This is a genomic window from Dehalococcoides mccartyi CG5 (assembly GCF_000830885.1).
Lineage (GTDB): Bacteria > Chloroflexota > Dehalococcoidia > Dehalococcoidales > Dehalococcoidaceae > Dehalococcoides > Dehalococcoides mccartyi_B.
Window position 1 is genome coordinate 57,215 of record NZ_CP006951.1, and the last position, 461,373, is coordinate 518,587.

Annotated in this window: 468 protein-coding genes, 6 tRNA genes, 1 other RNA gene, 2 pseudogenes and 2 riboswitches (2 of these 479 only partly in view); of the genes and pseudogenes, 242 read left to right on the forward strand and 235 right to left on the reverse strand. The window is 47.7% G+C overall.

Annotated features, from left to right (window positions below):
• Positions 1 to 1,043, forward strand: the 3' portion of a protein-coding gene (gene cysS, locus X794_RS00290) for a cysteine--tRNA ligase (RefSeq protein WP_011308694.1). The gene continues 331 nt to the left of window position 1, outside the view; the window shows 1,043 of its 1,374 coding nt (coding positions 332–1,374); the start codon falls outside the window, past its left edge; it ends in the stop codon at positions 1,041 to 1,043.
• A 105-nt stretch (positions 1,044 to 1,148) separates the two neighbouring features.
• Positions 1,149 to 1,224, forward strand: a tRNA-Ala gene (locus X794_RS00295).
• 539 nt (positions 1,225 to 1,763) lie between these two features.
• Here the strand turns inward: X794_RS00295 and X794_RS07400 are convergent.
• From X794_RS07400 to X794_RS00310, 3 genes and pseudogenes are all read right to left on the reverse strand, one after another.
• Positions 1,764 to 2,807, reverse strand: a pseudogene (locus tag X794_RS07400) (recombinase family protein); the annotation flags it as partial.
• On the reverse strand, positions 2,762 to 3,694 hold the full coding sequence (locus X794_RS00305) for a hypothetical protein (protein ID WP_010935871.1): 933 nt from the start codon (positions 3,692 to 3,694) through the stop codon (positions 2,762 to 2,764). The pseudogene X794_RS07400 and the gene X794_RS00305, both read right to left, overlap by 46 nt.
• Before the next feature lie 279 nt (positions 3,695 to 3,973).
• Entirely contained in the window at positions 3,974 to 4,564 is a 591-nt protein-coding gene (locus X794_RS00310; RefSeq protein WP_015407424.1) for a hypothetical protein, read from the reverse strand.
• Between the two features lie 88 nt (positions 4,565 to 4,652).
• On the opposite strand from X794_RS00310, the gene X794_RS00315 reads away from it, so the two are divergent.
• Both X794_RS00315 and X794_RS00320 read left to right on the forward strand, forming a co-directional pair.
• A complete protein-coding gene (locus tag X794_RS00315) occupies positions 4,653 to 4,871 on the forward strand; it encodes a helix-turn-helix domain-containing protein (protein WP_010937228.1) in 219 nt (72 codons plus the stop codon).
• A 378-nt stretch (positions 4,872 to 5,249) separates the two neighbouring features.
• Complete coding sequence (locus tag X794_RS00320) at positions 5,250 to 5,492, forward strand: hypothetical protein (protein WP_012984059.1); 243 nt, start codon at positions 5,250 to 5,252, stop codon at positions 5,490 to 5,492.
• Between the two features lie 41 nt (positions 5,493 to 5,533).
• On the opposite strand, the gene X794_RS00325 is transcribed toward X794_RS00320, so the two are convergent.
• The 4 genes from X794_RS00325 to X794_RS00340 form a co-directional block, all read right to left on the reverse strand.
• The gene (locus tag X794_RS00325) at positions 5,534 to 6,298 is read right to left on the reverse strand and encodes an adenosylcobinamide amidohydrolase (RefSeq protein WP_041344600.1); all 765 of its coding nucleotides are present in this window, start codon (positions 6,296 to 6,298) and stop codon (positions 5,534 to 5,536) included.
• A 76-nt stretch (positions 6,299 to 6,374) separates the two neighbouring features.
• A complete protein-coding gene (locus X794_RS00330; RefSeq protein WP_010937230.1) occupies positions 6,375 to 6,827 on the reverse strand; it encodes a hypothetical protein in 453 nt (150 codons plus the stop codon).
• Positions 6,828 to 7,063: 236 nt separating this feature from the next.
• Positions 7,064 to 7,336, reverse strand: a complete 273-nt coding sequence (locus tag X794_RS00335; protein WP_041340849.1) for a hypothetical protein — start codon at positions 7,334 to 7,336, stop codon at positions 7,064 to 7,066.
• A gap of 32 nt (positions 7,337 to 7,368) precedes the next feature.
• Positions 7,369 to 8,817 (reverse strand): reductive dehalogenase, encoded by a 1,449-nt coding sequence (locus tag X794_RS00340; RefSeq protein ID WP_041344422.1) that lies wholly within the window; start codon positions 8,815 to 8,817, stop codon positions 7,369 to 7,371.
• A 292-nt stretch (positions 8,818 to 9,109) separates the two neighbouring features.
• On the opposite strand from X794_RS00340, the gene X794_RS00345 reads away from it, so the two are divergent.
• Together X794_RS00345 and X794_RS00350 are read left to right on the forward strand one after the other, a co-directional pair.
• Positions 9,110 to 10,144, forward strand: coding sequence for a PAS domain-containing sensor histidine kinase (locus tag X794_RS00345; protein WP_158407948.1), 1,035 nt, complete (start codon positions 9,110 to 9,112; stop codon positions 10,142 to 10,144).
• Between the two features lie 17 nt (positions 10,145 to 10,161).
• The gene (locus X794_RS00350; protein ID WP_041344423.1) at positions 10,162 to 10,842 is read left to right on the forward strand and encodes a response regulator transcription factor; all 681 of its coding nucleotides are present in this window, start codon (positions 10,162 to 10,164) and stop codon (positions 10,840 to 10,842) included.
• A gap of 85 nt (positions 10,843 to 10,927) precedes the next feature.
• Here the strand turns inward: X794_RS00350 and X794_RS00355 are convergent, their stop codons facing one another.
• Both X794_RS00355 and X794_RS00360 read right to left on the reverse strand, forming a co-directional pair.
• Positions 10,928 to 11,947, reverse strand: a complete 1,020-nt coding sequence (locus X794_RS00355; protein WP_158407949.1) for a recombinase family protein — start codon at positions 11,945 to 11,947, stop codon at positions 10,928 to 10,930.
• Positions 11,937 to 12,266, reverse strand: a complete 330-nt coding sequence (locus tag X794_RS00360; protein ID WP_041344425.1) for an AAA family ATPase — start codon at positions 12,264 to 12,266, stop codon at positions 11,937 to 11,939. Before X794_RS00360 ends, X794_RS00355 begins: the two co-directional genes overlap by 11 nt.
• 395 nt (positions 12,267 to 12,661) lie before the next feature.
• Here X794_RS00360 and X794_RS00365 point away from each other — a divergent pair, with 395 nt between their 5' ends.
• The 8 genes and pseudogenes from X794_RS00365 to X794_RS00405 all read left to right on the forward strand — a co-directional run.
• Entirely contained in the window at positions 12,662 to 14,128 is a 1,467-nt protein-coding gene (locus X794_RS00365; RefSeq protein WP_041344427.1) for an ATP-binding protein, read from the forward strand.
• On the forward strand, positions 14,121 to 16,907 hold the full coding sequence (locus X794_RS00370; RefSeq protein WP_052471050.1) for a Z1 domain-containing protein: 2,787 nt from the start codon (positions 14,121 to 14,123) through the stop codon (positions 16,905 to 16,907). Before X794_RS00365 ends, X794_RS00370 begins: the two co-directional genes overlap by 8 nt.
• Positions 16,894 to 17,838, forward strand: coding sequence for a PD-(D/E)XK motif protein (locus tag X794_RS00375; RefSeq protein ID WP_041344429.1), 945 nt, complete (start codon positions 16,894 to 16,896; stop codon positions 17,836 to 17,838). The genes X794_RS00370 and X794_RS00375 overlap by 14 nt, the downstream gene beginning before the upstream one ends.
• 14 nt (positions 17,839 to 17,852) lie before the next feature.
• The gene (locus X794_RS00380) at positions 17,853 to 19,949 is read left to right on the forward strand and encodes an AIPR family protein (RefSeq protein WP_202965043.1); all 2,097 of its coding nucleotides are present in this window, start codon (positions 17,853 to 17,855) and stop codon (positions 19,947 to 19,949) included.
• Positions 19,950 to 20,073: 124 nt separating this feature from the next.
• Complete coding sequence (locus tag X794_RS00385) at positions 20,074 to 21,657, forward strand: DNA cytosine methyltransferase (protein ID WP_041344430.1); 1,584 nt, start codon at positions 20,074 to 20,076, stop codon at positions 21,655 to 21,657.
• Positions 21,657 to 22,073, forward strand: a complete 417-nt coding sequence (locus X794_RS07475; RefSeq protein ID WP_041344432.1) for a very short patch repair endonuclease — start codon at positions 21,657 to 21,659, stop codon at positions 22,071 to 22,073. The genes X794_RS00385 and X794_RS07475 overlap by 1 nt, the downstream gene beginning before the upstream one ends.
• Before the next feature lie 184 nt (positions 22,074 to 22,257).
• Positions 22,258 to 23,351 (forward strand): IS3 family transposase gene (locus X794_RS00400; RefSeq protein ID WP_148311185.1). Its coding sequence is split into 2 segments (ribosomal slippage): positions 22,258 to 22,510 and positions 22,510 to 23,351, totalling 1,095 coding nucleotides; the frame shifts between segments, so codons are not numbered across the junction.
• A 93-nt stretch (positions 23,352 to 23,444) separates the two neighbouring features.
• A pseudogene (locus X794_RS00405) lies at positions 23,445 to 24,346 on the forward strand (IS3 family transposase); the annotation flags it as partial.
• Positions 24,347 to 24,372: 26 nt separating this feature from the next.
• Here X794_RS00405 and X794_RS00410 read toward each other — a convergent pair.
• The 3 genes from X794_RS00410 to X794_RS00420 all read right to left on the reverse strand — a co-directional run bounded on the left by X794_RS00410 (position 24,373) and on the right by X794_RS00420 (position 26,806).
• A complete protein-coding gene (locus tag X794_RS00410) occupies positions 24,373 to 24,957 on the reverse strand; it encodes a response regulator transcription factor (RefSeq protein ID WP_052471051.1) in 585 nt (194 codons plus the stop codon).
• 144 nt (positions 24,958 to 25,101) lie between these two features.
• The gene (locus tag X794_RS00415) at positions 25,102 to 25,368 is read right to left on the reverse strand and encodes a hypothetical protein (RefSeq protein WP_041344436.1); all 267 of its coding nucleotides are present in this window, start codon (positions 25,366 to 25,368) and stop codon (positions 25,102 to 25,104) included.
• Between the two features lie 31 nt (positions 25,369 to 25,399).
• Complete coding sequence (locus X794_RS00420) at positions 25,400 to 26,806, reverse strand: reductive dehalogenase (RefSeq protein WP_041344437.1); 1,407 nt, start codon at positions 26,804 to 26,806, stop codon at positions 25,400 to 25,402.
• Between the two features lie 315 nt (positions 26,807 to 27,121).
• On the opposite strand from X794_RS00420, the gene X794_RS00425 reads away from it, so the two are divergent.
• A complete protein-coding gene (locus X794_RS00425; RefSeq protein ID WP_041344438.1) occupies positions 27,122 to 28,243 on the forward strand; it encodes a PAS domain-containing sensor histidine kinase in 1,122 nt (373 codons plus the stop codon).
• Between the two features lie 4 nt (positions 28,244 to 28,247).
• Entirely contained in the window at positions 28,248 to 28,937 is a 690-nt protein-coding gene (locus X794_RS00430) for a response regulator transcription factor (protein WP_041344440.1), read from the forward strand.
• Between the two features lie 506 nt (positions 28,938 to 29,443).
• Here the strand turns inward: X794_RS00430 and X794_RS00435 are convergent.
• The 6 genes from X794_RS00435 to X794_RS00460 form a co-directional block, all read right to left on the reverse strand.
• Positions 29,444 to 29,752 carry a ferritin family protein gene (locus X794_RS00435; protein ID WP_011308733.1) on the reverse strand — a complete coding sequence of 103 codons (309 nt, stop codon included), beginning with the start codon at positions 29,750 to 29,752 and terminating at the stop codon, positions 29,444 to 29,446.
• Positions 29,753 to 29,940: 188 nt separating this feature from the next.
• On the reverse strand, positions 29,941 to 31,086 hold the full coding sequence (locus X794_RS00440; RefSeq protein ID WP_041344441.1) for an NTP transferase domain-containing protein: 1,146 nt from the start codon (positions 31,084 to 31,086) through the stop codon (positions 29,941 to 29,943).
• On the reverse strand, positions 31,087 to 31,776 hold the full coding sequence (locus X794_RS00445) for a hypothetical protein (protein WP_011308735.1): 690 nt from the start codon (positions 31,774 to 31,776) through the stop codon (positions 31,087 to 31,089).
• A gap of 22 nt (positions 31,777 to 31,798) precedes the next feature.
• The gene (locus tag X794_RS00450) at positions 31,799 to 35,011 is read right to left on the reverse strand and encodes a molybdopterin-dependent oxidoreductase (protein WP_041344443.1); all 3,213 of its coding nucleotides are present in this window, start codon (positions 35,009 to 35,011) and stop codon (positions 31,799 to 31,801) included.
• The gene (gene nrfD / locus X794_RS00455) at positions 35,004 to 36,185 is read right to left on the reverse strand and encodes an NrfD/PsrC family molybdoenzyme membrane anchor subunit (protein ID WP_011928748.1); all 1,182 of its coding nucleotides are present in this window, start codon (positions 36,183 to 36,185) and stop codon (positions 35,004 to 35,006) included. The genes X794_RS00450 and nrfD (X794_RS00455) overlap by 8 nt, the downstream gene beginning before the upstream one ends.
• A 20-nt stretch (positions 36,186 to 36,205) precedes the next feature.
• Positions 36,206 to 37,144, reverse strand: a complete 939-nt coding sequence (locus X794_RS00460; RefSeq protein WP_011308738.1) for a 4Fe-4S dicluster domain-containing protein — start codon at positions 37,142 to 37,144, stop codon at positions 36,206 to 36,208.
• Positions 37,145 to 37,624: 480 nt separating this feature from the next.
• Between X794_RS00460 and X794_RS00465 the strand changes: the two genes are divergently transcribed.
• The gene (locus tag X794_RS00465; RefSeq protein ID WP_011308739.1) at positions 37,625 to 38,611 is read left to right on the forward strand and encodes an Mrp/NBP35 family ATP-binding protein; all 987 of its coding nucleotides are present in this window, start codon (positions 37,625 to 37,627) and stop codon (positions 38,609 to 38,611) included.
• 117 nt (positions 38,612 to 38,728) lie between these two features.
• Here X794_RS00465 and X794_RS00470 read toward each other — a convergent pair whose 3' ends face one another.
• Both X794_RS00470 and X794_RS00475 read right to left on the reverse strand, forming a co-directional pair.
• Positions 38,729 to 39,094 (reverse strand): hypothetical protein, encoded by a 366-nt coding sequence (locus X794_RS00470; protein ID WP_011308740.1) that lies wholly within the window; start codon positions 39,092 to 39,094, stop codon positions 38,729 to 38,731.
• 145 nt (positions 39,095 to 39,239) lie between these two features.
• Positions 39,240 to 40,079 carry a DegV family protein gene (locus tag X794_RS00475; protein WP_011308741.1) on the reverse strand — a complete coding sequence of 280 codons (840 nt, stop codon included), beginning with the start codon at positions 40,077 to 40,079 and terminating at the stop codon, positions 39,240 to 39,242.
• 198 nt (positions 40,080 to 40,277) lie between these two features.
• Here X794_RS00475 and X794_RS00480 point away from each other — a divergent pair, with 198 nt between their 5' ends.
• Complete coding sequence (locus X794_RS00480) at positions 40,278 to 41,582, forward strand: LemA family protein (RefSeq protein ID WP_011308742.1); 1,305 nt, start codon at positions 40,278 to 40,280, stop codon at positions 41,580 to 41,582.
• Positions 41,583 to 41,644: 62 nt separating this feature from the next.
• On the forward strand, positions 41,645 to 43,564 hold the full coding sequence (locus X794_RS00485) for an endonuclease/exonuclease/phosphatase family protein (RefSeq protein ID WP_011308743.1): 1,920 nt from the start codon (positions 41,645 to 41,647) through the stop codon (positions 43,562 to 43,564).
• Positions 43,565 to 43,630: 66 nt separating this feature from the next.
• Here X794_RS00485 and X794_RS00490 read toward each other — a convergent pair whose 3' ends face one another.
• The 9 genes from X794_RS00490 to X794_RS00530 form a co-directional block, all read right to left on the reverse strand.
• Complete coding sequence (locus X794_RS00490) at positions 43,631 to 44,113, reverse strand: HyaD/HybD family hydrogenase maturation endopeptidase (RefSeq protein WP_011308744.1); 483 nt, start codon at positions 44,111 to 44,113, stop codon at positions 43,631 to 43,633.
• A 2-nt stretch (positions 44,114 to 44,115) separates the two neighbouring features.
• A complete protein-coding gene (locus tag X794_RS00495) occupies positions 44,116 to 45,696 on the reverse strand; it encodes a nickel-dependent hydrogenase large subunit (RefSeq protein ID WP_011308745.1) in 1,581 nt (526 codons plus the stop codon).
• Positions 45,697 to 45,726: 30 nt separating this feature from the next.
• Positions 45,727 to 46,791, reverse strand: coding sequence for a hydrogenase small subunit (locus X794_RS00500; protein ID WP_011308746.1), 1,065 nt, complete (start codon positions 46,789 to 46,791; stop codon positions 45,727 to 45,729).
• A gap of 52 nt (positions 46,792 to 46,843) precedes the next feature.
• Positions 46,844 to 47,647 carry a 4Fe-4S dicluster domain-containing protein gene (locus X794_RS00505; protein ID WP_011308747.1) on the reverse strand — a complete coding sequence of 268 codons (804 nt, stop codon included), beginning with the start codon at positions 47,645 to 47,647 and terminating at the stop codon, positions 46,844 to 46,846.
• Positions 47,648 to 48,323: 676 nt separating this feature from the next.
• Positions 48,324 to 49,397, reverse strand: a complete 1,074-nt coding sequence (locus X794_RS00510; protein WP_011308748.1) for an ABC transporter permease — start codon at positions 49,395 to 49,397, stop codon at positions 48,324 to 48,326.
• On the reverse strand, positions 49,394 to 50,452 hold the full coding sequence (locus tag X794_RS00515; protein WP_041344445.1) for an ABC transporter permease: 1,059 nt from the start codon (positions 50,450 to 50,452) through the stop codon (positions 49,394 to 49,396). Before X794_RS00515 ends, X794_RS00510 begins: the two co-directional genes overlap by 4 nt.
• Positions 50,449 to 51,315: an ABC transporter ATP-binding protein gene (locus X794_RS00520; protein WP_041344446.1), complete on the reverse strand. Its 867-nt coding sequence runs from the start codon at positions 51,313 to 51,315 to the stop codon at positions 50,449 to 50,451. Before X794_RS00520 ends, X794_RS00515 begins: the two co-directional genes overlap by 4 nt.
• Before the next feature lie 11 nt (positions 51,316 to 51,326).
• Positions 51,327 to 51,965 (reverse strand): TetR/AcrR family transcriptional regulator, encoded by a 639-nt coding sequence (locus X794_RS00525; RefSeq protein ID WP_012984075.1) that lies wholly within the window; start codon positions 51,963 to 51,965, stop codon positions 51,327 to 51,329.
• Between the two features lie 180 nt (positions 51,966 to 52,145).
• On the reverse strand, positions 52,146 to 52,688 hold the full coding sequence (locus tag X794_RS00530; protein WP_041344447.1) for a DJ-1 family glyoxalase III: 543 nt from the start codon (positions 52,686 to 52,688) through the stop codon (positions 52,146 to 52,148).
• Positions 52,689 to 52,981: 293 nt separating this feature from the next.
• Here X794_RS00530 and oadA point away from each other — a divergent pair, with 293 nt between their 5' ends.
• The gene (oadA, locus tag X794_RS00535) at positions 52,982 to 54,730 is read left to right on the forward strand and encodes a sodium-extruding oxaloacetate decarboxylase subunit alpha (protein WP_015407389.1); all 1,749 of its coding nucleotides are present in this window, start codon (positions 52,982 to 52,984) and stop codon (positions 54,728 to 54,730) included.
• Entirely contained in the window at positions 54,723 to 56,219 is a 1,497-nt protein-coding gene (locus tag X794_RS00540) for an acetyl-CoA carboxylase biotin carboxylase subunit (protein ID WP_011308754.1), read from the forward strand. The genes oadA and X794_RS00540 overlap by 8 nt, the downstream gene beginning before the upstream one ends.
• On the opposite strand, the gene X794_RS00545 is transcribed toward X794_RS00540, so the two are convergent.
• On the reverse strand, positions 56,216 to 56,503 hold the full coding sequence (locus X794_RS00545) for a 2TM domain-containing protein (RefSeq protein ID WP_011308755.1): 288 nt from the start codon (positions 56,501 to 56,503) through the stop codon (positions 56,216 to 56,218). The two genes, X794_RS00540 and X794_RS00545, sit on opposite strands and share 4 nt — an antisense overlap.
• Positions 56,504 to 56,633: 130 nt before the next feature.
• The gene (locus X794_RS00550) at positions 56,634 to 58,436 is read right to left on the reverse strand and encodes a 4Fe-4S binding protein (RefSeq protein ID WP_012984079.1); all 1,803 of its coding nucleotides are present in this window, start codon (positions 58,434 to 58,436) and stop codon (positions 56,634 to 56,636) included.
• Between the two features lie 235 nt (positions 58,437 to 58,671).
• A riboswitch (cobalamin riboswitch) is annotated at positions 58,672 to 58,863 on the forward strand.
• Positions 58,864 to 58,977: 114 nt separating this feature from the next.
• Between X794_RS00550 and X794_RS00555 the strand changes: the two genes are divergently transcribed.
• The gene (locus X794_RS00555) at positions 58,978 to 60,009 is read left to right on the forward strand and encodes a zinc-dependent dehydrogenase (RefSeq protein WP_041344448.1); all 1,032 of its coding nucleotides are present in this window, start codon (positions 58,978 to 58,980) and stop codon (positions 60,007 to 60,009) included.
• A 14-nt stretch (positions 60,010 to 60,023) separates the two neighbouring features.
• Positions 60,024 to 61,148: an anthranilate phosphoribosyltransferase gene (gene trpD, locus X794_RS00560; protein WP_041344449.1), complete on the forward strand. Its 1,125-nt coding sequence runs from the start codon at positions 60,024 to 60,026 to the stop codon at positions 61,146 to 61,148.
• Between the two features lie 87 nt (positions 61,149 to 61,235).
• Here the strand turns inward: trpD and X794_RS00565 are convergent, their stop codons facing one another.
• From X794_RS00565 to X794_RS00590, 6 genes are all read right to left on the reverse strand, one after another.
• Positions 61,236 to 64,424: a PAS domain S-box protein gene (locus X794_RS00565; protein ID WP_041344450.1), complete on the reverse strand. Its 3,189-nt coding sequence runs from the start codon at positions 64,422 to 64,424 to the stop codon at positions 61,236 to 61,238.
• A 78-nt stretch (positions 64,425 to 64,502) separates the two neighbouring features.
• Positions 64,503 to 65,894 (reverse strand): cobyrinate a,c-diamide synthase, encoded by a 1,392-nt coding sequence (locus tag X794_RS00570; protein WP_011308761.1) that lies wholly within the window; start codon positions 65,892 to 65,894, stop codon positions 64,503 to 64,505.
• 39 nt (positions 65,895 to 65,933) lie between these two features.
• Complete coding sequence (locus X794_RS00575) at positions 65,934 to 66,350, reverse strand: secondary thiamine-phosphate synthase enzyme YjbQ (RefSeq protein ID WP_011308762.1); 417 nt, start codon at positions 66,348 to 66,350, stop codon at positions 65,934 to 65,936.
• Entirely contained in the window at positions 66,343 to 66,714 is a 372-nt protein-coding gene (locus X794_RS00580) for a response regulator (RefSeq protein ID WP_011308763.1), read from the reverse strand. The genes X794_RS00575 and X794_RS00580 overlap by 8 nt, the downstream gene beginning before the upstream one ends.
• 80 nt (positions 66,715 to 66,794) lie before the next feature.
• Complete coding sequence (locus X794_RS00585; protein ID WP_011308764.1) at positions 66,795 to 67,187, reverse strand: response regulator; 393 nt, start codon at positions 67,185 to 67,187, stop codon at positions 66,795 to 66,797.
• 144 nt (positions 67,188 to 67,331) lie between these two features.
• On the reverse strand, positions 67,332 to 67,904 hold the full coding sequence (locus tag X794_RS00590; RefSeq protein WP_011308765.1) for a rhomboid family intramembrane serine protease: 573 nt from the start codon (positions 67,902 to 67,904) through the stop codon (positions 67,332 to 67,334).
• A 106-nt stretch (positions 67,905 to 68,010) separates the two neighbouring features.
• On the opposite strand from X794_RS00590, the gene X794_RS00595 reads away from it, so the two are divergent.
• Entirely contained in the window at positions 68,011 to 68,970 is a 960-nt protein-coding gene (locus tag X794_RS00595) for an ornithine cyclodeaminase family protein (RefSeq protein ID WP_011928732.1), read from the forward strand.
• 3 nt (positions 68,971 to 68,973) lie between these two features.
• Here X794_RS00595 and X794_RS00600 read toward each other — a convergent pair whose 3' ends face one another.
• Together X794_RS00600 and X794_RS00605 are read right to left on the reverse strand one after the other, a co-directional pair.
• Positions 68,974 to 69,186 (reverse strand): hypothetical protein, encoded by a 213-nt coding sequence (locus tag X794_RS00600; protein WP_011308767.1) that lies wholly within the window; start codon positions 69,184 to 69,186, stop codon positions 68,974 to 68,976.
• Between the two features lie 89 nt (positions 69,187 to 69,275).
• Positions 69,276 to 69,695: a type IV pilin protein gene (locus X794_RS00605; protein WP_011928731.1), complete on the reverse strand. Its 420-nt coding sequence runs from the start codon at positions 69,693 to 69,695 to the stop codon at positions 69,276 to 69,278.
• A gap of 132 nt (positions 69,696 to 69,827) precedes the next feature.
• On the opposite strand from X794_RS00605, the gene X794_RS00610 reads away from it, so the two are divergent.
• The 13 genes from X794_RS00610 (at position 69,828) to X794_RS00670 (ending at position 81,850) form a co-directional block, all read left to right on the forward strand.
• On the forward strand, positions 69,828 to 70,520 hold the full coding sequence (locus X794_RS00610) for a response regulator transcription factor (protein WP_011928730.1): 693 nt from the start codon (positions 69,828 to 69,830) through the stop codon (positions 70,518 to 70,520).
• A gap of 2 nt (positions 70,521 to 70,522) precedes the next feature.
• Complete coding sequence (locus tag X794_RS00615; RefSeq protein WP_011928729.1) at positions 70,523 to 72,268, forward strand: ATP-binding protein; 1,746 nt, start codon at positions 70,523 to 70,525, stop codon at positions 72,266 to 72,268.
• 208 nt (positions 72,269 to 72,476) lie between these two features.
• The gene (locus X794_RS00620; protein WP_011308771.1) at positions 72,477 to 72,911 is read left to right on the forward strand and encodes a methylglyoxal synthase; all 435 of its coding nucleotides are present in this window, start codon (positions 72,477 to 72,479) and stop codon (positions 72,909 to 72,911) included.
• A gap of 39 nt (positions 72,912 to 72,950) precedes the next feature.
• Entirely contained in the window at positions 72,951 to 73,805 is an 855-nt protein-coding gene (locus tag X794_RS00625) for a phosphate ABC transporter substrate-binding protein (RefSeq protein ID WP_011928728.1), read from the forward strand.
• Between the two features lie 74 nt (positions 73,806 to 73,879).
• A complete protein-coding gene (gene pstC, locus X794_RS00630; RefSeq protein WP_011308773.1) occupies positions 73,880 to 74,740 on the forward strand; it encodes a phosphate ABC transporter permease subunit PstC in 861 nt (286 codons plus the stop codon).
• Complete coding sequence (gene pstA, locus X794_RS00635; RefSeq protein WP_011308774.1) at positions 74,733 to 75,584, forward strand: phosphate ABC transporter permease PstA; 852 nt, start codon at positions 74,733 to 74,735, stop codon at positions 75,582 to 75,584. Before pstC ends, pstA begins: the two co-directional genes overlap by 8 nt.
• Entirely contained in the window at positions 75,585 to 76,340 is a 756-nt protein-coding gene (pstB, locus tag X794_RS00640; protein WP_011308775.1) for a phosphate ABC transporter ATP-binding protein PstB, read from the forward strand.
• A gap of 12 nt (positions 76,341 to 76,352) precedes the next feature.
• Positions 76,353 to 77,018: a phosphate signaling complex protein PhoU gene (gene phoU, locus X794_RS00645; protein WP_011308776.1), complete on the forward strand. Its 666-nt coding sequence runs from the start codon at positions 76,353 to 76,355 to the stop codon at positions 77,016 to 77,018.
• A 1-nt stretch (position 77,019) separates the two neighbouring features.
• A complete protein-coding gene (locus X794_RS00650) occupies positions 77,020 to 77,433 on the forward strand; it encodes a low molecular weight phosphatase family protein (protein ID WP_011308777.1) in 414 nt (137 codons plus the stop codon).
• 442 nt (positions 77,434 to 77,875) lie between these two features.
• Positions 77,876 to 78,343, forward strand: coding sequence for a complex I 24 kDa subunit family protein (locus X794_RS00655; RefSeq protein ID WP_011308778.1), 468 nt, complete (start codon positions 77,876 to 77,878; stop codon positions 78,341 to 78,343).
• 1 nt (position 78,344) lies between these two features.
• On the forward strand, positions 78,345 to 79,598 hold the full coding sequence (locus tag X794_RS00660) for a complex I 51 kDa subunit family protein (protein ID WP_011308779.1): 1,254 nt from the start codon (positions 78,345 to 78,347) through the stop codon (positions 79,596 to 79,598).
• Positions 79,586 to 81,307, forward strand: coding sequence for an NADH-dependent [FeFe] hydrogenase, group A6 (locus tag X794_RS00665; protein ID WP_011308780.1), 1,722 nt, complete (start codon positions 79,586 to 79,588; stop codon positions 81,305 to 81,307). The genes X794_RS00660 and X794_RS00665 overlap by 13 nt, the downstream gene beginning before the upstream one ends.
• 39 nt (positions 81,308 to 81,346) lie before the next feature.
• Positions 81,347 to 81,850: a hypothetical protein gene (locus X794_RS00670; protein WP_011308781.1), complete on the forward strand. Its 504-nt coding sequence runs from the start codon at positions 81,347 to 81,349 to the stop codon at positions 81,848 to 81,850.
• Between the two features lie 226 nt (positions 81,851 to 82,076).
• On the opposite strand, the gene X794_RS00675 is transcribed toward X794_RS00670, so the two are convergent.
• From X794_RS00675 to X794_RS00690, 4 genes are all read right to left on the reverse strand, one after another.
• On the reverse strand, positions 82,077 to 82,910 hold the full coding sequence (locus tag X794_RS00675; RefSeq protein WP_011308783.1) for an alpha/beta hydrolase: 834 nt from the start codon (positions 82,908 to 82,910) through the stop codon (positions 82,077 to 82,079).
• A 6-nt stretch (positions 82,911 to 82,916) separates the two neighbouring features.
• A complete protein-coding gene (locus X794_RS00680; RefSeq protein ID WP_011308784.1) occupies positions 82,917 to 83,177 on the reverse strand; it encodes a DUF5661 family protein in 261 nt (86 codons plus the stop codon).
• 223 nt (positions 83,178 to 83,400) lie between these two features.
• The gene (locus tag X794_RS00685) at positions 83,401 to 84,123 is read right to left on the reverse strand and encodes a M48 family metallopeptidase (protein ID WP_011308785.1); all 723 of its coding nucleotides are present in this window, start codon (positions 84,121 to 84,123) and stop codon (positions 83,401 to 83,403) included.
• On the reverse strand, positions 84,120 to 85,022 hold the full coding sequence (locus X794_RS00690) for a DMT family transporter (protein WP_015406795.1): 903 nt from the start codon (positions 85,020 to 85,022) through the stop codon (positions 84,120 to 84,122). The genes X794_RS00685 and X794_RS00690 overlap by 4 nt, the downstream gene beginning before the upstream one ends.
• An 84-nt stretch (positions 85,023 to 85,106) precedes the next feature.
• On the opposite strand from X794_RS00690, the gene X794_RS00695 reads away from it, so the two are divergent.
• From X794_RS00695 to X794_RS00715, 5 genes are all read left to right on the forward strand, one after another.
• Positions 85,107 to 86,141 (forward strand): GntG family PLP-dependent aldolase, encoded by a 1,035-nt coding sequence (locus X794_RS00695; protein ID WP_011308787.1) that lies wholly within the window; start codon positions 85,107 to 85,109, stop codon positions 86,139 to 86,141.
• 109 nt (positions 86,142 to 86,250) lie between these two features.
• Positions 86,251 to 86,745, forward strand: a complete 495-nt coding sequence (locus X794_RS00700) for a carboxymuconolactone decarboxylase family protein (protein WP_011308788.1) — start codon at positions 86,251 to 86,253, stop codon at positions 86,743 to 86,745.
• A gap of 49 nt (positions 86,746 to 86,794) precedes the next feature.
• Positions 86,795 to 86,870 (forward strand) — tRNA-Val (locus X794_RS00705).
• Between the two features lie 38 nt (positions 86,871 to 86,908).
• On the forward strand, positions 86,909 to 87,592 hold the full coding sequence (locus X794_RS00710) for an RHS repeat-associated core domain-containing protein (RefSeq protein ID WP_034376818.1): 684 nt from the start codon (positions 86,909 to 86,911) through the stop codon (positions 87,590 to 87,592).
• Positions 87,593 to 87,794: 202 nt separating this feature from the next.
• Positions 87,795 to 88,220: a hypothetical protein gene (locus X794_RS00715; protein ID WP_041344452.1), complete on the forward strand. Its 426-nt coding sequence runs from the start codon at positions 87,795 to 87,797 to the stop codon at positions 88,218 to 88,220.
• Between the two features lie 240 nt (positions 88,221 to 88,460).
• Here the strand turns inward: X794_RS00715 and X794_RS00720 are convergent, their stop codons facing one another.
• The 3 genes from X794_RS00720 to X794_RS00730 are packed head-to-tail and all read right to left on the reverse strand — an operon-like array spanning position 88,461 to position 91,498.
• On the reverse strand, positions 88,461 to 89,141 hold the full coding sequence (locus X794_RS00720) for a response regulator transcription factor (protein ID WP_011308791.1): 681 nt from the start codon (positions 89,139 to 89,141) through the stop codon (positions 88,461 to 88,463).
• A complete protein-coding gene (locus tag X794_RS00725; protein ID WP_011308792.1) occupies positions 89,122 to 90,915 on the reverse strand; it encodes a sensor histidine kinase in 1,794 nt (597 codons plus the stop codon). Before X794_RS00725 ends, X794_RS00720 begins: the two co-directional genes overlap by 20 nt.
• A complete protein-coding gene (locus tag X794_RS00730) occupies positions 90,899 to 91,498 on the reverse strand; it encodes a hypothetical protein (RefSeq protein WP_011308793.1) in 600 nt (199 codons plus the stop codon). Before X794_RS00730 ends, X794_RS00725 begins: the two co-directional genes overlap by 17 nt.
• A gap of 242 nt (positions 91,499 to 91,740) precedes the next feature.
• Here X794_RS00730 and X794_RS00735 point away from each other — a divergent pair, with 242 nt between their 5' ends.
• From X794_RS00735 to X794_RS00755, 4 genes are all read left to right on the forward strand, one after another.
• Positions 91,741 to 93,108: a reductive dehalogenase gene (locus X794_RS00735; protein ID WP_011308794.1), complete on the forward strand. Its 1,368-nt coding sequence runs from the start codon at positions 91,741 to 91,743 to the stop codon at positions 93,106 to 93,108.
• 48 nt (positions 93,109 to 93,156) lie between these two features.
• Positions 93,157 to 93,444, forward strand: coding sequence for a hypothetical protein (locus X794_RS00740; protein ID WP_012984117.1), 288 nt, complete (start codon positions 93,157 to 93,159; stop codon positions 93,442 to 93,444).
• A 455-nt stretch (positions 93,445 to 93,899) separates the two neighbouring features.
• Positions 93,900 to 95,585, forward strand: a complete 1,686-nt coding sequence (locus tag X794_RS00750; protein ID WP_011308797.1) for a DEAD/DEAH box helicase — start codon at positions 93,900 to 93,902, stop codon at positions 95,583 to 95,585.
• Positions 95,586 to 95,753: 168 nt separating this feature from the next.
• Positions 95,754 to 96,719 (forward strand): TerC family protein, encoded by a 966-nt coding sequence (locus X794_RS00755; protein WP_011308798.1) that lies wholly within the window; start codon positions 95,754 to 95,756, stop codon positions 96,717 to 96,719.
• A gap of 180 nt (positions 96,720 to 96,899) precedes the next feature.
• Here the strand turns inward: X794_RS00755 and X794_RS00760 are convergent, their stop codons facing one another.
• From X794_RS00760 to fdnG, 3 genes are all read right to left on the reverse strand, one after another.
• On the reverse strand, positions 96,900 to 97,748 hold the full coding sequence (locus tag X794_RS00760; protein ID WP_011308799.1) for a formate dehydrogenase accessory protein FdhE: 849 nt from the start codon (positions 97,746 to 97,748) through the stop codon (positions 96,900 to 96,902).
• Positions 97,749 to 98,960 carry an NrfD/PsrC family molybdoenzyme membrane anchor subunit gene (gene nrfD, locus X794_RS00765; RefSeq protein ID WP_011308800.1) on the reverse strand — a complete coding sequence of 404 codons (1,212 nt, stop codon included), beginning with the start codon at positions 98,958 to 98,960 and terminating at the stop codon, positions 97,749 to 97,751.
• 87 nt (positions 98,961 to 99,047) lie between these two features.
• Entirely contained in the window at positions 99,048 to 102,029 is a 2,982-nt protein-coding gene (gene fdnG, locus X794_RS00770) for a formate dehydrogenase-N subunit alpha (RefSeq protein WP_034376812.1), read from the reverse strand.
• A 378-nt stretch (positions 102,030 to 102,407) separates the two neighbouring features.
• Here fdnG and rsmD point away from each other — a divergent pair, with 378 nt between their 5' ends.
• The 3 genes from rsmD (at position 102,408) to X794_RS00785 (ending at position 103,780) form a co-directional block, all read left to right on the forward strand.
• Positions 102,408 to 102,986, forward strand: coding sequence for a 16S rRNA (guanine(966)-N(2))-methyltransferase RsmD (gene rsmD, locus X794_RS00775; protein WP_034376811.1), 579 nt, complete (start codon positions 102,408 to 102,410; stop codon positions 102,984 to 102,986).
• Complete coding sequence (coaD, locus tag X794_RS00780; RefSeq protein WP_034376810.1) at positions 102,958 to 103,437, forward strand: pantetheine-phosphate adenylyltransferase; 480 nt, start codon at positions 102,958 to 102,960, stop codon at positions 103,435 to 103,437. The genes rsmD and coaD overlap by 29 nt, the downstream gene beginning before the upstream one ends.
• Positions 103,438 to 103,525: 88 nt before the next feature.
• Entirely contained in the window at positions 103,526 to 103,780 is a 255-nt protein-coding gene (locus X794_RS00785; protein ID WP_011308804.1) for a YfhL family 4Fe-4S dicluster ferredoxin, read from the forward strand.
• Between the two features lie 110 nt (positions 103,781 to 103,890).
• Here X794_RS00785 and X794_RS00790 read toward each other — a convergent pair whose 3' ends face one another.
• From X794_RS00790 to leuS, 3 genes are all read right to left on the reverse strand, one after another.
• Entirely contained in the window at positions 103,891 to 104,379 is a 489-nt protein-coding gene (locus X794_RS00790; protein ID WP_034376809.1) for a CvpA family protein, read from the reverse strand.
• A gap of 93 nt (positions 104,380 to 104,472) precedes the next feature.
• Entirely contained in the window at positions 104,473 to 105,276 is an 804-nt protein-coding gene (gene proC, locus X794_RS00795) for a pyrroline-5-carboxylate reductase (protein ID WP_034376808.1), read from the reverse strand.
• A 1-nt stretch (position 105,277) separates the two neighbouring features.
• A complete protein-coding gene (gene leuS, locus X794_RS00800) occupies positions 105,278 to 107,719 on the reverse strand; it encodes a leucine--tRNA ligase (RefSeq protein ID WP_011928671.1) in 2,442 nt (813 codons plus the stop codon).
• A 174-nt stretch (positions 107,720 to 107,893) separates the two neighbouring features.
• Here leuS and X794_RS00805 point away from each other — a divergent pair, with 174 nt between their 5' ends.
• From X794_RS00805 to X794_RS00830, 6 genes are all read left to right on the forward strand, one after another.
• Positions 107,894 to 109,201, forward strand: coding sequence for an NAD(P)/FAD-dependent oxidoreductase (locus X794_RS00805; RefSeq protein ID WP_011308808.1), 1,308 nt, complete (start codon positions 107,894 to 107,896; stop codon positions 109,199 to 109,201).
• Between the two features lie 3 nt (positions 109,202 to 109,204).
• Complete coding sequence (locus X794_RS00810; protein WP_011308809.1) at positions 109,205 to 109,735, forward strand: GrpB family protein; 531 nt, start codon at positions 109,205 to 109,207, stop codon at positions 109,733 to 109,735.
• 157 nt (positions 109,736 to 109,892) lie between these two features.
• Positions 109,893 to 110,279 carry a DUF2769 domain-containing protein gene (locus tag X794_RS00815; RefSeq protein WP_011308810.1) on the forward strand — a complete coding sequence of 129 codons (387 nt, stop codon included), beginning with the start codon at positions 109,893 to 109,895 and terminating at the stop codon, positions 110,277 to 110,279.
• A 190-nt stretch (positions 110,280 to 110,469) separates the two neighbouring features.
• Positions 110,470 to 110,745 carry a glutaredoxin family protein gene (locus tag X794_RS00820; RefSeq protein WP_011308811.1) on the forward strand — a complete coding sequence of 92 codons (276 nt, stop codon included), beginning with the start codon at positions 110,470 to 110,472 and terminating at the stop codon, positions 110,743 to 110,745.
• Positions 110,742 to 111,245 carry a ferredoxin-thioredoxin reductase catalytic domain-containing protein gene (locus X794_RS00825; protein WP_011308812.1) on the forward strand — a complete coding sequence of 168 codons (504 nt, stop codon included), beginning with the start codon at positions 110,742 to 110,744 and terminating at the stop codon, positions 111,243 to 111,245. The genes X794_RS00820 and X794_RS00825 overlap by 4 nt, the downstream gene beginning before the upstream one ends.
• A gap of 91 nt (positions 111,246 to 111,336) precedes the next feature.
• Complete coding sequence (locus tag X794_RS00830; protein WP_011308813.1) at positions 111,337 to 112,248, forward strand: DUF1616 domain-containing protein; 912 nt, start codon at positions 111,337 to 111,339, stop codon at positions 112,246 to 112,248.
• A gap of 12 nt (positions 112,249 to 112,260) precedes the next feature.
• On the opposite strand, the gene X794_RS00835 is transcribed toward X794_RS00830, so the two are convergent.
• Entirely contained in the window at positions 112,261 to 113,268 is a 1,008-nt protein-coding gene (locus X794_RS00835; protein ID WP_011308814.1) for a glycosyltransferase family 4 protein, read from the reverse strand.
• 290 nt (positions 113,269 to 113,558) lie between these two features.
• On the opposite strand from X794_RS00835, the gene X794_RS00840 reads away from it, so the two are divergent.
• On the forward strand, positions 113,559 to 114,392 hold the full coding sequence (locus X794_RS00840; protein ID WP_011308815.1) for a PIG-L deacetylase family protein: 834 nt from the start codon (positions 113,559 to 113,561) through the stop codon (positions 114,390 to 114,392).
• 272 nt (positions 114,393 to 114,664) lie between these two features.
• The gene (locus X794_RS00845) at positions 114,665 to 115,639 is read left to right on the forward strand and encodes an aldo/keto reductase (protein ID WP_011308817.1); all 975 of its coding nucleotides are present in this window, start codon (positions 114,665 to 114,667) and stop codon (positions 115,637 to 115,639) included.
• Here the strand turns inward: X794_RS00845 and X794_RS00850 are convergent.
• The gene (locus tag X794_RS00850; protein WP_011308818.1) at positions 115,636 to 115,989 is read right to left on the reverse strand and encodes a DUF134 domain-containing protein; all 354 of its coding nucleotides are present in this window, start codon (positions 115,987 to 115,989) and stop codon (positions 115,636 to 115,638) included. The two genes, X794_RS00845 and X794_RS00850, sit on opposite strands and share 4 nt — an antisense overlap.
• 151 nt (positions 115,990 to 116,140) lie before the next feature.
• Between X794_RS00850 and X794_RS00855 the strand changes: the two genes are divergently transcribed.
• Positions 116,141 to 116,635: a HEAT repeat domain-containing protein gene (locus X794_RS00855; protein ID WP_034376806.1), complete on the forward strand. Its 495-nt coding sequence runs from the start codon at positions 116,141 to 116,143 to the stop codon at positions 116,633 to 116,635.
• A gap of 453 nt (positions 116,636 to 117,088) precedes the next feature.
• Positions 117,089 to 119,281: a lysine 2,3-aminomutase gene (gene ablA, locus X794_RS00860; RefSeq protein WP_034376805.1), complete on the forward strand. Its 2,193-nt coding sequence runs from the start codon at positions 117,089 to 117,091 to the stop codon at positions 119,279 to 119,281.
• A gap of 81 nt (positions 119,282 to 119,362) precedes the next feature.
• Here ablA and X794_RS00865 read toward each other — a convergent pair whose 3' ends face one another.
• A complete protein-coding gene (locus X794_RS00865; protein ID WP_034376804.1) occupies positions 119,363 to 120,643 on the reverse strand; it encodes a serpin family protein in 1,281 nt (426 codons plus the stop codon).
• A gap of 137 nt (positions 120,644 to 120,780) precedes the next feature.
• Between X794_RS00865 and trhA the strand changes: the two genes are divergently transcribed.
• Entirely contained in the window at positions 120,781 to 121,416 is a 636-nt protein-coding gene (gene trhA, locus X794_RS00870) for a PAQR family membrane homeostasis protein TrhA (RefSeq protein WP_078986762.1), read from the forward strand.
• Here the strand turns inward: trhA and X794_RS00875 are convergent.
• The 8 genes from X794_RS00875 to X794_RS00910 all read right to left on the reverse strand — a co-directional run bounded on the left by X794_RS00875 (position 121,413) and on the right by X794_RS00910 (position 129,302).
• Positions 121,413 to 123,404 (reverse strand): ABC-F family ATP-binding cassette domain-containing protein, encoded by a 1,992-nt coding sequence (locus X794_RS00875; protein ID WP_011308823.1) that lies wholly within the window; start codon positions 123,402 to 123,404, stop codon positions 121,413 to 121,415. The genes trhA and X794_RS00875 overlap by 4 nt on opposite strands.
• 133 nt (positions 123,405 to 123,537) lie before the next feature.
• Complete coding sequence (locus X794_RS00880; protein ID WP_011308824.1) at positions 123,538 to 124,395, reverse strand: DUF6612 family protein; 858 nt, start codon at positions 124,393 to 124,395, stop codon at positions 123,538 to 123,540.
• Positions 124,396 to 124,520: 125 nt separating this feature from the next.
• Complete coding sequence (locus X794_RS00885; RefSeq protein ID WP_034376800.1) at positions 124,521 to 125,705, reverse strand: NAD(P)/FAD-dependent oxidoreductase; 1,185 nt, start codon at positions 125,703 to 125,705, stop codon at positions 124,521 to 124,523.
• A gap of 208 nt (positions 125,706 to 125,913) precedes the next feature.
• Positions 125,914 to 126,255, reverse strand: a complete 342-nt coding sequence (locus tag X794_RS00890) for a zinc-ribbon domain-containing protein (RefSeq protein ID WP_011308826.1) — start codon at positions 126,253 to 126,255, stop codon at positions 125,914 to 125,916.
• 12 nt (positions 126,256 to 126,267) lie between these two features.
• Positions 126,268 to 126,525 carry a zinc-ribbon domain-containing protein gene (locus X794_RS00895; protein WP_011308827.1) on the reverse strand — a complete coding sequence of 86 codons (258 nt, stop codon included), beginning with the start codon at positions 126,523 to 126,525 and terminating at the stop codon, positions 126,268 to 126,270.
• Between the two features lie 87 nt (positions 126,526 to 126,612).
• Positions 126,613 to 126,939: a zinc-ribbon domain and TM2 domain-containing protein gene (locus X794_RS00900; RefSeq protein WP_011308828.1), complete on the reverse strand. Its 327-nt coding sequence runs from the start codon at positions 126,937 to 126,939 to the stop codon at positions 126,613 to 126,615.
• 387 nt (positions 126,940 to 127,326) lie between these two features.
• Positions 127,327 to 128,004: a response regulator transcription factor gene (locus X794_RS00905; protein ID WP_011308829.1), complete on the reverse strand. Its 678-nt coding sequence runs from the start codon at positions 128,002 to 128,004 to the stop codon at positions 127,327 to 127,329.
• Positions 128,001 to 129,302 (reverse strand): PAS domain-containing sensor histidine kinase, encoded by a 1,302-nt coding sequence (locus tag X794_RS00910; RefSeq protein WP_228384446.1) that lies wholly within the window; start codon positions 129,300 to 129,302, stop codon positions 128,001 to 128,003. Before X794_RS00910 ends, X794_RS00905 begins: the two co-directional genes overlap by 4 nt.
• Before the next feature lie 264 nt (positions 129,303 to 129,566).
• On the opposite strand from X794_RS00910, the gene X794_RS00920 reads away from it, so the two are divergent.
• Complete coding sequence (locus X794_RS00920; protein WP_034376796.1) at positions 129,567 to 131,111, forward strand: reductive dehalogenase; 1,545 nt, start codon at positions 129,567 to 129,569, stop codon at positions 131,109 to 131,111.
• 23 nt (positions 131,112 to 131,134) lie between these two features.
• On the forward strand, positions 131,135 to 131,407 hold the full coding sequence (locus tag X794_RS00925) for a hypothetical protein (protein WP_011308833.1): 273 nt from the start codon (positions 131,135 to 131,137) through the stop codon (positions 131,405 to 131,407).
• Between the two features lie 285 nt (positions 131,408 to 131,692).
• On the opposite strand, the gene X794_RS00930 is transcribed toward X794_RS00925, so the two are convergent.
• The 4 genes from X794_RS00930 to X794_RS00940 all read right to left on the reverse strand — a co-directional run bounded on the left by X794_RS00930 (position 131,693) and on the right by X794_RS00940 (position 134,784).
• Positions 131,693 to 132,376: a response regulator transcription factor gene (locus tag X794_RS00930; protein WP_011308834.1), complete on the reverse strand. Its 684-nt coding sequence runs from the start codon at positions 132,374 to 132,376 to the stop codon at positions 131,693 to 131,695.
• Positions 132,357 to 133,148: a sensor histidine kinase gene (locus X794_RS07410; protein ID WP_238569783.1), complete on the reverse strand. Its 792-nt coding sequence runs from the start codon at positions 133,146 to 133,148 to the stop codon at positions 132,357 to 132,359. The genes X794_RS00930 and X794_RS07410 overlap by 20 nt, the downstream gene beginning before the upstream one ends.
• A gap of 219 nt (positions 133,149 to 133,367) precedes the next feature.
• Complete coding sequence (locus X794_RS07415) at positions 133,368 to 134,180, reverse strand: DUF1638 domain-containing protein (RefSeq protein ID WP_238569784.1); 813 nt, start codon at positions 134,178 to 134,180, stop codon at positions 133,368 to 133,370.
• Between the two features lies 1 nt (position 134,181).
• A complete protein-coding gene (locus X794_RS00940) occupies positions 134,182 to 134,784 on the reverse strand; it encodes a hypothetical protein (RefSeq protein WP_015406827.1) in 603 nt (200 codons plus the stop codon).
• A gap of 442 nt (positions 134,785 to 135,226) precedes the next feature.
• Here X794_RS00940 and X794_RS00945 point away from each other — a divergent pair, with 442 nt between their 5' ends.
• The 16 genes from X794_RS00945 (at position 135,227) to cbiE (ending at position 150,263) form a co-directional block, all read left to right on the forward strand.
• A complete protein-coding gene (locus X794_RS00945; RefSeq protein WP_041344453.1) occupies positions 135,227 to 136,699 on the forward strand; it encodes a reductive dehalogenase in 1,473 nt (490 codons plus the stop codon).
• Positions 136,700 to 136,737: 38 nt separating this feature from the next.
• Positions 136,738 to 137,016 (forward strand): hypothetical protein, encoded by a 279-nt coding sequence (locus tag X794_RS00950; RefSeq protein WP_011308838.1) that lies wholly within the window; start codon positions 136,738 to 136,740, stop codon positions 137,014 to 137,016.
• A gap of 193 nt (positions 137,017 to 137,209) precedes the next feature.
• A complete protein-coding gene (locus X794_RS00955) occupies positions 137,210 to 138,424 on the forward strand; it encodes an FMN-binding protein (RefSeq protein ID WP_015406829.1) in 1,215 nt (404 codons plus the stop codon).
• 132 nt (positions 138,425 to 138,556) lie between these two features.
• Positions 138,557 to 139,312, forward strand: a complete 756-nt coding sequence (locus tag X794_RS00960) for a diphthine--ammonia ligase (protein WP_011308840.1) — start codon at positions 138,557 to 138,559, stop codon at positions 139,310 to 139,312.
• On the forward strand, positions 139,309 to 140,055 hold the full coding sequence (locus X794_RS00965; RefSeq protein ID WP_041344454.1) for a radical SAM protein: 747 nt from the start codon (positions 139,309 to 139,311) through the stop codon (positions 140,053 to 140,055). The genes X794_RS00960 and X794_RS00965 overlap by 4 nt, the downstream gene beginning before the upstream one ends.
• Positions 140,033 to 140,773, forward strand: a complete 741-nt coding sequence (locus X794_RS00970) for an SAM-dependent methyltransferase (protein ID WP_231097509.1) — start codon at positions 140,033 to 140,035, stop codon at positions 140,771 to 140,773. The genes X794_RS00965 and X794_RS00970 overlap by 23 nt, the downstream gene beginning before the upstream one ends.
• Before the next feature lie 23 nt (positions 140,774 to 140,796).
• Positions 140,797 to 141,621: a radical SAM protein gene (locus X794_RS00975; protein WP_034376787.1), complete on the forward strand. Its 825-nt coding sequence runs from the start codon at positions 140,797 to 140,799 to the stop codon at positions 141,619 to 141,621.
• A gap of 30 nt (positions 141,622 to 141,651) precedes the next feature.
• Positions 141,652 to 142,431, forward strand: a complete 780-nt coding sequence (locus tag X794_RS00980; protein ID WP_034376785.1) for an adenosylcobinamide amidohydrolase — start codon at positions 141,652 to 141,654, stop codon at positions 142,429 to 142,431.
• A 5-nt stretch (positions 142,432 to 142,436) separates the two neighbouring features.
• Positions 142,437 to 143,177 (forward strand): radical SAM protein, encoded by a 741-nt coding sequence (locus X794_RS00985; protein WP_034376783.1) that lies wholly within the window; start codon positions 142,437 to 142,439, stop codon positions 143,175 to 143,177.
• An 8-nt stretch (positions 143,178 to 143,185) separates the two neighbouring features.
• Positions 143,186 to 144,943 (forward strand): adenosylcobalamin-dependent ribonucleoside-diphosphate reductase, encoded by a 1,758-nt coding sequence (locus tag X794_RS00990; protein ID WP_011308846.1) that lies wholly within the window; start codon positions 143,186 to 143,188, stop codon positions 144,941 to 144,943.
• Entirely contained in the window at positions 144,936 to 145,475 is a 540-nt protein-coding gene (locus X794_RS00995; protein WP_011308847.1) for a cob(I)yrinic acid a,c-diamide adenosyltransferase, read from the forward strand. Before X794_RS00990 ends, X794_RS00995 begins: the two co-directional genes overlap by 8 nt.
• Positions 145,476 to 145,491: 16 nt before the next feature.
• Positions 145,492 to 146,448, forward strand: a complete 957-nt coding sequence (gene cbiB / locus X794_RS01000; RefSeq protein ID WP_011308848.1) for an adenosylcobinamide-phosphate synthase CbiB — start codon at positions 145,492 to 145,494, stop codon at positions 146,446 to 146,448.
• Positions 146,449 to 146,462: 14 nt separating this feature from the next.
• Positions 146,463 to 146,723 carry a hypothetical protein gene (locus X794_RS01005; RefSeq protein WP_011308849.1) on the forward strand — a complete coding sequence of 87 codons (261 nt, stop codon included), beginning with the start codon at positions 146,463 to 146,465 and terminating at the stop codon, positions 146,721 to 146,723.
• A 14-nt stretch (positions 146,724 to 146,737) separates the two neighbouring features.
• Positions 146,738 to 147,889, forward strand: a complete 1,152-nt coding sequence (locus X794_RS01010) for a cysteine desulfurase family protein (protein ID WP_034376781.1) — start codon at positions 146,738 to 146,740, stop codon at positions 147,887 to 147,889.
• Positions 147,890 to 147,924: 35 nt separating this feature from the next.
• The gene (locus X794_RS01015; protein ID WP_034376780.1) at positions 147,925 to 148,707 is read left to right on the forward strand and encodes an adenosylcobinamide amidohydrolase; all 783 of its coding nucleotides are present in this window, start codon (positions 147,925 to 147,927) and stop codon (positions 148,705 to 148,707) included.
• Positions 148,704 to 150,263, forward strand: coding sequence for a precorrin-6y C5,15-methyltransferase (decarboxylating) subunit CbiE (gene cbiE, locus X794_RS01020; RefSeq protein ID WP_034376778.1), 1,560 nt, complete (start codon positions 148,704 to 148,706; stop codon positions 150,261 to 150,263). The genes X794_RS01015 and cbiE overlap by 4 nt, the downstream gene beginning before the upstream one ends.
• A gap of 419 nt (positions 150,264 to 150,682) precedes the next feature.
• On the opposite strand, the gene X794_RS01030 is transcribed toward cbiE, so the two are convergent.
• Together X794_RS01030 and X794_RS07365 are read right to left on the reverse strand one after the other, a co-directional pair.
• The gene (locus tag X794_RS01030) at positions 150,683 to 151,102 is read right to left on the reverse strand and encodes a pyridoxamine 5'-phosphate oxidase family protein (protein ID WP_034376776.1); all 420 of its coding nucleotides are present in this window, start codon (positions 151,100 to 151,102) and stop codon (positions 150,683 to 150,685) included.
• A gap of 225 nt (positions 151,103 to 151,327) precedes the next feature.
• Entirely contained in the window at positions 151,328 to 151,495 is a 168-nt protein-coding gene (locus X794_RS07365; RefSeq protein ID WP_011308854.1) for a hypothetical protein, read from the reverse strand.
• Between the two features lie 133 nt (positions 151,496 to 151,628).
• Between X794_RS07365 and X794_RS01035 the strand changes: the two genes are divergently transcribed.
• A complete protein-coding gene (locus X794_RS01035) occupies positions 151,629 to 152,372 on the forward strand; it encodes a Crp/Fnr family transcriptional regulator (RefSeq protein ID WP_011308855.1) in 744 nt (247 codons plus the stop codon).
• A gap of 215 nt (positions 152,373 to 152,587) precedes the next feature.
• Here X794_RS01035 and X794_RS01040 read toward each other — a convergent pair.
• The 6 genes from X794_RS01040 to X794_RS01065 form a co-directional block, all read right to left on the reverse strand.
• Positions 152,588 to 152,663: transfer RNA gene (locus X794_RS01040), tRNA-Ala, on the reverse strand.
• A gap of 35 nt (positions 152,664 to 152,698) precedes the next feature.
• The gene (locus X794_RS01045; RefSeq protein WP_034376760.1) at positions 152,699 to 153,526 is read right to left on the reverse strand and encodes a patatin family protein; all 828 of its coding nucleotides are present in this window, start codon (positions 153,524 to 153,526) and stop codon (positions 152,699 to 152,701) included.
• Positions 153,504 to 154,139 carry a GNAT family N-acetyltransferase gene (locus X794_RS01050; protein ID WP_011308857.1) on the reverse strand — a complete coding sequence of 212 codons (636 nt, stop codon included), beginning with the start codon at positions 154,137 to 154,139 and terminating at the stop codon, positions 153,504 to 153,506. The genes X794_RS01045 and X794_RS01050 overlap by 23 nt, the downstream gene beginning before the upstream one ends.
• A gap of 4 nt (positions 154,140 to 154,143) precedes the next feature.
• On the reverse strand, positions 154,144 to 155,736 hold the full coding sequence (locus X794_RS01055) for a helicase HerA domain-containing protein (protein WP_011308858.1): 1,593 nt from the start codon (positions 155,734 to 155,736) through the stop codon (positions 154,144 to 154,146).
• Entirely contained in the window at positions 155,733 to 156,332 is a 600-nt protein-coding gene (locus tag X794_RS01060) for a hypothetical protein (RefSeq protein WP_011308859.1), read from the reverse strand. Before X794_RS01060 ends, X794_RS01055 begins: the two co-directional genes overlap by 4 nt.
• Before the next feature lie 69 nt (positions 156,333 to 156,401).
• The gene (locus X794_RS01065) at positions 156,402 to 157,607 is read right to left on the reverse strand and encodes a DNA double-strand break repair nuclease NurA (protein ID WP_034376758.1); all 1,206 of its coding nucleotides are present in this window, start codon (positions 157,605 to 157,607) and stop codon (positions 156,402 to 156,404) included.
• A gap of 124 nt (positions 157,608 to 157,731) precedes the next feature.
• Here X794_RS01065 and X794_RS01070 point away from each other — a divergent pair, with 124 nt between their 5' ends.
• A complete protein-coding gene (locus X794_RS01070; protein WP_011928776.1) occupies positions 157,732 to 158,355 on the forward strand; it encodes a LysE family transporter in 624 nt (207 codons plus the stop codon).
• Between the two features lie 26 nt (positions 158,356 to 158,381).
• The gene (locus tag X794_RS01075) at positions 158,382 to 159,407 is read left to right on the forward strand and encodes a histone deacetylase family protein (protein WP_011308862.1); all 1,026 of its coding nucleotides are present in this window, start codon (positions 158,382 to 158,384) and stop codon (positions 159,405 to 159,407) included.
• On the opposite strand, the gene X794_RS01080 is transcribed toward X794_RS01075, so the two are convergent.
• The 8 genes from X794_RS01080 to trmD all read right to left on the reverse strand — a co-directional run bounded on the left by X794_RS01080 (position 159,381) and on the right by trmD (position 168,650).
• Positions 159,381 to 160,316, reverse strand: coding sequence for a cation diffusion facilitator family transporter (locus tag X794_RS01080; protein ID WP_011308863.1), 936 nt, complete (start codon positions 160,314 to 160,316; stop codon positions 159,381 to 159,383). The two genes, X794_RS01075 and X794_RS01080, sit on opposite strands and share 27 nt — an antisense overlap.
• A gap of 22 nt (positions 160,317 to 160,338) precedes the next feature.
• Positions 160,339 to 161,244, reverse strand: coding sequence for a protein translocase subunit SecF (gene secF, locus X794_RS01085; protein ID WP_011308864.1), 906 nt, complete (start codon positions 161,242 to 161,244; stop codon positions 160,339 to 160,341).
• A complete protein-coding gene (secD, locus tag X794_RS01090; RefSeq protein WP_011308865.1) occupies positions 161,237 to 162,586 on the reverse strand; it encodes a protein translocase subunit SecD in 1,350 nt (449 codons plus the stop codon). Before secD ends, secF begins: the two co-directional genes overlap by 8 nt.
• A 13-nt stretch (positions 162,587 to 162,599) precedes the next feature.
• A complete protein-coding gene (locus tag X794_RS01095) occupies positions 162,600 to 164,105 on the reverse strand; it encodes an HD domain-containing protein (protein ID WP_034376756.1) in 1,506 nt (501 codons plus the stop codon).
• A gap of 150 nt (positions 164,106 to 164,255) precedes the next feature.
• Positions 164,256 to 164,657, reverse strand: coding sequence for a helix-turn-helix domain-containing protein (locus X794_RS01100; protein ID WP_011308867.1), 402 nt, complete (start codon positions 164,655 to 164,657; stop codon positions 164,256 to 164,258).
• Between the two features lie 259 nt (positions 164,658 to 164,916).
• On the reverse strand, positions 164,917 to 167,364 hold the full coding sequence (priA, locus tag X794_RS01105) for a primosomal protein N' (RefSeq protein ID WP_034376755.1): 2,448 nt from the start codon (positions 167,362 to 167,364) through the stop codon (positions 164,917 to 164,919).
• Positions 167,365 to 167,384: 20 nt separating this feature from the next.
• Positions 167,385 to 167,780: a 50S ribosomal protein L19 gene (gene rplS, locus X794_RS01110; protein ID WP_034376753.1), complete on the reverse strand. Its 396-nt coding sequence runs from the start codon at positions 167,778 to 167,780 to the stop codon at positions 167,385 to 167,387.
• Positions 167,781 to 167,903: 123 nt separating this feature from the next.
• Entirely contained in the window at positions 167,904 to 168,650 is a 747-nt protein-coding gene (gene trmD, locus X794_RS01115; protein ID WP_034376751.1) for a tRNA (guanosine(37)-N1)-methyltransferase TrmD, read from the reverse strand.
• Positions 168,651 to 168,832: 182 nt separating this feature from the next.
• On the opposite strand from trmD, the gene mraZ reads away from it, so the two are divergent.
• The 8 genes from mraZ to X794_RS01155 all read left to right on the forward strand — a co-directional run bounded on the left by mraZ (position 168,833) and on the right by X794_RS01155 (position 178,474).
• Positions 168,833 to 169,261, forward strand: coding sequence for a division/cell wall cluster transcriptional repressor MraZ (gene mraZ, locus X794_RS01120; protein ID WP_011928783.1), 429 nt, complete (start codon positions 168,833 to 168,835; stop codon positions 169,259 to 169,261).
• A 6-nt stretch (positions 169,262 to 169,267) separates the two neighbouring features.
• Positions 169,268 to 170,317, forward strand: a complete 1,050-nt coding sequence (gene rsmH / locus X794_RS01125) for a 16S rRNA (cytosine(1402)-N(4))-methyltransferase RsmH (RefSeq protein ID WP_034376749.1) — start codon at positions 169,268 to 169,270, stop codon at positions 170,315 to 170,317.
• Between the two features lie 70 nt (positions 170,318 to 170,387).
• On the forward strand, positions 170,388 to 171,614 hold the full coding sequence (gene ftsA / locus X794_RS01130; RefSeq protein ID WP_011308873.1) for a cell division protein FtsA: 1,227 nt from the start codon (positions 170,388 to 170,390) through the stop codon (positions 171,612 to 171,614).
• Between the two features lie 39 nt (positions 171,615 to 171,653).
• Positions 171,654 to 172,784 carry a cell division protein FtsZ gene (ftsZ, locus tag X794_RS01135; protein WP_011308874.1) on the forward strand — a complete coding sequence of 377 codons (1,131 nt, stop codon included), beginning with the start codon at positions 171,654 to 171,656 and terminating at the stop codon, positions 172,782 to 172,784.
• A gap of 143 nt (positions 172,785 to 172,927) precedes the next feature.
• Positions 172,928 to 173,455: a transcriptional regulator NrdR gene (gene nrdR / locus X794_RS01140; RefSeq protein ID WP_015407549.1), complete on the forward strand. Its 528-nt coding sequence runs from the start codon at positions 172,928 to 172,930 to the stop codon at positions 173,453 to 173,455.
• A gap of 316 nt (positions 173,456 to 173,771) precedes the next feature.
• Positions 173,772 to 176,057, forward strand: a complete 2,286-nt coding sequence (locus X794_RS01145; protein ID WP_167333056.1) for a vitamin B12-dependent ribonucleotide reductase — start codon at positions 173,772 to 173,774, stop codon at positions 176,055 to 176,057.
• 229 nt (positions 176,058 to 176,286) lie between these two features.
• Complete coding sequence (locus X794_RS01150) at positions 176,287 to 176,871, forward strand: NYN domain-containing protein (RefSeq protein ID WP_011308878.1); 585 nt, start codon at positions 176,287 to 176,289, stop codon at positions 176,869 to 176,871.
• On the forward strand, positions 176,840 to 178,474 hold the full coding sequence (locus X794_RS01155; RefSeq protein WP_034376746.1) for a radical SAM protein: 1,635 nt from the start codon (positions 176,840 to 176,842) through the stop codon (positions 178,472 to 178,474). The genes X794_RS01150 and X794_RS01155 overlap by 32 nt, the downstream gene beginning before the upstream one ends.
• A gap of 48 nt (positions 178,475 to 178,522) precedes the next feature.
• Here X794_RS01155 and X794_RS01160 read toward each other — a convergent pair whose 3' ends face one another.
• The 5 genes from X794_RS01160 to X794_RS01180 all read right to left on the reverse strand — a co-directional run bounded on the left by X794_RS01160 (position 178,523) and on the right by X794_RS01180 (position 182,984).
• Positions 178,523 to 178,972, reverse strand: a complete 450-nt coding sequence (locus tag X794_RS01160; RefSeq protein ID WP_011308880.1) for a GatB/YqeY domain-containing protein — start codon at positions 178,970 to 178,972, stop codon at positions 178,523 to 178,525.
• Between the two features lies 1 nt (position 178,973).
• Positions 178,974 to 179,168 (reverse strand): 30S ribosomal protein S21, encoded by a 195-nt coding sequence (gene rpsU / locus X794_RS01165; RefSeq protein ID WP_010936130.1) that lies wholly within the window; start codon positions 179,166 to 179,168, stop codon positions 178,974 to 178,976.
• 172 nt (positions 179,169 to 179,340) lie between these two features.
• Positions 179,341 to 181,107 (reverse strand): IPT/TIG domain-containing protein, encoded by a 1,767-nt coding sequence (locus tag X794_RS01170; RefSeq protein ID WP_034376745.1) that lies wholly within the window; start codon positions 181,105 to 181,107, stop codon positions 179,341 to 179,343.
• 262 nt (positions 181,108 to 181,369) lie between these two features.
• Positions 181,370 to 182,632, reverse strand: a complete 1,263-nt coding sequence (locus tag X794_RS01175; RefSeq protein WP_041344457.1) for a hypothetical protein — start codon at positions 182,630 to 182,632, stop codon at positions 181,370 to 181,372.
• A complete protein-coding gene (locus X794_RS01180; RefSeq protein ID WP_012984150.1) occupies positions 182,622 to 182,984 on the reverse strand; it encodes a hypothetical protein in 363 nt (120 codons plus the stop codon). Before X794_RS01180 ends, X794_RS01175 begins: the two co-directional genes overlap by 11 nt.
• Before the next feature lie 107 nt (positions 182,985 to 183,091).
• On the opposite strand from X794_RS01180, the gene X794_RS01185 reads away from it, so the two are divergent.
• From X794_RS01185 to rnpB, 3 genes are all read left to right on the forward strand, one after another.
• Positions 183,092 to 183,787, forward strand: a complete 696-nt coding sequence (locus tag X794_RS01185) for a zinc ribbon domain-containing protein (RefSeq protein WP_011308884.1) — start codon at positions 183,092 to 183,094, stop codon at positions 183,785 to 183,787.
• Between the two features lie 33 nt (positions 183,788 to 183,820).
• Positions 183,821 to 184,210 carry a ribonuclease HI family protein gene (locus X794_RS07260; RefSeq protein WP_268749078.1) on the forward strand — a complete coding sequence of 130 codons (390 nt, stop codon included), beginning with the start codon at positions 183,821 to 183,823 and terminating at the stop codon, positions 184,208 to 184,210.
• A 95-nt stretch (positions 184,211 to 184,305) separates the two neighbouring features.
• Positions 184,306 to 184,660, forward strand: an RNA gene (rnpB, locus tag X794_RS07245) — RNase P RNA component class A.
• A 91-nt stretch (positions 184,661 to 184,751) separates the two neighbouring features.
• Here the strand turns inward: rnpB and X794_RS01195 are convergent.
• On the reverse strand, positions 184,752 to 185,369 hold the full coding sequence (locus X794_RS01195) for a DUF4328 domain-containing protein (RefSeq protein WP_034377013.1): 618 nt from the start codon (positions 185,367 to 185,369) through the stop codon (positions 184,752 to 184,754).
• 343 nt (positions 185,370 to 185,712) lie between these two features.
• On the opposite strand from X794_RS01195, the gene X794_RS01200 reads away from it, so the two are divergent.
• From X794_RS01200 to X794_RS01220, 5 genes are all read left to right on the forward strand, one after another.
• Positions 185,713 to 185,943 (forward strand): hypothetical protein, encoded by a 231-nt coding sequence (locus X794_RS01200; RefSeq protein WP_011928801.1) that lies wholly within the window; start codon positions 185,713 to 185,715, stop codon positions 185,941 to 185,943.
• A 97-nt stretch (positions 185,944 to 186,040) separates the two neighbouring features.
• Entirely contained in the window at positions 186,041 to 187,174 is a 1,134-nt protein-coding gene (locus tag X794_RS01205) for a S41 family peptidase (protein WP_034376739.1), read from the forward strand.
• Positions 187,175 to 187,289: 115 nt separating this feature from the next.
• Positions 187,290 to 188,330: a phenylalanine--tRNA ligase subunit alpha gene (gene pheS, locus X794_RS01210; protein ID WP_011308890.1), complete on the forward strand. Its 1,041-nt coding sequence runs from the start codon at positions 187,290 to 187,292 to the stop codon at positions 188,328 to 188,330.
• A gap of 1 nt (position 188,331) precedes the next feature.
• Entirely contained in the window at positions 188,332 to 190,761 is a 2,430-nt protein-coding gene (gene pheT / locus X794_RS01215; RefSeq protein ID WP_034376737.1) for a phenylalanine--tRNA ligase subunit beta, read from the forward strand.
• 89 nt (positions 190,762 to 190,850) lie between these two features.
• On the forward strand, positions 190,851 to 191,486 hold the full coding sequence (locus tag X794_RS01220) for an inorganic diphosphatase (RefSeq protein ID WP_011308892.1): 636 nt from the start codon (positions 190,851 to 190,853) through the stop codon (positions 191,484 to 191,486).
• Between the two features lie 65 nt (positions 191,487 to 191,551).
• Here the strand turns inward: X794_RS01220 and X794_RS01225 are convergent, their stop codons facing one another.
• From X794_RS01225 to pdxS, 13 genes are all read right to left on the reverse strand, one after another.
• Positions 191,552 to 193,261, reverse strand: coding sequence for a proline--tRNA ligase (locus X794_RS01225; RefSeq protein ID WP_034376736.1), 1,710 nt, complete (start codon positions 193,259 to 193,261; stop codon positions 191,552 to 191,554).
• 93 nt (positions 193,262 to 193,354) lie between these two features.
• A complete protein-coding gene (ispG, locus tag X794_RS01230; protein WP_011308894.1) occupies positions 193,355 to 194,401 on the reverse strand; it encodes a flavodoxin-dependent (E)-4-hydroxy-3-methylbut-2-enyl-diphosphate synthase in 1,047 nt (348 codons plus the stop codon).
• 35 nt (positions 194,402 to 194,436) lie between these two features.
• Positions 194,437 to 195,474, reverse strand: a complete 1,038-nt coding sequence (gene rseP, locus X794_RS01235; protein ID WP_012984158.1) for an RIP metalloprotease RseP — start codon at positions 195,472 to 195,474, stop codon at positions 194,437 to 194,439.
• The gene (locus X794_RS01240; RefSeq protein ID WP_012984159.1) at positions 195,475 to 196,608 is read right to left on the reverse strand and encodes a 1-deoxy-D-xylulose-5-phosphate reductoisomerase; all 1,134 of its coding nucleotides are present in this window, start codon (positions 196,606 to 196,608) and stop codon (positions 195,475 to 195,477) included.
• Positions 196,593 to 197,396, reverse strand: a complete 804-nt coding sequence (locus tag X794_RS01245) for a phosphatidate cytidylyltransferase (protein WP_012984160.1) — start codon at positions 197,394 to 197,396, stop codon at positions 196,593 to 196,595. Before X794_RS01245 ends, X794_RS01240 begins: the two co-directional genes overlap by 16 nt.
• A 3-nt stretch (positions 197,397 to 197,399) precedes the next feature.
• A complete protein-coding gene (locus X794_RS01250; protein WP_012984161.1) occupies positions 197,400 to 198,110 on the reverse strand; it encodes an isoprenyl transferase in 711 nt (236 codons plus the stop codon).
• A gap of 64 nt (positions 198,111 to 198,174) precedes the next feature.
• Positions 198,175 to 198,732, reverse strand: coding sequence for a ribosome recycling factor (gene frr / locus X794_RS01255; protein ID WP_011308899.1), 558 nt, complete (start codon positions 198,730 to 198,732; stop codon positions 198,175 to 198,177).
• Position 198,733: 1 nt separating this feature from the next.
• Positions 198,734 to 199,459: a UMP kinase gene (gene pyrH / locus X794_RS01260; protein ID WP_011308900.1), complete on the reverse strand. Its 726-nt coding sequence runs from the start codon at positions 199,457 to 199,459 to the stop codon at positions 198,734 to 198,736.
• Between the two features lie 14 nt (positions 199,460 to 199,473).
• Complete coding sequence (gene tsf / locus X794_RS01265; protein WP_011308901.1) at positions 199,474 to 199,977, reverse strand: translation elongation factor Ts; 504 nt, start codon at positions 199,975 to 199,977, stop codon at positions 199,474 to 199,476.
• 24 nt (positions 199,978 to 200,001) lie between these two features.
• A complete protein-coding gene (rpsB, locus tag X794_RS01270) occupies positions 200,002 to 200,739 on the reverse strand; it encodes a 30S ribosomal protein S2 (protein ID WP_011308902.1) in 738 nt (245 codons plus the stop codon).
• A gap of 184 nt (positions 200,740 to 200,923) precedes the next feature.
• Entirely contained in the window at positions 200,924 to 201,691 is a 768-nt protein-coding gene (gene purQ / locus X794_RS01275; protein WP_034376734.1) for a phosphoribosylformylglycinamidine synthase I, read from the reverse strand.
• Between the two features lie 6 nt (positions 201,692 to 201,697).
• Positions 201,698 to 204,559 carry a phosphoribosylformylglycinamidine synthase subunit PurL gene (gene purL, locus X794_RS01280; protein ID WP_034376732.1) on the reverse strand — a complete coding sequence of 954 codons (2,862 nt, stop codon included), beginning with the start codon at positions 204,557 to 204,559 and terminating at the stop codon, positions 201,698 to 201,700.
• A 3-nt stretch (positions 204,560 to 204,562) separates the two neighbouring features.
• Positions 204,563 to 205,444 (reverse strand): pyridoxal 5'-phosphate synthase lyase subunit PdxS, encoded by an 882-nt coding sequence (pdxS, locus tag X794_RS01285; protein ID WP_034376730.1) that lies wholly within the window; start codon positions 205,442 to 205,444, stop codon positions 204,563 to 204,565.
• Between the two features lie 184 nt (positions 205,445 to 205,628).
• Here pdxS and X794_RS01290 point away from each other — a divergent pair, with 184 nt between their 5' ends.
• The 3 genes from X794_RS01290 to X794_RS01300 all read left to right on the forward strand — a co-directional run bounded on the left by X794_RS01290 (position 205,629) and on the right by X794_RS01300 (position 206,978).
• Positions 205,629 to 206,027 (forward strand): ubiquinol-cytochrome c reductase iron-sulfur subunit, encoded by a 399-nt coding sequence (locus tag X794_RS01290; protein WP_011928812.1) that lies wholly within the window; start codon positions 205,629 to 205,631, stop codon positions 206,025 to 206,027.
• 77 nt (positions 206,028 to 206,104) lie between these two features.
• Positions 206,105 to 206,179 (forward strand) — tRNA-Thr (locus tag X794_RS01295).
• Between the two features lie 28 nt (positions 206,180 to 206,207).
• Positions 206,208 to 206,978, forward strand: coding sequence for a hypothetical protein (locus X794_RS01300; protein ID WP_034376729.1), 771 nt, complete (start codon positions 206,208 to 206,210; stop codon positions 206,976 to 206,978).
• 78 nt (positions 206,979 to 207,056) lie between these two features.
• Here the strand turns inward: X794_RS01300 and X794_RS01305 are convergent, their stop codons facing one another.
• Positions 207,057 to 208,202: a GuaB3 family IMP dehydrogenase-related protein gene (locus tag X794_RS01305; RefSeq protein ID WP_015406932.1), complete on the reverse strand. Its 1,146-nt coding sequence runs from the start codon at positions 208,200 to 208,202 to the stop codon at positions 207,057 to 207,059.
• A gap of 261 nt (positions 208,203 to 208,463) precedes the next feature.
• Here X794_RS01305 and rsmI point away from each other — a divergent pair, with 261 nt between their 5' ends.
• From rsmI to X794_RS01325, 4 genes are read left to right on the forward strand one after another with little or no spacing between them, the layout of a single operon-like run.
• Complete coding sequence (rsmI, locus tag X794_RS01310; RefSeq protein WP_011928813.1) at positions 208,464 to 209,288, forward strand: 16S rRNA (cytidine(1402)-2'-O)-methyltransferase; 825 nt, start codon at positions 208,464 to 208,466, stop codon at positions 209,286 to 209,288.
• A gap of 24 nt (positions 209,289 to 209,312) precedes the next feature.
• A complete protein-coding gene (locus tag X794_RS01315) occupies positions 209,313 to 209,528 on the forward strand; it encodes a hypothetical protein (protein WP_011308910.1) in 216 nt (71 codons plus the stop codon).
• An 8-nt stretch (positions 209,529 to 209,536) separates the two neighbouring features.
• Entirely contained in the window at positions 209,537 to 211,198 is a 1,662-nt protein-coding gene (gene metG / locus X794_RS01320) for a methionine--tRNA ligase (protein WP_011928814.1), read from the forward strand.
• A 15-nt stretch (positions 211,199 to 211,213) separates the two neighbouring features.
• Entirely contained in the window at positions 211,214 to 212,194 is a 981-nt protein-coding gene (locus tag X794_RS01325; RefSeq protein ID WP_226988256.1) for a polyprenyl synthetase family protein, read from the forward strand.
• Between the two features lie 335 nt (positions 212,195 to 212,529).
• Here the strand turns inward: X794_RS01325 and ftsH are convergent, their stop codons facing one another.
• Positions 212,530 to 214,344 carry an ATP-dependent zinc metalloprotease FtsH gene (gene ftsH / locus X794_RS01330; protein WP_012984168.1) on the reverse strand — a complete coding sequence of 605 codons (1,815 nt, stop codon included), beginning with the start codon at positions 214,342 to 214,344 and terminating at the stop codon, positions 212,530 to 212,532.
• A gap of 71 nt (positions 214,345 to 214,415) precedes the next feature.
• On the reverse strand, positions 214,416 to 215,246 hold the full coding sequence (locus X794_RS01335) for a TIM barrel protein (RefSeq protein ID WP_034376728.1): 831 nt from the start codon (positions 215,244 to 215,246) through the stop codon (positions 214,416 to 214,418).
• 119 nt (positions 215,247 to 215,365) lie between these two features.
• On the opposite strand from X794_RS01335, the gene rsfS reads away from it, so the two are divergent.
• Entirely contained in the window at positions 215,366 to 215,710 is a 345-nt protein-coding gene (gene rsfS, locus X794_RS01340) for a ribosome silencing factor (RefSeq protein WP_011308915.1), read from the forward strand.
• Here the strand turns inward: rsfS and ndk are convergent, their stop codons facing one another.
• Genes ndk through thiL form a run of 4 tightly spaced genes read right to left on the reverse strand, consistent with a single transcriptional unit; the run spans position 215,711 to position 218,995 of the window.
• Entirely contained in the window at positions 215,711 to 216,139 is a 429-nt protein-coding gene (ndk, locus tag X794_RS01345; protein WP_011308916.1) for a nucleoside-diphosphate kinase, read from the reverse strand.
• Positions 216,140 to 216,148: 9 nt separating this feature from the next.
• Positions 216,149 to 217,519 (reverse strand): bifunctional tRNA (adenosine(37)-N6)-threonylcarbamoyltransferase complex dimerization subunit type 1 TsaB/HAD family hydrolase, encoded by a 1,371-nt coding sequence (locus X794_RS01350; RefSeq protein WP_034376727.1) that lies wholly within the window; start codon positions 217,517 to 217,519, stop codon positions 216,149 to 216,151.
• Positions 217,497 to 217,988 carry a tRNA (adenosine(37)-N6)-threonylcarbamoyltransferase complex ATPase subunit type 1 TsaE gene (tsaE, locus tag X794_RS01355; RefSeq protein ID WP_011928821.1) on the reverse strand — a complete coding sequence of 164 codons (492 nt, stop codon included), beginning with the start codon at positions 217,986 to 217,988 and terminating at the stop codon, positions 217,497 to 217,499. The genes X794_RS01350 and tsaE overlap by 23 nt, the downstream gene beginning before the upstream one ends.
• Entirely contained in the window at positions 217,985 to 218,995 is a 1,011-nt protein-coding gene (gene thiL / locus X794_RS01360; protein ID WP_034376726.1) for a thiamine-phosphate kinase, read from the reverse strand. The genes tsaE and thiL overlap by 4 nt, the downstream gene beginning before the upstream one ends.
• A gap of 291 nt (positions 218,996 to 219,286) precedes the next feature.
• On the opposite strand from thiL, the gene X794_RS01365 reads away from it, so the two are divergent.
• From X794_RS01365 to X794_RS01405, 9 genes are all read left to right on the forward strand, one after another.
• Complete coding sequence (locus tag X794_RS01365) at positions 219,287 to 220,063, forward strand: ubiquinone/menaquinone biosynthesis methyltransferase (RefSeq protein ID WP_011308920.1); 777 nt, start codon at positions 219,287 to 219,289, stop codon at positions 220,061 to 220,063.
• Between the two features lies 1 nt (position 220,064).
• Positions 220,065 to 220,832, forward strand: coding sequence for a class I SAM-dependent methyltransferase (locus X794_RS01370; protein WP_011308921.1), 768 nt, complete (start codon positions 220,065 to 220,067; stop codon positions 220,830 to 220,832).
• Position 220,833: 1 nt separating this feature from the next.
• A complete protein-coding gene (locus tag X794_RS01375) occupies positions 220,834 to 221,928 on the forward strand; it encodes an iron-containing alcohol dehydrogenase (RefSeq protein WP_034376725.1) in 1,095 nt (364 codons plus the stop codon).
• Entirely contained in the window at positions 221,912 to 222,832 is a 921-nt protein-coding gene (locus X794_RS01380; protein WP_012984173.1) for a prenyltransferase, read from the forward strand. The genes X794_RS01375 and X794_RS01380 overlap by 17 nt, the downstream gene beginning before the upstream one ends.
• Entirely contained in the window at positions 222,832 to 223,434 is a 603-nt protein-coding gene (locus X794_RS01385) for a class I SAM-dependent methyltransferase (protein WP_011308924.1), read from the forward strand. The genes X794_RS01380 and X794_RS01385 overlap by 1 nt, the downstream gene beginning before the upstream one ends.
• Before the next feature lie 127 nt (positions 223,435 to 223,561).
• Positions 223,562 to 224,293: a metallophosphoesterase family protein gene (locus tag X794_RS01390; RefSeq protein ID WP_011308925.1), complete on the forward strand. Its 732-nt coding sequence runs from the start codon at positions 223,562 to 223,564 to the stop codon at positions 224,291 to 224,293.
• 19 nt (positions 224,294 to 224,312) lie between these two features.
• Complete coding sequence (gene rsmA, locus X794_RS01395; protein WP_011308926.1) at positions 224,313 to 225,188, forward strand: 16S rRNA (adenine(1518)-N(6)/adenine(1519)-N(6))-dimethyltransferase RsmA; 876 nt, start codon at positions 224,313 to 224,315, stop codon at positions 225,186 to 225,188.
• Entirely contained in the window at positions 225,182 to 226,036 is an 855-nt protein-coding gene (gene ispE, locus X794_RS01400; protein WP_011308927.1) for a 4-(cytidine 5'-diphospho)-2-C-methyl-D-erythritol kinase, read from the forward strand. The genes rsmA and ispE overlap by 7 nt, the downstream gene beginning before the upstream one ends.
• Before the next feature lie 55 nt (positions 226,037 to 226,091).
• Positions 226,092 to 226,589 (forward strand): rubrerythrin family protein, encoded by a 498-nt coding sequence (locus X794_RS01405; RefSeq protein WP_034376723.1) that lies wholly within the window; start codon positions 226,092 to 226,094, stop codon positions 226,587 to 226,589.
• Positions 226,590 to 226,667: 78 nt separating this feature from the next.
• On the opposite strand, the gene X794_RS01410 is transcribed toward X794_RS01405, so the two are convergent.
• From X794_RS01410 to X794_RS01420, 3 genes are all read right to left on the reverse strand, one after another.
• Entirely contained in the window at positions 226,668 to 226,907 is a 240-nt protein-coding gene (locus tag X794_RS01410; RefSeq protein WP_011308929.1) for a hypothetical protein, read from the reverse strand.
• A gap of 85 nt (positions 226,908 to 226,992) precedes the next feature.
• Positions 226,993 to 227,802 (reverse strand): potassium channel family protein, encoded by an 810-nt coding sequence (locus tag X794_RS01415; RefSeq protein WP_034376721.1) that lies wholly within the window; start codon positions 227,800 to 227,802, stop codon positions 226,993 to 226,995.
• Positions 227,789 to 229,045, reverse strand: a complete 1,257-nt coding sequence (locus tag X794_RS01420) for a CCA tRNA nucleotidyltransferase (RefSeq protein WP_011308931.1) — start codon at positions 229,043 to 229,045, stop codon at positions 227,789 to 227,791. Before X794_RS01420 ends, X794_RS01415 begins: the two co-directional genes overlap by 14 nt.
• Before the next feature lie 80 nt (positions 229,046 to 229,125).
• On the opposite strand from X794_RS01420, the gene X794_RS01425 reads away from it, so the two are divergent.
• The 5 genes from X794_RS01425 (at position 229,126) to X794_RS01445 (ending at position 232,871) form a co-directional block, all read left to right on the forward strand.
• Complete coding sequence (locus X794_RS01425; RefSeq protein ID WP_011308932.1) at positions 229,126 to 230,043, forward strand: ABC transporter ATP-binding protein; 918 nt, start codon at positions 229,126 to 229,128, stop codon at positions 230,041 to 230,043.
• Positions 230,040 to 230,807, forward strand: a complete 768-nt coding sequence (locus X794_RS01430) for an ABC transporter permease (RefSeq protein ID WP_011308933.1) — start codon at positions 230,040 to 230,042, stop codon at positions 230,805 to 230,807. Before X794_RS01425 ends, X794_RS01430 begins: the two co-directional genes overlap by 4 nt.
• A gap of 49 nt (positions 230,808 to 230,856) precedes the next feature.
• Positions 230,857 to 231,408, forward strand: a complete 552-nt coding sequence (locus X794_RS01435; RefSeq protein ID WP_011308934.1) for an AAA family ATPase — start codon at positions 230,857 to 230,859, stop codon at positions 231,406 to 231,408.
• Positions 231,405 to 231,878: a deoxycytidylate deaminase gene (locus X794_RS01440; RefSeq protein WP_011308935.1), complete on the forward strand. Its 474-nt coding sequence runs from the start codon at positions 231,405 to 231,407 to the stop codon at positions 231,876 to 231,878. Before X794_RS01435 ends, X794_RS01440 begins: the two co-directional genes overlap by 4 nt.
• Before the next feature lie 87 nt (positions 231,879 to 231,965).
• Positions 231,966 to 232,871 (forward strand): diacylglycerol/lipid kinase family protein, encoded by a 906-nt coding sequence (locus X794_RS01445; RefSeq protein WP_011928834.1) that lies wholly within the window; start codon positions 231,966 to 231,968, stop codon positions 232,869 to 232,871.
• A 70-nt stretch (positions 232,872 to 232,941) separates the two neighbouring features.
• Here the strand turns inward: X794_RS01445 and X794_RS01450 are convergent, their stop codons facing one another.
• Positions 232,942 to 233,454, reverse strand: coding sequence for a deoxyuridine 5'-triphosphate nucleotidohydrolase (locus X794_RS01450; RefSeq protein WP_011928835.1), 513 nt, complete (start codon positions 233,452 to 233,454; stop codon positions 232,942 to 232,944).
• 213 nt (positions 233,455 to 233,667) lie between these two features.
• Here X794_RS01450 and X794_RS01455 point away from each other — a divergent pair, with 213 nt between their 5' ends.
• The gene (locus tag X794_RS01455) at positions 233,668 to 233,955 is read left to right on the forward strand and encodes a zinc-ribbon domain containing protein (RefSeq protein ID WP_011308938.1); all 288 of its coding nucleotides are present in this window, start codon (positions 233,668 to 233,670) and stop codon (positions 233,953 to 233,955) included.
• 87 nt (positions 233,956 to 234,042) lie between these two features.
• On the opposite strand, the gene X794_RS01460 is transcribed toward X794_RS01455, so the two are convergent.
• The 5 genes from X794_RS01460 to X794_RS01480 all read right to left on the reverse strand — a co-directional run bounded on the left by X794_RS01460 (position 234,043) and on the right by X794_RS01480 (position 238,020).
• Positions 234,043 to 234,804, reverse strand: coding sequence for an amino acid ABC transporter ATP-binding protein (locus X794_RS01460; RefSeq protein WP_011928837.1), 762 nt, complete (start codon positions 234,802 to 234,804; stop codon positions 234,043 to 234,045).
• Positions 234,804 to 235,625: an amino acid ABC transporter permease gene (locus X794_RS01465; protein WP_011928838.1), complete on the reverse strand. Its 822-nt coding sequence runs from the start codon at positions 235,623 to 235,625 to the stop codon at positions 234,804 to 234,806. The genes X794_RS01460 and X794_RS01465 overlap by 1 nt, the downstream gene beginning before the upstream one ends.
• Positions 235,626 to 235,677: 52 nt before the next feature.
• Positions 235,678 to 236,451, reverse strand: a complete 774-nt coding sequence (locus tag X794_RS01470; protein WP_012984184.1) for a basic amino acid ABC transporter substrate-binding protein — start codon at positions 236,449 to 236,451, stop codon at positions 235,678 to 235,680.
• Positions 236,452 to 236,650: 199 nt separating this feature from the next.
• Positions 236,651 to 237,490: a DegV family protein gene (locus tag X794_RS01475; protein WP_011308943.1), complete on the reverse strand. Its 840-nt coding sequence runs from the start codon at positions 237,488 to 237,490 to the stop codon at positions 236,651 to 236,653.
• 455 nt (positions 237,491 to 237,945) lie between these two features.
• Positions 237,946 to 238,020 (reverse strand) — tRNA-Met (locus tag X794_RS01480).
• 240 nt (positions 238,021 to 238,260) lie between these two features.
• On the opposite strand from X794_RS01480, the gene X794_RS01485 reads away from it, so the two are divergent.
• The 8 genes from X794_RS01485 to X794_RS01520 all read left to right on the forward strand — a co-directional run bounded on the left by X794_RS01485 (position 238,261) and on the right by X794_RS01520 (position 247,579).
• Positions 238,261 to 239,211, forward strand: coding sequence for a magnesium transporter CorA family protein (locus X794_RS01485; RefSeq protein WP_011308945.1), 951 nt, complete (start codon positions 238,261 to 238,263; stop codon positions 239,209 to 239,211).
• A 21-nt stretch (positions 239,212 to 239,232) separates the two neighbouring features.
• Complete coding sequence (locus tag X794_RS01490; protein WP_011308946.1) at positions 239,233 to 239,892, forward strand: queuosine precursor transporter; 660 nt, start codon at positions 239,233 to 239,235, stop codon at positions 239,890 to 239,892.
• A gap of 20 nt (positions 239,893 to 239,912) precedes the next feature.
• The gene (locus X794_RS01495) at positions 239,913 to 240,689 is read left to right on the forward strand and encodes an MBL fold metallo-hydrolase (RefSeq protein WP_011308947.1); all 777 of its coding nucleotides are present in this window, start codon (positions 239,913 to 239,915) and stop codon (positions 240,687 to 240,689) included.
• A gap of 2 nt (positions 240,690 to 240,691) precedes the next feature.
• Entirely contained in the window at positions 240,692 to 241,195 is a 504-nt protein-coding gene (locus tag X794_RS01500; RefSeq protein WP_011928841.1) for a Mut7-C RNAse domain-containing protein, read from the forward strand.
• A 36-nt stretch (positions 241,196 to 241,231) separates the two neighbouring features.
• On the forward strand, positions 241,232 to 242,770 hold the full coding sequence (locus X794_RS01505) for a bifunctional ADP-dependent NAD(P)H-hydrate dehydratase/NAD(P)H-hydrate epimerase (protein ID WP_034376716.1): 1,539 nt from the start codon (positions 241,232 to 241,234) through the stop codon (positions 242,768 to 242,770).
• A gap of 3 nt (positions 242,771 to 242,773) precedes the next feature.
• Entirely contained in the window at positions 242,774 to 243,565 is a 792-nt protein-coding gene (locus X794_RS01510) for a type III pantothenate kinase (RefSeq protein WP_034376715.1), read from the forward strand.
• A gap of 102 nt (positions 243,566 to 243,667) precedes the next feature.
• The gene (coaBC, locus tag X794_RS01515) at positions 243,668 to 244,849 is read left to right on the forward strand and encodes a bifunctional phosphopantothenoylcysteine decarboxylase/phosphopantothenate--cysteine ligase CoaBC (RefSeq protein WP_011308951.1); all 1,182 of its coding nucleotides are present in this window, start codon (positions 243,668 to 243,670) and stop codon (positions 244,847 to 244,849) included.
• 87 nt (positions 244,850 to 244,936) lie between these two features.
• Positions 244,937 to 247,579 carry a valine--tRNA ligase gene (locus X794_RS01520; protein WP_034376713.1) on the forward strand — a complete coding sequence of 881 codons (2,643 nt, stop codon included), beginning with the start codon at positions 244,937 to 244,939 and terminating at the stop codon, positions 247,577 to 247,579.
• On the opposite strand, the gene X794_RS01525 is transcribed toward X794_RS01520, so the two are convergent.
• The 6 genes from X794_RS01525 to glyA form a co-directional block, all read right to left on the reverse strand.
• Positions 247,576 to 248,649, reverse strand: coding sequence for a PAS domain S-box protein (locus tag X794_RS01525; protein ID WP_011308953.1), 1,074 nt, complete (start codon positions 248,647 to 248,649; stop codon positions 247,576 to 247,578). The two genes, X794_RS01520 and X794_RS01525, sit on opposite strands and share 4 nt — an antisense overlap.
• On the reverse strand, positions 248,630 to 249,328 hold the full coding sequence (locus X794_RS01530) for a response regulator transcription factor (protein ID WP_011308954.1): 699 nt from the start codon (positions 249,326 to 249,328) through the stop codon (positions 248,630 to 248,632). Before X794_RS01530 ends, X794_RS01525 begins: the two co-directional genes overlap by 20 nt.
• A gap of 102 nt (positions 249,329 to 249,430) precedes the next feature.
• Positions 249,431 to 250,114, reverse strand: coding sequence for a hypothetical protein (locus X794_RS01535; RefSeq protein WP_012984189.1), 684 nt, complete (start codon positions 250,112 to 250,114; stop codon positions 249,431 to 249,433).
• Positions 250,115 to 250,138: 24 nt separating this feature from the next.
• Entirely contained in the window at positions 250,139 to 252,997 is a 2,859-nt protein-coding gene (gene secA / locus X794_RS01540; RefSeq protein WP_041344459.1) for a preprotein translocase subunit SecA, read from the reverse strand.
• 3 nt (positions 252,998 to 253,000) lie between these two features.
• Entirely contained in the window at positions 253,001 to 253,975 is a 975-nt protein-coding gene (locus X794_RS01545) for a ribose-phosphate diphosphokinase (RefSeq protein ID WP_011308957.1), read from the reverse strand.
• Between the two features lie 15 nt (positions 253,976 to 253,990).
• Positions 253,991 to 255,238 carry a serine hydroxymethyltransferase gene (gene glyA / locus X794_RS01550; protein ID WP_011308958.1) on the reverse strand — a complete coding sequence of 416 codons (1,248 nt, stop codon included), beginning with the start codon at positions 255,236 to 255,238 and terminating at the stop codon, positions 253,991 to 253,993.
• A gap of 133 nt (positions 255,239 to 255,371) precedes the next feature.
• Between glyA and X794_RS01555 the strand changes: the two genes are divergently transcribed.
• The 3 genes from X794_RS01555 to X794_RS01565 are packed head-to-tail and all read left to right on the forward strand — an operon-like array spanning position 255,372 to position 260,124.
• Positions 255,372 to 255,992 carry a uracil-DNA glycosylase family protein gene (locus tag X794_RS01555; RefSeq protein WP_015406944.1) on the forward strand — a complete coding sequence of 207 codons (621 nt, stop codon included), beginning with the start codon at positions 255,372 to 255,374 and terminating at the stop codon, positions 255,990 to 255,992.
• Between the two features lie 6 nt (positions 255,993 to 255,998).
• On the forward strand, positions 255,999 to 257,654 hold the full coding sequence (locus tag X794_RS01560; protein WP_034376707.1) for a ribonuclease J: 1,656 nt from the start codon (positions 255,999 to 256,001) through the stop codon (positions 257,652 to 257,654).
• 19 nt (positions 257,655 to 257,673) lie between these two features.
• Positions 257,674 to 260,124, forward strand: a complete 2,451-nt coding sequence (locus X794_RS01565; protein WP_034376705.1) for a DNA translocase FtsK — start codon at positions 257,674 to 257,676, stop codon at positions 260,122 to 260,124.
• 38 nt (positions 260,125 to 260,162) lie between these two features.
• Here the strand turns inward: X794_RS01565 and X794_RS07370 are convergent, their stop codons facing one another.
• The 7 genes from X794_RS07370 to X794_RS01595 all read right to left on the reverse strand — a co-directional run bounded on the left by X794_RS07370 (position 260,163) and on the right by X794_RS01595 (position 265,174).
• Positions 260,163 to 260,312: a hypothetical protein gene (locus X794_RS07370; RefSeq protein ID WP_011308962.1), complete on the reverse strand. Its 150-nt coding sequence runs from the start codon at positions 260,310 to 260,312 to the stop codon at positions 260,163 to 260,165.
• Positions 260,309 to 262,303, reverse strand: a complete 1,995-nt coding sequence (gene uvrB, locus X794_RS01570) for an excinuclease ABC subunit UvrB (protein ID WP_011308963.1) — start codon at positions 262,301 to 262,303, stop codon at positions 260,309 to 260,311. Before uvrB ends, X794_RS07370 begins: the two co-directional genes overlap by 4 nt.
• A gap of 45 nt (positions 262,304 to 262,348) precedes the next feature.
• Positions 262,349 to 262,933 carry a Holliday junction branch migration protein RuvA gene (gene ruvA / locus X794_RS01575; RefSeq protein ID WP_011308964.1) on the reverse strand — a complete coding sequence of 195 codons (585 nt, stop codon included), beginning with the start codon at positions 262,931 to 262,933 and terminating at the stop codon, positions 262,349 to 262,351.
• A complete protein-coding gene (gene ruvC, locus X794_RS01580) occupies positions 262,930 to 263,433 on the reverse strand; it encodes a crossover junction endodeoxyribonuclease RuvC (RefSeq protein WP_011308965.1) in 504 nt (167 codons plus the stop codon). Before ruvC ends, ruvA begins: the two co-directional genes overlap by 4 nt.
• A 3-nt stretch (positions 263,434 to 263,436) precedes the next feature.
• Positions 263,437 to 264,192 (reverse strand): YebC/PmpR family DNA-binding transcriptional regulator, encoded by a 756-nt coding sequence (locus tag X794_RS01585; RefSeq protein WP_011308966.1) that lies wholly within the window; start codon positions 264,190 to 264,192, stop codon positions 263,437 to 263,439.
• Between the two features lie 116 nt (positions 264,193 to 264,308).
• On the reverse strand, positions 264,309 to 264,668 hold the full coding sequence (gene acpS / locus X794_RS01590) for a holo-ACP synthase (protein WP_011308967.1): 360 nt from the start codon (positions 264,666 to 264,668) through the stop codon (positions 264,309 to 264,311).
• A gap of 41 nt (positions 264,669 to 264,709) precedes the next feature.
• The gene (locus X794_RS01595) at positions 264,710 to 265,174 is read right to left on the reverse strand and encodes a complex I 24 kDa subunit family protein (protein WP_011308968.1); all 465 of its coding nucleotides are present in this window, start codon (positions 265,172 to 265,174) and stop codon (positions 264,710 to 264,712) included.
• 236 nt (positions 265,175 to 265,410) lie between these two features.
• Here X794_RS01595 and X794_RS01600 point away from each other — a divergent pair, with 236 nt between their 5' ends.
• From X794_RS01600 to X794_RS01640, 9 genes are all read left to right on the forward strand, one after another.
• The gene (locus X794_RS01600; protein ID WP_011308969.1) at positions 265,411 to 266,961 is read left to right on the forward strand and encodes an acyl-CoA carboxylase subunit beta; all 1,551 of its coding nucleotides are present in this window, start codon (positions 265,411 to 265,413) and stop codon (positions 266,959 to 266,961) included.
• Between the two features lie 22 nt (positions 266,962 to 266,983).
• The gene (locus tag X794_RS01605; protein ID WP_011308970.1) at positions 266,984 to 268,237 is read left to right on the forward strand and encodes a 3-isopropylmalate dehydratase large subunit; all 1,254 of its coding nucleotides are present in this window, start codon (positions 266,984 to 266,986) and stop codon (positions 268,235 to 268,237) included.
• Positions 268,237 to 268,740, forward strand: coding sequence for a 3-isopropylmalate dehydratase small subunit (locus X794_RS01610; RefSeq protein WP_011308971.1), 504 nt, complete (start codon positions 268,237 to 268,239; stop codon positions 268,738 to 268,740). The genes X794_RS01605 and X794_RS01610 overlap by 1 nt, the downstream gene beginning before the upstream one ends.
• Positions 268,741 to 268,754: 14 nt before the next feature.
• Positions 268,755 to 269,834, forward strand: a complete 1,080-nt coding sequence (locus tag X794_RS01615) for an isocitrate/isopropylmalate dehydrogenase family protein (protein WP_011308972.1) — start codon at positions 268,755 to 268,757, stop codon at positions 269,832 to 269,834.
• 79 nt (positions 269,835 to 269,913) lie between these two features.
• On the forward strand, positions 269,914 to 270,837 hold the full coding sequence (gene mdh, locus X794_RS01620) for a malate dehydrogenase (protein ID WP_012984199.1): 924 nt from the start codon (positions 269,914 to 269,916) through the stop codon (positions 270,835 to 270,837).
• A gap of 22 nt (positions 270,838 to 270,859) precedes the next feature.
• The gene (locus tag X794_RS01625; RefSeq protein ID WP_011308974.1) at positions 270,860 to 271,231 is read left to right on the forward strand and encodes a hypothetical protein; all 372 of its coding nucleotides are present in this window, start codon (positions 270,860 to 270,862) and stop codon (positions 271,229 to 271,231) included.
• On the forward strand, positions 271,232 to 272,074 hold the full coding sequence (locus X794_RS01630) for a fumarate hydratase (protein WP_034376702.1): 843 nt from the start codon (positions 271,232 to 271,234) through the stop codon (positions 272,072 to 272,074).
• Entirely contained in the window at positions 272,074 to 272,643 is a 570-nt protein-coding gene (locus tag X794_RS01635; RefSeq protein ID WP_034376699.1) for a Fe-S-containing hydro-lyase, read from the forward strand. The genes X794_RS01630 and X794_RS01635 overlap by 1 nt, the downstream gene beginning before the upstream one ends.
• A 1-nt stretch (position 272,644) precedes the next feature.
• On the forward strand, positions 272,645 to 272,986 hold the full coding sequence (locus tag X794_RS01640; RefSeq protein ID WP_012984201.1) for a histidine triad nucleotide-binding protein: 342 nt from the start codon (positions 272,645 to 272,647) through the stop codon (positions 272,984 to 272,986).
• Here the strand turns inward: X794_RS01640 and X794_RS01645 are convergent.
• The 13 genes from X794_RS01645 to aroF form a co-directional block, all read right to left on the reverse strand.
• A complete protein-coding gene (locus X794_RS01645) occupies positions 272,983 to 273,513 on the reverse strand; it encodes an NUDIX hydrolase (RefSeq protein ID WP_034376696.1) in 531 nt (176 codons plus the stop codon). The genes X794_RS01640 and X794_RS01645 overlap by 4 nt on opposite strands.
• A gap of 16 nt (positions 273,514 to 273,529) precedes the next feature.
• Positions 273,530 to 274,006, reverse strand: coding sequence for an N-acetyltransferase (locus X794_RS01650; protein WP_011308979.1), 477 nt, complete (start codon positions 274,004 to 274,006; stop codon positions 273,530 to 273,532).
• Positions 273,990 to 274,844 (reverse strand): NAD(+)/NADH kinase, encoded by an 855-nt coding sequence (locus X794_RS01655; RefSeq protein ID WP_034376694.1) that lies wholly within the window; start codon positions 274,842 to 274,844, stop codon positions 273,990 to 273,992. The genes X794_RS01650 and X794_RS01655 overlap by 17 nt, the downstream gene beginning before the upstream one ends.
• Positions 274,845 to 274,915: 71 nt before the next feature.
• Positions 274,916 to 275,239, reverse strand: coding sequence for a hypothetical protein (locus X794_RS01660; protein ID WP_011308981.1), 324 nt, complete (start codon positions 275,237 to 275,239; stop codon positions 274,916 to 274,918).
• A gap of 89 nt (positions 275,240 to 275,328) precedes the next feature.
• Complete coding sequence (locus tag X794_RS01665) at positions 275,329 to 276,195, reverse strand: prephenate dehydrogenase (protein ID WP_034376689.1); 867 nt, start codon at positions 276,193 to 276,195, stop codon at positions 275,329 to 275,331.
• Positions 276,192 to 277,268 (reverse strand): prephenate dehydratase, encoded by a 1,077-nt coding sequence (pheA, locus tag X794_RS01670; protein WP_011308983.1) that lies wholly within the window; start codon positions 277,266 to 277,268, stop codon positions 276,192 to 276,194. The genes X794_RS01665 and pheA overlap by 4 nt, the downstream gene beginning before the upstream one ends.
• Entirely contained in the window at positions 277,265 to 278,359 is a 1,095-nt protein-coding gene (aroC, locus tag X794_RS01675) for a chorismate synthase (protein ID WP_011928866.1), read from the reverse strand. Before aroC ends, pheA begins: the two co-directional genes overlap by 4 nt.
• Positions 278,352 to 279,614: a 3-phosphoshikimate 1-carboxyvinyltransferase gene (gene aroA / locus X794_RS01680; protein ID WP_034376686.1), complete on the reverse strand. Its 1,263-nt coding sequence runs from the start codon at positions 279,612 to 279,614 to the stop codon at positions 278,352 to 278,354. The genes aroC and aroA overlap by 8 nt, the downstream gene beginning before the upstream one ends.
• Positions 279,595 to 280,125 carry a shikimate kinase gene (locus X794_RS01685; RefSeq protein ID WP_011308986.1) on the reverse strand — a complete coding sequence of 177 codons (531 nt, stop codon included), beginning with the start codon at positions 280,123 to 280,125 and terminating at the stop codon, positions 279,595 to 279,597. Before X794_RS01685 ends, aroA begins: the two co-directional genes overlap by 20 nt.
• Positions 280,109 to 280,969 carry a shikimate dehydrogenase gene (locus tag X794_RS01690; protein WP_015407598.1) on the reverse strand — a complete coding sequence of 287 codons (861 nt, stop codon included), beginning with the start codon at positions 280,967 to 280,969 and terminating at the stop codon, positions 280,109 to 280,111. The genes X794_RS01685 and X794_RS01690 overlap by 17 nt, the downstream gene beginning before the upstream one ends.
• On the reverse strand, positions 280,953 to 281,621 hold the full coding sequence (aroD, locus tag X794_RS01695; protein WP_011308988.1) for a type I 3-dehydroquinate dehydratase: 669 nt from the start codon (positions 281,619 to 281,621) through the stop codon (positions 280,953 to 280,955). Before aroD ends, X794_RS01690 begins: the two co-directional genes overlap by 17 nt.
• On the reverse strand, positions 281,618 to 282,697 hold the full coding sequence (gene aroB / locus X794_RS01700; RefSeq protein ID WP_011308989.1) for a 3-dehydroquinate synthase: 1,080 nt from the start codon (positions 282,695 to 282,697) through the stop codon (positions 281,618 to 281,620). Before aroB ends, aroD begins: the two co-directional genes overlap by 4 nt.
• Positions 282,698 to 282,716: 19 nt before the next feature.
• Positions 282,717 to 283,772, reverse strand: coding sequence for a 3-deoxy-7-phosphoheptulonate synthase (gene aroF, locus X794_RS01705; protein ID WP_011308990.1), 1,056 nt, complete (start codon positions 283,770 to 283,772; stop codon positions 282,717 to 282,719).
• 520 nt (positions 283,773 to 284,292) lie between these two features.
• On the opposite strand from aroF, the gene rpsL reads away from it, so the two are divergent.
• From rpsL to rpsI, 37 genes are read left to right on the forward strand one after another with little or no spacing between them, the layout of a single operon-like run.
• Positions 284,293 to 284,727, forward strand: a complete 435-nt coding sequence (rpsL, locus tag X794_RS01710; protein WP_011308992.1) for a 30S ribosomal protein S12 — start codon at positions 284,293 to 284,295, stop codon at positions 284,725 to 284,727.
• A 13-nt stretch (positions 284,728 to 284,740) separates the two neighbouring features.
• On the forward strand, positions 284,741 to 285,211 hold the full coding sequence (gene rpsG / locus X794_RS01715; protein ID WP_011308993.1) for a 30S ribosomal protein S7: 471 nt from the start codon (positions 284,741 to 284,743) through the stop codon (positions 285,209 to 285,211).
• Positions 285,212 to 285,266: 55 nt separating this feature from the next.
• Positions 285,267 to 287,348, forward strand: a complete 2,082-nt coding sequence (gene fusA, locus X794_RS01720; RefSeq protein WP_011308994.1) for an elongation factor G — start codon at positions 285,267 to 285,269, stop codon at positions 287,346 to 287,348.
• Positions 287,349 to 287,372: 24 nt separating this feature from the next.
• Positions 287,373 to 287,681 (forward strand): 30S ribosomal protein S10, encoded by a 309-nt coding sequence (gene rpsJ / locus X794_RS01725; RefSeq protein ID WP_011308995.1) that lies wholly within the window; start codon positions 287,373 to 287,375, stop codon positions 287,679 to 287,681.
• A gap of 8 nt (positions 287,682 to 287,689) precedes the next feature.
• Positions 287,690 to 288,307 (forward strand): 50S ribosomal protein L3, encoded by a 618-nt coding sequence (gene rplC, locus X794_RS01730; protein ID WP_011308996.1) that lies wholly within the window; start codon positions 287,690 to 287,692, stop codon positions 288,305 to 288,307.
• A gap of 2 nt (positions 288,308 to 288,309) precedes the next feature.
• Positions 288,310 to 288,942, forward strand: a complete 633-nt coding sequence (rplD, locus tag X794_RS01735) for a 50S ribosomal protein L4 (RefSeq protein WP_011308997.1) — start codon at positions 288,310 to 288,312, stop codon at positions 288,940 to 288,942.
• Positions 288,943 to 288,954: 12 nt separating this feature from the next.
• Entirely contained in the window at positions 288,955 to 289,239 is a 285-nt protein-coding gene (rplW, locus tag X794_RS01740) for a 50S ribosomal protein L23 (protein ID WP_011308998.1), read from the forward strand.
• Positions 289,240 to 289,264: 25 nt separating this feature from the next.
• Entirely contained in the window at positions 289,265 to 290,089 is an 825-nt protein-coding gene (gene rplB, locus X794_RS01745; protein ID WP_011308999.1) for a 50S ribosomal protein L2, read from the forward strand.
• 6 nt (positions 290,090 to 290,095) lie between these two features.
• Positions 290,096 to 290,377 carry a 30S ribosomal protein S19 gene (rpsS, locus tag X794_RS01750; protein ID WP_011309000.1) on the forward strand — a complete coding sequence of 94 codons (282 nt, stop codon included), beginning with the start codon at positions 290,096 to 290,098 and terminating at the stop codon, positions 290,375 to 290,377.
• A gap of 30 nt (positions 290,378 to 290,407) precedes the next feature.
• The gene (rplV, locus tag X794_RS01755; RefSeq protein ID WP_011309001.1) at positions 290,408 to 290,737 is read left to right on the forward strand and encodes a 50S ribosomal protein L22; all 330 of its coding nucleotides are present in this window, start codon (positions 290,408 to 290,410) and stop codon (positions 290,735 to 290,737) included.
• 8 nt (positions 290,738 to 290,745) lie between these two features.
• Entirely contained in the window at positions 290,746 to 291,582 is an 837-nt protein-coding gene (gene rpsC / locus X794_RS01760; protein WP_011309002.1) for a 30S ribosomal protein S3, read from the forward strand.
• A 1-nt stretch (position 291,583) separates the two neighbouring features.
• Positions 291,584 to 292,033 carry a 50S ribosomal protein L16 gene (gene rplP, locus X794_RS01765; protein WP_011309003.1) on the forward strand — a complete coding sequence of 150 codons (450 nt, stop codon included), beginning with the start codon at positions 291,584 to 291,586 and terminating at the stop codon, positions 292,031 to 292,033.
• Position 292,034: 1 nt separating this feature from the next.
• Complete coding sequence (gene rpmC / locus X794_RS01770; RefSeq protein WP_011309004.1) at positions 292,035 to 292,232, forward strand: 50S ribosomal protein L29; 198 nt, start codon at positions 292,035 to 292,037, stop codon at positions 292,230 to 292,232.
• Between the two features lie 7 nt (positions 292,233 to 292,239).
• Positions 292,240 to 292,512: a 30S ribosomal protein S17 gene (gene rpsQ / locus X794_RS01775; RefSeq protein WP_011309005.1), complete on the forward strand. Its 273-nt coding sequence runs from the start codon at positions 292,240 to 292,242 to the stop codon at positions 292,510 to 292,512.
• A gap of 15 nt (positions 292,513 to 292,527) precedes the next feature.
• Complete coding sequence (rplN, locus tag X794_RS01780) at positions 292,528 to 292,896, forward strand: 50S ribosomal protein L14 (protein WP_011309006.1); 369 nt, start codon at positions 292,528 to 292,530, stop codon at positions 292,894 to 292,896.
• A gap of 10 nt (positions 292,897 to 292,906) precedes the next feature.
• Entirely contained in the window at positions 292,907 to 293,218 is a 312-nt protein-coding gene (gene rplX / locus X794_RS01785; RefSeq protein WP_011309007.1) for a 50S ribosomal protein L24, read from the forward strand.
• Positions 293,218 to 293,757 carry a 50S ribosomal protein L5 gene (gene rplE, locus X794_RS01790; RefSeq protein ID WP_011309008.1) on the forward strand — a complete coding sequence of 180 codons (540 nt, stop codon included), beginning with the start codon at positions 293,218 to 293,220 and terminating at the stop codon, positions 293,755 to 293,757. The genes rplX and rplE overlap by 1 nt, the downstream gene beginning before the upstream one ends.
• Before the next feature lie 8 nt (positions 293,758 to 293,765).
• On the forward strand, positions 293,766 to 293,951 hold the full coding sequence (locus X794_RS07265; protein WP_010936264.1) for a type Z 30S ribosomal protein S14: 186 nt from the start codon (positions 293,766 to 293,768) through the stop codon (positions 293,949 to 293,951).
• Positions 293,952 to 293,984: 33 nt separating this feature from the next.
• Positions 293,985 to 294,380: a 30S ribosomal protein S8 gene (rpsH, locus tag X794_RS01795; protein WP_011309009.1), complete on the forward strand. Its 396-nt coding sequence runs from the start codon at positions 293,985 to 293,987 to the stop codon at positions 294,378 to 294,380.
• A gap of 15 nt (positions 294,381 to 294,395) precedes the next feature.
• Positions 294,396 to 294,944: a 50S ribosomal protein L6 gene (gene rplF / locus X794_RS01800; RefSeq protein WP_011309010.1), complete on the forward strand. Its 549-nt coding sequence runs from the start codon at positions 294,396 to 294,398 to the stop codon at positions 294,942 to 294,944.
• Positions 294,944 to 295,309, forward strand: a complete 366-nt coding sequence (gene rplR, locus X794_RS01805) for a 50S ribosomal protein L18 (protein WP_010936267.1) — start codon at positions 294,944 to 294,946, stop codon at positions 295,307 to 295,309. Before rplF ends, rplR begins: the two co-directional genes overlap by 1 nt.
• A gap of 16 nt (positions 295,310 to 295,325) precedes the next feature.
• A complete protein-coding gene (gene rpsE, locus X794_RS01810) occupies positions 295,326 to 295,844 on the forward strand; it encodes a 30S ribosomal protein S5 (protein WP_011309011.1) in 519 nt (172 codons plus the stop codon).
• A complete protein-coding gene (gene rpmD / locus X794_RS01815) occupies positions 295,837 to 296,019 on the forward strand; it encodes a 50S ribosomal protein L30 (RefSeq protein WP_011309012.1) in 183 nt (60 codons plus the stop codon). Before rpsE ends, rpmD begins: the two co-directional genes overlap by 8 nt.
• A complete protein-coding gene (gene rplO, locus X794_RS01820) occupies positions 296,019 to 296,480 on the forward strand; it encodes a 50S ribosomal protein L15 (RefSeq protein WP_011309013.1) in 462 nt (153 codons plus the stop codon). Before rpmD ends, rplO begins: the two co-directional genes overlap by 1 nt.
• Positions 296,481 to 296,499: 19 nt before the next feature.
• Positions 296,500 to 297,777: a preprotein translocase subunit SecY gene (gene secY, locus X794_RS01825; RefSeq protein ID WP_228384457.1), complete on the forward strand. Its 1,278-nt coding sequence runs from the start codon at positions 296,500 to 296,502 to the stop codon at positions 297,775 to 297,777.
• A 9-nt stretch (positions 297,778 to 297,786) separates the two neighbouring features.
• Complete coding sequence (locus X794_RS01830; RefSeq protein WP_011309015.1) at positions 297,787 to 298,437, forward strand: adenylate kinase; 651 nt, start codon at positions 297,787 to 297,789, stop codon at positions 298,435 to 298,437.
• 7 nt (positions 298,438 to 298,444) lie between these two features.
• A complete protein-coding gene (gene map / locus X794_RS01835) occupies positions 298,445 to 299,200 on the forward strand; it encodes a type I methionyl aminopeptidase (protein ID WP_011928875.1) in 756 nt (251 codons plus the stop codon).
• Positions 299,201 to 299,209: 9 nt separating this feature from the next.
• The gene (gene infA, locus X794_RS01840) at positions 299,210 to 299,431 is read left to right on the forward strand and encodes a translation initiation factor IF-1 (protein ID WP_010936274.1); all 222 of its coding nucleotides are present in this window, start codon (positions 299,210 to 299,212) and stop codon (positions 299,429 to 299,431) included.
• A gap of 28 nt (positions 299,432 to 299,459) precedes the next feature.
• Entirely contained in the window at positions 299,460 to 299,573 is a 114-nt protein-coding gene (gene rpmJ / locus X794_RS07270) for a 50S ribosomal protein L36 (RefSeq protein ID WP_010936275.1), read from the forward strand.
• Between the two features lie 9 nt (positions 299,574 to 299,582).
• Positions 299,583 to 299,972 (forward strand): 30S ribosomal protein S13, encoded by a 390-nt coding sequence (rpsM, locus tag X794_RS01845; RefSeq protein ID WP_011309017.1) that lies wholly within the window; start codon positions 299,583 to 299,585, stop codon positions 299,970 to 299,972.
• A 25-nt stretch (positions 299,973 to 299,997) separates the two neighbouring features.
• Positions 299,998 to 300,390, forward strand: a complete 393-nt coding sequence (rpsK, locus tag X794_RS01850) for a 30S ribosomal protein S11 (protein WP_011309018.1) — start codon at positions 299,998 to 300,000, stop codon at positions 300,388 to 300,390.
• Positions 300,391 to 300,399: 9 nt separating this feature from the next.
• Positions 300,400 to 301,023 carry a 30S ribosomal protein S4 gene (gene rpsD / locus X794_RS01855; RefSeq protein WP_011309019.1) on the forward strand — a complete coding sequence of 208 codons (624 nt, stop codon included), beginning with the start codon at positions 300,400 to 300,402 and terminating at the stop codon, positions 301,021 to 301,023.
• A 20-nt stretch (positions 301,024 to 301,043) separates the two neighbouring features.
• Positions 301,044 to 302,036, forward strand: a complete 993-nt coding sequence (locus X794_RS01860) for a DNA-directed RNA polymerase subunit alpha (protein ID WP_011309020.1) — start codon at positions 301,044 to 301,046, stop codon at positions 302,034 to 302,036.
• 30 nt (positions 302,037 to 302,066) lie between these two features.
• Positions 302,067 to 302,420: a 50S ribosomal protein L17 gene (rplQ, locus tag X794_RS01865; protein ID WP_011309021.1), complete on the forward strand. Its 354-nt coding sequence runs from the start codon at positions 302,067 to 302,069 to the stop codon at positions 302,418 to 302,420.
• A 36-nt stretch (positions 302,421 to 302,456) separates the two neighbouring features.
• Positions 302,457 to 303,197 carry a tRNA pseudouridine(38-40) synthase TruA gene (truA, locus tag X794_RS01870; protein ID WP_011309022.1) on the forward strand — a complete coding sequence of 247 codons (741 nt, stop codon included), beginning with the start codon at positions 302,457 to 302,459 and terminating at the stop codon, positions 303,195 to 303,197.
• Between the two features lies 1 nt (position 303,198).
• Positions 303,199 to 303,630, forward strand: coding sequence for a 50S ribosomal protein L13 (gene rplM / locus X794_RS01875; protein ID WP_011309023.1), 432 nt, complete (start codon positions 303,199 to 303,201; stop codon positions 303,628 to 303,630).
• A gap of 12 nt (positions 303,631 to 303,642) precedes the next feature.
• Complete coding sequence (gene rpsI, locus X794_RS01880; protein ID WP_011309024.1) at positions 303,643 to 304,041, forward strand: 30S ribosomal protein S9; 399 nt, start codon at positions 303,643 to 303,645, stop codon at positions 304,039 to 304,041.
• Between the two features lie 75 nt (positions 304,042 to 304,116).
• Here the strand turns inward: rpsI and X794_RS01885 are convergent, their stop codons facing one another.
• From X794_RS01885 to X794_RS01945, 13 genes are all read right to left on the reverse strand, one after another.
• The gene (locus tag X794_RS01885; RefSeq protein ID WP_011309025.1) at positions 304,117 to 304,311 is read right to left on the reverse strand and encodes a DUF202 domain-containing protein; all 195 of its coding nucleotides are present in this window, start codon (positions 304,309 to 304,311) and stop codon (positions 304,117 to 304,119) included.
• A 396-nt stretch (positions 304,312 to 304,707) separates the two neighbouring features.
• The gene (locus X794_RS01890) at positions 304,708 to 305,775 is read right to left on the reverse strand and encodes a bifunctional phosphoglucose/phosphomannose isomerase (RefSeq protein WP_011309026.1); all 1,068 of its coding nucleotides are present in this window, start codon (positions 305,773 to 305,775) and stop codon (positions 304,708 to 304,710) included.
• Between the two features lie 24 nt (positions 305,776 to 305,799).
• Entirely contained in the window at positions 305,800 to 307,215 is a 1,416-nt protein-coding gene (locus X794_RS01895; protein ID WP_011309027.1) for a phosphoglucomutase/phosphomannomutase family protein, read from the reverse strand.
• On the reverse strand, positions 307,211 to 307,414 hold the full coding sequence (locus X794_RS01900; protein ID WP_011309028.1) for a hypothetical protein: 204 nt from the start codon (positions 307,412 to 307,414) through the stop codon (positions 307,211 to 307,213). Before X794_RS01900 ends, X794_RS01895 begins: the two co-directional genes overlap by 5 nt.
• Before the next feature lie 30 nt (positions 307,415 to 307,444).
• Entirely contained in the window at positions 307,445 to 308,665 is a 1,221-nt protein-coding gene (gene metK / locus X794_RS01905) for a methionine adenosyltransferase (protein ID WP_011309029.1), read from the reverse strand.
• Between the two features lie 9 nt (positions 308,666 to 308,674).
• Positions 308,675 to 309,931, reverse strand: coding sequence for an adenosylhomocysteinase (gene ahcY, locus X794_RS01910; RefSeq protein ID WP_011309030.1), 1,257 nt, complete (start codon positions 309,929 to 309,931; stop codon positions 308,675 to 308,677).
• A 7-nt stretch (positions 309,932 to 309,938) separates the two neighbouring features.
• Positions 309,939 to 311,501 (reverse strand): AAA family ATPase, encoded by a 1,563-nt coding sequence (locus X794_RS01915; protein WP_011309031.1) that lies wholly within the window; start codon positions 311,499 to 311,501, stop codon positions 309,939 to 309,941.
• Positions 311,501 to 311,701, reverse strand: a complete 201-nt coding sequence (locus X794_RS01920; RefSeq protein WP_011309032.1) for a DUF6485 family protein — start codon at positions 311,699 to 311,701, stop codon at positions 311,501 to 311,503. The genes X794_RS01915 and X794_RS01920 overlap by 1 nt, the downstream gene beginning before the upstream one ends.
• On the reverse strand, positions 311,698 to 312,729 hold the full coding sequence (locus tag X794_RS01925; protein WP_011309033.1) for a methionine synthase: 1,032 nt from the start codon (positions 312,727 to 312,729) through the stop codon (positions 311,698 to 311,700). Before X794_RS01925 ends, X794_RS01920 begins: the two co-directional genes overlap by 4 nt.
• A complete protein-coding gene (gene mtnP / locus X794_RS01930; protein ID WP_011309034.1) occupies positions 312,722 to 313,606 on the reverse strand; it encodes an S-methyl-5'-thioadenosine phosphorylase in 885 nt (294 codons plus the stop codon). The genes X794_RS01925 and mtnP overlap by 8 nt, the downstream gene beginning before the upstream one ends.
• A gap of 74 nt (positions 313,607 to 313,680) precedes the next feature.
• A complete protein-coding gene (gene mtnA, locus X794_RS01935) occupies positions 313,681 to 314,679 on the reverse strand; it encodes an S-methyl-5-thioribose-1-phosphate isomerase (protein ID WP_011309035.1) in 999 nt (332 codons plus the stop codon).
• Position 314,680: 1 nt separating this feature from the next.
• On the reverse strand, positions 314,681 to 315,778 hold the full coding sequence (locus tag X794_RS01940) for an ABC transporter permease (RefSeq protein WP_011928889.1): 1,098 nt from the start codon (positions 315,776 to 315,778) through the stop codon (positions 314,681 to 314,683).
• A complete protein-coding gene (locus X794_RS01945) occupies positions 315,775 to 316,725 on the reverse strand; it encodes a daunorubicin resistance protein DrrA family ABC transporter ATP-binding protein (protein ID WP_011309037.1) in 951 nt (316 codons plus the stop codon). Before X794_RS01945 ends, X794_RS01940 begins: the two co-directional genes overlap by 4 nt.
• A 93-nt stretch (positions 316,726 to 316,818) precedes the next feature.
• Between X794_RS01945 and X794_RS01950 the strand changes: the two genes are divergently transcribed.
• Positions 316,819 to 317,241 carry an FAS1-like dehydratase domain-containing protein gene (locus X794_RS01950; RefSeq protein WP_011309038.1) on the forward strand — a complete coding sequence of 141 codons (423 nt, stop codon included), beginning with the start codon at positions 316,819 to 316,821 and terminating at the stop codon, positions 317,239 to 317,241.
• Entirely contained in the window at positions 317,238 to 317,651 is a 414-nt protein-coding gene (locus X794_RS01955) for a MaoC family dehydratase (RefSeq protein WP_011309039.1), read from the forward strand. The genes X794_RS01950 and X794_RS01955 overlap by 4 nt, the downstream gene beginning before the upstream one ends.
• On the opposite strand, the gene X794_RS01960 is transcribed toward X794_RS01955, so the two are convergent.
• Genes X794_RS01960 through X794_RS01980 form a run of 5 tightly spaced genes read right to left on the reverse strand, consistent with a single transcriptional unit; the run spans position 317,638 to position 322,675 of the window.
• Positions 317,638 to 318,198 (reverse strand): GNAT family N-acetyltransferase, encoded by a 561-nt coding sequence (locus X794_RS01960; protein ID WP_011309040.1) that lies wholly within the window; start codon positions 318,196 to 318,198, stop codon positions 317,638 to 317,640. The two genes, X794_RS01955 and X794_RS01960, sit on opposite strands and share 14 nt — an antisense overlap.
• Positions 318,199 to 318,201: 3 nt before the next feature.
• A complete protein-coding gene (locus tag X794_RS01965) occupies positions 318,202 to 319,152 on the reverse strand; it encodes a HEAT repeat domain-containing protein (RefSeq protein WP_011309041.1) in 951 nt (316 codons plus the stop codon).
• Positions 319,152 to 319,982 carry a PAC2 family protein gene (locus tag X794_RS01970; RefSeq protein WP_011309042.1) on the reverse strand — a complete coding sequence of 277 codons (831 nt, stop codon included), beginning with the start codon at positions 319,980 to 319,982 and terminating at the stop codon, positions 319,152 to 319,154. The genes X794_RS01965 and X794_RS01970 overlap by 1 nt, the downstream gene beginning before the upstream one ends.
• Before the next feature lie 13 nt (positions 319,983 to 319,995).
• Entirely contained in the window at positions 319,996 to 321,297 is a 1,302-nt protein-coding gene (locus tag X794_RS01975) for a TldD/PmbA family protein (protein ID WP_011309043.1), read from the reverse strand.
• 1 nt (position 321,298) lies between these two features.
• Positions 321,299 to 322,675 (reverse strand): TldD/PmbA family protein, encoded by a 1,377-nt coding sequence (locus tag X794_RS01980; RefSeq protein WP_011309044.1) that lies wholly within the window; start codon positions 322,673 to 322,675, stop codon positions 321,299 to 321,301.
• A 137-nt stretch (positions 322,676 to 322,812) separates the two neighbouring features.
• Between X794_RS01980 and glmM the strand changes: the two genes are divergently transcribed.
• Genes glmM through glmS form a run of 4 tightly spaced genes read left to right on the forward strand, consistent with a single transcriptional unit; the run spans position 322,813 to position 328,290 of the window.
• Positions 322,813 to 324,105, forward strand: coding sequence for a phosphoglucosamine mutase (gene glmM / locus X794_RS01985; protein WP_011309045.1), 1,293 nt, complete (start codon positions 322,813 to 322,815; stop codon positions 324,103 to 324,105).
• A 1-nt stretch (position 324,106) separates the two neighbouring features.
• Positions 324,107 to 325,309 (forward strand): bifunctional sugar-1-phosphate nucleotidylyltransferase/acetyltransferase, encoded by a 1,203-nt coding sequence (gene glmU / locus X794_RS01990; protein WP_011309046.1) that lies wholly within the window; start codon positions 324,107 to 324,109, stop codon positions 325,307 to 325,309.
• A 17-nt stretch (positions 325,310 to 325,326) separates the two neighbouring features.
• Positions 325,327 to 326,508, forward strand: coding sequence for a bifunctional sugar-1-phosphate nucleotidylyltransferase/acetyltransferase (glmU, locus tag X794_RS01995; RefSeq protein WP_011309047.1), 1,182 nt, complete (start codon positions 325,327 to 325,329; stop codon positions 326,506 to 326,508).
• Positions 326,509 to 328,290: a glutamine--fructose-6-phosphate transaminase (isomerizing) gene (glmS, locus tag X794_RS02000; protein ID WP_011309048.1), complete on the forward strand. Its 1,782-nt coding sequence runs from the start codon at positions 326,509 to 326,511 to the stop codon at positions 328,288 to 328,290.
• Between the two features lie 7 nt (positions 328,291 to 328,297).
• Here the strand turns inward: glmS and X794_RS02005 are convergent, their stop codons facing one another.
• Positions 328,298 to 328,750, reverse strand: a complete 453-nt coding sequence (locus X794_RS02005) for a YbhB/YbcL family Raf kinase inhibitor-like protein (protein ID WP_011309049.1) — start codon at positions 328,748 to 328,750, stop codon at positions 328,298 to 328,300.
• An 11-nt stretch (positions 328,751 to 328,761) separates the two neighbouring features.
• Entirely contained in the window at positions 328,762 to 329,466 is a 705-nt protein-coding gene (locus X794_RS02010; protein ID WP_011309050.1) for an HAD family hydrolase, read from the reverse strand.
• A gap of 138 nt (positions 329,467 to 329,604) precedes the next feature.
• Between X794_RS02010 and lysA the strand changes: the two genes are divergently transcribed.
• The 3 genes from lysA to X794_RS02025 are packed head-to-tail and all read left to right on the forward strand — an operon-like array spanning position 329,605 to position 332,780.
• The gene (gene lysA / locus X794_RS02015; protein ID WP_011309051.1) at positions 329,605 to 330,909 is read left to right on the forward strand and encodes a diaminopimelate decarboxylase; all 1,305 of its coding nucleotides are present in this window, start codon (positions 329,605 to 329,607) and stop codon (positions 330,907 to 330,909) included.
• Between the two features lie 13 nt (positions 330,910 to 330,922).
• The gene (locus tag X794_RS02020; protein ID WP_011928902.1) at positions 330,923 to 331,954 is read left to right on the forward strand and encodes an ATP-binding protein; all 1,032 of its coding nucleotides are present in this window, start codon (positions 330,923 to 330,925) and stop codon (positions 331,952 to 331,954) included.
• Positions 331,947 to 332,780, forward strand: coding sequence for a PSP1 domain-containing protein (locus tag X794_RS02025; RefSeq protein WP_011309053.1), 834 nt, complete (start codon positions 331,947 to 331,949; stop codon positions 332,778 to 332,780). Before X794_RS02020 ends, X794_RS02025 begins: the two co-directional genes overlap by 8 nt.
• Here the strand turns inward: X794_RS02025 and X794_RS02030 are convergent.
• From X794_RS02030 to X794_RS02070, 9 genes are all read right to left on the reverse strand, one after another.
• Entirely contained in the window at positions 332,769 to 333,299 is a 531-nt protein-coding gene (locus X794_RS02030; RefSeq protein WP_011309054.1) for an HNH endonuclease, read from the reverse strand. The two genes, X794_RS02025 and X794_RS02030, sit on opposite strands and share 12 nt — an antisense overlap.
• Before the next feature lie 71 nt (positions 333,300 to 333,370).
• A complete protein-coding gene (locus tag X794_RS02035) occupies positions 333,371 to 334,780 on the reverse strand; it encodes an ATP-binding protein (protein ID WP_034376672.1) in 1,410 nt (469 codons plus the stop codon).
• On the reverse strand, positions 334,704 to 335,414 hold the full coding sequence (locus X794_RS02040) for a DnaD domain-containing protein (RefSeq protein WP_011309056.1): 711 nt from the start codon (positions 335,412 to 335,414) through the stop codon (positions 334,704 to 334,706). The genes X794_RS02035 and X794_RS02040 overlap by 77 nt, the downstream gene beginning before the upstream one ends.
• A complete protein-coding gene (gene dnaB / locus X794_RS02045) occupies positions 335,411 to 336,787 on the reverse strand; it encodes a replicative DNA helicase (RefSeq protein ID WP_011309057.1) in 1,377 nt (458 codons plus the stop codon). The genes X794_RS02040 and dnaB overlap by 4 nt, the downstream gene beginning before the upstream one ends.
• The gene (rplI, locus tag X794_RS02050) at positions 336,788 to 337,243 is read right to left on the reverse strand and encodes a 50S ribosomal protein L9 (protein ID WP_011309058.1); all 456 of its coding nucleotides are present in this window, start codon (positions 337,241 to 337,243) and stop codon (positions 336,788 to 336,790) included.
• Positions 337,244 to 337,312: 69 nt separating this feature from the next.
• The gene (gene trxB, locus X794_RS02055; protein WP_011309059.1) at positions 337,313 to 338,233 is read right to left on the reverse strand and encodes a thioredoxin-disulfide reductase; all 921 of its coding nucleotides are present in this window, start codon (positions 338,231 to 338,233) and stop codon (positions 337,313 to 337,315) included.
• Complete coding sequence (gene plsX / locus X794_RS02060; RefSeq protein ID WP_012984228.1) at positions 338,214 to 339,257, reverse strand: phosphate acyltransferase PlsX; 1,044 nt, start codon at positions 339,255 to 339,257, stop codon at positions 338,214 to 338,216. Before plsX ends, trxB begins: the two co-directional genes overlap by 20 nt.
• A gap of 39 nt (positions 339,258 to 339,296) precedes the next feature.
• A complete protein-coding gene (locus X794_RS02065; RefSeq protein ID WP_034376668.1) occupies positions 339,297 to 340,148 on the reverse strand; it encodes an acyl-CoA dehydratase activase in 852 nt (283 codons plus the stop codon).
• A 25-nt stretch (positions 340,149 to 340,173) separates the two neighbouring features.
• Positions 340,174 to 341,367 (reverse strand): M20 family metallopeptidase, encoded by a 1,194-nt coding sequence (locus X794_RS02070; protein ID WP_034376667.1) that lies wholly within the window; start codon positions 341,365 to 341,367, stop codon positions 340,174 to 340,176.
• A gap of 213 nt (positions 341,368 to 341,580) precedes the next feature.
• On the opposite strand from X794_RS02070, the gene uvrA reads away from it, so the two are divergent.
• The 3 genes from uvrA to X794_RS02085 all read left to right on the forward strand — a co-directional run bounded on the left by uvrA (position 341,581) and on the right by X794_RS02085 (position 345,352).
• Positions 341,581 to 344,415: an excinuclease ABC subunit UvrA gene (uvrA, locus tag X794_RS02075; protein WP_011928911.1), complete on the forward strand. Its 2,835-nt coding sequence runs from the start codon at positions 341,581 to 341,583 to the stop codon at positions 344,413 to 344,415.
• Between the two features lie 73 nt (positions 344,416 to 344,488).
• Positions 344,489 to 345,040: an HD domain-containing protein gene (locus X794_RS02080; RefSeq protein ID WP_011309064.1), complete on the forward strand. Its 552-nt coding sequence runs from the start codon at positions 344,489 to 344,491 to the stop codon at positions 345,038 to 345,040.
• A 108-nt stretch (positions 345,041 to 345,148) separates the two neighbouring features.
• Positions 345,149 to 345,352: a helix-turn-helix transcriptional regulator gene (locus tag X794_RS02085; protein WP_011309065.1), complete on the forward strand. Its 204-nt coding sequence runs from the start codon at positions 345,149 to 345,151 to the stop codon at positions 345,350 to 345,352.
• Here the strand turns inward: X794_RS02085 and X794_RS02090 are convergent.
• The 5 genes from X794_RS02090 to ppsA all read right to left on the reverse strand — a co-directional run bounded on the left by X794_RS02090 (position 345,349) and on the right by ppsA (position 354,740).
• Positions 345,349 to 347,928, reverse strand: a complete 2,580-nt coding sequence (locus tag X794_RS02090) for an AAA family ATPase (protein WP_041344461.1) — start codon at positions 347,926 to 347,928, stop codon at positions 345,349 to 345,351. The genes X794_RS02085 and X794_RS02090 overlap by 4 nt on opposite strands.
• Positions 347,929 to 348,098: 170 nt before the next feature.
• The gene (gene rpoD / locus X794_RS07490; RefSeq protein WP_011309067.1) at positions 348,099 to 349,661 is read right to left on the reverse strand and encodes an RNA polymerase sigma factor RpoD; all 1,563 of its coding nucleotides are present in this window, start codon (positions 349,659 to 349,661) and stop codon (positions 348,099 to 348,101) included.
• The gene (dnaG, locus tag X794_RS02100) at positions 349,662 to 351,428 is read right to left on the reverse strand and encodes a DNA primase (protein WP_015407625.1); all 1,767 of its coding nucleotides are present in this window, start codon (positions 351,426 to 351,428) and stop codon (positions 349,662 to 349,664) included.
• Between the two features lies 1 nt (position 351,429).
• Positions 351,430 to 352,467, reverse strand: coding sequence for a deoxyguanosinetriphosphate triphosphohydrolase (locus X794_RS02105; RefSeq protein ID WP_011309069.1), 1,038 nt, complete (start codon positions 352,465 to 352,467; stop codon positions 351,430 to 351,432).
• On the reverse strand, positions 352,464 to 354,740 hold the full coding sequence (gene ppsA / locus X794_RS02110; protein WP_011309070.1) for a phosphoenolpyruvate synthase: 2,277 nt from the start codon (positions 354,738 to 354,740) through the stop codon (positions 352,464 to 352,466). Before ppsA ends, X794_RS02105 begins: the two co-directional genes overlap by 4 nt.
• Positions 354,741 to 355,037: 297 nt before the next feature.
• Here ppsA and X794_RS02115 point away from each other — a divergent pair, with 297 nt between their 5' ends.
• The 10 genes from X794_RS02115 (at position 355,038) to X794_RS02160 (ending at position 362,486) form a co-directional block, all read left to right on the forward strand.
• Positions 355,038 to 355,607 carry a bifunctional nuclease family protein gene (locus X794_RS02115; RefSeq protein WP_011928915.1) on the forward strand — a complete coding sequence of 190 codons (570 nt, stop codon included), beginning with the start codon at positions 355,038 to 355,040 and terminating at the stop codon, positions 355,605 to 355,607.
• A 75-nt stretch (positions 355,608 to 355,682) separates the two neighbouring features.
• A complete protein-coding gene (locus X794_RS02120; RefSeq protein WP_015406977.1) occupies positions 355,683 to 355,898 on the forward strand; it encodes an AtpZ/AtpI family protein in 216 nt (71 codons plus the stop codon).
• A 2-nt stretch (positions 355,899 to 355,900) separates the two neighbouring features.
• A complete protein-coding gene (locus X794_RS02125) occupies positions 355,901 to 356,845 on the forward strand; it encodes a F0F1 ATP synthase subunit A (RefSeq protein WP_011928917.1) in 945 nt (314 codons plus the stop codon).
• A 40-nt stretch (positions 356,846 to 356,885) separates the two neighbouring features.
• Positions 356,886 to 357,116, forward strand: coding sequence for an ATP synthase F0 subunit C (gene atpE, locus X794_RS02130; protein WP_010936335.1), 231 nt, complete (start codon positions 356,886 to 356,888; stop codon positions 357,114 to 357,116).
• A gap of 24 nt (positions 357,117 to 357,140) precedes the next feature.
• The gene (gene atpF, locus X794_RS02135; RefSeq protein WP_011309074.1) at positions 357,141 to 357,650 is read left to right on the forward strand and encodes a F0F1 ATP synthase subunit B; all 510 of its coding nucleotides are present in this window, start codon (positions 357,141 to 357,143) and stop codon (positions 357,648 to 357,650) included.
• Between the two features lie 20 nt (positions 357,651 to 357,670).
• Positions 357,671 to 358,213 (forward strand): ATP synthase F1 subunit delta, encoded by a 543-nt coding sequence (atpH, locus tag X794_RS02140; protein WP_011309075.1) that lies wholly within the window; start codon positions 357,671 to 357,673, stop codon positions 358,211 to 358,213.
• A 22-nt stretch (positions 358,214 to 358,235) separates the two neighbouring features.
• Positions 358,236 to 359,747 carry a F0F1 ATP synthase subunit alpha gene (atpA, locus tag X794_RS02145; RefSeq protein WP_011309076.1) on the forward strand — a complete coding sequence of 504 codons (1,512 nt, stop codon included), beginning with the start codon at positions 358,236 to 358,238 and terminating at the stop codon, positions 359,745 to 359,747.
• Between the two features lie 24 nt (positions 359,748 to 359,771).
• Complete coding sequence (gene atpG, locus X794_RS02150; RefSeq protein WP_012984237.1) at positions 359,772 to 360,629, forward strand: ATP synthase F1 subunit gamma; 858 nt, start codon at positions 359,772 to 359,774, stop codon at positions 360,627 to 360,629.
• A gap of 15 nt (positions 360,630 to 360,644) precedes the next feature.
• Entirely contained in the window at positions 360,645 to 362,039 is a 1,395-nt protein-coding gene (atpD, locus tag X794_RS02155) for a F0F1 ATP synthase subunit beta (RefSeq protein WP_011309078.1), read from the forward strand.
• Positions 362,040 to 362,063: 24 nt separating this feature from the next.
• Entirely contained in the window at positions 362,064 to 362,486 is a 423-nt protein-coding gene (locus X794_RS02160; RefSeq protein ID WP_011309079.1) for a F0F1 ATP synthase subunit epsilon, read from the forward strand.
• A 74-nt stretch (positions 362,487 to 362,560) separates the two neighbouring features.
• On the opposite strand, the gene rimM is transcribed toward X794_RS02160, so the two are convergent.
• From rimM to rpsP, 3 genes are all read right to left on the reverse strand, one after another.
• Positions 362,561 to 363,061, reverse strand: coding sequence for a ribosome maturation factor RimM (gene rimM, locus X794_RS02165; RefSeq protein ID WP_011309080.1), 501 nt, complete (start codon positions 363,059 to 363,061; stop codon positions 362,561 to 362,563).
• 87 nt (positions 363,062 to 363,148) lie between these two features.
• A complete protein-coding gene (locus X794_RS02170) occupies positions 363,149 to 363,376 on the reverse strand; it encodes a KH domain-containing protein (RefSeq protein ID WP_010936343.1) in 228 nt (75 codons plus the stop codon).
• Positions 363,377 to 363,391: 15 nt separating this feature from the next.
• Positions 363,392 to 363,640 (reverse strand): 30S ribosomal protein S16, encoded by a 249-nt coding sequence (gene rpsP / locus X794_RS02175; protein WP_011309081.1) that lies wholly within the window; start codon positions 363,638 to 363,640, stop codon positions 363,392 to 363,394.
• A 144-nt stretch (positions 363,641 to 363,784) separates the two neighbouring features.
• Here rpsP and nfi point away from each other — a divergent pair, with 144 nt between their 5' ends.
• From nfi to X794_RS02200, 5 genes are all read left to right on the forward strand, one after another.
• Entirely contained in the window at positions 363,785 to 364,456 is a 672-nt protein-coding gene (gene nfi, locus X794_RS02180) for a deoxyribonuclease V (RefSeq protein WP_011309082.1), read from the forward strand.
• A gap of 110 nt (positions 364,457 to 364,566) precedes the next feature.
• Positions 364,567 to 365,653, forward strand: a protein-coding gene (gene prfB / locus X794_RS02185; RefSeq protein ID WP_181213663.1) for a peptide chain release factor 2 whose coding sequence is annotated in 2 segments (ribosomal slippage) — positions 364,567 to 364,623 and positions 364,625 to 365,653 — 1,086 coding nt in all. Because the reading frame shifts where the segments join, the coding sequence is not laid out codon by codon here.
• Complete coding sequence (locus tag X794_RS02190) at positions 365,653 to 366,879, forward strand: peptidase MA family metallohydrolase (protein WP_011309084.1); 1,227 nt, start codon at positions 365,653 to 365,655, stop codon at positions 366,877 to 366,879. The genes prfB and X794_RS02190 overlap by 1 nt, the downstream gene beginning before the upstream one ends.
• Complete coding sequence (gene radC / locus X794_RS02195) at positions 366,863 to 367,549, forward strand: RadC family protein (protein ID WP_034376658.1); 687 nt, start codon at positions 366,863 to 366,865, stop codon at positions 367,547 to 367,549. Before X794_RS02190 ends, radC begins: the two co-directional genes overlap by 17 nt.
• Positions 367,549 to 369,144 (forward strand): peptide ABC transporter substrate-binding protein, encoded by a 1,596-nt coding sequence (locus X794_RS02200; protein ID WP_034376656.1) that lies wholly within the window; start codon positions 367,549 to 367,551, stop codon positions 369,142 to 369,144. Before radC ends, X794_RS02200 begins: the two co-directional genes overlap by 1 nt.
• Before the next feature lie 124 nt (positions 369,145 to 369,268).
• On the opposite strand, the gene X794_RS02205 is transcribed toward X794_RS02200, so the two are convergent.
• The 5 genes from X794_RS02205 to lysS all read right to left on the reverse strand — a co-directional run bounded on the left by X794_RS02205 (position 369,269) and on the right by lysS (position 374,087).
• Positions 369,269 to 369,358 (reverse strand) — tRNA-Ser (locus tag X794_RS02205).
• A gap of 260 nt (positions 369,359 to 369,618) precedes the next feature.
• Positions 369,619 to 369,903, reverse strand: a complete 285-nt coding sequence (locus tag X794_RS02210; RefSeq protein ID WP_011309087.1) for a hypothetical protein — start codon at positions 369,901 to 369,903, stop codon at positions 369,619 to 369,621.
• Positions 369,904 to 370,159: 256 nt separating this feature from the next.
• Positions 370,160 to 371,302 (reverse strand): aminotransferase class I/II-fold pyridoxal phosphate-dependent enzyme, encoded by a 1,143-nt coding sequence (locus X794_RS02215; protein ID WP_012984243.1) that lies wholly within the window; start codon positions 371,300 to 371,302, stop codon positions 370,160 to 370,162.
• Between the two features lie 15 nt (positions 371,303 to 371,317).
• Entirely contained in the window at positions 371,318 to 372,559 is a 1,242-nt protein-coding gene (gene serS / locus X794_RS02220) for a serine--tRNA ligase (protein ID WP_034376650.1), read from the reverse strand.
• A gap of 31 nt (positions 372,560 to 372,590) precedes the next feature.
• The gene (gene lysS, locus X794_RS02225) at positions 372,591 to 374,087 is read right to left on the reverse strand and encodes a lysine--tRNA ligase (protein ID WP_011309090.1); all 1,497 of its coding nucleotides are present in this window, start codon (positions 374,085 to 374,087) and stop codon (positions 372,591 to 372,593) included.
• A 175-nt stretch (positions 374,088 to 374,262) separates the two neighbouring features.
• Between lysS and X794_RS02230 the strand changes: the two genes are divergently transcribed.
• Positions 374,263 to 374,496: a hypothetical protein gene (locus X794_RS02230; protein WP_231097523.1), complete on the forward strand. Its 234-nt coding sequence runs from the start codon at positions 374,263 to 374,265 to the stop codon at positions 374,494 to 374,496.
• Positions 374,497 to 374,509: 13 nt separating this feature from the next.
• Here X794_RS02230 and recO read toward each other — a convergent pair whose 3' ends face one another.
• The 18 genes from recO to ligA all read right to left on the reverse strand — a co-directional run bounded on the left by recO (position 374,510) and on the right by ligA (position 390,128).
• On the reverse strand, positions 374,510 to 375,271 hold the full coding sequence (gene recO, locus X794_RS02235) for a DNA repair protein RecO (RefSeq protein ID WP_011309092.1): 762 nt from the start codon (positions 375,269 to 375,271) through the stop codon (positions 374,510 to 374,512).
• 98 nt (positions 375,272 to 375,369) lie between these two features.
• Positions 375,370 to 376,092: a DNA alkylation repair protein gene (locus X794_RS02240; protein WP_011309094.1), complete on the reverse strand. Its 723-nt coding sequence runs from the start codon at positions 376,090 to 376,092 to the stop codon at positions 375,370 to 375,372.
• A 1-nt stretch (position 376,093) separates the two neighbouring features.
• A complete protein-coding gene (gene corA, locus X794_RS02245) occupies positions 376,094 to 377,158 on the reverse strand; it encodes a magnesium/cobalt transporter CorA (protein ID WP_011309095.1) in 1,065 nt (354 codons plus the stop codon).
• A gap of 38 nt (positions 377,159 to 377,196) precedes the next feature.
• Positions 377,197 to 377,811 carry a recombination mediator RecR gene (gene recR / locus X794_RS02250; protein ID WP_011309096.1) on the reverse strand — a complete coding sequence of 205 codons (615 nt, stop codon included), beginning with the start codon at positions 377,809 to 377,811 and terminating at the stop codon, positions 377,197 to 377,199.
• Between the two features lie 21 nt (positions 377,812 to 377,832).
• A complete protein-coding gene (locus X794_RS02255; protein WP_011309097.1) occupies positions 377,833 to 378,132 on the reverse strand; it encodes a YbaB/EbfC family nucleoid-associated protein in 300 nt (99 codons plus the stop codon).
• Between the two features lie 9 nt (positions 378,133 to 378,141).
• Positions 378,142 to 379,854, reverse strand: coding sequence for a DNA polymerase III subunit gamma/tau (gene dnaX, locus X794_RS02260; RefSeq protein WP_034376648.1), 1,713 nt, complete (start codon positions 379,852 to 379,854; stop codon positions 378,142 to 378,144).
• A 100-nt stretch (positions 379,855 to 379,954) separates the two neighbouring features.
• Positions 379,955 to 380,164 (reverse strand): transcriptional regulator, encoded by a 210-nt coding sequence (locus X794_RS02265; protein ID WP_232500335.1) that lies wholly within the window; start codon positions 380,162 to 380,164, stop codon positions 379,955 to 379,957.
• 81 nt (positions 380,165 to 380,245) lie between these two features.
• A complete protein-coding gene (locus X794_RS02270; protein ID WP_011309100.1) occupies positions 380,246 to 380,668 on the reverse strand; it encodes an SHOCT-like domain-containing protein in 423 nt (140 codons plus the stop codon).
• Between the two features lie 15 nt (positions 380,669 to 380,683).
• Positions 380,684 to 380,968, reverse strand: a complete 285-nt coding sequence (locus X794_RS02275; RefSeq protein WP_011309101.1) for a hypothetical protein — start codon at positions 380,966 to 380,968, stop codon at positions 380,684 to 380,686.
• Positions 380,968 to 381,342 carry a DUF2089 domain-containing protein gene (locus tag X794_RS02280; protein WP_011309102.1) on the reverse strand — a complete coding sequence of 125 codons (375 nt, stop codon included), beginning with the start codon at positions 381,340 to 381,342 and terminating at the stop codon, positions 380,968 to 380,970. Before X794_RS02280 ends, X794_RS02275 begins: the two co-directional genes overlap by 1 nt.
• Positions 381,343 to 381,548: 206 nt before the next feature.
• Positions 381,549 to 382,727, reverse strand: coding sequence for a tubulin/FtsZ family protein (locus X794_RS02285; protein ID WP_011309103.1), 1,179 nt, complete (start codon positions 382,725 to 382,727; stop codon positions 381,549 to 381,551).
• Between the two features lie 87 nt (positions 382,728 to 382,814).
• Positions 382,815 to 383,822, reverse strand: coding sequence for a type I glyceraldehyde-3-phosphate dehydrogenase (gene gap / locus X794_RS02290; RefSeq protein WP_034376645.1), 1,008 nt, complete (start codon positions 383,820 to 383,822; stop codon positions 382,815 to 382,817).
• Positions 383,823 to 383,843: 21 nt separating this feature from the next.
• The gene (locus tag X794_RS02295) at positions 383,844 to 384,863 is read right to left on the reverse strand and encodes a 2-hydroxyacyl-CoA dehydratase family protein (protein WP_011309105.1); all 1,020 of its coding nucleotides are present in this window, start codon (positions 384,861 to 384,863) and stop codon (positions 383,844 to 383,846) included.
• Complete coding sequence (locus X794_RS02300) at positions 384,860 to 385,678, reverse strand: hypothetical protein (protein WP_011928937.1); 819 nt, start codon at positions 385,676 to 385,678, stop codon at positions 384,860 to 384,862. Before X794_RS02300 ends, X794_RS02295 begins: the two co-directional genes overlap by 4 nt.
• A gap of 15 nt (positions 385,679 to 385,693) precedes the next feature.
• A complete protein-coding gene (eno, locus tag X794_RS02305) occupies positions 385,694 to 386,980 on the reverse strand; it encodes a phosphopyruvate hydratase (protein ID WP_011309107.1) in 1,287 nt (428 codons plus the stop codon).
• 18 nt (positions 386,981 to 386,998) lie between these two features.
• Positions 386,999 to 387,478 carry a TIGR00725 family protein gene (locus X794_RS02310; protein ID WP_011309108.1) on the reverse strand — a complete coding sequence of 160 codons (480 nt, stop codon included), beginning with the start codon at positions 387,476 to 387,478 and terminating at the stop codon, positions 386,999 to 387,001.
• A gap of 47 nt (positions 387,479 to 387,525) precedes the next feature.
• A complete protein-coding gene (pth, locus tag X794_RS02315) occupies positions 387,526 to 388,095 on the reverse strand; it encodes an aminoacyl-tRNA hydrolase (RefSeq protein WP_011309109.1) in 570 nt (189 codons plus the stop codon).
• Positions 388,095 to 390,128: an NAD-dependent DNA ligase LigA gene (gene ligA, locus X794_RS02320; protein WP_011309110.1), complete on the reverse strand. Its 2,034-nt coding sequence runs from the start codon at positions 390,126 to 390,128 to the stop codon at positions 388,095 to 388,097. Before ligA ends, pth begins: the two co-directional genes overlap by 1 nt.
• A gap of 144 nt (positions 390,129 to 390,272) precedes the next feature.
• Here ligA and X794_RS02325 point away from each other — a divergent pair, with 144 nt between their 5' ends.
• The gene (locus X794_RS02325; RefSeq protein ID WP_011309111.1) at positions 390,273 to 391,601 is read left to right on the forward strand and encodes a DUF1015 domain-containing protein; all 1,329 of its coding nucleotides are present in this window, start codon (positions 390,273 to 390,275) and stop codon (positions 391,599 to 391,601) included.
• Between the two features lie 70 nt (positions 391,602 to 391,671).
• On the opposite strand, the gene pdxT is transcribed toward X794_RS02325, so the two are convergent.
• The 5 genes from pdxT to X794_RS02350 all read right to left on the reverse strand — a co-directional run bounded on the left by pdxT (position 391,672) and on the right by X794_RS02350 (position 397,178).
• Positions 391,672 to 392,259 (reverse strand): pyridoxal 5'-phosphate synthase glutaminase subunit PdxT, encoded by a 588-nt coding sequence (gene pdxT, locus X794_RS02330; RefSeq protein ID WP_011309112.1) that lies wholly within the window; start codon positions 392,257 to 392,259, stop codon positions 391,672 to 391,674.
• A gap of 74 nt (positions 392,260 to 392,333) precedes the next feature.
• Complete coding sequence (gene serA, locus X794_RS02335; protein ID WP_011309113.1) at positions 392,334 to 393,914, reverse strand: phosphoglycerate dehydrogenase; 1,581 nt, start codon at positions 393,912 to 393,914, stop codon at positions 392,334 to 392,336.
• Position 393,915: 1 nt separating this feature from the next.
• Entirely contained in the window at positions 393,916 to 395,004 is a 1,089-nt protein-coding gene (locus tag X794_RS02340; RefSeq protein WP_034376643.1) for a pyridoxal-phosphate-dependent aminotransferase family protein, read from the reverse strand.
• A gap of 59 nt (positions 395,005 to 395,063) precedes the next feature.
• Positions 395,064 to 396,254, reverse strand: a complete 1,191-nt coding sequence (gene tyrS, locus X794_RS02345; RefSeq protein ID WP_011309115.1) for a tyrosine--tRNA ligase — start codon at positions 396,252 to 396,254, stop codon at positions 395,064 to 395,066.
• 6 nt (positions 396,255 to 396,260) lie between these two features.
• Positions 396,261 to 397,178, reverse strand: a complete 918-nt coding sequence (locus tag X794_RS02350; protein ID WP_011309116.1) for a bifunctional riboflavin kinase/FAD synthetase — start codon at positions 397,176 to 397,178, stop codon at positions 396,261 to 396,263.
• A 406-nt stretch (positions 397,179 to 397,584) separates the two neighbouring features.
• On the opposite strand from X794_RS02350, the gene X794_RS02355 reads away from it, so the two are divergent.
• From X794_RS02355 to rimI, 5 genes are all read left to right on the forward strand, one after another.
• A complete protein-coding gene (locus X794_RS02355; protein ID WP_034376641.1) occupies positions 397,585 to 401,406 on the forward strand; it encodes a DNA-directed RNA polymerase subunit beta in 3,822 nt (1,273 codons plus the stop codon).
• Positions 401,393 to 405,280, forward strand: coding sequence for a DNA-directed RNA polymerase subunit beta' (gene rpoC, locus X794_RS02360; protein ID WP_011309118.1), 3,888 nt, complete (start codon positions 401,393 to 401,395; stop codon positions 405,278 to 405,280). The genes X794_RS02355 and rpoC overlap by 14 nt, the downstream gene beginning before the upstream one ends.
• Before the next feature lie 206 nt (positions 405,281 to 405,486).
• Complete coding sequence (gene ruvB / locus X794_RS02365) at positions 405,487 to 406,536, forward strand: Holliday junction branch migration DNA helicase RuvB (protein WP_011309119.1); 1,050 nt, start codon at positions 405,487 to 405,489, stop codon at positions 406,534 to 406,536.
• Positions 406,526 to 407,074: an epoxyqueuosine reductase QueH gene (locus X794_RS02370; RefSeq protein ID WP_011309120.1), complete on the forward strand. Its 549-nt coding sequence runs from the start codon at positions 406,526 to 406,528 to the stop codon at positions 407,072 to 407,074. Before ruvB ends, X794_RS02370 begins: the two co-directional genes overlap by 11 nt.
• Before the next feature lie 76 nt (positions 407,075 to 407,150).
• Positions 407,151 to 407,792, forward strand: coding sequence for a ribosomal protein S18-alanine N-acetyltransferase (gene rimI / locus X794_RS02375; RefSeq protein WP_011309121.1), 642 nt, complete (start codon positions 407,151 to 407,153; stop codon positions 407,790 to 407,792).
• Between the two features lie 16 nt (positions 407,793 to 407,808).
• Here the strand turns inward: rimI and X794_RS02380 are convergent, their stop codons facing one another.
• The 3 genes from X794_RS02380 to X794_RS02390 all read right to left on the reverse strand — a co-directional run bounded on the left by X794_RS02380 (position 407,809) and on the right by X794_RS02390 (position 409,343).
• A complete protein-coding gene (locus X794_RS02380) occupies positions 407,809 to 408,036 on the reverse strand; it encodes a hypothetical protein (protein ID WP_011309122.1) in 228 nt (75 codons plus the stop codon).
• 64 nt (positions 408,037 to 408,100) lie between these two features.
• A complete protein-coding gene (locus X794_RS02385; protein ID WP_011309123.1) occupies positions 408,101 to 408,640 on the reverse strand; it encodes a permease in 540 nt (179 codons plus the stop codon).
• A gap of 28 nt (positions 408,641 to 408,668) precedes the next feature.
• Complete coding sequence (locus tag X794_RS02390) at positions 408,669 to 409,343, reverse strand: class I SAM-dependent methyltransferase (RefSeq protein WP_011309124.1); 675 nt, start codon at positions 409,341 to 409,343, stop codon at positions 408,669 to 408,671.
• Positions 409,344 to 409,386: 43 nt separating this feature from the next.
• Between X794_RS02390 and X794_RS02395 the strand changes: the two genes are divergently transcribed.
• From X794_RS02395 to X794_RS02410, 4 genes are all read left to right on the forward strand, one after another.
• A complete protein-coding gene (locus tag X794_RS02395) occupies positions 409,387 to 410,766 on the forward strand; it encodes an elongator complex protein 3 (protein WP_011309125.1) in 1,380 nt (459 codons plus the stop codon).
• Positions 410,767 to 410,981: 215 nt separating this feature from the next.
• The gene (locus X794_RS02400) at positions 410,982 to 411,920 is read left to right on the forward strand and encodes a methyl viologen-reducing hydrogenase (protein WP_011309126.1); all 939 of its coding nucleotides are present in this window, start codon (positions 410,982 to 410,984) and stop codon (positions 411,918 to 411,920) included.
• A gap of 31 nt (positions 411,921 to 411,951) precedes the next feature.
• The gene (locus X794_RS02405) at positions 411,952 to 413,391 is read left to right on the forward strand and encodes a Ni/Fe hydrogenase subunit alpha (RefSeq protein ID WP_011309127.1); all 1,440 of its coding nucleotides are present in this window, start codon (positions 411,952 to 411,954) and stop codon (positions 413,389 to 413,391) included.
• Positions 413,392 to 413,393: 2 nt separating this feature from the next.
• On the forward strand, positions 413,394 to 413,897 hold the full coding sequence (locus X794_RS02410; RefSeq protein ID WP_012984266.1) for a hydrogenase maturation protease: 504 nt from the start codon (positions 413,394 to 413,396) through the stop codon (positions 413,895 to 413,897).
• On the opposite strand, the gene X794_RS02415 is transcribed toward X794_RS02410, so the two are convergent.
• The 3 genes from X794_RS02415 to X794_RS02425 are packed head-to-tail and all read right to left on the reverse strand — an operon-like array spanning position 413,894 to position 415,459.
• Positions 413,894 to 414,199 (reverse strand): hypothetical protein, encoded by a 306-nt coding sequence (locus X794_RS02415; RefSeq protein WP_011309129.1) that lies wholly within the window; start codon positions 414,197 to 414,199, stop codon positions 413,894 to 413,896. The two genes, X794_RS02410 and X794_RS02415, sit on opposite strands and share 4 nt — an antisense overlap.
• A 17-nt stretch (positions 414,200 to 414,216) precedes the next feature.
• Positions 414,217 to 414,756, reverse strand: a complete 540-nt coding sequence (locus X794_RS02420; RefSeq protein WP_034376640.1) for a peroxiredoxin family protein — start codon at positions 414,754 to 414,756, stop codon at positions 414,217 to 414,219.
• Position 414,757: 1 nt separating this feature from the next.
• Positions 414,758 to 415,459, reverse strand: coding sequence for a cytochrome c biogenesis CcdA family protein (locus tag X794_RS02425; RefSeq protein ID WP_015407003.1), 702 nt, complete (start codon positions 415,457 to 415,459; stop codon positions 414,758 to 414,760).
• Between the two features lie 83 nt (positions 415,460 to 415,542).
• On the opposite strand from X794_RS02425, the gene X794_RS02430 reads away from it, so the two are divergent.
• The 4 genes from X794_RS02430 to X794_RS02445 all read left to right on the forward strand — a co-directional run bounded on the left by X794_RS02430 (position 415,543) and on the right by X794_RS02445 (position 419,938).
• Positions 415,543 to 416,682 (forward strand): RecB family exonuclease, encoded by a 1,140-nt coding sequence (locus X794_RS02430; protein WP_034376638.1) that lies wholly within the window; start codon positions 415,543 to 415,545, stop codon positions 416,680 to 416,682.
• A 20-nt stretch (positions 416,683 to 416,702) separates the two neighbouring features.
• Entirely contained in the window at positions 416,703 to 417,191 is a 489-nt protein-coding gene (locus X794_RS02435; protein WP_011309133.1) for a small multi-drug export protein, read from the forward strand.
• A 197-nt stretch (positions 417,192 to 417,388) separates the two neighbouring features.
• Positions 417,389 to 418,138: a radical SAM protein gene (locus tag X794_RS02440; RefSeq protein WP_011309134.1), complete on the forward strand. Its 750-nt coding sequence runs from the start codon at positions 417,389 to 417,391 to the stop codon at positions 418,136 to 418,138.
• Entirely contained in the window at positions 418,139 to 419,938 is a 1,800-nt protein-coding gene (locus X794_RS02445) for an adenosylcobalamin-dependent ribonucleoside-diphosphate reductase (protein WP_011309135.1), read from the forward strand. It begins immediately after the preceding gene.
• On the opposite strand, the gene X794_RS02450 is transcribed toward X794_RS02445, so the two are convergent.
• From X794_RS02450 to X794_RS02460, 3 genes are all read right to left on the reverse strand, one after another.
• Positions 419,935 to 420,939 (reverse strand): HD domain-containing phosphohydrolase, encoded by a 1,005-nt coding sequence (locus tag X794_RS02450; RefSeq protein ID WP_011928955.1) that lies wholly within the window; start codon positions 420,937 to 420,939, stop codon positions 419,935 to 419,937. The genes X794_RS02445 and X794_RS02450 overlap by 4 nt on opposite strands.
• A 29-nt stretch (positions 420,940 to 420,968) precedes the next feature.
• The gene (locus X794_RS02455) at positions 420,969 to 423,527 is read right to left on the reverse strand and encodes a PAS domain S-box protein (protein ID WP_011309137.1); all 2,559 of its coding nucleotides are present in this window, start codon (positions 423,525 to 423,527) and stop codon (positions 420,969 to 420,971) included.
• 175 nt (positions 423,528 to 423,702) lie between these two features.
• On the reverse strand, positions 423,703 to 424,035 hold the full coding sequence (locus tag X794_RS02460; RefSeq protein WP_011309138.1) for a YkgJ family cysteine cluster protein: 333 nt from the start codon (positions 424,033 to 424,035) through the stop codon (positions 423,703 to 423,705).
• 81 nt (positions 424,036 to 424,116) lie between these two features.
• Between X794_RS02460 and X794_RS02465 the strand changes: the two genes are divergently transcribed.
• The 7 genes from X794_RS02465 to X794_RS02495 all read left to right on the forward strand — a co-directional run bounded on the left by X794_RS02465 (position 424,117) and on the right by X794_RS02495 (position 430,872).
• Positions 424,117 to 425,382, forward strand: a complete 1,266-nt coding sequence (locus tag X794_RS02465; RefSeq protein ID WP_011309139.1) for a hypothetical protein — start codon at positions 424,117 to 424,119, stop codon at positions 425,380 to 425,382.
• Positions 425,383 to 425,524: 142 nt separating this feature from the next.
• On the forward strand, positions 425,525 to 426,844 hold the full coding sequence (locus X794_RS02470) for a KamA family radical SAM protein (RefSeq protein WP_011309140.1): 1,320 nt from the start codon (positions 425,525 to 425,527) through the stop codon (positions 426,842 to 426,844).
• Positions 426,816 to 427,832: a D-alanine--D-alanine ligase family protein gene (locus X794_RS02475; protein ID WP_011309141.1), complete on the forward strand. Its 1,017-nt coding sequence runs from the start codon at positions 426,816 to 426,818 to the stop codon at positions 427,830 to 427,832. Before X794_RS02470 ends, X794_RS02475 begins: the two co-directional genes overlap by 29 nt.
• A gap of 130 nt (positions 427,833 to 427,962) precedes the next feature.
• Positions 427,963 to 428,394, forward strand: coding sequence for a Fur family transcriptional regulator (locus tag X794_RS02480; RefSeq protein WP_011309142.1), 432 nt, complete (start codon positions 427,963 to 427,965; stop codon positions 428,392 to 428,394).
• A gap of 17 nt (positions 428,395 to 428,411) precedes the next feature.
• Positions 428,412 to 429,263, forward strand: a complete 852-nt coding sequence (locus tag X794_RS02485) for a metal ABC transporter solute-binding protein, Zn/Mn family (protein WP_012984275.1) — start codon at positions 428,412 to 428,414, stop codon at positions 429,261 to 429,263.
• A gap of 2 nt (positions 429,264 to 429,265) precedes the next feature.
• The gene (locus tag X794_RS02490) at positions 429,266 to 430,030 is read left to right on the forward strand and encodes a metal ABC transporter ATP-binding protein (protein ID WP_041344463.1); all 765 of its coding nucleotides are present in this window, start codon (positions 429,266 to 429,268) and stop codon (positions 430,028 to 430,030) included.
• Positions 430,027 to 430,872, forward strand: coding sequence for a metal ABC transporter permease (locus tag X794_RS02495; RefSeq protein ID WP_011309145.1), 846 nt, complete (start codon positions 430,027 to 430,029; stop codon positions 430,870 to 430,872). The genes X794_RS02490 and X794_RS02495 overlap by 4 nt, the downstream gene beginning before the upstream one ends.
• A gap of 23 nt (positions 430,873 to 430,895) precedes the next feature.
• Here X794_RS02495 and X794_RS02500 read toward each other — a convergent pair whose 3' ends face one another.
• From X794_RS02500 to X794_RS07495, 4 genes are all read right to left on the reverse strand, one after another.
• Entirely contained in the window at positions 430,896 to 431,246 is a 351-nt protein-coding gene (locus tag X794_RS02500) for a hypothetical protein (protein WP_011309146.1), read from the reverse strand.
• Positions 431,247 to 431,361: 115 nt separating this feature from the next.
• Positions 431,362 to 432,492, reverse strand: coding sequence for a cell division protein FtsZ (ftsZ, locus tag X794_RS02505; protein ID WP_011309147.1), 1,131 nt, complete (start codon positions 432,490 to 432,492; stop codon positions 431,362 to 431,364).
• Positions 432,493 to 432,524: 32 nt separating this feature from the next.
• Positions 432,525 to 433,727 (reverse strand): cell division protein FtsA, encoded by a 1,203-nt coding sequence (ftsA, locus tag X794_RS02510; RefSeq protein ID WP_011309148.1) that lies wholly within the window; start codon positions 433,725 to 433,727, stop codon positions 432,525 to 432,527.
• Between the two features lie 59 nt (positions 433,728 to 433,786).
• Complete coding sequence (locus tag X794_RS07495; protein WP_011928966.1) at positions 433,787 to 433,996, reverse strand: hypothetical protein; 210 nt, start codon at positions 433,994 to 433,996, stop codon at positions 433,787 to 433,789.
• Between the two features lie 238 nt (positions 433,997 to 434,234).
• Between X794_RS07495 and X794_RS02520 the strand changes: the two genes are divergently transcribed.
• The 4 genes from X794_RS02520 to X794_RS02535 all read left to right on the forward strand — a co-directional run bounded on the left by X794_RS02520 (position 434,235) and on the right by X794_RS02535 (position 437,290).
• Complete coding sequence (locus X794_RS02520; protein ID WP_011309149.1) at positions 434,235 to 434,924, forward strand: DUF5343 domain-containing protein; 690 nt, start codon at positions 434,235 to 434,237, stop codon at positions 434,922 to 434,924.
• A gap of 156 nt (positions 434,925 to 435,080) precedes the next feature.
• On the forward strand, positions 435,081 to 435,944 hold the full coding sequence (locus tag X794_RS02525; protein ID WP_015407009.1) for a universal stress protein: 864 nt from the start codon (positions 435,081 to 435,083) through the stop codon (positions 435,942 to 435,944).
• A 53-nt stretch (positions 435,945 to 435,997) separates the two neighbouring features.
• A complete protein-coding gene (locus tag X794_RS02530) occupies positions 435,998 to 436,627 on the forward strand; it encodes a cyclase family protein (RefSeq protein WP_015407656.1) in 630 nt (209 codons plus the stop codon).
• Positions 436,628 to 437,290, forward strand: a complete 663-nt coding sequence (locus X794_RS02535; protein ID WP_011309152.1) for a ribulose-phosphate 3-epimerase — start codon at positions 436,628 to 436,630, stop codon at positions 437,288 to 437,290.
• Here X794_RS02535 and rpiB read toward each other — a convergent pair.
• From rpiB to X794_RS02550, 3 genes are read right to left on the reverse strand one after another with little or no spacing between them, the layout of a single operon-like run.
• A complete protein-coding gene (gene rpiB / locus X794_RS02540; protein ID WP_034376633.1) occupies positions 437,287 to 437,745 on the reverse strand; it encodes a ribose 5-phosphate isomerase B in 459 nt (152 codons plus the stop codon). The genes X794_RS02535 and rpiB overlap by 4 nt on opposite strands.
• Positions 437,738 to 439,738 carry a transketolase gene (gene tkt / locus X794_RS02545; protein WP_034376631.1) on the reverse strand — a complete coding sequence of 667 codons (2,001 nt, stop codon included), beginning with the start codon at positions 439,736 to 439,738 and terminating at the stop codon, positions 437,738 to 437,740. Before tkt ends, rpiB begins: the two co-directional genes overlap by 8 nt.
• A 51-nt stretch (positions 439,739 to 439,789) precedes the next feature.
• A complete protein-coding gene (locus tag X794_RS02550) occupies positions 439,790 to 440,299 on the reverse strand; it encodes a nitroreductase family protein (protein WP_011309155.1) in 510 nt (169 codons plus the stop codon).
• A 125-nt stretch (positions 440,300 to 440,424) separates the two neighbouring features.
• On the opposite strand from X794_RS02550, the gene X794_RS02555 reads away from it, so the two are divergent.
• The 12 genes from X794_RS02555 to cobU all read left to right on the forward strand — a co-directional run bounded on the left by X794_RS02555 (position 440,425) and on the right by cobU (position 451,899).
• Positions 440,425 to 441,267: a class I SAM-dependent methyltransferase gene (locus X794_RS02555; protein ID WP_041344465.1), complete on the forward strand. Its 843-nt coding sequence runs from the start codon at positions 440,425 to 440,427 to the stop codon at positions 441,265 to 441,267.
• A 141-nt stretch (positions 441,268 to 441,408) separates the two neighbouring features.
• The gene (locus X794_RS02560) at positions 441,409 to 442,038 is read left to right on the forward strand and encodes an LOG family protein (RefSeq protein WP_011928974.1); all 630 of its coding nucleotides are present in this window, start codon (positions 441,409 to 441,411) and stop codon (positions 442,036 to 442,038) included.
• Positions 442,039 to 442,644: 606 nt separating this feature from the next.
• Positions 442,645 to 443,658 carry an ABC transporter substrate-binding protein gene (locus X794_RS02565; protein WP_011309158.1) on the forward strand — a complete coding sequence of 338 codons (1,014 nt, stop codon included), beginning with the start codon at positions 442,645 to 442,647 and terminating at the stop codon, positions 443,656 to 443,658.
• A gap of 55 nt (positions 443,659 to 443,713) precedes the next feature.
• A complete protein-coding gene (locus X794_RS02570; RefSeq protein WP_011309159.1) occupies positions 443,714 to 444,805 on the forward strand; it encodes a FecCD family ABC transporter permease in 1,092 nt (363 codons plus the stop codon).
• Between the two features lie 11 nt (positions 444,806 to 444,816).
• On the forward strand, positions 444,817 to 445,644 hold the full coding sequence (locus tag X794_RS02575; protein WP_011309160.1) for an ABC transporter ATP-binding protein: 828 nt from the start codon (positions 444,817 to 444,819) through the stop codon (positions 445,642 to 445,644).
• Positions 445,634 to 446,404 (forward strand): adenosylcobinamide amidohydrolase, encoded by a 771-nt coding sequence (locus X794_RS02580; RefSeq protein WP_011309161.1) that lies wholly within the window; start codon positions 445,634 to 445,636, stop codon positions 446,402 to 446,404. The genes X794_RS02575 and X794_RS02580 overlap by 11 nt, the downstream gene beginning before the upstream one ends.
• Before the next feature lie 2 nt (positions 446,405 to 446,406).
• Positions 446,407 to 447,333, forward strand: a complete 927-nt coding sequence (locus X794_RS02585) for a cobalamin biosynthesis protein (RefSeq protein ID WP_011309162.1) — start codon at positions 446,407 to 446,409, stop codon at positions 447,331 to 447,333.
• Complete coding sequence (locus X794_RS02590; protein ID WP_011309163.1) at positions 447,317 to 448,423, forward strand: pyridoxal phosphate-dependent aminotransferase; 1,107 nt, start codon at positions 447,317 to 447,319, stop codon at positions 448,421 to 448,423. The genes X794_RS02585 and X794_RS02590 overlap by 17 nt, the downstream gene beginning before the upstream one ends.
• Positions 448,424 to 448,444: 21 nt before the next feature.
• A riboswitch (cobalamin riboswitch) is annotated at positions 448,445 to 448,637 on the forward strand.
• A gap of 158 nt (positions 448,638 to 448,795) precedes the next feature.
• On the forward strand, positions 448,796 to 449,854 hold the full coding sequence (gene cobT / locus X794_RS02600; RefSeq protein WP_011928979.1) for a nicotinate-nucleotide--dimethylbenzimidazole phosphoribosyltransferase: 1,059 nt from the start codon (positions 448,796 to 448,798) through the stop codon (positions 449,852 to 449,854).
• A 39-nt stretch (positions 449,855 to 449,893) separates the two neighbouring features.
• Entirely contained in the window at positions 449,894 to 450,658 is a 765-nt protein-coding gene (cobS, locus tag X794_RS02605) for an adenosylcobinamide-GDP ribazoletransferase (RefSeq protein ID WP_015407662.1), read from the forward strand.
• Between the two features lie 18 nt (positions 450,659 to 450,676).
• Positions 450,677 to 451,279, forward strand: a complete 603-nt coding sequence (gene cobC, locus X794_RS02610; protein ID WP_011309166.1) for an alpha-ribazole phosphatase — start codon at positions 450,677 to 450,679, stop codon at positions 451,277 to 451,279.
• A gap of 53 nt (positions 451,280 to 451,332) precedes the next feature.
• A complete protein-coding gene (cobU, locus tag X794_RS02615) occupies positions 451,333 to 451,899 on the forward strand; it encodes a bifunctional adenosylcobinamide kinase/adenosylcobinamide-phosphate guanylyltransferase (protein WP_011309167.1) in 567 nt (188 codons plus the stop codon).
• 75 nt (positions 451,900 to 451,974) lie between these two features.
• On the opposite strand, the gene trxA is transcribed toward cobU, so the two are convergent.
• The 10 genes from trxA to X794_RS02665 form a co-directional block, all read right to left on the reverse strand.
• On the reverse strand, positions 451,975 to 452,331 hold the full coding sequence (gene trxA / locus X794_RS02620) for a thioredoxin (RefSeq protein WP_322354398.1): 357 nt from the start codon (positions 452,329 to 452,331) through the stop codon (positions 451,975 to 451,977).
• A 136-nt stretch (positions 452,332 to 452,467) separates the two neighbouring features.
• Positions 452,468 to 453,613 carry a sensor histidine kinase gene (locus X794_RS02625; protein ID WP_011309169.1) on the reverse strand — a complete coding sequence of 382 codons (1,146 nt, stop codon included), beginning with the start codon at positions 453,611 to 453,613 and terminating at the stop codon, positions 452,468 to 452,470.
• A 16-nt stretch (positions 453,614 to 453,629) separates the two neighbouring features.
• Positions 453,630 to 454,304, reverse strand: coding sequence for a response regulator transcription factor (locus tag X794_RS02630; protein WP_011309170.1), 675 nt, complete (start codon positions 454,302 to 454,304; stop codon positions 453,630 to 453,632).
• 69 nt (positions 454,305 to 454,373) lie between these two features.
• The gene (locus X794_RS02635) at positions 454,374 to 455,018 is read right to left on the reverse strand and encodes a DUF3786 domain-containing protein (RefSeq protein WP_011309171.1); all 645 of its coding nucleotides are present in this window, start codon (positions 455,016 to 455,018) and stop codon (positions 454,374 to 454,376) included.
• Between the two features lie 31 nt (positions 455,019 to 455,049).
• On the reverse strand, positions 455,050 to 456,396 hold the full coding sequence (acsC, locus tag X794_RS02640; RefSeq protein WP_011309172.1) for an acetyl-CoA decarbonylase/synthase complex subunit gamma: 1,347 nt from the start codon (positions 456,394 to 456,396) through the stop codon (positions 455,050 to 455,052).
• A gap of 20 nt (positions 456,397 to 456,416) precedes the next feature.
• Complete coding sequence (gene acsB, locus X794_RS02645; RefSeq protein ID WP_011309173.1) at positions 456,417 to 458,618, reverse strand: acetyl-CoA decarbonylase/synthase complex subunit alpha/beta; 2,202 nt, start codon at positions 458,616 to 458,618, stop codon at positions 456,417 to 456,419.
• A 59-nt stretch (positions 458,619 to 458,677) separates the two neighbouring features.
• Positions 458,678 to 459,619: an acetyl-CoA decarbonylase/synthase complex subunit delta gene (locus X794_RS02650; RefSeq protein ID WP_011309174.1), complete on the reverse strand. Its 942-nt coding sequence runs from the start codon at positions 459,617 to 459,619 to the stop codon at positions 458,678 to 458,680.
• 35 nt (positions 459,620 to 459,654) lie between these two features.
• Positions 459,655 to 460,545, reverse strand: a complete 891-nt coding sequence (locus X794_RS02655; RefSeq protein ID WP_011309175.1) for a bifunctional 5,10-methylenetetrahydrofolate dehydrogenase/5,10-methenyltetrahydrofolate cyclohydrolase — start codon at positions 460,543 to 460,545, stop codon at positions 459,655 to 459,657.
• Positions 460,545 to 461,327 carry an AAA family ATPase gene (locus tag X794_RS02660; RefSeq protein ID WP_011309176.1) on the reverse strand — a complete coding sequence of 261 codons (783 nt, stop codon included), beginning with the start codon at positions 461,325 to 461,327 and terminating at the stop codon, positions 460,545 to 460,547. Before X794_RS02660 ends, X794_RS02655 begins: the two co-directional genes overlap by 1 nt.
• Positions 461,324 to 461,373: the 3' end of an ASKHA domain-containing protein gene (locus tag X794_RS02665; RefSeq protein ID WP_011309177.1), read on the reverse strand. The gene runs 1,873 nt beyond the window's last position; the window shows 50 of its 1,923 coding nt (coding positions 1,874–1,923); its start codon lies beyond the right edge, outside the window; it ends in the stop codon at positions 461,324 to 461,326. Before X794_RS02665 ends, X794_RS02660 begins: the two co-directional genes overlap by 4 nt.

Sequence of the window (461,373 nt, forward strand, 5' to 3'; positions counted from 1 at the left end):
CCAGAGCCACTCAGGAAGTGCCCAAGATAATAGAAATGGTCTCCGGCCTTATAGAAAAAGGCTATGCTTATGCGGTAGGCGGCAGTGTCTACCTGCGGGTGCAGAAGGTGGACGGTTACGGCAAACTGTCCCATCGTACTCTGGAGCAGATGATGGCCGGTGCCCGGGTTGAAATTGATGAAGAAAAAGAATACCCCATGGATTTTGCCCTTTGGAAGGCCACCAAACCCGGCGAACCGTCTTGGGAAAGCCCTTGGGGACTGGGACGCCCCGGCTGGCATATTGAATGTTCTGCCATGTCTCTTCGTTATCTGGGCGAGCAGATAGATATACACGGCGGCGGGCAGGATCTTATATTCCCCCATCATGAAAATGAAATAGCCCAGTCCGAGTGCTTCAGCGGGGTCAAACCCTTTGTTAAGTACTGGCTGCACAACGGACTTTTAAAACTCGGCGAAGAGAAAATGAGCAAATCACTGGGCAATCTGGTTACTATAAAAGAAGCCCTCAGCCGTTACTCGGCAGATGCTCTGCGGATTTTTGTGCTCAGTTCCAGCTACCGTAATCCGCTTACTTACTCTGAAGAAGCTCTGGAAGCGGCTGAAAAAGGGGCGGAACGTCTGCGTCAGACAGCTGCCCGTAAGGATAATCCCCAGTTTAAAGAAACCGCGGTGGATACCAAGGCATATCGTGAGCGTTTTACCCAGTATATGGACAATGACTTTAATACTTCGGCTGCTCTGGCTACTATCTTTGACCTTAGCCGCGAATTAAACCGTATAGAGGGCGAGGCTGGTAAAAGCACTGACGGCCAAAAGCTATTTAAAGAACTGGCGGATATACTTGGACTTAGTCTGATAGTAGCAGAGTCCAAAACCGGTACAGACGTTGCTCCTTTTATAGAGCTGCTGATAGAACTCAGAAAAGACCTGCGGGTGGCAAAGCAGTACCAGCTGGCAGACAAAATCCGTACCAGTCTGGATACAGCCGGGATACTTCTGGAAGACTCTGCTGGTGGCACTGTTTGGAAAGTAAAAAAATAAAATAACCGGGAAATTCAGGGTTAAATACTCGCCCTGTATTTTTATTATAAAGCTAAAAAAAGTTGCACTTAGTGACCATTTATGATAGATTATCTATCTGTTGCTGGGGCCGTAGTTCACTTGGGAGAACGTTTGACTGGCAGTCAAAAGGTAGAGGGTTCGAATCCCTCCGGCTCCACCAAAGGTATCAATAGGTAGAACTTCCCTTCTTCTGTTAGTTCCCGGTAGCGGCAGGGTATATTTCAAGCTCACATTACGGCTATCTGTTTCAATCTTCTTAACAAAAGTCTTTAAGAAAGTCTTGCAGTCGGTTATCTCCGATTCGTTAAGCAGCTGTTTAAGGTCATTTGCATAGGCTTTAACCATCCCAAGATTAAAATTGTCGTCACTATCAGCTACCATCTCAGCTTCAGCTAATACCCTGGACTTTTCAAGTTTAGACTGCCGTTCCCTAAGCTCTCTTATCCGGGGCGCCAGATCGTCATAATTTAACTTGCCGCTTTCAATAGCCTCATACAGGCGGTTTAACCTCTGTCTGATATCATCCAGTTCGGCATCCAAAACGGCCAGCTTTTCCTTATGATGGCTGGAAGTTGATTCAAGTTCCTCATTGACCTGTTTTACTAGTTCCTCCAGATTTTCTTCGGTTAATACCTTGGACTTTATTTGCTTAATAACAGCTGATTCCAATTTTGTTTTAGGTATTGCCTGGCAGTTACAGACCCCGTTTCCCTGTTTAAACTTCCGGTTACACTGATAGTACGCATACTGGCCTGATTTGGCACTGTGCCCGGTCAGAGCCGCACCACAGGAGCAAAAAGCCATTCCGCTTAACAGGTACTGGCTGGGTACTGTCCGGGGGTGGGTATTTTTAGGCTGGCGGGAGACCATGCTCTGCTGGATACGCTGGAAAGTTTCCTTGTCTATAATACCCGGCCAGGCATTTTCTAACCGCACTGCCTCTTCATTTTTAGCCAGACCTTGGCTGGGTCTGGCTCCCCATACCAGAGTGCCTGTATAGGCTTCATTGCAGAGTATCTTATGAACCGTCGTCCTGCCCCAGGGTTTACCTGCCTTAGTTATATATTCTTCCCGGTTGAGAATATTGGCTATTTCTTTACAGCCCTTGCCTTTATCCGCCAGAGCAAATATGTATCTTACGGTTTTAACTCCCGGAGAGGTATCCGCTTCGGGGGCAAGTTTATTCCGTTGCTTTGGGCCATCCTTCACTTTTACAAGTTCATATCCTAAAGGCGGCTGGCTTCCGTTATAAAATCCCCTGAGGGCATTTTCTTTCATTCCCCGCTTTATATCCTGCCCTAAGTTGGCTGAATAAAATTCGTCCAGAGACTCTATTATTCCTTCCATCAGCTTGCCGGTGGGTGAATCGTCAAGGGGTTCGTTTATGGAGATGACTTTAATGCCCTTTTTCTGAAGCAGTAGTTTATAGGTAATAGAGTCAGCCCGGTTACGGGCAAAGCGATTAAGTTTCCAGACTAATATAGCTTCGAAAGGTGGTATGGATGACTTGGACATGGCTATCATCCGTTTAAATTCAGGTCTGGCGGCAGTCCGCCCGCTTTCAGCCTCATCTATAAATTCATAAGTAATCTGATAGTTATTTTTTCCGGCATAATCCCTAAGTGCCCTTAACTGGGCGGCAATGGATAATTCTACGTCCTGAGCTTCGCTGGATACCCTGGCGTAAAGTGCGACTTTCATTTCCCGCTCCTTTGGCCTTTTAAGCGACGGCAAACATCGCATTCCCCTGGCAGAAAATTGGTTAAAATCAGAGTTTGAATATCTCTCTTAAGGGTTTGTGTTTCCATTCCAAGTTGTTTATAGGCTTCCCGTATGTATGTGAATTTTTTCAAATTATCGATGCTTAATAATTTGGTTATTGCTTCCAGACATGCCTCTTCAGCGCCTGGGCAGCTTAATAAAGTGGTACCCGGTTTTATTATTATTTCCCCCCGGTTCTTATTAATTTGTAACCTTTCAACTGCTTTTTCAAGTATTGTGCGATCATTTAGAAGTATGAATTTAAAGCTGTTTTTACATATAAAATCAAGCAAAATACCCTTCTCATCCCTTGCTTCTGCGCATACTTCTATCCCTACTTCTCTCCCCATTCTATCCATACCTTCTACTAATTCTTTTCGGAAGAAGATACACCTATTTATATAGTTCTCGCATGCTGCTTTCCAACCTTTTAATGAAAAGAAGGTAAGGTTATGGTTTAAATGCTGTTCAACAAGGGTGAAAAGAAGACTGTTTTCAAGTTCTAAATTAACGATAATATCTGTGGACGACTCAGGTTGCGTGGCAACTACTTTCCCTGCATTAAATTCAATTTTATAAGTATCTTGGTCAAAATAAAACCGGGTATCGGGCTCCGGCAGGGCAATAGCCGCATCAAGTTCGTTTAAGGTGGCAAGGAGTTGTTCTTGGTGCTTGGTCAGTGCTGTTTTTAGTACCTCAAGTTCGGCTTGGTCAAAACGGCGTTCCGCTTGAGCTTCGGTTATATATTTGCGGATAGTCCTGATATCCCTACCTTTCCGTTGGGCTAAATGGGCTTCTGACCAGCCGCTCTCATATAAGTCAAGCCATTCGCGGGTTTCCTTAATAGACGGAGCCTTTTTTCTTGGCATATTTTACCCCCTTGACAGCCTGATAAGTCTGCCTGTGATTCGTTATAACATAATTATATGCTCTTACCAATGCTAATTACAACTAATATATGTATTTTGCGGTTTGTTATTATGAATATATGGGCAGGAAAAAGACAGCCAAGGCAAATTCTATAGACCCCCAGACGATGAAGGGGCTAAAAATCCTTGCCCGGATAATTGTTCGACAGTACTTGATAGATAAAGGAAAAGCCCGCTCAAATGATTAAATCCAGAGCGGGCTTTTTAGCTGGACATTTGCTACTCGAAATAGAATACGATTGCGCACCTTTTAGATGCCGTCTTATCCTGATGCCAAAGTCTGAACTGATATGTGCCGGATTCGGTAGCATGGCAGCTAAGCACTGCCCGATAGCCATTTTCATATCGCTCAACATTATATGAAGGTGTAACGCCAACCGGGCCTTTGTTTGTGTATTTGGATATTTCACAATTTAAATCTTGGCCTAAAGGTACATCACTATAGATAACAATTTTCAGGTTGTCTCCGGGAACCAGATAAAATACATCCGAAAAGTACATGCCGTATCTTGAGCCGGCATTATAAGGTTGATGAGTTTCTGAATAATCATACTTATTCAGGTAATTGACTAATCTGTATGAATCATAAAAATCAAGAAAGACATACCCAGCCGCATACCGCCCGGATGTTTTAAGACCATCGAGTGTAAGGGGGGATTGGAGGATAGATTGCTTGGTCGGTATAGATCTGACAGCAGGGGCTGAATCATCTGAATCAGCCGAGTTTACAAAATAAGCGACTGCATTCCATGCAAAAATCAACATGATAACCAGTAAAACAGCTTGGATTAATCTTGCGAGTGTTTTCATTAAACTCCCCTAATACTTATAAATGATACTTATAGTCTGTAGACCTATAGTCTACATCACCATATCATGTTGGTCAATAGGAATTTATATGATGACTGAAAAGACTATTGAACAACGATTCGGTGAACGCATACGCGATTTAAGGAAGAAAGCCGGAGTCTCGCAAGAGGAGTTGGCTGATCGGGCAGGTGTTCACAGGACATATTTAGGTGGTATCGAACGGGGCGAGAGGAATCCTTCGCTCAAGAATATTTATGCCATTTCCAGGGCCCTCAAAGTGCCAGTTTCAGATCTCTTTAAGACCTAACCAGCCTCTAAAGCTTATTCAATTCTCACCCTTAGCGCTGCAAATTGCCCTTTATTATGACCATACAAAAGGTTCTTTTGTAAACTATCAAACGGTAATTACTGTTTGATAAAATGCCCAGATAGACGTGTCAAACCCAATTACTTAGGCTAAAATAGAAATTGAGGGGGTTATTTTTTGAGGGGGTAGGTGATATCCTAGTTTCAAAATCCCTATGTATAACTTGGTAAGGCATCTAGATCTTGTTAAAGGATTATCACAGGACAAAATATATCGATAATAATAACGGTAGTAATATGAGAAAGAATAGCGCTTTTATATGAGTGACTGTTTTCATAATGGTATCGATATTAATTACTGATGCAAGAGGAGAATACAATGAGTATTGAACCTAGTGAAGAGGATAAGAAAGCAATTGAAATTGCACGTAAATTTAATATTAGACTTGGTACTCTAAAATGCACCGTATTTGATTTATTTGAACATGGTTACTTGTGTCATGAGGTTAAGTTTATTCTAAATAATAGTATTGGTGACCCGTATGACAAAATCATATACAAACGGGAGACTATCAGGATGTATTATTCTGAGTGGAAATCTAAAAAGCAGCAGATGCATTAGTTAATTAAGGTTTAATTCATTGGATAATACATCAAATACCCCTAGTACCCCCGGCAGTTCCTGATAGCCTGTTTGACGGCTCTGGTGGTTGCTCTGGCCATCATCTCCCCCAGTTTGGTATGCCCGCCTACATAAGTGTATTTTCCACCTGTGCCTGATACAGTAATTATCTGGTCTGTACCCGTACCGGTTGCCTGCCACTCTGGATGTGCCGCACTCCGTATATCCAGCTCCTGCAAGGCTACGTTCTTGGCTTCGGTCAGGGTAATGTATGAAGATGCCAGGGTGGGTGTCTCAAGGCTTGAGCCGGTCAGCAGGATAACATTAATCGTGCCTATCTTCTCAAACTTGCCGTTACGCTCTATGCCGCTGGCTTCATCACAGCCTATCCGCATGGCATTGGTCTTAACTCCGGCGGTGGCAAAGGCCAACACCCAGAATTCCTCATAGGTTTCTTCCGCCCAGGCTATATTGTCCTGGTCTACCCCGGTAGATAGGAATGAGACATTATCCAGGTCTGTATCGTATCTTTTGAGGACTTCTTCCAGTACTACCGAGTAGGCTGTTTGCCAGTCTGCCGAGTTGTCATGCATAAAGTCCCAGAGTTCGGGGGGGATATGGGTATTGAGTATATATTTGGCTTTGCCCAATCCGGTGCGGGTGGAGAGTATATTCCTTTCCTCCGGCAGTTCTATAACCAGAGTATTGGTGGATACTCCCAGAGCTTTATGATAGGCAATGCCTGCTCTTACCCCGTGGAAACAGCCCAGCTCTTTGTAAGTATCTATTTTAAGTTCTTGTAACACCTTGTTCCTCCAAATTATGCTTGATTCTTCAGCCAACTAAAAAACAGTCCCCTCCTAAAAACAAGTGATACAAGCTTCAATTTATCGTAAAATATTCAGTCACTAATTCGCGGAATCCCAAATACATTGTTACCCTGTAATCACCTTTGGCAAAACCACCAGCCGGTTTATCCAGAGAGAGAGTCTGAGGTATGAGATTACCTATGCCGACGCCTTCCCAAGTACCGATAATTTCTTCTCCGTAAAACCATCTAACAAACAGTGTCGTGCAACAAATGTCCGGCACTATAAAAGTGCAATAGATTTTAGGTGTTTCGACCGTAAATTCATGAGTAAGCTGAATTGGATTACCATTTTCGTCAATAGCAGCGGATAAAACTGCTTCGTCAATTTGTACCAAAGTATCCGGGCAAACTTCAGGTATCTGTTCAGGTTGCTCAATTATATTCTTACTATTTGCACAGGCAGCTAATAACCCTATTGAGAATATACTGATGAAAGTGAGCGCAAATCTAATCAATCTATGCATTCTTTATCCTTACAATATGCCAATATATGTAATCTGGAAATTTGGGCATCAGAAGTTTTCTGGCTTGTTTCTGTTGATAGTATTAACAATATTATTTGGGAATCACCTAAATTACCTTGGAGATTAAGCAATTTTACGTTAGCTTACAATTGTAAGTGTTGAATCATAGTATACCCCTTGTATTAAATAAGCGGGGGAAACTACTCCCCCGCTTGGATAAGTACAGGAAATCTGGCTTAGGCTTTTTTGATTCTTCTGGCAGCTAATTGCCAAGTTAATGCCAGCAAAATCAGAGATGGTAAACCAGTCACCAGCAGAAACATGGTGGCGGCTTTGGGTTCTATTTCAACATAACTGCCCAAATAATTCTGGACAGTAAAAAGCAACAATGCCAATCCTGCAATCCCCAATAGCCATTCGTACCAGGTAAGCTTGAAGTTACGGCGTTTCTGTAGCCACATAAAACCTAAAAATAAAGCTCCAACTAACAGCCCGATAATAAACCACATAATTTTTTACCTTCCGAAGATATTTTTCCTGATTAATTGTAATAGGCGTCATTATCGTAATGAATGCCATTTACAGGGAATGAATTTGTCCACCATTCTTCAATGGTATCTTCAGGTTTAAGACCATAACCAAATCCTTTGTCCATATTTACAAAAAAGCTATTAAGCATTGTAGTTTTGGCAAGAGTAGCTTTAACAATTTCGTGGACACTGGAAGCATCATCCTTGCTGAAGACACAAACCGCTTGGCAAACGCCGCAATAGGTATCTGATTCATTCCAATAGCGATTACATTTGAAATGGTCAAATGGCCAGTTATTTAAACCGGGATTATTGAAAAGGTTTGGTTTGACCGAATCATAAGGTTTAACTATATCCCATGTTAGTTCTGTCTCTTTTGACAATGCACCGGAAGGGCAAAGATCAGCGCATTTTTTGCAGGTAATACAAAACTTCTTGGCACCGAAATCTATAGGCTTTTTGGGGGCTACCGGCAGATTTACAATATTCATAGTTGACTGGCGAATCATAGGTCCCCAACCCGGAGTTATCAAATGTGCCAAACGGCCTAGTTCGCCAAGCCCAGACATAACGCCCCAACCAACAATCGGGCCGTTGCCCAGTAGATTCTGGCTGACAGAAAAATAGCCCAGCACTTTAAGGAATGCCTGTAAACGCCACTGTGCTATATCACAGTTGTCATAAGCTTGTCCGGCTGCTCCATCAGAAAGGTACCCGACCCTACTGGAAGTATCCAATGATTGTCTTACAGTATGCACTACTGCATAAATACCAGTATCCGGAATAATTACCTTGTTTGAAGCACTGTTGAAAGAAGGCTTTGGTGCTTCTTCAAAGATTATGTCGGGGTATGTTCCTTGAGGCATCTGTGCCCATATCATCTTGCGGGTGTTTTCATTTATCTCGGCAAAACTAACACTAGATGCGCCAAAGAAGCGCAATGCCTGAGTGATCATATTGGAAGCTTCCTCGGGTGTGCCTTGCCATTTGGGAACCCCCAACATTTCAGGGGTAGGAACAGTATCCCAACCTTCCACCAGATCCTTGGTCAGGTTTGGTTGTGCCATCCGGTACCACACACCAGCCCAACCACCCTCTTTAATTGCCTTATCGCGAAGGGTTTGCCCAGGCTTGGAAGAACTGGTCATTCGTGCAATAGCTTCTTGTTTTGTCTTGGCTTGAATAGCCTTTACTTCTTCAGTTGTCAAATGGGCGGTAAAGTTGTTATAACTGCCGTTCTGGAATCTTTGCAATATATTCCAGTCAATTTCGGTAGTTGGTTGGTCTACTTCTTTTACCCACCAGGGATTAGCATAATCACTTTCAGCTGAGGTAGATATTACTTCATCCAGATCACGAAACACCGGGGCTACAGCCGCAGTTGTCCCAACTCCGGCTCCTGCCAGACCAAGGGCTTTCATAAAATCCCTTCTGCTTACTATTGAGTGAAAACTAGACATTTACTCCTCCGATATGAATTTGCTTTTGAGATACAGTTTTGAGTTTCATGGAGTTAATTTCTGCTGTCCACCTCCTGCACTTTTACAATAGATATTAAATTCAATAAGCATATTAATCATCGTACCAAAGTATTAACGAGTATAAGCAATTGAGAGTCTTGGTAGCCTCCTTAAAGGAGGCTACCAAAGGTGTATTTTAAGAATGAAATCCTAGACTGAGCAGTAATTAGTCTAAAATAGTCTTAGCCTAGAGCTGTATTTTGTATGTTATAATCCGAGTATGAGTAGAAAAGTGCTTGGCGAAAAACAATTACCAACGCAAGAAGTTTTGCCCGCAAATGATTTGATGATAAGCGGTATCAGAGATTCGGTATTTATTGCGGATCTAAATGGCAAAATAGTATTTGCTAATGATCAGGCTTGTAAAGTTCACGGATATACAAAAGGCGAATTTAAAGGCCTGAATGTCATAGATATAGTCCCACCCGAGCGGGTTAAAGAGGTTATGCCACACATCAACAAAGTCAAAGCACAGGGATATTCTATTCATAATTCAATTCACCGATGTAAAAATGGTGAAATAAAAATATCAGAGATTTCCTTAAGGCTTATTGAGATGGACAACCATGAATATATCCTGGCATTGTTTAAGGATATATCTGAGTTCCAAACAAAAATTCAGACTTATGTTGCAGCACAAGAAAAAGAACGGGAGTGGGTTTCAATTGAGATTCACGACAGGATTGTCCAGAATCTGTCTGGGATTTTGCATCAAATAAATGCTTTGACCCTCTGCAAGAAACCTTTTAATAAGGATAAAAGAGATAAACTGGATGAATTATCGGGGCAATTGAATAATACTATAATTGAAGCTCGAAGTATTATGCGGGAACTTTACCCAAGCACACTCACTGGGTATGGACTTATCAGGCTAATCCAAGAAGAATCAATTCATCTGCAAGATGAAATGCATTGTGAGATAAAGTTTAATCATTCACTGACAAAAGCAGTGCCGCCGTATTTAGAGACAACAATATACCGGATTGTCCATGAGGCTTTATTAAATGCTAAGAAGTATTCTCAGGCATCACAAATAGTTGTTGATCTTAATAGGACTGATAAAAATATTTCGCTTGACATATGTGATAACGGAATCGGTTTTTGCTTAAAAAACGTCGATTGGATACGGCCGAGTGGGTTACAAAGTATGCGCCAAAGAGCAGAGATTGTCAGCGGAACATTTTGTATTAGAAGTGGGGTAAAGGGTACCTGTATTCATGTTTTGCTGCCTATAATTAATCACATAATGCCTACATTATCACTTTAACGATATCCGAGGTTAAAATGGGGAATTTATCAGACAATATACGTAACCCAATCAGAATATTTATTGTTGATGACCATGAAATAGTGAGACAAGGCCTTAAAGTCATTATTAATCAAGAACAGGACTTTGAATTAGTAGGTGAATCAAATGGACAAAAAGGACTCCTGAAGGAAATTGCTGAAGCTCATCCGGATGTATTATTACTGGACATAAGGATTAGTGGTTCAGATGGATTTGATATTGCTTCACAGCTTAATGAAAAGTTTCCTTCCATAAAAATTCTGATAATTTCCGGATATGAAAGTGAATTGTATTTAGTTGAGGCATTAGATCATAAGGTTAGCGGATTTATACCGAAGGGGTCTTCGCGAGATTATGTTTGTTCAGCGATTCGCATGGTTGCTCTTGGTGGTACAGTTTGGCACGGAGAGCTATTGTACAGAGTTATCAGGGGGTTGAGTAGACTAGGGAATGAACCTAATGATACAAAAGTACAAATAGGGAAAAGCCATTTAAAACCTCGCGAATTAAAAGTACTATCATTATTGGCCAAAGGGAAGTTAAACAAAGAAATATGCTTCGAACTACAGATATCGATGGATACTGTTAAAAAAGATATACATCAGTTAAAAAGTAAATACGGAGTGTTTAATCGTACTCAACTTGCTATTATAGCAACTGAGATGCAATTAAAGTAAGTGACTTATCATCAGCAAATATAAATTATTGAGGTCAATTTTATTGGGAGCATAGGGCTCAAACAGCACCCAATTTATGACGTCTTTAACTAATTAGAAATATGAATTGAAAAGTTCTACCTACTGCCACCTCAGCTCCACCAAGAGTCTCAATAGGTAGAACTTCTTTTCCGTTTTTTAACCCTGGCAGCGGCAATCTGTACTTCAAAGTAGCCTCATTGCCGTTTATCTCTATCTTCTTAACAAATGTTTTCAGGAAGGCTTTGCACTCACTGATTTCAGCTTCTGCCAGTAGTTGCTTAAGATCACCTGCATAGGCTTTTACTTGTTCAATTTTAATGCTTTCACTGCCGCTAGCTAATAACTCAGCCTCAGCCACAATCTTGGATTTCTCAAGGTCAGATTGGCGAGACCTTAAATCCTTGATTCGAGGTGATAGATCACTGTAATCAAGTTTGCCGCTCTCAATCGCCTCATACAAACGATTTAACCTCTGCCGAATATCCTCCAGCTCAGTATCAATGACCGCAAGCCTCTCGTTATATTGAACTGAAGCTAATTCCAGGTCTTTATTTACCAAAGACACCAGGTTTTCAAGGTTTTCTTCGGTCAATATCCTGGATTTTATCTGGGTAATAACTGCTGATTCCAGTTTTGATTTGGGTATAGCTTGTCCATTACAGACCTCGTTCCCCTGTTTAAACTTACGGTTACACTGATAATAGAAATGCCGGCCTGATTTAGCACTGTGCCCGGTTAGGGACGCACCGCAACCGCAAAAGGCCAGCCCGCTTAAGAGATACTGGCTGGGTATTGTCCGGGGGTGGATATTCCCGGGCTGGCGGGCAGTCATATTCTGCTGTACCCGCTGGAAAACTTCTTTATCTATTATGCCCGGGAAGGCATTTCCCAGTTTGACCCCTTCTCCATTTTTAGAGGCCGGACGACCCGCCCTGGCTCCCCAAACCAGAGTTCCGATATAAGCTTCATTAGTTAAAATCTTGTGGACAGTCGTCCTGCCCCAGCGCTCTCCTGCCTTGGTACGATATCCCTCGCGGTTAAGAGTAACAGCAATTTCCTTGCATCCTTGGCCTTTATCCGCCAAACCGAAAATGTGCCTGACCGTTTTCTGTCCAGGGAAGGAACATCACAGTCTGTTCAGGCGACAATCCGTCGAATTGACCGCGTATGCGAAAGGAGACTGCTTGTTCCTTTGGTTTATCGAATGGTCGGTTAAAGTCAGTGTCTGACATAGGACTTCTGCCGTATTCGTCTTCCAGAAGCAACTGGCGAATGGCGTCAATGACAGCACTCTTGCCTGAGCCATTTTCACCTACCATGACGTTCAACCTAGGCGAGAAATTGACTTTGAACTTGGAGCGGAAGTTCTTATATCCTTCAATCTCAAGGTGTTGTAAATACATTATTTCTCCTCCTACTACGGAGACTAACGTGTTCAAACACGGTATTTAAGGGAATAGTAGCACTTTTGAAAGCATAATCAAAGAAAAATCTTAATTCTGGTCGGATTCCCATCCGGAATGACGTTGGGTTGAGGGCGTTCGACGCCAAACATTCTGATGGAATATGACTTTATTATCTAACGTAAACCTTAGCCTAGCCAGTGTTTCATAGCCTTCTTTTCTAATACTTGAAAGTTGTTGTCAATATTTTGCCATATTTAAATCACTAGTATATAATCGGCTAACAGCTACTTTGCGTCAGTACAATTATCGCTAGGATTACTTCACGGACATTTAGCTCGATTATTTATCACATCCTCGCAGATTGTTGCGAATAGTTCTTAAAGGAGTTGCAAATGGAAGGGATCATCCTTCCTCCATACGCACCAGTACTAATGGAGTCTACTAGAGCTCTAGGCTATTCTCTAGAATCGGCTGTGGCTGATTTACTGGATAATAGTATATCGGCCAATGCTACAAATATTGAAATCGAGTATCGACCGTGGGATGATCCTTATTTGTACATTATAGATAATGGTGATGGTATGCTCCCCGATGAGATTACCGCAGCTATGCGTTATGGTAGTAGTAATCCTCTGGATATAAGAGATAAAAACGACTTGGGACGATTCGGACTCGGGTTAAAAACCGCATCTCTTTCGCAATGTAGATGCCTAACAGTAATATCGAAAAAGGATGGCATTATATCCGGACGTCGATGGGATTTGGACATTATTAGCCAACGCCAAGATTGGGTATTACTTAAGCTAGACCAATCACAAATGGATCAAATACCAGGAATGGTTGATTTAGCAGCATTAGACCATGGTACGCTAGTCATATGGCATAAACTTGATCGTCTAACTTCTGGGGTTGCGTCTATTGAGGACTTTTTCCCAACCAAAATGGATGATGTTCGTAGCCACCTTTCACTAGTGTTTCACAGATATTTAACTGGAGAAACAGGCCAAAAGCGTGTAGAGATATCGATTAACAAACAGCCGATTAAACCGCTGGATCCCTTTTTAAGTGGAAAAAGTGAGCAAGTGATGGATGTAGAGCCTATCATCATCGATGGGCAAAAAATAACAGCTACACCGTATATTCTCCCCCATACAAGTCGACTATCAAGTGAGGAGTTAAAATTACTTGGTGGTGAAGATGGACTCAGACGTAAACAAGGATTCTATGTATACCGTAATCGTCGCTTATTGGTGTGGGGGACTTGGTTCCGCTTACTACGCCAAGATGAACTTTATAAACTTGCCCGTGTAAAAGTGGACATCCCAAATTCTTTAGACCATTTATGGACTTTAGATATTCGTAAGTCTACTGCTTCACCACCAGAGGTTGTGCGTAAAAACTTAGATCGTATTGTAAAACGTATAGCAGACAATAGTAGGCGTACATGGACATTTCGTGGGCGTAAAGAAACAACTGATCGTATAAACCACGTATGGAATCGAAATAAAACACGAGAAGGAATCCGATACTCTATTAATCGAGATCATCTATTGGTAAAAACACTTGCTTCTGATATCGATAAATCAGCGAATGCTTGTTTTGAGAAGATACTACTTACTATCGAATCATCGATCCCTTTAAATCAGCTTTATGTTGACCTTACCGAGGATGAGCACTTTGCACCAGAAACAGATGCGACAACATCCATTCGAGCAACAATATTAGAAGTCATTGATAGAACCGATAAAAAAACAGAAACGATAAACAGCATGTTTTCTATGTTTGAATTAACCGAGCCATTCTGCAATTATCCTGACGTTTTAAACCTGTTAAAAAAAGAGGTTTTATCAAATGAATAATTCTCCAGATAACATTAATAAGCTTGAAAATCTGGCACACTTCTTAGTCTTACAACGCTTCCCTGCAGAAGTTCCAACTGAAGCAGGGATAAAAGAATGTCTTGCCCAAGCAAGAATCCTTACTCCGGTAACTGATGAAGAATGTGATAAAGTGCTAAAGCTTCTGTACGCTCATTTACAAGTTACTATGGAAATAGGTGTTGCAGTTGTTGATGAATCAACTTATAAACCTTGGTTAAACGAACGTAAACAGGATATCACTTTTTATTACTGGGACAGGTATCGTAAGTACTTAGAAAGATCCAAGAATTGGAATGGGGTAGTAATAGAAACACTCGGGAGAGTGTCAGACGAAATACTTGATCTTCTTGGAAACCCTGCAAACGAGACTTCATGGCAACGATGCGGGCTTATAATGGGTGACGTTCAATCCGGTAAAACGGCCAATTATGCTACCCTTTGTAATAAAGCTATGGACGCAGGATATAGAGTGCTCATTATCCTTGCTGGAACTCAAGAAAATTTACGTCGGCAAACTCAAGAACGATTGGATTTAGAGTTGGTTGGTTTAGATAGTCAATTGATTCTGGATAGAGTAGGACGTAAACTACCTGTTGGAGTTGGGCGGATTGATGGGAATCATTTTGTTGCTACCTTCACGTCAAAAAATAATGACTTCGATCAAAAATTACTAAATAATTTAAATATGAGAATTACAACCTGTCTGGAACCAGTTGTATTCGTAATAAAAAAGCAAAAGCATCGCCTGACCTACTTAGAAAAATGGCTACGGATTTACAACGCTGGGCCTGATGGGAAAATAGATTCTCCTATGCTGCTGATTGACGATGAAGCTGATAATGCATCTGTCAATACAAAAGATGATGATGATCCTACGACTATAAACGAATGCATCCGCAAATTACTCATATTGTTTAAGCGGGCATCCTATGTAGGTGTAACAGCCACACCTTACGCTAATATATTTATTAATCCAGATAATGAAAAGGAGATGCTAGGTAACGATCTATTCCCGAGGGACTTCATTTATTCATTAGCTCCTCCTACAAATTATATAGGAAACACAGCCATTTTCGGCGACGAATCTTCTCATGAATATGTTGTTCAAGATATTGGAGATGATGCAGAGCATACTATCCCAATAAAGCATGGAAGCCAGTTCAACGTAGAAGATCTTCCAGAAAGTTTGTACACTGCACTAAATTATTTCGTATTGATCAATGTTATCAGAGACATACGTGGACCAATACATAGCCACCGCTCTATGCTCGTTAATATTAGTCGATTCACGAATGTGCAATCACAGACACGAAATATTATTCATGCATGGATTGAACGTATCAAGAGTGCTGCTATAAATTTTGGAAGTCTTGAACCGCAAGAGGCCATGCGCAATAGTTCGATCAAATCATTGTACGATACATGGCAGGCTTTTCATTTGTCGCTCTTATGCGAAAAGGACTGGCGTACAGTCCAGCAGCATTGGCTTTGTTATGCAGTCAATCGCCTTACAGTGGTAGAAGTTAATCAGAGAACAAGTAGCGCAATACTTGATTACGATGCATATAAGGACAATGGGTTTCGAGTAATAGCGGTCGGTGGGAATAGCTTGACCCGCGGGCTTACTCTTGAAGGATTATGTGTCAGTTATTTCTATCGCAATTCCCAAGCTTATGATACTCTTCTACAAATGGGTCGATGGTTTGGCTATCGTATTGGGTACGAAGACCTTTGCAGAGTCTGGATGACTGATGAAGCTCGAGAGTGCTATTCGCATATTACAAAAGCAACTAACGAATTACGAGATGAAATCTATTCTATGCGTTATTATGGAATGACTCCTAGAGAATTCGGATTGAAAGTACGATCTTCTCCAGGTAGCACAGAAAGAATGGTTAGCAAATTACTTATTACTGCTCGGAATAAGATGCGACACGCAACTGATTATATTCATACGGTCTCTGTTAGTGCCGAGCTACTTGAAACACCAAAAATTATAATTGATACTGACCGGATTATTGGTAATTTCAACTTGGCCAAACAGTTTGTAGCGTACCTTGAAGCTACGCATAAGAAAGCCGACGATTCTGTGTTTCATTCTACACATAATGTGTGGGTAGATGTACCAAGAGAAAAAGTTGCCTCTTTTATCCGAAGTTATATCGCAGACCCTCTTTATTTGCATTTTCAGACAGACGGTCTGGCAGATTTCATTGCACAAGCCAATCATCTGGAGTCATGGGATATTGCTTTACCAGAAGGTGACACCAAGGAAGAATACTGCATTACAAACAAGACTGTAATCAAACGCCAAGAGCGTTCAGTGGATATTTCACCAAATAAGAAAAGTATACGTATCAATGGGGCAAAGCTCCGTGTAGGCTCACGTCCTTGCACGAGATATGGGCTTGACAACTCAATTGTAGAAGAAATAACGCAAAGAAGAAAACAGAATAAGCAGCAAGTTCCTGATAAAGACTTCCTGATGAAACCAGATAGGAAGCCTTTACTTTTAATCCACTTCATTAACATAAAACCCCATACCAACCTTGAAAAACCTGAAAGGGTAGAGGATAGAACTTTAGTTGTCCAAGTCATGGATAGGTTGAATGGGAAAAAAGCCTGCGTCGTAGCTTTAAGTGTTGGTTTTCCTCTAGCAACAAAAGATAACACGATGTATGTAAAATACAAGATTAATCTTGTACAGCAAGAGCTGCTTTTAGAAGCAGCAACCGAGGCACAAAATGCAGACGATTGATGTATTAATTCAAAGATGGCAAGATTTGAGAATTAATGGTGAAGTTAATGCGCACCAGCTCTATGATGCATCTCATCCCCTGCAGTTATTTTTTGGGTATGATGTCTCTGGGGCAAGAATATTATTTTTAATTACACCCACTGCCCCAAAACATCTTCCTGTACAAAGCGAGTCCATTGAACTCAAGCTACTACAAAGGCATGATGGTTTATTTACTCTCATGATTAGATTATTAAAACCTGACCAAGATTCAGTGTTCAACCACCTTTGCTGGGACTTAGCAGAATTCACTCGTACATGTCACGATAATGCTACAGGATCCACTATGTTCTTAGAAAGGTATAGAAAATGGCAACGGCTTCTAGAACGTGGGCGGTTAGGAATTTTATCAGAAGCAGAAATAAAAGGTCTTATAGGAGAGCTACTGTTTCTTGAGAAGTATTTATTCAAACGTTATGGAATGACTTCAGCATTAAAGGGATGGCTTGGCCCGAGTGGAGCAGATCAGGATTTTAGGTTTGAAGACTTTTGGTATGAAATTAAGACAACAGATCCCGGCGCATTGACTGTTAGAATTTCATCTCTTGAACAACTGGATATTGATAAACTAGGACAATTATGTATTGTTCTATTGGATAAAGCAGGAAATGAAATCAATGATGCGATTTCTTTAAACTCAGTTGTAGCTAATATCCGTAATCTAATTTCAGCGGATCTAGAAGCTATACATATTTTCGAACAACGTTTAGATGCAATAGGCTATATTGACAGTAGAGAGTATTCTGAAGATATATTCGTATTAAGAAATATACGACGTTTTCTCGTTGATTATCCATTTCCACGTATTCGACGATCAATGATTGCTTCATCAATATCAAGGGTGACTTATGATGTGAATGTTGATGACTTGGCACCCTTCGAAATACACTAAGAGGAAGAATAAGTATGGCTATAGAACTTTCCGAATATAGAAAGAGTTTTCTTGAATCTGCAAAAGCAAGAGCAGCAGGCAAAGAAGACGGAGCCATTGCATCTTTTATAGATGAAGCTGCCTCATCGTTACTGGAAATAGGAGCAATCCCTGATTATGAATTAGCATTTTATACGGGTACTGGGCAGAAGAACAGAAAGCTCAGAGTAGACGGTTATGCATTGGATGAATATGATTGGACAGCCTCTCTCTTCATTGCTGATTTTAGTGGAGAAGAAGAGTCTGATACTCTTACACGTACTCAGGCTGTGCAGGTTTTAACGCGATTAGAAGCTTTCATTGAAGAAGCAGTGTATGGCAATCTATCTAACCAAATGGAGATTAGTCGTCCAGCTTATGATATATTGGATATGCTTCGTATTCATAGAACTGAGATACGAAAGATAAGACTATTTTTATTAACGGATAAAATAGCTAGCGAAAGAATTGAGAGCTTACCACAAAATGATTTTCATGGTATCCCGTTAGAATATCATATCTGGGATATGGCACGGTTTCATCGCATTTATGTTTCAACATCTGGCCGTGATGAGTTGGATATCAACCTATGTGAATATTTGCCTCAAGGAGTCCCATGTCTTGAAGCTCATAGTGCTAGGACTGAAACATATCGTAGTTATCTCTGTGTTATTCCAGGTATAGTCTTAGCAGATATATATGACAAATACGGAAGTCGTTTACTTGAAGGAAATGTAAGATCATTTCTTAATACAAAGGTTGCTGTAAATAAAAAGATTCGCGAAACCATCCTTCGATATCCTGAAATGTTCTTTGCATATAACAACGGAATTGCCGCTACGGCAACTGATGTTGAAGTGAAAGATGGGAATGAGGGCTTGTTTGTCACTCGAGTTAAAGATTTACAGATTGTGAACGGTGGTCAAACAACTGCATCAATTTCTACCGCTCGTTATCGTGATAAGGTTGACATTAGCAAAATATTTGTTCAGATGAAGTTAACAAAAATAGATCCTGAAAAAGCGGATAAAATTATACCTAATATTTCACGCTCTTCCAATAGCCAGAACCGTGTCAGTGAAGCAGATTTCTTTGCTAATTCTCCTTTCCACATTCGCATGGAGCAAATCTCCAGACGAATGTTTGCTCCGGCAGTTGGTGGAGCTCAATATGAAACTCACTGGTTTTACGAGAGAGCTCGCGGTCAATATCTTCAGGAACAGTCTCGAAAGACTAGTACTGAAAAAAGCAAGTTTCAGATACAGAATCCAAAAGTACAATTAATAACTAAAACTGATCTCGCAAAGTATCATAATTCGTGGTTTGGTGTCCCTCATAAAGTAAGTATGGGTGCTCAGAAGAATTTTCTTGTTTTTGCCGAACGTATTACAGATGCTTGGGATAAGAATGACATTGATTTCAACGACATTTATTTTCAAGAGTCAGTTGCGTTAGCTATCCTGTTCCGTCAAACAGAAAAATTAGTTAGCATTCAATCTTGGTATGAAAAGGGCTATAGGGCAAACATTGTAACCTATTCGATTGCATTACTTGCTTATTTAATAAAGAAAGGATTTCCTGATCGAAGTTTTGATTTTCACTCTGTTTGGGAAAAACAGATAATAGACGGTTATTTGGAACGTCAGATGACTATTCTCGCTAAAAGTGTATTCGATGTACTTACTGCAGAGAATAGAGGGATACAAAATGTAACTGAGTGGAGTAAGCGGGAAGCTTGTTGGGAACGTGTAAAAGGTCTACAAATACAACTCCTTCCGGAAGCTGAAAACTGGCTTGCTGATAAAGAAGACGTTCGTAGCTTGTCTCGCTCGGCTAAAAAAGAACAGAAAGTGATGAACGGAATTGAAGCACAGATTTTCGTAGTTAATCTGGGTGCACAATACTGGCAGGATATGTTGCAGTGGGCATCCCTAAAAGGGCTTATAGCATCCCAGGAAGAACAAGACATGCTGACCGTAGCCACAAAGATGCGACCTAATTCACTACCTAATTCACTACCTAATTCGTACCAATGCAGGAGACTACAGGAAATTCGTAATAAAATGCTGTCAGAAGGGTTTAAAGAATCGTAGATGCTTTTGAATTGCTCTAAACCGGAATGATTCGGATGCAAATATTTCTTGAACTTCATGGATCAGAAACAGTACTTAAACATATCAATACCCCAATAATATAGATATTTTAGGAAATTTTAAAGTGCTAGATAGGTCACAAGAAATTAGAGTTATAGATCTCTTTGCTGGGCCAGGTGGATTAGGAGAAGGCTTTGCTTCCTTTAAAAACGGTAATTACGATCCGTTTAAAATCGTACTTTCGATAGAAAAAGATCCTATCGCATTCAAAACACTACAATTACGTAGCTTTTTCCGTCAATTCAAGAAAGGTGATGTCCCAGACGAGTATTACCAATATCTACGTGGTGAGATAAAAGGAAGCACTCTCTTTAAACGATATCCTGCGGAATACAAAAGAGCGAAGCAAGCAACATGGCTTTTAGAATTAGGTAGCAGTAATGCGTCACCGAAAAAGGTAAACGAGCGTATCAATGCTGCACTCGATGGTTCAAATAATTGGGTTTTAATAGGTGGGCCTCCTTGTCAAGCATTCTCCCTGATAGGGAGAGTGAAAATAAAGAGCGACAGTGAAAAGAAACAGAAGGACTTTGACAAAGACCACCGCCACTTTCTTTATAGAGAATACTTGAAAATAATTGCTACGCATAAGCCTTCGGTCTTTGTCATGGAGAACGTGCCGGGTATCCTGTCTTCCAAAGTTAATGGTACTAACACTTTCGAAAGAATACTCAGCGACCTCAAAAATCCAGACAAGGCTATATCCGTATTGAACGGATATCCTACACAGAACAATAAAGAGTCCCTGACATACAATATCTATTCTCTGGTGAGACCGTCCGAAAACGCAAACGAACTGCAACCGGCAGATTATATCATCAAATCAGAGAGTTATGGTATACCCCAAGCCAGACATCGGGTCATCCTGCTTGGAATCCGTTCTGATATTCAGACCAGACCGGGCCAGCTTGCTCAATCCAGTTTACCTATTTCAATGTGGGAAGCAATCTCAGGTTTAGCAAAAATACGCAGTAAGTTATCGAAAGAGCCTGATTCTAATGATTTGTGGAAGTCAGTTCTCCATTCTATTCCCCAGTACAAATGGTTTGATGATTCAAAGTTAGAAGAGCCACTAAAGGAAATGCTGAAAAAGGCTTGTATAAATGACGAAACTCCAAATAACACTGGAGCTGAATTCATACCCGGTGCGGTGCAAGTCAAGTTTCGGCCTGAGTGGTTTGGTGACAGGCGAATTAAAGGACAATGTAATCATTCATCTCGAAGTCACATTAGGGGAGATCTACAACGTTATTTCTTCGCAAGTTGCTTCGCCGAAGTTTATGGTCGTTCTCCCAAAATTGGTGATTTTCCGAAAGAGCTACTACCGAAACATGCGAACGTTCAAAAGGCAATAGAAGAGAGCCTATTTTCTGACCGGTTTCGAGTGCAGGTTAGATACAAACCATCGACCACTATAACATCGCATATCTCGAAAGACGGCCATTATTACATCCATCCTGATGTTCAACAATGCCGAAGCTTGACGGTAAGAGAAGCTGCAAGATTGCAGACATTTCCCGACAACTACCTTTTTGAAGGTCCGAGAACTGAGCAATACCACCAAGTTGGTAATGCAGTCCCTCCGTTATTAGCCAATCAAATAGCCAAAGTAGTATATCGTCTTTTCACAAAGTATCAGAAAGAATAATGGACAAACTTTCGCCAGCTAGACGTAGTTGGAATATGTCTAGGATTCAGTCACGGAACACCAAACCAGAAATATTGGTGCGGTCAATGCTACATCGGCTTGGGTATCGATTCAGAATTCATATGCAGGGTCTACCCGGCCAACCCGATATTGTTCTTCGACGACATCTTGCGATCATATTGGTCCATGGGTGCTTCTGGCATCGACACAAAGGATGTAAATTAGCATACACACCAAAGTCACGCTTGGAATTCTGGGAACGTAAATTTGATGAGAACATCCGTCGGGATGAAGAAGTTATGAGGGAACTTGTCAAAATGGGTTGGAGAGTCTTAACCATTTGGGAATGCCAAATAACTGACCCCAAGGAACTTCAAGACAGACTTATTCACTTCATGAAAGAAGAACAAGAATAAGCCATCTTTCATCTGCCCACAGCATCATCTTATTCAGCGAGGGCGATTGCTGCTCTTGACCTGCCCCCGATAGTGATACCACTTTTTAAGTAGTTACCGTTGCTATTGGTCTGCTCCCCGAAAATTGATCCAGGCAAAGTGAGACTTTTATGGGATAATCACACAATGATTGGAGGAGTATTCAATGAAGAGTTCACGGTATTCGGCGGAGCAAGTAGCCTTCTCCATGAGGCAGGCTGAAACGGGGACGCCAGTTCTTGAGATCTGCCGTAAGATGGGCATTGTTGAACAGACCTTCTACCGCTGGAAGAAGAAATATACCGGCATGGGCGTGGCCGAGGTAAGGAAACTGCGGGTCTTAGAAGAAGAGAACCGCAAATTGAAACAGTTGGTAGCTGATCTTTCCTTGGACAAACAGATGCTCCAGGACGTACTAAGAAAAAAAGCTTAAAGCCTGCCGAACTACGAACACAGTGCGAAGTACTTGAGGTATGCTACGAGGTTAGTGAGCGCCGGGTGTGCCAGGTGCTCCAGTTTAGCCGGTCAAGTTATCGTTATGAAAGTGTCGCTGACGAGCAGGCTCTACTGAGACTCAGGATCAGGGATTTGGCTTATGCCCGTGTAAGTTATGGCTATCGGCGGCTTCATGTGCTTTTGCAAAGAGAAGGCTGGAAAATCAATCATAAGCGGGTTTATCGTCTCTACAAAGAAGCGGGGTTGATGATGCGACCGAAGAGGCACAGGAGGCATGTTTCCTGCTGCCGGCGAATGGAAAGGCTGAAGTCCATGGCGCCCAATGATGGTTGGAGTATGGATTTCATGAGCGATGAACTGTATGACGGACGTCGTATCCGGCTCTTAACGTTAGTCGATAACTTTACCCGTGAGAATCTGGCTATAGAGGTTGATGTGCACCTTAGTGGGCACCGGGTGGCCGAGGTTTTGATGCGTCTGGGTGAAGAGCGGACGCTACCTAAAACCATCAGGGTGGACAATGGTCCGGAGTTTATCAGTAAATCACTCGATCAATGGGCTTACCTTAACGGCGTGGCGTTGGACTTCAGTCGACCTGGCAAACCTACTGACAATGCCTTTATCGAAGCCTTCAATGGACTGCTCAGGCAAGAATGCCTGAACGAGAATTGGTTTATGTCCCTGGAAGATGCCAGGGGGAAAGTAGAGGTTTGGCGTCAGGAGTATAATAGTCACAGACCACATGGGGCACTTGGCAACTTAAGCCCTCTGGAGTTTGCCAGAGTCAAGGAGTCGGTCGCTTAGAAACCATAAAAGTCTCTCTATACTTGGTACTGAAAGTGGGGCAAGACCAAATGAGCGCTGTACTAACTTAAAAAATGGTATCACTATCGGGGGCAGGTCATGGCCGATCTTTCACTCGATAAGGCCATATTGAAGGAGGCGTCCCGGGGAAACTCCTAAGCCCGTCCCAAAGGCGACAAGTGATAGCCAAAGTGCGTATCAGCCTTGGAATCTCTGAAAGACGGGCTTGTCAGGTGCTGGGTCAAGCCAGATCAACACAGCGCCGTAAAGAATCGATTACCGACGACGAAGCGAAGCTTACGCTACGAATAATTGAACTGGCCAGCAAATACGGACGATACGGGTATCGGAGAATCACGGCGATTTTGCAAATAGCTGGTTGGAGAGTGAATCACAAAAGAGTCGAACGGATCTGGAGAAAGGAAGGGCTGAAGGTGCCCCAGAAGCAACCCAAGCGCGGTAGACTATGGCTAAATGATGGTTCCTGCATCAGGTTGCGCCCCGAGCATAAGGATCATGTTTGGAGCTACGATTTCGTGGCCGAGAGGACGGTAAACGGCCGGGCGTTCCGGATATTGAATATCATTGATGAGTACACTCGCGAGTGCCTGGCGATGAAGATTGGCCGGCGGATCACCTCCCAGGAGGTCATTGATAAGCTGTTCGAGCTATTCCTCTTGAGAGGCATCCCGGAAAACATCAGGTCGGACAACGGCCCGGAATTCACGGCCAAGCAAATCAGGAAATGGCTGAATAGGATCGGTGTAAATACTTTGTTCATTGAGCCGGGAAGCCCCTGGGAGAACGGTTACATAGAATCATTCAACGGGAAACTGAGAGACGAACTGCTCAACCGGGAAATATTTTTTACCCTTACCGAGGCAAAAGTATTGATTGAAGAATGGAGGAAAGACTACAATCAAATACGCCCGCACAGCGCATTGGGTTACAGACCACCGGCTCCAGAGGCCGTAATGAGCGCTGTACTAACTTAACAAGTGGTACAACTAATGGGGGCAGGTCACACCCTAAGACAACACCTCGCATTATCAAGCTCATCACCCCATATTTCATTCGCTAAGTTAGAATAAGTAACCGGATGCTTGAATTCATCCATCAGCTTACCTAATATCTGGCATTCAGTATGGGTCAGGGGTATATTTTTACGATTGTATTTTAAGCTGAGTTTAGATGTTTCCAGATAAAATGGACCGGCACTTAAGATAATATCATTATTATTATTTTGCTGATTACGAATGATAGCCCTTGTACGTGCAATCAACTCAAGTGGTCGTACTGGTTTAACCAAATATTCATCAGCCCCCAGCATTAGTGCTTTAATGATAGAAGATTCATCATGAATCAAGGTCAATATAATAATGGGAATATGTGAAAAAAGCCTTACTTGCTTAATTAGCTGAAAACCATCCATATCACTGAGTGTTAATTCGCTTATTAGTAAATCAGGGAATTGATTCTCTAGCACATCCAGAGCTTCATTACCAGTGCCGACAGATAGTACGGTATCTTCCGGATTTGATGCCTTAAGGGATAGCTTGAAATATTCAGTAGCATTTTGATCAGGATCAACAAAAACTAACTTCATATCTATATATCTCCCCGTACATAAACATATTTTAAGATGAGATTTATGATATTGCGGCTGTGTATAATTGGAAATTCGAATAAAAGTAGAGGGGGAAGCTAGCTTCCCCCTCTTTTCGTATGACTTTTGCAGTCCAAATTACAGTTATTTGACTCTTCTAATTACCAATTGCCATGTAAGTGCAAGCAATATTACCGCTGGCAAACCAGTAACCAGAAGGAAGAAATATGCCGCCTTTGGCTCTAGTTCGGTGAAGCTTCCCAGAAAATTTTGTAATGTGAATACGAGCAAAAACAGACCGATTATTCCGATTACCCATTCATACCAATTCAAGGCTAATCCTTTATTCTTGGTCCAATTAACTAGCCAATAGGATAATATACCCAAAACAAACCCAATGATTACCCACATATAAATATCTCCTTAAATATTTGTTAAAAATCTAGTAACGCCTAAGATTTCCTGGTCGTTCTTCGTCCCACCATGAGTCCATATCATCTCGCATCCCATACCCGAAGAAATCATCCATAGTGCGGAAGAATCCGTTAAACAAAGGAGTGCTTGCCACAGTGGCCTTAACAACCTCATGGATAGCCGCATCATCAAATTTTGTGAAAACACAAGAACCCTGGCATATACCACAGCCAAACGTATCACCTTGTAACCAGTACTTAAAACACGATGCATAGTTGTTCTTGAAACCTTTTATACCAGGATTATTCCAAGGGCCTGTCACGCAATCCCAAGAAGGTTCGGATGCTTTGTTTATCGAAGATGAGGGGCAAACTTCAGCACATTTCTTACAAGTGCTGCAAAATTTAAACATACCCGCATCTATAGGATTTGTAGGTGCTAATGGCAAATCAGTAAAGACCACAGTTGACTGTCTTACTGTTGCACCATATTCCGGCGATATCATAAAACTGGCACGGGAAGATTCACCAAGTCCACTGAGAACCCCAAATCCAGTAACCATTGCATTAAATGTATTTCCGGCTAACCCCTGATAGCCGAGGCCTTTCAAAAATTGCTGGGTAAAGCCTTCCATGATAATTAAGTCAGAGTATCCTCTCGCAAAACCAGCAACTCCTAAGGGTGTAGTCGTGCGTCTTGAAAGTTCATTTGATTGTGCAACTGTATAGACAATAGCCCATTTACATTTGTTAGGGATAACTATTTTAGTAGTAGTTTCGTAACCTTTATCTACATCTTCGAATACTATTTCCCTGGCACCAGATTGTAAGATTGGTGTAGACATTGTGCCATAAGACAGTATAAGCTTTTTGGTTTTTGCATCAAGCGGCAGGAAAGCCACCTGATAAGCGCCAAGATGTACTAAAGCGGCACGAAGTGTTTTACTGTTTTCCTCTGGTGTAGCTTCCCATTTGGGTAGGGCTGCCCATCTCGCATCAGATTCAAATTCTCTATAAAACAACGCATTCATTACCGGACCGGTCCAGCTGCTATAGGTTAAACTGCCGCCTTGATAAAGCCAACAAGTTTGACTAAGGGATCTATCCCGCATCCGATATCCAGGTTTATTATCTAATGTGCCTTGATCCCAACGGTTCCATTGCGCTTGTTGTAATTGCTGTGCCTCTTGCGGATCGATAACAATAGATTTGCGTACATCGTATCGCTCAAGCTTATCCCAATCAATCTCCATCGTAGGTTCATCTGTTTGCTTGACATACCAAGGGCGCTTCCATGTTGCGGGTGCACTGCTTGAGACTTCATCCAGATCATGAAAAACAGGACTAACAGCACTTGCTACTCCAATGCTTGCACCTGCTAGACCCACCGCTTTCATAAAATCTCGGCGTGAAATGGTAGAATGAAATTCAGACATAACTCCTCCTCCTGATTATTTCTTAAACGATATCAGATAGGGGATTACATTCTGCTAACTTATAACGCCGAATACATTACAAAATGGTAATACGATTTAGTAATTCTTTGGTATATAATATATTTTAGTTATACTTTCCAGATAATTTATACCAATCAAGCGAATATAAACGCTGAATGCAATTAACTGTAAAAACCAATAATTTTCAGGGATAACTTTTTGTTAGGTCCATACCTTGAGGCTATTTAATACAACGGCTGTGTCTTAGTTAGTTCATTCCAGAATAAACTTAAAATCATTATGAGAATATTTGTTATGAAAATTGAAAATCGTAAAGATAAGCAAAAAGATCCCTTCCAATACTTTTTTGATCATTGCATTGATGGATTGGCAATAGTTGATTGTTCTTGTATACCAATTGAATCAGGGAAATACCTCTTGGTGAATAAAAGTTTATGTAAAATGTTAGGATATACTAAAGCAGAACTTCTAAAAATGTCACCTGCCGAAATCGCAGCACCTGACCAAATGACGAAGCATATAGAACGTGTGAAAACCCTGAACACAAATTCAAAACTGTGTTTTGAAACAGTCTGTATCACGAAATTTGGTGAAAGGTATCCAACAGAGTTAACCGTAAGTCTGAGTAAATATAACAAAAAAGTTTCTGCTTTCAGCGTGTACAGGAATATCAGTGAAAGAAAATCCCTGGAAAGTCACTTAAAACAGCAATACAATGAAGCCAAACAAAGACTTCAAACTAATAAGGCATTTGTCCGAGGCATGATACATGAATTGAAAACACCCATAACATCTCTCTTGGGGCTTAGCGAAATCCTCTCAAAATCTTTAGTTAATGATCCTAAATTAAAGGTATTAGCAAGGAATTGTTTACTAAGTACAAAAAAACTCGATAAAAGAATTTCGGATTTAATCGATCTTGTCAAAGGTGAGATCGGAATACTTCAAATTAAGCCAAAAGCTGTTGATATATCTGGTCTACTGCAAGATATTGTTTCCCAAAGGCAACTTGAAGCGAAGAAACATGGTCTTGAAATCGAATTGGAAATAAAATCCGCCCCCAGCATTTTATGGGCAGATGAAGACCGATTGATACAAATAATTGATAATTTGCTTAGCAATTCAATAAAATTCACTAAACCCAACGGACAAATACGAATAACAAGTGATGTTATTGGCACTACAGAAATAATCACGGTTGAGGATAATGGTTGCGGTATCCCTATGAAAGATCAAAAGGTAATTTTTGAACCATACAGTGTTAATCTGCGGAGTAAAGATAATCTCAGCGGGTTTGGAATGGGTTTATCTCTGACAAAAATGCTGGTTAATCTACATGGCGGTACGATTTCTCTTTCAAGCAGAGTCCATAAAGGTACCCGTGTTTCATTCACGCTACCATTTCAAGTAGGATAGGTGTATGAAAGTACTTTTAGTAGAAGATGACTCCGGGATTATCGAATACATTTGCTTTGCTTTTGGCATAGGCTGGCCTAATTGTCAGATTATAACAACCAGCACAGGAGAACAGGCTATAGACTTAGCAGAACAAGAAACTCCCGATATTGTAATATTGGACATAGGGCTACCAGATATTTCTGGATTCGATGTTATAAAAGAAATCAGGAAATTTTCCGATGTCCCCATTCTCATAACATCTGTGCGAGACAGTGAGCAGGATATTGTGAAAGGCATTCAGCTCGGAGCAGATGAATATGTTGTAAAACCGTTCGGTCAGCTCGAACTTATTGCTCGAGTTAAGGCACTGATACGCAGAAACTCACATAATCTTGGATCTCCGATCGTAAAGGGAACACTCTCCTTCAATCCAATATCTGGTGAATTATTTAATAAATCAAAAAGGATTATTTTAACTAAAACGGAAAGTATCATTATAGGAATTCTCCTTAAGAATTCACCAGAACTAGCCACTTTCTCAGAGCTATCAGAGGCGATTTGGGGGGAAGAATACGATGGTGCAATTGAAGCATTGAGGGTATACATTAATCGTTTACGCTCAAAGATCGAAACAGACCATCAAAATCCTGTTGTTATTGTCACAAAACTTGGCAAAGGTTATTGCCTTGAAAATGTTTCTTCAAAAATCTAGTCTCATAACAAGCTCTATTCTATTAATAAATGCGCTTTTACTTGGCTAATACCGCTGCAGATTGATGCTAAAAGTAAGAACAAATTCCTTAAGAGTTCTATCTACTGCCACCCCAGCTCCACCATAAAGCTAAAAGCGCTGTCGGTAGCCAAAAATGAATGCTTTCTTACCATTTAACTACATCGGGTTCTCACGAACAGCCCCAAGCTAAAACCTACCATTTAACTAATTTCAAAAACCTTTCCGGAAGGCTGAATGCCAATGGTTCAGGTTTTAACTTGATTTAATGGAGAGAGTTGTTGATAAGGCTGCAGACTGTGGAGTATATAAATGGGTGGAGTTTTGATTTCTACCCATTTATATATTCCGGGTGCTTAAAAGCAATAATTTATGTTCACTACAGTACACCGCACCCCAGCATATACTGAATGAAGGCCTTAAAACCTGTCAGTAGTGAAGCTATTGACTAACTCACACAGAAACAAATTATTACTGCACAAGGTCAGTTATTTGTTCTTGCGTTTCTCTATTTCCTCTTCGACTTCCTTTGCTCCATCAGCGTAAAAATTCTCTTCGTCAGGGGCAAGTTCCTTTAAGAGTCTGAGAAATTCACCGGCGTGCACCTTTTCTTCATTGGCAATATCCCGGAGTACTTCTATGGCTAGCCTGTTGGTAGTGGATTCGGCTAGTTGCATATAAAGCTGTATCGCTTCATATTCGGCTGCTACCATAAATCTTATCGCCCGTATAAGCTCTTCGTTACTTAGGGGTTGGCCTTTAGCCATTCCGGAAAAGGGTGATCCAAACTCTGGCATTGTATCCTCCTGTGCACAATATTTTTATAACCATCTAATTATAATATATTCTTGTGCTCAATGGGACGGCTCTTTAGATTAAAAGTTGCATAGGCGAATCGCAATTGAATTTGGTTGGCGGGAGTAGCGGGATTACTTTCGGTAAGGGGACGGCAGGTTTTGAAGAATCAGGTTTTAGCTAAATACGGCTATATAGATTTGGTTTCTGCTATATTTCTGGCTTTTTCCAGATCTTCCGGGCGGTTTATATTGAAAAAGCTGCGGTGTTCAGGGTCAAAGCGGTTTATCTCAGCTTCTTCTATATATCTTGTTTTCAGGCAAGCCAGCAGGTCACTTACTGCAAATTTGCCCTCATTTATTAGCCCAAGGGCTTTTTCACCGGCTGATTTGGAGTAGATTGCATGGAGGGGTTCGGGTCTTTGCGCCAGTCTGGGTACTACAGCTTCGTAACCTTCAGCCTGTGCTCTCATGTATTCAAGGAGTGGCCGGTTAATAAAGGGCATGTCACAGGCTATTACCAAATTTAGCGGGGAATTTGACGCCATGAGACCGCTATAAATACCGGCTAGCGGCCCTTTATCCGGCAGGATATCCTGTATTATTTTGATACCGGCAAGCTGCCGGGTTTTGTCATCTGTTTTGCTGTAAGCAGTAACCACCAAAATTTCATCTCCGTAACCGGCAAGGTTGGCTATAGCCCTTTCAAGCAGAGTTTGCGAGTTTAAGGTGGCGGTTACTTTATTGCTGCCCAAACGGGTGCTTTTACCACCTGCCAGTATAATGCAGCTGATATCAACTGTGTCAGCCCTATTTTCAAAATAATGTGTGTGTATATCTGTGTCAGTCTGAGTGTCCTGTATTACAAAAATGTTGTTGGACTTGTCTGGTGCAAAGGCTGCCAGAAACTTTGAAAGCAGAGACTTGCGGACTACAGATATGGTATGAGGTGCCTTTTGGTAAGCTAGACGGGCGTGTTCAGCCAGCCCTTTGCCGGCTATCTCCAAGTGACCTATTTCATCAAGGAATATAACCGTGCAACCGGTTTGGATAGCCTCCTGTATGGCTTTGCCGGCAAAAGAAAGGCCGCTTTGGCAGATAGAGTACTTGCCAACCTTTTCTCCCGTGAATTCAGCCGGGGGGTGGGTAAGGCTGAAAATAGTCTCTGCAGAAGTGCGGATATCGGTAACCTTGTAACCGGTTTTGGTTGTTTCCTGAAACACAGGCCGGCAAATCACACCACCGGTTTTAAAACCGCACTCCTGCAGGTGTTTAGCATATCTTTGGCAATGTGAGCTTTTACCGCTGCCCACCTCTCCGGTGATAATAAGGTTCACCTAAGCTCCCAGATGAAATACTGCCGGAATAACCCAGCACGATACTACCGCAGCTGCTGAAGTTACGTAGTACAGGCGGGGATAGTTAGTTTTGAAATTTGCCAGTTTGGGCATACCGAATTTACCCAGATAGTATCCGGCTGCAAGAGTAATAGTACCGGCCAAGGCAACCGGCAAGCCGGTGCTTACGATGGTGTCTAGCTTGCCGGCCATATCAAGCATAGGCCATTTGCCCAGACCGAATACCGAGGCAATAACGGCATATAATACTATACCCAAAGCCCCTGCCAGAAAACCGGTGGTTATCTGGGCGAAAAGATGCTTTTCCATAGCCTTTTTGAAGATAAAAGCAATAGCCCCGAAGGCAACAGCCTCCATTATAATGGCTATGGCGGGGTTGATTACGTAAGCGGAAAATACCGGTTCGCCGAAAATAAAAGCAGAGAAGGGTTTGAAAGATGCCGCAATAATGCCCAGCAGGGGGACAAGGGCAGGTTTCTTGGTAATGCTCAGGAATATGGCCATTAGGGATATAGCCAGACCGCCCATAACTGCCCCTTGATTGGCAAAATGGATTGCGTGCAGGAAACCGCCAAGCGCCATTTCCAGAAGCCCCCATACAGAACCTATGACTGCCAGGGTCAGGCCTGTAGGGATACGGTTTTTTTCAGGGTTTAAATATGTGTTCACAGCTAGCCTCCTCGTGCTTTGGTTAGGTATTAACTTTTTCCAGTCTGACCTTGGTATCGTAAAAAACGGCACTGCCCCCAACGGTATCAACCAGACAGGTATTTTTCAGGTGCGGGTCTACCCTCATGGCGGCGTTGGCGTTTACACCCTTGGTTCGTTTTGTCTCGCCCGGAATCAACTGGCCGTCAATGGTAATATCCAGTCCGCCGTAGGCAAAGTGGCCGTACCCCAGTGAAAAGGCTATCACTCCGGGGCGGATACCCTGCATAATGCTGAGCTTGGCGTTCATGGGCCACTCCTGGCCATTCCGCAGGTTCCAGACACCCTTCGGATTGCTCTCGGAAACCACCCTGACTATATCTGTCTCAGTCAGCCCCAACCTGTCTGCATCCTGCTGGTTAATAAGGATAGTGTTTTCCGGCAGCAGGGGGTTCAGATAATAGTTGCTGGCGGTGGTGGGGGTGCGTGCAATCTCTCTGTAAGTGATTAAGCTCAGGTCATATCCGTTCTTTTCGTCATTCAGTTCCTGTCCGTAACAGTCACGTCCAGCCGTAATGTAGCAGGCATGACCGGGAATGGACTCACCCGTTTGCGAATTTTTAACTTCGGTGGTTTTTTCCAAAAACACATTGAACAGGCGGCCATATTTGTTGCCCAGCTGCTGATCGGCAGGATAACCCCCTTCATAGTCCTGGAAGCGGCCGCCCCGGTTCAGCATGTATACAACTTTTGGCCAGTTTTCGCCTGCCAAACTGCTCCAGCGTTCAAGGTTATAAATATTATCCGGCATATGGCGTCTGGCTTGGGTAAATATTCGTATTTCTTCTTCGTCTGCATCAGGTACTGCATCAGAGCCGTCAGCTTTTTCCCCGAAGGCCAGATTGGCAGCCATTCTCAGGTAGAGGTCATCAAAGTGGCTAAGGGGTATACCTTGTCCCAGCCCGTCAGGCCCGAATCCCGGCAAACCCATTTCTTCCGCCAGACCCAGCAGCATGGTTTCCATGGACAGGGGCATATCCTGACCGAAAACCTTTACTGTTTCCACCAAAGGGGCAATGGCGGGTTGCCTGACCGGCTGGGATTTGAAGGGAATAGTATTTTGGCTGCCGGCAAATTCCCAGCGTTCCATGTTGGTCAGATCCGGGAAAATGTAATCTGCATACATGGAGGTTTCACTTACGACAATGTCGGTAACAACCAGCAGGGGCAGTTTCTCCGGGTCCGTCAGGAATTCCAGAGCAGTATGCCCGGCTGGGACTACGTAAACAGGTGAACCCATGTGCAGGAAAAGGGCTTTGATAGGGTAGGGATAGGCATCTCCGGCAGAAGGAATAACCTCCTGATAAATATCTTCCGAAAGGGGATACCAGTTTCGCTTAGCCGGGTAACCTGTGCTCTGGTAAAGAGTGGTATCTTCGTAGATATTTCCGTGTCTGACAATGTTTACTCCGGAGGGTGTAAGCGCACCGGGTCTCATTTGTCCCAGATTGAACGGCCCGCCGGCTTTGCCGCCCTTGATATCATAGGCAGAGCCCTTTAGCATGCCGCCCTGCCAGTCATAGTTGCCTATCAGCATATTCAGGTTCCACCAGGCAAGGGAGTTGTAAAAACCGTTGGTATGCTGGCTGACACCCCGGTGGATATCTGCCGCCGCTTTTTTGCCGTGGCTGGTAAATTCACTGGCTATTTCGGCAAGGTCATCTGCCTTTACTCCGCAGATTTCCGCCCATTCCTCTATCGTATGGCTGGAAGCTTCGTCACGGAGTATTTGCAGGCTGCTTTTCACCCGCAAACCGTTTACAGTGGTATCTACCAGAAGCTCACCTTCAACTGCATTTACTTTATCGTTGGGATCAAACCGGGTAAACTGACCCTGTTTCATAACCAGCGGAGTATCAAAGCTGAAATTGCCCTGTTCCAAACCGATATCCGAAGCCCTTAGCAGTCTGGCAGCTCTGCCGGCGGCATCTATCTTCACCAGCCAGCTGGAACCGCTCCAGGTAGGTTCTCCGTCTGCATCAGCGGCGGCTTTGTTGGCATTTGCCAGATATCTGGCGTCATAGCGGCTGTTATCAAATATCCAGCGGATTAAAGCCAGTGCCAGTGCCCCTTCAGTACCGGGTTTGGCCGGAAGCCATTTCCATGCCTTGGAAGCGGCTTTGGAGAAACGCGGGTCAACTACGGCATATTTCATTCGTCCTGTATCCAAGCCTTCACTTATCCGCATGGAGCGGCTGGTCGGGCCAAAGCTGGCCTCAAAGGGGGACGCTCCGGTAAAAATAACAAATTCACTCTTGCCTATGTCGGCCATCCAGTAAAACTTTTCGCCTTCTGAAAATGACCCCGTGCCGGAATCAAACTGGGCACTTAGGGCTTTGGCTGATTGAAAAAGGCTACCCTGGCAGACGGCGGTATGCCCGTGAGCATTTACAGAGCCCATGGCGTCATTTGTAAAACGCTTGATGAAATCTACCCGTCCACCCTGTGTCCGCCCGAACATAAAGCAGAAGCCATTGTTCTTCGTCCCCAGGTCAGGGTGGTTGGGGTCTATAAATTTATCCAGATAATCTTTATGCTTCTCTTTGAAAACCGCAACCAGAGCTGACTTTTTGGTTGCGTCTTTTTCAGCCCAGATAGCGGTTATATCATTCTTGATGGCTTTTGTTATTTCGGGGGAACGCAGTGCCCAGATATCTTTTAAACCTTCAACTGTCCGGTTTTCTTCACCGGGCACGTTTGAAAACAGTTTGCCTCCGTTGGCTATTTCATCTATTGCCTGGGCAAAGGGAATGCTTATCCATTTGTTGGAGCCTCGGGGGCCGTCACGTTTTATTACTTTTACCAGACGGAACGGGTCATATGATGTTTGGGCACCCGAATGCCCTTTGGGGCAGATACTTGCATCAGTGAAGGCAGATGTTGTTACCGGGGTTTTGTAGTCCAGATGGGGCATCATATTCCACGGACTGAACGGGTTTCCGTCTACTTTGGCAATAACGCCGTCAATCAGTTTTACCTTTATACTGCATTGGGTGGCACACTGCTGGCAGGTACTGTAGATAATATCTTCAGCCTTGGATAAAGGGTAATCACTGCTGCCCAGTATCCGTCTGGGTTTTGTACCCAGGTCGCAGCCGGACAGCAGGGCAGTTCCTCCCAGCAGAGCTGAAACCTTTATAAAATTAGCCCGGGTTATGCCGCCTGAGGGGTTCTTTTCTGGTTTTTCTTTATTCATCACCGGTTTCCTCATTTCCAATTCTGACAGGTATCAGTTTCATCATCTTGGCAATAATGTAAAAGGCCAGAATGACGGCGGCAGTAATGCCCGCTGAAAGTGCCCATTCGGGCAGGGTGGGGATATAACTGTCTATGTATCTGCTATCTATGATGGGGCTGGACAAAAAGTCTGCCCCGGCCACTATTTGGGCCGGAATGATAAAGTTCAAACGGGCTACAGCCGCTCCCAGTAGTACCAGCACACCTATGGTAAGACCCCAGGCAGGTTTTTTGGATAAACCAGGTTTGGATAAGACTTTTATCAAAGCACCCAAAGCCACCACAATGCCCAGACCTATCTGAACTATCCAGAATCCATACCAGTATTGACCGAACATTATATAGTTGGCGGCTTCAATAGTCGGCGGGGTGGCGTCATATATGCCTACAAAAAGAACCGAACCTATAATGTACGTAATGGAGAGCAACAGGGCGATGGTGGAGATAGCCATGGTTTTGGCCAGACGCGGGTAACCGGGGCTGGTTTTATCTCCATACAAGGCGACTATTATGCGCGAGAGAGCAAATCCGGCCGACATACCGAAGATGGGGAAGAGTACCGGGAAAAGCCCCACACTCCAGAAGGAGTGGGAGGATTGGGTGCTAAGGGTAAAACCTACCGCACCACTGGCAATGACCGCTACCGGAAAGCCCAGAATCATCAGCCATTTTATTACGGGTTCTTTGCGGAAGGGTAAGCGTTTTTGAGGTATAAATAGAACCAGCAAAATTGCGGCTGTAGCCAGGGCAATAAGGGTATAAATCCAGACGGACCAAGCCAGCACTGAATCAAAGTTAGGGTGTAAAAATACGTTCATAACCCGTTCAGGGCGGCCTTCGTTGATAAGAATATGGATCAGACCTGCACCCAAGCTGGCTAGTGAAGCCAGCATGAATATTTTGCCGGTACCGGCAAAAGTTTTGACTTTAAAAAGCAGATCCAGAGATGCTATAAAAAACATACCGGCTGCGGTACTGGCAAAAAATACATAGAGTGCCATCCACAAGCCCCAAACTACGAAACTGCCCAGTCCGAGCATCTGCTGACCATTGTTGAGGAGCATCAGGAACCCCCAGACTCCGGCAGCAAGGGAAAGGATCAATATACCCAGTGCTATCCTTTTCCAATTCATGGTTTACCTTACTCCTCCCGTTAAAATAAATAATAAACTGAGGGGTCAGTGCCCAACTCTGATTTAAGCTGGATAATGCCCGGATTGGCTATAAGTTCCGAAACCAGACTGTCGGGGTCATTGGAGTCACCGAAGTAGTTTACCCGGCCGATACAGGTGGTAACACAGGCCGGCAACATGCCCTTTTCCAGACGGTGCAGGCAGAAATGGCATTTGCGGGCATTGCCGATAGGCGAATCCCGTTTGGGTGTGCGCGAATGTTCGTTGCCATATTCAAAATTGGAGGCGCTTTGCCAGACTCCGCCTTGCTCATAACCCAGCACCAGGCCGGAATCTTCAGGTTCGTCTTCCAGATAGTTGTCACCGTAATCCATAGTTCGGGCGGTATAGGGACAGGCTACGATGCAAAAACGGCAGCCTATACAGCGCTGGTAGTCAATAACCACTGTCCCGTCTGCCTGTTTAAAGGTAGCACCCACCGGGCAGACTTGGGTACAAGGGGGATTGTCACAGTGCATACAGGGACGGGGAGTGAAGCGTCTGGAAACGTTTGGGTACTGGCCTATTTCCTCGTCCATAACGAAACGGTATATTACCCCCGGAGGGAGCTTGTTTTCTGAAACACAGGCTTCGGTGCAGGCATGGCAGCCGACACACTTCCGCAGGTTGATTACCATAGCCCAGTGGCGTTCTGCGGCCGGTTTTTGCATTGCCCGGCGAAGTTCTGCCTGCATGCGGATTAACGGGTCTTCCTTGGTAGAGTTGGGGATAAAGGCTGTTTCTTCAGGAGGGAAGCTTACTGTAGAGGGTGGTGCCACAGCTGCCGAAAAATTTTGAGTGCGTTCGTCCAGCTTGGTTATTGCCGCTAGTCCCAGCACGCCGCCGGAACTTTTTATAAAATCCCTGCGTGTGGGCGGGTGGGTTGACCGGGTGGTTCCTTTTTTGCCTTTATCTGTCATCGCTTACTCCTGCCCTAGTTTATACTTATCTTACAAGATATCTTGTTAAGTTTGGCTGCTCTGGAGATTAGGGTTGATAGATATTGTGAGGCGTGTATTAAATTACTGGCGCAAAGAGTACTAGTCCTAAGGTACTAGTACCACCTGTTAGAGTATAATAAGATATAACCTTGTTGTCAATTTATTCGGGTATACTTTTGCTGTCATAAATAATAGGGCACAGTTTTTCAGGATGTATTTGGTATGACAGTGGGTGAAATACGTTTGGCGTTTGCCAAATTTGCTCGCGTTGACGCTCCTTTTATATTGGTATAATATTACTAATGGGCATATGCTCATAATAACAAAGCAATCTTTAGACTGCAAATTGAAGTTTTATTAGCGGGGGTGGTTCCTCTAAGAAAGCGAGTAAGCTTGGTTAGCGAATTTGGCAGTGTTAATGTATGGTTTAAATAAAATATGCAGGGGAATGTATAAATTATGTCTATTGAGCCTGAAATAAGGGAAACTCTGGGTAAAATAAATGTAGCCGCCAGCGGACGCACACTGGCAAACCTTAATCTTTTACGGGATATTGAGGTTAAGCCCGATAAAATAAAAATAAGTGTAGCCGGAGCCGGTTTATCAGCAAGCAGCCAGCAAATTTTGCGGCAGGATATAAGCCTGTGTCTAAAGCCGCTGCTTAATAAACAAACGCTGGAGATTGAATATATTTCCGTGCCCTTAAATGAACTCAACCATGTTAAGAAAGTAGTAGCCGTTATGAGCGGCAAGGGCGGTGTAGGCAAATCACTTATAACCGGTCTGTGTGCAGTGGCCTTAAACCGGCAAGGATACAGGGTGGGTATACTAGATGCTGACATAACCGGTTCCAGCATACCCAAAATGTTTGGTGCAAACCAGCACCTTGCGGGAAATGAGGAAGCTATTTTGCCGGCTCAATCCCGTGCGGGTATTTCTCTGGTTTCTACCAATTTGTTATTAACCAATCAGGATGACGCTGTTATCTGGCGCGGGCCTCTTATTTCCAAGATGATTAACCAGTTCTGGGATGATGTGCTCTGGGGCGAGCTGGATTATATGGTAGTTGATTTGCCTCCCGGAACCAGTGATGCATCCCTGACGGTATTACAGTCGCTTCCTATTTCGGGTATTCTGGTGGTATTTACTCCGCAAGGTTTGGTGGAGATGGTAGCCCGAAAGGCTGTCAGTATGGCGGAGAAAATGGGGAAACCCATTATCGGTTTAGTGGAGAATATGGCTTACCTGAAAGTCCCCGAACTGGATAAAAAGATTGAAGTCTTCGGAACAGGGCATGGGGAGGAACTGGCAAAGTCAATAGGCGTGCCTTTTATAGGGCAAATGCCTTTGGATCCAGCTCTGGCGGCTTTGTGTGACAGCGGGGATATTGAAAAATACCAGCACCCTCTGCTGGATGAATTGGAAGGAGCTATATCCCGGTCATAATATATATGCAAAAGGGGCAGACCGTGAGGTCTGCCCCCTATACTTTGAATTCAGGCACTATGGACGGCCAAGAGCGGGTTTAAACTATAGCTTGGGAGTTTGAAATATATTTCAAACCTATAGGAAGAGTATTACCCCCAGTATGGCCAGTTCCAGGGCTATGGCATAAACGGCTACCACGGCCCAGTTTTTCTGCTGGACAAAGTAACCGGGGCTGTTTACGGCTGAATAGATGAACATGCCGGTTGCCAGCAGATAGATACTTTCCCCCCAGCTCTGCTCAGACAGCAAACCTGTGCCAGCCAGAATAAGCATAAGGGCGGTGGCAAATTCGGCAGCCGAGCGGAGTGTAAGCTCGTAAGTACCCCATCTGACCTTGTAACCCTTGTTGGGGTCTTGGATTGCCCGCCGGTTAAGGTTTTCCCTCCACTGAAAAATAACCAGCACCCCGGCAATTATGGAAAATATAGCTGCAAAGCTCATTTGACCCTCCCTGCGTGTTGGGTAGCTCAGGGGGTGCGAAAGAAGATTCCCTGTATTTAAATTATAGCATGTGCAGGCCGTTCGGATAATATAAAAAGGGGGGAATAACCCCCCTCAATTAAATACAGTATCTATTATATGATTATCAGGCTTCTTTATAGGCCACCCAGAGAGTGCCGGGTCCGCCGTGAGTGCCTAGGACCGCGCCCAGCTGGGCAATGATGGTTTGGTCTTTGGGGAAAATATCACTAAGCATCTCAGCCAGTTTATGGGCGGTTTCCGGAGTGGTGGAATGGATTACGCTCATATCTACGATATTTTTCCCTGTTTTGGCAAATTCCACCAAGCGTTCCAGACCTTTGCCGGTATTGCGAACCCGCCCGCAGGGCTGGTATTCTCCGTCTGCCACTGTCAGAACAGGTTTAACACCCAGCAGGGAGCCCATCAGGATTTTGGCTTTGCCCAGCCGTCCGCCTACCTGAACGTAACGCAGGGTATCAAAAAATCCCATCAGTTTTATCTTGGGGATATTGTTTTTGCAGTCTTCCACAACCTCACCCAGTTTTTTGCCTGAACGGGAGGCAATGGCGGCGGCCTTTATAACAAGCCCCATGCCCATGGAAAGCAGGCGGGAATCTATAACCTCTATCGGGCAGCTTACCCCTGAGATTTTGGCACCCTCCATCGCAGACTGGTAAGTGCCGCTGAATTTGGAAGAAATGTGTATGGATACAATGCCGGTGGCGTTATCTTTGGCCAGTTCGCGGTAAACGTTGGCAAAATCTTCGGGGCTGGGCTGGGAAGTTTTGGGGTGAATACCGCCGTGGGCCAGCCGGTCAAAGAAAGTTTCCTTGTTTATATCCACTCCGTCACGGAATACTTCGTTTCCAAAATGGACATACAGAGGTACAACCGTAATACCCAGATTTTTTACTATATCAGCCGGTAAATCAGCTGTGCTGTCAGTTACTATTTTGATAGTCATCAGGACCTTATTAACTCCTTGTCGAAATTTATGGGATAGTCCTCACAGTATACTGGTATAACACTGTTGTGTAAAATATTAACTGAAAAATCAGCCTGCGGTAATATTTAAAATACTATCCGGGCTGGCTTTTATCCGCCTGAAAGGCGGGTATGTTATTATAAAGACCGTATAAACCTTTGGATGGGGGATAGGCTGATGGAATTTCAGATTTGGGGTTATCTGGTTTTTGTACTTGGTCTGGCAGCTCTGGCGCTGGCATTTCGGACTATGCGCCGCAAACGGCTGGTAGATGATATTCCCACCTCGCGTACCCATGGAGTGTTTATCGGGCTGGTTGAGCTTAAAGGCACTGCCGAGAGTGAAAAACCTTTTACCGGTTTTCTTTCCGCCGAGCAGTGTGTTTATTACTACTACAAGGTAGAGGAACGCTGGTCGCGCATGGTGACTGAAAGTTTTACCGATGCCAAGGGACATGTCCAGTTCCGTACCCGCCAGGAAAGCGGCTGGACACAGGTGGCTTCCGGCAAAGAGATGCAGCCGTTTTATCTTAAAGACGAAACGGGGATTATCCTTATTCAGCCGGAGGGTGCAGATATTCAGCCGAAAAACCTGTTTAACCGGACCTGCGGTCAAAATGACCCGCTGTATTATGCCAAAGGCCCGCAAGCGAGTATACCAAACTCCGACCATCAGCGCCGTTTTACCGAAGAAGCTATCCCTCTGCATGCAGGGCTTTACATAATGGGTCAATCCAGAGAACGGCAGGATATAGTTGCCCCGGAGATAGCCAAGGATAAATCTGCCCCCCTGTACGTGATTTCCACCCGCACCGAAAAGCAGATAAGCCGCACTTACAGCGGCTGGTTCTGGTTTTGGGTAGGGCTGGGTTTGCTGCTGGCTTCGGGGAGCGGCCTGCTGCTGTCTCAAGAAAGTACTTCCGGTTTCAACCCTGATTTTGGGGTTGCAGTTTTGTGGCTTGGGCTTTACCTGATTTGCTGGCTGTTTGGCTGGCTGTGGGCAGGGTATAACAGTCTGGTGGGGCTAAGGAACAGGGTTTGCCAGGGATACGCCCAGGTGGATATTCAACTGAAACGCCGTTTTGACCTGATACCCAATCTGGCAAAAAGTGTGGAGGGTTTCGGTAAACACGAGCGTGAACTTCAGGAGATGCTGGCAGAAGTACGCACTATCTCAAAAGTAAACGGGCAATACCCCAAAGATATTCAGGGTGCGTCTGCCATACTGGTTTTTAATATGGAAAGATACCCCGAACTCAAGGCGGACACTTTATTCCTGAAGATACAGGAGGAACTGGCGGCTACCGAGTCACGGATAGCTCTGGCCCGTGATTACTATAACTCTATAGCTACTTTTTACAATACCCGCCGGGAGGTATTTCCTGACCGCCTGCTGGCCGGGATTTTCGGTTTTAAAGAACGGGTGCTGATAAACGCAAGCGCTCTGGAAAGGGCGGTTGTAAAGGTAAAGCTGGCAGAATAAAGGCTTTTAATATAAATGCTTTCAACTGGTCAACCTTTATTGGGAAGTGAGGTATAGCAGGCATGAAAAAATTTTTTCAAGAAAAACCGGGTGCAGTGGAATTTTTATTGCCGGCGCTGGTTTTTACACTGGCGATAAGTTTGTTTCCTTTATTCGGTTCGGGTATGACCTGGATATTGGGAGACCGCTTCGGGCAGGGGGCAGGAGTGCTGGGGTTAATAGCCCTGACTGTTTTCAGCCTGTCATTTTTGGCCAAACCCCTGCGCCGTTTTTTATGCAGTTACAAAGCCATTATTTTTAGTGCTGGTGGAGTGGGTATACTCAGCCTGCTGGCCCAGATAGGTTTTTCCGAGCCTCTTTTAAATTTTGTCTGTTCCGCTTTGGGATTGTCTCTTTTCGGTATTTTCCTGTGTGTTTATCTGGATAGTGCCCGGGTGCGCGGTCCGTCTGCGGTGGGGCATTTCGGGGCGGGTGCTGTCTTCGGATTACTGCTGAATGCCGCCCTGTCTGCCGGATTTGGTACCTATGACCTGCTCAACCAGCCTTCATTTTTTCCTTTGCTGGTTAGTGCTGTAATGGTGGGCTTTTTATTGTTTTTGCTTACGGTGCATATGCCTCTGGCTGAGGGGCCGGCTGCCAGTAATGACGGCCTTGGCTGGCTGGCAATAGGGCCGTTCCTCTTTTTAGAGTTGGTAGTCTTCGGGAATATTGCCCGTTTGTCTGCTCTTAGCGGTTTTTCCAGTCCGGTGGCTTCAATGTTTGTACTAGGGGCGCTTTCACTGGGTTTAGTAGGTATACTCTGGGTATTGTCACTCTCTGAAAGACACATCCGGCTGCTTACCCTGATATCCAGCCTGTGCCTGATACTCTCCCTGACCGGTATTTCTGATGGAGTGGCTTTTGTAAGCCTTATCCAGCAGGTACTGGGGCAATTGGCAGTGGTACTCCTGTTTGGGGTGATTCTCCGCTATATTGGCGGCAGGAAGGCTGACGGGCATTCTGAAAGTCTGAATCTGCCTAGCGGTCTGGGTATGCTTGTATTCGTTATATTGCTGCTGGGATATTACGCTGTCTATCAGGTGGCTGTGCCGTATGACAATACAGTTCTGGAGCTGGTAGCCGGACTGATAGTGGTGGGTTTGGCCCTGTATTCCGGGCGGGAGAGCCTGCCTCTGCTGGATTTCAAGAGTGACAGGTTCATTTTACCGGCCATGTCAGTTTTGCTTTTGACTCTGCCTCTTTTAGGTTTGCTTACATATAAAACACCTCCGTCTCCCCCTCAATTTGAGGGCAGTCTGCGGATTATGACTTATAATTTACATAACGGGTTTAATACTCAGGGTAAGCTGGATATGGAAGCTCTGGCAAGGGTGATTGAAGACAGCGGGGCGGATGTGGTGGCTTTACAGGAGATTTCCCGCGGCTGGGTGATAAGCGGACGGGTGGATATGCTTGAGTGGCTTTCCCAGCGGCTGAATATGTACTCTGCTTTTGGGGCTACGGCCGGTGAATACTGGGGTAATGCCATACTGTCAAAATACCCCATTCTGGATACCCATAATGTCAGTCTGGAAAGTGAAGAATTGCCTATCAAACGGGGCTATCTGAATGCAGTGCTGGATTTGGGCGGCAGGTATCTGTATCTGGCGGCTACCCATTTGCATCATGTACCTGAAGAAGGAGATGTGCGCCTTATTCAGGCAGGGGAGCTGGCAGATTTTTGGGATAATGCTCCTGCAACTATAATACTGGGTGATTTTAATGCTGAACCGGATTCGGAGGAGATAGGTTTACTGCGGCAGGCTGGTCTTTCTGACAGTCTGGAAGGGCAGACATCTGTCCTTACTTACCATTCAGCAGACCTGTACCAGCGGATAGATTATATCTGGGCTTCGCCTGAAATAGAGTATATAGATTCATATACCATTGTTAGCTTGGCATCGGACCATCTGGCTATCATAGCGGATATACGGCTTTCCTGAATATATTCCGGACATAAAAAAAGGGCGGTGAAAATCCGCCCGTTTCAGTATTAGCTACTGCAGGGGTTATTTTATACCCAGTTCTTCTTTCATCATTTCCACCACCCGGTTAACAGCTTTGTCTACTGCCGGGGTCAGCTCAAATCCCGGTGCCATGCTGCCTGGCTGGATACCGTAAATGATAATATCTTTGGGCATGGCGTCATGGTATTTGGCCAGATTAAGTATCTCCATCAGTCCCATCTGGTGGAAAGAAATATCTATTTTGGGCTGGGTCTTGATATCTTCGGGGCGGAAGCGGTATATCATACCGGGTTCGTCTCCGCCGTGAACCGCATCCAGTATAAACATTTTTTCACGCCCGGATATCACGTCCAGCAAATCCATGGCGGCGGTGCCGCCGTCATACAGTTCTACATCCTCAGGAACAGGAAACCGGGATAGCCGCTCTACGCAGCGTACCCCGGCACCTTCATCACTCAAGAGTATATTGCCTGTACCTAGGACCAATATAGGTTTGGGAGATTCATCTCCCGGATTAAAAAACATACTTAGTAGACGCGGAAGCGGCTGATTTCATTGCCCGTAGGGGAGATCAGGTGAACGGCACAGGCCAAACACGGGTCAAACGAGCGGACAATACGAACCAGCTCAAAGGGATTATCGTTATCACGTACCTTGGTTCCGATAAGAGCCTGCTCAACCGGACCGTAAACACCTTGTCCGTCCTTAGGTGAACAGTTCCAAGTAGTAGGAACTACACACTGGTAGTTGCTGATCTTGTGGTTTTCAATCTTTATCCAGTGGCCAAGAGCACCGCGGGGAGCCTCCCAGAGACCCATGCCTTCGGCACTTTCGGGTATTTCGTAATCGGCACATACCGGTTCGCCAATCTTAAGTTCCATAACCCACTTGACCATTTCATCAGCCACAATCTTGCATTCCAGAGCGCGGGCGGCGTGTCTGCCAAGGGTGCTGAAGAGGGCGGCAGGGCCGGCACCGAAATGAGCCAAGATATCATTTACCATCTTTTGAACCACGGGGTCACCGGCTACATAATTAACCACCATACGGGCCAGAGGGCCGACTTCGTAAGGGGTGTTTTCATAGCGGGGGGCTTTGAGCCATGAATAGCCTTCAGCCTTAGTATGGTCAGGTTCGGTTACTTCGTTCAGGGGGTATTCATTGGTTTCACCCTTGAACCAGCCGTACTTGATATCTTCGGTAATCTTGTTGGGATCAAAGGTGTGGAGTGTCAGGTCGGAAGCGGAGACTGTACCCTGAGTGAAAAGCCTCTGGCGGGTAGCCAGATTAGTACCGTTTGCTTCCAGATCAAACACACCATAACTAAGCAGGTTGCCGCAACCTACGCCGATACCAAAGTAATCAGGGTAGGTCTCAGCTACTGCAATAACGTCAGGCAGGTATACATTGTCAATAAAGTGGCGCAGAGTATTCAGCTTGCTCATAAAACTTGAGATGCTGTCTATGCTTGGGTGAGAAGTAACACCGCCGGCTACCACTGCCACACTGTGGGGCATACGGCCGCTGTAGATAGCGGAGAGTTCGTGAGCCAGGCGGCGCATATTCAAAGCTTCTACGTAATGGGCGACTGCGGCTTGGGCGACCTTCTTGGGCAAACGGTAGTCGCCCTCGTATCTGGGGTAGAAGGGAGCCAGCATGGACATATCCCCGGCAGCCAGAGCCCGTGAAATAAAATCCTTGACTTTCAAAAGTTCAGGATCAGTGCCGTCGTAATCTGCTACTTCGGTTACATCTACATAATCCAAGGCGGCCAGATGGTAGAAATGGACTATATGAGAGGCAATGTAGTTGGCACCCTGAATAAGGTTGCGGAGTATCCGCCCGTTATTCGGTATCTTGTCAGCTACACCAAAGGCAGCGTCCAAATTTAAAGCGGCGGTAGTGCCGTGAGAGGTGGGGCAGACACCGCAGATGCGTTGGGTAATGTGAACAGCATCACGCGGGTCACGGTCTTTCATAAATATTTCAAAGCCGCGGAACAAAGTGCCGACACATTTGGCATCTTTAACCTCGCCGCCGTCTACGGTGGCTTCGATTTTAAGATGACCTTCAATCCTCGTTATGGGATCAATTACTATCTTCTGCATTTTCTTCTCCAAAGGTAAGATTACGGTCTACTAACCCTTTTTCGCGGCATTCCGCTTGGCTTTTTTAGCAAGTTCTACAGCAGCTACACCGGCAGTCAGTACAACGGCAGTGCCGGCAATACCGATAGCCAGTTTGTCAGTACTATTAATAACAGGCGGGGCTTCAAACATGGGAGAAACCGCATCCGGGAAGCCGGGGTGGGCACAGCCGATACAAGGCGAATCAGCTTCCACGCACCAGCGGGTTTTATTGTTCCAGAGCCTGTCAGAACAATCAGCATAGGTTACCGGGCCTTTACAACCCACCAGGAACAGGCAGTAAGGCTCAGATAGCTTGGTGGCAAACAGACCCTTTTCGTAGTGGCCGCGGCGCGGACACTGGTCATGCAGCAGTTTGCCATAGTAAGCCTTGGGACGCCCCATATCGTCAAGGTCAAGCGCGTCCAGCCCGCTCATAAGTACAGTAGCCAGAGTGCCCACTACCCAATCCGGATGAGGGGGGCAGCCGGGCAGATTTACAACAGGGGTAGTTATATTATGGTCTTTAAGAATCTCTGAAACGGCCTTGGCGCCGGTGGGATTGGGAGCGGCAGCTGTAATTCCGCCGAAAGCGGAACAGGTACCGGCAGCTACTACGGCCAGTGCCTTGGGAGCCAGGTTCAGTACGTGCTCAAGCAGGGTGATTCCTTCGCCGTCTTTTTCGCCGACTTCGGCGTAAATCCCGCCATCCTTAAGAGGTACAGAGCCTTCAATTACCAGTACAAAAGGCCCTTTAGCGGCAGTATCGGTAATAGTGTTCATAGCCAGGTCACCCTGGGCGGCCATAATGGTGGGGTGGAACTGCATGGAAACATGAGTACCGGGCACTACCGAAGTAAGCAGTAAATCCTGGATGGTGGGCGATACAACGTTGAGAGTAGAGATAGTGCAACCGTTGCAGCCGGCACCCTGTAGCCATATAACCGGGATTTCTTTCAAAGCCTCGGCAAACATTTTCTCAAATTCGGGGAGCTTCAAAGCTCCCAGACTCAGGGCGGCAGTAGAGCCGGCGGCTAGCTGTACAAAATCCCGTCTAGTAAGTTTAGTATTAAACATTTTTCCTACTCCATTCCAAAGTGGTTCTTTTGTCTAAACCTGCGTGCGCGGTCTAGTGCTTGCCAGCCTTGTTTTCAGCATGCTCAGCATCGTGTGCCTGTGCCTGAATTCTGCGGCCGCGGAAGTACCATACACCAACCATCAGCGAAGCTACTATAGAGATTTCCAAGGGTATATTGCCAAGGAATTCTCTGGTAAAGCTGGGGAAGAACTCATGCTCGTGCATGTCAAAGCCAAGCTTTTCAGGGTGAACGCTGCTTAGGTACAAAACATGAGTACCGCCAGCTTCTTTTTCACCGTAAACATAGGGGTAGTATTTGTCAGGGTTGTTTGAAAGTCTTTCATAGGCCTCTGCCAGCAGGTCAGCCCGTTCGCCAAATTTGATAGCGCCGGTGGGGCAGGTAGCGGCACAAGCCGGTTCCATACCTTCGTCTACCCTGTTCCAGCACATGGTGCATTTGGTGATTTTAGCCCAGTTGTCATCCCACTCAAACTTGGGGATTTCAAAGGGGCAGGCGTTCTGACAATAACGGCAGCCGAAGCATTTATCCTGATCCCAGACTACTGCGCCGTTAGGCCGTTTGTGGAGGGCACCGACCGGACATACCGAAACACAGGCCGGTTCATAGCAGTGTAAACATCTCTTATGAGCGAAGATCCATTGAAGTTTTCCATCTTCTTCAATTTCCCTGCACTCCAGCAGGTTGTAGTTGAATGCGTTTTGTTCCAAGGGATTGGTCACTTCAGGACTGAAAGTTGTCTTGACAGCAGGATTTTCATTCCACTGCTTACAGGCCACCTGGCAGCCTCGACAACCAGTACATCTAGTGGTATCAATCAGCATTCCATTAGGCATTCCTGTTGCCCCCCTTGTGCTTTAATCTATAAAGGGCATCGCCCTGTATTGCATAAAACAAGTGTTACTGCGGCGGTATTTTCTAAAATGGGTTTATAACCCTCAACATTTAGAATACCTCCAAATGCCACTTACGTGCAACTTCCGGAGTTCTAATACTTTCCTTCTGCCTTCAGTCCGTTAGCACTAAGCCCTGTTGACAGCCAATAACTGGCAGAATTCCAGTTGTTAATTGATGTATTGTAACATACAGGTTTTTACATCGTCAAAGGGGTATTAGTACTTTGATACTAGGTCTTAATCGTAAAGTAAAAAATATTTCATATATTTTTACAAAAGATTATAAGGAAATAATATTGTTGGGGGTTTACCTGTTAATCAGGCAAACCGGAAAATTCCTGTAGTTTGCCTACTGAGCGAGGAATTTTAACACCCGTAATTCTGAGTGTCAAACAGAGGTTTGCTTAGGAAGCGCCTGGAGCAGGCAGAAACTGTAAAAATGAAATGACTGCAAAGGTGAAAGAACTATACAATAAGTTATGGAAAATTTGGGGGATAAACAAAAAATACGCCATTAACCAAGGAACAGGTATCCTAAGGTAGCACCGGACACAGGCATAAAAAAGCCGCCCGGTTTTAGACCGCGGCGGCTTTATATCTTAGACAAAGGATGTTATCAGGTATAAAGACGCAGGGCAGAGTTTGACATGCGGCTGACCACTTTGGAAACAGCCACCAGCAATATAACTACCAGTATTACGGATATACCTGCATTCAGGGCTATATCTGTCCAGCCGGCATCATAAACACTCAGGTCTACCACCGGTTTTAAAATATAATAGGTAGGGAAGAAGTAGCCTATCCACTGGGGTATTTGGGGGAAAAGGTAGATAAAGGCCGGTCCGAAAAGGAGCAGTCCGCCAAACTTCCAGACGGCAAAGAGGGTGTTCATATCCTTTATGAAAGCACCTGCCAACAGCCCCAGCAGCGAGGCCATCAGCGAGCCCAATCCCAGCATAAGTATCAGGGGCAAAGGGGAGTTGCCGAAAGCGGAATTCAAAGCCAGTATAATCAGACCCATTACTACGCCCAGCAAAGTGCCTATCGCCCCCTTGGCGGTAAATATTTCGCCCAGAGTGGCCGGAGTGATATTGACCGCTTCCAGAGTGCGTTTTTGCTTTTCATCTATAAGGGAACTGGCCGGCAGCATTAGCCCGCTGAAGAACATGGCCATAAGCACTACGAAGGGGAATAACCGGTCAGCCCAGGGTACGTTCATCTCATCTCCCAGAGAGATGGAGTTTATTTCCACCGGTACGTTGGCACCCGTAATCTGCCGGGCGGTATCCGCCAGCACCGCCGGGATAATCATGCGGCTTTTAGCCAGACTTTCGCCCCAAACATAGGCATTGGCCTTGAGGGTATTGGTCTGGATAAGAGAAGTATCAAAATCTGCCGGCAGTACCAGCCCCATGTCTACTGCGCCGCTGGTAGCGGCTTCCTTCAGGGCGGCTTCGTCAGGGTATTCCTTTATCAGCAGGGTATTATTTTCTTTGAGCAGGTTTACAATCTGGGAGTTGCCCAAATCAGTCAGCCCCAGCTTGGGTTTTTCTGAAAAAATGTTGCCGAAGGCCAGAGATATAAACAGGGAAATAAGTATGGGGGTTACCACCACCATAATAAAGGTGACATCTTTCGGCCCGTGGATTACCTCACGGTTAAAAAGGGTGATTATATGTTTTATGCTCATTGGTAACGCCTCCGCAGGACAACAATACCGGCTGTTACTATTACGGCAGTAAATCCCACTAGGATAAGCAGGTTGCCGCCTACCACACTAAGGTCTGCCCCGTAGTTAACCACCCGGTTTACGGTATCTGTCAGGTAGTACGAGGGTATTACCTTAGCCCAGCTGCTGATAAGGCCGGGGAACATTATGCCCATGCCGGGTATGGCCAAGATTATAAAGAGCAACATGCCCCAGGCGGTTACTGACATAAGGCTTTTGGTAAGTGAGGCCAGCAGGAAGCCCAGACCCGTTACCATAAGGCTGCCCAGCAGGAGTACGCCAAGGGTAATAAGCGGCTGGGAGTTGAATCCGCCAACCAGCAGCATAAAGAGAACCACCTGCCCCAGTGCCATGCCTACCCCTATTATGCCTTTGGCGGCAAAGAGTTCAGGTACGGTCATGGGGGTTACCAGCAATGCTCTGGCTGTGCCCTGTTCGTTCTCTTCGGCAATCAGGCTGGCCAGACTGAGTATTTCCATCATTAAAATAAATATTGCCAGCAGGGGCACCATACGGTTACGCATGGGTATTTGTTCACCCAGCATATCCTGTCCCATTACCTGCTCATTGGTATCAAAGGTAAGTGACTGCCCGGTCTGGATATAGGAAAGCTCTTTTACCAGACTGATAACTGCATCACGCAGTTCAAGAGGGGCGGACGAGGCATAATATATTTCTATTTCAGGTTTACCGCCGGAAGCCCATGTCTGCATGATATCTGCCGGCAGGACAATGGCTACCTGTGAATCACCGTTCTCAACCGCTGCCTTGGCCTCCTCCAGCGAGGCGTAACTGGTCAGGCTGCTTGCCGGGTCAGCTACCAGAATCGAAAAAGCCGGGGGCATGACCGGTGCATATATACCCGCTTTAAGCTGTTCGTCTACCTTGTTGGGCATTATAAAGAAGATAATGATATAAAATACCAGCCCGACAATAGTCATCAGCATATAAAAGCGGTTTTGAAGGAAAAGGGAAAAATCCTTTTTCAGCAGGGCTTTTATAACGCTAAAGTTCATTCAGTCAACCTCCGTCCGGTTATCTTTATAAAGATATCCTCCAGAGTGGCTTCTTCACTGTGCAGGGTCAGCACCCGCTCACTGCTGAGTAGTTTGCTAACCTCCTCGGCTGTCTTGCCGGTATCCAAGGCTATTTCCCTGTTTTCCAGCTGGCCGTTTGCACTTTTTACTTTGGCTATAAGAGAGCGTTTGCCGTACTGCTGTTTTAAGTTAACCGGGGCATCAAGTGCGGCAATAGAGCCTTCGTTGATAAAGGCCACCCGGTCACACAGCTTGTCGGCTTCCCACATGTCATGGGTGGTCAAAAATATGGTAGCCCCCCGCTTGCGTTCTTCCAGTATGATGTCACGGATAGACTCTGAAGATACAGGGTCAAGCCCGGAGGTTGGTTCGTCCATAAAGAGTATACTGGGGGTATTTACCAGTGAGCGGGCTACCATAAGGCGTTGCTTCATACCCTTGGAGTAACCGGCTACTTTGTCTTTTTCCCGTCCGGCCAGCCCCACTCTTTTTAAAAGGGCATAACCGTTAAAACTATTCACCCCGAAAAGGTCAGCAAAAAGCTGGAGGTTTTCCAGAGCGGTCATTTGTTCGTACAGATTGGTCTGTTCAAAACAGATACCTATCCGTCGGTGGATTTCTTCGGTATCTTTAGCCACATCAAATCCCAGCAGGGTAGCCCGGCCGTCCTTTGGCCTGAGCTGTCCGGTCAGCATTTTCTGGGTGGTGGTTTTGCCTGCCCCGTTCGGGCCCAGAAAACCCAGAATTTCACCTTGGGTAACCTCAAAGCTTATCTGGTTTACCGCTTTTAGGTCTCCATACCAGTAACTAAGCTTTTCCACTGAAATTGATATTTGACTCATCAGTTACTCCTTCAGCCAGTTTTTGCGTGCCCGCTCTTGATATCCGGGATAAGGCAAGCGTCTTTTTTAAAAAATCCGTACATCATTATTCGGGAAAGTTCCATCATAAGGTTTATTTTTTCTTTGGCGGGTTCAAATAAGGCGGCATTGGCGTTGAAGCCGTCACGCACCACTTTCAGGTAAATGAATACCGCTTCCTCCGAAAGGGACGGGTCTACGTATCCTTCGGCTTTGCCGTCTGCTATCAGTTTCTGCCACATAGGCTGGATTTCTTGTTGGTAGATTTCCTGTATCAGGGCGGTTACGTCATCATCCATGTGTACCAGTTTTTTCAGTATCTCTTCCGGCATTTTGCCAGCCATATCGTTCTTGTTGGATAGTATGAGCTGTATTTTAGCGGGAAAGGGCAGGGGACGGGCCATGATATCTTTTGCTTGAATAAGGCTGGTGTCTATTATTTTTTCCACTACTCCATGCACCAGAGCTTTCCTGCCGCCGAAATTATTGTAAATGGTGGTGGGGGAAACTTTGGCCTTAACGGCTATATCTTCAATACTCACCTTGCCGGCATCATGCGAGTTTAAAAAAAGGTGAGTGGCGGCGGAGAGTATTTTGTCACGGCTGGTATTGCTCTGTTTGGCTTTAGCCAAGTGAATATTCCCCCTCTCCAATGTGTATCAATTGTAGTAATACTATAACTTTACTACAATTAAGTCAATATCTTTTTCGGGGAAATATTTTCCGAAATCTGCAATAAATATTTCTATGCCTGCTGCAAATAGAAAAGGGGGGTTAAAACCCCCTTTTTACGTTCAGATATTGCAGAATGGTTAAACCAGCATTTCATCCCGCACTACTTTGGCTGATTGTGGTTTGGCAAACATATCCATCAGGGTCAGGGCAAAATCCATGGCGGCCTGAGGGCTTCGCCCGGTAATCAGCCTGCCCTCTACCTTTACCCGCAGGTCACAGGCGGTGCAATTTTTCAAAAGGTGCTTAACCCCCGGATATATGGCAACCTCTTTGCCGTCTATCACTCCGGCTCTGGAGAGTACTGCCGGCCCGGCACAAATAGCCGCCATGTATTTGTTTTCGGCATGGGCGGTGCGGATAAGTTCAAGTACCCTCTGGTCTTTGCCCATATTTATAAAGCCCGGATTGCCGCCGGGCAGAACCAGCACTTCGTAATCAGTGGTCTTCAGGTCATCTATATGCATATCCGGCATTATACGGATTCCTCTTGAGCCGCCGGTAAGGTCGTTTTTAAGTCCTACTATCTTGACCTCAAGGTCTGCGCGCCGGAGAATATCCGTAATAGTGCAGAATTCTATTTCTTCAAAACCCTCGGCTAACAAAACGGCAAAACGGCTCATAGTTTCCTCCGGAAATAAATAAAAATAGTGATACCCGCACGCGGGCAGTTAGCACCTTTGGAGGGTTAACATTATATGCCAGAAATTTGCCGAAGTGAAATGTGCCTTTTTTCAGCTATAAAGACACAGGTTTTCAGAGTTTCGGGGTGAACGGCTAATGCTTGCCGTTTCTTGACAGTGCAAGGAGGCTAAGATAGAATAAACTTCACTTTCTATCTTTTTGCCTCAGTATTTTCTTTTATCCTTTCTGAGCAGCAACCGGAATTATTAATATAGACGGTAGGGTTAATAATATGGGTATAAAGATTACAGATACCACTCTGCGGGATGCGCACCAATCACTGATAGCTACCCGAATGCGTACCCGTGACATGATTGATATTGCTGCCCGGCTGGATAAGGCCGGCTTTCACTCGCTGGAGGTCTGGGGCGGTGCTACATTTGACTCCTGTATCCGCTTTCTGAACGAAGACCCGTGGGAACGCCTCCGCCTGATACGCCAAAAAGCTCCCAACACCCCTCTCCAGATGCTCCTCAGAGGGCAGAATCTGGTGGGATACCGCCATTATGCAGACGACGTGGTACGTGAATTTGTCCGTTTGTCAGTTAAAAACGGGATAGATATTTTCCGGGTTTTCGATGCGCTGAATGATATCCGCAATATGGAAGTTTCCATTCAAACTGCCAAAGAGCTTAAAGCCCATGTTCAGGGGACTATCTGCTATACCACCAGTCCCATTCACACCGTGGAGAAGCTGGCCGAAATGGCAGTGGAGCTGGAAAAGATGGGTTGTGATTCCATATGTATTAAAGACATGGCCGGGCTTATTACTCCCACCGCCGCCGCCCAGCTGGTCAAGTCCATAAAATCCAAGGTCAAACTGCCGGTAGACCTGCATTCACATTGTACCAGCGGAATGGCACCCTTAGCTTATTATGCAGCGGCTGAGGCCGGGGTGGATATAATAGATACCGCCTTCTCCGCTTTTGCCTGGGGTACTTCCCAGCCCACCACCGAAAGTTTTGTGGCCGCTTTTAAGGGTACGAAACTGGATACCGGGCTTGATCTGGAACTTATGAGTGAAATAGGTGAGGAATTTAACAAAATAAGTGCCTCTTATCGTTGCCTTTATACCTGCGAAGCCACCCAGCCGAGTATCAGCGTGCTCCTTCACCAGATACCCGGCGGCATGATATCAAACTTGGTCAGCCAGCTTCGCCAGCAAAATGCCTTTGACAAACTGTCAGAGGTACTGGCTGAAGTGCCCAGAGTCAGGGCTGATTTGGGTCATCCCCCATTAGTTACCCCGTCAAGCCAGATTGTGGGTACTCAGGCTATTTTAAATGTGCTGAGCGGCGAACGCTATAAACAGGTGACCAAAGAGACCAAAAACTATCTCATGGGGTATTACGGCAAGATACCCGGTAAAGTAAACGAAGATATCCGCAAGGCTATTATAGGGGATGAAAAACCCATCAGCGTCAGGCCGGGGGCTTTGCTGGAACCAGAACTGCCCAAGATGAAAGCCGAAGGCGAAAAGCTGGGTATACTCAAAACCGAAGAAGACCTTTTGACTTATGCCATGTATCCGGAGGTAGCCGCCAAGTTCCTCAAGGGTGAGTGCAAGGAAGAGTGCCTTCTGCCGTCTACACCTGAGGCAGCCAAACCGGTCAAGACTGAAGCGAAGCCTGTACCTGCCTTTAGTGGTTCGGCTGAATACAGTGTTGAGGTGGATGGAGAGGTCTTTACAGTCAAGGTTTCTGCCAAGGCTGGAGTTGCTGGGGAAGCCCCTAAAGCGCTCAAACCTACTGCCTCTCATCCAGGAGCTATTGTCTCCCCCATGCAGGGTATGCTCCTTTCGCTAAAGGTGAAGGAAGGGGATAAGGTAACCGAGGGTGAAGTGGTAGCCACCATTGAGGCTATGAAAATGGAAAATGATGTCTGTGCCACTGTAAACGGGGTGGTTGTGGAAATATATGCCTATGAAGGCGAAGTAGTGGGCAGCAAAGACGTTATCATGGTGATAGAGCCAGATGCTTAACAAGATACTGGTTGCCAACCGGGGTGAAATAGCTATACGGGTCATGCGTGCCTGCCGTGAGCTGGGTATTAAAACAGTGGCGGTTTATTCCGATGCCGATAAAGGTGCTCTGTTTGTAAAATATGCTGATGAAGCTTATCATATCGGCCCTTCCCAGCTGTCCGAGAGCTACCTGAATATTAAAAAGATAGTGGCTGTGGCCAAAAAATCAGGCGTAGACGGGGTTCATCCCGGATACGGCTTTTTATCTGAAAATCCCGGTTTTGCTCTGGCTCTGGAAAAAGCCGGAATTAAATTTGTAGGTCCAAGCAGCCGGGTTATAGAACTGATGGGCAACAAGATTGCCGCCAGGCGTGAGATGAAAAAGGCGGGTGTGCCGGTACTGCCCGGTACGGAGGGCTGTGTTTCAGGTATTGAACAGGCCACCGAGGCGGCAGCGGCTATCGGCTATCCGGTTATTATAAAACCCAGCGGCGGCGGCGGTGGTATCGGCATGCGGGTGGCTAATGGCCCGGATGAACTTAAAGATGCTATAGAGTCTTCTCAGAAAGTGGCCGGCAACACCTTTGGTCTGGCCGAAGTGTATATTGAAAAATACATATCCAATCCCCGCCATATAGAAATACAGATAATGGGTGATTCACAGGGCAACATAGTTTATCTGGGTGAGCGGGAATGTTCTATCCAGCGGCGTTATCAGAAACTCATCGAAGAATCCCCTTCCCCCGTTATTACCCCTGAGCTTCGCAAGAAGATGGGCGAAGTGGCGGTAAAGGCCGGTAAATGGGTTAACTATGAAGGTGCCGGCACTATTGAATTTATTTTTTCAAACGGGCAGTTCTATTTCCTTGAGGCCAATACCCGTGTACAGGTAGAACACCCTGTTACCGAAATGGTAACAGGCATAGATATAGTCAAAGAACAGATAATGGTAGCTTCCGGCAGTGAGCTTTCATTCAAACAGGAAGAAGTTGAGATGCGGGGCTGGGCTATAGAGTGCCGTATCAATGCCGAAGATCCCTTGAACGAGTTTGCTCCCTCGGCTGCCAAGCTCAAAGGCTATCGTTCACCCGGCGGTATCGGAGTCCGGGTGGATAGCGGTGTTCATACCCGCTATAACATACCCTATCTGTATGACCCCATGATATCCAAGCTGATTGTTTGGGGACGCACCCGCGAAGAAGCCATAGCCCGCATGCGGCGTGCCCTGTACGAATACATCATAGTAGGGGTAAAGACCAATATTCCTTTCCATAAGGCGGTTATGGTTAACCCTAACTTTGTAGCCGGCAATCTGCATACTCATTTCATTGAGAAGGAAACTACCCTGTTGGATGAAATGAAACGCATTATGAGTGAAGAACAGCCTCTGGAAGAGAAGCTGTCCGAGATATTTGACGATACCCGGCGGATTGCCGCTATTGCGGCGGTTACTGCCCTGACCCAGTTGCCGGCTGAAATTGACGAAGATGAGATAACCGGCGTTTAAAGGTTTTTCTTTAAACGCCCAATCTCTTTCTGGATTTCCTTGCTTTCCCAGTCACTTTCATCACGCATAAAGCCGAAAACGCTCAGGAAGTGGAAAATCAGTCCTATACCCCAGCCCCCCAGAGGGAAGATAAACCAAGGGTACGAGCTGCCGGTAAATGCCCAGATGCCGATAATCATGGCGTTTATTACTACATATACCGAAAGGTGATTGTAAAAATCCTTCTTTTCCTTTACCCGTTTTTGGGCAATACGGTAGATTTCATCATCGTTTAGCTGTTTCATCTTGTCTGCCTTTCTTCATCTGGAATTATGATTTATTTTTCAGGTGTTATCAAGTCTCTGCAGGAAAATTCGGGCATAAAAAAACTGCCGGGTTTGAAGCCGGCAGTCTGCAAATAATAGCATTAACTCTTTAAGTAGAAAGTTTGGCAATGGCAGCGGCCAGTATCATCAGGCCTATGGCAATGGGCAGAATACGGATAGCGTAGTTGTATACACTATTCTTTTCTTCCAGAGCGGCTGCCTCTGCCTTGCGTTTCTTGGCGGCAGCCTCATAACCGTAACCGTTGGTAATAGCATCCCAGTAACAGGCATCTACACACCGTCCGCAGTAAGTGCAACTGGAGGTATCCAGACTATAGTCATGTACCTGATGGACAATATCACACCTAAGGCATCTCTGAGCCTCTTTTTTGGCAGCATTGGGAGACAGGGTTTTTTCAATTTCCACCTTGTCACCGCCGGCCTGTTTAACCAGATTAAGCTCTACCTGAGAGCGGTTTTGACCCTTGGGTTCGCCAAGTGGTTTGATGGTTTTTTCAGGCGGAGCCAGAGTTTCATCCAGATTGCCTTCGCCCCCTAAATATTTGTCAATCAGACCGGCTACCGAACGTCCGGCGGCCATAGCCTCAATAACCGAACGGGCACCGCTGATGCCGTCACCGGCGGCAAATACGCCGGGCTGAACCACAGACAGATAATCCGAACCGGGTTTATCATTTTGGGCTACAGTGGTGATAATGGTATCTGCAGATATCAAACGGCGGGTATCGTTTATTATTTCATAATGGAGTTTATTTTCTTTGTCATATCCGTAAGAACGGATACGGAACAGTTCAACTCCCTCAATCTTGTCATTTAGCTTTACCAGCTTTACAAAATCCAGCGAAGGTTGAACAGTTACGCCCGCATCTATAGCGCGGTCAACTTCTTCGGGAGAAGCTTCCTTGCTGCCGGTATGGCGGCTGCAAACCAGATTCACCTCGGAGACACCCAGATTTTTAGCGGCAAAGGCACTATTGTAGGCTTCACTGCCGCCGCCTATTACGATTACCTTGTCGCCAAGGGTTTCTTTAGTGGTTGATTTTATGCCCTTCAGGAAATCATTGCCCTTAATCAGGTCTGATTTGGCAGTTTCATCACAGGGAAGCAACAGCCCTTCGTCTACGCCAAGTACCCCGGTGGAGAGCAAAACCGAGTCGTAGCCCTGTTTAAACAGGGTCTGTACGGATTGTACCTGGCAGGAGGTATGAATGGTCACACCCAGGTCGGTGATAGTCTTAATTTCTTTGTTGAGTATCTCTTTGGGCAGCTGATGTTCCGGTATGCTGTAAAACATCTTGCCGCCGGCATATTCCATGGATTCAAATATAGTAGCCTCATGCCCCAGCAGGGTCAGGAAGTAGGCAGAGGTAAGGCCGGCCGGGCCTGAACCGATAATAGCCACTTTTTTGCCGGTGGGCGGGGCAATTTTGAGGTTGTTTTTCCAACTGCCGTCATCATTTTCAGCGGCATATCTCTTGAGTGCCCGAATAGCAATGGGCTCATCAAACTTCTGGCGTTGGCACTCCAGTTCACAGGGGTGGAAACAAACATAGCCGCACACTGAAGGGAAGGGTATTTTTTCTCTCATAACGGCGGTAGCGGCTGGAGCATTGCCATCAGCTACGAAACGCACGTAGCGGGGGATATCCAGTCCGGCAGGGCAGGCACGGGTGCAGGGAGAAGTGCCAACCCGCTTGGTGGGCATTTTATCCCGCTCCAGTTTGATAGCATCTACCGGGCAGACGCTGGCACAACGGTTACACCCGGTACAGCGGCTTTGTGTCCAAAAAAACTCACTGCCCTTGGTGCGCTTGGTAGAAACTACCTTACCGTCCTTTTTGGTTTCCTCGGCTGGTTCCAGTTTTTCTACAGGCTTTTTTGTTTTGGCCATATATGTCTCTTTTTTAAAATATTTACGCCTATATTTAAAAGACCTAGTTCCTGATATTATACTTGCAACATATAGTACATTGTCAATCCGCCGGGTTCACAGGCGGATAAGCAGATTTATTCTACCACCCCTTCGGCTCTTTGGCCAACTTACATCCGTGTCATTGGTTTTAGGGGATAATATTGTTTTAAACAGGGGATTGACAAAACAGTAATAACTAATTAAAATCAAGTCTAATTGAATAAGGTCTGCCGGTGCTTTGTAACAAAAGCTTAAAAGGGAAGCCTGTTAAAATCAGGTGCGGTCCCGCCGCTGTATACGGGGACGAAAACTGGAATTTGCCACTGTTTTATTAGAATGAAACGGGAAGGCCCGGTGAGTAGGTTGAGCCGTAAGCCAGAATATCTGCCGGCATAGAGTTTCGCGGAAAATGGCCGTGGGAAATGGTAAATCCCTGAGCCGAAAGGTTTGGGGTTTTATTTTTTGTTTGAATCCTCAAACCTTGGTGGTTTGGGGATTTTTTTATTGGGCGGGGTGAAATATGAAAGCAGTCTTATTGGAAAAACCGGGTGAACTAAGGCTTGCAGAGGTGGTTACTCCATACTGCCCGAAAGGCGGGGTACTGCTAAAGGTACTTTGCTGCGCAATCTGCGGGACAGACGTAAAGATGTTTCGGCGGGGGCATCGTGACCTTGAGTACCCCCGGATACTGGGGCATGAAATAGCCGCCGAGGTAGTCTGCTCTGGACACCCTGATTTTGAGGCAGGTTGCCGGGTACAGGTTTACCCCGGTATTGCCTGCGGGGTTTGCCCTCTCTGCTTGCAGGGCAGGGAGAACCTGTGCCGGAAGGTAAAAATAATCGGTTTTAACTATGACGGGGGCTTGGCCGAATATATGGCACTCCCCCCTGAAAGCCTTCCGGTTGGGCTTAACATAATACCTGAACATGTTTCAGACGAGGAAGCCTCTCTGGCCGAGCCGCTTGCCAGCTGTATCCACGCCCAGTCTGTTTGCCGGGTGGGAGACGGGGACAGGGTGCTGGTGCTTGGGGCGGGTCCTTTGGGCCTTTTGCAAGCCATGCTGGCCAGACACAACGGAGCGGAACAGGTGCTCGTGGCCGAAGTCCTGCCCGAAAGGGTGAATGGGGCAGAACTGGCCAGCCCTGACGGGGTAATAGATTTGGGTAAAACCAGCCTTAAGCAGGGGGTTTTTGACCAGACCGGTGGGGCAGGGGTAGACGTAATCTTGATTGCCAGTTCGGGGGTGGAAGTGGGAGAGCTTCCCTTTATTTTAAGCCCAGGCGGGCGGATAAATTTCTTTTCCGGCCTGCCCAAAGACCGCTCTGAGCTTATCATTGATGCAAATGCCGTGCATTATCAGGAACTGGTTATTAATGGCTCTTACGGCTCTACCGCGGCGGATAATGCCGAAGCCCTCCGCCTGATAGGGAAGGGAATTATACCTGTAAAAAGGCTTATCAGCCGGATAACAGGTATTTCAGATATAGAGGCAGCTTTTCTGGGAGTAGAAAGGCTGGATGGTCTTAAAACCATAATAAAATTTCATAAATGAAGAAGGAAACAAAAATGGACGAAAACAGAGTAAAAAATTTCGGGGCTGTTATCAGCCGCCTTATCTCAAAGGAAAATCTGAGCCGTGAGGAGGTTAAAGACTGTTTTTCCCAGATAATGCGGAATGAACAGCCTGACCTTCAGCAGGGTGCGTTTATGGCCGCCCTTACCGCCAAGGGCGAAACGGCATCTGAGATTGCTGGTGTCTGGGAAGCTATATATGAGCAGGATACTGTTCGGGTTAAGCTGCAGGTAAACAAACCGGTGGTGGATAACTGCGGGACAGGCATGGACAGCCTGAAAACCTTCAATATCAGTACAGCTGCTTCAATTGTGGCGGCGGCGGGCGGGGTGGTACTGGCCAAACATGGTGCCAGAGCCCTCAGCGGGAGCTGCGGCACTATTGATATGCTTGAATCACTGGGCGTTGACGTGGAAACAGATGTGGAGACGGTCAAGCGGAGTATTGAAACAGTGGGCATAGGTATTTTTAACGGTATGAGTGCCAAGGTTCACCCGCAGGCTCTTTTCCGCATTCTTTCCCAGATACGTTTCGGCACTACCCTTAATATTGCCGGTTCACTGGCAAACCCGGCTTTGCCCCATTATGCGGTAAGGGGTGTATACTCATCCGAACTTTTACAGCCTGTAGCTGAGGTAATGCGTGAAATAGGTTATAAAAAAGCTTTGGTTATCTTCGGGTCTGCACCCGGCGGACGCGGGATGGACGAGCTTTCAAATCTGGGTGAAAGCCGCATTGCCGAACTTGGGGAAGACGGGCAGATTACTGAATACAGCCTGTCCCCGGTGGATTTCGGTTTGAAGGTTCGCCAGGCGGAGGACATTCTTACCTCAGGTGACAAACAGGGTGAAACCCTGAGACTGCTAAGGATTCTTTCGGGTAAGGAAAATGGGGCTGCTTTTGAAGTGGTTTGTTTGAATACGGCACCTGTTTTCTATGTAGCCGGTGCGGTTAGTAGCCTTAGAGAAGGTTATGCTAAAGCGGCCGAAATAATCCGTTCGGGTGTGGCCATTGCCAAGCTTCGGCAGTGGATACAGGCCCAAAACGCCAACCCTGAAGCGGGCATTGCCCGGCTGGAAAGTCTGCTGGGTGAGCTGGATGGGGCAAAAATCAGCTAGACCTGAAAATATATATGTTGGTCAGTCCGGTTGACACGAGTACACTTTCGGCGTGCTTTTGGCAATCGGACTCTATATACAAAAAGGCTACCCGGCTGTTTGGTTAAGGCCGTCAGCAGGGGAAGCCGGCTTGATATCTGCAAACGGCAATTCAATGCGGAAAGTAGCCCCGTTTCCAAGGGTGCTTTCTACGGATATTTTACCGTGGTGTTCCTCGATAATGCCGTGGCATATGGAAAGACCCAGCCCGGTTCCTTTGCCAACCTCCTTGGTGGTAAAGAAAGGGTCAAAAATACGTTTCATATTTTCGGGGCTGATGCCCGGGCCGTTATCTGAAATACTGATTATGACGTGCCCGTTATGCTGGCTGGTCTTTATGGTTATCTGGGGGTGATCCTTAAGCCGCAGGAAAAACTCTGCATTGATAATAATATTTATCAGTACCTGCTGAATCTGGAAGAAGTCCAGCATTACCCGGGGCAGATCTGGATCCAAATCAGTCAGGCAGCGGATATTATTAATCCGGTGGTCATGTTTGCGTAATTCCAGTACCTTGTGAATGCTCAAGTTTATATCACCGGCTTCACGGGTGGGAGTATGCTGACGGGCAAAGGTAAGGAGGTTACGAACTATCTCGGCTGCCCGTAGTGCCTCGCGGTGAATGGTTTGGATATCTTCTTTTATGGATTCTTCCAGTTCATTCATCAGCAGCAATTCGCTGAAACCCACGATACCTGTAAGAGGGTTGTTTATTTCATGAGCCAGACCGGAAGCCAGTTCACCTACGGAAGCCATGCGGTCAGTCATAATAAGCTGCTGCTCCATCTGTTTGCGTTCAGTTATATCTACGCTGAGTATTATTATGCCCTGAATCTCGCCGGCATATCCGCGGAGTACCGCCCCGCTTATCTGGCTGAAGTATTCGGTCCCGTCCGAGCGTAAACACCGGAGCTCCAAATTGCGTACTTCATTCAGATGGTCTGCTTGGGTCAGGTATGCTCTGGCTTCCTCACGGTCTTTGGGGACAATAAATTCCAGCCCGTGTCGGCCTATTAATTGGTCTTTGCTGGTGCAGTGATTCATCTTTAGCATAGTTTGGTTTATTTCAGTAATGTATCCCTTGGCATCCATAACAACTATGCCTTCGTTAACCCCGTTGAACATACTGCGGATTTTCTCTTCCGAGGCTATCAGGGCATAATTGGTTTGTTTCTGCTGTGTAATGTCAGTGATAATGCAAATTTCGTTCAGCACAATACCATGCTCGTCAATCAGGGTAGAGCAGTTCACCATGACATCCCGGTATTGGCCGTCTTTGTGCAGCATGCGGCAATCTTTGTTGTAGATAATATCCCCTTGGTTCAGACTGGCAATATGTTTGCGGATTTCCTCTCGGAAAGAATCCTCTATGATATCCAGAAAATTTGTGCCAAGTATTTCAGCCGGGGTGTATCCCAGAATTTCCTCGATACGCATATTGCAGTCATTGATAATTCCGTTCGGGTCAAACGAGATAATTATGCTGGCGGCGGTTTCAAATATTGAGCGGTAGCGGTTTTCGCTGCGGGTAAGGGCATCACGGGCATTTTTCAGGCGGCTTATATCTGTAAAGGTGGTGTAAACCATATATGAATTTTCCTGATTGATATGGAACAAGGGAAGAGCAAACAGATTTACCCAGCGGATATCGTCAGAGCGGTTATTCTTAATGCCCATGAAAACATTACGTACCGCTTTTCCAGTCTTCAAGGCGACTATTACGGGATTTTCACCGGGCGGCATGATTGAGCCGTCTTCATGCACATATGTCCGGGCAGGGTCGGCAATGTTTGTGCCCAGCAGTTCGCTTTCGTGCTTCCCGAAAATGGCATTTGCCGCCGGGTTGGTTTCAATTATGGTGCCTTTATCATTAACATAAATAGCCCCCTGGGCCATAGTTTCAAACAAAGTGTGGTACTTTTCTTCGGACATGCGCAGGGCTTCTTCAGTATGTTTCAGCTCGGTAACATCTTCACCTGAGTACAGTATCGAAACTATCTGCCCGTCTTTGTTACGGATAGCGGTAGAATGCCACAGGATTACCTTTTCCTGGTCGTTTTTAGTCAGGATTACATCCATATAGCGTTCCGGCAAATCGGCTTTGCCGGATATAATCTGTTTGTACATGGAACGTTTTATCAGGCGGCGGTAGCCCGGTATAAACTTCTCAAACCAGTTTTGGCCCACAATTTCCTGATATTCATACCCCAGTATCTGGCAACCCCGTTTGTTAATCTGTGAAATAGTTTCATCTGCATTGAGGATAACTATAATTACGCCCGCAATATCCAGATAAAGCTGGGCTTTGTCCCGTTCTTCTTTCATCCGGGTTTCGGTTTTGGCAATTTCCTGACGGTGGCGTATTTTTTCCACCCCCAGCGATATATCTTGGGAAACCTCACGCAGAAGGGAGACTTCTTCTCTTCCGAATACGTCAGGGTTATTTGAATAAACGCATAATATTCCCAGCAATTCATTCCCGAAATCAATAGGCGAACAAAGCAGACTGTGGCAATGCTGGCAGTGTGGGGCAGAGTTATCAGCCGGTTGGGTTTGAATATCCGGCACTACTATCAGACTGCGGCTTTTAATAGCCTGCTGTATCGGTTCGCCGGGTAGGTGCAGGCAGTGCTGGGCGGGGCATTTTTCGGTTGAAAGGCGGGATTGCCCGTTTACAGCGTGATAACGGGGTTCAACTACCAGCTGGTCAGGGGGCGCATAGCCTATCCAGGCTACCTGATATCGCCCGGCATAAACCAGCCTTTCACACACCCGTTCCATCAGCTCTTCTTCGTTATCTATATGGGTAATGTGGTGGTTGATGTCCCGTATCATGGAAAGTATCTGATTGAGTTCTTCCTCATGGCTGATAATCCGGCTATGGTTGTGAATTATAAGGCTTACCAGCCAGCTTGCACCCAAAGTTACTAATACAAGTATAAGGATAATTGGTTCAAATATGCCGATTGTAACCAGCAACAGCATGCCTGTAATCAAAATGCCGCTTGCCCAGAGCATGGAAAGTTTAATTCCCCAGCGCCAGGTGGCAATGGCAACGATGATTATGATTGTAGCTGCTTCTACGCTGGTGGTAAAAAGTTCCCAATTGGGGTTTTGAAGGAGGTCTTGAGGGGATAAAACCGAATATAACCCTAATGCGATTACCAGTATGGATAATCCGGTGACGTATCTGAAGTACTTATCTCTTAAAAGAGAGGGGGGCTTTTGGTTTGTCACTAATCTGTTTTCCCCTCCCGCCTGTTGGTTTATATTAAACCAGAACCGACTTAATTATTCAAAACAGAGTTAAAAGGGTTAAATTGTACAAAAATCTTTGGAAATACGAATAAAATTCTTTGCCAGGTCGGGATTTGTGCCGAAATGAAGGTGAAGATAACTGGCCAGTACGTTAGTACTGCCCCCTATGATAAAGCCTTCATTTTGGCCGACAAATTCGGCTGGTTCCAGCAAGGTATAGGCAGGTTTGGTCTGGGGTGAGGGCAGCTTTGACCAGTGGAAAATGTGGCCGCGGAGTTCTGTGCCTTTGGCAGACAGGATATTGTCATTTTGCACCGCTGCTCTGGTATATCCCAGACGGTGAAGCTTCTTCTGCATAACGGATATGCCAGGTAGCAGTCCCAGCATTAAGTATTTAGTACTATCAAAATCTTCTATAGCCTCGGATAAATACATAAGCCCGCCGCATTCGGCATAAATGGGCATGCCATCCGCCGCCGCTTTGGTCAGTGTGTCTTTCATGGGCTGGTTGGCACTCAGTTCAGCGGCCATTATTTCCGGAAAGCCGCCTCCTATATATATGCCGCCGATATCCGGAGGCAGGCAGGTATCATGCACCGGGCTGAAATAACAAAGCTCTGCCCCCCAGTCGGACAACATATCCAGATTAGCCTGATAATAAAAACTGAAAGCTTCATCTTTGGCTACGGCTATGCGGGTAACGGGGCAGGCTGGAGTTTCTGGGAACAGACAAGGCAGGGGTTTCTCAGGCAGGGGTGGGGCATTGCGGGCAATTTCCAGAATACGGTCAATATCTATAGTGCTTTCAATACGGGTAGCCAGATTTTGGATAAAGGTTTCCAGTTCTCCGCCTTCAGAGGTAGTTTTCAATCCCAGATGGCGTTCCGGTATGACCAAATCTTTATTGCGAAGCAGGTAGCCTATCACCGGGGTTGAGGCATATTTTTCAATTGCTTTGCGGCAGATTTCATAATGGCGCGTACTCCCTGCCTGGTTGAGTATAACGCCGGCAATATTTATACGGGGATCCAGATTTTTATAACCCAGAACTATGGCGGCAGCACTTTCAGCCATATGTGAAATATTTACCAACAGTATAACAGGGGCTGAGAGTAACCGGGCTATTTCGGCTGTAGACCCTCCGGGGCGTTCCCCGCTGTATCCGTCATACAGTCCCATAACGCCTTCTACCAGAGCTATATCCCGGTTTTTCAGACCGTGAAAAAATACCTCTGTCATAGCGTCTTTACTTAGCATCCACGAATCAAGGTTATGGCAGGGATTATTTGAAGCCAGAGTAAGGTATCCGGGGTCTATATAATCAGGGCCGCACTTATAGGCGGCTACTTTGTGTCCGCGTTGGGCAAGGGCGGCAGTAAGGCCGCTGCTTATGGTAGTCTTGCCGCTGCTTGAAGAAACTCCGGCTATAACAATACGGGGGAAATTCATATTGCAGAGTATATCACTCTATGTTTATTTGCGTAAAGCTTACTTTTCCTTGAGGATTTTTATATTCACTGTACGTTTCCGGGGACCATCAAATTCAGCAAGGTAAATACCCTGCCATGTTCCCAACAGTATCATTCCTTCTTCTATAATCAGGTTCAGGCTGTTTCCCATCAGGCTGGTTTTGACATGGGCGGCCGAGTTGCCTTCGGCGTGAAGGAAGGGAGTAACGGAAGGGACTATCTGTTCAAGCTGGGCTTTGATATCGGTGATAACGTCAGGGTCGGCATTTTCGTTTATAGTCAGTCCGGCAGTAGTGTGAGGGACAAAAATAAGGCACAGGCCGGAGGTAATACCGCTTTGGTGGATAACAGAACGAATCTGGGGGGTAATATCTATAAATTCGGTTTGGCTGTGGCTGGGTATTTCAAGACGGTACAGGGGCAGGGCATCAGTCATGCTTGATAAATTCACTCACCTTGTTGCGCAGTTCCTGGGGATTAAAGGGTTTGGTAATATAGCCGTCCGCACCCAGCTGTTGGCTGAGTTTCTTGTTCAATTCGTAGCCCACCCCGGTCAGCATAATAATAGGAGTGGAACTGGTTTGCTTGTCACCTTTGAGCATGCAACAGGCCGCCAACCCGTCCAGTTTGGGCATCATGATATCCATGAGTATCAGGTCAAAATTCTGCTCGCGTGATTCTTTCACGGCTTCTTCGCCATTTCTAGCCTGAACTATCTGATAGCCTTTGTCCAGTATGCTGCAAACCAGCTGCCTGATGTGTTCTTCGTCATCAGCTATCAGTATTTTTATTTTGGACATGACTGCCTCCCTGAGATACCGGAAATAATAAGTAATAGTATATCATCCGGAGATAAAAAAAAGATAAGTTTTAAAAAACCTTAGTTCTGTTCCCCAAGTTTTTGGAAAGTTTCGGTGATTATTGTCTTAAGATCGTTGGGGGTGAAGGGTTTGGGTAAAAAGGGTTGGCCGGTGGCATCCAGAAAACCCCGGGTGGTCTCATCCAAAAGGTCACCGGTTGTGAATATAATCCGTTTGGCGATATTCGGATAATGGTTCAGCACGTATGCGTACAGGTTTTTACCATTCATAACGGGAGTGCGTATATCTACCAGACAGAGGTCAAATGTATCTCTCTGGATAAGTGATTGACCTATCTGTCCATTTATAGCTATGGTGACATCAAGCCCCATGCCTTCCAGAGTGCGCAAGCATACCTGGCATATGGAGGGTTCGTCTTCAACTACCAGTACCCTGTATTTTTTATCAGTCATAGAGTCCTGTCTGTTGGAAGGAAAGTTTGGATTGTTAGAATGGGTAATGAATTTGTACTAATGGTATTGTACCACAGAGTTGCCAGCTGTCAATAGAGAGGTATAGTAAAGTGTTAAAAAGGCAAAAAAGAGGTCAAAAAATACTTAAAACTTGAATTTACCCTGCTGGATAAGGTAGCCGCAGGCAAGCCCGACGAGTAATCCCCCCAGATGTCCCTGCCAGGCAACCGACGGAAGGAAGGACAGGATAATAAAGCTGCCAATGACTGCAATCCAGAGAGGGATGGGTATTGGCAGAGGGAAGACCATAACCTTGGAGTTCGGGCGAAGTACTGCCAGAGCTCCGCCAAGTGCAAAAACCGCCCCTGAAGCACCTATTACATATCCGTATGAACCGGCGTTTAGTAGTATAAACAGCAAACTGCCTGCCAGACCGCCCCCGAAGAATATTATCAGCCAACTGCGCTGGCTTATCATCTGGAGCAGGGCATTGCCGAAGAAATACAGGGTGAGCATATTGGCAAAAAGATGCCAGAGGTCTGCGTGGACAAACAGGCTGGTTACAATAGTCCAAGGGTGGCTGATGGCGGTTGCAGGTTGAAGCGCAAGGTACGGCCCAAGCTGAGGAACGAAATTAACCCCGAAGAATACAACCACGCAGGTGATTATTATCAGAAGTATGACATCCGGCTGGTTACGGTAGTTTGAAAATTTCATATGCAGTAATTCTGACAGTTTTATCCAAGGTGTGTCAAATTTTTATTGACAGGCGGATTTGAGTGGCACTAAAGTCTTATCAGTAAGGTATTGATGAGGTGAAACTATGCCCACGCTTATTCTCTCCCGTAAAGATATTTCCGGACTGATTTCCATGCCGGTGGTTATACAGGCAGTAGAGCAGGCTTTTAAGGACTGGGCGGTGGGGTTGGCGGATATGCCCTCTAAAGTGTATCTGACACTTCCCGGAGGGGATTTCAGGGCTATGCCGGCCTCCTTGCCGGGTGCGGCCGGAATAAAATGGGTAAATGTCCATCCCGGAAACAGGGCTTTGCATATGCCTACCGTAATGGGGCTTATAATTTACTCTGATCCGGATACCGGTTATCCGTTGGCAATTATGGACGGCACAGATATTACCGCTTACCGCACCGGGGCGGCAGCCGCCATTGCCTCAAGGTATTTGGCCAGACAGGATGCCACTACGCTGGGAATTATAGGGGCGGGGCGTCAGGCCATTACCCAGATAATGGCCCATAAGGTGCTTTTTGAACTTAGGGAGATACGGGTGTACGACATATCTCCTGATGCGGGTTTAAGACTCATAGAGTATTTCCCTGATCTGAATATAAGGCAAACCAGCCTTGAAGAAACTGCCGCTTCAGATATAATCTGTACCCTTACTACTTCAACCAAACCGGTCTTGTTCTTAAAACACTTAAAACCCGGTTGCCATATAAATGCGGTCGGGGCGGATGCCCCCGGCAAACAGGAGCTTGACCCCCTTATCCTCAAGCAGGCGGTAGTGGTGGTAGATGATATGGACCAGGCAATCCATGCCGGTGAGCTGAATGTGCCCGTGAAAGCGGGTGCTTTTAATAAGGAAATGGTCAAGGCCAATCTGGGGCAAATATTGATGGGGGGAAAAAGCGGACGCAGCTCAGTCAGGGATATAACCGTATTTGATTCTACCGGAGTGGCCATTGAAGATATCGCAGTAGCCAAATGGCTGTATCAGAGGGCAAGTAATCTCGGAACCTTCCTGAGTCTGCCGTTGGTGGAGTAGGCTTCAGGACTGGGTTTTTTTAGAGGGTGTCTGCTTGGGGGCTTTGAGATTTACTTCTTCGGCAGAGAAGGGCGAATAACCCTGAATGATTTCATCTTCAGTAGTTATTACCAGTTTACCGCCGCACTGGGCACAGCTTTGGTGGCGGGCATTTAAAAGCGCCCATCCGTGATAATGCCCCCCGCACTTGGTACATACTGCTTCTGGTATTTGCATACTATTATATTACCATTAAGGTAGATATAACCTGTCAACTACTTTATAGTTACTATTTTAAGAAAATAGTAACTATTATCCGGCAGTTGCTACTGCCAGGCACCATTTACGAAAGTGAGACCTGCCCAGTCACTGTCTTCGGGCATTTCAGCACTTGCTATCAGCCCTTTTTCATCTAGAGTATATATACCGATAACCGCACCCATAATAAAATTATGAACTGGCAAGCTGACGGAAGGTGAACCGTAGGTAACACTGGAGGTATGGCCGGGTCCTACCGTGCCTCCGTCATTCAGGGTATTTGTTTTCACATCTACCATAGCGGACAGGACTGCCAGACGGACATTTGCCAGTTCGGTATTGGCTGACTCTACCTTGCCCTCGTGCATAAACTTGATTACATTGGGGATTACCACTCCTGCCAATGCTCCCAATATGGCCACAACTACCAGTATTTCAATGAGTGTAAAACCACTTTCACGCTTGAAAATGTTTAGCGGCATTTTCATAAATCTCCCCCTGTGCTTGCACCTGTCCACATTTATATCTCCAATAGTACTAAAATTTAGTCATCAGTTGCAATACCCTTTTATTAAAGTGCTTGTCTTGCTGAAAATACCCGCTGGCTTTATACTTTAGCCATGCCTGAGCATAAAATATTGGTAGTTGAAGATGATGCCACTCTGCGGGAACTTTTGTGTTATAACCTTGCCAAAGAAGGGTATCAGCTGGAATGTGCTGAAGACGGGCTGAAGGCACTTAGTGTTTACCGCCTGTTTAAGCCGGCACTGGTTATACTGGATGTTATGATACCGGGTATAGACGGCTTTGAACTCTGCCGCCTTATCCGCGCCGAGAGCAGTGTTCCCATACTTATGCTGACTGCCCGTTCAAGTGAGGCAGACAAAGTAAACGGGCTGGAAGCGGGGGCGGATGATTATCTATCCAAACCCTTTGGCATGAAGGAACTGCTGGCCAGAATGAGGGCTCTCCTTCGCCGCAGCCAGATGTTGAACTCTCAGGCAGATATAGCAGGCGGGCTGAAGATAGGCGATTTGGAGATATTTATTGAACGCCATCTGGTAATACGGAACGGAGTTGCTCTGGATTTTTCCCCGAAAGAATTTGACCTGTTTAGCTTTTTAGTGCAGAACCGCTATCGGGTTTTCAGCCGGGAACAACTGCTGGAAAAGGTCTGGGGTTATGACTATCCCGGCGGTACCCGTACGGTGGATGTGCATATAAGCTGGCTTCGCCAGAAGATAGAGGTTGATCCCTCCAAACCCCGCCACCTGATAACTGTCAGGGGAACCGGCTACAAGTTTGAGGAGTAGATATGACCAGAAGCCTTAAATGGCGTTTGATAACTCTGTTCTGCCTGCTTATTGCCGGTTGTGTGGGTATACTGAGTATTTTTCTTTCCAATCATCTGGAAAATTCGTATATGGATAACCTGCAGTCACGCCTGATACAGGAGGTTACCCTGTTTTCACGGGTAGTGCCTGAATATATCACCGAAAGCCCGGATAGTTTTGATGCCGGTGTAAAGAAACTTGGGGCTTCGCTGGATATAAGGCTGACCGTGATTGCCCTTGACGGACAGGTGCTGGCAGATTCACTCCAGTTGCCTTCGGAAATGGAAAACCACTCTACCAGAATTGAGTTTATTGATGCCCTTGCAAGCGGCATCGGCATAAGTATTCACCCATCTGCCAGCCTGGGGTATGAAATGCTGTACGTGGCTACTCTGGTTAAAAGCGGCCAAGATGTGCTGGCGGTAGCGCGGGTGGCTTTGCCGGTGGAAGAGGTGTACGCTGCCGTACGGGAGGTAGACCGTACTATTCTGCTGGGTGCGGTAATAAGTATACTGGCGGCCGGTCTGCTGGCGGTTTGGGTAGCGGCCAGTGTTACCCGTCCGGTTAAGGAACTGACGGCTATTTCCAGGCGTATTGCCCAAGGGCAAATGGATACCATTCAGATAGATGTAAGCGGCAAAGGGGAAATGGAAGAGCTGGCAAAGGCCTTTCGGCTGATGACTGAGCGCCTGCGTGACAGCATAAAAGCTGTCAGTTCGGAGCGTGACCATCTTTCGGCGGTACTGGAACGCATGGGGGACGGCATTTTCCTGCTGGACCGTGAGGGTTCAATAAACCTTTTAAATCACGCTTCTGAGCGAATATTCAAACTGGAAGCTGGCGGAGTAATAGGGCATAGCTTTGTGGAAGCGATACGTGACCATGAAATAAACGCTGTTTTTGAGCGTGCTAAATCCTCCGGCAAACAGGAGATGGGTTTTGTAGAGCTTACCGCAGGCAAGCGTTTTCTGGGCATTATTGCCACCCCTCTGGTCAGCCAGTCCGGTTATCTGGTGCTGGTGCAGGACCTTTCGGAGCTTCGGCGGCTGGAAAAGGTTAGGCGGGATTTTGTAGCCAATATTTCCCACGAATTACGTACACCCATTACCTCTCTTAAACTGTTAACAGAAACCTTGCAGGAAGGAGCGGCATCTGACCCTGATGTGGCGGCCGGTTTTATTGATAAAATCCACCTTGAGGTAGATAAACTGGCCCAGCTGGTTACGGAATTAAGTGATCTCTCTGCTATAGAAAGCGGGCAGGCGGTTTTGAACCTCCAGCCGGGAGATATAAGAACGGCTATCAAACTGGCGGCTGAAAGGCTTAGTCCTCAGGCAGAACGGGCGGGTATAATTCTTGGGGTAGAGCTGCCTGAAACCCTGCCGCAGGTAAGACTGGACGAAAACAGGGTTGAGCAGGTACTGGTTAATCTGGTGCATAACGCTATCAAGTTTACTCCCAAAGGCGGAAAGATAAAGATTGGTGTCCGTACTCAGAGCCAAACACTGGTAGTATATGTAACTGACAGCGGCATAGGTATACCCGAAGATGATTTAACCCGGGTGTTTGAGCGTTTTTACAAGGTGGACAAATCCCGTTCCGGTGGGGGCACAGGTTTGGGGTTGGCTATTTCCAAGCATATTGTGCAGGCTCATGGCGGGAGTATTTGGGCAGAGAGCGTTTATGGCAAGGGAGCTACCTTTAGCTTTAGTTTGCCGCTAGCCTGAGGAATCCCTAAAACCCGGTAGCGCCAGCCAGTTTGAATAAAGCTGGCTTTTTTGTTTTCCGAAATAGTCCTCAGTATCTATTAACTAAGGGTATCCTGAAAATTTTACATAACCTTAACATGTTCTTTATATGGTCTTAATCTTTAAGCATTAAACTGATAGTGTGAATAAGGAAAGAGGAAATGAAACAAGAAAGGAGGTGAATATAATGGAAAGAATAACTTTAGCTCTGGTAGCCCATGATAACAAGAAGCAGGAAATGGTTGAACTGGTGAAGAAGCATGAAACAGACTTGGCAAGCCTTAATCTGGTAGCCACCCGCACCACCGGTAAGCTGATTCAGGCAAGCACAAGTCTGAATGTTACCCTGTTGCAAAGCGGCCCTCTGGGAGGTGACCAGCAGATTGGTGCCATGGTAGCCAGCGGGGTAGTAACCGCTATCATATTTCTTCGTGACCCCCTGACCGCCCAGCCCCATGAACCTGATATCTCCGCCCTGATGCGCGTGTGTGACGTACATAATGTACCCTTAGCTACCAACGTATCTACCGCTGAGGCTGTATTGCACCTTATATTCGAGCATCCGGAGGAACTTAAGGAGCATAGGCTGAAGAGCCAGCTTTTAAATAGTCTGAATAGCTAATATAAGCTCAAAAAAGAAGTAAAAGAAAAAGGAGAAAAATTGAACAAGATAGCAAGTAATAAAAAGATTATGTTGCCTGTAACTGCCATTATGCTGCTGGCACTGGGCGTGGCTGGTTGCGGTAATGATACCGACGATAACAACGATGACAATACCACCGCTCTTTCAGGGACTATCAACGAAGCCGGTTCTACCACTGTCCAGCCTCTGGCTGAAAAACTGGCAGCTGCTTTCACCGCCCTGAACCCGAATGTCAAAGTGGTAATTGGCGGCGGCGGTTCGTCAGTGGGCGTTAAGTCTGTAACTGAAGGCACTGTAGATATCGGTGCGGCTTCCCGTGACCTGAAGGATACCGAAACCGGTCTGACTAAACACCTTCTGGCCAAAGACGGTATTGCCATTGTGGTTCACCCTGATAATACCGCCGTTAATAACCTGACTATAGACCAAGTAAGGGATATCTTTTCAGGGGTTATTACCAACTGGAGCCAGGTAGGCGGCCCTGACAAGGCTATCCATGTAATGGCCCGTGAAGAGGGTTCGGGTACCCGGACTGCCTTTGAGGAATTGGTAATGGGTGCTGATGTGAGGATTGTAACCAATGCTGTTCTTCAGAACTCCAACGGGGCTCTTAAGACTGCCCTTTCCGGTGATAAAGATGCCATAGGCTTTATCTCCTTCGGCTACATAGATTCTGCTGTAAAAGCCCTGAGTATAAACGGCATAGCGGCCACCTCCGAGAATGGTAAAAACGGTACCTACCCCATAATCCGCCCGCTTTACTTCCTGACCAAGGGTACCACCAGCGAACTGGTGCAGGCCTTTATAGACTATTGCCTAAGTGATGCAGTCCAGCAGATAATAACCGAAGAGGGTTACTTATCCGTAAACTAAACCACGGCGGGTCAAATCAGATAGTCCTAATGGGCAGAGACGAAAACTCTCTGCCCGGACTGGTTTAGGGAAAAATGTTACCGAGATATTTTACTGATAAACTGGCCAAATACGGGGTCTTCATCACCGCCCTTGTTTCCATACTGGTGCTGTTGGCCATCGCCATATTTATTATAAAAGGGGGGTTGCCTTTATTCGGTGAAGTAAATCCCCTGGATTTCCTTTTCGGACAGAGCTGGAGCCCTACCTACGGTGAATACGGCATACTATCCATGATAGTGGGTTCTTTACTGGTTACACTGGGCGCGATGGTGATTGCAGTGCCTCTGGGCATTGCCTGTGCTATTTTGCTGGCAGAGGTTGCACCCCGAAGGGTGCGGGATTTGCTGCGTCCGGCAGTTGAACTGTTGGTGGGTATTCCCTCGGTGGTTTACGGTCTGGTAGGCATAATGGTAATCGTGCCGGCCGTCAGAAATCTGGGGGGTACGGGTTATTCTATACTGGCGGCAGTGCTGGTGCTCTCAATTATGGTTTTGCCTACTATTATCAGCATATCCGAAGATAGTCTTAGGGCTGTCCCCCGCACTTACAGGGAAGGGTCTCTGGCGCTGGGCGCCAGCCACTGGCAGACTATCTGGCATGTGCTTTTGCCGGCTGCCCGTTCAGGGGTGGGTGCAAGCATAGTTCTGGGTATGGGCAGAGCCATCGGCGAGACTATGGCCATGATTATGGTTATAGGCAATGCGGTTATTATCCCTTCCTCGCCTCTTGACCCTGCCAGAACTCTGACCGGCAACATTGCGGTGGAGATAAACTATGCGGCAGGTCTGCATGAAAATGCCCTGTTTGCTACCGGTCTGGTGCTGCTGATTTTAATACTTATATTAAACAGTCTGGCTACTCTGGTACTGAAGCGGGGGGAACAGCATGCTTAAATTTACCTCCCGCAGCACCCAGAAAGTGGCGTTTTCGCTGTTGTGGACGGCAGGCATTATCACCTTGCTTATTCTGCTGCTTATTATAGGTTACATTATTATAAGGGGCTTGCCCGGTTTCTCATGGGATTTTCTGTTTACTCCGCCGGCAGGCGGTCTGGCAGGTGACGGGGGTATTTCTTCGACTATTGTCACCACCCTGTATCTGGTAGGACTGACTTTGCTGATACTGGTGCCGGTAGGTATCGGGGCGGCTATATATCTGGTGGAATATGCACCTGATAACCGCCTGACCCGTTTTATCCGTTACGGCGTTCAAACTTTGGCAGGTGTGCCCTCTATCCTGTTCGGGCTGTTCGGGTTTGCCCTGTTTGTCACGGTTCTCCACTTCCGGTTCTCCATACTTTCAGGTGCACTTACGCTGGCCTGCCTGCTGCTTCCGGTGCTTATCACGGCTACAGAAGAAGCTCTAAAGACAGTTCCCCGTTCCTACCGGGCAGGGGCTATGGCTCTTGGGGCTACCAAATGGCAGTCCATAACCCATGTAATACTGCCGGCAGCTTTGCCGGGTATTGCTACCGGGGTGATACTCTGTGCCGGGCGGGCTTTGGGTGAAACAGCCTGTTTATATGTGACTATGGGTGGCAGTGCCGCCATGCCGGATTCGCTTCTTTCGGGCGGGCGTTCACTGGCATTGCATGTATTTTATCTGGCTACCGAGACCAATGCCATAGATAAGGCCATGGCCACCGCTGCAGTCTTGATAGTGATTATTGTGGGGCTGAATGCTTTAACCAATTTCATTTCCCGGCGTTTTCAGAAACGCATGAGCGGAGGAGTTTAAATGGACCCTAAAATAAAAATCCGCGGTGTTAACTTCTTCTATCACAAGCACCAGGTACTGAAAAATATAAATATGGACTTCCCCGAACGCCAGATAACCGCCATAATCGGCCCTTCAGGTTGCGGCAAGAGCACCCTTTTGCGGGCCCTCAACCGCATGAATGATATTGTCAGCGGGGCCAGACTGGAGGGTGCTGTACTGCTGGATAATGAAAATATCTACTCCCCCAATCTGGATGTGGTCAACCTCCGCAAGCGGGTGGGTATGGTTTTCCAGCAGCCCAACCCTTTTCCCAAGAGCATTTTTGATAATGTGGCTTTTGGTCCGCGTATGCTGGGCACTACTGTCCAGTCCCGTCTGGACGAGGTGGTAGAAAAAAGTCTGCGTCAGGCGGCTTTGTGGGACGAGGTCAAAGACAACCTGCATAAATCCGGTCTGGCCCTCTCCGGCGGGCAGCAGCAAAGGCTGTGTATTGCCAGAGTGTTGGCGATAGAGCCGGAGGTTATCCTGATGGATGAACCCTGTTCCGCCCTTGACCCGGTGAGCACTATGAGGATTGAAGAATTGATGCAGGAACTGAAGCAAAACTATACTATTGCTATAGTAACTCACAACATGCAGCAGGCTGCCCGCGCCTCGGACTGGACTGGCTTTCTGCTGACAGGCGACCTGGTGGAATACGGGCGGACGGGTGAGATTTTCTCCCGCCCCAGAGATAAACGCACTGAAGACTATATTACCGGACGTTTCGGTTAAAGGAGACAGATTATGCCGCGAATGGGATTTGACCGCCACCTGAAGGAACTTGAAAATGACTTATTGCTCCTTGGGAGTATGGTGGGTAAGGCTATTGATCGCTCCACTCAGGCTATGAAAGAGCGGGATATTGCGCTTGCCAAGCAGGTTATAGAAGAAGACAAACTGATAAACTGTAAACGTTTTGAGATTGAAGAAAAAAGTATAGAACTTATGGCTACCCAGCAACCCATGGCCCGTGACCTGCGGATAATAGTGGCGGTGCTTAATATGATAGTTGACCTTGAGCGGATTGGTGACCACGCTGCCGGCAACGCCAAAATTGTGCTTATGCTGGGCGAAGAACCCCCTTTAAAGCCGCTGGTGGATATACCCCGCATGGCGGTGAAGACGCAGGAGATGCTCAACCGGGCATTGGGGGCGTTTATCAACCGGGATAGTGCCGAAGCCATTAACGTGATAAATGACGATGACGAAGTAGATAATTTGTATGACCAGGTTTTCCGTGAACTTTTAGTGTTTATGGCCGAAGATCCCCACACCATTTCACGGGCTACCCGGCTAATCTGGGCAGCCCACAATCTGGAAAGGAGTGCTGACCGGGTGACCAATATATGCGAGAGAGTGCTTTTTGTGATTACCGGCAAATCAGAAGAGTTAGGTTCATCAAATTACTGATATGGAAAACAGACTACAGGTTTTGTTCGTATGTTTGCATAATGCCGGCCGTTCGCAGGCGGCTGAGGCTATCTTTAATAATCTCTCTGGGGGCAGGGTTGTAGCCATTTCAGCCGGTACTGAACCATCCTCCGCCCTTAACCCGGAGGTAGTGGCGGTGCTGAAGGAAGACGGCATAAATACAGACGGGCTTAAGCCCAAACTGCTTAGTCAGGACATGCTGGATAAGGCCAGCCGCATAATAAGTATGGGTTGTGATGTTACTTTGTCCTGCCCGGGGCATTTATACGGACAGGAAGATTGGGGCATAACTGATCCAAGGGGTAAAAATCTGGCAGAAGTCCGCCTGATAGTCGGCGGTATCCGCCAAAAAGTGGAAAACCTGCTGGCGGAGCTGGAAAAATCCGAGGGTTAACAGCTCTAATCCTGCATTACCGATAAGAGCCGTACCTGAATAGCACAGGGTTTACCTAGTCAGCAGGTAATTGCTGCGAAACAGGCCGCAGTACAAGGCGCGGTGTATCCAGCGCTTTTATATAGTAGCTTGTTACCATTCCGGAATATATTTTATATCATAGCCAAGGTATTCATGGTGGGGGATAGCCAGGGCTTGCATTGTGTGGTATTATATAAAAAGTACTAGTACCTTTCTTTTTACAATACGGCAATAGACCGCACATTTGGTCACTTGCTTACGAAGGGAATACGGTGCTTAATGGCAACTGGTTGCCTATTGTTTTATTAGTTTATAGCTATAATCATTATTATAATACAATAATTTGATATTGTTTGCCGTTATATGTTAGTATGTACAAGTCTTTTACGCCCCCTATTAAAATAACCGGAGTTACTTCAATATGGAAAGTATCTGGAAAGAAAAAGTAGACGGCGTCATTACCCAGAGCGGAAGCTCTCGGCTCTCTCTCCTTCCATGTTTGGAAGCGGTTCAGGAAGAGTGCGGCTACATACCCCACGAAGCTGTAAATTATTTGAGGGAATGCTTAAGCATTCCCTCAATTGATATTTACGGTATGATTACCTTCTATAGCCTGCTCTCTACTAACCAAAAGGGAAAGTACGTGATCCGCCTGTGTAATTCGCTACCCTGTTACCTAAACGGTACGGAAAACATTCTGGATACCCTGGTGGACAACCTGGGTATAGAACCGGGCCAAACCACTCTGGATCGACGTTTTACCCTGGAGCTGGTACCCTGTCTGGGATTATGTGACCAGTCACCGGCCATGGTAATTAACGGGGTGGTTTACGGTAAGCTGACTGCTCAGTTGGTAACCGAAGTCCTGGATGAATTGAGGACTTACTAAGATGAAAGACTTGAAGATTATTACCCGCCATCTGAACACTGCCAATTCAGCGGATATTGATGTCTATCTGGCTGACGGCGGCTACCAGGCCCTCAAGAAAGCTTTGTCTATGACCCCGGAGGAAGTGATTGCCGAGGTCAAACGCTCAAAGCTGGTGGGTCGGGGAGGGGCGGCTTTTCCCACCGGGCTCAAGTGGGAGCTTACCCGCAAGGAAAAGGCCAACCCGAAATATATTGTCTGCAATGCCAGCGAGGGCGAACCGGGCACTTTTAAAGACCGGTTAATACTCAAAAATGACCCCCATATGGTGCTGGAAGGTTTTATTATTGCCGCTTATGCGGTAGGTACATCTCAGGGCTTTATTCACGCCCGCGAGGTTTATACCCAAGAAATAGAGCTTTTCCAAAAGGCCATAGACCAGGCAACCGAACGCGGTTTTCTGGGTCAGAATATCATGGGGAGCAATTTCTCGCTGGATATCCAGTTTTACAAAAGCGCCGGTGCGTACATCTGCGGTGAGGAAACCGCCCTGTTTGAGTCCCTTGAAGGGCACAGGGGCATTCCCGCCACTCGTCCGCCTTACCCGGTGCAGGTGGGGCTTATGGATAAACCCACCACCGTCAACAATGTTGAAACATTGTGCAATATTCCTGCCATTATAAATAACGGGGCAGACTGGTTTGCTTCAATCGGCCATCCGGACTATCCCGGTACCAAGCTCTTCTGCCTTTCCGGCAACGTGAAAAAGCCGGGTGTTTTTGAATTGCCACTGGGGACTAACCTTAAGGACTTGCTTGAGGCCGGGGGGGGCGTAGACGGTAAGTTCAAAGCGGTTTTACCGGGTGGCATATCTTCCAGTCTGCTTACCGAAACGGATATCAGTCTGGATTTCAAGACTCTGGCCAAGGCCGGTACTATGCTGGGTTCAGGTGCGGTTATTGTGATAAACTCTGATACCAGCATGGTAAATGTAGCGTCCAATGTCGCCCACTTCTTTGATGAAGAGGGTTGCGGCAAGTGTTCTATTTGCCGCGAAGGTACCCGCCGGGCGGCTGAAATCCTGAGCCGTTTTTCCCGCGGGCAGGGTAACCGCAACGAACTGGAGTGGTTACTGGAACTGCATGAGGTAATGAAAGACACCGCTTCCTGCGGTTTGGGACAGGTAGCCTTGAATGTGGCTGCCAGTGCCATACGTAACTTCAAGGGTGAATTCTTGGCGCAGGTGCGTAAGGAGGAAGGCGTATGGTTACGCTAAATATTGACAATAAGCAGGTAACCGTACCTGAGGGTGCGACTATTTTGCAGGCCGCCAAAGAGGCCAATATCAATATCCCCCACCTGTGTTATTTTGAAGGCCTGAAAAGTTATAGCGGTTGCCGGGTATGTGTAGTGGAAATAGAGGGTGAACCCCGTCTGGCTACATCCTGCTCACGCAAGGTAGCCGAAGGCATGAAGGTGAATACCCATTCTGCCAGAGTCCGCCGCGCCCGGCGCACCATACTTGAAATCCTGCTGGCAAATCACCCGCAGGACTGTTTCAACTGTGAACGCAACCAGAACTGTGATTTGTTGCGTCTGGCATTTGAATGCGGAGTTAAAAAGCTGCGCTTTGAAGAAAGCGAAAAACGGGTATTGCCTATAGATAATACCAGCCCCAGCATTATCCGTGACCCCAATAAATGTATTGCCTGCGGACGCTGTGTCCGCGTCTGCCACGATATACAAACAGTAAATGCCATCGGTTTTATAAATAAAGGCCCTGATACTATGGTGGCAACCTCCATGGACAGGGGCATGGGCAATGTGGCCTGTGCCAACTGCGGCCAGTGCATACTGGTTTGCCCGGTGGGTGCTATCAAGGAACGCTCGGCGGTAGATGCTGTCTGGGCGGCCATAGCAGACCCCGCCAAGCATGTAGTTGTTCAGGAAGCCCCTTCAATCAGAGTTTCTCTGGGTGAAGAGCTTGGCTTGCCTGCCGGCACATTGGTTGCCAAAAAGATGTATGCCGCTTTAAGGCGTCTGGGTTTTGATGCCGTATTTGATACCAATTTCACCGCTGACCTGACCATTTTGGAAGAGGGTTCGGAACTGGTGGAACGGGTTAAGGAGGGGGGAGTGCTTCCCCAGATAACCTCCTGCTGCCCGGGCTGGGTCAAGTTTATGGAACACTATTATCCTGAGCTTGCTCCCAATGTTTCCTCCGCCAAATCCCCCCAGCAGATGTTCGGGGCTGTTTGCAAGACCTATTATGCGGAAAAGGCAGGCATAGACCCCAAGACTATTGTCAATGTTTCGGTCATGCCTTGTACTGCCAAGAAGTTTGAGTGCCAGCGTCCTGAAATGAATGACAGCGGTTTTAAAGACGTGGATTATGTTTTGACTACCCGCGAACTTGCCCGCATGATAAAAGAGGCCGGTCTGGATTTTGTTTCACTGGATGAAGAACCTGCCGAAGACTTGCTGGGTCTTTATACCGGTGCGGCTACCATCTTCGGGGCTACCGGTGGCGTTATGGAAGCGGCTATCCGCAGTGCCTATATGCTGATAACCGGACGCGAACTGGAAAATCTGGATATAGAACCGGTACGCGGGCTGGAGGGTGTCAAGACGGCTACTTTGAATGTAGACGGGTTGGAACTGAAGGTAGCGGTAGCTCACGGTCTGGGTAATGCTAGAGCTTTGCTTGAAGAGATAAAAGAGGGAACTTCACCCTATCACTTTATAGAAATTATGGCTTGCCCCGGCGGTTGTGTCGGCGGTGGCGGCCAACCCATACGCTTTGATTCCAGTCTGAAGAAAAAACGCGGTGAAGCCCTTTACGAAGAAGACAGGAATATGCCCAAGCGGTGTTCCCACCATAACCCGTCAATAGCGAAAATATATGCTGACTATCTGGAGAAACCACTTGGCAAGCGTTCTCATAAACTGTTGCATACCGAATATACTAGTCGCCCGGTAGTTTAAGGGCAAATAATAAATCAATACGCGGGAGGAACAAAATAAATGTTCAATGTCCAGAGTATTAGCCTTAGAAAAGAGCTTGTTATTGCCTTTTTGGTTATGCTGGGGTTGGCCACTGCCGCCCCCCTGTTGGGCAACCAGTATCTGACCGGTTCACTGGTAAATGCCGTCCTGTTTATCAGTGCCGTAACACTCGGCTGGAAAAATGCGGTGGCTATCGGCCTTATTTCCAGTACTATTGCTTTGGCTACCGGTCTTTTGCCAATAGTCATGGCTCCCATGGTGCCCTTCATCATGGCAGCTAATGCTCTGCTGGTTACAAGTTTCAGTGCGCTTCGCGGCAAGAGTTTCTGGCTGGGTGCCGGAGTGGGCGCCGTTCTGAAGTTTGCTTTCCTTTGGGCTACTTCCAGCCTGATTTTGAACCTTTTTATAGAACAAAATGTGGCTGACAAGATTGCCGGAATGATGGGTTTAACCCAGCTTTTCACCGCCCTGATGGGTGCGGTTATTGCTTATGGCGCTCTGCGTCTGGGCAAGAAGATATAGTTTTTCTGTAATCCTGTAAGTAACCGTTAAAGGGGGCTTTTAGCCCCCTTTTTATATTGTGCAAGATTCAGGCACTTTACCATGAGTGACTGTTTGCAGGTTGTAGTATAAATACAGGTAACAGGCAACCTGCCGGTAAACAGCAGAAATATCAGAAAAATTACTTAAAATAAAAAAGTGCCTGTTTGATATATATGTATTCGGGCAGGCACTTGTCAAACTGGCCTCAGATATGATTTTCAAGCCAGAAAAACAGGTCATTCCAGACCTGCGGGCAGTCAGGTTCGTTCAATACCTCATGGTACATACCGGGGTAAGTTATCAGGGTTTTATCTTTAGACCTTATCCGTTGGACCAGCTCACGGCTGCCTTTTATATTTACCAGATGGTCTTCCTCGCCGTGAATAATCAGGCTGGGCAGACTGATATTCTTCAGAAAATCGGGCAGGTCTTGGCAAATGCGCAGAAATTCGGCCGCCATTTGGGCACTCATACGGTGGTGAAGCACCAGAGGGTCTTCATTGTAAGCTTTGACTACATCTTTGTTATGGCTGATAGTGGATGCGTTAATCTTACGTACTCCCAGCATCGGTGCAATTTTGGACAGGGGTTTAATAAGCTGGTTAATAACGCCCGGCATGCCGGTATTCGGCTTTAGGGCAATGCTGGAGAAGATAAGCCCGGCGGCATCATACTGGTTCTTGCTGGCATAGGCTGCGGTAATCAGGCCGCCCATGCTGTGGCCAAAGATGAATATTTTAGAGGTAGGGTGCTTGGCCTGCACCATACTGAAGGCGCTGATAAGGTCATAAATATATACATCGTAACTGGATACATAACCGGCTTTGCCGTCTGTTTTGCCATGGCCGAAATGATCATAAGCATAAACGGCATAACTTCTGTCTGCCAGATAATGGGCCAGTTCACTGTAACGGCCTGAATGTTCACCCAGACCGTGAACTACCAGCACAATTGCCTTGGGACTGCCGTTTGGCAGTAAAGCCTGATAGTAACAATTGTATTCCTGACAGCCTTTGAAATGCCCTTCAGTGAACCTCATCTTGTTTTAGTCTTCTACTCCTGCTTCTGCTTCCATTTTAGCCAGGCGGGTATAGTAATCTTCTATTTCATTCAAGTGAGCCAGAGCTATTTTTCCGGTCATTACCGGGTCATCACTAGTGACATTGGTATGAGGGTCTCTGGTACCATGTTCCAGCTCTACGTCCATGCCCATGCGGAACTGTTCTATATCATAATTCTTAAAGGTAATGCCAAGTGTTTTAGCTACTGCCATAGCTTCTTTGGTTGAAAAACTTTTCTTAGACACTTTCAAGTTTCCTCCCTCGCATAATATTAAAGCTATTCTGAAGGTAAATAGAAAATATGTCAACCTATTCTATAAGCAAAGCGGATGAATCTTGATATACCGGAATAATATGTATTGGGGAAGAAACTATGGATATTAACAAATTCACTATTTTACATTCCGGAGATATGTATGGAGATTTTCTGGCTGAGTAGGAAGCCGCCGGGTATATAGCAGGAGGGTTTTATTCGTAGGTTTTCAGCTGTTTACGCAGGGTTTTCCAGTTAGGGCAGTACTTTTCAACTATTACCCAGAACCTGTCGGTGTGGTTCATTTCCACCCGGTGGGAAAGTTCATGGATTACCACGTAATCCATTACTTCCGGTGGTATGGTTGCCAGTTTCCAGTTGAAGTTTAGGTCACCCATAGAGGTACAGCTTCCCCAGCGGGTTTTTTGGGCGCGTATGCAGAGCCTGCCAAAGCTTAGCCCCATTTTGCTGGCATTTTTCTCAAGGCAGGTTTTGACAATCCCGGCAGCCCGGTGGCGATACCACTTTTCCATTACTTCAACCGGAGTTTTGTCGCCGGTAAGCAGATGGATTGTATTTTCAGCCAGACTCACATGGCCTCGCTCTCCGCCCTCTTTTATCCGCAGGGTATAGAGCTTGCCCAGATAGGGAACTTGCTGTCCGTCATGCAGTCCGTCCTCCAGCACAAAGCGGTTGGCGTTCATTTTGTTCTGGTGTTTCAAAATCCAGGCTGAACGTTGTAGCAGGATATCGTCCAGACCGTTCATATTGTATTGGTGGGGGACGGTAACTACCAAACCGGTGGCAGAGCGTATCGCCAAGCGGATAAGGTCTGAAAAGCGGCTCTTTCTAAGGGTATAGTGAATCTCTTTACCCTCCAGAACTATGCTTTTTTTGCCAATAACCTCAGGTCGGGAATAAACATTTCGGGGACTCAACGCGGTATCTCAGCCTCCATTTTTTTGGTGCGGGGCTGGTTTAACATAACAATAAGTATGCCGGCTAATACCAGCATACCGCCCAGAAATTCGTTAAAGGTAAGGCCTTCGCCCAGAAACAGATATCCCAGAATAATGGCACCTACCGGTTCACCCAGTATGGCTACCGAAACTACCAGAGCAGGTACCAGCCGCAAAGCCATGTTAAGGGAAGAATGGCCTACCAGCTGGGAAACTACTGCCAGCAGGAAAATCATCAGGTAAGTAGTGCCGGGATATCCCCCGAAGCTATCACCGCTGATAAATGCGCCCGCCAGCAAAAAGAAAGCGGCACTCCCGTAAAGCAGAGTGATATAGGGCAGGAAATCTATACTGTTACGCATCTGGCGGCCAATAATCAGGTAACCGGTGGTGGGAATGGTGGCCGCCATAGCCAGCATATTGCCTAAAAATGCCTGTTCACCCACCTGCGTGGTGGCCAGATTTATCAGTACCATGCCTCCGAAAGCCGCCAGCACCCCAAAGATGGCTTTCGGGTTAAGCTGTTCCCGCCACATTATATAAGACATAATGGCTACTAGTACCGGGTGTGAGGTTACCAAAATAACCGAGCTGGCAATAGAGGTGTATTCAAGCGAACTCACCCAGAAAAACTGGTCCATGCCCACCAGAAACCCGGCTAGAATGATAAGCAATAGGTTTCGCCGTGAAAGACATTTTATAGCCAGATATACAGGCCTCGCGGCAAACGGTAAAAGTAAAAGGGTAGCCGCAAGCATACGCAAACTGGCGATTATAACAGGCGGTGCATCTGCCAGACGGGTAAAGACCGAAGCCGCAGCAATGCCAAACACCCCAAGAAGCAACAGGAGATACGTTTTAGCTTTCATGTGAAGCATTCAGCATACCCTAATTCCTTAAAAAATACCAGTTTACGCTTGTCGGATGGATTATAATAGTATTAACAAGCAGGGGAGGTTAAGATGAAAATTATAGACCTTCGGAGTGATACTGTTACCCGTCCCACCCCCGAAATGAAAAAAGCCATGTGCGATGCCCCTCTGGGAGATGACGTGTTTGGGGAAGATCCCACTGTAAACCGTCTGGAGGAAATGGCAGCCGGGAAAACGGGTAAAGAGGCCGCTTTGTTTACCCCCAGCGGCATCATGAGTAATCTGCTTTCAGTCCTGTCCCAGACCCGCCCGGGTGATGAAATAATACTGGGGAGTGAAGCCCATATACTCTGGTACGAAGTAGGCGGGGCATCAGCAGTGGGAGGTGTGGTTATGCGGGCTGTGCCAAACCAACCTGACGGCACTATCCATCTGGCAGATATAAAAGATGCTATACGCGGCTCAAATCTTCATTTTCCGCCTACACGGCTTATCTGTCTGGAAAATACCCACAACCGTTGCGGGGGTGCGGTGCTAAGCCCGTCCTACACCGCCGGGGTGGCAAATCTGGCCAGAATGCGGGGTATTAAGGTCCATCTGGACGGTGCCCGTTTGTTCAATGCCTGTGTGGCTCTGGGTGTTTCAGCCAAGGAACTCTGTCAGGGGATGGATACAGTCAGTTTTTGCCTTTCAAAAGGGCTGTCGGCACCGGCAGGATCACTTTTGTGTTCTGACCAAGAAACCATAAACCGGGCCAGAAAATTCCGCAAGATGCTGGGCGGAGGCATGCGTCAGGCCGGGGTATTAGCAGCCTGCGGTATTGTGGCGCTGGAAACTATGATAGAGCGCTTGGCTCTGGATCACGCTATGGCTAAAACTCTGGCGGAAAGTCTGTTTGATATAGATAACCATACGCTGGATAAACAAATTGTCCAAACCAATATTGTCATTTTCAACCCGCCGTTTGGTCTTGGTGCTGACGAATTTTTAGAGCAGGCCAAGCAGGCCGGGTTACTCTTTACCAAGGGTAGTCACGGCCGGGTCAGGGCTGTTTGCCACCATGACCTGAGCGAGGCAGATATACAAACGGCCATTAAGCGTATTGCAGCTATGAAAAAGGCTTAGTCACGCCGGAAGCTTTATAAGCACTACGGGTGCATACTGCAAAGACAACCCGCCGGTAACGAGTGGCGTTATTTGTGAAAAAACGGCTGTTAGGTTAAAATTAGATACAATGAAGAAATTCCCCAAGCGTACATATTCAAACCCCATCCAGTTTTTCTCCGATATTGGTTTTATCCTGAGAAACCGCCGTAAGTTAAAGGAATCCCGTTTAAGCGGATTTCCCGGCCCGGCCTTTCGGGAACGGTTGATGCTGGCGGTAACAGGGGTTAATGAATGCCGCTTTTGCACTTATGCCCATACCAAAATGGCTCTTGAAAGCGGCATTTCCCAGTCAGAAGTGAAAGCCTTGCTGGATGGTGATTTTGGTAACTGCCCACCGGAGGAGCTGGGCGCAGTCCTCTTTGCCCAGCACTGGGCAGACACTGCCGCCAAACCTTCTGCAAAAATGCAGGGCAAGTTTGAAGCGGATTACGGAGCCGAAAAATCAGGTTTTATAAACCTGTATCTGCGCATGATACGTATCGGCAACCTTAGCGGCAATACTGCTGATAAATTACTATATTATATTTCCTTCGGCAAAATGGGGCTGGACCGTCAGCTATAGATGCGTTGAATTTAGCCTGTCTATAAGATATAATCGGCCTGAGTTCTTTGGGCGGTTAGCTCAGTGGTTAGAGCACCTGCTTCACACGCAGGGGGTCAGTGGTTCAAATCCACTACTGCCCACCATTATTTGGATGTAAAAAAGCCCTCATGATGTTAGTTTCATGGGGGCTTTTTCTATAAATGGCACTAATTTGGTCACTAGCAGCACTGGTACTTCATTTGGCTCAACCAAGTATTATCCGTACGGTGTTACCAGAAGCGGTTCCGTACCTACAGACGAGAAGTTTACCGGTCAGAAGCTGGATGGTACCGGGCTATACTATTACAATGCTCGATATTATGACCCTATAATCGGTAGATTTTTAAGCGCAGATATACTGGTACAGAATATTCATAACCCCCAGTGTCTTAATAGGTATAGCTATGTATTAAATAATCCGCTAAAATATATTGATCCGAATGGCCATAGGATGGTAATACCGGGCAATCCACCACAAAATGGCATCCCTTTCCCGGGACCTGAAGGCCCTGGCGGATCGAGCGGCAATGGTGATTCGGGCGACAGTGGTACAATATTGTTGCCACCTATAGACAATTCGACTGGCGGTTCATCCGCACCTCGACTGAGTACTTATGATGCAGTCGTAGGTACTTTAGAGGTAGTGGGAGGATGGTTTTGCTGTATTGTCGGCGGAGTAATAATTGCAGCAGCTGGCACTATTCCTATTCCTATTGCTTTGCCTGTAGGAATAGACTTAATAGTAGTTGGTATAGGGTCTATCTCGGATGGGTTAGGTAGATTTGGATTTGATTTTTATATACCTAATCCTTTCGGTGGTCCATAAGGGGGTAGCACTTGGACATTGGTTTTTTCTGTTAGGACTTTTTAGTGCAATATTTTCGGGTTTTTCTTTATTTAAGAGAAAACCTTCTTCACAGTCAGACTCTGATAAGTTAGGATTTTACCTACTGTTTGGAGCAGGTATCTTTGTGATTATTATTTCCGTATTAGATGCCTTTTTGGGCTAACTAGAACAGGGGGTAGTTATGCGCGGATATGTAAAAATAGTCTCTACATTACTGATTACATTGGCTTTAGCAGAGATGTTATTTGTGGCATACCTTCAAATCCAATCACAAGTGCCTGTGATTGATTTAGACATGGAAACCCGGAAAATTATTAGCAGTACCTTTTTACTTGTGTGCATAGTGATTTTCTCGCTTGGTTTTTACATCGCTCCCATTTTAAAGAAAATTGTTACGAAATCTGTAACTGAGAATTTTGTATTTATGGGAAGCATTGTAAGACTAGCCTGTTTTGCCACTCCGTCTTTGACATCTCCGGTCTTCTATCTTTTAGGAACAAATGTACTCAGCACTATTGTAGTATTCATGTTATCCGTTTTGCTGATTATTAAGTATTGGCCTACAGTCGACTATTGGGAGAAAATTTACAGAGAGCTTAAAAAATAATTTATATTATGTATAGGATTTTATATTACTGCGAGTAAGTTTATATTCGGGTCTTTAATATTTGGCACTAAGGCTTATCAAATTTATCTTTAAAAATAAGTTTGCAAAGCTAAAATAAGTGTTACCACAAGCCAAGAGTTTAGCTTTAAAACCACTAAAAAGCCGGGCAAGTATCTAATTTAATGAATCCGAAATGGCAGATTTAGGGCTAGTATAGGTGTCAGTCAAGCTCTTCGGGGGCTATTCAGCAAAAGACAACCGGTATCCTATACCGGCTTCGTTTTTAATGATACCGCCGGTCTTCAGGTTTTTTTCCATTTTAATACGCAACCTGGATACATAAACCCGTATACTTTCATCTGAACCGGGGTAGGCGTGTCCCCACAGGGTATCTGATATATCCCGGTAGTCCACTATTTGGCCGCCTCTTTGCAGCAGAAGGCTCATAATCATGGTTTCCACTCTGGTCAGTAAAACCCTGTCATTTCGGAACGTAAGTTCGTGTTTGGCACAGTCAATGGTAAGGTCACCGAATTTGATTATGGCCGTATTTGGGCTGATATTTTTGGATAGGGCTTTTTTAACCCTTGCCAGAAATTCAAGGTGGCGGAATGGTTTGATAATATATTCATCAGCCCCTTGTTCCAGGGCTTTTAACACATTTTCTTCTTCTTCGCAGGCGGTTACTACAATAATAGGGGCACCGGTAATCGGGCGTATTTCATCCAGAACCTTCAGTCCGTTCATATCCGGCAGACCCAAATCAAGCATAACCAAATCTGCTTTGTCAGAGTTTATGCTTTCCAGTGCCTCATAGCCGGTACGGCAAATGGTAATCTTGGCGTCATGATAAGACAATTTCAAGATAGAGCTGATGGTTGAAGCGGCAGCATCGTTGTCCTCAACTATTAAAATATTCATTAGCTATCCTGATATTATCGCGTTCGTTCCGGGATACGGTTTTAACCGGTATAGTGAAGGAGAATTCACTGCCTTTCGGTTCTCTGGGGCTATAAATAATATTGCCGCCGTGTGCTTCAACGTAAAGCTTGGCAATAGGCAAGCCCAACCCCAGACCGCTGAGGTTATGACCGCCGCTAAGTTTGCCGTATTCTGTAAAAAGGTCAGGAATCAGACAAGCAGGTACGCCTGCGCCGCTGTCGCTTACAGTAAAGCGAAGAGATTCATTGTCTAGCCGGGTGGCAACTGATACGCTATCCTCCGGTTTGGTATACTTCAGGGCGTTGTCTATCAAATTGGTAAGTATTTGCAGCAAACGTTCTTTATCACAGTATATCTCGGAGTTGGCTGTTTCATCACAAAAGACAAGGCTCTTATGCTGTTTCAGGAAGATAGGCATATATCGTAGCTGCAACTCCTCCATGATATCCTCAATGGAATAGCCGGCCATTTTCAGTTTCAGCATGCCTATTTTACCGCGTTCAAGTTCAATCAAATCATGGATACGGCTGTTTAAGGTCTCTGCCCCTTCGCGGATACTGCTGGCCAGATTATAGAGTTCAGTGCCTTTTTCAGATACGTTCACCAAGGCATCACTGGCGGCCAGAAGGGGGGTCAGGGGGGTTCTGATTTCATGGACCAGAGCTTTAAGATGAGCCTGCCTTTTCTTGGTTTCATCCTGCAGGGCCTGCCTCAGCAGGCACTCTTTAGTATAGCTCTCCGCTATAGATTTTTCGGATGTTTTTACCTTGGTGATATCTTCCATCCGTCCGCAGATGTTGGATATAGAGCAATTATCATCGTAAGATACCCAGAGTATCTCTTTTATCCAGGTGGATTCACCGTTTTGGATAATTTCATATTCGGTAGTCAAAGACGAACGGTTAGCAAAACGTTTGCACTTATCCAGATACAATCCCCGCTGTTTAAGCAGGGAATCAAGGCCTTTTACCTGAAAACTGCTGTCAGGCTGGCGGCTTATGATAAGTTGTAACAGCTTTTCGCATATCTGGTTGGGGGTTGCCGGGGCAACATAAGGGCTGAATATTACATTGTCATGTTTGTCCAGAATATACAGATACTCATCTGAATTGTGGAAAGAGAACGGGAAAATCAGCTGATGAGAGGTTTCATCTTCCTCGTCACTGGCAAGCTGTATTTGGGCATAGGCCTGGTCAAGTTTATCTTCTAAAAAGTGGGGCTGCGGGTGCAGTATCTCAACCGAGTAGTCAAGGATAGTGGTGTTTTTAAGGTTGTTTACATAACTGGCGGCTTTTTCTTCCTCGCCGTTCTCCAGTATAAATGTTATCGGGGCAGGGTAGATGCCTGCTTCAACCGGTTGCATAACCTCCAGCGTGGGCATATTGTGCCAGCAGGACATGGTGGTGGGATTACGGAAAATATGCCCCTGTTCTATGCGCTCATGGTAGATGGCGGTGCCTATGGCTGCCTCGTAACAATTATCCAGCTCTACCACTGATAATCTGCCGGCATAATGGTTTTTCAGCTGAGTAATAGATTCGTTGCACATGCCGTAGTTCAAAATACAGTAGCCGTTTTCCAGAATTGCCCGCTCAATATAATAGGATAGCATCTCTATTTTAACGCTGTAGAAGCAGGAGTTGGTTATGGGGTAAATTCGGGCATCCAGATTCCGGTGCAGAGCCCAGTTTTTAACAAAGTTGCTCATGCTTACGCAGGTAACAACCCCAACTTTGTTATTTTCGGTTTTCATTTAACAAGTCCTCACTAAGTTTGCAGACAATCTGTTTGAATGAGTCAGGGAAAGAACAAAAAGAAAGTTTGTCTTTATTCTGGTTTTGATACATAAAAGGTACTCCACCTGCCAGAACATTCAGGCCGGCGGCTTCGAAACAGGGCTTCAGTTTGGCCAGTTTATCAATATGGTGAAACAATGTCAGGCTGACAACAACTGTGGGGTGAATCTGGCCTGCCATTTTTTTTATAGTCTGTTCATCAAGCCCCAGCACCACCGGTACAAATCCATTCAGTTTCAGATATGCTTCCAGCAGGGTAATGCCCGGAGGTATAAAGGAGATGGGGTTGAAGATGGCTATGGGGGCACAACTGCGGGGCATAGTTTGAGCTTTTCCAGCTTTGTTTTGGATTATACCGATGAGCCTTCTGATCTCATTATGATGGATTGCCCCCCGTATATAGTCGTCAAACATCTGGTCAACCAGATCAATCAGCTTCGCAGTCTCCGAAGGAAGGATGCCGCTAATGGCTTTTTCAAGTTCAGCAGATTGGGTTCTGGTAATCATACTGGTTTCTGACAGTAAATTCTGATGTACCATAGTTTTATTTTATATCTATTATAGTGGTAATACAATTCAGCTCCGAACGTTTAGGTGAGGTGTAACAGAACTGATACGGGGTATTACTGATTAGTATCCACTAGTTATTGAGTGTTAGCTACGTGATGTAATACCATACGGTTAATGCCCACTGCAGGATAAAGGCGATGCGCGCAATTTGCCTTGGAGTCTATCGGTGAAGCTAAATCTCATATGGAAAGGTAACCAAAAAGGGTTAAGACATGGATGAAAAAATAAACCGTCGTGATTTTGTTAAAGGTGCAGGACTTGCATCGGCTGCAACCGTTGCCACCCTCATGGCAACAGCTTCAACTGTATCCGCTGAGGAGCTGGTTAATCCGGGCGGAAAAGCTATGGATGAAATGGGTAATGCTTCTATTAAGCGTGATTTACCGGAGAGTTTTTACAAAAGGATTGAAAACAAAGCTGGTTATATAGGAACTACCAGAGTGGTTGCTCCTACTCAGAGGCTTGATGCCCGCGAACATGGTTTTTCCCAGATAGTCAGGCGCGGTTCTACCGGTGACTGGTCGGGCGAATCCGGAGACTGGGGACCGATACTTTTAGCAGCTGTTCAGGAAAAAAAGAAACATGCAGCCGAGATTTCTCCTTTGGAAGCGGCTGATTATACCTGGAGTAATGCTTTCCAGATTGCCATGGACAGGTGGCATATTACCCTTGAACCGGGCAGGTATCAACAGGCACCCATAGCCGCCACCAAGGTTGAGCTTTCTCCCGAAGAAATGACTGCCAGAATAAAGAAGATTTGCCGCTGGTTTGGCTGTGAGCAGGTAGGTATCTGCGAAGTAACCGAAGATATGAAGCCTTTCTTCTATAGTGTAGGCAGAACCCGAGGTACTTATACTACCGGTCACGCCAACTATGTGGATAACGGCCGTGAAATTCCTTGGCCTTATCCCTACAAATACTGCATTGTGATGGCAGATAAATGTGATACGGATACCCTGAATGCACTTACCGGGCCTCTGGTTGAAGCCAGTGCCAAGATAGCCTGTTCTCAATCAGATTTCGCCCCCCATTATCTGGAGTCCATTATCCGCTCACTTGGTCATGATGCCAAGGCCAATATCTTCAGCGATACTGATATTATGGATACTCCTTTTGCCGTCAAAGCCGGTCTTGGCGAACTGGGACGAAGCGGTTTGGTAATTTCGCCTTGGGGCGCCCAGATGAGAATCATGGAAGTCTTTACCAACCTGCCGCTAGTTCCGGATAAGCCCATAGATTTTGGTCTTCAGGAATTCTGCAAGGTTTGCAAGAAGTGTGCCGACAACTGTCCCGCCAGTGCTATTTCTATGGACGATGAACCCAGTGAAGTTGATACCGTAGTTAAATCTATCCGTTGGTTCCAGGATGGTAAAAAGTGTCTGGCTCAGAGACTGGCTTATGGCTGTTCCAAATGCCAGGGTGTATGCCCGTGGTCCAAACCGGACACTCTAATCCACGAGGTAGGACGCATGGTAGGCCAGAACCCGGCTTTTGCCCCGTTCTTGGTTAAGCTGGACGATTTCTTCTATAACAGATATCCTGAAGGACATGCCACTGGTGAATGGGCTCCCTGGAGATAGATAAAAGAGTCTGAATATCAAGGTATTTTTAAAAAAGGAGTTAGAGATATGACAGGAATTGTCTTTTTGTTTGGTCTGCTTTTAGGTATATTGGGTACCTGGTTATGGCATACCGCTAAAGAACGGAGTATAAAGCTTGCCTGGGTAGATTACCTCCTGATAGCTATATTTGTTTTGATGGCTGGTGGCGGTATTTGGTTTGTTAATACCTTTACCGAAGAATCCGTGGCAAGTGCCGCCCGCAGTTCCGGGCTGATATTCGGCCTGCTGGCTCTGCTGGTGCTGGGTGTAACTTGGCAGCTTATCCGGCGCCGTAATCATAAATCAGGCATTTAACCGTTATTTAGCAACTAATAAAGAAGGGCAGGTGGTTATTATGAACTCCTGCCCTTCTTGGCATTTGGCAGAGGAAATTAGAACTTGTCTCGGGTAGTCTTGCGGGTAGATTTGACATAAAAACCGAGATGTTATATTCTTAATGGACTGCACAAGCAGGGCAACACAGATAAGAAAATATTGTAATTCGGGTTTGGCCCCAGTTTCACATAGGCCTAGCCCGGGCAGGGAAAAATCCCAGGGCTGGGTAGCTTTCAAACCGTCCTTTCAAAAGGACCGGCTCATCTACCCCCAGGTAATTACTTGCACTCCTATCTTCTGCATTCTACCTTTAAAACAGGGCAGGATAATGATGGGACATAAGATTTCCTATCTGGACAACAGTTAAAGAATAGCGGTTGTCTGACTGCTGGCAGAAGAAAAAATATGAGTGCAAAGCACTCAACAGGAGTTGTATGTCTTTCGAATCTTTCAATTTTGATCCGGCTGTTATGGCTGGAGTCAGGGCCTGCGGCTATAAAGAGCCCACCCCCATTCAGGCACAGGCTATTCCCCCCATTATGGCTGGACATGATGTTATCGGTCTGGCTCAGACCGGCACCGGTAAAACCGCTGCTTATGCCTTGCCCATTATTCAAAAAATGCTTTCTACCCCCAGGGGACGGGTGCGTACTCTGGTAATTGCACCCACCAGGGAACTGGCTTGCCAGATTTCTGATAGTTTTCGTTCACTTGGCCAGCGCGCCCGTATACGGGAGTGCTCCATTTACGGCGGAGTGAATATGGACCAGCAAATTCGCCGCTTACGGAGCGGTGTAGACGTAGTAGTGGCTTGCCCCGGCAGGCTTCTGGATCACATATGGCGGGGAACTATTGATGTCTGCGGGGTGGAAACCCTGATAATAGACGAAGCTGACCGCATGTTTGACATGGGTTTCCAGCCGGATATCCAGAGCATTTTGAAGTGTCTGGTTCAGCCGCATCAAACCCTTTTATTTTCGGCAACCATGCCGCCGGAAGTCCGCAAGCTTACTCTGGAAACTCAGACCAATCCGGTAACTGTACAGGTTGGTACCCAGTCTCCGGTAAGCAGTGTCAGCCATAGTGTTTATCCGGTGAAAAGTCACCAGAAAACCCCGTTACTGCTTGAAATATTGAAAACGGTAGAAACCAAGTCAGTTCTGATATTTGCCCGCACCAAATATGGAGCGGAAAATCTGGCTGATGAAATATCCAAGGCCGGGTTTACTACAGCCTCCCTTCAGGGCAATCTTTCCCAAAACCGCCGTCATGCCGTTATGGAAGGGTTCCGCCGCGGGAATTTCAAAATTCTGGTAGCTACCGATATTGCCGCCAGAGGTTTGGATATTGACCATATATCCCATGTAATAAATTACGATATGCCGGATTCCCCGGAAGACTATACTCACCGTATTGGCCGGACAGGACGCTTTGACCGCACAGGACAGGCTTTCAGTCTGGTAACCGGACGTGACGGGGATATGGTAAGAGATATCCAGAGGCTTTTAAGCAGCCCCATTCAGCGTCTGCGGGTTGACGGGTTTGATTATGCTACGACCCGCAATGATGGACAGAACCAGTCACAGCGCAGGGATTTTGCACCCCGCCGGGGTTATTCCCATGGCGGTTATAATCGCCCTGAAATGGCTGTAAATGAAACTTCACAAACGGATACTCCGTCTGAAATGCCGGTAAGCCCCGCAAGGCCTTTTAATCCCGGTTTCCGGCCCAGCCGTCCGGCAAATTCTGCTCCCCGTTTCCACAGGGAGGGGAACTTTGCCCCCCGTATGCAGAGCCACTCTTCTTTTGAGGGTACCTCTGCCCCAGCGGCCAGACCTGCAGCCCGGTATAATGACCGTCCTGCTTTTAGAAAAGAAAACAGTTTTCAAACTACCGAGGCGTCACGGCCTTCTTTTAGGAAGGAAACAGGGTTTACTCCCCGTGAGCATACTCAGGCTGATTTTGAAAATAGCGAACAGCCTTCAGGCAGGCGTCCTGCCCGGTTTAACGGGAAAGCTTCTTTTGCAGACCGCCCGGCACGTTCGGGGAATAAAGTGGGGAAACCGCCCTTCTTTAGGCGTTCAAAACCAGCTGTTTCAGAGAAAAACGAAACTTACTAGAACTAAAAAGGGGAGTGCCGAAAGCACTCCCCTCAGCTATTAGAGGCTATTTGACGGGCAGAATGTTGGGTGTTATATTAGCCTGATTAAACAGGTATTTGGCCGCAGGTTTTCCGTTTTGTTGTATTCTTTTGAGATAAAAGGTAATCGGTTTAAAGGAGTATAGCCTTGTCACTGACTGTGTTATGGGTAATTTTTGCCGTAATGGTACTTTGTATGATGGCACTGGATTTGGGTGTTTTCCACCGTCGTGCCCATGAAGTAAAGACCAAAGAAGCCCTTGTCTGGAGCGGTGTCTGGATTGCATTAGCCCTTATATTTGGCGGGCTTGTGTATTCCAGTTTGGGTAGCGAAACCGGTCTTAATTATTTAAGCGGTTATATTATTGAGTTATCCCTTTCGGTAGATAATCTGTTTGTATTCATTATGATATTTTCTTACTTCTGTATTAAGCGGGAGTATCAGCACAAAGTTCTGTTCTGGGGTATTCTGGGGGCTATTATTATGCGGGCTGTTTTTATTGCGGCCGGCATCACCCTTATAGAAAACCTGAGCTGGGTGTTGTACATATTCGGAGTTTTCCTTATTTATACCGGTATCAAGATGGTTAAAGATCAAAATAAAGAAATACACCCTGATAAAAATCCTCTGGTAAATTTTGTCTGCCGTATTTTGCCTATGACTAACAAACTGCATGGTGACCATTTTTTTATAAAGGAAAATGGCCGGAAATTGGCTACCCCCCTTATTCTGGTGCTGGTTTCCATTGAGGCCATGGATCTGGTTTTTGCGGTAGATTCCATACCGGCGGTTATGGCTATAACTTTAGACCCGTTTATAATCTTCACTTCCAATATCTTTGCGGTCATGGGCCTGAGGGCTATGTATATGGCACTTTCAGGGGTTATCCAGAAGCTGCACTATCTGCATTACGGTTTGGCAGCCATTCTGGCTTTCCTGGGTATTAAAATGCTGATAAGTGATTTTTTCCATATGCCGGTAACGGCTTCTTTAGGTGTGGTGGCTGTTATACTGGCTATATCGATAGCGGCTTCACTGCTTAAGCCTCCCAAGGAGATAAAGCCGGTAGAAGTGCCTCACCCGGCGTGTCCTGTAGACGAAGGCGATAAGTAAACAACAGGGGGGCGTAAAGCCCCCTTTCTTTTTGCCCTTGATTTGTAAGCTAAGCGTTTATCCTGCCTGCGGGTATACTTTCCCTTAAATTCTGACCAATTAAAATGGCATAGCTATGCTCTTTTGGTGTATTTAAGCATTTGGTATGGGGGTGTGTGGAAAAGGTCTTAAAAAGGGGTTCTAGCCTGGCTGGTAGCCTTCGTTCTGGGCAATGCTGTCCAGATGGATGGAAACAGCGTCTTCTACTTCCGGCAGACACTCGCGCCCCAGCCGTCGTTCGTCAGTGGTCTTAATGTAGGTTTTGCACTTCTCACAGACATCTACCCGCTGGTAGGGGAACAGGGCAGAATAGAAGTGGCGGAGTTTTTCGGCATTAGCATTGGAGCAGTAGGCACATTTTATCCGCCGGTAATTCCACTGGGTGTGGCAGAGTGAGCAGAACAGGCGGCGGGCACCATTGTCCTTATCCAGACAGGAATAGCGGGGGCTGGAGCCGCAGAAGGGGCAAGTATTTTTATCCCAGCCAAGCAAGTCTACTTGCGGCTGATAGTATTTGGCCTGAGCTGTTAAAAAGGGAGACACCAGATTGGTCACAAAGAAGAGCAGTGTTTCCGGATTGAAGCTGGTATTTTGGGTGAACTTGGCCAGATATTCCAGATTGTCTGAAAGCATGGCGGTGATGAAACCGGATAATCCGCCGGGGTGGTTCTCTATCAGTTTTAGCAGGGCAGGGGTGGGGAATTTCTCTCCGGCGGTCTGGGTAAAAGCACGCCCCAGTTTGAGCCCTGTCTGGTGGAAAAGTTCGGCGGAAGGTTCAAAGGGGATATCTTTCAGTATATATTCACCGGCAGCCAGCTTGGCTATGGCATCTTCATCTGAAATAAGGGGAGCCGGCTCCTCTTGCGAGGAAGCCGACTCCTGAATGTCAAAGACCTTCTGGTACAGGGCAAGTATGGTTTCCAGTTCCGGCTGAGCGGCCCTGTATCTTTCAATTTCCGAATTGATACGCTCCAGCCGATTTGTATTCATTTAGTCTGCCGGTATAACCGCAGGTGCTTTCTTGACCTGTTCAGGGGTAAGCCCCTTCATGTGGTCAGTATACAGCGGCAGGTACTTGGCACACAGGCGGAATACGTACATAGCCCCGGCAATCAGGCCGAAGGTAAAGACGAATTCCAGTATGTGCGGGAAATAGCTGCCTTCGCGGTTGGGAGCCTGAGAGATAACCAGGGTATTGATACGGTTAAGCACCACACCCATAATCATCAAACCGGTTGACCAGAGAAGGCCGCTGCGTGAACTGCGAATCTTCTTTATAAAGAGCAGTATCATGGGCAGTAACATGCCTATACCTACTTCAGCTACCCAGAGTACGGTATACCAGTCACCATTAAGGCCGGTGGCCAGGTTTCCGGTAATAGCGTAATCAACGCCGCGGGCTGCCAGATAAACCAGCATTATCCAGGCTATAATCAGCCCCAGTTTGGAAAGGATATCCATACGCAGGGTCATCTTCCATGAGCGGGACAGGATAACGGAGAAGTAAGTGAGCACTGATAAACCCAGAGCCATGGCAGACACCAGGAACAGGTGACCCATCAACGGGCCGTGCCAGAGGGGCTGCTGAGCCGGGTTAATCAGGAAAAGGGCACCCAGTGAAGACTGGTGGAGGAAGGAGAGCATAATGCCGAAGATAACCAGCGGGATGATAAAGGCATGCTGCAGGTTACCCAGCTTCTTCCAGCCAATACGTTCAAAGATATTGTTAGAGAACTCAAGATAGAGTACGGTCAGGTACATCATAACGCACCAGCCTACTTCGAACATGATGGACTCGTGATTCCACATCCAGATAGGATGAACAATCCGTATAGAGCGGGCGAGGTCAATCATGATACCGATAGCGCCGATGGTGTAGCACAATGCACCAATGAGAATGGCCGGCCTTACCAGGGGACGGAATTTCTCATAACCGAATATGTATACGATTGCGGCCATGGTGAAACCACCAGCAGCCGAGGCGATATATGCGCCTACGTCAAAGGCAACCCAAAGACCCCAGGGCCAGTTATCTGAAAGGTTGGTAATGGGACCCAGACCGTAAGCCAGTTTCAGGGCGGCTACGGTTAAGGCACCCAGACCAAGGATAATCTGGAGTAGTCCCCATTTGCCGAATAAAGGCACATTGGGGTTGCCGGTCTGTTCGAGCTTGTTTACCCAGCCCTTGATGGCACTGAACATGCTCTAAAGCCCTCCCTTCCTGGAAGGAGAATTCCCTTCCGTATATGCAAGTTCGCCGTTTAATTTAGCATTTAGATACTTCATGACTTAGTCCTCAAGTACCTTATAGCGTCCGGTGATGGTGGGTACGGTACCGTCGGCTGCTTTTTCAACCTTGACCAAGAACGCCTTGAACTCAGGAGTGGAGGAATTTGAGTCTGCGGTGTTCGGGGCAAGTACGTTGGCACTGTCACCCTGTGCAATTCCCATAAAGCCCCAGTGATTGGGTATGGCTACCTGGTGAACAGTTTTGCCGCCAATGCTGAAGGGTTTAAGCCGTTTGGTAACGGCTGCAGCCACTGATACGCTGCCTCTGGCCGAAGTGAGTTTTACAATATCACCGGCCTTGATACCCTTTTCGCTGGCCAGCTGTTCGGAGATTTCCACATAAGCAGCCGGGGCAAGTTCTACCAGGAAAGGCATATTGCGGGTTAACTGACCGCCCAAACTATGCTCAACGGTGCGTATAGTGGTACAGATAACCGGATATTCACCGGCACTGCCCTGGGTATCGCCCTCGAAGACCATAGCGGTCGGGTTATTCTGGGTGCCGGACAGAGCATTGTCCACCGGGCTTTCCCAAGGTTCGTAATGTTCAGGCATGGGGCCGTCAGCCATGGCGGCAAAGAGCTGTGCGGTATTGCCATTGGTACCTTTAAAGGGCAGTCCGCCGCTCTGATTAAACGGAGCGTTTTTACCGTCAACATTGTCACCGGTCCAGCTCATACCGTTCCAGCTGATAACGGGTTTGGCCGCATTGAAGGGCTTGCCGCTGAGGTCAACTGAAGCGCGGTTGTTCATTATGCGGGTATTCATCGGCCAGCTCCAAGCCCAACCGGCATGGAAAGCACCGGTCTGTTCACGCCGTGCCATTTGGTTTCCGGCATTTGTAAAGCTGCCGATATAAAGGCTATTGCCGCAGGCAACTGTTCCGTCAGCCCTTAGGTCTTCAGGACTTTCAAGCTGCTGCAGGGAAGATATCTTGTATCCGTTCATCTCTTTGGCTACATCAGCCGCAGAGGGGTTGGTGCTGTAAGTCCAGCTGAGTTTGGTAATAGCTTCTGCATTGAGGCCGCTTTCGCCCTGATAAAGGGTCTGAAGACGGCTAAGCAGGGAGCTGATAACCTCAAGCTCAGATTTGGCTTCACCGGAAGCGCTGACGGCCTTGTTTCGCCATTGAATCCAGCGGTCAGCATTGGTTACACTGCCTTCTTTTTCGTAAGAACAGGCAGTGGGCAGCAGGAAGACTTCGGTCTGCGAAGTCACCCCGTCTTTCTTCCAGAAAGCAGCAGTTTCAGACTCAAACATATCTGTCACTACCAGCCAGTCCAGTTTGGCCAAAGCCTGAGTAGCCTGACCGGCAGCAGCACTCTCAACCACCGGGTTTGCACCCCAGGCGAAAGCACCCTTTATTTTGCCGGCAGCCATCTGTTTGATAGCGTTTACGTAAGAGTAATTGGTATTATTATCTGTTTTGGGCAGGAAGCCGAAGCCGAAACCGTTTGAGCTGGAGGCATTAGAGCCGTACCAGGCCTTCAAAAGGCTGGCTGCACTTTGGTCGCCGGCTTTAGAAGCATAGGCGGCAAAAGTGGTATCGTCTTCGTTGGGGGCAGATAAATAACCGGGCAGTTTGTTCCATGAGACACCGTTGTCGGCAGCACCCTGTACGTTAGATTCACCTCCAAGGGCGAATAAACCGCCGCCGGATACGCCGATATTGGCCAGCAGCATCTGAAGTACGGCATAAGCCCGAACTGTCTGAGCGCCGGAGGTGTGCTGGGTGGAGCTCATGGCGTAGACAATAGCGCCGGCCTTGTCTGCTTTGCCGGTTGCGGCAAAAAAGGCACAGACCTTTGCGAAGTCAGCCTGGGAGCAGCCACAGGTTGCGGACACCATTTCCGGAGTGTAACGGGCATATTGCTTCTTCAAAAGCTGGAAGACACAATTGGGGTTGGTAAGGGTTTTGTCTATTACCGGTTCGCCGTTGCTGGCCTTGGTAAAGTTCCAGTTTGATTGGTCGTATGAATGGCTGGCGGTGTTGTAACCTACAAACATGCCGTCCAAATCAGCCGGACCCTTGAAGTTGGAGTTTACTACCATGCCGGCAGTGGTGTATTCGGTAATATAGGTCATGTTGTAATTTGCGGGGTGAGCTTCAATGTCAGAAATGACATATTTGATAAGCCCGCCGATAAAGGCAATCTCCGAACCGGAGCGGGCGGCAACGAATGTGCCGGCCTTGGCGGCAGTCCGGGTCAGGCGGCAGTCAACGCTGATAAGCTCTGCACCTTTGCCCATAGCTTCGCCCAGATGGGAGAAACAGGCAGGGTAGTTTTCAGCCGGGTTGCCACCCATATCCAGAATGACGTTGGCGTTTGAAACATCGGTCCAGCTGTTGGTCATGGCGTTTCGTCCGAACGAAGCCGCCAAAGCTTCCAGGCTGGAAGCGGTGCTCAGTCTGGCCTGGCTATCCAGGTAGACAATGCCCAGGGCACGAAGCATCTTGGACAGAAGATAACATTCTTCGTTATCCAGAGTAGCTCCGCCCAGCGAGGCAATAGCCTCGGTGCGGTTAACGGTCTTGCCGGCAGCATTTTTGGCTATAAAACCGCTGTCACGGCTGGCCTTTACCTTTTTGGCAATTTCACCAAACGCCCAATCCCATGACTTTTCTTCCCAATCATTCGCACCGGCGGCACGGTAAAGCACCTTTTCTAAACGGTGTTTATTATTGTGAAGTTGAATCAGTGAAGCACCCTTGGAACAGGCACTCCCCCGATTTACGGGATTGTCTGGATCACCTTCCATATTGGTGAGGTTGCCGGCCGAATCGGTATAGCAGATAAATCCGCAACCGCTGGCATCAAAGGGACAAATGGTGGTGGTTTCTTTTACCCACCGGGGGCGCGTGTCAACCATTTTGGGCTCAACACCCTTAATGGGTCCACGGAAAAGACCAGCTGTGGCAAAGAGACCCGCGGTCCCTCCGCTGATCTTGAGGAAATCTCGCCTACTAAACTGAGACCTCATCACTACCTCCTTACTAAAGGCTCTGGAGACACAATTTGTTAATATGATATACCAAGTAGTTGTTTAAACGCAAGTTAAAATTGCGAACAACTTATATCTAAAGTACTAGTGCTAGGGGTCAATCAGGAATAAAAAATTTTAAAAACATAATTCGGCTGGGAAAACTTTATAAACTGCCTGTGCCGAGACTGAAAATACAAGGGAATACATCCTAAAAACTTTAAAAATATTTGGACAACAGGCATAGGTCTTCACCTGACAGATTGGTGAGCGGCAAGTGTTTTAAAAACCAGCTTTTTATTCCGTATATCTATCCGAAACAGATTTTGCAGCTGGTTAGACTTGATTTGAAAGCCATATTCCGCTATTTTTTAGGATATGAGAATTATTGCCGGAGATGCCAAGGGCAAAAATATTATTGTACCCCAGCGGAAAGCTACCCGTCCGGCTACCGAGTTGGTCAGGGGGGCTATGATGTCCATGCTGGAGGCAGTAGCTGAAGACTGGAGCGAGGTGCTGGATATTTATTCCGGCAGCGGTTCTCTGGGTTTGGAAGCCCTTTCCCGCGGGGCCGGGCATGTAGATTTTGTTGAGCACGAGCGCTGTTGTTGTGATATAATAAAACAAAATTTGGAAACCATTGGCTGTGCAAGCCATGCTCACGTGTATTGTTTGGATGTACCCAAGGCTATGGCCTTCTTGAAAAAGCAATATGACGTAATACTGGCAGATCCGCCGTACCGTAACCAGCAGATTGGCGAGGTACTGGAGAAACTGGGGAATTCCGGGCTTATCGGTGAAAACACAGTCATGGCAGTTACCCATTCCGCCCATCTCACTCTTGCCGAATGTTACGGGCGGTTAAAGATGCTAAAAGAGCATCGCCATGGGGATAGCCTTATCGCTATATACAGAAAGGATAGCAGTTTTGATAGCCATTTACCCGGGCCGGTTTGACCCGGTAACCCTGGGCCATCTGAGCGTTGCCAGACGCGCTTCAGGCTTTTGTGACCGGCTGATTATTGCTGTCTTTGATAATCCTGCCAAACCGGGCCTTTTTACGGCCGCCGAGAGGGTAGACTTCATCAAACAATCCATTAAAGACCTTCCCAATGTAGAGGTGCGTTCTTTCAGCGGGCTTATGGTCAATTTTGCCCGTAAAATGGGTGCTTCGCTTATAATTCGCGGCCTCAGGGTGGGGGCTGATTTTGAGCGTGAAATGGAAATGTACGTTATGAACCGCCGTCTGGATGAGGGGCTTGAGCTTTGTTGCCTCTTCTCCGAGCCTCAGTACCAGTACCTCAGTGCTTCGCTTATCAAAGAAATAGTGATACTGGGCGGGGACTCAAGCGGATTAATATCGGAACATGTGGCAGTAGCTTTAAAAAACAAGTTAGCGTCTGTCTAGTGTGGTATAATCAATTAATTATTTTACAGGAGGGTGTATCGCCAGAAGAAGTTTTGCTTAAGACAGATTTTGGAGGTAGAAGGAATTTATGTCGTTCAAGATAACAGATGACTGTATCAGTTGTGGGGCTTGCGAACCGGAATGCCCCAATAAGGCTATTTCGGAAGGCGAGACTATTTACATTATTGATCCTGAGAAATGCTCTGAGTGCGTGGGTGCTTTTGATACTCCGCAGTGCGTTGAAATCTGCCCGGTAGACTCCTGTGTGAAATGCTGTAATGAATCTAACGATGAATTACTGGCAAAATGGCAGAAACAGCACCCGGGCGAAAGCCCCAAGTAAAAGTAACAAAAATTTAAGGCCGATCTGGATATAGGGTTTTAAATAAAATCATAAATGCCTTAAGAGCCATCTGGGTTACGGCGGTTTAGTGTGCAGGTTTTGTATGGGCTTTAGTTGAAAAAGTCTTGGATTACTCCGAACTCATCAGGTAAAAGCGACAGAATCAGCGGAAACTTGTCAAGAAGTATCTGGGCGACGGCAGAATCGGTGATAACCGAACCGGAGTCAAAGAATTTGACCCAGATGGCTAGCAGGGTGGCAGTAAAAATGCCGGAAACCAGCAAACCGAATATTGCACCCCCCAGCCGATTTACCCAGTTAAGGAAAGTCGGCTTTATCATAGTGTCAAGCAGCTTGGCGATAAGGGTGGTAGCTACCCAGATAGTTATCAGTATCAGCAGGAAAGCGATTATATTTGCCCACTCCGGGCTGGAAATAAAACTGAGCCATTCGGCAACCGTAGGGTAAAAGCGCCCTGCCAGTATAATGCCTATTATCAGCCCTACCAGATGCAAAAAGTTGCGTATAAGGCCGGTGAAAAAGCCGCTCACGGTTTGAATGCCCAGTGATATCAGTAAAACTATATCTAACCAATTCATCGCTTTGATTAAAGCATATCCGCATGGACAAACGCAATAGTAGTATTTTCCTATCGTTTTTAGGGGCTGCAGATATTTATTTAAGCGGGGGGGTTAACCCTTGCCCAGTTCTACAGAGCGGTTAAAGGCGGCCTTGGCAGCCTTGATTATAGTTGCCTCCAGACCGGCTTCTTCAAATGCCTTTATAGCTTCGGCGGTAGTACCGCCGGGCGAGGTTACGTTTTTGCGAAGCTGGGTGAGCGCCAAGCCGGATTTTCCGGCATAAATAGCCGAACCGGCAGCTGTCTGGGATACCAGTATAGATGCTTCTTCAGGGGTAAATCCCATTTCCAGTGCCGCTTTTTCCAGCCCTTCCATGAACAGAAAGAAATAGGCCGGGCCTGAACCTGAGATAGCGGTAGCTGCATCCAGCATGGTTTCTTTGCCGGTATATATTTCTTTGCCCATGGCTGAAAGTATGGCTTTAGCTTGGTCTTTCTGGGTGGGGCTGACAGACGGCAGGGCAGTCCAGACGCTCATGCCCATGCCTATCATGGCGGGGGTGTTGGGCATAACCCGCACCACCGCTTTATGGGCAAGCCCGCCGCTGAGTTTGCTTAAGGTTGCCCCGGCAATAATGGATATAACCAGCTGTTTGTCCGCCAGTTTGCCCTTCAGTTCGGCACTCAGTTCGGGCAGATTCTGGGGTTTGATAGCCAGCAGAACTACCTCTGCACTCTTTATCGCATCCGGGTTTGAAGCGGTGGTTTTTATGCCATAGCTGGTTTCAAGGTAGGTACGGCGTTCAGCTTTAATCTCACTTACAGTGATATTTTGGGGCGGACAGATGTTTTTTTGGATAAGAGCGCCCAAGATGGCCTCACCCATATTTCCCCCGCCGATAAATGCTATGTTCATGTTATTTCACCACAATATTTACTAATTTGCCGGGTACGTATATAACAGTTACGGGGGTTTTGCCCAGCAGGTGGGGTTTGACCCTTTCGCTGTTTAAAGCCGTTTCCTTGGCTTCGGCCTCTGAAATTCCGGCCGGCATTTCCAGCCTTTCGCGGAGCTTGCCATTTACCTGAATAATCAGAGTTATAACTTCGTCCTTGGCCAGTTCTTCGTCCCACGTCGGCCAGTTCTGGTTGTGGATTGAATACTTCATGCCCAGATTAGCCCAGAGTTCCTCGGCAATATGGGGGGCAACCGGAGCAAGCATAAGTGCAAAAGTTTGAAGTGTGTTTTGCCAGTTTTCTGCCGAAATAGCCGCCGTTTCCTTTAGCTTTGCCAGACTGTTTGAAAGCTCCATAAGGGCGGCTACCACGGTATTGAAACGCAGCCGTTCAATATCCATGGTTATCTTCTTGATAGTCTGGTGCAGGGTGCGCTTAAGTTCGCGTTCCGCTTCAGCCGAGGCGGTTTGGGGAGTATATTCCTCGGTAAACAAATTCCAGACCCGGTTCAGCCAGCGGCTCATGCCCGAAAGGCCGGAATCATTCCATTCGCCGCCCTGATCCCACGGACCCACAAACATCAGGTAAGCCCTGACGGCGTCTGTGCCTACTTCCGCCACCAGATTATCCGGGGTAACCACGTTGCCCTTGGATTTGCTCATTTTCTGGTGGTTGCTGACAATAATGCCTTGGTTAAAGAGCTTTTTAAAGGGTTCGCCAAAGTCTATTATGCCCATATCCCGCAGGGCTTTGGTGAAGAAACGGGAATAGAAAAGGTGCATAACCGCATGTTCGGCACCGCCGGTATAAAGGTCTACCGGCATCCAGTATTTGAGTTTTACCGGGTCAAACGGTCCTTTGTCATAACCGGGGCTGGTGTAACGCAGGAAATACCACGAAGAACACATGAAAGTATCCATGGTATCTGTTTCGCGTTTGGCTTTTCCTCCGCAGACCGGGCAGATGGTATTTACAAAGCCTTCGTTGTATTTTAAGGGGGATTCCCCTCCGCTGCGGAATCCAACATCTTCTGGCAGGAGTACCGGCAGGTCTTTTTCAGGTACGGGCACAATGCCGCATTTTTCGCAGTAGACCATGGGTATGGGGGCGCCCCAGTAACGCTGGCGGGAAATAAGCCAGTCACGCAGTTTGTAGTTTACGGTTTTCTTGCCCCAGCCGTGTTCGGCCAGATAGTCACATACCTTTTCCTTGCCTTCGGTATTCGGTGTACCGTTAAAAGGGCCGGAGTTTAACATAACTCCTTCGTTTATATAGGCCGCCTCAAGGGGTTTGCCGTCATATGCGGATGGGGCGATGACTGTTATAACCGGCAAATGGTATTTTTGGGCAAAAACGAAATCCCGTTCGTCATGGGCGGGTACGCCCATAACCGCCCCGGTACCGTAGCTCTGGAGTACGTAATCACCTATCCAGACGGGTACTTTCTGCCCGTTGACCCGGTTGGTTACATATGTACCGGTAAATACCCCGTCTTTTTCCCTTTCGGTGGAAAGGCGTTCAATCTCGGTGCAGGTACGGGACTTCTTTATATAGGCATCCACCGCCGCTTTGTTTTCGGGGGTGGTTATCTTTTCAACCAGCGGGTGTTCGGGTGCCAGCACCATAAAGGTAACCCCGTAGATAGTGTCCGGGCGGGTGGTAAAGACTTTTATCTCTTTTTCAAAAGCAGTTGGACAGTCAAGGGCGAATGACACTTCCGCTCCGTAGCTTTTGCCTACCCAGTTTCTCTGCATGGCGGTTATTTTTTCCGGCCAGTCCAACCCTTCGTGGTCTTTGAGTTCGTCTGCATAGTTGGTGATGCGGAAAAACCACTGCTCAAGGTCGCGCCGGGTGGTGGGGGTTTCGCACCTCCAGCAAGTGCCGTCTACCACCTGTTCGTTGGCCAATACCGCCTGGCAACTGGGACACCAGTTTACCGGGGCTTTGGCACGGTAGGCCAATCCGGCTTCATACAGCTTTAAAAAGAACCATTGTGTCCACTTGTAATATTCGGGCAGGCAGGTTATAACCTCCCTGTCCCAGTCAAACATAGCACCTATTGTCTTCAGCTGGCGGCGCATGTTTTCTACGTTATTCAGGGTCCAGATACGGGGGTGGATATTGTGCTTGATAGCGGCATTTTCAGCCGGCAGGCCGAAAGAGTCAAAACCCACCGGGCGCATTACATTAAAGCCTCTCAGGCGTTTGTATCTGGCAAAACAGTCCGCCGGAACTTCGGCATACCAGTGGCCTATGTGGAGATTGCCCGAGGTATAAGGGAACATGGTAAGGGAGTACCATTTGGGTTTGGGGCTGTCTTCACTGGCGTGGTAAAGGCGGTCTGCCGCCCATTTATCCTGCCATTTTTTTTCTGTTTCCTGCGGATTATATTTTTCGGCCATTTCTGTTTTCCTATCTGAAATATCAGATTATATTACCCCGTACTGCCTGTGCTTTCAAGTTAAGGCGGCTTTTTAGGGCTATTTCTATATTGGACGGGAATTGGGTAAAATGAGAAGGCTTAAAAATGTATTATATATAATAGAAAGGCTGGCCGAAAAGGGCCGGTGGTTTTAATGACAGTTAAAGAGATTGTGGTAATAGGTGCGGGGGCGGGCGGGCTTATGGCGGCAGGCCGGGCGGCGGAATGCGGCGGCAAAGTAATTCTGCTGGAAAAATCCGAACAGCCGGGCAAGAAAATGCTTATTTCCGGGCAGGGTAGATGTAATATTTCAAACAGCCGGGATATGGCCGAGTTTATAACCGCTTTCGGCCCTAACGGGCGGTTTTTATACAGTGCTTTCAGCCGTTTTTTCAGGCAGGAACTGGTGGAGTTGCTTGCCCGCTACGGGGTGGAAACCAAGACCGAACGGGGCGGCAGGCTTTTTCCTGATTCGGACAAGGCCGGAGATGTGGTGGGGGCACTGATGAAATATGCCTCAGCCGCTACCCTGATAGCTGGTCAAAAGGTTAGCCAGATACTGGTGAATGACGGGCAAGTTGTGGGGGTCAAAACCGAAAAGGAGACCTTCAGGGCGGATGCGGCTGTGATTGCCACCGGCGGGGCATCTTACCCCGGTACCGGCTCTTCGGGGGACGGCTTTCGCATGGCAGAAGCACTGGGGCATACCATTGTAAAACTCCGTCCGGCTTTAGTGCCTCTGGTAGTAAAGGAAATAGCCCTTGTTCAGAGTATGCAGGGAGTAGCCCTGAAAAATATTCGCCTGACTTCCTACCGCTGTGAAGCGGATAAAATACCTCTTGATTTGATTTTGCAGGACTGGGGGCGGGGCATTACGGGAAAGAAACCGCCTAAAGCGGTTATTGAAAGCCGCATGGGCGAACTGATGATTACTCATTTCGGTCTGGGCGGGCCTTTGACTATGCTGATGGGGCTTCCGGTTGCCGAGGCATTGGAACAAGGGGCGGTGAGTGTGGCTATAGACCTGAAACCGGCGCTATCTTTGGATAAGCTGCGTCTGCGTCTCCAGCGGGATTTTGATACCTTCGGCAAACGCAGTTTTCAAAACCTGCTCTCAGAACTTTTGCCCCAGAAAATGATAAGGCCGTTTGTAGACCTGACAGGCATAGACCCCTTCAAGTGCGGCGGGCAGATAACGGCGTCTGAGCGTGAAGTTATTTTGGCTAACCTTAAGTGCCTGCGGTTTAATATTACTTCCACTCTCCCCCTGACCTCGGCGGTGGTAACTGCCGGCGGGGTAAATCTAAAGGAGATAGACCCCCGGACTATGGAATCCAAACTAATAAAGGGGCTGTATTTCTGCGGCGAGGTTATGGATATAGATGCGGATACCGGCGGCTACAACCTTCAGGCGGCTTTTTCCAGCGGCTATCTGGCCGGCGAATCGGCGGCAGGGGCATAAAAATTGGTCAGGCGGGTAACGGTAGAGGAGTATAATCTCTGTTGGGCAGAGCAGTATGATGCCGAGGCGGTAAAGCTTCGGGCTTTACTGGCAGATAATCTGCTTGAGATACACCACATAGGCTCAACCGCTGTGCCGGGGCTTAGTGCCAAACCTATAATAGATATTATGCCGGTGGTCAAAGATATATCTGCTATAGACAGGCTTCAGAAAACCTTTGAGCGGGCAGGTTACCTGTATTTGGGCGAATATGGCATTCCGGGCAGGCGTTTTTTGGTGCGGGGGACTGATAAAATACGGTTTGCCCATGTGCATATCTTCGGGGTATCTTCCTCAGATATAGAAAGACACCTTGCCTTTCGTGATTATCTGCGTTGCCATGAGGCAGAGGCAGCGGAATATTCCTGTATCAAAAAGGCGCTGGCACTCAAATTCCCCGAGGACATAGAGGCCTATATAAACGGCAAGTCCGGTTTTGTCAGGGACTTAGAGACCAAAGCCCTGAAGTGGTTCAGGGCAAACCTCCAGACCTGAACCTATTATTCTTTACCCGCCGGAGTCCTCTTGTCTGAAAAGTATAGACATACTTACATAAGTCCGCTATTGACTTTTTCAAGTGGCAAAATTCGGAAATCATCCTGTAATAAATACGTACACTTACTAATACCGCCGGAAGCGGATAAAAAGCATAATGAACATCCGAGTGATTGTTATCGGCTTTCAGAGCCGGTTTTTTGGTGTATGTGACGCAGCCAGCGTTACCGAGAGGAATGTAGTGAGTATGCAAATGCTTTTAAATCAGGATATTATAAATAAGTGTGTATGCCACAAATGTCCTGTACAAAATCAGAGTGAATGCGTTCATACCCAGATGGCTGAGCTGAAAAACAGCCTCAAGGAAACTCCTTTGGATCCGCATAAAATCCCCAAGGCATATTGTGTTAACGGAAAGTCTCTCTGCAAGGGGATTGACCACAGCAAACCCTGCATCTGCGGCAGCTGTGATGTTTATGCCAAATATCACCTGTCCGAAGGTGAACCGGGCGGGTTTTATTGTTTTGAAGGCAAATCTGTTTAGACTGTGCCCCCCAAGGGTTCTTTTTCTGGTTTTCCATCGGTTTATTATTCTTTTTTACCGAATTTAGTTAAGGGGTGATATTTCCTGAATACCGGCGTATGCTTAAAGCTAGGGAATATTTACCGTAAACTTTAAAAGGGATTTTCGCTATAAGTGTCGTATCAGTTTGGGAAGGAGTGATTTTTAACCTATGGAAAAGATTATAGGCAGGAATGCAGGTAAGATTAAACTATATGCCCTAAGTACCTGCGGCTGGTGCCGTTTGACCCGCCAGCTTCTGGCTGAACTGGGAGTAGCCTACGAATTTGAATATGTTGATTTGCTTACCGGAGCGGAACGGGAAAAAGCCGTAAAAGAACTGACGGCTCTTAACCCGTCCAGCTCTTTTCCTACGATGGTTATCGGGGAAAACAGAGTGATAATAGGTTATAAAAAAGCTGAAATACGGGAGGCGCTGAAAGCATGAGTTCAAAACTTCCTGAACCGTCAGAAGGCCCTGTACTTTTTCAGGCACGCCTCAAAAATGAGGCTGAGGCTTCTGGTTATCACCTTAACCCGGATGGGTCTTTTGTAAAGATGCTGGCTGAGGGTTTACTGGCTAACCGCCAGCGGTATGGTTACCCATCCTGTCCCTGCCGTCTGGCAAAAGGTGATAAAAAGGCTGACTTGGATATTATTTGCCCGTGTGATTACCGTGATGCAGACCTGAGTGAATTTGGCAGCTGCTACTGTGCGCTGTATGTAAATAGCCATATTGCAAAGGGTGAAAAAAAGGCTCAGGCAGTGCCTGAACGCCGCCATTTGCCCGAAACCCGTCCGGAAACAAAGCCTGCCGAAGCTCCTTCCGGGCTGGCTTATCCTGTTTGGCGTTGCCGGGCCTGCGGATACCTGTGCGGGCGTGACGAAGCGCCGGATGAGTGTCCCATTTGCAAGGCAGACAAAGAACGGTTTGAGCGGTTCATGTAGTAAAACCCAAAAGTCCAAAAAGGCTTGCCTGAGAGTGCCATTTGGGTTATCATAGTGTCAGGTATTGTGGTTACAGGGCTGGTCTTTTGGGATGAATTTTTTACGCCGTTATGATCTGTATCTAGTTTTATTGTTCATAGTTTTGGCAGTACTGGCAGCCGAAGGCGGCTGGGTGCTGCCTTTGCGGTTGTTATTCGGCGTGCCGCTAGTTCTGATAGTGCCGGGTTATGCCCTGATGTCTGTCTTGTACCCGTCAAGGCTTAGTCTTAGCCGCTCCGGGCGGTTTATGATGGGTTTGGGGCTTAGTCTGTCAGTATCCATATTGGCCGGGCTGGCGCTTAACTATACAGTCGGGCTGGAGCAGGCGAGTGTTCTGTATGCTCTTAGCGGTTTCAGCCTTGTTTTTTGCCTTATAGCCATTGGCCGGAGGCAGCATCTGCCGCCCAATGAGAAACCCGGTCTGATACTAACCCCGCCTGATACCAAAAGGCATTTGCCTCCAAACACCTCCCAGATATTTCTGAATGTGATTCTCTCGGTTTGCCTGCTGGGGGTGGGGGGAGTTGCCGCAAAACAGCTGCTACAGGTTTATTCCCCGTCTGAATTCACCCGGTTTTATCTGCTGGGGCTGAATGATACTGCCGAAAACTTTCCCAGTCTGTTTATTTTAAATGGTGAACAGGTGGCGGGGGTTAAATATGGCAACCAGCCTGCGGTAGTGGCTGTTTCTGCCCGACTTAAACTGGTAATATCCAATAGTGGCCAGTCCGAAATGGTTTATCAGGTAGAGGCTTTACTTAACGGCCAGAACTACCGCTTTTCCCTTAAAGAAGGCGGGGAATTTGATGGTCTGGTAAAAGTACCGGTGGATACCATTAAGTCACTTGAGCTTTATTTTGCCCCGTTTGAGGCTGGAGATAACCAAGTGCTGGAAATCTGGCTTTATGCCGGTGAAACCGCAGTGTTTACTAAGCCGCTCAAAATTGTCTTCAGCACAGTTTGAAGCGGTCTTTTCTCAGGCTAACAGCTTGGTGTATAGCTCTTTGAGGCTGGTTATTATGAGAGGCCAAGCGCAGGTGGCTACTTTGTGGCGGGTATTGGCCGGCGGATTTTGAGTATAGGCCTGAAAGGCTTTTAAAAATTCAAAATCATCATGGGCGTAGTATAAGCCCTCTCCGGCTGGAAATACTTCCGGCAGAGCCCCGAACGGGGTAGTTATAACCGGCAGATTGGCAGACATGGCCTCCAGTACCGAAAGAGGCATTTCGCTGGAAAAAATCTGGTGGTTGGCATCCTCTTCCAGCAGCATGGGGTATACATAAGCGTCTGCCAGAGCATATAAATCTGCAATATTGGGGCGGAAACTGGTCAATATCATACAACCGCTTTTCCTCAGATTTTCCAGCAGTGTACGGTTAAAGATACCCGGATTTGAGACCGCCATGATTACCTGGGTATCCGGGTTTTGCATTCGTCGGAGCAGGTCCACACCTCGTCCTGCCCGTATTGGTCCCACGTGGAGAAGCAGGAGTTTGTTGTGCGGCAGGCAATACCGGCGGCGAAGTTCGGCTTTGATTTCGGGTGAGACTGGCTGAAAGGTAGCCATATCCACTCCGTTCGGCAAAATGACAGTCTCTATTCCGGCCTCCCTGAAAAAGGAGGCACTTTTTTGGGACAAACAGATTGCCATGTCCGGTTTTATATAAGGAAGCATATTCCGGACGGTACGGGTATTGACTGGCTGTTGAGCCGAAATCACCGTTTTGGCTCGCGGGGCAGACAGTTTGGCCATCTTCAGGCGGAAAAGTTCAGCGGCATCCGGTTTGCCCAGCAGGTGGATTATATCCGGCTGGAAACGGCGGATACGGTTTAAGCTTCGGGGGCGGGTGAAGTGTTCTCTGGGGCAGAGCAGGAGAAGTATGTCCTTTTCTTTTGAAAGAAAATCAGCCAGCTGGGCCGCCATCTTATAGATACTGCGGTCAGGGCAAACCTTGAAATCACCTATCAGGCAGATTTTTATCATATACGCTCAGGAATATCTGAAGTCTAGTGTAAGCCACTTTTCGCTGTTCGTCAAAGCATTTTACACTAAAGCTAGTGCCAAGGGTCATAACAGCCTAATACGCCAAATGACCATGACAGTGCGTAATAAATAGGCACAAACTATTGACAAATGACATATAGCAGGCTTATTATAGTGACAATAAGCGAAAAAACAGGATGCAAATGGAGCAAAAGGCTATATAGTATTTGTAACAAAGGTTTGATATAGGGACTTAAGGTTGGGATATTTAGGGGGGCATATCCTGCCACTTGTACTTGGCGGCCATATTTTCTAAACTGATACAGATGAAACTTATGAAAAAGAATAGGGCAAGACTATTTCTTAGCCTGACGGTTATCTGTCTGGCGGGTGTATCCTTTTTTCTCTGGGCTATGCCGGCAGTACTGGGCCAGCAGTATATCAAACAGCTTGATTACTTGCCGTCACCCCAACCGGGGGAGAGGATACTTATATTTTCACCCCACCCCGATGATGAAACTATTGCACTTGGTGGCTACATTGACAGTGCCTGTCAGGCCGGAGCGGAGGTAGAGATTGTACTGGTTACGGACGGCAGCAAATTTACCAACAAAGAAATCCGTTACCAAGAGTTTGAAAGTGCCTGCCGCTTGCTGGGGGTGGCAGCAGACCATCTGGTGTTTTTGGATTTTAAAGACGGCAGTCTTCGGTCAGTGCCTGTTACCCTGTTGATAGATTGCTTCGGTGCTTTGATAAATAGCTTCATGCCGGATATTGTGTTTTACCCCCACCCCCAAGATGCTCACGATGACCATGCGGCTGTAAGCAGGGCAGTCAGGCAGTGTTTAAAAGTTACCCCCGGTATCCGGGGTTATGAATATCTGGTGCATTATCGGATATTCTTCCCTCAACCGCGGGTTTTTAACCAAAACTTGTATCTGTTGCCGCCGCTTACGCTGGTAAATGAAGACCACAACTGGCTTAAGTTTGACCTCTCTGAAGAGCAGCTGGAACGAAAATTGGCAGCCCTGAGTGCCTATGCGAGCCAGCTGAAAAATCCATTTCTGAAGCCCCTTATGCAGAGTTTTATCCGCCAGAATGAGCTGGTTTGTCTGCCGAACTGATTCAATCAGGGTTTGGGGGATTTCGGCTGGCAGTATCCCCTTAAGATTTCAAAACAGTAAATAGTCAGGCTGAGTTATGCTCTTTGTTCCCCTTCTGGCTGGCCAGATTGCCAGAGCAAGGCCTGAAATGCGGGGCGTGCTGGTTTCCCCCCCTTAAACAACCTTACCTTGGCGTGCCAGGCTTTGTGGGGCTTGCCTTTAACAATTCTGACCGCTAACATTTATATGTAATATTTTCGGGATATAAATAATAATTGGGAGTAACCGGATATATGAATAATATAATAGATAAAAAATGGGCTTACCGTGAGCTCGGCAAAACGGGCATAGGGCTTAGCCCCATCGGCTTGGGCGGCTGGCAGTTTTCCCGCGGTAAGGGGGCGGCTATTGGGGTATGGGGCATGCTGAACCAGACCAAAGTAAACGAGATTGTGCTTAATTCGTTGGGGGGTGGGATAAACTGGTTTGATACAGCCGAAGCCTATGGCATGGGGCAGAGTGAAGAGGCTTTAGCCGAAGCCCTGAAACAGGCGGGTATCCAGCCCGGAGAGTGCTTTATAGCTACCAAATGGCAGCCTACTTTGCGATTTGCATCTTCTATTAAAACCCTTCTGCCCATGCGCGAGGGTTTTCTAAACCCTTATAAAGTGGATTTGTATCAGGTTCATTTTCCGGGCCTTTTTGCCTCTATTGATGCCCAGATGGATAACATGGCTGCCTTGTATAAAGAAGGGCGGATACGGGCCATAGGCGTCAGCAACTTTAATGCCTCCCAGATGCGCATTGCCCAGAAGCGTTTAAATGAACATGGTTTGTCACTAGCATCAAATCAAGTCAGGTACAATCTGCTGGACAGGCAGATTGAGACTAACGGGGTGTTTGAAACTGCCCGTGAGTTGGGTATAAGCCTGCTAGCTTATTCTCCGTTGGGTATGGGTATCCTTTCAGGTAAATACCAGCGTAACCCGGAGTATCTGCAGCAGGTGCCGTTTATCCGCCGTAAATCTATCCGCCGGGCGCTGGAAAAGAGTATGCCTATTATCGCCAAGCTTTCAGAAATAGCCGGCAGATACAGTGCAGATATAGCTCAGGTAGCTCTGGCGTGGGTAATTTACGGGCAGGGAGATACTGTTTTTGCCATAGCCGGCGCCAGTACTCCGGTGCAGGCACGGGAAAACCTGAAGGCTCTGGATATAAAGCTGACTACAGCCGAAATAGCTGAATTAAATAAGGTGTCCCGGTTTTAGGTCTGCTCCGGCGGGTCTGGCTGGCAAGGGGGCGTTTGCCTCTGGCAGCAGGGGCGGGCATCTATCTCAAAAACCCCTCCCTCTATCCGCAGTGCCTTGCCATTTAGCAGGGCGTCTGCCACTTTGTATCTGGCGGAATAAAGCATCCGCTGAAAAGTGGGGCGGGAGATATTCATCTGCAGGGCGGCTTGGGCTTGCTCCAGCCCCAGCAGGTCTTTTAAACGCAGTGCTTCAGCTTCCTCAGTAGACAGCTGGTTTTCCTCAAGCATACTCAGAGGTATGCCGGCAGGTTTGTAATAAGCTACTTTGGGTATCTCACTTATGCGGCGGCATTTGTACGGTCGGGGCATGGTGCTTACCTTTCAGTTTCTTTCACGCTTGGCTTCAGAATAGCCTCTACTTTTATTTGTGTCAATATTTATTCTGCAGGTGTTATTACGTATCATTACTAATAGACCATGTGCCTGTTTTGGATTAAGCTCAGAAGAGGAGGGCAAAGCGATGGCAGATACCGAGTTTATTACGCAGCAGATACAACTTTTAAAAGACCCGGATGGTCTGAAACGCCAGTTTGCCCGGCTGGCGCTTGAAGATTTGGGTAAATCAAGCGTGCCGTATCTGGTTGCCAAGCTGGATGAGTATCAGGGTGATGCCCTGTGGGAAAGTGTAAAAGCCCTAAGCCGCATTGGGGATGCCTCTTCCGCCGGGGCTTTGGTCAAACTTCTCTCCCATGAGGTATCCGATATACGCTGGCTGGCCTCTTTGGGTCTGATAAAAATAGGCAAAGAAGGGGTGAAGCCGCTGCTGCGTGCCCTTAGTTTATCAGATGCCCGTTCACCTCTCCTCAGAGAGGAAGCTCACCATGTGCTTACCGGGCTGAGAGACAAGCAGCTTAAAAACAGTTTGTCAGGGGTTATAAAGGCTTTGGAAAGCAATTCCCCCCGGTCTGATGCTCCGGTAGCCGCCGAGGAAGCGCTTGTAAAGCTTAAATTTTAAAATAAAACCTGATTATTATCTATACATGGATAAATACAGGCAAATAAAATGATTTACAGTTAACTACAGAAAAATAAGGTTATAAAATAATCTGTATTTATTTAAAAGGTCTTAATATCTCGCTATTATACCTCTGTAGCTTGACTGTAGGGATATAATAGCGGTAAAATAAAGTAAATATGAAGCACATGAGGAGGTATTTATCTCTCCAAAGTGAAAAAGTTTATTTGAATATAGTTTGTTGTAGCCCGTTTTAACGGGTTTTGCCCCGGCCCTTTCCGCTGTATTTAGTTTTCAGGTTTTTCTCCAGCCACTGGTTTTTATATTATCCCGGGTACTTGTCAGTCTTTACGCAGTTCCAAATTTTCTGTCCGAGACTTTCATTTGTCTAGCCGTGTTTTCTTAATTCAGCTTTCGGGTTGGGGTTATTCCCTGCACAAAGGAAGGATTAACATGGTTTTAGCCGATACAAAATCCGAAATGCCTCAATACCCCCAGACGGAGCAAGACCACCAGGTGATGGCTCACAAGATAAGCTCTGACTACCATGAGGACGAATGGAATAACTGGAAATGGCATATTTCCCATACTATTAGGGACTTGACCACAGTTGAAAAACTGCTGGGTGTAAAATTTTCAGCTGAAAAACGCCGTAGTCTGGAAGATACTATCCTCAAGTTTCCCATGAGCATTACACCTTATTATTTTTCCCTTATTGACCGCAAAAATTTCGAAAATGATCCTGTTTTTATCCAGTCTGTACCCAGTGCCGCTGAACTTAATTTCAGTTGCTACGATAAAGAAGACCCTCTGGCCGAAGACGTGGATAGCCCCGCTCCCGGCATTACCCACCGCTACCCGGACAGGGTGCTGTTTCATGTCTCAAACCGTTGTGCCATGTACTGCCGGCACTGTACCCGCAAACGCAAGGTGGGGGATATTGATAAAAACCTTTCACGTGATGAGCTGAAAAAGGGATTGGAGTACATAAAAAACACCCCCCGGGTGCGGGATGTTTTACTGTCCGGGGGTGACCCTCTGCTCCTTCCTGATAGCATACTTGAATGGCTACTTTCAGAACTGAAAGCGATACCTCATGTTCAGGTAATAAGGATTGGTACACGGGTACCGGTAGTATTGCCCCAGCGGATTACTCCCCATCTGGTAAAAATTATCCGGAAGTATCACCCCGTCTGGATAAATACTCATTTCAATCACCCCCGTGAGATAACCTCCACCTCCAGCCGGGCGCTTGGCATGCTGGCAGATGCCGGTATACCCTTAGGTAACCAGACAGTTTTGCTGGCCAAGGTAAATGACTGTCCGCGGGTTATGAAAGCCCTGGTACATAAACTGGTGGAAAACAGAGTCAGACCGTATTACCTCTACCAGTGTGACCCGGCACAGGGCCTTTCCCATTTCCGCACTTCCATAGGCAAGGGTATAGAGATTATCGAAAATCTTATCGGGCATACCAGCGGATTTGCCGTACCCACATATGTTATAGATGCGCCGAATGGCGGCGGCAAGATACCTATTATGCCGAATTACCTCATATCCCAGTCTTCCAGCAAGGTTATTCTGCGTAATTACGAAGGGATTATCACGGCCTATTACCAGCCGGAAGATTACCACCCGCCCAAGTGCGGGCAGGATTGTTCGGCCTGTAATCTGGATTTGGACTTGAATGGTGCGGCAGAGGGGGCGCTGGTAGGGATTGCCCGTTTGCTGTCTAACTATGAAGATACCGATTATTTAGTTCCCACTGAATGTGACCGAATGGATCGCCGCAAGAGCGGCTATGACCAGATAACTACTATGGGGACTTCCCTCATCCAGCACGGCAAAAACAGTGACCGTATCTACCTGATGAGATTGGCCGCCGAAGAGGCCGCCACTCTGATAACTGGGATGCAGACACTGGCAACCGAAAACGGCTACACCAAGCTGTTTGCCAAGGTGCCTGATGATATAAAGCCCCTGTTTGAAGCAGATGGTTTTGAAACCGAGGCGGTTATTCCCTGTTTTTACGGCGGGAGCAAAGCCGGTTACTTCATGGGAAAGTTTATAGATAAAGACCGTAAAATAGAAGAAAATGGCGAATTGCTGGAAGATGTGCTGAAGGTGGCCCATTCCAAAGCTGGTAAAGTGCCGGCGGTCAAATTGCCTAACGGGTATACCCTTCGCAAATGCACCGCTGAAGATACGTCAGCTATGGCCGAGGTTTTTTCCACTGTTTTTGCATCATATCCGTTTCCCATTTTTGAACCGGACTATATCAGCCGCACCATGGCTGAAAGCATAACTTATTATGGTATCTGGCATGGTGACAGATTGGCGGCGTTATCTTCAGCCGAACAGTATCCGCTGGAAGGGCACGTGGAATTGACAGATTTTGCTACCTTGCCCGCATACCGACGCCGCAAGCTGGCGGGTATTTTACTGCGTACTATGGAAGATGAAATGAAGCAAAAAGGCTTTGGAGTTAGCTATACGTCTGCAGTGGCGGAGTCTTATGGTATGAATATCAGCTTTGCCCGCCAGGGATATAAATTTGCCGGGAGGCTGAAAAACAATACCCAAATAAACGGCAGTATAAAAAGCATGAATGTTTGGTACAAGTGCCTGAAGAAAAAGACCAAATAGGCCAAGTTGCTTTCAGTATCATATAGCAGAGCGGACACCTTTTTGGGGTGTCCGCTTTTGTTTGACAGATTGCAGGTTATTTTAGGCGCCAGGGTTCAGTACCCGTCCGGTAAAGAGAGTAGTGCCGGTAGCCATATCTACTATGCAGAATATAAAAGCCCGGTCAATGCTCAGGGTGACAGGTTCAGCAGGGGCGGAAGTCAGGTTCATAGTTACGGCTGTTGCCGCTGCCGCTTCAGTGCCGGCTTCACTTACAGATATAAATGACTTATGAAATACGTCACCTATCATCAGGTTATAGCCGCCGTCCATTTTTGAGAAATCCGCTTGGCCGCTAAAAGCAGTGGGCATACCCAAGGCAGACAGGGCATCTTTGAGGGCAAACTCTGACTCAAAGCTGAATTTGGGCAGGGATAAATTTATCTGGTTATACTTGATGGAAGCGAGTATCCCGGTCAGCATTTGCCCGGAAAGAGCATCTTCCACCTGTCCAAACTTGCCTTCATCCGGCAGGATAATCACCATGGAGAGACTGTTTCCGGCGTAAGCAAGTTCTACCGCCTGAAAATCATCTCCGTTGTAATAGCCGTGGCCTTCGCTCTGGTGCATCATCTGCACGCTTACGCTAGAGCCGTTTTGCAGGTAGAAAAGGCCGTTCTGAGTGTCTTCTTCTTCAAACGGAGCTGCCCAGGCGGCATTAAAGTAAATGGCATTGGTCAGCACCAGACGGGTGGTTGAGTCTATTCCATCAGAGGGGATAAGGTCTTTGATTTTATCTTTGGTTGCCTCGGATACCCAGTCATTTATCACCCTGCGGGCATCTTCAGAGCTGGCGGCAAAGTCCAGTACCCGCAGTCCTGCACCGTAGTTCTGGGCAAGCGTATCCAGAAAATCTGACAGGAAGGTGTAATTTTTCTGCCCCCAGATGGCATTTACCAGTTTCAGCTCAAAAGTGCCGGCATCGGCCTCCTCTGCCTGTGATTCTCTTTTATTCAATTCCTGATCTATAAAGTTAAAAAAGGCATGCAGGTTTGCATCCGGCAGCAGGTAGTTAAGGGTATTTTGCATCTCGGTTTTGGTGGTGGTATCTGCTCCGGCGTATGTCATGGCCAGAGCAATGGAGATGCTGAAAGGGGAGTAAAAGAAATTGCCTTCCTCTGTACCTTTCAGAAAGTGATACAGCTTGAAGGCAAAATCATTGTTGGCTTCTGCTTGAATATTTGCGTCTTGCTGGCTGATATTCGGGTTTGCAATCCGGTCTTTGTCAGATTTCAGTTCCTCAGCCGAAACTCCGCCCGAACAGGCGGTAAGGGTAAATAAACTGGCTACTGCCAGCAGTGAAAATACATGTTTGATTTTCATATTTTATCTCCTTGGGTTGTCTGCAAATATTAAAACGCCGGGGGTCTGAAAAGGATAGTATAGGGTAATAATGCCCGTAGACCATTTGAAATTAAAGGTTTATAATTGTAATTTCTTTCAGGAGGACGAACATAAATATACGCAAAGCGGAGCGCTTTTCATCATTTTCACATCTGGCAGGGGCGGTGGGGGGTGTGCTGGCACTGATAGTGCTGGTTATCCTCAGCTGGGGGAACTGGGATATTATGGCGGTCTCGGTGATTTATGCCCTGGCCGTTATCAGTTTGTTTTCCTTCAGTACCATTTACCATGCCTTGAAAAAAAAGGAAAATGAAATAAATGTCTGGCGCAAGCTTGACCATATAGCTATATTTATAATGATAGCCGGTACGTATACCCCTATGGCTTATATCTATCTGGACGGCGGCTGGCGGCTTGGTATGCTTATTGCCACCTGGGTTTTTGTGCTGGCAGGGGTTTTCCAGAAGATATTTTTCCTGAATGCACCCCGCTGGCTTTCACCGGTAACTTATCTGGGTATGGGCTGGATGGCGGTTGTCCCGTTAAGAGAGTTCTGGCTGAATATGCCGAGTCTGGTGTTCTGGTTGATTGCGGCCGGAGGACTGGCATACAGTATCGGGGCGGTTATTTACGGGCTGAAAAAACCTAATCCTGTGCCGGGTGCTTTCGGCTTCCACGAGATATTCCATACCCTTATATTGCTGGGCTGGGCGTTTCATCTGGCGGCGGTTATACTGGCTATTTTAGGTTAGTTATCCAGCTCTTTTAGGGTATCTTCCATTTTCTGCTTAAGTGTGTCATTCTGCTGGCAAAGTTTCAGCCATTTTTCACCCAGAATTATCAGCCGTTCTTTGCAGGTTTTATATTCCAAAGAGGCATCGGCCACTTTTTGGCCGCTTCGGTATAAATCGGGGTCGGCAAGCAGGGTTTCCAGTTCCTGTTTGCTTTTTTCCAGCCCGGTTATTTCTTCCTCTGTATCAGAGATTTCCTGTTTTAAAGCCCCTGTTTCTTTATAATGCTGGTTTCTAATCTGACCTTCCAGAGTTTTACGCTGTTTCTGGGAGAGTGAGGCTGAAACGGGAGCGGGGCGGGGGGAACTGACCGCAGTCCTGTTCTTTAGTATTTCATCTTCAAAGGGGTTGGCGGCGGCAAATTCCAGATAGGCATCATAATCGCCTTCAAAAATTCTGATTTTACCGTTTCGTACTTCAATAATCTTGGTGGCCACTTCGCGGATAAGGGTGCGGTCATGAGTGATGAAACAAAGAGTGCCTTTGTAAGCCTGAAGGGCATCAGCCAGTATTTCACGGGCAGGTATATCCAGATGGTTGGTAGGCTCGTCCATGAGTACCAGATTGGCTGGTTTGAGTAGCATTTTGGCGATGGCCAAACGGGTTTTTTCACCTCCCGACAGTACCGATATTCTCTTTTTTACATCATCTCCGCTGAATAGAAATGCCCCCAGCATGCCCCGCAGCTGTTGTTCAGGGGCATCAGGCAGTATTGTTTCCAGTTCCTGAATAAGGTTATTGGACGGGCAGAGTGACTCTACATAATACTGAGCGAAATAGGCGGTATTTACGTTTACACCCAGATTACGGTAACCCGAATCAAAGGGCATAACCCCGGCCAGTATCTTCAGGAGGGTGGTTTTGCCGGCACCGTTCGGACCTACCAGTGCAACTTTATCTCCGCGGTTGAGTACCAGTTCCAGCCCCTGGTAGATAACCATATCGCCGTAAGACTTGGTAAGGTTTCTTAGTTTTATAACATCATGCCCGCTGCGTTCCGGTTCAGGGAAGTTGAAGTGCATTTTCTTGGTCTGGCGGGGGATAACTATGGCAGACAGTTTATCCAGCTTTTTTATCCGGCTTTGCACCTGGCTGGCTTTAGTGGCTTTGTAACGGAAACGTTCTATAAACTTGGTTTCTTTGTCTATAAGCTCCTGCTGGCGGCGGGATTGGCTTTCAAGCTGGGTTAGGCGGAGTTCGCGCTCACGCAGGTAGCTGTCATAATTGCCTGTATAGAGACGGGCTTTTTGTTCCTCCAGTGACAGTATTTTGGTTGCGATGGAGTTCAAAAATGCCCGGTCATGGCTGGTAAAAAGCACCGAACCACTGTACTGCTTCAAGTAGCTTTCAAACCAGCGGGTGGATTCCAGGTCAAGGTGGTTGGTAGGTTCGTCCAGTATAAGTATATCCGGGCTGAGGAAAAGGAGTTTTGCCAGTTCAGCCCGCATCAGCCAGCCGCCGGAAAATTCATGCAGGGGGCGGTCAAAATCGGCGGGTTTGAAACCCAGTCCTGCCAGTATCAGTTTAGCTTCCTGTTCGGCGTTATAGCCGCCCAGAGCTTCAAAAGAGTGCTGAAGTTCACCCAGTTCGTTCATCAGGCGGTTGCTTTCAGAGCCGTCTTTTTCTTCTGCCAGTTCTCCCTGCAGCAGGGAAATCTTGTGCGAAAGGGAACGGAGGCGGTCTGAGGCGCTGGAAACAGCTTTAAGCAGGGGTTGTTTGGAACTGGGTTTGATATCCTGCTCCAGATAACCTACCGTAGTGCCGCGGCGGAGGATGATTTTACCTTCATCAGGTTCCAGCCTGCCGGCAATCATTTCAAAAAGGGTAGTTTTACCGCTGCCGTTCGGGCCAAGTAAAGCCAGGCGGTCTCTTGCGCCTATATTCAGGTTTACGCCGGTATAAAGGCTGCGCACCCCGAAGGATTTGGAAAGATTTTGGATATTTAACATATTAGTTTTTGTATAGTAGCCATTATACAGTAAGAAACCCCCGCCGCCAAAGGAGGTATAACTCAATATAAAAAGGGGGAGGCTTGAAATCGCCTCCCCCGTCAGGGTTTCTTTCCGGAAGGTGTTAGAAAACCTAGCCTACCTGAATGGCATTAACCGCTTCAGGGGGCAGAGTGATAGATACCGGCTGGTTAATATTGGTTATAGTTGTAGACATAACCATAGATAAAGTTTGCGCCTCTATGAGCATATCCATGGACATATTCATTTTTATTACATAAGACGTATCTTTGGCCACCCAAGCAGTCAGTTTTATATTTTTCAGGCTGTCAGCAGGGTTGGTTATAGCTGAAGGGTCTTCGATAGCTTGCTGTTCGTTCAGGTATTTTATCAGTTCTGTCAGGTCAGGGGTGATGGTAACTTTCCAGCAGCTTGTTCCGTTTATCGTTTCAGACCCGTCTACGGTAATGCTGGATTTGGAAAACAGGTAGTTATTCTGCTGGGATTGGGAGTTCCAAGTCTGGGTTTGCATCTGGGTATCCATCAGCATTTTGTACCAAGTGTTAAGCTGCATGCCGGTGTTCTGGTCGGTGCTGGTAATCCTGAAATACTGGAAACTGTCAATCAGGTAGGTTTCCATTTCCATGGTGCTCGCCAAATCTCCGGTCATGAGGATACTGCTTGTTAAGTACGCTTTCTTGCTGCTAAGGTCCTCTTTGCCGTTTGCAGTCATAACCGTTTTGATACTCATACCGGAAACTTGCATAGTCATGTCAATAACACTGGTCGTATCAAAGCTGGTTATATTGGGAGAGGCGGCCAGTATGGAAGCAATCAGCTGTGAGCCGGTAGGGGTAGTGTCCGATACGGGAAGATTATTGGTGTCTGGTGAATCATTGTTCGCTGTGCCGCTTGAACAGCTGCTGCCCAAAGCCAGTGAGAGTAGCATGAGCAGGCTGATTAAGGGAGCTATAACTTTAAAGGATTTCATCTGTTGCTACCTTTCCTGTTTACTATTACAGTAAACTATTTAGACTATACAGGACACTATGATAAATATAGTCAAGCAAGAAGTCAATATGGTAATCCTTGCGGCATAGCTACAAATTGCAAATTTTAACTTAAACCGGCTACGTAGCCGGAAGCCCAGGCAAATCCAAGGTTATAGCCGCCGCGTTTGCCGTTTACGTCCAGCACCTCGCCTGCCAGATACAACCCTTTGACCAGCTTTGACTCCAGGGTTTGGGGGTCTACTTCTTTGGTGTCTATACCGCCGGCGGTAAATTCGGCCTCATTCCAGCCGCGGGTTCCCGAAACCTCAAACCGCCAGTTTTTAAGTTTAACAGCCGCTTTGGAGGGGTTTTCTTTTTCAAATAGCTGTTTAAATGCCAGGCAGAGTTTACCGGGCAATATACCGGTCAGCATATCCTCCGGAGTTAAGCCCATTTTATGGCGGTTAGTCAGCTCTGTTTCCAGCTGTTTTTGCTCCATAAAGGGTATCAGGTCTGTTTCAAGGGAGACATCTTTTATATTTAAGCGGTTTATAGCCAGAGAAATTTCCTGGCTTATATCCAGTATAAGGCTGCCTGACAAACCGTATTTGGTAAAAAGCAGTTCTCCGTCAACGGGGTTGCCTATTTTGCCTTGGATACGGCTTTGGGCGCGGGCAATAATGCGTTGCCCCTGAAGCAGGTGACAGAGAGGGTCTTTGACCACCAGAGGTACAGTACTGGGTACAGGTTTGATGATGCGGTGACCCAGTGAAGAAGCCAGTTTGTAGCCGCTTCCGTCCGAACCGAAAGAAGGGTAAGTAGAGCCTCCGCCTGTCAGGATAAGGCTGTGGCCGGTTTGCTGTTTACCGTCTGCTGCGCCCAAGCTGAAACCGGTTTGAGTTTTTTGGATGGACACGCAGTCAAAGCCGTATTCCACCTGCACACCCAGCCGTTTTATTTCCAGTGCAAGCACCTTCTGGACAGACGCAGCTTGGTTGGTAAACGGGAAAATGCGGCCGTCCTGTGAGTAATAGTGAAGCCCCAGTTCCGAAAAGAAAGTTAGTATATCATCCCGTCCGAAGCGGCTGAAGACAGAATTTACCAGGGGTCTGGCTTCGGGGTTATAAGAGCTGGAATCCAGCGCTTCATTAAGCAGGTTGCAGCGCCCGTTGCCGCTGGCCAGTATTTTCTTGCCCAGCTGGGCAGTTTTTTCAAGAATCATTACCGGTTCACCCCGGCGGGCTTTGCTGATTGAGGCTACCATACCGGCAGCGCCTCCGCCAATAATCAGGGTTGTTTTCCGGGGCATTTTCAAATGGCCTCCCTAAATTTGTCACGCCGGGTAGTGAAGAATAGGCTTATTATACACTAAAGGCAGGGATAAGCTGACGGCCGGGGTGTTTGGGTATCTTCAACATGTCCAGTTGAGGTAAGAAATCGGTGTATTTTAGGGCAAAGGCAGGAAAGGGACAAAACTCAGATGAGATATAACTGCACTTAGGCTGATAGGCAAAAAATTAAGGGGTTATTTTCTGTCCGCAGTTTGGGCAGAACACAACATCTGCTGCCAATCCGATACCGCATTTGGTGCAGTATTGACCACTTGTGTTTTGACTGTCTGGGGTGGATAGACGGGATTGCACTGGATGAGCAGGTTTGGACGGGTTTTTCAGATAGCTTCTTATCAGAAGGAATGCTCCTAGCAACATAACTAATGCCGGAAGCCCGGTGACAAAGAAAAACATTCCGGCAACCTGTGGCTCAGTTTCGCTCAGGGAGCCAATGAGGTTTTGGATGGAAAAAACAAGTACCGGCAATCCCCAAAGGCCCAGCAGTATACCTATAATCAGCCTGACCATAATACCGGCTTCCTAGGGTATTTTAGGGGCATGCAGTTTCTCTGTGCCGCAAACAGGACAAAACTGGATATTGGCTTCCAGTTTCTGCCCGCATCTGGTGCAGTACTGTACCCCTTTGTTGATTTCAATTATATCCAGAGGCATATTTCTTCCGGTGATTTTCTTTTTATTCAGCTTGTTAAACAAATATATCAGCCCCCAGATAAGACCTACAGGGATCATTATCAGTATGATGATTATTATTATTTCTATGGGACCAATTTTGGGCATGTCATCTCCTCCATGTGTTAATTCGGGCTGTCCGCTGGGTGGAGAGATTATTCAGATTGGCATATGCCATTAAAGCTTGCGGCTATATTAATCCCGCAGGGGTATGCCTTTGGCGTCATACTGGAATGAGCCGGTAAGTATAAGTATGCCTTCAATAAGGCCCCAGATATAGCCGCCTATGCCCAGAGTAACAAAAGATACAATAATTTGGGCTATTCCAATACCCACGTAACCCAGATAAAATCTGTGTACGCCTATACTTCCCAGAAATATACCCAGCAAACCGGCCGCAATCCTGGATTTTCGTTCGGGGTATTCCGTAGCGGTTGTTCCGCTCGTATGGAGCTGATTACCGCAGGCAGGGCAGAAGGATACGCTATCATCTACTTGTTTACCGCATTTGGAACAATACATGCTATTTCCGCCTCTATATTTTTGTTGAAAACATTATAGTCTTGAGTATATGTATTAACAAGTACATAAAAGATAATACATTGCACAGGCATTTGGCTGTTACTGAAAGCTACTGAAGATGTCACGCTATTATCCACAAGGATTTTAGCTGAAAATCCAACTTTGCAAAGTGTCAGGATAAAGGCATTCAGTCTTCCGGAAGGGTTTTGAAATTAGTTAAATGGTAGGTTTTAGCTTTATGGTGGAGCAGAGCCGGAGGGATTCGAACCCCTGACCTCCTCCTAAATAGAGCTACTCAAATTATACAGTTCGGTCATGTTAGACGCCAAATGTTACTCGGGTGCTCCGGGAATTCAATTAAAATATACACATCGTTTCTGATAGCATTTATTCAACTATCTGGTAGCCAACTCCGGGTATATTTATGATAAATTCTTTGGAATTATCAATACGGCTTAGTTTTTGTCTTATCCTCATAATGTGGGTTTTAATAGTTTCTTTGGCATAATATTCGTTGCGCCCCCAAATTGATTTGGATATATCAGCATAACTGACAGTACTTCCGGCTTTGGTCAACAAAATGTGCAGCAGCTGGCCTTCTGTAACGGTTAAATTTACGCGAATATTGTTATAAGATATTTCCTTCAGGCTGGTACCAAATTTCCAGTGCCCGTATTTAACTCCCAGGTCCTGGCTGGCTCTGCTTAGGCGTTTTAACAGGGATTTTACTCTGGCTATAAGTTCCAGCGGCTGAAAAGGTTTGGTAATATAATCATCTGCACCTAATTCAAAAGCGGTAAAAATCTCCTGTTCATTATTTCTGGCGGTTAAAATAAGTATGGGTAGACTGGAAAATGCCCGTATTTGTTTGAGGACATTTATGCCATCAATATCAGGCAGTCCCAGGTCTATTATGGCAATGTCAAAGTCCTCTTTATAAGCAGTCTCAATGCCGGTTTTACCCAAGTGTACAGCTTTGGTTTCCATATCCGGCCAAAAGGATTTGAATAGTAAGAAGATAGATTCAACTATTTTCTTATCGTCTTCTATAAATAGCAGTTTCATGCCGGTGTTGCCTTTGATGGCGGTTGCGGGATGGTAAACAGGAAGGTGGTGCCCTTGCCGCATTCACTTTCAACCCAGATACGTCCGCCATGCAGTTTGACGTATGTTCTTACAATGCTGAGCCCCAGCCCCAGCCCTTGTAGCTTCCTCTGCCTGTTTTCCACCCGGTAATAGGGCTTGAATATGTTCTTAATCTCGCCTGGTTCTATCCCGATACCGCTGTCTGAAATAGAAAAAAGGACATTATTCTGGTCATGGCTGATATTGATAGATATAATCCCGGAATCTGCAGAGTATTTTATGGCGTTATCTATCAGATTATCCAGAATTTGCTTTAAACGGTCTTCATCAGCAATTATAAACGTTACTTCGGGTGCAATAACTATATTAAAAACAATATGGTTGGTATTGCATATTTCCTGCTGGATGGAGATTATATGCTCCAGCATTTCTTTGATGTTGAAACGGCTTTTGTTTAGTTTTGGGTCTCTGACTTCACACTGAGCCATATCCAGAAGTTCGTCAAGGCGGATATTTAAATTCATAGTACTTTCATAAATATTGGAAGCCAGTGCCTTGTATTTTCCATCAGCGGCTATATTGGAAAGTACCCCGCTGGATGAAATTATGGAGGTAAGGGGTGTTTTTAAGTCGTGGACTACAATTCGGGTAAATTCCAGACGGCTTTTCATTTCTGTCTGTATTCGTTTGCGCAGTTTCTTTTCATTTTCATAAGACACCATAAGCTGGTTATAAATGAGTTTGCGTTTATTAATCTCGTCAGACAATAGTTTGTTTACATCAATGTCAGGGTTCTCCTGGCTGGATGAAGCGGGATTGCTTGAAATACTGAGAGGTGTTGAAGATGACAAGGTGGTTTCTTTAGTAATATCTTTTATAAAAGTGACACTCAAAATTCCGTTGTCAGCGTTGTCTTTTAAAAGAAAGCCCTCTGATTCTGCCCAGATACATCCGCCGTCTTTTTTAGAGTAGCGTTTAATGATTTTTGAATAACAGTGTTCATCGTCCCAGATTTTCATGGCGTGCTTGTAGCTGATTTCCATATCATCCGGGTGGGTAATATCAAACATGGTTTTACCCAGAAGTTCTTTTTTCCTGTATCCGAGCATCTTGCACAAAGCCTGGTTAACTCGGATTATCTGGTGCATCTTCTGATCCACAATAGTTATTCCTACCAGAGTGTTATGCTGCATTATTTTAACAATCTGGCTGCAATAATCAGCTGTTCCAATCCGTTCTGGTGAAGGCATTTTCATCAGGTGCTCCTTAAATCTCATTTTATACCCCTTATTTTCGAAGGACAATGACTGTTACAAATCTTTACCGCAATTTCATTATTTATAACCGTAAATACATTCTCCTGTTACTGGGGTGTTGGTACACTCCATTGAAACGCCTTTTTCCGGCTACTCTCATTATTGGGTTCATTATTTCCGGTAAAGGCGTTCAAGTAAATAAAAATGGGGGTGAGAACGGCATAAAAGATTTTATACCGCTGGGTAAGCCCCAGATATTTATGGTCTTAATATAGGAGAGGGAAAATGAATAAATTCCATTCAAGCGTAAGCCGCCGGGATTTTATGAAAGGGCTGGGAATAGCCGGGGCAGGATTGGGAGCTGCGGCAGCTACCGTGCCGGTTTTTCATGATTTGGATGAAGCTGTCTCTGCGCCTGTAGCTGGCGGTTTCAGACGCCCGTGGTGGGTTAAGGAACGTGAATATGAAGACCCTACCTGCGAAGTAGACTGGAGCCAGATAGAGCGTTCGGACAATTCGTGGATTATGCACGGGGTGCGGAACGGGGTAAAGGGCGGTTACCTGTTTGCCGGGCAGAAATACCTTGACTGGCAGAAGGAAGGTTCTGACCAGGCTTTTAACGGGGTTAAAAACAATGAACCCGGCCTTACTCTTCGGGATATGGCCCTTGAGGGCGGCGCATCTCCATTGCTTATGGGTTTAAACAAAGTGGTTAATTTTGTGTTGCCTGAAATTGACCAGGATCAGGTTCTGGCTCAGTTCGGCTTTACCGCTGCTGCTTGGCCCAATGCCTCGTCTTTCTGGGTGGCATCCGCCCCGCCGGATTTCTGGGGAGTACCGAAGTGGCAGGGCACACCCGAAGAAAATTCTCGCATGCTGCGTTCAGCCATGCGTTTCTTTGGTGCTTCCGAGGTGCGTTTTGCCGAGTTGAATGAAAAAACCAAGAAACTCATTTTTACCCATCATGTACACAATACACCCATTGTATTTGAAGATGTAGACAAGGCTTATGAAGTTGCAGGCCAAAAGTTTGTTCTGCCCGACAAGCCGCTTTATATCGTCAGTGTAGCCGTTCAGATGAGCAAGGAAATGTACCGCCAGGGTAATGCCGGCATTCGTTTTGCCGCTAATAACATGCGGTACCGCCTTAATAATGTGGTGCAGGTAGCTACCCAGTCATTTTTAAAAGGCATCGGTTATCAGGGTATCGGATATCCTTCGGAGTCTCTTTTCCATGGTATGATGCCTTCTCAGGCTGATGCCATTCTGACCGGTTTTGCCGAAATGGCAAGGAATAACAACTACTGCATAAGCCCGGAATTCGGGACGGTGGCTGGTTATTACAGTATTCTTACAGATCTGCCTCTGGCTCCGGACAAGCCGATAGATGCAGGCTATTTCCGTTTCTGCCATACCTGCCGGAAATGTGCTGAGGCTTGCCCCTCCCAGGCTATCTCTTTTGACAGCGAACCTACCTGGGATATACCCCCATCTTCAGTAGATCCTGCCAAGGCAACACTGTACTCCACTCCGGGCAAAAAAGTTTTCCATACAGATTCACCTGCCTGTTATTCAAGATGGATAGGCCTGCATGGCTGTGCCCGCTGTATGGGTACTTGTGTGTTTAATACCAATAGCAGTGCCATGGTACATGATATGGTTCGGGCTACAATAGGTACTACCGGACTGTTTAACGGCTTCCTTTGGAATGCAGATAAAGCCTTTGGTTACGGGCTGATACCTCCGGAGAAATGGGAAGAGTGGTGGGACAAGGATTACCCCGTGCTCGGTCAGGATAGCACCATTGGTTCTTATTACGGCGGGTATTAAGCAATACAAAAGGAGATAATAAAATGTGGTTATTATTAGGGATTCTTATAGGTATAATTGCTCTGGGAATAATCTGGTGGGCCAGAAAGAGTAATACCAGTCTGCAGTGGTACGACTGGGTTATCGGCCTCGCAGGTTTGGCCATGTTGCTTTTTACTGTTCAGAATTATTTTGCTTCCGTAGCTGAAGGAGAGTCTAAAGCGGCCAGTATGTTCCTTTTGGTTGCCGGACTTCCAGCACTTATTCTGCTGGCGGTGGTCTGGCAGTTAGTTATCAGGCGCGTAAAGAAAGCTTAAACTGCAAACAATTCAGGGCAAAAGAGGGGCATGTTCTATGCCCCTCTTTTAAATTTAAACCAAAACAGGTTATTAACAAACTCCGGTAGATTGAGATTCTTCTCATTAAGTAAATAATTTAGCTATTGTACTCAAGAAGATTGGAATCAGATCAATATAGCACTATATCTTCTTGCAAGAGGGTGATGATAATCTACTTCAGTAAAAGCAATAGGGATTGAAATATATGTTGATTTATTCGGTCACTCAGTGGATTTAAATTATAAAAGAATGACATGGGTTATTTTAATCAATAGTCTTTAAAATATATCCATGATTAGGACTATTGATCAAAAGCTTTGGATCGGATGCTGTATCTTCGATTTTGTTGCGCAATCTTAAAATGTGAGTTTTTAAATTACTGCGTGCCTCTGGGTAATAATCTCCCCAAAGTAATTCCGATAAATCTTCATAGCTAACCGTTTTATCATGGTTTTTCATGAGCATATAAATAATGCGACCTTCACTTACGGTGAGATTTACCAGTGTGCCATTTATCCATAGTTCTCTAATTGATGAACCAAAATGCATTTTACCACAAGTGATGGATAGGTCCTCACCGTTTATTTGCTTTTTAGTTAATAATCGCCTGACTCTGGCTAGTAATTCCATTTGGCGGAACGGTTTAATAATATAATCATTCGCACCTAAGGTTAAACCTCTGACAACATCACTTTCATCTCCGCGTACTGTCAGGATTATTATTGGTGTATCTGAAAAAGTGCGTATTTGCTTCAGAACATCAAAACCATTCATATCGGGTAGCCCCAAATCCAGTAAGATAATATCAGGGTTAGCTGATTCGACTGTTTCTATACCCCTTCTGCCATTTGAGGCAGAAAGCACGCGTGAATTTGGGCAGCTTATTTGAAATATTGTGCATACCACATCAATTATTTCAGCATCATCCTCAATTAACAACAGTTTCATATAACTTTCCTTTATTCTTAAGGCTGGGTTTGAGGTAAACTGGTTTAACTGAAATTAATATTGGTATAGTGAAGGTAAATATACTGCCATGTTCATTGGCATTTTCTACCCATATTTTGCCCCCGTGGAGTTCTACAAATCTCTTGGATAATGCTAAGCCTAATCCCATGCCATCAAATCTCTCCCTATCTCTCTCCAATCTGTGATAAGGTTCGAATAAATAGGCCCTATCTGATGACGATATACCGATACCTGAGTCAATAATCTGGAATACAACATCGGTTAATGTTCTGAAGCATCTAAGCTTTATTAGTCCCGGTTCAGGGGTATATTTAATAGCATTGCTTAAAAGATTAAGTAAAACTTGCCTTAATCTATCAGGATCTGCTTCTATAAATATGGTTTTATCGTCATGTTCAAACACTAACCGGAGATTTGCCTTTCTGACTTTGGCATCAACGTACTGTATAATGTCGGAAGATAATTCGATGCAATCGATGGGGATTTTTTTAATTTGGAGAACACCTATTTCTCCCCGAGCTAAATCCAGGAGTTCATCAATCCGTTTATTCAGATTAAGCGCTCCCTTATTAATGTTCTGAGCTAAATTAAGCCAGGGTTCTTGTTTTAAGCCCGAAGAAAGTGTGTCACTGGCCGCCATTATTGGCGTAAGGGGAGTCTTTAATTCATGAACCAGAGCTCTAGTAAATTCGATCCGGTTTTGAATTTGGGTTTCCAGTTCATGGCGTAAAGAAGCTTCATTTTGGTACAAGTCTATTAATTGCTGTTCGGTAATCTTCCATTCGGTTATATCTTCCAGTCTGCCTGCAAAAGCACCTATGCTGCCATCGGCTTTAAATTGAGGGCTTAGAGTTTCTCTAATCCATCTGCATTCGCCTTTGCCGTTTATTATCTGGTATTCAAGCTTTAGCGGGTCTTCAAAGCCCCTTTGTAAACAATCCGCTATAAAATTGGACCGTTTTGATATTATTTAGGTTCTTTTTTTGTATAAATATCCACCTTTATTTTGGGTTGACAGGAATGTCAGTTTAAATTCTTTAGTAGTTATACTTAGTAATTTCTCAATTATGGGGCTGATAAAAGTCACCTCTTTGCCTGGCTTGTCGATTATATAGATAATTTCCCTCATGGTTTCAAGCAGCGAGATGGGAATTAACTCTGGTTTGGGAGATAAACCTAAAGTAATCCGGCTTTCATTTTCAATATGGACTTTGTCAACTGCAGCCTGGATTAAATTCCTCAGATGTTCCAGACTTTCATCATGGATACTGTATGGAAGGCCGGCGCTCGCGGCTTCTCTTTTTACAATTTTTTCATCTGGTTGGGGGTTTTCGAACCTGAAAACCGTTAACTCTTTGATGCCGCAACTGGATGCAACCTTGCCATTTCGGGTATCATAACCAAAACTTTCTGAGATCTCTTTGTTCCATTTGGTCAAAAAAGCCTTGTTTCCCAGCCATGAATTTTGGTTAAGATATTTTTCCACCTGTTCAGGGCCTAATAACATTTCCCAACAATTATTACCCTCAATTTTTCGGATATTGCTATCACAGTACATATCCAGTAATCCGTTCAATTCAGGATGGCAAGACCCGTATATTATAATAGTAGCCTCATTGGCCAACACTGATTTGTCTACTTGGTTGCGTATTGTGTCGCCACTTATGGCGAACAGACAGCAGGGCAATACCGGGTAGATAACAAATTGGTCTTTTGGTATAAGCGGAACAATTTGTCTGACTTGATCCAGCATGGAGGCACAGGTAACCAGACCTATTTTCATTTTAAACCTTCTCTTCACTGGCTGACGAATTTATTTTATTTATCAGCGGAAGAATATCTTTAATATTATTGGGAAATATACAGTTGCTAAAATCAAGTTTCAGGCTTGGTTTTAAATAGAAAACATTTCCTCCGACTAGGATATTAAGTTTTTTCGCTTGAATGATTTTAAGAAACTCTTTGAAAGAGTTTAGATGATTATACTGCGGAATCGTGAATATCAGTATCTTATGGTTATCATCAAGTTCCAAATCAAAGTAACCGTCAGATGCTTGGACAATAGGCATTTGGCAGCTTTTTATGCCCTCAACTGCCAGGAGGATTTGCAGCATGTCTGCTGATTTGGGCACAACATGGGAGAAGTAGCATATCGGAATTTCCCTGTTACTGACATATTTGATATCCGCTGACGGGATATTGTATTTCATAAAGTTTAAGGCAGCCGTAAGGTCGGCTGCACTTAGACAATTGCCGCGCTCCCAGTTTTCAACTGTTTGGTAAGCAAAACTTCGGAGTTCGTCCCAAGATAGCGGCGGCATTGGAGCGTAATCTGCCTCAAGTAGGTTTGAATATATTGGCAGTGAGTTTTTACACATAGCTGGCATGAGATCAATCCTCACATGGTTATATTGCCTTTAATAATATCATATGTATGAGTTATTAGTGGTTATATTCGGTAACTGTTTGGTAACTTTCCTGCAAATATTTTGCCTTTGGTATTTGATTTCGGGCAAATGCAATAGTGGCTTATTTATGCATAGACCGAATTGGTTACAAGATGAATTAGTCAGGGTGATTTTTAACCTTGATTATATTGAGCTGTAGCTAGCTACATGCAAACTTATCCTGCCATATTCCCCAAATCAAATTGATACCGGCACCACCAAAATCATTACCCATTGTTACCTGCGTTGAAACCTTGACTTGGTATATTTATATCCAGTATCCGGAATGACGAGCGAACTCCATATTGAACAAAGGAGGACTATGCTTTTTGGCACCGGGGAAGACTGGAAATAGATTTAATATAATTAGGAGGTCGGACATATGCAAGGATTCCATTCTGCTTTATCAAGACGAGACTTTATGAAGGGTATTGGGTTGACTGGCGCAGGTTTTGGTATTGCCGCTGCTACAGCTCCGGTATTCAGAGATTTGGATGAAGGTGCTTCCACAGCCGCTAATACTTACAAGAAAAATCCTTGGTGGGTCAAAGAGCGCAATTATTGTGATCCTACTACCCCTATAGACTGGGATGTATGGAAACCGTTTGATGCTACTACTTATGACTATATCGGCGGGCAGTATTCTGATGAATATTTAGCTCAAATTGGTATACCTTCTGTACTTAATGAAAGTGTAGCAAAGAGGCACGAGCGTATAACTTCTCGTTTGGGTAAACCCGGTTACTCCATGCAGGACTGGGCTTTTTGCCAGGGAGCCAAAAACGTAACCTCTTCTATGTGCTATAACGAATTTGGTCAGGGTCGGTCAATGTTCCTAGGTGACAAGAAAATGATGGATTCCATCATGACTCCGGAACAGATCGGCTTGGCCAAGTACGAAGGTACTCCCGAGTACAATGCCCTTATGCTCAAGAGTGCTATCCGCTTCTTTGGTGGTACCGATATCCGGTGTTTACCTGTTGATGACAAGACTAAAAGAGTCCTGAATATTGGTGAAAACCAGCACCCTGACCAGCCTTATGTCTGGGAAGACGGCATATCCTGGCCGTATGAAACCAGAACAAAGAGGGCTATTCCGAATCAAGGTGCCCATATTTTGGTATTCAGCTACAACGGTTCGTATGACGGCACTGTACGCAGCCCGTCCTGGATATCCAACGGCGTAGCTTTCAATCAGTGTCTTTCCGGTGATGCTATTCAGCTTTATCTCCAGCGTTTTGTAAAGGGACTGGGTTACTGGCTGGTAGGTGGCGATGATTTCCCCGGTATAGCCAGCTACCCCGGCGCAGGCGCTCTATCCGGTTTCGGAGAAATCGGCCGTATAGGTCATGCAGTCGGCTGGGACAAATGGATGCGTTGCACCCGCTTGATGATTACCAATCTGCCTTTGCCAGCTGATAATCCTATCGATTTTGGTGTTGTGTCATTTTGCACTACCAGCTGTAAGAAATGCGCCGAATTCTGCCCTGTTAGCGCTATCAAAATGGATCAAGAGCCCAGCTGGGAATTAGCAACTGATCCTTCCAACCCATATTTAAAGCCCCAGAACTTCAACAACCCCGGTAGGAAGACTTGGTATCTGAATCAGGCCGGCTGTTTCTCCAACTGGTGTTTGACCGATACTTTCTGCGGTATTTGTATGGGAGAGTGCGTATTTAACAAGCTGGCTGATTCCAGTATCCATGAGATTGTTAAACCGATTATTGCCAATACCACTTTACTGGATGGCTTCTTCTTTAATATGGATAAAGCCTTTGGTTATGGTTGCTTGCCGGAAGACAAGTGGGAAGATTGGTGGACCTTGGGCGAAAAGATGCCCATACATGGTATCTAGGACCTCTGTGAGACTAATAAGAAAGGATATTAACGTATATGTTTTGGCCTACAGTTATGGTCATTTTGACAATAGCCATTGGTGCGCTCCTCCTGTGGGGTAAAAATAAAGGTTTGTCATTTAAACTGTATGAATGGTTGCTTTTCATAGCTGGTGTAGCGTTGTTTATTTTTACCCTGGAGAATATTCAAGGTAGCTTCCAGGAAAACGTACCCAAAGCTGTTTTGATGTTTGTACTAGTGACCGGTATTCCTTCGATCATTTTACTGGCGATTCCCATGATAGGTGTATGGAGACGGGGTTCTAGCCGCACCTAATAGTTGTCTGTTTCCTTATCCTGCGAGTCACTTAGAAAGGGGGGTAATAAAATATCTCCCTTTCTAAGTGTGTTTGCCGGGTTTTAAGCAGGTTACTGATAAATTAACCAAGAAACAGATCAGGAGATGTAAATTTCAGGGAATAATTTCCCCGGCGGAGATTTCTTGATACAGGCTTTTACGAATGGGGTCTATGAAAACTACAATTGGAATCAAGCAAATAATAATAGGCATGGCGGTGATAAGTCTTCTAGCGGCCTTTGTTATTGGGCGATTGCCTAAATCGACCAGCATTGAGTCATATTTGCCGGATACTTCCGATACCGTATGTGCTTATGACCTGGCTAAATTTGAAGCTCCGAGTAATTACCTCTTTGAATCCTTGGACACTGCTGGGAATACTGTCGGTTACATAACTCTGACAGAGGGCAGGGGTTATGGCGGTATTTTGCTTGTTGAGATAGTGTGGTCACTGGACGGGGCAATCTTGTCCATTACTGTTCCCGAGCAACAGGAGGGTAATGCTTGGTGGGCTAAACTGGAAGATCATGATTTCTTTGATCAATACATAGGACGGCAGTTTGATACTGGATTGATACTTGGTGATGATATTGATGTGGTTTCCGGAGCTACCATCTCCAGTACAGGCGTAGCTTTGGGAGTATATCAGGGTAGAGCCTTGTTGGCAGATGAACTGGGCGAGTCATATCCGGCACCTATGGAGATCGTAAAATTTGGTATTGGTGAAATCCTGCTGATATCCGGATTGATTATGACTGTATTATTCCGGACTTTTGCTGTTTTTCGAAAGAGGAAATGGCTACGCTATATCACTTTAACTTTGGGGTTGGGAGTTTTGGGATTCTGGTTATCCCGTCCATTGAGTCTGACCAATATAGTTGCGTGGTTGATAGGGTCACCACCTAACCTGCCTAATAATCTGTTCTTGTACATACTGGTTTTGGGAGTGGTAGGCCTGGTTTTATTGACCGGCAAGAATTTTTATTGTTTCTGGCTGTGTCCGTTTTCGGCAGTTCAGGAAGTGACCTATAGAATCGGTGGACAGATTGGACTCAAACCTAAGCCCAAAACCTACAAGTTCCTCAGGAATATACGCTTCCTGTTGTTATGGGCGGCTCTGATGCTGGTTTTCTGGTTTACCAATCCCTCGCTGGCTGTTTTTGAACCTTGGGGTACATTATTTAGCCAGGTAGGGGGAATAGATCAGTGGTTACTTCTTATTCTTACTATAACCTTTAGCTTCTTTATTTTCAGTCCATGGTGCTTCTACATCTGCCCGGTGGGGGCATTTCTGGATATTGTCATCAAAGTACGCAAGGGAGGAATCAGTCTGTGGAAAAAGCTCAAAGTATTCCGGGTAAAGAGGTTGGCAGAGGACAAAGCATAGTTGTGACCATAATGATAACCCTTATAGCTTTGTTGAGTATGGTAGTGATATTCATGAAGATAGCAGGTATTGAGATTTAGCATTGTTGGTTGTAAATCATTTTCAATAACTCATTTGCGGAAGGAGGATTAGATGAAAAAGGCCTTTGTATCCTGGAGTGGAGGCAAGGACTGTTCATTATCGTTACTAAGGGCGCTGAGGGACGGCTACGAGGTGCAGTGTTTAGCCAGTATGTTTACCGAAGGGACGGGCAGGCTTTACCCTCATCATTTCACGCCTCAATTACTTGAGAGCCAGGCGGAAGCCATTGGCATACCGCTGGAAATAACCTGGACAAACGGACAGGAGTATACCAGTAACTATATCAAGATGCTAAAGCGTTTTAGGGAAGAGGGCATCACGGTTGCCGTGTTCGGGGATGTGAGTGTGGGTAACCCGGACGCTCTGGAGCACCGGATGTGGGTGGAAAGGGTTTGCCAGGCCGCTGATATGGAAGTACTGCTGCCCTTATGGGATGAAGACCGCGAATCCATAATCGGTGACCTTATAGATTCGGGATTTGAAACCCTTATTGTAGCCGCCGATGACAGTAAATTAGGCAGGAGCTGGTTGGGCAGGAAACTTGATTATACACTCTTTAATGAACTCAAATCCCTGCACACAACTTCACCTGACGGCAAGATAGGGCTTTATCATACCCTGACGGTGGATGGGCCTATCTTCAAAAAGAAGCTGGAGATAGCTGACCGGAAGACCGTTTACAAGGAATGCGGCCTATATGACGGCAAACCCACTATAGCTCCGTTCTGGTATCTGGAACTCAGTGATTGTTTTCTGGTTGAGAAGCCGTTGCTGGTTGCAGAAGATATCGGGGTAGAAACGTCATGAAAACTAACATTTACCACATCACCCATACCCCGACTACCGGGAGTGTATCCCTGCGTTTCTGGGGTTGCAACATGAGTTGTCACGGGTGCCTGTGTAAAGAGGGGATTTATGACCACCTTCTTAAAGAGAACAGGTTCGATAAATTGCTTCAAGCGAAAAATACATCCAAGCCCGGACGCCTCCTGGAACTGGATGAAGTACTGGCCAGACTGGATGAACTGCAACCCAAAAAGATATTCCTGACCGGAGAAGAGGCCTCTCTTGACCCGAATTATGCCGCTATCACCAAAGCGTTCCACCAGCGTTTTAACTGTGAAAATGTTTTGTATACCAATGGCTTTAAGATACCTGAAATTGAAGATACGGATGCAGTTGAAGTAGGAATCAAGGCTATTTCCGAGGAACTGCACCAGTGGTATACCGAGCGCTCGGTTGAGCCGATAAAACAAAATTTCATCCGCTATGCCCACTCAGAGGTTAAGCTTACGGCAGCCTCTATACTTATACCCGGTCTGGTAGAAATTGAAGAAATTGAGCGGATAGCTCAATTCATCGCCAGCGTCAACCCGGATATTCCTTACTTTGTTTTGCCATACTTTCCGGCCGGTGATAATAACTGGCGCAAGACCAGGCCGGAAGAGGTTGCTGAAGCGGTTGAAAGAGTAAGCCGCTATCTGACTAACGTATCCGGCTGCCGGGGTGTTGAACAGGAAATACTCTATGAAGTGGAACGGGTGGTTTAAAGCCATGACCGGAGCTATTTCCAGAATATATTATCCCAAAGTATTCATTACCGGTGTCGGAGCCGGTGGCAGGGCCTTCCTGACACCGGTGGCTGAGGCGGCTGTAAGACGCTGCGGCATTATAACCGCCTGGGCAGAAGTGATAAAAAGTTTGGGGTTTAGTCTGGAAGGCAAGCTGGTTTTGGAACAAAACTGCACTAACTATCAAGAAGTACTTGTTAAGGCGGCAAAGCTGGCTCGAACTAAGGGGGAAGACATTGCCCTTTTAGTAAAGGATGACCCTCTGGTGTATTCAGCCGGCCTTGACAGCTACAAAGAGGTTTTTAAAGACTTCCGGATTGAATTTATACCGGCTGTTTCCAGTTTGCAGTTGCTGGCGGCCGCTACCCGGGTTTCACTGGAAGATTGCCTGCTGGTAGTCTATAAACCGGATGCCGCCGGCAATATTGACCAATCTGATTTAGTCGTAAAGCGGGAGCGTATGTTAAAGGCTTACAAAGCCGGTTACAACCTGATTATCTTGAATGACCTGGAACAAACTCTGGCCCAGACCGCCGGTTTTTTGATTGAGAGAGGGATACCGGCAGATACAAAGATAATAGTTGGCGAACAGATGGGCACTGAAAGCCAGAAAATAACCGGAAAAAGTATCTCTGAAGTATCCCGGGGTACCAGCCACTGGATGTCCTGTATGGCGGTAAAACAGCCGGAGTACTAAAACAGTAAATTGTGAGGAAAGATATGACCATCTCCAATCTTAAATATCAGGCTGATTCAACGCCTTGCGGAGATAAGGCAGATATGCAGACCAATGTTTACCACGTTGCCTATGCCCCGGCTATCAAAAAGGCTTACCTTTTCCACTGGGGATGCAATCTGGAATGCAAGGGTTGCCTGTGCAAGAAGGAAATAAACTGCATGGCACTGGAGGAAAATCTGGACGTGGTCTTCCGCGACCCCCGTTTCTGCCCGCCTCAGACACCTTCTGCTACGCTTTCCTTCGGAAAACTTGTTTCCCTGCTGGAGAATATAGAGCTTACCGAGGTGGCCTTTGAAGGGCAGGAAGCCTCTCTGGACCCGATGTTGCCGGATATCTGCCGGTGGCTAAAAGACAGAGGCTGCAAGGTTATTCTGCATACCAACGGGGTGGCCATGGCAGATGCCAGCCATATTGATGACGTGATTGTCAGCCTGAAAGCTATTACTCCTGAACTCTATGCCGGGTACACCTGCCGTTCCAATGCCAGCCTGCTGGACAACTTTCGGAAATACTACGAATCCGGGGTTAACCTGAAAGCCGAAAGTGTATATATACCGGACTATATAGGTCTTGAAGAAACCGAAAAAATTGCCAAGTTTATTGCTTCGGTGGATACAAATATTCCCTACCGGATGGATGCCTATTTTGCATCCGGTGACAACCCCTGGCGGCCGCCTACGCCTGAGGAGATGCAGATTGCTCTGGCGGTTGCCCGCAAGCACCTGAAGAATGTCTACTGCACCCAGCAGACCAAGAAGGACCTAAGCAAAGCAGACCTGCTGTACGAAGTGGTGCGGCTGTATTAGATAGCAATATGGAGTAAGGAGATCAAAAACTTGACTACTAAAAGTGAACTTAAAAAAATATCACTGGGTTCGTTTGAAGGCTTTACTGCCGATACGGTTTATTATACAGCTATTGGGTATCCTAATAATGTTTTTGCCCTTCGGTTTGATGAAATGCGGGATGTCATAAGCAGCCGCCACGGTATTATGAAGTCTGATTTTTTAACTATCTGCCATATACCGGACGAGCTGGGTCTTTATATGCATGACCAGAGCAAGAGCCATTTCTATTATTATGGGCAGCTGCTGGCAGATGTACTGAAAGAATATGACATTGAAATTGAAAACACCGCCTTCCTCTCCACCGGTGTTCAGATGCGTAACCTGGCCTTTGCGGTGGAAAAGTATGAAGAACTCTGGGTGGCTTGTTTTACCACCGCCGGCGTTCGCCACAATGCAGTTCGGATAGGCAAAGATGCGGCGGTGGGTATTGAACGCAACGGTGAATTCAAGGGTTTCGGGACTATCTGCCACGTGGTGATTACCAATGCTTCTTTTGACCACGGAGCTTTGGTTTCATCGGTCATAACCGTTACCGAGGCCAAAAATGTAGCCCTTCAGGAGATGGATATAAGGAGTTCCCATAATCCGGATTGGCTGGCCACCGGCACCGGGACTGACCAGGTGATTGTAGCTTCAGGCTTCGGAGAGAAGTGCAAGTATGTGCAGGGGCATACCGTAATAGGCAAGATGATGGCAGATGCGGTTATAAAATCTACCAAAGAAGCGGTGGCCAACTGTATCCGGGACACGGCCGGCCAGCCTGACTAGGTAAGATGAATATTTACCAGATTACCTATGAACCGAATTACCGGGTGCTGGGGCTCCATTTCTGGGGTTGCAACCTTTTTTGCCGCGGCTGTTATAAAAACTACTGGACTGACGACCTTAGTCTGCCCGGCAGTTCGGTAGAACAGCTTAAAGATGCCCCCAGAGCGAAAACCCCTGCCATATTTTTAACCCTTGAAGAGGTGCTTGAAAAGACCGAAGGCCTTGCCCCCCGAGATATATTCTTTATGGGCAAGGAAGCCTCGCTTGACCCCGAACTGCCTCTGCTTGCAGCGAGGCTTCATGCCCGGCACAAAGGTTTTCATACCCTGCTTACCAATGGCGTCAAGCTAACTGACCTTTCAGATATAGACGAAGCGGTTTTTGGTTTTAAATCTGCCAGCGAATCTGTCCATCGGGAATATACCGGGTTGTCCAACCTGGGCATAATGAACAATTTCAAGAAGGTTTATCAGAACGGTAAAAAACTGCAGGCCGAAATAGCCTTCATTCCCAATCTGGTAGAGGAAGAGGAGATTGGGGCGTTAGCTAAGACTATTTCTGAAATAGACCGCAAGATTCTTTTCCGGGTTACCTCGTATTTTGCGGTTCCGGGCGCCCCATGGCCAGCTGCTTCGCGGGAACAGGTGGAAGATGCGGCAGCGTTTGCCCGCAAATACCTTGATGACGTGGTTACCATGGCTTCAGACAGCCGGGATAACAGCTGGAAGCCGGAAGTAATCTTATAGGAATAAATATGAAACTAAGCGGGAACGCCAAAATAGTACTTGAAAAACGCTACCTGAAACGGGACGGAGACGGGAGTATTACCGAATCCCCGGAGGATATGTTCCGCAGGGTAGCGGATGCAGTGGCGGCGGCTGAAAATGCTTATAACCAGCAGGGTAAAGCCGCCTGCTGGGCGGACGAATTTTACCGTATGATGACCGGTCTTGAATTCCTGCCTAATTCGCCTACCCTCCTTAATGCCGGGCGCGAACTGGGGCTTTTGTCATCCTGCTTTGTTTTACCGGTGGAAGACTCTGTTGAGGGTATCGCTAAAGCCATCGGTGAAGCTATGATTATCCATCAGTACGGGGGCGGCACCGGCTTTGCCTTTGATACTATAAGACCGGAAGATACCCCGATTAAAAGCGGACATAACGTAGCCGGCGGACCGGTCAGACTGGTGGGGGTTTTTTCGGAGGCGGCCAACTATATCAAACAGGCAGGGGTTCGCTGTGGCTGCAATTCGGCCAGTTTGCCGGTAAATCATCCGGACATCCTGAAATTTATCCGGGCTAAAGATGAGGGTAATCACTCGGCCAATTTTGGCATTAATATAGCCCTGACTGACAGCTTTATCCAAAAGGTTAGACGCGGGGAGGATTATGAACTGATTAACCCGCGTACAGGGGAAGTTACCGGCAGTTTATCTGCCTCAGACGTTTTTTACCGCATCGCCCAAAGCGCCTGGGAAACAGGCGACCCGGGTATAATGTTTATTGACCGGATAAATAAAGATAATCCCACCCCGCAGCTTGGGGAATTTGTAACTACCGACCCCTGCGGCGGTCAGCCATTACTCCCGTATGAATCAGCTACCTTGGGGACTATAAACCTGTCCCTTATGGCATTGAAAGAGGGTAACTGCTTCGGGGTAGATTACCTGCGGCTTGGCAAGCTTATTGCCAAAGCTATCCGTTTTCTGGATGACGTGCTGGAAGTAAACCGTTATCCGATACCGGAAGTTGAAAGAGCGGCTAAAGCCACCCGCAAAATCGGCCTTGGGTTCATGGGCTTTGCTGAAATGCTGATAAAGCTGGGTATCCGCTATGATTCAGAGCAGGCGGTATCTCTGGCAGATAGGCTTATGACCTTTGTAAATGAAACAGTTAATAAAGCCAGTGAAGAACTGGCACTGGAACGGGGGTCTTTCCCGGCCTTTGCGGGCAATATATATGCTAAAAGCGGGGCTAAACCCAGACGAAATGCCACCTGCCTTACATTTACCAATACCGGTACCACCAGTATCATTGCCGATACCTCGGTAGGTATCCACCCTATATATTCACTGGTTATGGTGCGCAATATACTGGACGGGCAGCGTCTGCTGGATATCAACCATACTTTTGAAGAAACAGCCCGGGAAAGGGGTTTTTTCAACCCGGTGCTTATAGAAAAACTGCTGACGGGTGAAAGCCCTCAAAATTGCCCGGAGATACCCCGGGATTACCGCAGGTTGCTGGTTACCGCCCGGGATATTCAGCCGGAGTGGTGTATAAGGGTACAGGCAGCTTTCCAGAAACATACGGACAACGCTATTTCCCAGACGGTCAATTTTCCTAAATCTGCCACGGTTGAGGATATAGCAGAGTTATTCCTGAAATCCCATGAATTGGGACTTAAAGGGGTTACGGCTTATCGGGACAGCAGCCGGGACGTGCAGGTACTCTGCACCGGAACAGACTGCCGGGATATAGCCAAACAGTATTTTGAGGATTGCCATGTTTGATATATCGGTTCAAACACAAACCGGTCTGGTACAGGTTTTTTATGGTGACGGCCGGGGCAAGACTTCGGCGGCTATGGGTGAGGTCTGGCAGGCAGTTTCGCAGGGTCTTAAAGTCTGTGCGGTTTTCTTTATGAAGGGTAAACGCAGGGAGGCGGAATATAATATTCTTGAAAAACTGCAGGTGGAATACACAGTCTTTGGCCGAAGCGGTTTCCTGAGCAGTGCGGATACCCAAGCCGAGGATTCTAAACTTTGCCGCCAGGCTTTGGAATTTGCCGAAGGGCAAATACGTTCGGGCAAATGGGATTTGGTGGTGCTGGATGAAATTAACAATGCCCAGTATTACGGTTTTATACAAGCTAGAGATATCTTAAAACTTTTATCTGCCAAGCCTGTTGGCACCTCGCTTATCCTTACCGGAAAAGTGGTGGACAAAGCGGTAGCAGAGGAAGTAAATCTGATAGATGAATGCTGCAAGGTCAAACACCCGTATGACCGGGGTATTCTGGCCCGGCAGGGTATAGACTTTTGAAGATGAGTAAAAGCAGATGAACGAATATATTTTGATTTTAGTTCTGGCCGTCCTCTGGGACTTGGCTCTGGCCGAGCCTCCGGCGGCTATTCACCTGACTGTCTGGATAGGGCGGGTGATTTCGGTGGTAGAGAAAACCGGGCTTAAGATGCGCAGTCACGCCTTGCAGTATATCTTCGGCATGCTGGCCTCGCTCTTCCTGATAGCCCTCTTCGGCTGGCTTAGCTACTGGCTGCTTGCTTATCTGGGCGGTATCAGTTTTGTACTATACATAATAGCGGCCTTCTTACTGCTTAAGCCTACCTTTTGTTTTAAATTTAATGCCCGTATGTCTCTGTTGGTGGAAAAGTATCTGAAGGGCGGAGACTACCGGATAGAAAGTGCTGACAAGGAAATCCGCTATCTTTTGACAACAGTTGAACGCGAAAAAGGGGATGAGTTTGCCCCGCCCATGATATCCTCTACCATTCGTTCACTCTCGGAAAACGCCTCGGATTTTCTGGTTGCCCCCCTTTTCTACTTCCTGATTTTGGGTGTACCGGGGGCGGTAGCCTACCGGGTTTCCAATACCCTGGACGGTATGCTGGGGCACAGGGGAGAGTACGAGTATTTGGGTAAATTTGCCGCCTGCCTGGATGATATACTTAATTACATACCGGCAAGGCTGACCGGACTGATGTTTGTGCTCTCGGCCTTTGTTTCCGGTCTGGATGGTAAAAATGCCTGGAAGATGGCACTCAGAGACCAGTCCAAAACTGAAAGCCCCAATGCCGGCTGGCCGATGGCAGCTACCGCCGGTGCTTTGGGAGTCAGACTTGAGCGGGCCGGCCACTATGCTCTGGGAGACGCTGATAAACCCCTTACAGCAGGTCATATAGGCCAGGCCGTCAGGCTTTTTAGAGTAATGTCCGCTATTGATATTATTGGCAGTATCGGCATATTGTTTCTGCTATCTTGGGTGAGCCTAAATTAATCGGAGGTGGCTGTATGGCCAGAGAAATGACTCATTGTTACGTTAAAATACCCGTTAAGCCGCTGGATGACGCTGCCTTGGAAAAGGTACGCCAAATGGAACAAAAGTTGGGCTTGCCACTTATAGCTTTCAGCGCCCGAAATGATGAATATGCTCGTCTGACAGAAGAGCAACTAAAGGAACTGGATAAACTGGGGGAGGAACTGGATGCCTCCATTGTGGCCTATAGCCGGGGCAAGAGTGCCCGTCCCGGTAGCCAAGCCTGCCGTATATAGGGCAAAGGAATAATATGGAAAATATAATTTATCTGGATAATGCCGCCAGTACCTCGGTTGACCCGCGGGTAGTTGAGGCCATGCTGCCTTATTTTAGTCAATATTACGGCAATCCTTCGGCTATTCACCCCATGGGGCGTCTGGCTGATGAAGCCTTGGAAACCGCCCGTGAGCAGGTAGCGAGACTTATTAACTGCCAGCCGGAGGAAATCATCTTTACCAGCGGAGGTACCGAGTCCGACAATCTGGCTATCACCGGGGTCGCCTCTGCCTGCCGGGGCAATCATATTATTACCTCGGAGATTGAGCATCATGCGGTATTGGAAGCCTGCCATGCCCTTGTAAAAAAAGGCTTTGAGATTACCTATCTGCCGGTTGACCGCTCGGGGCAGGTTTCAGCACAGGACTTGCAGGCTGCCATTACGCCCCAAACCGCTCTGGTAAGTATTATGGCAGCCAATAATGTAATCGGCACCCTTCAGCCCATAGCTGAGATAGGGGCTATCTGCCGCAAACGGGGTGTATTTTTCCATACCGATGCCGTCCAGATGGCAGGCCACCTAAGCGTAGATGTAAAGCGGGATAATATAGACCTTTTATCCTTGTCTGGCCACAAGTTTAACGGCCCGAAGGGGGTGGGCATACTTTTTGCCCGAAGTGAAATACCTTTGTCACCCCTTATTCTGGGCGGCGGGCAGGAAGCGGGACTGCGCTCGGGTACTGAGAATGTTCCGGGGATTGCGGGATTGGGAGTAGCATCTGAAATAGCTATGGCTGAAATGGAGTCTGAAGCCAAGCGCCTTTGCAAACTCCGTGATGACCTGATAAACAGGATTCTGGCCGATATTCCAGGCACCTGCCTTAACGGACACCCGGGAAAGAGATTGCCGAATAATGTGAATATCAGCTTTGAAGGTATAGAGGGCGAATATTTTACCAAAGAGTTGTCCAAACAAGGTATCTGCGTTTCCACCGGTTCGGCCTGCAGTTCAGAAAGCCACGAAGCACCTTATGTGCTGCTGGCTATCGGACGGGAAAGGAAACTGGCTAACTGTTCAATCCGCCTGTCTCTGGGGAAGATGACCACTGCTGAGGATGTCAATAAAACAGTGGCTGCTATTTGCTCGGTTGCCGCCAAAATACGCAAGCAAACCAGAGTTTGGTAAGTATATTTAATTTAAAGCATTTGAGAGATACAAAAATGGCCATCATAAAAGCAAGAGACGTGTGTAAACTGCCCGGGATTAAGGCAGAAGTTCTGGATACCCAAGTCTGGGATACCAGAGCCAATGCACTTGTTATACATTTAGACGAATCTCGCCCATGCCTCTCCGGAACTGATGGGTATAATGACATCGGGCTAATTTGTAACTGTTACCTGCCCAAAGACCTGTGCGACTATCTCCATTACAGCCACAAAGATTACGGGGATTACTTAAACGACCTGAAGAAAGAAATTGCCTCATTTTACAGTGTTAATACTAAAGAAATATCCATGATATCCACCGGGGTGGATATGGCTGAACTTAGCTATGCCTTTGAGTCTTATGATAAGCTGTGGGTGTGTGCTTGGGTTACGGCTGGCTTTAAGCATAATGCCATGCGGATAGGGGTGGATAAGGCTTGCGGGATTGAAATTGAGGGTGAATATCAGCCCTGCGGCACTATCAATATAATTGCCGCCAGCAATGCCAAACTTGATTCCGCTACTATGGCCTCAAGCTTTATAACCATAACCGAAGCTAAGATAGTAGCTCTTCAAGACCTTGATATCCATAGTTCCTTTAACCCCAAGTTACAGGCAACCGGTACCGGGACTGACCAGATAGTAGTGATTTCCGGTAATGATTTTGTCTGCCGATACGCCGGTGGACATACCCGCCTGGGTGAGCTTCTGGCCAAAGCTGTTACCAGTGCCTGCAAAAAAGCCTTTAACCTTCAACTGGCTAAAGACCCCAATTACCACTTTGTGAGTGAACAATGAAGCTAGATTCCAATCAAACCGGCTGCCAGATAACAGACCAAGCCGGACGCAGGATAAACCTTAAAACCATGCCTAAGAGAATTATTTCTCTGGCACCCAGCTTGACTGAAATTGTTTATGCTATGGGTGCTGACAACCTTCTGTGCGGGGTGACCGAGTACTGTGATTATCCGCCGGAAGCCCGAAATAAGCCATGGGTAGGCGGTTACAGCACGGTTGACATCGGCCAGATTGGCAAAATACAGCCTGACCTGATACTTACAGGGCAGATACACCTCAAAGCGGTCATTCCTCAACTGGAGGCACTTGGTTACCCGGTGCTGGTGCTTGAACCAAGTACCATAGAAGGTCTGCTTGCAACTATCCGGATAATCGGGAAATGCACGGGTAGACAAGAAGCCGCCGAAGATCTGGTTAGATCACTGCAAAGACGTGCTGGCTTTGTTACTGCCAAAATAGGCTTGTTGCCCACTGAAAGCCGCCCCAAAGTTTACATACTTCATGAGTGTGAAACGTGGAAAACTTTTGGCTCCGAGACTATCGGTGATACTCTGGTCCATCTGGCCGGGGGGTATAATATCGGGCGGGATTTTGGCAGTTATTACCCTTATCCCACTAAAGAGGCTATTAAGCTTAAAAACCCGGAGATTATTATTGCCGAAACCGGTTACGGGGATAACCCGCAAGAACCGCTTAGTGTTGCCCTTAATGAACCAGCTTTGGCTCAGGTAACTGCCCGCCAAACAGGGCAGGTCTTCGGTATACATAGCGACCTTGTCAGCCGGGCAGGCCCCCGAATGGTGGACGGGCTTGAGTGTTTGGCTTGCCTTATTCACCCGGAGTTATTCCCTCAAAAACCGTCCGCTTGCCGTGGCAAGGTCTACATAGCCGGGGTCGGGCCGGGCTCAGCCGAATGGGTATCTCCCCAAGTTCAAAATCTGGTGGCAAAGGCAGATATACTGGTTGGCTGGGAACAGGATTTAAAGCCGGTTCGGAGTTTGATAAAAAACCAAAAGATATTCCTGCAGGAAGCCTGCAACTATCTTGAAATACCCAAGCAGGCGGCAGCTGAGGCTCAGAAAAACGGGGGCACTGTTGTTGTACTCAAAACCGGTGATCCGCTGGTCGCACCAGCCGGGATTCACGGCATAGCAAATACCTTTGGCGGATTTGAGATGGAGGTTGTTCCGGGTATAAGCTCGGTTCAGATGGCAGCCGCCAAGGCCTGTTTATCCCTGTATGATGCCGCCGTTATTACCTATCACCCTCTGCCCCATGACGGAGGTAAAGACCTGCGCAAGAAACGCAAGCGGATGCTTTCTGCCTTAAGCTGGGGATTGCATCTGATAGTCCTGACCGGCGTCCGCCAGATGCCGGATGATACTGCCCTCTATCTGCTTGGCAAAGGCATAGCGGCGGATTCTTCGGTGCTTATTTGTGAAAACCTGACCTACCCCAACGAGAAAATCACTGCATGCTCTCTGTCCGAAGTAGCTCAAAGGAAGTTTGACTGGCTTTCAGTTATGGTGATTTTTAACAGGTATACTTCGCATTAGTTAGTGATGCTTAAGTAATCATTCTGAACATATCAGCTTAGTACTTAGGTATGTTAACAAAGCAGCCAATCTTTAAAGATTGGCTGCTTTCCAGTTATCTTATGGTAATTGTATTTGCGTAGTAATTATGAAGAACGATTTGGCTTACTTACTTTTCCGGAAATACACAATCAGTAATACTACAGCGATAAAGCCTGATATCGGGTGGAACCAGAGGTTTGCTGTATACGATTCACCTTTATCTATGAGGGTGATCATTTGACATGCACAACCAATACTCAGAACAGCAAGTATAGCACCCAATATTCCATATAATTTATTGTTCACGTGATATCCTTTATTCGTCTTCATATTTATCGCTTTTATTCGCTGATACTATCAAGGTGCAGCTGTAACTGATTTCACAACTACCGATTATCCTAGGAAATCAGTTTCCCCTTGTCCTGCGGAGCCTGAGAATAGACGGCATCTACCTTAACTGTACCTACACCGGTAATATCAACACCCATAGCTGCTTTCAATGCTTTGGCAAATTGCTCAAAGAGGGGGCCGGAGGTGTGGTATTTCAGGAAAGTGCCCTTCACCTGGTAGGTGGTAAAGGGAGGTGCGATCGGGATTTTAACGGCTACAATAGCTACTTTCTTAGTTTCCTCAAGATTTTTAAAGGTACGGGTTGTGCGTCCATATAAATCAGCAAACGCCAGGGTTTCTTCATCAACAGCTGTCATGCTGGTTTTAGGAGTAACATTTAGTACTCCGTTTTTATCTACGGTAGCAACCATTTTGGGTACACCGGCATCCTGAAATAGGCTGATTACTTCTTTAGACATCTTAGCCATATTGATTTACCATCCTTTTATTATTAAAAATATGAGTGTTACTTAGATTAGGCTTAAGCAATTCCTAAGCCATGTAAACTCCTTTGTATAAATAATATCAATCTCAAGTGTCTATTTTAGGGACCTCAGGTTGAATATTAGTTATTAAGAGTATCAAACGCGAGATCTAAGGTTACCAATGTTTTTATATTTTCTGAGTTAGTGAATAATACCTATCAGCTTGTGCTACTCTAAAAGAGCAATTATGGCTAGGACTATAGCTGTTATACCAAGTAGCAGATGTACCCAGAAGAGTTTGATTGTGATAAACCCTTTAAGCGGGTTGTTAGGGGTTTTCAGGGTGAAACCACAGATTCCTGCAGCCATAATGAAGATAAGAGCCCAAGTAGTCATGAATATATCCTCCTTCAATGTTAATAGTAAATATTTGCATAAATATGAACTCTGGTCTGTAAAATTTATTACATTATTGTGGCTAGTTTTTCGGGTATAATTTAGATGTTACGCAAAGACGTGGAGGCCTCCTTTGGAATACTTGAATTGCATGATGGATCTGTGGTTGTTTGAATCTTTGAGCAAGTCTGAAAAGACCGAAATCAGTCATCTTTTTCGGAGGCCGGAGTATCTGAAAAATGAGCATCTTTTTAGTGAAGGTGAACCTGCGAGTGCCGTATTTGTTGTTACCAAGGGGAGGATCAAACTTTTTAAGACATCAGAAAACGGGAGAGAAATTGTCCTGGGATATTTGACCCCTAACCAGCTCTTTGGTGAAGAGATATTGTTTAATGATGCTATCCGGACTATTGCAGCCGTAGCAGTAGAGGACACCAAGCTGTGTGCTTGTTATAAAAATGACTTTGAAAATCTGCTTTCCCAAAATTCACAAATAGCGGTTAAGGTGATAAAGGCCTTGAGCGATAAAATTAACCATATTACTGAAACTTTGGCAGATATGGCCATTTACGATACTCAGGTCAGGCTTGCGCGCACTTTAGCGAGATTAGCCAAGGAACATGGCGAAGATGTATGTGATGGCCGGCGGTTAAATTTCCGTTTGACTCATGATGATTTGGGTTCTTTGGTTGGAGCTTCCAGAGTAATGGTAACCAATGTGATGAAGTCCCTCAAAAAATCCGGCATTATCAAAGATGATATCGACCATAAGCTGGTTGTCAGCCAGTGGTTTTTGAAAGATTATTCTGATGAAAAGCCAACATTTATCAGGAATAATTCAACCAGCTGCGAATGTTTCCCGAAATCTGATGCATAGGTGTGCAACATATAAGATAGATAGTCTATCGGAAAGAATGAGCAGGCTTTTTATCCTTATATAGCCTGTAAGTTTGGGAGATTCTTAGACTTAAGATGCTAGGTACGGTTCTACTTTGAGGTCTTTATCTTAGTGAATAGTATTGTTATCCGGCTTGATTGGATATAATCTCGATTGGGTAAATCAGGGTTTTGCGATTGACATAGGACGCCAGATGGTGGAGCTGAGGGGATTCGAACCCCTGACCTCCTCCTTGCAAAGGAGGCGCTCTCCCGACTAAGCTACAGCCCCACGGAGCACCATTATACCAAGTTTGAGTGAAAGTGTTAAATCGGGGGGGCGTAGCTGAATTTTTGAAGCAGCAGGTGTTTTAGATGAGGTACGGCATCAGTTGCCCCCAGCTCTCCCCGCAAGACTATTTCCGGGGCTTTCAGGAAATCGCCTGGACCTATTCCTGAGAGGTCAGGCTCAATGGCAATATCGGCGGCCAGCAGATTTTCCTGAGCCATATGTATTGACATAATATTTACTATCTGGAAGGCTGTATCAAAGACTGAGGGTTCCGAATCTCTGTTTTGTTTTATATAATCATGGCGGTAAATGGCATTTACCGCAATTACAAAATCTGCCCCCATGTCACGTACAATCTGAGCTGGAATAGGGGTAATAATGCCGCCATCCACCAGAAAACGGTTTTTGTTTTTCACCGGACGGAAAATAATGGGCAGGGACATGCTGGCAATTACTCCGTCAATAACAGGACCCTCGTTAAAGATAACTTCTTCGCCGGTTTTAACGTCTGCGGCTACGCAGGCAAAGGGTTTCTTGAGTTCGGCAAAGGTGATGTCTCCGATAAGCTCTTTTAAATAACTTTTTATCTTTCGGGACGATAGGAAACCGGCTCTGGGGGCGGCCAAATCCAGAAGGGGCATAAGCTGTTTCCAACTCAGGTTATGTACTATTTCTTTCATTTCCTGCGGTTTATGACCACTGGCATATAGAGCGCCTATAATGGCACCCATACTGGTTCCGGTGACCAAATCCAGCGGTAAGCCTTCTTTTTCCAGTACTTCAAGCACGCCGATATGGATGATGCCTCTGGCAGCGCCTCCACCCAAGGCAATGCCTATTTTAGGCACTTTGGATTTGGGCATGAATAACCTCCTCAGTTAGCGGGATATAACGCGCCGGGTTTTGTTCCCATTCTTCTCTGAGCAGTGACATAAACCAGACATCCGTCCATGTTCCCCTGACCAGTATATCCCGGCGCAGGGTTCCGTCAAGCTGGAAGCCGTTTTTCTCCAAAGTGCGGCGTGATGGCTGGTTTCCCTTAAAAACTCCGCCGAAAATACGCTCTGCTTTAAGGTGTTTGAAGGCAAAGTGAACACTTAAGCGTATGGCTTCTGTCATATAGCCTTTAGTCCAGTATTTGTGCCCCAGCCAGTATCCGATAAGGGCTTGCTCTTTATAGCCGATAAGTCTGAAAGCCAGACTGCCTATCAGGCCGGGTTTATCCACTCTTTCAATGGCAAAAGAGTAGCGATGACCTGTTTCAAAGTCGGCTGCTTCGTCCTGATATGCCAAGCGGAGTTCATTTATGGTTTTCGGGCCATCCCACATCAGGTAGCGGGTTACCTCGGGGTCTTTAATCAGGCTGAAGGCTTTATAGGCATCGGCGGCTTGAATTATTCGCAGCCTTAGGTTCTGGCTTTCTACAACTGCCTGCTTAAACCCCTGTCCATTCGTGGCCTCAAATATATCTGGCATATGTCTAGAAAAGCTCCTCTATTTCTTCGGAGCTGATTTTTTTCTGGCTGACTTCGTTATAGATATTTTGGTCGTACTCGCGGGGGACAAAGGCTACCGGCATGGGTACTGCCGCACCGAATATCAGGGCTTGCTGGCGTGAAGCCAGTTTGGCAAGGACGCCTTTGAGTTCGTTTTTACCGGAAACGCCTGAGAGTACGGCGTCTATATCTTTTTCGTTGTCCAGCAGGGCGGTTATTTTAGTGCCTAACTGGGACATCACTTCAGGGTCTATGCCCGAAGGCCGCTGGTCTATGATAAGCAGGGTGACATTGTATTTACGCATTTCACGGGCAATAGTGCCGAAGATAGTGCGGGAAGCCACTTCCGGGTTTAAAAATTTATGGGCTTCCTCTATGGTAATAACCAGCGGGGTGGGTTTGGAGGCATCTTCGGCCATGGCTTGTTCCATGTGGTCACGGTAGCTGGTATATATGCGGCGGGTAAGCAGATTGGCTACCAGTATGTAGGCGGTGATGTCTGTATACCGCCCGAATTCCAGTACTACGTTTATATTCCGGTTTAGGTATTCAAGCACCCTGTCTACTGCCTTGACCGGGGCATTTTCTACGATAAAGGGCAGGCGGGTAAGGGTATTAAGCCCCCTCCGCAGGTTCTGGAAAGTGCTTTCATGGATACTTAAAGTGTCCAGCAGTTTTTTATCTTCTTCTTCGTCTCCAATATTATTGGCTTCTTTTATCCAGTTTTTCTTGAAGTGCTTGCGTAGCTGGTAAACGGCTTCTACCGCCTGTTCGGTCAGATTAAGGGTCTGGCGGAGCAGGCTGATATCTTCCGGCTCTATTTCGTCGTAGCCTATCTTTACCTCAAAGTCCACGCTGACTTTGCGTTTGCGGGAGCTTTCCCCATCTAAAGTAAATACGGCTACCCTGTCCGGAAAGAGCTGTTTTAGGGCTTTAACTTTGTGTTTTTTCTCACTGGTGCCTTCCCAGCCGTATTCGGAGTGCATATCAAACACCAGATTTACGCAAGACCCTTTCTGAAGCATGCCGACCAGCAGGGTGCGGGTGAGGAATGTTTTGCCGGTGCCGCTTTTACCGAAGATGCCGTTTGAACGTTTGACCAGCTCAGGCAGGTTTAGGCAGAGGCGGGTTTCCATGTCCAGCGGGTTACCCACATAAAAATGGGTGGCGTCTTCCTTGCCGAATACCATCTCTATATCTTCGTTGGAGGCAATATCTACCGGGGCATAGTGGCTGGGTATGGTCTTGACCGGCTGAGGGCCATCCAGAAGGCTTTTTTCATCATTGCCCAGTACCAGATAGGGTATAACCTTCAGATCTCCGTAAGCGGCTGTACCGCTGAGTATTTCGGCCAGAAATTTTTCGTCTGAGGCAGGAGGGGTGAGCATAAGGCGCTGGTCTGTTACTCCCAGAGAAACATCGGTTATCATGCCCAGAAAGCGTTTGGTTTTGCCTTGAATGGTGACATAACGCCCAACCGCCATATCTTCTACCAAGGTTTCACCGTTCAGGCGGACATCTACCCCGCCGGAAAGTGAACCCCCTATTACAATACCCAGTTTGTTTTCAGTTGTCATAGCTGTATCCTCTCCAGGATTACTTTAAGCCGCTGGTACTGCCCTGGCAGGAGTTTGGCCAGCTCTTTGCCCGCTTTTACCAGAAAGGCTTGCTTGTCCGGGGCGGCGGCGGATAAGTGCCGCAGGCAGGCGGCGGTGACTTCGTCCGGGGGGACGGGCAGTTCGGAGTTTACCAGTATATTTAAAAAGCCGAATGATTTACAAAATTCAGCCGTTTCTTCCGGGGTGCAACTTTCCGCAAAGCTGTGAATATGGGCAGGGCGGGGTGGCAGGTAATGCAGGATTTGCCCTTGTCCCCTGTGCCCCAGTATCAGGCAGGAGAACTCACTTCGGAGGAGTTTACTTAGCTGGGGGCTTTGGGCATAGATAGCCTCTTCGCTGACTGCGTCCTGTCCGCGGGCAATGGGTTTTCTGCCCGGCTCTATGGATGAGGTGGTGGCATGATAGACGGCGGCGTAAATAGTATTTTCGCCTTCACCGGTTTTTACCAGTGCCCCCAGAGCGGGCGTGTTGTAAAGCTGGTAACACTGGGCGGTAAAGTCAGTGGTGCTGGTATCTATAACCTCGCCTATGCGGCTTGTACTTAGGTTGTCCAATTTCTCACCCCCTGCGGTTAATGGTGTATTTATATTTGCCAAATAGACTAACGGACTAGTTTACATAAACTATACCCAGCGGGTTTTTTTGCTCAGGCTCTTGGCGGAACTGCTGGGATTTATCTGGCTTGCGGTCAGCATTTCCTCTACCAGCTGGTTGAAAATACGCCTGTCCTGACCGCTGACTACTGCCTGTTCGTGGGCTTCGGAAAGAGATACGGGGTAGCCGTGTCCCAGACGGCACTGTTCCAGTATCAGGCTGTGGCTCAGGTTTAACAGCTCTGCGCAGTGTACTGTCCAGGCGGGCAGTTCCACTCTGGCTATTTCCTCACTGGTTTTCAGGTAGTAAAAATATACATGGTGTTCTCCGTAATATTTTTCCAGTATGGAAGATGAGCTGGCAAACAGGGCGGAACGTTCACCCGGTTTCAGTATACGGTCAAAAAGCATGCTGTCTGTGATGCCTGAGAGTATGTCACAAGGGCGTTTGCCGTTGGCAAGCTGGTCACATTTGCTTATGCAGTTTGCCGGTTCGTACGGGCAGTAAAGCAGGCGGAGGGTATTAACCACATCTGTGCTTCTGGGGTAACTGATATAGCTGGCCAGAGCCACTTGTCTGTCTTTTGTATTCAGGTTTTTTATTTGCTCCAGATATTTCAGATAGCCATCCACCAGCAGGTTTTCAACCACGTATTCGGGAAACTCTTTGGATAAGAGTGACCAGAGTATCAAAGTGCCGTCTCCAAGCGCCAGAGTGGGGAGGCCGGGTGCGGTGGCATCTGCCATTTCCGAAAGGTGCCGAGTTTCCTCTACGCTTCTTTTTATGCCCAGCAGAGTCCCTTCCACTGCCAGTTCTTTGCTTCCGCAGGAGATTACCATATCTTCGGGGCGGGCATACAGGACAGGCAGGCTTTCCAAGCTGGCAGACGGGGCTTTGCCGTATTCCAGTTGTACCCTGCCTATATTTATAAGGTAACAGCGGCTGAGCTGGTGGCGGTCTACGTCTATTTGTGAGCCGTCTGTAGCTAGTATGCGGTAACTTTGGGGCAAGACAGGCGGCTGGTGAACGGCATTGGGTATTTCTGCAGGCCGTGCTAAGAGAAAGGTGGTCTTGCTGCGTTCTACTTTGTCCAGCAGGCGCTGGTATTCAGCCGGAGTCCGCGCCATGCCGTCCAGACAGGCTTGAAGATGTTTTTGATGTTCCAGATCACGGCCTTTCAGCTCTGAGACCATGTCCTGTATTTGAAGGGCGGTTTTGTCCAGGTTTAAAGACAATACCGTTATCTCCTTGTTTCTGCATTTGTTTCAGTATAAATCAAGATATGTATTCCCACAAGCAAGAAATGGCATTGATACGGGACACGTTTTGGTTTTTGCCCGTGCTGATAGAAGTGTTATAATGACTTTCATGTTAACCACGCTGCTTAGTGTTATGGTTATATCCTTTTCAGGTGTTCTTATGCCCGGTCCCATGTTTGCGTTGACTCTTTCCCGTAGCTATCATACCCCTTGGGCAGGTGCTCAGATTGTGCTTGGGCATATACTGGTGGAATTGCCTATTATTCTCCTTATCTATTTTGGTTTTGCCGGTTTTTTTGAGCTTATCTGGGTGCAGATACTGCTCAGTCTGGCCGGTGGAGTTATGATTGTTTACATGGGCTTGGGTATGATAAAAGCCCGGCGTGAAGCCAGCCAGGATAAGGCCTCCTTTAAACACAATACGGTAGTGTCCGGAGCGGCTATGAGCGCCTTAAATCCCTTTTTTCTGGTCTGGTGGGCAACTGTAGGGGCGATGCTGGTTATGAAAGTGTCAGACTACGGTCTGGCGGGGTTGGGGGCTTTGGCTGCCACTCATTGGCTGGTGGATTTAGCCTGGCTTTGTCTTATTTCATTTATTGTTTACCGCACCCATCGTCTGTGGGGGAGCAGGGTGAGGGAGTTAGTTTTTATAGGCTGCGGTTTGTTGCTGGTGGTTTTCGGAGTGTATTTTATCATCTCCGGGCTGAAACTGTGGCTTGCTTAATATTTTAAACCAGGAAAGGTTCGCTTATGGCTGTGGGGCTGGTTTATAACCATATATATTTAAATCATGATACAGGTACCCATGTGGAAAATCCTGACCGTTTATTGGCGATTATGGAATATCTGGAGACGCATGGCCTAAAAGACCGTTTGGTGCATATTGAGCCAAAGCGGGTGGGTATGCGTGAACTGGAGAGTTTTCATAAACGCAGTTATATAAGCCGGGTTGAGGAAGTGGGTTTCAGCGGAGGCGGCTGGCTGGATCAGGATACGGTTATTTCGTTGGATAGCTACGAAGCCGCTCTGTATGCCGTGGGCGGGGTGATTGAGGGAGTGGATAAGGTACTTTCAAGAGAACTTGATAGCGCCTTTGTGCTGTGTCGCCCGCCGGGTCACCATGCCTTGCCTGAGGCTTCCATGGGTTTCTGCGTTTTTAACAATGTGGCTTTAGGAGCCTTGCATGCCCTGAACAAGCATAAACTTAAGCGGGTAGCGGTGGTGGATTTTGATGTTCACCATGGCAATGGCATCCAGCATGTCTGTCTGAATGACCCCCGTCTAATTTATCTTTCTCTCCATCAGATTCATCATTTTCCTTTTACGGGAGACAGCCGGGAAAATGGTCCGTTTCAAAATATTTTAAATATCCCCTTGCCTGCGGGCTGCGGAGATAGCCATTATCAAAAGGCATTTGACGAGGTGATTGGTCCGTACCTTCGGAAATTTGCACCCGAACTGATACTGGTATGCGCCGGATATGATGCCCATTTTGCCGATGATATGGGCGAGATGTGTCTTTCCCAGCAGGGCTTTGCCGGTATAACCCGTGCCATAAAGCACGCGGCGGAGGAAGTTTGCGGGGGGAAACTGGTATTCAGTTTGGAGGGGGGTTACCACTACCTTGGTCTGGCCGAAGGAGTGGGGGCTACTCTGGCGGTTTTGTTAAATGAAGCATTGCCTCCCCCAAATACCAAAGCCCCCGAAGGGGCTGTGGGTAATCCTGATATTGACCTGATGATTAATGATTTACGGCATATTAACGGTATCAGGTAGCTCTGAATGGCGTTTTTTGCAGCTCATCTGGCACTCAGGGCAGTTTTCCTCGGTACAGGGTTCTACGTGGATAGTTACATAGTCTACCTTTAGTTTATCCTTCAGGTCCTGTTCCAGATGGTCACATATAGCATGAGATTTTTCCACCGAAAGTGTTTTAGGCATAACCAGATGCAGGTCTACATAACGGTAACTGCCGGCTTTGCGGGTGCGCAAGTTGTGAAATTCCACCAACTTTGACGTATGTTCGTTTATCAGGCTGGTAATAGCCTCTACCTCTTCTTTGGGCAGACGGGCATCTACCAGCGCCCCGAAAGATTTGTTGAGTATGTCCCAAGCGGCTTTGATGATGAGCAGTGCAACCAGCAAGGCTACAATGGGGTCAAGTATTACCCAGCCGGTTATTTTTACCAGAACAAGACCTACCAGCACTCCGGCTGAAGTGATTACATCAGTGGTAAGGTGTGAGGCATCTGCCTCCAGAGCAACTGAATCAGTCTCGTGGGCTATCTTTTTAAGATAACGCGAGACCAGAGTGTTGGCAACCACGGATATACCCATGATTACTACACCCCATTCCAGCATTTCCGGGGCAGAGCCTCCTATAAGTCTATTTACTGCTTCGTAGATTATCCATATAGCCGCTACGAATATAAGTACAGCTTCTACTGTACCGCTTACATTTTCCCACTTGCCATGCCCGTAAGGATGGTCAATATCTGCCGGTTTGTCAGAGGCTTTGACGCCGAAAAAGGCGATAACTGCGGCTATCAGATCCAAGGTACTGTGGATAGCCTCTGCCAGAATACTGACGCTACCGGTAACAAAACCAACTACCGTTTTCATAGCTATAAGAGTTGAGTTTGAAGCTATGGAGAATGATGCAGCTCTGGTTTTTCTGGTAGCCATTGTTTATCCTTGTATTATTTTATTAAGCTTTTTTAAAGGGTTTAAGCAGTTTGCCCCAGTCACCATTTTCCCAGGTAACCAGCAGGGAAGGGGCAACAAAAAGTGAGTCATAAGTACCGGCAATAAGACCGATAAGCATAACTATACTTAGGTTCTGGATAGACGCCCCAAGGAAGAGCATAAGGGCTACTACAGTAATGATAACCGTAAAGCTGGAGTTAATGGAACGGACTATGGTTTCCATAATACTCTGGTTCACCACTACCTCAAAGCTGGGGTGAATGCCTTTAAGCTGGTTTTCCCGTATGCGGTCAAAGACCACTACGGTGTTGTTGATACTGTAGCCGATAACGGCCATGATACCGATAATGAACATAAGGTTTATTTCCCAGCCGAAGATACCCGCCAGCAGGGCGAATATGCCCAGTACCACCAGGGCGTCATGGAAAAGGGCTATGACTGCGCAGGTGCCGTAATGGAAAGGTTTGGGCATGCGGCGGAAGGCCCAGGTAACATACAGAAGAATGCCCACCAGAGCCGCCCCAATAGCTATCAGCGCCATTTGGGTGGTCTGCCTGGCAATCATCGGGTCTACATTTTCAAACCCGCGTTCGGTCAGGTTGCCGAATGTTTCTTCCAGAGAAGTTTCCAGAGAGATTTTCTGGCTAACATCAAGCTGGCTGGTGCGGATAAGATAATCTCCGTCACCGGTTACTTGAACAATAGCTTCGTTTTGCCCCAGACTTCTCAGTTCCTGAGTGAGTTCATCAATGCTGACTGTTTGGTCAAACTTGACGGTCAGCATTGAGCCGCTGGAAAATTCGATGCCGGGTTTCAGCCCGAATATCAGCAGTGAGGCCAGTCCGGCCAGTATTATCAGGGCGGATATAAATATAAACAGGGGTCTGTGTTGTATTATCTTATTCATTTTTGCCTCTTGTCTGGGTGGTGAATAGGGCTAGCTTTTTGCCTGTTTTTGTGCCTACAAAAAGCCTGAGCAGAGTGCGGGTAACAAAAATGGCGGTGAACATGCTGACGGCTACGCCCAAAAACAATGTTACGGCAAAGCCCTTAACCGGTGCACCGGCCGCAATAGTGCCACCCACCCAGAACAGAATGCCGCAGGCTATAAAAGTGGTAACGTTTGAGTCCCAGATGGCAGACCATGCACGTGAAAACCCGGCTTCGACTGCTGCTCCCAGAGTTTTGCCTGAAAGAAGTTCCTCTTTCAAACGGGCAAATATAAGGATATTGGCGTCTACCGCCATACCCGCCGATACAATAAAACCGCCTATACCCGCCAGTGTAAGGGTAACAGGCACCAGCTTGAACAGAGCCATTACGATGACCCCGTAGAACACTAAAGCTATGCTGGCCAGCAGGCCGGGAAGGCGGTAAAAAGCTATCATAAATATCATAACCAGAATTATGCCTACCAGACCGGCTTTTACGGCCAGATCTACAAAATTTTGACCCAGAGTGGGTGAAACGGTTTGCTCGTATATAGACTCCAGAGGTACCGGTAGGCGGCCGGCATTCAGCTGGTTGGAAAGCATATCTGCTTCGTTGTAGCTGAGGCCTTCTATAACGCCGCTGGTTTCAATAACATTATTTATGACGGGGGCGATGGGTACTCCGTCATCACCGGAAAGAGCTTCGTCACCTTCAAAAATACCCAGCTGCTGGTTTAAAAGGCGGGTGGTTATTTCCTTGGATAATTTAGCACCGGTGGCGTCCCATTCAAACACCAGCAGGATATTTCCGTACTGGTCACGGTTGACATAAGTGCTGTCTTTAAAATAGGCACTGGTCAGGGCATATTCAACCCCGTCAATAGTAGCGGTGACCGGTTTCCATTTGCCCAGACTGTTTTCCCATTTATAGTCTTCTCCGTCAGCCGCCAGTTCGCCAAACTCCAGCAGGGCGGTACGGCCGATACGGGCTTTTTGTTCGTCTGTAATATCCAGACCCGGCAGTTCGACTACTATTCGGTCATCTCCCTGACGCTGGATTAACGCTTCGGTTACACCCAGTGGGTTGATGCGGTTGGATATAACCTCAACCACGCCGTCCATTACTCCGTCAATGTCACTTTCGTCTACGTTGGACAAGTCAGCCTGGTATACCATGTGCAGGCCTCCTTTTAAGTCCAGACCAAACAGGATTCCCTTGCCCAGAAGTGTGCCTTTGTCCGTCGGCAGCACTATCGTGAAAGCAAGGATCATGGCGGCCAGTATGGCCAAAAACACGAGCCCGTTTTTCCTTCGCATAATTCTCCCCAAGCTAATTTAGATTATTTTCTGGCTTGCCCCCAAGCCTTTGGCTGATAAATTTAAAGGCCTCCCGGCGGGTTTTTATTTCACCGGCCGCCTGGGCCTCGGCAATTTCACCAAGCAGGATTTTTATTCGGGGACCCGGCCTGAGGGCAAAGCGCTCTATCAGGTCGGTACCGGTTATTAAACGTTTTGGAGTCAGTCTGGTTAGCTGTCTTTTCTGCTCTGATAAAATGTGCGCTACTATATTAACATGTTCTTGCCAATTTGCCACCATCAAATTTGGCCCATCTGTTGCCAAATGGTCTGCCAGACTTAGGTAAAGGGTGGCAGTGGCGGCTTCCGAAAGGTCACGGAAATAGCGGTAAATAGCTTTTGAAGACGGCAACTGGCCGTCAGGATTCATCTGTACCGGACGCAGATGGTAGCAGACCATTTTCTCTACCAGTGAGATTTCTTTTTTTGAAAAACGCAGACGGGTGAGTATTTCAGATGTAATTCGGCTACCTTCCAGCGGGTGACCGGTAAAACGTACCCGTCCGTCAGGGTCTGTGCTGCGGGTTTGGGGTTTGGCAATATCATGCAGCAGGGCGGCCAGTTTGGCCAGAGTGCGGATACGGGAAGTACCGCTTATTTGCTGGATGAAATATTTTTCAAAATTACTGTCACGGTAAATTTCACTGGTTATTTCAGGTTTTTGGTATGGCCAGACAGATTTGCCCAGTATGGCGTCCAATGCGTAAATGGTTTTTATAGAGTGTTCAAGCACATCCCATGTGTGTTCGTAGGGCTGTGGGTGCCGGTAGCAGGGATCAAGCTCCGTGAATATGCTTAGTAAAAGCCCCAGTTCGAGGCACTTTTCCCAGATGCCTGTCTGGCTGGTTTCAAGGAGTTTTAGGAGTTCTTCCCGAATTCTTTCGCCGGCAACAGTTGATATCAGGCCGGCGTGGGTTGTAATAAGACTTTGAGTTTGTTCGTCCAGCTCAAAGCCAAGTTCGGCTGACAAACGTATAGCCCGTATCAACCGGATGGGGTCAGCTCTAAAAACTTCGGATGAGGTTACCCGTATGACCCTGTTTTTAATATCCCTAAGCCCCTGCATGGGGTCAACAATAGCGTGTATTTGCAGATTGCCGTGATTTAGGGCAGACAAGGGTGCGGCCATGGCGTTAAGGTTGAAATCACGCCGGGCAAGGTTTGCCGAAATATCTGGCGTGCCGGAAATATCCAGCTGAAAACCGGGCAGCATGACTCTGGTTACGTCATTATCTGCATCAAGTACTATCTGAGTGGCTTTGAAATGACGGGATATCTTGGAGGCAGCAGAAAAGCCGTTACCTATTACGCACAGGTCAATATCTGCAGTCGGTTTTTTAAGCACAAGGTTACGCAAAAAACCGCCCACCAAATAGGTTTCAGTGCCTTCCGCTGAAAGCAAACGGTGGAGGTCTTCAAGCAAGGCAGCGGTTTTTTTATCTGTATGGAGCAGCTGGTTTTTATTCGTCACGGTTTTCACCCAAAAATCTACTAAACTATACTCCGAACGTATCTTCAATATCAAGAAAATTACGTTTGATTAGCTTTGGGTGGCAGCCGCTGAAAAACACACCCCGGTACCTTCCGCAGACGCGGCGGCATTTTTGAAAAGCCTGAAGTACTTATTTTGCTAGGTCATAGACTTGGAGATACTTTTCAGCATAGCTAGAATAGCAATGACCGCTCTCTGCAGTTCAATAGGCTCTTGTGCCAGCACTTTGGCTACATAAGGGTCAAGCTGTCTGGGGATAGAAGTATATTCCGCTTCCATCTCCGAGATACTGTCCTTCTGGGGAGTAAGATATCCGGCCAGAGTGAATAACTCATCTTCTTCAAAACCCAAAGGATGAGCAATTCGTTTGAGTATTCTGGCAGACGGAAAACGCTCGCCGCGCTCAATGCGCCCCAGATGCGAGGGTGAGACGCTGGTCTTGGCGGCCAGCTCTTGCAAGGTAAGCGGTATTTTTACCCTTTGCTGACGGATTATCTCTCCAAGGTCTGCCCAGCCATTTGATGATGTGGCTTTACTCATGATCTTCCTGCCTTAGATATAATTCGGGTAAGGACTGAATATGATAAAGGTATAATAATATTATACGATAACAGCAAAGCATATGCCAGATGTCAATGTCTGAGCTTTTTACAATGTATACCACTGAACAACAGGTGTCAAAATTAGTATTTTTTGTATACTCATATTTTACAAATGGTATATAGGTAATATTGCCATTTTGGTCCAGCACAGGACAAAAGGCACTTTTTTAAAACGAAAATTTGAGTATTAAAAGGATCTAGCATAAGCCGTATGGATCAATATCAATACTCCAGCCTTGCCCCAGGTTGATATCCCGGAGGAAATTGGCCGGGTTTGGTGAGCGCAGGATTATCTGGTATCGGTAACGTCCCCGCAGGCGCTGGATAAAGGCGGGAGCCGGCCCCAGAATCTCCAGCGTGCCTGAACCGGTCGAATCAGCCTTTTCCCGAAGCGTTTGTGCCAAAAGTATAGCCTGCTGCTGACAAAAGTCATGGTTCAAATGACTGAAAACCAGACAAGCCAATTTCTGGAAGGGGGGATTATTCAGTTCTCTGCGGTAGGCTATTTCTTTGGCATAAAAACCCGGATAATCATGGCAAACGGCTGACTGGATAGCGTAATTTTCAGGTGTGTAGGTCTGGATAACTACTTTGCCGCCTGCCAGACCCCGTCCGGCCCGTCCGGCTACCTGTGCCAGCAGCTGAAAAGTGCGTTCGCCTGCCCGGAAATCCGGCAGGTTCAGGCTGATATCCGCGTTTATTACCCCCACCAGAGTTACTCCGGGCAGGTCAAGCCCCTTGGCTACCATCTGGGTGCCGATGAGTATGTCTGCCTGATGGCGGCTGAATTTGTCCATTATCTGCTGGTGGGAGTCTTTGCCTTTGGTAACATCACTATCCCAGCGAAGCAGTTTTGCCTGAGGAAAAGCCAGCTCGGTTTCTTCCTCCAGTTTTTGGGTTCCCATGCCAAGATATTTAATCCGGCGGCTTTTGCAGTTCGGGCAGGTGAGGGGATTGGGATAATGCCTGCCGCACTGATGGCAAACCAGATTTTCCTGGTCAGGGTGGTAAGTAAGCAGTGTATCACAGCTTTTGCACATGGCTACATAGCCGCAGTCACGGCACTGGATAAAACTGGCACCGCCCCGCCGGTTTATGAAAAGGATGGCCTGCTCATGTTTTGCCAGTACTTTTTCAATCGAAGCATGCAGGTTGCGGGAGAAAATACTCCGGTTGCCTTCGGAAAGTTCGGTGCGCATATCTACCAGCTCGGTTTTGGGCAGGGAAGCACCTCTGTAGGGGGTCAGGCGTTCGGGCAGTTCCAGCAACTGGTAAAGGCCGTTTTGGGCTTTAAAATAGCTGTCAATATCCGGGGTGGCACTGCCCAGCACCAGAACTGCACCATATTCTTCAGTCATTTTTAGGGCGACTGTGCGGGTGTGATAACGGGGTTGAGAGTTCTGCTGTTTATATGTCCATTCGTGCTCTTCGTCTATGATGATGATACCCGGTTTATCCAGCGGGGCAAAAAGGGCACTTCTGGGTCCGATTACTATATCGGCCTGATCGTTTTTTATCCTTTGCCATTCGTCAAACTGTTCACCGAGACTGAGGCGGCTGTGAAGTACGGCCACCCTGCCGGGGAAACGCCCGGCAAAACGGGCAATAGTCTGGGGGGTAAGGGATATCTCCGGTACCAGTACAATGGCTTTTTTGCCCAGACGCAGGGCTTCAGCCAGCGCCTGCAGGTATATTTCGGTTTTACCGCTGCCGGTTATTCCGTGCAATAAAAAGGTACGGGGATTCTGGTCATCTTCGGGCGGAGTATTCAGGGAACGGTTGATAGACTCCAGACACTTTTCCTGAGGAGGGCTTAGTTTAAGGTGGGGCAGGGTTTCTATGTGGCTGTAATCTATCGGCTGGCGGAATACCTGATGCTCCTCAGTTAGTATTAGCTCTTTCTTCTCCAGAGATTTCAAGATTGCAGCATTATTTTTAACCAGCAAATTCAGACGGCTTTTGGAAATGCCTTGCGGGTTTTCCCGGAGGCACTCAAAAACCTCGGTCTGGCGGGGAGATAACTTTGGCAGAGTCTGGTCTTTAATAAATGCCAGTGCCTGCTCACTTAGGCCGAAATGTTTTTCAAATTTGGTTTGTGTCCGTACCGGGCTTATCTGATAGGTTCGGTTGATAAGCCCCTGATTTATCAGCTTTGGTATGGCGGTTTGGGTGGTTTTTTTGCCGAATATATTTTCCAGTTCAGTTTGAGGGGTAATATCTCTGGTCTGCAACCAGTCAAATATTTTTTGTAAACTTGGGCTGAGGATTGCAGGCGGTTTTTCGCTTTTATTCAATGGTGAGGGCTCAAGGCTGATATAGGCTACGCTGCGGCGTTCAAAAGACGGAGGCAGCATGGGGGAAAGGGCTTCGTAGATGCTGCATAAATAGGTTTGGCTTATCCATGCGGCTAGGTTAAGCTGATGAAAAGAAAGAAGCGGCGTATCAGAGATAACGCCGCAGATTTCACGTGTTTGCCCAAATGCCGGCTGGTCAGATACTTCAAGGACTATGCCCTGAACTATTTTGGGCCCGAAAGGAGCCCAGACCGCCTGGCCGGGTTTGATTTCTAACCCCAAAGGTATGGAGTAGGAAAAACTGCCCGGTCTAAGTACCGGAGTGTTTACGGCCAGTTCGGCAAAAGCCAATCTATACCCCCTAAGAAAGCTTAAGAGGGTGTCTGTTTAACTTCTTTAATGCGGGCTGCTTTTCCAGAAAGCTTGCGCAGGTAGAACAGGCGGGCACGGCGTACTCGGCCCTTCTTCATAATCTCAACCTTGGTAACATTGGGTGAGAGGAAGGGGAAGGTGCGTTCAACGCCCACGCCGTAGCTTATACGGCGAACAGTGAAATTGCCGCCGTCAGCGGCCTGTTTGACCTTCAGGACTACACCCTGGAACATCTGAATGCGTTCTTTGTCGCCTTCTTTAATGCGGGCGTGTACTTTTATAGTATCACCGGGGCCAAAATTAGGTAAAACTTTTTCGGCCTTGGTATTTTCTACAGCAACTGTTTCTTCTTCACTGGTTGCAGGGGCTTCCTGATTATTCATAGTCTCTTCCATGGTGGTAAAAACTCCTTTAAATATCAACGGAATATTAAAACACAAACCCAATTCATAATCAAGTGCGCGGGTTTGGCAGGGGCATAGCGGGGTGTTTGCATACCTTATATATAATAGCAGATTTTAACCCTGAGCGTTTTCTTCGGCCAGAATCTCGTCTACCAGTTTTCGGTCGGCTTTGGAGAGTGGTATTTTTTCAAACATATCCGGGCGTCGTTTCAGGGTACGCCTGAGAGATTCTTTCCGCCGCCAGCGGTTTATCTGGGCATGATTTCCGGAAAGAAGCACGTCCGGTATGCCCCAGCCCCTGAATACAGGGGGGCGGGTATAGTGGGGGTGTTCCAGCAGGCCGTTTGAGTGGGAATCATCCTGTGAGGATTCGCCTGAACCAAGCACGCCGGGTATCAGGCGGGAAACAGCATCTATAACTACCATGGCAGCCAGTTCGCCGCCGGTTAGTACAAAATCACCGATGCTTATTTCATCTGTGGCCAGATGTTCACGCACCCGTTCGTCAAAGCCTTCGTAATGGCCGCAAATTATAATCAGCCGTTCGTGCTTCGCCAGTTCACGGGCTACTTCCTGATTGAAGGAGCGTCCCTGAGGGGAGAGCAGGATAACCGGGGCAGGGGTGGGGTCTTCCCTGAGGACGTCTTCTACCGCCTCAAACAGCGGTTCAGGCTTAAGAAGCATGCCGGCACCGCCTCCGTAAGGGGAGTCATCTACCGCATGATGCTTGTCATGGGCAAAATCCCTGAAGTTATGTATTTCTAACCTTACCAGATTATTGTCTGTTGCCCGCTTGAAAATGCTTTCTTCAAAAGGGGACTGAAACATCTCAGGGAAAAGGGTTAATACATCTATTTTCAAGCTTTTCTCTCCTATTTTTACCCCTTGACGTTGTTCTATTTTAGCATACCCTTTTGGCCAGACTCAAAAGCTCAATAGATATATAAAAATATATTTTCAAAGGCTTGACAAAGGGGGTGTTCGCTTATAGAATGGGAAAAAGTGGGGTAATGTGGTAAGTCGGGGAGAGAGTACCTAAGAAGATGTTTTTCGGAGAATTTGAGTACAAGCTGGACGAAAAAGGGCGTTTCCCTTTGCCGCCTGCCATCAGGCCCAGCCTGAAGGACGGTTTGATACTTGCCCCCGGCACCGGTGAGAAATGCATTTATGCTTACCCCCTGTGCGAATGGAAAAAACTGGCTGAAAGCTTGAAGAGTACTACGGTTGCTCCCAGCAAGATGCGCCGCCTGAACAGGGCTCTATTCGCTTTGGCTTTTGATGTTAATCTGGATGCTCAGGGTCGTTTGACCCTGCCTGCACCTTTAAAAACCTATGCTGGGGTTAATATAGAGGTTATTGTGGCAGGTGTCAACAATTATTTGGAGATATGGGACAAGGAGACTTGGGAGTCTGAAAAGAAGGCCAGCCAAGAGCAGGCCTGGCAAATAATAGAAACGCTTGAGGAGCATTAGACAAAAGTGATTGAATATCCTCATATACCGGTTATGCTGGAAGAGTCCATACAGGGGCTGGGGGTTATACCCGGAGGCCGTTATGTGGACTGTACTTTGGGGGCAGGTGGCCATTCGGAGGCTATTTTAGAGCACAGTTACCCCGGCGGGCAGCTTTTGTCTATAGATGCAGACCCCAGTGCCATAACTCTGGCGGCCGAACGGCTGAAGAGTTTCGGCAGTTCGGTTTTACTGGTTAATGACAATTTTGCGAATTTGAAAGATATATGCCAGCGGTATGAATATATGCCGGTACATGGTATTTTGTTTGATTTGGGTCTTTCCTCTATGCAGTTGGACAGGCAAGAATCCGGGTTTAGTTTCCAGACCGAAGCTCCTCTGGATATGCGGTTTTCCCCTGAGCAGGAGCTGACGGCGGCAGATATTATTAACGGATACGATGTGACTGAACTTTCCGATCTTATTTGGAAATATGGAGAAGAACCTTTTAGCCGGCGGATTGCCAGAGCTATTGCAGAGAAAAGGCCGTTTAAAACCACCACCGAACTGGCTGCTGCTATAGAGAGGGCGGTAGGCGGGCGTCATGGACGTATTCATCCGGCCACCCGTACTTTTCAGGCTTTGCGGATAGCCGTAAATGAAGAGCTTTCTCACCTGGAAAGTGCTCTTTCGCAGGCTCATAGCCTGCTGGGTCATGGCGGGCGGCTGGTGGTGATAAGTTACCACTCGCTTGAAGACCGTATTGTGAAGCAGTATTTTCAAAAGGAAGCCAAGGGCTGTATATGCCCTGATGATATTCCCCAGTGTGTTTGTGACCACCAGCCTTCGCTGAGAATTATAAACCGCAGGGTGATTACCCCTTCGAATGAAGAAATATCCCGAAACCCGCGCAGCCGAAGCGCCAAGATGCGGGTAGCAGAGCGGATTATAGAACCCGGCGAGGGGCGTTTTTTTTCCAGCCGGGAAGATGAATTAGTTAATCATGTCAGCAGAACTGGCTCTGTTCAGCATGGACAGGCTAAACATAAGGGGGTGGTCCAGAGGGGAGGAAGCTGATGTGCGGAAAGGATTAATTTTCCCGTAAGGGATTTTTGAGATACCCGGTTTTGCAAATGGAGGGAGATATATGAAAAACAGAATCGTTACAGCGATTGATGTCGGCACTACCAAGATCTGTACTATAATTGCCGAAGTAAATCCTGTGGGCGGTGTCAACGTAGTAGGTGTTGGCATTGGCCCTTCGCAGGGTTTACATAAAGGTCTGGTAGTAAACATCAATGACGCCCGGGAATCCATCCGTGAGTCCATCCGTAAGGCGGAACAGGCTTCCGGATACAAGGTTGAATCCGCCTATGTAGGCGTAACCGGCCGCCATGTGACCTCTATGAACAATAAGGGTGTGGTGGCTATTACCAGAAATGACCGTCTGGTAAGAAGTGATGACCTGAAGCGGGTAATGGCTACCGCTCAGAACATCAGCGTTCCTAATGACCGCAAATTGCTCCACGTTATTCCCAGAACCTATGCAGTTGACGGCCAATCCGGGGTAAAAAACCCGGTGGGTATGCATGGTTTCAGGCTGGATGTGGAAACACATATTATTACTGCGGCCGCTACCTCGGTACAGAACCTGGTGAAGTGCATTCGGGGGCTGGGCATTGATATTGATGACCTGGTACTCGAACCTATTGCTTCCAGTGAAGCTGTACTGACTGATGACGAAAAGCAGGTGGGTGTTATTCTGGCCGATATCGGCGGAGGCACCACTGATATCTGCGTCTTCAAAGATGGTAGTATCTGGCACACGGCTATTATCCCGGTGGCTGGTTATCAGCTGACACGTGATGTGGCTATTGGCCTGGGCCTTCCCTTTGACGTTGCCGAGGAAATGAAGAAACGCTACGGCAGCGTCCTGCCCGTATATGAAACCAAAATGGAGTCTCCCAGCCCTATCTGCGAAGATGGCCATGGTGTTTCTTATCAGGACCTGTGTGACATTATCCGCGCCCGGGTGGAGGAAGTTCTGCGCCTTATCATGCTGGAGATACCTAACTCGGACTATGACAGTCTGGTACCGGCTGGCCTGGTACTGACCGGCGGCAGCTCTAATCTGGCGGGTATGGAAACTCTGGGACGGGATATCCTGCGCATACCGGTAAGGGTAGGAAACCCTGACAAGGTTTACGGCATTGTGGATTCACTTCATGATCCGGCTTATGCCACCGGTGTGGGCCTGCTCCTCTGGGGTGCCAAGCATCAGCCTGTTAAAAAATCATGGCTGGATAATATCGGCTTTTTCGGCCGAATGCGTAACTTGCTTAAGGGTTTTGCCGGTCTGTTTGGAACTAACTAAATAAAGTAAAATTTTAGAACGATATAAGGAGATTATAAAATGGCTAAAACAAGTTTCGTTCCCAATCCCGCCAGAATTAAAGTATTCGGCTGTGGCGGCGGCGGTTGCAATGCTGTTACCCGCATGGTCCGTGAAGAAATACAGGGTGTTGAATTTATTGCTATCAACACTGATGCCCAAGCTTTGGCTATCACTGAAGCTCCTATCCGCCTGCAGATAGGCGAAAGAGTTACCCGCGGTTTGGGTGCCGGCGGCGACCATAATATGGGGCAGAAAGCGGCTGAAGAGAGCCGCGATGAAATCCGCGAAATAGTTAACGGGGCTGATATGGTTTTCGTTACCGCAGGTATGGGTGGCGGTACCGGTACCGGTTCTGCTCCCATTGTGGCTGAAGAATCCAAGAAAAGCGGCGCTTTGACTATCGCTGTGGTTACCAAGCCCTTTACTTTTGAAGGTGCTCACCGGGCTTCTACTGCCAAAGAAGGCATTAATCGCCTGCTGGGCAAGGTAGATACCCTGATTATCATCCCCAATGACCGCCTGCTGGATTTGTGTGACCAGAAGACCGGCGTGGATGCCGCTTTCAAGATGGCTGACGATGTACTCCGCCACGGCGTGCAGGCTATTTCCGAGGTTATCACCGTTCCCGGTCTGATTAACCTGGACTTTGCTGATGTGCGTGCCGTTATGCGGGACGCCGGCCCGGCCTGGATGTCTATTGGTTATGGTTCCGGCAAGAACAGGGCTTCAGATGCCGCCAAGAGCGCTCTGGCCAGCCCTCTGCTGGATGTTTCCATCACCGGATCCAAGGGTGTTCTCTTTAACATAGTGGGCGGCCCTGACCTGAGCCTGATGGAAGTTAACGAAGCAGCCGATGTTATTAAACAGGCGGTTGATCCTGATGCCAACATCATCTTTGGTGTGGCTTCGGACGCATCCATGGGTTCAAACGTAAAGATAACCCTGATTGCTACCGGCTTTGTTTCCAAGATGGGTATGGCCGAAGAAGAGGGTGATGATGCCATTACCCGCCAGCTGAAGGGTATCAAGACCGAAGACGAACTGGATGTTCCCTCCTTCTTGCGGAGACCGCTCTTTAATCGGGCCCGTCCGGTTGCCCCTCCGGTGGATACCCGCTCTAATAAGCCTTCTTCCAGGATTTCCTGGTAAGTCTAATATAGTTGTATAACAGGGCTGCGGTGCTTAACCGCAGCCCTGTTTCTTTGTAAAAATAAGACTATTTACGTATTGACTACCACTATCCCTTGTGTTAATCTATCTGCGCAACACAATATACAGTGTTGGAGGGTGAAATGAATTGTCCTTATTGCAGTCACCCGGATTCCAAGGTGATAGACTCCAGAGATGTAGATGACGGGGTACGCCGAAGGCGTGAGTGTGTGGTTTGCGGCCAGAGGTTTACTACCTATGAACGTTTTCAGCCAGCCGGTCTCTTTGTGGTTAAGAAAGACCAGCGGCGTGAAGAGTTTAACAAGGAAAAGTTGCTGAGCGGTCTCAGACGTGCCTGTGAGAAACGCCCTTTGCCAGCCGGGGCGGTGGACAAGGTGGCGGGGGATATAGAGGCCGAACTTTACAATATGGGCAAGGCCGAAATACCCAGTACCCTTTTGGGAGATATGGTTATGGAAAGGCTGAAAATGCTGGATAATATTGCCTATGTGCGCTTTGCCAGCGTCTACCGTGAGTTTACTGATATTACCCAGCTGAAAAAGGTAGTAGACAATTTGGTAAACGGACAGGACGAGGGCATACACAAAGGGCAACTTAGTTTGTTGCCTGAAGATAAGGCGGTCCCCAAGACCAGATACCAAAGGAGATAACATGGTAAATCACGTAAGCGGTAAGAAACCAACTCCGGTTAATCGCAACCGCGTGGCCAGGGCTATGTTTGTAGCTGCGGCCTCAATGGGTATTTCTGATAGAGTCCAGATAGAAACACTTATCAGCCAGCTTATAAAAAGGCTGGAAAAGCCGGTAGGATTGCCTGGCATGGAAGATTTGTTGCCCAGTGATTTAAAAGCCCCTGCGGTACTGGCCACAGATGATGAGATAGATATAATGGTCAAAGAGGTGCTGGACGCAGGTAACAAGGACAAGCAAAATCAAATTGAGACCCAAGCCAAGGAGGAAGAACCGATGCCGGTAAAAGTACAAGTTAAATCTGAAATGAAGGCAGATGCCAGAACTGAGGGGCTGAAGCTTACAGATAATGCCATGTGCGTGCTGGAACGCCGCTATCTGAAAAAAGACAAGCAGGGCAAATCTACCGAAACAGTTGAGGATATGTTTCGCCGGGTTGCCCGCACTATTGCCATGGGGGAGCTTATTTATAACCCCAAGGCAGACGTAAGAAGCCGTGAAGACGAGTTTTTTAACCTGATGACTCGTCTGGAGTTTCTGCCCAATTCGCCCACCCTTATGAATGCCGGACGTGAGCTAGGGCAGCTTTCAGCCTGTTTCGTACTGCCGGTAGATGATTCGATAGAGTCTATTTTTGATGCCGTGAAGCACACCGCCATGATACATAAGAGCGGCGGCGGCACCGGTTTCTCATTCTCCCGCCTGCGTCCAGAACAAGACCGGGTGGGTACTACCGGAGGGGTTGCCAGCGGGCCTGTATCCTTCATGCGTGCCTTTGATGTGGCAACTGATGTTATCAAGCAGGGTGGAACCAGAAGGGGCGCCAATATGGCTATCCTGAGTATTGACCACCCTGATATTATGAAATTTGTCCATGCCAAGGATAAAGCCGGAGTGCTGACTAACTTTAATTTGTCGGTAGCCATTACCGATAAATTTATGCAGGCGGTAAAAGACGGGGTTGATTATGATTTGTTAAACCCCCATAACGGCGAAGTTGTTTCCAGTCTGAATGCTTCCGAAGTGTTTAACAAGATTGTTCATATGGCTTGGAAGACTGGTGATCCGGGTATTGTCTTTATTGACCGCATAAATGCTTACAATCCCACTCCCCAGCTGGGGCGGATTGAAAGCACCAATCCTTGCGGTGAACAGCCTTTGCTGCCTTATGAATCCTGCAACTTGGGGTCAATAAACCTGTCACGTATGGTGACTGTAAGCGGAGGCCAAAATACCGTTGATTATAAAAAGCTGAGCCGGGTTATAAAGAGTGCCGTTCGTTTTCTGGATAATGTCATAGACGTAAATAAATTCCCCCTGCCTCAGATTGATGAGATGACCAAGAAGAGCCGCAAGATTGGTCTGGGAGTGATGGGTTTTGCGGATATGCTTTTGGAACTGGGTGTGCCGTACAATTCGGAAAACTCAATAAAGCTGGCAGAGGAGATAATGTGCTTTGTAAATGACGAAGCCCACAAATTCTCGTCAGAACTGGCGGTGGAGAGGGGCGTTTTCCCGGCCTATCGCGGGAGTATTTATGAGAAGAGCGGTCGCCCTATGCGGAACGCTTCCTGTACCACCATTGCACCCACCGGTACTTTGTCTATTATTGCGGGATGTTCTTCAGGTATTGAACCCCATTTTGCCTTGTGCTTTACCCGCAATATTCTGGACGGAACTAAGCTGATAGAGGTTAACCCTTATTTTGAGAGGGCGGCTAAAGAAGGCGGATATTATTCCGAGGAGCTTATTAAATCTTTGGCGGAAGGGGCGCATCTGGATGAGGTTGATGTGCCGCAGGACGCCAAAGACCTGTTCGTAACCGCCCACCAGATTGTGCCGGAGTGGCATGTGCGCATACAGGCGGCTTTCCAGAAATGCACTGATAACGCCGTTTCCAAAACAGTAAACTTTTCCCGTGACGCAGGGGAATGTGATGTGGCTGAGGTCTACAAAATGGCTCATGCCCGCAATTTGAAGGGTATTACTATCTATCGTGACGGCAGCCGCGAAGACCAGCCTATGTCTACCGGCAAGGCTGAAAATAAAATTGAAACTCCGGCTGTTGCTGTAAACCCGAATTTGATGCCCCGTAAACGTTCCAAAGTAACCCAGGGTATTACCGAAAGGGTTACTACGGGTTGCGGATATATTTACGTTACTGTAAACTCTGACGAGCATGGAATTTGTGAGGTGTTTTCCTCACTGGGCAAGGCCGGAGGTTGTGCTTCCGCCCAACTTGAATCCACCTGCCGGCTTATTTCGCTGGCCTTGCGCTCTGGTATGGAAGTAGCTTCGGTGGTTAAACAGCTTAGAGGTATTCGCTGCCCTTCCATTGCATGGGATGACAGCAAAGCTGTATTAAGCTGTGCTGATGCGATTGCCAGTGTGCTGGAGAAACATGTAAACGGTTACAGTCAGCCAGTGGCGGCTTCAGCCAAAACCGGGAGTGTAAGCGGGCTGGTCAGGAACATAGCAGGGCAATGCCCTGAATGCGGCAGTATTCTGGTTTATCAGGAAGGGTGCTTCATTTGCCCCGGTTGCGGTTATACTAAATGTTAAAAAATATTGGAGGATATAAAATGGAAAACACTAAGGATATGCTGGCTCTGGTACTGGTTGCTGCTGGCTTCATGTATCTCATGATAGTCACTGTGGCTGGCTTGATCGCCTAGCCGTATTCTAATTAGATTAGGTATAAAAACACCTTTCCTGCCTTAAAAACAGGATAGGTGTTTTTTTATCTCAAATAATATATTATAGAATCAAGTCTATACATGAGTGGTGATTGATGACGGATACACTTGAAAGGGTGATGATATTTATAGATGGTAGTAACATGTACCACTATCTCAAATCCCATTTTCAAAGAACTGATATAGATTTTGGTTGTTTTTGCTCCAAGATTGCCGGACACAGGCGTTTAGTCCGTATTTATTATTACAATGCCGAGGTAGGCCGCAAGGAAGAGCCGGAGCGTTTTAATGACCAGAAAAAGTTTTTTACCAGTCTGGAAAAAATACCCTATATGGAGCTTCGGCTGGGAAGGTTGGTATATTCAGGTTGGCCTGCTACACCCCCATATGAAAAAGGGGTAGATGTATTGCTGTCTACCGATATGCTCAGCCATGGATTCAAGAATAATTTTGATACAGCCATACTGGTTGCTGGGGACAGTGATTTTGTGAGTGCCCTTCAGGCAGTCAAGGATAATGGCAAAAACGTGGAGGTAGCCCTTTTCGGCAAGGAAAGTACCTCTGTGGAACTTCGTAAAGTGGCGGACAAGATTATTGCGGTAGACGGGCGTCTGCTGCGTAACTGCTGGAAACAGCAAAGAAACAATTATGGCACGCAAAGACCGCCTCAAGAATCGTAAAGAGCTTTCACGCACACGGGTTTCATATGCCTCTTCCCAGAGGGTAGCCGGTGAAAGCGGAGTTGTTATTAAGGACTGGGGCGGCAGATTGCCTCTGGCGGTTGCATATCCCAATTCTTACTACGTGGGCATGTCAAATCTGGGACTTCATACCCTTTACCGCCTGATAAATAACTATCCGGAATATCTGGCCGAGAGATTTTTCTGGGAAGGCGGCACCGCCAAAGGCCGCCCGACTCTGAGTGTAGAATCACGCCGCCCTCTTACTGATTATGTAGCTCTCTTGTTTACTCTTTCCTACGAACTGGACTTTCTGAATATCCCCTCTATGCTGGCGGATTGCGGCATGCCGCTTTACGCCCGTGAACGGGACGAGGCTTTTCCGCTGGTTATCGGCGGAGGTGCCTGCATAATGTCTAACCCCGCACCGGCAGCTGATTTTTTTGACGTGTTTTGCATAGGTGAGGCAGAGGCTATTTTACCCGAGCTTCTGGCGGTGCTTTCCGAAACGGCAGGCGAATCTAAAGGTTTGATTCTGGAACGTTTGGCTAAAATACCCGGTTTGTATGTGCCGTCTATACCGCCAGAACAGCCGGTTGAAAGGGTATTTCCGTCTGAACTTACTCAGGGGGTGGGAACGGCGGTCTTCAGTACAGCTACCGAACTGGGCGAGATGTATCTGATGGAAGTGGAACGCGGCTGCGGACACCAGTGCCGTTTTTGCTTAGTAGCAGGGGTGTTTTGCCCTCTGCGTTACCACCCTTTGGAACTGCTGTTAAAACAGGCTGAAGAGGGAATGCTGAAACGCAAGAGGATAGGTCTGGTGGGACCGGTGGTTAGTGACCATCCCCAGGTGACTGAACTTGTCTCCCGCTTGAGGAATATGGATTTTGGCTTAAGTGTAAGTTCGCTCAGGATAAAACCGCTGTCTGAAAAAATGCTGGACGAACTGGCACTTTCAGGTGTTTCCAGTTTGGCTATGGCACCAGAAGCCGGTTCTGAGAGGCTGAGACGGATTATCCGCAAGGGTATAACCGAAGATGACATAATACGGGCAGCCGCTCTGGTGGCTGAAAAGGGTTTCCGCCAGCTAAAATTTTATTTCATGCTGGGGTTGCCGGGTGAGGCTGACGAAGATGTGGAAGAAATGATAGTACTGGCTGAAAAGGCTCAGCAGGCCATGTCTTCCAAGGGGCGTGGGGTAAGGCTTAGCCTGAATATTGCTCCCTTTGTGCCCAAACCTGCCACTCCTTTTCAGTGGCTGGGTATGGAAGATGCTGCCCTCATAAAGCGGCGGCTGGATACAATACGCTTACGTCTGGAAGGGCAGGGGATAGAGGTTCGGGCTGAAAGCCCTGAAATGTCTCAGATTCAGGCGGTGCTTTCCAGAGGTGATTCAAGTCTTTCAAACCTGCTGGCAACGGCGGGAGGTGATTCACTGGCTTGCTGGAAGCGGGCAGCCAAATCACTTGAGATAGACAGCCAGTCTCTGGCTAAAACCCGGTTTGATTTGGCAGATGAACTGCCATGGCACATGCTGGAAAACCCGAAACAGCGGCAAAAACTGGAAACTGAATATAAAGCCGCTTTCAAAGAAATATAAAAAGGGAGACTTTTTAAAGGTCTCCCTTCCGGTTTAAGGTAATTAAATTTAGTTATTCAGAAGTGCGGTTACGATGGCATTAACCATCTGTCCGTCGGCTTTGCCTTTTACCAGAGGCATTAACTTGCCCATTACTTTTCCCTTATCCTGAGGGGTGCTGGCACCTGTTTCCGAGATTACTTTTTTAATAATCAGGGTCAGTTCGGCTTCGCCCATCTGTTCCGGCATATAGGACTGGAGGATTTCCATTTCCTGCTGTTCTTTTTCAACCAGCTCAGGTCTGTTTGCCTGCTTATAGGCGTCTATGCTTTCGCGCCTTTGCTTTATCTCCTTGGCTATTACCCCGATGATTTCCTCATCTGTAAAGGTTTTCTGCTTGGCTATTTCAGCATAACTGATGGCTGAAACCAGCATACGGAGTACAGAACACTTCAGTTTTTCACCTTGTCGCAGAGAAAGTTTGACCTCTTCGCCAAACTTTTCTTTCAAAGTTGGCATTTTAGGTGGCCTTTCTGGCGGCTTTTATTGCCAAACGCCTTTTTGCGGCGTCCTTACGCTTGCGGCGGGTCGGGGGGCGTTCAAAGCGGGTGCGGCGACGTGCTTCGGAAAGAATGCCGTCCTGCTGGACCTTGCGGTTAAAACGTTTGAGCATGCTTTCAAAGCTCTCGTTATTTTCGGGTCTAACGTCTGCCATTTGTATATCACCCCCTTACTTTGAAAAAAATGACCTAGAGAATCATTGTACTTGGATAGGGGGCTTAAGTCAAGATGTTCAAGCTAACTGGCTTTGGAAAATGCCCGGCAAAGAAGAAGCCCTCTCTTTTCAGGGAGAGGGCTTCCAATAATACGTTTAATTCAGGAATTTTTTAGTAATCAGCGTTGCGGCGGCCGAGCCAGAAACCCAAAGCTAGCAACAAAAGACCACCGATACCAATCAGGACATAGGTAGCCCATGCGGGCAGGTCCAGGCTGAAGCCAACTGTGAAACTACCAGCGCCGGTATAAGCACTTGCGTTTCCAGCACCGTCCACAGCCTTGACTCTCCACCAGTAGGGGCTGTCTGAAGAAACACTCTCCAGCTTCTGGGCCTCAGTCATGGTGTAGGTGGAGTCGGTGAGATCTTTTATCTGGTAAAGAATGGTAGCAAAGTTTTCATCAGTGGCAATTTCCAGTACATAAGTAACACCACTGGGGTCAGTAACATCTTCCCAGTCAAAGACAACGGGCTGTTTAGCCTTAAGTCCCATCTCCGGGGTGAGAGGAGCAGGAGTGGCCGGAGCAGTGCCTTCAACAAAGAAGGTGAAGGCACTGCTGGTAGTGCCGGAGATAACGGTAATGGTGTGAGGTCCGGCAGTGGTAGCAGGAATTTTAAATATAAGGCTAAAACCGCCATTGCTATCAACTATGGGGCTGGGAGTAATAGTGAGTTGGGCACTGTCAAAGGTAACCAGTACGGTGTCATTGGCCTTAAGGCCTGAACCGGTTAGGGTAATTTCCTGTCCCACGCTACCGGGAGTGGAGGCGTTGTTGGTGGGGGACATGGTGATATTGGTGGTAACTGTAAGGGTGGTGGTAGCTATAACGCTGCCGTCTGTGGCAGATAGTGTGTAAACTCCGGCTTGAACACCGGGTATTACAAAGGTAGTAGTAAAAGTGCCGCTAGTCAGGGCCACAGTAACACTCTGGCCGAAGTAGGTCAGGGTGACTGAACCGGTAGTATTAAAACCGCTGCCCTTTACGGTGATGCTCGTGCCCACCGTGCCGCTGGTGGGGGTTACCGATATTTTCTGGGCTATATCAAAAGTGGCCTGAGCGGATTTATTCCAGGCATCGTTAGCTGTAAGCGTATGGATGCCACGGGTCAGTGCCGGGATTGTGAAAGTGGTGCTGAAGCTGCCGTTTGAACCCACAGATACACCTGCATTAGCAGCAGTGCCCGAATCTACGCTAATCTGGATGATACCTTCATAAAAACCGCTGCCGGTTACAGTTATGCTGTCACCTACCCCGGGGTTATCTGTTGAAAGGGTTATTTTGGGGTTAATAGTGAAATTAACCGGAGCAGTGCCGGGAGTGCCGCTATCATTGGCGGTGATGCTTAGTACCCCTTGTTTGGCCGGGGGTATGGTAATAGTACCGGATACAGTACCGGTACTGGAAGAGTTCAGGTGGGCAAAAGCAGTGGTACTGCCTGACAGGTAAAAATTGACTGTCGTGCTGGGGGCAAAACCGCTGCCGGTTACGGCTACACTATCACCCACGTAACCGGTGGCACTGGCCAGAGTTATGCTGGGAGTGACAGTAAAAGTGGCACTGGCTACACTCTCCAGCCCGAGGGTGGAAACGGTATATGCGCCCCGTGTGACTGTAGTTGGAACAGTAAAACTACCGCTGGCACTGCCGCCACTTACGGTAGCAGTTGTGATTTGGGTTCCTCCAAATAATATCCAAGCAGTTGTGCCGTTTGTAGCAGTAGTTGCAATGCTAAAATTTACCAGACTTCCGGCCGGACCGGAATTTGGATACAAAGTAATGCTGGCCGCTGCCGAAACCGGAGAAAGCGGCAAGGCTACAATCAGCAAGGCCAAGGTGGAAAACACCCCTAATACGCGAAGTAAAAATTTGTGTTTCATTATCTGAGTTCTTTCAAGCCTCCTTATTTGAAAATAACATACCCTCTAAACTTGGGGCAATTATACCACAGAAGCCCTCCTATTCAAATAATTTACAAGCTGATTATGTCTATTTAATAAAACGACAAAATAGTCTTGAAGATATTAGAACATATGTGCTAAATTTAACCACTGCAAGCACAGATTTTATTAAGAAGGATTGGAGAGATGACCTTATTAGAGAATGATTTGAGAATAGAAGAAGCGGATTTGCTGCCTGAACTTACCTCATACCCTGACCAGGGTTGTGAGTTTTCAAAAACTTGTTTGGGTTGTCCTTTGCCGGTGTGTATTTTTGACCAGCCGCGCGGCCGCCAGAGATGGCTGAAAAGGCAAAGGGATAAGGAAATAGTAAGTTTATTTCAGCACGGGCAGTCTGAAAGGGAACTGGCAGAATACGGCTGCCCAGTGATTCCCGCAGGAACGAGGCTACCGGCTGTCCCAAACCGGTGGCATCCACTGCTACCTTGCGGCATTTCCAAACTTTACCCAGCAGTTCCACCAGCTTTTCATAGAGAAGGGCATGACGTGTTCCCTGCCAGCTGTAATGGCAGACCAGCCTGACCTGAGGCAGGTTGTAGGGGGCTTTGGCAAAGGTATAATCCAGCTGCGCAATAGTAAGCACGCTTGAGTCCCGCCGTAAGTTTACAGTTGTCGGGGAGATGCCGCCCGTTTGACTGTCTTCGCCTGCCAGATCAAGACCAGCCACATATACCTTGCCCTTTTCGGGGTAGACTTGACAGGGGTGATTTCCTTTAAGCAAATCAAGCTGTTCGTTACTGAACATGCCGCCGCCACCGCTTACCGGAAGTAAGCGGTACTGGGCCAGGAATAAAGGGTGGTTTTTCCCCAGTCTCTCTTTTTCAGACAGGGCATATGCCAGATAAGTCGGGTTGTGGGCGGCTACTGCCTCCCAGTCATACCGGAAATGCCGTTTCAGCCCGTCTTTTTGCTCTTTTTCTATATTTTGTTCTTTTATCTCTTCAAGAAGGCTGAAACTGTCCCAGGTAGTGCCGTAAAGAACGGTGGTAACATTGGTGGTGGCGCCCATGGGTTTAAATTCCTTGCTGTACTTTTCCTTGTTCACGTCTTGGGCTTCATCTACCTCCAGTAGCAGGTGGGCGGTATTGCCCACCACGCTGGCACTTGGTTCGGCTGACAGAAAAACGGCTCTGGCCTGATTGAGCCTGATAATATACCCGCCTTCGGTGTGGTATATATCCGTAAAACCGGCCTCATTCAGGCGGTCTTTCAGCCTCATCATGGAGATATTCAGCTGGGGTTTGAAGGTAGGGGCGCATTTAACCAGATTTTTAGGCTCAAACATGTAAAGAGTAAGAAGCAGGAGCTCCAGCTGGAATGAAAGTTCATTTTTCCCGCCCTGCCGGGCTATTTCTACGCTGAAGGTCTGCCCCTGCTGGTTAAATATACTTCGTAACACCGCCCTGGCAACATCCTGCTGGTAAGGGCGAAGTTTATTTATCAAAGGTAGCCTTTATAATGCCCAGCGGCACAGCCACGTCTCTGAGGACGTTGAAAATAGCCTCTTTCAATCCGCCTTTGTCCTGACGGCTGATGTTGTAACGGGCAGAAAGCAGGCGTGACAGGGTGGTTACGGCCTGCATTAGCAGTTTCAGATTGTCTGGGTCATGGCGGAGGACGGATTTGATTTTTACCCTGAGCAGGGCAATTTCTTCGTCAATACCTTCCGTCAGGGTTGCCTGTTCATAGTCCTCCAGTTCATCAGTATCCAGTACGCGGGAATAGAAGCCGTGTTTGCGGGCATTCTGGTTGCCGTAGGGAGCGCCTTTTTTTCTTTCAATAAATTCTTGTGTCATAGTGGTAGAATAATAGCACAAATGTTCTAATATCAGCTATAATCATCTGTCACTCTTTAGATAGTTATTGCTAAAGTGTGATGCAGGACTTACAATAGTGGGCAAGTATGCAACTAGCAAAAGAGCTTTATCAACTGCAAGAACTGGAACTGGATTTGGAGTCTCACCTGATGCAGGCCTCCAAATTACAGGCAATCCTGCAGGATGACTCTGCTCTCAGGCAGGCCGAAAATAATCTGGTGGAAGCGGCCAGCCATCTGAAAGAACAGCAGGCTTCTCTGCGTGAACTTGAAAGTCAGTCTGCTGATTTGGATGCCAAGATAAACGAAATTAAGAAAAGCCTGTATTCAGGACGGATTAATAATCCCAAAGAGCTTTCTAATCTGAGTAAGGAACAGGAAATCCTTGAAGCAAAGCGTACCCAGATAGATGATCAAGCGCTTGCCGGCATGGACCGTCTGGAAGAGTTGCAGACTAATTGCAATCAGGTAATGGAGGGGCTGGAAACTGCCCGCTCGGAATGGCAGCAAGACCAGACCCAAAATACCCAGTCACTGAACCTGATACATTTAGAGATAGAAAAGCTTAAAAACGAACGTCATGAGTTTATGTCCCGTTTTGAACAGCCGGATTTGGTACTTTTCCAGACTCTGCGTAAAAGCAAGGGCAAAGCTGTTTCAAAGGTAGAACAAGGGAATTGCCGTGGTTGCGGTTTGAAATTAACAGCGGCTTGGATGCAGCGTGCCAGAGCCGGTACTCTGGTGCAGTGCAGCGGTTGCCAGCGAATATTATATCTGGATTGAAAGAAAGGTATCTAAAAGATTAGCAAGATTATTATAAACACAGACGGGGCATCAAGGGGTAATCCCGGCCCGGCCTCCATTGGCGTAACCCTCAAGGACGGAAAAAACAATCTGGTTGCCTGTATTTCCAAAGCTATTGGTCATGCCACCAACAACCAAGCCGAATATCAGGCTCTGCTAGCAGGGCTAGAAAAAGCCGCTTCTCTGGGTGCAAAGGAACTGGAAATTCGCTCGGATTCAGAGCTTCTGGTAAAACAGATAAAGGGCGAATACCGAATGAAAAACGAGGGGCTTAAACCCCTGTTCAGCAAATCTGTTTCACTGTTGGGGCGTTTTGAACGCTACCAAATAAAGTACATACCCCGCGCCCAAAACTCTGAGGCAGACGCTCTGGCTAACAAAGCTTTGGATGGCGGAAGCTGAGACTCCTGTTTAAGCTAAAAGGGTGGCTATCCGCTTTTTGTTTTTAGAGTACTTTTTATGCGGGTAGAACATATCTCTGCTATACTAAAGCTTGCCAAGTAGACCGGGTGGCCGCCCGCCTTTAAAGCGGGAGGAAAGTCCGAGCTCCTCCAGACAGGATGCTGGGTAACACCCAGGGGGGGCGACCCTACGGAAAGTGCAACAGAAACATACCGCCTGTGAAAACAGGTAAGGGCGAAATGGTGAGGTAAGAGCTCACCGGCAGTCCGGGTGACCGGCTGGCCGGGTAAACCCCGTCCGGAGCAAGGCCAAATAGGGGAACGCAAGGACGTCTGGCCTGTTCCCGGGTTGGCCGCATGAACCAGACGGTAACGTCTGGTCTAGATAGATGGTCATCACCTTTGCTTTCGGGCAAGGGTACAGAACTCGGCTTACAGGTCTGCTTGGCTTAATTTATTTCAGTAAACCACCCCTTTTGAGGGGTGGTTTTTCTATTTAGTAAATATCCGGGCTGGATTTTTAATTCGGGTTTGGCCTGATTTTAGTTTGACAGTTTTAGGTGGGTGTTAAACTGGTAAAAAAGAATAAAACTGCCTCCGCTTGCGGCGATTACTGTTGCCACTGTAAATATGTTGGCTACGGATTCCCTTGATGAATAAGAATCAGACAGTGCAAATGGTGAGATTTGAGGGAAAACAAACAATGTAACCGCCAGTAGACAGAGTATCCACCAGAATTTGAATAGCAAATTTATTTTGTATTCTGGCAGGGCGGTTTGAGTTTCTAGAGGCTGTTTGCTTAGTTGCCATGTTTCAGCCGTAAATAACAGCGGAAATACCAAATTGATTACGGGTATCAAGAACCCCGGAAATACCCGGCGGGATTTGTAGCGGGGAGTGATGCGGTGCAGGTTCACATAAAATGCGTGGCTCAAGTACAGGTAAAACATGCCGCTGACAAAGCTAACGGCAAGCAGTATATTCAAGCCCAGAGTCGCTTGGTCTACTGCCTCTTCGCAAAGATGGGGGTAAGACGGGATAACAAAATTGGTCTGGCTGGTAGTGTTCAGGAAGGCGCTCAGGTGAGATTGCTGGACAGCCAGATATATGCCGCTTAACATAGACAGCCCCAGCAGTACCAGCAAAAGCCGGCCAAGCATTTTTAATCCTGAAATGTTCCTGTTTTGGTTGGTATTCCGCAAGTTAGCCCCTGTTTTCTATGGAAATATATATATAAATGTATACTAGTAAGACTATAATGGCAAGTGATGTCTACTATTGCAAGTGATGTCTGCCGGCGGATGGTTTTCCCAAATAATAAAATCAGGCACTCTTGATGCTTCAAACAGGCTGGATTTCAAGGCTTAATATGCTCAAAATACAAAGATACCAGCCATTAGTGAGGTTGACCAGAGGGTTTGACTGGTTATAAATTATGCTCCGCAACTCTCCTCAGGTGGTTTGCTGCTTGCTAGGTGGTGATGGGTTATAATGAGGGCAATTATGGAAGACCTGAATATCTCTGCTCTGGATTTTGTCCAATTCTGCCACCGCCGTTGCGGGCAGGAATGGCCTGAACTGTATGACGAAATGTGCAGGGTAGCCGGACGGCGGCTCTACCGGGGGATGGGTTATTACGAACTGAATAATCTGGGTATTCCTCTGGATCTGGCTAATCTGGACAGCACCTTGGCTCTGGTGGACCAATTCAAATCAAATCAGAAGTGTTCTTAGCGGTACTTTACAGTAATTGTTAGCTTAAGGCTCGGGAGTAGTACTTCCGGGCCTTTTGTTTTATGATTAGAACAGGATATTTTACAGGGAGACGTCTATGACTTTTAGAATAAAAGTATTGCTGGGCACTATTCTGTCCATGGTTGGTTTGCTGGGGTCTTTCGCCCTGGGTTATTTTAGCGGCGGCGTGTCCGCTTTAAACAGTGACGAAAACCTGTCCAGTATTGTAACTGCCTGGCAGATTATTACTACTGAATACGTAGAGCCGGATATTATAGATCAGGCGGCTCTGGCTGAAGCGGCTATAAAGGGTATGATGGATGAGCTGAATGACCCCCATTCCGTTTATCTGAATGCCGAAGACTATCAGGCCAGTCTAGAGTACGATGACGGCCAATATGTAGGGATAGGTGCCACTGTCCAGATAGAAGACGGGGTGATTACCCTGATTCCTTATGAGGGTTCTCCGGCAGCTTTGGCCGGTATAAAGGCCGGCGATATTTTACTGGAAGTGGACGGGCAGTCCGTTGACGGATTTAGTTTGGCAGACCTGTCTCCGCTGGTCAGGGGCGAAAAGGGGACTTTGATAACGCTAAAGGTAGAAAGAAGCACCTCTGCCCAGCCACTGCTGTTTAACGTTACCCGTGATGAAATACTTATTCCCAGCGTTTCCTCTGAAATGATGGGAGATATAGCTTATATCCGTCTCAGCCGTTTTAGCGAAAGGACAGACGCAGAGCTGGAGCAGGTGCTCAAAAATCTGGGTGATGCCAAAGGGATAGTGCTGGATTTAAGGGGCAATCCCGGTGGTCTGGTAAGTTCGGTTATAAATGTAACCAGCCGTTTTGTAAGCAGCGGGGTGGTTTTAACCACTGTTGACAATGCCGGAAACTCGGAGGAATACAAAATAGTCCCCAAGGCTGTAACTACCAGTTTGCCCATGGTAGTATTGGTAGACCAGTACAGTGCCAGCGGTTCCGAAGCCCTTTCAGGTGCTTTGCAGGACTATGGGCGGGCAACTATTGTGGGTAAGACTACTTATGGCAAGGGTAGTGTAAACCGCACCTTTGATGTGACCGGGAACACCGGTATCTACTTGACTATAGGCCGCTGGTATACACCTAACGGGCGGATGATAGAAGGTCAGGGTATTACCCCGGATATCGAACTGGAGTTGGCAGGTGACGAAGCTGTTAAATGGGCGCTAAATTTTATGCATGGGGAAGCCTAAATAGCCTGAAAGCAGGCTGTTTAGGACGGACAAACCTGACATAATGTTGGGCTGTGTTGACCATTCAAAGCTAATAGCATATAATTTTTACAAAATTTTGATGTGAAGCTGGGCTATGGAAGAAATTAAAAATATCACTGACATTACCCAAAGCGCCCTTGCCGAACTGGAAGCCATAACAGATCTCAAGGATCTTGAAGCGTGGCGTGTCCGGTATTTAGGCAAGAAAAGCCTGCTGACCGGAGCACTCCGGAATCTGGCCAGTTTGCCCATAGAAGAACGTAAAGCAGCCGGAGCGGCAGCTAATGAAGCCAAAGCCGCACTTGAGGCCGCTTTTTTGCAAAAAGAGCAGATATCTAAAGAAAAACAGTTTGCCAGCCGTAATGAAGGGCTAGATATTACTCTGCCCGGCAGACCCTGGCCTATCGGACGTATCCACCCCCTGACGCAGGTAACCAATGAGGTTACTACTATTTTTTCAAGTCTGGGTTTTTCAGTCGTGGAAGGGCCGGAAATAGAAGATGATTACCATAATTTTGAGGCTTTGAATATTCCTGAAGATCATCCCGCCCGGGAAAATATGCAGACCTTTTGGATAGACAGGCCTAATGACAACGGCAGGCTGGATACCCTGCTTCGCACCCATACCTCTCCCATGCAGGTACGTTATATGGAGAAAAACAAACCTCCTATACGGATAGTAGTACCGGGAAAGGTTTATCGTTACGAAGCAACCGATGCCACCCACATTCCCATGTTTACCCAGGTGGAGGGTCTGGTGGTGGACAGGGGTATTTCCATGGCCCATCTTAAAGGCACTTTGATGGAGTTTTGCCGCCGTTTCTTCGGGGCTAACCGCAAGGTTCGTTTCCGCTGTGACTATTTCCCCTTTGTAGAGCCGGGTGTAGAAGTAGCGGTAAGCTGTACCTGCGGCGGTAAAAAAGAATGCAGTGTTTGCCACGGTTCCGGCTGGCTGGAGATTTTGGGTGCGGGCATGGTGCACCCTAAGGTGCTGGAGAGGGTAGGCATAGATTCAGAACAATATACCGGCTTTGCCTTCGGCATGGGGCTGGAAAGATTGCCTATGCTGAGGTACGGTATTGATGATATCCGTCTCTTCTACTCTAACGATACTAGATTCTTGAGGCAGTTTTAATATGAAAATACCTTTGAAGTGGCTTAAAGAATACCTTCCAACTGATATACAGCCTGCCGAACTGGCCGAACGGATGACTATGGCCGGTACTGAGGTGGCAGTATTAAATTCCCATAAAGACAAATGGCCAAACGTATATGTAGGCCAGATTATGGAAGTAAACCGCCACCCCAACGCTGACCGCCTGGTGCTGGTAAAGGTGGATTGGGGGCAGGGGCAGGAAACAGTGGTTACCGGCGCACCTAACTGCAAAGTCGGTGACAAGGTGGTTTTTGCCCGTACGGGTGCAGTCTTGATAGACGGTCACAACGGTAAGGAAATTGTGCTGAAGCCGGCTGTTTTGCGGGGAGTGGAATCCTGCGGAATGGTTTGTTCCGAACGGGAACTGGGGTTGTCAGATGAACATGAGGGTATTTTGGTATTGCCGGCGGATGCGCCTGTTGGCATGCTGGCCAGCGAATATCTGGGTGAGATAATATTTGATCTGGAGCTTACCCCTAACCGGGGTGATTTGATGTGTGTAACCGGCGTAGCCAGAGAACTGGGCGCACTGATAGACCGTTTGCCTGCTATCAGCGACCCGGATTTTAAAGCAACCGGCCCGGATATAAAAGAAAAAATAGAAATTGAAATAAATAACAGCAAACTCTGTACCCGTTATACCGCCAGCCTGATAGAAGGAATCAAACTTGAGGAATCGCCAGATTGGCTTAAAGAACGGCTGATTGCCTGCGGTATGCGCCCTATAAATAACGTAGTAGATGCTACCAACTACGTCATGCTGGAATTTGGCCAGCCACTGCATGCCTTTGACTACGACCAGATAAAATCACGGCATATTATTGTCCGCCCCGCGGCAGAGGGTGAAGTTTTAACTACTCTGGACGGGGTTGAACGGAAACTTAGCCCGGATATGCTGCTTATTACCGAACCTGACAGGATAATTGCCTTGGCGGGGGTGATGGGTGGTGAAAATACCGAGGTAACTGAAAAAACCTCCCGCATACTTTTGGAATCGGCCACCTTTGATAAGCAAAGCATCCGTAAGACCGCCAGAGGTTTAAAACTCCAGAGTGAGGCTTCTGCCCGTTTTGAAAAGGGGCTTAGCTACGAACTCGCTCCTATTGCTCTGAAACGCGCCACCCAGCTGATACTTGAAATAGCCGGTGGACAGGCAGCTTCAGGGTTGATAGATGTTTTGCCTAATAAAAAGGAAAGAAACGGTATTGTGCTCTCACTGGCAAAGGTTAATCAGATATTAGGCTATGAGAAAGAACCGCCTGATGCCTGTAAAATAGCCAAAAGGCTGGGTTTTATCTGGCTTCCCGAATATGTACCCGGCATGGAAGAATTCGGTTACGGTGCGACTGAGGATATGGTGCGTATTTATCCGGGATATTGGCGGATGGATATTGAAACCGACATTGATATGATTGAAGAAGTGGCCAGAATAGCGGGCTACCATACCATACCCTGCCTGCCTCTGGATAAAGCTATACCCAAAATAGAAACGCCCCCGTTGCCCGGCATGAAGCGTTTCCTAAGGCAAATACTCTCAGGTTATGGTTTTCAGGAACTTATTTCATATTCATTTACCAGCCGTGAAATGCTTTCCCGTGTTTCATCAGGTGCTGAGCCCGAATTTCTGGCTATCAGCAACCCCATGAGCAGTGAGCAAGAGGTTATGCGCACCAGTTTGCGTCCCAGCTTGTATGCTTCTCTGGCGGCAAACCGCCGCTTTGAAAAAGACGGTCTCAGGCTTTATGAGCTTGGGCGTGTTTACCTGCCGAAAGAGAATAAAAAACAGGAAGAACCTGAGATGCTGTGTGCTGTTATAGCGGGTGGTTCGTCTCAATCCCGGTGGCAGAGAAATACCGCCGGTTTTGACTTTTTTGATGTTAAGGGCATTGTGGAATCTATGGTAAGCCGTTTGGGGCTTTCAGCTGATTTTGTGGTATCTGACGAACATGGCTTGTCCCATGGGTATCAGGCCGGTATTCTGGTAGGGGATATGCCGGTGGGTATTTTGGGGCAGGTAAGCCCTCAAACTGCAGATAAATTTGACATAACAGAGCCGGTATATATGTTTGAAATCAATCTGTCAAAACTTATTACCAGAGCTATAGTTCGCCGCAAATTTAATCCTATTAACCGTTTCCCGGCAGTTGAACGGGATTTGGCTTTGGTGATTGACAGGCATATCACTAATCGGCAGGTTATAGACATACTCTCAGAATACGATTTGGTAAAAAATGCGGAACTGTTTGATATGTATCAGGGCAAACAGATAGCCGAGAATAAAAAATCACTGGCCTACCATCTTCTTTTCCAATCTGATACCCATACCCTGAAAGATGAGGAAGTGGACGGAGTGATGAGCCAGATACTTGGACGGCTGAATACTGAAACGGGAGCAGTTTTGCGTTCCTAACGGGTTTATCCGGTAATTTAAAGGGGCTTTTTAAAAAGCCCCTTTTGGTTTTTTCAGCCTGAATAAGGTATTATAAACACGGAGGAAAAATGTTAAGCGATAGTTCAAAGAAAATTAAAAAAGAAGTTGAAGCCATAAACTCTGAGTTCAAGACAATAGTTGGTTGTGGTGAAGCAAAATGCCCTAAACTGAAAAGATTGAGACTGGCAAGTACGCCGGATATTACTCTGACGGTTATGATAGAAATACCCAAGGGTAGCCGGAATAAATATGAATATGATAAAGAACGCAAGGTAATCAAGTTTGACCGTATGCTTTTCTCGGCTGTCCATTATCCCAGTGATTACGGTTTCATTGTGGATACTTTGGCCGAAGACGGGGACCCCCTTGATGCCTTGGTTTTAGTTTGGGAGCCTACCTTTCCCGGTTGTATGATAGAAACTAAACCGGTGGGGCTTTTCAAAATGTACGATGAAAAAGGCCCGGATGCCAAGTTATTGTGCGTACCCATTGGTGACCCGCACTTTAACTTCATTCGTGACCTTTCGGATGTGCCTCCCCACCTGCTGAAGGAAATATTCCATTTCTTTAACATATATAAAGAGCTGGAATCCAAAAAGACAGGTGTTGAAGGTTGGGAAGACCGCGAATCAGCCATTAAGACTTACTGGGAGTCTCACCAGAGGTATCTGGATACACTTAAAGACACAAAAAAAGTGAAATAATAAAAAGGGGCTTTTAAAGCCCCTTAAATTTTATCTGTTATATAGATTTATACCGGTCAGAGGGGTTATAAATCACTCTCTGATTTGATGGTGGCTATTACCCTTTCCACTATACTATCCAGCGGAACAAGCTCGGATTCCTTGTTTCGGCGGAGTTTAAATTCCACCCCGCCCTTATCCAGATTGCGGGGGCTGATAGTCAGCCTGAGGGGTATGCCCAGCAGGTCTGCATCGTTAAATTTAACCCCGGCTGTAAGCTCACGGTCATCAAACAGCACTTCAATGCTTTTGGCTTCCAGTTCTTTATATATTTTTTCAGCGCTTTCGCGGACAACGGGGTTATCCAGAAAAAGCCCGCAGATATACACCTGATACGGGGCAATTGGCATAGGCCAGATAATACCTTTTTCGTCATGGTTTTGCTCTATGGCGGCGGCCAGCAGCCGTCCTACCCCCATACCGTAGCAACCCATAATAATGGGGTGGCTGACACCCTCTGCGTCAGTGAAGTTTGCCCCGAAACGTTCGGAAAGGAATGTCCCCAGTTTGAAAATATGCCCCACTTCCACCCCCCGTTTGGAGGCGAAAGTACCGTCACAGAAGGGGCAGGCCGAGCCTTCGGCAGCCAGAGCAATATCCGCCATTTTATCCGCCCTGAAATCCCGCCCGCAGTTGACGTTTTTCAGGTGAAAGCCGTCTTTATTGGCACCGGCTACGAAGTTAGAGCCGTTTTCAACAGAGTCATCTGCAACTATCAGGATATTTTTTAAGCCTACCGGTGATGCCGAACCTGCCACTACTCCGGCGGCCTTGACTTCACCGTCTTCCGCCAGACGCAGGTCATTGCACTTAAGCAGGTTTTTAAGCTTTACCTCGTTTATATCCAAATCTCCCCGAATAACAGCCATTACAAACTTGCCGTCTGCCATATAGAAGACCGCTTTGAGGGTGTTTTCAGGTTTGACCGCAAGAAAACGGGCTACGTCTGAAATAGCTTTCTGTCCGGGAGTGGCTACTTCTTCCAAATCTTTCAGGGTTTCTTTGGGCAGGGTTTTCTTTTTGAATACAGCTTTTTCGGCATTGGCGGCGTAGCTGCATTTCGGGCAGTAGATGATACTGTCTTCACCGCTTTCAGCTACAATCATAAACTCATGTGAGGCCTTGCCGCCTATAGCTCCGCTGTCCGCGTCTATCACCATAGATTCCAGACCGCAACGGCGGTAAACACTTTCGTAGGCCTGTTTCATGGTCTGATAGCTGTCATCCAACCCTTCGGGGCTGGCGTCAAAGCTGTACATATCTTTCATAATAAATTCACGTACCCGTATCAATCCGCCGCGGGGGCGGGGTTCGTCACGGAACTTGGCCTGTATCTGGTAAAGCCGCTGAGGCAGGTCACGGTAACTCTGGATATAGCGGCTGGCGAGGTCAGTTATTACCTCTTCATGGGTAGGTCCAAGCACCAGATTACGGTCTTTGCGGTCTTTCAAATGGAAAAGGGTCTGCCCGAAGGGGGCTTCACGTCCGCTCTGCTGCCATATTTCCACCGGCTGAAGTACCGGCATGGCCAGTTCCTGACAGCCTGTCTTATTCATTTCCTGCCGTATAATGTTTTCAATTTTCTGGATAGAACGCCAGGCCAGAGGCATAAATGAATACACTCCGGCGGTCAGCTGGGCTATCATGCCCGAACGCAGAAGCAACTGGTGGCTTATCGTTTCGGCATCTGACGGGATTTCACGCTGGGTTTTGCCAAATAACCTGGAATAACGCATTTTGTAAGCTCCTTGTAAATAACGGCTTGCCGAGAAGGATTATACCCTAAAATCATCTGCCAAAGAAGCCTGAAGACGGATAGCGGACACAAGCTACAGGGAGGCTATCTCCCGTAACAGGGCATCTACCAGCTCATCTTCGGGGACTACGGCAATTTTTTCGCCCTTGCGGAAGAGCAGTCCCTGTCCTTTGCCGCAGGCTATGCCCAAATCAGCCTCTTTGGATTCGCCGGGGCCGTTTACGGCACAGCCCATTACCGCTACCCTGATAGGCTTGTCTATTTTGTTTAAAGCCTCCTGTACCCGTGAGGCAATACCCACAATATCCACCTCGGTTCTGGAGCAGGTGGGGCAACTGACCAGTATCGGGCCGCGCTGCCTGAGGTTAAGGCTCTTTAGTATTTCATAAGCGGCAAATACTTCTTCCTGAGGTGGGGCAGTCAGGGAAACACGGATAGTATCCCCAATGCCCATGTAAAGCAGATTGCCTATTCCCACCGCACTCCGCACCAGACCCGTTTTAGGCGTACCCGTTTCGGTAATGCCCACATGCAAAGGGTAGGGTATGAGAGAGGCTATCTGTGTGTAGGCCTCAATAGTGGTGGGTACATCAAAGGCCTTCAGTGAAACCTTAATCAGGCCGAAATCCAGGCCTTCCAGTATCTTTATATGTCCCATGGCGGCCTTGACCATCTTTTGGGCAATGGTGAGCTCTGGGGGCAGGTCTTTGGGCAGGCTGCCGGCGTTTACCCCAATGCGTATCGGTATTTCCCTTTCTTTAGCGGATTTGACCACCGCTTTAACCCGCTCCGGGTCACCGATATTGCCGGGATTGAGCCTGAGGCCGTCTACTCCGGCCGAAAGTGAGGCCAGTGCCAGACGGTAATCAAAGTGGATATCTGCCACTATGGGTATTTTGACTTTCGGGCGGATAGATTTCAGGGCAGAGGCGGCTTCCATATCCGGTATAGCCAGGCGGATTATCTCACAACCGCATTCTTCCAGCTCTTTTATCTGGGCGATGGTAGCCGGGATATTGCGGGTATCTGTTTTAGTCATGGACTGGACTGATATCGGGGCACTGCCCCCGATAGTCAGATTCCCCAGTCGGATTTCGGTACTTTGTCGCCGCGTAATCATATTTTACAGCCTCTTAGCAGAGAGTATAACAGAATTTAGTTGCCGGCAATGCGTATAATATCCTGAAAGGTTACAGTCAGCATAAGCCCTATCAGCAGGAAAAACCCAATCATATGGATAAGGTTTTCAACCTTGGGAGAGATGCGTCTGCCGCCCCGTATCCATTCAATAAATACAAAAAATATCCTTCCGCCGTCAAGGGCTGGCAGGGGAAGCAGGTTGATAATAGCCAGATTCAGGCTGAGGAAAGCGGTAAACTCCAGCAGTGGGCCAACCCCGGCCCGTGCCACGTCCCCGGTCATTTGGGCAAGACCCACCGGTCCAACTACATCAAAAGGAACACTGCCCATGATAAGCCCCAGTATGGAGTTTTTAAACAGCACCAGAGTTTCAAAGTTTTGCTTTACGGAAAGGGGTATAGCCTTGAGTACAGATTCACTTTCGCTGGTTATCTGGTAGTCCAGAGTCTGCAAAGAAATACCCACCGGGCCTTCACCCGCAGGGGGTTGCCAGCGGGGGGTCAGGCTGACGGTGCTCTGGGTTTGGTCAGCATGGAGTACTGTTATTTCTATAGATTGACCCAGATTCAGCTGGGATGCACGGGAAAATTCGGCGGTATTGCGTATTTCCTGACCGTTTATGCTTAGAATGGTATCGCCCGTTACCAGCCCGGCTTCGGCGGCGGGGGAATTCGGCACTACTTCCTCAACATTTACTCTGCCCACCAGCACGTCATGCGGCACTATCAGGGCAAAAGCAAACAGTATAATGGGTAAAATGGCATTTACCAAAGCCCCGGAACTGAAAAAGAGCAAGCGTTTCCCGGCGCTTTTTGAAGAAAGGCCTTTATTATTTACCGGGTCATCTTCTACTTTTACGAAGCCGCCCAGAGGAAGCCAGTTCAGGGTATACTCGGTTTGCCCGAATTTGCGTCCGAATATCCTGGGGGGATAACCAAACCCGAATTCTTCTACCTTGACCCCAATGGCTTTGGCCGTAAAGAAATGGCCAAGCTCATGGGAGATGACTACTATTGAAAATATAATCAGAAAAGAAACAACGGTTAACAGCATTTAGAAATTACCTGCCAGTTCAGTTACTTTTTGGCGCGCCCAAGCATCTGCGGCCAAAATATCATCAATATCCGGCTTGGAAACCGGCTGATGGGCATCTAATACTTTGGCTATCAGTTCGGGTATCTGCCCGAAGCTTATTTTACCCTTAAGGAACAGATCTACAGCCACTTCGTCTGCGGCACATAATGCCGCCGGAAATGTTTTTCCTTCTTCTCCGGCTGATATCGCCAGACCCAGACAGGGGAATCTGGTCATGTCCGGCATTTCAAAATCCAGTTTGCCCACTTCCGCCCAGTTAAGGCGGGGCAGGGTATGGTTGACCACTCTTTCGGGGTAAGTCAGGGCATATTGAATCGGGAAACGCATATCCGGGCATGAAAGCTGGGCCTTTAAACTGCCGTCTGCAAACTCCACCATGGAGTGGATAATGCTCTGGGGGTGGATAACCACCTGAATATTCTGTATGTGCATATCAAACAGCCAGCGGGCTTCTATTATTTCCAGACCTTTGTTCATCAAACTGGCCGAGTCTATGGTAACTTTAAGCCCCATTTTCCATGAGGGGTGCTTCAGTGCTTGTTCGGGGGTGACTTTATCTATTTCGTTTTTAGTCAAAGAACGGAAAGGTCCGCCGGAGGCGGTCAGTATAATTCTGGAAGGGGGTGTAACCTCACCTGACAAACATTGCCAGATGGCACTGTGTTCACTGTCTACTGGTAGTAGTTTAGCTTTATTTTCCCGTACAATACCGGTTACTATTTCACCGGCGGAAACCAGAGACTCCTTGTTGGCCAGAGCTATTACCTTACCGGCTTTAGCAGCCGCAAGTACCGGCTGTAAACCGGCACCGCCGGGAGTGGCCACTACTATTACGTCTGCTTCGGGCAGGGCGGCCATTTCCTCCATAGGAATGAAGCGGGAATTGCAGGCACTTTCCTTATGGCAGTCACGGCAGTATATATATTCAGGACGGAATTCACCAGCCTGTTCTTTTAGCAGATTGACATTTGCTCCGCCAGCCAGCCCCAGTACCTTGAAGTGGTCTGGCAGTGAACGGATAACTTCAAGAGTCTGTCGGCCGATAGAACCGGTAGACCCCAGTATGACAACTTTCTTTATTGAATGAACCATATCACGTAGTAGTATACCACTATACCGGTAAAAAGCAGGCTGTCCAGACGGTCCATTATTCCGCCGTGTCCGGGTATCAGATTCCCGGAATCCTTGCAGTGCATATTGCGTTTAAATAGAGATTCGGCAATATCGCCGGTTTGTCCGGCTACGCTGACCAGAAGACCCAGTAGCATAGCTATAAACATATTTATAGGTAAGCCCATCAAGTCAGCAAAAATAGGGGCGACTATAATGCTGAATACCGCACCGCCTACAGCTCCCTGCCAGCTCTTGTTAGGGCTGATGGAAGGTGCCATTTTTTGTTTTCCAAAACGGCTGCCTATAAAAAAGGCCATAGTATCCGTGGCAGAGGTGAGTATCAGTGTCCAGAGTACCCACTCCCGTCCCATGGGCAGTTCGCGCAGGGCTACCCAGAAACTGGCCAGCAGACCAATGTAAATTACCCCGGATAGTGTCCAAGCCCAGCGGGGAAAGGCGTCTGTACGGTCTTTCAGGGTAAGCAGGTAGATAAGTGAAGTCAGGCTGAAAGAGCCCAGCAGAAACGGCAAAATGCTTTCTATCTGTAGATGGGGGCTGATTACAATAAGCATACCCCAGAAAATTCCCAGTGCCTTAAAGGGCTGGGATTTAAGGTATACGGTAACTGCATTGTAAAATTCGTTTAAAGCCAGGGCTACTACTACCGCCATAGCCAGTGTCAGCCAGGCTATGGGTTGGTCAACCCAGATAACCACCAGTGAAATCAGAGCCAGCAGGCACCCGCTTAAGATGCGTTTTTTTAACATAAATTATAAACCACCGAATCGTCTCTGCCTCTGGTTAAAAGCAGAGATAGCCCGGTCAATTTCTTTCTCGCCAAAGTCTGGCCACATTACTTCCGAAAAATACAGCTCGCTGTAGGCAGATTGCCACAGGAGAAAATTGGAAAGCCGTATTTCGCCGCCGGTGCGGATAATCAGGCCTGCTTCAGGTATGCCTGTGGTAAACAGGTATCCAGCAAAAAGCTCTTCGCTTATTTTATCAGGTTCTATCCCGTCTTTAACCAGCTTTTTTACCGCCTGAATAATTTCATCACGCCCGCCGTAGTCAAAAGCCAGCGAGAGGGTCAGGCCGGTATTTTGGCTGGTTTCGGAGAGTAAACTCTCCAGTTTATGCTTGAGCATAGCGGGCAGTTTATCCAGATGCCCCAGATGCCGCAAACGGATGTTATTTCCCGCAAGCTCCGGGATATAAGATGACATAACATCATTTATCAGGCCGAAAAGGCCTTTTATTTCAGCATCGGGGCGTTTCCAGTTTTCAGTGGAAAAACTGTAGAGGGTGACATATTTGACCCCCAGCGAACTCAGGTGGCGGATAACCCGTCTGGCGTTTTCCAGACCGGCTTTGTGCCCTTCTAAACGGCTAAGGCCGCGGCGTTCTGCCCAGCGGCCGTTTCCATCCATTATTATGGCTATGTGGTCAGGGGGAGTATTATTTATTGTAGCTGTTGTGTCCAAGATAAAAACCTCTACCGCAACAGGAGGTTGCCGGACTATCCAGAGTTTGCCGGGGAATGAGGGGCTAAACTTGCCTCAGTTCAGCTTCTTTATCTGCCCCAAGCTTGTCAGCCTTGGCAATAAAGTTATCCGTAATCTTCTGGAGCTGGTCAGAGCCGCGTTTCAGGTCGTCCTGGGAGATTTCCTTGGCCTTTTCCAGTTTCTTCATTTCATCCATAGCATCACGGCGGACATTTCTCATGGCTATTTTGTCTTCTTCCAGCCGCTTGTTGACTATTTTAATCATTTCCTGGCGGCGTTCTTCAGACAGGGGGGGGATATTCAGACGGATAATATTGCCGTCATTATTGGGCATAAGACCCAAATCAGATTTCATAATAGCTTTCTCAATGGCCGAAAGGCAGCTTCTGTCCCAAGGTTGGATAGTAATATAACGGGGATCAGGGGCAGATATATTAGCCAGATGATTGATGGGAGTGGGTACGCCTGCGTATTCTACCCGGATATGCTCAACCAAGGCCGGTGATGAACGCCCGGTACGGATACCTGACAGTTCCTGTAGAAGAACATCAAGTGAAGCAGACATCTTTTTTTCAGATTTTTGTAAAATTTCGTTTATCATTTTAACTCTCGCTGGATATTAATGTACCTATCGGCTGACCGGATATGGCGCTCACCAGGCTTTCGGAGGACTGAAGGTCAAACACAATAATCGGCAATTTATTATCCAGACAAAGTGAAAGGGCCGTTGCATCCATAACCTGGAGGCGCTTGTTTATAGCTTCCATATAAGTAAGGTGCTGGAAAAGGGTGGCTTCGGGGTGTTTCTGAGGGTCAGCGGTGTAAACCCCGTCCACTTTATTTTTGGCCATAAGAAGCACACTGGCTTCTATTTCTATGGCACGTAAAGCGGCAGCCGTGTCGGTGGTCATGTAAGGATTGCCGGTGCCTCCGGCAAATATGACTACCCGTCCTTTTTCCAGATGTCGGACAGCCCGCCGGCGGATATATGGTTCGGCTACCTGCTGGACGGAAAGAGCGGATTGGGTGCGGGTTACGATACCCTCACGTTCCAAGGCGTCCTGCAGGGTAATGGCATTTATAATGGTGGCCAGCATACCTGCATAATCAGCTGAAACCCGGTCAATTCCTTCTTTGGCAGCGGTTGCCCCCCGCCAAATATTGCCGCCCCCTACCACAATAGCCACTTCAACGCCCATAAGGCAGATATGCTTAATCTCTTGGGCAATGTTTCTTACGGTAGGGATATCAATACCGTATCCGGTGGCTCCTTTGAAAGCCTCTCCACTGAGTTTTAACAGGATACGTTTATATTTTATTTCAGCCATAAAAAATACCGGTACTAGCCTCCAAGCTCAAATCGGGCAAACCGCTTCAGGCGGATATTTTCTCCAACCTTGGCAACAGTTTCAATAATGAGACCGTTGATAGTTTTGGAGGGGTCTTTGATGTAAGGCTGAAGCAGCAGGCAAGCGTTTTCAGCTTCAACTTCACATTCGGCCGGGCGGTCTTCTTCAGACAGGTAAAGCGGGCACATAGCCGCTACCTGCATGGCCAGATTGTGGGCCAGTTCCTTAAAGGCGTCAGTGCGGGCAACGAAGTCGGTTTCGCAGTTAAGCTCAACCAGTGCACCAATCCGTCCCTGGGTGTGTATATAGGATTCCACTATACCCTGGACAGTTTCGCGTTCAGCCTTCTTGGCGGCTTTTACCAGGCCTTTCTCCCGGAGAATCTCCTGGGCTTTTTCAACATTGCCATTTGCATCCACCAGAGCGTTGCGGCATTCCATAACACCTGCGCCGCATTTCTCGCGGAGTTCTTTTATCTGTTCAGCATTGATAGCCAATTTATTAACTCCAGTGTTTATTATTTAACCGGCAGTTTCGGCCTGAGCTTCACCGGTGGTTTCAACTTCGGTAACCTTCATGGCATTCTGGGCTTCTATCACGGCATCAGCCATTTTAGAGCAAATCAGTTTGATAGCCCGCATAGCATCATCGTTAGAAGGAACGGGATAGTCAACTTCGTCAGGGTTGCAGTTGGTATCAACCATAGCTACCAGAGGAACACCCATGCGTTTGGCTTCAGCCATGGCAATCTTTTCCTTGATAGGGTCTACTACAAAGATGACATCCGGCAGGCGGGTCATTTCCTTGAAGCCGCCCATAGTGCGGTTCAGACGGGCAATTTCCTCACCCAGTTTCTGAGCTTCTTTTTTGGGCAAACGGCTAAAATCACCCCTGGCCTGCTGGTCTTCCAGCCGTACCAGATAATCAATCCGTGACTGAATGGAGTGGAAATTGGTTAAAATACCACCTGTCCAGCGCTGATTGATAAAATACATGCCGCATCTCTTGGCTTCTTCAGCCAAAATTTCCTGGGCCTGTTTTTTGGTACCAACAAAAAGAACCTTACCGCCATCACTGACAACCTGGTTAATGTAATTGCAGGCTTTGTCCAGCATGACTACGGTCTTTTCAAGGTCAATAATGTGAATACCGTTGCGTTTGGTGAAGATATATTTCTTCATCCGCGGATGCCAGCGGCTGGTCTGGTGACCAAAATGTGCCCCGGCTTCCAGAAGCTCTTTAATGTTTGTAGTTGGCAAGCTCTATCCCCTCCTAGTTAGTTAAAAACCATTTAATAGCTATATTTACATGATGATAACACAGAAGTATAACACAAGCCTAATTAGCCAGCAACACCGTTTTCGGTGAAGGGACGGCTAAAAGCTACGCTTAATGTAATATATTTAATACAAAAACCAAATACAACGGCTATATTTCGTAGCTTCAAACTTCGCGCGCCCATTTTACGGCATTGGTAAATATTTTCAGCCCGTCGCCTTCTTTTTTCAGACCTTCCCCTGTCCAGCGCGGGTGCTGACTGCCCCGTACAAACCGCTCCGGGTGTGGCATCAGGGCAAATATCCGCCCGCTTTCGTCTGCAATGCCGGCAATATCCATCAGGGTACCGGCCGGGTTTGCCGGGTAGGGGGCGTTGCGTTTACCGTCTTTGTCGGTGTAATAAACTGCTGAATTCAGTTTATTTATTACCTCCGGGCTGCCAAGCAGTTTGCCTTCGCCGTGGGCTACCGGCAAATACAGCCGGTCTAGGCCTTGGGTAAATACACAGGTGGAAAAGGGGTTTACCGAAAGGTAAGTCCAGCGGCATTCAAAGCGGCCGGAGTTGTTGTCTGTAAGGGTTATTTTTTGGCCATCTTTCATAGGGCCCGGCAGTATGCCGGTTTTTACCAGTGTCTGAAAGCCGTTGCAGATACCGATAATAAGCCCGCCGCTTTCGTGAAAACGGCTTATTTTTTCACCCAGTTTTAGGCGTACTTCATTAGCCAGTACCCGTCCTGCTCCCAGGTCATCACCGTAACCGAAGCCGCCGGGGAATGCCATTATCTGAAATTCGGATAAAAGCGAGGGCTTGGCCAATAGTTCATTTATGTGCACCAGCTCTGTTTCAGAGCCCGCCAGTTCAAAAGCATAAGATGTCTCAACATCACAGTTAGTACCGGGTGTGCGAAGTATCATGGTTTTTACTTTACTCATTTTTACCTACCAACGCATCGGCCTTTGCCAGGCCTCTTTCAGTTCACTAACCGGGGTGTTTAAAAGAATTTCTTTGCCATCTCGTCCGGTTATTTCCAAGCTTGGTTCAGACATAACCTCACCAACCAGCCCGAAATCACACCCTGACATTAGCTTTTCAAATTCAGCTTGATGTTTGGGGGCAACCTCTACTAGAAAACGGCTGTTGGACTCTGAGAAGAGGATGTAATCTTCCCGGTCTATCTTTTCAGCCAGAGGAACGTCTGCCAGATGGATGTGCGCACCCAGCTTGCCGCTGAAGGCCATTTCGGCTGCGGCCACTCCCAGTCCCCCTTCGGACAGGTCATGGCAGGCGGCAACCAGCCCTCTGGCGGTAGCGCAAGATAGAGCTTGCATGTTTTCTTTGGCACGCTTGGCATTGACTGCGGGGGCGCGGTTGCCAATGAAGCTGTGGTTCTTGAAGTAATGCGAACCGCCCAGTTCTTCGGCAGTTTTACCCACAATATAAATAAGGTTTCCGGCTTTTTTAAAATCCATACTTATGGCCTTGTCGCCATCTTCCATTACCCCTATGGCTGAAATAAGCAAGGTATGGGGAATGGTAATCAGTTTATCTTCATAACGGAATTCGTTGTTAAGGCTGTCTTTGCCTGAAATAAAGGGTGTTCCAAAAACCAGAGACAGGTCATGGCAGGCCTGGCAGGCACGCACCAGATCCCCCAAGCTTTCGGGGCGGCTGGCGTTGCCCCAGCTGAAGTTATCCAGCAGGGCTACCCGTTCCAGATTGCCGCCCACAGCAATAATCTGCCGTAAGGCTTCGTCTATGGCTGAAGCGGCCATATTGTAGGCGTCTACATCAGCATAGCTGGGGTTAATACCGTTTGAAATTACCACCGCTTTCTTTGAGCCAAGTACCGGGCGGATAACGGCGGCGTCACCCGGTCCGTCATTTTCAGCCCCCACCATGGCTTTCAGGACGCTTCCGCCCTGAACCTCATGGTCATACTGGCGGATTATCCACTCACGGCTACATACATTCCAGTGGGAAAGTATGTTTTTAAGTTCAGTTTCAAAATCTTTCGGGCAGTCAAAATCTGCTTCGGGGTGGCGGGTTTTATGGTGAGTTGCCCTTAGTTCCAGTTGAGGTCGCCCGTTATGCAGGAAGTTCATTTGAAGGTCGGCCACTTGATGGTCCTGATAGAAAAGTTTAAGGTGGCGGTCGGATGTAAATTCACCTATAACCGAAGCCTCTACCCCTTCGCTTTCAAACAGGGCTAAAATTTCCCCGAGTTTTTCTTTATTTACAGCCAGAAGCATGCGTTCCTGGCTTTCAGATATCCATATTTCAGAGTAGGTCAGGCCGGAGTATTTCAAGGGGACTTTATCCAGATAGATTTTTACTCCGGTAGATTCGGCCATTTCGCCTACCGCAGAGCTTAAGCCCCCGCCGCCGCAGTCCGTAATGCGGACAAACAGCTCACGGTCGCGGGCTTGAAGCAAAGTGTCCAGCATCCGTTTTTCTACAATGGCGTTGCCTATCTGGACAGCCGTAAAAGACAGCTCGGTTGAGCGGTCATTCAGTTCACCGGAGGCAAAGGTAACCCCATGGATGCCGTCACGGCCGGTACGTCCGCCAATCAGTACCACCAGATCACCGGCGGACTGTTTGCCCGGCAGGGCATATTTCTTAGGTATAAGGCCTATGGTTCCGCAGTAAACCAGCGGGTTAGCGGTGTAGCGTTCATCAAAGAGCACCGCTCCGTTAACAGTGGGTATACCCATGCGGTTGCCGTAATCTGCCACACCTGAACGTACCCCTTTGAAAACGCGGCGGGGATGGAGTACCCCCGGAGGCAGTTTGTCTTCGGCCAAATCCGGCGGGCCGAAACAGAATACATCTGTATTAGCGATAGGTTTGGCGGCAAGTCCGGTACCCAGTATGTCACGGATTACCCCGCCAATTCCGGTAGCGGCACCGCCGTAAGGCTCAACCGCTGAAGGGTGGTTATGGGTTTCAGCTTTGAAGCAGACCCCCCATTCGTCATTAAACTCTATCACCCCGGAGTTATCTACAAAAACAGATAAACACCAGGGCTTGTTAAGCTCGGCGGTGGCTTTGGCTATAGTCTGCTTAAGCAGGTTATTTATAATCTGGCCGTCGTAATCCAGCATGGCTTTAAAGGTTTTATGGCAGCAGTGTTCGCTCCAGGTTTGGGCCAGAGTTTCCAGCTCAGCATCAGTGGGTGCCCGTCCCAGTTTCAGGTAATGCTCATAGATAACGGAAAGCTCCTGATGGCTTAAGCTGTATTCTTTGCCCAGTGACGCCATGTTATCCTTCAGTTTTTCGGCCAGCAGGTCAATTTTCTTAAGTTTAAACGTATACTCCGGGTTGGGAGGGAAGGGATTTGAACTGCTGGTAACCACGTGCTGGACAATGGGGTTTATAAGTAGCTTGTTGCCGATGGTTTTCAGTTCATCAGCTGAAATCTCGCCCTTAAGCAGGTAGCGTTTGGCTGTTCGGGCGGCAGTTATGCCTTTTATACCCAAATCCGAAATGGCTTTGAGTATGGTTTCCTGCACCGGGTCGGTCACTCCGGCGTTATAGGTAACTTCTATAGCCGAAAACCCGTCAGCTTCGGCTAGCGGACAGTTGGCATCGTATTTAAAGGTTTGGATTATTTGGTCTGAAAGAAGCTCCCCGGATATGGTCAGCACTTCACTGTCTGAAAGGTTTCCCTCCAGCCAGTAAACATCTATCACTCTTACTTCAGAAACTGAGGTTATACCAAGGTCTTGTATATCATGGCAAACACCGTTACCTTTGGGATCCGGCCACTCCGGTTTCAGGGAGACTTCTATTCTATGCACTTTTTACCAACCCCGCTGGGAAATAAGTTTATCGGGATCTATCTGTTTAATATCCAGACCGGGCATGGCATCACCCAGACCCTTAGATACCTCAGCCAGTATTTGGGCATCTTTATAGTGGGTCACAGCCTTTACTACTGCTTTGGCCATGGCCGAGGGGTTTGATGATTTAAATATACCTGAGCCCACAAATACCCCGTCAGCCCCCAGTTGCATCATCAAGGCCGCATCGGCCGGGGTAGCTACTCCGCCGGCGGCAAAGTTCACTACCGGCAGTTTGCCGGTCTTATGAAGTTCAAGCACCAATTCCAGAGGTGCATTTATCTCTTTGGCATAAGCGGACAATTCGTCAGGTGACATGGACTGTACCCTTCTGACAGAGCCCATAACGGAACGCATATGCCTTACCGCTTCCACAATGTTGCCGGTACCGGCTTCGCCTTTGGTGCGTATCATAGCCGCACCCTCGCCAATCCGCCTTAGGGCTTCGCCCAGATCACGGCAGCCGCAGACGAAGGGGACTTTAAAGTTATGTTTCCAGACGTGGAAATTTTCGTCAGCTGGGGTAAGCACTTCGGACTCGTCAATGTAGTCCACCCCCATGGATTCCAGTATTTGGGCTTCCACAAAATGGCCGATACGGCACTTGGCCATAACGGGTATGCTGACTACTTTCATAATCTGCTCGATAATAGTGGGGTCTGCCATGCGGGCTACCCCGCCGGCCGCTCTGATATCCGAAGGTACGCGTTCCAGTGCCATAACGGCACAGGCACCTGCTTCCTCTGCTATTTTAGCCTGTTCGGGGGTAGTTACATCCATAATTACCCCGCCCTTCAGCATTTGGGCCAGGCCAGATTTTACTTTGAAAGTACCGGTTTCCATATCTAATCTCCCCTGAGGGCGCTTTCCGCCCTGTCCTATTCGGCTATATTCTACTATTTATGCCCCTTTGGGGCAAACATAATCGCAATATTATTACTGCACTCACCTGTTAATAAGGTTTAGTCTTTGTGCTATACTTTTGTAATCAAAAGGCAAATTTTCAAGTAAAAACAGGGAGGATTTGGTGAATATTTTCAAAGCTATAATGGGTATGTGTGATACCTCGCCTTTAGCTGATGATGTCTGGAGTTTAATGGATAGCCAGATTGCTCTTGATTTAGCCAAAGTGCCGGCGCTGTCTGAAAAGGGCGGGGCAGGTTACATGGCGGGTAAGGGGCTTGCAAAACCGGTGCTGGTAGTCCGCGGTCAAGATAACAATCTTTATGCCTACGAAAATGCCTGTCCCCATGGCGGACGCAAAATTGACCCCATGCAGGGTGAAGCCAAACTCCGCTGCTGCAGTGTAAACCACTCTACTTTTGATTATAACGGCAAGGTTCTTTCCGGACCTGCCCAGCATAAGCACGAGCTAAGGCGTTTGCTGACCAGCCAAGCGGACGGCAAGCTTCTTATCAGTGTCTAATATTCAGGTTTAAAAAGGCTCTGCGGAACTGCTCTTGGTAGTGACGGAAATATCCGTTATGCTATACTATTGCCTGCGCCAGCGTGGCTCAGAGGTAGAGCAGCGGTTTCGTAAACCGCCGGTCGGAGGTTCGAATCCTCTCGCTGGCTCCATTCATTTTTGATGAGGTATGAAGCTAGAATGAGCAAATTTATAGACAGGCTTAAGAACGTATCCAAGGGCTATGTGCGCCCTATGGGTTTTAATGCAGTTGCCTCTGCTCCCCAGCCCAAAATGTTGCTGGCGGTGGAACTGGGCATTGAAGATTTGACTGCCAAAGAAGTATTTGGCGGGGCAGATGTAGTACTTCTTTCCACCGGCAAAACCGGTGCCAAAAAACTGAAAGAAGCCGCCGGTTTACTGGGAGATACCGTCTGGGGCGTAATGCTGGGTGATAAAGCCGATGAAGCTGAAAAGATGGCCAAGGCCGGTGCTGATTTTGTGGTTTTCAGCCCTGATGCCGAGGTATCGCCTTTAACCGCTCTTGAAAAGACCGGTAAAATAATCATGCTGGAAAATAATCTGACTGATTTTATGATAAGGGCGGCGGATTGTCTGTCAGTGGGGGCGGTTATTGTAGACGGCCAGCCGGATGTTTTGTCTCTCAGCTGGCGGAAGATTATGCTCTATCAGCGTTTTGCAGATATCCTGTCAAAACCCTTTTTGGTAAGGGTAAGTGCAAATATCAGTTTGCCGGAGCTTCAGGCACTCTGGGCTTTGGGTATAGATGGCGTACTGACAAATGGCAGTGAAGGCTTAAGCGGGCTTCGCACCATTATAGACGGGGCAGAGTGGGCGGCCAAACGCAAGCGCGGACATATGAGCGCCATTGTGCCTTCCATAAAAATGCCTGCTTCCGAATCAGTCTCCCCTGAAGAGCCCGAAGAACCTGACGAAGATGATGAAGAATAGCGCCCTGTTTTAAGGTTGGGTTTGAGCTAATAAAAAAGGCCGGTTTTAACCGGCCTTTTTGTTTTATACAGAATATTTTTACTGACACTTGGAGAGCTGGTAGCTTTTACCCTCGGTGGTAATAGCCGGAGCAATAACCATTTCAACCTGCTGCATTTCGCGGATATTGGAAGCACCGCAGACACCCATAGATGTCTTGAGGGCGCCCACCAGGTTTTGGGTTCCGTCAGTAACGGAAGTGGGGCCGAACAGAATCTGTTCCAAGCTCCCGGTAGTGCCCACCTTGATACGGGTACCTCTGGGTAGTGAGGGGTGAGGGTGAGACATGCCCCAGTGGTAACCCCGTCCGGGGGCTTCGGTAGCCTTGGCAAACGGTGAACCCAGCATGACGGCATCAGCACCTGCACAGATAGCCTTGCAGACATCACCGCCTTTTTTGAAGCCGCCATCGGTAATGATAGGCACATAACGGCCGGTTTCTTTATAGTAAGTTTCGCGGGCGGCGGCACAATCCATGCTGGCGGTAATCTGGGGAACGCCAATGCCCAAAACCTCACGTGAAGTGCAGGCGGCACCCGGGCCAACGCCTATTATTACGCCGTGAACGCCGGTACGCATAAGCTCAAGGCAGGCCTGATAGCTGACGCAGTTGCCTACCAGTACCGGGACTTTAATCATCTTTACAAATTCTTCAAAAACCAGCCCGTGGCTGCTCTTGGAGACGTGGCGGGCTGAAGTAACAGTGGAGGCTACAGATATAATATCCGCTCCGGCCTCAACTGCTACGGGGGCCAGCTTTTTGGCATTGGCAGGCATCAGGGAAACGGCACAGATGCCACCTTTGGCCTTTATTTCGCTTACCCGCTTGGAAATCAGGTGTTCCTTAATAGGCTCGGCAGTATAAACCTTCTGCATGAAGGAAGTTACTTCATCAATGGGCTTGGATATAATCTGGTCCAGAATTTCCTGAGGATTTTCATAACGGGTATAAATACCCTCCAGATGCAAGACGGACAAGCCGCCCATTTTGCTCATGGCAACAGCGGTATCCACATTGGTTACGGCGTCCATGGCAGAAGCAATAAACGGAATAGAGAAGTTAATGTCGCCGATTTTAAAATCAACTTCTACCTGTTCGGGGTTAACTGTTAACCCGCCGGGGACAATGGCTACCTCGTCAAAGCCGTAGGTACGCCTGAGGGTTTTAAATTCTGGTACTGTCATCTCAGCTCTCCTTACTATTAAACATGAACTATATCAGAGCCGGCAAAGTCAAGTCAAGGCAAGATATTCATTTCTATTATAACCCTGAGTCAGGTTGAAAAGTAGATAGTAATCTATGACGGGTTTTGTTTGTCAGTTGCTTTTTAGGGGAGTGATGCTTGATGCCGTATACCGAAATATTTGGTATTATTACTAATTGGGTGGGTTTGAACTTGGCAGCCAGTTTAGCCTTTGGGCTTATTCTGCTACAATAATAAGGTTATGGCTTTATATGTAGTAGCAACACCCATCGGCAACCTGGAGGATATCACCCTCCGGGCGCTTCGGTTGCTTTCCGAAGTAAAGCTGATTGCGGCTGAGGATACCCGCCACACCCGTAAACTGCTTTCTGCCCATAATATAAAAACGCCCCTGACCAGTTATTTTGAGCATAACCGCCTTTCAAAGCTGGATTATATACTAGAGGTTCTAAGGGAAGGGGATGTGGCTTTGGTCTCTGATGCCGGCATGCCCGGTATTTCAGACCCCGGTTATGAGCTTATCAAAGCCGCCCACGAAAACGGCATAAAGGTTGTGCCTGTACCGGGGGCTTCGGCGGTGATAACGGCGGTGGCGGTATCCGGGCTGGATTCCGGCAGTTTCAGCTATCTGGGTTTTTTGCCGCGCCAGAAAAGCGAACGCAGGAAAGCCCTTTCTGAGGTAGAGATGCTTGGGGCAAGCATTGTGATACTGGAAGCGCCCCACCGTTTGCAGGGTTGTTTACTTGACATAAAAGAAGTACTGGGAGACCGCCAGATATCTGTCTGCCGTGAACTTACCAAAATATACGAAGAAATATTTCGTGGCAGTATTAGCCAATCTATCAGCCATTTTAGCCAGCCAAGGGGTGAATTTGTGCTGGTGGTGGAGGGTAACAGGCAAATTCCGGCTCAGCCCGAACTGACAGGTGATATAATAAGTGAACTTGGGCTGTTAAAAAAACAGGGCAAGTCAGCCAAAGAGTCAGTGGCTCTGGTTAGCCAAAAAAACGGGCTTTCTAAAAAAGAAATCTATCGGGCTTGGCTTAAAATTGACAAGGCCTTATAATAGGTAAAATTTGCGAGGTGTTTCATGAGGAGAGGATGTATTTCACTGGGAGAGGTAGTTTGCACCGGTTGCAACAATACTGTTCCCTATCCTGAACGTTATCTGGCGGTAGATGAAGAAAACGGCAAAGAAGTAGATAAAGGAACTACCGTTCATTATTGCGTGGAATGTGCCCTGAAGAAAGGGTATGCCAGCTACAAAGAAGAAAAAGGCGAGAGAATTCTAACCTTTCTGCCCTGAGGATATAAATGAGCGAACGAATATTTATTGGTGTGGCTTGGCCTTACGCCAACAGCCAGTTGCATCTGGGGCATGTTGCCGGCGCTTATCTGCCGGCAGATATTTTTGCCCGTTATCACCGCACCCGTGGTGACGAAGTGCTTATGGTATCCGGTTCGGATATGCACGGTACTCCCATTACCATCAGGGCGGAACAGGAAGGCATCACTGCGGCCGAAGTGGCTGAGCGTTACCACCAGCGGTTTATGGCCTCGTGGCCGAAGCTGGGCATAAGCTGGGATTTTTATACTTCAACTGCCACTGCCAACCATGCCCGAACCGCTCAGGAAATGTTCCTTAGCTTGTACGAAAAAGGTTATATTTATAAAAATACGGTTTGCCAGCCGTTTTGCTCACACTGCAACCGTTTTTTGCCTGACCGCTATGTGGAGGGGACTTGCCCCCACTGCAAATATGAAGGTGCCCGCGGTGACCAGTGTGACAACTGCGGCAAACCCTTAAATGCGGCCGAGCTTTTGAATTTCCGCTGTAAAAACTGCGGCAATCCACCTGAATTCCGGGAGACTGAACACTTCTTCCTGAAACTATCGGCATTTGAAGAAGAACTTATCCGCTGGGTGGAGACCAAAACCCACTGGCGTACCAATGTATTAAATTTTACCCTGCGTTATTTGAAAGAAGGTCTGAAAGACCGGGCTATTACCCGTGATTTGGACTGGGGCGTGCCTTTACCCCTGCCGGGTTACGAAGGCAAGCGCCTGTATGTTTGGTTTGAGGCTGTCATCGGCTACCTGTCCGCCAGTAAAGAATGGGCGGCTTCCAAAGGCCAGCCTAATGCATGGCAGAAGTACTGGGGCGTAGATACCAAGAGCTATTACTTTATAGGCAAGGACAATATCCCGTTCCATACCATTATATGGCCGGCTATGCTGATGGGCAAGGGCGGGCTGAATCTGCCGTATGATGTGCCTTCAAACGAATACCTGACTACCGAGTCACAGAAATTTTCCAAGAGCCGCAATAATGCCATCTGGGTGGATGATGTACTTTCCCGTTACGGCGTGGACACATTGCGTTATCTGCTTTCGGCCAATATGCCCGAAAGTTCGGATACGGATTTCTCGTGGAGGGAATTTGTCCGCCGCAACAATGATGAGCTGGTAGCCACTTACGGCAATCTGGCTCAGCGTGTTTTGACCATGGTCTGCCGCAATTATGACAATAAAGTGCCGGAATACGGCGAGCTGGATGAACGTTCCCTTACGCTTATTGAAAAAACTGCCGCTATGCTTTGTGAAACTGATAAAGCCCTGTATAACTGTAATTTCCGCGAGGCAATAAGGCTGGCTATGGCACTGGCTCAGGAGGCAAACCGCTATCTGGATGAAAAGGCCCCCTGGAAAGAAATAAAGGTGGACAAAGCCGCCGCTGCCCGCAGTTTATACGTGGCCATGGTGGCACTTTCCGGCCTTCGGGTGGCTTTCTACCCGTTCTTGCCGGAGAGTTCGGGACGCCTAAGCACTTATCTTGGTTTCGGGTCTGAATTGGAAAAAGAAGGCTGGATACTTAAAATGCCGGTGGTCGGGCAGGAACTGACCCCGCCGGAGCCGCTTTTCAAGAAGCTGGAAGATTCGGTTGTGGAAGAAGAGACTGCCCGTATGGGGCTTTAGTATTTACCAGGAGGCATGGTTTTGTTGAAACTTAGCTCTATCTACGCACCTATAAACGAAGGCCTCAAAGGGGTTGAGGACGAATTTAAACTGGTATCCGAAAGCCGCAAGAAGTCTTTTCCCGAAATGGCGGAAATGCTGGACTATATTCTAGTAGGGGGCAAGGTGCTCAGACCGGCGCTTTCCATGCTGTCTGCCATGTGCTTCGGTGCCGGCATAAAAAAAGTATTGCCGTTGGCTACATCTTCCGAAATGCTTCACATAGCAACACTGGTGCATGATGACGCTATTGACAAGGCTGATACCCGCCGCGGACGCCGGACAGTTAACGCTGTCTGGGGGCTGGAGAAGGCTATACTTTTAGGAGATTTCCTGTTTGCCCATGCCGCCGAAACAGCGGCTGAAACCGGCAATATGGGTATAGTCACCCTGTTTTCCCAAACCCTGCAGATAATTGCCTCCGGAGAGCTTAAACAGGCTTATGCCAGTTTTAACCCTGACCAGAGCTATGAAAACTATCTGGAAAGAATATCCGGCAAGACGGCTGCCCTTTTTGTAATGGCTACTAAGGGCGGGGCTATACTGGCGGATGCCTCACCGTCTGACGAAGAGATAATGCGTTCTTACGGCTATAATCTGGGCTTAAGTTTCCAGATAGTAGATGATATACTGGATTTTGTGGGTAATGCCAAGGATATGGGCAAACCGATAGGTTCAGACCTGAATAACGGCACAGTTACTTTGCCGGCCCTGCTCCTGATGGATCGTTATCCGGATAATAACCCCATCAAGGATATGCTTAATGCTACTGACCGTATCCCTCATGTTGCCAAAGCAGTTGAGATGATAAATTCATCAGATATCATAGACCTTAGTTATAAAGAGGCTAAACGCTATGCTGATTTGGCCTGCCGAAATTTGTCACAGCTGCCTAAAACGGCTGCCCGCGAATCTCTCTACCAGCTGGCCGAATTTATAGTTGAACGTAAAAACTGACGAGGAGACTCAAGATGAAATTGCTTGTAAATATTCTAGCCCTTATTCTGGTTGTCTTTGTCCTTACCCATTTGCGTGAAATCTGGAATTGGCTGAAGGTATTTTTAAACGTAAAAACTGACAAGGAGACTCAAGATGAAATTAATGGGTTGTCTGGGAAGTATTCTAGCCCTTATTGTGATTATCTTTGTCCTAACCCACCTGGGTGAAATCTGGGATTGGCTGGAAGGCATTTTTGCCTGACGGGCGGGTATTCTTTTATAGACGTAATTTTATAGATGCAAACAAAAAAGCCACCTTTTCAGGGGTGGCTTTTTGATTAGGGCAATATTGATTTAAGTAGATTCAGCTATTGGAAGTTCACCTGTAAACAGGCTTTCCAGCTCAACCCCTTCCAGAGTTTCTTTTTCTACCAGTTTTTCGGCAATGAACTTCAGACGGTTTTTATTTTCGGTCAGTATTTTCCTAGCTTTCTGGTGGGCTTCTTCAATCAACCCATGAACCTCATCGTCAATCATGTCAGCTATTTTCTCGCCGTAATCTTTTTGCTCGGATATTTCGCGTCCCAAAAAGACCATTTCTTCTTTGTTGCCAAAGGTGCGCGGCCCCAGTTTGTCACTCATACCGTAGCTGGTGACCATTTTGTGGGCAATATCGGTAGCCCGTCGCAGGTCATCTGAAGCACCGGTGGAGAGTTCTTTAAAGGTCAGTTCTTCTGCAACATAGCCGGCTAGAAGCCCGGCCATCATGCCCTTGAACTGGGAACGGGTCATCAGGTAGCGGTCTTCAGTGGGCAACTGGCGGGTATGCCCCAGCGTCATGCCTCTGGCCACAATTGATATCTTGTGGACGGGGTCAGCACCCTGCACCAACCGAAGTACCAGCCCGTGTCCGGTTTCGTGGTAAGCGGTTACTTCTTTTTCCTGGGTGCTTATGCGGCGGCTCTTGCGTTCAGGCCCTGCAATAACCCGGTCAATAGATTCCTCAAGGTCTTCGGTTTCAATTACCTTGCGGTTTTTACGGGCGGCCAGTATGGCGGCTTCGTTAAGAAGGTTTGCCAAATCTGCACCTGAAAAACCGACTGTCTGCTTGCCCAAATTTTCCAGGTTAACCGTATCTGCCAGAGGTTTGCCCTTGGCATGGATTTTTAGTATGGCTTCACGTCCGGTTATATCCGGCTTGTCCAGCACTACTCTGCGGTCAAAACGGCCGGGACGGAGCAGGGCCGGGTCAAGTATATCAGGACGGTTGGTTGCCGCCACTACTATTACACTGGTATCGGTATCAAACCCGTCCATCTCCACCAGTATCTGGTTAAGGGTCTGTTCCCGTTCGTCATGTCCGCCGCCCAAGCCTGCGCCGCGCTGGCGTCCGACAGCATCTATTTCGTCTATGAAGATAATGCAGGGGGCATTCTTTTTAGCCTGATCAAACAAATCACGTACTCTTGAAGCACCTACACCCACAAACATTTCTACAAATTCACTGCCGCTTATAGAGAAGAAGGGTACGCCTGCTTCTCCGGCAATAGCCTTGGCCAGCAGGGTTTTACCTGTACCGGGAGGTCCTATCAGCAAAATACCCTTGGGAATGCGGGCACCCAGTGCCTGAAACTTCTCACGGGATTTCAGGAATTCAACAACTTCGCCTACTTCCTGTTTGGCTTCATCTACCCCGGCCACATTGGCAAAGGTGATGGTGGGCTTGTCCATATTGAAGAGTTTGGCCTTGGACCGGCCGAATGAAACAGCCTGATTGTTGGCGCCCCTTGCCTGGGTGAAGATGAAGATAAGCAGACCGCCGAATATCAGGAAGGGCAGATAGGTAAGAATCATAGTGCCCCAGTCCAGCCCGCCCGCCGGCTGGATATTTACCTTGACATCAGTCAGGTCCAGACCTTCAATGTCGTAAATACTGGCAATGTATTCCTTTACGGTGGACAGTTTTGTGCCGTCAGTGGTAGTTACCTCTATGGTTTCGCTGTCAACTGTAATTTCGGCAATCTTGTGTTCCTGAGACAGGGTTATTATCTGGCTCAGAGGCACTTCCTCCGGTTTCTGGGCATTCGGCACCAGAAACGAAAAGATTGCTATGATAGCCACCAGCATCACGACATAAATAATGGTGCTGCGTTTCCAATTTGAATTCATTTGGTACCTCAAAATTTCATGTAATAAGGGACATATTAAGTAAATTATAGCATATAAGGATTTTGGCGTCTTTAGGCCAGAGAGAAGTAGGTCTCTTTCAGGAGCAGGGCATCTTCTTCTATATTAGGGCTTTCACATATTACCAGCCCTGCACAGCCCCTGTCTCTCAGAGCCAGCAGCAATTCTTTGTAATTGAAATCTGAATCAGCCAGATTCAGGTGCTGTTTTTCCCCTCTGGGAGAGTAGTCTATGCCCGAAACGTGTATATGCATATTTAGAACTGCGTTTTCACCCAGATAGTCAACCATGGTACTTAACATAAAGCTGAACTCTGAATAGGAGTTGTATTTACCGGTACGGGCATGATAGTGGGAAAAATCTATAGTCGGCAATAGGCCGGGTATTTCACTGCACAGTGCCATAGTCTCTTTCAGGTCTCCGAACTGGGTCACCTTACCGCTTACCTCGGGTCGAAGGGTTATATCAAAGCCTTCTTCCTGAAGACGGCTGGCAACAGGGCGGATATTATCCCGTATGGATTCGTAGGCAGCAGAAGGCGAGTCTGTCAGGTAAAAACCGGGGTGAAATACCAGTGACCCTGCCCCGCAGAGGTGAGCCATTTTGGCAGACTGGTAAAGCAGGTGCTGGCTCATTTTGACTTTATTTTCTTCAACTGCATTAAAGTTCAGATAGTACGGGGCATGGGCAGACAGTTTTATACGCAGAAGATCCGAAAGGATTCTGACCGGGTTGGTATCCGGGGCTTTCATATATACCCCGCGGACAAATTCTATTTCCATGCCGTCCAGCCCCAGTTCCGCCACCCTGTGAATTCCATTCTGGGTGGTGTGTTTGGGGGTGGAGTAGGGAATGCCGGCGGTGCCGAAAAGTAAACCTGCCATAGAGGTTAAGTATATCAGATATGTCCGGTATTTAAAAAACCGCAGGCCTGTTTTGCCCGTATTACAGACCTCAAAGGGTTGTATGCTATACTTAAAACAGATTTTTGGGGAGGATACACTTGGAATCAATAGATATTGCCCGGCAGATGGTAAGCATGGCCAGTGAGAAACAGGCTGAAGATATAGTCCTTCTGGACGTCAGGGAACTGGTTAGTTACTGTGATTATTTTGTGCTGATGAGCGGTGCTTCAGGCCGCCAGCTTTCGGCTATTGCAGATGTAGTTGAAAAGACCTTGAAACCCCTTAAAATAGGCCCGCGCCACCGTGAAGGTGACGCGGATTCAGGCTGGATACTTCTTGATTTCGGCGGAGTGATTGCCCATATATTCACTCCCGAAATACGCAGTTACTACAAGCTGGACCGTCTCTGGGAGAATGCCCCCAAACTGGTTGCTATACAGTAACTAACGGCGGTCGTAGTTTACCAGTTCGCTTTCGCTGAAAAACAGGCTTATTTCATGTTTGGCATTTTCAGCTGAGTCTGAGCCGTGAACAGTATTCTGCTCTATGTTTATACCCAAATCTCCCCTTACAGTACCCTTTTCAGACTTGGCAGGGTCAGTAGCACCCATAGCTTTGCGCATTTTTTCAACGGCATTTTCGCCCTCAAAAACAGCGGCTGTAATAGGGCCGGAGGTGATGTAAGTGACTAAATCCTTGAAGAAGGGGCGTGCCCGATGGGGGGCATAGTGTTTGTCAGCCAGAACAGCATCCATCTGGAGCATCCGCAGTCCGATTAGTTTTAATCCCAGTTTTTCCATTCTGCCCAGAATTTCACCGGACAGACCGCGGTTAACGCCGTCAGGCTTAACCAGTAAAAGTGTTCTTTCCATATTTCTCCTTTATTTAGCGCCGGGTGAACCTATAAAACCGGCTATATCTTCTACACCAATTTTGCCGAGGGTGTCAACTATCAAATCGGCCTCTTTTAGGGTCTCTGGTTGCTGGCTGTTGGTAACAGCCAGGCACTTCATGCCGGCTTTTTTAGCCGCTTCCACCCCGCCGGGTGCGTCTTCTATAACCAGACACTCCTCCGGTCTGGCACACAGTCTGGCGGCCGAAAGCAAAAATACCTGCGGATTTGGCTTGCCCTTGGTAACATCCTTTTCGCTGATTGTGGCCAGAAAGTAGTCACCTATACCCAGCTTGGTCATAACCAGCTTGATATTAGCCAGCGGTGCCGAAGACGCAATCGCCATCCGGTAGCCGGCCGCTTTCAGGGATTTTAGCAAATCCATTACGCCGGGAAATATTTTTATATCCTGTCCGGCATATTCACGGAACAGGTGTTCCTTGCGGTCAGCCAGAGTGTGGATAATATCCGCCTCTGACTTTTCCCCCAGTACAGAGTAAATTATCATATCATTTCGCAAACCGAAGGTGCGGTAAAAATCTGCTTCGGAAAAAGTGTAACCCATTTCAGTAAAAGTAGTCTGCCATGCCCTGAAATGGAGAGGGGCGGAATCTGCAATCACTCCGTCCATATCCCAGATAACCGCTTTGTTTTGGGAAAGCGGCAGTCCAGTGGGGTGTTTTCGGGGGGATATCTGGGGGCGGCGCAGATAAAGCGGCTGCAGACCGGCAGAATTATCTGTAAGGCCGTCTTCAATCCTCTTTTTAGCCAGCCTTGCCAGCGATACTGCCCTTGAGGGGCGTATATCTGCCGGGGCAAATACTGTTTTTTTGTCCCCAAGCAGGGTTTTGAGTTCGGTCTGGACGGTTTGGCTTATCGGCCCGCAGATAACACAAGGTTCGGTTATTTTAGCGGCTAAATCAGCCAGATTGGTGATATGGGGTTTAATCTCTTCTTTTAAATCTGCTCCGTTTTTAGTATAAGCTCCCGCAGCATATTCCTGCTGTCCCGAAGGCAGCAGTGCCCATACCGTAAGCCCGCTTGCCAGATATGGGTATGCAGCCAGTTCCAGCGTGCCGATACCGCACAGAGGTATATCAAGAGTGTAGGCCAGGCTTTTGGCAGTGCTGAGGCCTATCCTCAGGCCGTTAAAACTGCCCGGCCCGATGGAAACCGCAATGGCGGTGGCATCTTTAAGGCTAAGCCCTGCAGACTCAAGCAGCCAGTCCAGCCGGGGCAACAGCTCCACAGTCTGGTTCTGGTGGCTAAGCCAGTTGTACTGGGCAACTATTTCATTATCTCTAAGTATAGCCAGCCCGGTATCCGGGGTGGCGGTATCAATGGCTATTAAAACCGGCATCCTTTACCCTCTGTGCAATCTCATTTAACAGCTCTTCATAGCGGATACCCCAGGCAGACAGGGTCAGTTTCCGTGTATCATCATCCAGATAGGCTATCTCTATCTGCAGATTTTCCGGGGGCAGCAGCTCATTGGCTTTGTCAGCCCACTCTACCACAGTTACTCCGCTGCCATAAAAATAGTCTTCCAGACCCAGTTCTTCTATCTCTTCACTCAGGTCCAGACGGTATAAATCTATATGGTACAAAGGTAGACGCCCGTACATTTCGCGGGCCAGCACAAACGAAGGACTCAAGGCATTTTCGGTAATATCCAGCCCCTTTGCCAATCCTTGGGTCAGGTTCGTTTTGCCTGCTCCAAGGTTTCCCACCAGGAAGATAATATCCCCGGCTGATGCCAGTTCACCTATTATCTTTCCCAGATCCTGGGTTTGCTGGGTACTGTGACTCACCAGTTCAAGTTGGTTCATTTCGGTTTTTTAAAATGCTCCCAGCCGTTCTTTTCCGGCTGAAGGGCCCTCCCATCTTTATCCACTAGTTTTAGTTCCTCCGGTTTACCCGGAATAATTTCGCCTATGATAGTAACCGGTATATGGCTCTGCACCGATATTTGCTCTATCACCTTGGCAGAGGCGGTAAATAATAGTTCGTAATCTTCACCCCCGTAGAGTGCCATGTTTTGGGCCTGCAAAGGGTAACTGAGGCGCAGGCTGGGATGGAGTGGCAGTTTATCAAGCTCTATTCTGGCACTTACCCGGCTCTGCCTGAGTATATGCCCAAGGTCAGTCACCAGCCCGTCGCTTATATCTATACAGCAATGGACGCCCTCGTTGACCAGTAACCGGGCTTCATTAATACGCGGTTCAGGGCGGTAAAAAGAGCGGTAAAATATCCGGCGGCTTTCATCTGTAACTTCGGTTTGGTTTAAAAGCATATCCAAACCGGCAGCAGCGTTGCCCAGATAACCGGTAACGGCTATTTTTTGTCCTGCCTGAGCGGCATTTCTGGTAAGCAGGCAGGACGGGTTTTCCGCCGAACCCAGCAGGGTAATAGCCAGATTTATAATAGAAGACTGGTTGGTATCCCCGGCTATTATTACAGTCTGGTATTTGTTAGCCAGACTGTACATAGCGTTATAGCAGTCTGTTACGCTGGAAACCAGAGTATCCGGCGGCAGGTCAATATTCACTACGGCATACTGGGGGAGCCCGCCCATGGCGGCAATATCGCTCATGTTTATAGCCAGCGCTTTGTAACCCAGATCTACCCAATTAAGCATGCTTCGGTTGAAATGTACGTTTTCAATCAGGCTGTCTACGGTGACCAGCTGGTATCCCCGGGGGAGAAAAACAGCGGCATCATCACCAATGTCCAGTATCAGGTTTTCACGGGCAGGGGTATTTTCATCAGGCTTTTGGTGCAAAAGAATGTTCAGTCTGTCTATCAGCTGGCATTCGCCTATGTCAGAAACCTTCATAATGCAGAGATTATACCATTTTTTAGCTGATGCCTGCAGTGCCGGAAATAGCCATTTTGTAAAATTTACGGGGCGGTTTCTCAGGTTTGGCTTACGTATGGGTTGCGAAGGGGTTTAACCTTGACAATTAATACATTGAGGAATATGATTGGTCTTTGAAATCGCCATCAATATGGCGTTTTTATTTGGCACTTACTCAAAAAAGCTGAGTTTTGTCATTGTTTAACTCTCCGTTTCAATGACTTCAGATATAGTATACATCTAAATAAATGCTTCAAAAGGTGATAGCTGATGAGTAGTTTGGCCGAAGCGCCTATCCAGGACCCCGGATTTGATTCTGAAGAGGCGCATAAACGTAAACAGTACATGGTTGACTTGTTCGTAGTTCAAGCAAAAAACTATGATTTCCACGATGATGTCTTCGGGCTTTATGCCCACCGTTTCTGGATGCGGACCGTTCTTAAAATAATCGGCAAGTTTATGAAAGGCCGTACCAGCACCAAAATGCTTGATTTGGCCTGCGGCACCGGTTTTGTCACTTTCAATACAGCCCGGAACTTTGAGAATATTGACATAGATTCCTTTGATATCAGCCCGGATATGCTGGCGGTTGCCAAGGAACGCTATGAAAAATATTTCAAGGGGCGCAGTATCAAGTTCTGGCAGGGTGATGCCGAAGTTCCCTTTGGCGAAAATAAATACGACCTGATAACCACCAGTTTTGCTTACCGCAACTTTGCCAACAAAGGGCTGGCTACCGAGAACGTTTTCCGCGCTCTTAAGCCGGGTGGTTTGTTTATTATTCAGGACCTTACCAAACCCGAACACCATCCCATGCGCGGGTTGTATATATTCTATATGAAGTACGTTTTGCCTTTGTTCACCAGCATCTTGGGTACTGAAAAATCAGCTGCCCGCTGGCTTTATAAATCTGCCATGATGATGCCCACTAACGGGCAGATTGCTAAACTGATGGAAAGCAAGGGCTTTGAAAAATGCCAGTACAAGAGTTTGTCACTGGGTATTGCCTGCGTAATCTGGGGCTTTAAACCGGAGAAATCAGAATAAAATGAGCAGTATAAATGTAAGTGTGAAAGACCCCGGCTTCGAGTCTGAAGAGGCTCAGGCCCGCAAGCGTTATATGCTCCAGTTGTTTGGCTTTCAGGCTAAACACTATGACCTGCACGATGACATTATGGGTATGGGTATTCACCGCCGCTGGGGCAAAGAGATGGTTCTGGAGATACTGACTTATACCCGCAACATGCCGCAGGTAAAAATGCTGGACCTTGCTTGCGGTACCGGTTTTGTTACCTTCAATACCCTGCGGTACATGAAAAATGTGGATATAGACGCCTTTGATATTACTCCTGAAATGGTAGAAGTGGCCAAAGGCCGTCTCAAGAAAAATTTTGCGGATCGCAGTGTGAAATTCTGGGTGGGTGATGCCGAAATACCCTACGGAGACGCCAAGTACGATGTTATAGGTACCTGCTTCGCTTTCCGCAATTTTGCCAATAAAAATTTGGCTGCGGCTAATATTTTCAAGGCACTAAAACCGGGTGGTCTGCTGGTTCTGCAAGATATGACCAAACCTGAAAAACAGCCTATGCGAGGTATTTATCTCTTTGCCTTGAAAAATCTGATGCCCGTAATGGCACGGATAATCGGCACGGAAAAAAAGTCTGCCCGTTATCTGGCAAACTCGGTGCTGGCCATGCCCAGCAACGCTGAGATAACTGCCATATTGCAGAATCAGGGTTTTATAAATATCAAATCCCGCTATCAAAGCGGCGGTATGGGTACACTTACAGTGGCCTATAAGCCGGAGAGTTAAAATGGGTAAAGTGGATACACTGGCTTATGACATTGGCAATAACCGTACCCGTCACGTATATATAGGCAGTGGCATACTGGATAGCCTGCCTGGATGTGCCCGTGAATTGAATGCGGACAAGTTTTTTATTATTACCGATTCCAATCTTGAAAATATCCTCAAGGATAAAATCAAGAACTTGCTTGCCGGCGTGGCTGAAACCCATATTTTGGCTTTCCCTGCCGGTGAAGCCTCCAAGACATTGTCTACGCTGGAAGATATCGGCTCCAAAATCCTTGACCTCAGGGCTACCAAGTCCAGCGTTATTGTCTGTCTGGGGGGTGGGGTAGTAGGAAATCTGGGAGGCCTTACCGCAGCTCTCCTTTTCCGTGGTCTGCGCTTTTTCCATATACCTACCACCATGGTTGCCCAGATAGATAGTGCTATTGGTCAAAAACAGGCCGTGAATTACAAAATGGGCAAGAATCTGTTCGGTCAGTATTATGCCCCCGAGTTTGTTTTTATAGACTTTGATTTTCTGCGTACTTTGCCCGAACGCCAGATACGGGCCGGTTTGGCCGAATCTGTAAAACACGGCTTGTGTCAGGAATCCACCTTTTTTGACTATATAGAAGAACATGCCGGTGATTATTCGCCGAAGGTGATAGACTATATTTCCCGCCATACCATAGAGCTTAAACTGGAGCTTCTGAAGATTGACCCCTTTGAGGGCAAGCTTGATCCCCAGCTGGAGCTTGGGCATACCATAGGCCATGCGGTAGAGATTATTAAAAACGGTCAGCTTCTTCACGGTGAATCCATTGCCATTGGCATGGTGGCGGAAGCCGCCCTTTCCTGTGAGATGGGTTATATGAAACCTGAACTGGCCGCCAAAATAGAGCGTATTTTCAAGAAGCTGGGATTGCCGACCCGCATTCCGGCAGATGTTCCTCTGGAGGGCGTGCTGGAAGCCCTTCGCTATGACAACAAACGCCGTACTGCCCGTACAGACTTCTTTCTGCTTGAAGATTTTACCCGTTTCCACAAAGAAAATGGTAAAATAGGTACTAAGGTTTCTGAAGAGGTTTTGAAGAAGGTTCTTGAAAGCGCTTACTAGCGAACGTCCGGGTTTTCAGGACTGGATACAGGCCGCCCGCCTTAAGTTTTTACCTCAGGGTGTAATGCCGGTGGTAATAGCCGGCGCTTTAGCCTTTTCCGAGGGTACCTTTAATGTGGCCAATTTTATAGTGGCTTTTTCAGCTGCTGCAGCTGTCCAGATAGGTCTTACCATGTTCAACGATACCCTTGATTATGTTTATGGTACTGACTGCAAACCCATAGATGCCAAAAACCCTTTCTCCGGAGGGAGCGGGGTATTTACCTGCGGCCTCATAAAACCCCGCCAGTCTCTGATGGTTATCTTTGGGCTGTATCTCTTTGCCCTGATGTGTGCCATTTACATGGCGCTGGACATGGGTTGGGGAGTTATGTGGATTGCCATTATCGGAGCGACTATTTCCATACTCTATTCCGCCAAACCTCTACGTTTGGCCTACCACGGCTTGGGCGAACTTGTGATGCTTCTTGGATACGGACCGGTTCTAACCGCTTGGGGTTATTTTGTCCACACCGGCATGGTTAGCTGGGATGTGCTTCTAATAGGTGTCATACCGGGTTTATGCATGTGGACCATGATACTTATCAATGAGATACCGGATTACGAAGAAGACCGGGCAGCCGGAAAACGTAACCTGACATATCGGTTAGGGCCTAAAAATGCCAAAAATCTGTTTATTATTTCACTGGTAGCTCTGTATGCCTATATACTGGCGCTTGTTTTTAGCGGGGTGATGCCGCCACTCTCTGCCATAGCCTTAGGCGGTATTCCTCTGGCAGTTATGGCCGTCAGGATTGCCCACCGCTATTACGATGACCCCATAAAGGTAGCCATGGCCAATAAATTGATGGTCATAATATATTCGGTCACAACTGCTACGGTGGCCATAGGGATGTTGACATAATGGTAGCGCCCAGTTTTTTTGAAAAAGTTGCCCCGGTATACGAATTTTTAACCCGTATGTTTATGCTGGGCACATTTGAAAGTGCCCGTAACCGTATGCTGAACGAAGATACCTCTGAATTTAGTGTGTTAGACCTTTGCACCGGTACCGGATATATTGCTAACAAGATAGAGGCGAAGCGGATTGTGGGGCTGGACCAGTCTGTTCAGATGATGGCTCTTAATGACCGCACTAAACGCCCCAATAAAACTCTGGTGCGGGGTAATGCTTATCACCTGCCTTTTGAGGATGGGGAGTTTGAGCGTATTTATTGCTCCAGCGCCAGCCATGAATTCAAATTGTTTGGCAAGGTACTGGCAGAATGTTTCCGCACCCTGAAGCCCGGTGGTAAAGTGGCTATTTATGATATTTACCAGCCCAAAAACAAATTTTATTCCCTGATAGTCAATACTATTTACCGTTATCCTGTTGAGCACAATATTATGTGGGTGCATACTCTGGAGGAATGGCGGAAACTTCTAACCGAAGCCGGTTTTGAGGTGGAGGAACTGGAAGCAGTCAGAGGGGTATTTGTATTTGTGCGGGCCGTAAGACCTGCTTAAACAAATAAAGGTTAGATATATATTACAACAGGCTTCTTTGGAGCCTGTTTTGTTTTGTCCTCAATAAAGATAGCCAAAAATGGACAGTGCCCCCTTAACAAATTACGCCCTTATGGTATCATTAGGGATGCGTTATGCGGTGATGGCGGACATACATGCTAATCTGGAGGCTTTAAATGCCGTACTGGAAGATGCCTATAAACGTGACGCTACCGAGATATGGTGTTTGGGAGATATTATAAATTACGGCCCTGACCCGACAGCCTGTCTGGAAATTCTGATGAACCACAAACATTTGGCAGTAGCCGGCAACCATGACCTGGCAGTAGCCGGCAAGATAAACCACTCCCTGTTTGAACTGGAAGCCGCCCGTTGTCTGGCATGGACCAGAAGCCAGTTGTCTTCAGACATGATTGATTACCTGGCTGTATTGCCCGAAATGCTTATCGTGGGTGATTTTAGCTTGGTACATGGCAGTCTCAAACGACCGGTGTGGGATTATATTACTACCCCTCAGCTTGCATCCGAGAATTTCGGTCTTATGCGGACGCCTTATTGTCTGGTGGGGCATACCCATATGCCCTATGTATTTACTACCGGCCAAAACGGGATCTGCCGCGGTATGCCCCTAATGGCAGGGAGTATGCAGCCTCTTCGCCAGACAAATCTTATCATAAATCCCGGCAGTGTCGGCCAGCCCAGAGACGGCAACCCGCAGGCCAGTTATGGTATTTACAATGATGAAGCCCGCACTTTCTGCCTTTACAGGGTAGCTTATAACATTCCTGCTACCCAAAAGAAGATGCAAAAAGCCAAATTACCCCCGTTTTTATCAGCACGATTGAGCAAAGGGCGTTAAATCTTTATAATAGGGGTACATGGAAAAAGATGTGCCTCTGTTAGTTGCCAGCGCCCCCTCGCTTATGGCTCAGGCCAAAGAGATGATGGAGGGCTATACCCTGAAAGCCCGCAAAGGGCTGGGGCAGCATTTTTTGATAAGTCAGGGTGTGCTGAACAAAATACTTGCGGCCGCAGATTTGAAACCGACCGATACGGTTATTGAAGTGGGCCCCGGTCTTGGGGCATTGACTGAAGAACTCCTGAAAAGAGCCGGACAGGTGATAGCGGTAGAGCTGGATGACAAGCTTATAGATGCTCTGACCGAAAAATTTAAAGGCTACCCCAATTTCAGGCTTATCCATTCGGATATACTTAAAACCAGCCCTGAAGAGATATTGGGTCAAGATGTTCCTTACAAGCTGGTAGCCAACCTGCCTTATTACATTACTTCAGCTGTACTCCGCCAGTTTCTGGAAGCAAAACTCAAGCCGGAATCAATGGTGGTCATGGTCCAGAAGGAAGTAGCCAAAAACATAGTTGCCAAAACAGGGGATATGGGGCTTTTGACCCTGAGCGTTCGTTTTTATGGCAACCCTTCACTGGTATCGGTTGTGCCGGGCGGGGCTTTTTATCCCCCTCCGGAAGTAGATTCAGCTATAGTAAAGATTGTTATCCCTCAGACAACCATTATGGAAGGGGTGTCTGAGGTTGATTTTTTCAAACTGGCCAGAGCCGGTTTTGGTACCCGCCGCAAAACACTGCTTAATGCACTTGCACAGGGACTTGGCATATCCAAACCGGTTATATTGTCACTATTAAACGGGGCAGGTATAGACCCTGCCCGCCGGGCAGAGACTTTGAGCATGGAGGAATGGAAAAAGTTATGCCTGGAATATGCGGGCAACCCATGCTGACATTGCTGGCTCCTGCCAAAGTCAACCTTAGTCTGGAAGTGCTATACCGCAGAAAAGACGGATACCATGAATTGCGAAGCATTATCCAGTCTCTAAGCCTGTGTGACCGCCTGTCTTTCAGCCCTTCTAAAACGGTACATATAAGTTCAGACAGCCAGGACTGGCAGGCTGACCTTAGTTTGGTTTCAAAAGCAGTGGAACTGTTTAGTGAAAGATGCGGGCAGAACACAGGGGTAAACCTGAAAATAGCCAAACGTATTCCACTGGTTTCCGGGCTGGGGGGAGACAGTTCGTGTGCGGCGGCTGTTTTGAAAGGACTTAACAAGCTTTGGGGGTGCGGTTATCCCTGCTGGCGTTTGATGGAGATAGGTGCAGAGCTGGGTTCTGACGTGCCGTTTTTTATAATGGGCGGTACGGCCATGATGGAAGGGCGGGGAGAAACAGTAACTCCTCTGCCTACCCTTACTCAAATGTGGGCGGTTTTACTGGTGCCGGCGCTTGATATGCCGGCTGATAAAACTGCTGCCCTTTACCGAAATTTGCGCCCGGATAGCTTTACCAGCGGAGAGATAAGTGACAAGCTGCTGGAAAGTATTTGTCAGGGTAAGCTCAGCCTCAGCCTTTGTTTTAACGCCTTTGAGAAAGTAGCTTTTGAGCTTTTCCCCGAACTGGTCAAATACCGCTGGCAGTTTCTGGAAGCAGGGGCTTACCAGATATCTTTAGCCGGGGCAGGACCGACCCTGTTCACCCTGCTTAAAGATAAAAACACTGCTGAAAAGATATACCATAACCTGTGCCAAAAAGGGCATCAGGCCTATCTGGTGTCCACTTTAGGGCCGCTGGATTGAAAAACCCGGTCGGGGTATTATATAAAGATATACAAATATCAAGGAGGTGTTTTTAATGCCCAGTTCCGAAAATTTGAAATCTGCTTTTGCCGGTGAGAGCCAAGCAAACCGCAAATATCTTTTTTTTGCCGATAAAGCCGAAAAAGAGGGTTTTGCCCATGTAGCCCGTTTATTCAGGGCTGCGGCCGAGGCTGAAACTGTGCATGCCCGAAACCACTTTAACGTCTTAAAAGGAGTGGGAAATACAGCTGCCAATCTGGAAGAGGCGGTTGCGGGTGAGAGTTATGAATTTACCAGTATGTATCCGTCCTTTATAAAAGAAGCCGAAACTGAAGGAAACTCAGCGGCACTGCTTAGCTTTAATCACGCCAACAAGGTAGAAAAAATCCACCACGGTTTGTTTGATGAGGCACTGAAAGAAGTAAAATCCGGTACCCGGGCTGAAGACCAGGTCTATTATGTATGTCAGGTTTGCGGCAATACCGTGCCGGGTGCGGCACCTGCCCGCTGTCCCATATGCGGTGCGCCTGCCTCCAGCTTCAAGTTAGTCTAGCTTAATCTTCTTTATAAAACAGATTGGGGAAGTGATATCACTTCCCCAATCTGTTTTATAAGACTGTTTGGACTAAGGTTAGGCAAGAAAAATATCTTCCGGTTTTACCGCAAACTCTTTCCCGCAGGTACTGCAGCAGAAAAGCACCCGTTCTACCACGTTGTCCTTACGGTCAATGCGGGATACAGTTCCGTCTCCGCCGTCATTGGGGCAGCTGGCACAAATTATATATCTAAAACCGGTTTCGGGGTCACGGGTGGAAACCATACCTTGTGACAGGAGTTTATTGGTTAATGCCAGGTCTTTTTTTATTTGCAATGTCAGCTCCACTTTTTTATTTACCCAATCAGTATATACCCATAAGGTCTGTGAAGATATTTTTATGCCAGATTAACCTCAAGGTTCAGGTTTTTGGTATCTCCTGACCGCAGGTGGGGCAGATATGTTCATGAATTTCTTTTTTATTTTGGAATTCTTCCAGTAATCCGGCAGACAAAATGGCGGTAGGTAATGCAAAAGTGGCCAGCCCCAGTATGGATATTATACTGGTCAGAAGCTTTCCGAGTGCGATAATGGGGTAGATATCACCGTAGCCTACAGTAGTCATGGTCATAACAGCCCACCACATGGAATCAGGTATGTTTTTAAACACTTCCGGCTGGGCAGGGTTTTCCACAAAGTACATCAGGCTGGAAGTAAAGATAATAAGCAGCAGGATAATGGCAAAAGATATTATCAGGGCTTCTCTGCGTTCGCGGAGCACGTTTAGAATCATGCGGGAGGTTTCGTTAAAACGTTTCAAATGTCCCAAACGGAATAACCGTAAAAGCCGCAGGGTTCTCAAGAAACGCAGGTCTACGTGTATAAGGAATGGCAGGTAGAAGGGCAGTATAGCCAGCAAATCCGTCAGTGCCAGCGGAGATACGGCAAAACGTATCCGGCCGGTAAAAGGGTGGGAATACTTTGGTTCAACGGTACAGCTCCAAACCCGTAAAATGTACTCCAGACTGAATACCGCTACTGAAAATATCTCAAAGCCGAAGAGCAGGTCATGATAATCCCGGCCAATAGTATCTACCGAACCAAGTATAACCGCCAGCACATTTAAACAGATGAGGCTGATAATAAACCAGCTGATAAACCGGCGGGGCTGGCTGTCAAAGCCGAAAGTAAGCAGGTTATGAACCTTTTTCATTAGATTATACTTGGTCATCGGCCTGTCTCCGTTTTACATAATCTATTTCGTCTGTTCGGCTGGGAATCTTTCCGTCCAGTTTCAGATTGAGCAGTTCGGCAAGTACTGTCTTGATATCCGGGCCGGGTGCAAAACCCAGTGTGAGCAGGTCTGTTCCTTTTAGACATGGCTTTATGCCTGATAATTCTTCCTGAAAAAGCATCAGGTGTTTTCTGACAATCGGGTTATCGTTAGCGATATTAAATGCCTGTCTGGCCTCTTTTTTACACTTCACCAGTATGCCGTACAATCGGCTGGGACTAAGGTCAACCCTGCCCAGTTCTGCCAGATGTTCAGCTAGGCATTGGTAGTCCCGCAGGCATGCCGAGATATACTTGCTCAGGTGCAGACCGGTTATCAAGGCTTCTGCCTGAGGTTTATCCAGACGTACCGAAAGCAGGCAGAGGTATATTTCGGGAGATACATTTTCGCCGTACATATTTCTGGCTTCGGCAAATTTGTCTGCCGGCCAATTATCAGCCTTTATAAACGGCAGGCTGTTTTTCAGAACACCTGTTTCCTCTGCCTTGAGTAAAATATTCTCAGGTTTGGCTTCCTTAAAAATGCATTCCATTTCATACCGCAACCTGTCGGCACCTATCAAAGGTATCAGCTGGGCGTCACGCTGAAGCAGGGTCAGGGTCTCGCTTGAGATATCGAAGCCAAGGCGCTCTGAATAACGCAAAGCCCGCCAGATGCGGCTGGGGTCATCCCTGAAGCTTTTGGGGTGGAGTACGCTAAGTTTATGCTGTTTAAGGTCTGTAAGCCCGTTGTAGGGGTCTACAAGGCAACCGAAATCTTGGGGGCTCAGGCTTAGGGCCATAGCATTTATTTTGAAGTCACGGCGAAACAAATCTGCCTTGATATCGCCTTCAAGTACCTCAGGCAGTTTACCCGGGTCAGGGTAAAATTCATTTCGGGCAGTGGAAATATCCAGTTTGAAGCCGTTTATATCTGCCGAAAGGTTGTTGAAACGGGGGTGAAGGGTGGCTTTATAATTAAATCCCTCAAGCAGGCCTTGCCCAAACTTTATGGCGTTGGCTGCAAGCACCAGGTCCGCATCTTTCGGGGTTTTATTCAGCAGGAAATCCCGTACCAGCCCGCCCACAAGATAAAGATGCAGGTTTTGGCTGGCGGCAAGTTCAGCTGCATGCAGAATAAGCCGGTTTATTTCCGGTGGCAAGCGGTTTTTTAAAAAACTCTTTAGCTCTTCCGCATTCATTTACGGCCAATTATAGCACAGCTTTCTGTCTGATTTTATTGCCGAGAAGGACAGTTACTGGTATCATTTTAAGTAATTTTATGAATACTCATGCTATAAAGGTTTCCAATCTGGTTAAAAGGTACAAAGACTGCACTGCTCTGGATGGACTAAGTCTGGAAATAGAGCAGGGGGAATGCTTTGGGCTTTTAGGGCCAAACGGGGCGGGTAAAACCACTCTGGTGCGTATACTGACTTCACTTTCGCCTTCAGATTCGGGAAAGGTGGAGGTAATGGGACTTGATCTGTCCCACCATCTGCGGCAGATAAAAGCTATGTTCGGGGTGATACCCCAGCTGGACAATCTGGACGCTGAACTTTCGGTAACCGAAAATCTGGTTACCTTTGCCCGTTTCTTTGACATAAAACCGGCTGATGCCCGCCAGAGAGCAGCTGACATACTGAAACTTTTCAAACTGGAGCAAAAGGCCAATTCCGAGGTAAAAGCCCTTTCAGGCGGTATGCGGCGGCGTTTGCTGCTGGCCCGGGGGCTTATAAATAACCCCAGCATTATTATTCTGGACGAACCCTCGGTGGGTCTTGACCCCCAGTCCAAGTATCTGGTTTGGCAGAAGCTGAAGGAATTTAAAGCCAATGGCATAACCCAGTTACTCACCACCCAGAATATGGACGAAGCGGCTGTGTTGTGTGACCGTATAGCTATAATGCATCAGGGCAAAGTACTGGATATGGATACCCCCAAAGGGCTGGTGGACAGGCATGTAGGCCAGTGTCTTATTGAGATAGAAGTTCGCTCTGGTGAGCATGAGACCATAACAGCTGAATGCATACGCCGCGGGCTGGATTTTGAAGATTCCGGTTTGATTATACAGGTATTCCGCTGCGGTGAAGATAACCTGCTAGATGAACTGAAAGCACTTGGCTGGAATGTATGGCAGCGGATAGGTACTCTGGAAGATGTATTTTTACGCCTGACCGGAAAGGGGCTGGTGGAATGAACTGGCCTACTTACCGTGCCTTTTATATGTGGCTCAGGAACTACAACGTTTTTATCCGTTTGTTCTGGTCTATAGCGCCGGGGTTTGTTATTGAGCCGGTAGTGCTTCTGGTAGCGCTGGGTTTTGGTTTCGGGTCATTTATCGGGGATATAAACGGCCAGCCCTATATGGAGTTTATTATACCGGGTGTTATTGCCAGTTATGCCATGACCAGTGCTACTTTTGAGTGCACATATAACGTCTTTTTCCGTATGGATTACCGGAAAACCTATGATTCCATACTGGCTACCCCTATGAACGTGAGTGATGTTGTTACCGGTGAGGTTTTATGGGGAGCCACCCGTTCCATCATAACAGCCTGCATTATTCTGCTGGTTGCGGCGCTGTTCGGCATTATCCATTCACCGTGGGCACTGCTGGCACCCATATTTGCGGTGCTTGAGGGCATTATGTTTGCCAGTATCGGCATTTTCTTTGCTTCCATCGTACCTTCCATATACAGTTTCAATTATTATTTTACTTTGTTTATCGGTCCCATGACTTTTTTCAGCGGAGCTTTTTTCCCTGTATCCAGCTTTCCGGAAGCGGTTCAGGTTATTTCGAATGTCGTACCCCTTACTCCGGCGGTCAGCCTTATTCGGGGAGCGGTTAGCGGTGACTTTAGCGGGGTAAATGTGGTAATCTCGTTGCTGGCGGTTATAGGGGTATCGGCGGCTTTTTATATAGCCACTCTTTTTAGTATGAAACGCCGGGTTATGGAATAACTCTAATATAAATATGTCCGGTTTTGGATAATTTGCAAAGGAGCCAAAGATGAAGGTAGTTGCCCTGGTGGGCATGCCGGGGGCGGGTAAGACCGAAGCCTCGCGTATGTTCAGTAAAAACGGTTTTATACGGATACGCTTCGGAGATGTTACTGATGAAAAACTCCGCGAGCTGGGTTTGCCCCTGAATGAAGAAAATGAACGCAAGGTGAGGGAATCACTCCGCAAGCAGTACGGTATGGAAGCCTATGCGGTGCTGAACCTTAGCCGTATTGATGAAAACCTGAAAAACGACAATGTGGTAGTAGACGGGCTGTATTCATGGGAAGAGTATAAATTTCTTAAAAGCTACTACAAAGAAAAGCTGATAGTGGTCGCCATATCTTCCTCACCCTCTACCCGTTACTCCCGTTTGTGCGAAAGGGCTGATCGCCCCTTGAACTATGATGATGCTGTTTCCCGTGATTACTCTGAGATAGAAAATATAAACAAGGCCGGGCCGATTGTAATGGCGGATATTACAGTTTTGAACGAACTGGACTTGAAAGACCTTGAAAAGCAAGTAAAGAAACTTGGCCTTGAACTGCGAGCAGACGCATGAGCCGCCCAAATGTAGATGAATACTTTCTTAAGATAGCGGCAGTGGTAGCCGAACGTTCCACCTGTGTCCGCCATCACGTCGGGGCAGTAGCCGTAAGGGACAAACATATTCTTTCCAGCGGTTACAACGGTGCGCCGGCTGGTCTGACGGATTGTCTGGAACTGGGTTGCTTACGTGACCAGAACGGCATTCCTTCGGGTACCCGCCATGAGATTTGCCGGGCGGTGCATGCCGAACAGAATGTTATTATTCAGGCGTCTCTGCATGGCACCAGTCTGGAAGGGGCAACTGTTTATGCCACTCACACCCCTTGCGTGCTGTGTGCCAAAATGCTGACCAATGCCCGTATAAAACGCTATGTCAGTTACGGCAAATACGCGGATGATTCGTTTATAGATATGTTTAAACAGGCGGGTATCGAGGTGGTTATCAAAGATCGTCCTCCGTGTGTAGTGGAATATCTGGACTAAGAAGTATAAAAAGTGGTCAATATTTCAGAATAGTAAAACCGGTATGGCAGTGTTACAATTAATATATACCAATGTGAGTTAAAATATTTGGTAGCAAAAGTAATAGTTAACCCGGTGGCTGGGGCAAGGTCCACCGAACAAAAATGGCCGCATATCAGCAGGCTTATGCGTGATATGGGCTTTTCTTATGATTTTCAATATACTGAAAGCCAGGGGCATGCTATAGAGATTGCCCGTACCGCCGCTCTAAACGGATATCCCTATCTGGTAGCAGTGGGTGGTGACGGTACTATTAACGAAGTAGTCAACGGTATCCTTACCGCCAGCCAAGACCAAAAAACCCTGATGGGAGTGGTGGATACCGGTACCGGCAATGATTTTGTGCGTTCACTGGGTCTTGACGGAAACTATCTTCATTCCTGCCAGCATTTGCTTAGCTCCAAACACACTCAGGTAGATGCCGGCTTGGTGACTTTCCAAAAAGATGGCCGAAAGGTCAGCCGTTTCTTTGTAAACGGGGCAGGGGTGGGGTTTGATGCCGAAGTGGCGGCCGCTACCGAACATATGCCCAAAGCTCTGGGCGGGACTATCCCGTTTGTAATGGCTCTGGCTAAAACTCTGGTTGGCTATCGCAACAAGACCATAGATATTAGGCTGGATACAGATGACTATACCCGCCGTGTTTTAAGCGTAATTGTAGCTAATGGCAGTTATTTCGGGGGTGGCATGAAAATCGCGCCGTCCGCCCTTATTACTGATAGCCGGTTTGATGTAATAACTCTGGGTGATGTAAACAAGCTGGAAATCCTGCAAACCTTCCCCAAGATTTACAAGGGTACTCATATTACCCATCCCAAGGTAAAAACCGAACATGCCCATTTTGTCAGTATTTCCTCCGGAGAGGGGCTGTACCTTCAGGCAGACGGCGAGCTTTTAGGCAAGACTCCGGCTACCTTTGAGGTATTGCCTCAGGCTCTCACCATGGTCTTCTGATTAAAGCCCCTAGTCTATTTGTTCTTTTGCCAGACTCCAGCATTATCCGTTTAATATTCGGCTGTACATCTTAGTTTTTGTTTTCGTTTTGATAAATGCCGCAGTAACCGCCGGTTTCGGCATTAAGCTTGAAAAATACCAGCTGAATCAGGCGGGTGTTTCGTTCCAGTATCAGCCCGGCCGGATTATAAACTACCAGCAAAGACTCGCTTCGGCCGGAGTAGCCTGCATCCCAGACGGCAGTATTGACAGTACAGCCGCTGCGTAAAAGTGATGAGCGTGGGGTGGCCAGTGCCATTACATCTTTGGGGATATTGACTACCTCGTTGTAGACTACAGAGTAAATACCCGGCATCAGTTTTATCTGGTTATTATGGTCAAACTCAAGCGGGTTATTTACAGGCAGTCTACGGCGGGCATTGTCGGTGGGCAAAACACCTTCGCCTTCCAGACTGCGTACCTGTTTCAAACTCAAATCAAACCCGTTTGGCTGAAGCTGGTTTTCCAGATCAGGGTAATCTTCCAGCAGGGGTTTAGCTGACTTTATGAGGCGGAGTATTTCTTCTTTGGCTAGAGCCGACATAGGCGTTTCTCCCACATATTATTTAAGTGAATTTAACACAATACAGTCACTTCGGCAAATTTATTTTGGCGTTAACATAAAAAAGCACTTGACACTGTGCTACTATTTATTGTATACGTATTAAAGCTAGCTTGGTTCCGAGGCGGTTAATTGGGAGTCTGTGTCCATAAACTGCGCTGGAAACAAAGCAATTTATATCAAGGAGGTGCAGTCATGGCACAGGACAAAACTTTGGTCTGTCGTGATTGCGGCAATGAGTTCATTTTTACCGCCGGTGAGCAGGAATTTTATGCTTCCCGCGGTCTGAAAAATGAACCCAAACGCTGTCCTACATGTCGTTCCGCTCGCCGCTCTGAAAACAGGGCAGAAGGTGGCGAAAGAAGGACATATGAAGTAGTGTGTGCCGCGTGTGGCGTTCAGACAACCGTTCCCTTTGAGCCTACTGAGGGCCGCCCGGTTTATTGCAAGGACTGTTACGCTAAAACAAAAGAAAGCGAATAGAGCCTCTTTTTTAACCCGGTAAAATCAAATACAGACTCATACTTTAAGAATTTTCTGGTGAGTACGGGTCTGTATTATTTTTCGGGGCTAGGAGTTATGCAGGATTTTAGACAGAAAGAGCTTGGTTCTTTCATGTTTGGGGTTAGTGAAAAATTCATTCGGGGGGGCACTTTCCACTATCAGGCCTTCGTCCATGAAAATTACCCTGTCAGCCGCTGCTCGGGCAAAACCCATTTCGTGAGATACCACTACCATAGTCATACCCTCTTTGGCCAGAGTGGTCATTACGTCCAGAACCTCTTTTATCATTTCAGGGTCAAGGGCGGAAGTCGGCTCGTCAAAAAGCATTATCTGGGGATTCATGGCCAGAGCTCTGGCTATGGCTACCCGCTGCTGCTGGCCGCCTGATAGCTGAAGGGGAAAGGCATGAGCCTTGTCCGGTATGCCCACCTTCTTTAACAGGTCTGCCGCATTCTCCGCGGCTTCCTCTTTGGTACGTTTCCTCACCTGGCACTGAGCTAAAGTTATGTTGTCAATAACCTTCAGGTGGGAAAACAGGTTGAAGGACTGAAAAACCATGCCTACCTCACGGCGGACATGATTGATATTTTCGGTGGTGTCAAGGGTAATGCCGTCTACGGTTATTTTGCCTGAATCATATTCTTCCAAGCGGTTTATACAGCGTAACAGGGTAGATTTACCCGAACCCGAAGGGCCGATAATGACCACTACTTCGCCTTTTTTTACTTCAAGGCTTACCCCGCGCAAGGCCTGAACCCGCCCAAAATGTTTTTGGATGTTTTCAATCTTGATAATGGGTTGTTCTGCAGAAGTTTGTTTTTTGTTCATTATCTTGAAAACGCAGTTTTCTTTTCTATGTAGTTTATCAGACGGCTGGACAGGAGCGTAAGTATCAGGTAGAGCAGGGCAATCATACTCCAAACCTCAATGGGGTTGAAATTGGTAGCGGTAAATTCACGCCCCAGCCTTACCATATCAGCTACGGCTACGGTAGATACCAGTGAAGTGTCCTTTAGGAGTGAGATAAATTCGTTACCCATGGGGGGCAAGATCACCCTGAGTGCCTGCGGCAGTATTATAAACCGCATTGCCTGAGTATGACTCATGCCAAGGCTGCGGGCCGCTTCCATTTGCCCTTTGGGAATACTCTGGATGCCTGCCCGGTAAATTTCGCTCATATAGGCGCCGTAGCAGAAGGTCATACCCCAGATAGCCATCACAATGGGGTTGGCCTGATAGTTCAGCATCGGTCCGAAATTCAGGGCTTGCCCTATGGTCTGGATTATTACCGGGAAGGCAAAATACCACCAGATAAGCTGAACCAGCAAGGGAATTCCGCGTACAATTTCAACATAAAATGTGGCTATGCCGCGGATTAAAGTATTCTGAGATAAACGCCCCAGACCGCCGAATAACCCCAAAATAAGCATCAGGAAATAAGATACAACGGCAACCAGCACCGTAATCCCGATACCTACCCATACGTACTTGAAAATATCCAGAAAAGGGTCAGGCTGAAACAGCATCAGACCGCCCGCCAGAGCAAAAACCCCGGCTACCAACCACCACCATGGATCCATCCGGTTAGATGGTTCAGCCCCTGGTATGAGGGCTATTTTTTCAGGCGGCTTAATCTTGTTTTCTGCCATTTCTCCATACAAGAGAGGGGGCTTTTGAAGCCCCCTCTGTAGTTCTTAACGATTATGGATTCAAGTTCCACTTGGCTATAAGCTGGTCAAGCGTACCGTCTGCAATGACGGCTGCCAGACCCAGATTAATCCTGGCCAGGATTTCTGTTTGGCCTTTAGCTACGGAAATGCCGTAGTATTCGTCAGTGAAAGCAGTACCCACCTTCTTGAGTTTGTCGGGGTTAGCATTTACATAATCTATGGCTACCGGGTTGTCGCAAATAACGGCGTCAATCTGGCCGTTGATAAGGTCCTGGAAAGCCAAACCAATTTCATCGTATGATTTTACAGTAGCGTTAGCTATTTTTTGGGCCTCAAAAAATCCGGTAGTGCCGGTTTGGGCCGCAACCCTTTTACCGGTCAGGTCATCATGGCTCAGGATAGTGGTATTGGTTTTCTGTACGCAGACCATCTGGCCGGCGTTAAAATAGGGTTCAGAGAAGAGCCATTTTTCGAGACGGTCGGGGAGAATGGTGATTGAGGAAATGGCTACTTTATACTGACCGGTAGCCATACCTGCCAGTAAGGCATCCCAAGCCACATTCTGGAAGGTGACTTCCAGGTTGGCCTTTTCGGCAATAGCTTTCATCAGGTCTATATCAAAACCCTCTATAGCATGAGTTTGTTCATTAACATACTCAAAGGGCGCCCAGGTGGCATCGGTTACTACGGTAATCTGTAGTGTGGCAGTGCTGTCGTCAGTGTCATCAGTAGAGCTTTGGCAGCCAGAGAACAGCAATGCGCTGGACAGGAGCAGAGTCATAAGGATAGTACTTAAGCGCTTCATCTTTCCTCCTAGATTTATTAAGCTAATTCAAAGCCTTCTAAAGAGATGCAGATTAAAAAGATTACGAGGAAAGTCTACAATATTTACGGCCATGTGTCCATGTTTTTTTAGGGTTTGCTTTGAAAAATAATGCCCGACCGGGAGGTATCTGTAGCTGAAAACCACCCGGCAGGGCATATATTATTATATTTAACGGCTGCTAATTTGAGCGGGTGGCTACGAAAAGAGTGCCCGGACCTGCATGTACGCCCAGAGCAGCTCCTAGTCTGGATATTACTATCTGTTTACGCGGGAAAAACTCTGCCAGTCGGTCTGCCAAGGCCACTGCTTCATCAGGGGTGGTGGTGTAAATAACTGATAAACCGGCAATATTTTTTACCCCGGCCGTAAATTCGGTAAGCTTTTCCATACCCTTGCTGCGGCTTCGTACCTGTCCGGCAGGTAAAAGCTCCCCGTTCCCTACAACCAAAACCGGTTTAACCGAAAGGAGTGATCCCAACAGGGCTTTGGATTTACCTATACGCCCGCCCAGAGCCAGATACTTAAGCGTATCAAAGAAGCCCATCATCTGGATTTTTTCTACCGAACTGCGTACCGTATCGGCCACTTCCTTAAGATTTTTGTCTGAGGAAGCCACTTCTGCCCCCAGTAGCCCTAGCAGTCCCAGCCCCATGGAAACCGAACGTGAATCTATAACTTCTATCGGGGGGGCGTCCTTGCCAAGCAGTTTTTTCGCCTGAATAGCGGAGTCATAAGTGCCGGAAAGCTTGGAAGAAATATGGATGGAGACAATCCCGTCGCAAGTGGGTGCCAGCTCCCTATATACATCTATAAAATCCTGAGGTGATGGCTGTGAGGTATTGGGGTGAACCGATTCTGTCTGGAGTCTTTCAAAGAACTGGTCCTGGGTTATTTCCACCCCGTCTTTCAAGGCTTTTTCTCCAAAGCGGACGTACAGGGGGACGATGGTTATTCCCAGAGATTTTGCCAGTTGGGGAGGTATATCAGCTGTGCTGTCCGTAACAATCTTGATGTTCATATTAAATCTTCCTCCGATAATTGCACTAATACCATCTGGTGTATTCCGGAAAACCCCCGGGAAATGTACCCGCCTTAGCCCATCTGACCTCCTTGGAGTTCTGAGTAAAAGTGGTTGGTGTCTGTTAAGACTGCGTAAACTTTATAATGTTTATAGTTTCTTATAAAACATAAAAAATGTCAACTCCGGATAAAACTATAATTCCTGGTATATGTGTTAAAAAGACCCAAAGTTTTGCGGATTTAAATAGCAGACAGGTAAAAATAGGCATGAGTTGGCAGGTTAAAACGGGGGAAATAAATTTTAACTGGGTGTAGGATTATTTAATAATGATGATTTGGATTATGCTGTATTGCATTTTCAAAAGATAAAAATGGCAAGCAGGTATGGTTTGGATAGATGATTTTTTTGGGGAATATAAAATAAAGTGATGAAAGACGGGAGGGGTAAATAATTGGTGGCAGCGGGTAGATTTGAACTACCGACCAAGGGCTTATGAGTCCCCTGCTCTGCCACTGAGCTACGCTGCCACTAAAGACGTATTGTAAAATCTGCAAGGAGTATTTGTCAAATATTCCAAAAGCCGGGGTAAGGCGCAGTATAATCAGCCTGTAAAGGTATCCAAGGGTATTTGGGGTTAAAATTTGGCAAATATGCAAGCTGGCAAGGTATAGGGCTTTTAAAAAGGACTGAAAAGTGTTAGATTTTGGTGTTGTTTTAGCGTTTTATGCTAAAATAGCAGCGTTGAGAATAAACTTTGGGAGCGTACTATGGCGCTGACTCAAGTTAAAAATAATACTTCAAATATAGAATCAATTACTTATGGCAACCTTACCTGGATAAATATTGAAAACCCGCAAGAGGTTGATACCGAGTATTTGGCGGCTAACTATCCGTTCCACCCGCTGGACCTTGATGATGTACTGTCACGCCGTCAGCGGCCCAAGGTTGACGAATACAACGAGTATCTATTTTTTGTGCTCCACTTCCCGTTTTATAATAAGGAACTGCGGACTACTGTGCCGGCTCAGCTTTCGGTATTTATCGGGGGGAACTATCTTATCACCCTGCATACCGGCAATCTGAAACCACTGGTAAAGCTTTATCGTGAAATGGAGCTGGATGAGAGTTCCCGCCCTGAATATTTTGACCATGGTTCAGGTTTTTTGATGTACCGCATTGTTGACAGGTTGGTAGACTATTGTCTTCCCATTACTGTAAAGCTGCTGGATAATCTGGAAGAAGTGGAAGATGACATTTTTGCCGGTTCTAACAGTGACCTTAATATTGTCAAAGACATTGCCCTGCTCAGGCGGGATATTATTGCCACCCGGCGGATTATCTGGCCGATGAGGGCGGTCATTGGTTGTTTGGAAAATAAGCTCAGAAAATTTATAAATCAGGATATGTCTGTTTATTTTGGAGATATGACAGACCACATGGATAAAATATGGGATACTCTAGACGAGACTAAAGAGGTCATAGAGGGCTTAAGCTCCACCTTTGACTCCATGTCTTCCCACCGGACTAATCGGGCTATGCGTATTTTAACCATTGTGGCTACCATTTTGCTGCCGTTTACTATGGTAGCCAGCATCTTCGGCATGAACATCCCCCTGCCTTTTCAAAACTCGGAGAATGCCATTTACTTTGTGGCGGTTATTACAGCTATTATTGTGAGCTTGATGCTGTACATGTTCCGCCGTGTCCGCCTTATTTAGTTCTGCCGGAGAAAAATTGTTATGAATGTTTCCAGCCGCCTGCTCATTGTAAGTGGTTTGTATATTACTTGCCTTATTACCGCTAATCTTATAGCGGTGAAAATTATTGCCTTGGGAGACGTATTTCTGCCGGCGGCGGTGATAGTGTTTCCTTTCAGCTATATCTTCGGAGACGTCCTGACCGAGGTTTACGGTTTCCACTGGGCACGGCGGATTATCTGGCTGGGCTTTATCTGTAACCTTATTTTCGTAGTCTTTGTGGCTCTGGGTCAGGTACTGCCGGGTGCGCCTTTCTGGGAAGGGCAGGCGGCTTATGAAACCATACTTGGTTATACTCCCCGGATTTTGCTTGCCTCGTTTTTAGGGTATCTGGTAGGTGAATTTGTAAACTCGTTCATTATGGCCAAGCTGAAACTGCGGACCAAGGGGCGTTACCTCTGGCTGCGTACCATTGGTTCTACTCTGGCGGGGCAAGGGCTGGATACTTCCATATTTATTATGGTGGCTTTTCTGGGTACGCCGGTATTTGTGCCGATGATGATACTCTATCACTGGGGTTCAAAAGTGCTTATTGAAGCAGTAGCCACACCCCTTACTTACAGGCTGGTAAATTATCTGAAAAAGGCTGAAAACAGCGACCACTTTGATACAGCTACCAATTTCAGCCCTTTCAAGCTTTAGACAGGGGTCAAGGTACAAAGGTGGAAATAGTATTTTTAGGTGCTCATAATTGCGAAACCAAAACCACCCGCCCCAGTTGCCTCATGCTTTCCGGCGGGGTGGTGCTGGACGCAGGTGCTATTACCGGAAGCCTGACATTAGACGAACTCTATAGCCTGAAAGCGGTTATTTTAAGCCATGCCCATTATGACCACATAAAAGATGTGCCGCTACTGGCTATGAATTTGGCTTACGGCTTGAAAAGTGTGGATATTTACGGCAGTCAGGCCGTTGAAGAAGTAGTCACCAAGCCGCCTTTTTCCGGCGGTTTTTACCCTGATTTTTTTACCCGCCCGCCCTCTGCTCCGGCTTTGCGGTTTAATAAGATTACCCCCGGTTTGGAATTTGACTGTCAGGGTTACCGTATATTGCCGGTATCTGTCCCTCATTCCAGAGATACCACCGGTTTTTGGGTAAAAGACTTAAACGGGCATTCGTTTTTTTATACCTCGGATACAGGGTCTGGTCTGGGGGCTGTCTGGGAACAGGTTAACCCCGAACTGCTTATTATTGAACTGACCATGCCGAACAAACTCACTGAGCTGGCTTTAACCTCCAAGCACTTGTCACCTGAGCTTTTGGAGACGGAGCTTTTACTGTTCAGGGAGATGAAAGGTTATCTGCCCCAAATAGTTACCCTTCATACCACGCCGTTGTTCGAAGAAGAGATTAAAACTGAAATACAGGCAGTAGCGGATAGATTGGCTGCTGACATATTTATGGCCAGTGAAGGGCTGAAACTCCGTCTGGGAGAATAGGTATGTTTGCTGTCTCTGAGCCGCCGCGTTTTCTGGTTGACCAGAATGTGGGGAAACTAGCTGTTTACCTGAGAATGCTGGGTTTTGATGCCCGCCGTTTTGGCAACGGGTCTGACCGTCAGCTTCTTTCCGAAGCCCTTGCCGAGGGGCGGGTAATACTTACCCGTGATCATCTGCTTAGGGAAAGGCGGCTGGTTAAAAAGGGTAATTTAAAGGTTATGCTCTTTGAAATCGAAGTGGCGGAAGACCAGCTTCGGCAGCTTTTGTCGGATATGGCGCTGCATTCGTTTATATTACCTTTCAGCCGTTGCATAGAGTGCAATTATCCCCTTTATCCCGTCATGAAAGAAACCCTGTCTGAAAAAGTGCCTCCGTATGTTTACCAGAACCAGACTGAGTTCAAAGAGTGCCATCACTGCGGGCGGGTTTTCTGGAAGGGAAGCCACTGGCAGGCCATGCAGGAAGTATTAAACAGACTGGGTGTTGATAATAACCCCTCTTGCTGATAAACTCGTCTTAGCCTTAGCGAAAGCTGGTAGGAAATGGAAATAATCTCAAGCGTCCAAATGCGCCAGATAGAAGATGCCTGCCTGAAACAGGGCATTAGTACCGAAACCCTGATGGAAAATGCCGGCAGGGCGGTGGCTGTGTTTGCCCGCCATCTGCTGGAAGAGCAAAATGGCTGTCGGGTGCTGATACTGGCGGGTGCGGGCAATAACGGGGGTGACGGGCTGGTTGCCGGACGTTATCTGCGGAGCTGGGGTGAAAAGGTAAGCATATTTGTGCCTTTTATAGATACCCCAAAAGGCAAAACCGTTCAAGGCTGTTTGGAAGCCTCAGGTGATATATTTGCAGGTTTAGCGGAACTTGAAGAGCATCTGGCGGATGCAGATTTGGTAATAGATGCTTTGCTGGGTACAGGCGTAAACCGCCCGCTTGAAGGCATTTATAAAGAAGCTCTGCAAATGACAGCAAACGTTAGAAATACCAGACCAGAGATGCAAGTGCTGGCCGTAGATTTACCCTCCGGTTTAAATGCTGATACCGGGCAGGCGGATGATGCTTGCCTAAAGGCGGACTTTACACTTTCGCTGGGCATTGCCAAGCAAGGGCTTTTTACCCACCGCGGGCTGGAATTAAGCGGGGCGGTTTCGGTGGCGGATATCGGCATACCGCCTGAACTGACAACCGATATCCAAGCCGTTTTGATTGAAAAAGACTGGGCAAAGAGTGTTTTGCCTGTTCGTTCCCCCCATGCCAACAAGGGCAGTTTCGGGCGGGTGATGATTGTAGCCGGGAGTGACCGTTATATAGGGGCGGCCATACTAGCAGGGAGTGCCGCTATGCGTGTTGGTGCGGGCTTGGTTACACTGGCTTTGCCGAAAAGTTTGACCGGAGCAGTAGCGAGCAGAATACCTGAAGCTACTTATCTGCCTTTGCCTGAAGTATCCTCCGGTACTGCAGATAACTCTGCTGCACGCCTTGTCCTGAGTGAACTGGGTAAATATGATGTACTCCTTATAGGGCCGGGTCTGGGTCAAACCGGGTATTCCGCCAGACTGGTTACCGAAGTGCTCTCAAACCTGCCCGTGGGGCTTAAGGTTATAATAGACGCAGATGCATTAAATATACTTTCAGCTATCCCGGATTGGTGGCTGGAATATAAATTTGATGCGGTACTCACCCCGCATCCGGGTGAAATGGCCCGTCTGGCAAAAACTACCACCGAGGCTGTTCAGTCTGACCGTTTCGGGCTTTGCCAAAAGTTTGCCTGCAAATGGGGCAAGACGCTTATCCTGAAAGGTGCCGGGACAATAGTGACATCACCGCAGGGGGAAACCCTGTGCAATCCGGCGGCTAACCCTGTGCTGGCTTCAGCCGGTACGGGTGACGTACTTGCCGGAATAATAGGCGGTCTTTTGGGGCAGGGCGTAAGCCTTTTTGAGGCGGCAGGACTGGGAGTTTACCTGCACTCTCTGGCCGCAGAAGCATTGCGGAGTGAGATAGGTGATGCCGGTGTACTGGCTTCGGATTTGCTGTTAAAATTGCCTGTGGTTATAAAAGGATTGAAACAGGACTAAGTTATGAATAAACAAGCTGCCACAGAAAAACTTGTTGCCGTAGATATCGGCAATACCAGCGTAAATATAGGTATATTTGAGGGTGAACAACTGCTGGCAAACTGGCATTTGGGTTCAGTTGCCCAGCGTATGGCTGACGAATATGCCAGCCTGCTTTTAGGTCTTTTGCAGCATGCGGACATACAGGCGGGAGAGCTAAACCGTGTAATTATGTGCAGCGTTGTGCCGCCCCTGACCACTACTTTTGAGGAAGTGTTTAAAACCTATTTCAAGGCTACACCTTTGGTAGTGGGTGCAGGTATCAAGAGCGGGGTTAAGATACGCATGGATAACCCGCGTGAGGTTGGGGCTGACCGCATAGTAAATGCCGCTGCCGCCAGAGTGCTTTATCCAGGGGCGTGCATAATAGTGGATATGGGCACAGCTACCACTTTTGATACTCTTTCGGAAAGCGGGGAATATATAGGCGGGGCGATTGCACCAGGTATTGCCACTTCGGCTCAGGCCATTGTGGAGAAAACTTCAAAACTGCCCAAGATTGAAATAATCCATCCCGCCAAAGCCATCGGCTCCAACACTGTTTCGGCTATGCAGTCAGGGGTGTATTTCGGTTATATAGGGCTGGTGGAGGAGCTGGTCAGGCGGATTCAGGCTGACCTGGGGCAGAAAGCCAGAGTGGTGGCTACCGGCGGTTATGCCTCACTGATAGCCGAAGGCAGCCGTATTTTTGATATAGTCCGCCCGGACCTTACCCTTCAGGGGCTCAGGTTTATTTACCAGATGAATAAGGTTTAGTGATTTTTATATATTAAAATAGGAAACGTATGGAACGGCAGCAGCTATCCTTCCGGTTAAAACATCTTGTGAAGGGGGCTTGCCGGGGGAGTGCAGACGGATATGAATAAAGAACAGACGGTAGTTCTGGGGATAACCGGCAGTATTTCTGCCTATAAAGCGGGGGATATTGCCTCCAAGCTCCTTGCCGAAGGGTATACAGTAAAAGCGGTTATGACCGAAGATGCCTGCCGCTTTATATCCCCCCTGACCATTCGGACTCTCAGCCACCAGCCGGTAGTGACCAGTATGTGGGATATAAACTCCGAATACAGCGTGGAGCATGTCTCTCTGGCAGAGGAAGCAGACGTTATTCTAGTAGCTCCGGCTACCGCCAATATTATTGCCAAACTGGCCTGTGGACTGGCGAATGATATGCTTTCGGCTACTATTCTGGCCTGTAAATCACCGGTCATAATAGCCCCGGCTATGAATGACAATATGTACTCAAACCCCATCACCCAGCAGAATATTTCAAAGCTGAAGGAATGGGGTTTTATATTTGTAGAACCGGAATACGGCCGTCTGGCTTCGGGTAAAACGGGGCAGGGCAGGCTGGCTTCACTGGATAAAATACTGGGTTCAGTTACTCAGGTATTGGCTAAAAGCGGCCCTTTGGCGGGTAAAAAGCTGGTTATCAGCGCCGGTGGCACCCGCGAGCCGGTTGATCCGGTGCGTTATGTGGGTAACCGCAGTTCCGGCAAGATGGGGTATGCTCTGGCTGAAGAAGCCGTCAGACGGGGTGCCAGCGTCAGGTTGGTTTCGGGTGTTACCGACAGGCCTGTATCTTTTGGAGTTGACATAAAATACACCGAAACTGCGCTGGAGATGTTTGCTGCCCTTAGAGAAGCAGTCAAAGGGGCAGATGCTTTGATAATGACAGCCGCAGTTGCGGATTACCGTCCGGAAAAACCAGCCGTGGACAAGATTAAAAAGGGGGCTGAGGGGCTTGATTTGCATCTGGTGGCCAACCCGGATATATTAGCTTCCCTGCAGGGTGATTTTATAAAGGTGGGGTTTGCGGCTGAAAGCCGTGACCTTATGATAAATGCCGTTAAAAAAATGACTGACAAAAATCTGGATATAATAGCGGCTAACGATATCAGCCAGCCGGATAGCACCTTTGGTTCAGATACTACCCGCCTGACTCTCTTCTTTAAAAACGGCCGGGTAGAGGAATTGCCGCTTTTAAAGAAACAGGAAGCGGCCGCCAGACTCCTTGATGAAATTTCAGGTTTACTTTAAAACTTGATTTAATACGCCCAAAATAGGATTATATATTTCAAGTCAAATGCGGGTTGTTATCTAGCCGCTGTTTGTGAGGTAATTAGTATGGCTCAGTGTTCCGATTTGCCTGAAATGGCTAAGGCTTATGAAGCCGCCGAGGTTGAGAAAAAATGGTATCAGTACTGGATGGAAAAGAGCTACTTTAAGCCAAACCCGAATTCAGACAAGAAACCATTTGTTATAATCATGCCCCCGCCTAATGTTACCGGGGAGCTCCACCTTGGGCACGCCCTGACTGCTACGCTGGAAGATATCATGATCCGCTGGCACCGTATGCAGGGTGAGCCGACTTTATGGCTGCCGGGTGTAGACCATGCCGGCATTGCCGCTCAGGTAGTAGTGGAACGGGAACTGGCCAAGCAAGGTAAAACCCGCCAACAGCTGGGACGGGAACTTTTTTTAGAGAAGATGTGGGAGTGGGTTAACCCCTGCCGTGAAAAAATCCGCCATCAGCATATGCGTCTGGGGGCTTCGTGTGACTGGGACCGGGAGACCTTTACTCTGGATGCAGGCCCGGTCAAGGCTGTACGTGAGATATTTACCAACCTTTATGAAAAAGGGCTTATTTACAAAGGTGAACGAATAATCAACTGGTGTCCCCGTTGTGGTACCGCTGTTTCAGACCTTGAGGTAGACCACAAAGATTTAGCCGGGCATATCTGGCACTTGCGTTACCCTCTGGAAGATGGAAGCGGGTTTGTAACGGTGGCAACCACCCGGCCTGAAACCATGCAGGGGGATACGGCAGTTGCCATTCACCCGGATGATACCAGATACGCAGGCATGGTGGGCAAAAATGTGGTTTTACCTATTATGAACCGCCGCATACCCGTTATTGCAGACGAAGCGGTGGATATGGCTTTTGGTACGGGTGCAGTCAAGGTTACGCCTGCCCATGACCCCAATGACTTTGAAATGGGGCTTCGCCATAATCTGCCTATGATTACCATTCAGAACCGTGATACCACTATGAATGAAAATGCCGGCCCGTGCAGTGGCATGACTGCCAAAGCCTGCCGTGAGTATGTGGTTTCAGAGATGAAATCACTGGGTCTGCTGCTTAGGATAGAAGATTACATCCACTCTGTGGGGCATTGCCAGCGCTGCAGTGCCGTTATTGAACCCATGGTCAGCAAACAGTGGTTTGTGAAAATGGAACCCTTAGCCAAACCGGCTCTGGAGGCGGTAAACAGCGGGCGTATCCAGATACTGCCCGAAAGGTTTAACAAGGTCTATCAGAACTGGATGGAAAATATCCGTGACTGGTGTATCTCGCGCCAACTCTGGTGGGGGCACCGCATACCTGTCTGGTACTGTCCCTGCGGGGAGATGATAGTTGCCAAGGTGGATCCCACAGTCTGCCCCAAATGCGGCGGCACCGAGCTGGAACAAGACCCTGATGTGCTGGATACCTGGTTTTCATCCGGGTTATGGCCGCATTCCACTCTGGGTTGGCCTGACCAGACCGAAGACCTGAAACGCTTTTACCCCGGTACTGTCATGGAAACGGCTTACGATATCATCTTCTTCTGGGTGGCCCGCATGATTGTAATGGGTATGGAAGATATGAATGAGGTGCCCTTCCGTACTGTATACCTGCACGGTTTGATACGCGACGACAAGGGCGAAAAGATGAGCAAAACCAAGGGGAATGTAATAGACCCGCTAAAGGTTATTGACCAGTATGGTACAGATGCCTTGCGGTTTGCAGTTACTTTCGGTACTTCTCCGGGCAACGACTCAAAGCTGGGGCAAACCAAGCTTGAAGCCGCCCGTAACTTTGCCAATAAACTCTGGAATGCCAGCCGTTTTGTCATAATGAATCTGGGTGAGGCAAAAGAACTTACACCAGAAGCTGAATTACCCCTTGAAGACCGCTGGATAATCAGCCGTATGAACAGGGTGACAGCAGATGTCACCCGCCTGATGGAGGAATTTCAGTTTGGCGAAGCCCAGAGGGTTTTGCAGGATTTTATCTGGGGTGAATTTTGTGACTGGTACATAGAGCTTGCCAAAGTACGGCTGCGTGATGAAGCGTCTGTCTCGCCCCGCCCGGTATTGGTTAGGGTTCTTTCCAGCATTTTGCGTTTATTGCACCCCTATATGCCTTTTATTACTGAAGAACTCTGGAGTTATTTGAGGCCATACCTGCCTGAATCTCTTCGGGAAACGGACATTATAGTTGCCCCTTATCCGGCGGCAGATAAAACCTGTTTTGATGAACAGGCTGAAAGCGTTATGGGCAGTCTGGTTGAAATAGTCCGTTCGCTCCGTAATCTGCGGGCAGAACATAATGTAGAAATCTCCCGCTATATACAGGCGAATATTTATGCAGGGGATATGGCAAGTGTTCTTGGGAATTACCTGGGGGCGGTAGAGACCCTTTCCCGCGCCAGACCGGTAAATATCCTGCCCGGCCACTATAGCGGGGCGTCTACTGCCACTGAGGTGGTTCTGGTGCTAAACGGAATTGAAGTGGTGGTGCCCATGTCCACTATGGTAGACCTTGAGGTAGAGGCCAAGCGGGTAAAAGCGGAGATTTCCGAACTGGAAATCCAGATAGAACGGCTTTCTACCCGGCTTTCAGATGAGCAGTTCCTTGCCAAAGCGCCTCAGGCGGTGGTGGACAAGGAACGTATTAAGCTGGAAGGTTATATAGAGAAAGTAAGCCGCCTTAAATCAGCTTAGGAAGCCGGCTTTGTATCCGGATTGGTAGTAGGTACTTCGGCAATTACGGTAGTGCCCTGTCCGGGGTGGGTAAGTATATGTATATGCCCGCCAATAAGCTGGGCGCGTTCATGCATACCTGCCAGCCCTAGTTTGCCGTTTTGAGCCAGATTATCAGTCTGTTCCGAAAGGTTAAACCCCTTTCCATTATCCTGAATGGTCAGCAAAATGGCTTTGGGTTTGAATTCCAGTTCCAGCCTGACCCAGGTGGCCAGCGAATGTTTGCGGATATTATTAAAGGCTTCCTGGGCAATGCGGAAGATAAGCAGCTGGATTTCGGCTGTCAGCTCTACTTCACGCCCTTTTACGTTTGATTCTGTATGTATCTGCCCGTCCTGTGCCAGTTTCTCGGTCAGCCATTCCAGAGCAGGTATCAGCCCCAGGTCATCAAGTATACGCGGACGCAGGTCTTGGGCTATCCGCCGTAGGCTTTCAAGTGCCTCTTCAGACTGGGTGCGCAGGGCGTCAAGCTGGGGTTTGCAGTCTGCAATATCACGTTCAGACTGTTTGCTCAGATTATCTATCTTTTGCATCAGCAGTAAAAGCAGGGGGGCTACTTCGTCATGGAGTTCACGGGAGATGCGTTTGCGTTCAGCTTCCTGTGCCCGTATAACATCCTGAACGAATGACTTCATGTTTTGCTGGCGGCGAAGTTCTTCGGTAATATCACGGGCTATGTTTTGAAAACCAAGTACTTCGTCAGCTGATTTTACCAGTGTAGTTGCCATACGCAGTACCGCCACCGAGCCGTCATGGCGGCGGATTTTTTGCTCGTAAGGCATTTTTACTTCTTCACCAACGGCTATACGGGAATTCATATCCATTATCTGGTCATATTCAGAGGCAGTAGTCAGCAGGTCTTTCAGGTTTTTCTGTTTAAGCTCGGTTCGGGTATAACCGGTCAGTTCGGCTGATGCCCGGTTGGCATATACAATATGCCCTTTCCGGTCATAAAACCAGATAGCATCAGAGGCATTTTCAAATAAGCAGCGGTGGCAGAGTGCCGGCGGTTTAAAGCGTGTTTCGGTCATAGCCGTCTATCCCCTGAGGTACATCTTCCAGCATTACATAACCTTCGCGAAAGCCTTTGACAATGGCTTCGGTGCGGCAACTGCAGCGCATTTTGTTGAATATATTTGAAAGGTGGGCTTTTACTGTCCGCATGGACAGAGTCAGTTTATCAGCAATTTCGCGGTTACTCAGGCCTTTTGATGCCAGCTGGAGTATTTCAATCTCACGCGGGGAGAGTTGGCCGCGGACTTTATCTTCGTCAGATTCCTTGCTCACATTTACTACCCGTTCCAGCAGTTTTCGGGTGGCAACTGAATCCAGTACGGATTCGCCGGCTTTTATAGCTCTGATAGCCCCCACAATCTCGTCGCTTTTCGCACTTTTCAGCAGGTAACCGCTGGCTCCGGCTTCAAGCAAACCGAGTATATAGCGGATATCACTATAGGCCGTAAGTATTAGGATACAGGTGGAAGGGTTATTTTTCTTGATAAGTTTGGTTGCTTCCACCCCTGTCAGTCTGGGCATGACTATGTCCATAAGGACTACGTCCGGTTTGAGCTGGGCTACCATATCAACCGCTTCTTGCCCGTCTCCGGCTTCGCCGATTACTTCTATGTCTTTTTCCTGACTTAACAATCGGCTCATACCTTCCCTAAGGACTGCATGATCATCAGCTATCAAGACTTTGGTTTTCGCCATGTTAAGCCTCCGTAAGTGGGGAATTAGTACTGTTAAATGATTGTATTATATCTTTAGGACTATAGCAATATATCATTTGGTGAAATACTTGAATTAACCGAATTAGTTGGATTTTTGCTGAAGCCGCCGGGCATATTTTTTGAGGTAGTTCAAAGATTTATTGGTATCCGAAGCTACTCTGGCTTTTTCGCTGTGCAACAGTCGGTATTTAAACAGCCAGTAGGTAAACTCTTTGAGTTGATGGATTTTTATGGTACCGGTTTTGGAGTAACGTTTTTCACGGCGGAACTGGTCCAGCATTTCGTCATGGGTACGTTCATAAAGCTGGACAAAGGCTTCATCTATAACCGTGCCTTCCCTTCGTACTCCCAGTGAACGGTGTTCTTTGCGGACGTCACTCTGGGTAACTACCAGCAGTGCTTCTTCTACAGTAATGCCGTAAAAGTAGTTAAGGTATTGGCGGTAACGTACTTCTCCCAGAAATGCCAGCAGTTCATCAGCAGTAAGCTCCTGCGGGGCAATCCCCTTGAAAAGAAGGTTATCCCGTTCTTGGGCGGGTATGAGATCTTCCAGTTCACGGCTGAAGCGCTCAAACAGGAGTATCAGGTCCAGTGCTTCGCCGCCAATCAGATACTGGTAATGGCGGCCGTCATATTCTTCGCTATCCAGCGGCCAGACAGCTACCGCTTCCAGCAGGGCAGGATACCACGCCTGCCCCTTTTCTATGGCTGCCCTGAGGCGGGCAATAACCAATTCCGGGGTTTGTCCGTTTAATATTTCAGTCAACTAATTTATCCGTTTGCCAAGTGGCTATTTGCCGCAGCATTTCTTGTATTTTTTCCCGCTGCCGCAGGGGCAGGGGTCATTTCTACCTATTTCCTTGGCAGCGGGAGTGGTGGATTGAGTAGCCGCTTTGGCAGAGACGCCGGGTATGGCCGCAGCGGGTGCGGCGGGCAGGGGTTTTTGCTGCTGTACCGGGCGGGAAGCAGCTTTGGCAGTAGCCGATTCGGTTTGATGCTGAATCTGTATACCAATCCGGTAAATATTGTGAACTACGTCATGTTTGATAGTTTCCAGCAATTCCTGAAAACGTACATGGCCTTCGTTCTTATAGGCGATAAGGGGGTCACGCTGGGCAAAAGCCTGCAAGCCGATTTCCCTTCTCAGGTTTTCCATAATGGTCAGGTGTTCCACCCAGAGTGAATCCAGAGTGTGAAGCATGATAATCCGTTCAAGCAGTCTCATAGAGCCCGCTCCGGTTTCATCTTCTTTTTTCTGGTAAAGCTCTTCGGCAGTGCGGGTGAGCAGGTCGGTTATTTCTTCCTGAGAAAGTTTAGCCAGCGCTTCTGCATTTATCTCGGCGGGCAGGGTAAAAATGCCGTTAAGGTGGGTGACAAGCCCATCCAGATTCCATTCTGAAGAGTCGTATCCCCGGGTATGTTCGGCAGTCTGGGTTATTATTTCTTCCCGAATCATATCCAGTATGTTGGATTTCAGGTCTGCCCCGGAGAGTATCTTGCGGCGTTCTGCATAGATGACTTCGCGGTGCTTGTTTACTACGTCATCATATTCCACCAGGTGTTTGCGTACGTCAAAATGGTACCCTTCCACCCGTTTTTGGGCATTTTCCAGAGTGCGGCTGACCAGACCGTTTTCTATGGGGGTGTTTTCGTCCATGCCGGCCCATTCCATTATGCCCTGTATGCGTTCACTGCCGAACCGGCGCATAATATCATCATCCAGCGCTACATAGAACCGCGAAGAACCGGGGTCTCCCTGTCGGCCTGAGCGTCCCCTAAGCTGGTTGTCAATCCGTCTGGATTCGTGGCGTTCTGTACCTATTACGTGTAAACCGCCGGCTTCCAGCACCTGCTGGTGGTGTGCTTGCCACTCGTTATAGACTTTGGCGTCATCTTTAGTTGGTTCTTTGCCACCCAGCAGTATATCTACACCGCGTCCGGCCATGTTGGTAGCTACAGTTACCGCACCGGGTTTGCCGGCTTCGGCTACTACCTGAGCTTCCTTTTCATGCTGTTTGGCATTCAGTACCTTGTGTTCAATCCCTTGCCTTTTCAGCATGTTTGAAAGCATTTCAGAGTTTTCAATGGAAACTGTGCCAACCAGTACCGGGCGTCCCAGTTTACGCATTTCGTCAATTTCATTGACCACGGCCTTGAATTTGGCGGATTGGTCTTTATATATCTGGTCGCCGTAGTCTTCACGAACGGCGGGTTTGTTAGTGGGGATAATAACCACTTCCAGTTTATAAATCTTGGAAAATTCCTCCGCTTCAGTAGCGGCGGTGCCTGTCATGCCGCAAAGTTTGCGATACATGCGAAACAGATTTTGAATGGTTACCGTGGCATAGGTCTTGCTTTCCTGCTGTACCTTTACATGTTCTTTGGCTTCGATAGCCTGATGCAAGCCCTCGGAGTAACGCCGTCCCAGCATCATGCGGCCGGTGAACTCATCAATAATGATAATTTCACCTTCTTTGACTACATACTGGTGGTCTTTCTTATAAAACTCTTTGGCGGAAAGAGCATTTCGCAGGTGGCGGATAAGCGGGGCATTCTGGGGGTCATACAGGCTGTTGCCCTTCATGACGCCTTCGCGTGAAAGCAGTTTCTCCACATTTGCCCAACCATCTTCGGTCAGTTCAGCATTGCGGTCTTTCTCATTTATCTCATAGTCTTTTACGGCTACCAAACGGGGAGACAGGCGGGCAAATACATCGTACAGTTTGCCTGCCTCGGTATCCGGGGCGGAGATGATAAGAGGTGTACGGGCTTCGTCTATAAGCAGGTTGTCAATTTCATCTACTATGGCATAGTTCATATCCCGCTGAACACACTGGGCAAGGTCCGGCCGCAGGTTGTCACGCAGGTAATCAAAACCGAATTCGGTAGAAGTTCCGTAAGTAATATCCGCTTTATAGGCCTCTTGCCGTGAGATGGGGCGGAAGTGCGTCCATGGGTCACCGGGTATTTCCGAGGTATAGTCAGGGTCAAACAGGCGTGAAGGCAGTTCTTCAGTAGGGGTTTGCATGGGATAAATACTGGAAACGCTAACCCCCAGTGCGTGGTAAACAGGTCCCATCCAGTAGGCATCACGTCTGGCCAGATAATCATTCACAGTTACCAGATGCACGCCTTTTCCCAGCAGGGAATTAAGATAGAGGGGCAGGGTAGCAACCAGTGTTTTACCTTCACCGGTACGCATTTCGGCTATCTTGCCGTGGTGGAGTACCATACCGCCGATAAGCTGAACATCATAATGCCTTAGGCCGATAGTCCGGCGGGAAGCTTCTCTGACAGCGGCAAAGGCTTCAGGGAGTATTCCGTTCAGAGCGGTATTCTCTTTAGCGGAAAGGTCTTTATTTAAAGACTCCAGTTTGGCTTTAAGGCGGCTTTGTTTGCTGTTGTCGGCTATCTTCTGGGCTTCGGCTAGTTCAGCAGTGGTACTGGTTATATCTTCCTGAATACCTGCCGTAGTAGTTTCAAAAGTATTTTTCAGGCGTGCCCTGAATTCAATGGTTTTAGCCTTTAGGGCTTCGTCACTCAGGGTGGTGAATGAGTTTTCAAGCTGGTTTATTTTGTCTACCAGCGGTTCAAGTGCCCGGATCTCTTTTTCGTTTGAGTCTCCGAAGCTGGAAAAGAATTTAAACATGGTTTACTCCATTTGCATCTGATCGTACATCTCTCCGATGGAATTACCGGTATGTATCCGGTAAATAGCCTCACCGATGAGAGGAGCGATGGAAAGAACAGTTATTTTATCTATTTTTTTCTGGGGAGTGAGGGGTATTGAGTCAGTTACCACCAGTTCCTTTATGGGGGAGGTGGCAATGCGCTGGATAGCCGGGCCGGAAAGCACCGGGTGGGTGGCACAGGAATATACTTCTTTCACCCCTTTGCTTATAAGTATATTTACGTTGCCTACCAGTGAGCCGGCAGTATCTATTTCATCGTCAAAGGTCAGGGCGTTTTTACCCTCTACATCACCGATGATATTTATGGTTCTGGTTATGTCGTTATTGCCCATGCGTCTTTTTTCAATAATCGCCAGAGGGGCATCCAGTTTGGCGGCAAAGTCACGGGCTTTTTTGGAGATGCCTACATCTGTGGCTACGACCACCAGATCCTTTATGTTCTTTTTCTTGAAATAGTTAGCCAGCAGGTTTTCAGCGGTCAGTTCGTCAACCGGCATATTGAAAAAGCCCTGTATCTGGGGGGCATGCAGGTCTACGGTCAGTATACGGCTGGCACCGGCGGTGGTCAAAAGGTCGGCTACCAAACGGGCGGTAATGGGTACTCTGGGCTGGTCTTTTTTGTCAGTACGGCCATAACCGTAATAAGGCAAAACTGCGGTAATTCTCTCTGACGAAGCCCGTTTCAGGGCGTCCATCATAATAAGCAGTTCCATAATGCTCTGGTTTACGGGTGAGCAGGTTGGTTGGATAACGTAGACATCTTTCTGGCGGACGCTTTCCTGTATGCGGACGAATATGTTTTCGTTTGAAAACTGGAAAACTTCGCATTTGCCCATCTGAACCTTCAGGTATTCTGCTACCGCCTTGGCCAGATCAGGATTTGCATTGCCGGTGAAGATTTTCAGTTCTTCTGTCAAATTGCCGTTAACCAACACGTCCGTTCCCCCTTTTTATATATCTATGCCGGGTACAGGGAATTTGCGGCAGAGGTGAATTACCTCGGCCAGTACCTGTTTTTCTACGTCTTCGTTACCTATGTTTTTAAGTACCTTGCCAATCCAGCCAACAGTCTGGCGGATTTCAGCCGGACCAAATCCGCGGCTGGTTGCTGCCGGGCAGCCCAGGCGTATGCCTGCCGGTACGTTGGCAGTTTGGTTTTCGGCAAAGGGTACGGTATTGCGGTTGATTACAATGCCAGCTCTGCGCAGTGCCAGCTGGGCGTCATAACCGTTTACCCCTATGGGGCTTAAGTCTACCAATACCAGATGGTTGTCGGTACCGCCTGAAACCAGGCGGAGTCCCAGCTTGCGTAGTTCCTCAGCCATTACCTGGGTATTCTCAAGAGTTTTTTTCTGGTAAGTGACAAAACCGGGCTGCATGGCTTCCTGAAAAGCCACTGCTTTAGCGGCAACTACCTGCATAAGAGGTCCGCCCTGCATTACCGGAAATACTGCCTGGTCAATAGCTTTGGCGTATTGCTCTTTGCAGAGTATAAAGCCGCCGCGCGGGCCGCGCAGGGTTTTATGGCTGGTAGAGGTAACCACATCAGCGTATGGCACTGGTGAAGGATGAAGCCCGGCGGCTACCAGACCGGCAATATGGGCGATATCCACCATCAGTTTGGCGTCCACCTTGTCACAGATAGCCCTGAAACGTTCAAAATCCAGTATTCGGGGATAGGCTGAAGCACCGGTCACAATCATGCGGGGGCGATGTTCCATAGCCAGTTTTTCCAGATTATCATAGTCAATCCGCTCGGTTTCGGCATTCAGCCCGTACTCAATTACATGGTAAAGCTTGCCGGTAAAATTGACCTTTGAACCATGGGTCAGGTGTCCGCCGTGGGAAAGGGTAAGTCCCATTATGGTATCACCGGGTTTTACCATGGCGAAATAGGCGGCCATATTAGCTTGAGCCCCGGAATGGGGCTGAACGTTGGCATGTTCGGCATGGAACAGGGTCTTTGCCCTGTCTATAGCCAGTTCCTCTACGGCGTCTGCGTATTCACAGCCTGCGTAATATCGTTTGCCGGGGTATCCTTCGGCGTATTTATTGGTGAAAACTGAACCTTGAGCTTCCAAAACAGCCTTGCTGGTATAGTTTTCTGAAGCTATGAGGTCAATTGTTTCTTTCAGGCGGGTGGTTTCCTGCATTATGGCATTATAAACTGCCGGATCCGAGGTCTTTAAAAAGCTCATGGCTCTCCTTTCAGGTGTAAAAAAACAATCAGCGTAAGTCTACAACGCAAGGGATATTATATCAAATTGACTTGACATATTGACAGTGTTATCATAACCCTATTAGGCAGCTAGATGTCAGATAAATAATATAATGCATGATAAAGAAGAATTACTCAAGGGCATATATATAGAAATAGCCCGTTGTGTACGTTGTAATCTTCATACTACCCGTACCTGTTCTGTCCCCGGTGAAGGGAATGCCGATGCCAAAATTATGTTTATTGGCGAAGCCCCCGGTTTTAACGAAGACCAGCAGGGGCGTCCCTTTGTAGGTGCAGCCGGCAAATTCCTGACAGAGCTTATCTGCTCTATAGGGCTTACGCGGGAAGATGTGTATATTACCAATGTAGTTAAAGACCGTCCGCCGGGCAACCGTGACCCCCTGCCGGACGAGATTTCTGCCTGTTGCAATTTTCTGGACCGCCAGATAGAAATAATAAAACCAAAAATCATAGTCACTCTGGGCAGGTTTTCTATGGCCAGGTACTTCACCGGTATTACCATAAGTAAAATTCATGGTCAGCCGATGAGACGGGACGGGATAATTTATTATCCTATGTACCACCCGGCCGCAGCCCTGCACCAGGGGGGCTTACGTAAGGAGATTGAACAGGATATGCTCCGGATACCGGGGTTGCTTGAAGAACTGAAATGTGCCGAGGCGCTTTTAGTTCCCAAAGAACCTCCAACCCGGCAGTTAGGCCTGTTCTGATGAAGTATGGCAAAACCTAAACTTAAGATTGTACCTCTGGGTGGCCTGGGTGAGATAGGCAAGAATATGATGTCTGTAGAATATGGGGAAGACATCATCCTGATAGACTGCGGGCTTATGTTCCCCGAAGAAGAAATGCTGGGTATAGATTTGGTAATACCCGACATTTCATATGTACTGGAAAACCGTGAAAAAGTACGGGGTATTGTAATTACCCACGGACATGAAGACCATATAGGGGCGTTACCCTATATACTTCCCCAGATAAATGTACCTATTTATTGTACTAAACTTACCCAAGGGCTTATTTCGGTAAAGCTGAAGGAAGCCAAACTGCTCCACCAGACCAAGATAAATGTTATCCCGTCTGACGGTACTTTCAAGCTGGGTAAACTCAAAGTAGACTTCTATCCGGTCTGCCACAGTCTGCCGGATTCGGTGGGGCTGGTTATCCAGACGCCTATCGGGGCGGTAGTCCACAGCGGTGATTTCAAACTGGACTATACGCCGGTAGACGGCAAACCTACCAATCTGTCACGTTTGGCTATGCTGGGCTCGCGTGGAGTACTGCTTTTGATGTCAGACTCCACCCATGTGGAACTGCCCGGTTATACCCCCTCGGAAACTGTGGTGGGCGAAAATATTGACCGTATTATCGGGGCGGCTACGGGGCGGGTACTGGTTACCACCTTTGCTTCGCTTATTTCCCGCCAGCAGCAGGTTATTGATGCCGCTGCCAAATACGGGCGCAAGCTCTTTTTTGCCGGCCGCAGTATGACTGAAATTCATAAAATGGCTACCGATTTGGGCTACCTTAAAGTGCCTGAAGGTCTGGTATGCAATATAGAGCAGCTTCAGCGTGTACCCCCGGAGAAAGTGGTTTTGATGACTACCGGTTCTCAGGGTGAACCTACCTCTGCCCTTGTTCGTATAGCCAACCGTGATTTCCGCCATGTCCACATAATGAAAGGGGATACCGTAATTATTTCGGCGTCCCCCATACCCGGCAATGAATCACTGGTAAGCCGTACTATAGACAGCCTTTTCCGCCAAGGGGCTAAAGTGTTTTATGACCGCATAGCCAAAGTACATGTACACGGGCATGCCAGTCAGGAAGAACTGAAGCTGGTACTCAATCTGGTCAACCCCAAGTACTTTGTGCCCGTGCATGGCGAATACCGCCACCTGACCATGCATGCCGAGCTTGCCCGGACTATGGGTGTTGCTCCGGAAAATGCCTTTGTCATGGAAGACGGGGATATACTGGAGTTAAATACCAAGTCCGGTCGTATTACGGGCAAAGTCCCGTCCGGCAATGTCTACGTAGATGGTTTGAGTGTGGGTGATGTGGGCGGGGTGGTACTCCGCAACCGCCGTATGCTTTCACAGGACGGTATCGTAGTGGCAATTGTGGCTATTAACAAGCAAACCGGTATGCTGGTGGGCAGGCCGGATATTGTTTCCAGGGGATTTGTTGATCCTGATGAATCTAAAGCTATGCTGGATGCCAGTCGTGACCTTATAATCAAGCTGCTTGACCATGACGGTAAGGATATTCCCGAGGGGGCTATGTATAATGATGTTAAAGAAACGCTGAACAAGTTTTACTACGAGCAGACTAAACGGCGTCCCATGGTTATCCCGGTTATGGTAAAAGTGTAGGTTTGTAGACGAGGTTGATATGCCTAAAAAAGAAGATCCCAGAGAAACCCTGCGGAATGCAAGGCCAAGGGCAAAAACCCCGGCTAAGATAACTGCAAGCAAGCGTAAGAAACCTGCCCTTGTGCGTAGCAAGACCAAAAAAATCGCCTCAAAGAAGGCTTTTTCAAGCACTCCCGCCAAGGGAGGAGCGTCTTGGCTTTGGGTTATGCTGGTAGCTTCGGCTATGGCCTTTGTGGTCTGGCAATGGGAAGGCGTGACAGACTTTTTTGCCAATTTCGGCAGTGGTACGGCCGGCCTGTTTGGCTGGGGGCTGCTGCTTATTCTTTTGGGTATTATTATTGCTATTGTGGCTCTCAGGTTTGACCAGATGTCCGAATGGGCTCACCGCTACCGTCTGAATCTTTGGAACAAATGGCTGGGCGGGGTGGTGCTTATTCTAGCGGCTTGGGGTATGCTGGGTATGATGGATGCCGGCGGTGACATAGGCTTAGGCATACTGGGCGGCAAAACCGATGTAAACGGATTTATGCGGGTACTGGCTCTGATTGTGCTGGGAATCATACTTTTAGCTCCGGGTGCAGTCTGGAAAAGCCTGAGTGGGCTTTTCAAAGGTATTTTCAGACCCTCCCGCCGTTCTAATATGCCTGAAGTAGCCCGGCTTGACCGTACGGTAGTCAGCCGTCCGGTATTTGGTGGTCACGAAGACAGTATCAGCCCTGATATGGGTGAACCTGTCCGCAGGTTAGCTAACACAAAACCTGCCTCGAAGATAGAACTTCCATCTATAAAACTGCCCTCATTCGGCAAAACCGAATCACGGGTAATAGAGATTAAAAACCCTCTGGCAGCTAAAACTGCTCCCCAGACAGAGCTTCCCAATATGCCGGCGGAAAATACTGCCAGAGAACCCAAACCGGCTGATGACCGTTCGGACGCTGACCGCAGGCAGGTGGCTTCCGAAGTCTGGAAGAAATATGGCGAGGCTGAGGGTTTGGTAGAGATGGACGGCTGGAAATTGCCGCCTATAGAAATGCTGGATAAAACTACCGAAATAGGTTTTTCGGAAGCGGATAATCTTCAGCGGGCACGGGCTATTGAAGATGCTTTGGCCAGTTACGGGGTGGAGGGCAAGGTTATCCAGATAAATGCCGGACCTACCGTTACCCAATTCGGGGTGGAACCGGGCTGGGACCGCAAATTTAAAGAAATAAAAGAACGTGATAAAGACGGGGAGACTACTTCCCGGCAAGTGGAGGTTTCCAAGACAAGGGTCAAGGTTGACCGTATTGCCTCTTTGGCAAACGATCTGGCACTGGCTCTGGCCGCACCCAGTTTACGCATAGAAGCCCCTGTGCCGGGTAAATCTATAGTAGGTATCGAAGTACCTAACACTTCTTTCGGGGTGGTATCCATGCGGAGCGTTATGGAGACTAACACTTTCCAGAAGATACTGGCTCGCTCACCACTGGCTTTGGCTTTGGGTAAAGGTGCAGGCGGTGAGGCTGTTTCCGGTGACCTGACCAAGATGCCCCATTTGCTTATTGCCGGTGCTACCGGTTCAGGTAAAACAGTCTGCCTGAACTCCATTATATGCTGTATGTTGCTGAACAATACGCCTGCAAGCGTGAAGTTTATTATGATTGACCCCAAAAGGGTGGAACTTACCCCATTTAACGGTTTGCCTCATCTGGCTACACCGGTAATTGTAGACGTGGAAAAAGCTCTGTCTGCCCTGCGCTGGTTGGCGGCTGAGATGGACCGACGTTATCAGACACTGGCGGCAGCCGGTTCACGCAATATTGAGGGTTACAACAAGACCCGTGTTGGTTCTGACCGAATGGCTTTTATTGTACTGATTATAGACGAACTGGCAGATCTGATGATGGCCGGTTTTGATGAGGTTGAACACATCCTTTGCCGCTTGGCTCAGATGGCCAGAGCTGTGGGTATCCACCTGGTAGTGGCTACCCAACGCCCGTCAGTAGATGTCATCACCGGGCTTATCAAGGCTAACTTTCCCACCCGTATCAGTTTTGCGGTTACCTCACAGGTAGACTCGCGGACTATTTTGGATATGGTGGGTGCGGAAAAACTGCTGGGGCGGGGTGATATGCTTTACATGCCTACCGAGGCTGCTAAACCCAAACGTCTGCAGGGCTGTTATGTTTCGGATGCCGAAAGTGAACGCTTGATATACTTTTGGACCAACCAGAAAGATATCTCTCCGTCTGAAGCTTTGAAAGTGGAGGAGATAACCGCCCCGCCGCCGGCTCAAAAAAGCCGAACCAAAGACCCTCTGTTTGACGAGGCCATGGCACTTATTTCAGAGCATAACAATATTATTTCTGCCTCGTTCCTGCAGAGGAAGATGCATATTGGTTACCCCAGAGCTGCCCGCTTGGCAGATGAACTGCGGGAAGCTATTGAGGGTGATGACGGCAAAGCCGAAGTACCAAAAGATGAGTATTAAGTAATACAGCTTAAAGTATTAGAAAAGCCCTGATTATTTCAGGGCTTTTGTTTGGCTTTCTTTTCAACTGCGTCTTTGTAAACTTGTGCAAGGCCTTTGCCGTGCTGGGTCATCTGTTTACGGCGGCTTAGCAGCCTTTGTTCACGTTGTTCCTGACGGGTCTGGGGTGTCTTATTCGGGTCTTTCATTTTCTGCCCAGCGGGTCTATTTCAAGTGCGGCACGCAGTTCCACCACCCGGTCACGGATAAGGGCTGCCCGTTCAAACTCCAGATTTTTAGCCGCTTTTTTCATCTGGCTTTCCAGTTCTTTTATCAAACGGGCAATATCTTCCCTGAGGGTGGGGGTGGGTCTGAACTCCGGGCCGCTGACTTCGGCTGTGACCGAGCGGATACGTTCATTTATATCCTTGATAGCCTTGCGGATACCCTGCGGGGTAATATTGTGCAGGCGGTTATAATCTTCCTGTATTTTACGGCGGCGGATAATTTCATCCATGGCACGCTGCATAGACCCGGTTATTTTATCTGCGTACATTATTACTTGCCCGTCCACATGGCGGGCAGCCCGTCCCATAGTCTGGATAAGTGCCTGTTCAGACCGAAGGTATCCCTCTTTGTCGGCATCCAGTATGGCCACCAGACTGACTTCAGGCAGGTCTAATCCTTCGCGGAGCAGATTTATGCCCACTATTACGTCATAAACCCCCAGACGCAGGTCACGGAGTATTTCTATCCGTTCCAGAGTATCTACCTCGGAGTGCAGGTAATGGGTTTTTACTCCCATTTCTACCAGATAATCAGCCAGCTTTTCAGACATCTTTTTGGTAAGGGTAGTGATAAGCACCCGTTCATTTTTCGCTACCCGTTTTTTTACTTCTTCCAGCAGGTCATCTATCTGCCCGACGGTGGGTTTTACCGTCATGACCGGTTCAAGCAGACCGGTGGGGCGTACCAGCTGCTCCACTACCTGCAGGGAGTGTTCTTTTTCATACGGGCCGGGTGTGGCTGATACATAAATAGCCTGTTTGACTCTGGCTTTAAATTCATCAAAGCTCAAGGGGCGGTTATCCATAGCTGACGGCAGGCGGAAGCCGTAGTCCACCAGAGTTTTTTTGCGGGCGGAGTCTCCGGCGTACATTCCCCGTATCTGGGGGAGGCTCATATGGGACTCGTCAACTATCAGCAGAAAATCTTCCGGGAAATAATCCAGTAGTGTCCAAGGGGCACTGCCTGCTTTTCGCCCTGCCAGATGACGGGAATAGTTTTCCACCCCTGAGCAATATCCTGCCTGTTCCATCATCTCCAAATCATAATTGGTTCGTTGCTTCAGGCGGGCGGCTTCCAGCATCTTGCCTTCGGCTTCCAGTTCCTTCAGGCGGTCTTCAAGCTCGGCTTGAATGCTCTTTATGGCCTCAGCCATTTTTTCGGCTGAGGTCACAAAATGCTTGGCGGGGTAGATATTTATCTCTTCTATACCAGCCAGAAGTTCGCCGCTTACCGGGTCAAGGCTGACTATCCGTTCTATTTCATCACCGAAGAATTCCACCCTGAGTGCCAGTTCTTCGTAAGCCGGCTGAATTTCCAGAGTATCTCCCCGCAGACGGAATTTGCCGCGGGAGAAATCAAGGTCATTCCGTTCGTACTGCATATCTACCAGACGCCGCAGGATAAGGTCACGCCGGAAAGATTGGCCCTTTTTCAAAGGGAGTACAAAACTGCGGTATTCTTCCGGTTCGCCCAAACCGTATATGCAGGAAACCGAGGCTACGATAACCACATCCCGGCGTTCAAAAAGGGCACGGGTAGCGGCATGACGGAGTTTATCAATCTCCTCGTTTATATCTGAATCTTTCTCAATGTACATGTCCTTTTGGGGGACATAAGCTTCAGGCTGGTAATAATCATAATAGCTGACAAAGTATTCCACCGAGTTTTCGGGCAGGAATTCTTTCATTTCTGAATAGAGCTGGGCGGCCAGAGTTTTGTTGTGGCTGATTATCAGGGTGGGGCGGTTTACTCTGGCTATAACGTTAGCCATGGTAAAGGTTTTGCCTGAGCCGGTCACTCCCAGCAGGGTCTGGTCTGTAAGCCCGCTTACCAGTCCCTTAGCCAGTTTTTCCACTGCTTGGGGTTGGTCACCGGTAAGTGCAAAATCTGAGACTATTTTGAAAGATGGCATACCAAAATTATAAACTTTTGAGTGGGGCAGGGCAATCTACAAATGTTACTTGTTGTTAAAGTAGTTTAGTGCCAGTTTTATCCGTTCTTCCAGAGGCAAGTCACCGTTATCCCCCAAACTGGAGATGGCTTTGGCGGCTTCGCTTGAGGAGTACCCCAGAGCGGTCAGGGTAGCTAAAATATCTGAATTGGCTTCGGTAACCTGGCTGAGTACCCCTGCCTCCCAGTTTTTGGCTATCTTGTCCTTCAGTTCCAGAATAATGCGGCTGGAGGTTTTTTTGCCTATGCCCGGTATGGTGGAGAGTAGCTCTGCGTTGCCGCTTATTATGGCTGAAGCCAAGGCTTCGGCATTCATAACCGAAAGCATAGCCAAGCCCAGTTTAGGACCTATGCCGCTTACGTCTATTAGGGTTTCAAACAGGGAGAGTTCCTCGGTTGTGGCGAAACCGAACAGGGACAGGGCATCTTCACGGACGTGCAGGTGGGTAAATACCCGTACTCTCTGCCCCAGCCCGCCGATAAGGGCGGGAGAAGTGGCGGGCATATAACAGCGAAAACCTACCCCTGAGACATTTATTACTGCCCAGTCTTTGCCGCTGGCTTCCAGAATACCGTTCAGGCTTGAAATCATGTTAAGTCTCCCTGTGAGATTATATTTGTAAAAGCCCTTTGGCTGTGATGGCAGATAGCTACTGCCAGAGCATCAGCGGCGTCATTGGGTTGGGGAATCTCGGCCAGATTTAAGAGCAGGCGTACCATTTCCTGTATCTGCTCTTTGGAGGCATTGCCGGAGCCGGCTACCCGGCTTTTTATACAGGCCGGGCTGTATTCGGTCACCGGCAGGCTGTGGTTGGCGGCTGCCAGCAGGGCTACTGCCTGAGCTTTGCCGATAGCTAATGCACTCTTAATATTTTTATCTGCAAACGGGCTTTCTACTGCTACTTCATCAGGCTGGTACAGTTCGATTACCTCTACCAAACCTTTATATATGTAAGCCAGACGCTGGGGTATAGGTGCGCAAGCTGGGGGTGTCAAACTGGAAAAACCGACCAAGGTCAGTTCGTCATTTGCAGCCTCAATAATGCCGTAACCAACCACCAGTGTACCGGGGTCTATTCCCAATATTCTCATAAATTAAGCCTGGGAGTGGTATTTCTCCACTACTTCGGGGTCAAAATCTGCATTGGAGGATACAGTCTGGACGTCATCCAGTTCCTCCAGCTTGTCCAGAAGCTTTAAAACCTGCATGGCGGTCTCTTCGTCCAGCTTAACGGTATTCTTGGGTACCATATTTATTTCGGCTGAATCTATGGTTACGCCCTGTGTTTCCAGCTGCTGGCGGATTTTTTCCATATCCGGCATGGCCGTATAGATTTCCATGTAGCCTTCATCTGTGTTTACGTCTTCCGCCCCCATGTCTATGGCTTTTAGAGACAGTTCATCGGTATCCAGTCCGGCGGTTTCCACTCCGATAACCCCTTTGGCTTCAAATATCCAGGATACAGCCCCTGATTCAGCCAAACTGCCGCCGCCTTTGGAGAACATGTGGCGGACATCTGAAACTGTGCGGTTGCGGTTGTCGCTCATACCGTTTACCAGTACGGCAACACCTCCGGGTCCGTAGCCTTCCAGAATCATTTCAATAACAGTCGTTCCTTCCAGTTCGCCGGAGCCTTTTTTAATAGCCCGTTCAATATTATCGGAAGGCATGCGGCTGTCTTTGGCTTTTTGTATGGCTAGGCGGAGTCGGGCATTCCCTTCGGGGCTGGGGCCACCCTGTTTGGCGGCGAAGATGATTTCGCGGGAAAGCTTGGTAAACAGCTGGCCACGTTTGGCATCAGCCGCCCCCTTGGCATGCTTTATGGTAGCCCACTTGGAATGTCCCGACATATGTTGTTTCTCCTGTTTTGTCTAGCTGCTACCATTCTAGCACTTTTTATAATTTGGTATAAAGTGTTTGAACATAATGTAAAAGTTAAATTATTTGCGGGTTTAGCGTAATTCTATCAGTCTTGGGCAACTACCATTGCAATGGCATATTCGCGGCAGTGAGACAAGCTGATAGACAGGTGTTTGATACCAAGGATATTGGCTTTATCCCGTGCCTGCCCGTACAGATTGACTGACGGCTGGCCTTCAGGCAGGTTCAGGGTTTCAATCTCTGTGTAGCTTTGGTTTTTAGGCAGGCTGAGTACCTTTATTACCGCTTCTTTAGCGGCAAAACGGGCTGCCAGTGAGGGGAATCGGTCTTTACATAAAGATAATTCAGCCGGGGTGAATATGCGGTTTAAAAAGTGTTCGCCCCAGCGGGCTTCAGCCGCTTTGATGCGGCGGATTTCAATAATATCTGTACCGGTGTAAAGCATAACGGTTTTATTATAACCGCTGTTAAACCCCTTGGCGAGGTTTATCTTTTCTTCTTGCCCAGTATGCGGTTTAAGCTGCTGCCATTAAGGCGGGTATAGAGTTTGCCGTCCACCTCAAGGGTAGGTGCCAGACCGCAAATACCGGCACAATTAATAGTATCCAGGCTTATTTCATTATCAAGGGTGGTTTCACCGGCTTTAATGCCCAGCCGTTTTTCAATATTCCGAAGCAGCCTTTCAGCCCCCATCACATGGCAGGCTGTTCCGCGGCAAACATGCACCCGGTGTATTCCCGGTGGCTCAAGCCTGAACTGGCTGTAAAAAGTGGCAATATTGTAAACAGAGCTTTCCGGTACGCCAACGTAAGCGGCTACTTTTTGCATCATGTCACGGGAAAGGTAAGAAAAATTGCGCTGGAAGGCCAGCAGGATGGGGATAAGGTTTTCCTTTTTTGCTTCGTACAGGGAGAGTACGGGGGTGTAGGTTTTGTTTACGGGTTTGTCCATAATGCACCTCCGCAAGATTTACTTGGCCGGCACGGATTACCCTTGATTAAAAGTATATCCCAAACAAAGTTTGATAAGCAACGGATTTGGTAAAAATAAGTACTAATACTTACGGCATATATGGATGTACTTAAGGGCAGTTTACCCCTGTATCTACGTACAATACAAACGTGAGTTCAGTTGCCCTTGATAGTGGGCTGTGTTATCATTACGGGAGTTTTGGGTGGAGGAAGTGTGTGGCTGTACAGGATCAACTTGACAACCTGAACCGCCTTAAAAAGCAGGCGGAAATGGGCGGCGGAGAAGCCAAAATAGAAGCTCAGCATAAGCGGGGCAAGTTAACTGCCCGTGAACGTATAGAATTGCTCTTTGACAAAGGGACATTTAATGAACTGGGGGCTTTTGCCTCCCACCGTTGCCGTGATTTTGGGCTGGAAAAACAGCGGAATGCAGGGGATGCGGTGGTAACCGGCAGTGGTCTGGTAAACGGGCGGCTGGTGTTTACCTATTCGCAGGATTTCACTGTTCTGGGCGGCTCTATCTCTGAAGTAGTCGGCCAGAAAGTAGCCCAGGTAATAGATATGGCTATTCGGGCAGGTGCGCCGCTTATTGCCATAAATGACTCAGGCGGTGCCCGCATACAGGAGGGTGTTGCCAGCCTGAGCGGGGTGGGTGATATACTCCTTAGGAATACTATTGCCAGCGGGGTTATTCCCCAGATTTCGATAGTGGTAGGTCCCAGTGCCGGCGGGGCAGTCTATGCCCCGGCCCTGACAGACTTTATCTTTGCGGTCAAGGGCATAAGCCAGATGTATATCACCGGGCCGGATGTTATTAAAACGGTAACGGGTGAAGATATAAGTCATGAAGCATTGGGTGGGGCTGAAATCCACGCCAAGAAAAGCGGGGTAGCCCATTTCCTATGCGAAAATGAAAAAGAGTGTTTTGAGCAGGTTAGAGAACTGATGGGTTTTTTGCCCCAGAGCAACCGCGAGAAACCTCCACGGGGTAAAAACAAGGACAACGAGGAACGCAAGACCCGTGATCTGAGGGATATAATACCGGACAATCCCAAACGGGCTTACGATATGAAAAAGGTTATCACCGAAGTAGCTGATGAAAAAGAATTTTTTGAGGTTCACAAAAATTATGCCCAGAATATAATTGTCGGTTTTGTGCGGATGGGCGGGCAGCCTGCGGGTATTGTTGCCCAGCAACCCTCGCATATGGCCGGTGTTATAGATATAAATGCATCACTCAAAGCAGCCCGGTTTATCCGCTTTTGTGACGCATTTGAGATACCGCTGGTTAGCTTTGTGGATGTACCGGGTTTCATGCCGGGTACAGACCAGGAGCATAGCGGTATTATCAAGCATGGTGCTAAACTTATTTATGCTTATGCGGAAGCAACCGTACCCAAGATAACGGTTATCACCCGCAAAGCATACGGGGGTGCTTATATTGTGATGAGCAGTAAACACCTGCGGGGAGATGTAAACTATGCCTGGCCGGCCAGTGAAGTGGCAGTTATGGGGGCGGAAGGGGCAGTAAATATCGTATCCCGCAAGGCTATTACTGAATCTGCCAATCCGGAAGAAACCAGGCAGAAATTGCTTGAAGAATATCGGGAACACTTTGCCAACCCTTATCAGGCGGCTCAGCTGGGCTATATAGATGATGTAATTGATCCGGCTGATACCAGGAGCAAAATTATAAAAGCCCTGCGCTCTCTTGAGAATAAAATACTGGTAAATCCTCCCAAAAAACATGGGAATATACCTTTGTAAAGGAAGGTTGCATAAACAAAACATGGGGAAAACACTAGCAGAAAAAATACTCAGCCTGAAATCTGGCAGTGATGCCAGTGCCGGAGACATTGTAGTCTCCATGGTGGACTTGGCATTTGTTCAGGATACCACCGGCCCTCTGACTGTCAGGGAATTTTGGGACAACGGCTTTACCAAACTGGCTAATCCGTCACGGACAGCCCTTTTTCTGGACCATGCCGCACCCAGCCCCCAGAGACAGCTCTCAACAGACCATATCCTGCTTCGCAAATTTGCCCGGGATACCGGAGCCCTTATTTTTGATGTAGGCGAGGGAGTTTGTCACCAGCTGGTGGCTGAAAAGCTGGCCAGACCGGGTGATGTGATTGTAGGGGCAGATTCCCATACGGTTACCGCCGGAGGTCTGTGTGCCTTTGCTACCGGCATGGGCTCGTCTGATATTGCGGTGGCTTTTGCTCTGGGCAAGACTTGGTTTCGGGTGCCGGAGACTATTAAAGTGGTAGTCAGCGGGCGTTTCAAGCATGGGCTTTACGCAAAAGACCTTATTTTGCATCTTATCGGACTTATCGGGGCGGATGGGGCTACCTATAAAGCTCTGGAGTTTTCCGGTAATGTTGTGAACAATATGACGGTAGCCGAAAGGCTGACTATTGCCAATATGGCGGTTGAGGCCGGGGCTAAAGTAGGGCTTTTCCCGTCTGACCGCCAGACACTTGAATACCTGTGTTCGGTGGGGCGTGAGGCTGACTACCAGCCTTTGGCGGCTGATGTAGATGCAGTGTACGAAAGGGTAATAGAAATAGATGCTACCGCCCTTGAACCCACCATATCCAAACCCCATACCGTGGATAATACTGCTACTGCCCGTGAACTTAAGGGTACCAAACTGGATCAGGTATTTATCGGTACCTGCACCGGAGGGCGTCTGGATGATTTGGCGGTGGCGGCGGCTATATTTAAAAACCGCAAACGCCATCCCCAAACCCGTCTTATAGTCACGCCTGCCTCACAAAAAATATATCTGGAAGCTATCCGTCTGGGTTATATAGAAATACTGGTACAGGCCGGGGCTAATATTATGCCGCCCGGTTGCGGTGCCTGTCTGGGCGTCCATCAGGGTGTGCTGGGAGACGGCGAAGTTTGCCTTTCCACTGCCAACCGCAATTTTAAAGGCCGTATGGGTAACCCCGAAGGGTTTATCTATTTGGCCAGTGCGGCAACTGCTGCCGCATCTGCCATCAAAGGTGAAATTTCAGATCCCAGAGAGGTAATGTAATGCTTAAGGGCAAGGCTTTTAAGTTTGGTGATAGTATATCCACTGACCATATTGCACCCGGAAGGCTGGTGCACCTGCGGAGCAACCTGCCGGAACTGGCCAAGCATGTGCTGGAAGACGCTGACCCCACTTTTGCCCAGAGGGTAAAACCCGGTGATTTTGTGGTGGCGGGCAATAACTTCGGCTTGGGTTCTTCCCGTGAACATGCCCCCCTGATTATCAAGATGGCTGGAGTGAATGCGGTAATGGCAAAGTCAGTAGCCCGCATTTTCTTCCGCAACGCCATAAATCTGGGTCTGCCGATACTTATATGTGATACCGATAAAATTGCCGAAGGTGACGAACTGGAAGTAGACCTTGATGGCGGCAAGATATATGACCGTACCAACGGAGCAGAGCTGACATTTGGCAAAATACCTCCCGCTATGCTGAAGATACTTGATGAGGGCGGGGTTATGCCCTATATAAAGAAATACGGTGATTTCAAACTGAACGAAGTTTAAGGAGTTTTATTTTGATGTATCATAATGTAACCCTTATACCCGGTGACGGGATTGGTCCTGAAATATCTGAAGCTACCCGTCGGGTGCTGGAAGCTACTGGTGTTAAGTTTAACTGGGAAGTGGTAAATGCCGGTGCGGACGTGGTGGCTGAATATGGCACACCCTTGCCGGATATGGTGCTTGAATCCATCAGGAAAAATAAGGTTGCCATAAAAGGGCCGGTAACCACCCCGGTTGGCTCAGGCTTCAGAAGCGTAAATGTGGGTATGCGTAAAGCCCTTAATCTGTATACCTGCCTTCGCCCCTGTAAGACCTATCCCGGTGTTCCCTCCCGTTATGACAATGTGGATATAGTCATAGTGCGGGAAAACATGGAAGACCTGTATGCCGGTATTGAGTTTGAAAAGGGCAGTGCCGAAGCCCTAAGGCTTATTGAGTTTATTAAAGAAAATAAAAAGGTGGAAATACGGACTGATTCGGGTATCAGCATAAAACCAATCAGTGTGTTTGGTACCGAACGCATATTCCGCTGGGCTTTTAAATATGCCAAAGATAACAACCGCAAAAAGGTAACTGCTGTCCACAAGGCCAATATTATGAAATATTCAGACGGGCTGTTTCTGGCTGTAGGCCGCAAAGTGGCGGAGGAATACCCTGAAATAGAGTTTGAAGACCGGATTGTAGACAATATGACTATGCAGCTGGTTAAAACCCCCACCCAGTTTGATATACTGGTCTGCCCCAACCTGTACGGAGACATCTTATCTGATTTGTGTGCCGGACTGGTGGGTGGTTTGGGGGTTGCACCGGGTGCCAATATCGGTGATGAATACGCCCTGTTTGAGCCTACCCATGGTTCTGCCCCCAAGTACAAGGGGTTGAACAAGGTAAATCCCATGGCTATGATGCTTTCAGGTGTGCTTATGCTCCGCTATCTTAAAGAAGAAAAGGCTGCTGACAAGCTGGAAAATGCTATTGCGGCGGTTATTGCCGAAGGCAAGAGTGTTACTTACGATATGCTTTCTCCTGACAAACAGGCAGTGGCAGTGGGTACTTCGCAGGTGGCAGATGCCATAATAGCCAAAATGAAATAATAAATACGGCTAAAGGTTTACGGGTATTGTACCCGTAGGCTTATTTACCCGCAGTGATAACAGGTGAGGAAGAAAACAGATGCCCAAGATTAGTGTAATAGGTGCCGGCAATGTGGGTGCTACTCTGGCCCAACGCCTTATAGAAAAAGACTTTGCAGATGTGGTCATGCTGGACGTGGTGGAGGGTATTCCCCAGGGCAAAGCTCTGGATATCTCCCAGTCCGCTAGTGTTTTGGGTTTTCGCCACACCATTACCGGCAGTAATGACTATGCCGAAACAGCTGGCTCGGAGATAGTGGTGATAACCGCCGGCATTGCCCGCAAACCGGGCATGACCCGTGAAGAACTGCTGGCCATAAACCAGAAGATTATGACTGATGTGGTTTCAAACTGCCTTAAATATTCCCCCGAAGCAACGCTGGTGGTCGTTTCAAATCCGGTGGATACCATGACCTATTTGGCATGGAAACTTTCCGGTTTGCCCCGGAAGCGGGTAGTGGGTCTTTCGGGGGTGCTGGACGGAGGGCGTCTGGCTACCTTCGTAGCCCGTGAGCTTGGGGTAAACCCTTCGGCTGTCAGCCCTTGCGTAATGGGTGAACACGGCGGCAGTATGGTGGTGATGCCCCGCTTTACACTGGTAAACGGTAAACCCCTGTCTGAACTAGTCTCGCCTGAAAAGGCGGATGAACTGGCCAAACGGGCGGTTAACGGCGGTGCCGAGATTGTGGCTTTCCTTAAAACAGGCAGTGCTTTTTATGCCCCGTCTGCTTCAGTAGCCGCCATGGTAGAGGCTATTTTTCTAGGCAGCGGCAAGGTTATGAACTGTGCTGCGGTGCTGGACGGAGAGTATGGCCTGAGAAATATTGTACTGGGTGTGCCGGTAAAGTTGGGCAAAGGCGGTATAAAGGAAATTATCACCCTGCCGCTGGACGGGCAGGAAAATGCCCGCCTTCAGGCTTCTGCCGAAATGGTAAAGGTGCAGATAGCCTCTCTTTCACTTTAATAAGTTTAAAGGAGACAATACATTGAGTAAAGATAAAGAATTTCTGGATGCTTTTCTAAAACTGAAAACCGAGCTGGATGATACAGTTTACAAGCTTGAAGATGTAGTTATAAACGGCAATCTGGAAGAAAAGATTGCCGCTTTGAAAGAGGCGGAGGAAAGCCTGCCTCCCGCTCTGGAAAGGTTTGATACCCTGCCCGAACCCGAAGCTGAGAATGTTAAAAATGCCCGTGATTCATATAAAAAGGCCATGCACCTTTATCAGCAGGCCTGCAGCCACTATGTGAAACTGCTTACCGAACAAAACCGCGAAGAAGGCAAAGAAGGCGCTTACAAGATGAAACAAGCCGGAGACCTGTTCGTCAAGGCCAGTGAGTATCTAGAGGGTAAATAAGTGCGGGAAATAGCTGCATCCCGAATAAGTGCGGTTCTGGCGGAACTGATTGTAAAAACCAGTACAGAGCTGGGTGAGGATATTTTAACGGCTTTACATAAAGCATATGAAGCCGAAGAGTCTCCTGCCGGGCGGGATATACTTCAAAGTTTGCTGGAAAATGCCCGCATAGCCAAAGAAAAGAAAATACCCCTCTGTCAGGATACCGGCACAGCCATTGTTTTTGCTGAGGTGGGTCAGGAAGTGCACATAACGGGTAACTTTACTGATGCCATAAACCTGGGTGTCAGGCAGGGCTACGAGCAGGCTTATCTGCGGAAATCCATTGTCAGCCACCCGTTTTCAAAACGTATAAATACTAACGATAATACCCCGGCGGTTATTCACACTGAAATAGTCCCTGGAGACCGCCTGAAGCTCAGTTTCATGGCTAAAGGAAGCGGTGCGGAGAATATGAGCCGCCTTTTCATGCTTAAGCCCGGTGTAGGGCGTGAAGGGGTGATAGAGGCGGTGCTGGAAACAGTGGAAAAAGCCGGCGGCAGTCCCTGTCCGCCTATTATTATCGGGTTGGGGGTGGGGGCAACGGCGGAAAAGGCCATGTTCATGGCCAAGAAGGCCCTGCTTAGACCGCTTGGCATAACCCATACTGACCCCGAAGTGGCGGCTCTGGAAACAGAAGTGCTCAAGCAGGTGAATAAACTGGGTATAGGTCCGCTGGGTTTAGGCGGCAGAGTAACGGCTCTAGGGGTAATGGCTGAGACTGCACCTACCCATATTGCCAGTTTGCCGGTGGCGGTTAATCTGCAGTGCCATAGTGCCCGTCATGGTGAGGCGGTGCTTTGATGTCAAGTATAAAACTAAATTCTCCTTTTGATCCCTCTGAACTGGAAAAACTGCAGGCCGGAGATAGGGTACTGATTTCCGGTGTTATATACACTGCTCGTGACGCCGCCCACAAGAGGCTGGTAGAAACCCTGAAGCAGGGCAAGAAACTTCCATTTGACCTAAAAGGTCAAACTATTTACTACATGGGTCCTTCGCCTGCCAAACCGGGCGAAGTTATAGGTTCAGCAGGACCTACCACCAGCAGCCGAATGGACCCTTATACTCCGGAACTGCTGGATGCCGGGTTACGGGCTATTATCGGTAAGGGTAACCGTTCAGCCGAAGTTAGCTGGGCTATTGTAAATAAAAAGGTGGTTTATTTTATTTCCATAGGCGGGGCGGGGGCACTCCTCTCCCAGTGTATCAAGGAAAGCCGGATGGTTGCTTATCCTGAGCTTGGGGCTGAGGCTATATTGGCACTCACGGTGGAAAATTTTCCGGCTATCGTAGCTATTGACTCACAGGGGAACAACGCCTTTACCCTTGGACAATCTCTTTACCGGGTAGTTGGTACTAAGGAGGCCTGATATGGGGTGTTTATTTTGCGCCATAGCCAAAGGGGAAATACCTGCTCAGATAGTTTATAAAGATGAAGATCTGGTGGCTTTTAAAGATATAAACCCCCAGTCACCGGTGCATATACTTATTATTCCCCGCAGGCATATTGCCAATCTGACTGAGCTGGACGAGGCTGATACCGAACTGGCAGGTAAAATGATTTTGCTGGCAGGTAAACTTGCCCGTGAGATGGATATTGCCGAAAGCGGTTACAGGCTGGTGATTAATAGCGGGCGTGAGGGCGGACAAGTAGTCCAGCACCTGCATTTGCACCTTTTAGGTGGCCGCCAGCTTGGCGGACAGCTGGGTTAACCGGGAGTCTGGCTGAAATACAGCATTAATCCGGCCAGTGTCTTGGAGTCTGTTATCTGCTGATTGGCAATCATGGCTTTTACCTCTGCCGGGGTATAGCGGAAGACTTCTATATCTTCGGTATCTTCGGCGGTTAAAGGTGCATATTCAAGGTCTGTTGCTACCAGCACATACAAGTATTCGGTAAGAAAACCGGGTGATGAATAAAATCCGCCCAGCCTTCTAAGGGTATTGGGTTTATACCCGGCTTCCTCCCGCAGTTCACGGCGGGTGCTTTCCTCAGGGGTTTCCCCGCTATCCATACTGCCTGCCACCAGCTCCAACATGTCTTGGGCAGCTGCCAGGCGGTATTGTTTTATCATCAGCAGTTTGCCGTCTGTGTCAAGCGCCACTACCACTACGCAGGGGTTATGCTCCACCAGTTCACGCGGGGCAGTTTTACCCGAAGGCAATTCCACGGTAACCTTGCGGAGTTTAACCAGATTTCCGCAGTATATATAGTGGCTTGAAAGAATCTTTTCAACCATTATCGGATCTCCTAGTTTATACGGAGTTTACTTCGGCTAGTGATAACATCATGGCAGTTTCATCGCAATTGGGGAATTTAGGGCAGCGGTAGCATTCCCCCCATATTTTATGGGGCAGTGCATTTTTCTCCACCTCATGGAAACCGCATTTCAAAAAGAAAGCCGGTTTATAGGTCAGGCAGAAAACGGTGGGTATCCGAAGGGCTTTGGCATCTTCCAGACAAGCCTTGACTACCATTTCTCCAAGCCCCTGACGATGCCGTTCCTCGGAAACCGCCAGAGATTTTACTTCTGCCAAATCTGCCCAGCTGATATGCAGGGCGGCACAGGCAATTACCTCGCCGTTATCACCGCGGATTACATAAAAGTCCCGCAGGTTCTCATATATTTCAGCCAGAGAGCGGGCCAGCATCTGCCCGTGGTCAGCAAAATTGTTTACCAGCTTGTGAATAGTAGTGGCGTCTTTAATGGTGGCTTTATCTATCGTATACACTTTCGTTATTACCTTTCAGTTTGGTATCAAGCTCTTTGTAAAAATAATTATTCGGCCGTAGCCTCATGAATTTTACTTTCTTTGAGCTTCGCCTGAGACGCAGAGTGTCTCCGCTTGATACCTGCATATTGATAAAGCCATCTATACTCAGCGTGGCTTCATGCCAGGTATTTACCTTCAAATCTACGATGCTGTCAGACGGGAGCACCAGGCTGTAACCCCGTCCCAAATGGGGCAGAATAGGTGTCAGGATAATATCTGCCGAGTTTGGCTGGAGAACAGGCCCGCCGGCGGCATAAGAATAACCGGTACTGCCGGTGGCGGTGGATACAATAGCTCCATCAGCTTTGTAAGTGGTAAAAGGCTGTGAATTTATATCTACCGAAACGCAGATAACCCGGGCAACTTGCCCGCGGGCTACTACGGCGTCATTCATGACGAAAAACTGCCGGCTTTGAGCGGAGTCATGGGGTAAATATTCGGCTTCCAGCAGGCTGCGTTCATCTATCCATCCGTCACCTGCCAGTACTTTTTCCAGCCCTGAAATGGCATCTTCAGGCGAAAGCTCGGTCATAAAGCCCACTTTACCCAGATTTACACTTAGAATGGGTATTTCAAGGGGCAATATGGCATGGGCGGTACGTAAAATAGTGCCGTCACCGCCGGTAGTAAAAATAAGCTGGGTATTTTGCATTTTGGAAGTCAGCTTATCCGCCTGCCAGGCAGAATCAGACCAGTTTTCAATTCCCAGTGAATCCAGCTTGGCGGTCAGCTTAATAGCCAGGTCACAGGCAGCCGGATTTAATGGGTGATATATAATGCCAATCTTTTTATACATAACAGAATATCCTTAAATAAAGACAAAATGAGTGTAACAACCCGAAGTGCGGGTGTCAAACAGAGGAAAGTTTACTTGCGCCTGGAGAAAAACAGCAGCAAAAGGCCGATACCGGCAATGGCCACACCCCAGACAATCCCGTATGCCAGTTGTTTAACCAGCAGGAAACTGATGCCGCCCAGAAGGAGGCCGCCGAACAGGACGATAATACCCAGATATTGCAATCGGTATGATGTATGGCTGCGGGGAGGCGCTTTGGGGGCAACCCGAGCCGGTTTAGATTTGGCATCTTCAGTGGTATCTGATTTTTTACCCAGCTTGCCGAATTTGCTGACTGCCCAGACTATGGCTATCAGGCCGCCTATCAAGAGTATTTCTATAGGACCAATTTTCATAATGCTCCCGCAGGTTCAAAATCAAATACTAAGTATATAGAATACCACAAAATACCGAAAGTTCAAACCATATTCTAACCAAAATGTATTCATCTGGGCTGGTTCAGGTGATACATGGCCTGATAGGCTTTTTCAAATCCCGGTTCTGTACGGGCAAGGTTATCTTTAAGGGTTTGCATCCGGCGGGCAAATTCGGCCTTGTCGCCATTTTTTACCAACTCAGCCCATTCGGTTGCTCTTTTTATAAAATCGGCTTCCAGTTTGGGCAGCTTGGGCATATTTACCTGCAAAGAAGCATACAGGCCGGGGTCTTCGGTTAAAACGCTTTTGGTCAGGGTATCCAGCAGGCGGAACGTAGTACCGCCGGCACTACTTATGCCGGGCAGGTTTTGCCCCAGCAGGGTATCTGCCGATACTATGGCTATAAAGTGAGCCAGCCCCAGTACTACGGACATCAGCCGGTCATGCTCTTCCGGGCTGATCAGCCTAACATTACCGCCTTGTTTTTCCAGCCATGTTTTTACCCCTTGGGCAAGGTCAGTTTCCGGGGCGGTGGTGGGTGTCAATATAAAGTTATACCCTTTAAGTGATTCAGCTCCCGGCCCGAATACAGGGTGAGTGCCTAGTGTGCGGCAGTGAGGCAGGTACTGGTGCATCAGTTCCACCGGGCGTTCCTTAACTGAACACAGGTCAAAAACCAGTTGGTCTGGTTTGGTAAACGGGGCAAGTTCCCTAAGGGTATCTTCAAAAGCGTCAATAGGTACTGATATTATCAGACAGTCCATGTCTCCCAGCATATCAGGCCGGGTTGCCGCCTGAACGCCCAAGCGGGTGGCTATGGGTGCAAGTTTGGACGGGTTTCGCCCCCAAAGCCAAACCTGATGGCCATTTTCTGTCAGGAAACGGCCGAACCATTGACCCATTTTGCCGCTGCCGCCCAAGATGCCTATTTTCATATGCGTTTTTTCATTTTCGGGTAAGAACCGAGTACTTTCATAAATATTACATGGTCATCGGCTTTTGCCAGTGCCTGTTTCACATTTTCGTCCTGACGGTGGCCTTCTATATCAAGGTAAAAATTGTACTCCCAGGGTTTAAGACGGGTGGGACGGGATTCCAGCTTGGTCATGTTTATTCCGCGGGAGGCCAGTTCCTTTATAAAATCATACAGCGCCCCGGCCTGATGTTTGACGGCAAAAACTACAGATGTTTTATCACTCCCGGTAGGAGCGGAATCCTGCTTGGCAAGGACAAAGAAACGGGTGTAGTTGTTTATATTGTCCTCTATTTCCCGTTCCAGTACCTTCATATTATATATTACGGCCGCTCTTTCGGAAGCGATAGCCGCCCCGTTTAAAAGACCTTTTTCTTTAATCATTTTGACACTGCCGGCGGTATCGTAGGTAGGTATCAGCTCTGCCCGCAGATGCTTCAGAAATGACTGGCATTGACCCAGTGCCTGCGGGTGGGAATAAATGGTTTTTACCGCTTCAAGGTTGGTTTCAGGGTTGGCTATCAGGCAGTGTGAAACCCTGAGCTCATGTTCGGCGGCAACCATAAGGTTGGAATCCAGCAACAGGTCATAGGTGCGGGATATAGAGCCCTCAAGCGAGTTTTCCACCGGCACTACTGCAAAACGGGCCATACCCTTTTCCACAGCTTCAAAAGTAGCATCCAGCTGTTCACAGGGCAGGGTAAGAGTGTTAGGGCCGAATATCTTCAGGGCGGTTTCTTCACTGTATGCGCCGGCCGCTCCCTGAAAGGATACAGTGAAGCGTTGCTGTTTTTTAGATATGAAAAGGATTTCCTGATACAGGGATTCAATATCCTGCGGGTCAAGACCCAGAGACTGGGCAAGTGACTGAACTCTGTTCAGTACCTCTGATTCGCGGGAAAGGTCCTGAACAGGCGAATTGGTTTCTTCTTTGATTTTGCCTATCTGGTCTGACACTTCAAGCCGCTTTGCCATCAGCTTTACAAGCTCGGTATCCAGGTTATCAATCTGTTTGCGCAGGTCAGAAAGGTTCATTGTTTTATTACCCTTGGTATTATTCCGGCTCTCAGTGCCAAATCAGCCAGCACTATGCAGGTCATGGCTTCCACTACTGAAACTGCTCTGGGTACAATGCAGGTATCATGGCGGCCGCGTATTTCCAGACTGGTATTGGTCATGGTATCAAGGTTTACGGTGGGCTGAGACAGGGAGATAGAGGGAGTGGGTTTTACGGCTACCCTGATATGGAGCGGCATGCCGTCTGAAATTCCTCCCAGTATCCCGCCGCAGTTGTTGCTTGTGGTGCGTATTTGGTCTGACTGGATATTAAAAGGGTCATTATTTTTTGAGCCACGCAGACGTGATGCGCCAAAACCCGCCCCAAATTCCACCCCTTTTACCGCCGGTATGGCAAATATGGCTTTGGCCAGTTCGCCTTCAAGGGTATCAAACACCGGTTCACCCAGACCAACCGGCAGGTTAAGCCCTATACACTCCACAACCCCGCCCAGACTGTCACCTTCTTCGGCGGCTTGCTGGATGAGGGCTACCATTTGTTTACTGGCCGCAAGGTCAGGGCAGTTTACATCACTCTGGCTTATATTCTGGCGGATATCTTTGTGTTTAGGCAATTTGGCCGTTATGCCTCCCAGTTCGGCGGTATAGCCAATCACCTCAATGCCGATAGTGGAAATAAGTTTACGGGCAATAGCTCCGGCCATAACGTGCCCTGCTGTAATCCGCCCGGAAAAACGCCCTCCGCCGCGGTAATCGTTGAAGCCTCCGTATTTCATAAAACCGGTAAAATCTGCATGCCCCGGCCTGATTTTACTGCGGGTGCGTTCATATTCGCTTGAATCTATATTTTTATTCCAGATAACCAGACAAATGGGTGCGCCGGTGGTGAAATTATTGAATATACCGGAAAAAATTTCTATCCGGTCATCTTCACGGCGGGGAGTGGTATGGGCTTTAGCTCCGGATTTACGTTTGTCTACCTCAATTTGAATTTCATCTACATTTATAGCAAGGCCTGCCGGTACGCCGTCAATTACTACTCCCACGCAATCTCCATGGCTTTCACCAAAACTGGTAATCTGAAACAGCTTTCCCAGACTGTTAGACATCTTGTGTTACCTTTCCGCCGAGGCTTTCCAGATTCTTCCAAAAATCAGGATAGGTTTTGGTTACGCACTCAGCATCTGAAATATGGGTTTCCCCGACAACTGATCCCAATATGCCAAAAGCCATGGCAATACGGTGGTCTCCGAAGCTGTCAATCTCTGCGCCTTTGGGTTGTCCGCCCTCAATAATCAGGCGGTCATCTTCTTCGATAATGTTTATACCCATGGCACTCAACCCCTGGCTGACTGCCCGAATGCGGTTAGACTCTTTGATACGTGCCTGACGGACTCCGCTTAATATGCTTTGTCCTTTGGCACAGGCCGCGGCTACTGCCAAAGCGGGCAATAAATCTATGGAGTGGGTAAGGTCTGCGTTTATACCTGAAAGGGGTTTGGGGTTTACCTTTACCCAGTTTTGACCGCTTTCTATTTCTGCTCCCATCTCCGCGAGGAATTTTATCATTATGCGGTCAGCTTGAAAACTGTCTGTGTCCAGGTTGGATATAAATACCGGGGCGGCAATTGCCCCCAATGCCAGAAAACTTGATGCCGAAGACCAGTCTCCCTCTACCCGGTATCTGGCAGGCAGGTAGGGCTGGGGCGGGATGCTTATCTCTTGCCAGTCTATAGAAGAATGGACTTTTATCCCAAAGCTTCCCAGCGTTTGCTTGGTCATTTTTAAATATGGCAATGAAGCCGGCGGTGTAGCCAGATGGATTTCCAGACCGTGGGTGCAGGCTGGTGCCATAAGCATAAGGGCAGAAACGTATTGTGAGCTTATATTGCCGGGCAAACTCACCTTTGAACGGGTGATAAACTGTCCATTGATAACGGTGGTATTGCCGCGGGTTTCTATCTCTATACCCAGTTGGTGCAGGGCTTGAATCAATGGCAACATGGGGCGTCTCATCAGGGAGTGCCCGGCCAGCAGGTGGCACTCAAAAGGCAGTCTGGCACATACAGCTGACATAAAACGCAGGGTAGCGGCAGATTCACGGCAGAACAGGTTGCCGGAAGGTGCTTTGAAGGTATTGCCGGTAATTTCCCAGTTTTCAGAACCGGCGTCAGTGCTTATATCTATACCCAGCCCCGAAAGCACCTGGCGGGTAGCCAGAGTATCGTCTGCAATCAGGGGGCTTATTATGTGGCTCTGGCCGTTTGCCTGGGCGGCAGCTATCAAGCCACGTATGGTGTAGCTTTTTGAGGAAGGAACGGCAATATTTCCACCGGGTAAACTTTTATCCAGATGTATTTTCATATTTCCTCAAACTGTCTTCTATTTCTTCGCAGACTTCATGGCATGATTTGTTATGGGTGGAAACAGTGATATCCGCCGCATCTCTGTATAGCGGCAATCGGCTTTCCAGCAACTTTAACATCTTATCTGAACGTTCAGCATTAAATAACGGACGGTTTGTATGATTTTTCAAGCGGTTTTCCAAATCTTCAGGGCGGCTTTCCAGATAGACTACCAGACAGTTTAAACGCATAATGCTCAGGTTGTGGGGGCGGGTAACTATGCCGCCGCCGCAGTCTATAATCTGGTTTGGATTCTGGCAGATATCTTCCAGTACTTTGCTTTCCATCTGGCGAAAGTAATCTTCGCCATTTTCCTTGAATATATGGCTGATACTTAAGCCTTCCCGTGTTTCTATGCAGGCATCTGTACTGACCAGCGGTTTGCCAAGCTTTTCGGAGAGCAGTTTTGAGATGCTGCTTTTACCGGCGCCCATAAAGCCTATTAAAGCGATGTTATTTTTCGTTTTCATCTAAAGCCATCTCTGCTTCTTTCATCATCACCCGGAAAGGGGCTTTTTGGCTTGTCCAGATTTCAAATGACATAGCTCCCTGCCAGACCAGCATTTCCAGCCCGTTTATTATCTTGGCGCCTTTCTTTTCGGCATCTTCCAGCAGGCGGGTTTTGCATGGGTTGTAGATAGCATCTATGACCGTCAGGTCAGGACGCAGCAAACGGGGGGGGATAAGGCTTTGCCCGGCTAGATTTCCCATGCCTATGGGTGTGCAGTTCACGATAATATCAGATTCGGCTAAAGTTTCTTCCAGATTAGCCTCATTCAGTTCCAGCCCCTGAGCCTTGCCTTTAAAACGCAGGCACATTTTTGCGGCCAGATCTTTGGCTTTTTCCTCCTGGCGGGCAAGCACGGTCAAGTGTCCGCCAAGGGTACAAATAGCCAGTGAAATGGCATGGGCGCTGCCTCCTGCCCCCAGCAGGGCAAAGCGATGTTTGGCAGGGGCAATGCGGTTATGCTCCAGTAAACGCACAAAACCGCCAAAATCAGTATTATAACCTTTCAGCTGGCCGTTTTCATTGACAATGGTATTTACCGCCCCAATCTTTTTAGCCGCCGGATCAAGGGTATCAATATATTTAATGATCTCTATCTTGTGAGGGATGGTCACATTCAGACCGCGTATATTCAGAGGACGCATGCTGGCAATTACGTTTTGCAGGTCTTCTGGTTTGGCTGCAATAGTCAAATACAAATAATTCAGCTTGCAGTGTTTGAAGGCAGCATTTTGCATAGCCGGTGAGACGGAGTGACTTACCGGATAACCAATAATCCCGAATAATGCATCAGGTATGGTTTGCATAATTTACCGACCGGTAGATTTCAATCATTTGAGCCAGGGTCATCTGACCTGATGCAGACTTATTGCCGTCATTCAGGCTGGCGTAGGTAAAAGGGCTTCCGGCCAGCGGGCAGAGTATACGGCTCAGAATGCCCGGTTCCCCCATGGCAAAAGCGACAATTTTCTTATCCGGTATCTCCTTTGTCAGATTAAGCAGATTAATATTATCATTTATTGAGGTGGCAGTGGTAATTACCTTATATATGTCCGCCTGGTGGGTGAGCATATCCTTTAGGAGCGTCTTAAGCTTGGCCGCAGAAGGAGTATCAGTAAAGTTGTGATGGGATAACAAGCACTTTGCCTGTGGTCTGAGCCGCCCAAGCACTTCCTCCAGATTGGGGGTGGAATATTCAATATCCAGCATGAAGGCACCGGCGGATGCGGCTTTTTCCAGCCTGTTTATCCGCTCAGCTTCATTTCCTTTAAAACTGCCCCCTTCGGCAGACCTGCGGCAGGTGGCCATAAAGGGTTTGTTAAGTAATACCGCCGTCTCCCGCCAGTTTTCACCCAGCAGATCCAGCCTCAGTTCGTAAAAGGCTGCACCTTCACTCTTCTTCAGGGTCTCAGCCTGAGGAAGCTGGGTTATTACACAGCAGATTGGCGGTATTTTCATTTCATTTCCTCCAGTACGGAAAGAACATCCGGCTTAAGTATATTTTCAGCTATCAAAGCCTCCCCTGGTCTTTTTAAGAGTATAAAGCGGATACGTCCGTCTGATACCTTTTTATCATGATGCATGGCTTCAATAATTTTGTCCGGGTCTATATCCTTGGGGTTGGTGGGTAGCCCGAAATCGGCTATCAGTTTTTCCAGCCGCAAGGCAGTTTCATTTTCGCATAAACCCAGCCTGACCGAGAGTCTGGCGGCAAAACACATGCCGATAGCTACCGCTGCCCCGTGGCTTTGGCTGAAAGACGAGGTGCTTTCCAGTGCGTGCCCCAGAGTGTGCCCGAAATTCAGTATATTTCTGATGCCGCGGTCAGTTTCGTCCTGACAGACTATGCTGGCTTTGATGGCGGCAGTCTGGCTGACAATATCCTCCATAACTTCCGGAGAACGGTCTTTGACTGCTTGGGTATTTGTTTCCAGCAATCTGAACAACTCACTGCTGCCAATGGCGGCACTCTTTATTATTTCGGCCATGCCGCAGGCAAATTCTTTTTCGGGCAGGGTTTTCAAGCAGCCGGTATCGGCAATGACTAACCTTGGCTGGTAAAAACTGCCTACAATATTCTTGACCCCGCCATGGTTTACCGCCACTTTGCCGCCGATGCTGGAATCTACCTGTGACAGCAGGCTGGTAGGCAGGTGGATAAGCGGGACACCCCGCTGGTAGGTGGCGGCTACAAACCCGCTCAGGTCGCCAATTACCCCGCCGCCCAAAGCCAGTATCGGGGTATTCCTTTCGGCAAAGTGGTTGATTAGCTGGGGATAGATATGGGCGGCCATATCCAGAGTCTTGTGTATTTCGCCCTCAGGAAGTTCCAGAAACAAGCTTTCAATGCCCTTTGATTCAAGGTGTTTTTTCAGCTTTTTACCGTAAATCCTGTTTATATCTATATTGGTGATGACTACCACTCTGTCACAAGGGATAGCTTCCCTTAGGAGAGTGGCTGTTTCAGACAGTAAATCACTTCCTATCAATATCTTGTATTCACGCCCACTTAGATTAAGCCCAATACTTTTCAAGGTTCTTTCCTTATATATATTAGTGTTTTTTCACCAGTTTGTTTATCTGACGGCAGGTGTCAATGAGTTCTTTCAGTTCCGGCGGAGTTATCATTTGGGATGCATCCACCAGAGCTTCTGCCGGGTTGGTATGCACTTCCACCATCAGTCCGTTAGCCCCGGCGGCCATGGCGGCACAGCTCATGCTGTATATCAGATCACGCCGTCCGGTGGCATGGCTGGGGTCAACCATGATGGGCAGGTAGGTTTCCTTTAAGGCTATGGGTACTGCCGCCAAATCCAGATTGTAGCGGGTGAAGCTTTTACCCTTGCCCACCGGCACTATGCCTCTTTCGCACAATATTATATCCTTATTTCCTTCTGCGGCTATATATTCGGCAAAGGAAAGGAATTCTTCCATACTGGCACCGAAGTGGCGTTTGTACATAACGGGTTTGCCTTTTCTGGCCACTGTTGCCAACAGATCCTGATCATACATATTGCGCGAGCCTACCTGTAGTATGTCTACAAATTCGGCTACCAAATCTGCCTGTGATTCGCCCCGCACCTCGGTCATTACTGCCATCTCAAAGCGTTCTCCGGCCTCTTTCAGCCAGGAAAGGGCTTCGGTGGCCTCATCCTTGCCGGCAGAACCCAGCCCCTGGAAAGAATGGACAGATGAGCGGGGTTTGTAAACGCCGCCTCTGAGTATCTGGGCACCGGCCATCTTTGCCCCTTCGGCTATTTTCATCAGGGCTTCTTTGCTTTCCACTGCGCAAGGCCCGGCAATGAAGACCGGCTCGTCTCCGCCGATAATTATATCTTTTACTTTTATCTCACGGGTCATTCCTTCAGCCTGCCACAGGTTTGAGTATTCGCGGCTGATAAGCTTGTACGGGGTTTCCACCATACGGGCTTCCTTGACGCCGGGCAAGCTGGAAAAGTAAGCAAACGGGATAGATTTTTCATCTCCTATAAGGCCGATAATGGTTCTGAATGCCCCCTTTGATACATCGGTCTTGAGACCGCAGCGGCGAACCTCGGCAATTACGTTTTCTAGTTCTTCCTGACTGGCATCTTTTTTCATGATAATCATGGTTTGCTTTCTCCTTTGCTTTTTATACCCGTATAAATCAAAAATCCCCCCGTTGCCTGGGAGGATTTCTAACTTACTAATTGGTGGTTATTGGTTTTTTAGTAAAACGTTATCTCCCAAGCGATCCTATCTTGGTAAAGTAGTAATAGTTTCTAAAGGATTTAACGTTTAACATAGTTGAATGACAATAGCATAGCTGAAAAGGGTTTGTCAAGAGAACTATTTAGTGCTATTATATGTAGTCTTTTTCCCTGGTGGTTGTTATCGGTCGGGCAGCGGATAAGTGCCCTGAGGCAGACGGGGGTGTTCTCCAGCTTCAAACCAGCGGGTTGTCAGTGATGGGTGGAGTTGACATCCATATATTGCTGTGCTAGACTAACTTTCTGTTTGTGGTTAACTTTCAGGTTTGACCATATCCATTATGGTCGCCTTATAGATTTTAAGGATGGGCCTGGCTCATCCTTATTGATTGAAAACGGGAAAATTATTAAAACAGCAATTGTTAACAGGAAGGTACAGTATGCCAACGGTTAATCAGCTAGTAAGAAAAGGGCGCACAAGTGCGGCCAAGAAGTACAAGGCACCTGCGCTGCATTACAGTTTCAATTCTCTGCGCAACAAGGTAGCTTTCGGTGATGGCTCTCCCCAGAAAAGGGGCGTCTGCACCCAGGTAAAAACCACTACTCCTAAAAAGCCGAATTCGGCTTTGCGCAAGATTGCCAGAGTAAGGCTGAGCAACCATATGGAAGTTACTGCTTATATCCCCGGTGAAGGCCATAATCTTCAGGAACACTCTGTGGTTCTGATACGTGGCGGCCGTGTGCCTGACCTACCGGGTGTTCGTTATCACATCATTCGCGGTACTCTTGATACCGCTGGTGTGGCAAATCGGCAGCAGGGTCGCAGCAGATACGGCGCCAAAAAAGGCAAAGCCGCTCCTGCCAAGAAGAAATAACCGGAGATAAAATATGCCTAGAAGAGCACGAAAATTTAAAAGAGCAGTTGCCCCGGATTCCAGGTATAACAGCCTGATGCTTTCCAATTTCATAAACAAGCTTATGATGCATGGCCAGAAGGCCACCGCCCAGAGGATTGTTTATGATGCAATTGATATAATGGGTAAACAGGAAAATAAAGAGGGTTTGGCGGTATTTGAGCAGGGTCTTAAAAATGCCACTCCTTTTATTGAGGTTAAACCCCGCCGTGTAGGCGGTGCTACTTACCAGGTACCTATTGAGGTGCGTCCTGACCGCGCCCAGACCATGGCCATGCGCTGGATTATTAAGGCCGCCCGCAAGCGGACCGGCAAGTCTATGGCTGAAAGGTTGGCTTCTGAAATGCTGGAAGCCTCCCGTGAGCAGGGTGCTGCTGTTAAGAAAAGAGAAGAGACCCACAAGATGGCCGAGGCCAACCGCGCTTTCGCCCATTACAGGTGGTAGAGAGAAAATAGGGGGAATTGGATAACCCTGACGGGTTACCCAGAGTTTAGATAATATGAGCGACAGGAAATACCCTCTGGAGAGGGTTCGTAATATAGGTATCATTGCCCACATAGACGCCGGAAAGACGACTACGACTGAGCGTATCCTTTACCTTACCAAACGTACCCATAAAATCGGCAATATTGACGAGGGTACCACCGTAATGGACTGGATGGAGCAGGAAAAAGCCAGAGGTATAACTATTACTTCTGCCGCTACTTCTGCTTACTGGAATGGGCATCACCTTAACATTATAGATACTCCCGGACATGTGGATTTTACCGCTGAGGTTGAGCGCAGTCTGCGTGTACTTGATGGCGGGGTGGTGGTATTTGACGGAGTGGCCGGTGTTGAAGCCCAGTCTGAAACTGTATGGCGTCAGGCCAGCCGCTATGGTGTACCCCGTATCTGCTTTATTAACAAGATGGACCGCACCGGTGCTAATTACGAACGTACTCTGGGTATGATTGCAGAACGCCTTAAGGCCAAATATCTGCCTCTTCAGATACCCATTGGTTGTGCTGAAACTTTCCGCGGCAACTGTGACCTGCTTGATTTCAAGTGTTACGGTATGGATAACAGCCCGGAAGAACCTGTTGAAACATTTGATTTGCCCGCTGCTGAAAAAGAACGGGCTGTGAAATTCCGCAATATGATGATAGAGCGTCTGGCTGAAGAAGATGACGAGGTTATGGAAGCCTATCTGGCCGGTGAAGAACTGCCGATAGAAAAGCTGAAAGCCGCTATCCGCCGGGTATGTTTGGCCAATAAAGCCATTCCCATATTCTGCGGCACTTCTCTTCGCAACAAGGGCGTAAAAAGACTGCTGGATGCGGTCTGTGACTATCTGCCTTCACCTTTGGACATTCCGGCTATGAAAGGGACTGATCCTAAAACTGGTGAATCGATAGAGCGTCATACCAGTGACACCGAGCCTTTCTCCGCTCTGGCTTTTAAGATTGTATCCGACCCGTTTGTAGGTCGTCTGGTATACTTCCGGATTTACTCCGGTAGCATTTCAGCCGGCTCCGGTGCTTATAACAGCACCCGCGGTGAGCGTGAACGCATAGGCCGTCTTATCCGTATGCATGCCAATGACCGTGAAGAGATTGAGTATGCTGATGCGGGTGAAATCGTGGCCAGTCTGGGTCTTCGCAATACCTTTACCGGTGACACCTTGTGCGACCAGAATGCTCCGATTTTGCTTGAAAATATCAAGTTCCCTGAACCGGTTATCAATTTGGCCATAGAGCCTAAGACCCGTTCGGACCAGGATAAGATGACTGAAGGTCTGCAGAAACTGGCTGAAGAAGATCCTACTTTCAAGGTCAAGTTTGATGATGAGACCGGACAAACTGTTATATATGGTATGGGAGAACTTCACCTTGATGTGCTGGTCAGCCGGTTGCTGTCTGAGTTCAAGGTTAATGCAGGCGTGGGTAAACCCCGCGTAGCGTATCGTGAGGCCATTACCGCTCATGCCAAGGCACAGGGTAAATTTGTCCGCCAGTCCGGTGGTCGCGGTCAATATGGTGATGTTACTATTGAGATTGAACCCCGTGAGCGCGGCGCAGGTTACGAATTTGTTGATAACGTTAAGGGTGGGGCTATACCCCGCAACTTCCTGATGGCGGCAGAGTCCGGTATCAGGGATACGTTGGAGACTGGTGTATATGCCGGTTACCCCATGGTTGATGTAAAAGTAATCGCCACTGATGGTAGCTACCATGATGTAGACTCTAATGAAAATGCTTTCAAGATGGCTGGTTCCATGGCTATCAAAGCGGCTGTTGCCAAGGCAAAACCGATACTGCTTGAGCCCATTATGAAACTTGAAGCAGTCACTCCTGAAGAATATATGGGTGATGTTATCGGTGACCTGAATTCACGCCGGGGGCAGATTATCTCAGTAGAACCCAGTCCTGAAACTACCGTTATCACTGGCACCGTGCCTTTGGCTGAAAGCTTTGGTTATACTACGGATCTTCGGTCAGTAACCAAGGGACGGGCTACTTTCTCTATGGAGTTTGAATCTTATCGTGAAATGCCAGGCGAATTGGCCACGCAGGTCGTTGAAGCCGCCGGCAAGAAATAAGTATACTGGTTAGGGTGATATTGTATGGCTAAACAAAAAATCAGGATAAAACTCAAGGGCTTTGACCACAAGATTCTGGATCAGTCTGCATTGCAGATTGTAGAAGCTCTGGAACGGACAGGGGCTACTATATCAGGGCCGGTTCCTCTGCCTACCCGTATCCAGCGTTACAGTGTCATACGCGCATCCTTTATTGATAAGGATTCACAGGAACAGTTTGAGATAAGGACTCATAAACGTCTTATTGACATAGTGGAAACTACATCTAAGACTATTGATGCCTTAACCAATCTGAACCTCCCAGCTGGCGTAAGCATAGATATTAAACTTTAGGAACGAATATGATTCAAGGTATTATCGGTAAAAAAATCGGTATGACCCAGATATTCCAAGAGGACGGCAAGGCTCAGCCGGTCACCTTGGTGGAGGCTGGTCCGTGTGTAGTGGTCCAGGTCAAGACCGAAAAGCAGGACGGCTATGAGGCTGTTCAGCTAGGTTACGGCAAGGCCAAGCATATCACTTCGGCTGTAAAGGGCCAGTGCAGAGGCTTTGGTGAATTCAAAGTGCTGCGCGAAGTAGATGTTGATGATATTGCGGCGGTCAGTGTCGGTGACCAGATTACGGTCAGTGACTTTAAGGACGGCGAAAAGATAGACGCCAGTGGCGTCTCCAGAGGGCGTGGTTTCTCAGGCGTTGTAAAACGCTGGCATTTTGCCGGTGGTCCCAAAACCCATGGTCAATCTGACCGTCATAGGGCTCCGGGTTCCATCGGTTCCACCACCACCCCCGGCCGTATTTATAAGGGCAAGCACATGGCGGGTCACATGGGGAACGAGGCGGTTACTATCCGCAATCTGGTTGTGCTTAAAACCGACGCAGAGAAAAATCTGCTGATGGTCAAGGGCGCTATCCCCGGTGGCAAGAATACTATAATATTAATTAAGAAAACGGGTAAATAAACGTGGAAATTCCTGTTTATAACGCATCCGGAGAAATCGTAAAGAATATCAATATCAGTGAAGACGTCTTTGGCGTACCCTTCAATGAAGCTCTGGTTCATCAGGCTTTTGTAGCCCAGCAGGCGAATGCCCGCCAGGGTACTCAGTCAACTAAGACCAGAGGTGAAGTTCAGGGTTCAAGCCGCAAGATATATCGTCAGAAGGGTACCGGTAATGCCCGCATGGGTACCAACCGCTCACCCGTCAGGCGGCACGGCGGCGTGGCCTTTGGTCCTCGCCCCAGAGACTTCAGCAAGGATCTTCCCAAAAAGATGCGCCGTCAGGCCATCAGGTGTGTGTTGTCCTTTAAGCTGGAGAGCGGCGAACTGAAGGTTATTGACCAACTTAGCTTTGATGAACCTAAAACCAGAGATATGGCAAAAATACTGACAGCTCTTCAGGTAATCTCGCCCACTCTTATAGCGGTAGATAATCCTGATACCAATTTTATCAAGTCTGCTCGCAATATACCGGCAGTCAAGACCACTCCGGCTAATTTGTTGAACATATCTGATATGCTCAAGAATAAGCAACTGGTTATGACTGAAGAAGCGGTACGTCAGGTTGAAGAACTCTGGGGTCAGCGCTCAGGCTAAGGAGAAGGAACAATGAATTTATATGAAGTATTGCGCCGACCGTTAATATCTGAAAAGAACAGTGTTCATGCTACGCAGAATAAGTACGCTTTTGAAATAGCCAAGGGGGCTAACAAGCGTATGGTAAAGCTGGCAGTGGAGCAGGCCTTTAATGTAACGGTTGAAGATGTAAATATGCTTCACATACCGGGCAAGCAAAAGCGGATGGGTCGCAATCTAATCCAAACCGCAGGGTTGCGTAAAGCCATCATCACTCTCAAAGAGGGTGATAAGATAACTCTATTTGAGGGTGTTTAGTCAAGGAAAGGGTGGTTGATATAAAGTGGCAATAAAGATATATCGCCCTACTTCCCCGGGTCGCCGGCATCACAGTGTTTCCTCCTTTGAGGAAATTACTAAGAGCCGGCCGGAGAGAGCTCTCTTGGTTTCGGTCAAGAATGATTCAGGCCGAAATAACCAGGGGCGCGTAACCGTTCGCCATAGGGGTGGTGGTAGCAAAACACAGATTCGCGTTATAGATTTCAAACGTAATAAGCTGGATGTGCCTGGAAGAGTGGCCGCTATCGAGTATGATCCTAACAGGACTGCCCGTATAGCTCTGGTCTTCTACACTGATGGTGAGAAACGCTATATTTTGGCTCCTTCAGATTTGAAGGTTGGCGATGTGATTATGGCGGGTGAAAATGCTGAGCCCAAGAGCGGCAATGCTCTGCCTCTCAGTTCCATACCCACCGGTACATTCATTCATAATATTGAGATTATCAAGGGCAAGGGCGGCATAATGGTACGCAGTGCCGGTGCTGCCGCTCAGCTGATGGCTAAAGAGGATGATTATGCGCTTGTGCGTTTGCCTTCCGGTGAAATGCGCAAGGTGCGGAGTGATTGCTCTGCTACCGTAGGCCAGATTGGCAATATAGAGCATGGTACCCTTGAAATAGGTAAGGCTGGGCGCAACCGCCACTTGGGTTGGAGACCGACTGTCAGAGGTTCTGCCATGTCACCCAACAACCATCCTCACGGCGGTGGTGAATGTCGCTGTCCTATTGGTATGACCGGGCCGAAAACTCCCTGGGGTAAACCGGCTTTGGGTTATCGTACCCGCAAGGCTAAATACTCTGACAAACTTATCGTGAAGCGGAGGGGGTAAAGAATAATGTCACGTTCTGTTAAAAAAGGGCCGGCTCTTTGCCCTAAACTTATGAAAAAAGTGGAGGTAGCCAGTGCTACCAACCAGAAGTCCATTATCAAGACTTGGGCTCGCTGGTCCACCATTACCCCGCTCATGGTTGGTTTGAATGTGGGTGTACATGACGGCAGACGCCACGTGCCCATATACATAACCGAAAACATGGTAGGGCATAAGCTGGGAGAATTTACCACCACCAGAAATTTCCGCGGTCATGCTAAAGCGGAAAAGGTATCTCAGGTAAAATAGTGAAGTTAACCGGGTAGGGTAGGTTATAAAATGGAAGTAAAAGCAATAGTAAAGGACACCGGATATTCAGCGCTTAAGGTAAGACTGTGCGTTGATCTGGTCCGTGGCAAGAAAGTAAGTGAGGCTATTACATTGCTTCGCTTTATGACCTCGCCTACGGCCAAGGTAGTATCCAAAGTAATAAAATCAGCCGCAGCTAATGCGGAGAATAATTTCCAAATGAATCCGGCTGATTTAAAAATATCACAGATTTATGCAGATGAAGCGCGAATGCTCAAGCGGATGCGTCCTCAGGCCAGAGGCCGGGTTTCGCCAATATTAAAGCGCTCCAGCCATATAACTGTTGTCGTGGCTGACTAGGAGGGTTAATGGGACGCAAAGTTCATCCAATCGGGTTTAGACTTGGCATTATTAAAGACTGGAGTGCTAAATGGCACGCCAGTGATAAAAACTTTGCCGAATGCCTTACTGAAGATCTTAAACTTCGCAAGGCTATCTCAAAGAAGTATGTAGATGCCGCTATCTCTCAGGTAGATATTGAGCGCCAGTCCAACAAAGTGACCGTTTCCGTCCGGACTGCACGGCCGGGTATTGTAATCGGACGCGGCGGTCAGCGTGTTGATGAAATGCGCCATTTCCTGGAAGATTTAATTGGCAAAAAGGTTCAGTTGAATATTGTAGAAATATCTCAGGCTGAGCTTGACGCCTTTCTGGTTGCCCGGAGTGTGGCAGAGCAGATTGAACGCCGTGTTGCTTACAGGCGTGCCATGAAGCAAGCCATTTTCCGCAGCATGCAGGCTGGTGCCAAGGGTATTAAAATATGTGCCTCAGGTCGTCTGGGCGGCGTAGAAATTGCCCGGCGCGAGGTAATGCACGAGGGGCGTGTTCCTTTGCACACCCTGAGAGCTGACATTGATTACGGATGCACCAGGGCTCACACTGCCCTTGGTGATGTAGGTATAAAGGTATGGGTATACCGTGGTGATATCCTGCCCGAAGCTAAAGAGAAATCTGAATCCGAAGTAACGGAAATGGCTGCTGTTATGGCTGATGCTCCTGCCGCAGTTGTTACCGAAACCAAGGTTGCTGATATTGCGGCCAAACCCAAGAGGGTTGTTAAGAAGGCCGAAGCTGAGATTCCCGCTGAAGAAAAACCCAAGCGTGTAGTCAAAAAAGCTGAGAACATAACCAAGGAAGAGGAATAATATGCTCCAACCCAAGCGTGTTAAGTTTAGGAAGGTACAGCGCGGGCGTCGTGACGGGGCTGCCCATAAAGGCAACACAGTTGCTTTCGGTGAATTTGCTTTGCAGTCTCTTGAGGCCGGCTGGATTACCGCCCGCCAGATAGAGGCTACACGCCGGGCAATCACCCGTTATATCCGCCGCGGCGGTCAGGTTTGGATACGGATTTTCCCTGACAAACCCATTACCAAGAAACCGGCTGAAACCCGTCAGGGTGGAGGTAAAGGTGCTCCGGAAGAATGGGTAGCGGTAGTAAGGCGTGGCCGGATAATGTTTGAAATCGGCGGGGTAACCCCTGAAGCAGCCAAAGAGGCTATGCGGCTTGCGTCTTATAAAATGCCGGTAAAGACCCGTTTTGTGGCTCGTGATATACCCGTAGTTGCGGGAGAAACTGAAGTTGAGGAGGCTGAGTAATATGAATATAAGTGATATTCGCGGCCTTTCTGATACTGAAATAAAGAAGAAGCTTGAAGATTCCCATAAGGAGCTTTTTGAGCTCAGACTGAAGCTTTCTACCAGGCAGTTAGTAAATCACCGAGAGCTTCCCCGGGTAAAAAATGACATTGCCCGCATTCTAACCGTAATGCGTGAGCGCGAACTGCAGATAAGGTAGGACTGATATGGAGATAAAAAACAAAACCCGAATCGGTCATGTGATCAGCGATAAGATGGAAAAAACCATTGTGGTGGGTATTGATGTAGTCAAACGTCATCCCCTTTACAAAAAGACTTATCGCCGGACTATGAAATATCTGGTTCATGATGAAAAAAACGAAGCTAAAATTGGTGATATGATTGAAATAGTTGAATGCCGCCCCATCTCTAAGGGGAAATACTGGCGGCTCAGCAAGATAATCACCAAGGGCCACATTGTTGCGGCTCAGGAAGCATAGTTCTGGAGAGAAGAGATGGTTCAACAGTATACCAGGTTAAACGTAGCAGATAATACCGGCGCTAAGAAAATAATGTGCATCAACGTTTTGGGCGGAAGCCACAAAATACAAGCTAAAGTTGGTGATGTTATAGTAGCTGCGGTAAAAAAATCCAGCCCTGATGCCCAGGCTAAATCCGGCACGGTGGTAAAGGCTGTTGTGGTACGCATTACCAAGCCTTATGCCCGCCCGGATGGCTCTTATATAAAGTTTGATGATAACGCTGCAGTTATTCTGAATGACAAGATGGAGCCCAAAGGCACCCGTATTTTTGGCCCGGTGGCCCGCGAGCTTCGTGATAAAAAATTCACCAAGATCTTGTCGCTGGCGCCTGAGGTATTGTAGAGGTACTTAGATGAGACTGAAGAAAAACGATAACGTGCTGGTAATTGCCGGTAAGGACAAGGGTAAAACCGGTAAGGTTCGTTACGCCTATCCCCGTACTGACAGAGTACTAGTGGAGGGCGTGAACATGATAAAGCGGCATTCACGTGCCAAAGGTCAGGCCAAACAGGCCGGCATTATTGAACGTGAAGCTCCTTTACATGTTTCAAATTTGATGTTGCTTTGCAGTAAATGCAACAAACCGGCTCGTATTGGCAGCCGGGAATTGGCGGACGGTAAAAGTGTACGCTACTGCAAATCCTGCAATGAGGTAATTGACTAATGCTTAAGGTAGAGGAACGTTACACTAACGCTGTACCTGAACTTCAAAAGTTCTTCAATTATGGGAATATTATGCAGGTGCCCAAGCTGGTAAAAGTGGTTATAAACACCGGTGTAGGCGAGGCTGTATCCAACTCCAAGGCAATGGAAACTGCGGAAGCAGACATTGTTGCCATTGCTGGGCAGCATCCCGTAGTCACCCGTGCCAAACGTTCTGTTGCCAACTTTAAGCTGAGGGCCGGTATGCCCATCGGTTTAAAGGTCACCCTGCGCGGCCAGAGGATGTATGATTTCCTTAACAAATTGTTCTTCATTACTCTGCCCCGTGTACGAGATTTTCAGGGCGTTCCCAATACCGCTTTTGATGAGCGTGGCAACTACACTTTAGGTTTTAAAGACCATTCGGTTTTCCCTGAGATTGATTTTAACAAGATTGAGAAACCGCGCGGTCTGGAAATTTGTATTGTAACTACCGCCAACACACCTGAAGAAGGCAAGAAGCTCTTGGAACTCTTGGGCATGCCTTTCAGTAAGGATTAGAGGAGACTATGGCTAAAACATCTAAAATTGTTCAATCCCAGCGCGCATCCAAGTTCAAGGTGCAGCACCATAACCGTTGTAGCCGGTGTGGTCGTCCCAGGGGCTATATTAACAGGTTTGGTTTATGCCGCATCTGTTTCCGCGAGCTGGCGTTACAGGGACAGATACCTGGTGTCCGAAAGTCCAGTTGGTAGGGTATAATTGAGGTTTAATAACGGGGGTTTACGATGATCTCTGATCCGATTGCAGATATGTTAACAAGAATACGAAATGGCGTAATGGCCAGACACGAGGTAGTAATCATGCCGGCTTCCCGGATGAAACAGTACCTTGCCAAGGTCATGAAACAAGAAGGCTTTATTGCCGGTTATGAAGTGATTGGCGCCAAGCCCAAACGTCAGCTGAAAATAGTTCTTCGCTATGACGAAGGTGGTGCTTCCTTCGTCAGCGGGCTGGAAAGAATCAGCAAGCCCGGTCTTCGGGTTTACGTACAGCGGGGCGAAATCCCCCGTGTTTACGGCGGTTTGGGTGTTGCCATTGTCTCCACCTCAAAGGGTGTTATGACTGGTTCACAGGCCTGGCGCCAGGGGCTCGGTGGCGAGCTGCTTTGCAAAGTCTGGTAAACTAGAGGTTTTGATATGTCTAGAATAGGTAAAATGCCGATAAAAGTTCCACCTGGCATAAAGGTGGATATAAACGGGAATGATGTAACTGTTAAAGGCCCCAAGGGGACACTTAGCAGAAGCTTCAGGCCTGAAGTAACCATTAACCGGGAGGGTGATTATTTGGTAGTAGCCCCGGTGGGTACAGACAAGGCCACCAGGTCTTTCTTTGGCCTTAGCCGGACCCTTTTGGATAATATGATTGTGGGTGTCAAAGACGGTTTTGACAAGAACCTGGAAATCGTGGGCGTGGGTATGCGTGCTGATAAAGACGGCGACAAGGTTGTCTTTAAGGTAGGCTTTTCACACTCTGTTACAGTAGCTCCTCCGGCGGGCATCACTTTGAGTGTAGACGGTACCACCAAGGTCAAGGTATCCGGTATAAATAAAGAAGATGTAGGCCAGATGGCTGCTGAAATCAGGTCTATCAGAAAACCCGATCATTATATGGGCAAGGGTATCAGATATGCCGGCGAATATGTACGCATCAAACCCGGCAAGGCTATAGGAAAGGGTGCTAAGTAATGGCTAAAGTAAATGCCAGAGAAGCGCGAATAGTTCGGCACGAACGGTTACGCAAGAAGGTCAGCGGTACAGAAGCCCGCCCCAGATTATGCGTTTTCCGGAGTATCGAAAACATTTATACTCAGGTAATTAATGATAACTGTGGTTCAACCCTTGTTCAGGCCTCCACCAAGGATGCCGAGCTGAAGGCTGAGCTGGACGGTAAGACTAAAACCGAACAGGCAGTTGTTATAGGCAACTTGATTGCGAAACGGTCTCTTGAAGCAGGCATCTCGGAAGTAGTTTTTGACCGCGGCGGTTACAAATATCATGGCCGGGTCAAGGCTTTGGCTGAGGCTGCCCGCTCTGGTGGCCTGAAATTCTAAGGAGGACGGAAAAGACGTGTTAGCTAAGGTAGAAAGAATCGATCCTTCTGAGCTTGAATTGAATGACAAGCTTATATTTATTAACCGCGTAACCAAGGTGGTTAAAGGCGGTAAGCGCATGGGTTTTGCAGCTCTGGTAGTAACCGGAGACGGCAAAAATCACGTAGGTATTGGCGTAGGCAAGGCTAAGGAAGTTCCTTCAGCTATTTCCAAAGCCAGTGCCAATGCCAAGCGCAATCTTTCCCGTATACTTTTAAATGGGACTACTGTTCCTCATGAAATCGTTTTCAAGTATGGCGCCGCCCAGGTTTTACTGAAACCGGCTGCTCCCGGTACCGGCATTATAGCCGGCGGCAGTGTGCGGGCAGTATTGGAATCCACTGGTATCAAGGATGTTTTGACCAAGTCTATGGGTTGCAGCAACAAGGCTAACGTTGCCAAGGCTACTTTAGGCGGTTTGACTGCTATGCGGGATCCCAAAGCTACTGTTACCAAGCGGCGCTCTTCGTTGAAAGAGGAGGCTACTGGTGGCTAAGATTAAGATTACTTGGGTAAAAAGTACTATCGGGTATAAGTTTGACCAAGCGGCCACTATCAAGGCTCTTGGTTTCAAAAAATTAAATCAGAGTGTTATACAGGATGACTCTTCTGCCATACGTGGCATGATACTAAAGGTGAGGCATCTTGTTGTTCTGGAAGAGGTGACCTAGTGAGACTGCATGAACTTTCTCCAGCCCCCGGTTCAAGAAAAGACCGCAAGCGGGTAGGCCGCGGCGATGCTGGACGGGGTAACTATTCGGGACGCGGCATGAAGGGTCAAAAAGCCCGCTCCGGTGGTGCTACCCGGCCCGGTTTTGAAGGTGGCCAGTTACCCATATATTTGCGTCTTCCCCGGAAACGCGGGTTCTTTAATCCCTTTCGGATTAAGTACGCTGTGGTAAATATTGAACAGCTAAATATGTTTGAAGCTGGCACTGAGGTCACTCCTGAGACCCTGCTGGCGGCAGGCTTAATAAGGAACTTTGTAAAACCGGTAAAAATACTTTCCTCCGGACATATTGACCGGGCTCTGGAAGTAAGCGCCCATAAATTTTCGCAGGCAGCCAAGGCTCAAATTGAAGCTGCTGGCGGTAAGGTACAGGAAATAGACTATGCGGCAGAAATCGAGTAGACCACGCCTCTTGCAGGCGATGATTGACGCTTTCAGCTTGCCTGATCTAAGGCGTCGGTTGCTGATTACTTTAGGGATATTGATTGCGGCACGTTTCATTGCACATGTGCCGCTTCCTGGCGTTGATTCAGTTGCGCTTCAGGAATTGTTTGACCAGAATGGAGCGCTGGGTATGCTGGATCTGTTTTCCGGCGGTGCCATGCGCTATTTCAGTGTGGCGGCTTTGGGTGTCTACCCTTACATCACCGCTTCCATTATTATGACTTTGCTTACGCCGGTTATCCCAAAACTTTCCGCACTTTCCAAAGAGGGTGATGCCGGGCGTAACAAGATTAACACCATAACCCACTGGTTGGCAGTACCGACGGCTGCTTTGGCCGGTTACAGCCAGTTGCTTCTTCTCCAGAGGGAAGGAGCGGTGGCTCAAACTGAGCCTTTAGCGGCAATTGCCATTGTTCTCTCAATTGTGGCCGGTACCATGTTTATGGTCTGGCTGGGCGAACAGATTACCAGCTATGGCATAGGTAATGGTATTTCACTGATTATCTTCGCCGGTATCGTAGCCGGTCTGCCGGATATGATTGGGCGGGGTTTGATGGCTTCTGACCAGTTTGCGGGTTTGGCTGTATATGCCTTTATGGCTCTTTTGACTACAGTTTTGATAGTTATCTTTACTGAAGCACACCGCAGAATCCCTGTTCAGTATGCCCAGACTGTTATCCGCAGCGGCAAAATGTATAGGCGTGGCGGCGAGAGCCACATACCCTTGCGGGTTAACTCTGCCGGTATGATCCCCCTCATTTTTGCCTCTGCTTTGGTAATGCTACCGGGTTTGGTGGCCAGTTATTTCATGGCAGGGTCAACTGCCGAACCGAATTTTTGGAATAGTGTTTACACTATATTCAGCTCTAGTGCCTCCATGCCAGGAGGGTTGGTATACTGGAGTCTTTACTTCTTTATGACTATAATCTTCGCCTTTTTCTACACCATGGTGACTTTTGAACAGCAGGATATACCCGGTACTCTCCAGAGGCAAGGCGGTTTTGTGCCCGGCATTCGTCCCGGCAAAATGACCGACCAATACCTGAGCGGTGTTATCGGTCGGATTACTTGGGCTGGTGCGCTGTTCCTTGGCTTTGTGGCTATTATGCCCTTTCTTGCCCGTGAAGTCACCGGTATACAGGTTATTCAGCTGTCCAGTTTTGGTATGCTGATTGTGGTTGGTGTAGCCCTGGATACTATGAAGCAGCTCGAAGCGCAGCTTGTAATGCGGCGTTACGAGGGCTTTATTAAGTAGTCAAGAATAGTGTATAATGTTATTTTCCTTGGAGCCCCGGGTTCGGGCAAAGGCACGCAAGGTGAAGTAGTTGCCAAAGAACTCAAGCTGGCGCATATGGCTACAGGTGATTTGTTTCGCAAAGCTATAGAGTGCGGTGATGAGTTGGGTGATACCGTTAAGTCCTATATGGAACGGGGCGAACTGGTGCCGGATGAGATTACCATTAGTGTGGTCTTGAAGCACCTTGCAGGTTTAACAGATGTTACCGGAATTATCCTGGATGGATTTCCCCGAAGTCTGCGACAAGCCGAAGCGCTGGATGAAGCGCTGGTACAGCAGGGACAAGGGATTGGCAGGGTAATATATATAAATGTGCCGGGAGATGAGCTTGTCCGGCGCTTGAGCGGCCGCTGGGTTTGCCGAAGTTGTCAGTCACCTTATCAGAGTGGCTGTGCGGAGGTAACCAAGGGAAAATGTAGCCGCTGTCAGGGTGGGTTATATCAGCGTCCTGATGATACACCGGAAACTGTAAAGGAAAGGCTCAAAGTGTACTTTAGCAAAACAGCGCCTCTTATTGAATACTACCGCTCAAAGGGTAAGCTCAGTGAGATAGATGGTATGGCTGAAATATCAGAGGTTACCAAACGTATTATATCAGCTATAAAGTGCGGTAAGTAACCGGTTTATGGCCATAATACTGAAAACCGAAAAAGAAATTGCTATAATGCGGCGGGCTGGTCATATACTGGCGGTTGCTTTAGAAGAAGTTAAGAAGAATGTCAGACCGGGAATAACTACCCGGGAGCTGGACGAGATAGCTGAAAGGGAACTGTTACGCAGGGGGACTACTCCTTCGTTCAAAGGTTACCAAGGCTTCCCGGCCAGTCTTTGTGCGTCTGTTAACGAAGAAATTGTTCACGGCATACCCGGGGGACGGGTATTAAAAGAAGGCGACATAATATCGCTGGATATAGGCAACATATTAGAAGGATTCCAGGCGGATATGGCCGTAACAGTAGGGGTGGGTGAAATATCACCTGCCGCCCAACGGTTAATATCTGCTACTCAGGCCGCGTTGACGGTCGGGATTGTTCAAGCCAGGGCAGGCGGGCATCTCGGCGATATAGGTGCGGCAGTGGAGGAATATGCTCAAAGCAGAGGGTATGGGGTAGTCAGGGAATATACCGGACATGGTATAGGTCGGAATATGCACGAAGACCCCCAGATACCGAACTTTGGCCGCCGGGGTAAAGGCCCGGAATTAAAAAAGGGTATGACATTGGCCATAGAACCAATGTTAAACATTGGCACTGAAAAGACAAAAGTAGCCCCAGATTGCTGGACAGTGTATACTGCGGATGGTAGTTTGTCGGCTCATTTTGAGCATACAGTTGCCATTACCGATGGTGAGCCGGAAATACTCACCCTGATTGAAGAATAGCGGGGATTTATGCCTAAGAAAGATGCAATAGAAGTTGAAGCGACAGTACTGGAGGCTTTGCCCAGTGCTGCTTTTCGCGTTCAGCTTTCAAACGGGCATGAAGTCTTGGCCCATATTTCGGGTAAAATGCGGGTACATTACATAAGGATTTTGCCCGGAGACAGAGTACTGGTGGAGTTATCTCCCTATGACTTGACCCGCGGCCGGGTTACATACCGATTCAAGTCATAGGTTTGGGAAGGATACAGGAGAACAGTAAATGAAGGTTAGAGCTTCGGTAAAGACAATGTGCGAAAAGTGCAAAATAGTGAAACGTAACGGGGTGGTTAGAAATATTTGCACCAACCCCAAACATAAACAGAGGCAGGGTTAAGGAGGCATTATGGTTCGCATAGCGGGTACAGATATACCCGATAACAAACAGGTTTATTTCTCGTTGCAGTATATATTCGGTATCGGCCCTGCTCGCAGTGAGAAAGTACTTGTTCAGGCGGGTGTGGATAAAACGATTCGGGTTAATAAACTGACCGATGAGGAAATCAACCGCCTTAGGGAAATTATAGATAAAGAGTATCGGGTAGAAGGGGATCTTCGCAAGGAAATTACCCTCAATATCAAGCGGCTTATTGATATTGGCTGTTACCGTGGTATTCGCCATAAGCACAATTTGCCGGTACGTGGCCAGCGCACCAAAACTAATGCCCGTACTCGTCGTGGCCCGCGCAAGACTGTGGCAGGGCGTGGACAAAAACGTGGCGCAACTAAGAAATAAACGCTAAGTAGCGTAGGAGGATATAATGGCAGTTAAAAAGCGTGCCGGTGCCAAGAAAAAAGAGAAGAAAGTAATACCTGTAGGTAAGGCCTATGTACAGGCTACCTTTAATAATACTATCGTAACTCTGACTGACCTGCAGGGCAACGTTATTGCCTGGGCCAGCTGTGGTACTGCCGGTTTCAAGGGCTCGCGCAAGGGTACTCCCTATGCCGCCCAGATGGCCGCTCAGACCGCTGCCCGCAAGGCTGCTGAAAGCGGTCTGCGTCAGGTAGAGGTACTGGTAAAGGGACCGGGCAGCGGCCGTGAAGCTGCTATCCGTTCTCTTCAGGCTTCAGGTATAAATGTGACCGCAATAAGGGACGTCACACCCATTCCTCATAATGGTTGCCGTCCTCCCAAGAGAAGGAGGGTATAGAGGTAGAATATGTCTAGAGAAACAGGTGCAGTTTGCAGGATGTGCCGCCGTAGCGGCGATAAGTTGTTCTTAAAGGGCGACAAGTGCGTTACCAAATGTGTTTTTGAAAAACGCCCCAAGCCCCCCGGCCCTCAGCTGGGCAGACCCCGCCGTCTGTCTGACCGCGGTCAGCAGCTTCGGCAGAAACAGAGCATACGCTGGAGCTATGGTATGACGGAGCGTCAGTTCCGCCGTTTCTTCGGCTTGGCTAATGCTCAGCCCGGTGTTACCGGTGATAATATGATGATTCTTTTGGAACGCCGTCTGGATAATGTTTTGTTCCGCTTGGGTTTTGGCACATCACGTGCCCAGGCCAGACAGATTGTTATGCACGGACATATATTGGTAAACGGCCAGAAAACCGATATTCCTTCCTATCTGATTAAAGAAGGTCAGGAAATAACTGTACGTGAAACCAGCAAGGCTACTGCATATTTCAAAACTTTAGCCGAAAATATTGAAGCCAAGGCAATTCCTGGTTGGTTAAGCTTGGATCGAAAAACCCTTTCCGGCAAGGTCATTAGTCTGCCTAATGCCGGTGATATAGACGCTAGATTCGATGCTCAGACCGTAGTTGAGTACTACTCCAGGTAACTAGTATAAGGAGGTATTTCGTGTCTGATCTAGCTATACCCACAATTAGTTGCACCGAGAGCGACGGCAAGTACGGACGCTTTGTGGTAGAGCCTTTGGAAAAAGGTTTCGGGACTACTATGGGTAATTCACTTCGCCGTATACTTCTTAGCTATCTGGACGGGGTTGCTATTACCCGTGTCCGGATAGATGGTATCCAGCATGAGTTTTGTGCTCTGCCCAAGGCCAAAGAAGATACACTTGATTTTTTGTTGAACCTTAAAAATATAAGGGTTGAGAGCCTTTCAGGACTTGAGGGTATTTTGTACCTGAGAGCTTCCGGCTCCAAGGTGGTTACGGCAGCAGATATTGAACCCTCAAATGATTTTGAGGTAGTAAATCCTGAGCTATATCTGCTTACCCTTGATTCAGATGATGCTGTTTTGAATGTGGAACTTGAAGTAGAGCTTGGCCGGGGCTATCGTCCTCCGGAAAGCGCCGAGAATACGCCTATAGGCACTATTCCGGTCGATGCCATCTTCACCCCCATTCGCAAGGTGAACTTTACCACCGAGCCTATGCATGTAGGCCGTGAAACCAGTCTTGAACGTTTGGTGCTTGAGGTATGGACTGACGGTACAGTAGAACCTGCCACCGCAGTCAGCCGCTCAGCTGATATTCTGGTGAAACAGTTTGCGTCTCTGGTTAGCCACAGCAAGGTAGTGGCTGAAATAGAAGCCAGCGAGCCGGTTAAATACACTATACCGGAAGAAAAATATAACATGCCTATTGAACAGTTGGATCTGTCTGTCAGGGCAGTAAATTGCCTGCGTCATGCCGGCATAACTACCGTAGGCGAGGTCATAAACAGGGGAACCAAGGAACTGCTTACTTTGCGCAACTTTGGCCTTAAGTCTCTGACGGAGCTTGAGGACAGACTAAAGACCATTGGTTTGTCCCTGAACCCTGAAGATGAGTTGTTTGAAGAAGCTGAAAACAATAAGAAGAAAAACAAGGGCATAGACGAAGACTAAAACTTGTACTTGCACATAAGGTGAGGAAATATGAGACACAAAGTATCAGGTAGAAGATTTGATAGACCCACTGGCCAGAGAATGTCGCTTTACCGCAATCTGGTAACGGATCTTTTAAATTATGAGGAGATTACTATCTCCGAGCCACGGGCAAAGGAAATACGGAGCATGGCTGAAAAGATGATTACTCTGGGTAAAAAGGGTACTCTGGCTTCCCGCCGCCGTGCTTTGGCTTTCGTGTATATGCCCGGTATTGTTGAGAAGGTTTTTGAAGACCTGTCAAAGCGATATGCTGAGCGTCCGGGTGGTTATACTCGCATGACCAAGCTTGGTCCCCGTCAGGGTGATGGTGCCGAGATGGTTAAACTGGAACTTATCAAGTAGCTTTTTGGGAGGGGTATTATCTCACCCAGGGTATTGATGGTAATAGAATATGAGGGCACCAGATATTCGGGTTTTCAGATTCAGGACAAAGGTGCTACTATACAGGGAGAGCTGGAAACAGCTATCCGGAAATTAACAAGTGAACAGACCAGAGTGAGTGGTTCCGGAAGGACAGATGCCGGGGTACACGCGGCTTACCAGGTAGTCAGTTACCTGACGGAATCTTCACTGGGGTTGGAAAAAATTAAAGGCGGGTTAAATTATTACCTGCCGCCGGACATAGCCGTAAAAGAAGTCCACTTTGTAGCCGAAAACTTTGATGTGAGACGCAGGGCTATCAGCCGTGAGTACTCTTACCATATATTAAATAGCAAAACTCGCTCACCGCTTGCCAGACTTCAGGCCTGGCAGGTGCCTTACAAGCTGGATATAAAGCTTATGGAACAGGCTTTTAAGATGCTTGAAGGGGAGCATGACTTTATCGCTTTTGCCTCCAGTCTGGGGCCGGAGATAAAGAAAACTGTCCGCCGGGTTAATTGGACACGGTTAGATATTGTAGAGGACAGGCTGATATTACGGATTGAGGCCAATTCCTTTCTTACCCACCAGGTGAGAAATACTATTGGAGTACTAGTGGAACTGGGACGCGGGACTATTAGCATGGGCGAGTTTGGGGCATTATTTGAGGCTAAAACCCCCGGACTGGCGGGGCCGGCAGCGCCGGCTTGTGGACTGAGCCTCGTTCGGGTAAACTATAGAGAACCTTTTGGGAGTTAAGATGAACACTTACACAGTTAAAGCTAATGACATAAAACGGGATTGGCACGTAATAGATGCCTCCGGCCGTGTGCTGGGTGAGGTAGCTGCTGAAGCGGCCAAATACCTCATGGGCAAGCACAAACCCATGTTCTGCCGCAATCTGGATTGCGGTGACTACGTGGTTATCGTAAATGCAAAGAAGATAACGGTTACCGGCAACAAGCTGGACCAGAAGATGTATTATCGCCATTCCGGCTTCCCCGGCGGTTTCCGCCAGGAAAAACTGGGTGACCTTCTGAAAACCAAGCCTTTGTTTGTGATTGAACATGCTGTAAAGGGCATGATTCCCCGCAATACCTTGGGTGCCCAGATTTTGGCTAAATTAAAGGTCTATGAAGGTGCGGAACACCCCCATGCCTCTCAGACCGGCGTAGTAAGCAAGGAGTCTTAACGGGAGATAGTAATGGTAGAGAAGAATACTTATTTTATTGGTGTTGGTCGGCGTAAGACCGCAGTTGCCACTGTAAAACTGATGAGCGGCAACGGCGTTATAGTGATTGATGGCAAGCCCATCGAAGAACGTTTTACCCGCATTCAGGAACGCAATGTTATTCTAAACCCCATGATGGTTACCGATACCATGGGCAAGTTTAACGCTGTTATAAAGGTTCTCGGAGGCGGCGTCACCGGTCAGAGCGGGGCTATTGCCCATGGCATTGCCCGCGCCCTTGAAAAGACCGATGAGAAACTGCGTGCTGCCCTTAAGAGCAATGGCCTTCTTACCCGGGATGATCGGACTAAAGAACGCAAGAAGCCCGGTCTGAAACGTGCCCGCAAGGCTCCTCAGTACACTAAACGTTAAGACTGTCTATATATACATAAAACAAAGACCGGAACCTCAAAGTTCCGGTCTTTTTATTGGTTGAAAACAGGTTATTTAGTTCCCGCGTTCGTCTCTGAAATAGCGCACCACTCCGATAATAGCTGTGAGCAGGCCAATAGCCATACAAAGTATACCGAGGACTGTTTGGGAAAAAGATAGGCTGTCAATATCGGTTGGCTGCAAGTAGGTAAAGATACCTATGCCTATCATAACTATCCCCAGACCGAGGTAAAAAAGACTGGTTTTCATGAATAACTCCGGAAAATTAATTTAAATATTATAACATATGAGTACCTTGATTTGGGATGTGAGGAAGAGAACAAGATGGTTGGCAGATTTATCAGGTGATTGGAAACCCCTGCAGTGAAACACTGTCGGATAATCTCCAGTATTTAATCTCATTCTGGTGACACTTGTTATTATCTTTTTGTCTATTAAGATTATGCCAATAGCAAGTTAATCATAGTGTCTTCCCCAAAATACTTGCAGAGAAGCTCAAATGGTGCGGCAGGATTCCCGCTGAGCACCCATATGGGGCATGAGAGGAAAGGGTTATATAAAGTCTTCATGATGCCCGTAAAACCATCCTGTGCCCTTTGAGCAACCCTCTGGCTGCTGTCTTGGCACTATCTGCTGTAAAAGAATTTAGCTTTCGGCTAATTTCCGTTTGAAGTAGTCAACCGCGTCTATCGGGTAAGGGTCTACCCCGGTCAGGAAAGCCAGATACAGGCTTACGAAGTCTCCCTGAAGTATCAGGCTGAGTGTTTGGCAGAGGGGACTAAAGCCGTAACCGTCAATGCTGAAAACGGGTATTTTGGCCAGATGAAGCATATCAGTGGTAATCCGCATGCGCTGGTGGATGCGTTTAGACAGATAGGTGGTTTTAAACATCACTGCCGCCCAGTAACGGCCAGAACTCCGGGGCAGTTCGTAGCCCACCACCGAGTTATGGTTCATCTCAGGTATTTCTTCGGCAAAGGAAAAGCATTTAGCATTTTCGTTCAACTGGGTTTTAAAACGGCGGGCTGCCGGGAATGTTACTCCGGAGCCAAATGCCATAACCGCCCGTCCTTCCAGTTTGCCAGCCAGCTGTTTAGCGGAATTGTTGGTAGTCTGGTGTTTTTCTGACAGCCTTTCCGCAATCTGGGACAGCACTATCAGGCTTTCACTTACTTCGGCAGATTTGTTGGGTATAAAGCCCAGCTGGTGGAGAATGCTTAAAATAGGTAGCACTCCATAGGCAATGGCAGTGCTGGGGCGGTAAGTATAGTCGTAAATCAGTCCGGGTATATTATGAGCAGTAGCCATTTCTTTCAGCTGTCCACCAGTGGTTAAAACCAAAAGTTTGGCATGGCGGTTGAGGGCTTGATTAAAGCAGGAGACCACCTCTTCGGTTGAGCCGGAACTGCTGGAAGCAATAACCAGTGTATCTGCAGATACATATGCCGGTAGCAAATAATCTTGATGCAGGTAGATGGGGATTTTGCACTCATCCCGCACTATCCGTTCTGCCAGCTGGGCACCCACCCCTGAAGTACCCATGCCCAGTATTACCACCTGTTTGATAGTGCGGTAATCTTCAGGCAGGCTTAAGGCTTCTGCTGTTTCCCATGACTGTTTACAGAGCAGGGGCATGCGTTTAAGCTCATCCAGCATGTGGTGAGGGTCAAGTTTTTCATACATATTCAGGTCATCAAGATTGATAATATCCATCAGGTATATCCCCAAGACAATATTTTAGATACCGGAAAGTTTGCGGCCGTTTTCAAGCAAAGAGGCGGTTTTATCCTGACTGGGGCTTTCGGCATATATCCGCAGGAGCGGTTCGGTACCCGAAAAGCGGATAAGAAGCCAGCTGCCGTCTTCCAGCTTGTAGCGGAATCCATCCAGCCTGTCCGTGGAACTCACTTTGGTTTCAGCCAGACTCTCCGGTTTTTGGTTTGCCAGATGGTTCATTATTTCTTCGCGGCGGGCTTCATCAAAGGTATAGTCAACTCTGTTGTAATAATGAGGCCCTACCTTGGAATACAGATATTCAAGCATCTTGGCAGGTGATTTGCCGGTAGTAATCATAAAATCCAGAAAATACGCCCCTGCCAGTATGGCGTCACGTTCAGGCACGTGCCCGGCAAAGCCATAGCCGCCGCTTTCCTCTCCGCCGATAAGGGCATTTTGCTCTATCATTACGGGGGAGACATATTTGAAGCCCACTTTGGTTTCAAATACCGGTACATTATAAAGCTTCCCCAGCTTGTCTATCATGCTGGAGTTGGTAATGGTTTTAACCAGCGGCCCGCGCAGTCCTTTTACTTCCAGAATATAGAGTGCCAGCAGGGAGAAAACCTGAAGCTGGTTAAGAAAATTGCCCATTTCGTCTACCACACCCAGACGGTCAGAATCACCATCAGTAGCCAGCCCTATATCTGAGCGTATATCCTTGACAAGCCTCATCAGCTTATTCAGGTTTGGGGCAATCGGTTCAGGCTGAAGCACATCAGGAAAATTGGGGTTGGGTTCGGCGTTTATTTCGTTCAAACGATTGCAGCCGCCCTCAAGCAGGTGCTTGAAATAGCCTATGCCGGCGCCGTACATAGAGTCTATGGCTATGTTGAAACCGGCTTCCCGCAGTTTTTCAATATCTACCAGTTTGCTTATTTGCTCAAAATAGGCGGGTGCAAGGTCTATACATTCAATAAGTCCGCGGGAAACAGCTGTGTCAAAATCCAGACGGGATACCGAAGGGTTATCTCCCAGTTTGGCTATTTCTGTTTCAATGGCAGTTATCATGTAGGTAGGGGCACTTGCTCCGTCCGCTGATTTTACTTTAAATCCGTTCCAGATGGCGGGGTTGTGGCTGGCGGTAATTATTACGGCACCTGCGGCTTTCAGGTTTACCACCCCATGGCTGATTACCGGTGTAGGGGTGGGGCATGAACCAAAATAGGTTTTTATGCCGCTGGCCGCCATTACTTCGGCAACCAAACGGGCAAAATCCGCTGAGGCAAAGCGGGTATCGTAGCCGATTACCAGAGAAAGGTTATCGGGGCTGGTATTTTTCAGGTAAGCGGCAGTAGCTTGGGCACAGACAGAGACATTTTCAAAGGTGAAGTCTTTGGCAATAATGCCGCGCCAGCCATCAGTACCGAACTTAATTTGGCTTGTTATTTTGGCTGTCCCCCTTGAAGAATTTGCTTAACATAAAGATAATAGCCCCCAGAATAAGCACTACCGGCAGGAAGAGCACAATAATGACGAAAGTAAGTCCTGCCAGCCCCATTACGGTAGCCAGCATTATCACAGCCAGTTCAACCACAATTGCCCCAAAGAAGGCCAGCAATAAAGTTTTAATCACAAGCACACCTTCCTGTCGGTAGTAATATTTTTATTTGGATACGCTTAGAGATTCTATGGTTGCCTTTATGGCATCTACCTTATCCAGCCGTTCCCACGGCAGGTCCAGTTCCGGGCGTCCCAGATGCCCGTAAGCAGCAGTTTGGCGGTAGATAGGGCGGCGAAGCCCTAGGTTACGGATAATGGCTTCCGGCCGCAGGTCAAAGTGCTTCTGGATAATGGATAAGATATCCTCATGGTTCATGCGGGCGGTGTTAAAGGTTTCAATGGAAACTGACAAAGGGTGGGCAACACCGATAACATAGGCCACCTGAATTTCCAGCCGATCTGCCAGTCCGGCAGCTACCAGATTTTTGGCAATGTATCTGGCCATATAGCAGGCGGAACGGTCTACCTTGGTGGGGTCTTTTCCGGAGAAAGCACCGCCGCCATGGCGGGCAAAACCGCCGTAGGTATCTACCAGAATTTTGCGTCCGGTAAAACCGGTATCTGAAACCGGACCGCCCACTACGAAGCGGCCGGTGGCATTTACATAATACTCGGTTTTTTCGTCTAGCAAATTGGTAGGGATAATAGGTTTAATAACCTCACGGATAATATCAGCCTGAATTTTTTCGGTAGTTATATCCGGATCATGCTGGGCACCTATAACTACGCTACTTATCCTTTTAGCTTTGCCGTTATGATATTCCACCGTTACTTGGCTTTTGCCGTCAGGCCGCAGATAGGGCAGAGTGCCATTTTTGCGTACTTCTGCCAAACGCTTGCTCAGGCGGTGGGCCAGAGAAATGGGCAGGGGCATATATTCCGGGGTTTCGGTGCAGGCATAACCAAACATCATGCCCTGGTCACCGGCACCGGTCAGGTCAAGTTCGTCTACCTGTCCGCTCTTGGCCTCCTGAGATTTGTTTACCCCCAAAGCTATGTCAGGAGACTGGCGGTTTATAGAAGTAAGTACGCCGCAGGTGCGGTCATCAAATCCGTATTCGGGCTTGATGTAGCCGATATCTTTTATCACCCCTCTGACCAGTTCAGGTATTTCCACATAGCAGCTGGTGGTGATTTCGCCCATGACTACTACCAGACCATTGGTTACGGCAGTTTCACAGGCAACATGGGCAGTGGGATCTTTGGCTATGATAGCGTCCAGAACTGCGTCTGAAATCTGGTCGCAAATCTTGTCCGGATGTCCTTCAGTAACTGATTCCGAAGTGAAAAGATATTTTGAAGAATTCCCAAAGGTCTGAGACATCATTTCTCCTTAAGTTCCTTCCTGCCAGCTAGACAGATATTTTATTTGTTCTGCGCTAAGGGTATCTATACTGATGTTTAAAGAGGCGAGCTTGGTTGCCGCTACTGCCCGGTCAATTTCTTCAGGTACGGCGTAAACTTTCTTTTCCAGCTTGGTATGGTTTTTTACCAGATATTCCAGTGAAAGAGCCTGATTGGCAAAGCTCATATCCATTACGGCGGCCGGGTGACCTTCTGCAGCAGCCAGATTTATCAGACGGCCTTCACCCAGCAGGTAAATCCTTCGCCCGTCCTTCATTTTATATTCCTCAACCGAGGGACGGATAGTATCCTTGCCGCAGGAAAGTGATTCCAGAGCGGGGATATTTATTTCGCTGTTGAAGTGGCCGCTGTTAGCCAAGGTTGCACCGTCTTTCATCACCTTGAAGTGATCTTTGTCTATAACGTGCTTGTCTCCGGTAACGGTTATAAAAATATCACCCAGTTTGGCAGCCTCTGCCATGGGCATTACGCTGAACCCGTCCATAACAGCTTCCAGAGCCTTCACCGGGTCAACTTCAGTAACTATTATATGAGCACCCATGCCTTTGGCCCGCATGGCAACTCCATGTCCGCACCAGCCGTAACCCACCACTACCACAGTTTTGGATGCCCAAAGAAAGTTGGTAGCCCGGGTAATACCGTCCAGTGTACTTTGGCCGGTGCCGTAGCGGTTGTCAAACATGTACTTGGTCTTGGCGTCATTTACCGCAATAATCGGGTATCGGAGTTTGCCGCTGTCAGCCAGTGCCCGCAGGCGGATAACTCCTGTAGTAGTTTCTTCCGTACCGCCAAGTATACCGTTTAAAAGTTCAGTTCTCTGGCTGTGCAAGGTAGCCACCAGGTCTGCCCCGTCATCTACGGTCAGCTGGGGTTTGGCATCCAGGGCGGCGGCAATATGACGGTAGTAGCTTTCGTTATTTTCGCCGTGGATGGCAAAGGTATTTATGCCGTGTTCTACCAGAGCGGCCGCGGTCTCGTCCTGAGTGGAGAGAGGGTTGGATGCACACAAGGTCAGGTCTGCACCGCCTGCTTTCAGTACCAACCCCAGGTTTGCGGTTTCAGTAGTGATATGCAGGCAGGCCGCTATGCGTATGCCCTTGAAAGGTTTTTCTTTTTCAAAGCGCTCCTTGATAAGGGATAGTGTCTTCATCTCTCGTCCGGCCCAGTCTACCCGTTTTTTACCCAGAGCGGCCAGAGACATATCCTTGACATCAAAATTTGGCATTACTAATTCATTCTCCTTGATTGGATTTAAAAAATTCCAGTATGTCAGAAAGTTGTTTATCTGTTGATTTTGAACTATCAATTATAACATGATTTGGTTGAACAGCCAGAGGTTCCAAGGCCTTAATTTGCTTCAAATATACTTCCCAGCGTCCGTCAGAGACGCTGGGTTTGTCTAGACGCTTTTCAAGCCTTTTTTGAGCCAGTTCAGGGGTCAGTTTTACTTCCAGTATCACAAACCCTGCATTGTTCCGTCGGGCACATTCTTCAGCCTGCTTTCGCTGATGCTCCTTGAGGAAAGTGGCATCAAGTATGACTGAATATCCCTCTTTCAGGGCATCTTCGGCCTGGGCATACATAGCCTGATAGGTATTTTGGGTCATCTCCGGCGAATATATGCCTTGGTCTGTATCTTCGAAGTGGTGCTGGTAGCAATCTATGCCTGCCAGACCCTTGCGGACAATATCCGAAGAAATTACCACCGAGCCTGATATTTTGGCCAGACTCTGAGCCAGAGTGCTCTTGCCGCAGCCGCAGAACCCCATTGTTATAAAGAGGGTTGGTTTGGATCTGGCGTAGAAATCCGCCAGGTGGTAATAGTTTTTGGATTTCTGGGCGTACTTATCCTTTTCAGCTTCGGATATGTACGGGTCATCCAGTTTGAAGCCTTCCACCTTGCCCCGGATATAAGCCCGGTAGCATTTATAAAAACGCAGCAGTTTAAAGAGGTCTTTATCCCCGCTTTTTTTGATATAGCTGTTTATAAACTGGCGTGAAAGGTCAGCCCTGCCGTAATGGTCCAGATCCATGGCTAAAAAGGCTACTTCGGAAGCTACATCTCCATAGCGGAAACGGTCATTGAACTCTATGCAGTCATATATGCAGATATTGTCCATGAAGCAGATATGGGCGGCATGCAGGTCTCCGTGGCAGTCACGTATCTTGCCCCTGTTTACCCGTTCATTGAACATGGTTTGGTTTTTAGATATAAAGCTGCGGGTAAAAGAACTGATTCGGGCATATTCTTGGGGGCTTACGGTGATGCCCACTTTACTGCCGGTTTGTTCAAAATTTTCTTCGGTATTGTATTTTATAGCTTCAAGATTGCCGTATTTTTGCACTTCGGCATCGGTGCTGGCGGTTTGATGGAAAATGGCCAGTTTCTCAGCCAGTTTTTCCAGCATCCCGCTGCTGACACTGCCTGTTGACAGCAGATTTACAAGCATGCGGCCTTCGGGTAATCTTCGCATTTTCAGGGTATATTCCACCACCTCCCCACATCCACCCAGCGAATAACCCCCCTCATTTTTAATAATAGGTAAAACCTCAAGGTAAGCGTAGTCACACAAACGGCGGTTTAAGAGCAGTTCTTTTTCAGACAGGGCTTTGCGTCCGGAAAGTTCAGAGTAGTCCAGATAGCCCAGATTAACCGCTTTCTTGGTTTTATAAGCAAAATGGTCAGTCAGGAAAACAAAAGACATCTGGGTTTGCACCAGTTCTACTTTGGTAGTAGGTTCGGGGTAAAAATCAGGCCTGAGCATAGCCTGAGCGTACAGAGGCAAATCAGACATCAGCTTTCCTTGCTGACCATTCGGGCGAAGCATTTAAAAGAACGGTCATATGTTTTTTCAACATTATCCGGAAAAGCACAGGCCGGAAGCCCGTCCATAGCCAGATGATAGGATATGCAACGGCAACACTTGCCTTTCCTTTCACAGGGTTCATAGGTACAGTTGCAGTTTATTTTATTAAGTTCGGTTGCACAGTTCATACTGTTCCGTGTTTCCTTCTAAGCAGGGCGGAAAGTTCAGCGAGCAGTTCGGGAGCCCGTTCAGCCGCATCCAGACTCTTTAAACCCAGACCGCAGGCCGGGGTGATAAGTGAGTGGCGGGCAAGCTCAGCAAAGGGCAGGCCTTTGCTGTCAAAGTGGGACATGGCCGCTTCCAAACGGTCCTTCAGGCTGGCGGCAGTTTCTTCCTTCAGGGCTTTTTCGTCTGTGGGTACAATCCCCCAAGCAACCGCCCCGCCCCTTTTGATAAAAGCTTGGAGTGCATCAGTATATATAGCCAGCGAATCTGCATAGGAATAGGTGTCAAAGTTTATAATATCCACGCTGGTATCCATCAGGATAGACCAGTCCGTATTGCCGCAGCAGTGCACCCCTTTCAGGCCGGATATGCCTGAAAAGACTTCTTCAAACATGCCGGTCACCTGTTCACGGGAAAGAGGCAGGTAAGCTGACCCGTAGGCGCTCATGGCAGGTTCGTCAACAAAGATAATGGTGTTACGGCAGATTTTTTTAAGGAAATGTTCCTGCCAGGACGCTTTCAGCTTAAGGAGTTTGGTTGCCGCGTCCGAAAGCACTTCGTCATACAGGATATCCTTGCCCGAAGGGTCTTTGATAGACATGCAGTATGTCAGCGGTCCGGTAATATGCCCTTTAACCAGCTTGGGGGAGAGGTTGCTGCGGGATGCCAGTTCATAAAGACCGGCGGCATATTCCACCCCGATGGGGAATTTATTAAAATCATTATCCAGATAAGCCTGATAAAGGCTTTCAAGTTCACCCTCAAAACCAGAATTTGGTTCAATCCACATCTTGTCCTGATTGATATTTACCCCCGGCAATCCCTGGCTGAACTGGGCGGACATGCCTTCCAGATAGCTTCTTCGTGGCAACTGCGGCCAGACAGGTATGTCCCGAAGGTAATGGGTAATAATATCCACCGCTGCCTTCGGGTCTGTATGGGGCATACTACCTATCATGGTAGGCAGAAAATAAAAATCGGTCTTAGTCATTCTCACTCACTGCAGGCATGTATTTATCAATTATTAAAGCTAACTCGTGTTTACGGGTATTTGGCACTGCCTCCGGGGAAGTCATGATAGCATGGGAGAGGGCGGTACTGCATTCGCAGTTTCTGGTTGAAGAAATTCGCCCTATGGCCAGTTTTATTATCTCTTTTGAAAGGTTTATATTGCCGCGCAGGGTGGCTATTACTTTATCTACCGTTACGGCTTCTTCTTCCTCGTGCCATGCATCGTAATCTGTGGCACAGGCGATAATAGCGTAACAGATTTCGGCCTCTCTTGCCAGTTTAGCTTCAGGCAGAGCAGTCATGCCGATAACATCTGCCCCCCAGCTTTTGTGGAGACGGCTTTCAGCTTGAGTAGAAAAGGCAGGCCCTTCCATAACCACATAAGTGCCGCCGTTATGCACATTTGCACCCGCCTCCTTGGCACACTCAAACAGCAGTTTACGCAGATTGGGGCAAAAGGGCTGGGAGAAAGCTATGTGGGCTACAATACCCTTGCCGAAGAAGGTATTGGTACGCTGGCTGGTGCGGTCTATCAGCTGGTCAGGTATCAGAAGGTGTCCCGGCTTAACCTCTTTTTTGAAACTGCCAACCGAGTTTACAGCTATAATGTGTTCCACCCCCAAGCTTTTCAGGGCATATATATTGGCGCGGGAGGGGATTTCAGACGGGAGTATGCGGTGTCCCCGCCCGTGTCTGGGCAGGAAAGCCACCCCAACCCCGTTTAAGTTTCCGGTAACGATAATATCTGAGGGCTTGCCGAATGGAGTATCCAGGGTATGTTCACGAATATCGGTCAGCCCCTCAATATCATACAGCCCTGTTCCCCCGATAACCCCTATTTTAGCGTAGTGTGTCATACTAGATCTCCTCAGGTTTTTATGCCTTCTATCAGGTAGTTTTGCCAAGCGGTTCGGCAAAAATTATTGCCTTTTTACTCACCCCGCCGTATTATCCCGTTTTCGGTTATAAAGGCGGCTATAAGATTGGCAGGGGTTACGTCAAAGGCGGGGTTGGCTACGTCTATATTTTCCGGGGCTATGCGTTGCCCCCTTAGGTAGGTTATCTCTTCAGGTTTGCGTTCTTCTATAACTATATCATTGCCTGATTCAATGGATTTATCAAAGGTGGAACTGGGTGCAGCTACGTAAAAGGGTATGCCGTGAGCCAGTGCCAGCACTGCCAGAGAGTAAGTGCCTATCTTGTTGGCGGTGTCTCCGTTTCGGGCAATGCGGTCAGCTCCCACTACCACCGCATTGATTACCCCTTTTTTCATAAAGTGCCCGGCCATGCTGTCGGTAATCAGCTTGAATGGTACGCCGGCTTCTTTCAGTTCCAATGCTGTCAGGCGTGCCCCTTGCAGAAGGGGGCGGGTTTCGGTAGCGAAGGCAGATATACCCTTGTTCTGCTGATGTGCGGCTATAATCACCCCCAGAGCTGTGCCGTAACCCGCTGTGGCCAGCGGGCCTGCGTTGCAGTGGGTAAGTACCGTCCAGCCCGGTTGTATCAGGTCTGCACCGAAAGTGGATATTTTGCGGCTGGCTTCTTCTTCCTCCCGGTGGATTTTTAGCGCTTCGTCTACCAGAGATATTTTTACCTGTAAAACGTCTGTACCCGAAGCTACCACATGGTCCATGCGTTCCACTGCCATGAACAGGTTTTTGGCGGTGGGGCGGGTGGAGGCAATCTCGGCTGATATCTGCTGGTAAAGGGGCAGGAACTCACTGCAATAGCGTGTTTCTATACTCAGTGCCCCCAAAGCTATACCATAAGCCGCCGCCACACCTATAGACGGTGCTCCCCTTATCCGCAGGGTCTTGATAGCCTCGGCAACGGCATGGTAATCATTTAGTTCAAGATATTTTTCTTCCAGCGGCAACAGGGTTTGGTCAAGTATTATCAGGCGGTTATTCCGCCATTCAATTGCTTTCATATTAACTGCGCATAGTCCTTCCGAATATTATTGTCCCCAGGGCGAAAACAGCTACTGTCCAGATAGCCAGTATACCCACTTCGCCGCTTACGGCTGAAAAATCTGCCCCGCGTAATATTACCAGACGTGACGCCTCAATGGCATGGGAGTAAGGGAAGGCATAGCCCAGTCCTTTGAGTATATCAGGCATAAACTGGATAGAAAACCAGGTGCCGGATACTATGGCAAGAGGCATGGAGAAAAACCAGCTGATAGATTCTGACTGGTTTTCGCTTTTGGAAAATCCGGCAATTACCATGCCTATGCCTATGCTGGATAATCCTGTCAGGAAGAATATCAGGAAAGCCAAAGCTATATTACCCATTATATCCATGCCGAACAGGTAACCCAGCAACATGAAAAATATAATTTGGATTATACAGATAAGGGTCATGCTAAGCGAATATCCCAGTATGAAATCCACAGGGCGGCTGGGGGTAGTCAGCATCCTTGACATAAAACCTTTTTCTTTATCCCGTACTATTATTCTGGCAGAGGTGGGTATGAGTATAAGCAGCCCGAATACGATAATACCGGGTGAGATAAAATCTATGTTGGTTATCTTGTTTTCAATATTTACCGGCTGGGCATTTACGTTCAGGGGTATTTCTATTTTAGCAAAGGCGCGGGTAACCACGTTTAGCTGTGAGAGTATTTCACTTGCAGCCTGAATATCACTTTCGTCATAGGTTACATCAAGATATATGTTACCGCCTGTTCCTGCCCAGAGCTTGCTTACTTCCTGTCCGAACCCGGCCGGGATTATGATGTATGCCCGTATGTCAGACTGTTTAAGCTGGGTCAGAGCCTCTTCAGGGGTGTTTATATAAATAATTTCATAGCTGGGTACTTCGGAGAGGGCCTCATCTGCAAATGCACTGGAAAGCGGGGTCTGGTCATTATCTACTACCCCAATCTGGTAACTGGCACTGCCTCCACCGGAGAAAGCAAAACCGAAAAGAAGCATAAACATAAGGGGGAAACCCAGCAGAAAACCCAGCGCCATGGGATCACGATATGTTTCCTTGAGGGCGCGGATACCTAACTCCCAGAATCTCATTCCCGTAGCTCCTTTCCGGTCAGTTTCAGGTAAACATCTTCAAGGCTGGGGTCTTTTATCTGGGCGGAGCGAATTGTCGCCCCGGCATTTTGCAGGCGGTTTACTATCTCGTTAAATTCCAGATGCTCTGCCGAAATGGAAAGAGTGCCGCCTGAAAACTCCACTTTGGGGTAGAAATTCTTCAAATCAGCCACCATTCTTTGGGAGATATTAAATGCCTGTACCCTCATGGTGGGTTCTTTTATCAGGCTTTGTTTCAGTTCTACCGGTGTGCCCAAAGCAACTATCCTGCCTTGATCCATAATGCCTATACGGTCTGCCAGGTGGTCTGCTTCTTCCATGTAGTGGGTGGTAAGGAGTATGGTCTTCTTCCCTTTTAAGGATTCTATATATTCCCACATGGCGTGGCGTACCTGCGGATCCAAGCCCAAAGTGGGTTCGTCCAGAAAGACTACATCCGGGTTATGGATAAGTGCCATCATTATGCTTAGGCGGCGCTTCATACCTCCGGAAAAGGTGTGTACCTGACTTTTAGCCCTGTCTTCCAGCCCCATTATTTCCAGAAAGCGGGGTATCCATTCCTTGAGTTTTGCAGGGTCTATATGGTTCAGTTTGCCGAAGAGTCCCAGATTTTCTACCGGGGTCAGGTGGTCTGAAATGGCGGTTTCCTGTGGGGAACTGCCGATAATAGATTTGACTTGGTAGCCTTGGGTGTTTATATCAAAACCCATTACCCGGGCTGTTCCGCTGGTGGGTTTTAACAAACAGCAAAGCATATTGATGGTGGTGCTTTTGCCTGCTCCGTTTGGTCCCAGCAGGGCAAACAGTTCACCCTTGCGGATGTTCAGGTTGAGTTTGTCCACCGCCAGAAGCTGCCCGTAGGAACGGCTTAAATCCAGAGTTTCAATAGCCGGTATATCCGGCTGTGCTTTTGAAGTGGCGGCCATATATGTGCCTCCCATCTCAAATAATGGCCTAATTATAGCACAAGGCAGGTGTTTTTTTGACAAAATGCAGGCCTGTATTATAAGCTTGGCCAAATGCCGAATATCAAATATACTCTGGAAGATTTACGGGTTAATCCCGGTTTAAAATTGCCGCCTTTCAATTTGGTTATTGAACGGGGTCTGGTAGACCGTTTTTGCAGGGCTACCGGTGATGACGGGGCGAACTGGCAGAATGAGGCTCCGCCTGTACTGGCACTTACTTTGGGTTTCGGGCAGATGCTGGAAGTTATTTCGGCAGATGATATTACCGTCCTTCACGGCTCAAGTGAACTGGAAAGCCTGAAACCGCTTGAAGTGGGACAGGAGGTAACGGTGGAGACCAGCCTTTTAAGCTTGAGGGAACGGCCGGGTAAAATGGGACTGTCGTCATTTCTTAATTTTGAAATGCAGGTAACAAATAAACAGGGAGAGCTGCTGGCCAGAGTTTGCCAGCTGGCTATAGTTTATTCAGCATGACCAGTGTTTTTGAAAATATAACCGAAGGGCAGGAGATAGCCTGCCAAACGCTTATTTTAAGTAGCCGTGATCTGGTTGTCTGGGCAGGGGCTTCAGGGGACTATAATCCCATTCATTATGATAAAGATCTGGCTCTGAAAAAAGGCTTACCGGGAGTGGTAGTACCGGGGCAGTTGGCGGGGGCTATGCTTGGCAAATTGGCATCTGGTTTTGCCCGTCCCTCAGGCAGGCTTGCCAAACTGTCGCTCAGCTATAAAAAGATGATGCCACTGGGTGAAAGTCTTGTTCTTAAGGGCATAGTATCTTCAAAGACAGATACCCCGGAAAGTAAAACCCTAGGCCTGAAGCTCTGGGCGGAAGATACGGCGGGAGATAAAACTGTTACGGCATCAGCTGTTATAGTTTATTAGCTGGGCAATCTTCAGCCTGAAGTGATTTGTGTTTCAGCCAGTCTGCCTTTGAAAGTCCCATCAGCATAAACCGGTGCAGGCCCGATTCCTTTTCTCCACAAGGCTTAAAACCGCATTTTCTAAATGATTGCTGGGCGCGGATATTGCTCTGGAGAGTCTTCAGGTGAAGCCTTTTCAGGCTGGTTTTTTCAAACACATAGTCAATCATCAACCCCAGAGCGTCATTGCCATAACCCTTGCCCCAGTATTCCTTTTGCCCAATCATTATGCCCACTTCGGCTTCACTGGCGGCTATGTCCAGATTGTAGCAGGCACAGTAGCCGATGTATTCCCCCCGAAGGGTTTCAATGCCGAATTGCACCCGCAGGGATAAGGAATTTTCCAGTACGAATATATATTCGCCCAGAAATGTTCTGAAGGATATAGTCAGGGGTTCAGCCGCATCAAGATGGCTTAACTCAGGGTCAGTTTGCCATGCATAATCAAGCGAAGCATCTTCCAGACGCTTGTCTCTCAGCCGGGTCAGCTTTCCCTGAGTGTGTATCACATCTTACTCTTCAGGTGAAATGGCAGGCATACCGGCAGCAGATTCGTCTGCCTCTATATCTGTCAGTGCGGTAGTTATCATTTCCCGGATAGCCTGGCTGGAGGTGCTTTCCAGATTTTCTGTCAGCCCTTTTTTGGCGTCCTGGCCGCCAATCTTAGCCAGCGCCTGTATTGATGCCAGCTGGACTTCCATATCAGGGTCTTCAATCATGGAGACCAATTTAGGTATGAAACGTTCCAAGCAGAGTTCTCCGGCGGCTACTGCCGCTTCATAACGGAGGTCGTTATTATCATTGTTCAGTTCAGATGTGATTACAGACTCCCATTGGTCACTGGCGTTTTGTCCCATGGCATAGACAGCACCTACTCTGAGTAGGTGTTCAGGGCTGTTGTGGGCTTGGGAAATAGCTGTGATTACCTGCGGCTGACCGAAAGGCGACACTGATTCCAGTGCTCTGCGTCTTAGTTCCACCGGCAGATTGGTATTTTTGAAAATTGCCAGCAAACTGGTTTGGAGCAACTGGCTGGTTTTTTCGGGGAGCTGTCCGAATTCACCCATCATACTGTAACGCCCCAGAGCGGCAGTGGCGGCTATGCGAACCTCCATAGAAGGGTCTTCGCTTGATAAAGACAACAAATGGTCAACCAGAGACGGGCGGTTACATTCCCAAAGACCGTCAACGGATTTAGCCCGTACCTCAGGGTTCGGGTCATGCATGGTTCTGACAAAAATACTGTCAAAATCCAGAGAAACATCATCTTCGGCCAGTTCACCCAGCCGGCTGACTATATCCAGCCGTCTTTCGGGGCTCATACCTGTCCAGAAATCCTTGAAAGCGGCTATCTCCTGGTTATTGAGGTCAGATAGCAGGGCTAAGTCAGTATGTTTCAGGCTAGTGTTTTCATCTGCCAGTCTCTCAAAGAGTTCGCTTATTTCCGGGTTTTCTTGGCTCATCAGTTGTTACTCGCTTCCTCGTTGTCATCATCATCAGTATCAAGGTCATCATCGTCATCTTCTTCACCGCTTTCCCAGATAGGTTCGGTGAAATAGTCTATGTAATCCTCCATAGCTTCGGCTGCAATCTGGGATACATGCTGCTTGGCCTCAGAGGCTATCTGTTCCAGTTCGGTAACATCAACCCCCAGTTGGAGTAATTTGGACAAAATTTGAACGATTACCAAAGCTGCCATGGGATTTTGCAGGCGGGAAGCATAGCTGGGTACTTCCCCCAGCAGACACACCCCGTCCATATTGCGTTCTTTGGCTACACCCAGCAGCAGGCCGTTAAGGCCGGAAATCTGGAGATTGCCGCTTCCGCTCAATCCCCGTTCTATCAATTCATTGGCTACCTGAGTGTTGGTGCCCACTGCCCATGCCCGGGGTTGTTCGCTGTGGTGAATACGGGTCAGGGCGGCGGCAAATGTATAAATCCTTTTAACACCGAAACGCTGGCCTACGTCCAGAATCAAGTTAGCCAGTTCGTAACTTTTGGTAGAAGGTTGGTCTTCGCCTATGAAGAGGATAATGTCGTTATCCTGTTTATTTTTCAGGTAATAAAAACGATTTTGGGGGAATTGAGGTTCTTCAACCACCCCGTCCTTTACCAGCACACCTATCGGGTCAAAGAAGCTGGGAGAATCTATTTCGGCCAGTTCTTTAAACTCCAGTTTACGTACCAGGTATGTCGCCACAATCAGGGCGACATTGCTGATGCCCGGCCAAGCGGCCAGCAGGCAGGGAGACTTGAGTTTCGGTCTGGAATTTAGCTTGTATTTTTTGTCCATATATCTGTCTCTCTTATTTGGCAGCTACGGACAGGTTCGGGAAATACATGGATGGGGTGAAAAGTTCACCGTCCAGCCAGCGTCCGTCACTGCCGATGGCATTTATAGTTTTAAGTGCACTATATATATTCCCGGAGAGCATGGTGTCTTTTACCCGCCCGGTAATCTGTCCATTTTCTATTTTATAACCCAGCAGTACGTTTCCGGAGAAATCACCACCCAGCACATTTCCTTGTTCCGCTCCCATCATAAATTCTACTACCAAACCCTCTTTAATATCTGAAACCATTTCTTCAAATGAAAGTGTGCCGGGCTTTATCATCAGGGCGCTGAAACCGGGAGCCGGCTGTCCGCCATGTCTTTCGGCATTGCCGGTACTTTTGGCTTTGGCTAAAGCGGCAGTGCGGAGGTCATAAATAAAGTTTTTAATAACCCCGTTTTCCACCATGGGTGTAATTTGGCTGGCTGTGCCCTCGTCGTCAAAGGGGCGTGAGTTCGGGCTGAAGCTCTGGGTAGGGTCATCAACCAGATTAAAGGCAGGGTCAAACATCTGCTCACCCAGTTTTCCGGCCAGCGGTGAAGCTTTTTCCTGTACCAGTTTGCCGTTAAGTGCGGCGGACAGGGCAGGGATAATGGTGCTGGCAACCCCGTGGGGAGTAAAAATAACCGGCATCTCCCTGCTTTGAAGAGGTACATTTTGTCGGGCGCGCTTTAGCTGTTTGCTGACCAGATTTACCACTTCCAGGCTGGAGCGGATAGGGCGGCAGGAGCTAAACCCGTCACCTACAAAAAGCATATCCGTACCGCGTACCAGCGTGCCCTCCAACCCCATGGAAAAGAGACTCTTTTTAAAACTGATATCTGCCCCGCTGGTATTTAGCAGGCTTACTTTTCGGGTGCTTTTGGTCAGGCTGGAGCTACAGATAAGTTCACTGTTTATATCAAGCAATCCGGCTACCATTTCTTTGCCCAGATTTACCATCTCTTCCAGACTTACGGTTTCTACCTCAGGGTCAAATATTTTAACCTCCGGGTAGGTTTGAGAGGCAGGAAATTGGAAATGGGCTGTCTGGCCGTAAGCGGCGGTTTCAAGTGCCATATTCACCAGCCTCGGCCAATCTGCTGGGTTGGAGCTGGCGGCATAGCCAATCTTGCCGTCTTTAACAATACGCAAAGCCAGGCTAAGGCTTTGTTTAGATTCAATATTTTTTAGCTGATTGGATTCAAAATGGATTGGGGTGGATTCAGATTCCACCATAAAACATTCGGCCTGTTCGGCCACTTTTTTGGCTTGTTCAAGTATTTTTTCAAGCATATCAGGCACCACCTACCAGGCATTTCTGAATACGGATATGGGGTGAGCCGTTTGAAACCGGCAGGGGAGACTGACCGCTCTTGCCGCAGCCGCCGCCCTGATTCATATCCAGGTCATTGCCTATCATATCTATATTATGCAGAGTATCAAATACGTTCCCGGACAGAACTACCGGCCTTAATGCTTCGGCTATCTTGCCGTCCCTTATCATATAGGCTTCCCCTGAGGAGAAGGTAAACATTTCCATGCTGGTGGTTCCGCCGTACCAATTCTTTACATAAATGCCTTCTTTTACCCCGTCCAGCATTTCTTCCAGAGTGGATACGCCGGGTTCTATATAGGTATTGCTCATGCGCACAATGGGGGCATAGCGGTAAGATATGGCTCTGGCGTTACCGGAGAGGGGTTCATTCATCTTGGCGGCGGTCTCTCGCGAATGAAGGCGTCCGGTAAGCTTGCCCTCGCGGATAAGATAATTCTTGGTTGCGGCTACCCCTTCATCATCGTATTTATAGCTGCCCCGAAGGTCAGGCATGGTGGGGTTGTCTATGATATTCAGTATTTTCGGACCGAATTTTTTGCCTAAGACCATTACTTCACGCATCTGGGGGTTTTCATATATATGGTCTGCTTCCGATAAATGCCCGAAGGCCTCGTGGACAAACACTCCCGCCAGTATGGGGTCAAGTATTACGGTATATTCACCGCCTTTTACCTTTGGGGCGGAGAGGAGTTTTACGGCATGTTCGGTCATGTCTTTTATCTGGGAGTGAAGCCCGGTTATGGCGTTGTAGTTGCCGCGGCTGCCCACCGAGATATTTGACTGCTGGAGTTCACCATCTCCAGACGCAATGGCGGTGGCGTTAAAATTTATATCTGAGCGTGATTGTTCTATAACGCTCCCGCGGGAGTTTACATAAAAACGGCGGCGATAGCCGTCTGAAAAGCGGATAAACGAGGTTTTTATACCCTTAGTCTGCCAGATAAGGTCTTTGTATTCGTCCAGTATCCGTTTTTTGTCTTCAAGCGGGCGTTCCACCGAACTCTGGGATAGTTCGTCCGTCTGGGCATAGGTAACTGAAGGTGCAGATGCGAACTGGCTCTGGGTGGAACCGGCCAGAGAGGCCTGATGAATAGCCAGATCTATCCGCTTGCGGATATCATCCAGACTGTTAAAGCTTACAAAACCCCAGCCGCCATTTACCAGTGCCCGAACGTTGCCGCCCAGGTCACTGCCGCGTCCGGCAGTATCCAGATTTTGCCCTCGGTAAGAGATATAACTGCTGGTGCTCTCTTCCAGGTGGATTTCCAGATAGTCTGCCCGGTAGTGGTATAGCTGTTGAGAAAGCTCGTGGGCAATATTTCGGAGTTCAGTCAAGGTGGTCACCTTTAGATAGTATTCTAGTCTAAGTTTAAACTGGGGCAGTTGGCTTGTCAATTTATTGTTGGGTTTTCAGCCTTGATAGCTGGGCGGGCATTGACTAATGATGGGTAAAAGGGCTACGATTTAGCCATATGGGATTATTCGGAACTTCCGGCATCCGCCGCGTGGTGGATGACCGTTTGATGGAAATAGCTCTTAAGGTGGGGTTTTCTGTAGGGAAACGCTATCGTAGAGTAGTTTTGGCGGGTGACAGCCGTACTTCTACACCGGCTATCAAGCGTATACTGAGCGGGGCTTTGGTTGCCGCCGGGGCAGATGTGATTGACATCGGATTGGTGCCGACACCTACTTTGGCCTTTATTGCCAGAGATTTTGATGCAGGGCTGATGGTGACTGCTTCGCACAATCCGGCTGAATACAACGGTATTAAGTTTCTCAATCCTGACGGCTCGGCTTTCAGTTATCTGCAGCAGCAGGAAATAACCAAAGATGTGGAATCAAGCCGTTCTCCCTCCCTCAAATGGGACAGTTTCGGCCAGATAAATGCTTTTCCGTGTACAGTTGAAAAGCATATGGAACATATACTTAGCTACCTGCCGGACAAATGCCGCCTTAAAGTGGTGGTGGATTGCGGCGGCGGGGCAGCATCCGTGATAACCCCATGGCTGCTTCAGCGTATGGGCAGCCGGGTGATTTCCCTGAATGATACTACCCATGGGTTTTTCCCTCACCCGCCTGAGCCATTGGCTGAAAACCTTACCGGGCTTATCCAGACAGTTAGGGAAAGTGATGCCGATTTGGGTATTGCCCATGACGGTGATGCTGACCGGATGGTGGCGGTGGATAAACACGGCAACTTTATCTCCGGTGACAAAATGCTGGTGGTTTTTGCCAGAGCGGCCAAGGCGGATAAAGTGGTTACCACTCTTGACGCTTCCATGTCAGTAGAGGAGATGGGTTTTAAAGTTATACGAACAGCTATAGGTGACAACTACGTCTCAGAAGAGCTTAAGAGGCAGGGTAATTTCGGGGGTGAACCCTGCGGTGCATGGGTCTTCCCTGAAAGCTCTCTTTGCCCTGACGGTATTTATGCCGCCGCCAGATTGTTAAATCTGGTTTCACGCCAGCCCTTGGCGGAACTGATTTCAGATATACCGGAATACTCCATGAAGCGGGGGAGTGTGGCCGGTGGCGGTTTGAATTTGTCTCTGGTAGAGGAATCACTTCAGTGCCTGAATCCGCTTTCATCCAGCTTGCTGGACGGGATTAAACTCAATCTTAAAGATGGCTGGCTGCTTATCCGCCCTTCGGGTACAGAGCCTAAAATCCGCCTGACGGCAGAAGCCAAAACTCCTGAACAGTGCGAAACTATTTATCAAACAGGTCTTAAATGCCTGAAGAGCTGTCTTTCCCGGGAGAAATAAAATGAAGGCAGTCATATTGGCGGCAGGCGAAGGCAGCCGCATGCGTCCCCTGACCTTTACCCGTCCCAAGGTTATGCTTCCCATTGCGGGCAAGCCTATTTTGGAGCACCTTTTGATGGAGGTCAGCGCCGCCGGTATAAAAGAATTTGTACTGGTAGTGGGTTACCGTGATGAGCAGGTGCGTTCATATTTTGCGGATGGTGCAAAATGGGGCGTAAAAATCAGCTATTGCCAGCAGACCCGCCAGCTTGGCACTGCCCATGCCCTGAAACAGCTTGAAAATCAGCTTGAGGGCAATTTTCTGGTTATGAACGGGGATATACTGGCTGAGTCAGCTGATATTTCCGCTCTGGCCGCAGGTTCTGAAACTACTCTTAGTGTGCTTGAGGTATCAGACCCAAGCAGTCTGGGAGTGCTTGAAACAGACGGGGACAGAGTAAGATGCATCCATGAAAAGTCTGCCAATCCCCCTGCTAATCTGGCAAATGCCGGTCTTTACCTGTTTACCCCAAGGATATTTAAAGCTATTTCCGACACTCCCCTCTCACCGCGGGGTGAATATGAAATAACCTCATCTATCCAGCTTCTTATTGATAACGGCACAGAGGTAGGTTACCGCCGTCTTGTTTACTGGCAGGACGTCAGCTACCCGTGGGATTTGCTGGATGTAAATGCTTCCATGCTTAAAAACCTTGCCCCTTGTGTATATGGTACAGTAGAGGAAAATGTGGTTATCAAGGGGACGGTGGAAATAGGCGAAGGCAGCCTTGTCCGTTCGGGTGCATATATAGAAGGGCCGGTATTAATCGGCAAAAACTGTGACATAGGTCCGAACTGTTATATCCGCCCCTCTACCTCCATAGGGGATAATTGCCGGGTTGGGGCTTCGGTTGAGATAAAAAACTCTATTATTATGGATAACACCAAAATCCCCCACCTTAATTACGTGGGGGACAGTGTTATCGGGCAAAACTGCAATCTGGGTGCCGGAACCAAGCTGGCAAATCTGCGTTTTGACGGAGCAGATATTATTGCCGGAGGTGTCAATACCCGCCGCCGTAAGCTGGGGGCTGTACTGGGAGACGGGGTTGAAACCGGTATTAACGTAAGCCTTAATCCGGGCGTCCTTATAGGCTCCGGCAGCCGTATAGGACCCGGTGCGGTTGTGAGCGGGCTTGTTGAGCCGAACTCATATATCGGATAAGGCGGGGAGAGTAAAATATGAAACAGGCAGTTATACTGGCGGCTGGTGAGGGACAACGCCTGCGGCCTTTTACCGCCAGCAAATCAAAGGTGATGCTGTCTATTGCGGGCAAGCCCCTGCTTGAGTATGTTATTGAATCCCTTGCCCAAAACGGCATTCGGGATATTATTCTGGTAGTGGGCTACAAACGGGAACGTATATTTGACTATTTAGGGCAGGGCGGGCGTTTTGGAGTACAGATAAGCTATGTCCAGCAGCCAAACCAGCTGGGTACAGCCCATGCCCTCAGACAGGTAAAAGATAAAATAAAAGGGGATTTTCTGGTTCTGAATGGAGATCAGCTTATCAAGCCGTCAACTATAAGGGAGTTTGTAAAACAGCCGCCGCAGGCAGTTATGGTAAAAGCCATAAACGGCGAAGACCCCAGCCGTTACGGGGTAGTAACTTCTTCGGGCGGACTTCTAACCTCCATAGAGGAAAAACCCAGCATAGCCAAAAGCAATTTTATAAATACCGGCATTTACTCTTTTTCAAGGGCAGTGTTTGACTATATTGGTGAGCATCTGGATATGCCGGTGGTGCTGCAGTCCATGCTCAAAGACGGGCTGGATATACATGTAGCAGAAAGCCAAGGAGCCTGGCTGGATATAGTCTACCCTTGGGATATGCTAAAACTTAATGCGGTGGTATCAGCCGAACTTAAACCCGGAGTAGCCGGCACTATTGAAAGCGGCGTGGTTATGAAGGGGCCGGTGCGGATTGGCAAGAATACGGTTATCCGTTCAAATTCGTATATCGTGGGGCCGGTAATAATAGGTGAAGGCTGTGATATAGGCCCGAGTGTCTGTATTTACCCTTCCACCAGTATTGCAGATAATGTAACAGTAGCTCCCTTCAGCCAGATAAAGAATAGCTTGATTTACAGCGGCAACAGTATCGGAGTGGCTTCGGTTATTGAAGATTCGGTCATAGACCGGGGTTGTGTGATTTGCGGCCAGTTCAGTGCTCCCTCCGCCGAGATAGAAACCCGGATAAATGATGGATTACATAAAATAAAAGTCGGGACTATGATGGGTGAAGGCTGCACCGTAGGGAATGCCGTAGTCCTTCAGAGCGGTACAGTAGTGGGCAATTCAACCCGTATAGCTCCTTTGAGAACCCTGTCAGGCAATATTCCTGACGGCAGTCTGGTGGTATAGATGTGCGGTATTGTGGGGTACACCGGTAAACGGCAGGCACAGGGTGTTCTGTACGATTGTTTGTGCCGGCTGGAATACAGGGGTTATGATTCCTGCGGCATAGCCGTAAACACCCCTGAGGTACAGGTTTTTAAAGATGCAGGTAAAGTCCATGACATACTCCAAAATGCCCCCCTGTTTAAGGGTACAGCCGGTTTGGGGCATACCCGCTGGGCTACCTGCGGTGAACCCACCCAAATAAATGCCCATCCCCATACAGACTGCACCGGTAAAATCTGTCTGGTGCATAATGGGGTAATAAACAATTATTCACAACTGCTGAAACGGCTTGAAGGTAACGGCCATAAGATAGTTTCAGATACGGATACCGAGCTTATTGCCCATTTGATAGAGGAGTACGATAAGGGAGATTTGGAAGAGGCTGTTCGCCTGGCAGTCAAAGAGATAGAGGGTTCGTACGCTCTGGTAGTTATGCGTTCGGGGGAAAATACCCTGGTAGTAGTGCGGCAGGACAGCCCTTTGGTTATAGGGGTAGGTGACGGAGAATATCTGGTAGCTTCAGATGTACCTGCCATTTTGGGGTATACCAACCGGGTTATATATCTGGATGAGGGCGACATTGGCACTATAAGCCCGGACAGCCTGAAAATCCGCCGAAACGGTGGGTATATCGTTCCGTTGGTGGAAAAAGTAAACTGGACTCAGGATGAATCACAGAAAGCCGGCTACAGCCACTATATGCTCAAGGAAATACACGAACAGCCCCGGGTAATTCAAAACACCCTGATAAATATGCCTCTGCCGGAGTCTTTTAACAAATCTGAGATACTGGAGCAGAGCCGCAAAACCGGCATACTTTTTCTGGCCTGCGGCAGTTCCTATCACGCAGCCCTGACTGCCCGTTATCTGGTAGAAGAACATTTGAATATACCTGTTCGGCTGGAGATAGCTTCGGAGTTCAACTATATGCATCGTTTGCTGCCCTGCAAGCTGGCAGTAGTGCTTACCCAGTCCGGTGAAACCGCAGATGTTTTACGGGCGATGCGCCGTTTGAAGCAAGCCGGCTGTATGGTAGTGGCTATCACTAACGTGGCAGGCAGTACTGCTGCCCGTTTGGCAGACCATACTATATATACTCAGGCCGGGCCGGAAATAGGGGTGGCGGCTACCAAGAGTTTTATTGCCCAGCTGATAGTCCTGTATGCTTTGTGTTTTGCCGGTGCATCTGCCGCTAATATCCGTTACCAGGATTATCTAAGCACTATGCGGCTTTTACCCAGTGTTGTCCAGAGCATACTTGGCAGTCATCAGAATATTAAAGATGCGGCAGTAGAAGTAGCCAAGTCTAAAAGTGCTTTTTTTATAGGGCGTGGGATAAACTATCCCATTGCTTTGGAAGGTGCTCTGAAACTTAAAGAGATTTCATACATTCATGCGGAGGGTTATGCGGCAGGGGAACTGAAACACGGGCCGTTTGCTTTGCTTTCTCCGGAAACACCGGTACTGGCGCTGGTAAGCCGTGACCAAACCTATGAAGCTATGCTGACCGGACTCAGGGAAATAAAGGTGCGTCGTGCCCCTCTGATTGTTATAGGTGAAGCCGGAGACGAGCAATTGGGTCAGCTGGCAGACCGGGTGATAAGTCTGCCGTCTTTCAACCGCCTGTTTAATCCGATACTCTTTACAGTAGTACTCCAACTATTGGCTTATTATGTTGCTTTGGAGCTGGGCTGTTCCATAGATACCCCCCGCAACTTGGCTAAGAGTGTCACTGTCGAATAGGTCTTATTCAGACTACGAATAGACCGGTAAGATCCGTCTGGTCAATTATATGCCCTTCCATAGCTTTCAGCAGATCTGCCTGATGGCAACTGGCCTTCAGCTTAAGTTCAGTATCCAGAGCAAAGAGACGGAAATGGTAGTGGTGTACCCGGTTGGGCGGGGGATAAGGCCCGGTATAACCTGTCTCTCCCTCACTGTTCAGCCCTTGGCGGACTCCATCCGGCAAGTTGGGTTCAGTAGGGACAGCTTCAGGCAGACCAACACGGTTAGGCGGAATATTGTAGATAAGCCAGTGGGTAAAGGCTTTGGATGTGTCAGGGTCTTCCAATACAAGAGCCAGACTTTTAGTATCCGGCGGCAGTTGCATCCAGTGGACTGGCGGTGAAATATTGCTACCCAAACCGGAAAAACGGCGGGGAATATACTCTCCGCAAGCAAAAGCACTACTACCCAGAAGCATATCCGTCTCCTCTAAGTATTGTCTATGCAATACTCCAGTTCACCCAGACCGCTTATCCTTCGGCAATCATTTAAATCAAGGTAACAGTTACGCCGGTCAAGTAATACAGGATTAAGCCCTACATTCATAGCTCCTATATAATCTACCTGATATTGGTCACCTATGTATAGTACCTCTTTGGCGGTAAGGCCGCTTTTTCTTAGAGCCGCCTGAAAGATAAGTGGATTGGGCTTGGTTACGCCCACCTCCTGTGATATGACCACTGTTTCCAGATAGGTATTGAGTCCGGTCTTGTTAAACAGTTCTGACATATCTCTATCTGCGTTTGAAATAAGCCCTATTTTCAGGTTTCTGGACTTTAAATTTTTCAGGCAAGGAATTACGTCTTCATAGAGAATCATTTCCCATTTCAGGTTTTTCCAGCGGCTGATAAGGGTATTTATGAGTTCAGGTTTGGCTTCAATGCCTATTTCCTCCAGAATAATCCGGTAGTAGTGGCTCCAGACCGCAAACTGTTCCGGTTTTTCCCGCAGGCTTATGGGTTTTTGGGCGTTTTGCAGGTAAAAATATTCGTCCGCCTTGTTCATAGGCAGGTAGAGGTCATTCTCATTTATCGGGTAGTTCATATCAGCCAGCAGTTTAACGGTCATCTCTTCACGGCTGGGCTGGTAGCCTATCAGGGTATTGTACAGGTCAAAGAAAACACCTTTTATCATCGGGCACTCCAAGGCAATATTTTATATTCCATTCTAGACTAATAAAATCAGTTAAAGCAAATTCAGCCGGGCTGAGGATAAATTTTAATGGCAATATTCATTGACGCAGCTGAGTAAGCACTGGTATGATAAGCAATTATGGAACCAAGAATACAGGTATTCCCCAAAAACACTGAAGTAAAAAATAATCATCTGATTATCGGCGGGGTAGATGTTGCCGGGCTTTGTGCCAAATATGGCACGCCGCTGTATATTTTTGACGAACTTACCATCCGTCAGAATTGCCGTGATTTCAAGCGTGAGTTTTCACGCCGCTATGCAGACAGCTCTATCAGCTATGCTTCGAAAGCCTTTTTGCATCCGGCTTTGCTTAAAATACTGGCTGAAGAAGGCATGAGTCTGGATGTGGTTTCCGGCGGAGAGCTCTCCGTTGCCAACAACGCCGGTTTTCCTATGGATATGGTTTATTTGCACGGAAACAACAAATCTGCCGAAGAACTAAGGCTGGCACTTCGTCTGCATGTGGGGCGGATTGTGGTAGACAGTTTTGATGAAATAAAACTCCTGTCAAAACTGGCAGATGAGAGCGGGCATATACCGGATATATTACTCAGGATAACTCCCGGAGTAGATGCCCATACTCATCAACATATTACCACCGGCAAGCTGGATTCCAAATTTGGTTTCCCCCTGTTTCAGGCAGCTGAAGCGGTAGGTTTAGCTATGGCTCAGGCCAGCTTAAATCTGGTAGGTTTCCATTTCCATATCGGTTCCCAGATATTTGAAACCCAGCCCTTCCTTGACGCTATAGATCTGGTGCTGGATTTTGCCGCACAGGTGCAGGAACGTTATGGTTTTGATATAGAGGAACTGGATATTGGCGGTGGCTACGGCGTTCAGTACGAAGTAGACAAGCCGGCACCTCCCATATCTGCTTATGCAGAGGCTATCGGAGCCAAAGTGGTATCCAAATGCCGCAGTTTGAAGCTGACTCCTCCCAGTCTGAATATAGAACCGGGACGGGCCATTATAGCTCAGGCAGGTGTGGCTTTATATACGGTAGGGGTGATAAAAGATATTCCCGGCATTCGTTTGTATGCCTCGGTTGACGGGGGCATGGGGGATAATATCCGCCCGGCTCTTTACGAGGCTAAATATGAGGCAGTGGTGGCAAATAACGTCCAGTCAGCTGAAAAGGAAAAGGTAACTATAGCCGGTAAGTTTTGCGAATCCGGCGATATACTTATAAGAGATATTGAACTGCCTTCCCTCAGGACAGGTGACATACTGGCAGTTCCCTGTTGCGGGGCTTACTGTCTGCCTATGTCCAGCAATTACAATGGTTACCATCGCCCGGCGGTAGTAATGCTGAAAAACGGTGAAGACCGCCTGATACGGCGGCGTGAAACCGTGGAAGACCTTAGCCGTCTGGATTCGGTCTAAGCCGGATTTTCATATGTGGCGGATAATAGGGCAGGATAAGGTAGTCTCCTTTCTGAGTAACAGCCTCAGTCAAGACAAGCTTAGCCATGCTTATGTATTTCATGGCCCGTCAGGGGTGGGTAAAAAGCGGATGGCTCTCACCTTTGCCCAAGCACTAAATTGTCAGGCTTCACCGCCCCCCTGTCAGGAATGTTCGGTTTGCGGGCGTATTTTGTCTAGAAATCACCCTGATATTATCCACCTGGAGCTTCTTTCGGCTGAAGATGCGTCTGACGGCAAAGCTAAAGCTGAAATAGGTGTCAAACAGATAGAAGATATCCAGCATGCCGCCAGTTTGCCCCCATTTGAAGGTAAGTACAAGGTTTTTATTATCCATCAGGCAGAAAAACTTTCACTGGAGTCTTCAAACCGTCTTTTAAAAACACTGGAAGAAACCGGTTCCCAAAATATATTTATTTTACTTACCGCTGATAAATCGCTCCTGTTACCCACAGTAATTTCACGTTGCCAGATTTTGGAATTAAGATACGTTGAGATAAATCTTATCCGTGAGGCTCTGCTCAAGCAGGGTTTAGATGCGGAAAAAGCAGAGCTTCTGTCCCACCTCAGTCACGGCAGGGTGGGCTGGGCTATGGAAGTGGCTTCGTCTCCTGAAATACTGGAAGAACGTAAGGCAAATATTGAAAAAATCATATGGATACTGGGGCAGGACGAAGAAGAACGCTTTGATTATGCCTCAGATTTATCAAATCTGTTTGGTCAAAACCGCACGGCGGCTGAAGCTATACTGGATATGTGGCTGGACGTATTTAGAGATATGCTTCTCCTGAAGGCTGATGCCAACCAAAACATGACTAATATTGATTATAAAGATATACTATACATGGCCTCAGACAAACTTGGGCTTACAGACATACGTATAGCTATAGATAATATACTCAAGACCGAAGACCGGTTGCGGGCGAATGCCAATCCTAGACTTTGTCTGGAAGTGCTGATGCTCAGTTTACCCTTTGTAAAGGAAGGAACTGTAAAAAATGGTTGATATTGTAAAGATACGCTATAAACAAGCCGGCAAGATATATTACTTTGACCCGGCCGGTTTTGAACTTTACCCGTATGATTGCGTAGTGCTGGAAACCAGCCGGGGTGAAGAACTGGGCTGGGTGGTTGCCTCTCCCTCCCAAGTGGAAGAAAGCAGTCTGGAACAGCCCTTGAAGCCGGTTATACGTCTGGCTACCGCTGAAGATATGAACCGTGAACGCCAGCTTGAAGAAAAGAACCAGAGTGCGGTTGCGGAATGTATAGAGCTGGTAAACAAGCTTAATTTGCCTATGAAACTTATACGGGCGGAATACAGCCTGGACGAAAATCACGTAACCATTTATTTTTCAGCCGAAGACAGGGTGGATTTTCGGGAACTGGTCAGGGAAATATCACGCAAGCTGAGAGTCAGGGTGGAGCTTCGGCAGATTGGTCCGCGTGATGAGGCCAAGATGGTGGGCGGTTACGGAAGGTGCGGACGGGAACTTTGTTGCTGCAGTTTCCTGAGTGAGTTTGATCCGGTGTCTATAAAGATGGCCAAAGAGCAGAATCTACCGCTAAATCCCCAGAAGATTTCAGGTGTTTGCGGAAGGCTTCTTTGTTGTTTGGACTATGAATATGAAACCTACAAGGCAGCCAAAGCCAAAATGCCCAAGGACGGGCTGAAAGTATCTACTCCGGTGGGTAAAGGCGAAGTGGTTGGCGGTAATCCCCTTGAAGAGATGGTATTTGTCCTGCTGGAAAGCGGAGCTAATGCCGAGGTGGCTTTAAAAGATATTCGCCCTGATAAAGAAGGCCGCCGCCCTGATGCCCCGTTACACCACTAGTTTCGGTTCATCTCCTAGCCCAAGGTAAGGCCGCCATTCATGGCGGATATTGGCGTTTGCTCTGGGTAGCGAATACCCGTAACGATACTGTGGCACTCCCGGAGTGCACATAAGCTTCATATGAGCCTGTTCAGGAGTGCGCCCGGCTTTATGGCGGTTGCAGTGCAGGCAGGCGGCTACTACGTTTTCCCAAACATGAGGCCCTCCCTGATGCTTGGGGTTAACATGGTCTATGGTCAGTTCCAGATCTTTGCGTCCGCAGTACTGGCAGGTGTGTTTGTCACGGCTGAATATCTCAGCCCGGTTCAGTTTGGGGCGGAGCGGCGGGTGTTTTATGAGGCAGGATAGCCGTATGACTGAGGGCAGAGCGAAATGGTCTTTTTCAGAGTGCCAGAAGCCTAAGCCATCTTCCAGCATTTCGGCTTTGCTCTGGTACACAAGCAAAACAGCCCGCCGTATATGGCATACGTTTAGTGGCTGGTAATCCTGGTTCAAGACCAGTACCTGATGGTTGTCCATCAAACACCGCTTCTCCCGAAAAGATTATGCTTATTCTAAACAAAATCCTACAGCAGGGCAAGTCTGTTCGCTTAGCGTTGGGGGCGGGTGGTCCTCATACGGGATACAGGGCGCTGCTTCTGTTGCCCGGTACTGTCACAGCGGAAGTTGGGGGCGGTAATGTTAAATACCATACTTATCTGGGGGTCAACGAAGCGCGAGCTTATGGCCACCTCTATTTCACTCAGCTGGCATCTGGTAGTAATTACGGTGGCCAGACGGCGGTTATAGCGGTAATTTATTACCTGATAGAGTTTTTCCTGCGCCCAGGGAGTGCTGGACTGTTCCCCGAAATCATCCAGTACCAGTAGTTTGGCGTTTTTAACCGCATCAAACATCTGGTCATATGAAGTTTTGCTTTCAGGACTGAAGGTGGAACGCAGGTGGTCTAAAAATTCGGGCACAACCACAAACATGGCAGGTTTGCCTTGGCGGTAACGTTCATTGACAATGGCGGATGCCAGATGGGTCTTGCCGCAGCCCGTTTCCCCTTGAAACACCAACCAGCTTTCCGGATTTCGGGAAAAATCCAGTGCCAAGTTATAGGCGGCATCTATATTCTGGCGTTGTTCCGGAGTCAGGTTTGACCGCTTGTGGTCATAATTTTCAAAGGTCATTTTCTTTTGAAGTGCCAATGCATTATCCCAGCGGTATTCCAGACTGTCCTCCGGGTTTGGGGCAACTGTGTATATTTTAGATATGGATTTATCCAAAAGACGGCTCTGGATACGGGGATCAAGCTCATTTATGGGGGTAGACAGAGTGATAATGGTGGGTAACTCCTGACTAAAGCGGTAAGTGAGCAACTGGTCAAGTTTTTCTTTTGACCATTCCGAACCACTCTGGACGGTCAGGTCATCTATCACTAACAGGGGGGCATTTTTGAGTATATCAAAGCTCTGGCTGTAACCGGCATCACTGTCAGGCTCAAAAGATTTTTTTAGGTCATCTATCAGTTCGGATGCTCTTTTGTAGAGAACCGGCTGTCCCGTGGAAAGGCGTCTGTTGGCAATGGCGGCAGCCAGATGGGTTTTGCCCGCACCGCTTGGTCCGGTGAAAACCAGCCAGCCGGTGGGGTTGGAGGCGAAATCCAGAGCTGCCTCGTAAGCCTGTTTAAATGTGTCCTGACTGTGGGGTTCGTCAGTCTTGCCCAGAGAATTCAGCTTTTCAAAGGTATACTTATACAAGCCTCCCAGACAGCTATATGTCAGCAGGCGTTTTTCCCGGTCTGCACCGGATTCGGACTGGGTACACTGGCAGGGGACTACCCGGCTGAAATCCGTTACCCCTTCGGCTGAAACAGGGTATACGAATTTAGCCCCTTTACATAACGGGCACAGGTTTTCTTCGGCCGCCTTTACCGCCTTATCTTTGGACGAGGTGGTCGTACAATTGGCCTTTGTATTTATCTGTTTCCCCAGTATTTCCTTTATGTGTTCCACTGTTTTTTCCCTGACTTGACCAATTTTCCAGTATTCGTTCTATATAGCGCCAGTTGTGTTTATTCAGGCTGACAGCCTCTTTTATGGCTTCGGCAATCCATTCTTCGGGATACAGCTTTTCAGCTTCTTTCAGATTGTCTGCCAGCATGGGGGTCAGCAAACCTATATTCTGTTCGTAAAGTTTAAATATATTGGGTTGTCCGGTTTTGCCGGTTATTACTTCTGCTGTTACTTCTTTTAAACCGGGTAAAGCCAGACTGCCATTTTTTATTTTTTCCACTACGGCTGTATCAGCTTCAGTATTAATAAAATAAAGCTGGTGGTTGTGTTTTCCGCTTTTCAGTTCCAGCCCCAGCAGGGTTCCCCGTTCCACCGCCATTTTGAGGGCTTTCTCCAGTGATTGCAAGCTTTCGTTTGGGGTTTTGCCCAAAGTGTTCATCAGGGTTTCTTCTGCCCCCAGTTCGGCCAGAGTGGTGTATCTGGGGTAGCCCTTTTTGGCCTGAACAAGGCTGAATACCGCTAGACTTACCTTAAGTTCTGCCGGGTCTTCAATCAGCGGCGCTACCCGGTGGATAAAATAACGGGATACGGGAGTAAACTCCTGTCTGACAGGGACGGGCGGCGGGTTACTCATAAGAAGCTGGGCTCCGTACTTGACCCCAGATTTTCAAAACGGGTCAGGTCATGGCGGAAGCGGCACTTTACAGTACCGATAGGGCCGTTACGGTGTTTAGCTATTATGATATCTGCGATTTCACGCGGGTATTCCTGATCCGGGTGAAGGTTTGCCCATTCCTCTTCTTTATAATAAAACTCGTCACGGTATATAAATACCACTATATCCGCATCCTGTTCAATAGAACCTGATTCACGCAAATCTGAAAGCTGAGGCTGATGGGATGAGCGGAACTCCGGGGCACGGGAAAGCTGGGAAATGGCTATAACCGGCACATTCAGTTCGCGGGCAATGCCTTTTAGTGAGCGCGAGATATAGCTTATTTCCTGTACCCGGTTTTCTTTGGTATTGCCTTCACCCTGAATGAGCTGAAGATAGTCCACAATAATAAGGTCTATATTTTGTTCGTAGCGTAGCCGCAGGGCTTTACTGCGTATTTCGGCTACCCTTATCTGGGGCGAATCATCTATAAAAATGGGTGCTTCGGAAAGTACGCCGATGGCATCCATTATTTTGCGTTCTTCATCAGGGTTGCTTTCATTCAGGCGGATGGAACGGGAATTTACGGCGGCTTCATTGGAGAGCAAACGCTGTACCAGAGACTCCCGTGACATTTCCAGACTGAAGATAGCGGTGCAGGCTCTCTGTTCAACCGCTGCATTTCGGGCGATATTCAGAGCAAGAGAGGTTTTGCCCATGGAAGGGCGTCCGGCCATAATAATAAGGTCTGAACGCTGAAGCCCGCCTAAAAAGGTATCCATACCGGTCAGCCCGGTAAGCACATGGGGAATAGCCTGATAGCCCTCACTGCCGGGGGCAGGTACGGGTTCAAAATACTTGTCTAAAATATTTTTAATATGGGTAAAGCCCAAGCTTGAGCGTTCATGGCGAAGGCGGAATAGCAGGTCTTCGGCTTTGCCCAGAGAATCCGAGACATCAGGGTCGGCTTTGAAACCCAGTTCGCTTATTTTCTGCCCGGCGTCAATAAGCTGGCGCATAACCGAAAGGCGGTAAACTATGCGGGCATAATGTTCAATATCCAGGGAGGTGGGTACTACCGAAACCACATGGCTCAGGTAGGCTGACCCTCCGCATTTTTCCAGCTTGCCCAGCCGTTCCAGTTCCTGGGCTACGGTAACCTGATTGATGGCATCACTGCGGCCGTACAAGGACATGCAGGCCTCAAAAATAAGGCGGTTGGGTTCGGTGAAGAAATCCTGCGGCTTCAAGATGGGTATGATATCAAAAATAGCCTGCCCGTCTATCAGCAAGGAACCGCTTACCGACTCCTCGGCATCTACATCGTATGGCGGCAGCTTGGAATCAAGCAACTAAGTATTCTCCTCAGCAGTGACTGCCAGATTTATCTTGGAAGACAGGTCTTTGTTAAAGCGGATAACAACTTCATAGTTGCCCAGCTGGCGGATAGGTTCAGCCAACTCCAGTTTGCGCTTGTCTATGGTCTTGCCAGTTTGTTTTTCAATCTCAGCGGCAATCACAGTTGTAGTTATCTGCCCGTAGAGTTTGTCTTTTGCTCCGGTTTTAGCTTTTAGATTTACCTTGGCTCCGTCCAGATTTTTAGCCAATTCTACCATTTCAGCTTCAGCCTTGGCTTTGCGGCGTTCTTCCGCTGCCTGTTTGGCTGCAATCTCACTCTTTACTGCGGCAGAAGCCGGCATGGCCAGTTTGTTAGGTATAAGATAATTTCGGGCATAGCCGTCATTTACTTCTTTTATATCTCCGGTTTTTCCTCTGCCGGGTACATCTTTCAGAAAAACAACCTTCATGCCAACCCCTTTTTAATTTACTATTATACTGGAAAAGCGGAGTAGTTTTGTACCCTTAAATAATTAAATTTACAGGTCAAGATACCGCTTGGCGGAAAGAGCGGCAACCGCTCCGTCTCCGGCAGCGGATATAACCTGCCTTATTGAGCCGCTTCGGATATCACCGGCAGAGAGTATGCCGCTTACTGACGTTTCCATCTGGTCATTTACCAGAATACTGCCGTTTTTGTCCATATCCACCACCCCCTTCAGGTAGGTGGTATTCGGCTGTAAGCCCACGGCTACAAAGAGTCCGTCTATCGGCAGGGTGGAGGTTTTTAGGGTCTTCAAGTTATTTAGGCTGAGTGACTGAATACTATCCTGCCCGTTTATGGAAGTGACTACGGTATCCAGCACCAGTTCAATATTGCTTTTGTTTTTAGCTTTATCCATTAACACCGCATCTGCCCGGAAACCTTGGCGGCGGTGAATCAGGTAAACTTTTTTGGCAAACTCGGACAGGTGAAGGGCTTCGTAAAAGGCCATATTACCGCCTCCCACTACCGCAACAACCTTGTCATTGTAGAAAGGGGCATCGCAAGTGGCACAGTAGGAGACTCCCCGCCCGGAAAACTCCTCTTCTCCGGGCACTTCCAGTTTATTGCGTTCGGTCCCCCCGCAGATAATAATACAACGTCCGCTCAGGCCGCCTGTTTCAGTGACAACCTCAAAGTGGTCTTTGGTTTTATGAATGGCATTTACTTCAGCCGAAGTTATCTCCACTCCGTATTTTTCGGCCTGTATTTGCATCTGCTGGGTCAGGTCAAAACCGGTGATGCCCTCCGGAAAGCCGGGGTAGTTATCCACTTTTTCCGAACGGGTTATTTGCCCGCCTACAAAAGCACGTTCAATAACCAGTGTCTTTAGCTTTGACCGTCCGGTATACAAGGCAGCAGTTAGTCCGGCCGGGCCGCCACCTATAATTATTACGTCATACAGGAGTGTTGACATTTTTGGGGTCTCCTTCCGTGCCTGCTTTAGTACGGGACTTGATATCTTCGGCAATCAGCTTGTCCACGCCTTTTTCAGCAGTGCGTTTGGCCAGCCCGATGGCATTTTTTATTGCCCGGGCGTGGCTTCGTCCATGAGCAACTATGATGGTTCCTTTTACTCCCAGTAAGCAGGCACCGCCACATTCTTCAAAATCCATACCTTTTACCATAGAGCCCAAGCCCACGTCAGCCAGCAAAGCCCTGCCCCGCAGGTGGGCGGCGCTGTCAATGGCGTGGCCTACTTTACGGACCTTAAGCAAAGCATCTCCCAGCCCTTCAAGGGTTTTAAGCACAATATTTCCGGTAAAGCCGTCCGTCACAATCACGTCAGCCTTGTTCAGGGATATATCATGCCCCTCTATATTGCCGATGAAGTTGAGCTTGCTTTTTTTAAGTAACTGGTGGGTTTCCAGTGTGAGTTTGGTGCCTTTAGCTTCTTCTTCACCGTTATTCAGTAAGCCTATTCTGGGGTTTTCGAGTCCCAACACCTGTTTGGCATATATATTGCCCAAATGGGCGAATTCATCCAGATGGTTGGGGCGGCACTCTGCATTAGCTCCCGCATCTATCAGCAGTGAAGGGATATGGGGGCGGGTGGTAATGATGGCACCCAGTGCAGGGCGTTCAACCCCCTCTATTTTCCCAAGAATAAAAAAGGCTGCCGCTAAAACCGCACCGGTGTTGCCGGCAGAGATAAAGGCGTCTGCCTTGCCCTGTTTAACCAGAGAAGTGCCTATTACAATAGCTGACTTAGGTTTGCCTTTGATAGCTTCCACAGCGTGTTCATTAAAAGTTACGGTTTGAGGGCAGTGGACTATCTCTATGGGCAGTTTTTTCAGGTAATGCCCGGCATGTACATGGATAACCTCTTTTTTGCCCAGCAGGATAAGGCCTATTTTGTACTCTTGGGCAGCCTTGAGGGCACCTTTGATAATTTCCTTTGGGGCGTAGTCACCCCCGTCTACATCTACCGCTATTATCATTTATATCCTCTTAGAAATTCATCTTAATTAAAACCGGGACTATACTTTTTCCCGGAGAAAAGGGGTATCAAACCCCCGAAAGTTGGTGGGCTTGGCAGTTGTATTTATATTCGTGTCCTGCCGAAGCAGTAAAGCCACACCCCATGCCCCGGTTATTTCCGGCCGGGGAGGGACTATCAGTGAAAAGCCCAGTTCTTCTTCAAAGGCTTTCTTCATGGCAGGGTTTCGGGCAACTCCTCCCTGAAAAACTACCGGCTGGCGGATTTCTTTGTGAAGCCCCAGGTCGTTTAAATAATTTCTGGCAAGAGCTTTACATAAACCATAAACAATATCCGGACGGCTACTGCCGGTCTGCTGGAAGTGAATCATATCTGATTCAACAAATACAGTACAGCGGCCTTTCAGTTCAATGGGGTTTTGGCTAAACTGAGCCAGTTGACCCATGTCCTCCAGTGAGAGATCCAGACGGCGGGACTGGTGTTCCAGAAAACTGCCGGTGCCGGCGGCGCAGATGGTATTCATGGCAAAATCCACTACAAAACCGTTTTCCAGCAGTATAAGTTTACTGTCCTGCCCGCCAATTTCTATCACCGTTTTCACTTCCGGTATCAGGTGGGCGGCAGCTTTGGCCTGTGAGCTGATTTCGTTTTTTAGCATATCCGCACCCACTGTTTCGGCTACCAGTTCACGGGCACTGCCTGTCACCGCCACCCCCAGCACTCGGGTGCTTTCCGGTAAACGGGACTGCAATTGCCTTAGTGCCAGTCTAAGGGTATTTAACGGATCTCCGGCGGTAGGCAGATATACCCAGTCTGTCAGTTCAGCAGATTGTGACAGGCATATTACTTTTGTAGATACAGAACCGCTATCAATACCCAGAAAAATGTTCATCTAAATAACCTATGGCCGAAAGGGTTCAAGCAGACGGCCGGGTAGATTTTTGAAACTCTGTTTTTACTTTATCCAGATTGGTTGAGTTACTAAATAAATCGGCTGCGGTCATAGCCATAGCCTTGGCGGCATCCAGCGCACCCTTTAGACCGTTCACCGAACAGGCAGCGGATGCAAATTCTTCCGTGTGTCCGGAGACTTCTTTGCGGGTAATGGCATAATATCCGTGCAGGCTTGGCAAAATCTGGCTGACATTGCCCATATCGGTACTGCCAAAATTCATATCCGAGTTTTCAAGCAGAGTTTTACGACCAAGCAGATCCATGTTTTTTACATATAAATTTGCCAGTGCCATGTTGTTATTCATGGGTGCATATATGGATTTATCAAAGCGGTACTCCAAACGGGCACCGGTAGCTTGGGCGGCAGACTTGAAGCAGTCCAGTACCCTGTCCATCAGCTCTTTCAGGTAAGGCATAGTTTGAGAACGTATCAGGAAAGTGCCGGCAGAATGTCCGGGTACGATGTTGGCAGCTTTACCCCCATCGGTAATAATGCCGTGAATGCGGGCGCTGGGCTCTATATGCTGGCGGAGTGAATTCAGACTGGTATAAGCCAGTACTATGGCATCAAGTGCGTTTATGCCTTTGTCAGGGTGGGCCGCGGCATGAGCCTCTTTACCGAAATACTCCACATTTAGGGTAACACAGGCAAGTGCTTGGGTAGTGGCAATATCTTCATTACCGGGGTGGGCTATGAGAGCCGAGTCCAGTTCTTTAAATATCCCTTTTTCCACCATCTGTATTTTGCCTCCGCTAAGTTCTTCAGCCGGAGTGCCTATCAGACAAACAGTCCCCCCGCAAAGCTTGGCAGCCAGACAGGAGGCTACGGCTGCACCTGCCGCCGAGGTGGCAATAAGGTTATGGCCGCAGGCATGTCCCAGTTGGGGCAGGGCGTCATATTCAGCCAGAAAACCTATAACCGGTGTTCCATGACCAAAAGTGGCTTTAAAGGCAGTATTAAGGCCGCCTATGTTTTTTTCAATGCTGAAATTTTGGCTGGACAGATATTCACAAAGCCATTCTACTGCTTTATGTTCCTGATAGCCCAGCTCCGGGTTGGCATGCAGCTTCAGAGACAGCTCTTCCAAACTGCCTTTTTCAGTGTTAATCATTTTAATGATGGCACTTTTGATATCGGCAAGATTGTTATCTGACATTGGCCTGATTATATCCCAAACCAGCCCGAAATACCATTTGCTGGCCCACCGGAGAGGATTAAAATGTGTTTTTTAACCGTTTCGGCAAGGATGGATTAGGCTATTTGGAGCTTTAATGGGGGTTTGGTCTTGGCTTGTTTAGCATTATGGTGTAAAATATTAGAACACATGTTTTGATTTGGTTAGCTAATAAATGAACAGGAGACTTTGCCGGTGGCTCAGGAATATATAAAAATTAAAGGTGCCCGCGAACACAACCTCAAAAACATAGATGTCCAAATTCCCCGTGACAAACTGGTGGTTGTGACCGGGCTTTCAGGGTCAGGTAAGAGCTCTTTGGCTTTTGATACCGTTTATGCCGAAGGGCAGCGCCGCTATATGGAGTCTCTTTCCTCTTATGCCCGCCAGTTTCTGGGCAGAATGGAAAAACCGGACGTAGACCATATAGAGGGGCTTTCACCGGCTATCGCCATTGACCAGAAAGGGGTCAGCCACAACCCCCGTTCTACGGTAGGCACAGTGACTGAAATATATGATTACTTGCGTTTGCTGTTTGCCCGTACCGGACACCCTCATTGCCCGGAGTGCGGCAAGGAGATTTCTGCCCAGAGCGTGGAACAGATAACCGATGCAGTCCAGCTGTTACCTGAGGGTGCCAAGATACTCATTCTGGGACCGCTGGTAAGGGGACGCAAGGGTGAGTATACCCAGATGTTTAAAGACCTCCGCAAATCAGGCTACGCCAGAGTTAGGGTGGACGGGCAGATTAAAGATTTGTCCGAAGATATAGAACTGGATAAAAACAAAAAACATGATATAGAAGCGGTGGTAGACCGTCTGGTGGTTGGTCAGGCGGGCTCACAGGGACGTGTTGCGGATTCGGTTGAAACTGCTCTGAAGCTGGGCGGGGGGCTGGTGGTAATATCGGTGGTGGACGGGCAGGATATGCTTTTTTCCGAAAAATTTTCCTGTGCGGATTGCGGTGTAAGCCTGGGTGAAATAGAACCCCGAACTTTTAGTTTCAATACTCCCCATGGCGCCTGCCAGACGTGTATGGGGCTGGGTGCCAAGATGGAGCTTGACCCTGAGCTGATTATACCGGACAAAAATCAGTCTCTGGCGGACGGGGCTATCAGTCCTTATCAGAACCAGAACTGGTACTTCGGACAGGTGGAAGATTTGGCCCGCAGGGCGGGTTTTTCGCTCAACAAGCCTGTTTCCACTTTTACTCCTGAACAAATGCAGTTATTGCTCTACGGTGAGGGTGGTGATATTCATAAATACCGCAACCGCTACGGGCGTGTAAGGGAATACACCAGTGGTTTTGAAGGGGTTATACCCCGTCTGGACAGACTTTACCGTGATAGTGAGTCTCAGGGAGTACGGGAGAGTATTGAAAAATATATGCTGGCTAGCCCCTGTCAGGCTTGCGGAGGCAAAAGGCTTCGCAAGGAAGCCCTGTCAGTAAAGATAGGCGAACGCAACATTGCCGATGTGGCGGGTATGTCCGTAGATGAACAGTTTAAATGGGCAAATGAACTGGCTGGCAAAAATACCCTGTTTAGCAAACGGGAACAGCTTATAGCCGCCCAGATACTCAAAGAGATACGTTCACGTTTGGGGTTCTTAAATAACGTGGGTCTGGAATATCTAACTATAGACCGTATCGCCGGAACTTTGTCCGGCGGTGAAGCCCAGCGGATACGTTTGGCCTCACAGATTGGCTCCGGCCTGATGGGGGTGCTATACGTTTGTGACGAACCTACCATAGGCTTGCACCCGGCAGATGATACCCGTCTGGTGGAAACCCTGCAGAAACTGCGTGATTTGGGCAATACCATACTGGTAGTGGAGCACGATGAATCTGTGATGAGGGCGGCGGACTATATTATAGATATGGGGCCGGGGGCGGGTGAACACGGCGGGCGGGTAGTGGCTACCGGCAATATCAGCGAAATAATGCAAAACCCGGCTTCACTTACCGGCCAGTATCTATCCGGCGCCAAGGTAATACCTGTGCCCGAAAAACGGCGGGATGGTAACGGGCAGGAACTGCTCATACAGGGTGCCCGCCAGAATAATCTTAAAAATATAGACGTACATATCCCTCTGGGCAAGCTGGTTTGCGTCAGCGGCGTTTCTGGCAGTGGCAAGTCCACTCTGGTTACCGATATTCTTTTCAAACATCTGGCTCAGGTATTTTACGGGGCTAAAGACAGGGCCGGCGGGTCAGATTCTATAACCGGCACGGAGCACATTGACAAGATAATAGAAATAAATCAGTCGCCCATCGGGCGGACACCCCGTTCAAATCCGGCTACCTATACAGGGGCATTTACCAATATACGGGAATTGTTTGCGTCAGTGCCCGAATCCAAGGTAAAGGGTTACGGGCCGGGGCGGTTTTCATTTAACATAAAAGGTGGACGCTGCGAAACCTGTGGCGGAGAGGGTTATATCCAGATAGAAATGCAATTTCTGCCGGATGTGACTGTTCCCTGTGAAGTTTGCCACGGGGCACGTTATAACCGCGAAGTGCTGGAGATAAAATTTAAAGATAAAAACATTGCAGACGTACTGGATATGACAGTGGACAGGGCGCTGGAGTTTTTTGAAAATTTCCCCAAAATCAGCTCCAAACTGCAAACCATGCAGGATGTGGGTTTGGGGTATATCCGCATAGGTCAGCCGGCACCTACATTGTCGGGGGGTGAGGCCCAGCGTATCAAACTGGCAACCGAACTTTCCAAACGGGCTACCGGGCGGACTTTATACATACTGGACGAACCTACTACCGGGCTTTCTTTTGAAGATGTGGCGGCACTTCTGCGGGTGCTTCAGCGGCTGGTAGACAGCGGCAATACTGTGGTAGTTATTGAGCACCAGCTGGATGTTATCAAGAATGCAGACTGGATAATAGACCTAGGGCCGGGTGCAGGCATAAAAGGCGGGCAGATTGTAGCTGAGGGTATACCTGAAGATGTTGCCTTGAATAAAGCCTCCGTGACCGGCAAATACCTGCGGCGGGTTTTACCGAAACTGAAATAGACTTAATCAGTTATCGCCTGTTTGCCAGGCGTTTACTGCAAATTTGCCAAGACTAATCAAAGGGGACAGAAATATGGACAGGCAATTGGCTTTGGCTGAAGTAGAAAAACGGGTAGACAATAAGAATCTGGTCAAACATATGCTGGCTACTGAAGCAGTTATGAAAGGTTTGGCCGGGTATTTTGGTGAGAACCAGGATGAATGGGCTATGGCTGGGCTTATTCATGATATAGATTTGGGTGAAGTAAAAGACGATATGTCACTTCACAGCAAACGGAGTGCCGAAATTGCTGCCAGTTTGGGTGCAGGTAAAGCTGTTTGTCAGGCTATTCTGGTGCATAACTCTGCACATGGTATTATCCCCGATAGCCGTATGGAAAAAGCCTTGTTCTGTGCTGACCCTATTACCGGGCTTATTACCGCCGCTGCTCTGGTCAGGCCGGACAAAAAGCTGGCCTGTGTGGAAGCCAAAAGTGTGGCTAAACGTTTCAAGGAAAAGTCCTTTGCTGCCGGTGCAAACCGTGAGCAGATTGCCAGTTGTTCAAGTTTGGGTCTGGAACTGGATGAGTTCATCCGCCTGTCCCTAAGCGCCATGCAGTCTGTTTCTTCTGATTTAGGGCTGTAACTGCTTTCTAATAATTACGAACCCTTTGCAATTTGCCCTGTTTAGGTAATATAATTCTAACATAGGCGTTTGATAATACTCAGCGGAAAGGGCAAAGGAAAAGACTACATGATACTGCGCACCCGGATTAAGGAACTGCGGGCAAGATATAATCTTACCCAATCTGAGCTGGCCGAAACAGTAGGGGTCAGCCGCCAGACCATGCTTTACCTTGAAAAGGGCAAGTATAATCCCTCGCTTATTCTGGCCCACAAAGTAGCCAAAGCCCTGCATGCAGATATAGAAGACGTATTTATCCTGCGGGACGTTTAGTTTAGGCGGATAGCTGAGCCGGATGGGGTTTTGTCTATCTCAATGCGGGTGGGGAATGAATCTTTCAGGTCATCTATATGGGTTATGACCAGTATCTTGTCAAACTCGTTCTGAATAGAGTTTATGGCCTCTTTCAGGCGCTCAATGCCGGTAGTGTCCTGTGTGCCAAATCCCTCATCAATGATAAGTGTCCGCAAAGGTGCGCCCAGACGGTTTGCCAGCAAGTGTGACAGGGCAATCCTGATCGCAAAATCTATCCTGAAAGCCTCACCGCCGCTAAAGGTTTCATAGTTGCGGGTGCCAAGTTCATCCGAGATATTTATATCCAGAGTTTCGGTTTGGTCTCCCTTTTTGGTGGAACGCTGGGTTTCTATGCTAAGGTGCATGCGGCCGTCAGTCATACGCGACAGCAACAGGTCAGCTCCGTTTTCCAGTTCAGGCAGGGTGTCTTCAATAAGCATAGTCTGGATTCCGTCTTTTTTGCCGAAAGCTCTGACCAGTTTACCGAAATAATTTATTTCTTGAGTGGTCTGGTCTTTCTCTTGTGCTTGCTTTTTCAGCTTTTTCTCCAGCTCATTTATCTGTTCTGCTTTCTGGCTGAGTGAACCCAGTTGTTGCCTCAGGGCATCCTGCCTTTGACTGAGTGACTTATATTCAGTTTCGGCTTCTCCCAGTTCTTTTTCAAGCACCGGTAATTCCGCCAGCTCTTTAAGCAGGGTCTGCTGTTCATTTAGTTTATTATCACGCCGGACTGTCAGCTCTGCCAGTGCAGAGGATGCCTTTTTTAGACTGTCATTTTCCAGCGGCAGGCGGTTAATTGCTTCGTCAAGTTTACGTTTCTTTTCTTCAAAAGGGGTCAAATCAGCCAGATTCTGCTGGTTTCGGGTATATTCGGCATTATCAAAATTTAGTCCCTGTATTTCTTTTTCGACTACTGCCAGACTGGCCTGCTCCGCAGTGGCATAGCTCCGTTCGTTCAGTTGTTTCTCAATACCTGCAATCAGGTTTCTGCCTTCCGCCGCCTTTATTTCAGCCTCTTTAGCCTCCGCAATCCCTTTGTCCAGTAGACTTATCTGTCTTTCATACTGTTTGTGGCTATGACTCAGGCGGTTAGTTTCGGTTTCAATGTACTTAAGCAAGGCTTGTATATCTGATTGCATCTGGCTCAGTTTTTCCTGCAGATCTGCTTGCAGGTTTTTTTGGGTATCCTGTTCCGTCTTGTATTTGCCAAACACCAGCTTGAGCTTGTCTTGTCCCAGTTCAGTTTCGCATAGAGGGCAGTTACAGCGGTTTTCACCCGCTTCAGCCAGCAGGTTCAGTTTTTCTTCAAGTGCGTTTACCTCTTTGACGGCAACGGCGTGTTCAGTTTCCAGTCTGGCCAGGCTGCTTTGCAGATTAAGCAGCTTGTTCTGTTGGATTTTCAGTTCCGCCTCTTCAGTTTCCAACCGGGTTTTCAGTTGGTCTGATTGGGTTTTTTCTTTTTCCAGTATCACCAGAGTTTGAGCAGTGTCTTGCCTGAATTTCAGGCGTTCCTGATATTTCCCCAAGGTATTTTTAAGATTGTTTTCTTCTTTGTAAACGGCATCTTCAAGGGGCTTTTTGGTATTTTCCAGTTGCCTTAGTTTAGCCAGTATCCGGTTGTGTTTATCATACAGGCTTTGGCAGACGGAGTATTCCTGAAAACCTTTAAAGATTGCTTCCTTTTGGGCAGAGAGTGTTTCAAAAGTGCTGATACGCTGTTTTATTTCTTGCAGGGTTTGAATCCAGCGGGATTGGTCTTTGGAAATATCCTTCAGGTCGTTATCCAACTGGCGGCAGGTATTTTGTTTGGTGTCAAAGCTATGTTTCTTGTGCCGCATAATTTCCAGCTCGGCAAGCTGAATTTTTAATTTGCCTTCACCTTCGGCCAGGTCTTGACGGGTATGATTTAGGGCTTCTTCCAGTTCCGGTCTGGACTTCAGACTTTCTTTGCCATCTTCAATACTCTGTTCAATCTGCAGGTTTTTGGTTTCTGCTTCACGTACAGCCTGTCTGGCCAAATCTTCCAGCTGGTCATATATTTCTAACCCCAGTATGTTGGCCAGCACTTCTTTACGTTTGCCGGGGGGTTGCTGGGTAAACTGGTTGGCATGTCCCTGCCTCAGAAAGGCGCTGTTTATAAAGGTGTCATAGTCCATATGGAGTATGGAGATTATCTTTTTCTCAGTCTGGGTCAGGGTGTCTCCGGTTATATTCCGGGGTTTTTCATCTTGGAGTGAAAAAAGGCTTAACAGGCTTTGTCCATTTGTCCCTGCCTTTTTGGGGCGTTGGCGCTGGCGGATAACCTGATAAAGTTCACCTGAAATTTCAAAATCAAGGCTGACTTCTGCTTCCTGCTCGTTTAGGGAAATCACATCATCGTCACTCTTAGCCCGGCTTTTTCCCCAGAGCGCCCAGGTAATGGCATCTATCAGGGCGGATTTGCCTGCCCCGTTTTGACCGCAGATACAGGCAGTATGTATCCCGTTAAAAGAAAAAGGCGGTATTTCGCCCCGGTAACACATAAAGTTTTTTATTTTGAGTTTGACAGGAATCATAAAGCTCTCCAGTTTTACTGCCTATATTCTAGCATAAAAACCAAAATTTAAAGCCATTTGTATGACAGAATGGTATTGAAATATTTGCGGCATAGTATTATTGGGCCAATGGATATAAAAAAGCCCCTGTCAGTTGCGACAGGGGCTGGATTAGAATACCGGTCAGGTGGTTATTCCAGATAATCCTTAAGTTTGCGGCTGCGGCTGGGGTGGCGGAGTTTCCGCAGAGCCTTGGCCTCTATCTGGCGGATACGTTCACGGGTTACGTTAAACTCTTTACCCACTTCTTCCAGAGTGCGGCTTCGGCCATCTTCCAGTCCGAAGCGGAGCTGAAGTACCCGGCGTTCACGCGGGGTCAGGCTGCCCAGAACAGTATCTATTTGCTCCTTTAGCAACTGGCGTGAAGCGGCATCCGGCGGTGCCAGTGCGTTCTGGTCTTCAATAAAGTCTCCCAGATGGCTATCTTCTTCTTCGCCGATGGGAGATTCCAGTGAAACCGGCAACTGGGATACCTTGGCAATTTCTCGTACTTTTTCCGGCGGTAGGTCCATCTCAAGGGCTATTTCGTCCGGGGTAGGTTCACGCCCAAGCTTTTGGGACAGCTGGCGGCTTATTGAAAGCAGCTTGTTAATGGTTTCTACCATATGAACAGGTATGCGTATAGTTCTGGCTTGGTCTGCAATAGCCCGGGTAATGGCCTGGCGTATCCACCATGTGGCATAAGTGGAAAACTTGAAACCGCGGTGGAAGTCAAACTTTTCCACTGCACGGATAAGACCGATATTACCTTCCTGTATAAGGTCAAGCAGAGGCATGCCCCTGCCAATGTGTTTCTTGGCCACACTGACCACCAGGCGGAGGTTGGCCTGAATAAGATGGCGTTCAGCCCGTTTAGCGTCTATTTCAAGGTTATCCAGATAATACTTCAGGCTTGCTTCATGCCGTTCCAGATGATTTATAAAGGTAGTATCGTAAGTGTGATCTGATATTTCGGGTATAGTCATTTTTTCGGGTATGGCATCCAGCACAACCTTGGGCAGGAGGGAGCTGTTTATAGCCAGATTGATAAAAGACTGTTCTATCTCCGCCATACTCTTGCCGGTATTATCCGAGATATTTTTGGTGAGTTGCTGGTCAATCTCGTGGTCAATAGCTGTCCTTAGTTTGGGGTTGTGGATAATGGTTTTCAAACTGGCGGAAGTATCCATCCCCAATTCCTGTCCCAGTTGGAACAGGACTTCGGTAGCTTGGGCAAGCTCCCTGAGCATGCACAGGAAAGATTCGGCGGCAGACGGGTAACGCCCGCGTTTTTCCAGACACTCCTGGCGGATTTCGCGAATGCGTTTGCCTTCTTCCATTTTCTTGGCCAGAGTTTTTTCATCTTCGGCCGAAAGAAGGGGTACCCGGCCTATTTCATGCAGATACATACGTACCGGATCATCTACTATACCCTGGGTGTCTATCTGTTCAAGGGGTATGTCAAGATCAATATTCAGCGGGCTGATTTCTTCATCGGTATCCGGTATCAGGTCTGCTTCGGCTGCCAGTTCTTCTTCGGTGAGCTCGGCGGGTATGTCTGTATCAGCTATATCCTTGAGGTCAGGCTCTGCCAGTTTGTCGCCTTCAGCTTCGGCATCCTGTTCATCATGGATATTTGCCAGCCCTTGTTCCGCATCCTTGTCGTCATCAATATCGTCAGGGCTAAACTCTTTCTTATCTTTCTCAGCGGGCATTTATTGTCTCCTCTGTTTCTGGTTTCGTCTGTCTTTAAGACTGAATACACTCCGCAGTTCTTCGTTGACCTTTACACACTGGTCATTCAGCGCCTGGTATTCAGTTGTTTCCGGCTGGTTGATTTCGCTTAAGGCCTGGTTAAGTTTTACCGCCAAGTTCCGGAGGTATCTTTCTCTCAGCCTCAGGCATAGGTCGTAAAACTTATCCTCTATATTATCATTTGCCGGATTTTTATTCATCAAGTTGTCATAATATTCCCGCAGGTTTTCATCAAGGCAAGGCCGCAGGTTGTCCTTTTCAGCGGACTGATTATAAATCGCCAGCAGTTCCCGGTACTGGGGTATCTCAAGATACTCAGGGTGCAGGTTATAGGCGAAACGGGTAACCTCCGCTGATGTGAAAAGCAGGCTTAAGGCATACTCCTCAAGGGCGGGGTTTTTGGGGGCTTGGCCTGATGGGGCTTCTTTTTCCGTAACTTTGGCATTACGGGTTTCATTCTTCAGTTTTTTCAGCCGTTCAAGTATACGGTTCTGGCTGGTGCTTACTATTTCGGCCAATTTGCCAAGATAATGGGACTGGCGTACTCCATCTTCCATTTTAGATATAATGGGTAAAAGGTGGTCAGTCAGTTTAGACTTGCCTGCGGCTGAATTCAGGTCAAGCCCTCTTTGGCTGTGTTCAAATATATAGTCCAGCAGTGGGCGGGCATTATCCAGTATCTCCTGCCAACTCTGGGGTGAATGGCGGATAAGCTCGTCAGGGTCTTTGCCTCCTTCAGGTACTGCTACCCGTATTTCAGACTCCATCTGGTTTTCATAATCTATAGCCCTTAAGGTAGCCTCTTCGCCGGCCGAATCCGAGTCCAGCCCCAATACTAAGTTTTTGGTCTGGCGTTTTATTAAAGCTATTTGGCGTTCGGTGAGGGCAGTTCCCATGCAGGCTACCGTATTGGTAAAACCGCCTTGGTGGGACATGATGGCATCCATATAGCCTTCCACTATGATTGCCCGGTTATTTTCCCGAATGCTGGCTGAAGCCAGATGCAGGCCGTACAGCAGGCTGCTTTTGTCAAAGAGATCTGTCTGGGGGGAATTACGGTATTTGGGCTGGGAGTTATCCATAACCCGTGCCCCGAAACCGGCTATCTGCCCTTTGTAGTTGGCAATGGGGTAAATAATATTATTCCGGAAGCGGTCATGAATCCGTCCCTCATCAGAGCGGACTATTACCCCGGCCTTCAGCAGGTCTTCATCTGAATAGCTGCGTTCCTTCAGGTAGTCATAAAGCCCCTGCCAGTCCGCCAGGGCGTATCCCAGCTGGAAATCTGCCAGGGATTGTTCATTTAGGCCGCGGGAGTTTAGGTAGATACGGGCATTTTCCGCCTGAGGGCTGTTTAAAAGCAGGTTATGGTAATACTGGGCGGCGGACAGATTTATTTCATACAGGCGGTCTCTTTGGTCTTTGATTGCCGGGTTTATCTGGCTGGGCAGGCTTACGCCGGCTTTTTCAGCCAGCAGTTCCAGTGCGGCCTTGAAATCCAGTCCTTCTTTTTTCATTACAAAAGCGAAGATGTCACCGCCGGTATTGCATGCGCCGAAGCAGTGCCAGTTTTGGGCTTCGGGGTAAACGAAAAAAGAGCCGTGTTTTTCGCTGTGAAACGGGCAAATTCCGCGCATAGTGCGGCCGGCTTTGGTCAGTTTAGTATACTGACCTATAAAGCTGACAATATCCAGTTTTTGCTTTATTTCTTCTACTGCGTCATTCATATCAGTCTGCCAGATTAAGTTCTTTGGCCAGTCTCAGGGCAAAAAGGTCGGTCATGCCCGCAATATAATCAGCCACTCTGCGTTCGGGTTTGTCCGACAGGGCTATATATTCCGCTGGCAACAAATCCTGATGGCCTACCAGATATTTGTATAAAAGGCGGACTATTTCCCGCTCGTGCTCAGCCTTGCGGTCTTTGCTTTGGTATACCTGCTCAAAAAGGAAATCCCGGAGGGTATTGCTGGCATCCAGTACCTTGTTACTCATGGTAAGCACCGGTTCTTGACCGGGCAGTAAGCCCGTGCATGACCAAGAGTTTTTAATAATATCACACACCATGGTGTTTATCCGATGGGAGTGGGTATTGCCCAATACCGATACTGCACCTAGCGGCAGGTCATTGGCCTTGATAATACCTGCCCGTACCGAGTCCAGAATGTCATGGTTTATATAGGCAACCGCATCTGCGATACGGCAAATCTGGCCTTCAAAGGTGGCAGCTTTATTATGGGTTTCCCCCAGTATGTTTGAACGTGATTTGGAGTGGTTGAGTATGCCGTCACGTACCTCCCAGCTGAGGTTTAAGCCATGCCCGTTTTTTTCCAGCAGGTCTACCACCCGCAGGCTTTGTTCGTTATGGTGGAAACCCTTGGGGAAAAGTTCGTTTAAAACCTCTTCGCCGGCATGTCCGAAGGGGGTATGCCCAAGATCATGCCCCAGACAAATAGCCTCGGTAAGGTCTTCATTAAGGTTGAGTGCCCGGGCAATAGTCCGGGCTATCTGGGTGACCTCCAGAGTATGGGTAAGGCGGGTCACAAAATGGTCACCCAAAGGGGCAATGAAGACCTGGGTTTTGTGCTTTAAGCGGCGAAAAGCCTTGGAATGTATAATCCGGTCCCGGTCACGCTGAAAACAGGTGCGAACCGGGTCCGGGTCTTCTGGTTTTTGCCTGCCACGAGAAAGGCGGCTTTTAACCGCGTAAGGGGAGAGGGTCTCCTCTCTGGCTTCAATGCGCTCCCTTATGCGAAGCTCGCTAATCATTTAATCTTTAATTTGGCCTCTGCCTTGGCAATAATCTCACGGGTAGTGCCTATCATGTCAGGGCTGACAGAAACCGAGGTTATACCCCAGGAGACCAGCTTTTCAGTCAGTTCGGGGTAAACCGAAGGTGCCTGTCCGCAGATGGATGCGGTAATACCGCGACGGGCGGCGGTGGTAACGGCTTTTTCTAAAGCCACCAGAACCGCCTCATTGCGTTCGTCAAAGGTCTCACGCAGCATTTCGCTGTCACGGTCAACACCGAGTATCAGCTGGGTAAGGTCATTTGAGCCTATAGATATGCCGTCAATACCGGCATCAATAAACTTGTCAATTAGGAAGATATTGGAGGGAACTTCCACCATCATCCAGAGTTTGAAATCCGGGCCGCGTTTCAGGCCTTCATCTTCCAGTATCCGTTTTACTTTTACAAGTTCATCTACCGTTCGTACAAATGGAAGCATAACGTAGACATTCGGATAGTCCTTGCGTACCCGTTTGATGGCTTCAATTTCCATCTTGAATACTTCAATATCTTTAATATAGCGGGAAACACCGCGGTAACCCAGCATAGGGTTTTCTTCTTGGCCTTCGTATTTGTCACCGCCCAACAGGTCACGGTATTCATTGGTTTTGAAATCATTGGTGCGGTAAACCACCGGGCGGGGATAGAAAGCCTTGGCGAAGGAAAGAACTCCTGCGTACACCTGCTGGATATATTCCTCTTGCTGACCCATTTCTATCATATAGCGGGGGTGCTTGCCTATCTGGCTGAATATAAATTCGGCTCTCAGCAAACCCACACCGTCTACATTGCGGGCGGCTACTTTGTCAGCCAGCTCAGGCTGAGCCAAGTTTACATAAACACGGGTCTTGGTGCGGATAGCCTCACGTACAATGGAAGCGATATTGCTGGTTTTTACGTTTCGGGTAACCTTGCCGTTATAAACCTTGCCATGAGTACCGTCAACGGTGATCATCTGGTCGTTTTTAAGTACCTTGGTGGCTTCGCCAGTACCCACTACGCAGGGGATGCCCAGTTCACGGCTGACAATGGCAGCATGGGAAGTGCGTCCGCCGCGGTTGGTTACAATGGCTGCTGCCCGTTTCATAGCCGGCACAAAGTCAGGGGTGGTCATTTCGGCTACCAGAATATCACCCGGAAGTACCAGGTCTATCTCAGAGGGGTCCTGAAGTATTTTGACTCCGCCGGTGGCCAGACCGGGTGAAGCAGCCGCACCCTGCAGCATAATGGGGGCATCAATTTCGGGCTCCAGTTCGCTGGCATCTTTCAGGGCAGTAACCGGGCGGGACTGGACAATATAAATTTCGTTTTCTTCTTTAGCCCACTCAATATCCTGAGGGCCTTTGTAATGGTTTTCAATAAGCATAGCCAGTTTGGCCAGCGTAATAATATCGTCTTCGGTGATTTTCTGCTGTTCTTGCTTGGTGGAGGGGACTGGTTGCCAGTAATTGTTGCCGGATTCGTCTTCGGCACCGGAGGTTGAGTTGCCGTTTTTACGAACAAGCCGCCTTTCCTGATGGCTGATAGTCCGTGAAAGAACTGCAGGGCCTTCTTTATCTAAAATATAAAGGTCCGGTGTGATTTCCCCTGACACCAGACCTTCCCCCAGACCATATATAGCTTCAATAACTATTTTAGTGGGGTCTGAAGTAATGGGTTCAATAGTGAAGCATACTCCGGAAGCCTGCGACTGTACCATTTTCTGTACCGGTACGGCTATGCCTACCTGCAGATGATCGAAGTTTTGCTGTACCCGGTAGTAAATAGCTCTGGCTTCAAACAAGGAAGCCCAGCATTTCTGAACGGCTACCACAACTTCGTCGCCGCCCTCTATATTAAGGTAAGTGCTTTGCTGTCCGGCAAAAGATGCTTCAGGTAAATCCTCAGCAGTAGCTGATGACCGTACCGCTACCAGACCTTGCCCCATTTTTTTATAGGCGGTTTTAATCTGAGTGGCAAGTCCGGGGGGCATGGGGGTGGAAAGAATCATTTCCTTTACGATATTAGCAACAACAGAGAGTTGTTTGGAATCATTGATATCCAGTGACTCAAGAGCCTTACTGATAGCAGGGTGAAGGTTTGAGCTGTTTATGAAGTCAAAATAGGCATTGGCTGTTACGATATATCCGGGTGGGACGGGGATGCCAGCGTTAGTCATTTCGCCTAAATTAGCGCCTTTACCGCCGACCAGAGGGATATCGTTCTTCGTAACTTCGTTAAACCAGACAATAGCCTCATGACCTTTTTGCATTAGTCGATCTCCTTCATCTATGACGGTTCAGGTAGTTTATGATAGCACACCCAGACATTTAAAATCATTATTCTGGAGCTCTGTATTATTCCACAAACTCCCCCATCTTTGCAAAGTTTTGCTTGAGAAATATTGATATAGGTTAGAGGGATGTAGAGTATTAAGGATTTGGGCTAATATGTCTACAATACTGCCAGAGGTCATAGATTGTTATAGATAGGCACGCAAATTGACACCCCTTTTCTTTGGGGGTAGAATTCATGGTACGCCGTCAGGCAAACTTAGGAGGCAGATAAAATGATAGAAATGACGATAGACAGTATAAGGGTTAGCCTGATGAATTATCAGAGAGTGGTACTGCTTAAGGAAAAAACGGCTGACCGCTATCTGCCTATTTGGATTGGCACAGCCGAGGCTGAGGCTATTGCGGTAAAACTCCAGGGTGTCGCCGTCCCCCGTCCCCTTACCCATGACCTGCTGGGTACAGTTATAGATGTACTGGGTGCAAAGGTGCGCTCTATAGTGGTAGATGACCTGAAAAATGACACCTTCTACGCCAAGGTATTACTTGAAGTAGACGGTGAACAAATGGAGATAGATTGCCGCCCTTCAGATGCGCTGGCACTGGCGGTAAGAGTAAATGTACCTATATATGCGGCAGACAGCGTACTGGAAAAAGCCAGTATCATGCTGGACCGTGAACAGGATAAACGGGCTATGGACGAAATGGATTTGCCCGAACCTCCATCCGGCGGCAAAGGTGAAAAAACCCGTAAGGCCAGTGACGAAGAGATTAAGCGTCTATCAGCCTTCCGTGACTTTGTAGATAACCTGGACCTTGAAGATTTTGACAAGCGCAAATCCTGAATAGTATTAGTACAGGGCAGTTTTCTTGACCTAAAGAACTAATTCTGGTATGCTACTTTGCGTTTTGAGGCTGTAATGAACAAATGGGGTACAGGTCTTCAGTATCTTGGTTTGGGCTGGTATATGGCCCTTGTTATATTGCTGGGGACACTGGGTGGCAGATGGCTGGATCAAGCCCTTGGTCTTGAACCCGTGTTCTTGCTGGCCGGTCTTTTAATCGGAGTTTTTCTGGCCTTTTACGGCGTTTATCGGTTGCTGCCGAAGATAACTAACAACGGTAAAGGGAATTAACAGTGCCAAAGAAAAAGATTTTAGGTATGCCCAAACAAGTCTTCTGGCCAGTGATGATAGTTATACTGGCAATTTTAGTTGTCGGGTTTTTATCCGGCCCTATAGGTATCGCCCTCTTTGGTGATCTTGGATTTCCTGACTGGATGAAAATTACTACCCCCAAACCGGAGTTACCTTCCGCCGAACTTTTCAGTATTGGTCCTGTGGCAATCACCAACACTATTCTTACGGCATGGATTACCATTCTGGTATTGGTGGGACTGAGTGTTGCCGCCACCCGCAAGATGAAGCTTATTCCCGGACGTCTTCAGGGTGCGCTGGAAATGGTACTCAGCTGGATTTACAATATGTGTGTAGATGCTGCCGGTGAGAAATTTGGTCGCAAGTTTTTCCCTCTGGTGGCCACTATCTTCCTATTTATTATAGTAAACGCATGGATGAATCTTTTGCCCGGTTACAATACCATATTTATTGAATTGGGCAACGGTCACGAAGCCCATCTTCTTCGCGGCGCCAATACCGATATTAACCTGCCTCTGGCTCTGGCTGCTATCACCTTTTTCATGGTGGAGTATTGGGGCATAAAGACTCTGGGCGGTTTTCACTACCTCAGCAAATTTTTCAACTTCAAACCCCTGATAAACGCTTTCAGGCATAAAGAAGGGGTTATCGGCATATTTAATGGGGTTATTTCCATTTTTGTGGGTTTACTGGAATTCTTTCTGGAGTTTGTCCGTATCATCAGCCTGACCTTCCGTCTCTTTGGCAACATGATAGGCGGCGAAATCCTTATACTTATGATTACGTTCCTTGCGCCTTTTATTATCGGCATACCGTTCTACGGTCTTGAAATGCTGGTAGGTTTTGTACAGGCGCTGGTGTTCTGTAACTTGGCTCTGGTCTTCTCATTGATAGCGGTTACGCCTCATGGGGAAGAAACTCATTAATTTAGTATTACGCAATTAGAACAAGGGAGGAAAAACAATAGTGGAAGCTGATGTAATCAAACTCTTAGCGGCTGGCCTGGCAATGGGTCTGGGTGCAATTGGCCCCGGTATCGGTGTAGGTATTCTGGGTTTTGGTGCTTTGCAGGCTATCGGCCGCAATCCTGAAGCCAAGGGTTCTATCTTCACCAACATGATCCTTTTGGTGGCTTTCGCTGAGTCCATCGCCATCTTTGCGCTGGTTATCTCTATCGTACTTATTTTCGTTGCCTAAGGGGCATAATACAGGAGGAAACCGGTGGAAAAACTGGCAGAACTGGGAATAAATATACCTTCTTTCATAGCCCAGATTGTAAACTTCGGTTTACTCTTAGGTCTGCTGTATCTGTTTGCCTATAAGCCCATTCTGGCCAAACTTGACGAGCGTTCTACCCGTATCAAGGAAAGCATGGAACGGACAGACCAGGTAAAGGAACAGGCTCAAAAAGCGGAAGAAGAGTTTAAAAAGAAGATTGGCGAAGCCAGTCAGCAGGGCCAGCTGGTAATTGAACGGGCTGTAAAGACCGGTGATGAAATTCGCCAGAAGGCCATAGAAGAAGCCAAGGCTGAGGCTGAGGCCATGCTTAGCCGCGCCCGGACTGAAATACGTCAGGAACGTGATGAAGTGGTTGACCAGTTACGCAAGGAATTTGCTGAATTGACCATTTTGGCGGCCGGCAAGGTTATTGACCAATCTCTGGATAAGAAAGCACATCAGGCGCTTATTGACAGTGTGCTTGAAAATAGCACCGACCTGCGGAAGAATTAAAAGAGAGCAACGGAGAAGCAGTGGCCAAAAGAGTTTATGCTATAGCCATGCGCTATGCGCAGGCGTTACACGAACTGGCAAAGGAGCAGAAGTCTCTGGATAAATGGCAGGAGGATTTACAAAATCTTTCTCGCCTTACAGAGGACGCTTCGGTTGATGAGTTTCTCAGCAACCCCAAAATTGTCTCTGCCCGGAAACACGCAGTCCTTGCCAAGCTCAGTGATATAGATCCGCTGATGTTGAACCTGGTGGATATGCTGGTAGCTACCCGCAGGCTAGGTATCATGAGGGCTATCTCAGGTGAGTACAACCGATTGCTGAACGAGGCCAGAGGGGTGGAAGACGCTATCGTAACCACCGCCAAGCCTGCCAGTGAGGCAGATACTGAAATAATCAGGCAACAGTTAAGCAAAATAACTGGTAAAAAGATAAACATATTAACTGCAACAGATCCCGGATTGATAGCTGGTTTGAAAGCCAGAATCGGGGATAAACTGATAGATGGTTCTATCAGCCGGAGGCTGGTTTTACTGCAAAACGAAATCAGTCAGGGACGTATTTGATAACCCTCAGGAGGTGGCGTAATTGAGCGCACGTGGTCAAGATATAGTATCTATCATTAAAGAGCAGATAAAGGAATTCGGTGCTCCGGTCAGCATGACCAGCGTCGGTTCGGTTATCGAAGTAGGCGATGGTATCGCCCGTATTCATGGTCTTTCCAACGCCAAGTACAACGAACTGCTGGAATTCCCCGGCGGGGTTCTGGGCATTGCCCTTAACCTTGAAGAAGACAGCGTGGCTGCGGTTATTCTGGGTGAAGATTCCAATATCAAAGAAGGCGACGAAGTAAAGGCTACCGGCCGGATTTCTGAAATTACGGTTGGTAAAGGAATGATTGGCCGCGTAGTAGACCCCTTAGGCCGCCCTTTGGACGGTAAAGGGCCTATCAAGGCCGAATCAACCCGCCCCCTTGAGCGCATCGCCCCCAACGTGGTTGACCGTAAGTCAGTAAACACCCCGGTTCAGACCGGTATCAAGGCCATTGATGCCATGATACCCATCGGCCGTGGTCAGCGTGAGTTGATTATTGGTGACCGTTCAACCGGTAAAACCGCCATTGCTCTGGATACCATTATTAACCAGAAGGGCGGAGATCTGGTTTGTATTTATGTAGCTATCGGCCAGAAAGCCTCAAAAGTAGCCCGGATTGTGGCTTTACTTGAGCAGTACGGCGCTATGGAGCATACTATTGTGGTAGCGGCAAATTCCTCTGATGCGGTAGCTTTGCAGTATTTGGCGCCATATGCCGGCTGTGCTATCGGTGAGGAATTTATGGAACAGGGTAAAGATGCTCTGGTGGTCTACGATGACCTTACCAAGCATGCGTGGGCTTATCGCCAGCTTTCGCTCCTCCTTCGTCGCCCCCCTGGACGTGAAGCTTACCCGGGTGATTTGTTCTACCTGCATAGTCGTTTGCTGGAGAGGGCTGCCCGTCTTAATGATAAGCTTGGCGGCGGTTCACTGACCGCTTTGCCCATTATTGAAACTCAAGCCGGAGACGTTTCGGCTTATGTACCTACTAACGTTATTTCCATTACAGATGGCCAGATCTACCTTGAGCCTGATATGTTTAATGCTGGTATCCGCCCTGCGGTTAACGTGGGTATATCGGTATCCCGCGTAGGTTCAAGTGCCCAGACCAAAGCCATGAAAAAGGTTGCCGGCAAGCTGAAAATGGACATGGGTCAGTATCGTGAACTGGCCGCTTTTGCCCAGTTTGGTACTTCCGAACTGGATAAATCCACCCGGATGCAGCTTGAACGTGGTCAGCGGGTTACTGAAGTTCTCAAACAGGGTCAGTACCAGCCTGTGCCTGCGGCTAAACAGGTAGCCATTCTGTATGCCACTCTTAACGGTTATCTTGATAATATTGAAGTTGGTAAAGTGCGTGATTATGAAAGCGGGCTTTATCGTTTCCTTGAGGCGAATTTTGCTTCGGTGTTGACTGCTATTGCCAAGGAAAATGTTATCTCTGCCGATACCGAGAAAACTCTTAAAACCGCTTTGGATGAGTACAAGAAGGGTTTAGTAGTATAAATTTCGAACCTGGCGGGAAGTTAAATGGCTAATTTAAGAATAATTAAAAGGCGTATCCGCAGTGTCCGTAACATAGCCAAGATTACCCGGGCTATGGAAATGATTGCGGCCTCTAAAATGAAGAAGGCCCAGGAACGCGGTCTGGCTGGTAGGCCTTACAGTGAAAAGATAACCGAAGTTATAGCGGCTTTGGCGGCTTTGCCCCAAAGTGGTGAAATTTTGCATCCGCTACTTGAACGCAGGCCAGTCAAAAAGATAGCCATACTCCACATAACCCCTGACAGGGGTCAGTGTGGCGGTCTGGTTGCCAATATTAACCGCAAGACTGGTACTTTTATCATGGAGCAAAAGGTTCCCGTTTCTGCCGTAGTTGTAGGGCGTAAAGGGGTGGATTTTATCCGCCGTATAAGGCAGCAAATGCGGGCAGAATTTATAAATCTGGGCGATAAACCCGATTATCTGGATACTCTTCCCATTTCCAGAGTTATTATGGATGACTTCATGAGTGGGGAAATTGATCAGGTCTTTATCGCCTATACTCAGTTCGTAAGCACCGCTATACAGAATCCCGTGCTTGAGCAGCTGCTGCCGGTAGTGCCGGTTGAGTTTCCTCCCGGCCAAAATCTGGAATATATTTATGAGCCGGAATCAGCTGCTGTTTTGAATTCACTTTTACCCCGTTTTGTTGAGATGAGTGTTTATCATGCCATTTTGGAATCCATTGCTTCAGAGCAATCAGCCCGGATGGTAGCTATGCGAAATGCTACCGATAATGCCAAAGAACTTATCGGCGAACTTACACTGGTCTACAACAAGGCGCGTCAGGAATCTATTACTAATGAGCTTTTGGACATCGTCGGCGGAGCTGCCGCGCTGGCCTAATTCTAGGAGGATATAATGGCAAACGGAAAGGTTATACAGGTAATTGGTTCGGTTGTTGACGTAGAGTTTTCGGCAGATTCCATGCCGGCTCTGTTTAACGCATTGGAAATTCCCCGTGAGAACGGCAAAATGGTGCTGGAAGTGCAATCACACGTTGGTAACAACCGCGTAAAGTGCCTTTCCTTTACTCCTACCGATGGTTTGGAGCGTGGCGCCGAGGTTATAGATACCACAAGGCCGCTTTCAGTTCCGGTAGGCCGGGGTACTTTGGGACGCATCTTTAACGTGTTGGGTGAAGCTCTGGATAACAGGGGTGATGTAAAATCTGAAAAGACTATGCCAATTCACCGCCTGGCTCCCGGTATGGATGAGCTGGAATCTTCCGCTCAGGTACTGGAAACCGGTATCAAAGTAATCGACCTTATCGCCCCCTTTGCCCGTGGCGGCAAGATTGGCGCTTTGGGCGGTGCAGGCGTAGGCAAGACAGTTCTTATTCAGGAACTTATCCGGAATATTGCTACCGAGCATGAAGGGTTTTCTGTTTTTGCCGGTGTAGGTGAACGTTCCCGCGAAGGTAATGACCTCTGGCATGAAATGGAAGATTCCGGCGTGCTTCCCAAGACTACCATGGTATTCGGCCAGATGAATGAGCTTCCCGCTGTTCGTCTGCGCATTGCCCTTACCGGTCTGACCATGGCTGAATATTTCCGTGATGAAGAAAGACAGGACGTGCTCCTGTTTATTGACAATATTTATCGTTACACTCTGGCTGGTATGGAAGTATCCGCCCTTCTGGGGCGCATGCCCTCAGCTGTAGGTTATCAGCCCACCTTGGCCACTGAAATGGGAGCTTTGCAGGAGCGCATTGCTTCCACCAAGCAGGGTTCAATCACTTCATTCCAAGCTGTATATGTGCCGGCTGATGACTATACCGACCCCGGTGTGGTCGCCACCTTTGGTCATCTGGATGCTATGATTGCCCTTGAGCGTTCGCTGGCTGAGCAGGCTCTCTATCCTGCGGTAGACCCGCTGGCCTCCAATTCCCGCATACTTGATCCTCAGGTAGTGGGTGAGGAACATTATAAAGTAGCCCGTGATGTCCAGAAAGTTCTCCAGCGCTACAAGGACTTGCAGGATGTTATTGCGATTTTGGGTATGGAAGAACTTTCAGAAGAAGACAAGTTGACTGTTGCCCGTGCCCGCCGTATTCAGCGTTTCCTGACCCAGCCCATGTTCGTTTCAGAGGTATTTACCGGTCGTCCCGGCCAGTATGTATCTTTGACCGAAACTATTCGCGGGTTCAAAGAAATCCTTGAGGGTAAACATGACAGTTTGCCTGAACAGGCCTTTTATATGGTAGGCACTATTGATGACGCCGTAGCTGAAGCCAAAAAGCTAAGCGCGGTCTAAGTATTATTACTGGCAGGTAAAAAATTGGCTAAATTAAAGCTGGACATAGTAACTGCGGAACGTTCGGTTTTTTCCGAAGAGGTAGATGTGGTGGTTGCCCCCGGTATTGAGGGTGAAATGGCCATACTACCCCATCATGCCCCGCTGATGACAGCTTTGCAGGCGGGGGAACTCAAGGCCAAAATAGGCACAGAGGAATATTCTCTGGTAGTTTCCGGCGGTTTCCTTGAGGTACGTCCTGACAGAGTAGTTGTACTGGCAGATAGTGCCGAAAGGGCTGAGGAGATTGACATTGCCCGGGCTATCGAAGCTAAGAAAAGGGCTGAGGCCAGTATGGCTGACAAATATGTGCCCGGTATGCTGGCTGCCGAAACAGAGGCTTCACTCAGACGGGCGATGGTTCGTCTGAAGGTGGCCGAGAAACGGCGGAAACACCCTCAAGTCTAGTTCATATAACACTCATAAATGATAAAAGCCCCTCTGAACAAGGGGCTTTTTGTTTGGGATGATAAAACTAAAAGCTAATCAAGTAAACCGGGAATGGGGTCAATAATTATTTTACCGGTTTTCAGGTTTATTTCTTTTACTACGTCCTTGATTGCTGGTATCAAGGCTTCTTTAACACCGTAACTGCTTACGTATATATCGTTAGAGGGCATATGCAGTATTTCTTTTATCTGCCCAATCTTAACTCCTGACAGATCCACCACTTCCAGCCCTATCAACTGAAAGTCATAGTAAACGCCCTCAGGCAGTTCCTTCAAAGCGGAGGCAGGTATTTCCACCAGAGCGTCCTTGAGTTCCAGAGCGGTATCAATATCGTCTATTCCGCTCAAATGAACAATAACCTGGGCTTTTTGCCAGTTAGTCTGGCTGATGGTATACAGCTTGCGTCCTACCAGCAGTTCATTCCCGGCATCAAAGCGTTCGGGGAAATCCGTCAGCACCCCAATCTTGAGGCCGCCACTTATTCCCCATACTCCCAGCACTTTACCTATTAAAATATATTCTTCTTGAGTCATTTCCTTCACATATTAATAAGGTCAACCCGAACCGCGGCGCAAGGCCGGGAGGGGTTGACCTTAAATAGGCCTGGTTCTGTTATTTAACTAAAGAATTTCAAGACGGGCGCGTTTGCCGGCCTTGGCAGCCTTGACCCGAATGAGAGTGCGCATTGCCTGAGCAATCCTGCCCTGCTTGCCGATAATCCTGCCCTTATCTACATCGGCTACCTTAAGAGTAAGTTTGATGCCTTCTTCTTCAGGTTCCTCTGTCACTACTACATCATTTGGCTCGTCAGCTAGCGATTTGGCGATGTACTCGACAAGTTCTTTCATGGGATCTCCTTCTGTTTAGTTAGAATTAACGATGCCGGCCTTCTTTAAAAGACGGGCAACCGTATCCGTAGGTTGAGCACCTTTGCCAATCCAGTAGAGGACTTTTTCTGCGTTTATGATTACAGTTTCAGGATTAGTCATGGGGTTGTAGGTGCCGACAAGGTCCGTATAAGTGGCATCACGCGGCGAACGGGCCTCAGTGACGATTATCCGGTAGCAAGGCTTCTTGGGGGCTCCGATACGAGTGAGTCTGATTTTCAACATGATTGTTTACCGCTTACCTTTTTTGCTGGTATTATGACTTATCGTAGCCAAGCTGTCAAATATGCCTTTGGGGCTGTCTAACCCCAAGGGGGGATAAATATATACAAATTATCTCTGTAGTTATCTAAAAATATTAGATATAATATGAATGTGAAAATTAAAAAGCTTCATAATTGGGATATGACACCCACCGAGGCAATACTTCTTCAGCGTGAACTTGCCCAAAAAGTGTCTGCTTGCGGCACTCTTTCTAGCATAAGCTTGGTTGCCGGGGCAGATGTCTGGCACAGTCGCACTTCAGGTATGGGCAGGGCGGCAGTAGTGGTGCTGAGCTATCCGGATATGAATCTGGTGGAGGTGAGCCGCTCCGAAGGGGATTGCCATATTCCTTATATACCCGGTTTATTGTCATTCAGAGAAATGCCACTTTTACTTTCCGCTTTTGAGGGTCTGGAAAGCATGCCCGACTTTATTCTTATGGACGGGCAGGGGCTGGCTCATCCCAGACGGCTTGGCATTGCTTCGCATCTGGGGCTTTTTTTAAATAAACCGGTAATCGGTTGCGCCAAGAGCCGTCTGGTCGGCGAGTATGCACCTCTGGCTGATGAGGCTGGAAGTTACTCCGACTTGTATCATAACAGCCAGCTGGTAGGACGGGTGCTGCGTACCCGCAGGGGGGTAAACCCTTTGTTCATATCAGTAGGGCACAAAATTTGCCTTGAAGAAGCTTGCAGCCGGGTTGCAGATTGTTGCCGGGGGTACCGTTTGCCTGAACCCCTCCGCCATGCTCATTTGGCGGCTGCCCAGCTGATTTAAAATATATCCGGTATTATCATATCCGGCTATAAATGGTATTCTATATCATACGGATTTGAGCGTACAGGCTAACCACACCCGTTTTCAAGCGTTATATTAAAAGAGGTATTATGCAAGATATATTGAGTGAACTTAAGGGCCGCATTTTTTCTGACATGGTGCGACTTTGACGTTTCTGCTAAAGAACTGGAAATAACTGAACTTGAAACTGCCTCCAGCAACCCTGATTTTTGGCAAGATCAGCAAAATGCCCAAAAGGCTATGAAAAAACTGGCCGCCAACAAACGTACTTCAGAGCTTTGGCGGGGTTTGGAACGGCGTATAAACGACCTGACCGAACTTGCGGTATTGTCCCGTGAAGACCCGTCGTTGAGTAATGAGATAGAACATGAAATCAGTGGTTTAACTGCTGAGCTGGATAGTCTGGAAGTAGGCTTGGCTTTTTCCGGCCAGTATGACAACCGAAACGCCCTGCTTACGGTGCATGCCGGAGCGGGCGGGGTGGAATCTCAGGATTGGGCAGGTATGCTGCTACGTATGTTTATGCGTTGGGCTGAAAAGAAGGGTTTTGGTATGGAAATACTTGACCAGAGCCTCGGTGAAGAGGCCGGCATAAAGAGCGCCACTTTGCAGATAGAGGGTGAATACGCTTACGGTTTTCTGAAAAGTGAACATGGGGTGCACCGCCTGATAAGGCTTTCTCCCTTTGATGCCGACCATGCCCGCCATACTTCATTTGCGCTGGTAGAGATTATGCCTGAAGCTGAAGACAGTGTAGATATTGATATAAAACCGGAAGATATAAAAATTGATATGTTCCGTTCCAGCGGTCCGGGGGGGCAAAACGTTCAGAAGGTTTCAACGGCAGTACGGGTTACTCACATACCTTCGGGTATTGTGGTTGCCAGCCAGACAGAGCGCAGCCAGCACCAGAATCGTGAAATTGCCATGAGGATACTGGCCTCCAAACTGCTGGCAGTGGAGATTGCCAAACGGGCGGAAGAGCGCGCCAAGCTTAAGGGTGAACGCATTTCTGCCGAATGGGGTAGCCAGATACGCAGTTACGTCCTTCACCCCTACAAAATGGTTAAAGACCACCGCACAGATTATGAAGTGGGTAATGCCGAAGCTGTGCTGGAAGGTGAACTGGACGGCTTTATAAGCGCCTACCTTCGGCAGAATATAGGAAGGGAATAATGAAAAAACAGTTACTGGCACTGGGGCTTATGCTGGGAATACTGCTTGGAGGCTTGGTTCCGTCCACGCTAACTGCCCAAAGTCCCATTACTATAGATAAAAGCAGCGTAAATATTACCTTCCCCAGCAATATTGGATTCAGTCTAACTGCCAGCAGCATTAGCAATATTACCGATATACGGCTGTATTATACCGTTGACCGCAAAACTTTTTCAGAGGTATATAGTGAGTTTGTCTTAAATTTTACCCCTGACACTACCGTAAATGCATCATATTCATGGGATATGCGCTATACCGGCGGTATGCCGCCGGGTGCCCGTGTTAACTACTGGTACCGGATAACAGATGAAGCTGGAAATATCCTTACCAGCCCCAGCCAGACAGTTGTGTATGAAGATGCCCGTTTTGACTGGCAGAGTATTTCGGAGGGTATGCTGGAGCTGTACTGGTACAATGGGGAACAATCTTTTGCGGATGAACTTATGGAATCAGCCCAGGCAGCACTTTTGCGTTTGGCGGCAGATACCGGTGCTGAACTGCAGGATAAGGTTACACTGTATATTTACGCAAACTCCGCCGACCTCCAGAGTGCCATGGTATTCCCCTCTGAATGGACCGGCGGCGTGGCCTATCCTGCTTTCAATGTGATTGCTATAGGCATAGCACCATATGATGTTGACTGGGGCAAACGGGCTATCACCCATGAGCTGGCGCATCAGGTAACCAGCCAGATGACTTCTAACCCTTACTGTGATTTGCCTGTATGGCTGAACGAAGGCATTTCTATGTATGCCGAGGGTAATCTGGAAGCAGTATATGTCAATTATCTTGTCTGGGCCATTGGTCAGGATAAACTTATTTCAGTCAAAAGCCTGTGCAGCCCTTTTTCAGCCAATTCAGCAGATGCTTATTTGTCTTATGCCGAAAGTTTTACCCTGGTAAATTATCTCATCACCTATTACGGCCCGGAGAAATTTTCGGCTTTGCTGGAAACCTTTCATCAGAGTGCCGGTTATGACGAAGCTTTGCTGGCTGTTTACGGTTTTGATATACAAGGCTTAAATACCCTGTGGCAGGCCACTTTGAAAAACGGTGCTATCGAAATTCAACCGCCAAGGTCTATCATTCTGACTCCCGGGCTGGCGGTGCTTCTGACGCTGGTGGCAGGGGGCAGTATTATAACCGCTTTCTGGTTATGGAGTAACAGGGTTGTCTCCCGTACCTAGCATACGTGATTTGCCGCTTGCCGAAAGGCCCAGAGAAAGGCTTCAGAGCCTAGGGGCGGGGGCACTTTCTTCGGCAGAACTTCTGGCGGTTATTTTAGGGCGTGGAGTGGCAGGTGAACCTGTTTTGCAGAGTGCCCAGCGTTTGATTGCGCATTTTGGCGGGCCTTCAGGTATTGCTTGTGCCAGTGTTGAGGAACTTTCAAAATTAAAAGGTATCGGTCTGGCCAAGGCCTGCCAGCTGAAAGCCGCTTTTGAACTAGCCAAGCGGGCAGGCGGGATTAAAGGCGAATACCAGCCCTGTATCAAAACCCCTGAAGATGTGTTTCAGCTAATATATCCTCTGGTATGTGACGAAAAAAAAGAATATTTTTTCTGCCTGATGCTGGATGTAAAAAGCCGGCTTATTCGGGTAGGACATATATCCGTAGGCAGTCTGGAAGAAAGTGTGGTGCATCCCCGTGAGGTTTTTAAAGAAGCACTTTCTGCCAGTGCCGCATCTGTAATATTGGCGCACAACCATCCCTCCGGAGATACCGAACCCTCCCATGATGATATCGGGTTATCTGCCCGGCTGAGAGAAGCCGGAGGCATAATGGGGATAGAGGTACTTGACCATATAATTATAGGGGGACAAAGCTTTACCAGTTTAAAAAGACAGGGGCTTTTATAATGATGAAAAAAATACTGCTTATAATCCTTTCGGTCTGTCTCAGTTTCAGTTTGCTTCTAAGCGGCTGTGGCTATGCACCGGAAGATAACACTATGCCCACAGGTAACAACGTCCTTACACTGGTGGGGCAGGAACCATATACCCTTGACCCTGCCAAGGTAAGTGACAGCGGTTCGGTTACCTATATTTATCAGATATTCAGCGGGTTGTTGAAAATGGGTGATGATCTTACTCCTGTTGCGGATATTGCACAGAGTTGGGAAGTAAGCCCTGATGGGCTTACCTATACATTTTATTTAAAACCAAATGTGAAATTTCATAACGGCCGTGTCTTGACTGCTGCAGATTTTAAATACTCTTGGGAGAGGGCAGCCAGCCCGGCCACTGCCTCTAATACGGTGCTGACCTTTCTTGGGGATATTCAGGGCGTAACCGAAATGGTGCAGGGACAGGCAAACTCCATTTCGGGTGTGACCGTGGTAGATGACCTGACTTTAAAAGTAAAACTGGTATCCCCCTGCAGTTTTTTCCTCTCAAAAATTTCATATGTAACTGCTTTCGTGGTGGACAAGGATAATGTATCCCAAGGTAGTGACTGGTGGAAAAAACCGGTAGGTACCGGTCCGTTTATGCTCCCGGAACTTACCCAGGGGAATTATATTATGCTAAACAGCAACCCTGACTATTATGATACCCCGGCCAAGATTTCCAGTGTTATTTTCCGTCTCCAGTCCGGCCAACCCATGGATTTATATGAAGTGGGCGGGATAGATGTGGCAGGTGTAAGTGCTGATTATCTGGCCAAAGCCACTGACCCTGACGGGGTTTTTTCAGCTGATTTGCAGGTAGTGCCTCAACTTAGTTTTTACTATTTTGCCTATGTTACCAGTAAAGCCCCCTTTGACGACCCCAAGATTCGTCAGGCTTTCAGCATGGCGGTAGACAAAGCCCGTATTATAGAGCTAAGCTACAAGGGAAGTGTCAGCGTGGCTGAAGGCATTTTGCCGCCGGGTATGCCCGGTTACAATCCTGACCTGTCTGGGCTTGAGTATAATCCGGAACGTGCCCGTGAACTTATTGCGGAGTCTTCCTATGGCAGTGTGGAAAATCTGCCCACTATTACCCTGACAGCCTCAGGCTGGGGAGGGTTGCTTCCGGTGGAACTGGAAGCGGTGATTGACCAGTGGAGGCAAAATCTGGGGGTAGAAGTGGTGGTACGCCAGATTGATATGGAACGTTTCCTTTATGACCTTCAGACTGAAAAAGACAACCTCTACTATTCCGGCTGGGTGGCAGATTACCCCCACCCGCAGGATTTTCTGTCAGTGCTTTTTGAGACCACTTCATCTTACAACAGCGGAGATTACTCTAACCCTGAGGTAGACGCACTGCTTGTGCAGGCGGCTGCCACTCTGGATACGGAAGAAAGTATGCAGCTTTATGCTCAGGCAGAACAAATACTGATAAATGATGCTGCTTGCCTGAGCTTTTGGTTTGGCAAGAACTACGTGTTAGTCAAACCCTATGTAAAGGGCTACAAGCTGAATGCAATGGGTATCCCCATACTTACGGAAGTTACCCTTGAAGCTCACTAAAGTAGTCTGAAAAGCGGTCTGAAGGGGCGTAAGCCCATTCGGCTGTTTGGGTGCGGGTGTGCTTAAATAAAAAACCCTGATTCGGGAGGTAAAAATCCCGGTCAGGGTTTACTTTTGGAATAAATGGCGGAGGGGGTGGGATTCGAACCCACGGTTCCCTTTCAGGAACAACGGTTTTCAAGACCGTCACCATAGACCGCTCGGACACCCCTCCATGACCTTAAAAAGAAGCTAAAATGAGTGTTTTAGGCTGACTTAACGAGTTAACATAACTGTGATTTGCTAACCATTTGCTAACGGAATTTTTTAAAAGGGCATTTGTTAAATTTCTGCTAACCACGCTGCTAACCATTTTGTTTATCATTTGAACAAGTTGCGGGCATATTATACCTGCTGGCAAATCCTGCGTCAAAGCTGAGTGCTTAAACCTGTCTAAATGGATACCAGTTTTGACGAACTGGATAAAAATGTCTTTTATCTGGTATTTAAAAGATGGGTAGTTTTCCGGGTATTTCGTTCAATATCTATAAAACACTGTAAAAGCTCTGCGGTAGCATAAATGAGAATACCCTGTAATAACGAAGCCAGAATACCCAACATACCGGCGAAAACTGAAAAAGCCGTTGCGCTATCAATATGGATGAGACCGTCGCCTGCCATGATAGTGGTTGAAGCAATAATGCCTGCCAAAGTGATGAGTATAGCCAGTATTTTTATAACTTTTATTACCAATTGGAGTGCCGGGTATCTGCTTTTCACGTTTCGGGTTTTACCTTCCAAATTCGGGGTTTGTTTTACCGCGTTTTTATATCTGCGGTACGGGCAGGCGGGCAAGCCTGAATCGGGTCTGGTTTAATGTTTCTTTGACTGGTGAGTTTTATGAACGGAAACTTTTTGGAAACCGTTTATTTGGGTTGTAGCTACTTTTCTGAATTTGTATCCGCATCTATCGCACTTGAAGGATTGCCCCAAAAGCCAGTCCATTATTCTTGGCTGGGTATGAAAATTATGGCAATCACATTTCGGGCAGACCTTTTGAACGGGCAGGGTATGCTGTTATAAAGTTTTCAAATATCTCTAGTACTTCAGGGAAATTTGCCCGTCCGAATCCAATGCGGAAGTGATTTTGGCCGTAATTGTAAACCTCTGACGGCAAAATCATGATGCCTGTTTTTTCTAAAACCTGCTGGCAAAAGTCCATGCAGGGGGTGATTTTATTCAGGCGGGGAAAGCAGACAGAACCGGCTTTGGGCTTTACCCAGCTGAAATCCTGCTTGTGTCTGCCCATAAAACCTTCAAGAAGTTTCAGATTTTGATTTAGTCTTCCCAGCTGGGCAGATACGATGGTATCTTTATTGCGCAGGGCGATTATAGACAATATTTCAGCTGTGGCACTGCCGCAGATGGTAGTATAGTCTTTGAAACCGGCCATTTTTGATAACATGTCTTTATCCCGGCAGGCAAGCCATCCGCTTCGCAGTCCCGGCAGACCGAATGATTTGGAAAGACCGCCCAGACTTACAGACATGCCAGATTTGTCACAGGCGGCCGGGAGGCGGTTTTGAGGTGAGTACTCCAGCAAGCGGTACATTTCGTCTGAAAAGTGCCATAAATTATGTTGGCATATTATTTCTGTTATTAGGGCGTAATCTCTGGTGTCAGGCATTGCCCCGGTGGGGTTATGGGGGAAATTGGTTATTATCAGGCGGGTGTTGGGGCGGATATTTCGGCTAAGGAACTCGGGGTTAAACCGCCAGCCGTTTTCCTCTTCAGGTTTCCAGTAACTGACTTCACAGCCAAGGCTTTCTGCCAGCTGGTATAGTGACTGGTAACCGGGAAAGGTGCAGATAACATGGTCACCCTTTTCCAACAGGCAGTTCAAAGCTATAAATATGCCTTCTTCGGGCACGGTAGTCAGGATATCAGACGGGGTAATGTGTTCGTACAGTTTGGCTATTTCTTTTCTGAGCAGGGGGTAACCGTCTGAATAGGTATATCCCAGCTTCAGGTTTTGCCAGAGACTGCGGCACTCAGCGTCTGCCAATGACAGCAGGTCTTCAAGTCCCAGAGATTCGCAGTCAGAGCTTGACATAAGATATCTGGCTGAAAACTCATGCTTAGCAAAGTAACGTTCCAGTTCAAAGGGTTTTATATCCAATACAAAGGCCCTTTCCTAGCGGATAACGTCCACTCCCATAAACGGGCGGAGTACTTCAGGAATTACAATGCTTCCGTCCGGTTGCTGATAGTTTTCTATAACCGATATCATCACTCTGGGCAGGGCCAGACCTGATCCGTTCAGGGTGTGGACGAATTCGGGTTTGGCTTCGGAGGTGCGGCGGAAGCGGACATTAGCCCGCCTGCCCTGAAAGTCTGTGCAGTTGGAACAGGATGAAACCTCCAGCCATTCGTCAACTCCGGGTGAATACATTTCAATATCATAAGACTTGGCTGAACCGAAGCTTATATCAGCGGTGACCAGCTGTTTAAGGCGGTAGGGTATTTTGAGGGCGTCTGCTATTTCTTCCGCATCTGCCACCATCTTTTCCAGTTCGGCAAAAGAATCTTCCGGTTTGCAGTATTTATAGAGTTCAACCTTGTCAAACTGATGCAGCCGCTTAATGCCGCGTACATCCTTGCCGGCGGACATTTTCTCACGGCGGAAACAGGCGGTGTAGGCTACATAATGAATGGGCAACTGCTCTGCGGAGAGTATTTCATCACGGTGCAGATTGGTTAAGGGGGCTTCAGCGGTAGGCACCCACCAGTAGTCTTCCTCTGCGTCATGATAGAGATTGTCAGCAAATTTGGGCAGGTTGCCCGAAGCTACCAGACACTCTCTTTTTATCATATAGGGGGGGTAGATCTCGGTATAATCGTGTTTTCGGGTATGCAGGTCTAACATAAAGGCAATAAGGGCTCTTTGAAGGCGGGCACCCGCGCCTTTCAAGATATAGAAACGTGAACCCGAAAGTTTGATACCCCGGTCAAAGTCTATAATATCCAGGGCTTCACCCAGTTCCCAATGAGGTTTGGGAGTGAAACTGAAATTGCGTTTTTCTCCCCTGTAATAAAGGACTACATTTTCGCTTTCATCTTTGCCAACAGGCACAGACGGGTCAGGAATATTGGGTACTCTGAGCAATCGGTCAGTCAGCTTTTCATCTACCTGTGAAAGTTCGGACTCAAGTGTACTTATCTGCCCGCGTAAAACCCGCCCCTCTTCAATGGCGGTCTCATCCCTCTGTTTGGCCATTATTTTACGTTTGGCACGAAGGTTATCCAATTCCTGAGTGAGGTTACGGCGGCTGTTATCCAGTTCCAGTATTTCAGCAATGGGGGCATCGGTATTCCGGTCTGCCACTGCCTTGCGTACCAGTTCAGGATTTTCTCTTATAAATTTCAAATCAAGCATGAAAGTTCTCCTTCTGCCAGAGTAATCTAAATTATTCCTGTGTTTTAGTGTCTTCCCGGTCCTTCAGGGCAGGAAATAGAATAACCTCGCGGATAGAGTCATGGTTGGTAAAGAGCATCACCAGACGGTCAATACCCACACCCAGACCGCCGGTGGGCGGCATACCGTATGCCAGAGCGGCCAAAAAGTCTTCATCCACGCTTTCAGATTCGTCCGTGCGTAGCTGACTGCGTTTTTCAAGCTGTTCTTTAAAACGTGCCCTTTGCTCTACCGGGTCATTCAGTTCGGAAAAAGCGTTGGCTATTTCCATATTTGCGCAGATGGCCTCAAACCGCTCTGTCAGGCGGGGGTCTTCCGGTTTCTGTTTGGCAAGGGGAGACATGGCCACAGGGTGGTCAGTAAGGAAAGTGGGTTGAACAAGGTGGGGTTCTACAAATTCACCTACCAGCTCATCTACCAGTTTCCCCCAGTCTTTGGCGGGGTCTACTTTGAGTTTGCGGCGGGTCATTTCTGCTGCCAGTGTTTCTTTGGTGGGGAAATCAAAAAAGTCTATGCCGGCATATTGTTTTACAGCATCACGCATGGTCAGGCGGGGCCACGGGGGAGTAAAGTCCAGGGTAATATCTCCAAACGGCAGGGTGTATCCACCGCTAATCTCTTTGACCACGCTTGAAACCATTTCCTCAAGAAAATCCATAACGTCTTTATAGTTAGCGTAAGCCTGGTAGCTTTCCATCATGGTAAATTCGGGGTTATGCCTGGTGGAGATGCCTTCGTTACGGAAAATACGCCCAATTTCATACACCCTGTCAAAACCGCCCACTATCAGCCTTTTCAGGTGCAGTTCCAGAGCTATTCGCATATAAAAATCACAGTTCAAAGCCTGATGATGGGTAATAAACGGGCGTGCAAGTGCCCCGCCTGCCTCAGGCTGAAGAACAGGTGTTTCTACTTCCAGAAACCCTTTAGCATTCATAAAGGCACGTATAACACTGATAACCCGGCTGCGGGTCAGGAAGGTCTGGCGGGCATCTGCGTTGGAAATCAGGTCAAGGTAACGCTGGCGGTAGCGTTTCTCCACATCCTGCAGGCCGTGCCATTTCTCAGGCAGAGGCAGGAGTGATTTTGAAAGCATACTTACTTTGGTAGCAGCCAGACTGGGCTCACCAGTGCGGGTACGCATCAGGCTACCCTCTACCCCGATAAAATCACCCAAATCCAAGTCTTTAAGCAGTTCTATACTGGCTTCGTCAAGGTCATTCTGACGGAAAAAAATCTGCATTTTACCACTGCCGTCACGTATATCCATAAAGGAAATCTTGCCCATATCACGGCGGTTCATTATCCGTCCGGCAAGCTTAAGGACTTCCTTCAGATGATTTTCCTGTGTTTCAATCTCAACCAGCAAAGCAACTGCCTGTGCGCTGGTATGGCTGGGATGAAAAGTGGACGGATAAGGGTTGATACCCCGGCTCTTTATCCGTTCAAGTTTTTCCATCTTTTGAGCGTTTAAATATTCTTCCGGCATAGACTACTCTCTTGCATCTGGGATTTTCAAAGCTATTATATGCTATCACTGCGGCTAAGGCAAAGATAGACCCTCTGGTTTGATTGGTGAGTTAAAACTGCTTAAGGTATAAAAGAGGCAGGCAGTATACATATAGACCGGATAATATTTGAAATGTGATATAAAAGTGCTATAATTGCTGGCGTTCTGGAAAAATGTCACAAATAATACAAAATGGATAGAAAAACGTATGGATGTATCAGAGTCTATCGTCCCTATTATCGTAGGTATAGTGCAGGCGGTTTTAATTGTTGTATTGATAGCTTTGGGTATATATAGTTTGAGAAATAATAAATACGGAAAACAGTTTGAAGCAAAAGATATTCAAGCTGGTGAATCACGCGAAGAAAAGTTTATTAGCCGGGATTAGTTATCTTTTATTCTCATAAATCAGCCAAGCGGAGGCTATCCAGCCAGAGAAGGGCTTTGGGCTCTTTTTCCAACACAAAGCGGATATTGGCACGTATTGCTAGCTCCAGTTCCGACAATATCTCCCGGTTAATCTTCAGGCGGCAGATACTGGAGAAGCTGTTTTCCTGTATATAACGCAATACTTTCACCGTATTTACCGAAACAGGCATACCGATTTGGGTGTTTCGGCAGTTCGGGCAAATTACCCCGCCGCTTTCCGGGCTGTAGTAATTTATGGTCGCCTGCAGTTTTTTATGGCAATTGGCACATTCGCGGAGTTCCGGTTTGTAGCCACTACTTGCCAGAAGGTTTATTTCAAAATATTTTAAACACAATTCAGGCTGAGAGCCATTATCCAGTTCCTCCAGAGTGGAGAGCAAGAGCTGAAACATGGCAGGGTTGGCAGCTTCCTCCGGCGAGAAATGGTAAGCCAGCTCACAGGCATAAAAAGCCATGGCGGATAGTTGAAGGCTGTTGCGGATATTAAGAAAACTCTGGATAGTCTGGCTGCCGGTTATCGTATCTATAGCTTTGCCTCTGGCAAGCGATACCTCTGAGTAGCATAAAAGCTCCAGATGGCCTGAAAGTTTGCTCTTGGTCTTTCTGACGCTCTTGGCAAAGCCCTGTATCAACCCCAGATCCGGAGTAAGCAAGCTTAAAATACGGTCAGCTTCACCGCATTTTGTTTTACGGACTATTATGGCTTTGGTCTTAAAGTCATGGGGTTTGGTCATTTAAATCTGTCTTTTCGGTTTTTCTAAAGGTATTGGGATAAACTCTAGGCTTTCACTGAATGATATTATATGTTTGAGCAGAAAAGGTAAAGCCACATTCAGGCATCAGTCGGTTTTTTCCTGCTGCCGGACAAACGTTCCTGAATCTGGGGGCTTTTCAATTCACGCAAGGCATCAGTGGCTATAAATCTGGCACTTCTGGTGTTTTGGGCAAGTATTTCCTCTCCCAGAGTTATGGCCGCTTTATTCAGGCTGAGATTGCGTTTTCCTATCTGGCGGAGTGCCCAGTTAACAGATTTTTTTACATAATTGCGCTCGTCAGATGCTTCTGCCAGCAGGCGGGGGAAGAACAAGACAAATTTTTCGTCCGGGGCTTTTTTGTCATGAACTGCCAGAGCTGTCAGTAAAACAAAGCCAGCCCGTTTTACATATTCTTCTTCACGGTAGGTCCATTTCAAAGCCTGTTCGTAGGCAAAAGGGGTTTTGTACCAGAGATTGTTGCAACATAGGTCGCAGATATCCCACGAATCTATATCTTTTACCCAAGTTTCCATTTCCTGCGGGCTTACCTTCCGGCTTTCAGCAACCAAGCTGGCCATTATCCGGGCTTCGTGTATGCCTGAATCCCAGAGTAACATGGCAAGCGGGTGGTTATGTCCGGCCTGCACGATAAGGCGGCGGATATCCTTTCCACTAACCCCCAGAGTATTGGCACTGGATATGCCGAAGCGGCTCATTCCGGCCGCATTATCTGCATTTGCCAGAGCTTTCAGCTGGGTTATCAGTTCGGTATATTCCTCTTGAATTTCTATATTTGCCAATTTAAAGCCATTTCTTTCTCTTAAAAAAAGATAACAGCAGCAAAACTATGGCCAGCATGAAAATGAGTATGCCGGGATATCCCCAGCTGAGACGGAGTTCCGGAATATCAAAATTCATGCCGTATATGCCTACAATGAAGGTCAGGGGGATAAAGATAGAGGCGAAAATGGTTAAAACCTTCATGACTTCATTCATGCGGTTGGAAAGGCTGGAGAGATAAATATCTATCATGTTGGAAAGCATATCCCGATAGGTTTCACCGGTATCTATCAGCTGGATAAGGTGGTCATAAATATCCCGGAAATATACATGGCTGTTTTTATCTATCAGAGGGTTTTCTGTGCGTTCGATGGATGCAATGGTCTCTCTGACCGGCCAGATAGATTTGCGGATAAAGAGCATTTCCTTTTTTGCACCTGAAATCTGTTTGAGGGTTTGGGAAGACGGGGTGGACAAAAGCTGTTCTTCTATTTCGTCCAGATAGTCTCCGAATCCCTCCAGCAAGCTGAAATATCCGTCTACTACCATGTCCAGTATGGAGTAGAGCAGATAGTCAGATCCAAGTTTGCGAAGCCGCCCGTTGTCAGATTTCAAACGCTCCTGAATGGGGTTTAAAATATCACTCTGATGTTCCTGAAAACTAATCAGATAGTTATTACCCAGCACCAGGCTGATGTGCTCGGAACGGGTTTTTTTAAGTTCGGAGTCCCAGTATAAGGCTTTGATAACGGCAAAGAAGTAATTGCCGTAGTCTTCCAGTTTGGGGCGTTGTTCGGTATTGACTACATCTTCAATGGTAAGGGGGTGGAGGCTAAAGCATTTGCCCAGTTCCTCCACCATGGCGGTATCCTGAAGCCCGTTTACCTTTATCCAGACTATGCCTTTGGACTGTTTAATCTGAGTAATACAATCAGCCATGGTTTTTACGGGCAGAGGTTGATATGAATCCGGAGTGTAGGAGTGCAGGCTGAGGCTGGCCTTTTCTGTTTTCCCTTCGCCTATAAATACTACCGAACCGGGCAGCATGCCCGCTTTCTGGGAATACTTTTTAGATTGTCTGGTCATAGCCTTCCTCCTTTGGTGATTCAATCAGGAAAGGCAAACTAAAAGTTCTGGCGTCCCTCCATGGCTCGGCTTAAAGTTACATCGTCAGCATATTCCAGTTCTGTCCCGAAGGGTAAGCCCCGTGCCAGTCTGGTCACTTTTATACCCAGTGGGGTTATCAGCCGCGAAAGGTACATGGCGGTGGCTTCACCTTCGGTAGTGGGATTGGTAGCCAGAATAATCTCTTCTACCTGACCATTATCCAGCCGAACCATAAGCTCGTTTATACGTATGTTCTGGGAGGTTATCCCTTCGGTGGGGGAAATAGCTCCATGCAGTACATGGTAGTATCCGCGGTAGACACCTACATGTTCAAGAGCCAGAATATCCTGAGGCTGTTCAACCACGCAAATCTTATTTGTTTCGCGTTTGGTATTCTGGCAAATGGGGCAAAGCTCACTATCAGCCACGTTACAGCAAATGCGGCACTGGCTTATCTGGTTTTTTATATTGCGGATAGTGTCTGAGAGGGAAATAACCTGATCTTCAGGTGCCCGCATAAGGTAAAATGCCAGACGCTGGGCGCTTTTCGGGCCTATACCCGGCAGTTTGCCCAGTGAATCTATCAGCTTGTTTACCACACCGGCCGTAGACGGTAAAGAAGTGTCCTTCAAAAAAATCTCCTGCCGAACTTTTTACATAAGACCCGGAATTTTGACATCTCCTATAAGTCCCTGCATCTGCTTGGAGCCTTCTTTTTTGGTCTCTTCGTAAGCATCATTGAAAGCTTTGGTAAGGGCATTTTCCAGATCCTTGGGTTTGGCCGGATTGATAATTTCAGATGAAATACTGAGGGACAGCACTTTTTGCTGGCCGTTCATCTTTATCTTGATAGCACCCTTGGCGCTTTCAGTCTCCACCACTATTTTTGCCAGTTCCTTCTGAGCTTTATCCAGCTTAGACTTAAGCTCCATGGCTTGCTTAATCATGTTCATGTTCACGTTTTACTTTTCCTCCACTGATATAATCTGGGCGCCCAGTTTCTGAGCTTGTTTTACCAAATGGTTGGTTTCGGCTTCAGATATGCATACCAGGGTGCATGTCTTGCCTACAAAATTTGAAATAAGTTCTGCAGTCACCTTACGGTTTTCCAGTTCTTCAATCTTGTCCTTGTGGTACTTGTATTTAAAGGACAGGGTGACTATATTTTTATCCATAGAAACCGGGCGGACACCGGCACTGCGGAGTATGGCCACTGCCGCTGACCGTTTTAGATTGTCCGGTGCCTGATCCAGTATGCTTTTCCAGCTGACTTTAAGCTGTTCTATTATATCCCCAGCTCCAATAAGCACTTTTTCTTCCTCTTTGGGCGGGGCAGGGGCGGTGTATTTGGGTTTTTCCTCAATCGGAATAGCCGCTCTGGTAAGTTTGGGTGCAGATTCCTTAGTGTGAGGCTTGGGAGTAGCTGCGGTTTCTGCAGATGTATTCGGTTTAGTTAAGGTTTCCGTTTTGGGTTCTTTGGTGGGTATATTATTAGATGCTGCTGTCTTGGGTGCTTCTAACGGAGCAGGTTTATCAGCTTTAACAGCCGGTATTTCGTCTTTGGGTTTATTTGGAAGCGGTACGGTATTTTCATCCAGAGAAGCGTCTATCAGTGCCAGCTCAAAGCTCAGGCTGGAAGCCGTATCAGATGAAAAATCCAGCTGGCTGAAGGCCTTTATAGCTTTGGTAATATTCTCCAGATTGGTTATACCGGAGACTTTTTGCAGGGCTTTTTTCTCATCAGCGGTCAGTTCCAGACTGCTTTCCGCTCCGCTGTTTACCAGCATAATCTGGCGGAGGTAATCCAGCAGTTCACGGCGGAACTGTTTTAAATCAAGCCCGTCTGCCAATACAGCGTTAAGGGTTTTAAGCCCGTTTTTAATGTCTTTTTTAAGTATATTTTCTGCCAGAGCTTTTATGCGTTCATCTCCGCTGATACCCAGAGCCGCCTGTACCTGGGACAGGCTTATTTCTGCTCCGTAAGTGGTGGCTATCTGCTGGAGCAGGTTTTCACCGTCACGGAAACTGCCTCCAGCCGAACGGGCTATCAGTTTCAAGGCCTCCGGCTCAACATTTATACCCTCTGCCAGACTTATCTTGCCCAGCTTGCGGGTCATATCCACCAGAGATACCCGGTGAAAATCAAACCGCTGGCAGCGGGACATGATGGTGGGCAAAACCTTGTGGATTTCAGTAGTGGCAAGTATAAATATAACCCTTGGCGGTGGTTCTTCAAGCGTTTTCAGGAGTGCGTTTGAGGCACTGTTGGAAAGCATATGGACTTCATCTATGATATAAACTTTGTAATTTGCCAGTGACGGGGAATACTGAACCTTTTCTTTTAGTTCGCGGATATCGTCTACTCCGGTATTGGAGGCGGCGTCTATTTCTATTATATCCATGGAACTGCCCTCGGTTATGGAAAGGCACATGGGGCAGGTATTGCAGGGTTCACCCTTGCCCTGATTGGTGGTGCAGTTTACTGCCTTGGCTAAAATACGTCCGGTACTGGTCTTGCCTGTACCTCTGGGGCCGCAAAAAAGGTACGCCTGAGCAATACGCCCGCTTGAAAGGGCGTTTTTCAGAGTGTGGGCAACGTGTTCCTGGCCGACAAGGTCAGCCAGAGTTTGGGGACGCCATTTGCGGTAAAATACCTGACAGGTCATATCTGCCATATTATACCCTAAAAATGTTATTCTCCAAAGCAATTTCGGGCAGATATTTAGCTAGGGGTTATTAAAAACCCCTGCCAGTTTATCCGTCAGGGGTTGATACTTATAAAAGGGTTTGAGTTTTAACAGTCTTATTTCTATAAACAGGCGATCTGTCTTCGGTATCAGGAATGGGTTGGGTAGTAATATAGTCGATAATGCGGTTGCCGGTATTTACCATGTATTCACCCAGCCGCAGCATTAAGGGGCGTCTGGGGCTCGCAGGGCGGGCAGGGCGGGCAGGGTGCAGACGGCGGTAATCTTCTGCCTGCACCCTGTACTCTTTATTCAATTCGCAGTTGTATAAGTAATATATTTCAAACATTATTTATGCGTGTATCAGTATTAGTCAGGTTTATTCGGTAAAGACCTTTACCTTGCTCCCTTCGCTGTCCACGTCCACCTCCATCTCTGTCATGGCCTCAATAAGGGGTTCTATGTCTTCTTCGCGAAGGTTCTTAAAGTCAAAATTGACCCCTTTTCCCTTTAGGTTGTGGTCTATTTCATTGGTGGCATCTGCCGGTAGTATGGAAGCCAGCTTGATTCCGGCTCTCAGCAAAGCCATAGGAACACGCACATTGACCTTGGCGTTTTTGTCTTCATCCGTGCCGTTTATTATCACTCTCAGGTACTTGGGGGAACCCTTGGGAGTGGCGGTGGCAATTGAGCCGGGTTTTTCGCCTTCATTACCCAAAGCTCCCAGTAGTTTATTGGCTTCATCTACCGTTATTTTGCCTTCAGAAAGCATTTGCAGTATTTTTTTGGTGTTTTCAGACATTTTAAGTATTCCTCTTTAGATAAATTGTATTTTTATATGAGTATTTTTATCCTGGATATCTGCATTTATCCCCCTCAGGGCACACCATACCCGGTAAAAATAAGGGCCGATAAGTAACAGGAAACGGCCTCTGCCGCTTGCCCATGTCAGCAAAATGGCCAGTAACATGAACGGTGCAAGTACAATCATAAGTGCCAGTACAATGGGATAGACCAGGAATAACGGCAATATAAGCGGGAAACTTCTGCCATGCTTGCCGAATGGTATTCCCACCCAAAGCAACATCGGTGGCCAGTACATTATCTTTGCAACCTCCTTAGAGCTTCTTCGACCGAGATTCCGCCTTTTTCCAGCTCTGTCAGTACATTATCATCTTCATTGGTCTTGGGTGGTGCGGGGAAGTTTTCAATAAAGTTGAAATTTGCACCTATCCGCTGGAGGCGGTTTTTTACGGTAGGGTAACTGATGCCGAAAAACTTCTCCATATCTTTTATAGAGCCGTGGCATTTTACAAATGCCATTACAAATACCTGGTCTTCAGCGGAGAGTCTGGCCAGATTAGGCAAATCAAAGCTGCCCTCAATGGCAATGCCTGAAGATACCAGTTTGACCCGCTCAACAGTCACAGGTGCTCCCTGAGTGAGCTTGGTCAGTTCCTGCCAGTCTTTAACCATATTAAGTACCTCCGGGTAGTTATTTAACTTATGCCAGTATTATATGTCAGAAAATTAAGAAAGTCAATATGTATATTAATAAAATTAATAAAACAGGCGATAAATATTGATAGTGTTTATTTGGCTGTAAGGAGAGTAGTGCCCAGACAATAAAAAACCGGCCTCAGAATTTCCGAAGCCGGTTAAATGCAGTGGTGTTTTAGAGGCTATTCAAGCAGGGAAGGAATATCTCTGCTGAGTTCATCAATATCACGCCGCCTGTCCGCCAGGTCGGACTGACGCTGTTTGATAATAGGCATCATGCTGGTGGAACGGTTATAGTAGTAGCGTACCCGTTCCAGATCAGACAGCTCGGAGAAGATAACGGTTACGGTCATGGTATCTTTTTCACGGGGATAGTCACCGTTGCGGATAATGGCATTAGGGGCCATCTCTCGCAGCCAGTCGCCCTGTTCCTTTATGATATCCATGTTTATTTCTTTGGCAGGGGCGGAAATCAGGAAAAGCGCCCGGCCGGCATCACGAGGGTCAATTTTCAAGGAAAGCTCGCTTACAGCTTCATCCATAGCCCGAATACCCTTGTAGTTGGAAACGCTCTTCATGCGGAAATGGTCAGTCTTGTCAAAAGGCAGGGTCAAAGTGCGAACACGTGCCTTGCCGTGACCGATAACTGTCCAGCCCGAAATGGTCTGGATGATATCACCGGCGTCCATAGTCTTGGCACCGATGTATTTAGCATTTTTTTCTTCACCGGCACACAGCAAATCCCAGAAGGGTTCAACTATGAGTGAGTTTATCTTGGAAAGGTTGTAGCGGAGTGAAAAGTCCTTGCGGACATAACGCTGATTTTCTACCAATATAACCGCATCTGCTACCGAGCTGATGGATTTCAGGCAGACGGCGGTATTGTATACAGTGCGTTCTTCAGTTTTTTCCTCGTGTTCAAAAGGCATGGCTATCAGGGCATAAACCGGTTTGTCCATATAGCGCTCTTTGATATGCTGGGCAATAATGGAAACAGCACCCGAACCGGTACCGCCGGCGGCACCGGCAATAACCAGAAAACCGTCTGCATCATAAAAACGCTTGGTGGTGCGCAGGGCATCTATTACCTTATCGGCATCTGCTCTGGCTATTTCAGCACCCAGCTCGTTTATTTTACCTACTCCATGCCCGCCGGTTTTACGCCCGCCGATAAGTATGCGGTGCTGGTGGTCAGGCTTGATGGTAACCAGACCGGAAAGGTCAGCCTGGTCTGTGTTTACGGCAAAGACTCCCGGGCAGATACTTACGTTTCGTTGGGAGCGTGCTCTTTTATCCATACGGGCAAACTCATCCGCTATGCGGCTGCCGCATTGCCCAAGGCCTATTACAATTAATTTCATTTTGTCCTCCGTTAATCGGGCTAAATTCTAAACTATTAGCTTTAGCATGTCAACAACTTACGTTTAGCTATTCTCAAGTTATTAGTTTTATTTTTTTGCAATATAGGCTATCAAATCTCCCAGACGGGTGGAATAGCCCCACTCATTGTCATACCATGAAAGTACTTTTACCATATTTCCGCCCAGAACCATGGTACTGGAGGCGTCTATGATAGAGCTGGCGGGATTACCCTTGAAATCACTGCTGACCAGCTCTTCTTCGCAGTACTCCAGTATACCTGAAAGCTTGCCTTGGGAGGATTCTTTGAAAGCGGCATTTACTTCTTCTACTGTTACATCTCTGGCCAGTTCACCCACAAAATCCACCAGTGAGACACTGGCTGAGGGTATGCGGAATGAAATGCCGTCCAGTTTGCCTTTCAGTTCGGGCAGGACCAAAGCTACCGCTTTGGCGGCACCGGTAGTGGTGGGGATGACATTTACGGCGGCGGCTCTGGCCCGACGGATATCCTTGTGGAACATGTCCTGTATTTTCTGGTCATTGGTATAGGCATGACAGGTGGTCATGAAACCTTTTTTAACCCCGAATTTGTCATGGAGCACTTTTATAAGAGGGGCAACACAGTTGGTGGTGCAGGAGGCATTGGAGATAATGCGGTGAGTATTGCAGTTATATTTGTCTTCGTTTACACCCATGACTATGGTGATATCCTCACCCTTAGCCGGGGCTGAAATAACCACGGTCTTAACACTTCCGCGGAGATGGGCAGCGGCTTTGCTGGCATCAGTAAACAGACCGGTAGATTCAATAACCAAATCTACGCCTGCGGTTTCCCACGGGATTTGCATGGGGTCGCGTTCACTGAAAACCCGAATGGGTTTGCCATCTACTATTATGGAGCAATCATCAGATTCAACTGTACCGGCGTATTTGCCATAGGTTGAGTCCCATTTTAAAAGGTGGGCATTGGATTTATTGTCTGCCAGATCATTTACGGCTACTACTTCAAGTTCGCCGCGGTGGTACTGGTTTATAGTCCGCAGTGTAATACGCCCGATTCGCCCGAACCCGTTAATACCGATTCTGGTTACCATGTTAATCCCCCTTCGCGTAAATTATAAATTCATCTGCTTTTTGGCTTTCAGCATATCCAGAAAGGCCTCCAGCCGAGTTTTCTGATGTTGATTTAAACCGAAATCCGCATTGCCTTCCAGCGTGAGTATGGGAAGCGGCAGTTTTTGCCTTAGTATAATATCACCGATAGCCCGATGACAGAAAGCCTGAACGTAATGGATTATGCCGTCTATCTTACGCTCCGCAAGCTGGGTCTGTATATCCCTAAGGCGATATTCCATAGGGTAGGGGTAAGTATAGGCGGTGTAGGATTGCGAAATATCAGCGCCGCCATCCGGCAGACTGAACTGCCGCTGAATTTCATTAAATACCACTCTGGCTCCGTTTTGCTCAAGGTAGGGGTAAAGCTCCTCACCGAATACCGAAGGCACTCCCAGATAAGCCAGGCGCAATTCGGTCGCAGGGTAAGGGGTGCGGGTCTGGACTGTGTTCAGCAGTTTTTGAATTTCGGCTTGGTACTTTACATAATCACCGTTAAAGTCTGAGCTGGATACCAGCCAGTAGTGGTTTTCAAAACCCGAGACCTTATTATCGGCATAACAGAGATAGTCCAGCTTATGTACCAGTTCTCTGGCGGGTAAAAGCCTTTTTCGCCATTCATCAGCCGCTTCCAGAGTAGTGCCCAGCCTGAGGGCTAGTTTAGCAAGAGAGGCTTTTACTTCTGCGGGGTCAGGTTCGGTGGGGAAGTCAAAGGGAATGGTGCGGATGCCTTTCAGGTTTAAAACTTCCCTGAGCATCTGGGTATTTGAGCAGTCACCGCTGGTTACGCAGATAACCTCGCTGATGCCCTTATCAAGGCAGACGCCATAGATGCCTTTTATCCAAGCGCAGCAGTTTAAAGGGAAGCCGTCTTTTTCAGCCAGACGGATAAGCCTGTCAGACTTGGGGTCTGAAACAAAAATATTATTCAGATCCAGCGGGCTGTAGCCTGCTGAAAGGAGTATTTCTATGGGTACAGTGGTAGTGATGCCGATATATTTATTTTGTCCGTTATTTTTCAAAACAGCTCACAGCTCAGGAAACGTTCTTTGTCCCATATGGTATCCAGGATATTTTTAAAATTTATCCGGTCAGAGACCACCGCCAGTTGGTAGCGGGCGGGTGAACCGGCATTAGCGGGCTCTTTGTGTACAACATGTTTATAGCCCATGTCTTTAAACCCTGCCAAATAGAGTCTCAGAAGCCGTTTGCGGGCTTCTTCGGTATTTATGCGTTTAGTATACCAGTCTTGGCGGATATCAATCCATTTATCATGCCCGAAAAAACGGCTGATGGAGTCCTGACAATCCAGCCGCCCCAGGTTACGTATCAGCGACATCTCCAGCGGCAGCACCAGCAGCATATCCGGTTTGCGGCCGTCTTTGTCTATCCCCCTGAGTGCCAGCTTTTTCAGGCTGGAGAATCGCAGGTGGTGAAAGCCGGGCGGTTCCAGCAGGATAAATACGGCCTCGCTTCGGGGGAAACTGTCCAGCACTTTTTGCAGGGTTTCTTCGTTTATTAAGCTGCCCGAAAGCACGTCTGCACGGGCGGGCAGTAAGGGTTTTCTCAGGGCTGCCAAGGCGGTTTCGCTTTGGGCCAGCAGTACTATCTGGTTGAAAAAGCTCTCTTTCCCTTTTAATATATGGCAGGCTTCTCTGGGGCAGTTTATGCCCGCACAGACAGACTGATTGCTCCCCGCGAAAGCCTCCAGATAACCGGTGGGCTGCCTTACAGACTTGGCGTACTCCCCGAGGAAGTCACTAAGGCACTCAAACTTGTAGCAGTCCCATTTGTCGGGCTGTTTAAAGTTTGTTCCCGTCTGGCCAGGCAGGCTCATACGTCCTCTTTTTTATTATTTCAAGTTTAAAAAGGCATCTTTTCCGGGGTATTTGGCCTTTCCGCCCAGTTCCTCTTCAATGCGAAGCAGGCGGTTATATTTGGCAGTGCGTTCAGAGCGGCAGGGAGCGCCGGTTTTTATCTGCCCGGCATTCATAGCTACAGCCAAATCTGCAATAGTAGTATCTTCGGTTTCACCGCTGCGGTGGCTGACTACGGCTGTCCAGCCGGCGTTATTGGCCATTTTGATAGCCGCAATAGTTTCAGACAGAGTGCCTATCTGGTTCAGTTTAATAAGTATGGAGTTGGAGGCTTTCTCTTTTATGCCTCTGTCCAGACGTTTTATATTGGTAACGTAAAAATCGTCACCCACCAGCTGAACCTTGTTGCCGATTTTTCGGGTAAGCAGTTTCCAGCCGTCCCAGTCATCTTCAAAAAGGCCGTCTTCAATGCTGATTATGGGGTATTTTTCTACCCAGCCGCACCAGTAGTCCACCATTTCGGCACTGCTCAGGGTCTTGTTTTCGGTAGCCAGAGTATATTTGCCGTCCTGATAGAGTTCGCTTGAAGCGGGGTCAAGGGCTATGAATATATCTTCACCGGGACGGTAGCCGGCTTTTTCGATGGCTTTCAATATTACTTCTACGGCATCTTTATTGGTGGGGAGGGAAGGGGCAAAACCTCCTTCATCACCTACGGTGGTGTTCTGGTTCATGCCTTTGAGCACTTTTTTCAGGCTGTGGTAAACCTCTGTTCCCATTTGGAGTGCCTGGGCAAAGCTCTTTGCACCTACCGGCATTACCATGAACTCCTGAAAGTCAGTGGAGTTTGAGGCGTGTTTGCCTCCATTCAGTATGTTGAACATAGGTACGGGCAGGATATATTCTTCGGAGTTATTCAGGTAACGATAAAGAGGCATATGGCGGGATGCGGCTGCGGCATGGGCAACTGCCAGTGAGGTGGCCAGCATGGCGTTAGCCCCCAGCTTGGCTTTGTTGGGAGTGCCGTCCAGTTCTATAAGCAGGTTATCCAGTCCTTGCTGGTCTGAAGCTTTAAAACCTGATATGGCCGAGGCGATAGAGGTATTTACATTGGCAACTGCTTTGTGTACTCCAAGCCCGTTGTAGCGGGATTTGTCTCCGTCACGCAGTTCTACTGCTTCATGGCTGCCGGTAGAAGCACCCGAAGGTACAGCTGCTCTGCCGAAAGAACCGTCAGACAGAACTACATCAGCTTCAACTGTGGGGTTGCCACGGGAATCCAGTATCTCTCTGGCCTTGATAGACTTGACTTCTGCAGACACAATTACCTCACACTTGTATTAGTTTATTAAATCCAGAGCCTTGGTAACCGCTTCAAGGGCATTTTCGGCCTTTATTACAGCGCTGTCAGATTTGCCGTTCTGACTCATTGACCAGCTGTTTAAAGCTATTACCGGCAGCTCGATTTGAAGGGCATAAGCTATCTCGGATAAGGTGCCATAAGCCCCGCCAATGGCAATAACTGCCTGGGCAGATTTGACCACCATGATATTTCTGGCAAAACCTATACTGCTTACAATGGGGATTTGGACGTAAGGATTAGCCTCTTCACGGCTGTTTCCCGGCAGTATGCCTATGGTCAGCCCTCCGTTCAAGGAAGCCCCGCGGCAGGCGGCTTCCATTACCCCGCCCATACCCCCGCAGACAAGTGTAACTTGCCTTAGAGCAAGCTCTTTGCCTACTTCTTCGGCCAAGCGGGCTTCTTCAGAGGTGGCCTTTGAAGCACCAATTACGGCAACAAATATATGTTTATTCTTCATGGAAGGCAAGGGAATTATAACACCCCCGTACTATTTGGGGCAAAGATTTAGCAGTTGAAACGGTTGGATGCAGTATCCAGCCCGGAAGTAATCAGGCAGGCGAGTGCTTCGGCGGCCCGGGCAATAGCAGTTTCTATAATCTCCCGCTCTTCGCCGCCAAAGTTGCCCAGTACGTGGTCTACAACTTCAGCCCCGTTATTTCGGGCATCTGGTTTGCCGATACCTATCTTGAGGCGGATAAATTCCTTGGTGCCAATGTCTGTAATAATAGAAGAAACCCCGTTATGCCCGCCGGCGCTCCCTCCCAGACGCAGGCGGAGTTTGCCTGCCGGCAAATCCAGATCGTCCTGAACTACAATAATATCAGTGGCTTTCAGGTTGTAGCGGCGAAGCAACTGATTGACGGCCTTGCCGGAGAGGTTCATATATGTCTGGGGTTTGGCCAGCACTATTTCCTCGTCATTTATACGGCCGGAGCCGGTGCGGGAGAGGCAGCATTTTTTATCAAAGCTGATATGATTTTCTTTAGCAAAGCGGCTCAGGCACTGGAAACCTACGTTGTGGCGGTTGCCTGAGTACTCTTTGCCGGGATTTCCCAGTCCGATAATAAGTTTCATCAAGATTGCTCCAGCATATTTATAAATTCCCGTTCGGAAAGCTCTTTTACACCCATACTTCGGGCTTTGGCCAGCTTGGAGCCGGCATCTGCACCCACTACCAAATAGCTGGTTGCTTTGGTGACGTTATCCTTGGCTGTACCGCCGAGTGAGCGGATTTTTTCCTGTGCTTCTTCGCGGCTGAAACTTTCCAGCTTGCCGGTGACTACAAACTCCATGCCGGAAAATGGCATATTTTTGTTTACCGGTTTCTGGTCTGAAGTAAGCCGTACGCCTGCTTCTTCCAGACGGCGGATAACAGCCACATTTTTTTCTTCGCTGAAATACGCTACGATACTGCTGGCTATTTTGTCACCGATATCAGGTATAGTTTGCAGTTCACCAAGACCGGTTTTAGCCAGTGCCCATATATTCCCGTAGTGTCTTGAGAGCAGGGTGGCGGTCTCGTTGCCCACGTGGCGTACACCCAGACCGAATATTACCCTATCCAGCGGGCGGGTTTTACTGTCTGCAATGGCGTCTATTATATTATCCGCACTTTTTTCACCCATACGCGGCAGTTGCAGTAAATCAGCGGTGGTCAAGTAGTACAGGTCCGATACGTTTTTCACCAGCCCCTGCTGTGCCAGTATTACGCTTAGGCTTTCGCCGATACCGCGTATATCCATAGCCCCTCTGGAAACAAAATGTTCAAGCTGGCGTTCAAACTGAGCGGGGCAGGAAACGTTGGTACAGTAGTGCATAGCTTCGCCTGCGGGGCGGTATATTTCCCCGCCGCACACCGGGCAGGCAGGGCGGTTAAGGTTCGGGTTAAACAGAGATTCTTCCATTCTGAAGGGTTTTGATTCGGGGTTGCGTTTACTCAGTACCGGTGCAACTACCTCAGGTATTACTTCACCTGCCCGCTGGATAATGACCGTATCTCCTTCGCGGATATCTTTGCGGAGTATATCATCTTCATTATGCAGGGCGGCCTGTTTTACCACTACTCCGCCCACATTTACCGGCTCAAGTACGGCAAAGGGGTTTAATGTACCTGTACGGCCTACAGATATGCCTATTTTCTTCAGGCGGGTCATGACCTGTTCAGCCGGGAATTTATAGGCTATGGCCCAGCGGGGTTCACGACCTACGTCCCCCAGCCGGTGTTGCAGAGAGACGGAGTCCACCTTGAAAACTACTCCGTCTGCTTCATAAGGCAGTGAAGCCCGGTTTGCTGCCATCTGGCGGTAATATTCTTTGGCTTCTTCCATGGTGTTTACCAAGCGGTTAAGTGGATTTATCCTAAAGCCAATTTTGCTGAAATAATCCAGTATTTGCCAGTGGCTGTCAGGCAGCAGGCTGTCTTCTGAATATCCTAAAGCATAAATAAATATATCCAGCGGTCTTTCGGCCGTAACTGACGGGTCAAGCTGGCGGAGTGAACCGGCGGCGGCATTGCGTGGGTTGGCAAAAAGAGGCAGCCCTTTATCCGCCCTTTCGCGGTTGAGTTTGGCGAAGCCATTTTTGGAAAGATATACTTCACCCCTTACTTCAAAAACAGGGGGTGCGTTTGGTTCGGCGTTTAATGGTATGGAATGGATAGTCCGCAGGTTTCGGGTAATATTTTCACCCTGAAATCCGTCACCCCGGGTAGCACCGGTTGCAAATTTTCCGTTCCGGTAGGTAAGGGCTACCGCCAGGCCGTCCATTTTGGGCTCGCAGTCTATCTGAAAAGAAATATTACCCAGCAGTTTCTTTACCCGCTGGTACCAAGCTTCCAGTTCTGTATCTGAAAAAGCATTTGCCAGAGAAAGTAACGGATAAGGGTGGTTTACAATCCCGAAAGCTTTAAGCGGCTCTGCCCCGACTTTTTGGGTGGGTGAGTCCGGGGTAACCAGTTCGGGGTGGGCTTCCTCCAGTTCTTTCAGGCGGCGGATTAGAGTGTCATACTGGGCATCAGAGATTTCAGGATTATCCTGAACGTAATATAGCTGGTTATGGCGGTTTATTTCACGCCTTAGGTTTTCTACTTCAATCAAGGGGGAAAACATATCTTCCATACAGGTTATTAGTATATCACAGCCTATGTTTAGAGCAAGTACAAAAGTATAGCCCCTTACGTTTAACGGGGGCTTGCGTCAGACGCCGTTCTAAGTTAAACTAAAACCAGATTTTTGTGAGAGGGAGCTAGAAGAATGGCTGAAGTTCGGGCTTTTCATGGATTACGTTATAACCCTATGTTTGTTGATGATATGGCAGATGTTATCTGTCCGCCTTATGACATTATCAGCCCTGAACAGGAAAAGGCCCTTAAAGAGCGTAGCCCCTATAACTATATACGTCTTGAATACAGCCAGCCCACCCCTCAGGATAATATTGTAGATAACCGCTATACCCGGGCAGCTGCCATACTGGAAAAATGGATTGGCGAACGGGTAATGACTGCCGAAAAAAAGGCGGCCATATATATACATGACCATTACTTCAGTGTGTTTGGCAAACAGTACAAAAGGCGGGGTATTATTGCCAGAGTGCGGCTTGAGGAATGGGACAGGATGGTTATCCGCCCCCACGAAGGCACACTCGCCGAACCCAAACGGGATAGAATTAACCTTATTTCAGCCGTCCGTGCCAATACCAGCCCGGTATACGGACTGTATCAGGATACTGAAAAAGATATAAACCGGGTACTGGAAATACAGACCGGCGGCAAACCCACCGTCAGTATGAATATTGAAGGCGAACGCCACGAACTCTGGGTAGTAACTGATGAATCAGCCATATCCAAGGTAACTGCTTTGTTTGATAAGAAACCCGTCTATATAGCAGACGGGCATCACCGCTATGAAAGTGCTCTGACCTACAGGCGTGAACGTCTGGCGGGTAACCCGCAGTTACCCTCTGATGATCCGGTTAATTTTGTAATGATGACGTTGGTAGATTTTGCCGACCCCGGTTTGGTAGTTTTGCCGGCTCATCGTCTGTTGGGCGGTATGGATGCACGTACTCTTTCAAACCTGCAGACCAAACTGGCTTCGTTCTTTGACGTAACAACTATACCTGCCAAACTGCCTGCGGCTTGGGATACTTTAGACAAAGCCTTTAAAGAAGAGGGTAAAATCCGTCTGGTCATGTATGGTTTGGGAGGCACTGAAAACTTTACCATTTTGACACTGAGGGATTTGGAGACTGCCAGCAAACTCATGCCTTACTTCCATTCGGATATTTACAAAAAACTGGACGTGAGCATACTTGACCATATTATCCTTGAGGAGCTTATGGGGTTGAAGACGGTGGAAGACCCGCGCATAGCTTTCAATTTTGACCGTAATGACGTCGTTTCGCGGATAAAGTCAGGTGAGTTCCAGTTGGCCTTTATTCTGAAGCCCATGAAGGCCGAGGTTATCAAGGCTATTTCAGATGTATCAGACCGCATGCCCCGTAAATCTACTTATTTTTTCCCGAAGTTACCCTCCGGGTTGGTAGTTTACCGTTTTGAATCAGAGGCAATTGCCAAGAAGTAAGCTATCGGGTTATTAAAACAAAGAAGGGGAGGTTAAAACCTCCCCTTTATTAATTTACATAAATATTTAATCAGGCTTTATAAGTTTTAGCCATTTGGACAAAGTACCGATGAAAGCGGTTATCCCCAGAGAGTTCGGGGTGGAACGATATAGCCAGCAGGTTATTCTCCCTTACGGCTACAATAGTGCCGTCCGGCAGTTTGGACAGTATTTCAACACCCTTGCCGGTTTTTTCTACCAGAGGGGCGCGGATAAATACCGCCGGAAAATCAGCTTCATCCAGTCCTTTTACCTTCAGCATCGCTTCAAAGCTATTTACCTGCCGCCCGAAGGCATTTCGGCGGACGGTAATATCCATGAGCCCAAGCGGTTTGACTCCGGAAATATCTCCCGGCAGTTCTTTGGCAAGGCAAATCATGCCGGCACAGGTACCCCAAATGGGCATTCCCTTTTTTGCTAAAGCTTTTATGGGCTCTGCCATGCCAAATATATCAAGGAGCTTGGTTATGGTGGTGCTTTCACCGCCGGGTATAATCAACCCCGAAAGCTCTGGCAGTCCTTCGGCCTTGCGCACTTCCACCGCTTCTGCTCCGAGCGTACCCAGCATATTTAGATGTTCACGGAATGCCCCTTGCAGGGCCAGTACCCCAATTTTCATTTTTCCCCTCAAATAAGCAAGGCTACCAGCAATTTAAGCGGTAGCCTTGCTTATGTTTCCCAAAGACTGAGAAGCTAGATTTTTACTACCTGAACCATTTGAACATCCGGCAGGGATAGCAGCTGCTGACGCTGTTTTTCCGGCAGAGGTTCGTCCAGAGCCAGTATCATAAGGGCTTGCCCGCGGGCTTTCTGGCGGCTGAGGTGCATATAGCTTATATTTATATCCGCATCACCGGTTATCTTACCGGCAGAGCCGATAAGTCCGGGGCGGTCTATATGGTCTGCAAACAGAAAGTAACCGCCGGTGGGTACAATATCTATCCAGTAATCATTCAGCTTTACAATATGAACATCACCCCGTACCAGACTGCCGGCGACAGTATTGGATTTGCCGTTGTCGGTATCTATAGTAACGGTAATCAGGCTGGAGAAATTCTGGCAGGTGGATTCTTTTTGTTCGGTTACACCCAGCCCTCGCTGGGAGGCTACGATATCAGCATTAACCACGTTCACCCGTTCTTCGCTGATATGTTCAAGTATACCGCCCAGAACCAGAGCTTTCAGGGCAGTGGTATCATAAGCGGCCAGTTCACCGCAGTACTTGATGGTAACATTCTTCATATGGCCATCAGTCAGCTGGCTTACCAGACTGCCCACTGTGCGGGCAACCGGCATGAAGGGGCCGACTACTGGCAGGCTTTCAGCCGAAATATAGGGTGCATTTACGGCATAACGGGCGGGGCGGCCTTCAAATACATCTATTACCTGTTTGACCACGTCAGAGGTGGCCAGTTCCTGAGCTTCGGCAGTGGAAGCCCCCAGATGAGGGGTAACGATAATATTATCACACTCAAAGAGGCAGCTCTCGGTGCATGGCTCTTTGGAGAATACGTCAATAGCGGCACCGCCGATGCGCTTTTCCTTAACGGCCTTGGCTAGTGCTTCTTCATCTATAATGCCGCCGCGGGAGGTATTGATAAGGCGGACGGTGGGTTTCATCATTTCCAGTTCCTTGGGTCCGATAAGGCCCTTGGTCTGACCGGTCATGGGAACATGCAGGGTGATAAAGTCAGCCCGCTTCAGCAGGTCTTCAAAAGGCAGCAGTTCCACCTGCAGTTTTTTGGCACGTTCCATAGATATAAACGGGTCATAACCTATAACCCGCATTTCAAGGGCCAGGGCGCGTTTGGCTATTTCAGAACCGATATTACCCAAGCCTACAATACCCAGAGTTTTACCCTTCAGTTCAGAGCCCACAAATTCATTGCGTTTCCACTGGCCGGATTTTAAACTGGCGTTGGCTCTGGGAATATGGCGGGCCATAGCCAGCATAAGGGCCAGTGTATGTTCGGTAGCGGAGATAGTGTTGCCGGTGGGGGCATTCACCACGATAATACCATTACCGGTGGCGGTTTTGAGGTCAATGTTATCTACGCCCACGCCGGCCCGGCCGATAACCTGAAGTTTTTTACCGGCGTTGATAATATCAGCGGTGACCTGAGTCTGGCTGCGTACCAGCAGGGCGTCATACTCACCGATAATGCTTATCAATTCTTCTGGTTTAAGGCCGGTCTTTACATCTACCTGTGCAATCTCCTTAAGAGGGGCTAACCCTGTTGCGGAGAGTGCATCGCTTACCAGTACTTTTTTCATTTTAACTCCTGAAACCTGCCTTGGGCAGGGCTAATTTAAGGTTATCCAGTGTAACTTTAATATCATTTTCAGTTACCCAGCCCAGATGGCCGATACGGAAAATCTTGCCTTCCAGAGGGCCCTGTCCGCCGGCCAGTACGGTGTTATATTCTTCCCGCATTATCTTTAAGAGCTTCTTTACATCCAGCCCCTCAGTGGCCACAATGGCGGTCACGGTGTTGGATGCGTATTTCTCTTCGGCAAGCAGGGTCAACCCCAGTTCCTTGACGCTCTTGCGGGTAAAGTCTGCAATTTTCTGGTGGCGTTTGAAGATATTCTGCATACCCTCTTTTTCCATCATAATTAGAGCTGTATGCAAAGCTACAATAACTGAAACACAAGGAGTCCAGGGTGTCTGGCCTTTTTCAATGCTGGCTTTGTGTTTGGCCAGATCCCAGTAGAAACGGGGCATCTTGGATTCGGCATTGGCCTTCCATGCTTCAGGGCTGACGGAAATAAAAGCCAAACCCGGGGGAACCATCCAGCCTTTTTGTGAGCCGGAAACAACTACGTCACAACCCCATTCATCAACCGGCAGGTTGATGGAACTGAGGCTGGAAATGGCATCTACCAGCAGCAATTTGCCGGCGCCCTTGATTACAGATGCCAGAGGCTTAAGGTCATTGGTAATACCGGTGGAGGTTTCGTTGTGGGTAACCAGCACCGCTTTTATTTCGGGGTGTTCGGTCAAGGCTTTTTTAACCAAAGCCGGGTCTGCCGCTTTGCCCTGCTCAAAATTCAGGGCAATTATTTTAGCCCCGAAAATGGAAGCAATCTTGGCAAAACGTTCGCCGAATACGCCTATGGAAACGCTAAGTACGGTATCACCGGGGGACAAAAAGTTGACAGCCGCGGCCTCAAGGCCGCCGGTACCTGAGCCAGTGAGCACCAAGACATCATTTTTAGTCTGGAAGAAATACTTCAGTTTTTCAGCTACCTCTTTCATGATAGCGGCCATTTCGGGTCCGCGATGGTTTATCATCTGTTGGCCCATGGCTTTTAAGACTTCTTCAGGACAGGGGGTAGGTCCGGGAATTCTCAGGTTTTGCATACTGGCTCCTTTTTTAATATTACCTTTAGTATATAAAAAATATTACTTTTAGCAAAATTTTAAATAGCTTTGGAGTAACGTCTCTTGCCGGCTTTTATTATGTCTCCGCATTTTACAGGAGTATTTTGGTCAGATATTTTTTCGGAATTTATTTCTACGGCACCCTGTTCAAGCAGGCGGCGGGCTTCGCTTTTACTTTTAGCCAGACCTGAAAGGATAATAAAATCTATTACACCAGTGTTTTGCCCGTTTTCCAGACGGCATTCCGGCATATCTTCCGGTATCTCGCCCCGCTGTACCACCCGGGTAAACCGGGCATCAGCCTCCTGGGCGGCAGTTGCGTTATAAAGCTGGGTTAGCAGCTCACTGGCAAGGCGTTTTTTAAGTATCATGGGGTTTACCTGCCCGTTTTCCATCTGAGCCTTGAAATCGGCTATTTCTTGGTCGGGTATATCCGTTACCAGTTCAAAATACTGGAGTATCAGTTCATCCGGAATAGACATGCACTTGCCGAATATCTCTGACGGGTCTTCGGCTACGCCTATGTAGTTACCTAGGCTTTTGCTCATTTTGTGGACGCCGTCAGTACCTACCAGTATTGGCACCATAAGTACCTGCTGAGGTTTCTGCCCCACCATTTCCTGAAGCTCTCTGCCTACCAGCAGGTTAAATTTCTGGTCTGTACCCCCGAACTCCACGTCAGACTTCACCATTACGGAGTCATAGGCCTGAAGCATGGGGTAGAGCAGTTCGGTTACGCTGATGGGTTTGCCGGCGGCATATCTCTTGGCAAAGTCATCTCTGGCCAGCATTTGGGCTACGGTGAATTTGGAAGAAAGGCGGACTACGTCTTCCAGTTTAAAATTGCCGTACCATTCGCTCTGCCAGCGGACTTCGGTTTTATCTTTATCTACAATCTTGAAAAACTGTTCCAGATAGGTTTTGGCGTTTGCCTTTACCTGTTCGGCTGAAAGCATGGGGCGGGTGACGGATGCACCCGAAGGGTCACCAATCTGGGCTGTCCAGTCTCCCACTATCAAGACTACCTGATGCCCCAAATCCTGAAGCTGGCGAAGTTTCCGCAGGGCTACCATATGCCCCAGATGAATGTCAGGTGAACTGGGGTCAAAGCCTTCTTTAAGGCGGAGTTTACGTCCCGAAAGGAGTAGTTTTTTAAAATCTTCTTCTACAATTACTTCGGCTACACCACGTTTTAAAATCTGGTCTATCTGGTTTTCAGATTGGTTCATTCGGTATTACCTCAGTATGTCTCTGGCTTTTAATATATCAACTGAAATTTGGGCTTTCAGGGCTTCGGCATTTGCAAAACAGACTTCGGAACGCAAAAACTCCACAAATTCCACTTTAAGGGTTTGTCCTTTTATGTCTCCCTTGAAATCCAGCAGGTGAACCTCAAGGCGGTGTTCCTCCTGCCCGAAGGTGGGGCATGAGCCTATATTTGCTACGGCTTTATATTCTTTTTCAGCTAGAAAGGCTTTGGCGGCGTAAACACCGTCTGCCGGCAGAGCCAGATAACCGGGCAGGGTAAGATTGGCGGTAGGAAATCCCAACTTTGTACCCCGGTTGGCGCCGCTTTGGACAGTCCCGCGCAGGTGGTAGTTCCTCCCCAGCATCAGCCGGGCTTTGGTAACATTGCCTGTCCTTAGCGCTTGGCGTATAGCAGTAGAGCTGACTATCTGGTTTTCTATGACCACCGGGGATACCACTGAAACGCTGAAATCCATAATATGGCTCAGCCGCCGCAGGGCGGTAGCATCTCCGGCTCGGTTTCTGCCCAAGGCAAAGTCTGAACCCACTACAATACCCTGCATGCGCAGATGGTCCAGCAGGTATCCCACAAAATCAGTGGCGCATATCTCGGCAATCTCAGGGGTGAAAGAAAGCATTATTATACGGTCAAGCCCCATCTGCTCTAGTGCCAGATTACGTTCTTCTAAACTTAATATTAGTTTTATATCGTCCTGGCCGAGTACTTTGCTGGGGTGATCCTTGAAGGTGATAAGGCAGCTTTGTAAATTGCGTTCTTTAGCCTGTTTTTTAAGCTCATTTATAAGGTGCTGATGACCCAGATGGACACCATCAAAAACGCCTATGGTAATAAGGGTATCCTGGTCTGAGGCGTGGAGGATAAGTTCTTCTTCCAGGAGTGTCATAAAAGTTTCCAACCTCTTGCTAAATATTTCGTTTTAATATCTGATAAAGAAAAAGGGGCTTTCCGCAATATGAAACCCCTGCCAAAAAATAACTTTTAAACCTGATTTATACTAACACAAGGCTATATATACGTCAATTTTGTTATATATATAAGGAATATAAGGGTGCAAATAAAATATTTTTGGGCGGGGGACTTTATTCTGGCAAACCGGGCTATTTATGTTACATAAAAAATGGTATAATACTTGACAAACTGTGTTTACAGGAGTACCATTATTATTTGCAAATTATGCCTCCAAAAAAAATGTCAAACCAAAAACAACAAGTTTTTCTTCTAGCCGCATTATTGTGCGCTTTCGTTTTTTAGCGCAACGACGTCCCTTGAGATTATAATAAGGAGCAAACATGGTATCTATGTTACCGAAGGCCGACGCCGCCACTGGTGTAATCCGCAAATCTTATGCCCAACTACCCGAGGTTGTCAATGTACCTAACCTGATAGAGATGCAGTTGCAGTCTTTTGTCTGGTTTCAAGAGGAGGGTCTCCGTGAGCTGATTGAGGAGATTTCTCCCATCAAAGACTTCGTGGGTAACAGGCTGGAGCTGGAATTCATAGGCTACGAATTCAGAGAGCCCCGTTTATCCGAATACGAATGCACCCAGCGTGACCAGACCTACTCTGTACCCCTGTACGTAAAGGCCAGGTTGATTGTAAAAACTACCGGTGAAATCAAAGAACCCTTTGATTTGTTCTTTGGGGATATTCCCCTTATGACCGCCTTGGGTACATTTATCACCAGCGGTACCGAACGGGTAGTGGTCAGCCAGCTGCTGCGTTCACCGGGTGTCTACTTTACCATTTCAGATGACCCGGCAACCGGCCGTCCCCTCTGCCATACCAACCTTATTCCCAGCAGGGGTGCTTGGCTTGAATTTGAAACTTCCAACCGTGATGTTATTTCAGTAAAGATTGACGGACGCCGCAAGATTCCCGTCAGCACCCTGTTGCGTGCCATAGGTTATTCCGATGATCTGGATATTTTAAACCTGTTTGAGGTTATTGATAATGACCCCGAACGCCACTATATCCAGTCCAGTATTGACCGTGATCCCCTGGTAAAAGATGAGATTAGTGCCCTTATCGATATTTACAGCCGCTTGCGTCCAGGTGATCCGCCAAACGCGGATAACGCCCGCAAACTTATTAATGAAATGTTCTTTGACCCCCAGCACTATGATCTGGGCAAGGTAGGCCGTTACAAGGTTAACCGCCGTCTGGAATTGCCTTCCCGTGAGGTAGGTGAAAACCGTGCCCTTACCCGTGAAGACATAGTAGCCATTATCCAGCGGATTATCATGGTCAATAACGGCCAGGATACTCCGGATGATATTGACCATTTGGGCAACCGAAGAATCCGCACTGTAGGTGAACTTGTTCAAAACCAGTTCCGCATAGGGCTGGTGCGTTTGGAAAGAGTTGCCCGTGAACGGATGAGCATTGTTAATCTGGAAATGGTTACACCCAGTGCTCTGGTTAATATCCGCCCTGTGGTTTCAGCCGTTAAGGAGTTCTTTGGCGGTTCACAGCTTTCCCAGTTTATGGATCAGACTAACCCTCTGGCTGAAATAACCAATAAACGCCGTCTGTCTGCCATGGGCCCCGGCGGTCTTTCCCGCGAGAGGGCCGGCTTTGATGTTCGTGATGTTCACTACTCTCATTACGGGCGTATCTGTCCCATTGAGACACCTGAAGGCCCGAACATTGGTCTTATCGGTTCTCTGGCTACCTATAGCCGGATTAACCGCTACGGCTTTGTGGAGACCCCTTACCGCAAGGTTTATTCAAAACTGAAAAATAATGATAAAAAACTGGTTGGTCTTAAACTGAAGATTGAAATCAGTGAAAAAGGCAAAGTACTGGCGGCTGCCGGCAGTACAATCAGCGAAGACAGTTTCAAGCTTATTTCAAAGCTGCCTGAGTGTGATATTTCGGTTATGCCTTTTGTGTCTGCCGAAGTCAAATATATGCCTGCAGACGAAGAAGATCGCTATATAATTGCTCAGGCTAATACCCGTTTGGACGAGAAGGGCTATTTCCTTGATGACAGGATTGAAGCCCGTTCGGCTGAAAGATATGTGGTAGAGCCCCCAGATAAGATTGATTATATGGATGTTTCGCCCAAGCAGATCTTCAGTGTAGCGGCTTCGCTCATTCCCTTCCTTGAGCATGATGATGCTAACCGTGCCCTTATGGGTGCGAATATGCAACGCCAGGCTGTGCCTTTGCTTCGGGCTGAGGCACCTATGGTGGCTACAGGTATGGAACGTGAAGCGGCCAGATACTCCGGTCAGGTCATCTTTGCCAAACATGCCGGTGTAGCCAGTTCGGTTACCAGTGAAAAAATAATAATCCGTACCGCCGAAGGCGGACACGATGAATACCTGCTGAAGAAATTTGTTCGTACCAATCAGGGTACCTGCATAAATCAGCATGCCATTATAAACAAGGGGCAGAAGATAGCAGCCGGGCAGGTACTGGCTGACAGCTCTGCCACTGAAAACGGCGAACTGGCTTTGGGGCAAAACTGTGTGGTGGCCTTTATGAGCTGGCAGGGTTTCAACTATGAAGATGCCATTATCCTTAGTGAACGGCTGGTACGTGAAGATGCCTTTACCTCCATTCACATTACCAAGCACGAACTTGAAGCTCGTGATACCAAACTGGGTGTTGAAGAAATAACCCGTGATATTCCTAACGTAGGTGAAGAAAGCCTGCGCGAATTGGATGAAGACGGTATTATCCGCATAGGGGCTGAAGTTGGCCCTGACGATATTCTGGTTGGTAAGATCACCCCCAAGGGTGAAACCGAACTTTCAGCTGAAGAAAAATTGCTTAGGGCTATCTTCGGCGAAAAAGCCCGCGAAGTTAAAGACACTTCACTCCGTATGCCTCATGGTGAATGGGGCAAGGTTATAAATGTAAGGATTTTCTCCCGTGACAGCGGTGATGACCTGCCTGCCAGAGTTAATAAATGGGTACAGGTCTGGGTTGCCCAGAAACGCAAGGTTTCAGTGGGTGACAAACTGGCCGGCCGCCATGGCAACAAGGGTGTTATATCCATAATTGCCCCGGTAGAAGATATGCCTTACCTGCCTGACGGCACTCCGGTGGACGTGGTTTTGAACCCCATCGGCGTACCTTCACGCATGAACCTGGGGCAGATTCTAGAAACTCATCTGGGCTGGGCAGGGCATCTGCTGGGCTTTAGGGTGGCCACCCCCGTATTTGACGGTGCCGATGATACTGTAATTGAAGACGCTTTGGCCCGTTCTTGGCTCTCTGCCAAGGCCGGTGCAATAGATATGAGCCCTGAAAACAAACGTCCCAGTGCAGACGCTCACAAGGCTATAGAGTGGATAAAACAGCAGGGCTTTGACGGCAAGAAAATATTTGATGAAAAGCACCCCGGTCTGGCCAAGGAAGTCAGCCTTAAGCTTTGGCTTAAGGATATGGGTGTAGATGCCTCCGCTTTAAGCGGGGCTGAACTGGAAAAGAAAGCTTACGACGTAAGCAGCCAAAGCCGCTTGCCTTCGCCTATTGTGGGTAAATCAGTGTTGCGTGACGGTCGTACCGGCGAAACTTTTGACCAGCCGGTAACCGTAGGCAATATGTATATCCTTAAACTTATCCATCTGGTGGAAGACAAGGTACATGCCCGTGCTACCGGTCCTTACTCACTCATCAGCCAGCAGCCTCTGGGCGGCAAAGCCCAGTTCGGCGGCCAGCGCTTCGGTGAAATGGAAGTTTGGGCTATGTACGCTTACGGTACGGCTCATAACCTTCAGGAAATGCTGACTATCAAGTCAGACGATATTGCCGGACGTGCCAAGGCTTATGAATCCATAGTAAAGGGTGAGGATGTGCTCCAGCCCGGTGTACCCGAATCCTTCAAGGTATTGGTAAAAGAACTGCAGAGCCTGGGGCTGGCAGTTGAAGTAATAAATGAAGAAGTCAAAATTGCTCCATCTGAAAAGGTGTCCTCTTTAAATGAGGGAAACTTGCCGGCGAGTGATGAGATTTCTGCCGAAATACTTCCTGAAACTTTGTATGCCAATACAGAGGATATCAGTGAAGATTCCATGATGTCGGTAATAGATGCCGATGACCAAGATTTGGTAGTGTCATCAAATGATGAAGAGGTATCCGAAAACGATGAACGAAGTTAACGATTTTGATGCTATACGGATTTCACTGGCTTCCCCTGACCAGATAAGAAGCTGGTCTTATGGTGAGGTTACCAAACCTGAAACCATAAACTACCGTACTTTGAAACCGGAGCGGGATGGTTTATTCTGTGAGCGCATTTTTGGCCCGATCAAGGACTTTGAGTGTGCCTGCGGCAAGTACAAACGTATCCGCTACAAGGGTATTATCTGTGACAAGTGCGGCGTGGAGATTGCCCGTGCCAAGGTACGGCGTGAACGGATGGGGCATATTGAATTGGCTTGTCCGGTAGGCCATATCTGGTTTACCCGCGGCATTCCCAGCCGGGTTGGCTTGCTGCTTAACCTTTCTACCCGCAGTCTTGAAAGGATAATTTATTATTCGCATTTCATTATCACTGCGGTAAATGATGATGCCCGTGAAAAGGCTATCAAAGACCTTGAGGTTATCTCATCCCAGAGGGTAGCAGACAAGGGCAGTGAAGTAGATACTCGGGTAGCCCAAATGGAAGCTGAAGATGCTACTGTTGAAGCTATAAACCAGATTCGCCGTGACTTCTCAACCGAACGAGAGCAAATGGAAGAAGATATCCAGTTGCTTATAGACCAGCTGAAAGACCTGCAAAAGGGCAATCTGCTGACCGAAAACCAGTATTACGAACTGAAACAACGTTTCAGCAATGTTTTTGAGGCATCTATGGGTGCTGAAGCCCTGCTGAAACTACTTTCATATATTGATATGGACAAGGAACGGAGCAAACTTATTCAGGAAACCCGCTCCACTTCCGGCCAGCGCCGCAAAAAGGCCGGCAAACAACTCCAGCTGGTAGAAGCCTTCCGCCGCTCCAGCAACAAACCTGAATGGATGATAATGACTGTTCTGCCGGTACTGCCGCCAGACCTTCGTCCCATGGTTCAGCTTGATGGCGGCCGTTTTGCCACCAGTGACCTGAATGACCTTTACAGAAGGGTTATTAACCGTAACAACCGTCTCCAGCACCTGATGGAAATCGGGGCACCGGAGATTATTATCCGCAACGAAAAGCGCATGCTTCAGGAAGCGGTAGATTCGCTTATTGATAACGGACGCCGAGGCAAGAGTGTAGCTGTAAATGGTGACCACAAGGCCAAATCCCTTTCCGACCTGCTTCGCGGCAAACAGGGACGCTTCCGCCAGAACCTGCTAGGTAAACGGGTTGATTACTCTGGTCGTTCTGTTATCGTGGTAGGGCCTTCACTCAAGCTTTCACAGTGCGGTTTGCCCCGCCGTATGGCGCTGGAGCTGTTTAAGCCCTTTGTCATGCACCGTCTGGTACGGGATGGGTTAGCCCCCAATATCAAGAGTGCCCGCCGTTTGGTAGAGCGCGCCCGCCCGGAGGTTTATGATATTTTGGAAGAGGTAGTCAAGGACAGGCCGGTTCTGTTGAACCGTGCTCCTACTTTGCATCGCCTTAGTATCCAGGCCTTTGAACCGGTACTTATAGACGGCAGCGCCCTCAGGCTTCACCCGCTGGTCTGTTCAGCCTTTAATGCTGACTTTGACGGTGACCAGATGGCTGTCCACGTGCCTCTTTCCAAAGCGGCCGTGAAGGAAGCCCGGGAAACCATGCTTTCTATTCATAATATGATGCTTCCCTCCAGTGGTGAACCGGTAGTATCTCCCAGCCTTGACATGGTCTTTGGCTGTTACTACCTGACCACCACTCGTCCGGGTGCCAAGGGTGAGGGTAAAATATTCGGTGACTTTGAAGAAGCCAAACGTTATTATGAAATGGGCATCATTGACCTGCGGGCTATTATCAAAGTCCGGGACGGCAAGGGTAATATGCTGGAAACCACTACTGGGCGGATTATCTTTAATGATGTCTTGCCCAAGGCTGTAGAGTTCCAGAATATGGATATACCCAAATCCGCCATTAAAAAGATTATCGGACGCTGTTACAAGATACTTTCCAGCCAGGATATGGCTGTCATGCTGGACAAGATAAAAGAACTGGGTTTCAAATTTGCTACCAGTTCCGGTATTTCCATCGCCATGAGTGATATTTCAGTACCGCGTGAAAAAACCAAGCTGGTAGCCGCCGCTGATGAGCGGACTGCCATTGCCGAAGGTCAGTTTGCCCGCGGCCTTATCACCGAGGACGAACGCTACAACAGTATTATTGAAACATGGATGGAAACTACTGACCGCATTACTGATGCTATTCAGGCGGGCTTTGACAAACAGGGTTCTGTTTACATGATGGCTAACTCTGGTGCCAAGGGTAATATTTCCCAGATACGCCAGATGGCTGGTCTGCGCGGTCTTATGACTAACCCTTCCGGCCGTATCATTGACTTCCCCATCAAGTCTTCCCTGCGTGAAGGTTTGACAGCCCTGGAGTACTTCATATCCACCCATGGTGCCCGTAAGGGTTTGGCGGATACCGCTTTGCGTACTTCTGGTTCAGGTTACCTGACTCGCCGCCTTATAGACGTAACTCAGGATGTTATTATTCTTCAGGAAGACTGCGGTACTGCAAACGGCACCTGGATTATAGAACCCAAAGAAAAGGGTATGTTGCCGCCGCTGGTTGACCGCATACTTGGCCGCTGGACGGCTCATAATGTGGTTCACCCCCAGACTGGCGAAATTATCGTGGATAACAATGAAGAGATTGATGAAATCAAGGCTAAGGCTATCGGCGAAGCCGGTATTACCGAGGTATTTGTACGCTCTCCTCTTACCTGTGAGTCCACTCATGGCATGTGCCGCCGCTGCTACGGGCGTGATCTTGGTCGTGTTCGTCTGGTAGATATGAATACCGCAGTCGGTATTATTGCCGCCCAGAGTATCGGTGAACCCGGTACCCAGCTGACACTTCGTACCTTCCACACCGGCGGTGTGGTAGGCGTAGATATCACTACCGGTCTTCCCAGAGTTGAAGAGCTCTTTGAGGCCCGTCCGCCCAAAGTTCAGTCCATTATCTCCGAGATAGACGGTGTGGTAGAGGTTATTGAAAATGAAAACGGCCGCCATATCCGCATAGCCTCAGATGAAGTCTATCAGGATGAATACGAATTGCCTTCCGGTTGGAAAACTCAGGTTCAAAGCAGACAGTGGGTAGATTCCGGTATGGTATTGGCTTCACCTGAACTGGAAGGTAAATCCAAGGCAGTTGTTCAGAGTGACCAGAATGTGGTTGCCAGAGTGGCCGGTGAAGTTACCGTAGAGGGTAATCTTATTACCATCAAGTACAGCGAAAGCGAAGAACGGGAATACACCATACCTGCCGCTATGCAGATAAAGGTTAAAACCGGGGATACCATCCGTGCCGGACAACAGCTGACTGACGGCTCAATAAACCCGCAGGATATTCTGTCCATTTTGGGCAGAGATGCCGTTCAGAAATATCTGGTTGAAGAAGTCCAGAAGGTTTACTACTCTCAGGGCGTACATATCAACGATAAGCACATAGAGGTTATTGCCCGCCAGATGCTTATCAAGGTACGTATTGATTCTTCCGGTGATACAGACCTTGTTCCGGGTGAACTGGTAGACAAGTTCCGCTACGAGGATATCAATGCCAAGGTTCTGGCCGAAGGCGGTGAACCGGCAACTGCTCACACCGTACTTATGGGCATTACCCGTGCCTCCCTTAGCACTGAAAGCTGGCTGGCTGCGGCTTCCTTCCAGGAAACCACCCGCGTGCTTACTGATGCCGCTATTTACGGCAGAGTAGACAAGCTATCCGGCCTGAAGGAAAATGTTATTATTGGTAAGCTTATCCCTGCCCAGTGCAAGTCCTGCAAAGAAGCTACTATTGAAAGGGCTGAACGGATAGCTGCGGCCGCTTCTGCACCTGCCATGAGCGGTCTGCCGGAGAATTGCCTCTAGGTTTCAGCATTTTTAAAAGACTTAAAAGAGGGGCTTTATGCCCCTCTTTTTTATTAGTTGGAAATAGTTTTCAGGGCAGAGGAGAGTTTATGGTCAAGTACCTGCTGTTACCTTTTCAAGTTTCAAGCGGCACATGGCTTACGGAATTTGTTTTTGGCGGCTGACTTTTGGGAGTGTTACGCTTTATTTGTGCTATAATACTTCAAATGTCACAGGAAAAAGAGCGCTTGATTTCCGGGAAACTGGTTACAGATGATGCCAAGCTGGATACCAGCCTTCGCCCCCGTTGTCTGCCTGATTTTATTGGTCAAAAACGCCTCAAAGATAATCTTGGGGTAGCCATACAGGCGGCTAAACAAAGGGGAGAAGCGCTGGATCATGTCTTGCTTTATGGGCCGCCGGGACTTGGTAAAACCACTCTTTCGCACATAATAGCTCTGGAAATGGGGGTTAATATCCGTATTACCTCCGGTCCGGCTATTGAAAGACAGGGTGATCTGGCGGCTATTCTTACCAATTTGAAACCCTTTGATATACTTTTTATAGATGAAATTCATCGGCTTAGCCGAAATGTGGAAGAAGTGCTCTATCCGGCTATGGAGGATTATGCACTTGACATAATGGTAGGCAAAGGGCCGGGTGCCAGAAGCCTCAGGCTTAAACTGCCTCACTTTACCCTGATAGGGGCGACCACCCGCTATGCCATGCTTTCCGCACCTCTGCGTGACCGTTTCGGTTCTATATTCCGGTTGGATTTTTATGATGAAGAAGCCATACATGATATAGTCCGCCGTTCCGCCCGCATACTGGGGGTAGAGGCAGATGAAAACGGTCTTCACCAGATAGCCTGCCGTTCCCGCGGTACTCCCAGAGTGGCTAACCGCCTGCTTCGGCGTGTAAGAGACTATGCTCAGGTAAAAGGCAATGGCTTGATTACGGCGGATATTGCGGCGGAATCCCTGGCCTGTCTGGAAGTGGACAAGCTGGGGCTGGATGAGATTGACCACAAGGTTTTGAAAACCATTATCCATAAATTCGGGGGAGGGCCGGTGGGGCTTGAGACTATTGCCGCTGCTATTTCCGAAGAAGCGGATACCATTATGGATGTTTACGAACCCTATCTGCTCCAGCTGGGATTTTTGGAAAGAACTCCCAGAGGGCGTCAGGCAACCCGTCTGGCTTACCAGCACTTAAGCATACCTTATCAGAATGACAAAAATAACCAACAGGGGCTTTGGACGGAGAATGGCAGCTAAACTGCTTCTTCATGGCTGTTGTGCACATTGTACCGCTTACTCTTTCAAATACTGGCAGGAGCAGGGTTTTGAGGTAAGTGTTTACTGGTATAACCCCAATATCCACCCCTTTACAGAACACCAAAACAGGCTTGAAGCTATGGTAAAATTGTCCCAAGAACTTAGTTTTGAGCTTGTCACAGAGCCTCTTTATCAGATGGCTGAATATTTCAAAAAAGTAGCCGAAAAACCGGATGAACGCTGCCGTACCTGCTTTGATATGCGGCTGGGGCAAACTGCCGTTTATGCCGCAAGGTATGGGTATGAATATTTCTCTTCCAGCCTTTTTATCAGCCCCCATCAGAAGCATCAGGAAGCAGTTTTTTCGGCTGAAGCTTTTGCCAAAGAAACAGGGGTCAAATTTGCTTATGCAGACCTCAGGAAACGTTATTCGGACAGCCGGCATATTACCAAGCCGTTGGACCTTTATCGCCAGCAGTACTGCGGGTGTATATACAGCGAGTATGAACGGTTCGGTAAAACAGACCCGCCTGCCTGAAGATACAATATTTATCCTTTTTGCCAAGGCGTATATGCTAAAATATATTTGCACTATTTGCCAGAGGTTTTTATAAATGGTCTATTTCATCCGCCCTATAAAAGACGAAGATATACCTGAACTCAATCAGATTGATAGGGAAGCCTTTCCTACCATGTGGCCAGCCACCAATTTTAAGCGTGAAATGGAAAACATCATGGCTCATTACATGGTGCTGGTTGATGGAGATTCCTCTAACCAAGCTGGGCCTAAAACCAATATAAATATTTGGAAGTGGCTTTGGAATTGCATATACCATGACAGCACTATTCTTCAGCCGGTTGCAGACCACCCGAAGGTAATCGGTTACGGTGCTATATGGGTCATGGCCGGTTCTGCCCATTTGGTCAGTGTGGCAGTACGGGAGGCATATCGCCGTAAAGGATTTGGAGAATTGCTTTTGATAAGCTCTCTGAAAGAAGCTATTAAACACAAATGCTTTGAAATGACACTGGAGGTCAGGGTTTCAAATATTGTAGCTCAAAATCTGTATTTGAAATATGGGTTTGCCATAAAGGGTATACGGAAAAAATACTATCTGGATAACCACGAAGATGCTCTTATCATGACTTTAGATAGCATTGACAGCCCTGATTTTCCGGCCAAATTGAAAGGATACAAAAACAGCCACACCCGGAAATGGAAAACCACACCGGGAATGGCCGAACTGGCTTCATAAATTTATTAAGGGGTAGTTACTCTTCGTCTCCGCCCCGTGACTTGCGTTTTAAATCGCCCAGAGACTTCAGCCGTTCAAATTCCATTTCGTCTATGGGTTCGCAGAGTTTGACCGCACCCCGTTCAATGAGTATTTTATAAAGTTTGCGGCATTTCCAGCATTTATAAGGTCCTTCGTATACCTCGTCAGCCAATGAAAAACTGCCAATTACGCCACAATCAGGGCAGGGGATTTTTGCCATCATCTTGCAGGTACTTCCTTTCACAGACTTGTGTTTATAGCGTAATAGTTTAGCCTTTAGGGCAAAACTATTCAAGCAGGTTTACCTTGGAAAATAGGGCGTTGGCCAGCATTCCGGCGGCCAGAGGCATCAAGGCGGTTACCGCCAGCCGTATCAGGGCAAATTTCCAGCCCAGCATGCCAATTTCAAGGGGCAGACGGTTTACCGCCAGCAGTGACCAACCGGTCATGAAAGCTACCATAGTACCAGCTCCAGCACCACCGCCCAGCAATCCGGCGGCAATAGGCATACAGCTATAAGGCCCGCCCGGCATCAGCCCGCCAACAGCCGTACCGATAAGTACGCCCTTGAAACCTGATTCCTGACCCAGCCACTGGCTGACGGTCTCTTCGGGTATGATAACCCTAAGCATACCGGCAATAACAAAGGCCAGTACCATCATGGGTAATACCTGAATAAATATATCCCAGGCGGCTTTAAATCCCTCTACGTGGGCGCCGTTTTTGTTGTAAGCAATAATGCTAACCACCACTGCTATAACTGCCAGAATCAGGGTGGGGATTATCATGGAAGGTCTTGAGCCTCTCTCGCAACTGTTACTTGCCATATTCCTTATACCAATATATCCTAAAGTCTTATTTTTTTAAAGTTTGTTTTTCAAGTAGCAGGCAAATATTCCGGGCGAAATATTTTGGTCCGCGGTGGCTTTTTTCGCCTGACGAACTGACTACCCTGAAGCCGGCTTTTTTGACCAGTGCTTCAATCTCCCAGCAGGTATACAGGCGATAATAACGTTTGAGTATTTGGTCTGGGCTTTTCCATGGCACCAGAGTCTCTCGCCCCTTAAACCAAAAGCGGGGCTGGAGGCGGTTCCAGACTGTCAGAAATATTTGACCATCGTCTTTCAATACCCTTCCGAATTCCTGCAGGACTTTTAGTTGGGAATCCTGCCCTTTCAGGTGGTGAAAACTGGCTACGGCAATCAGCCAGTCAAACTCGGCATCTTCAAAGGGCAGATTTTGCATATCTGCCACTGCCAGATTAGGTTTGAAGCCGTGCTTGCGGGCATATTTTCCGGCTTGGTTTATCATTTCGGCTGAAAAGTCTATACCATAAAGTTCAAAGCTGTCTTTAAAGGGTATGAAGTCTGCTCCGCAGCCGCAACCGGCATTAAGAAGCTTGCCTGTTTGCCATTTTGCAGCCAGTGCTGAAAGCTCGCGGCTGAAAATGGAGCGATGGCGAAAGCTGTACCAGCCGGCGGCTATACGGTCAAACACCTGTGACTGGGAAGTAAAATTTTGTTCGTTCATAGCTTTAGGTTATAATTAACTATCCTTACAGATAAGAGTATATATGAAGAAGCTTTCCCGAACAATATCAGGTGTTACCCCGGTGGCGGTTATGACCAAGCCGCTACCATGCCCCGGCAAGTGCATTTATTGCCCCACTTTTGCCGCTACTCCCCAAAGCTATACACCTGAATCTCCGGCTGTTTTGCGGGCTAAAAGCTGTGAATACCAGGCTTATAAACAGGTTGCCCTTCGCCTGAGGATAATACAGGACATGGGACACCCTACGGATAAGGTTGAGCTTATAATCATGGGTGGCACTTTCCTTTCGGCAGATATCACTTACCAGTACGGCTTTATTAAAGATTGCTACGACGCTTTGAACGGAGTGGTGGCCGGCAGTCTGGAAGAAGCCAAAACCATAAATGAAACCGCCCAGCACCGCTGTGTGGGTTTATGTATTGAAACCCGTCCGGATATTTGCGGGAAGGCCGAAATACAACGGATGATAGATTTCGGGACTACCAGAGTGGAACTTGGCGTCCAGATGCTGGATGATGATATTTATAAGCTGGTTGAACGGGGACATAGGGTTTCAGATGTGGCTGAGGCTACGTGTCTTCTGCGTGAATACGGCCTTAAAGTGCATTACCACTGGATGCCCGGACTTCCCGGCTCTTCTCCTGAAAAAGATCTGGCACTTTCCCGGATGGTGTTTGAAGACCCGCGGTTTTGCCCTGACGGGCTTAAGCTTTATCCCACTATGGTAGTGGAAGGAACTATACTAGAACAGTGGTGGAAAGAGGGAAGGTACACCCCCTATCCCAATGGCACCATGACCGGGCTGATTGCGGATATCAAAGCACTGGTGCCGCCTTACGTGCGTATTTCACGGGTACTTCGGGATATACCGGCTGTATTTATTAGCGCCGGCCTCAAAGACTCCCTGAGGGACGGGGTTCGCCAGATACTGGAAAGCCGCCACCAGAAGTGCAGGTGCATACGTTGCCGTGAATACGGCCACCGCCAGCGGAAAGGGCAGACCAGCGGTGAACCTACCTTAAGGCGTCTTGATTATCCTGCCTCAGGTGGCAAGGAGATATTCCTTAGCTTTGAAGATGCCTCTGACACTCTGTATGGTCTGCTCAGATTGCGTATACCCTGTGCATCGCTGCCTGTTCTGGGTCAGAAATATGGTGCTAAAACAGGGCTGGTGCGTGAACTGCATGTGTATGGCACAGAACTTTCACTTGGGGAACAGGGAGACCAGTCTGCCCAGCACCGGGGTCTTGGACGGAAACTGCTGGCGGAAGCGGAGTGTTTAGCCCGTGATGAATTCGGTCTTGACTCACTGGCTATTTTAAGCGGGGTGGGTGCCAGAGAGTATTACAGGTCACTGGGGTATGAACTGGTGGCTGGGTATATGTGCAAGCACTTAGACTGATATTCGCGGAGACTTTGGCAGGTTTTGCCCTGTTGGGTTACAAGTGTTAAACTACAGGTGTAAATTTCGCTGATATATAAGTAAAACTAACTTAAAGTGAATGGTAAAAACGTTTTTTAGGTGCTAGAATATAAACAGTTGTTTTATACAGTACCTTGTGTGTGTTACCTGCTTATATAGCACGGGAAAGCAAAAGACATGGCTAGGAGGATAAAATGGTCCGTGTTGCTGAAGAATGGTTTGCAGTATGCGGAGGGTGTGAGCTCTCTCTACTGGATATAGGCGAACCACTGCTGGATGTTTTACCCCACTTGGAAATAGTTCATATGCCTGTTCTTATGGACCATAAACTTCTTGGACAGTGCGGCGACGGCAAGAAACTGGAAATCCCCGAAGCTGATCTTGGCATAATTACCGGCGGTATCAGAAATGAGGAAAACCGGGAACTGGCTCTGGAAATGCGCAAGAAGTGCAAGATAATAGTAGCCTTGGGTACGTGTGCCTGTTTCGGTGGTATCCCCGCTCTGGCTAATCTTTCCACTACCGAAGAAATGATGGAACAGATTTACAGCAAGGAGAAAGGCACTGAAAAGTCTGATTCTCCCAGTGATAAATCCCTCCCCAAAATGCTTGACCGTGTTTACGCCGTAGATGAAATGATCAAAGTAGATATTCACCTGCCAGGTTGTCCTCCCACACCCACCCATATAGCTGAACTGCTGGGTGCGGTACTTGAAGGTAAAAGCTTTGCACTTCCCGAAAGAAGTGTTTGTGATACTTGCCCCACCATACGCGAAAAACAATCTACCGGCGGACCTATCAAACGTTCTTTGCAGAACGCCCAGTTTACCCCCGGCCGATATGACAATATGCGCTGTCTGAACGAACAGGGGTTATTCTGTTTGGGACCGGTTACCAAGGCCGGTTGCAACCGTATTTTGGGTGCTGACCCTTCAGAAGAAATTCCCCGCTGTATAAAGGCTTATATGCCTTGCCGCGGCTGTTTCGGGCCTATCCGGCAGGGTTCTAATCCCACTGCCGACATGATGGGTTCTTTAAGCTATATCGGGCGTGATCCAAAGGAGATTGTTGACCGGGTGGCCACCATAAACCGCTTTATCGGTTCGGGTAGACTCCGCCCGCAGGATAAGTAATAACTACCCTTAGTTTATTCGGAGGATATATATGAAGCAGATTACAATTCAACCGGTTACCAGGATTGAAGGTGCCGCCAAGGTTGTTATAAGCCTTGATGATAGTGGTAATGTATCTGATGCCCGCATGCATATTATAGAGCTTCGCGGTTTTGAAAAATTCTGTATAGGGCGTCCGGTAGAGGAAATGCCCCGTATTACCCCGCGTATCTGCGGTGTTTGCCCGCTTTCCCACCATCTGTGTTCTGCTAAGGCCTGTGACAGTGTTTTCGGGGTTACCCCGCCGTCTGCCGGCCGCAAACTGCGTGAGCTGGCTAATGCCACCGCTTATCTGGAAGAACACATTCTCCACTTCTTCTTTTTAGCTGGAGCAGACCTTGTAATGGGTCCGGGTGAAAACTACTCCATGCGCAATGTTTTCGGTATAGCCCAGAAGATGCCTGAACTGGGGCAGAAGGTTATCCGTTCGCGCCATCTGGCCTCAAAAATGCTTGATTACCTGCTGGGAAAAGATATCCACCCGGTAGCGGCTGTGGCTGGCGGGTTTTCAAAACCGCTTACTGAAACTGAACGTGAAAAAATGATGGAAATGGCTAAAGAGCTGTTGGAGTTCTCCAAGTTCTCCATAGCTTATGCCAAAGAAAATCTTTTCAGCAAATATGAAGGCCTGATCAAGGAAATTGGTGTTATCAAGACCGGCTTTTTGGGTACGGTGGATAAAAATGGTGCTCTAAACCAGTATGACGGCAATCTTCGCCTTATGCGTCCTGATGGCAAGTTTACCGAATTTGCCCCAAAAGATTACCTTGATCACATTACCGAACGGGTAGAAGACTGGAGTTACGCCAAATTCCCTTATGCCAAGGAGCTGGGTGAGTTCAATATGGATTTGGACAATCCCTCCGGCATTTTCCGGGTAAATACTCTGGCCCGTATAAATGCCTGTGACCGGATTGCTACCCCTCTGGCTCAAAAAGAACTGGAAGAATTTAGGGCTAAATTCGGCCGTCCTGCCCAGCAATCACTCCTTTTCAACTGGGCACGCCTGATAGAGCTTTTATACAATGCAGAAAGAGTGATAGAGCTTCTTTCTGATCCCGAAATTACCAGCACCAATACCCGCGTACCGGTAACTCCCAAAGCCGGTCGGGGAGTGGGTTGTGTAGAAGCCCCCCGCGGCACTCTTATCCACGACTATACTACGGACGAAAATGGTCTGGTTACCGATGCCAATCTGGTGGTAGCTACTGTTATGAACAATGCTGCTATAAACATGTCCGTAAAACAAGCCGCCCAAACTCTTATCAAGGGTGGCAAATACAACGAAACTATTTTAGATGAAATTGAAATGGTTATACGGGCTTATGACCCTTGCTTGTCCTGCTCTACTCACGAGCTTAACGGCAAAGTAGCGGTCAGGCTGGATATAGTTGATGCAAACGGCCAGCTGGTCCAGACTTACTCTAACTAAATATGGATTATTTACCGGAGTATTGTTCCCGTCCGGTGGTTGTATTCGGTTGCGGAAATATACTCTATGGTGATGACGGTTTTGGCCCGGCTGTGGCAGATTACTTAAATACCCATAGCCGGGTTCCTTCTTTTGCCTGCGTTATGGATGTGGGCACAGCTATCCGAGAGCTTTTATTTAACATAATAATAAGCGACACCAAGCCTAAAGTTATAGTTTTGGTAGATGCTATGGAAACAGGGCTGGGAGTAGGGGAAATGGGGCTATTAACGGTAGACCAGGTATCTCCGGAAAAGATAAATGACTTTTCTCTACACCTTATGCCCACTCTGAATATGCTAAAAGAGCTTCATGCTGACGGGGGCGTGAGAATAGATGTACTGGCAGTTAAGCCTGAATACATTCCCCTTGAGATGGAACAGGGGTTAACCGGAAAAGTTCAAAAAGCGGTAGCCGAAACAGCCCGTTATATCGTGGATACCTATTTCAGCCAGCCGCTTCTTTAGTTTATTTCCTGACTCCAGTTCTGCATCATTTCCTTTAGCTTCTGCCCCAGTTTAGGGTTATTCCGCAGGCGTTCAATGAAAATGGGGCAAGCCTCCAGCATGGAGTTTTGGGCGGCGGAAGCCATGGATAACATTTGTTGCATAGCAGCCTCATCCTGAGGTGCATTCATACCCGGACCGCCATTTTGCACCTGACGGCGGATATCTTCAGAGGTGTAGCGCATGGGAGTTGTGCAAGCCCGGTACCAGGGGCATTCCTTGCACTGGGCTATATTTGATGCTTCGTTTAATATATCAGTCATTGGTTACTCCTTAGTTCTTAGTTTATCTTGTTTAGCTGGTTATCAAAATCTGTCTGGCTGAAAAATGCCCCGAATTTTATGGCTTTTATTATGCCTTCGGCATTTATAAAATAGGTAATGGGAATATAATTGGCATTATAGGTTTGCCCTGTAGCACCGGTGGTATCCAGCAGTACCGGAAAGGTAAACCGGTTGTCCTTCAGAAACTGCTCTATCAGTGATTTATTTTCTGTTATATTTACCATAAGAATCTTAATGCCGCTGGGGAGAGCCTTGTTTTTTAGGTAGGCCGCTTCAAAGAAAGGCATTTCCTGTTTGCAGTAACTGCAGCTTATTTTCCAGAAGTTTAAAATTACCCCTGAACCCTGCAGGTTACTTAGCCTTATTTCCTGACCCGTAAGGTTTTTCAGGGAAAAATCAGGTGCCAGATTGTTTATTTTAATGCCTGCCACAGGTTGTTCACCATTGTCAGCCGGAACTGGCGTGGTTTGGCTGCAGGCGGACAGGCAAAGGCTACTAAGAAGCAGGAAACTGAGGGCTATAAGTTTACTTTTCATTTCAAATCTGCAGAGTGCTGAAAAAACCTATTCGATTACCAAGTATAAGTATACCAATAAATATCAGTATCACGCCACTTGCACCGTATATAGCAGCTGAGTAGCGGCTGATTTTATGTACGAGCGGTAAGGTCTTTTGAATGAGCAGTCCCAACAGTACAAATGGAATGCCCATACCCAGAGAGAAAACAGCCAGCAGAGCCGAACCATAGAGCGGGCTTTCCCCTCCGAATGTAATGGATAGTATGCTTCCCAGCATTGGGCTTATGCAGGGCGTCCAGGCAAGGGTAAAAACCGCCCCGCTTAAAAAAGACCTGATATATCCCCCGGTTCTCAGGTTTTGCTGACTGGCCAGATGCTTTTCAAAACTGAGGGACGGAAAACGCAGGCTGAGTAGCATATATGTGCCAAAGATAACAAGCATTCCCCCGGAAAGTATCCTTACCCAGAGGTCACTGGGGTTTATGATAACCCCGCCCAGCCCGGATAAAGCCCCAAGGCTGGTAAAGACAAGGCTGAAACCGGCTACAAAGGCTATTGAATGCCGCAGAGCTTTAAAAGAAGTAATGGAGTTTGGCTGGGCATCAAGGACATCAGCTCCGGCCAGACTGGCCAAATAAATGGGCATCATTGGCAGTACACATGGTGAGAAAAAAGCGGCCAGTCCGCCCGCAAGGGCTAAAAGGTAAGATACATCTTCCAAGCCTATCTTGCACCTTCCCATAGCCCTGAGAACAAGGCTATAATGTACTTTAATATTATATCAGTTTTACAGGCGGAGTATTTATGCGTCCCCTTTCTTACAGCCAGATAGACCAGTACCAAAGCTGTCCCCTAAAATACCGTTTTCTCTATATTGATGGCCTGAAACCGTTAGAAAAGGGATATTTTAGTTTTGGTACAACTTTGCATGACTGTGCCGAGCATTTTTTCAGGGTAAAAGTACCTCCACCCCTCAGTCTGGAAAAACTGATGGAGTATTACCAGTCGCACTGGCGGTCTGGAGGATACGAATCTGTTGAAATAGAAAAAAACTACCGCCAGTTAGGCAGGGAGATACTTGCGGAATTCCATCGCATACACCGGGCTGATTTTCATATGCCGCTGGCAGTAGAGCACCAGTACACCGTAAATCTGGATGGAGTCAAACTAACCGGCAAGATAGACAGGGTGGATAAACTCCCCTCAGGTGAACTCTGTATTGTGGATTACAAGAGTAATAAAGACCTGTTTTCGGCTGAATACGTTCAAGACAACCTCCAGCTAAGCCTTTACCAGCTGGCGGTAGAGCAGATTTGGTATTTGCCGGTAGGTGAACTTTGCCTGTATCACCTGCGTTCAAATACAGTTATGCGTTGTCCTGCCAGAAGTAAAGAGGTTATCGCTGATGCCCGGCGGCTGGTGCTGGAAGTAGCCGGAAAAATAGAAAAGGCCATTTTCCCTGCCTGCGAAAACAATTTTTGCCCGTGTGACTTTGCCCATCTTTGTCCGCTGTATCGCCACAAATATGCACCCCCTCCGCAGTTACCCGAAGCATCACCTATAGATATACCCTTAGCGGTAGAGGAATATGTGATGCTTCAGTCACGGAAAAATGAAATTGAAGTCCGGATAGAAAGCCTCAAAGAGGCTATCATTGAATACTGCCGTGCTAGTTCGCTTGGGCGGGTATTTGGCAGTGAACACGCATTAAGCTACAAAGAGGTTTCACGCAGCGGGTATAACAACCAGGCGGTATATGATTTGCTTGAACCGCTGGGGTTGTGGGATAAGGTTTCAGAACTGGATAAAACCCTGCTTGAGAAATATCTGGAAACAGATGCCTGCGGGAAGGAACTGAAAGACCGGATACTGGCTTTGAAAGAGGTTGTATCCACCTCCCCGCGGTTATATGTCAAACAGGTTTCAAAAGACAAGGATAGTTGAAAGTACAGGTTTATAGATAGATGTTTTTTCAAATAATCGGCGTATTTTTGTTGGCACTGGTGGAAATCTGGCTTGCGATACCTATAGGTTTGATTTGGGGTTTAGACCCGTGGCTGGTTATCCTGCTGGTAATCGGGGGCACTCTGGTTGGAGTAGGTATTATAATCCTTTTGGCAGAGCGGGTACGCAGCGGCTCAAACCGCTGGCTGGATAAAAATCGTACCGGTGATGCAACGTTAAGCCTCTCAGCCCTGTTTGCCCAAATCATTTCTGCCCTGCAGGAAAGACTTCATTCAGGCCGTTTGTACAAAGTCTGGTTGAAATATGGGATTATCGGGTTAGGCATTTTATCTCCCGTGCTGACCAGTGCCCCCATAGCTGCCTTTTTGGGTGTTATGCTAAGTGCAGACAGACTTAAGCTATTTATCTGGATATCAGTCGGGGTGGCGGTTTGGACAACCGGGCTTACTTTGGCTATGCATTTCGGTTTGATACTGCTGGGGATTTAAGCTGATACAAAATATCCGGAATGCTTAGGGAAATATTTAAAAAACCTGATGCTAAAAGCAAAAACATATGGTACAATAAATTCTAGCAAACAAAGAGTTAGATTGCTAAAAGCGATTATTGTTTGGGTATTTTAACAGTGTTATACTTATAAAGGCGAGCCTTCCAAGAGGCTTGCTAATCATGTTTGGGGGACTGAATGAAGGTTTATCATCTGGCATATGAGCCAAGTTACCATTCAATGGATTTTCATTTTTGGACTGAATGTAATTTAAAATGCCGTGGTTGTTATACCAATTACGAGGTTTATGATTTTGGCCTGCTGGATGACCCGGTAGCCGAAATCATTACCCGTGAAAGACAATCTCCTCCCACTGAATTTCTGTCTTTTGACCAGGTCATGGAAAAGATAGACGGGTACACTATAAAATACGCGGTTTTTCTGGGTACTGAAGCGGTACTTGATCCCGAACTGCCTAAACTTGCCAAGGCCGTTCATGAAAAATATGGTTCTTTCAATATCCTGCTGACCAATGGTATCAGGATGCCAGATCTTACAGATATTGACCAGATTATTTTTAGTCTGAAGGCTTACTCCGAAGATATTTATCGTGATTATACCAGCCGTTCAAATAAATCTGCGCTGGAAAATCTGAAGAAAATACATGCCGGTCTGGGTGACCGCAAACTTCACGTGGAAGTGGTGTATATACCTGATTATATTGCCAAAGACGAGATAGAAAAGGTTGCCCAGTTTTTGGCCAGTATAGATAAAGATATGTCTTTCCGTATAGATGCGTATTTCCCAATTCCGGGTTGCCCGTGGCGGGCAGCTAACAAGGAAGAAGTGGAAGAAGCTGCCGTGGTTGCCCGCAAATACCTGAATAACGTAGTAGTACTTACTCTGGATATGAAACGAATCGGTGATAAGGCCGTTAAGGTTTTTTAGATGACAGTAGGATTCGGCAGACAATCAATTCCGGCAAATGTGCGTTTATCCACTACCGCCAAGAGGGTACTGGAGAAGAGGTATCTTAAAAAAGATGATAGTGGCCGGGTGATTGAAACGCCGGAAGATATGTTTCACCGGGTTGCCAAAGTGATGGCATCTGCCGAACACAAATATGCACCGGGTACGGATACCAGCCGTATTGAAGAGGAATTTTATCAGGCTATGTCCCGCTTGGAGTTCCTGCCTAATTCTCCTACCTTGTTGAATGCCGGACGGCAGGCTGGCCAGCTTTCGGCCTGTTTTGTCCTGCCGGTAGAAGATTCCATAGAATCTATCTTCGATGCCGTAAAACAGACGGCTCTTATTCATAAAAGCGGGGGTGGCACCGGGTTTTCTTTCTCTGACCTGCGTCCTGCCGGAGACAAAGTGGGTGAGCTGACGGAAGTGGCCGGAGGACCGGTTTCGGTAATAAATATATTTGCCGCCGCCGCAGATTATGTGCGTCAGGGTGGTGTGCGCCGGGGGTGTAACGCCGCTATTCTGGATGTAACCCATCCGGATATTCTCAATTTTATTTCGTGCAAGGGTGACCCCAATGCCCTTACTAATTTCTATATTTCAGTTGTGGTCACCAGAGACTTTATGACCAAGGTGCGCAGTGGTGAAGACTATGACATTATTAATCCCCATACCGGTGAAGTAGTCCGCAGGCTCAATGCCGCCTGTGTGTTTGATTGTATTGTAGACCAGGCATGGAAAACGGGTGACCCCGGCTTGGTATTTATAGACCGCATAAATGATGATAACCCCACCCCATCCATAGCTCCCATCAGGCACGTAAGCGGCTGCGGTGAGCAAACCCTTTTGCCGTATGAATCATGCAATCTGGGGTCAATTTCTTTGCCCCGTATGCTTAAGCGTGACGGTGAACGGGTAGTGGTGGACTATGAAAAACTGGGGCGGACAGTCAAAATGGCTATCCGTTTTCTGGATAATGTAATAGACGTAAATAAATTTCCCACCCCTGAAATTGAAAAAGCCACTTTGCGTAATCGCAAGATAGGCTTGGGGGTCATGGGTTTTGCCGATATGCTGGTTTTAATGGGCATACCTTACAATTCTGAAGAAGCTATATTTCAGGCCGACCAGATAATGGATTTTATCAAAGAAACTTCTCATCGGGCTTCATCCAAGCTGGCCGAAATCAGAGGGTCTTTCCCCGCTTATGAAGGCAGTATGTATGACGTACCGGGTGGACGCCCCATGCGAAATGCTACCTGTACCAGCATAGCTCCTACCGGCACGCTTTCTATTATCGCCGGGGTATCTTCAGGCATAGAGCCTTCTTTTGCCATGGTATTTGTGAGGAATATACTTGATGGTGAAAATCTGCTGGAGATAAACCCGTATTTTGAAGAAATGGCCAGACGTGAAGGGTTTCATTCAAGAGAGCTTTTTGAAAAGCTGGTTTCCTCAAACCACCTGCATGATATGGAGTGTATACCGGACTGGCTTAAACGCCTGCTGGTTACCGCTCACCGCATTCGCCCCGAATGGCATATCCGTATTCAGGCGGCTTTCCAGAAATATACTGACAATGCGGTTTCCAAGACTGTAAATTTCCCGCATGAAGCTACCCGTGAGGATATGGCAAATGTGTTTAACATGGCCTATGATCAGGGGCTTAAGGGTATAACGGTTTACCGTGATGGAAGCCGGGCTGCCCAGCCATTGTGTACCAGCGAGTCGGGTGTCAAGCTGGTAGATCAGTATCTGGATAATTGCGCCTGCCATTAGGTATGGTTGTTCATACGGGCAAATACAGCTACAATCTCCGGGTCAAATTGTATACCTGAGCACCGTTTCAGCTCTTCCCATGCTTCTATATCTGTCATAGCTTTGCGGTATGGTCTGAGAGAGGTCATGGCATCATAGGCATCAGCCAGTGCCATTATTCTGGCTCCCAGCGGTATTTCTTCACCCTTCAGCCCGTCAGGATATCCGCGTCCGTTAAAATGCTCATGATGGTGGCGGACTATTTTCAGAATTTCATGGTCTTCGGTTATGGGGGAAAGAATGCGTTCACCCACGCTGGGGTGGGTTTTGATGTGGTTATATTCATCTTCGGTCAGATTGCCGGCCTTATTCAGGCAGGCACTCCTGATACCTATCTTGCCTATGTCATGTACCAGCCCGGCTAAACGTATCTGCTCAACCGTGGCAAAAGGTAACTCCATAGCGCCGGCAATAGCCACTGAAGTTTCAGCTACCCGCTGTGAATGGCCGATAGTGTAACTGTCTTTGGCTTCAAGTGCATAAGCCAAGGAAGTAATAGCGTTGAAGAAAGAACCGCGGATTTTTTCCGCCTGATCTTTTATCTTTAATTCCAAATGTTCCTGGTAATCACGGTTTTCCAGTATAAGGCGGCGTTTTTCCAGTGCCCGCTCCATACCCATGATTACGGCATCCAGTTTGAACGGTTTGGTTACGTAGTCATATGCGCCCAGCTTCATGCAGTTTATGGCGGTATCGGTATCGCTTATGGCTGTGGCCATTATAACAGCGGTATCAGGTGAGACAATACGGATTTCGGGTAAAATATCCATGCCGGAAAGCCCGGGCATCTTTATATCCAGTATTGCCAGTGCGATATCATGGTTTTTTACTATTTCCATAGCTTCGGTAGCATTTGAGGCGGTCAGACATTTGTAGCCTTCGCTGGTTATTTTCTGGTAAAGCAGACGGCGTATCGTGTCTTCGTCATCTACTGTTAAGACAGTTTCACTTTTTGTAATCATGCATACCTCTTAGAATAACTGACGGTTATTTAATCTGGCTGGTTGATTGGAATCTCTATAAAAAAGGTAGCGCCCTTACCTTCGGAACTTTCTGCGTATAGTTTACCACCGTGCTGGGTGATTATACCATGTCCGATAGATAGTCCTAACCCCGTACCTTTGCCTACTTCTTTAGTGGTAAAAAACGGATCAAATATATGATTTAAGACATTTTCTGACATACCCGGACCATCATCCCGAATAGAAATCTGGATACTGTCGTTAAATTTGCGGCTTGAGATTACTATGGTACCTTCACCATGTGACTGGGTCATAAAATATTCAGCATTTATGACTATATTTAAAAGCACCTGCTGCATCTGGAAGTAGTCTGCTTTTATCTCCGGCAAATTTGGATCCAGATTGGTAATTAGCTGAATGTTATGGACTTTCTGCCCGTAGTTGCAGATAGCAAGCACCTTATGTATTATCTGGTTCATGTCCACCCAGTCTTTGGATGGTTCATGGCGGCGGGCAAAGGTGAGAAGGTTACGGATTATTTCAGCCGCCCGCTGAGCTTCCTGGCTGATTATCTGGATATCCTGTCTCAGGTCTTCGGGCAGAATTTTCTCCTGAATAAGCTCTGAAAAACCTATCACACTGGTCAGAGGGTTATTAAGTTCATGAGCCAGTCCGGCGGACAATTCGCCCAGTGAAGCCAGCCGATCAGTTATCATCAGTTGGGCGGCTATCTTATGATGTTCGGTAACATCCTTTATGGTGTGCACAGTTCCCATAGATAGCCCGTTTGCGTCCAGAATGGGGTCAATTGTTTCTTCAAAATGCTTATCTATATTTTCCTCAAAATACGCGATACGCTGGGTCTTTTTTGTATTAAAAGCTATAAGTTTCGGGCAATTTACTTTTGGGCAATCGGCATGGTGCAGTACCTGGTAGCATTTCTTGTTTAAAACGTCTTGGGGCTGGCAGTTCAGGGTTTTTGTAAATGCCCGATTAGCCCGCTGGATATTAAAGTCATTATCCAGCAGAAATACTATATCGGATATATTATCAAATGTTATTCTCCATTCCTCTGCCGCCCTTAATAACCGGGCGTCCACTTTCTTGCGCTCAGTTATATCCCGTAATACGGCACAGCAATAATCAATCCCCTCAAACTCAAGGAAATTGCACATTACTTCAATAGGTATTTGCTGCCCGTTTTTTGTAAACATGTCAGATTCTAATGAGAAATTGATAGCCTGTTTTAGTCTGACCCAGAGAGTTTTCCATCTTTCCGCAACGCATACAGGATTTATATTTATTACGTTTAAACTGCACAGTTCTGTCCGAGTGTAGCCCAGTGATTGGCAGGCAGACATATTGGCGGCTATTATACTGCCGCTTTGATTAATCCAAAGAACAGAATCTGCCGTATGCTCAACTGAAAATGAGGTGAATTTCAGCTGTTTTTCGGCTTTTTTGCGCAGGTGGATATTTCGGGCTATGGCTACGTTGTATTCCATGTTATCGCACTGCATATAGTTGGCGGTTATTTCCACCGGTATTTCTTCGCCGCTTATGTTTCGGTGGATAGATTCAAAACTAAGGTAGGCGCTGGTTTTCAGATTTTTCCAGTGCGCTTTCCAATCAATCTGATTAGTTATCAGGGCGTCTATATCCGTGACTTTTAGTTTTAGCAGGTCTTCTCGTCTGTAGCCGAGAGAGTTACAGGCTGATTGATTTACATCTATGAAATTACCCTCAGAATCAGTCCAGAATATGGCATCTGTAGTTTGTTCCAGTGCAAATCTGGTCAGACGGAGCATTTTTTCGGATTTTTTGCATATTGTAATATCGCTGGCTGAAAGTTGCAGATAGGAGGATTTGTTATCCCTGTTGATTATCCGGCTATGGCCGGAAAACCAGCAGGTTTGGCCGTTTTTATGGATTAGTTGAAGTTCAAAAGGTTGTCCGGTATCGGGTTTGCGGTCTTGAAACATTTTAATAATAAGGTCGGTTGTTTCACGGCTGAACAATCCGCAAGACTTCCAGTCTTCACCGGTTACTTCGCTCACAAGATAACCGGTTACTTCCTCAAATATGTGGTTAGCAAATATCAGTTTGCCGTCAGGCTGAAAACCCATTACCAGAGGAGTTGCGGGCAGGTTTTTATCTGAAAAATCAGGGTGATTTGCATTATGCCGGACCTGATGTTGGCACTGGATATAGAATATTAGTCTGCCCGAAGATAGTTTACATAATATTTCTGCTGAAACCGGCAGCCCCTTTTTGCAGGGGATATAACAGGGTATCGGACCTAGAGGTATTCTAAACCGATCAAGTGTGTGGGTGTTAGGTTCCAAACCTATTGGTTTTAGTATGTCTTGTGACAGGGTAGGGTTAGCCAGGTAATCCTCAGGTGAATAACCGCTGATAGAAGCTGAGTTTGAACTGACATAAATCAGCTGGGGTTCGGGCGAGGTTTTAAATATCAATACAAGATTGCGGGTACTTTCTATCATGGAAAGTATCTCTGTCAGGTCTGCACTTTCGGGCAAAACATTTTGCCTTGCAGAGGTGTGGCAGGATCTGTATTGGTCTTGCATATCCTTTCGCTGTTTGCCCTATAGTTTTGTTACAGGTGCAGGGCAGAAGGCTCAGATATATTAAAATTATACCAGGTTGAGAGTTAGACTGATCTCAGTATAACAGGGAAAGTGCCAAATGTCACGTGTTTTGACAAAAAAGATATATTGCAGTGAGAAATTACGACAAAAGGCGTTAAGGCAGCAGGCCTTCGCGGCATTCGCGGTGTTTGAAACTTGGCTGATAGTCCCGACAGGCTTGGGGTTTAAAGTCATGAATGGTACACAGAGATAAATTGTCTACTCCGCGTCCCATAAAGATACAGCCGTTTTGGTTGTGGCGGATAAGCATGGTTCTATGCCCGGGCCAGCGTTTGTCTGCATACTTAGCCTTGAATTCATCAAGGCTAAGGCTCAGATGATTAGCAATATTTTGGGCTTCGGCCATTTCCAAATGGGGCTGAAAATGAAGGCAGCAATTGCCGCAGCGTCTGCATTCAAAAATATCGGTGTTTTCAATATCATTCATGTACTTCATTATAGTTGTCGGTTTGTGTTATTATCAAGGTAATGTTGATAAGGTTCTGGTAAGTGATATAATCATTAAAATATGAAAATGAAAAAAGACTACATAATTAAACTTATTGCTACTCTGGTTATAAGCGGAGTGCTGTTTTTTGGTTCTGCTACAGTAAACAAGGCGGCCTTGGAAGGGCAGCTGTATTTTTCTGATGTTATTATCAAAGTAGGTACAAAGCTTACTGTGTATGGTCAGAATTTTCTGCGCCAGAGCAATGTAAAGCTGTTTTACGATGACCAAGAGGTTGCTCTTGGGGCGACCAATCAGTTGGGTGAATTTACGCTGAGCTTTATTATCCCGCCATCAGGACGGGGGCTGCACGCTGTAAAGGCGATAGATGCTGACTACAATATGGGTAGCGGATTAGTTCTTATGGAGAGCTGGATTGAACTGTCTGAAAATGAGGCTGCCATCGGCGAAACTGTTAATATACGGGGTACAGGTTTTACCCCCTTAACATCAGTCAGCTTTTATTATAGTGATACGCCCCTTATTGTCACCCCCAGCATTGTAAAGGCGGATCTGACAGGTAGTTTCTCGGTAAATTTTGCAGTCCCTGAACGCTTTGCCGGCGTTTATCTGGTGGAAGTACGTCAGGGAGATTATATAAACAGCCAGAGTTTAAAGGCGAATGTCTGGCTGGATATTAACCCGGAAATAGGTTTGGGCAAGGCACTTGATGTCGGGACGGAACTGAATATTCACGGCAAAGGGTTTAAACCTAATGGTCAGGTAGATTTGCGGTATGACGGTGTCTCTTTACTGGTGGTAAATATAGATGATAAAGGCACATTTTCTGCCCAAGTAGTTATCCCCGCAGGTGCGGGCACCAGCCATAGCCTGACACTGGATGACGGGCAAAACCGGATAGTGCGCGAAGTTTGGCTGGAAAATACATCTCCATCAGCCCCCGTCATTACTTTGCCTGCTTCAGGTGAGGCACTAAGTTATCCGTTTACCTTTGGTTGGGAAGGGGTAAATGATGCAAGCGGCGTTGAGTATGTTTTCCAGATAGCCTCTGATAGCGGGTTCGGCAGTATATTACTGGAGATAAAAGGCATAAAAGTTAGCCAATATATTCTGACTGACAATGAAGATATAAATAATTCACCTGCTGCAAGTTTTTACTGGCGGGTTAAAGCTGTTGATGGCGCCGGAAATGAAAGCGGTTGGTCTGAAACAGGTGTTTTTGATAAAGCCTCACTAGTCCAGAATCTGGGGTTGGTTGTTGGGGTGGGGGCTGGGCTTGTTGCCATTATTCTATTCATGTGGTGGGCTATCCGAAACCGCCGGTAATCTCAAAAAAAATATTTTTAACCTCCCATTGGCCTACGTTTGGGCTTCCTTGACAGTAGCTATGTTTCGTGTAGAATATTATTCACAGTGACGTGTACCTGTGGTAAACGCCATAAATTGTTAAGGAGGCTTAAAGCCTAACGTGACCAATACCGAAAAAATTAAAAACAAACAATCGGATGACCCTCTTGGCGCAGGTACAATTGAAAATTGTGGTAAGGTAGACGATGAGCCCCCCAGTAGGCCTAACCAAACAAAAAGATTTAGACTTAAATATTTCCCCAAGGTAAGTGACCAGGATTGGAATGACTGGCACTGGCAATTCAAGAACCGTGTTACTTCTGTAGCAGAAATAGCAAGGTTTTTTCATTTGTCTGCGGAAGAATACCGGGATATGGACACGGTGTCTGCGGTATTCCCCCTTTCTGCCACCCCTTATTACCTTAGTCTGGTAGATTTTGATAATGTTAATGACCCCGTAAAACTCCAGCTTATACCGGATACAGCCGAACTTTGCTTTGATGCTCACTGCTGTTCTGACCCTTTGGAAGAAGCCCACAGTTCGGTAGTGCCCGGTCTGGTACACCGCTATCCTGATAGGGTAGTAATGGTGCTGACAGATATTTGCCCTGTGCTTTGCCGCCACTGTACCCGTAAAAGGGAGTGGAAAAATGGTGGCTGGGTGCATACTCAGGCAGAGATAGACGCCATGTTGGCCTATATACGCCAGAATCAAGCTATCCGAGATGTCATAATATCCGGTGGTGATCCCTTGACCCTGTCCACATCACGCTTGGAAAGTGTTCTTTCGGCCTTGCGTTCCATATCCCATGTAGAAATAATCCGCATTGGCACCCGCTATCCTGTAGTTTTACCCCAGAGGATAGATGATGAACTCTGCAGCATGCTTTCCAAGTATGGGCCTATTTGGCTTAATACCCATTACAATCATCCTAATGAAATAACAGATGAATCCCGCCAAGCATGTGATCGTTTGGTCAGGGCGGGCGTACCTGTAAATAACCAGTCGGTGCTTTTAAAAGGCATAAATGATAGCTTGCCCGTCCAAAAAGCTCTTTGCCATAAACTCTTGATGAGCAAAGTGCGTCCTTATTATCTGTTCCAATGTGACAATGTTCAGGGTACAGAGCATTTCCATACCCCCATTGAAACCGGGGTGGGTATTATTGAGGGCTTGCGTGGTTATACCTCTGGTTTGGCTGTGCCGAATTATGTTATAGATTTGCCCGGAGGCGGCGGCAAGATTACCATCCAGCCGGACTATGTGCTGGATAAACAGGCTGACGAATATATAATCCGTAATTACAAGGGTGAGATAATCCGTTTTAAAAACCCGGGTGGTCACAAAGTTTTTAGTAATACCGGTAGCACAGGTACTGTTAAAACTGCCGCTAAAATAAATGGAGAAACAGATGCGAATAGGGCTGTCATACGATCTTAAACTGGCTTTGACCCCGGTAACCGGCGGCCCTGATGATGCGTTGGAGGAATATGACTCACCGGAAACGGTGGAGGCTATAACGAACTCCTTAACAGCGGCTGGACATGCTGTTTACCGTTTGGGTGGAGGTAAAGAATTTTTACGCAAGGTACAGGAACAGAAACTGGATCTTGTTTTCAATATTTCAGAAGGTTTGGGTAACTACCGCAGCCGCGAAGCTCAAATTCCCGGTGTTTTAGAGATGTTAGATATACCTTACACCGGTTCAGACCCGCAGACACTGGCAATCTGTCTGGATAAACCACTAACCAAGAAATTGGTGGCTGGTGCGGGCGTAAAGACTGCCAAATGGCAGTTGGTTAGCAACTGTGAAGAGCTTTCAACCATAGACTGGTCGGATTTCCCTTTGCCGGCTTTCCTGAAACCAGCCTGCGAGGGTTCCAGCAAGGGTGTGCGGTTTGCTTCCCGGGCGGAAAGTACCGACGAGATAATGAGGATGGCTACAGAACTTTTAACTACCTATAACCAACCTGTTTTGGTAGAGGAATTTATAAATGGCGACGAAATTACGGTAGGTGTTATAGGGAACGATAAGCCTAAAGTTCTGGGTATAATGCGGATTGTGCCTAAAACCAAAGCCGATTATTTTGTGTATTCCATTGAGATAAAACGCAACTGGCGGCAGATGGTAGAGTATGAAGTACCGGCGGCCTTACCTGCCAAAACTCTGGCCCGTATTGAAAAAGCCACACTGGATGCGTATAGAGTACTGGAATGCCATGATCTATGCCGGATGGATTTTAGGGTAAGCCCGGATGGTACGCCGTATTTTCTGGAGGTTAACCCGCTTCCCGGTCTTAACCCTGTCAGCGGAGATTTACCTATTATGGCATCTAAATTAGGTATCAGCCACGCAGATTTGGTGTTAGAAATACTTAACACTGCCATTGCCCGCCATAATTTGGTAGCGGCAGACTGTTTGGCCTGAGTTAAATATGGGGTTCAATCAAGCCTCCTTCGGGAGGCTTTTTATTTGGCAGATGGGTATGGTTGAGTGTCTTGCTATTTGAAAACGCTGAAGCTATAATTGAGAAAAGGTATCAATTAGAAGGATTTACGTGACAACTATCCAAAGCCGTATACGCCAGAATAAATACAAGATAACTCCCCAACGGCAGGCCGTTTTGAAGGTGCTTTCGGCTGCCATTCAGCCGCTTAGCCCTGCAGAAGTGCATAAACTGGTACAGGCAGACAAACCGGCAACCGGTATGGCTACTGTGTATCGGTCACTTCAGCTTCTGGCTGAACTGGGGCTTATTTGCGAACTTCATACCGCCGGAAACTGCCACCGCTACTTGCTAAAACGTATAGATTCCCATCACCACCATCTGATATGTTCCGGGTGCGGTCAAGTTGTTCATGTGGAGGGGTGCGGGCTTAAAGAGATTACGGAAAATCTGTCCAGACAAACAGGATTTGCCATTGATACCCATTTGCTGGAGTTTATTGGGCGGTGCCGGAATTGTCAGAAGGGGACTGGTAAAGTATGAAATTTAGGACATTATTTTTGAGTTTGATTCTAGGGGTTACACTTCTGAGCAGTTTACTGCTGGCAGGCTGTCAGGAAGAAACACCCTCTACTGCTAAACTGAAAATTGCAGTCAGTATAGTGCCACTAAAGGAGTTTACTCAGCAAATTGCAGGGGATAAGGCTGAGGTAGTTCTTATGGTTCCTCCCGGAGCAGAGCCGCATACTTATCAGCCGCTTCCTTCGCAGATGGTAGATGTAAGCCAGGCAGATATGTATGTGAAACTGGGATCTGATTTTGGTTTTGAGCAAAACTGGCTTTCAAAAATATTGTCATTAAACCATTCTATGCTGGTTGTAGACAGTTCGGTAAATATTACTCTTGAAAGTAGCCTAGAGGATAGCGGGGCAGATCCGCATATTTGGCTTTCCCCGCGTAATGCTATCCAAATGGTTAAAAATATCACTTTGGGGCTGATGAGTCTGGATCCCGAAAACCAAAGTTATTATGCCGCCAACAGAGATGCTTATCTGGCAAAGCTGGAGCAGCTGGATAACGAAATAACATTGGCCTTCAGTAATCTTTATAACCGCACTTTTCTGGTCTTTCACCCTGCTTGGGTTTACTTCGCCAGAGACTATAATCTGAAGGAACTTTCTATTGAGATAGAGGGCAAAGAGCCCACCCCCCAACAAATGATAGAAATTATAAATATGGCAATACAAAATAATATCAGCATTGTTTTCGCTTCGCCCCAATTTTCCAGCCGAAGTGCGGAGGCTATTGCTTCTGAAATAGACGGCAGGGTAGTGATGATAGACCCACTGGCAGAAGATTACATAACGAATATGGAGTTTGTTTACAAACAAATGCAAGAGGTTATGAGCTGAGCATGCCTGTCGTACCTGCCCTGGTGTTTAAGGGAGTGACAGCCAGTTTTGATGGGCTGGCAGTACTGGAAGATATTACTTTTTCCCAGCCCACAGGACGGATGCTGGGAATTATCGGTCCAAATGGGGGAGGGAAAACTACTCTTCTCAAGCTGATTTTGGGGCTCGTTCAGCCTGATTGCGGCACTATAAAGGTGCTTGGCAAAAGCCCTGAGGATGCCCGGCCGGAGATTGGTTACGTTTCCCAGTACCACCTTTTTGACCGTGATTTCCCTATAAGTGTTTTGGAAGTGGTGTTGATGGGCAGATATTCCAAGCGCGGGTTGGCACATAGTTACCGTAAGGAAGATGTGGCTCTGGCTGAAGAATATCTGGATAAAGTGGGCATGTTGCCGTTTATTAACCGCCAGATAGGCCAGCTTTCAGGCGGACAGCAGAAGCGGGTATTTATAGCTAGGGCTTTGGTTAATCAGCCAAAACTGCTTATTCTGGATGAACCTACTGCCGGGGTAGATGCGGCCATGCAAACCGGGCTGTACGAACTTTTAGAATCCTTGAAAAAAGATATGACTATTATTATGGTGACCCATGATATCAGTGCAGTGGCAGTATGCATAGATGATATTGCCTGTTTGAACAAGCATTTGTCATACCACCATGCCGAAGAGGGTTTGACTGCTGAAGATTTGGCTGAAACTTATAATTGCCCAATCCAGCTTATTGCACATGGGCAGGTACCTCACCGGGTGCTAAAGGAACACGAATGATAGAGGCTTTGGGTTATGGCTTTATCCAGAATGCTATTTGGGCAGGGCTGCTGGCGGCAATAGGCTGCGGTATTATTGGCAGCTACGTCGTGGTAAAAAAACTGGCATCCATCAGCGGCGGTATTGCCCACGCTTCCTTTGGCGGAATCGGTCTGGGGTATCTGCTGGGCATTAATCCGGTGCTGGGTGCGCTGGCATTCAGTTTGCTGGCTGCTGCCAGCATGGGTACTCTTACTCGCCGAAGCCGCATAAGTGAAGATACTATTATCGGTATGCTTTGGGCTTTAGGTATGGCTCTGGGCATTATCTTTATTGGTTTAACTCCCGGTTATGCACCGGATTTATTCAGTTATCTTTTCGGCAATATCCTGACAGTGCCGTCTTCAGATCTGGTGCTTATGCTGGTGCTGGACGCACTGATAATAGGGGTGGTCTGGTTTTTCTATAAGGAATTTTTGGGGGTATCTTTTGACGAGGAATTTTGCCGGGTAAGCGGTATGCCCACCGGGCTGTTATATGTAATAATGCTGGGGCTTATAGCGCTGACAGTGGTAATGCTGATACGAGTAGTAGGTATAATACTGGTAATAGCTTTACTGACCATACCGGCAGCAGTAGCCCGCCGTTTTACGGATAGCCTTTTAAAGATGATGGGGCTTTCAATAGGATTTGGGGTGGTTTTCTGTTTGGGCGGGCTGTGGCTTTCCTATATACTGGATTTCGCTTCCGGGGCTACTATTATACTCTTTAGCGTGGCGGTATTTCTGGCGGTTTTAGCTTTCAAGGGCAAAAAGAAACAAGAGCCGGCTTCAGATAAAACCGGCTGCATCAACCACGAATAATGTCCTTCTTCTCTGTTACAAAACTAGTGTGTGCCCAGAGGTCTGGTCTGGGGGAAAACATTTAGACCTATCAGCTTGCGTCTGGAAAAATTCTGCTGCTGTTTCCACTCCATGTTCCCCAAGCGGGTTACCATATCCCTTAGGGCTGGTTCACTAGTCAGGCAGTAAAGTTCAGCCCCGCCTTTTTGACAGAGCTTGATTATGCCACTGGAAACCAGCGATTGAAGGGTGGGCAATATATCGCTTCCATCTTCTATGGTGCTTGCAATAGCAGAGCGGTCAAAGCGGGCAAAAGGATGCTTGCTGAAAAGAAGGATTATCTGGCGGCTGGTGTAATCTACGGCACTTTGTTTCAGAAACTCATCAAGTTCCATCTTCGTTTCCTTATCTATGTCAACCCTCGTTAGCTTTAAGACTTAGATGTCTAGAGAGTGGCAGGGGAGGGAGTTCAACCTGCCACTCTCTTTCAAGATATAAAAATGTAGAATATTATCTGCTTAAGAAACGCGGCGGAGCCTGATGTGCGGCAGGAGCCGGTTTCCGGATGGAAGGCTGAGCGGATCGGTAACGCATAAACGAAGGAACTTCCAGTTCTTCCTGAGTTTTGCTTCTCAGACCTTTCATCATACGGGTCATTTCTTTTTCATGGTTGTTGGAAAGCATGCTTTCCTTGGTGGCAAAACCGGTGGCTATCAGGGTTATCTGTACTTCCTTACCCATGCGGGGGTCAGTGCTGACACCAAAGATGATATTGGCCTGTGGGTCAACCGCCTGACGGATAACGTCTGCTGCGGAGTTTACTTCCATAAGGGAAAGGTCTTCGCCGCCGCATACGTTGTAGATAACACCCATAGCACCGTCAACCGCTATATCCAGCAGCGGGCTGGCCAGAGCGGCTCTGGCGGCATCAGCTGCCCGGTTCTGTCCGGCACCCTTGCCTATAGACATCCAGGCGGGGCCGGCATCTTTCATGACGGCTTTTACATCTGCAAAGTCCAGGTTGATGATACCCGGAACGGTGATAACTTCGGCAATGGCCTTGACGCCGTTGCAAAGAACTTCGTCAGCCAGTTTAAAAGCCCCGTCAACCCCTGTTTTTTGGTCAACCATATCCAGCAGGCGGTCATTGGGGATAATAATAAGCGTATCAACGCTATCTACTATGTTATTTATGCCTTCTTCGGCGGTTTGCATGCGGTGAGCACCCTCAAAGCAGAAAGGCTTGGTGCATACCGCAATGGTCAGAGCGCCGGATTCCTTGGCTATTTTGGCAACCACGGGGGCTGAGCCGGTGCCTGTACCGCCACCCATACCGGCGGTTACGAAAACCATGTCAGCACCTATTATGTTTTCTTTGAGCTCGCTCAGGCTTTCTTCGGCAGCTGCTTTGCCCATGGTGTGGTTACCGCCGGCACCCAGACCGCGGGTGCAGCGTTCACCAATCTGGATTCGGGTAGCAGCTTCGGTAATAGCCAGATGCTGGGCATCAGTATTAACGGCTATAAACTCTACGCCCTGTATGTTATCCCGAACCATGCGGGTTACAGCGTTGCTGCCTGCACCGCCGCACCCGATAACTTTAATCTTTGCGCCACTGGGTACATATACTTTTTTTGACATTCTTTTATCCTTAGTAAATCATTATCCTTTCGTTAGTTTTTGGGGTTCCCAAACATTCGTGAGATAAAGCCGCCTTTAGCACTTTCTTCAGTGGTTGGGTGGCTCTTTGAGGCGTCTCGGTTATTGATACTCCAAAGCAACATGCCAACAACATTGGTACAGGCAGGATCATTTAAGATATCTGATACACCAAATAAATTGGGGGGAGTACCTACCCGTACCGGGAGCCGCAGTACTTCGCTGCCAAGCTCTGCAATGCCGGGGAGGTTGGCAGTACCGCCGGTTATTACCAGCCCGGAAGGTACCATTTTGGAATAATCATCGCTGGGTAACTCCAGGATAATGAGGCGCAGCAGTTCTTCAACCCGCATCCTGACAATCTCGCAAAGGTCAGGATAAGAGAAGGTATGTCCGCTTTCAACAAAGTTAGCGTCATTACATTCACCGGGTATTACACTGCTATATCTTTGTTTGATATCTTCGGCCATCTCAAAAGGAATGCCCAGACCCACAGAAACATCGTGGGTTACCTGTGAGCCGGCAATGGGCAGAACTGATGTATGATAAATACTGTTGCCTTTGAAGGCAGCTATATCTGTAGTGCCGCCACCGATGTCAGCCAAGATAACACCCTTTTCGCGTTCTTCATCGGTTAATGCTGCTTCAGCACTGGCTAAAGGATTGAAGACCAGGTCGTCAATCTCTACGCCGGCAGCACGGATGCACTTGGTAAGATTTTCAATTGAATTTGAAGCGGCGGTAATAATGTGGGTTTCGACATCCAGGCGGAAGCCATGCATGCCTACCGGATTACTAACGCCTTCCTGACCATCCACCGAATAATTACGGGGGATGATGTGAAGTACCTTTCTGTCCTGGGGCATAGTGATACTGCTGGCAATATCTATAGCCCTTTGCAGGTCACTCTGGCGCACCAGGTGGTCGTTTCGGGTGATACTGATAACTCCGCGGTTGTTTTTAGAGTTGATATGTTTTCCGGTTACGCCTATCAAGGCGGATTTGAGTTTATAACCAGCAGTTCTCTCTGCCATGCTTACCGACTCACGGATGGCTTCCTTAGCTTCATTAAGGTTAACCACCATGCCCTTCTGCAAACCACGAGAGGGGACAACCCCTACTCCCAGTATTCTCAGGTCTCCGTTTTCGGTGTCAGCCATAACGGTACAGATTTTACTTGTACCGACGTCTATGGCCGCTATCTGTCTCCTTTTCATTTTATTGCCTCTCCCTCATTTTTTATCCCCCGGCAACCCCTATATATATAGGTAGTTACCTACTTGACGTGGCGAAAATGAACATTCCATTTACCGGATAGTGACTCAATAAAAGCCTTTGAATCAGTGCTGGGCGCGCGGTATAATTCTGCTAGGAATCCATGAAGAAGTTCACCGCCACTCATGCCGGGCATAGGTTCAGCCGGCCCGGGTAGATTGATATGTACAATCTCCGTCATCAGCTTCTGATACTCAATTGCAGTCCCCATAGGTATTTTCCCTCCCTTGAAGATTCAGTTGTGCCACATATTAATCCGTTCCAAATAGAGCCGTCAAATTTAGTCCAAAATAATTTTGGAATATTCTAGCTGGAATTAGAACACTTGGAACTATTATAAAAAACGTCCTCAAAAATACCAGTTAATCCAACATTGGAATATACGCCAAAACAGATTAAATTCTTGCTATTTCGTAATTGATGGAATAAAATGTCTGGATGGAGGAGAAATGGCTAATCTAAAAGGCTCAAAACCCTTACCCCCATATGTATCATACCGAACCTTCTTAAACTTTCTTTTAGGCTTACAGGAGGCCATTCCATCTCGTTTAGACCGCAGTTTTTGGGGAGACAAGTGGTCTGGCAGTACCGGCACCCAGCTTATGTCTGCCCTGCGCTTTTTAGGTTTGGCAGATGCCGAAGGTATGCCGCGGGAAAAATTGCGCCGTTTGGTGGATGCCCGGGGAGAAGACCGTACCCTGATACTCAGGCAGATTACGCTTGAAGGATATCAATTCGTTTTTAATTCTTCCGCAGATCCTGAATCACTTACCTATGCCCAGCTGGAAGAACTTTTCCATAATAGCTTTAAAGTGGCGGATGATGTAGTTCGCAAGTGTATTAAGTTCTTTCTGGGGTTGGCAGAAGATGCTGATATATCCATTTCGCCGTTCGTTACCAAAAAATCACGTGTCGGACGGTCTGGAACTGGTACTAAGAAGATTCAAAAGAAAATAATACCAAGGACTGCTTCGCATGTTCTAATTCCAGATAATACAATGAAAGTTCCAGATAATTCAGATATGGATAGAGTGCTACTGGGTAAATTCCCTACATTTGATCCTGCATGGACGGATGAAGTTAAAGTAAAATGGTTTGAAGCTTTTGATGTTTTGCTTAAAAAGGTTTCTAAGGCCTGACCCCGAAGTAGTACTATCCCCTAGATTTTGATTGTACGCCCTCTTCCATTATATGAGTCTTTCGAAATTATGCTGTTTTTTAAAAACATTTTAAAATAATATTCCACAGACAGGACGTATAGGGTATAATCTTCTGAGAACTTTTGAGGTCAGAAGATGTATTTTAAACGTATACTTATAACTCTTGATGGTACAAAAACAGCTGAAAAGACCCTTCCTGTGGCTGAACTTATGGCCAGTTACCCCGAAACCGAACTTTTACTGGTAAGCATCTGTGATCCCAAACCTAAAATTACCGACGAACGCCAGAAATATTTGGATGCTAAATCTGCTGAATTACGGACAAAAGGCATTCAAGCCAACGGAAAAATGTTCTGCGGTGAGCTTTTACCGCTTATTTTGAAATGTATCAATGAGAATGGTATTGACCTGTTGTGTATGGCTTCTCACGGATATACCGGAATTAAGAAAATGGTACTGGGCAGTGTGTCCGAAAAGCTGATTAAAGCTACTAATCTGCCGGTATTATTGGTGAAGGAAGGGCATGACCCCGACAAGGCAGTTTTTGCAAATATTTTATTGCCACTGGACGGCTCACTCTTCTCTGAGGCTTGCCTAAAACAGGTATCTGATCTGGCACGTGATTTTAAGAGCAAACTTACCTTGCTGGTGGTTATTCAACCGCCATGCATACCTTCAGACCGTTCACCCAGTATTCAACCCAGCTGGGATGAATATTACCAAGCACTTCTTGAAGAACTTAAACAGCAGGCACAGGCTTATCTGGAACGCTTGACCGGCGAGTTGCAGGCAAATGGAATTGAAACTGAATTCCGTATGGAAGTTTCAGACAAAATTCCTGAAACTATTTTAAGTACCGCCGAAGATATAAATGCCTCGCTTATTTCATTTACCACCCATAATCGCTCTGGAATAGAGAAATGGTATTATGGAAGTGTGGCAGCCGGCTTGATTGAAAATTCCTCACATCCCATGCTTTTATGGCGAAACTCCATTTAAACCTTGCTTGACACCTGCCTTTGTTCCTTTCTACAATTAGCTAAGGTAAAGGCATGAAAAAAATTTACGACCTCAGCCCTGAAATACGCCCTGATATGATTAGCTGGCCGGGCGATAGTTGCCCGGAGATAACTCTGCTGCACAGTATCAAGTACGGTTCTCATAGCAACCTTAGCCGGCTGACAATGACATTACATAACGGTAGTCATATAGATGCCCCGCATCATTTTTTTGAAGAAGGTATTGGAGCGGGTGAGATACCTCTGGAGATACTGGTTGGTGATGTTCGGGTTTTGCGTTTTGGCGGGGTGAAAACTATTACCCGCAAAATGCTTGAACATGCTGACCTTAAAGGGGTAACTCGGCTTATTCTGGCTACTGACAATGAGAGCCTCTGGAAAAGGCCTGATTTTGATGAAAACTATACGTATATAGACATTGGAGCGGCTCAGTATCTGACTGAAATAGGTATACGGCTGTTGGGTATAGACTATCTTTCGGTAGAGGACTTTCAAGGTCTGGATGGAGTGCACAAGCATCTTTTAAGCCAAGGAGTGGTTATATTGGAAACGTTGCAACTTGCGGGTGTGCCTGAAGGTGATTATGAGCTTTACTGTTTGCCGCTGAAACTGGGCAAAGTGGACGGGGCACCTGCCAGAGTAATATTGATAGAGAGAGATTAGTTGAAAGACGTAAAAGTAGTGCCGGCTATACTTACAGATGATCCTGCGGCCTTTGAGTCCATGATAAAACAGTCAGAGGGTTTTGCACCGGTTGCCCAGATAGATATCATGGACGGGCAGTTCGTGCCTTCGCTAAGCATACCCCCGGAGGTTCTGGGCAGATATAAGCCCAGTTTTGCTTCCGAAATACACTTGATGACCCTGAATCCGGAAGAGTATCTGACTTACTGCAAGCAGCATGGTGCTCGCAGGGTAATATTCCATTTTGAGGCAACCCCCCGCCCTGAATATGTTATCAGCAGGATAAAAGAGATGGGTTTTAAGGTGGGATTGGCAGTAAACCCGGAGACCTCTGTTGCAGAGTTCGCTCATCTGGTGCCTCAGGTGGATATGGTGCTTTTTATGTCGGTTATTCCCGGTTTTTACGGCGCGCCGTTTATACCTGAGGTACTTCTCAAGGTAAAAGAGTTTAAAAGGCGTTTCCCTGAAACCGAAATAGGGCTGGACGGCGGGGCCAAGCAGTCCAATATACCTGAGATTGTGGCGGCAGGGGTAAATGATATATGCGTGGGGAGTGCTATTTTCCGGCAATCCGATCCGCAGTCAAGCTACCTGTATTTGGATAAACTGGCCAAAAATTCGGCTAAGGAAGCCGGGCTTTAGCCTTCTTTTTCAACCTTAAGCAGTTTTTCAAGACGGCGTTTGTGTCTTTCTTCACCGGTGAAACGGGCATTTAAAAAGGCACTGATAATCTCTTTGGCTACTTCTATGCCTATCACTCTTGCTCCTAAACACAGCACGTTCATGTCATCATGTTCCACACCCTGGTGGGCAGAGTAAACGTCATGGCAGAGACCGGCTCTGATACCCTTTATTTTGTTGGCAGTGATACAGGCGCCCACTCCGCTACCGCAGATGATAATGCCTCGGTCTGTTTTTCCGCAGGCAACATTTCGGGCAACTGTCTGAGCAAAATCAGGATAATCATCAGAACTGTTATAGGTGCAAGCCCCCAGATCCAAAACTTTTAACCCCAAATGGTTCAGGAAGGGTAAAATACCTGTCTTAAGGTCGTAACCGCCATGGTCTGCCCCGATGGCAATAGAGATATTACTCATGTTCATTCTCCAAAAGCTTTAAAGCTTTTTCAGCCATGTTTTCAGGGGTCAGGCCGAAGTTTTTGTAAAGCAGGGGCGCCGGGGCTGATGCCCCGAAGTGGTCAATTGAAATAACAGTTCCGTTTGTACCCAGATATTTGCACCAGCCCTGTGAGTTGCCAGCTTCCATTATTACCCGTGGCAGGGAAGAAGGCAGGACACTCTGGCGGTAGGTTTGGGGTTGGTTATCAAAAAGCTGCCATGAAGGGAAAGATACTACCCTTGAGGATATGCCTTTCCCCTTAAGTATTTCAGCCGCTTCAACCGCTATAGTTACTTCAGACCCGCTGGCAACTAGAGCTACCTGCGGGTGGGAGTCTGTTTCCTGCAGTATATATGCCCCTTTAGGCAGGTTTAAGGATTTTGTCTGAGAGTTATCTAAAAGCGGCAGTTTCTGACGGGACAGGGCAATGGCGGTAGGGCCGTTCTTACGGAGTATAGCCGTTTTCCATGCCTGAGCAGTCTCATATGAATCTGCCGGACGGATAGTAACCAGACCGGGTACCGAACGCAGACCGGCCAGCTGTTCAATGGGTTGGTGGGTAGGGCCGTCTTCTCCCAGACCGATGGAATCATGGGTAAAAATATAAATCACCCTTTGCCCCATAAGTGAAGCCAACCGTACAGCCGGACGCATGTAGTCATAAAATATGAGGAAAGTGGCAACGTAAGGTATTATGCCCCCGTGGAGAGCCAGTCCGTTAGCTATTGCCCCCATGGCGTGCTCCCTCACTCCGAAATGGATATTCCGTCCCTCGTAATAGTGAGGTTCGTATTCCCCGCCGTCTTTGATAACGGTCTTGTTAGACGGGCTGAGGTCTGCCGAACCACCCATGAGAGAAGGCAGGCGGGAAGCCAAGGCATTTATCAGCAGGCCTGAAGCCTCGCGGCTGGACATAGCTTTGTCAAAGAGTCTATCCAGATCTTTGTCCCAGTCTTCAGGTAAGTTGCCCGAAAGCATGTCCTGCAGCAGTGAGGCTTTTTCGGGATAATGGCTTAAATAGTAGTCCAGCTTGGACAACCAAACCTGCTGGGCTGTTTTGCCCTTGCCCAGTGCTTCGCGGAACTCTGTTAGAGCCTCAACTGGTATTACAAACGGTTCATAGTCCCACCCCAGAGATTTACGGCTCTTGGATACCTCATCTGTTCCCAGCGGCTCGCCATGGGCAGAGGCCTTGCCGGCCTTATTCGGGCTGCCAAAGCCGATGATTGTTTTGCAGATAATCAGGCTGGGGCGGGTGGTATCTGACTGGGCTTGTTTAATAGCCTGAGATACCGCCTCCGGGTCAAGCCCGTCTACATGGTCTATAACCTGCCAGCCGTAACTTTCAAAGCGCAGAGCTGCGTTTTCGGTAAAAGCCAGCTCAGTTGAACCTTCAATAGATATATCATTGTCATCATACAGATAAATCAGCTTGCCAAGGGCTAAATGCCCGGCCAGAGAGGCCGCTTCTGAAGCTACGCCTTCCATCAGGTCTCCGTCAGAGACTATGCCGTAGGTATAATGGTCTATAATTTTGCAATCCGGCTGGTTAAAAACCGCTGCCAAATGAGCTTCGGCCATAGCCATACCCACACCGCTTGCAAAACCCTGCCCAAGCGGGCCGGTAGTCATTTCAACCCCGGGAGTCAGGCCGTATTCCGGATGTCCCGGTGTTTTACTGCCCCACTGGCGGAAATTTTTAAGTTCGTCCAGCGGCAGGTCATAACCGGTCAGGTGGAGTAGTGAATAAAGCAGGGCAGAGGCATGGCCGGCTGAAAGTATAAAACGGTCACGGTTAGGCCAAGCGGGGTCCTGCGGGTTATGCTTGAGAAAATTTTGCCACAGGGCATATGCCATAGCGGCCATACCCATAGGCGCTCCGGGATGCCCTGAATTTGCCTTCTGAACAGCGTCTACCGAAAGAAAGCGAAGGGCGTTTATGCATAAACTATCTAATTTCGTATTTGACATATGTGCCTAATTTTAACGTTTAACAGGTTCTTTTTCAAATCTGGTCTGAAGCTACCAGCCATTTTTATGGATATGGCTTTCCAAATAACGCTTTGCAGGCGGTTTGGTCTCCCCTTTTTTGCCGATGGCGATAAGGCTAAGCGGGCTGATACTAACAGGTAGATTTAGTAAACGGGAAATGGCTTCTTTGCGTTCTTCGCGGGGGTGCAGTCCCAGCCAGCAAGCACCCAGTCCCAGTGCCTCTGCTGCCAGAAGGATATTTTGGGTAGCGGCCGCACAGTCCTGTATCCAGTAACCTGTTTTAGTTTCGGCACTTTGGTCTGCACAGACCATGATGGCCATCGGGGCTTCCTTCAGCATTTTGGAGTAAGGGTGAATATCCGGTATTTTATCCAGTATCCGGCGGTCATCTATAACTACAAAATGCCAGACCTGCTGGTTGCCGGCGGAAGGGGCAGCCATGCCTGCCCTTAAAAGGGTATCCAGTTCGGAGGCGCTTATATCTCCGTGTTGGTAATGGCGTATGCTTCGCCGGCTGAAAATGGCTTCAAGTGCATCCATTTTAAACTCCTTGACTAATGCCAATATCTCTTTATATCATATTATATTATGATCTGCTAAAGATTTCCCGAATGGCAAGGGCTTAAGTGCCCGATTTTTCCATTTAATAAATAAAGGGGAAGCTTGTGTTTAAAAAACTGGCAGATATAAATACTAAACCTGAGTTATATCAGCAGTACAGTGCACCTGTACTTTGGAATGACCCTCATATTTCCTCCCGAATGCTGGAGTTCCATCTCAATCCGGATATTGAGCCCGCTTCACGCAAGGCAGTATTCATTGAAAAATCTGCAGGCTGGATAAAAGACTATTTTGGTTTGGGTGACGGCAAGCAGGTTTGTGATTTTGGCTGCGGGCCGGGGCTTTATACCAGCCGTTTGGCTGCCACCGGTGCAGATGTGACCGGTATAGATTTCTCAAGCCGTTCTATCAGTTATGCCCGTGATTTTGCAGCCAGCCACTATCTGGATATTCATTATATAGAACAAAATTACCTTGAGTTTGCCACCCCGAAGCAGTTTGACCTGATAACCCTTATTTATTGTGATTACTGTGCCCTGAGCCCTTCCCAGCGCTGCCAGCTTCTTTCAGTCTGGAACAAATGCCTGAAGGATGACGGGAATATACTACTGGATGTGTTTTCTCTCTCAGCTTATGAAGGGCGGGCTGAAACAGCTGGTTATGAATACCGCCTGATGGATGGTTTTTGGTCAGGCAATGATTATTTCGGCTTCATAAATACCTTTAAATATCCGCTTGAAAAGGTGGTGCTGGATAAATACACCCTTATAGAGACGGATAGGGAATGGCAGGTTTTTAACTGGCTGAAGTATTTCTGTGTGGCAGAGCTTAAACATGAGTTGGCCGAAAAAGGGTTTGAGGTGGCAGACATATTTTCTGATGTTGCCGGGGCGGTTTATTGGGCAGGTTCACCTGAGATTGCCGTCGTAGCCCGCAAGATAAAATAATCCGGTAATTCTAAAACAAGTTTCAACAGCCGCAGACTTACAAACTGCGGCTGGTTTATTGATTGAGATGAGCCTGTTTATTAGGGTCGAATGGTTTGCTATTATATATATTGTTAAACCTTAGAGAGAGAAGCAAGAGTAATGACGAAATCAACCAGGGTAATTCCGCCTTTCCCCCAGATGACAATAGGGGTTATGGGTTCAGCCGGTGGGACTATGACTGACGAAACCAAAAAAAGTTTACGGTGTTTGGGTGCCTGCATAGCCAAGCGCAAACATGTGCTTATTACCGGTGCCTGCCCCGGAATGCCCCATGAAACCGTTCTGGGGTCTAAAGAAGAAGGCGGGGTAGTAGTAGGTATTTCCCCCGCCCTGAACTTGGAAGAACATGTAGAAAAATACCACTCTCCCACTCGTGGTTACGATGCTATTATCTATACCGGGTCAGGTCTGATGGGACGGGAGATTGAAAATATCCGCAGTTGTGACGTGGTGATATTTGCCGGAGGGCGGTCCGGTACGTTGGGTGAGTTTGCTATAGCTTACGACGAAGGCAAAGTTATAGGGGTACTGCGGGGAAGCGGCGGCATTGCTGACCATCTGGACAAGATTATTGCCATGGTGGACAAGGAAACCGGTGCCCGCGTTTACTATGAATCAGACCCGTACAAATTGCTGGACATGCTGGAAGCAGTTTATCGGGAGCGTATTCTCCCCAAGCATAAACGCCTGCTGGAGAACAATGACCCCGATGGCGTATCCGACGGCTAGTTGACCCCCGACCCGAAATGAATTTAGTTACCCCCCCCGTTTTCTTTTGTAAGATACGGGGGTTTCTTTTGGTCTGCAAAAGTGATTTTCCTGATATAACTGCCAAAAAAATCTTACAATTTATGGCTGATGTATTGACTAATCAAAAATACTGGAGTAAACTAAATTTTAGTTGAATATGTAACGGGGTAGCTATGAGTGCAAGACCGGTGTGAAGCCGGCGCAGTACCGCCTGCTGTAACCGGAGGGAATACTTCCGGGAGCCAGAACCTCAGAACCCCGTTTACCAGGCACTCCGCGGAATAGGGAGGGGAGTCATTTTAAAATGGCTGAAATACCTTTGTCCGATGAGGCAGAGGTATTTTTTTGCACCTGGCAAAATGTAAATACAACTAAAAGGGCCTTAGAACTTTGAGTGCAAGCCCGGTGAAATTCCGGCGCAGTACCGCCTGCTGTAAGGGGCAAATGCTCCAAGTCAGAACCTCAAGGTTCGTTCTAAAAGGCTCTCCGCGGTAAGAGGAGGTATGGCCATGCAGAAGAATTTGTAAGAGGAAAACGCTTTGCCCGATGCCCCTGTTTTCAATATTAAAAATGAATGGAGCAGTTATGCTGGATGATATAAATATGAAACTTAACAGTAAGAGTGCCCGGCTGGGTACTACTGTTGCCGGTGTCTTCTTAAGCTTGGTTTTGTTGTTAGGTCTGGTGGGTGGCTGTAAAACTGCAGACGATACCAATCCTGATGACGAAAACCCGGTTGTAACTGAAGTGACTTATCCGCTGACGGTGACAGATCAACTTGGCAGAATCGTAACTATCCTGTCTGAACCTCAGACCATAGTTTCTCTTTCTCCCAGCAATACCGAAACTATTTATGCTATGGGTCTTGAAGATAAACTGGTGGGTGTGACTACCTATTGCAATTACCCCGAAGCCGCCAAAGATAAACCCAAAGTGGGCGGTTTTTCAAATGTGGATGCCGAAGCAGTGACTGCCATTGGACCTGATATTATTCTGGCCTCCAATATTCATGCATCAACAGTTATTCCTCAGCTTGAACAGCTGGGTCTCACCGTAATAGCTATCAGCCCGGATAATCTGGAAGATGTGTTGGCATCTATTGAGCTTATCGGAAAGTGTCTGAATCAGGTTAAAAAAGCCAATTCACTGGTGGACAGTATGCAGACCCGTATAGATGCAGTAACATCCAAGGTTAAAAATCTGTCTGAAAGTCAGAAACCGCGTGTTTTATACATTGTTTGGCATGAACCTCTTATGAGCGTTGGTTCTACTGCCTTCATAACAGGCTTGATTACTGCTGTCGGAGGCGTTAGTATTACTGCTGATTCAGCCGAAGCCTATCCGACTATTGGTTTGGAAACAGTGCTGGGGGCTAACCCCCAAGTGGTAGTGGTTGGTACTGGAATGGGTTCCGGGGCTGATGCGCCGCTGCTGTTTATACAGGATGAACCCCGCCTGGCTAATATTGATGCCAGAATCAATGGCAATATATATAGTATAAACACAGACCTTATCGGCCGTACCGGGCCCCGAATTGTAGAGGCTCTCGAACAACTGGCCAAGATGCTTCACCCTGAAATATTTGGAGCTATCAGCTGATATAGAATTCAGGTGGGGCAGGTAATATACCTGCCCCACAGTTTTGCAGGTAAGAATGGGTGTAAATACAAATCTGAATAAGGAAAACTGTCCGGCAGTTCCCGGCGGTTTGCACCCCCATTGGAGGGGGCGGATTTTTGCTATGGCCGGGTTGTTTGGTTTGCTGCTTGTGGCGGCTGTTTTTGCTATTTCCTTCGGCTCAGTTGAAGTGCCATTTTTTACCACTATAGCTATCTTGATTTCAAAAATTCCTTTCGTACATATTAGCCCTGACTGGACCGTAAATACCCAGGCTATTATTTGGGATATCCGTTTGCCCAGAGTGCTGCTGGCTGGAGTAGTGGGTATGGCCTTGGCGGTGGCCGGGGCTACTTATCAGGGGCTCTTCCGAAACCCTCTGGCAGACCCGTATCTTATCGGCGTGGCTCAAGGCGCAGCCGTAGGCGCAGTGCTGGGGCTGATACTGGGTATCGGGTTTGATGTGCTGGGTATTTTTACTACCCCGCTATTTGCTTTTGCAGGGGCTTTTGGGGCGGTGGGGGTAGTGTATATGCTGGCCAGAGTGGGAAACCGCCTTACGGTGACTACTCTGATACTGGCTGGTGTGGCACTGGGTTCATTTCTTACGGCTATTGTGTCGTACCTCATTACGGTTAGCGGTGACAAGATTCACTCTGTCATGTTCTGGCTGATGGGCAGTTTTTCCATGGCCGGTTGGGAGAGTGTAAAAATTGTTATACCTATAGTGATTATAGGCACGCTGGTTATACTCCTGTTTGCCCGTTCCCTGAACCTTATCCAGCTGGGTGAGGAGCAAGCTCAGGAACTGGGGGTGGATGTGGAGCGGATGAAGATTATCCTTCTTACAGCGGCTACCCTGATAACAGCCGCGGCGGTATCTTTTGTGGGTATTATCGGTTTTGTGGGTATCATTGTTCCGCATGCCATCAGGTTGATATGGGGGGCAGATTATCGTTTCTTGCTGCCTCTTTCGGCTCTGGTAGGGGCGGTTTTCATGATACTGGCAGATATTGCTTCCCGCACTCTGGTTGCTCCCTCTGAAATACCGGTAGGGGCTATTACGGCCTTGGTGGGTGCTCCTTTCTTTCTGTATCTGCTTAGAAAACGCACCAGAATGCTCTTTTAGGTATATGAAAAATGTTTGAGCTTGAAGTACGAGACGTAACCCTGGCCTATGGTCCGGTTGATGTTCTGAAAAATGTCAGCTTTAAAACCATGCCCGGTGAGATGATTGGGTTGGTAGGACCGAATGGTTCAGGTAAATCTACCCTGATAAAGTCTTTGGCCAGAGTAATAGACCCGCGTTTGGGCAGTATTTATATCAATGGGCGTAATTCACGCTCTATACCCCGTTTGGAACTGGCAAAAATGGTAGGGGTTGTGCCCCAGATACCGGTACTCCCCAGTGCTTTTACCGCTTTTGAGATTGTTCTGATGGGGCGAAACCCCCATATGGGTACTTTCCAGTATGAAAGCCACAAGGATATCGCTATAGCATGGGAGGCTCTGGCAAGGGCAGGGGTACTGCATCTGGCTGACCGCCAAATCGGCGAACTTTCCGGCGGGGAGATACAAAGTGTGGTTATTGCCCGCTCTCTGTGCCAGAAAACTGAAGCAATTTTGCTGGATGAGCCTACTTCCAATCTGGATATAGGCCGCCAGATAGAGATACTGGACCTTATCAAATCTGAGTGCCGCGAACGGAATATTACCGTTATTGCCGCTTTGCATGACCTGAATCTGGCTGCCCATTATTGCGAAAGGCTTATACTCATTGACAACAATGGCATTCATGCAGATGGCAGTCCGGTTGAGGTAATAACTACCGATAATATAAGCCGTGTTTACGGCCCCGGCAGTTATGTCCATACCCACCCACTCAGCGGGCTTCCGGCAGTACTGCCGCGTCTGGGTAATATCCGGTGCAATGCAAACGGTGAAAAGGGAGGCACGGATGCTCACTGAGAAAGTAAATATACGAACAGTTGCCGAATTTCACGGCATAAAAGCCGAGGTTATAGAGCATGAGGTTTGGGGTGTTCCTGCCAATGCTTTGGTTGTTACTTTTCCTGAAGAACGGCGGGCACTTTCCGGCAGGCAGGGTTACCGCAAGATAAAGGCAGTGTGCAATATTTATCTGCCGGATGCTATCTGGCCGCGCCTGCATGATGATAAATTAAGCTGGAACGGGTATTACCGGCAGGTTTTTTCAAAGGCACTGAGTGCTATCGGCATCCCCCTTTCCAAAGTATTGGTTTTATCCACCGGGGTTACTATGGACCACCTAGCTATCAATGAGGAAAAACGGGGTGATTTGTGGGTGGTGGCTCTGGCTACCGCCGGAGTGGAGTCCAATGCTTTGCGGATTGGACAGGATAAATCTTCAGGCATTGACCGCAACGGCAGATTTAAACCCTTTGGTACCATAAATACCATTATCCTCACCAGTGAAAATCTTTCACAGGCAACATTGGCTTCCTGTTTCATAACAGCTACCGAGGCTAAGACTATTGCTCTGGATGAACTGGGTATTATGAGTGCTTATACCCCGTCTCTCAAAGCCAGCGGTACCGGTACCGACCAGATAGTGGCAGTTTCCGGTATGGGTGACAAGGCAACCTACGTGGGCGGGCATACTCTGCTGGGTGAACTGATGGGGCGGAGTGTTACTTTAGCTATTAAAGAAGCCTTGACCAAGCGTATTGCCAGCAGAAAAGGACACTAGATATGGAAATCCTGCTGATATTCCTGCTGGCGCTTGTTATTGATATGGTCTTTGGTGACCCTCCAAATGCCTTTCACCCGGTAGCTTATATGGGCAAGGTAATTTCCCTGTTTGAACGGGCAGGCTTTAAAGGCGGCAAGGGATACCAGTTTGTTTATGGGATAGTCATGGTTATTTTCACCATGGCACTATTTTTCGTACCGGTATATTTCCTGCTGGACTGGTTGCAGGGGATAAATAGTATAGTTTACATAATAGTTTCAGCTATACTCTTTAAGATGTGTTTTACGGTTACCGGGCTGCGGAAAGCAGCTTTGCTTATTAAGCGATTGTTAGAAAAAGATGACATTGCCCAAGCTCGTTTTGAACTTCGGTCTCTGGTTTCACGGGATACGTCCAAACTGCCCCAGCCTAAACTGGTAGCGGCGGCAGTGGAATCTGTGGCGGAGAGTATCGGAGACGGGTTTGTGGCTCCGCTCTTTTTCTTTCTCATATTCGGTGTCCCCGGCGTTATGGCATACCGGGTAGTGAGTACTTTTGACAGCATGGTGGGCTACCGCGGAAAATACGAATATCTGGGCAAATTTGCTGCCAGATTTGATGATGTGCTTAATTTTATACCGGCCCGACTGTCTGCCTTGTGTATACTGGTTGCCAGCTTCTTTGGGCGTTACAGCCCCGCAGGGGCATGGCGGATAATGTGGCGTGACCATGGGAAGACCCAAAGCCCCAATGCGGGCTGGCCTATGGCTACTGCGGCAGGTGCCCTTGAAGTTTGCTTGGAAAAAGTGGGACACTACTCTCTGGGGGATGATATAAGACCGTTGCTTCCCCAAACTATCAGCTGTTCGCTTGTGCTTATAAACAATGCGGGCTGTATCTGGGTTTTAATAAGCGTGGGAGTGATTTATTTTGCCCGTATTGCCTAAACCGCAGCTGGAAAAACTAAAGCCATGTTACCATGGAGGCCCTAACTATGCCGAGCTTAAAAAACTGGGTATAAGCCCTGATGCGGTTATGGATTTTTCGGTTAGCTCAAACCCGTATCCGGCACCGGTGGAACTTAAAGAAGCTTTGTCTTCTCTGGTTATTGACCGCTACCCGGACTCTGAGTCTGCTGAACTCAAAGAATATCTGGCGGGGAGGCTTTCGCTGAAACCCGAAAACCTGATTATAGGCAGCGGCTCTATGGAGGTTATCCGTCTGGTGGCTGGGGCATATTTCGGGGTGGGGGATACAGTGCTGATACTTAAACCCACTTTTGGCGAGTATGAACTGGCGGTGGAAGTAGCCGGTGCCGACATAATTGAACAGTGGGCAGATGAAGAGAGCGGCTTTAAGTTTGATTTGGATTTAACCTGCCGCATTATTAAAAAACATCAACCCAAAGCGGTATTTATTTGTAATCCCAACAATCCTACCGGGGTTTATCTTTCCAAAGCAGATATTGAAAAAGTGCTGAATGTCTGCACTGATACACTGCTGGTGCTGGATGAGGCCTATATAGCTTTTGCTGAAGATTGCTGGAAATCAGCAGATTTGCTTGATTCGGACAATCTAATAGTTATTCGCTCTATGACCAAAGATTGTGCTCTGGCCGGGCTAAGGTTGGGTTACGGCATGGCCTCGGCAGAGATAATAGCCAACCTGAAAAAGATTTGCCCCCCATGGAACGTGAATGCCGCTGCCCAAAAAGCAGGGCTGGTTTGCCTGCGTCATCCCAGCTATCTGGCGGAATCTGAAAAGAAGATAAAGGCCTCTAAAGAGTATTTGATGCAGGGTTTTATAAGGCTGGGTTTCAGTGTGTTTCCGTCTGAGACCAATTTTTTCCTGCTGAAGGTAAGGAGTGCTGCAGATTTTCGTTCAGCATTCCTTAAATATGGGTTGATGGTGCGGGACTGCACTTCATTTGGTCTGCCCCAATACGTGCGTATAGCTCCCCGTACCCAAAGTGAGTGTGAACACCTGCTTGAGGTTAGTGTTGAATTAAAAAGTAAGTCTGAGATTTATCCAGCCTGATTGACTGGCAGGGTTTTGTCTGATATAGTTTTTAATGGTGATTAACAAACGGAACACGGTTTGAATCCGTGGCGGTCCCGCCGCTGTGACTGGGGACTTCGGTTTCTTTAAAGCACTTTTTGTGCAACCACTGTTGGAGTAGTACTCTGATGGGAAGGGTGAAACCGGGGGATAATCCGGAAGCCAGAAGACGTGTTACCACCAAACCGGATACCTGATGGTAAAGGGGCCGGCTCATCTTGAAGATATTTTGAGATGTGCCAGCCCCTTTTTTATTTGGGCAGGCGCCAGAGGAGGACAAACTGAGCATAGCCTGAAGTGCAAAACCGGATATATATTAACCCAATTTATTTATAAAGGAGTTTTAAAAATATGGAACTATTAAACGCAACACTTGCAAAGATATACGGGCTGGATAAAGAAGCCATGGTCAAGGCTCAGGCACATCAGGATATCCTGATCAAACCACAGGGTTCTCTGGGCAAACTGGAAGCTATTGTGGTGCAACTGGCAGGTATTCAGGGTGATGCCAAACCAAAAACCGCCAAAAAAGCCATTATAACCATGGCTGGTGACCACGGCATTATTGACGAAAAGTTTCACAACTGGCCGAAAGAAGTAACTGTCCAGATGCTGCAAAATTTTGCTCATGGCGGTGCAGCCATAAATGTCCTTTCCCGGCAGGTAGGGGCGCGTAACGTGGTAGTTGCGTTAGGTGTGGCTACTCCCATGGCTGCAGACCCGAATATAATTAACCGGAATATTGCACCCGGTACCAACAATATGGTTCATGGCCCGGCTATGACCCGTGAACAGGCTGTAAAGGCTATTGAGGTGGGCATAGAGATTGTAAACGCCGAGGTCAAGAAGGGGCTGGATCTGGTAGGTACCGGTGATATGGGTATTGGCAATACTTCTCCGTCTGCTGCTATCTGCTCTGTTATTACCGGGCGGTCACTTGAAGATGTAACCGGGCGCGGCACAGGTGCTTCTGATGAGCAGATGAAGCTGAAACGCAACGCTATTGCCAAAGCTATTTCCCTGAATAACCCTGATGCTAAAGATGCGATTGATGTATTATCTAAAGTGGGCGGCTATGAAATTGGCGGTCTGGCAGGAGTAATACTGGGTGCGGCGGCTAATAGAGTGGCGGTGGTTGTAGACGGCTTTATCTCCGGTGCGGCGGCTCTTATTGCTTATACCATCTGCCCGCAGGTAAAAGACTTCATGTTTGCCGCTCACCAGTCAGTAGAGCCCGGACACCGTATCCTGCTTGAGCATATGGGGCTGGATGCTATTTTGAAAATGGATATGCGTCTGGGTGAAGGAACGGGTGCGGCTCTTGCCATGAATATTATAGAAGCAGCTAACCGTATCCAGCACGAGATGGCCTCCTTTGCAGATGCAGGGGTTTCCGAAAAGCAAAGTTAGGTGTATTCTGGTATAATCCCGGGTTAAGGAAATGTATATATGGGTTCATTTTTAGCGGCTTTCCGCTTTCTTACCAACATACCTGTACCCTGGCTGAAAGAAGACTGGCAGGGGGAGAAGTCACGGCTGGATTTTGCCCGCTCACTCGGCTTCTACCCCCTGGTGGGTTTGATTATCGGGCTGATACTGGTCGGTTTGGGCTGGGTTTTCAGCCTTTTTTTACCTGATGTATTGACCGCCGCTTTGCTGACAATAAGCTTGGTGATAATTACAGGCGGTTTACATCTGGATGGTTTGACAGATACCTTTGACGGAATAGCCGCCGGTCATAAGTCATTTGAACGCGCCCAGGAGGTAATGCACCTGCCGGGAGTGGGGGCTATAGGTGTGCTGGCGGCAATATGCCTTTTGCTTTTAAAATTTTCTGCTGTCCTAAGCCTGCCTTCGGAAAGTTTTATCACAGGTCTTATTTTGTTCCCGTTAATCAGCCGCTGGGCTATGGTCTATGCGGTGGTTAAGTATCCCTATGTCAGGTCACAGGGTTTGGGCAAAGAGCTTAAAGGCGAAACTGCCAAAGCCAGTTTGTGGTGTGCTACTATTTTCTGCCTGACAGTTTGCGTAGTTTTAGGCGGCTGGGCAGGGTTTCTGGCTATGTTTGGGAGCTGGTTGCTGGTTATGTATCTGGCATCTTTCTTCAAACGCAGACTGGGTGGTCTGAACGGGGATACTTACGGTTCAATTAACGAATTTACCGAGGTAGCAGCACTGGTGTTTATAGTGGCCTTATCCGGGTATTTCAGCTAGGTCAGAGGAGCGTTTGATATGAAGCTGATAATGGTACGTCACGGTGAGACAGAAACAGATAATTGCCGCCGTTACTGGGGGCACAGTGATATCGGGCTCTCAGACTGCGGGCATGCTCAGGCAAACTCCCTTCGCGAATATCTGGCTTCGGTAAAGATAGATGCCATTTATTCCAGCCCACTTAAACGCTGTATGGAAACTGCCGAAACCATCGCCTACGGACGGCCTCTTTTGGTCAATAAAAATAATGATCTGAAAGAGATAGATTTTGGACGGGTGGAAGGCCTTACCTACGATGATGTAGTGGAACGCTACCCTGATATAGCCCAAAAATGGGCTGAAGGCAGCTTTGACGTGCACTTTCCTGACGGGGAAAGTATGGCACATTTTGCCCAGAGAGTAATCAAATTTGTAAAAATGCTTTCCAAGCACAAAAGTGACGATACTCTACTGGTAGTGGGGCATGGGGGTGTTTTCCGTATCCTGATATGCCATTTTCTGGGTATTGAGTATAAACACTGGTGGCAGTTTATACTGGGGGTGGGTTCGGTAACTGTTTTGGATATTTACCCGGAGGGGTCTATACTGGAAAAACTGAACGATAACTCCCATCTGGACTGATTTCAGGTATATGCTCAGGCAGGGCGTTTTTATAATACCGGAGGGGTAGCAAAATGAATTATTTACTTATTGGCGGTGCCCGAAGCGGCAAGAGCAGTTATGCTGAAGAATTGGCCAAGTCCATAGGCGGCAAGGTCGTATTTGTAGCTACCGCCGAAGCCGGTGATGAAGAAATGAAAACCCGTATCCTGCGGCATCAGCAGGCCCGTCCGGCCGAATGGGGTCTTATAGAGGCCAGTTTGCAGGTGGGTGAAAAAATAAGCGCCCATGGAGGTAGTGCCGGCGTGGTCATACTGGATTGCATTACCCTGCTGGTAAATAACATAATGTGCAAGTATATGCTTGAACACGGTGATGAACTTACGGGTGAGGCGGCAGATTATCTGGATGCCGAGGTTAAAAAAGAAATAAATGGCATAATAAATGCTATGAAAAAAACGGGTGCATCATTTATTGTAGTAACCAATGATGTAGGTGCTGGTCTTATTCCGCCCAATGCCATGGCCAGAATTTACCGTGATTTACTAGGCAGGGCAAACCAAATGCTGGGTGCATATGTGGAATACGTTTATCTGATGGTAGCCGGACTGCCCATGCAGGTGAAACCCTTGTTGCGTTAGTGGCAGTTTTGTGGCCAGCAGAGTATTAAAAAACCCCCGGGTAACGGGGGTTTTTGATTTTTGGTATTAGGAGAGCTACTTCTGGATTAGCTGGTCAATCTTCTGGCTCAGGGCAGATTCAGGTACCGCACCCACCACCATATCAGCTACCTGACCGCCTTTGAAAAACAGCAGGGTGGGTATGGACATGACCCGGTATTGGGTAGCGGTGGTTTTATTTTCATCTACATTCAGTTTGCAGAACTTAAATTTACCCGCGTATTTAGTAGATAGTTTGTCAATTATGGGGGCTACCATACGGCAGGGACCGCACCACGGAGCCCAAAAATCTACCAGTACGGGTTTATCTGATTTCAATACCTCAGCAGCAAAGCTCTGGTCGGTTATTTCCATTACCATATCGTTTCTCCTTAGTGTATTAGTGTCTCTTATAATACTACTTTGGCGTTCATTTGCTGTCAAGGCGGTTTAACGCCGGTGGCAGGGGTTTGCCCATTGTTTGGCTTCTTTCACTCGTGTATGGGGCAAAGATTTTTATAGGGAAGGATTTGCGATATAGACACAAGGTTTAGACATCGTCATCCTCAAGGTTGCCGGAATTTGGTACGGCCACTGTTACCATTGTGCCTACGTCCGGTTTTGACTGAATGGAGAGGCGTCCGCCAATAAGTTGAGCCCGTTCCTGCATACCGGTCAGTCCCAGTTTGCCCAGAGCGGCCAAATCTCCCACCCGTTCCGGCAGTAAAAACCCTTTGCCGTTGTCCTTCACAGTCAGGGTTGCTTTGTATTTGCCGAAGTCTATATAGACCCAAGCCTTAGTTGCCTGGGCGTGCTTGCCTACATTGCGCAGAGACTCCTGAACAATCCGGAATAATACCAGTTCGGTTTCAGGGGCAAAGCGGCGGATTTCTCCGTTTACATCTATATCAATATTTATGCCGAAGTGTTTTGAAAGGTCAGGTATCAGCCATTCCAGCGCAGGTATCAATCCCAGGTCGTCAAGTACCGAAGGCCGCAAATCCTGGGCAAAGCGACGGACTTCACTTAAAGTGCGGTTTATATGGTTCTGCATCTCTTCCAGTTCAGCCAGATTGTCTTCGCCAAGGTTGGGGTTTTTGGTTACAAAACGGTCTATGGCGCGTGATATTACAATCAGGTCTTGAGCTGTATCATCGTGCAGTTCCTGAGCAATACGGCGGCGTTCATCTTCCTGGGCTATAGTAATTTGCTTAAGGTAAAAACGCAGGTTTTGCTGCATACGTTGTAGCTCGCGCTGGGCAGTTTCCATCTTCAGGTAAGCTTGTTGACGGTGTTTTTTATCAGTTTCATAGCTTTCCAGCCAGAGATTAACTACCAGCCCGATGATAATAATGCCAATAATTTCAATAATATCATCAGCTGTAACAGTATCTGTGACGAAAATATTGGGAATAATAATGGCTATAGCCAACAGAAGGGATACAAGACCCGGTCTCAGACCGAATACCAGAGCTGTATAGGTAACCGGGAGCAACATTATCAGCCGTCCCACCGAATGGCGGGTCAGGTATAGAAAAGAATCAGGGTCAATTTGGCCGATGAATGGCAACAACTGAGGGTAATGAAGGAAAAATCCCCCGGTAAACAGAAGCACCAGTATCCAGATATGCACATTGGCAAGTAATCTGGGCAGGCGGCGGATTTGACTATAGAGGAAACTAAATACTTTTTTCATAAGGTTATATCGGATTTCAGGGCAAATCTTCCATGATAAACCAGCCGCGTTTCAGCCCGTAGAGAATAGCTTCAGTCCGCGAACCTACCGATAACTTTTTGAAAATATTTGAAAGATGGGTCTGGATAGTACGGTTGGATAAATACAGCTGGTCGGCAATATCTTTATTGCTGACGCCCCGTGCCGCCATTTTCAATACTTCTATTTCACGTTCGGTAAGCGGGTTTACAGCAGATAGTTCCTCTGTTTTAGCGGCTTTGTTAATCAGCTGGTCAATAACCCGGCGGGTAGTAGAGGGCTGGAGTACCGATTCGCCGGCATATACAGAGCGGATAGCTTCAAGCAACTGGGTGCCCTTCACGTTTTTCAGCAGAAAACCGGCGGCACCTGCTTCCAGTATGGCCAGAATATACTGCTCAGATTCGTAAGCTGTAAGTATAAGTATGGCAGTGGTAGGCAGGAGCTGTTTTATCTGTTTGGTGGCCTCAATTCCATTTAGGCGGGGCATGGCAATATCCATAACTACCACATCAGGGTGAACCTTCATGGACATTTCTACGGCTTCAACTCCGTCTGAGGCTTCGCCCACCACCATCATGCCGGATTCGCGCTGTATAAGCTCCCGCGTGCCTTCCCGTACGATTACGTGGTCATCTGCCAAAAGCACTTTTATCATCTGGGTAGTTTGCATAATATTTCCCTCGTTCTAATTATATACTCAGGGCAGGTATGGTACAACGCATTTATCAGACGGTCTACTTTAAAAGGTTTTTTCAGTAAGCCTGCGGTTAAGGTTTTGGCAGATTTCAGTAATTGCTTCGGTATCCAGATAGCGGGATATGGAGCGGTCAAAGATAATGTTGCCCTCTGGGGGAAATTCATCATCTCCCTGCCAGAATACCAGCCACAGGGGCAGACGGGGCAGAGCCTGAAAGAGGAAGCTCACATCAGCCTGTTCTGCTTTTTTACCGCCTAATGAAATAGCAGACAAATTAAGCTTTGCCGGATTTGCGATATAAAGTGCTATAAGGCTTTTTAATACCCGGTTATAGAAAACAGGCTGGTAGTTGGCTCCTTCAGGCAGTTCTTTAAAACTTATCTGCTCGCGGGAAACCGGTGTGCCGTCTGCCTTTAGCAGGTAATGCAGGATAAGGGCTTCTTCCCGGGGGGACAGGCTGGTATCCGGGCTGGTGACCGCCGCATTACGGGTGTCTATCTCTACCCTGAACCTGAAATATTTAAGATGAATAAAGGGCGGTTGGAGTACAGCACCTGCCTGTCGGCTTATTTTATCAAAATCCTGCACGGCCAAAAAATGGCTGCGGTTAAGTTCAAGAGTGCGTTTGGTGGCCAGTTCAAAATTGCGCTGAGCAGGCAGGTTGAAAACTTCTTTGGGGTTTGTCATCTAACCCTCCAGCTATAAATTAATAAATCACTCAGGGTTTAAACTGCTTTAAATAAGCCGGTATATGGGCGGCTTCACGCGGACCAACCATTATCTCCCAGCCGGATAGTTCTTCTTCCAGACCGCCGCTTTCCATAGAGGCATACCCGGGGATAATCAGTTTGCGGTGATTGACCTTCCCGGCAATGCCGCTGTTTTTTACAAATTTGCCTATGGTATCTGCCCCGAATTTGCCGGCTGCCCAGGCAGTCATAACCGAAAGCCCTTCGGTATCTTTTATCAGCAGGTAACACGGCACGCGGCTGGTTTCCATTTCACCGGCAACGATAAAATATGTCAGCGAGAAGTTGCAGGTGAGCATGACCGGCGAATTGGCATCAGGATTATTTATTTCATAGATACCCTCGGTGGTAGCTAAGGGACGCTGAGGGTCGGTATAAAGGTTCATACGTGCTACCAGCAAAGGGAACAGGGTTTCACCCCTGAAGTCAGACAGCACCAGTATACCCGCATATTTGGCGGTCAGTATGCTGGCAAACAGAGACTCCTTCATGTGGTCTGAAGTTATCAGGCAGGGGAAATTAATAACCGGAAAGCCCAAAGGACGGAATTTCTTCAAAATGGCTGCCCGCCGAATGGCGATATTGTCGGCTAAGGTTTGTTTAAAGCTGGCGGGAGAGCTGTCAAGCACAATATCTTTAATACCCAGTGATTGGAGTTTGATGGTAAGTTCAGCCAGGTCTGTCAGGTTTTTCGCTTTGGCTACTAGCGGGCAGTTGTATTTTTTAGCCAGCTCTGCCATTTCGTTGCTGTTTTCCGCAGTAGCGGCATAAAGAAGGGGTTTGCGTTCAGCGCAAATCTTTAAGGATTCATCAAGCACAGTGGTATTCGCACATATCAGCATTAGGCTGGCTTGGCATTTTTCGGCGGCAAGTTTGACCAGTTTTAGGTATTTTTCACTTGAACCGCTGTCTGCCCTGAGTGCCAGCATATCCGGCTTCAAAATAGCACCTACCCGTTTGTACTGAAAGCTGTTGAAAGCGGTCAGTTTGGTGTTCTGCTCGGTTTCGGTCAGATTGTCTGAGAGTAGCAGGGCAATGCCGGATTGGTGCTCAAACCGCTTCTCATGGCGGTGCATGACAGTTTCGCCACCTATCTTAAAGGAGTATATACCTGTACCTATGCTTACGGTTCTGACCGGGGGTGCAGAAGCTTCTTCCAGTTTCAGTTTGGTTTCTTCTGAAACGTAAGGGCAGGAAGAAAGTTCAGCTCTGCCGCCTGCCAGACTCATGGCAAATGCCAGACAGGTGGGCACGCCGCATTCACCGCAGTTGGTTCGGGGTAAAAACTTATAAATTTCTATACCGGTAGGTGACATAATATTAAAAGGACTCCTTTCTAGATAAGTGGCTCAAGGGTCAGCGCCGGGTGCTGTTTTTCTTCAAGGAAGGGGAGTATTTCTTCCTCGGTAGTCCCCACGCTTTCATCTGCAATCCGCTCCAGCAGATCAGGCACACCCAGTTCGGCAGCTCTGGCATTGAAGCGTTCCCGTATTTCTTCCTTGAGTGATTTGGGCATCCATACTAGTCGCAGCAGACTGTCTTCGGCGGAGATAAATTTGCGCTGGGTAATATTGTATTTGCTGTGACCCAGAAAACCGGGAGTGGTAATACCGCCCCCGATAGTCCCGGCCAGAGTAGTAAATTTCATACCGCAGGGAGTCATGCCGGTGTGTTCGCGGTTTACGGTCATAACCCCGTTGCACAGGGGGAGTATGGCTGAAATACATTCGCAGCAGCCACAGGTGGTCATGGGGTCATAGATTATGCTGTATAGGTTGTAATGGCTGACTACCCCGCCGGAGGTTTTTTCTACAAACTGGTTTATGCCTGACCATTGCCCAAGCTTGGCGTCAATGACCGCCCCTTTGTTTACCGGCTGGTTAGGACCGATATTGTTAATCTCATTGGAAGCACGGCAGTCCATCCAGTTGTAAGCTCCGCACAGGCCGGTTCTTTCCGGGCTGACTATGCATACGTGGCTGGGGGCAAATGACTGGCAGAGGGTGCATGAGTAAAAAGTCTCGGTATTTTCATCTGTCATGCCTTCAATACGTTCATCACGTTTGGTATATATCTTTTTGGATTGCCTGCTTATCTCGGCCACTTTCTCAGGGGTGGTATAGAGTTTTATCTGTATTTTATCTACGATACCGCCAAAATCCTGATGAAGCTTGGCATGAAGTATAGAGCCTATATGTTTAAGAGAAAAACCCTTGGCAGCCGCACTCTTGCCTATGCGTAACCATGCGATATCTCTTTGTCCGATATGCATAACCCCCTGGGCATAGTTTAAAAGGTGGTGTATTTGGCGTTCCAGTATAGGTTCGTAATCTTCATTCATTTTGTGACCGGCTGCTTCTACCACAATGGCCAGCGGCAGACGTGAACCTTCAGGCATATCAGACACATCCTGCCCGAATAGCTCTATTTTACCGTCGGTAACATCGTCCATTTTGGCGGTTGTCACCAGCTCTACCATCTGGGTGCGGCCGCCGCCGCATTCTAGATATATCTGTTCACCCCGTACCCTTTCGCCTTCGTAGGCAGGTCCGTAAGCTACCGGTACAGGTACTTTGGTTACGTTTACTTTTATTCCCCGCGCATCCATTGCCTTGGAGACTATGCGGCTATAAGGTATGCCTGCCAGCACTGAATCAACTGACTCTACCCCCGGCAAAATGGGCAATACGGATTTGTCCGCAATGATCGGGAAGCCGAAATTAAGTGCCCCGGCGGCATTGGCATACCATTCATCACTTATATCTCCCAGTGGCATAATAAAGGCCTTTATGCGCTCCTGGCTGTATTCAAAAAGTTTAGCTCGGTTGCCCGGTTCTATATTTCCGAAGGACAGGGCTACCCTGACTGCAAAACCGAAGGCAAAGATAGCGGCAGTGGCTTCGTCACCGAATGAAACCAGACGGGGTGTCCAGCCCAGCTCAACATCCGCATCAGCCAGCTGTTTGGCAAAACGCTTGCCCTGAGATTCGCCGCACATAAATGTGTACAGATTTTTTTGCTGAAGTTCAGCGGCTATGCTTTCGGCAGCGGCATTGTCAGGTGCCGCACCTATTATGGCGGCAAAACCGGGGGCGGTGCCGTCTACGAACTCTACCCCGCGTTTACGCAGGATAATATCATCGGCCGCACCCAGCCAAATATTATCAGGGGTGGGGTCTTCGGTATTGGTGTAATATTCCGGCTGGCTAAGGTAACGCAGGGCTTCCAGCATTTCCTCTGCAAACAGAGTGGACAGGCCGGCTTCCAGTACTGCACCCAGCTCGGTTACGTCCTCGGCATTTACCTCTGGCGGGGGCAGCATCTTGAAGCATTTATCAAAGACCATTCCCATATCAGACAGTTTTTCAACCTGAATACCCAGTATGCCGTAAATAACCGGCAGAAAATAGGCAGTATTCGGGAAACCCACGGCCGTATCTGGACAGTTAGTAACCAGCGTTTGTTTATACACTTCGTAACTGGCATTTACTATATTCCGTGCACCTTTTATAGCGGCTTCGGCTACTGTTTTACTCATCTTTCATGTCCCCCTTTGATAATCAGGGCATTATCCCTAAGTGTATTAAGGTGGCAGGTTCAGCCAAGTTCGGCCATCAGCTCACCCACCAGACGCATAGATTCCGGGTGACGCATTACCAGTATGTCTGCCCCGGCAATAAGTAAAATGGCGGCAGACATGGCCTCTATCATAATAGCCCTTTTTTCAGTATTGCCCAGTTCAGGGCTTTCCGTTTCGGGTATTTTGGCTTCTTTAGTTTTCCATGCCTCCCGTCCTATATTACAGATAATGGGGTACTGGAGGCGTTCATCCTGTTGGGTCAGCGCCGCCAGACGGATACGTTCGATAACCGAATAGGCATATTCAATACCGTAGCCTATGCTGCTTACGGTGGGATCCATAATTATTTCATTTGCCGGTACACCCAGATTGCCCAGCAGGATATTAAGCTGTTTAGCCAGATTTATGTCTATGGGGGAGGAGGCGATAATGGTATGTTTATAGGCCATGGCTTGGGCGGCTATCTTCTTGTAGTCACCCTCTTCTACCGGCCCAAGTATAAGTTTTTTATCCGGACAGATTTCACTTATCTTGCGGAGTACCTCTGTATCCTTCTCATGGTTGGCTGTTCCCCAGACTATCAGGGGCACGTCTACGGCGTTTGCCACTTCACGGACTATCTTTGCGGCCTCTTCGGCAGAGCGGTCAAGCCCGTTCGGGTCAGTACTTTCCAGTTGGAGGCAGATAATTTTTGCCTCGTAGGTGTCAACGCACTTTTTAGCCCAGCTGACCGGGTTGTTTACCGCATCTCCAAAGGGTTTTAAGGCGTCTGCCGGCCAATCTAAGGGCGGAGTATCCTGTATCTCCATGGCAATCTTAGGTTTACGGGGCATATCCCCCTCAAACAGGTAGAAGGGCAGGGCAGTTTCACCGCCTACGGTTACGGATTTTGGGCCGTCACCCAGAGTTATTTCCCTGATACTGCCGCTATAGTTGATTTTAGGTGTTTCAAATGCCATAGATTTTCCTCCATACGGGGGTTAAAAATATTTTGCTATTTTATCAGGCCGACCGCCCGTTTGGCGGCGGTCAGGGTATTCAGCATAAGCATGATGATAGTCATGGGGCCCACGCCTTTAGGCACAGGGGTGATGGCAAAGGCCTTTTCTTTTACCTCTTCAAAATCCACATCACCGGAAAGTATCCGCTTGCCTTCGGGGGTGTAGCCTATGCAGGTTGTGCCCACATCTATTACCACCGCACCTTCTCTGACCATATCTGCGGTAATAAACTTGGGCTTGCCCATGGCGGCTACCAGTATATCTGCCTGTCGGGTTATTTCAGGCAGATTTTTAGTGCCGCTATGGCAAATAGTGACGGTGGCGTTTGCCCCCGGTGCTTTCTGAAGAAGTATATTAGCCAGCGGCTTGCCGACCAGATTGCTCCTGCCCACAATAACCACATGAGTGCCCTCTATTTTTATGCCCGAACGGATAAGCAGTTCCTGAACGCCATGCGGGGTGCAGGGCAGGAAACAGGGTTCACCAAGGCACATTCTGCCTACGTTTACCGGGTGAAAGCCGTCTACATCTTTATCCGGGTTTATGGCGTTTAGAACCAGACTTTCTGAAATTTGCGCAGGCAGGGGTACCTGTACCAGAATACCGCTTATCTTTGGATCTGCATTCAGCTTGGCAATCAGGGTCAGCAAATCCTCATTGGTGGCGTTCTGGGGCAGAGGGTGATGTTCTGAATATATGCCCAGATTCTGGCACATTTTTATTTTTGAATCTACATATGAGTGTGAGGCAGGGTCATCTCCTACCAGTACTGTGGCTAAACCGGGTACTATGCCGGCTTTAGTCTTCAGGGCAGTTACTTCACTGCGTATTTCTTCGCGGATGGCGGCGGCTATTTCAGTGCCGTTTATAATATGTGCGCTCATTATTCTGATACCTCTGTAAGGTTTTTAATACCAAGGCGGCTTGATAGTATTTTGGCTACTGCCTGTACTGCCGGGGAATTGTCAGGCAATTTAAGCAGGGGAGTCTGTTTCAAGTCAAATTCCCGTATCATTTCATCTGCCGGCACTGTATCTGTATAGGCTATGCCCAGCTTGTCAATTTCCTGTCCAAGGCGAGGGTCAAGTGTGCCGGAGACCATGTTTATAATAACCGATATCCGGTTGACGTTAAGTTTCATTTCATCTATCAGCTGGCGGATACGTCCCAGTGTACGCACCCCTTTGACCGAGTGGTCGGATATTATAAAGAGGTGGTCTACATTTTGGGTGGTGCGGCGTGACAGGTGCTCCATACCGGCCTCGTTATCCATAACCACGTAGCGGTAGTTTCGGCTGAGCTTGTCTATATAACTGCGGAGGATAGTATTAGGGTAGCAGTAACAGCCGTCACCTTCGCCTCGTCCCATGCTTATCATATCCAGCCCATGGCTCTCTGCCAGAGTGGTGTTAAGCTGGTATTCCAGATAGGCTTCCTTGGTTATGCCTGAGGGCAAGTTCAGCTTGGCTTTGTTAAAGCTGGCTATCAGCCCGCCCACAGTTTGGGGCACGCATAAACCCAGACTTTCACCCAGATTGGCGTTGGCATCAGCATCTACCGCCAGTATGGGGGTGAGAGAGTTTTTTAAAAGCTGGCGGATGATAAGGCTGGAAACGGATGTTTTGCCTACCCCGCCTTTACCTGCCAGTGCAATAGTATAGGTCAAATACGTCCTCCGTTAAATTTGCCCAGAGCGGCATATACCTCAGGGA

Bases quoted from the DNA above. Each gene is read 5' to 3' on its own strand.
- X794_RS00305 (WP_010935871.1), bottom strand. From the start codon at position 3,694: ATGCCAAGAAAAAAGGCTCCGTCTATTAAGGAAACCCGCGAATGGCTT.
- X794_RS00310 (WP_015407424.1), bottom strand. From the start codon at position 4,564: ATGAAAACACTCGCAAGATTAATCCAAGCTGTTTTACTGGTTATCATG.
- X794_RS00315 (WP_010937228.1), top strand. From the start codon at position 4,653: ATGATGACTGAAAAGACTATTGAACAACGATTCGGTGAACGCATACGC.
- X794_RS00320 (WP_012984059.1), top strand. From the start codon at position 5,250: ATGAGTATTGAACCTAGTGAAGAGGATAAGAAAGCAATTGAAATTGCA.
- X794_RS00330 (WP_010937230.1), bottom strand. From the start codon at position 6,827: ATGCATAGATTGATTAGATTTGCGCTCACTTTCATCAGTATATTCTCA.
- X794_RS00335 (WP_041340849.1), bottom strand. From the start codon at position 7,336: ATGTGGTTTATTATCGGGCTGTTAGTTGGAGCTTTATTTTTAGGTTTT.
- X794_RS00340 (WP_041344422.1), bottom strand. From the start codon at position 8,817: ATGTCTAGTTTTCACTCAATAGTAAGCAGAAGGGATTTTATGAAAGCC.
- X794_RS00350 (WP_041344423.1), top strand. From the start codon at position 10,162: ATGGGGAATTTATCAGACAATATACGTAACCCAATCAGAATATTTATT.
- X794_RS00360 (WP_041344425.1), bottom strand. From the start codon at position 12,266: ATGTATTTACAACACCTTGAGATTGAAGGATATAAGAACTTCCGCTCC.
- X794_RS00365 (WP_041344427.1), top strand. From the start codon at position 12,662: ATGGAAGGGATCATCCTTCCTCCATACGCACCAGTACTAATGGAGTCT.
- X794_RS00370 (WP_052471050.1), top strand. From the start codon at position 14,121: ATGAATAATTCTCCAGATAACATTAATAAGCTTGAAAATCTGGCACAC.
- X794_RS00375 (WP_041344429.1), top strand. From the start codon at position 16,894: ATGCAGACGATTGATGTATTAATTCAAAGATGGCAAGATTTGAGAATT.
- X794_RS00380 (WP_202965043.1), top strand. From the start codon at position 17,853: ATGGCTATAGAACTTTCCGAATATAGAAAGAGTTTTCTTGAATCTGCA.
- X794_RS07475 (WP_041344432.1), top strand. From the start codon at position 21,657: ATGGACAAACTTTCGCCAGCTAGACGTAGTTGGAATATGTCTAGGATT.
- X794_RS00410 (WP_052471051.1), bottom strand. From the start codon at position 24,957: ATGAAGTTAGTTTTTGTTGATCCTGATCAAAATGCTACTGAATATTTC.
- X794_RS00415 (WP_041344436.1), bottom strand. From the start codon at position 25,368: ATGTGGGTAATCATTGGGTTTGTTTTGGGTATATTATCCTATTGGCTA.
- X794_RS00420 (WP_041344437.1), bottom strand. From the start codon at position 26,806: ATGTCTGAATTTCATTCTACCATTTCACGCCGAGATTTTATGAAAGCG.
- X794_RS00425 (WP_041344438.1), top strand. From the start codon at position 27,122: ATGAAAATTGAAAATCGTAAAGATAAGCAAAAAGATCCCTTCCAATAC.
- X794_RS00430 (WP_041344440.1), top strand. From the start codon at position 28,248: ATGAAAGTACTTTTAGTAGAAGATGACTCCGGGATTATCGAATACATT.
- X794_RS00435 (WP_011308733.1), bottom strand. From the start codon at position 29,752: ATGCCAGAGTTTGGATCACCCTTTTCCGGAATGGCTAAAGGCCAACCC.
- X794_RS00450 (WP_041344443.1), bottom strand. From the start codon at position 35,011: ATGAATAAAGAAAAACCAGAAAAGAACCCCTCAGGCGGCATAACCCGG.
- nrfD (WP_011928748.1), bottom strand. From the start codon at position 36,185: ATGAATTGGAAAAGGATAGCACTGGGTATATTGATCCTTTCCCTTGCT.
- X794_RS00460 (WP_011308738.1), bottom strand. From the start codon at position 37,144: ATGACAGATAAAGGCAAAAAAGGAACCACCCGGTCAACCCACCCGCCC.
- X794_RS00465 (WP_011308739.1), top strand. From the start codon at position 37,625: ATGTCTATTGAGCCTGAAATAAGGGAAACTCTGGGTAAAATAAATGTA.
- X794_RS00470 (WP_011308740.1), bottom strand. From the start codon at position 39,094: ATGAGCTTTGCAGCTATATTTTCCATAATTGCCGGGGTGCTGGTTATT.
- X794_RS00475 (WP_011308741.1), bottom strand. From the start codon at position 40,079: ATGACTATCAAAATAGTAACTGACAGCACAGCTGATTTACCGGCTGAT.
- X794_RS00480 (WP_011308742.1), top strand. From the start codon at position 40,278: ATGGAATTTCAGATTTGGGGTTATCTGGTTTTTGTACTTGGTCTGGCA.
- X794_RS00485 (WP_011308743.1), top strand. From the start codon at position 41,645: ATGAAAAAATTTTTTCAAGAAAAACCGGGTGCAGTGGAATTTTTATTG.
- X794_RS00490 (WP_011308744.1), bottom strand. From the start codon at position 44,113: ATGTTTTTTAATCCGGGAGATGAATCTCCCAAACCTATATTGGTCCTA.
- X794_RS00495 (WP_011308745.1), bottom strand. From the start codon at position 45,696: ATGCAGAAGATAGTAATTGATCCCATAACGAGGATTGAAGGTCATCTT.
- X794_RS00500 (WP_011308746.1), bottom strand. From the start codon at position 46,791: ATGTTTAATACTAAACTTACTAGACGGGATTTTGTACAGCTAGCCGCC.
- X794_RS00505 (WP_011308747.1), bottom strand. From the start codon at position 47,647: ATGCCTAATGGAATGCTGATTGATACCACTAGATGTACTGGTTGTCGA.
- X794_RS00510 (WP_011308748.1), bottom strand. From the start codon at position 49,397: ATGAGCATAAAACATATAATCACCCTTTTTAACCGTGAGGTAATCCAC.
- X794_RS00515 (WP_041344445.1), bottom strand. From the start codon at position 50,452: ATGAACTTTAGCGTTATAAAAGCCCTGCTGAAAAAGGATTTTTCCCTT.
- X794_RS00520 (WP_041344446.1), bottom strand. From the start codon at position 51,315: ATGAGTCAAATATCAATTTCAGTGGAAAAGCTTAGTTACTGGTATGGA.
- X794_RS00530 (WP_041344447.1), bottom strand. From the start codon at position 52,688: ATGAGCCGTTTTGCCGTTTTGTTAGCCGAGGGTTTTGAAGAAATAGAA.
- oadA (WP_015407389.1), top strand. From the start codon at position 52,982: ATGGGTATAAAGATTACAGATACCACTCTGCGGGATGCGCACCAATCA.
- X794_RS00540 (WP_011308754.1), top strand. From the start codon at position 54,723: ATGCTTAACAAGATACTGGTTGCCAACCGGGGTGAAATAGCTATACGG.
- X794_RS00545 (WP_011308755.1), bottom strand. From the start codon at position 56,503: ATGAAACAGCTAAACGATGATGAAATCTACCGTATTGCCCAAAAACGG.
- X794_RS00550 (WP_012984079.1), bottom strand. From the start codon at position 58,436: ATGGCCAAAACAAAAAAGCCTGTAGAAAAACTGGAACCAGCCGAGGAA.
- X794_RS00555 (WP_041344448.1), top strand. From the start codon at position 58,978: ATGAAAGCAGTCTTATTGGAAAAACCGGGTGAACTAAGGCTTGCAGAG.
- trpD (WP_041344449.1), top strand. From the start codon at position 60,024: ATGGACGAAAACAGAGTAAAAAATTTCGGGGCTGTTATCAGCCGCCTT.
- X794_RS00570 (WP_011308761.1), bottom strand. From the start codon at position 65,894: ATGAATTTCCCCCGTATTGTTATAGCCGGAGTTTCTTCAAGCAGCGGC.
- X794_RS00575 (WP_011308762.1), bottom strand. From the start codon at position 66,350: ATGACTGATGCCCTGCCCCTGTACCGTCTTGAAATACCCAGCCACAGC.
- X794_RS00580 (WP_011308763.1), bottom strand. From the start codon at position 66,714: ATGTCCAAAATAAAAATACTGATAGCTGATGACGAAGAACACATCAGG.
- X794_RS00585 (WP_011308764.1), bottom strand. From the start codon at position 67,187: ATGACTGATAAAAAATACAGGGTACTGGTAGTTGAAGACGAACCCTCC.
- X794_RS00590 (WP_011308765.1), bottom strand. From the start codon at position 67,904: ATGAAATTTTCAAACTACCGTAACCAGCCGGATGTCATACTTCTGATA.
- X794_RS00595 (WP_011928732.1), top strand. From the start codon at position 68,011: ATGCCCACGCTTATTCTCTCCCGTAAAGATATTTCCGGACTGATTTCC.
- X794_RS00600 (WP_011308767.1), bottom strand. From the start codon at position 69,186: ATGCAAATACCAGAAGCAGTATGTACCAAGTGCGGGGGGCATTATCAC.
- X794_RS00605 (WP_011928731.1), bottom strand. From the start codon at position 69,695: ATGAAAATGCCGCTAAACATTTTCAAGCGTGAAAGTGGTTTTACACTC.
- X794_RS00610 (WP_011928730.1), top strand. From the start codon at position 69,828: ATGCCTGAGCATAAAATATTGGTAGTTGAAGATGATGCCACTCTGCGG.
- X794_RS00615 (WP_011928729.1), top strand. From the start codon at position 70,523: ATGACCAGAAGCCTTAAATGGCGTTTGATAACTCTGTTCTGCCTGCTT.
- X794_RS00620 (WP_011308771.1), top strand. From the start codon at position 72,477: ATGGAAAGAATAACTTTAGCTCTGGTAGCCCATGATAACAAGAAGCAG.
- pstC (WP_011308773.1), top strand. From the start codon at position 73,880: ATGTTACCGAGATATTTTACTGATAAACTGGCCAAATACGGGGTCTTC.
- pstA (WP_011308774.1), top strand. From the start codon at position 74,733: ATGCTTAAATTTACCTCCCGCAGCACCCAGAAAGTGGCGTTTTCGCTG.
- pstB (WP_011308775.1), top strand. From the start codon at position 75,585: ATGGACCCTAAAATAAAAATCCGCGGTGTTAACTTCTTCTATCACAAG.
- phoU (WP_011308776.1), top strand. From the start codon at position 76,353: ATGCCGCGAATGGGATTTGACCGCCACCTGAAGGAACTTGAAAATGAC.
- X794_RS00650 (WP_011308777.1), top strand. From the start codon at position 77,020: ATGGAAAACAGACTACAGGTTTTGTTCGTATGTTTGCATAATGCCGGC.
- X794_RS00655 (WP_011308778.1), top strand. From the start codon at position 77,876: ATGGAAAGTATCTGGAAAGAAAAAGTAGACGGCGTCATTACCCAGAGC.
- X794_RS00660 (WP_011308779.1), top strand. From the start codon at position 78,345: ATGAAAGACTTGAAGATTATTACCCGCCATCTGAACACTGCCAATTCA.
- X794_RS00665 (WP_011308780.1), top strand. From the start codon at position 79,586: ATGGTTACGCTAAATATTGACAATAAGCAGGTAACCGTACCTGAGGGT.
- X794_RS00670 (WP_011308781.1), top strand. From the start codon at position 81,347: ATGTTCAATGTCCAGAGTATTAGCCTTAGAAAAGAGCTTGTTATTGCC.
- X794_RS00675 (WP_011308783.1), bottom strand. From the start codon at position 82,910: ATGAGGTTCACTGAAGGGCATTTCAAAGGCTGTCAGGAATACAATTGT.
- X794_RS00690 (WP_015406795.1), bottom strand. From the start codon at position 85,022: ATGCTTCACATGAAAGCTAAAACGTATCTCCTGTTGCTTCTTGGGGTG.
- X794_RS00695 (WP_011308787.1), top strand. From the start codon at position 85,107: ATGAAAATTATAGACCTTCGGAGTGATACTGTTACCCGTCCCACCCCC.
- X794_RS00700 (WP_011308788.1), top strand. From the start codon at position 86,251: ATGAAGAAATTCCCCAAGCGTACATATTCAAACCCCATCCAGTTTTTC.
- X794_RS00710 (WP_034376818.1), top strand. From the start codon at position 86,909: ATGGGGGCTTTTTCTATAAATGGCACTAATTTGGTCACTAGCAGCACT.
- X794_RS00715 (WP_041344452.1), top strand. From the start codon at position 87,795: ATGCGCGGATATGTAAAAATAGTCTCTACATTACTGATTACATTGGCT.
- X794_RS00720 (WP_011308791.1), bottom strand. From the start codon at position 89,141: ATGAATATTTTAATAGTTGAGGACAACGATGCTGCCGCTTCAACCATC.
- X794_RS00725 (WP_011308792.1), bottom strand. From the start codon at position 90,915: ATGAAAACCGAAAATAACAAAGTTGGGGTTGTTACCTGCGTAAGCATG.
- X794_RS00730 (WP_011308793.1), bottom strand. From the start codon at position 91,498: ATGGTACATCAGAATTTACTGTCAGAAACCAGTATGATTACCAGAACC.
- X794_RS00735 (WP_011308794.1), top strand. From the start codon at position 91,741: ATGGATGAAAAAATAAACCGTCGTGATTTTGTTAAAGGTGCAGGACTT.
- X794_RS00740 (WP_012984117.1), top strand. From the start codon at position 93,157: ATGACAGGAATTGTCTTTTTGTTTGGTCTGCTTTTAGGTATATTGGGT.
- X794_RS00750 (WP_011308797.1), top strand. From the start codon at position 93,900: ATGTCTTTCGAATCTTTCAATTTTGATCCGGCTGTTATGGCTGGAGTC.
- X794_RS00760 (WP_011308799.1), bottom strand. From the start codon at position 97,748: ATGAATACAAATCGGCTGGAGCGTATCAATTCGGAAATTGAAAGATAC.
- nrfD (WP_011308800.1), bottom strand. From the start codon at position 98,960: ATGTTCAGTGCCATCAAGGGCTGGGTAAACAAGCTCGAACAGACCGGC.
- fdnG (WP_034376812.1), bottom strand. From the start codon at position 102,029: ATGAGGTCTCAGTTTAGTAGGCGAGATTTCCTCAAGATCAGCGGAGGG.
- rsmD (WP_034376811.1), top strand. From the start codon at position 102,408: ATGAGAATTATTGCCGGAGATGCCAAGGGCAAAAATATTATTGTACCC.
- X794_RS00785 (WP_011308804.1), top strand. From the start codon at position 103,526: ATGTCGTTCAAGATAACAGATGACTGTATCAGTTGTGGGGCTTGCGAA.
- X794_RS00790 (WP_034376809.1), bottom strand. From the start codon at position 104,379: ATGAATTGGTTAGATATAGTTTTACTGATATCACTGGGCATTCAAACC.
- proC (WP_034376808.1), bottom strand. From the start codon at position 105,276: ATGAACATAGCATTTATCGGCGGGGGAAATATGGGTGAGGCCATCTTG.
- leuS (WP_011928671.1), bottom strand. From the start codon at position 107,719: ATGGCCGAAAAATATAATCCGCAGGAAACAGAAAAAAAATGGCAGGAT.
- X794_RS00805 (WP_011308808.1), top strand. From the start codon at position 107,894: ATGACAGTTAAAGAGATTGTGGTAATAGGTGCGGGGGCGGGCGGGCTT.
- X794_RS00815 (WP_011308810.1), top strand. From the start codon at position 109,893: ATGAACATCCGAGTGATTGTTATCGGCTTTCAGAGCCGGTTTTTTGGT.
- X794_RS00820 (WP_011308811.1), top strand. From the start codon at position 110,470: ATGGAAAAGATTATAGGCAGGAATGCAGGTAAGATTAAACTATATGCC.
- X794_RS00825 (WP_011308812.1), top strand. From the start codon at position 110,742: ATGAGTTCAAAACTTCCTGAACCGTCAGAAGGCCCTGTACTTTTTCAG.
- X794_RS00830 (WP_011308813.1), top strand. From the start codon at position 111,337: ATGAATTTTTTACGCCGTTATGATCTGTATCTAGTTTTATTGTTCATA.
- X794_RS00835 (WP_011308814.1), bottom strand. From the start codon at position 113,268: ATGATAAAAATCTGCCTGATAGGTGATTTCAAGGTTTGCCCTGACCGC.
- X794_RS00845 (WP_011308817.1), top strand. From the start codon at position 114,665: ATGAATAATATAATAGATAAAAAATGGGCTTACCGTGAGCTCGGCAAA.
- X794_RS00850 (WP_011308818.1), bottom strand. From the start codon at position 115,989: ATGCCCCGACCGTACAAATGCCGCCGCATAAGTGAGATACCCAAAGTA.
- X794_RS00855 (WP_034376806.1), top strand. From the start codon at position 116,141: ATGGCAGATACCGAGTTTATTACGCAGCAGATACAACTTTTAAAAGAC.
- ablA (WP_034376805.1), top strand. From the start codon at position 117,089: ATGGTTTTAGCCGATACAAAATCCGAAATGCCTCAATACCCCCAGACG.
- X794_RS00865 (WP_034376804.1), bottom strand. From the start codon at position 120,643: ATGAAAATCAAACATGTATTTTCACTGCTGGCAGTAGCCAGTTTATTT.
- X794_RS00875 (WP_011308823.1), bottom strand. From the start codon at position 123,404: ATGTTAAATATCCAAAATCTTTCCAAATCCTTCGGGGTGCGCAGCCTT.
- X794_RS00880 (WP_011308824.1), bottom strand. From the start codon at position 124,395: ATGAAATCCTTTAAAGTTATAGCTCCCTTAATCAGCCTGCTCATGCTA.
- X794_RS00885 (WP_034376800.1), bottom strand. From the start codon at position 125,705: ATGCCCCGGAAAACAACCCTGATTATTGGCGGAGGCGCTGCCGGTATG.
- X794_RS00890 (WP_011308826.1), bottom strand. From the start codon at position 126,255: ATGGTCAGGCTGATTATAGGTATACTGCTGGGCCTTTGGGGATTGCCG.
- X794_RS00895 (WP_011308827.1), bottom strand. From the start codon at position 126,525: ATGCCCAAAATTGGTCCCATAGAAATAATAATAATCATCATACTGATA.
- X794_RS00900 (WP_011308828.1), bottom strand. From the start codon at position 126,939: ATGTATTGTTCCAAATGCGGTAAACAAGTAGATGATAGCGTATCCTTC.
- X794_RS00905 (WP_011308829.1), bottom strand. From the start codon at position 128,004: ATGAAACTGCTATTTATAGAAGACGATAAGAAAATAGTTGAATCTATC.
- X794_RS00910 (WP_228384446.1), bottom strand. From the start codon at position 129,302: ATGAGATTTAAGGAGCACCTGATGAAAATGCCTTCACCAGAACGGATT.
- X794_RS00920 (WP_034376796.1), top strand. From the start codon at position 129,567: ATGAATAAATTCCATTCAAGCGTAAGCCGCCGGGATTTTATGAAAGGG.
- X794_RS00925 (WP_011308833.1), top strand. From the start codon at position 131,135: ATGTGGTTATTATTAGGGATTCTTATAGGTATAATTGCTCTGGGAATA.
- X794_RS00930 (WP_011308834.1), bottom strand. From the start codon at position 132,376: ATGAAACTGTTGTTAATTGAGGATGATGCTGAAATAATTGATGTGGTA.
- X794_RS07415 (WP_238569784.1), bottom strand. From the start codon at position 134,180: ATGAAAATAGGTCTGGTTACCTGTGCCTCCATGCTGGATCAAGTCAGA.
- X794_RS00940 (WP_015406827.1), bottom strand. From the start codon at position 134,784: ATGCCAGCTATGTGTAAAAACTCACTGCCAATATATTCAAACCTACTT.
- X794_RS00945 (WP_041344453.1), top strand. From the start codon at position 135,227: ATGCAAGGATTCCATTCTGCTTTATCAAGACGAGACTTTATGAAGGGT.
- X794_RS00950 (WP_011308838.1), top strand. From the start codon at position 136,738: ATGTTTTGGCCTACAGTTATGGTCATTTTGACAATAGCCATTGGTGCG.
- X794_RS00955 (WP_015406829.1), top strand. From the start codon at position 137,210: ATGAAAACTACAATTGGAATCAAGCAAATAATAATAGGCATGGCGGTG.
- X794_RS00960 (WP_011308840.1), top strand. From the start codon at position 138,557: ATGAAAAAGGCCTTTGTATCCTGGAGTGGAGGCAAGGACTGTTCATTA.
- X794_RS00965 (WP_041344454.1), top strand. From the start codon at position 139,309: ATGAAAACTAACATTTACCACATCACCCATACCCCGACTACCGGGAGT.
- X794_RS00970 (WP_231097509.1), top strand. From the start codon at position 140,033: ATGAAGTGGAACGGGTGGTTTAAAGCCATGACCGGAGCTATTTCCAGA.
- X794_RS00975 (WP_034376787.1), top strand. From the start codon at position 140,797: ATGACCATCTCCAATCTTAAATATCAGGCTGATTCAACGCCTTGCGGA.
- X794_RS00985 (WP_034376783.1), top strand. From the start codon at position 142,437: ATGAATATTTACCAGATTACCTATGAACCGAATTACCGGGTGCTGGGG.
- X794_RS00990 (WP_011308846.1), top strand. From the start codon at position 143,186: ATGAAACTAAGCGGGAACGCCAAAATAGTACTTGAAAAACGCTACCTG.
- X794_RS00995 (WP_011308847.1), top strand. From the start codon at position 144,936: ATGTTTGATATATCGGTTCAAACACAAACCGGTCTGGTACAGGTTTTT.
- cbiB (WP_011308848.1), top strand. From the start codon at position 145,492: ATGAACGAATATATTTTGATTTTAGTTCTGGCCGTCCTCTGGGACTTG.
- X794_RS01005 (WP_011308849.1), top strand. From the start codon at position 146,463: ATGGCCAGAGAAATGACTCATTGTTACGTTAAAATACCCGTTAAGCCG.
- X794_RS01010 (WP_034376781.1), top strand. From the start codon at position 146,738: ATGGAAAATATAATTTATCTGGATAATGCCGCCAGTACCTCGGTTGAC.
- X794_RS01015 (WP_034376780.1), top strand. From the start codon at position 147,925: ATGGCCATCATAAAAGCAAGAGACGTGTGTAAACTGCCCGGGATTAAG.
- cbiE (WP_034376778.1), top strand. From the start codon at position 148,704: ATGAAGCTAGATTCCAATCAAACCGGCTGCCAGATAACAGACCAAGCC.
- X794_RS01030 (WP_034376776.1), bottom strand. From the start codon at position 151,102: ATGGCTAAGATGTCTAAAGAAGTAATCAGCCTATTTCAGGATGCCGGT.
- X794_RS07365 (WP_011308854.1), bottom strand. From the start codon at position 151,495: ATGACTACTTGGGCTCTTATCTTCATTATGGCTGCAGGAATCTGTGGT.
- X794_RS01045 (WP_034376760.1), bottom strand. From the start codon at position 153,526: ATGCCCAAATCCAAAGTGCCTAAAATAGGCATTGCCTTGGGTGGAGGC.
- X794_RS01050 (WP_011308857.1), bottom strand. From the start codon at position 154,139: ATGCCAGATATATTTGAGGCCACGAATGGACAGGGGTTTAAGCAGGCA.
- X794_RS01055 (WP_011308858.1), bottom strand. From the start codon at position 155,736: ATGACAACTGAAAACAAACTGGGTATTGTAATAGGGGGTTCACTTTCC.
- X794_RS01070 (WP_011928776.1), top strand. From the start codon at position 157,732: ATGACTTTCATGTTAACCACGCTGCTTAGTGTTATGGTTATATCCTTT.
- X794_RS01075 (WP_011308862.1), top strand. From the start codon at position 158,382: ATGGCTGTGGGGCTGGTTTATAACCATATATATTTAAATCATGATACA.
- X794_RS01080 (WP_011308863.1), bottom strand. From the start codon at position 160,316: ATGGCTACCAGAAAAACCAGAGCTGCATCATTCTCCATAGCTTCAAAC.
- secF (WP_011308864.1), bottom strand. From the start codon at position 161,244: ATGAATAAGATAATACAACACAGACCCCTGTTTATATTTATATCCGCC.
- secD (WP_011308865.1), bottom strand. From the start codon at position 162,586: ATGCGAAGGAAAAACGGGCTCGTGTTTTTGGCCATACTGGCCGCCATG.
- X794_RS01100 (WP_011308867.1), bottom strand. From the start codon at position 164,657: ATGAGTAAAGCCACATCATCAAATGGCTGGGCAGACCTTGGAGAGATA.
- rplS (WP_034376753.1), bottom strand. From the start codon at position 167,780: ATGGAAGAGACTATGAATAATCAGGAAGCCCCTGCAACCAGTGAAGAA.
- mraZ (WP_011928783.1), top strand. From the start codon at position 168,833: ATGTTTTTCGGAGAATTTGAGTACAAGCTGGACGAAAAAGGGCGTTTC.
- ftsA (WP_011308873.1), top strand. From the start codon at position 170,388: ATGAAAAACAGAATCGTTACAGCGATTGATGTCGGCACTACCAAGATC.
- ftsZ (WP_011308874.1), top strand. From the start codon at position 171,654: ATGGCTAAAACAAGTTTCGTTCCCAATCCCGCCAGAATTAAAGTATTC.
- nrdR (WP_015407549.1), top strand. From the start codon at position 172,928: ATGAATTGTCCTTATTGCAGTCACCCGGATTCCAAGGTGATAGACTCC.
- X794_RS01145 (WP_167333056.1), top strand. From the start codon at position 173,772: ATGCCGGTAAAAGTACAAGTTAAATCTGAAATGAAGGCAGATGCCAGA.
- X794_RS01150 (WP_011308878.1), top strand. From the start codon at position 176,287: ATGACGGATACACTTGAAAGGGTGATGATATTTATAGATGGTAGTAAC.
- X794_RS01155 (WP_034376746.1), top strand. From the start codon at position 176,840: ATGGCACGCAAAGACCGCCTCAAGAATCGTAAAGAGCTTTCACGCACA.
- X794_RS01160 (WP_011308880.1), bottom strand. From the start codon at position 178,972: ATGCCAACTTTGAAAGAAAAGTTTGGCGAAGAGGTCAAACTTTCTCTG.
- rpsU (WP_010936130.1), bottom strand. From the start codon at position 179,168: ATGGCAGACGTTAGACCCGAAAATAACGAGAGCTTTGAAAGCATGCTC.
- X794_RS01170 (WP_034376745.1), bottom strand. From the start codon at position 181,107: ATGAAACACAAATTTTTACTTCGCGTATTAGGGGTGTTTTCCACCTTG.
- X794_RS01180 (WP_012984150.1), bottom strand. From the start codon at position 182,984: ATGACACAAGAATTTATTGAAAGAAAAAAAGGCGCTCCCTACGGCAAC.
- X794_RS01185 (WP_011308884.1), top strand. From the start codon at position 183,092: ATGCAACTAGCAAAAGAGCTTTATCAACTGCAAGAACTGGAACTGGAT.
- X794_RS01195 (WP_034377013.1), bottom strand. From the start codon at position 185,369: ATGCTTGGCCGGCTTTTGCTGGTACTGCTGGGGCTGTCTATGTTAAGC.
- X794_RS01200 (WP_011928801.1), top strand. From the start codon at position 185,713: ATGGAAGACCTGAATATCTCTGCTCTGGATTTTGTCCAATTCTGCCAC.
- X794_RS01205 (WP_034376739.1), top strand. From the start codon at position 186,041: ATGACTTTTAGAATAAAAGTATTGCTGGGCACTATTCTGTCCATGGTT.
- pheS (WP_011308890.1), top strand. From the start codon at position 187,290: ATGGAAGAAATTAAAAATATCACTGACATTACCCAAAGCGCCCTTGCC.
- pheT (WP_034376737.1), top strand. From the start codon at position 188,332: ATGAAAATACCTTTGAAGTGGCTTAAAGAATACCTTCCAACTGATATA.
- X794_RS01220 (WP_011308892.1), top strand. From the start codon at position 190,851: ATGTTAAGCGATAGTTCAAAGAAAATTAAAAAAGAAGTTGAAGCCATA.
- X794_RS01225 (WP_034376736.1), bottom strand. From the start codon at position 193,261: ATGCGTTATTCCAGGTTATTTGGCAAAACCCAGCGTGAAATCCCGTCA.
- ispG (WP_011308894.1), bottom strand. From the start codon at position 194,401: ATGATTACGCGGCGACAAAGTACCGAAATCCGACTGGGGAATCTGACT.
- rseP (WP_012984158.1), bottom strand. From the start codon at position 195,474: ATGCTGTTAACCGTTGTTTCTTTTCTGATTATATTTTCAATAGTAGTC.
- X794_RS01240 (WP_012984159.1), bottom strand. From the start codon at position 196,608: ATGGTTCATTCAATAAAGAAAGTTGTCATACTGGGGTCTACCGGTTCT.
- X794_RS01245 (WP_012984160.1), bottom strand. From the start codon at position 197,396: ATGTTAAAAAAACGCATCTTAAGCGGGTGCCTGCTGGCTCTGATTTCA.
- frr (WP_011308899.1), bottom strand. From the start codon at position 198,732: ATGATAAACGAAATTTTACAAAAATCTGAAAAAAAGATGTCTGCTTCA.
- pyrH (WP_011308900.1), bottom strand. From the start codon at position 199,459: ATGGCTGAAATAAAATATAAACGTATCCTGTTAAAACTCAGTGGAGAG.
- purQ (WP_034376734.1), bottom strand. From the start codon at position 201,691: ATGAGTAAAGTAAAAACCATGATACTTCGCACACCCGGTACTAACTGT.
- pdxS (WP_034376730.1), bottom strand. From the start codon at position 205,444: ATGGAAACCGGTACTTTCAAAGTAAAATCTGGCCTGGCCCAAATGCTG.
- X794_RS01300 (WP_034376729.1), top strand. From the start codon at position 206,208: ATGAGCAAATTTATAGACAGGCTTAAGAACGTATCCAAGGGCTATGTG.
- X794_RS01305 (WP_015406932.1), bottom strand. From the start codon at position 208,202: ATGACAGTACCAGAATTTAAAACCCTCAGGCGTACCTACGGCTTTGAC.
- rsmI (WP_011928813.1), top strand. From the start codon at position 208,464: ATGGCTTTATATGTAGTAGCAACACCCATCGGCAACCTGGAGGATATC.
- X794_RS01315 (WP_011308910.1), top strand. From the start codon at position 209,313: ATGAGGAGAGGATGTATTTCACTGGGAGAGGTAGTTTGCACCGGTTGC.
- metG (WP_011928814.1), top strand. From the start codon at position 209,537: ATGAGCGAACGAATATTTATTGGTGTGGCTTGGCCTTACGCCAACAGC.
- X794_RS01325 (WP_226988256.1), top strand. From the start codon at position 211,214: ATGGTTTTGTTGAAACTTAGCTCTATCTACGCACCTATAAACGAAGGC.
- ftsH (WP_012984168.1), bottom strand. From the start codon at position 214,344: ATGAATTCAAATTGGAAACGCAGCACCATTATTTATGTCGTGATGCTG.
- X794_RS01335 (WP_034376728.1), bottom strand. From the start codon at position 215,246: ATGGCAGGTTTACTTTTCGGCACCGCCGGCATTCCCTACTCCACCCCC.
- ndk (WP_011308916.1), bottom strand. From the start codon at position 216,139: ATGGAAAGAACACTTTTACTGGTTAAGCCTGACGGCGTTAACCGCGGT.
- X794_RS01350 (WP_034376727.1), bottom strand. From the start codon at position 217,519: ATGCCGGTTTTAATAGCCATTGATACCGCCACCCCGGATACCGGGCTG.
- tsaE (WP_011928821.1), bottom strand. From the start codon at position 217,988: ATGAACCAACTTGAACTGGTGAGTCACAGTACCCAGCAAACCCAGGAT.
- thiL (WP_034376726.1), bottom strand. From the start codon at position 218,995: ATGAAGGTTTCTGACATAGGCGAATGCCAGCTGATAGACAGACTGAAC.
- X794_RS01365 (WP_011308920.1), top strand. From the start codon at position 219,287: ATGAGTAGTTTGGCCGAAGCGCCTATCCAGGACCCCGGATTTGATTCT.
- X794_RS01370 (WP_011308921.1), top strand. From the start codon at position 220,065: ATGAGCAGTATAAATGTAAGTGTGAAAGACCCCGGCTTCGAGTCTGAA.
- X794_RS01375 (WP_034376725.1), top strand. From the start codon at position 220,834: ATGGGTAAAGTGGATACACTGGCTTATGACATTGGCAATAACCGTACC.
- X794_RS01385 (WP_011308924.1), top strand. From the start codon at position 222,832: ATGGTAGCGCCCAGTTTTTTTGAAAAAGTTGCCCCGGTATACGAATTT.
- X794_RS01390 (WP_011308925.1), top strand. From the start codon at position 223,562: ATGCGTTATGCGGTGATGGCGGACATACATGCTAATCTGGAGGCTTTA.
- rsmA (WP_011308926.1), top strand. From the start codon at position 224,313: ATGGAAAAAGATGTGCCTCTGTTAGTTGCCAGCGCCCCCTCGCTTATG.
- ispE (WP_011308927.1), top strand. From the start codon at position 225,182: ATGCTGACATTGCTGGCTCCTGCCAAAGTCAACCTTAGTCTGGAAGTG.
- X794_RS01405 (WP_034376723.1), top strand. From the start codon at position 226,092: ATGCCCAGTTCCGAAAATTTGAAATCTGCTTTTGCCGGTGAGAGCCAA.
- X794_RS01415 (WP_034376721.1), bottom strand. From the start codon at position 227,802: ATGACCAAGTATAATCTAATGAAAAAGGTTCATAACCTGCTTACTTTC.
- X794_RS01420 (WP_011308931.1), bottom strand. From the start codon at position 229,045: ATGAATGCGGAAGAGCTAAAGAGTTTTTTAAAAAACCGCTTGCCACCG.
- X794_RS01425 (WP_011308932.1), top strand. From the start codon at position 229,126: ATGAATACTCATGCTATAAAGGTTTCCAATCTGGTTAAAAGGTACAAA.
- X794_RS01430 (WP_011308933.1), top strand. From the start codon at position 230,040: ATGAACTGGCCTACTTACCGTGCCTTTTATATGTGGCTCAGGAACTAC.
- X794_RS01435 (WP_011308934.1), top strand. From the start codon at position 230,857: ATGAAGGTAGTTGCCCTGGTGGGCATGCCGGGGGCGGGTAAGACCGAA.
- X794_RS01440 (WP_011308935.1), top strand. From the start codon at position 231,405: ATGAGCCGCCCAAATGTAGATGAATACTTTCTTAAGATAGCGGCAGTG.
- X794_RS01450 (WP_011928835.1), bottom strand. From the start codon at position 233,454: ATGTCGGCTCTAGCCAAAGAAGAAATACTCCGCCTCATAAAGTCAGCT.
- X794_RS01455 (WP_011308938.1), top strand. From the start codon at position 233,668: ATGGCACAGGACAAAACTTTGGTCTGTCGTGATTGCGGCAATGAGTTC.
- X794_RS01460 (WP_011928837.1), bottom strand. From the start codon at position 234,804: ATGAACAAAAAACAAACTTCTGCAGAACAACCCATTATCAAGATTGAA.
- X794_RS01465 (WP_011928838.1), bottom strand. From the start codon at position 235,625: ATGGCAGAAAACAAGATTAAGCCGCCTGAAAAAATAGCCCTCATACCA.
- X794_RS01470 (WP_012984184.1), bottom strand. From the start codon at position 236,451: ATGAAGCGCTTAAGTACTATCCTTATGACTCTGCTCCTGTCCAGCGCA.
- X794_RS01475 (WP_011308943.1), bottom strand. From the start codon at position 237,490: ATGAACATCAAGATTGTTACGGACAGCACAGCTGATATACCTCCCCAA.
- X794_RS01485 (WP_011308945.1), top strand. From the start codon at position 238,261: ATGGCGCTGACTCAAGTTAAAAATAATACTTCAAATATAGAATCAATT.
- X794_RS01490 (WP_011308946.1), top strand. From the start codon at position 239,233: ATGAATGTTTCCAGCCGCCTGCTCATTGTAAGTGGTTTGTATATTACT.
- X794_RS01500 (WP_011928841.1), top strand. From the start codon at position 240,692: ATGTTTGCTGTCTCTGAGCCGCCGCGTTTTCTGGTTGACCAGAATGTG.
- X794_RS01505 (WP_034376716.1), top strand. From the start codon at position 241,232: ATGGAAATAATCTCAAGCGTCCAAATGCGCCAGATAGAAGATGCCTGC.
- X794_RS01510 (WP_034376715.1), top strand. From the start codon at position 242,774: ATGAATAAACAAGCTGCCACAGAAAAACTTGTTGCCGTAGATATCGGC.
- coaBC (WP_011308951.1), top strand. From the start codon at position 243,668: ATGAATAAAGAACAGACGGTAGTTCTGGGGATAACCGGCAGTATTTCT.
- X794_RS01520 (WP_034376713.1), top strand. From the start codon at position 244,937: ATGGCTCAGTGTTCCGATTTGCCTGAAATGGCTAAGGCTTATGAAGCC.
- X794_RS01525 (WP_011308953.1), bottom strand. From the start codon at position 248,649: ATGACCGAAACACGCTTTAAACCGCCGGCACTCTGCCACCGCTGCTTA.
- X794_RS01530 (WP_011308954.1), bottom strand. From the start codon at position 249,328: ATGGCGAAAACCAAAGTCTTGATAGCTGATGATCATGCAGTCCTTAGG.
- secA (WP_041344459.1), bottom strand. From the start codon at position 252,997: ATGTTTAAATTCTTTTCCAGCTTCGGAGACTCAAACGAAAAAGAGATC.
- glyA (WP_011308958.1), bottom strand. From the start codon at position 255,238: ATGAGCTTTTTAAAGACCTCGGATCCGGCAGTTTATAATGCCATAATG.
- X794_RS01555 (WP_015406944.1), top strand. From the start codon at position 255,372: ATGCATGATAAAGAAGAATTACTCAAGGGCATATATATAGAAATAGCC.
- X794_RS01560 (WP_034376707.1), top strand. From the start codon at position 255,999: ATGGCAAAACCTAAACTTAAGATTGTACCTCTGGGTGGCCTGGGTGAG.
- X794_RS01565 (WP_034376705.1), top strand. From the start codon at position 257,674: ATGCCTAAAAAAGAAGATCCCAGAGAAACCCTGCGGAATGCAAGGCCA.
- X794_RS07370 (WP_011308962.1), bottom strand. From the start codon at position 260,312: ATGAAAGACCCGAATAAGACACCCCAGACCCGTCAGGAACAACGTGAA.
- uvrB (WP_011308963.1), bottom strand. From the start codon at position 262,303: ATGCCATCTTTCAAAATAGTCTCAGATTTTGCACTTACCGGTGACCAA.
- ruvA (WP_011308964.1), bottom strand. From the start codon at position 262,933: ATGATTTCAAGCCTGAACGGTATTCTGGAAGCCAGCGGCAAAGACTGG.
- ruvC (WP_011308965.1), bottom strand. From the start codon at position 263,433: ATGAGAATATTGGGAATAGACCCCGGTACACTGGTGGTTGGTTACGGC.
- X794_RS01585 (WP_011308966.1), bottom strand. From the start codon at position 264,192: ATGTCGGGACATTCCAAGTGGGCTACCATAAAGCATGCCAAGGGGGCG.
- acpS (WP_011308967.1), bottom strand. From the start codon at position 264,668: ATGCTTTACACCGGTACAGATATTATTGAAATCCGCCGCATCAAAGCG.
- X794_RS01595 (WP_011308968.1), bottom strand. From the start codon at position 265,174: ATGGACAAACCCGTAAACAAAACCTACACCCCCGTACTCTCCCTGTAC.
- X794_RS01605 (WP_011308970.1), top strand. From the start codon at position 266,984: ATGGGGAAAACACTAGCAGAAAAAATACTCAGCCTGAAATCTGGCAGT.
- X794_RS01610 (WP_011308971.1), top strand. From the start codon at position 268,237: ATGCTTAAGGGCAAGGCTTTTAAGTTTGGTGATAGTATATCCACTGAC.
- X794_RS01615 (WP_011308972.1), top strand. From the start codon at position 268,755: ATGTATCATAATGTAACCCTTATACCCGGTGACGGGATTGGTCCTGAA.
- mdh (WP_012984199.1), top strand. From the start codon at position 269,914: ATGCCCAAGATTAGTGTAATAGGTGCCGGCAATGTGGGTGCTACTCTG.
- X794_RS01635 (WP_034376699.1), top strand. From the start codon at position 272,074: ATGTCAAGTATAAAACTAAATTCTCCTTTTGATCCCTCTGAACTGGAA.
- X794_RS01640 (WP_012984201.1), top strand. From the start codon at position 272,645: ATGGGGTGTTTATTTTGCGCCATAGCCAAAGGGGAAATACCTGCTCAG.
- X794_RS01645 (WP_034376696.1), bottom strand. From the start codon at position 273,513: ATGGTTGAAAAGATTCTTTCAAGCCACTATATATACTGCGGAAATCTG.
- X794_RS01655 (WP_034376694.1), bottom strand. From the start codon at position 274,844: ATGTATAAAAAGATTGGCATTATATATCACCCATTAAATCCGGCTGCC.
- X794_RS01660 (WP_011308981.1), bottom strand. From the start codon at position 275,239: ATGAAAATTGGTCCTATAGAAATACTCTTGATAGGCGGCCTGATAGCC.
- X794_RS01665 (WP_034376689.1), bottom strand. From the start codon at position 276,195: ATGAAAATAGGCATCTTGGGCGGCAGCGGCAAAATGGGTCAATGGTTC.
- pheA (WP_011308983.1), bottom strand. From the start codon at position 277,268: ATGAACCTTTCTGACCTGCGCAAACAGATTGATAACCTGGATACCGAG.
- aroC (WP_011928866.1), bottom strand. From the start codon at position 278,359: ATGTCTAACAGTCTGGGAAAGCTGTTTCAGATTACCAGTTTTGGTGAA.
- aroA (WP_034376686.1), bottom strand. From the start codon at position 279,614: ATGAAAATACATCTGGATAAAAGTTTACCCGGTGGAAATATTGCCGTT.
- X794_RS01685 (WP_011308986.1), bottom strand. From the start codon at position 280,125: ATGAAAACGAAAAATAACATCGCTTTAATAGGCTTTATGGGCGCCGGT.
- X794_RS01690 (WP_015407598.1), bottom strand. From the start codon at position 280,969: ATGCAAACCATACCTGATGCATTATTCGGGATTATTGGTTATCCGGTA.
- aroD (WP_011308988.1), bottom strand. From the start codon at position 281,621: ATGAAAATACCGCCAATCTGCTGTGTAATAACCCAGCTTCCTCAGGCT.
- aroF (WP_011308990.1), bottom strand. From the start codon at position 283,772: ATGATTATCATGAAAAAAGATGCCAGTCAGGAAGAACTAGAAAACGTA.
- rpsL (WP_011308992.1), top strand. From the start codon at position 284,293: ATGCCAACGGTTAATCAGCTAGTAAGAAAAGGGCGCACAAGTGCGGCC.
- rpsG (WP_011308993.1), top strand. From the start codon at position 284,741: ATGCCTAGAAGAGCACGAAAATTTAAAAGAGCAGTTGCCCCGGATTCC.
- fusA (WP_011308994.1), top strand. From the start codon at position 285,267: ATGAGCGACAGGAAATACCCTCTGGAGAGGGTTCGTAATATAGGTATC.
- rpsJ (WP_011308995.1), top strand. From the start codon at position 287,373: ATGGCTAAACAAAAAATCAGGATAAAACTCAAGGGCTTTGACCACAAG.
- rplC (WP_011308996.1), top strand. From the start codon at position 287,690: ATGATTCAAGGTATTATCGGTAAAAAAATCGGTATGACCCAGATATTC.
- rplW (WP_011308998.1), top strand. From the start codon at position 288,955: ATGAATTTATATGAAGTATTGCGCCGACCGTTAATATCTGAAAAGAAC.
- rpsS (WP_011309000.1), top strand. From the start codon at position 290,096: ATGTCACGTTCTGTTAAAAAAGGGCCGGCTCTTTGCCCTAAACTTATG.
- rplV (WP_011309001.1), top strand. From the start codon at position 290,408: ATGGAAGTAAAAGCAATAGTAAAGGACACCGGATATTCAGCGCTTAAG.
- rpsC (WP_011309002.1), top strand. From the start codon at position 290,746: ATGGGACGCAAAGTTCATCCAATCGGGTTTAGACTTGGCATTATTAAA.
- rplP (WP_011309003.1), top strand. From the start codon at position 291,584: ATGCTCCAACCCAAGCGTGTTAAGTTTAGGAAGGTACAGCGCGGGCGT.
- rpmC (WP_011309004.1), top strand. From the start codon at position 292,035: ATGAATATAAGTGATATTCGCGGCCTTTCTGATACTGAAATAAAGAAG.
- rpsQ (WP_011309005.1), top strand. From the start codon at position 292,240: ATGGAGATAAAAAACAAAACCCGAATCGGTCATGTGATCAGCGATAAG.
- rplN (WP_011309006.1), top strand. From the start codon at position 292,528: ATGGTTCAACAGTATACCAGGTTAAACGTAGCAGATAATACCGGCGCT.
- rplX (WP_011309007.1), top strand. From the start codon at position 292,907: ATGAGACTGAAGAAAAACGATAACGTGCTGGTAATTGCCGGTAAGGAC.
- rplE (WP_011309008.1), top strand. From the start codon at position 293,218: ATGCTTAAGGTAGAGGAACGTTACACTAACGCTGTACCTGAACTTCAA.
- X794_RS07265 (WP_010936264.1), top strand. From the start codon at position 293,766: ATGGCTAAAACATCTAAAATTGTTCAATCCCAGCGCGCATCCAAGTTC.
- rpsH (WP_011309009.1), top strand. From the start codon at position 293,985: ATGATCTCTGATCCGATTGCAGATATGTTAACAAGAATACGAAATGGC.
- rplF (WP_011309010.1), top strand. From the start codon at position 294,396: ATGTCTAGAATAGGTAAAATGCCGATAAAAGTTCCACCTGGCATAAAG.
- rplR (WP_010936267.1), top strand. From the start codon at position 294,944: ATGGCTAAAGTAAATGCCAGAGAAGCGCGAATAGTTCGGCACGAACGG.
- secY (WP_228384457.1), top strand. From the start codon at position 296,500: ATGATTGACGCTTTCAGCTTGCCTGATCTAAGGCGTCGGTTGCTGATT.
- map (WP_011928875.1), top strand. From the start codon at position 298,445: ATGGCCATAATACTGAAAACCGAAAAAGAAATTGCTATAATGCGGCGG.
- infA (WP_010936274.1), top strand. From the start codon at position 299,210: ATGCCTAAGAAAGATGCAATAGAAGTTGAAGCGACAGTACTGGAGGCT.
- rpmJ (WP_010936275.1), top strand. From the start codon at position 299,460: ATGAAGGTTAGAGCTTCGGTAAAGACAATGTGCGAAAAGTGCAAAATA.
- rpsM (WP_011309017.1), top strand. From the start codon at position 299,583: ATGGTTCGCATAGCGGGTACAGATATACCCGATAACAAACAGGTTTAT.
- rpsK (WP_011309018.1), top strand. From the start codon at position 299,998: ATGGCAGTTAAAAAGCGTGCCGGTGCCAAGAAAAAAGAGAAGAAAGTA.
- rpsD (WP_011309019.1), top strand. From the start codon at position 300,400: ATGTCTAGAGAAACAGGTGCAGTTTGCAGGATGTGCCGCCGTAGCGGC.
- rplQ (WP_011309021.1), top strand. From the start codon at position 302,067: ATGAGACACAAAGTATCAGGTAGAAGATTTGATAGACCCACTGGCCAG.
- truA (WP_011309022.1), top strand. From the start codon at position 302,457: ATGGTAATAGAATATGAGGGCACCAGATATTCGGGTTTTCAGATTCAG.
- rplM (WP_011309023.1), top strand. From the start codon at position 303,199: ATGAACACTTACACAGTTAAAGCTAATGACATAAAACGGGATTGGCAC.
- rpsI (WP_011309024.1), top strand. From the start codon at position 303,643: ATGGTAGAGAAGAATACTTATTTTATTGGTGTTGGTCGGCGTAAGACC.
- X794_RS01885 (WP_011309025.1), bottom strand. From the start codon at position 304,311: ATGAAAACCAGTCTTTTTTACCTCGGTCTGGGGATAGTTATGATAGGC.
- X794_RS01890 (WP_011309026.1), bottom strand. From the start codon at position 305,775: ATGGATATTATCAATCTTGATGACCTGAATATGTATGAAAAACTTGAC.
- metK (WP_011309029.1), bottom strand. From the start codon at position 308,665: ATGTCTCAGACCTTTGGGAATTCTTCAAAATATCTTTTCACTTCGGAA.
- ahcY (WP_011309030.1), bottom strand. From the start codon at position 309,931: ATGCCAAATTTTGATGTCAAGGATATGTCTCTGGCCGCTCTGGGTAAA.
- X794_RS01915 (WP_011309031.1), bottom strand. From the start codon at position 311,501: ATGTCTGATTTGCCTCTGTACGCTCAGGCTATGCTCAGGCCTGATTTT.
- X794_RS01920 (WP_011309032.1), bottom strand. From the start codon at position 311,701: ATGAACTGTGCAACCGAACTTAATAAAATAAACTGCAACTGTACCTAT.
- X794_RS01925 (WP_011309033.1), bottom strand. From the start codon at position 312,729: ATGACTAAGACCGATTTTTATTTTCTGCCTACCATGATAGGTAGTATG.
- mtnP (WP_011309034.1), bottom strand. From the start codon at position 313,606: ATGACACACTACGCTAAAATAGGGGTTATCGGGGGAACAGGGCTGTAT.
- mtnA (WP_011309035.1), bottom strand. From the start codon at position 314,679: ATGAAAGCAATTGAATGGCGGAATAACCGCCTGATAATACTTGACCAA.
- X794_RS01940 (WP_011928889.1), bottom strand. From the start codon at position 315,778: ATGAGATTCTGGGAGTTAGGTATCCGCGCCCTCAAGGAAACATATCGT.
- X794_RS01945 (WP_011309037.1), bottom strand. From the start codon at position 316,725: ATGGCCGCCACTTCAAAAGCACAGCCGGATATACCGGCTATTGAAACT.
- X794_RS01950 (WP_011309038.1), top strand. From the start codon at position 316,819: ATGCCGAATATCAAATATACTCTGGAAGATTTACGGGTTAATCCCGGT.
- X794_RS01955 (WP_011309039.1), top strand. From the start codon at position 317,238: ATGACCAGTGTTTTTGAAAATATAACCGAAGGGCAGGAGATAGCCTGC.
- X794_RS01965 (WP_011309041.1), bottom strand. From the start codon at position 319,152: ATGAGCCAAGAAAACCCGGAAATAAGCGAACTCTTTGAGAGACTGGCA.
- X794_RS01970 (WP_011309042.1), bottom strand. From the start codon at position 319,982: ATGGACAAAAAATACAAGCTAAATTCCAGACCGAAACTCAAGTCTCCC.
- X794_RS01975 (WP_011309043.1), bottom strand. From the start codon at position 321,297: ATGCTTGAAAAAATACTTGAACAAGCCAAAAAAGTGGCCGAACAGGCC.
- glmM (WP_011309045.1), top strand. From the start codon at position 322,813: ATGGGATTATTCGGAACTTCCGGCATCCGCCGCGTGGTGGATGACCGT.
- glmU (WP_011309046.1), top strand. From the start codon at position 324,107: ATGAAGGCAGTCATATTGGCGGCAGGCGAAGGCAGCCGCATGCGTCCC.
- glmU (WP_011309047.1), top strand. From the start codon at position 325,327: ATGAAACAGGCAGTTATACTGGCGGCTGGTGAGGGACAACGCCTGCGG.
- glmS (WP_011309048.1), top strand. From the start codon at position 326,509: ATGTGCGGTATTGTGGGGTACACCGGTAAACGGCAGGCACAGGGTGTT.
- X794_RS02005 (WP_011309049.1), bottom strand. From the start codon at position 328,750: ATGCTTCTGGGTAGTAGTGCTTTTGCTTGCGGAGAGTATATTCCCCGC.
- X794_RS02010 (WP_011309050.1), bottom strand. From the start codon at position 329,466: ATGATAAAAGGTGTTTTCTTTGACCTGTACAATACCCTGATAGGCTAC.
- lysA (WP_011309051.1), top strand. From the start codon at position 329,605: ATGGAACCAAGAATACAGGTATTCCCCAAAAACACTGAAGTAAAAAAT.
- X794_RS02020 (WP_011928902.1), top strand. From the start codon at position 330,923: ATGTGGCGGATAATAGGGCAGGATAAGGTAGTCTCCTTTCTGAGTAAC.
- X794_RS02025 (WP_011309053.1), top strand. From the start codon at position 331,947: ATGGTTGATATTGTAAAGATACGCTATAAACAAGCCGGCAAGATATAT.
- X794_RS02030 (WP_011309054.1), bottom strand. From the start codon at position 333,299: ATGGACAACCATCAGGTACTGGTCTTGAACCAGGATTACCAGCCACTA.
- X794_RS02040 (WP_011309056.1), bottom strand. From the start codon at position 335,414: ATGAGTAACCCGCCGCCCGTCCCTGTCAGACAGGAGTTTACTCCCGTA.
- rplI (WP_011309058.1), bottom strand. From the start codon at position 337,243: ATGAAGGTTGTTTTTCTGAAAGATGTACCCGGCAGAGGAAAAACCGGA.
- trxB (WP_011309059.1), bottom strand. From the start codon at position 338,233: ATGTCAACACTCCTGTATGACGTAATAATTATAGGTGGCGGCCCGGCC.
- plsX (WP_012984228.1), bottom strand. From the start codon at position 339,257: ATGATAATAGCGGTAGATGTAGACGGGGGTGACTACGCCCCAAAGGAA.
- X794_RS02065 (WP_034376668.1), bottom strand. From the start codon at position 340,148: ATGAACATTTTTCTGGGTATTGATAGCGGTTCTGTATCTACAAAAGTA.
- X794_RS02070 (WP_034376667.1), bottom strand. From the start codon at position 341,367: ATGTCAGATAACAATCTTGCCGATATCAAAAGTGCCATCATTAAAATG.
- X794_RS02080 (WP_011309064.1), top strand. From the start codon at position 344,489: ATGGACAGGCAATTGGCTTTGGCTGAAGTAGAAAAACGGGTAGACAAT.
- X794_RS02085 (WP_011309065.1), top strand. From the start codon at position 345,149: ATGATACTGCGCACCCGGATTAAGGAACTGCGGGCAAGATATAATCTT.
- X794_RS02090 (WP_041344461.1), bottom strand. From the start codon at position 347,928: ATGATTCCTGTCAAACTCAAAATAAAAAACTTTATGTGTTACCGGGGC.
- rpoD (WP_011309067.1), bottom strand. From the start codon at position 349,661: ATGCCCGCTGAGAAAGATAAGAAAGAGTTTAGCCCTGACGATATTGAT.
- dnaG (WP_015407625.1), bottom strand. From the start codon at position 351,428: ATGAATGACGCAGTAGAAGAAATAAAGCAAAAACTGGATATTGTCAGC.
- X794_RS02105 (WP_011309069.1), bottom strand. From the start codon at position 352,467: ATGATTAGCGAGCTTCGCATAAGGGAGCGCATTGAAGCCAGAGAGGAG.
- ppsA (WP_011309070.1), bottom strand. From the start codon at position 354,740: ATGCAAAAAGGTCATGAGGCTATTGTCTGGTTTAACGAAGTTACGAAG.
- X794_RS02115 (WP_011928915.1), top strand. From the start codon at position 355,038: ATGATAGAAATGACGATAGACAGTATAAGGGTTAGCCTGATGAATTAT.
- X794_RS02120 (WP_015406977.1), top strand. From the start codon at position 355,683: ATGAACAAATGGGGTACAGGTCTTCAGTATCTTGGTTTGGGCTGGTAT.
- atpG (WP_012984237.1), top strand. From the start codon at position 359,772: ATGGCTAATTTAAGAATAATTAAAAGGCGTATCCGCAGTGTCCGTAAC.
- atpD (WP_011309078.1), top strand. From the start codon at position 360,645: ATGGCAAACGGAAAGGTTATACAGGTAATTGGTTCGGTTGTTGACGTA.
- rimM (WP_011309080.1), bottom strand. From the start codon at position 363,061: ATGACTCAAGAAGAATATATTTTAATAGGTAAAGTGCTGGGAGTATGG.
- X794_RS02170 (WP_010936343.1), bottom strand. From the start codon at position 363,376: ATGAAAGAACTTGTCGAGTACATCGCCAAATCGCTAGCTGACGAGCCA.
- rpsP (WP_011309081.1), bottom strand. From the start codon at position 363,640: ATGTTGAAAATCAGACTCACTCGTATCGGAGCCCCCAAGAAGCCTTGC.
- nfi (WP_011309082.1), top strand. From the start codon at position 363,785: ATGAATGTGAAAATTAAAAAGCTTCATAATTGGGATATGACACCCACC.
- X794_RS02190 (WP_011309084.1), top strand. From the start codon at position 365,653: ATGAAAAAACAGTTACTGGCACTGGGGCTTATGCTGGGAATACTGCTT.
- X794_RS02200 (WP_034376656.1), top strand. From the start codon at position 367,549: ATGATGAAAAAAATACTGCTTATAATCCTTTCGGTCTGTCTCAGTTTC.
- serS (WP_034376650.1), bottom strand. From the start codon at position 372,559: ATGCTTGATTTGAAATTTATAAGAGAAAATCCTGAACTGGTACGCAAG.
- lysS (WP_011309090.1), bottom strand. From the start codon at position 374,087: ATGCCGGAAGAATATTTAAACGCTCAAAAGATGGAAAAACTTGAACGG.
- recO (WP_011309092.1), bottom strand. From the start codon at position 375,271: ATGACCAAACCCCATGACTTTAAGACCAAAGCCATAATAGTCCGTAAA.
- corA (WP_011309095.1), bottom strand. From the start codon at position 377,158: ATGACCAGACAATCTAAAAAGTATTCCCAGAAAGCGGGCATGCTGCCC.
- X794_RS02255 (WP_011309097.1), bottom strand. From the start codon at position 378,132: ATGAACATGATTAAGCAAGCCATGGAGCTTAAGTCTAAGCTGGATAAA.
- dnaX (WP_034376648.1), bottom strand. From the start codon at position 379,854: ATGGCAGATATGACCTGTCAGGTATTTTACCGCAAATGGCGTCCCCAA.
- X794_RS02270 (WP_011309100.1), bottom strand. From the start codon at position 380,668: ATGTCTGAAAACACCAAAAAAATACTGCAAATGCTTTCTGAAGGCAAA.
- X794_RS02275 (WP_011309101.1), bottom strand. From the start codon at position 380,968: ATGTACTGGCCACCGATGTTGCTTTGGGTGGGAATACCATTCGGCAAG.
- X794_RS02280 (WP_011309102.1), bottom strand. From the start codon at position 381,342: ATGGTTAAAGACTGGCAGGAACTGACCAAGCTCACTCAGGGAGCACCT.
- X794_RS02285 (WP_011309103.1), bottom strand. From the start codon at position 382,727: ATGAAATTAATTGTAATAGGCCTTGGGCAATGCGGCAGCCGCATAGCG.
- gap (WP_034376645.1), bottom strand. From the start codon at position 383,822: ATGGTAACCAGAATCGGTATTAACGGGTTCGGGCGAATCGGGCGTATT.
- X794_RS02300 (WP_011928937.1), bottom strand. From the start codon at position 385,678: ATGAGCCTGCCTGGCCAGACGGGAACAAACTTTAAACAGCCCGACAAA.
- X794_RS02310 (WP_011309108.1), bottom strand. From the start codon at position 387,478: ATGAAGAATAAACATATATTTGTTGCCGTAATTGGTGCTTCAAAGGCC.
- pth (WP_011309109.1), bottom strand. From the start codon at position 388,095: ATGAAACTTATTATCGGACTGGGAAATCCCGGCAAAGAGTACTCAGGC.
- ligA (WP_011309110.1), bottom strand. From the start codon at position 390,128: ATGTTTTCCCCCTTGATTGAAGTAGAAAACCTAAGGCGTGAAATAAAC.
- X794_RS02325 (WP_011309111.1), top strand. From the start codon at position 390,273: ATGGCTGAAGTTCGGGCTTTTCATGGATTACGTTATAACCCTATGTTT.
- pdxT (WP_011309112.1), bottom strand. From the start codon at position 392,259: ATGAAAATTGGGGTACTGGCCCTGCAAGGGGCATTCCGTGAACATCTA.
- serA (WP_011309113.1), bottom strand. From the start codon at position 393,914: ATGAAAAAAGTACTGGTAAGCGATGCACTCTCCGCAACAGGGTTAGCC.
- X794_RS02340 (WP_034376643.1), bottom strand. From the start codon at position 395,004: ATGCAAAACCTGAGAATTCCCGGACCTACCCCCTGTCCTGAAGAAGTC.
- tyrS (WP_011309115.1), bottom strand. From the start codon at position 396,254: ATGAACCAATCTGAAAACCAGATAGACCAGATTTTAAAACGTGGTGTA.
- X794_RS02350 (WP_011309116.1), bottom strand. From the start codon at position 397,178: ATGACACTCCTGGAAGAAGAACTTATCCTCCACGCCTCAGACCAGGAT.
- X794_RS02355 (WP_034376641.1), top strand. From the start codon at position 397,585: ATGGTATCTATGTTACCGAAGGCCGACGCCGCCACTGGTGTAATCCGC.
- rpoC (WP_011309118.1), top strand. From the start codon at position 401,393: ATGAACGAAGTTAACGATTTTGATGCTATACGGATTTCACTGGCTTCC.
- ruvB (WP_011309119.1), top strand. From the start codon at position 405,487: ATGTCACAGGAAAAAGAGCGCTTGATTTCCGGGAAACTGGTTACAGAT.
- X794_RS02370 (WP_011309120.1), top strand. From the start codon at position 406,526: ATGGCAGCTAAACTGCTTCTTCATGGCTGTTGTGCACATTGTACCGCT.
- rimI (WP_011309121.1), top strand. From the start codon at position 407,151: ATGGTCTATTTCATCCGCCCTATAAAAGACGAAGATATACCTGAACTC.
- X794_RS02380 (WP_011309122.1), bottom strand. From the start codon at position 408,036: ATGATGGCAAAAATCCCCTGCCCTGATTGTGGCGTAATTGGCAGTTTT.
- X794_RS02385 (WP_011309123.1), bottom strand. From the start codon at position 408,640: ATGGCAAGTAACAGTTGCGAGAGAGGCTCAAGACCTTCCATGATAATC.
- X794_RS02390 (WP_011309124.1), bottom strand. From the start codon at position 409,343: ATGAACGAACAAAATTTTACTTCCCAGTCACAGGTGTTTGACCGTATA.
- X794_RS02395 (WP_011309125.1), top strand. From the start codon at position 409,387: ATGAAGAAGCTTTCCCGAACAATATCAGGTGTTACCCCGGTGGCGGTT.
- X794_RS02400 (WP_011309126.1), top strand. From the start codon at position 410,982: ATGGTCCGTGTTGCTGAAGAATGGTTTGCAGTATGCGGAGGGTGTGAG.
- X794_RS02405 (WP_011309127.1), top strand. From the start codon at position 411,952: ATGAAGCAGATTACAATTCAACCGGTTACCAGGATTGAAGGTGCCGCC.
- X794_RS02410 (WP_012984266.1), top strand. From the start codon at position 413,394: ATGGATTATTTACCGGAGTATTGTTCCCGTCCGGTGGTTGTATTCGGT.
- X794_RS02415 (WP_011309129.1), bottom strand. From the start codon at position 414,199: ATGACTGATATATTAAACGAAGCATCAAATATAGCCCAGTGCAAGGAA.
- X794_RS02420 (WP_034376640.1), bottom strand. From the start codon at position 414,756: ATGAAAAGTAAACTTATAGCCCTCAGTTTCCTGCTTCTTAGTAGCCTT.
- X794_RS02430 (WP_034376638.1), top strand. From the start codon at position 415,543: ATGCGTCCCCTTTCTTACAGCCAGATAGACCAGTACCAAAGCTGTCCC.
- X794_RS02435 (WP_011309133.1), top strand. From the start codon at position 416,703: ATGTTTTTTCAAATAATCGGCGTATTTTTGTTGGCACTGGTGGAAATC.
- X794_RS02440 (WP_011309134.1), top strand. From the start codon at position 417,389: ATGAAGGTTTATCATCTGGCATATGAGCCAAGTTACCATTCAATGGAT.
- X794_RS02445 (WP_011309135.1), top strand. From the start codon at position 418,139: ATGACAGTAGGATTCGGCAGACAATCAATTCCGGCAAATGTGCGTTTA.
- X794_RS02450 (WP_011928955.1), bottom strand. From the start codon at position 420,939: ATGATTACAAAAAGTGAAACTGTCTTAACAGTAGATGACGAAGACACG.
- X794_RS02455 (WP_011309137.1), bottom strand. From the start codon at position 423,527: ATGCAAGACCAATACAGATCCTGCCACACCTCTGCAAGGCAAAATGTT.
- X794_RS02460 (WP_011309138.1), bottom strand. From the start codon at position 424,035: ATGAATGATATTGAAAACACCGATATTTTTGAATGCAGACGCTGCGGC.
- X794_RS02465 (WP_011309139.1), top strand. From the start codon at position 424,117: ATGAAAATGAAAAAAGACTACATAATTAAACTTATTGCTACTCTGGTT.
- X794_RS02475 (WP_011309141.1), top strand. From the start codon at position 426,816: ATGCGAATAGGGCTGTCATACGATCTTAAACTGGCTTTGACCCCGGTA.
- X794_RS02490 (WP_041344463.1), top strand. From the start codon at position 429,266: ATGCCTGTCGTACCTGCCCTGGTGTTTAAGGGAGTGACAGCCAGTTTT.
- X794_RS02495 (WP_011309145.1), top strand. From the start codon at position 430,027: ATGATAGAGGCTTTGGGTTATGGCTTTATCCAGAATGCTATTTGGGCA.
- X794_RS02500 (WP_011309146.1), bottom strand. From the start codon at position 431,246: ATGGAACTTGATGAGTTTCTGAAACAAAGTGCCGTAGATTACACCAGC.
- ftsZ (WP_011309147.1), bottom strand. From the start codon at position 432,492: ATGTCAAAAAAAGTATATGTACCCAGTGGCGCAAAGATTAAAGTTATC.
- ftsA (WP_011309148.1), bottom strand. From the start codon at position 433,727: ATGAAAAGGAGACAGATAGCGGCCATAGACGTCGGTACAAGTAAAATC.
- X794_RS07495 (WP_011928966.1), bottom strand. From the start codon at position 433,996: ATGGGGACTGCAATTGAGTATCAGAAGCTGATGACGGAGATTGTACAT.
- X794_RS02520 (WP_011309149.1), top strand. From the start codon at position 434,235: ATGGCTAATCTAAAAGGCTCAAAACCCTTACCCCCATATGTATCATAC.
- X794_RS02525 (WP_015407009.1), top strand. From the start codon at position 435,081: ATGTATTTTAAACGTATACTTATAACTCTTGATGGTACAAAAACAGCT.
- X794_RS02530 (WP_015407656.1), top strand. From the start codon at position 435,998: ATGAAAAAAATTTACGACCTCAGCCCTGAAATACGCCCTGATATGATT.
- rpiB (WP_034376633.1), bottom strand. From the start codon at position 437,745: ATGAGTAATATCTCTATTGCCATCGGGGCAGACCATGGCGGTTACGAC.
- tkt (WP_034376631.1), bottom strand. From the start codon at position 439,738: ATGTCAAATACGAAATTAGATAGTTTATGCATAAACGCCCTTCGCTTT.
- X794_RS02550 (WP_011309155.1), bottom strand. From the start codon at position 440,299: ATGGATGCACTTGAAGCCATTTTCAGCCGGCGAAGCATACGCCATTAC.
- X794_RS02560 (WP_011928974.1), top strand. From the start codon at position 441,409: ATGACGAAATCAACCAGGGTAATTCCGCCTTTCCCCCAGATGACAATA.
- X794_RS02565 (WP_011309158.1), top strand. From the start codon at position 442,645: ATGCTGGATGATATAAATATGAAACTTAACAGTAAGAGTGCCCGGCTG.
- X794_RS02570 (WP_011309159.1), top strand. From the start codon at position 443,714: ATGGGTGTAAATACAAATCTGAATAAGGAAAACTGTCCGGCAGTTCCC.
- X794_RS02575 (WP_011309160.1), top strand. From the start codon at position 444,817: ATGTTTGAGCTTGAAGTACGAGACGTAACCCTGGCCTATGGTCCGGTT.
- X794_RS02580 (WP_011309161.1), top strand. From the start codon at position 445,634: ATGCTCACTGAGAAAGTAAATATACGAACAGTTGCCGAATTTCACGGC.
- X794_RS02585 (WP_011309162.1), top strand. From the start codon at position 446,407: ATGGAAATCCTGCTGATATTCCTGCTGGCGCTTGTTATTGATATGGTC.
- cobT (WP_011928979.1), top strand. From the start codon at position 448,796: ATGGAACTATTAAACGCAACACTTGCAAAGATATACGGGCTGGATAAA.
- cobS (WP_015407662.1), top strand. From the start codon at position 449,894: ATGGGTTCATTTTTAGCGGCTTTCCGCTTTCTTACCAACATACCTGTA.
- cobC (WP_011309166.1), top strand. From the start codon at position 450,677: ATGAAGCTGATAATGGTACGTCACGGTGAGACAGAAACAGATAATTGC.
- cobU (WP_011309167.1), top strand. From the start codon at position 451,333: ATGAATTATTTACTTATTGGCGGTGCCCGAAGCGGCAAGAGCAGTTAT.
- X794_RS02625 (WP_011309169.1), bottom strand. From the start codon at position 453,613: ATGAAAAAAGTATTTAGTTTCCTCTATAGTCAAATCCGCCGCCTGCCC.
- X794_RS02630 (WP_011309170.1), bottom strand. From the start codon at position 454,304: ATGCAAACTACCCAGATGATAAAAGTGCTTTTGGCAGATGACCACGTA.
- X794_RS02635 (WP_011309171.1), bottom strand. From the start codon at position 455,018: ATGACAAACCCCAAAGAAGTTTTCAACCTGCCTGCTCAGCGCAATTTT.
- acsC (WP_011309172.1), bottom strand. From the start codon at position 456,396: ATGTCACCTACCGGTATAGAAATTTATAAGTTTTTACCCCGAACCAAC.
- acsB (WP_011309173.1), bottom strand. From the start codon at position 458,618: ATGAGTAAAACAGTAGCCGAAGCCGCTATAAAAGGTGCACGGAATATA.
- X794_RS02650 (WP_011309174.1), bottom strand. From the start codon at position 459,619: ATGGCATTTGAAACACCTAAAATCAACTATAGCGGCAGTATCAGGGAA.
- X794_RS02655 (WP_011309175.1), bottom strand. From the start codon at position 460,545: ATGAGCGCACATATTATAAACGGCACTGAAATAGCCGCCGCCATCCGC.